Annotated in this window: 399 protein-coding genes, 2 tRNA genes, 1 pseudogene and 1 riboswitch (1 of these 403 cut by a window edge); of the genes and pseudogenes, 244 read left to right on the top strand and 158 right to left on the bottom strand. The window is 71.7% G+C overall.

Features of this window, described 5'->3' with window-relative positions:
- The 4 genes from WFJ01_RS02010 to rpsN form a co-directional block, all read left to right on the top strand.
- A protein-coding gene (locus WFJ01_RS02010; protein WP_336628053.1) for a DNA-3-methyladenine glycosylase crosses the window boundary here: on the top strand, positions 1-269 show its 3' end. 544 nt of this gene lie to the left of the window's left edge; the window shows 269 of its 813 coding nt (coding positions 545-813); its start codon lies off the left edge, out of view; it ends in the stop codon at positions 267-269.
- A gap of 141 nt (positions 270-410) precedes the next feature.
- Positions 411-647, top strand: coding sequence for a 50S ribosomal protein L28 (rpmB, locus tag WFJ01_RS02005; RefSeq protein WP_045271470.1), 237 nt, complete (start codon positions 411-413; stop codon positions 645-647).
- On the top strand, positions 647-817 hold the full coding sequence (rpmG, locus tag WFJ01_RS02000; protein WP_045250846.1) for a 50S ribosomal protein L33: 171 nt from the start codon (positions 647-649) through the stop codon (positions 815-817). Before rpmB ends, rpmG begins: the two co-directional genes overlap by 1 nt.
- A gap of 3 nt (positions 818-820) precedes the next feature.
- Complete coding sequence (gene rpsN / locus WFJ01_RS01995) at positions 821-1,126, top strand: 30S ribosomal protein S14 (protein WP_045250847.1); 306 nt, start codon at positions 821-823, stop codon at positions 1,124-1,126.
- 85 nt (positions 1,127-1,211) lie between these two features.
- Here rpsN and WFJ01_RS01990 read toward each other — a convergent pair whose 3' ends face one another.
- Positions 1,212-2,123: an alpha/beta hydrolase gene (locus WFJ01_RS01990; RefSeq protein WP_336628052.1), complete on the bottom strand. Its 912-nt coding sequence runs from the start codon at positions 2,121-2,123 to the stop codon at positions 1,212-1,214.
- 69 nt (positions 2,124-2,192) lie between these two features.
- Here WFJ01_RS01990 and WFJ01_RS01985 point away from each other — a divergent pair, with 69 nt between their 5' ends.
- The 3 genes from WFJ01_RS01985 (at position 2,193) to WFJ01_RS01975 (ending at position 5,724) form a co-directional block, all read left to right on the top strand.
- On the top strand, positions 2,193-2,774 hold the full coding sequence (locus WFJ01_RS01985; RefSeq protein ID WP_336628051.1) for a TetR/AcrR family transcriptional regulator: 582 nt from the start codon (positions 2,193-2,195) through the stop codon (positions 2,772-2,774).
- 354 nt (positions 2,775-3,128) lie between these two features.
- Positions 3,129-3,416, top strand: coding sequence for an HU family DNA-binding protein (locus WFJ01_RS01980; protein ID WP_045250850.1), 288 nt, complete (start codon positions 3,129-3,131; stop codon positions 3,414-3,416).
- Positions 3,417-3,687: 271 nt separating this feature from the next.
- Positions 3,688-5,724: a cytochrome c oxidase assembly protein gene (locus WFJ01_RS01975; protein ID WP_336628192.1), complete on the top strand. Its 2,037-nt coding sequence runs from the start codon at positions 3,688-3,690 to the stop codon at positions 5,722-5,724.
- 15 nt (positions 5,725-5,739) lie between these two features.
- On the opposite strand, the gene WFJ01_RS01970 is transcribed toward WFJ01_RS01975, so the two are convergent.
- The gene (locus WFJ01_RS01970) at positions 5,740-6,858 is read right to left on the bottom strand and encodes a hypothetical protein (RefSeq protein WP_292882730.1); all 1,119 of its coding nucleotides are present in this window, start codon (positions 6,856-6,858) and stop codon (positions 5,740-5,742) included.
- 130 nt (positions 6,859-6,988) lie between these two features.
- Between WFJ01_RS01970 and WFJ01_RS01965 the strand changes: the two genes are divergently transcribed.
- The 3 genes from WFJ01_RS01965 (at position 6,989) to WFJ01_RS01955 (ending at position 11,318) form a co-directional block, all read left to right on the top strand.
- Positions 6,989-8,374 (top strand): ATP-dependent DNA helicase, encoded by a 1,386-nt coding sequence (locus tag WFJ01_RS01965; protein WP_251443433.1) that lies wholly within the window; start codon positions 6,989-6,991, stop codon positions 8,372-8,374.
- Between the two features lie 310 nt (positions 8,375-8,684).
- Complete coding sequence (locus WFJ01_RS01960) at positions 8,685-9,278, top strand: hypothetical protein (RefSeq protein ID WP_336628050.1); 594 nt, start codon at positions 8,685-8,687, stop codon at positions 9,276-9,278.
- A gap of 288 nt (positions 9,279-9,566) precedes the next feature.
- The gene (locus tag WFJ01_RS01955; RefSeq protein ID WP_336628049.1) at positions 9,567-11,318 is read left to right on the top strand and encodes a sensor histidine kinase; all 1,752 of its coding nucleotides are present in this window, start codon (positions 9,567-9,569) and stop codon (positions 11,316-11,318) included.
- A gap of 27 nt (positions 11,319-11,345) precedes the next feature.
- On the opposite strand, the gene WFJ01_RS01950 is transcribed toward WFJ01_RS01955, so the two are convergent.
- Positions 11,346-11,999: a response regulator transcription factor gene (locus tag WFJ01_RS01950; protein WP_251443422.1), complete on the bottom strand. Its 654-nt coding sequence runs from the start codon at positions 11,997-11,999 to the stop codon at positions 11,346-11,348.
- A gap of 111 nt (positions 12,000-12,110) precedes the next feature.
- Entirely contained in the window at positions 12,111-13,172 is a 1,062-nt protein-coding gene (locus tag WFJ01_RS01945) for a hypothetical protein (protein WP_336628048.1), read from the bottom strand.
- Between the two features lie 227 nt (positions 13,173-13,399).
- Here WFJ01_RS01945 and WFJ01_RS01940 point away from each other — a divergent pair, with 227 nt between their 5' ends.
- The 5 genes from WFJ01_RS01940 (at position 13,400) to WFJ01_RS01920 (ending at position 18,439) form a co-directional block, all read left to right on the top strand.
- Complete coding sequence (locus tag WFJ01_RS01940) at positions 13,400-13,972, top strand: hypothetical protein (protein WP_251443416.1); 573 nt, start codon at positions 13,400-13,402, stop codon at positions 13,970-13,972.
- On the top strand, positions 13,969-15,246 hold the full coding sequence (locus tag WFJ01_RS01935) for a sensor histidine kinase (protein WP_336628047.1): 1,278 nt from the start codon (positions 13,969-13,971) through the stop codon (positions 15,244-15,246). Before WFJ01_RS01940 ends, WFJ01_RS01935 begins: the two co-directional genes overlap by 4 nt.
- Positions 15,243-15,947: a response regulator transcription factor gene (locus tag WFJ01_RS01930; protein WP_336628046.1), complete on the top strand. Its 705-nt coding sequence runs from the start codon at positions 15,243-15,245 to the stop codon at positions 15,945-15,947. Before WFJ01_RS01935 ends, WFJ01_RS01930 begins: the two co-directional genes overlap by 4 nt.
- A gap of 115 nt (positions 15,948-16,062) precedes the next feature.
- Positions 16,063-17,343, top strand: coding sequence for a serine hydrolase domain-containing protein (locus WFJ01_RS01925; RefSeq protein WP_336628045.1), 1,281 nt, complete (start codon positions 16,063-16,065; stop codon positions 17,341-17,343).
- A gap of 79 nt (positions 17,344-17,422) precedes the next feature.
- The gene (locus WFJ01_RS01920; protein WP_292882754.1) at positions 17,423-18,439 is read left to right on the top strand and encodes a magnesium and cobalt transport protein CorA; all 1,017 of its coding nucleotides are present in this window, start codon (positions 17,423-17,425) and stop codon (positions 18,437-18,439) included.
- Positions 18,440-18,560: 121 nt separating this feature from the next.
- On the opposite strand, the gene WFJ01_RS01915 is transcribed toward WFJ01_RS01920, so the two are convergent.
- Positions 18,561-19,601, bottom strand: coding sequence for a YeiH family protein (locus WFJ01_RS01915; protein ID WP_336628044.1), 1,041 nt, complete (start codon positions 19,599-19,601; stop codon positions 18,561-18,563).
- A gap of 81 nt (positions 19,602-19,682) precedes the next feature.
- Between WFJ01_RS01915 and WFJ01_RS01910 the strand changes: the two genes are divergently transcribed.
- Positions 19,683-20,639 carry a LysR family transcriptional regulator gene (locus tag WFJ01_RS01910; protein ID WP_336628043.1) on the top strand — a complete coding sequence of 319 codons (957 nt, stop codon included), beginning with the start codon at positions 19,683-19,685 and terminating at the stop codon, positions 20,637-20,639.
- A 22-nt stretch (positions 20,640-20,661) separates the two neighbouring features.
- Complete coding sequence (locus tag WFJ01_RS01905; protein ID WP_336628042.1) at positions 20,662-21,960, top strand: cation:proton antiporter domain-containing protein; 1,299 nt, start codon at positions 20,662-20,664, stop codon at positions 21,958-21,960.
- Positions 21,961-22,008: 48 nt separating this feature from the next.
- Here WFJ01_RS01905 and WFJ01_RS01900 read toward each other — a convergent pair whose 3' ends face one another.
- Complete coding sequence (locus WFJ01_RS01900; protein ID WP_336628041.1) at positions 22,009-23,325, bottom strand: alpha/beta hydrolase; 1,317 nt, start codon at positions 23,323-23,325, stop codon at positions 22,009-22,011.
- A 127-nt stretch (positions 23,326-23,452) separates the two neighbouring features.
- On the opposite strand from WFJ01_RS01900, the gene WFJ01_RS01895 reads away from it, so the two are divergent.
- Positions 23,453-25,276: an alkaline phosphatase family protein gene (locus WFJ01_RS01895; RefSeq protein WP_336628040.1), complete on the top strand. Its 1,824-nt coding sequence runs from the start codon at positions 23,453-23,455 to the stop codon at positions 25,274-25,276.
- A 46-nt stretch (positions 25,277-25,322) separates the two neighbouring features.
- Here the strand turns inward: WFJ01_RS01895 and WFJ01_RS01890 are convergent, their stop codons facing one another.
- Positions 25,323-25,760, bottom strand: a complete 438-nt coding sequence (locus WFJ01_RS01890) for a hypothetical protein (protein ID WP_292882771.1) — start codon at positions 25,758-25,760, stop codon at positions 25,323-25,325.
- A 341-nt stretch (positions 25,761-26,101) separates the two neighbouring features.
- Here WFJ01_RS01890 and WFJ01_RS01885 point away from each other — a divergent pair, with 341 nt between their 5' ends.
- Together WFJ01_RS01885 and pntB are read left to right on the top strand one after the other, a co-directional pair.
- Entirely contained in the window at positions 26,102-27,643 is a 1,542-nt protein-coding gene (locus tag WFJ01_RS01885; protein ID WP_336628039.1) for a Re/Si-specific NAD(P)(+) transhydrogenase subunit alpha, read from the top strand.
- On the top strand, positions 27,640-29,037 hold the full coding sequence (gene pntB, locus WFJ01_RS01880) for a Re/Si-specific NAD(P)(+) transhydrogenase subunit beta (protein WP_251443382.1): 1,398 nt from the start codon (positions 27,640-27,642) through the stop codon (positions 29,035-29,037). Before WFJ01_RS01885 ends, pntB begins: the two co-directional genes overlap by 4 nt.
- 5 nt (positions 29,038-29,042) lie before the next feature.
- Here pntB and WFJ01_RS01875 read toward each other — a convergent pair whose 3' ends face one another.
- Together WFJ01_RS01875 and WFJ01_RS01870 are read right to left on the bottom strand one after the other, a co-directional pair.
- Positions 29,043-30,686 (bottom strand): acyl-CoA dehydrogenase family protein, encoded by a 1,644-nt coding sequence (locus tag WFJ01_RS01875; protein WP_336628038.1) that lies wholly within the window; start codon positions 30,684-30,686, stop codon positions 29,043-29,045.
- A 96-nt stretch (positions 30,687-30,782) separates the two neighbouring features.
- On the bottom strand, positions 30,783-31,319 hold the full coding sequence (locus tag WFJ01_RS01870) for a GNAT family N-acetyltransferase (protein ID WP_336628037.1): 537 nt from the start codon (positions 31,317-31,319) through the stop codon (positions 30,783-30,785).
- Between the two features lie 207 nt (positions 31,320-31,526).
- Here WFJ01_RS01870 and WFJ01_RS01865 point away from each other — a divergent pair, with 207 nt between their 5' ends.
- Positions 31,527-31,679: a hypothetical protein gene (locus WFJ01_RS01865; protein ID WP_251443372.1), complete on the top strand. Its 153-nt coding sequence runs from the start codon at positions 31,527-31,529 to the stop codon at positions 31,677-31,679.
- Positions 31,680-31,738: 59 nt separating this feature from the next.
- On the opposite strand, the gene WFJ01_RS01860 is transcribed toward WFJ01_RS01865, so the two are convergent.
- The 3 genes from WFJ01_RS01860 to WFJ01_RS01850 form a co-directional block, all read right to left on the bottom strand.
- Entirely contained in the window at positions 31,739-32,653 is a 915-nt protein-coding gene (locus WFJ01_RS01860; protein WP_336628036.1) for a cyclase family protein, read from the bottom strand.
- Positions 32,654-32,764: 111 nt separating this feature from the next.
- Positions 32,765-33,082, bottom strand: a complete 318-nt coding sequence (locus tag WFJ01_RS01855) for a DUF2853 family protein (RefSeq protein ID WP_251443366.1) — start codon at positions 33,080-33,082, stop codon at positions 32,765-32,767.
- A gap of 168 nt (positions 33,083-33,250) precedes the next feature.
- A tRNA-Gly gene (locus WFJ01_RS01850) sits at positions 33,251-33,324 on the bottom strand.
- Between the two features lie 183 nt (positions 33,325-33,507).
- On the opposite strand from WFJ01_RS01850, the gene WFJ01_RS01845 reads away from it, so the two are divergent.
- The 8 genes from WFJ01_RS01845 (at position 33,508) to WFJ01_RS01810 (ending at position 44,089) form a co-directional block, all read left to right on the top strand.
- A complete protein-coding gene (locus WFJ01_RS01845; RefSeq protein WP_251443220.1) occupies positions 33,508-34,452 on the top strand; it encodes an ABC transporter ATP-binding protein in 945 nt (314 codons plus the stop codon).
- The gene (locus WFJ01_RS01840; protein WP_295034391.1) at positions 34,449-35,273 is read left to right on the top strand and encodes an ABC transporter permease; all 825 of its coding nucleotides are present in this window, start codon (positions 34,449-34,451) and stop codon (positions 35,271-35,273) included. Before WFJ01_RS01845 ends, WFJ01_RS01840 begins: the two co-directional genes overlap by 4 nt.
- Positions 35,274-35,685: 412 nt before the next feature.
- Positions 35,686-39,504 (top strand): efflux RND transporter permease subunit, encoded by a 3,819-nt coding sequence (locus WFJ01_RS01835; protein ID WP_336628035.1) that lies wholly within the window; start codon positions 35,686-35,688, stop codon positions 39,502-39,504.
- Positions 39,501-40,811, top strand: coding sequence for a sensor histidine kinase (locus tag WFJ01_RS01830; RefSeq protein WP_295034393.1), 1,311 nt, complete (start codon positions 39,501-39,503; stop codon positions 40,809-40,811). Before WFJ01_RS01835 ends, WFJ01_RS01830 begins: the two co-directional genes overlap by 4 nt.
- Positions 40,808-41,521, top strand: coding sequence for a response regulator (locus WFJ01_RS01825; protein ID WP_251443211.1), 714 nt, complete (start codon positions 40,808-40,810; stop codon positions 41,519-41,521). The genes WFJ01_RS01830 and WFJ01_RS01825 overlap by 4 nt, the downstream gene beginning before the upstream one ends.
- Positions 41,522-41,525: 4 nt before the next feature.
- Complete coding sequence (dcd, locus tag WFJ01_RS01820) at positions 41,526-42,131, top strand: dCTP deaminase (RefSeq protein ID WP_251443208.1); 606 nt, start codon at positions 41,526-41,528, stop codon at positions 42,129-42,131.
- A 1-nt stretch (position 42,132) separates the two neighbouring features.
- Positions 42,133-42,798 (top strand): hypothetical protein, encoded by a 666-nt coding sequence (locus WFJ01_RS01815; RefSeq protein WP_336628034.1) that lies wholly within the window; start codon positions 42,133-42,135, stop codon positions 42,796-42,798.
- A 91-nt stretch (positions 42,799-42,889) separates the two neighbouring features.
- A complete protein-coding gene (locus WFJ01_RS01810) occupies positions 42,890-44,089 on the top strand; it encodes an MFS transporter (protein WP_336628033.1) in 1,200 nt (399 codons plus the stop codon).
- Between the two features lie 179 nt (positions 44,090-44,268).
- Here WFJ01_RS01810 and WFJ01_RS01805 read toward each other — a convergent pair whose 3' ends face one another.
- On the bottom strand, positions 44,269-45,180 hold the full coding sequence (locus WFJ01_RS01805) for a helix-turn-helix transcriptional regulator (protein ID WP_336628032.1): 912 nt from the start codon (positions 45,178-45,180) through the stop codon (positions 44,269-44,271).
- A gap of 132 nt (positions 45,181-45,312) precedes the next feature.
- A complete protein-coding gene (locus WFJ01_RS01800; RefSeq protein WP_336628031.1) occupies positions 45,313-46,143 on the bottom strand; it encodes a MarR family winged helix-turn-helix transcriptional regulator in 831 nt (276 codons plus the stop codon).
- Positions 46,144-46,335: 192 nt separating this feature from the next.
- Here WFJ01_RS01800 and WFJ01_RS01795 point away from each other — a divergent pair, with 192 nt between their 5' ends.
- Positions 46,336-46,923, top strand: coding sequence for a MarR family winged helix-turn-helix transcriptional regulator (locus tag WFJ01_RS01795; RefSeq protein WP_336628030.1), 588 nt, complete (start codon positions 46,336-46,338; stop codon positions 46,921-46,923).
- A gap of 22 nt (positions 46,924-46,945) precedes the next feature.
- On the opposite strand, the gene WFJ01_RS01790 is transcribed toward WFJ01_RS01795, so the two are convergent.
- Positions 46,946-47,914: an alpha/beta fold hydrolase gene (locus WFJ01_RS01790; protein WP_336628029.1), complete on the bottom strand. Its 969-nt coding sequence runs from the start codon at positions 47,912-47,914 to the stop codon at positions 46,946-46,948.
- 78 nt (positions 47,915-47,992) lie between these two features.
- Here WFJ01_RS01790 and WFJ01_RS01785 point away from each other — a divergent pair, with 78 nt between their 5' ends.
- Positions 47,993-48,685, top strand: coding sequence for a TetR/AcrR family transcriptional regulator (locus tag WFJ01_RS01785; RefSeq protein ID WP_336628028.1), 693 nt, complete (start codon positions 47,993-47,995; stop codon positions 48,683-48,685).
- A gap of 121 nt (positions 48,686-48,806) precedes the next feature.
- On the opposite strand, the gene WFJ01_RS01780 is transcribed toward WFJ01_RS01785, so the two are convergent.
- A complete protein-coding gene (locus tag WFJ01_RS01780) occupies positions 48,807-50,222 on the bottom strand; it encodes an MFS transporter (protein WP_336628027.1) in 1,416 nt (471 codons plus the stop codon).
- A gap of 192 nt (positions 50,223-50,414) precedes the next feature.
- Between WFJ01_RS01780 and WFJ01_RS01775 the strand changes: the two genes are divergently transcribed.
- Together WFJ01_RS01775 and WFJ01_RS01770 are read left to right on the top strand one after the other, a co-directional pair.
- Entirely contained in the window at positions 50,415-50,957 is a 543-nt protein-coding gene (locus WFJ01_RS01775) for an MOSC domain-containing protein (RefSeq protein WP_336628026.1), read from the top strand.
- A 15-nt stretch (positions 50,958-50,972) separates the two neighbouring features.
- On the top strand, positions 50,973-51,518 hold the full coding sequence (locus tag WFJ01_RS01770) for a hypothetical protein (RefSeq protein WP_336628025.1): 546 nt from the start codon (positions 50,973-50,975) through the stop codon (positions 51,516-51,518).
- A gap of 272 nt (positions 51,519-51,790) precedes the next feature.
- Here WFJ01_RS01770 and WFJ01_RS01765 read toward each other — a convergent pair whose 3' ends face one another.
- The 13 genes from WFJ01_RS01765 to WFJ01_RS01705 form a co-directional block, all read right to left on the bottom strand.
- Positions 51,791-52,717, bottom strand: a complete 927-nt coding sequence (locus tag WFJ01_RS01765; RefSeq protein WP_336628024.1) for an NAD(P)/FAD-dependent oxidoreductase — start codon at positions 52,715-52,717, stop codon at positions 51,791-51,793.
- The gene (gene fdxA / locus WFJ01_RS01760; protein ID WP_251443157.1) at positions 52,710-53,039 is read right to left on the bottom strand and encodes a ferredoxin; all 330 of its coding nucleotides are present in this window, start codon (positions 53,037-53,039) and stop codon (positions 52,710-52,712) included. Before fdxA ends, WFJ01_RS01765 begins: the two co-directional genes overlap by 8 nt.
- Positions 53,036-54,445, bottom strand: a complete 1,410-nt coding sequence (locus tag WFJ01_RS01755) for an FAD-dependent oxidoreductase (protein WP_336628023.1) — start codon at positions 54,443-54,445, stop codon at positions 53,036-53,038. The genes fdxA and WFJ01_RS01755 overlap by 4 nt, the downstream gene beginning before the upstream one ends.
- Entirely contained in the window at positions 54,442-55,341 is a 900-nt protein-coding gene (cobA, locus tag WFJ01_RS01750) for a uroporphyrinogen-III C-methyltransferase (protein ID WP_336628022.1), read from the bottom strand. The genes WFJ01_RS01755 and cobA overlap by 4 nt, the downstream gene beginning before the upstream one ends.
- Entirely contained in the window at positions 55,341-56,396 is a 1,056-nt protein-coding gene (locus WFJ01_RS01745) for an ABC transporter permease (RefSeq protein WP_336628021.1), read from the bottom strand. The genes cobA and WFJ01_RS01745 overlap by 1 nt, the downstream gene beginning before the upstream one ends.
- Positions 56,386-57,186 carry an ABC transporter ATP-binding protein gene (locus tag WFJ01_RS01740; RefSeq protein WP_295032628.1) on the bottom strand — a complete coding sequence of 267 codons (801 nt, stop codon included), beginning with the start codon at positions 57,184-57,186 and terminating at the stop codon, positions 56,386-56,388. The genes WFJ01_RS01745 and WFJ01_RS01740 overlap by 11 nt, the downstream gene beginning before the upstream one ends.
- Complete coding sequence (locus tag WFJ01_RS01735) at positions 57,183-58,253, bottom strand: ABC transporter substrate-binding protein (protein WP_336628020.1); 1,071 nt, start codon at positions 58,251-58,253, stop codon at positions 57,183-57,185. Before WFJ01_RS01735 ends, WFJ01_RS01740 begins: the two co-directional genes overlap by 4 nt.
- 114 nt (positions 58,254-58,367) lie before the next feature.
- Entirely contained in the window at positions 58,368-59,780 is a 1,413-nt protein-coding gene (locus tag WFJ01_RS01730; RefSeq protein WP_336628019.1) for a sulfate adenylyltransferase subunit 1, read from the bottom strand.
- Positions 59,780-60,730 carry a sulfate adenylyltransferase subunit CysD gene (cysD, locus tag WFJ01_RS01725; protein ID WP_336628018.1) on the bottom strand — a complete coding sequence of 317 codons (951 nt, stop codon included), beginning with the start codon at positions 60,728-60,730 and terminating at the stop codon, positions 59,780-59,782. The genes WFJ01_RS01730 and cysD overlap by 1 nt, the downstream gene beginning before the upstream one ends.
- Positions 60,727-61,467, bottom strand: coding sequence for a phosphoadenylyl-sulfate reductase (locus WFJ01_RS01720; protein ID WP_292882960.1), 741 nt, complete (start codon positions 61,465-61,467; stop codon positions 60,727-60,729). Before WFJ01_RS01720 ends, cysD begins: the two co-directional genes overlap by 4 nt.
- The gene (locus tag WFJ01_RS01715) at positions 61,464-63,200 is read right to left on the bottom strand and encodes a nitrite/sulfite reductase (RefSeq protein ID WP_292882963.1); all 1,737 of its coding nucleotides are present in this window, start codon (positions 63,198-63,200) and stop codon (positions 61,464-61,466) included. The genes WFJ01_RS01720 and WFJ01_RS01715 overlap by 4 nt, the downstream gene beginning before the upstream one ends.
- 220 nt (positions 63,201-63,420) lie before the next feature.
- Positions 63,421-64,155 carry a sirohydrochlorin chelatase gene (locus WFJ01_RS01710; RefSeq protein WP_336628017.1) on the bottom strand — a complete coding sequence of 245 codons (735 nt, stop codon included), beginning with the start codon at positions 64,153-64,155 and terminating at the stop codon, positions 63,421-63,423.
- Between the two features lie 68 nt (positions 64,156-64,223).
- Positions 64,224-65,102: a serine protein kinase RIO gene (locus WFJ01_RS01705; protein ID WP_336628016.1), complete on the bottom strand. Its 879-nt coding sequence runs from the start codon at positions 65,100-65,102 to the stop codon at positions 64,224-64,226.
- Between the two features lie 263 nt (positions 65,103-65,365).
- Between WFJ01_RS01705 and WFJ01_RS01700 the strand changes: the two genes are divergently transcribed.
- Positions 65,366-65,830, top strand: coding sequence for a DUF3817 domain-containing protein (locus tag WFJ01_RS01700; RefSeq protein ID WP_336628015.1), 465 nt, complete (start codon positions 65,366-65,368; stop codon positions 65,828-65,830).
- 16 nt (positions 65,831-65,846) lie between these two features.
- Here the strand turns inward: WFJ01_RS01700 and WFJ01_RS01695 are convergent, their stop codons facing one another.
- Positions 65,847-66,524, bottom strand: coding sequence for a hypothetical protein (locus tag WFJ01_RS01695; RefSeq protein ID WP_295032639.1), 678 nt, complete (start codon positions 66,522-66,524; stop codon positions 65,847-65,849).
- A gap of 251 nt (positions 66,525-66,775) precedes the next feature.
- On the opposite strand from WFJ01_RS01695, the gene dnaK reads away from it, so the two are divergent.
- From dnaK to WFJ01_RS01655, 8 genes are all read left to right on the top strand, one after another.
- A complete protein-coding gene (gene dnaK / locus WFJ01_RS01690; protein WP_336628014.1) occupies positions 66,776-68,632 on the top strand; it encodes a molecular chaperone DnaK in 1,857 nt (618 codons plus the stop codon).
- Positions 68,632-69,255: a nucleotide exchange factor GrpE gene (locus WFJ01_RS01685; protein ID WP_336628013.1), complete on the top strand. Its 624-nt coding sequence runs from the start codon at positions 68,632-68,634 to the stop codon at positions 69,253-69,255. The genes dnaK and WFJ01_RS01685 overlap by 1 nt, the downstream gene beginning before the upstream one ends.
- An 11-nt stretch (positions 69,256-69,266) precedes the next feature.
- Entirely contained in the window at positions 69,267-70,256 is a 990-nt protein-coding gene (locus WFJ01_RS01680; RefSeq protein WP_251443124.1) for a DnaJ C-terminal domain-containing protein, read from the top strand.
- 129 nt (positions 70,257-70,385) lie between these two features.
- Positions 70,386-70,868: a heat shock protein transcriptional repressor HspR gene (locus tag WFJ01_RS01675; RefSeq protein ID WP_336628012.1), complete on the top strand. Its 483-nt coding sequence runs from the start codon at positions 70,386-70,388 to the stop codon at positions 70,866-70,868.
- Positions 70,869-71,209: 341 nt separating this feature from the next.
- A complete protein-coding gene (locus WFJ01_RS01670; RefSeq protein ID WP_251443119.1) occupies positions 71,210-72,580 on the top strand; it encodes an ABC transporter substrate-binding protein in 1,371 nt (456 codons plus the stop codon).
- Between the two features lie 83 nt (positions 72,581-72,663).
- Positions 72,664-73,590, top strand: a complete 927-nt coding sequence (locus tag WFJ01_RS01665; RefSeq protein WP_251443117.1) for a carbohydrate ABC transporter permease — start codon at positions 72,664-72,666, stop codon at positions 73,588-73,590.
- The gene (locus WFJ01_RS01660) at positions 73,590-74,501 is read left to right on the top strand and encodes a carbohydrate ABC transporter permease (protein WP_251443115.1); all 912 of its coding nucleotides are present in this window, start codon (positions 73,590-73,592) and stop codon (positions 74,499-74,501) included. The genes WFJ01_RS01665 and WFJ01_RS01660 overlap by 1 nt, the downstream gene beginning before the upstream one ends.
- Before the next feature lie 29 nt (positions 74,502-74,530).
- Positions 74,531-75,634: a DUF4185 domain-containing protein gene (locus WFJ01_RS01655; RefSeq protein ID WP_336628011.1), complete on the top strand. Its 1,104-nt coding sequence runs from the start codon at positions 74,531-74,533 to the stop codon at positions 75,632-75,634.
- A 21-nt stretch (positions 75,635-75,655) separates the two neighbouring features.
- On the opposite strand, the gene WFJ01_RS01650 is transcribed toward WFJ01_RS01655, so the two are convergent.
- Entirely contained in the window at positions 75,656-77,218 is a 1,563-nt protein-coding gene (locus WFJ01_RS01650) for a molybdopterin-dependent oxidoreductase (protein WP_336628010.1), read from the bottom strand.
- Between the two features lie 129 nt (positions 77,219-77,347).
- On the opposite strand from WFJ01_RS01650, the gene WFJ01_RS01645 reads away from it, so the two are divergent.
- The 4 genes from WFJ01_RS01645 to WFJ01_RS01630 all read left to right on the top strand — a co-directional run bounded on the left by WFJ01_RS01645 (position 77,348) and on the right by WFJ01_RS01630 (position 80,220).
- On the top strand, positions 77,348-78,025 hold the full coding sequence (locus WFJ01_RS01645; protein WP_251443109.1) for a fasciclin domain-containing protein: 678 nt from the start codon (positions 77,348-77,350) through the stop codon (positions 78,023-78,025).
- A gap of 150 nt (positions 78,026-78,175) precedes the next feature.
- Positions 78,176-78,775 carry an ECF RNA polymerase sigma factor SigK gene (gene sigK / locus WFJ01_RS01640; protein ID WP_442928027.1) on the top strand — a complete coding sequence of 200 codons (600 nt, stop codon included), beginning with the start codon at positions 78,176-78,178 and terminating at the stop codon, positions 78,773-78,775.
- Positions 78,772-79,626: an anti-sigma factor gene (locus WFJ01_RS01635; protein WP_336628009.1), complete on the top strand. Its 855-nt coding sequence runs from the start codon at positions 78,772-78,774 to the stop codon at positions 79,624-79,626. Before sigK ends, WFJ01_RS01635 begins: the two co-directional genes overlap by 4 nt.
- Before the next feature lie 162 nt (positions 79,627-79,788).
- Positions 79,789-80,220, top strand: a complete 432-nt coding sequence (locus WFJ01_RS01630; RefSeq protein ID WP_251443104.1) for a DoxX family protein — start codon at positions 79,789-79,791, stop codon at positions 80,218-80,220.
- 68 nt (positions 80,221-80,288) lie between these two features.
- Here the strand turns inward: WFJ01_RS01630 and WFJ01_RS01625 are convergent, their stop codons facing one another.
- Positions 80,289-81,416 carry a glycoside hydrolase family 172 protein gene (locus WFJ01_RS01625; RefSeq protein WP_292883003.1) on the bottom strand — a complete coding sequence of 376 codons (1,128 nt, stop codon included), beginning with the start codon at positions 81,414-81,416 and terminating at the stop codon, positions 80,289-80,291.
- 148 nt (positions 81,417-81,564) lie between these two features.
- On the opposite strand from WFJ01_RS01625, the gene WFJ01_RS01620 reads away from it, so the two are divergent.
- Positions 81,565-82,545, top strand: a complete 981-nt coding sequence (locus WFJ01_RS01620) for a LacI family DNA-binding transcriptional regulator (protein WP_251443098.1) — start codon at positions 81,565-81,567, stop codon at positions 82,543-82,545.
- A 7-nt stretch (positions 82,546-82,552) separates the two neighbouring features.
- On the opposite strand, the gene WFJ01_RS01615 is transcribed toward WFJ01_RS01620, so the two are convergent.
- Positions 82,553-82,936 (bottom strand): hypothetical protein, encoded by a 384-nt coding sequence (locus WFJ01_RS01615; protein ID WP_336628008.1) that lies wholly within the window; start codon positions 82,934-82,936, stop codon positions 82,553-82,555.
- Positions 82,937-83,119: 183 nt separating this feature from the next.
- Between WFJ01_RS01615 and WFJ01_RS01610 the strand changes: the two genes are divergently transcribed.
- The 3 genes from WFJ01_RS01610 to WFJ01_RS01600 are packed head-to-tail and all read left to right on the top strand — an operon-like array spanning position 83,120 to position 88,869.
- On the top strand, positions 83,120-84,628 hold the full coding sequence (locus WFJ01_RS01610; protein WP_336628007.1) for an FGGY-family carbohydrate kinase: 1,509 nt from the start codon (positions 83,120-83,122) through the stop codon (positions 84,626-84,628).
- The gene (locus WFJ01_RS01605; RefSeq protein WP_336628006.1) at positions 84,625-87,192 is read left to right on the top strand and encodes a GH116 family glycosyl-hydrolase; all 2,568 of its coding nucleotides are present in this window, start codon (positions 84,625-84,627) and stop codon (positions 87,190-87,192) included. The genes WFJ01_RS01610 and WFJ01_RS01605 overlap by 4 nt, the downstream gene beginning before the upstream one ends.
- A gap of 45 nt (positions 87,193-87,237) precedes the next feature.
- A complete protein-coding gene (locus tag WFJ01_RS01600; protein WP_292883015.1) occupies positions 87,238-88,869 on the top strand; it encodes a fucose isomerase in 1,632 nt (543 codons plus the stop codon).
- 30 nt (positions 88,870-88,899) lie between these two features.
- On the opposite strand, the gene WFJ01_RS01595 is transcribed toward WFJ01_RS01600, so the two are convergent.
- A complete protein-coding gene (locus WFJ01_RS01595) occupies positions 88,900-89,472 on the bottom strand; it encodes a TetR/AcrR family transcriptional regulator (RefSeq protein ID WP_336628005.1) in 573 nt (190 codons plus the stop codon).
- Positions 89,473-89,557: 85 nt separating this feature from the next.
- Between WFJ01_RS01595 and WFJ01_RS01590 the strand changes: the two genes are divergently transcribed.
- Positions 89,558-90,169 (top strand): dihydrofolate reductase family protein, encoded by a 612-nt coding sequence (locus WFJ01_RS01590; protein WP_336628004.1) that lies wholly within the window; start codon positions 89,558-89,560, stop codon positions 90,167-90,169.
- Here WFJ01_RS01590 and WFJ01_RS01585 read toward each other — a convergent pair.
- Positions 90,135-90,398 (bottom strand): hypothetical protein, encoded by a 264-nt coding sequence (locus tag WFJ01_RS01585; protein ID WP_336628003.1) that lies wholly within the window; start codon positions 90,396-90,398, stop codon positions 90,135-90,137. The two genes, WFJ01_RS01590 and WFJ01_RS01585, sit on opposite strands and share 35 nt — an antisense overlap.
- A 161-nt stretch (positions 90,399-90,559) precedes the next feature.
- On the opposite strand from WFJ01_RS01585, the gene WFJ01_RS01580 reads away from it, so the two are divergent.
- The gene (locus tag WFJ01_RS01580; protein WP_336628002.1) at positions 90,560-90,970 is read left to right on the top strand and encodes an MmcQ/YjbR family DNA-binding protein; all 411 of its coding nucleotides are present in this window, start codon (positions 90,560-90,562) and stop codon (positions 90,968-90,970) included.
- Between the two features lie 46 nt (positions 90,971-91,016).
- On the opposite strand, the gene WFJ01_RS01575 is transcribed toward WFJ01_RS01580, so the two are convergent.
- Positions 91,017-91,607, bottom strand: a complete 591-nt coding sequence (locus WFJ01_RS01575; protein WP_292883582.1) for a hypothetical protein — start codon at positions 91,605-91,607, stop codon at positions 91,017-91,019.
- Between the two features lie 141 nt (positions 91,608-91,748).
- Between WFJ01_RS01575 and WFJ01_RS01570 the strand changes: the two genes are divergently transcribed.
- The 3 genes from WFJ01_RS01570 to WFJ01_RS01560 all read left to right on the top strand — a co-directional run bounded on the left by WFJ01_RS01570 (position 91,749) and on the right by WFJ01_RS01560 (position 97,083).
- Positions 91,749-94,211: a polysaccharide lyase 8 family protein gene (locus WFJ01_RS01570; RefSeq protein WP_336628001.1), complete on the top strand. Its 2,463-nt coding sequence runs from the start codon at positions 91,749-91,751 to the stop codon at positions 94,209-94,211.
- Positions 94,212-94,621: 410 nt separating this feature from the next.
- The gene (locus WFJ01_RS01565; protein ID WP_442928026.1) at positions 94,622-95,857 is read left to right on the top strand and encodes a glycosyltransferase; all 1,236 of its coding nucleotides are present in this window, start codon (positions 94,622-94,624) and stop codon (positions 95,855-95,857) included.
- Positions 95,858-95,862: 5 nt separating this feature from the next.
- Positions 95,863-97,083, top strand: coding sequence for a glycosyltransferase family 4 protein (locus tag WFJ01_RS01560; RefSeq protein WP_292883031.1), 1,221 nt, complete (start codon positions 95,863-95,865; stop codon positions 97,081-97,083).
- 19 nt (positions 97,084-97,102) lie between these two features.
- Here WFJ01_RS01560 and WFJ01_RS01555 read toward each other — a convergent pair whose 3' ends face one another.
- Positions 97,103-97,609 (bottom strand): hypothetical protein, encoded by a 507-nt coding sequence (locus WFJ01_RS01555; protein WP_292883034.1) that lies wholly within the window; start codon positions 97,607-97,609, stop codon positions 97,103-97,105.
- 62 nt (positions 97,610-97,671) lie between these two features.
- Positions 97,672-98,379, bottom strand: a complete 708-nt coding sequence (locus WFJ01_RS01550) for an NRDE family protein (protein ID WP_292883037.1) — start codon at positions 98,377-98,379, stop codon at positions 97,672-97,674.
- Positions 98,380-98,756: 377 nt separating this feature from the next.
- On the opposite strand from WFJ01_RS01550, the gene coaBC reads away from it, so the two are divergent.
- The 6 genes from coaBC to pucL all read left to right on the top strand — a co-directional run bounded on the left by coaBC (position 98,757) and on the right by pucL (position 103,571).
- Positions 98,757-99,974: a bifunctional phosphopantothenoylcysteine decarboxylase/phosphopantothenate--cysteine ligase CoaBC gene (gene coaBC, locus WFJ01_RS01545; RefSeq protein ID WP_336628000.1), complete on the top strand. Its 1,218-nt coding sequence runs from the start codon at positions 98,757-98,759 to the stop codon at positions 99,972-99,974.
- A gap of 96 nt (positions 99,975-100,070) precedes the next feature.
- Positions 100,071-100,946 carry an HpcH/HpaI aldolase/citrate lyase family protein gene (locus WFJ01_RS01540; protein ID WP_336627999.1) on the top strand — a complete coding sequence of 292 codons (876 nt, stop codon included), beginning with the start codon at positions 100,071-100,073 and terminating at the stop codon, positions 100,944-100,946.
- 20 nt (positions 100,947-100,966) lie between these two features.
- Positions 100,967-101,434, top strand: a complete 468-nt coding sequence (bcp, locus tag WFJ01_RS01535; RefSeq protein ID WP_251443061.1) for a thioredoxin-dependent thiol peroxidase — start codon at positions 100,967-100,969, stop codon at positions 101,432-101,434.
- A 389-nt stretch (positions 101,435-101,823) separates the two neighbouring features.
- A complete protein-coding gene (gene uraD, locus WFJ01_RS01530) occupies positions 101,824-102,327 on the top strand; it encodes a 2-oxo-4-hydroxy-4-carboxy-5-ureidoimidazoline decarboxylase (RefSeq protein WP_251443058.1) in 504 nt (167 codons plus the stop codon).
- Positions 102,324-102,665, top strand: coding sequence for a hydroxyisourate hydrolase (uraH, locus tag WFJ01_RS01525; RefSeq protein WP_295035593.1), 342 nt, complete (start codon positions 102,324-102,326; stop codon positions 102,663-102,665). Before uraD ends, uraH begins: the two co-directional genes overlap by 4 nt.
- Before the next feature lie 12 nt (positions 102,666-102,677).
- On the top strand, positions 102,678-103,571 hold the full coding sequence (pucL, locus tag WFJ01_RS01520; protein WP_336627998.1) for a factor-independent urate hydroxylase: 894 nt from the start codon (positions 102,678-102,680) through the stop codon (positions 103,569-103,571).
- 254 nt (positions 103,572-103,825) lie between these two features.
- Here pucL and WFJ01_RS01515 read toward each other — a convergent pair whose 3' ends face one another.
- Positions 103,826-104,572, bottom strand: a complete 747-nt coding sequence (locus WFJ01_RS01515) for an SDR family oxidoreductase (RefSeq protein WP_336627997.1) — start codon at positions 104,570-104,572, stop codon at positions 103,826-103,828.
- An 88-nt stretch (positions 104,573-104,660) separates the two neighbouring features.
- Between WFJ01_RS01515 and aceE the strand changes: the two genes are divergently transcribed.
- Positions 104,661-107,366: a pyruvate dehydrogenase (acetyl-transferring), homodimeric type gene (gene aceE / locus WFJ01_RS01510; protein WP_336627996.1), complete on the top strand. Its 2,706-nt coding sequence runs from the start codon at positions 104,661-104,663 to the stop codon at positions 107,364-107,366.
- A gap of 152 nt (positions 107,367-107,518) precedes the next feature.
- Here the strand turns inward: aceE and WFJ01_RS01505 are convergent, their stop codons facing one another.
- Positions 107,519-108,310: an IclR family transcriptional regulator gene (locus tag WFJ01_RS01505; RefSeq protein WP_336627995.1), complete on the bottom strand. Its 792-nt coding sequence runs from the start codon at positions 108,308-108,310 to the stop codon at positions 107,519-107,521.
- 193 nt (positions 108,311-108,503) lie between these two features.
- On the opposite strand from WFJ01_RS01505, the gene WFJ01_RS01500 reads away from it, so the two are divergent.
- The 14 genes from WFJ01_RS01500 (at position 108,504) to WFJ01_RS01435 (ending at position 128,178) form a co-directional block, all read left to right on the top strand.
- A complete protein-coding gene (locus WFJ01_RS01500; protein ID WP_251443041.1) occupies positions 108,504-109,895 on the top strand; it encodes an NAD-dependent malic enzyme in 1,392 nt (463 codons plus the stop codon).
- A 5-nt stretch (positions 109,896-109,900) separates the two neighbouring features.
- The gene (locus tag WFJ01_RS01495) at positions 109,901-111,175 is read left to right on the top strand and encodes a DUF6986 family protein (RefSeq protein ID WP_336627994.1); all 1,275 of its coding nucleotides are present in this window, start codon (positions 109,901-109,903) and stop codon (positions 111,173-111,175) included.
- Entirely contained in the window at positions 111,172-111,993 is an 822-nt protein-coding gene (locus WFJ01_RS01490; protein WP_251443037.1) for a bifunctional allantoicase/(S)-ureidoglycine aminohydrolase, read from the top strand. The genes WFJ01_RS01495 and WFJ01_RS01490 overlap by 4 nt, the downstream gene beginning before the upstream one ends.
- Positions 111,994-112,315: 322 nt before the next feature.
- Positions 112,316-113,116: a hydroxypyruvate isomerase family protein gene (locus WFJ01_RS01485; RefSeq protein WP_336627993.1), complete on the top strand. Its 801-nt coding sequence runs from the start codon at positions 112,316-112,318 to the stop codon at positions 113,114-113,116.
- Between the two features lie 32 nt (positions 113,117-113,148).
- A complete protein-coding gene (locus WFJ01_RS01480; protein WP_251443033.1) occupies positions 113,149-114,024 on the top strand; it encodes a 2-hydroxy-3-oxopropionate reductase in 876 nt (291 codons plus the stop codon).
- Between the two features lie 129 nt (positions 114,025-114,153).
- The gene (gene gcl / locus WFJ01_RS01475; RefSeq protein WP_336627992.1) at positions 114,154-115,941 is read left to right on the top strand and encodes a glyoxylate carboligase; all 1,788 of its coding nucleotides are present in this window, start codon (positions 114,154-114,156) and stop codon (positions 115,939-115,941) included.
- A gap of 150 nt (positions 115,942-116,091) precedes the next feature.
- Positions 116,092-117,228 carry a glycerate kinase gene (locus WFJ01_RS01470; RefSeq protein ID WP_292883079.1) on the top strand — a complete coding sequence of 379 codons (1,137 nt, stop codon included), beginning with the start codon at positions 116,092-116,094 and terminating at the stop codon, positions 117,226-117,228.
- Between the two features lie 223 nt (positions 117,229-117,451).
- The gene (locus WFJ01_RS01465; RefSeq protein WP_251443026.1) at positions 117,452-118,465 is read left to right on the top strand and encodes a LacI family DNA-binding transcriptional regulator; all 1,014 of its coding nucleotides are present in this window, start codon (positions 117,452-117,454) and stop codon (positions 118,463-118,465) included.
- 173 nt (positions 118,466-118,638) lie between these two features.
- Complete coding sequence (locus WFJ01_RS01460; protein WP_336627991.1) at positions 118,639-120,168, top strand: NCS1 family nucleobase:cation symporter-1; 1,530 nt, start codon at positions 118,639-118,641, stop codon at positions 120,166-120,168.
- Between the two features lie 21 nt (positions 120,169-120,189).
- Positions 120,190-120,915: an aspartate/glutamate racemase family protein gene (locus tag WFJ01_RS01455; RefSeq protein ID WP_251443021.1), complete on the top strand. Its 726-nt coding sequence runs from the start codon at positions 120,190-120,192 to the stop codon at positions 120,913-120,915.
- A 78-nt stretch (positions 120,916-120,993) separates the two neighbouring features.
- A complete protein-coding gene (gene allB / locus WFJ01_RS01450) occupies positions 120,994-122,382 on the top strand; it encodes an allantoinase AllB (RefSeq protein WP_292883091.1) in 1,389 nt (462 codons plus the stop codon).
- A gap of 186 nt (positions 122,383-122,568) precedes the next feature.
- Entirely contained in the window at positions 122,569-124,791 is a 2,223-nt protein-coding gene (locus WFJ01_RS01445; protein WP_292883094.1) for an ATP-dependent Clp protease ATP-binding subunit, read from the top strand.
- 265 nt (positions 124,792-125,056) lie between these two features.
- A complete protein-coding gene (locus tag WFJ01_RS01440; RefSeq protein WP_442928025.1) occupies positions 125,057-126,571 on the top strand; it encodes a nucleobase:cation symporter-2 family protein in 1,515 nt (504 codons plus the stop codon).
- A gap of 239 nt (positions 126,572-126,810) precedes the next feature.
- Positions 126,811-128,178: an 8-oxoguanine deaminase gene (locus tag WFJ01_RS01435; RefSeq protein WP_336627990.1), complete on the top strand. Its 1,368-nt coding sequence runs from the start codon at positions 126,811-126,813 to the stop codon at positions 128,176-128,178.
- A 235-nt stretch (positions 128,179-128,413) separates the two neighbouring features.
- On the opposite strand, the gene WFJ01_RS01430 is transcribed toward WFJ01_RS01435, so the two are convergent.
- Together WFJ01_RS01430 and WFJ01_RS01425 are read right to left on the bottom strand one after the other, a co-directional pair.
- On the bottom strand, positions 128,414-129,496 hold the full coding sequence (locus WFJ01_RS01430) for an alpha/beta hydrolase family protein (protein WP_336627989.1): 1,083 nt from the start codon (positions 129,494-129,496) through the stop codon (positions 128,414-128,416).
- Positions 129,493-130,995 carry a hypothetical protein gene (locus tag WFJ01_RS01425; RefSeq protein ID WP_336627988.1) on the bottom strand — a complete coding sequence of 501 codons (1,503 nt, stop codon included), beginning with the start codon at positions 130,993-130,995 and terminating at the stop codon, positions 129,493-129,495. Before WFJ01_RS01425 ends, WFJ01_RS01430 begins: the two co-directional genes overlap by 4 nt.
- An 87-nt stretch (positions 130,996-131,082) precedes the next feature.
- Here WFJ01_RS01425 and WFJ01_RS01420 point away from each other — a divergent pair, with 87 nt between their 5' ends.
- Positions 131,083-132,081 (top strand): AsnC family transcriptional regulator, encoded by a 999-nt coding sequence (locus tag WFJ01_RS01420; RefSeq protein ID WP_292883109.1) that lies wholly within the window; start codon positions 131,083-131,085, stop codon positions 132,079-132,081.
- Between the two features lie 248 nt (positions 132,082-132,329).
- Here WFJ01_RS01420 and WFJ01_RS01415 read toward each other — a convergent pair whose 3' ends face one another.
- Positions 132,330-133,667: an MFS transporter gene (locus WFJ01_RS01415; protein WP_336627987.1), complete on the bottom strand. Its 1,338-nt coding sequence runs from the start codon at positions 133,665-133,667 to the stop codon at positions 132,330-132,332.
- 139 nt (positions 133,668-133,806) lie between these two features.
- Positions 133,807-135,177: a glucose-6-phosphate dehydrogenase gene (locus tag WFJ01_RS01410; RefSeq protein ID WP_336627986.1), complete on the bottom strand. Its 1,371-nt coding sequence runs from the start codon at positions 135,175-135,177 to the stop codon at positions 133,807-133,809.
- A gap of 131 nt (positions 135,178-135,308) precedes the next feature.
- On the opposite strand from WFJ01_RS01410, the gene WFJ01_RS01405 reads away from it, so the two are divergent.
- Positions 135,309-137,126 (top strand): glycoside hydrolase family 15 protein, encoded by a 1,818-nt coding sequence (locus WFJ01_RS01405; protein ID WP_295033347.1) that lies wholly within the window; start codon positions 135,309-135,311, stop codon positions 137,124-137,126.
- Positions 137,127-137,345: 219 nt separating this feature from the next.
- Here WFJ01_RS01405 and WFJ01_RS01400 read toward each other — a convergent pair whose 3' ends face one another.
- The 6 genes from WFJ01_RS01400 to WFJ01_RS01375 all read right to left on the bottom strand — a co-directional run bounded on the left by WFJ01_RS01400 (position 137,346) and on the right by WFJ01_RS01375 (position 143,991).
- Entirely contained in the window at positions 137,346-137,930 is a 585-nt protein-coding gene (locus tag WFJ01_RS01400) for a nitroreductase family protein (RefSeq protein WP_292883121.1), read from the bottom strand.
- A 268-nt stretch (positions 137,931-138,198) separates the two neighbouring features.
- Positions 138,199-139,308 (bottom strand): ABC transporter permease, encoded by a 1,110-nt coding sequence (locus WFJ01_RS01395; RefSeq protein WP_292883124.1) that lies wholly within the window; start codon positions 139,306-139,308, stop codon positions 138,199-138,201.
- Positions 139,305-140,189 carry an ABC transporter ATP-binding protein gene (locus tag WFJ01_RS01390; RefSeq protein WP_336628190.1) on the bottom strand — a complete coding sequence of 295 codons (885 nt, stop codon included), beginning with the start codon at positions 140,187-140,189 and terminating at the stop codon, positions 139,305-139,307. The genes WFJ01_RS01395 and WFJ01_RS01390 overlap by 4 nt, the downstream gene beginning before the upstream one ends.
- 242 nt (positions 140,190-140,431) lie before the next feature.
- Positions 140,432-141,667 carry a benzoate/H(+) symporter BenE family transporter gene (locus WFJ01_RS01385; RefSeq protein WP_336627985.1) on the bottom strand — a complete coding sequence of 412 codons (1,236 nt, stop codon included), beginning with the start codon at positions 141,665-141,667 and terminating at the stop codon, positions 140,432-140,434.
- 9 nt (positions 141,668-141,676) lie between these two features.
- The gene (locus WFJ01_RS01380; RefSeq protein WP_336627984.1) at positions 141,677-142,405 is read right to left on the bottom strand and encodes a response regulator transcription factor; all 729 of its coding nucleotides are present in this window, start codon (positions 142,403-142,405) and stop codon (positions 141,677-141,679) included.
- Positions 142,402-143,991 carry a sensor histidine kinase gene (locus tag WFJ01_RS01375; RefSeq protein ID WP_336627983.1) on the bottom strand — a complete coding sequence of 530 codons (1,590 nt, stop codon included), beginning with the start codon at positions 143,989-143,991 and terminating at the stop codon, positions 142,402-142,404. Before WFJ01_RS01375 ends, WFJ01_RS01380 begins: the two co-directional genes overlap by 4 nt.
- Before the next feature lie 184 nt (positions 143,992-144,175).
- Here WFJ01_RS01375 and WFJ01_RS01370 point away from each other — a divergent pair, with 184 nt between their 5' ends.
- From WFJ01_RS01370 to WFJ01_RS01355, 4 genes are all read left to right on the top strand, one after another.
- A complete protein-coding gene (locus tag WFJ01_RS01370; RefSeq protein WP_251442969.1) occupies positions 144,176-144,604 on the top strand; it encodes a VOC family protein in 429 nt (142 codons plus the stop codon).
- A 15-nt stretch (positions 144,605-144,619) separates the two neighbouring features.
- Positions 144,620-145,300 (top strand): winged helix-turn-helix transcriptional regulator, encoded by a 681-nt coding sequence (locus WFJ01_RS01365; protein WP_251442967.1) that lies wholly within the window; start codon positions 144,620-144,622, stop codon positions 145,298-145,300.
- 41 nt (positions 145,301-145,341) lie between these two features.
- Positions 145,342-145,959, top strand: a complete 618-nt coding sequence (locus WFJ01_RS01360; RefSeq protein ID WP_336627982.1) for a dihydrofolate reductase family protein — start codon at positions 145,342-145,344, stop codon at positions 145,957-145,959.
- A gap of 273 nt (positions 145,960-146,232) precedes the next feature.
- On the top strand, positions 146,233-147,405 hold the full coding sequence (locus WFJ01_RS01355; RefSeq protein ID WP_336627981.1) for a carboxypeptidase regulatory-like domain-containing protein: 1,173 nt from the start codon (positions 146,233-146,235) through the stop codon (positions 147,403-147,405).
- A gap of 81 nt (positions 147,406-147,486) precedes the next feature.
- On the opposite strand, the gene WFJ01_RS01350 is transcribed toward WFJ01_RS01355, so the two are convergent.
- Complete coding sequence (locus WFJ01_RS01350; protein ID WP_336627980.1) at positions 147,487-148,398, bottom strand: HAD family hydrolase; 912 nt, start codon at positions 148,396-148,398, stop codon at positions 147,487-147,489.
- Positions 148,395-149,240, bottom strand: coding sequence for an exodeoxyribonuclease III (locus WFJ01_RS01345; protein ID WP_292883145.1), 846 nt, complete (start codon positions 149,238-149,240; stop codon positions 148,395-148,397). Before WFJ01_RS01345 ends, WFJ01_RS01350 begins: the two co-directional genes overlap by 4 nt.
- Before the next feature lie 227 nt (positions 149,241-149,467).
- Here WFJ01_RS01345 and WFJ01_RS01340 point away from each other — a divergent pair, with 227 nt between their 5' ends.
- A complete protein-coding gene (locus tag WFJ01_RS01340; RefSeq protein ID WP_336627979.1) occupies positions 149,468-149,992 on the top strand; it encodes a DUF6611 family protein in 525 nt (174 codons plus the stop codon).
- 142 nt (positions 149,993-150,134) lie between these two features.
- Here the strand turns inward: WFJ01_RS01340 and WFJ01_RS01335 are convergent, their stop codons facing one another.
- The 3 genes from WFJ01_RS01335 to WFJ01_RS01325 all read right to left on the bottom strand — a co-directional run bounded on the left by WFJ01_RS01335 (position 150,135) and on the right by WFJ01_RS01325 (position 153,472).
- The gene (locus WFJ01_RS01335; RefSeq protein WP_251442950.1) at positions 150,135-152,315 is read right to left on the bottom strand and encodes a malate synthase G; all 2,181 of its coding nucleotides are present in this window, start codon (positions 152,313-152,315) and stop codon (positions 150,135-150,137) included.
- Entirely contained in the window at positions 152,312-152,743 is a 432-nt protein-coding gene (locus tag WFJ01_RS01330; protein ID WP_251442947.1) for a GlcG/HbpS family heme-binding protein, read from the bottom strand. Before WFJ01_RS01330 ends, WFJ01_RS01335 begins: the two co-directional genes overlap by 4 nt.
- Positions 152,744-152,872: 129 nt before the next feature.
- Positions 152,873-153,472: a YbhB/YbcL family Raf kinase inhibitor-like protein gene (locus WFJ01_RS01325; RefSeq protein ID WP_251442945.1), complete on the bottom strand. Its 600-nt coding sequence runs from the start codon at positions 153,470-153,472 to the stop codon at positions 152,873-152,875.
- 94 nt (positions 153,473-153,566) lie between these two features.
- Between WFJ01_RS01325 and pyrE the strand changes: the two genes are divergently transcribed.
- Both pyrE and WFJ01_RS01315 read left to right on the top strand, forming a co-directional pair.
- Positions 153,567-154,142: an orotate phosphoribosyltransferase gene (gene pyrE / locus WFJ01_RS01320; protein WP_251442942.1), complete on the top strand. Its 576-nt coding sequence runs from the start codon at positions 153,567-153,569 to the stop codon at positions 154,140-154,142.
- A gap of 118 nt (positions 154,143-154,260) precedes the next feature.
- On the top strand, positions 154,261-155,178 hold the full coding sequence (locus tag WFJ01_RS01315) for an ROK family protein (RefSeq protein WP_336627978.1): 918 nt from the start codon (positions 154,261-154,263) through the stop codon (positions 155,176-155,178).
- 285 nt (positions 155,179-155,463) lie between these two features.
- Here the strand turns inward: WFJ01_RS01315 and WFJ01_RS01310 are convergent, their stop codons facing one another.
- The 6 genes from WFJ01_RS01310 to WFJ01_RS01285 all read right to left on the bottom strand — a co-directional run bounded on the left by WFJ01_RS01310 (position 155,464) and on the right by WFJ01_RS01285 (position 159,899).
- Positions 155,464-155,628: a hypothetical protein gene (locus WFJ01_RS01310; protein WP_251442938.1), complete on the bottom strand. Its 165-nt coding sequence runs from the start codon at positions 155,626-155,628 to the stop codon at positions 155,464-155,466.
- Positions 155,625-156,197: a YdeI/OmpD-associated family protein gene (locus tag WFJ01_RS01305; protein WP_251442936.1), complete on the bottom strand. Its 573-nt coding sequence runs from the start codon at positions 156,195-156,197 to the stop codon at positions 155,625-155,627. Before WFJ01_RS01305 ends, WFJ01_RS01310 begins: the two co-directional genes overlap by 4 nt.
- Positions 156,198-156,199: 2 nt before the next feature.
- Positions 156,200-157,030, bottom strand: coding sequence for an HAD-IIA family hydrolase (locus WFJ01_RS01300; RefSeq protein WP_336627977.1), 831 nt, complete (start codon positions 157,028-157,030; stop codon positions 156,200-156,202).
- 170 nt (positions 157,031-157,200) lie between these two features.
- On the bottom strand, positions 157,201-157,833 hold the full coding sequence (locus tag WFJ01_RS01295) for a metal-dependent transcriptional regulator (RefSeq protein WP_292883166.1): 633 nt from the start codon (positions 157,831-157,833) through the stop codon (positions 157,201-157,203).
- A 100-nt stretch (positions 157,834-157,933) separates the two neighbouring features.
- A complete protein-coding gene (locus tag WFJ01_RS01290) occupies positions 157,934-158,284 on the bottom strand; it encodes a hypothetical protein (RefSeq protein WP_251442930.1) in 351 nt (116 codons plus the stop codon).
- Between the two features lie 322 nt (positions 158,285-158,606).
- On the bottom strand, positions 158,607-159,899 hold the full coding sequence (locus WFJ01_RS01285; protein WP_336628189.1) for an Nramp family divalent metal transporter: 1,293 nt from the start codon (positions 159,897-159,899) through the stop codon (positions 158,607-158,609).
- Positions 159,900-160,035: 136 nt separating this feature from the next.
- Between WFJ01_RS01285 and WFJ01_RS01280 the strand changes: the two genes are divergently transcribed.
- On the top strand, positions 160,036-160,671 hold the full coding sequence (locus tag WFJ01_RS01280) for a TrmH family RNA methyltransferase (protein ID WP_295034848.1): 636 nt from the start codon (positions 160,036-160,038) through the stop codon (positions 160,669-160,671).
- Between the two features lie 35 nt (positions 160,672-160,706).
- Here the strand turns inward: WFJ01_RS01280 and WFJ01_RS01275 are convergent, their stop codons facing one another.
- On the bottom strand, positions 160,707-160,997 hold the full coding sequence (locus WFJ01_RS01275; protein ID WP_292883173.1) for a hypothetical protein: 291 nt from the start codon (positions 160,995-160,997) through the stop codon (positions 160,707-160,709).
- Positions 160,998-161,123: 126 nt separating this feature from the next.
- Entirely contained in the window at positions 161,124-162,473 is a 1,350-nt protein-coding gene (locus WFJ01_RS01270; protein WP_336627976.1) for an MATE family efflux transporter, read from the bottom strand.
- Between the two features lie 129 nt (positions 162,474-162,602).
- On the opposite strand from WFJ01_RS01270, the gene WFJ01_RS01265 reads away from it, so the two are divergent.
- Positions 162,603-163,136 carry a J-domain-containing protein gene (locus WFJ01_RS01265; RefSeq protein ID WP_336627975.1) on the top strand — a complete coding sequence of 178 codons (534 nt, stop codon included), beginning with the start codon at positions 162,603-162,605 and terminating at the stop codon, positions 163,134-163,136.
- Here WFJ01_RS01265 and WFJ01_RS01260 read toward each other — a convergent pair.
- Complete coding sequence (locus WFJ01_RS01260) at positions 163,133-163,666, bottom strand: hypothetical protein (RefSeq protein ID WP_336627974.1); 534 nt, start codon at positions 163,664-163,666, stop codon at positions 163,133-163,135. The two genes, WFJ01_RS01265 and WFJ01_RS01260, sit on opposite strands and share 4 nt — an antisense overlap.
- Positions 163,663-164,124, bottom strand: a complete 462-nt coding sequence (locus WFJ01_RS01255; protein ID WP_336627973.1) for a DM13 domain-containing protein — start codon at positions 164,122-164,124, stop codon at positions 163,663-163,665. The genes WFJ01_RS01260 and WFJ01_RS01255 overlap by 4 nt, the downstream gene beginning before the upstream one ends.
- A 152-nt stretch (positions 164,125-164,276) precedes the next feature.
- On the opposite strand from WFJ01_RS01255, the gene WFJ01_RS01250 reads away from it, so the two are divergent.
- A complete protein-coding gene (locus tag WFJ01_RS01250) occupies positions 164,277-164,987 on the top strand; it encodes a response regulator transcription factor (RefSeq protein WP_336627972.1) in 711 nt (236 codons plus the stop codon).
- On the top strand, positions 164,984-166,144 hold the full coding sequence (locus WFJ01_RS01245) for a sensor histidine kinase (RefSeq protein ID WP_336627971.1): 1,161 nt from the start codon (positions 164,984-164,986) through the stop codon (positions 166,142-166,144). The genes WFJ01_RS01250 and WFJ01_RS01245 overlap by 4 nt, the downstream gene beginning before the upstream one ends.
- 230 nt (positions 166,145-166,374) lie before the next feature.
- Here WFJ01_RS01245 and WFJ01_RS01240 read toward each other — a convergent pair whose 3' ends face one another.
- Complete coding sequence (locus WFJ01_RS01240) at positions 166,375-167,469, bottom strand: HNH endonuclease signature motif containing protein (protein WP_336627970.1); 1,095 nt, start codon at positions 167,467-167,469, stop codon at positions 166,375-166,377.
- Positions 167,466-167,714, bottom strand: coding sequence for a hypothetical protein (locus tag WFJ01_RS01235; protein WP_292883202.1), 249 nt, complete (start codon positions 167,712-167,714; stop codon positions 167,466-167,468). Before WFJ01_RS01235 ends, WFJ01_RS01240 begins: the two co-directional genes overlap by 4 nt.
- Before the next feature lie 262 nt (positions 167,715-167,976).
- Here WFJ01_RS01235 and WFJ01_RS01230 point away from each other — a divergent pair, with 262 nt between their 5' ends.
- The 4 genes from WFJ01_RS01230 to WFJ01_RS01215 all read left to right on the top strand — a co-directional run bounded on the left by WFJ01_RS01230 (position 167,977) and on the right by WFJ01_RS01215 (position 172,847).
- The gene (locus WFJ01_RS01230) at positions 167,977-169,944 is read left to right on the top strand and encodes a M13 family metallopeptidase (protein WP_292883204.1); all 1,968 of its coding nucleotides are present in this window, start codon (positions 167,977-167,979) and stop codon (positions 169,942-169,944) included.
- Positions 169,945-170,126: 182 nt separating this feature from the next.
- On the top strand, positions 170,127-170,519 hold the full coding sequence (locus WFJ01_RS01225; protein WP_251442908.1) for a hypothetical protein: 393 nt from the start codon (positions 170,127-170,129) through the stop codon (positions 170,517-170,519).
- Positions 170,520-170,757: 238 nt separating this feature from the next.
- Positions 170,758-171,798, top strand: a complete 1,041-nt coding sequence (locus WFJ01_RS01220; protein ID WP_336627969.1) for a thioester domain-containing protein — start codon at positions 170,758-170,760, stop codon at positions 171,796-171,798.
- A gap of 173 nt (positions 171,799-171,971) precedes the next feature.
- The gene (locus tag WFJ01_RS01215; RefSeq protein WP_336627968.1) at positions 171,972-172,847 is read left to right on the top strand and encodes an NAD-dependent epimerase/dehydratase family protein; all 876 of its coding nucleotides are present in this window, start codon (positions 171,972-171,974) and stop codon (positions 172,845-172,847) included.
- An 84-nt stretch (positions 172,848-172,931) separates the two neighbouring features.
- On the opposite strand, the gene WFJ01_RS01210 is transcribed toward WFJ01_RS01215, so the two are convergent.
- Positions 172,932-174,401, bottom strand: coding sequence for a peptide MFS transporter (locus tag WFJ01_RS01210; RefSeq protein ID WP_442928024.1), 1,470 nt, complete (start codon positions 174,399-174,401; stop codon positions 172,932-172,934).
- A gap of 47 nt (positions 174,402-174,448) precedes the next feature.
- Positions 174,449-174,865: a VOC family protein gene (locus tag WFJ01_RS01205; protein ID WP_251442896.1), complete on the bottom strand. Its 417-nt coding sequence runs from the start codon at positions 174,863-174,865 to the stop codon at positions 174,449-174,451.
- Positions 174,866-174,971: 106 nt separating this feature from the next.
- Here WFJ01_RS01205 and WFJ01_RS01200 point away from each other — a divergent pair, with 106 nt between their 5' ends.
- The 4 genes from WFJ01_RS01200 (at position 174,972) to WFJ01_RS01185 (ending at position 177,961) form a co-directional block, all read left to right on the top strand.
- Positions 174,972-175,232, top strand: a complete 261-nt coding sequence (locus WFJ01_RS01200) for a ribbon-helix-helix protein, CopG family (RefSeq protein WP_251442893.1) — start codon at positions 174,972-174,974, stop codon at positions 175,230-175,232.
- The gene (locus WFJ01_RS01195; protein WP_336627966.1) at positions 175,229-175,645 is read left to right on the top strand and encodes a type II toxin-antitoxin system VapC family toxin; all 417 of its coding nucleotides are present in this window, start codon (positions 175,229-175,231) and stop codon (positions 175,643-175,645) included. Before WFJ01_RS01200 ends, WFJ01_RS01195 begins: the two co-directional genes overlap by 4 nt.
- 139 nt (positions 175,646-175,784) lie before the next feature.
- Entirely contained in the window at positions 175,785-177,170 is a 1,386-nt protein-coding gene (locus tag WFJ01_RS01190) for a glycine--tRNA ligase (RefSeq protein ID WP_251442887.1), read from the top strand.
- A 14-nt stretch (positions 177,171-177,184) separates the two neighbouring features.
- The gene (locus WFJ01_RS01185) at positions 177,185-177,961 is read left to right on the top strand and encodes a hypothetical protein (RefSeq protein ID WP_336627965.1); all 777 of its coding nucleotides are present in this window, start codon (positions 177,185-177,187) and stop codon (positions 177,959-177,961) included.
- Between the two features lie 355 nt (positions 177,962-178,316).
- Here WFJ01_RS01185 and WFJ01_RS01180 read toward each other — a convergent pair whose 3' ends face one another.
- A complete protein-coding gene (locus WFJ01_RS01180) occupies positions 178,317-179,213 on the bottom strand; it encodes an RNA polymerase sigma-70 factor (protein WP_336627964.1) in 897 nt (298 codons plus the stop codon).
- Positions 179,210-179,803: a carboxymuconolactone decarboxylase family protein gene (locus WFJ01_RS01175; protein ID WP_336627963.1), complete on the bottom strand. Its 594-nt coding sequence runs from the start codon at positions 179,801-179,803 to the stop codon at positions 179,210-179,212. The genes WFJ01_RS01180 and WFJ01_RS01175 overlap by 4 nt, the downstream gene beginning before the upstream one ends.
- Positions 179,804-179,911: 108 nt before the next feature.
- Here WFJ01_RS01175 and WFJ01_RS01170 point away from each other — a divergent pair, with 108 nt between their 5' ends.
- On the top strand, positions 179,912-180,727 hold the full coding sequence (locus WFJ01_RS01170; RefSeq protein WP_336627962.1) for a serine hydrolase domain-containing protein: 816 nt from the start codon (positions 179,912-179,914) through the stop codon (positions 180,725-180,727).
- Between the two features lie 13 nt (positions 180,728-180,740).
- On the opposite strand, the gene WFJ01_RS01165 is transcribed toward WFJ01_RS01170, so the two are convergent.
- Entirely contained in the window at positions 180,741-181,697 is a 957-nt protein-coding gene (locus WFJ01_RS01165; protein WP_336627961.1) for a helix-turn-helix transcriptional regulator, read from the bottom strand.
- A 66-nt stretch (positions 181,698-181,763) separates the two neighbouring features.
- Between WFJ01_RS01165 and WFJ01_RS01160 the strand changes: the two genes are divergently transcribed.
- The 3 genes from WFJ01_RS01160 to WFJ01_RS01150 all read left to right on the top strand — a co-directional run bounded on the left by WFJ01_RS01160 (position 181,764) and on the right by WFJ01_RS01150 (position 184,332).
- Positions 181,764-182,906, top strand: coding sequence for an epoxide hydrolase family protein (locus WFJ01_RS01160; protein WP_336627960.1), 1,143 nt, complete (start codon positions 181,764-181,766; stop codon positions 182,904-182,906).
- An 81-nt stretch (positions 182,907-182,987) separates the two neighbouring features.
- Positions 182,988-183,653, top strand: coding sequence for a hypothetical protein (locus WFJ01_RS01155; RefSeq protein WP_336627959.1), 666 nt, complete (start codon positions 182,988-182,990; stop codon positions 183,651-183,653).
- A 205-nt stretch (positions 183,654-183,858) separates the two neighbouring features.
- Positions 183,859-184,332, top strand: a complete 474-nt coding sequence (locus WFJ01_RS01150) for an S-ribosylhomocysteine lyase (protein ID WP_251442805.1) — start codon at positions 183,859-183,861, stop codon at positions 184,330-184,332.
- 183 nt (positions 184,333-184,515) lie between these two features.
- On the opposite strand, the gene WFJ01_RS01145 is transcribed toward WFJ01_RS01150, so the two are convergent.
- Positions 184,516-187,593, bottom strand: a complete 3,078-nt coding sequence (locus WFJ01_RS01145; protein WP_336627958.1) for an alpha-mannosidase — start codon at positions 187,591-187,593, stop codon at positions 184,516-184,518.
- 91 nt (positions 187,594-187,684) lie between these two features.
- On the opposite strand from WFJ01_RS01145, the gene WFJ01_RS01140 reads away from it, so the two are divergent.
- Positions 187,685-188,707 (top strand): LacI family DNA-binding transcriptional regulator, encoded by a 1,023-nt coding sequence (locus WFJ01_RS01140; protein WP_336627957.1) that lies wholly within the window; start codon positions 187,685-187,687, stop codon positions 188,705-188,707.
- Between the two features lie 67 nt (positions 188,708-188,774).
- Entirely contained in the window at positions 188,775-189,251 is a 477-nt protein-coding gene (locus tag WFJ01_RS01135; RefSeq protein ID WP_251442799.1) for an adenylyltransferase/cytidyltransferase family protein, read from the top strand.
- A gap of 242 nt (positions 189,252-189,493) precedes the next feature.
- Here the strand turns inward: WFJ01_RS01135 and WFJ01_RS01130 are convergent, their stop codons facing one another.
- From WFJ01_RS01130 to WFJ01_RS01120, 3 genes are read right to left on the bottom strand one after another with little or no spacing between them, the layout of a single operon-like run.
- The gene (locus WFJ01_RS01130; RefSeq protein WP_336627956.1) at positions 189,494-190,795 is read right to left on the bottom strand and encodes a sulfatase-like hydrolase/transferase; all 1,302 of its coding nucleotides are present in this window, start codon (positions 190,793-190,795) and stop codon (positions 189,494-189,496) included.
- The gene (locus tag WFJ01_RS01125) at positions 190,792-192,150 is read right to left on the bottom strand and encodes a glycoside hydrolase 5 family protein (protein WP_336627955.1); all 1,359 of its coding nucleotides are present in this window, start codon (positions 192,148-192,150) and stop codon (positions 190,792-190,794) included. The genes WFJ01_RS01130 and WFJ01_RS01125 overlap by 4 nt, the downstream gene beginning before the upstream one ends.
- Entirely contained in the window at positions 192,147-193,574 is a 1,428-nt protein-coding gene (locus WFJ01_RS01120) for a sulfatase family protein (protein ID WP_336627954.1), read from the bottom strand. The genes WFJ01_RS01125 and WFJ01_RS01120 overlap by 4 nt, the downstream gene beginning before the upstream one ends.
- 172 nt (positions 193,575-193,746) lie before the next feature.
- On the opposite strand from WFJ01_RS01120, the gene WFJ01_RS01115 reads away from it, so the two are divergent.
- Genes WFJ01_RS01115 through WFJ01_RS01095 form a run of 5 tightly spaced genes read left to right on the top strand, consistent with a single transcriptional unit; the run spans position 193,747 to position 199,754 of the window.
- A complete protein-coding gene (locus tag WFJ01_RS01115) occupies positions 193,747-195,042 on the top strand; it encodes an ABC transporter substrate-binding protein (protein ID WP_292883255.1) in 1,296 nt (431 codons plus the stop codon).
- 29 nt (positions 195,043-195,071) lie between these two features.
- The gene (locus WFJ01_RS01110) at positions 195,072-196,043 is read left to right on the top strand and encodes a carbohydrate ABC transporter permease (protein WP_251442772.1); all 972 of its coding nucleotides are present in this window, start codon (positions 195,072-195,074) and stop codon (positions 196,041-196,043) included.
- A complete protein-coding gene (locus WFJ01_RS01105; RefSeq protein WP_295034426.1) occupies positions 196,040-197,005 on the top strand; it encodes a carbohydrate ABC transporter permease in 966 nt (321 codons plus the stop codon). The genes WFJ01_RS01110 and WFJ01_RS01105 overlap by 4 nt, the downstream gene beginning before the upstream one ends.
- Complete coding sequence (locus tag WFJ01_RS01100; protein WP_336627953.1) at positions 197,002-198,504, top strand: family 20 glycosylhydrolase; 1,503 nt, start codon at positions 197,002-197,004, stop codon at positions 198,502-198,504. Before WFJ01_RS01105 ends, WFJ01_RS01100 begins: the two co-directional genes overlap by 4 nt.
- The gene (locus tag WFJ01_RS01095; protein ID WP_336627952.1) at positions 198,501-199,754 is read left to right on the top strand and encodes an EndoS/ChiA family endoglycosidase; all 1,254 of its coding nucleotides are present in this window, start codon (positions 198,501-198,503) and stop codon (positions 199,752-199,754) included. The genes WFJ01_RS01100 and WFJ01_RS01095 overlap by 4 nt, the downstream gene beginning before the upstream one ends.
- A gap of 287 nt (positions 199,755-200,041) precedes the next feature.
- Here WFJ01_RS01095 and WFJ01_RS01090 read toward each other — a convergent pair whose 3' ends face one another.
- The 3 genes from WFJ01_RS01090 to WFJ01_RS01080 all read right to left on the bottom strand — a co-directional run bounded on the left by WFJ01_RS01090 (position 200,042) and on the right by WFJ01_RS01080 (position 202,771).
- Entirely contained in the window at positions 200,042-200,614 is a 573-nt protein-coding gene (locus tag WFJ01_RS01090; protein WP_251442757.1) for an HhH-GPD-type base excision DNA repair protein, read from the bottom strand.
- Positions 200,615-200,929: 315 nt separating this feature from the next.
- Entirely contained in the window at positions 200,930-201,340 is a 411-nt protein-coding gene (arr, locus tag WFJ01_RS01085) for an NAD(+)--rifampin ADP-ribosyltransferase (RefSeq protein WP_292883271.1), read from the bottom strand.
- A gap of 96 nt (positions 201,341-201,436) precedes the next feature.
- Positions 201,437-202,771 carry a glutamyl-tRNA reductase gene (locus WFJ01_RS01080; protein WP_336627951.1) on the bottom strand — a complete coding sequence of 445 codons (1,335 nt, stop codon included), beginning with the start codon at positions 202,769-202,771 and terminating at the stop codon, positions 201,437-201,439.
- Positions 202,772-202,950: 179 nt separating this feature from the next.
- On the opposite strand from WFJ01_RS01080, the gene hemE reads away from it, so the two are divergent.
- From hemE to WFJ01_RS01025, 11 genes are all read left to right on the top strand, one after another.
- On the top strand, positions 202,951-204,006 hold the full coding sequence (hemE, locus tag WFJ01_RS01075; protein WP_336627950.1) for a uroporphyrinogen decarboxylase: 1,056 nt from the start codon (positions 202,951-202,953) through the stop codon (positions 204,004-204,006).
- A complete protein-coding gene (locus WFJ01_RS01070) occupies positions 204,003-205,511 on the top strand; it encodes a protoporphyrinogen/coproporphyrinogen oxidase (RefSeq protein WP_336627949.1) in 1,509 nt (502 codons plus the stop codon). The genes hemE and WFJ01_RS01070 overlap by 4 nt, the downstream gene beginning before the upstream one ends.
- A 108-nt stretch (positions 205,512-205,619) precedes the next feature.
- Complete coding sequence (locus WFJ01_RS01065; protein WP_251442742.1) at positions 205,620-206,042, top strand: hypothetical protein; 423 nt, start codon at positions 205,620-205,622, stop codon at positions 206,040-206,042.
- Between the two features lies 1 nt (position 206,043).
- On the top strand, positions 206,044-206,448 hold the full coding sequence (locus WFJ01_RS01060) for a phage holin family protein (RefSeq protein WP_251442738.1): 405 nt from the start codon (positions 206,044-206,046) through the stop codon (positions 206,446-206,448).
- Complete coding sequence (locus WFJ01_RS01055; RefSeq protein ID WP_292883286.1) at positions 206,438-206,701, top strand: hypothetical protein; 264 nt, start codon at positions 206,438-206,440, stop codon at positions 206,699-206,701. Before WFJ01_RS01060 ends, WFJ01_RS01055 begins: the two co-directional genes overlap by 11 nt.
- A 309-nt stretch (positions 206,702-207,010) precedes the next feature.
- Positions 207,011-207,715, top strand: a complete 705-nt coding sequence (gene hemQ / locus WFJ01_RS01050; RefSeq protein WP_442928023.1) for a hydrogen peroxide-dependent heme synthase — start codon at positions 207,011-207,013, stop codon at positions 207,713-207,715.
- Positions 207,712-208,740: a hydroxymethylbilane synthase gene (hemC, locus tag WFJ01_RS01045; protein WP_336627948.1), complete on the top strand. Its 1,029-nt coding sequence runs from the start codon at positions 207,712-207,714 to the stop codon at positions 208,738-208,740. Before hemQ ends, hemC begins: the two co-directional genes overlap by 4 nt.
- A gap of 11 nt (positions 208,741-208,751) precedes the next feature.
- Positions 208,752-209,546, top strand: coding sequence for a uroporphyrinogen-III synthase (locus tag WFJ01_RS01040; RefSeq protein WP_374208768.1), 795 nt, complete (start codon positions 208,752-208,754; stop codon positions 209,544-209,546).
- 29 nt (positions 209,547-209,575) lie between these two features.
- Positions 209,576-210,568 carry a porphobilinogen synthase gene (gene hemB, locus WFJ01_RS01035; RefSeq protein WP_336628187.1) on the top strand — a complete coding sequence of 331 codons (993 nt, stop codon included), beginning with the start codon at positions 209,576-209,578 and terminating at the stop codon, positions 210,566-210,568.
- Positions 210,569-210,725: 157 nt separating this feature from the next.
- Positions 210,726-212,048 carry a glutamate-1-semialdehyde 2,1-aminomutase gene (gene hemL, locus WFJ01_RS01030; protein WP_336627947.1) on the top strand — a complete coding sequence of 441 codons (1,323 nt, stop codon included), beginning with the start codon at positions 210,726-210,728 and terminating at the stop codon, positions 212,046-212,048.
- A 344-nt stretch (positions 212,049-212,392) separates the two neighbouring features.
- Positions 212,393-212,848, top strand: a complete 456-nt coding sequence (locus WFJ01_RS01025; protein WP_251442723.1) for a hypothetical protein — start codon at positions 212,393-212,395, stop codon at positions 212,846-212,848.
- Between the two features lie 247 nt (positions 212,849-213,095).
- Here the strand turns inward: WFJ01_RS01025 and WFJ01_RS01020 are convergent, their stop codons facing one another.
- Positions 213,096-215,696: an ATP-binding cassette domain-containing protein gene (locus tag WFJ01_RS01020; RefSeq protein ID WP_336627946.1), complete on the bottom strand. Its 2,601-nt coding sequence runs from the start codon at positions 215,694-215,696 to the stop codon at positions 213,096-213,098.
- Between the two features lie 110 nt (positions 215,697-215,806).
- Between WFJ01_RS01020 and WFJ01_RS01015 the strand changes: the two genes are divergently transcribed.
- From WFJ01_RS01015 to WFJ01_RS01000, 4 genes are all read left to right on the top strand, one after another.
- A complete protein-coding gene (locus WFJ01_RS01015) occupies positions 215,807-216,934 on the top strand; it encodes an enoyl-CoA hydratase/isomerase family protein (RefSeq protein ID WP_336627945.1) in 1,128 nt (375 codons plus the stop codon).
- 124 nt (positions 216,935-217,058) lie between these two features.
- Positions 217,059-217,307, top strand: a complete 249-nt coding sequence (locus tag WFJ01_RS01010) for a hypothetical protein (protein ID WP_251442717.1) — start codon at positions 217,059-217,061, stop codon at positions 217,305-217,307.
- 203 nt (positions 217,308-217,510) lie between these two features.
- Entirely contained in the window at positions 217,511-219,238 is a 1,728-nt protein-coding gene (locus tag WFJ01_RS01005) for an ABC transporter ATP-binding protein (protein WP_336627944.1), read from the top strand.
- Between the two features lie 89 nt (positions 219,239-219,327).
- Positions 219,328-221,517, top strand: coding sequence for an ABC transporter ATP-binding protein (locus WFJ01_RS01000; RefSeq protein WP_336628186.1), 2,190 nt, complete (start codon positions 219,328-219,330; stop codon positions 221,515-221,517).
- A gap of 156 nt (positions 221,518-221,673) precedes the next feature.
- On the opposite strand, the gene WFJ01_RS00995 is transcribed toward WFJ01_RS01000, so the two are convergent.
- Positions 221,674-223,464 carry a D-alanyl-D-alanine carboxypeptidase gene (locus tag WFJ01_RS00995; protein WP_336627943.1) on the bottom strand — a complete coding sequence of 597 codons (1,791 nt, stop codon included), beginning with the start codon at positions 223,462-223,464 and terminating at the stop codon, positions 221,674-221,676.
- Positions 223,465-223,572: 108 nt separating this feature from the next.
- A riboswitch (TPP riboswitch) is annotated at positions 223,573-223,682 on the top strand.
- Here WFJ01_RS00995 and WFJ01_RS00990 point away from each other — a divergent pair.
- The 3 genes from WFJ01_RS00990 to WFJ01_RS00980 all read left to right on the top strand — a co-directional run bounded on the left by WFJ01_RS00990 (position 223,678) and on the right by WFJ01_RS00980 (position 226,677).
- Positions 223,678-224,316 carry an ECF transporter S component gene (locus WFJ01_RS00990; RefSeq protein WP_251442711.1) on the top strand — a complete coding sequence of 213 codons (639 nt, stop codon included), beginning with the start codon at positions 223,678-223,680 and terminating at the stop codon, positions 224,314-224,316. (Overlaps the previous riboswitch by 5 nt.)
- Position 224,317: 1 nt before the next feature.
- On the top strand, positions 224,318-225,805 hold the full coding sequence (locus WFJ01_RS00985; protein WP_336627942.1) for an ABC transporter ATP-binding protein: 1,488 nt from the start codon (positions 224,318-224,320) through the stop codon (positions 225,803-225,805).
- An 86-nt stretch (positions 225,806-225,891) separates the two neighbouring features.
- A complete protein-coding gene (locus WFJ01_RS00980; RefSeq protein ID WP_336627941.1) occupies positions 225,892-226,677 on the top strand; it encodes an energy-coupling factor transporter transmembrane component T family protein in 786 nt (261 codons plus the stop codon).
- Between the two features lie 44 nt (positions 226,678-226,721).
- Here WFJ01_RS00980 and WFJ01_RS00975 read toward each other — a convergent pair whose 3' ends face one another.
- A complete protein-coding gene (locus WFJ01_RS00975; RefSeq protein WP_336627940.1) occupies positions 226,722-227,354 on the bottom strand; it encodes a TetR/AcrR family transcriptional regulator in 633 nt (210 codons plus the stop codon).
- Between the two features lie 197 nt (positions 227,355-227,551).
- On the opposite strand from WFJ01_RS00975, the gene WFJ01_RS00970 reads away from it, so the two are divergent.
- The 3 genes from WFJ01_RS00970 to WFJ01_RS00960 all read left to right on the top strand — a co-directional run bounded on the left by WFJ01_RS00970 (position 227,552) and on the right by WFJ01_RS00960 (position 233,011).
- Complete coding sequence (locus tag WFJ01_RS00970; protein WP_336627939.1) at positions 227,552-228,859, top strand: MFS transporter; 1,308 nt, start codon at positions 227,552-227,554, stop codon at positions 228,857-228,859.
- Between the two features lie 29 nt (positions 228,860-228,888).
- Positions 228,889-230,670, top strand: a complete 1,782-nt coding sequence (locus WFJ01_RS00965) for a glycoside hydrolase family 3 protein (RefSeq protein ID WP_336627938.1) — start codon at positions 228,889-228,891, stop codon at positions 230,668-230,670.
- A gap of 271 nt (positions 230,671-230,941) precedes the next feature.
- Positions 230,942-233,011: an MMPL family transporter gene (locus WFJ01_RS00960; RefSeq protein ID WP_336627937.1), complete on the top strand. Its 2,070-nt coding sequence runs from the start codon at positions 230,942-230,944 to the stop codon at positions 233,009-233,011.
- A gap of 165 nt (positions 233,012-233,176) precedes the next feature.
- Here WFJ01_RS00960 and WFJ01_RS00955 read toward each other — a convergent pair whose 3' ends face one another.
- Positions 233,177-233,965 (bottom strand): helix-turn-helix transcriptional regulator, encoded by a 789-nt coding sequence (locus tag WFJ01_RS00955; protein WP_336627936.1) that lies wholly within the window; start codon positions 233,963-233,965, stop codon positions 233,177-233,179.
- A 140-nt stretch (positions 233,966-234,105) separates the two neighbouring features.
- Between WFJ01_RS00955 and WFJ01_RS00950 the strand changes: the two genes are divergently transcribed.
- On the top strand, positions 234,106-234,900 hold the full coding sequence (locus WFJ01_RS00950) for a class I SAM-dependent methyltransferase (RefSeq protein WP_336627935.1): 795 nt from the start codon (positions 234,106-234,108) through the stop codon (positions 234,898-234,900).
- Positions 234,901-234,971: 71 nt separating this feature from the next.
- Here WFJ01_RS00950 and WFJ01_RS00945 read toward each other — a convergent pair whose 3' ends face one another.
- A complete protein-coding gene (locus tag WFJ01_RS00945) occupies positions 234,972-235,862 on the bottom strand; it encodes a helix-turn-helix domain-containing protein (protein ID WP_292883336.1) in 891 nt (296 codons plus the stop codon).
- 102 nt (positions 235,863-235,964) lie between these two features.
- Here WFJ01_RS00945 and WFJ01_RS00940 point away from each other — a divergent pair, with 102 nt between their 5' ends.
- From WFJ01_RS00940 to WFJ01_RS00925, 4 genes are read left to right on the top strand one after another with little or no spacing between them, the layout of a single operon-like run.
- Positions 235,965-237,239 carry a multidrug effflux MFS transporter gene (locus WFJ01_RS00940; protein WP_336627934.1) on the top strand — a complete coding sequence of 425 codons (1,275 nt, stop codon included), beginning with the start codon at positions 235,965-235,967 and terminating at the stop codon, positions 237,237-237,239.
- 12 nt (positions 237,240-237,251) lie between these two features.
- Positions 237,252-238,280 carry a zinc-dependent alcohol dehydrogenase family protein gene (locus tag WFJ01_RS00935; protein ID WP_336627933.1) on the top strand — a complete coding sequence of 343 codons (1,029 nt, stop codon included), beginning with the start codon at positions 237,252-237,254 and terminating at the stop codon, positions 238,278-238,280.
- Positions 238,281-238,317: 37 nt separating this feature from the next.
- Complete coding sequence (locus WFJ01_RS00930; protein WP_251442678.1) at positions 238,318-238,728, top strand: (R)-mandelonitrile lyase; 411 nt, start codon at positions 238,318-238,320, stop codon at positions 238,726-238,728.
- Positions 238,725-239,060 carry a carboxymuconolactone decarboxylase family protein gene (locus WFJ01_RS00925; protein ID WP_336627932.1) on the top strand — a complete coding sequence of 112 codons (336 nt, stop codon included), beginning with the start codon at positions 238,725-238,727 and terminating at the stop codon, positions 239,058-239,060. The genes WFJ01_RS00930 and WFJ01_RS00925 overlap by 4 nt, the downstream gene beginning before the upstream one ends.
- Positions 239,061-239,159: 99 nt before the next feature.
- Here the strand turns inward: WFJ01_RS00925 and WFJ01_RS00920 are convergent, their stop codons facing one another.
- From WFJ01_RS00920 to WFJ01_RS00910, 3 genes are all read right to left on the bottom strand, one after another.
- Positions 239,160-239,702, bottom strand: a complete 543-nt coding sequence (locus WFJ01_RS00920) for a phosphotransferase (RefSeq protein ID WP_442928029.1) — start codon at positions 239,700-239,702, stop codon at positions 239,160-239,162.
- 369 nt (positions 239,703-240,071) lie between these two features.
- Positions 240,072-240,236 (bottom strand): hypothetical protein, encoded by a 165-nt coding sequence (locus WFJ01_RS00915; protein WP_251442670.1) that lies wholly within the window; start codon positions 240,234-240,236, stop codon positions 240,072-240,074.
- 109 nt (positions 240,237-240,345) lie between these two features.
- Complete coding sequence (locus tag WFJ01_RS00910) at positions 240,346-240,600, bottom strand: hypothetical protein (RefSeq protein WP_336627931.1); 255 nt, start codon at positions 240,598-240,600, stop codon at positions 240,346-240,348.
- 193 nt (positions 240,601-240,793) lie between these two features.
- On the opposite strand from WFJ01_RS00910, the gene WFJ01_RS00905 reads away from it, so the two are divergent.
- Both WFJ01_RS00905 and WFJ01_RS00900 read left to right on the top strand, forming a co-directional pair.
- Positions 240,794-241,678 carry an SDR family oxidoreductase gene (locus WFJ01_RS00905; RefSeq protein ID WP_442928022.1) on the top strand — a complete coding sequence of 295 codons (885 nt, stop codon included), beginning with the start codon at positions 240,794-240,796 and terminating at the stop codon, positions 241,676-241,678.
- Between the two features lie 39 nt (positions 241,679-241,717).
- On the top strand, positions 241,718-242,248 hold the full coding sequence (locus WFJ01_RS00900; protein ID WP_292883360.1) for a hypothetical protein: 531 nt from the start codon (positions 241,718-241,720) through the stop codon (positions 242,246-242,248).
- Here the strand turns inward: WFJ01_RS00900 and WFJ01_RS00895 are convergent.
- On the bottom strand, positions 242,245-242,463 hold the full coding sequence (locus tag WFJ01_RS00895) for a hypothetical protein (protein ID WP_336627930.1): 219 nt from the start codon (positions 242,461-242,463) through the stop codon (positions 242,245-242,247). The genes WFJ01_RS00900 and WFJ01_RS00895 overlap by 4 nt on opposite strands.
- Before the next feature lie 10 nt (positions 242,464-242,473).
- On the bottom strand, positions 242,474-242,818 hold the full coding sequence (locus tag WFJ01_RS00890) for a DUF7882 family protein (RefSeq protein WP_295034528.1): 345 nt from the start codon (positions 242,816-242,818) through the stop codon (positions 242,474-242,476).
- A gap of 165 nt (positions 242,819-242,983) precedes the next feature.
- On the opposite strand from WFJ01_RS00890, the gene WFJ01_RS00885 reads away from it, so the two are divergent.
- The 5 genes from WFJ01_RS00885 to WFJ01_RS00865 all read left to right on the top strand — a co-directional run bounded on the left by WFJ01_RS00885 (position 242,984) and on the right by WFJ01_RS00865 (position 245,885).
- The gene (locus WFJ01_RS00885; RefSeq protein ID WP_336627929.1) at positions 242,984-243,319 is read left to right on the top strand and encodes a DUF7882 family protein; all 336 of its coding nucleotides are present in this window, start codon (positions 242,984-242,986) and stop codon (positions 243,317-243,319) included.
- 159 nt (positions 243,320-243,478) lie between these two features.
- On the top strand, positions 243,479-243,739 hold the full coding sequence (locus WFJ01_RS00880; protein ID WP_251442650.1) for a DUF7218 family protein: 261 nt from the start codon (positions 243,479-243,481) through the stop codon (positions 243,737-243,739).
- 84 nt (positions 243,740-243,823) lie between these two features.
- Entirely contained in the window at positions 243,824-244,015 is a 192-nt protein-coding gene (locus WFJ01_RS00875; protein ID WP_336627928.1) for a hypothetical protein, read from the top strand.
- A 144-nt stretch (positions 244,016-244,159) separates the two neighbouring features.
- A complete protein-coding gene (locus WFJ01_RS00870; protein ID WP_336627927.1) occupies positions 244,160-244,921 on the top strand; it encodes an SDR family NAD(P)-dependent oxidoreductase in 762 nt (253 codons plus the stop codon).
- A gap of 121 nt (positions 244,922-245,042) precedes the next feature.
- Positions 245,043-245,885: an SDR family oxidoreductase gene (locus tag WFJ01_RS00865; protein WP_251442644.1), complete on the top strand. Its 843-nt coding sequence runs from the start codon at positions 245,043-245,045 to the stop codon at positions 245,883-245,885.
- 347 nt (positions 245,886-246,232) lie between these two features.
- Here WFJ01_RS00865 and WFJ01_RS00860 read toward each other — a convergent pair whose 3' ends face one another.
- Positions 246,233-247,000, bottom strand: coding sequence for an ankyrin repeat domain-containing protein (locus WFJ01_RS00860; protein ID WP_336627926.1), 768 nt, complete (start codon positions 246,998-247,000; stop codon positions 246,233-246,235).
- Between the two features lie 87 nt (positions 247,001-247,087).
- Positions 247,088-247,663: a ribosomal protein L7/L12 gene (locus WFJ01_RS00855; RefSeq protein ID WP_336627925.1), complete on the bottom strand. Its 576-nt coding sequence runs from the start codon at positions 247,661-247,663 to the stop codon at positions 247,088-247,090.
- 75 nt (positions 247,664-247,738) lie between these two features.
- On the opposite strand from WFJ01_RS00855, the gene rlmN reads away from it, so the two are divergent.
- Positions 247,739-248,992: a 23S rRNA (adenine(2503)-C(2))-methyltransferase RlmN gene (rlmN, locus tag WFJ01_RS00850; RefSeq protein WP_251442636.1), complete on the top strand. Its 1,254-nt coding sequence runs from the start codon at positions 247,739-247,741 to the stop codon at positions 248,990-248,992.
- A gap of 42 nt (positions 248,993-249,034) precedes the next feature.
- Here the strand turns inward: rlmN and WFJ01_RS00845 are convergent, their stop codons facing one another.
- Positions 249,035-249,511: a SixA phosphatase family protein gene (locus WFJ01_RS00845; protein ID WP_336627924.1), complete on the bottom strand. Its 477-nt coding sequence runs from the start codon at positions 249,509-249,511 to the stop codon at positions 249,035-249,037.
- A 115-nt stretch (positions 249,512-249,626) separates the two neighbouring features.
- A complete protein-coding gene (locus WFJ01_RS00840) occupies positions 249,627-250,538 on the bottom strand; it encodes a LysR family transcriptional regulator (protein WP_251442630.1) in 912 nt (303 codons plus the stop codon).
- Positions 250,539-250,602: 64 nt separating this feature from the next.
- On the opposite strand from WFJ01_RS00840, the gene WFJ01_RS00835 reads away from it, so the two are divergent.
- The 5 genes from WFJ01_RS00835 to WFJ01_RS00815 all read left to right on the top strand — a co-directional run bounded on the left by WFJ01_RS00835 (position 250,603) and on the right by WFJ01_RS00815 (position 256,974).
- Positions 250,603-251,376, top strand: coding sequence for a 3-hydroxybutyrate dehydrogenase (locus WFJ01_RS00835; protein WP_336627923.1), 774 nt, complete (start codon positions 250,603-250,605; stop codon positions 251,374-251,376).
- Positions 251,373-252,284, top strand: coding sequence for an alpha/beta fold hydrolase (locus tag WFJ01_RS00830; protein ID WP_336627922.1), 912 nt, complete (start codon positions 251,373-251,375; stop codon positions 252,282-252,284). The genes WFJ01_RS00835 and WFJ01_RS00830 overlap by 4 nt, the downstream gene beginning before the upstream one ends.
- 146 nt (positions 252,285-252,430) lie before the next feature.
- Positions 252,431-253,501, top strand: coding sequence for an alpha/beta fold hydrolase (locus WFJ01_RS00825; RefSeq protein WP_336627921.1), 1,071 nt, complete (start codon positions 252,431-252,433; stop codon positions 253,499-253,501).
- Between the two features lie 317 nt (positions 253,502-253,818).
- Positions 253,819-255,789 (top strand): DUF4407 domain-containing protein, encoded by a 1,971-nt coding sequence (locus WFJ01_RS00820; protein ID WP_336627920.1) that lies wholly within the window; start codon positions 253,819-253,821, stop codon positions 255,787-255,789.
- 171 nt (positions 255,790-255,960) lie between these two features.
- Positions 255,961-256,974, top strand: a complete 1,014-nt coding sequence (locus WFJ01_RS00815; RefSeq protein WP_251442619.1) for an aldo/keto reductase family protein — start codon at positions 255,961-255,963, stop codon at positions 256,972-256,974.
- A gap of 485 nt (positions 256,975-257,459) precedes the next feature.
- Here WFJ01_RS00815 and WFJ01_RS00810 read toward each other — a convergent pair whose 3' ends face one another.
- The 3 genes from WFJ01_RS00810 to WFJ01_RS00800 form a co-directional block, all read right to left on the bottom strand.
- Entirely contained in the window at positions 257,460-257,969 is a 510-nt protein-coding gene (locus tag WFJ01_RS00810; protein WP_336627919.1) for a glycine cleavage system protein R, read from the bottom strand.
- Between the two features lie 178 nt (positions 257,970-258,147).
- Entirely contained in the window at positions 258,148-259,215 is a 1,068-nt protein-coding gene (locus WFJ01_RS00805) for a PLP-dependent cysteine synthase family protein (protein WP_292883406.1), read from the bottom strand.
- A gap of 150 nt (positions 259,216-259,365) precedes the next feature.
- Positions 259,366-259,902 (bottom strand): CGNR zinc finger domain-containing protein, encoded by a 537-nt coding sequence (locus WFJ01_RS00800; RefSeq protein ID WP_336627918.1) that lies wholly within the window; start codon positions 259,900-259,902, stop codon positions 259,366-259,368.
- A gap of 39 nt (positions 259,903-259,941) precedes the next feature.
- Here WFJ01_RS00800 and WFJ01_RS00795 point away from each other — a divergent pair, with 39 nt between their 5' ends.
- The 5 genes from WFJ01_RS00795 (at position 259,942) to WFJ01_RS00775 (ending at position 265,406) form a co-directional block, all read left to right on the top strand.
- Entirely contained in the window at positions 259,942-260,922 is a 981-nt protein-coding gene (locus tag WFJ01_RS00795; RefSeq protein ID WP_295034134.1) for an EamA family transporter, read from the top strand.
- Between the two features lie 96 nt (positions 260,923-261,018).
- A complete protein-coding gene (locus WFJ01_RS00790; RefSeq protein ID WP_295034137.1) occupies positions 261,019-261,696 on the top strand; it encodes a GntR family transcriptional regulator in 678 nt (225 codons plus the stop codon).
- Entirely contained in the window at positions 261,693-263,219 is a 1,527-nt protein-coding gene (locus WFJ01_RS00785) for an MmgE/PrpD family protein (RefSeq protein WP_336627917.1), read from the top strand. Before WFJ01_RS00790 ends, WFJ01_RS00785 begins: the two co-directional genes overlap by 4 nt.
- 115 nt (positions 263,220-263,334) lie before the next feature.
- Positions 263,335-264,246: a methylisocitrate lyase gene (gene prpB / locus WFJ01_RS00780; RefSeq protein ID WP_336627916.1), complete on the top strand. Its 912-nt coding sequence runs from the start codon at positions 263,335-263,337 to the stop codon at positions 264,244-264,246.
- 32 nt (positions 264,247-264,278) lie between these two features.
- Positions 264,279-265,406 carry a bifunctional 2-methylcitrate synthase/citrate synthase gene (locus WFJ01_RS00775; RefSeq protein WP_251442599.1) on the top strand — a complete coding sequence of 376 codons (1,128 nt, stop codon included), beginning with the start codon at positions 264,279-264,281 and terminating at the stop codon, positions 265,404-265,406.
- Positions 265,407-265,529: 123 nt separating this feature from the next.
- Here the strand turns inward: WFJ01_RS00775 and WFJ01_RS00770 are convergent, their stop codons facing one another.
- From WFJ01_RS00770 to WFJ01_RS00720, 11 genes are all read right to left on the bottom strand, one after another.
- Complete coding sequence (locus WFJ01_RS00770; RefSeq protein ID WP_251442596.1) at positions 265,530-266,126, bottom strand: antibiotic biosynthesis monooxygenase; 597 nt, start codon at positions 266,124-266,126, stop codon at positions 265,530-265,532.
- Between the two features lie 247 nt (positions 266,127-266,373).
- A complete protein-coding gene (locus WFJ01_RS00765) occupies positions 266,374-267,414 on the bottom strand; it encodes an N-acetylglucosamine kinase (protein ID WP_336627915.1) in 1,041 nt (346 codons plus the stop codon).
- Positions 267,411-268,685, bottom strand: a complete 1,275-nt coding sequence (locus tag WFJ01_RS00760; RefSeq protein ID WP_336627914.1) for a 6-phospho-beta-glucosidase — start codon at positions 268,683-268,685, stop codon at positions 267,411-267,413. Before WFJ01_RS00760 ends, WFJ01_RS00765 begins: the two co-directional genes overlap by 4 nt.
- 1 nt (position 268,686) lies before the next feature.
- Positions 268,687-269,568 carry a carbohydrate ABC transporter permease gene (locus tag WFJ01_RS00755; protein WP_336627913.1) on the bottom strand — a complete coding sequence of 294 codons (882 nt, stop codon included), beginning with the start codon at positions 269,566-269,568 and terminating at the stop codon, positions 268,687-268,689.
- Positions 269,565-270,569 (bottom strand): carbohydrate ABC transporter permease, encoded by a 1,005-nt coding sequence (locus WFJ01_RS00750; RefSeq protein ID WP_336627912.1) that lies wholly within the window; start codon positions 270,567-270,569, stop codon positions 269,565-269,567. Before WFJ01_RS00750 ends, WFJ01_RS00755 begins: the two co-directional genes overlap by 4 nt.
- Positions 270,569-271,903 carry an ABC transporter substrate-binding protein gene (locus WFJ01_RS00745; RefSeq protein WP_336627911.1) on the bottom strand — a complete coding sequence of 445 codons (1,335 nt, stop codon included), beginning with the start codon at positions 271,901-271,903 and terminating at the stop codon, positions 270,569-270,571. The genes WFJ01_RS00750 and WFJ01_RS00745 overlap by 1 nt, the downstream gene beginning before the upstream one ends.
- Before the next feature lie 58 nt (positions 271,904-271,961).
- A complete protein-coding gene (locus WFJ01_RS00740) occupies positions 271,962-273,119 on the bottom strand; it encodes an ROK family transcriptional regulator (RefSeq protein WP_292883484.1) in 1,158 nt (385 codons plus the stop codon).
- Between the two features lie 292 nt (positions 273,120-273,411).
- Complete coding sequence (locus WFJ01_RS00735; protein ID WP_336627910.1) at positions 273,412-274,377, bottom strand: acetylxylan esterase; 966 nt, start codon at positions 274,375-274,377, stop codon at positions 273,412-273,414.
- A 32-nt stretch (positions 274,378-274,409) separates the two neighbouring features.
- A complete protein-coding gene (gene xylB / locus WFJ01_RS00730) occupies positions 274,410-275,714 on the bottom strand; it encodes a xylulokinase (RefSeq protein ID WP_336627909.1) in 1,305 nt (434 codons plus the stop codon).
- A 1-nt stretch (position 275,715) separates the two neighbouring features.
- A complete protein-coding gene (gene xylA, locus WFJ01_RS00725) occupies positions 275,716-276,906 on the bottom strand; it encodes a xylose isomerase (RefSeq protein ID WP_336627908.1) in 1,191 nt (396 codons plus the stop codon).
- A 91-nt stretch (positions 276,907-276,997) separates the two neighbouring features.
- Positions 276,998-277,996, bottom strand: coding sequence for a LacI family DNA-binding transcriptional regulator (locus tag WFJ01_RS00720; RefSeq protein WP_336627907.1), 999 nt, complete (start codon positions 277,994-277,996; stop codon positions 276,998-277,000).
- Positions 277,997-278,143: 147 nt separating this feature from the next.
- Here WFJ01_RS00720 and WFJ01_RS00715 point away from each other — a divergent pair, with 147 nt between their 5' ends.
- The 6 genes from WFJ01_RS00715 to WFJ01_RS00690 are packed head-to-tail and all read left to right on the top strand — an operon-like array spanning position 278,144 to position 286,532.
- Positions 278,144-279,436, top strand: coding sequence for an extracellular solute-binding protein (locus WFJ01_RS00715; protein WP_295034320.1), 1,293 nt, complete (start codon positions 278,144-278,146; stop codon positions 279,434-279,436).
- Positions 279,437-279,463: 27 nt separating this feature from the next.
- Positions 279,464-280,453 carry a carbohydrate ABC transporter permease gene (locus WFJ01_RS00710; protein ID WP_442927960.1) on the top strand — a complete coding sequence of 330 codons (990 nt, stop codon included), beginning with the start codon at positions 279,464-279,466 and terminating at the stop codon, positions 280,451-280,453.
- Complete coding sequence (locus WFJ01_RS00705; RefSeq protein ID WP_295034318.1) at positions 280,450-281,340, top strand: carbohydrate ABC transporter permease; 891 nt, start codon at positions 280,450-280,452, stop codon at positions 281,338-281,340. Before WFJ01_RS00710 ends, WFJ01_RS00705 begins: the two co-directional genes overlap by 4 nt.
- A gap of 2 nt (positions 281,341-281,342) precedes the next feature.
- Complete coding sequence (locus WFJ01_RS00700) at positions 281,343-283,769, top strand: glycoside hydrolase family 3 N-terminal domain-containing protein (RefSeq protein ID WP_336627906.1); 2,427 nt, start codon at positions 281,343-281,345, stop codon at positions 283,767-283,769.
- Positions 283,766-285,334, top strand: a complete 1,569-nt coding sequence (locus WFJ01_RS00695; RefSeq protein ID WP_336627905.1) for a glycoside hydrolase family 43 protein — start codon at positions 283,766-283,768, stop codon at positions 285,332-285,334. The genes WFJ01_RS00700 and WFJ01_RS00695 overlap by 4 nt, the downstream gene beginning before the upstream one ends.
- 37 nt (positions 285,335-285,371) lie before the next feature.
- Positions 285,372-286,532 (top strand): ROK family transcriptional regulator, encoded by a 1,161-nt coding sequence (locus WFJ01_RS00690; protein ID WP_336627904.1) that lies wholly within the window; start codon positions 285,372-285,374, stop codon positions 286,530-286,532.
- A 178-nt stretch (positions 286,533-286,710) separates the two neighbouring features.
- Here the strand turns inward: WFJ01_RS00690 and arfA are convergent, their stop codons facing one another.
- The 5 genes from arfA to WFJ01_RS00665 form a co-directional block, all read right to left on the bottom strand.
- Positions 286,711-288,246, bottom strand: a complete 1,536-nt coding sequence (arfA, locus tag WFJ01_RS00685; RefSeq protein ID WP_336627903.1) for an arabinosylfuranosidase ArfA — start codon at positions 288,244-288,246, stop codon at positions 286,711-286,713.
- A 20-nt stretch (positions 288,247-288,266) separates the two neighbouring features.
- Positions 288,267-289,163 (bottom strand): carbohydrate ABC transporter permease, encoded by an 897-nt coding sequence (locus tag WFJ01_RS00680; protein WP_336627902.1) that lies wholly within the window; start codon positions 289,161-289,163, stop codon positions 288,267-288,269.
- The gene (locus tag WFJ01_RS00675) at positions 289,160-290,113 is read right to left on the bottom strand and encodes a carbohydrate ABC transporter permease (RefSeq protein WP_251442569.1); all 954 of its coding nucleotides are present in this window, start codon (positions 290,111-290,113) and stop codon (positions 289,160-289,162) included. The genes WFJ01_RS00680 and WFJ01_RS00675 overlap by 4 nt, the downstream gene beginning before the upstream one ends.
- Positions 290,110-291,444, bottom strand: a complete 1,335-nt coding sequence (locus WFJ01_RS00670) for an extracellular solute-binding protein (RefSeq protein WP_336627901.1) — start codon at positions 291,442-291,444, stop codon at positions 290,110-290,112. Before WFJ01_RS00670 ends, WFJ01_RS00675 begins: the two co-directional genes overlap by 4 nt.
- 152 nt (positions 291,445-291,596) lie before the next feature.
- A complete protein-coding gene (locus WFJ01_RS00665; protein WP_251442563.1) occupies positions 291,597-292,643 on the bottom strand; it encodes a LacI family DNA-binding transcriptional regulator in 1,047 nt (348 codons plus the stop codon).
- 79 nt (positions 292,644-292,722) lie between these two features.
- Between WFJ01_RS00665 and WFJ01_RS00660 the strand changes: the two genes are divergently transcribed.
- The 12 genes from WFJ01_RS00660 (at position 292,723) to WFJ01_RS00605 (ending at position 308,520) form a co-directional block, all read left to right on the top strand.
- Positions 292,723-293,976: an FAD-binding protein gene (locus WFJ01_RS00660; protein ID WP_336627900.1), complete on the top strand. Its 1,254-nt coding sequence runs from the start codon at positions 292,723-292,725 to the stop codon at positions 293,974-293,976.
- A 338-nt stretch (positions 293,977-294,314) separates the two neighbouring features.
- Complete coding sequence (locus WFJ01_RS00655; protein ID WP_336627899.1) at positions 294,315-295,409, top strand: LacI family DNA-binding transcriptional regulator; 1,095 nt, start codon at positions 294,315-294,317, stop codon at positions 295,407-295,409.
- A 200-nt stretch (positions 295,410-295,609) separates the two neighbouring features.
- Positions 295,610-296,560 (top strand): hypothetical protein, encoded by a 951-nt coding sequence (locus WFJ01_RS00650; RefSeq protein WP_336627898.1) that lies wholly within the window; start codon positions 295,610-295,612, stop codon positions 296,558-296,560.
- A 309-nt stretch (positions 296,561-296,869) separates the two neighbouring features.
- Positions 296,870-297,592 (top strand): L-ribulose-5-phosphate 4-epimerase, encoded by a 723-nt coding sequence (locus WFJ01_RS00645; RefSeq protein ID WP_292883533.1) that lies wholly within the window; start codon positions 296,870-296,872, stop codon positions 297,590-297,592.
- Between the two features lie 109 nt (positions 297,593-297,701).
- Positions 297,702-299,288 (top strand): xylulokinase, encoded by a 1,587-nt coding sequence (locus WFJ01_RS00640; protein ID WP_336627897.1) that lies wholly within the window; start codon positions 297,702-297,704, stop codon positions 299,286-299,288.
- 82 nt (positions 299,289-299,370) lie between these two features.
- The gene (gene araA / locus WFJ01_RS00635; RefSeq protein WP_336627896.1) at positions 299,371-300,894 is read left to right on the top strand and encodes an L-arabinose isomerase; all 1,524 of its coding nucleotides are present in this window, start codon (positions 299,371-299,373) and stop codon (positions 300,892-300,894) included.
- Positions 300,895-301,169: 275 nt separating this feature from the next.
- Positions 301,170-302,984 carry a hypothetical protein gene (locus WFJ01_RS00630; RefSeq protein ID WP_336627895.1) on the top strand — a complete coding sequence of 605 codons (1,815 nt, stop codon included), beginning with the start codon at positions 301,170-301,172 and terminating at the stop codon, positions 302,982-302,984.
- A gap of 321 nt (positions 302,985-303,305) precedes the next feature.
- Positions 303,306-304,820: a CoA-acylating methylmalonate-semialdehyde dehydrogenase gene (locus tag WFJ01_RS00625; protein ID WP_336627894.1), complete on the top strand. Its 1,515-nt coding sequence runs from the start codon at positions 303,306-303,308 to the stop codon at positions 304,818-304,820.
- A gap of 38 nt (positions 304,821-304,858) precedes the next feature.
- Positions 304,859-306,067 carry an acyl-CoA dehydrogenase family protein gene (locus WFJ01_RS00620; RefSeq protein ID WP_336627893.1) on the top strand — a complete coding sequence of 403 codons (1,209 nt, stop codon included), beginning with the start codon at positions 304,859-304,861 and terminating at the stop codon, positions 306,065-306,067.
- Complete coding sequence (gene mmsB, locus WFJ01_RS00615) at positions 306,064-306,948, top strand: 3-hydroxyisobutyrate dehydrogenase (protein WP_251442534.1); 885 nt, start codon at positions 306,064-306,066, stop codon at positions 306,946-306,948. Before WFJ01_RS00620 ends, mmsB begins: the two co-directional genes overlap by 4 nt.
- 253 nt (positions 306,949-307,201) lie before the next feature.
- The gene (locus WFJ01_RS00610) at positions 307,202-307,978 is read left to right on the top strand and encodes an enoyl-CoA hydratase-related protein (protein ID WP_336627892.1); all 777 of its coding nucleotides are present in this window, start codon (positions 307,202-307,204) and stop codon (positions 307,976-307,978) included.
- A gap of 5 nt (positions 307,979-307,983) precedes the next feature.
- Positions 307,984-308,520 (top strand): putative immunity protein, encoded by a 537-nt coding sequence (locus WFJ01_RS00605; protein WP_292887629.1) that lies wholly within the window; start codon positions 307,984-307,986, stop codon positions 308,518-308,520.
- Positions 308,521-308,554: 34 nt separating this feature from the next.
- Here WFJ01_RS00605 and WFJ01_RS00600 read toward each other — a convergent pair whose 3' ends face one another.
- The 3 genes from WFJ01_RS00600 to WFJ01_RS00590 are packed head-to-tail and all read right to left on the bottom strand — an operon-like array spanning position 308,555 to position 310,015.
- Complete coding sequence (locus tag WFJ01_RS00600; RefSeq protein ID WP_251442525.1) at positions 308,555-308,995, bottom strand: YdeI/OmpD-associated family protein; 441 nt, start codon at positions 308,993-308,995, stop codon at positions 308,555-308,557.
- A gap of 10 nt (positions 308,996-309,005) precedes the next feature.
- Positions 309,006-309,479 (bottom strand): SRPBCC family protein, encoded by a 474-nt coding sequence (locus tag WFJ01_RS00595; RefSeq protein WP_336627891.1) that lies wholly within the window; start codon positions 309,477-309,479, stop codon positions 309,006-309,008.
- Positions 309,479-310,015: a MarR family winged helix-turn-helix transcriptional regulator gene (locus WFJ01_RS00590; protein WP_295034552.1), complete on the bottom strand. Its 537-nt coding sequence runs from the start codon at positions 310,013-310,015 to the stop codon at positions 309,479-309,481. Before WFJ01_RS00590 ends, WFJ01_RS00595 begins: the two co-directional genes overlap by 1 nt.
- A 258-nt stretch (positions 310,016-310,273) precedes the next feature.
- Between WFJ01_RS00590 and WFJ01_RS00585 the strand changes: the two genes are divergently transcribed.
- From WFJ01_RS00585 to WFJ01_RS00570, 4 genes are all read left to right on the top strand, one after another.
- Positions 310,274-311,050, top strand: a complete 777-nt coding sequence (locus WFJ01_RS00585; RefSeq protein ID WP_336627890.1) for an electron transfer flavoprotein subunit beta/FixA family protein — start codon at positions 310,274-310,276, stop codon at positions 311,048-311,050.
- Between the two features lie 2 nt (positions 311,051-311,052).
- The gene (locus WFJ01_RS00580; protein ID WP_336627889.1) at positions 311,053-312,033 is read left to right on the top strand and encodes an electron transfer flavoprotein subunit alpha/FixB family protein; all 981 of its coding nucleotides are present in this window, start codon (positions 311,053-311,055) and stop codon (positions 312,031-312,033) included.
- Between the two features lie 515 nt (positions 312,034-312,548).
- The gene (locus tag WFJ01_RS00575) at positions 312,549-313,859 is read left to right on the top strand and encodes a cytochrome b/b6 domain-containing protein (protein ID WP_336627888.1); all 1,311 of its coding nucleotides are present in this window, start codon (positions 312,549-312,551) and stop codon (positions 313,857-313,859) included.
- Complete coding sequence (locus WFJ01_RS00570; protein WP_251442507.1) at positions 313,856-314,398, top strand: GNAT family N-acetyltransferase; 543 nt, start codon at positions 313,856-313,858, stop codon at positions 314,396-314,398. Before WFJ01_RS00575 ends, WFJ01_RS00570 begins: the two co-directional genes overlap by 4 nt.
- Before the next feature lie 183 nt (positions 314,399-314,581).
- Here WFJ01_RS00570 and WFJ01_RS00565 read toward each other — a convergent pair whose 3' ends face one another.
- Positions 314,582-315,088, bottom strand: a complete 507-nt coding sequence (locus WFJ01_RS00565; RefSeq protein ID WP_251442504.1) for a GNAT family N-acetyltransferase — start codon at positions 315,086-315,088, stop codon at positions 314,582-314,584.
- A 141-nt stretch (positions 315,089-315,229) separates the two neighbouring features.
- Here WFJ01_RS00565 and WFJ01_RS00560 point away from each other — a divergent pair, with 141 nt between their 5' ends.
- On the top strand, positions 315,230-315,793 hold the full coding sequence (locus WFJ01_RS00560) for an acyl-CoA thioesterase (protein ID WP_292887608.1): 564 nt from the start codon (positions 315,230-315,232) through the stop codon (positions 315,791-315,793).
- Positions 315,794-315,863: 70 nt separating this feature from the next.
- Positions 315,864-317,234 (top strand): hypothetical protein, encoded by a 1,371-nt coding sequence (locus WFJ01_RS00555; RefSeq protein WP_336627887.1) that lies wholly within the window; start codon positions 315,864-315,866, stop codon positions 317,232-317,234.
- 57 nt (positions 317,235-317,291) lie between these two features.
- Here WFJ01_RS00555 and WFJ01_RS00550 read toward each other — a convergent pair whose 3' ends face one another.
- The 3 genes from WFJ01_RS00550 to WFJ01_RS00540 are packed head-to-tail and all read right to left on the bottom strand — an operon-like array spanning position 317,292 to position 319,149.
- The gene (locus WFJ01_RS00550) at positions 317,292-317,843 is read right to left on the bottom strand and encodes a hypothetical protein (protein ID WP_336627886.1); all 552 of its coding nucleotides are present in this window, start codon (positions 317,841-317,843) and stop codon (positions 317,292-317,294) included.
- Positions 317,843-318,484: a hypothetical protein gene (locus WFJ01_RS00545; RefSeq protein WP_336627885.1), complete on the bottom strand. Its 642-nt coding sequence runs from the start codon at positions 318,482-318,484 to the stop codon at positions 317,843-317,845. The genes WFJ01_RS00550 and WFJ01_RS00545 overlap by 1 nt, the downstream gene beginning before the upstream one ends.
- Complete coding sequence (locus WFJ01_RS00540) at positions 318,484-319,149, bottom strand: hypothetical protein (protein ID WP_336627884.1); 666 nt, start codon at positions 319,147-319,149, stop codon at positions 318,484-318,486. The genes WFJ01_RS00545 and WFJ01_RS00540 overlap by 1 nt, the downstream gene beginning before the upstream one ends.
- 121 nt (positions 319,150-319,270) lie before the next feature.
- Between WFJ01_RS00540 and WFJ01_RS00535 the strand changes: the two genes are divergently transcribed.
- Entirely contained in the window at positions 319,271-323,059 is a 3,789-nt protein-coding gene (locus WFJ01_RS00535; protein ID WP_336627883.1) for a bifunctional proline dehydrogenase/L-glutamate gamma-semialdehyde dehydrogenase, read from the top strand.
- Positions 323,060-323,066: 7 nt separating this feature from the next.
- On the opposite strand, the gene WFJ01_RS00530 is transcribed toward WFJ01_RS00535, so the two are convergent.
- Positions 323,067-324,176 carry a hypothetical protein gene (locus WFJ01_RS00530; protein ID WP_336627882.1) on the bottom strand — a complete coding sequence of 370 codons (1,110 nt, stop codon included), beginning with the start codon at positions 324,174-324,176 and terminating at the stop codon, positions 323,067-323,069.
- Between the two features lie 75 nt (positions 324,177-324,251).
- Here WFJ01_RS00530 and WFJ01_RS00525 point away from each other — a divergent pair, with 75 nt between their 5' ends.
- The 3 genes from WFJ01_RS00525 (at position 324,252) to rocD (ending at position 327,140) form a co-directional block, all read left to right on the top strand.
- A complete protein-coding gene (locus WFJ01_RS00525) occupies positions 324,252-324,845 on the top strand; it encodes a TetR/AcrR family transcriptional regulator (protein WP_292887589.1) in 594 nt (197 codons plus the stop codon).
- 190 nt (positions 324,846-325,035) lie between these two features.
- Positions 325,036-325,914: a dimethylargininase gene (gene ddaH, locus WFJ01_RS00520; RefSeq protein WP_336627881.1), complete on the top strand. Its 879-nt coding sequence runs from the start codon at positions 325,036-325,038 to the stop codon at positions 325,912-325,914.
- Positions 325,911-327,140 carry an ornithine--oxo-acid transaminase gene (rocD, locus tag WFJ01_RS00515; RefSeq protein WP_251442470.1) on the top strand — a complete coding sequence of 410 codons (1,230 nt, stop codon included), beginning with the start codon at positions 325,911-325,913 and terminating at the stop codon, positions 327,138-327,140. The genes ddaH and rocD overlap by 4 nt, the downstream gene beginning before the upstream one ends.
- A gap of 447 nt (positions 327,141-327,587) precedes the next feature.
- Here the strand turns inward: rocD and WFJ01_RS00510 are convergent, their stop codons facing one another.
- The 7 genes and pseudogenes from WFJ01_RS00510 to WFJ01_RS00480 form a co-directional block, all read right to left on the bottom strand.
- Positions 327,588-328,082, bottom strand: a complete 495-nt coding sequence (locus WFJ01_RS00510) for a GbsR/MarR family transcriptional regulator (protein WP_336627880.1) — start codon at positions 328,080-328,082, stop codon at positions 327,588-327,590.
- A 7-nt stretch (positions 328,083-328,089) separates the two neighbouring features.
- Positions 328,090-329,700 carry an ABC transporter permease gene (locus tag WFJ01_RS00505; RefSeq protein WP_336627879.1) on the bottom strand — a complete coding sequence of 537 codons (1,611 nt, stop codon included), beginning with the start codon at positions 329,698-329,700 and terminating at the stop codon, positions 328,090-328,092.
- Positions 329,700-330,680 carry an ABC transporter ATP-binding protein gene (locus WFJ01_RS00500; RefSeq protein WP_292887576.1) on the bottom strand — a complete coding sequence of 327 codons (981 nt, stop codon included), beginning with the start codon at positions 330,678-330,680 and terminating at the stop codon, positions 329,700-329,702. Before WFJ01_RS00500 ends, WFJ01_RS00505 begins: the two co-directional genes overlap by 1 nt.
- 67 nt (positions 330,681-330,747) lie before the next feature.
- The gene (locus WFJ01_RS00495; RefSeq protein WP_336627878.1) at positions 330,748-332,430 is read right to left on the bottom strand and encodes a molybdopterin-dependent oxidoreductase; all 1,683 of its coding nucleotides are present in this window, start codon (positions 332,428-332,430) and stop codon (positions 330,748-330,750) included.
- A 69-nt stretch (positions 332,431-332,499) separates the two neighbouring features.
- Positions 332,500-333,762 carry a multidrug effflux MFS transporter gene (locus WFJ01_RS00490; RefSeq protein ID WP_336627877.1) on the bottom strand — a complete coding sequence of 421 codons (1,263 nt, stop codon included), beginning with the start codon at positions 333,760-333,762 and terminating at the stop codon, positions 332,500-332,502.
- A gap of 290 nt (positions 333,763-334,052) precedes the next feature.
- Positions 334,053-335,390: pseudogene (locus WFJ01_RS00485) on the bottom strand (MFS transporter); the annotation flags it as partial.
- A 5-nt stretch (positions 335,391-335,395) separates the two neighbouring features.
- Positions 335,396-335,842: a MarR family winged helix-turn-helix transcriptional regulator gene (locus tag WFJ01_RS00480; protein ID WP_251442452.1), complete on the bottom strand. Its 447-nt coding sequence runs from the start codon at positions 335,840-335,842 to the stop codon at positions 335,396-335,398.
- Positions 335,843-336,001: 159 nt separating this feature from the next.
- Between WFJ01_RS00480 and WFJ01_RS00475 the strand changes: the two genes are divergently transcribed.
- The 4 genes from WFJ01_RS00475 (at position 336,002) to WFJ01_RS00460 (ending at position 340,212) form a co-directional block, all read left to right on the top strand.
- Entirely contained in the window at positions 336,002-336,763 is a 762-nt protein-coding gene (locus tag WFJ01_RS00475) for a copper homeostasis protein CutC (protein ID WP_336627876.1), read from the top strand.
- A gap of 71 nt (positions 336,764-336,834) precedes the next feature.
- A complete protein-coding gene (locus WFJ01_RS00470; protein ID WP_292887562.1) occupies positions 336,835-337,704 on the top strand; it encodes an alpha/beta fold hydrolase in 870 nt (289 codons plus the stop codon).
- A gap of 193 nt (positions 337,705-337,897) precedes the next feature.
- On the top strand, positions 337,898-338,947 hold the full coding sequence (locus tag WFJ01_RS00465) for a lipoate--protein ligase family protein (RefSeq protein WP_251442441.1): 1,050 nt from the start codon (positions 337,898-337,900) through the stop codon (positions 338,945-338,947).
- 320 nt (positions 338,948-339,267) lie between these two features.
- Entirely contained in the window at positions 339,268-340,212 is a 945-nt protein-coding gene (locus tag WFJ01_RS00460; protein WP_336627875.1) for a DNA-methyltransferase, read from the top strand.
- Between the two features lie 365 nt (positions 340,213-340,577).
- Here WFJ01_RS00460 and WFJ01_RS00455 read toward each other — a convergent pair whose 3' ends face one another.
- Positions 340,578-341,447, bottom strand: a complete 870-nt coding sequence (locus tag WFJ01_RS00455; RefSeq protein ID WP_336627874.1) for a LysR family transcriptional regulator — start codon at positions 341,445-341,447, stop codon at positions 340,578-340,580.
- A 384-nt stretch (positions 341,448-341,831) separates the two neighbouring features.
- Between WFJ01_RS00455 and WFJ01_RS00450 the strand changes: the two genes are divergently transcribed.
- Positions 341,832-345,308, top strand: a complete 3,477-nt coding sequence (locus tag WFJ01_RS00450) for a bifunctional proline dehydrogenase/L-glutamate gamma-semialdehyde dehydrogenase (RefSeq protein ID WP_336627873.1) — start codon at positions 341,832-341,834, stop codon at positions 345,306-345,308.
- A 189-nt stretch (positions 345,309-345,497) separates the two neighbouring features.
- On the opposite strand, the gene WFJ01_RS00445 is transcribed toward WFJ01_RS00450, so the two are convergent.
- Both WFJ01_RS00445 and WFJ01_RS00440 read right to left on the bottom strand, forming a co-directional pair.
- The gene (locus tag WFJ01_RS00445) at positions 345,498-346,973 is read right to left on the bottom strand and encodes a carboxylesterase/lipase family protein (RefSeq protein ID WP_336627872.1); all 1,476 of its coding nucleotides are present in this window, start codon (positions 346,971-346,973) and stop codon (positions 345,498-345,500) included.
- A gap of 136 nt (positions 346,974-347,109) precedes the next feature.
- A complete protein-coding gene (locus tag WFJ01_RS00440) occupies positions 347,110-347,676 on the bottom strand; it encodes a TetR/AcrR family transcriptional regulator (protein ID WP_251447997.1) in 567 nt (188 codons plus the stop codon).
- A 164-nt stretch (positions 347,677-347,840) separates the two neighbouring features.
- Between WFJ01_RS00440 and WFJ01_RS00435 the strand changes: the two genes are divergently transcribed.
- Positions 347,841-349,148 carry an MFS transporter gene (locus WFJ01_RS00435; RefSeq protein WP_336627871.1) on the top strand — a complete coding sequence of 436 codons (1,308 nt, stop codon included), beginning with the start codon at positions 347,841-347,843 and terminating at the stop codon, positions 349,146-349,148.
- Positions 349,149-349,224: 76 nt separating this feature from the next.
- Entirely contained in the window at positions 349,225-350,766 is a 1,542-nt protein-coding gene (locus WFJ01_RS00430; RefSeq protein ID WP_336627870.1) for a carboxylesterase/lipase family protein, read from the top strand.
- A gap of 204 nt (positions 350,767-350,970) precedes the next feature.
- Here WFJ01_RS00430 and WFJ01_RS00425 read toward each other — a convergent pair whose 3' ends face one another.
- Positions 350,971-351,585: a TetR/AcrR family transcriptional regulator gene (locus WFJ01_RS00425; RefSeq protein ID WP_292887539.1), complete on the bottom strand. Its 615-nt coding sequence runs from the start codon at positions 351,583-351,585 to the stop codon at positions 350,971-350,973.
- Between the two features lie 125 nt (positions 351,586-351,710).
- Here WFJ01_RS00425 and WFJ01_RS00420 point away from each other — a divergent pair, with 125 nt between their 5' ends.
- Positions 351,711-353,975, top strand: coding sequence for a glycoside hydrolase family 3 C-terminal domain-containing protein (locus tag WFJ01_RS00420; protein ID WP_336627869.1), 2,265 nt, complete (start codon positions 351,711-351,713; stop codon positions 353,973-353,975).
- A gap of 259 nt (positions 353,976-354,234) precedes the next feature.
- Here WFJ01_RS00420 and galE read toward each other — a convergent pair whose 3' ends face one another.
- From galE to galT, 3 genes are all read right to left on the bottom strand, one after another.
- Positions 354,235-355,212 carry a UDP-glucose 4-epimerase GalE gene (gene galE, locus WFJ01_RS00415; RefSeq protein WP_336627868.1) on the bottom strand — a complete coding sequence of 326 codons (978 nt, stop codon included), beginning with the start codon at positions 355,210-355,212 and terminating at the stop codon, positions 354,235-354,237.
- Between the two features lie 149 nt (positions 355,213-355,361).
- Complete coding sequence (gene galK, locus WFJ01_RS00410; RefSeq protein ID WP_336627867.1) at positions 355,362-356,606, bottom strand: galactokinase; 1,245 nt, start codon at positions 356,604-356,606, stop codon at positions 355,362-355,364.
- Entirely contained in the window at positions 356,603-357,931 is a 1,329-nt protein-coding gene (gene galT / locus WFJ01_RS00405; protein ID WP_336627866.1) for a galactose-1-phosphate uridylyltransferase, read from the bottom strand. The genes galK and galT overlap by 4 nt, the downstream gene beginning before the upstream one ends.
- Positions 357,932-358,111: 180 nt before the next feature.
- On the opposite strand from galT, the gene WFJ01_RS00400 reads away from it, so the two are divergent.
- The 8 genes from WFJ01_RS00400 (at position 358,112) to WFJ01_RS00365 (ending at position 368,110) form a co-directional block, all read left to right on the top strand.
- The gene (locus WFJ01_RS00400; protein WP_336628184.1) at positions 358,112-359,068 is read left to right on the top strand and encodes a LacI family DNA-binding transcriptional regulator; all 957 of its coding nucleotides are present in this window, start codon (positions 358,112-358,114) and stop codon (positions 359,066-359,068) included.
- A 599-nt stretch (positions 359,069-359,667) separates the two neighbouring features.
- Complete coding sequence (locus WFJ01_RS00395) at positions 359,668-360,795, top strand: Gfo/Idh/MocA family protein (protein ID WP_336628183.1); 1,128 nt, start codon at positions 359,668-359,670, stop codon at positions 360,793-360,795.
- A gap of 11 nt (positions 360,796-360,806) precedes the next feature.
- A complete protein-coding gene (locus WFJ01_RS00390) occupies positions 360,807-362,066 on the top strand; it encodes a dihydrodipicolinate synthase family protein (RefSeq protein ID WP_336627865.1) in 1,260 nt (419 codons plus the stop codon).
- Positions 362,063-362,929 (top strand): sugar phosphate isomerase/epimerase family protein, encoded by an 867-nt coding sequence (locus WFJ01_RS00385; RefSeq protein WP_336627864.1) that lies wholly within the window; start codon positions 362,063-362,065, stop codon positions 362,927-362,929. The genes WFJ01_RS00390 and WFJ01_RS00385 overlap by 4 nt, the downstream gene beginning before the upstream one ends.
- Positions 362,930-363,043: 114 nt before the next feature.
- On the top strand, positions 363,044-363,796 hold the full coding sequence (locus WFJ01_RS00380) for a sugar phosphate isomerase/epimerase family protein (protein WP_251447966.1): 753 nt from the start codon (positions 363,044-363,046) through the stop codon (positions 363,794-363,796).
- A 238-nt stretch (positions 363,797-364,034) separates the two neighbouring features.
- Complete coding sequence (locus WFJ01_RS00375) at positions 364,035-365,567, top strand: polysaccharide lyase 6 family protein (RefSeq protein ID WP_336627863.1); 1,533 nt, start codon at positions 364,035-364,037, stop codon at positions 365,565-365,567.
- A 187-nt stretch (positions 365,568-365,754) separates the two neighbouring features.
- Positions 365,755-367,059: a mannitol dehydrogenase family protein gene (locus WFJ01_RS00370; RefSeq protein WP_336627862.1), complete on the top strand. Its 1,305-nt coding sequence runs from the start codon at positions 365,755-365,757 to the stop codon at positions 367,057-367,059.
- Between the two features lie 13 nt (positions 367,060-367,072).
- On the top strand, positions 367,073-368,110 hold the full coding sequence (locus tag WFJ01_RS00365) for a LacI family DNA-binding transcriptional regulator (RefSeq protein ID WP_251447958.1): 1,038 nt from the start codon (positions 367,073-367,075) through the stop codon (positions 368,108-368,110).
- A gap of 188 nt (positions 368,111-368,298) precedes the next feature.
- Here the strand turns inward: WFJ01_RS00365 and WFJ01_RS00360 are convergent, their stop codons facing one another.
- From WFJ01_RS00360 to WFJ01_RS00340, 5 genes are all read right to left on the bottom strand, one after another.
- Entirely contained in the window at positions 368,299-369,765 is a 1,467-nt protein-coding gene (locus WFJ01_RS00360) for a polysaccharide lyase 6 family protein (RefSeq protein ID WP_336627861.1), read from the bottom strand.
- A 114-nt stretch (positions 369,766-369,879) separates the two neighbouring features.
- Entirely contained in the window at positions 369,880-371,970 is a 2,091-nt protein-coding gene (locus WFJ01_RS00355) for an alpha-L-fucosidase (protein WP_336627860.1), read from the bottom strand.
- Positions 371,971-371,972: 2 nt separating this feature from the next.
- Positions 371,973-372,839, bottom strand: coding sequence for a carbohydrate ABC transporter permease (locus WFJ01_RS00350; RefSeq protein WP_251447954.1), 867 nt, complete (start codon positions 372,837-372,839; stop codon positions 371,973-371,975).
- A complete protein-coding gene (locus WFJ01_RS00345) occupies positions 372,836-373,798 on the bottom strand; it encodes a carbohydrate ABC transporter permease (protein ID WP_336627859.1) in 963 nt (320 codons plus the stop codon). The genes WFJ01_RS00350 and WFJ01_RS00345 overlap by 4 nt, the downstream gene beginning before the upstream one ends.
- A 2-nt stretch (positions 373,799-373,800) precedes the next feature.
- Positions 373,801-375,138, bottom strand: coding sequence for a sugar ABC transporter substrate-binding protein (locus WFJ01_RS00340; RefSeq protein WP_251447949.1), 1,338 nt, complete (start codon positions 375,136-375,138; stop codon positions 373,801-373,803).
- A 132-nt stretch (positions 375,139-375,270) separates the two neighbouring features.
- Here WFJ01_RS00340 and WFJ01_RS00335 point away from each other — a divergent pair, with 132 nt between their 5' ends.
- Both WFJ01_RS00335 and WFJ01_RS00330 read left to right on the top strand, forming a co-directional pair.
- The gene (locus tag WFJ01_RS00335) at positions 375,271-376,272 is read left to right on the top strand and encodes a hydroxyacid dehydrogenase (RefSeq protein WP_336627858.1); all 1,002 of its coding nucleotides are present in this window, start codon (positions 375,271-375,273) and stop codon (positions 376,270-376,272) included.
- Between the two features lie 370 nt (positions 376,273-376,642).
- The gene (locus tag WFJ01_RS00330) at positions 376,643-377,707 is read left to right on the top strand and encodes a LacI family DNA-binding transcriptional regulator (protein WP_292887497.1); all 1,065 of its coding nucleotides are present in this window, start codon (positions 376,643-376,645) and stop codon (positions 377,705-377,707) included.
- 150 nt (positions 377,708-377,857) lie between these two features.
- On the opposite strand, the gene pgm is transcribed toward WFJ01_RS00330, so the two are convergent.
- Entirely contained in the window at positions 377,858-379,501 is a 1,644-nt protein-coding gene (gene pgm, locus WFJ01_RS00325) for a phosphoglucomutase (alpha-D-glucose-1,6-bisphosphate-dependent) (RefSeq protein WP_336627857.1), read from the bottom strand.
- Between the two features lie 182 nt (positions 379,502-379,683).
- On the opposite strand from pgm, the gene pheA reads away from it, so the two are divergent.
- The gene (pheA, locus tag WFJ01_RS00320; RefSeq protein WP_295033460.1) at positions 379,684-380,637 is read left to right on the top strand and encodes a prephenate dehydratase; all 954 of its coding nucleotides are present in this window, start codon (positions 379,684-379,686) and stop codon (positions 380,635-380,637) included.
- Between the two features lie 263 nt (positions 380,638-380,900).
- On the opposite strand, the gene WFJ01_RS00315 is transcribed toward pheA, so the two are convergent.
- Complete coding sequence (locus WFJ01_RS00315) at positions 380,901-381,944, bottom strand: LLM class flavin-dependent oxidoreductase (RefSeq protein WP_336627856.1); 1,044 nt, start codon at positions 381,942-381,944, stop codon at positions 380,901-380,903.
- 321 nt (positions 381,945-382,265) lie between these two features.
- Here WFJ01_RS00315 and WFJ01_RS00310 point away from each other — a divergent pair, with 321 nt between their 5' ends.
- A complete protein-coding gene (locus WFJ01_RS00310) occupies positions 382,266-384,005 on the top strand; it encodes a cation:proton antiporter (protein WP_295034748.1) in 1,740 nt (579 codons plus the stop codon).
- A 224-nt stretch (positions 384,006-384,229) separates the two neighbouring features.
- Here WFJ01_RS00310 and WFJ01_RS00305 read toward each other — a convergent pair whose 3' ends face one another.
- The gene (locus WFJ01_RS00305) at positions 384,230-385,720 is read right to left on the bottom strand and encodes a dicarboxylate/amino acid:cation symporter (RefSeq protein WP_336627855.1); all 1,491 of its coding nucleotides are present in this window, start codon (positions 385,718-385,720) and stop codon (positions 384,230-384,232) included.
- A gap of 221 nt (positions 385,721-385,941) precedes the next feature.
- A complete protein-coding gene (locus WFJ01_RS00300) occupies positions 385,942-386,217 on the bottom strand; it encodes a helix-turn-helix domain-containing protein (protein WP_292887479.1) in 276 nt (91 codons plus the stop codon).
- 201 nt (positions 386,218-386,418) lie between these two features.
- On the opposite strand from WFJ01_RS00300, the gene WFJ01_RS00295 reads away from it, so the two are divergent.
- Positions 386,419-387,027: a hypothetical protein gene (locus WFJ01_RS00295; RefSeq protein ID WP_292887476.1), complete on the top strand. Its 609-nt coding sequence runs from the start codon at positions 386,419-386,421 to the stop codon at positions 387,025-387,027.
- A gap of 15 nt (positions 387,028-387,042) precedes the next feature.
- Here the strand turns inward: WFJ01_RS00295 and WFJ01_RS00290 are convergent, their stop codons facing one another.
- Positions 387,043-388,296 carry an LCP family protein gene (locus tag WFJ01_RS00290; protein ID WP_251447929.1) on the bottom strand — a complete coding sequence of 418 codons (1,254 nt, stop codon included), beginning with the start codon at positions 388,294-388,296 and terminating at the stop codon, positions 387,043-387,045.
- A gap of 126 nt (positions 388,297-388,422) precedes the next feature.
- On the opposite strand from WFJ01_RS00290, the gene WFJ01_RS00285 reads away from it, so the two are divergent.
- On the top strand, positions 388,423-388,797 hold the full coding sequence (locus WFJ01_RS00285) for a YbjQ family protein (protein WP_045249434.1): 375 nt from the start codon (positions 388,423-388,425) through the stop codon (positions 388,795-388,797).
- Between the two features lie 243 nt (positions 388,798-389,040).
- Positions 389,041-391,569, top strand: a complete 2,529-nt coding sequence (locus WFJ01_RS00280) for an ATP-dependent Clp protease ATP-binding subunit (RefSeq protein WP_336627854.1) — start codon at positions 389,041-389,043, stop codon at positions 391,567-391,569.
- A 276-nt stretch (positions 391,570-391,845) separates the two neighbouring features.
- On the opposite strand, the gene WFJ01_RS00275 is transcribed toward WFJ01_RS00280, so the two are convergent.
- Positions 391,846-392,103: a hypothetical protein gene (locus WFJ01_RS00275; protein ID WP_292887470.1), complete on the bottom strand. Its 258-nt coding sequence runs from the start codon at positions 392,101-392,103 to the stop codon at positions 391,846-391,848.
- 362 nt (positions 392,104-392,465) lie between these two features.
- Here WFJ01_RS00275 and WFJ01_RS00270 point away from each other — a divergent pair, with 362 nt between their 5' ends.
- From WFJ01_RS00270 to WFJ01_RS00235, 8 genes are all read left to right on the top strand, one after another.
- The gene (locus WFJ01_RS00270) at positions 392,466-393,914 is read left to right on the top strand and encodes an aldehyde dehydrogenase family protein (protein WP_336627853.1); all 1,449 of its coding nucleotides are present in this window, start codon (positions 392,466-392,468) and stop codon (positions 393,912-393,914) included.
- 189 nt (positions 393,915-394,103) lie between these two features.
- Positions 394,104-395,981: an FAD-dependent monooxygenase gene (locus tag WFJ01_RS00265; RefSeq protein ID WP_336627852.1), complete on the top strand. Its 1,878-nt coding sequence runs from the start codon at positions 394,104-394,106 to the stop codon at positions 395,979-395,981.
- Positions 395,982-396,163: 182 nt separating this feature from the next.
- Complete coding sequence (locus tag WFJ01_RS00260; protein ID WP_233311180.1) at positions 396,164-397,165, top strand: amidohydrolase family protein; 1,002 nt, start codon at positions 396,164-396,166, stop codon at positions 397,163-397,165.
- A gap of 34 nt (positions 397,166-397,199) precedes the next feature.
- Complete coding sequence (locus tag WFJ01_RS00255; protein WP_336627851.1) at positions 397,200-398,222, top strand: hypothetical protein; 1,023 nt, start codon at positions 397,200-397,202, stop codon at positions 398,220-398,222.
- Entirely contained in the window at positions 398,219-398,890 is a 672-nt protein-coding gene (locus tag WFJ01_RS00250) for an RraA family protein (RefSeq protein ID WP_251447910.1), read from the top strand. The genes WFJ01_RS00255 and WFJ01_RS00250 overlap by 4 nt, the downstream gene beginning before the upstream one ends.
- Positions 398,887-399,540: an RraA family protein gene (locus WFJ01_RS00245; protein WP_251447907.1), complete on the top strand. Its 654-nt coding sequence runs from the start codon at positions 398,887-398,889 to the stop codon at positions 399,538-399,540. The genes WFJ01_RS00250 and WFJ01_RS00245 overlap by 4 nt, the downstream gene beginning before the upstream one ends.
- Positions 399,537-400,199, top strand: a complete 663-nt coding sequence (locus tag WFJ01_RS00240) for a 4-carboxy-4-hydroxy-2-oxoadipate aldolase/oxaloacetate decarboxylase (RefSeq protein WP_336627850.1) — start codon at positions 399,537-399,539, stop codon at positions 400,197-400,199. The genes WFJ01_RS00245 and WFJ01_RS00240 overlap by 4 nt, the downstream gene beginning before the upstream one ends.
- Entirely contained in the window at positions 400,196-401,842 is a 1,647-nt protein-coding gene (locus WFJ01_RS00235; protein ID WP_336627849.1) for an FAD-dependent monooxygenase, read from the top strand. The genes WFJ01_RS00240 and WFJ01_RS00235 overlap by 4 nt, the downstream gene beginning before the upstream one ends.
- Positions 401,843-402,056: 214 nt before the next feature.
- Here WFJ01_RS00235 and WFJ01_RS00230 read toward each other — a convergent pair whose 3' ends face one another.
- Both WFJ01_RS00230 and WFJ01_RS00225 read right to left on the bottom strand, forming a co-directional pair.
- On the bottom strand, positions 402,057-403,439 hold the full coding sequence (locus WFJ01_RS00230) for an aldehyde dehydrogenase family protein (protein ID WP_292887447.1): 1,383 nt from the start codon (positions 403,437-403,439) through the stop codon (positions 402,057-402,059).
- Between the two features lie 96 nt (positions 403,440-403,535).
- Positions 403,536-404,696, bottom strand: a complete 1,161-nt coding sequence (locus tag WFJ01_RS00225; protein ID WP_336627848.1) for a PucR family transcriptional regulator — start codon at positions 404,694-404,696, stop codon at positions 403,536-403,538.
- 143 nt (positions 404,697-404,839) lie between these two features.
- Here WFJ01_RS00225 and WFJ01_RS00220 point away from each other — a divergent pair, with 143 nt between their 5' ends.
- Both WFJ01_RS00220 and WFJ01_RS00215 read left to right on the top strand, forming a co-directional pair.
- Positions 404,840-406,450, top strand: a complete 1,611-nt coding sequence (locus WFJ01_RS00220; RefSeq protein WP_336627847.1) for a thiamine pyrophosphate-binding protein — start codon at positions 404,840-404,842, stop codon at positions 406,448-406,450.
- A gap of 52 nt (positions 406,451-406,502) precedes the next feature.
- Positions 406,503-407,213 (top strand): DJ-1/PfpI family protein, encoded by a 711-nt coding sequence (locus tag WFJ01_RS00215; protein ID WP_336627846.1) that lies wholly within the window; start codon positions 406,503-406,505, stop codon positions 407,211-407,213.
- Between the two features lie 25 nt (positions 407,214-407,238).
- Here the strand turns inward: WFJ01_RS00215 and WFJ01_RS00210 are convergent, their stop codons facing one another.
- Positions 407,239-408,444 (bottom strand): M20 metallopeptidase family protein, encoded by a 1,206-nt coding sequence (locus WFJ01_RS00210; RefSeq protein WP_336627845.1) that lies wholly within the window; start codon positions 408,442-408,444, stop codon positions 407,239-407,241.
- 157 nt (positions 408,445-408,601) lie between these two features.
- Here WFJ01_RS00210 and WFJ01_RS00205 point away from each other — a divergent pair, with 157 nt between their 5' ends.
- The 11 genes from WFJ01_RS00205 (at position 408,602) to WFJ01_RS00155 (ending at position 418,815) form a co-directional block, all read left to right on the top strand.
- Positions 408,602-409,282 (top strand): FadR/GntR family transcriptional regulator, encoded by a 681-nt coding sequence (locus WFJ01_RS00205; protein ID WP_251447888.1) that lies wholly within the window; start codon positions 408,602-408,604, stop codon positions 409,280-409,282.
- A gap of 94 nt (positions 409,283-409,376) precedes the next feature.
- A complete protein-coding gene (locus WFJ01_RS00200; protein ID WP_336627844.1) occupies positions 409,377-410,426 on the top strand; it encodes a pyridoxal phosphate-dependent aminotransferase in 1,050 nt (349 codons plus the stop codon).
- Positions 410,427-410,664: 238 nt separating this feature from the next.
- Positions 410,665-412,440 carry an ABC transporter permease gene (locus WFJ01_RS00195; RefSeq protein ID WP_292887432.1) on the top strand — a complete coding sequence of 592 codons (1,776 nt, stop codon included), beginning with the start codon at positions 410,665-410,667 and terminating at the stop codon, positions 412,438-412,440.
- A gap of 20 nt (positions 412,441-412,460) precedes the next feature.
- Positions 412,461-413,579 carry an ABC transporter substrate-binding protein gene (locus WFJ01_RS00190; RefSeq protein ID WP_336627843.1) on the top strand — a complete coding sequence of 373 codons (1,119 nt, stop codon included), beginning with the start codon at positions 412,461-412,463 and terminating at the stop codon, positions 413,577-413,579.
- Positions 413,580-413,619: 40 nt separating this feature from the next.
- Positions 413,620-414,792: an ABC transporter ATP-binding protein gene (locus WFJ01_RS00185; RefSeq protein WP_336627842.1), complete on the top strand. Its 1,173-nt coding sequence runs from the start codon at positions 413,620-413,622 to the stop codon at positions 414,790-414,792.
- A gap of 26 nt (positions 414,793-414,818) precedes the next feature.
- A complete protein-coding gene (locus tag WFJ01_RS00180) occupies positions 414,819-416,084 on the top strand; it encodes an amidohydrolase family protein (protein WP_251447872.1) in 1,266 nt (421 codons plus the stop codon).
- 1 nt (position 416,085) lies between these two features.
- A complete protein-coding gene (locus WFJ01_RS00175; RefSeq protein ID WP_251447869.1) occupies positions 416,086-416,400 on the top strand; it encodes a hypothetical protein in 315 nt (104 codons plus the stop codon).
- Positions 416,397-416,786, top strand: coding sequence for a Rieske (2Fe-2S) protein (locus WFJ01_RS00170; RefSeq protein ID WP_251447866.1), 390 nt, complete (start codon positions 416,397-416,399; stop codon positions 416,784-416,786). Before WFJ01_RS00175 ends, WFJ01_RS00170 begins: the two co-directional genes overlap by 4 nt.
- A 104-nt stretch (positions 416,787-416,890) precedes the next feature.
- Positions 416,891-417,391 carry an amino-acid N-acetyltransferase gene (locus tag WFJ01_RS00165; protein ID WP_251447863.1) on the top strand — a complete coding sequence of 167 codons (501 nt, stop codon included), beginning with the start codon at positions 416,891-416,893 and terminating at the stop codon, positions 417,389-417,391.
- Between the two features lie 62 nt (positions 417,392-417,453).
- Positions 417,454-418,128 (top strand): hypothetical protein, encoded by a 675-nt coding sequence (locus WFJ01_RS00160; RefSeq protein WP_336627841.1) that lies wholly within the window; start codon positions 417,454-417,456, stop codon positions 418,126-418,128.
- 279 nt (positions 418,129-418,407) lie between these two features.
- The gene (locus WFJ01_RS00155) at positions 418,408-418,815 is read left to right on the top strand and encodes a dehydrogenase (protein WP_251447857.1); all 408 of its coding nucleotides are present in this window, start codon (positions 418,408-418,410) and stop codon (positions 418,813-418,815) included.
- Between the two features lie 22 nt (positions 418,816-418,837).
- Here the strand turns inward: WFJ01_RS00155 and radA are convergent, their stop codons facing one another.
- Complete coding sequence (radA, locus tag WFJ01_RS00150) at positions 418,838-420,205, bottom strand: DNA repair protein RadA (RefSeq protein ID WP_336627840.1); 1,368 nt, start codon at positions 420,203-420,205, stop codon at positions 418,838-418,840.
- A gap of 187 nt (positions 420,206-420,392) precedes the next feature.
- On the opposite strand from radA, the gene WFJ01_RS00145 reads away from it, so the two are divergent.
- The 7 genes from WFJ01_RS00145 to cydD all read left to right on the top strand — a co-directional run bounded on the left by WFJ01_RS00145 (position 420,393) and on the right by cydD (position 429,538).
- Positions 420,393-421,625 (top strand): molybdopterin molybdotransferase MoeA, encoded by a 1,233-nt coding sequence (locus WFJ01_RS00145; protein ID WP_336627839.1) that lies wholly within the window; start codon positions 420,393-420,395, stop codon positions 421,623-421,625.
- 5 nt (positions 421,626-421,630) lie between these two features.
- Positions 421,631-422,305: a molybdenum cofactor guanylyltransferase gene (mobA, locus tag WFJ01_RS00140; RefSeq protein WP_336627838.1), complete on the top strand. Its 675-nt coding sequence runs from the start codon at positions 421,631-421,633 to the stop codon at positions 422,303-422,305.
- Positions 422,302-422,571: a DUF6457 domain-containing protein gene (locus WFJ01_RS00135; protein ID WP_251447844.1), complete on the top strand. Its 270-nt coding sequence runs from the start codon at positions 422,302-422,304 to the stop codon at positions 422,569-422,571. The genes mobA and WFJ01_RS00135 overlap by 4 nt, the downstream gene beginning before the upstream one ends.
- Before the next feature lie 132 nt (positions 422,572-422,703).
- Positions 422,704-423,429 carry a helix-turn-helix transcriptional regulator gene (locus tag WFJ01_RS00130; protein WP_295033807.1) on the top strand — a complete coding sequence of 242 codons (726 nt, stop codon included), beginning with the start codon at positions 422,704-422,706 and terminating at the stop codon, positions 423,427-423,429.
- Positions 423,416-424,828 (top strand): cytochrome ubiquinol oxidase subunit I, encoded by a 1,413-nt coding sequence (locus WFJ01_RS00125; RefSeq protein WP_292887407.1) that lies wholly within the window; start codon positions 423,416-423,418, stop codon positions 424,826-424,828. Before WFJ01_RS00130 ends, WFJ01_RS00125 begins: the two co-directional genes overlap by 14 nt.
- A 14-nt stretch (positions 424,829-424,842) precedes the next feature.
- Positions 424,843-425,868, top strand: coding sequence for a cytochrome d ubiquinol oxidase subunit II (gene cydB / locus WFJ01_RS00120; protein WP_295033811.1), 1,026 nt, complete (start codon positions 424,843-424,845; stop codon positions 425,866-425,868).
- Positions 425,869-426,046: 178 nt separating this feature from the next.
- A complete protein-coding gene (gene cydD, locus WFJ01_RS00115) occupies positions 426,047-429,538 on the top strand; it encodes a thiol reductant ABC exporter subunit CydD (protein ID WP_336627837.1) in 3,492 nt (1,163 codons plus the stop codon).
- Positions 429,539-429,558: 20 nt separating this feature from the next.
- Here cydD and WFJ01_RS00110 read toward each other — a convergent pair whose 3' ends face one another.
- Positions 429,559-429,930: a DUF4406 domain-containing protein gene (locus tag WFJ01_RS00110; RefSeq protein ID WP_336627836.1), complete on the bottom strand. Its 372-nt coding sequence runs from the start codon at positions 429,928-429,930 to the stop codon at positions 429,559-429,561.
- Between the two features lie 47 nt (positions 429,931-429,977).
- Between WFJ01_RS00110 and WFJ01_RS00105 the strand changes: the two genes are divergently transcribed.
- The gene (locus WFJ01_RS00105) at positions 429,978-430,733 is read left to right on the top strand and encodes a DeoR/GlpR family DNA-binding transcription regulator (RefSeq protein ID WP_336627835.1); all 756 of its coding nucleotides are present in this window, start codon (positions 429,978-429,980) and stop codon (positions 430,731-430,733) included.
- A gap of 240 nt (positions 430,734-430,973) precedes the next feature.
- Here WFJ01_RS00105 and WFJ01_RS00100 read toward each other — a convergent pair whose 3' ends face one another.
- A complete protein-coding gene (locus WFJ01_RS00100; RefSeq protein WP_292887392.1) occupies positions 430,974-431,750 on the bottom strand; it encodes a hypothetical protein in 777 nt (258 codons plus the stop codon).
- 121 nt (positions 431,751-431,871) lie between these two features.
- On the opposite strand from WFJ01_RS00100, the gene WFJ01_RS00095 reads away from it, so the two are divergent.
- Complete coding sequence (locus WFJ01_RS00095; RefSeq protein WP_292887389.1) at positions 431,872-432,924, top strand: hypothetical protein; 1,053 nt, start codon at positions 431,872-431,874, stop codon at positions 432,922-432,924.
- A 13-nt stretch (positions 432,925-432,937) separates the two neighbouring features.
- Here the strand turns inward: WFJ01_RS00095 and WFJ01_RS00090 are convergent, their stop codons facing one another.
- Entirely contained in the window at positions 432,938-433,540 is a 603-nt protein-coding gene (locus tag WFJ01_RS00090; protein WP_336627834.1) for a hypothetical protein, read from the bottom strand.
- A 163-nt stretch (positions 433,541-433,703) separates the two neighbouring features.
- Here WFJ01_RS00090 and WFJ01_RS00085 point away from each other — a divergent pair.
- From WFJ01_RS00085 to WFJ01_RS00070, 4 genes are all read left to right on the top strand, one after another.
- A tRNA-Ser gene (locus WFJ01_RS00085) sits at positions 433,704-433,794 on the top strand.
- A gap of 399 nt (positions 433,795-434,193) precedes the next feature.
- Complete coding sequence (locus tag WFJ01_RS00080) at positions 434,194-434,694, top strand: hypothetical protein (RefSeq protein ID WP_251447806.1); 501 nt, start codon at positions 434,194-434,196, stop codon at positions 434,692-434,694.
- A 238-nt stretch (positions 434,695-434,932) separates the two neighbouring features.
- The gene (locus tag WFJ01_RS00075) at positions 434,933-438,346 is read left to right on the top strand and encodes an immune inhibitor A domain-containing protein (RefSeq protein ID WP_336627833.1); all 3,414 of its coding nucleotides are present in this window, start codon (positions 434,933-434,935) and stop codon (positions 438,344-438,346) included.
- 173 nt (positions 438,347-438,519) lie between these two features.
- On the top strand, positions 438,520-440,457 hold the full coding sequence (locus WFJ01_RS00070) for a potassium transporter Kup (protein ID WP_292887370.1): 1,938 nt from the start codon (positions 438,520-438,522) through the stop codon (positions 440,455-440,457).
- Between the two features lie 13 nt (positions 440,458-440,470).
- On the opposite strand, the gene WFJ01_RS00065 is transcribed toward WFJ01_RS00070, so the two are convergent.
- The gene (locus WFJ01_RS00065) at positions 440,471-440,872 is read right to left on the bottom strand and encodes a RidA family protein (protein WP_251447798.1); all 402 of its coding nucleotides are present in this window, start codon (positions 440,870-440,872) and stop codon (positions 440,471-440,473) included.
- Positions 440,873-440,957: 85 nt separating this feature from the next.
- Between WFJ01_RS00065 and WFJ01_RS00060 the strand changes: the two genes are divergently transcribed.
- The 3 genes from WFJ01_RS00060 (at position 440,958) to WFJ01_RS00050 (ending at position 444,759) form a co-directional block, all read left to right on the top strand.
- Positions 440,958-442,262 (top strand): amino acid deaminase, encoded by a 1,305-nt coding sequence (locus WFJ01_RS00060; RefSeq protein ID WP_336627832.1) that lies wholly within the window; start codon positions 440,958-440,960, stop codon positions 442,260-442,262.
- Between the two features lie 46 nt (positions 442,263-442,308).
- On the top strand, positions 442,309-442,944 hold the full coding sequence (locus WFJ01_RS00055; RefSeq protein WP_336627831.1) for a LysE family translocator: 636 nt from the start codon (positions 442,309-442,311) through the stop codon (positions 442,942-442,944).
- A gap of 336 nt (positions 442,945-443,280) precedes the next feature.
- On the top strand, positions 443,281-444,759 hold the full coding sequence (locus WFJ01_RS00050) for an APC family permease (RefSeq protein WP_336627830.1): 1,479 nt from the start codon (positions 443,281-443,283) through the stop codon (positions 444,757-444,759).
- Positions 444,760-444,835: 76 nt separating this feature from the next.
- Here the strand turns inward: WFJ01_RS00050 and WFJ01_RS00045 are convergent, their stop codons facing one another.
- Positions 444,836-445,933: an ATP-binding protein gene (locus WFJ01_RS00045; protein WP_336627829.1), complete on the bottom strand. Its 1,098-nt coding sequence runs from the start codon at positions 445,931-445,933 to the stop codon at positions 444,836-444,838.
- Positions 445,934-446,108: 175 nt separating this feature from the next.
- Here WFJ01_RS00045 and WFJ01_RS00040 point away from each other — a divergent pair, with 175 nt between their 5' ends.
- Together WFJ01_RS00040 and WFJ01_RS00035 are read left to right on the top strand one after the other, a co-directional pair.
- The gene (locus tag WFJ01_RS00040) at positions 446,109-446,330 is read left to right on the top strand and encodes a hypothetical protein (protein ID WP_292887334.1); all 222 of its coding nucleotides are present in this window, start codon (positions 446,109-446,111) and stop codon (positions 446,328-446,330) included.
- Between the two features lie 49 nt (positions 446,331-446,379).
- The gene (locus WFJ01_RS00035) at positions 446,380-447,450 is read left to right on the top strand and encodes a hypothetical protein (RefSeq protein WP_336627828.1); all 1,071 of its coding nucleotides are present in this window, start codon (positions 446,380-446,382) and stop codon (positions 447,448-447,450) included.
- Positions 447,451-447,581: 131 nt separating this feature from the next.
- Here the strand turns inward: WFJ01_RS00035 and WFJ01_RS00030 are convergent, their stop codons facing one another.
- The 3 genes from WFJ01_RS00030 to WFJ01_RS00020 form a co-directional block, all read right to left on the bottom strand.
- Complete coding sequence (locus WFJ01_RS00030; protein ID WP_295033304.1) at positions 447,582-448,154, bottom strand: copper resistance protein CopC; 573 nt, start codon at positions 448,152-448,154, stop codon at positions 447,582-447,584.
- Positions 448,151-448,873, bottom strand: a complete 723-nt coding sequence (locus tag WFJ01_RS00025) for a YcnI family copper-binding membrane protein (RefSeq protein WP_251447758.1) — start codon at positions 448,871-448,873, stop codon at positions 448,151-448,153. Before WFJ01_RS00025 ends, WFJ01_RS00030 begins: the two co-directional genes overlap by 4 nt.
- 86 nt (positions 448,874-448,959) lie before the next feature.
- Positions 448,960-449,559 (bottom strand): hypothetical protein, encoded by a 600-nt coding sequence (locus WFJ01_RS00020; protein WP_292887321.1) that lies wholly within the window; start codon positions 449,557-449,559, stop codon positions 448,960-448,962.
- Between the two features lie 68 nt (positions 449,560-449,627).
- On the opposite strand from WFJ01_RS00020, the gene tyrS reads away from it, so the two are divergent.
- Both tyrS and WFJ01_RS00010 read left to right on the top strand, forming a co-directional pair.
- Positions 449,628-450,929 carry a tyrosine--tRNA ligase gene (gene tyrS / locus WFJ01_RS00015; RefSeq protein WP_336627827.1) on the top strand — a complete coding sequence of 434 codons (1,302 nt, stop codon included), beginning with the start codon at positions 449,628-449,630 and terminating at the stop codon, positions 450,927-450,929.
- Between the two features lie 177 nt (positions 450,930-451,106).
- The gene (locus WFJ01_RS00010; protein WP_336627826.1) at positions 451,107-451,907 is read left to right on the top strand and encodes a DUF4184 family protein; all 801 of its coding nucleotides are present in this window, start codon (positions 451,107-451,109) and stop codon (positions 451,905-451,907) included.
- A gap of 317 nt (positions 451,908-452,224) precedes the next feature.
- On the opposite strand, the gene WFJ01_RS00005 is transcribed toward WFJ01_RS00010, so the two are convergent.
- The coding region (locus WFJ01_RS00005) for a hypothetical protein (RefSeq protein ID WP_251447747.1) at positions 452,225-452,419 on the bottom strand (195 nt) is incomplete at its 5' end.

The raw sequence follows: 452,419 nt of genomic DNA, 5'->3' as shown, positions 1-452,419 counted from the left end.
CGCAGCACGACGGCATCGATGCCGTCACGGGCGCCGAGCGGGCCGGCGCGCGCGCCGAGCTGTGGCTGGGCCGGCCACTCGCCGAGGTCGCGTCCGGGCCCCGGGTGGGGGTCGCGGGCGTCGCCGGTACCGACGCGTTCCCGTGGCGGTTCTGGATCCCGGGGGATCCAACGGTCTCGCCGTTCCGGTGGGGGAGGGGCGCGGCGGAGGCTCATCGCGCCGCCGAGGAGCTGCGGTCGACGACACGCCCGGGCTCGGATCCGTGCTAGAGTAGCTCTTTGTCTGCGCACACTCCTGTGCGCAGTTCGTATGCCTCCCTCCCCGCGGCCGGTCGATCGGCGAGGGGAGAGGCGTGCAGACAAGGGATCTTGGGTGGGGCCGTCCGGCCTCACGGTAGAGAAGGAGTCATCATGGCAGCAGTGTGCCAGGTGACCGGAGCAGTTCCCGGTTTCGGTCACAACATCTCGCACTCGCACCGTCGGACGAAGCGCCGCTTCGACCCGAACGTGCAGAAGAAGACCTATTTCGTTCCGTCGCTCGGTCGCAAGATCACGCTGAACGTGTCCGCCAAGGGCATCAAGGTGATCGACGCCCGGGGCATCGAGAAGGTTGTCGCGGACCTCCAGGCGAAGGGTGTGAAGCTCTAATGGCCAAGAAGGCACAGGACATCCGTCCGATCATCAAGCTGCGTTCGACCGCGGGCACGGGGTACACCTACGTGACCAAGAAGAACCGTCGCAACACCCCCGACCGCCTCGTGCTGAAGAAGTACGACCCGGTGGTTCGCAAGCACGTCGAATTCCGAGAGGAGCGTTGATCCATGGCTAAGAAGAGCAAGATCGCGCGCAACGAGCAGCGCAAGGTCGTCGTCGAGCGTTACGCCGAGCGTCGTGCCGAGCTGAAGAAGACCCTGGTCGACCCGAACGCGACCGACGAGGCCCGCGAGGCCGCCCGCGTCGGCCTGCAGAAGCTGCCGCGCAACGCGTCGCCCGCGCGCGTGCGTTCGCGCGACGCCATCGACGGCCGCCCCCGCGGTGTCCTCACGAAGTTCGGCATCTCGCGTGTCCGCTTCCGTGACATGGCGCACCGTGGCGAGCTGCCCGGCGTGACCAAGTCGAGCTGGTAAGTCTTACCGGCCCCTGAGTTCATGGGGGGACGCAAGGGGCGGGGATCTTCGGATCCCCGCCCCTTCTGCGTGCCCGGAGGCGTTGTCATTCCGCGGACGCCGCCGCGGACTGGGGGATCTGATGCGCGGTCGCCCACTCCAGGGTCTCGTCCGCGATCTGCTCCCAGCCGTCCTGGCTCACCAGCCGGTGGGTGCGGCCCGGGTACTCCCGGTAATCGACGACCGCGGGGCTGCCGCCGGAGCGGTACTTCTTCACGATGGCCCGGCCGATGGCCGGCGGCACGACGTGGTCGATCTCGCCGGTGATGACCAGCAGCGGGGCGCGGTCGATGCGGCTGTAGTCCACATGGGTGACACCGCCCTTCTCGTCGAGCACGGACGAGACGCCCTCGAAGAAGACGCGGTTGTACGAGTTGACCGCGTACTCCTGCCACAGCCGGTCGGATTCCGCGCGGGGCAGGTCGTTGCCGAACGTGAAGTGGAAGTGGCTCTTCGACAGGGGCTTCGCTCCGTTGCGCCCGAACGGGTTGGCGAGGATCGGGAAGCCCGTCCGCAGTGTCGACAGGGGCAGCGTGGTGATGCCGGCGGTCTGTCCCGGCGCGACGCCGACATAGGCGGCGCCGAGGCCGCGGTCGGCGAGCATCTGGGTGATGACGCCGCCGAACGAGTGCCCGATGATGATCGGCTTCCCGGGGAGGGTGCGGATGATGCCCTCGTAGTGGTCGACGATCTGCTTCAGTCCCACGCCCTTGAGGGCTTCGGGGTTCTCGCGGATGTCCTCCACGTCGCGGTCGTCGATGCCGGGCCAGCCGGGGACGATGACCTCGTGGCCGGCGTCACGGAAGCGCTGCGCCCAGGTGTCCCAGCTCTTGGGCGTCATCCACAGGCCGTGGATGAGGACGATCGGGGTCTTGGTCGAGGCGGTCATGTCGTGCTCCTTGGGTGAGGTGGTGCTCTGGTGTTCTGCCGGATCCGCGTCCGCGGTGCTGTCGTTCATAGTAGACCGAACGTTCTATCTACACCAGAGTATTCCCGTGTGGCACGATGAGAGGGGGAAGGGGCATCCATGACGACGACCACAGCGGCGGTCCGATCCGGATCGGCGCGGCAGAGGCTGCTCGACGCGGCGACCGACCTCTTCTACGGCGAGGGCATCCACTCCGTCGGCGTGGACCGGATCATCGAGGAGGCGGGTGTCACGCGCGCCACGATGTACAAGCAGTTCGCGGGCAAGGAGGGGCTGGTCCTCGCCTACCTCCAGGGGGAGGACGAGGGGCTGCGCGGCCTGTTCGCGCAGGCGACGCAGGCCTCGGATGACCCCGATGTGCTGCTCGACCTCGTCGTCGACGGCATCGCGCTCGACATCCGCGACCGTCACACGCGCGGCTGCCCGTTCATCAACGCCGCCGCGGAATATCCCGACCAGGGCCCGGTGCGCGACCTGATCGCCGCGCACCGCGAGTGGTTCCGGGAGACGCTGCGCCAGTTGGCGGAGGATGCCCGGCTCCGCGATCCCGACGCCGTCGCGGCCTCTCTCGTGCTGCTGCGCGACGCCGCGCTCGTCGGCGGGTACCTGGACGGGCAGGACCGGGTCGCCCCGGCCTTCTCCCGCACCGCCCGGGATCTCATCGCCGCGCACCGCGCCTGACCTCCGGCAGCGACGGACGGGCCTCTCGCCGTCCGCCCCGCATGCCGGTGGCAGCGCCGCCGCGAACACGACGCAGGAGATTCGGGCCATCCATCGGCGATCTGTGCCGAACCCTGCGGGATCTCCTGCGTTGTGTTCAGAGGAGGGGGCTGAGCTCGGTCGAGAGTGCCCACGCCTGTGACGGGAGTGACTGGTGAGGCGCGACACGCCGCCGCAAAACGTCAAAACCCGCGAAATGACGCGGAAATCCAGGGTTTGGTTGATACATTCAAGGCGGTCGTTCGACCAACGGGGGGCATCCGCCCATCCGGAACTCTGATACGAAGCGACGGGATCCCGTCGCTGGAGGATGAAATGGCTGACAAGTCCATCACCAAGACCGAGCTCGTCGCGAGCATCGCCAGCGCCACCGGCCAGAGCCAGGCTGCGGTCTCCGGCGTTCTCGACGCCCTGTTCGCCACGGTCTCGGACGCTGTTGCCAAGGGCAGCAAGGTCTCGATCCCGGGCTGGATCTCGTTCGAGCAGGTCGCGACCGCCGCTCGCACGGGCCGCAACCCGCAGACCGGCGCCGAGATCAAGATCCCGGCCGGCAAGCGCGTCAAGGTGACCGCCGGTTCCAAGCTCAAGGCTGCCGTCAAGTAATCCGGCTCCGCCTCGCAAGGCCGTCCCTTCGGGGGCGGCCTTCTGCGTGTCCGGACGGGTCGCGATCTCGGGGCGGCCCGATCGCGTCGGCGGAGTCACGGGGCGCGAACGGCGTGCGCCCGGGACGCCGGATCCGGACGGCCCGCACAGGAGACGCGCCTAGGCTGGAGGGGTGAATCGCCCCTCCACCGGGGTCCGCCCCCAGGCCGGGACGGGCGCCGACCGCACCGCCCTGCCCGCCGGATCCTCGACCCTGCGGATCGCGGGGCCTGTGATCCTCGTGGGCGCGGCGGTCCTCGCCGTTCTCGCCGGACTCGCCTTCGGCGGGGGTGCGGCGCCGAACCTCCTCCTCGACCCCGGTCCCGTGGTGCGCTGGGGGCTGCCGGTCGTCAAGGCTCTCAGCAACCTGGGCGCGGCGGCGATGCTCGGCTCGCTCGTGCTCGCCCTCTTCGCGCTGCGCAGCGGGGCGCGGTCCTTCGAGATCGCGCTCGACACCGCCTCGATCGGCGCCGCGGTCTATACCGTCGCCAGCGCCGTCGCCGGCCTCTTCACCTTCCTGCAGACCCTCGGCGTCAAGCTCAGCGCCGGCCCCGAGTTCGGCGCGCAGCTGGGGCGGTTCCTGCTCGAGCTGCCCCTGGGACAGGCGTGGCTGATGACCGTGCTCGCGGGCGCCGTGATCACGATCGCCGCGTTCGCGTTCCGAGGCTGGACCGCGACCCTGCTCACGGCGGTCCTCGCCGCCGCATCGTTCATCCCGCTCGCCACGCAGGGGCACGCCGGCGACCTCAGCGGTCACGACGCCGCCGTGAACTCGCTGCTGCTGCACACGGTCGGCGCGGCCGTCTGGATCGGCGGCCTCGTGCTGCTCATCGTGCTGCGCGGATCCCGCAGCGAGCTGAGTGACCCCGCGGTCGCCGCGCCCGCAGCCGACGCGCCCGCGGCCCAGACGCCGAAGCCGGGGAAGAAGGGCAAGGCGCCGCGGGGCGGCCTCACCTTCGCAGCGGTCGTGCGCCGCTACTCCTCGCTCGCCCTGGTCGCCTACATCGTGGTGGCGGTGTCCGGCGTCGCGCGATCGATCGTCGCGGTGGGCGACTGGGCGGGCATGCTCACGCCCTACGGCGGCCTCATCGTGGCGAAGGCGGTCGTGCTGATCCTGCTCGGCGCGCTCGGCGCCCGCTATCGCACGCGTCTCATCCCGAAGCTCGAGACGAAGGGATCCGGCCCGTTCTGGACCCTGGTCCTGCTCGAGCTCGCGTTGATGGGCATCGCCTCCGGACTCGCCGCCGCGCTGTCGCGCACCCCGCCGCCGGCCGGCCTCGAGGCCCCGGCCGTGCGCACGCCGGCCGAGATCCTCACCGGAGCAGCCCTGCCGCCCGAGCTCACCCCCGTGCGCTGGCTGACGATGTGGAACCTCGACCTCATCTGGGCCGTCGCCGCGGCACTCGGCGTCGCGCTGTACCTGCTGGGGGTGCGCCGGCTGCGCAAGCGCGGAGACGCCTGGCCCGTCCACCGCACGGTCTTCTGGATCCTCGGCATGGTGGCCCTCGTCTGGGTCACCGGCGGCGCGATCAACGCGTACCAGGAGTACCTGTTCAGCGTGCACATGCTCGGGCACATGATGCTGTCCATGGCGATCCCGCTGCTGCTCGTGTCCGGAGCCCCGGTCACGCTCGCGCTGCGCGCGATCGACAAGCGCGACGACGGCACGCGCGGCGGACGGGAATGGATCCTGTGGGCCGTGCACTCCCCGTTCTCGCGGGTGGTCACGAACCCGTTCGTGGCGGCGGCGATCTTCGTGCTCTCCCTGTGGGCGTTCTACTTCACCGATCTCGTGCGCTGGGCCATGACCGACCACATCGGGCATGAGTGGATGACCGCGCACTTCCTCATCTCGGGCTACCTCTTCGTGCTCAGCCTCATCGGGGTGGATCCGGTGCCGCGGCGGCTTCCCTATGCGGGGCGGCTCATCACGCTCATCGCCGTGATGGCCACGCACGCCTTCTTCGGCATGGCGATCATGATGCAGTCGGGGCTGATGGTCGCGGAATGGTTCGGGGCGATGGGACGCACCTGGGGTGCGACTCCGCTGCAGGACCAGTACGTCGGCGGCGGCGTCGCCTGGTCGGTGGGGGAGATCCCCACCCTGATCCTGGCGATCACGGTCGCCATCCAGTGGAGCCGCAGCGACGCCAAGGTGCAGAAGCGCCAGGACCGGGCGGCGGACCGCAGCGGCGACGCCGAACTGGCGGAGTACAACGCGCGGCTTGCCGCGCTGGCCGAGAAGGATCGCCGGTCCGCCACCCGGTGACGCGACCGAGGGGAGTCAGCCCTCGGATCCAGGAGGGTTGGCGGACTGCTCCGGCGAGGTGATGCTGATCGAGGCGGATCCGTCCGGCAGGAACCGGATCGTGCCGTCCACCTGGAACGGCACGTCCTCGTCGACGTGCGAGACGCTGCCGTCGTAGAGCGACTTCACGTCGAGCGTCACGTGCGCGGTGGCGGAGGTCGGGGGGATCCGCCAGCCGTCGGCGTCCGCCTCCAGCGCCACCACCGGATCGGCCACCATGCTCCAGACAGGGCCGGCGGTGACGCGGTTCGACACGGTGAGGCCGAACGGGCACCCCGTGGGCTGCAGCACGGTCTGGGTCGTGCACTGGTCGAGGAACTCGTTGACCCGCTGCTGCACGACCTTCACGAATCCGTCCGTGGGCTTCGCCTGCACGTCCAGCGGCACGTCGGCCAGCGGTTTGTCCGCCAGCACGCCCAGTCCGGGCGCCGTGGCGGTCGACGTCTTCACCGACACCGAGTACAGGCCGGGGGAGAAGACGAGCATCGGCACCGCGTCGCGCGCCGAGGAATCAGCGCCGTTCGCCGCGATCTGCCGGCGGTCGAGCTCGAAGCCGTTGACCGAGAACCGGTCGGACCCGCGCACGGTGAGCGAGATGACGGCGAGCGGGCTCTGGGCGAACCGCCACGACGGCGCGACGCCGATCCAGCCCTCCCGTGCGATCAGGAAGGTGCTGGTGCCGGCATGGCCGCCGGCCTTGTACTGCACGGTGACAGCGGTCGATTCGCCCTGCGGATGCTCGTCGGTGACGACGACGTCGGTGAGGGACCCCAGCGCGGCCTGGCGCAGGAGGGCGTCCGACGCGGAGCGGAACGTGCTGCTGTCGAGATCGCCGTGCCCGATCGCGACGCCGGGCAGGCGCAGCGCGTCGGCGGCGCGCCCCTCTGAGAGCAGCGTGAGGTAGCGGGTGACGAACGCCGAGGGGCTGTAGAACTCCCGGTAGACGGTGAGCCCGCCGGCTGCGAGCGCCGCCACGAGCACGACGCCGACCACGGCGAGCAGTGTGAGGTCGGACCAGAGGGGGGCACGACGACGCGCCGTCCGCGCCCGGCGCGACCGCACGCCTGGCGCCAGCACCCCCGCCGACTGCACCATGTGCGCAAGTCTACGAAAGCCCTCCTGCGCGAACCCCGGGAGGCTCGCCCCGCATCGGTCGGCTTCTCCGGGAATGCGAGGCTGCGGGCGCCCGGTCCGACCGGCCCGCAGCGGGTAGACTCCGAGGACCGTGAGCACGCCGAACCTCTCCGCCGAACAGGAAGAACTGTTCCGGCTGATCGAGGACACCCGGGAGCACGTCTTCATCACGGGCCGTGCCGGCACCGGCAAGTCGACGCTGCTGCAGCACTTCGCCTACAACACGCAGAAGCAGATCGCCGTGTGCGCCCCGACCGGCGTGGCCGCGCTGAACGTCGAGGGGCAGACGATCCATTCGCTGTTCCGGCTGCCGATCGGCCTCATCGCCGACAGCGAGATCGACCAGTCGGATGCGACCCGCAAGATCCTGAACGCGATCGACACGCTCGTGATCGACGAGGTGTCGATGGTCAACGCGGATCTGATGGACGCGATCGACCGTTCGCTGCGCCAGGCCCGCGGCCGCCGCGCCGAGGCGTTCGGCGGGGTGCAGGTGGTGATGTTCGGGGATCCGTACCAGCTGGCGCCCGTGCCCCCGCGCGGAGACGAGCTGCGCTACATCCAGGACCACTACCGCTCGTTCTGGTTCTTCGACGCGAAGGTATGGACCGGCGGCGAGGCCACCGACGGGCTGCTCGACATCGGCACGCACGGCGCGACGCTGCACGTGCGCGAGCTCGTGCACATCCACCGGCAGTCCGACGCCGGGTTCAAGGCGATGCTGAACGCCGTGCGCTACGGCCGGGTGACCGCGGAGATCGCCGGGGCACTCAACGACGCGGGCGCACGGACGCCCCCGGATCCGGCCCCGGGCGAGATCCCGATCATCACGCTCGCGACACGCAACGACATCGTGAACGGCATCAACGCCCGCCATCTCGCCGCCCTCCCCGGCAAGGTGCAGAAGGCGCGGGCCGACATCTCCGGCGACTTCGGCCGGGGCGAGGCGAACTACCCGGCCGATCAGGAGCTGCAGCTCAAGGAGGGCGCGCAGGTGATGTTCCTGCGCAACGACATCTCGGCGATGCCGGAGCCGCCGCGCTGGGTGAACGGCACGATCGGGACGGTCGTGCGCATCCTCGGCGACGCCGTGCGCGTGGAGATCGACGGCGAGGAGGTCGACGTCGAGCCGGCCGTCTGGGAGCGGTACCGCTACATCTACAACCCCGGCACGAAGACGCTCTCCCGGGAGGTGGTCGCCGAGTTCACCCAGTTCCCGCTGCGGCTCGCCTGGGCGGTCACGATCCACAAGTCGCAGGGCAAGACCTACGATCGGGCGGTCGTGGATCTCGGATCCGGTGCGTTCGCCCCGGGGCAGACCTACGTCGCGCTGTCGCGGCTGACCTCGCTGGAGGGCCTGTACCTGTCCCGTCCGCTGCGCCCCCGCGACATCCGCGTCGACGAGGACGTGCGCCGCTTCATGCGCGCCGCCTGGGAGGCCCGTCAGGGCGACTCCACGCCGCAGGTCGGGTCCTAGTCGCGCACCCGGTGTGACCTCGCGGGGACGATCCCGGTTCAGCGACGCACGTGAGCCGCGAGGATCTCGGCGATCTCGGGAGGTGCGGTGCCACGTAAGTGCTGGCGTCGGTGCGCAGAAGCAACGACTGTTAGACGATGACCAGTTCCTCGGATACGTGCAGGTCGAAGGTGATGCCACCGACGTGTCCATCGCGCAACCGCGCCGGGGTGCCGCCGTTCATCGGCGGCGCTCCGATCCCTGTTCGTTTTCGTGGGATCGATCCGGGATCTCGACCGGATAGTCAGTTTGCGCGGATAGGGTCGAATTCATGGCGGAGCCCAGGGTGGATGTCCCCAGCGTTGGAGTAGATGCGGTCGAACGTCCCTCCCGCGCCATCGCGATCGCCACTCTCTGTAGTGTGATCCTCTTGCTCGCTCTCTCGCTCTTTCACGCTGTCGTCACGAATGCGGCGGGTCTCGTCACGGCAGTCACTGGGAGATGGGACTGGGCGGAGTGGGACTACCTGGGGCTCGTCGCGCTGCTGGCGGCAGTACTTCTCGTGCACGCCGCTCAGGACGAGCGCGCAATGTTCCCGCGGACCATCGCCACCGCGGCGGTTGTGCTGGGATCGGCCGATTGCTTTCTGATGTATTGGAAGTGGGTCCTGCTCGCGCCCCCTCCGCTCAACGAGTCGGAGCCGAGCTGGCTCGCTGTCGCTGCGAACTTCAGGTTCGTCCTCACCCTGATGCCCTTCGCAATGGCATTCGTCGCGGGATTCGTCATGCGCCGTGTCGATCACACCTCTGCGCGGTTCCGGGTCGGCATGACGGCAATCGTCGTCGGGACCGCAATGCTCCTGATCGCACTGGCCATGTGGATGCCGAGGCTGGCGGCGTCGGCCGGGGACGGATCGATCGGGTGATACCGACCAACCGCTCTTAACCCGAGGCTGTTCTCACCGCAGGGAATCTGCTCCGCAGCTCGTGCTGATCCGCAGCCGCGCTGACGAGCCGGGTGACTACACCACCATCGACGGCCGCCGAGTCGAAGTACACGTCGCGGGGGCCTGCTCCGGGCTGCGTTCCGCGTTCCACGACACGTCGGGCTCGATCTCCTCGTCACCGATGGCACCCGCACCCGTGCCGAACAGGCCGTACCACTTCGACGGGTCGCCATTCCGCTGCTCGGCGGGTGCTGGGATCCTGTACCCATGACACGGCTCAGCGGTGCTCCGGGCGGGCGCGTCCCGGCGGCGGGAGGACCGGGCCTGCGTGACGCCCTGATCGGCATCGGGATCCTGATGGCCGCGCTCTGCCTCGTCGAGCTCGCCGTCCCCTCGTCGTCGCGGGGGTTCGGGGGGTCGCTTCTCGACGGCGCCCTGGTCGCCGTCTACACCGTGACCGGCCTGCTCGCCTGGTCGCGCCGCCCGCGCAACCGCGTCGGGCGGCTGATGCTGCTGACCGCGCTGGCGCTGTGGGCGTCGCGCACGCAGGACGACGACCTCCCGGCCCTGCACGTCCTCGGCACGCTGACGTCCAGCCTGCCGCTGGCGCTGCTGCTGCACCTGCTGCTCGCCTTCCCCTCCGGGCGGCTGCCGAGCCGCGCCGCGCGCGCGGTCGTGACGGTCGCGTATCTCGTCTCCGTGGCGCCGCAGATCGTCGTGGTGCTGCGGCCTGCGGTGACCGAGGTCGCCTGGACGCTGCAGGCGGCCGTGGGCATCGGCACGCTCCTCGTCACCGTCGTGCTGTGCGGCCGCGGGCTCGCGCGGATGCCCGCGCTGCCGCGGCGTCAGCTGCTGCCGTTCGTCGGCTACGGGTGCGCGGCGCTCGCCGTGATCGCGGCGACCGTCGTGGTCCTGCACCTCGACCCCCGCGTCGGAGCTCAGCAAGCGGCCGACGTGGTGCAATCGGTGATGCTCGGCGGCCTGCCGATCTCCTTCCTCGTGGGGCTGACGTTCGGGGCGTTCGGGCGGGCGGGCGAGGTCGCCGAGGCGGCGGCGGGCATCGCGGCGGCATCCGTGGAGCCGGCGCTGCTCGACACCCTCGCGGCACGGGCGCTCGGCGACCCCGGCGCCCGCGTGCTCTGGGCCTCAGGCGCGGATGAAGCGGGATCCTCCCGCTTCGTCGACAGCGGCGGACGCCCGGTCGTGGTGCTCCCCGAGCGCGGCTGGTGCCCGATCGGCCCGCCGGAGGCGCCCACCGGCGCGCTCCGGTACGACCCCGCGCTGATCGCGGATCGGAACCTGGTCGCGACCGTCGCGGCGCCGCTCGGCGTCGCGATGGACAAGCAGCGGCTGATCGTCGAGCTGCGCTCCGCGGTGCAGCGGCTCGAGGTTGCGGCGGAGGAGCTGCAGACCTCCCGGCGGCGGATCGTCATCGCGGCCGACGCCGAGCGCCGCCGCATCGCCCAGGACCTCCACGACGGCGCCCAGCAGCGGATCGTCCTCGTCGGCATCGACGTGCAGCGGCTGGCCCGGCAGGCGGACGACCCCTCCTACGTCCGGTCCGAGGCGGCGCGGATCGCCGAGCACTGCGGCTCCCTCCTCGACGAGCTGCGCGGTCTCGTCGACGGGCTCCTGCCGAGCCGGCTGCAGGACCACGGCCTGGAGGCCGCGATCGCGACCCTGGCGGACCGGATCCGGATCCCGGTGCGGATCGAGATCGACTCCCCGCTCGGCCGGCTGGACGCCGAGGTCGAGTCGACGGGCTACTTCGTGATCGCGGAGGCGCTCACGAACGCGGTGAAGCACGCCGGAGCACGGCAGATCGCGGTCGCCGTGGCCCTGCGCGACGGCCGGCTGCAGATCGCGGTGAGCGACGACGGCAGGGGCGCGGCCGGGGCGGTCCCGGGATTCGGGATGCGCAGCCTCCGGGATCGGGTGGAGCCGCTGGGCGGGACGGTGGCGCTGGAGTCCGCACCGGGCGGCGGGACGACGCTGCGGGCGCAGGTGCCGCTGCGATAGTGCGAGCGATGCGGAGATGCCGCCCGCTCACCGGTCCAGATAGCGCATGACGGCCAGGACGCGGCGGTGGTCGTCGGGATCCGGCGGCAGGTCGAGCGAGACGAAGATGAGCGCGATGCTGCGCGCGACGGCCTTCTCGGTCACGAAGAGCTCGCGCGCGATGCGGGCGTTGCTGTAGCCCTGCGCCATCAGCTGCAGCACCTCCAGGCGCCGCGGCGTGAGCCGGGCGATGCCGCCGTCGGTGTGATCGCGCACTTCCCGGCGCACCATCGAGGAGATGACGTCGGAGTCGATGCTCGAACCGCCGGCGGCGACCCGCTGCACGGACTCGAGGAAGTCGTCGAGGTCGAGGATGCGCCGCTTGAGCAGATAGCCGATCCCGGCGGCGCCGTCGGCCAGCAGCTCCATCGCACCGGTGGCGTCGACGTACTGGGAGAGCACGATGACCGCCGTCCCCGGAAGCTCCTGGCGGATCCGGCGGGCGGCGCGCAGGCCGTCGTCGGTGAAGTCCGGCGGCATCCGGATGTCGGTGAGGACGAGGTCGGGGCGGTGGGCCCGCGCCTTGCCGAGCAGATCGTCCGCGTCGCCCGCGGTCGCGACGATCTCGTGCCCCTCGTCCGTGAGGATCCGGGAGATGCCCTCCCGCAGCAGGACCTCGTCCTCGGCGATGACGACGCGCATGCCTGCTCCTGACTGACGGGTGGGGATCCGGGGCGGTGACCCGACAGTACCCGAGCGGAACCGCCGCCCACACCCCTCGGTGCGGACGGCGGTCCGGATCCCTCTCCTTCGTCAGCCGGCCGGGACGATCGGCTTGATGTCGACGATCTTGGGCAGGCTGGCCTTCTCCTGGTCGGTCAGAGGGCGCTCGGCGCTGTCGTACAGCACGTCGGCGTCCGCGCGAGGGATGTCGAAGTGCACGCCGGCCAGCTTCCAGGTGGTCTTGCCGAGCTTGACCGTGAAGTCGCCCGTCACCCGCTCGGTCAGCACCCGCGACCACATGTTGAAGTTCTTGTAGGCGCCCACCTCGTACGACTGGACCTTGGTCTCCTCCTTGGTGCTGGACCAGGAGCCGCCGTACTTGTGGGTGAGTCCCGCCTCCAGGATCCCGTTGATGGTCAGCTTCGCCGACCCGGTGGTCTCGACGGACGAGGTCGTGCCGGCCGCGACCTTGGTGGTGACGCTTCCCTCACGGGCCTTGTCGGTGTTGTTCGCGCCCCCGGCGACCAGCCGGACCTGAGGCGTGCCCTCCTCCTTCGTGACGGGCAGGAACGTGCACGACGCCAGGCCCGAGACGCAGGTCTGGTTGAGCAGCTCGGCCTGTCGCTGGGCATCCGAGGCCGGCACCGTGATCTCGGAGAAGTCCTTCTCCGAGATCGTCAGCTGTCCGCTCAGCCCCTGATTGTGGACGGTGAACGCGTCGCCGGCGTCCGTGCGGATGCTCGTGCCGCTCACGGCGTCCACGACGAGCGTGACCTGGAAGGCGGAGATCCGCTCGGAACCGTTGCCCAGGGCCTCGCGGTAGTTGAACGTGAGCGTCGTCTCGCCGCGCTTGAGGAGGTAGTAGACCTTCTCGTAGTGGTAGGACTGCCCCGGCGCGATCTTCGTGCCGGTCGGCGCGTAGCCGTCCCGGTCGCCCGCGCCGTCGATCCCCTGCAGCTCCAGGGTGTGCTTGGTCGTGTTGACGATGTCGAACCCGCGGGTGACGTCGGCCGTGGCGGCTGCGGCGCGCGGCGTCGCAGCCGACGCGGGCGCCCCCGTGGCCACGCCGATGGCGACCGATCCGAGCACCGTCGTGGCGATCAGGCCGGTGCCGAGCAGCCGGCGAGTGGTCTTCTTCGTGGTGGTGTCCATGGTGTTCCTTCTGTTCTCTCGCCCCTGAGGGGATGTCGTCGCCTCCCGTCCGGAAGCTCTTCTCATACGCTAGAAACCGGCGGTCTCGCGGCCGATGGGCGTGCCACCACAGCGATGTGGTGCAGGCACCACATCGTGGGGCAGGGTGTGGATCTCCACCCGTCCACCCGCGGATCTCCACCCCTGGGCGGTGCCCGCGGAAGGCGGATCCGGGGAGCATCGAAGACATGAACCTCTCGATCGTCTCGAACGTCCTGCTGATCCTCCTCGCCGTCGGCTTCGTCGCCGTGCGGCAGATGACGTGGCGCCCCGTGCTCGGAGCGCGCGACTGGATGCTGCCCGGGATCATCGCGGTGATCGGGGCGGTGCTGTCGCTGCAGACGCTGAGCGGGCAGGTGATCGGAGTCATGGACGTGGTCGCCCTCGTGGTCGAGCTCGTCGTGGCCTTCGCCCTCGGCACCGCCATGGGCGCGATGGCGCACATCCGCCGCATCGCCCGTCCCGCCGGCTACCAGCCCGCCGCAGGGCTCTCCGACCGGGCCGCCGCGCAGGCCGCCGCCGAGTTCGAGACCCGCACCGGACCGTGGGGGCTCGCGCTCTGGGTCGTGCTCATCGGCGTCCGGGTCGGCCTCATGTTCGCCTTCGAGCAGCTGGGCTCGCACATCGGCGTCGCGACCGGGCTCATCCTCATCGTGCTCGCCGCGAACCGCGCGGCCCGGGTGGTCGTGCTGCACCGCCGGGTCGACGCGCTGCGCCGCACGAGCGCGCCGAGCGGATCCGCGCGCATCATTGTTCCGTGACCCGAATCCCGCTGCGCATCCAGCCCATGACGGGCTGGAGCGCCGCCGTCAACACCGCGGGCCTGCTCGGCGTCGGCTGGGTGCTCTGGCGCGTCGCGCCGGAGACCGCACCCTGGGTGGTCTGGCTGTTCGGCGCCGGCCTCGTGGCGTGGGCCGTTCGCATGGCGCTCGCGGTGCGGATCGGCGCGACCGGCGGTGACCCGGCGGCGCAGTCCGGCCCGGGAGCCGCGCCGGACGGGCGGACCGCCGGGCGCAGCAGGGTGCCGGCCGGCGTCGCCCCCGCACTCCTGGTGGTGATGGGCCTCGCCGGCTCGCTCACCGCGGTGCCGACCCAGGGGCTCGGCACCGCTCTGCTCGTCGTGACGGTGATCCTGCTCACGAGCGACGCCGCGGTGGGCCCCGGCACGTGGATCACGGCGGCGGTCCTGGGCGCGCTGGGCGTGGCTGCGGGGGCGCTGCTCACCGCGGCGGGGTACGCGGGCACGGTGACCGCTTCGGCGCTCGGTCTGCTCACCATCCTCGCGGCCCTCGCGCTCGCGGTCGTCGTGGGCCTGGGGCGGCGCGCCCAGCGCGTGCTGCTCGCCGAACGGGAGCGCGCGAACGCCGAGGCGGTGCGGGCACAGGCCACGGCGCATCGCGTCTCGATCGCCCGGGATCTGCACGACGTGCTCGCGCACAGCCTGGGCGGCCTGGTCGTTCAGCTCGACGCGGCCGAGGCGCTGCTCGAGGCGGGCGACGCGGAGCGCGCGGCGGCACGGGTGGCGGCGGCGCGGCGCCTCGCCGTCTCCGGCCTGGACGAGGCGCGCGAGGCCGTCCGAACTCTGCGCGGACCGGAGCAGGACGACACCGAGGCGCCGGTGCCCGCGGTGGTTCCCGTCGAGCTCGCTCGTCGCCTCGACGCGCTGCTCGACCCGGAGGACACGGCCGGCGCCCGCCTCACCGAGACCGGCGCCTCGCGTCCGGTGCCCGCGGCGCTCGCCGACGCACTGGTGCGCGCCGTGCAGGAGGGGCTGAGCAATGCGCGCAAGCACGCGCCGGGGCGCGCCGTGCGGATAGCACTGGTCTGGCATCCTGACCGGGTGGAATGCACCATCGACAACGCGGTCACCGGCGGCAGGCAGGACGACAGGGCGCTCGCGGCGACCGGCGGCGGCTTTGGCCTGCCCGGCGTGCGGGAGCGGTTCGGGGAGGTGGGAGGCACCGTGCGCGCGGGCGTCGTGACCCTGGACGACGGGGGAGACGTCTTCCGGCTCCGCGTGGAGGCCCCCGCATGAGCGCCCGGATCCGGATCGTGCTCGCCGACGACCAGGCGATCATCCGCGACGGGCTGGAGACCGTGCTGGGCCTGGTCGACGACTTCGAGGTGGTCGGAACCGCCGCAGACGGCGCCGAGGCCGTCGCGCTCGTCGCGGCGACCCGCCCCGATGTCGCGCTCATGGACCTGCGCATGCCGGTGCTGGACGGCGCCGCCGCGACCCGGCTGGTGACGGCGGAGACCCCGGGGACCGCGGTGCTGGTGCTGACGACCTTCGCCGACGACGCCGACATCGTCGCGGCGCTCCAGGCGGGCGCCCGGGGCTACCTCACCAAGGACGCGGGCAGGGCCGAGCTCGCCGCCGCCATCCGCGCCGTCGCCGCGGGTCAGAGCACGTTCTCCGCTCCGGTGCGCGACGTGCTCCTGGGGCGCATCGGCGCTGCGGGCGCCGCGGGCGCCTCGGCGGCCGAGCTCTCCGGATCCGTCCCCGATCCGGTCTCGGAGGAGGCGCTGGCGGAGCGCTTCCCCGCTCTCACCGGCCGCGAGCGCGAGGTCTACGCGCTCGTGCTGCAGGGACGTTCGAACGCAGAGATCGCCGCCGCGCTCTTCGTCGGCGTCGCGACCGTGAAGACGCACATCAACGCGCTGTTCGCCAAGCTCGGCGTGCGCGATCGGGCGCAGGCGATCGCGCACGGACTCGGCACCACCGCGGAGAGGTGACCGGGCGGATCCCCGGGTGATCACGATCCGGATCCGAAGCGCGGGATCATCCGGAGGGATGACGTCTGCGCAGAGGAGCGCCGTCTACAATCGTGGGGGATGTCAGGGGGGGCGAATGGGTCGGAACATCAGGCGGCGGGTGGGTGCGCTGATCACAGGGGCCGTCGCGGCGGCGCTCGTGCTGAGCGGCTGCTCCGGCGATGTCGCGACCCCGGCGTTCACCCCGAAGACGCAGACCGAGGGGGATCTGCCCTCCGATATGAGGGACCAGCTCAAGGGCGCCGTCGAGCGCGCGATGGCGGCGAGCGGTTCGAGCGGGGCGATCCTGGGCGTGTGGGCGCCGTGGAGCGGCTCCTATGTCACGGGCCTCGGCACGGTCTCGGCCGAGGACAAGGATCCGGTCAGCGCCGACATGTCGTTCCGCATCGGCGACGTCACCCGCCTGATGACCTGCGACGTGCTGTACGCGCTCGCCGATCGCGGCACGGTCAAGCTCGACGCGAGCATCACCGAGTACGTGTCCGGTGTGCCCGACCTGCAGGACGTCACGCTGCTCGACCTCTGCAACGGCACCGGCGGCATCGGCTCGTCCGAGGCCACCGCCATGCCGATGTGGCTGAACAACCCCGACCGGCAGTGGGAGCCGAAGGAGCTGGCGTCCTACGGCCTCGCGCAGAACCGCACCCCGCCGCACACCGGCTACCGAGACTCCGACGCCGGGTTCCTGCTGCTCGGGCAGGCGCTGGAGCGCGCCACCGGTCAGACGGCCGCGCAGCTCATCCACGAGTACGTGGCCGCGCCCCTGGGCCTGAACGCGACGTCGCTGCCCGGCCCGCAGGCGGCCGCCCCGTCGCCCTCGCCGGCGCTCAAGGGGTCGTTCCTCCCGCAGGTCGACGGCGCGCTGCAGTGCGCCAAGCCCACCGACATCACGGTCAGCTCGTCGAGCAACGGGTACACGGATTCGGGCGTGGTGTCCACGGTCGCCGATCTCGGCCGGTACATGCAGGCGGAGGCGGCGCAGGCGCTGCGCGTGAAGAAGACGCCCCAGCGCTTCGGATCCCCGCTGCCCGTCGCCGACGGCGCGCCGAGCTGGTACAAGGCCACCGGGGGCGCGTACCTCGTCGGCTCCATGATCGGCCAGCACGGCGGCACGCCCGGGTACCTCACCGGGGCCTACTCCGACCCGACGACCGGCTTCACGGTCGTCGTGGTGCTCAACGACTCGACCGTCGGATCCGCCTTCATCGGCGACCTCGCCTTCGAACTCGCCGCGATCGCCTCCAAGGCGCCCGCGGGAAAGGGCGGCAAAGCCCCCGAGTTCGCACTGCCGTTCACCGCGGAGGACTACGCTAAGGCGGTCGACAGCCTGGCCGTCTGCCCGCTCCCGCAGGGCTGACCGGGTTCGTTCGACGCCTCCCCGTGCTCCGACGGTTCCCGCAGCCGGACGAAGCACTGCACGACCGCGAGGAGCGAGCATGGCCATCGTCGACAACGGCATCTATGTGGACGGCGTCCGCACCGACACCCCGCACACGCTGGACGAGACCTTCGAGCTCATGCATGCCCGCGGCGGCATGGGCTGGATCGGCCTGTACCGGCCCAGCGAGGAGGAGGTGCGCCAGGTCGCGGCGGAGTTCGGCCTGCACGAGCTCGCCGTCGAGGACGCCCTCACCGGTCATCAGCGCTCCAAGCTCGAGCGCTACGGGGAGACCCTGTTCATCGTGCTGCGGCCCGCGCGGTACCTCGACGCCACGGAGGAGGTCGAGTTCGGCGAGCTGCACGTGTTCGTCGGACCCAACTTCGTGGTGACCATCCGGCACGCGGAGACGCCGAGCCTCACCCGCGTGCGCGGACGCATGGAGCACGCTCCGGAGCTGCTCGCGGGCGGCCCCGAGGCGGTGCTGTACGCGATCCTCGACGAACTCGTCGACGAGTACACCCCGGTGCTCAACGGTCTGGAGAACGACATCGACGAGATCGAGGCGCAGCTGTTCCTCGACGACTCGGACGTCACGCAGCGCATCTACGAGCTGTCGAGCGAGGTCATCGACTTCCAGAAGGCGACCCAGCCGCTGCAGCCGATGCTGGAGGCGCTGCTGCGCGGATCCGCGAAGTACTCCGTCGATCTCGAGCTGCAGCGCTATCTGCGCGACGTGCTCGACCACATCCTGACCCTGTCGGAGCGGGTGTCGACGTTCCGGGCGAACCTCGACAACGCGCTCACGGTGGAGGCGACGATCGTCGCCCGGCGGCAGAACGAGGAGATGCGCCGGATGACCGAGGAAAGCATCCGTCAGGGCGAGGAGGTGAAGAAGATCTCCAGCTGGGCGGCCATCTTCTTCGCCCCCACCATCGTCGCCGGTATCTACGGCATGAACTTCGAGGTGATGCCCGAGCTGAAGTGGGCCGCCGGGTACCCCATGGCGATCGGCCTGATGGTCGGCGGGGCCTTCGTGCTGTACCTGGTGTTCAAGAAGCGCGGCTGGCTCTGACCGGATCCGGAACCTTGGCGGTCTGACCCTCGTTCAGGTCGCACTATCTGCTCTGAAACCCGCGCGGGAAGAGCAGAAATCGCGACCTAAACCAAGGGAGGACCAACCCCACCGGGGGAGGTCAGCGCCCGGCGCCGGTCAGGGAGATCACCGCGAGGGCGGTCGCGGTGACGAGGATCCAGAGGATCGCGCCGAGCACGAGCGGTCGCCAGCCGGCGCGGCGCAGCGCTGCCGCATCTGTGGACAACCCGATGCCGGCCATGGCGGTGGCGATGAGGAATCCGCTGGCGTGCACCATCGCCGCACGCGGGCCGGCCGGGATCGCTCCGAGGGATCCGAGCACCGCGACGACCAGGAACCCCACGAGGAACCACGGCACCAGGCCGATCACGCCGCGCAGCGTCATCCGCCGGCCGTCGGCGGCCCTGCGCGACTCGATCACGGACAGCCCCACCGAGATCGGGATGATCATCAGCGTGCGCACCAGCTTCACCACGACCGCGAAGCCCAGCGCCGCGGCGCCGAAGACGCTCGCCGTCGCGACCACGCTGCTCGTGTCGTTCACCGCGGTGCCGGCCAGCAGCCCGAAGGTGTGCGGATCCAGCCCGAGTGCGTGGCCGAGCAGGGGGAAGAGCACGACGGCGAGGATGTTGAACACGAAGATCGTCGACACCGCGTAGGACACCTCGGCACTGAGAGCGCCGATGACCGGGGCGACGGCGGCGATCGCCGAGGCGCCGCAGATCCCCGTGCCCACCCCGATCAGGGTGCGCAGCCGCGGCGCGACGTGCAGCGCCCGACCGATCAGCCACGCGGCGAGGAGGCACACGACGAGGGTGGACAGCATCACGGGCAGCGACTCCGCGCCGACCCGCAGGATCGCCTCGAGCGAGAGCTGAGCGCCCAGCAGCACCACGGCCACCTGCAGCAGGAACTTCCCGGAGTACTCGACCCCGGGCACGAACCGCGCTCCGGGGCGTCGGATCACGGCGACGACCACTCCGATCACGATCGCGGGGAGGGCAGAGCCGAGCACGGGCACCGCGGCGCCGATCAGGGTGGCGACGATGGCGATCGGCACGGTGAGCGCCAGCCCCGGCAGCACCTCGACCCCGCGCAGGGCGAGACGGGCCGGAAGGGTGCGGGCGGGGCGGAACATCATGGATCCAGGCTCGTCCGCCTGCGGCTTCCGCGGTATCCGGCTAGGCTCGATAGGGGTACAGGCAGAGACTGTGGGGTGACGATGGCGGACGGATCGATGCCGGACCTCGGCTCGCTCGAACTGCTGGTCGCCGTCGTGCGCACCGGATCCATCTCGGCCGCCGCGCGCGAGACCGGGGTGACCCAGCAGTCCGCCTCCACGCGCCTGCGCGCCGTGGAGCGCCAGCTCGGTCTGTCGCTGTTCCACCGCGCCCCGTCCGGGACCCGTCCGACCCTGGAGGGCGAGGTCGTCGCCTCCTGGGCCGACGACGTGCTCGCCGCGGCCGCGCGTTTCCGCACGGCGACCCGCACGCTGCGCGGCGAGAGCGCCGCCCGGCTCACGGTCGCCGCGAGTCAGACGGTGTCGGCGCGGCTGCTGCCGCTCTGGCTCGTGGCGCTGCGCCGGAACCAGGTCGCCGCGGGGCGGACGCCGACGGCCGTGCAGCTCCTCTCCGGCAACAGCACCGATGCGGAGGCGCTCGTACGCGACGGGCACGCCGACCTCGCGTTCATCGAGTCGAGCGAAGTGCCGTCCGACCTCGGCACCACCACGGTCGACAGCGACGAGCTCGTCCTCGTGGTCGCGCCGGAGCACCTGTGGAGCGGCCAGGGCCCCGTCGCCTTCGAGAAGGCCGCCGCGGAGCCGCTCGTGGCCCGCGAGCAGGGCAGCGGCACCCGGCGCGCGTGGGAGGACGAGGTGCGGCGGCGGCTCGGCCGCGACGCAGCGGAGCCGGCGGTGGTGCTGCCGACCTCCGCGGCCGTGCGCTCGGCCGTCGCCGACGGGCTGGGGGCCGCCGTCCTGAGCCGCAGGGAGGCGGCGGACGACATCCGCCTCGGCCGGCTGCGCGCCGTGCGCACGACCGGCGAGCCGGTGGTCCGGCCGATCACCGCCCTCTGGCGAGGCGGAGCGCGGGATCTGCCGATGGCAGGGCGGGAGCTGATCGACGTCGCCGTGCAGACGGCCCGGGAGCAGGCGCGCCCGGGCCGCGGTACTCTCTGATCGTCGCCACGGAAGGAACCGGATGCCCCCGCTCGTGCTCTTCGGTCTCACCGCCGTGCTGCTGTGGTCGATCGTGTCCCATCGCTTCGAGCGGTGGGGCGTGGCGGGACCGGCGATGCTGCTCGTGCTGGGGGCCGCCACCACGGTGTGGGACCTGCCGACCTACGCGGCCGCCCTGGACGCTCCGATCACCGAGAAGATCGTCGAGGTCATCCTGTCGATCCTCCTCTTCGCCGACGCGACCGAGGTGCGCGGCGGCATCTTCGGCGGTGAGGGCAGGGTGACCGCGCGCCTCGTGCTCATCGCGCTGCCGCTGTCGCTCATCCTCACCGCCATCGCCGGAGCCTTCCTCCTCCCCGAGGCGCTGGTGGCCGCCGTGGTCATCGCCTGCGTGATCATGCCGACCGATTTCGCCCCGGCGACGCGCCTGCTGCGCAGCAGGCTGCTGCCGGAGCGCATCAGGGCGATCCTGAACGTGGAGAGCGGCTACAACGACGGCCTGGTCTCCCCGATCTTCGGCATGGCGCTGCCCATCGCCGTCGTCATCGCCCCGCTCGTCGAGAAGATGGTCGCGACCGGATCCGACACGGTCACCGTGGACGACAAGGATCTCGATCACAGCGCCGAGAAGTTCGCGGAGGCGTTCGTCAACGCGGTGCCCGCGACGGTCACGGCGATCGTGATCGGCGTCGTGCTGGGCGGCGTCATCGGCCTGGCGCTCCGGGCGGCCCGCAGTCGGGGCATCGCGAACGAGGGCGGCGCGCGCTACGCCATGCTGCTGCTCCCGCTCATCGCCTACGCCATCGCGACGATCCCGGCGATCGAGGCCAACGGCTTCGTGGCGGCGTTCGTCGCGGGCCTCATCTACCGCGTCGCGCGCACGCGCGGCATGCAGGAGCGGGTGATCCCGCATTCCGAGCTGCTGCTGGTCGAAGAGGTCGGCACCCTCACGGCGAACTTCGTCTGGTTCATGCTCGGCGGGGCCGCCCTCGTCGCCTTCACGTCGTCGTTCGACTGGCGGATCCTGGTGCTCGCCCTCCTCGCGCTCACCCTGCTGCGGCTCGGGCCGGTGTACCTGTCGCTCCTGGGCAGCTCCGTCAGCCGCGGCGACCGCGTGCGCATCGGTCTGCTCGGTCCGCGTGGCACGGCCTCCATCGTCTTCGGCCTGCTCGCCTACAACGCCTTCGAGACCGACAGCGTCGAGGCCGACGCGGTGCTGCTGGTCATGGTCGTCACCGTCGTCGGCAGCATCCTGCTGCACGGCGTCGCGGCGCCGTTCGCGCTGCGGGCGCTCGAGAAGCGGCGCGTGGCCCAGGGCTGAGCGGGCGCACGGCCCCGAGGTCACCGGCCCTCGACGCCCGGCGACGGGTCAGGGGGCGGAGAGCCCGAGGTGCCGGTACAGCAGGACCATGGCGAACGGGATGCCGCCGTCGAGGGCGTCGGCCACGTGCCCGGCACCCGGCACCTCGTGGAACGTCGTGGTGAAGCCCGCCTCCTCCGCGAGCCGGGCGTTGCGCTTCGCACCGGGGAGGAAGCCCGGATCCGCTCCGCCGACGGTGAACACCGCGAGATGGCCGGCGAACCGTCCCCTGTTCTCCGCGATCCCCGCCTCGGGCCGGAGGGCGTCGAAGGCCGCCTCGTCCCCGCCGAAGAGCTTCTTGATCGCCCCGGCACGCCATTCCACGCCGGGGTACTCGTCCGGCGAGATGCTGACCACGTTGCCCCAGATGTCGGGATGGCGGGTGGCCCACGTGAAGGCGCAGGCGCCCCCGTTGGAGTAGCCCATGATCGTCCAGTCCCGGTGGTCGAGGCTGACGTTCAGGTTCTTCGTCGCGAAGGCGGGGATGTCGACGTTGAAATAGGCGGGGACATCGCCGTAGGCGGCCGTCTTCGCGCAGACCGGGTCCGGGCCCGTGTCCAGCTCGCCCCCGGGCCCGAGCTGATCCGCGACGATGACGATGGGCGCGAGGCCCTTGTTCTTCGCTGCGAGGTCGTCCAGGGCCTTCGCGATGAACGTGGCGTTCGGGGATCCCGGATGGCCCATCATCATGACGATCAGGGGGAGTCGCGGCGGGTGGGCCGTGCGCGCGGCGGGCGGAAGGTAGAGGAGCGCGTCGCGGGGGGTGAACCCGCCGGTCGACGCGATCGCATGGCTGCCGCTGAGCACCGCGGTCTCGCCGGTCTTGGGCATGTCGGCCGGCGGGCTCCACGTCTTGTACAGCGGTCCGCTCGACGACTCGGTCGGGACGGGCTCGGGCAGCACGTCGATCTTGTCGTCGGAGGCGATGCCGAGCACGGAGCCGACGGTGGTGTTGATGCCGAAGGCGGCGTTGACGCCGAGCGCCGTCGAGAGCAGGGCGAGGAGCACGAGCAGCGCCGCGACGATCTTGCGCCACACTCCGCGCTCCCACAGCGAGACGATGCCGAGGAGGATCGCGGCGAACCCTCCGGGGATCCAGAACCCGCAGGCGAACGGCAGGGCGGGGCCGAAGAGGTGGGTCGCGTTCACGAAGGTCACGAGCGCGACGCCCAGCCCGATCCCGACAGCCGCCGCGATCACGATCCGCCACAGCCAGGACGGCGTGGGACGCCGGACGAGCAGGAGGATCGCGGCGAGGATCGTCACCCCCCAGACGGTGAGCGGGAGGGGGCCGTCGATGACGTTCAGCTTGAAGAACCAGGTCATCGCGGCTCCAGTCCAGGGCGGCGTCATCACGGGGCGGGACAGGAGAAATATAGCCCTCGGGGTCCGCGGCCCCCGGAGCGGGGTCTGACGGGGGTCCGGCGCCCCCGGCGCTCAGTAGGATCGCCGCATGGCGAGAAAGAGTTCCCCGGCCTCGCGGGACGAGCCCCGGCCCGTCGGCACACCGACGGCGGACGACGGCGATGCCGCAGCGGACGCGGAGGCGCCGTCCGCCGCCCGCCGGTCGCGTCGCGATTTCCTCCGTCTCGGTGGCCTGACCGCCGCGGGGGCGGTCGTCGGCGGCGGCGCGGGAGCGGTGGCCGGGTACGCGCTCGGCCAGCGCAGCGGCTTCGACGAGGCGCTCTCCGACTACGGTCAGCTGGCCCCGCGGCACGCCCCCGGATTCGACCACATCGTGGTGCTGATGGGAGAGAACCGCTCCTTCGACAACCTGCTCGGCTACCTCTACACGAAGGAGACCCTGCCCGAGGGGGAGGAGTTCGACGGGCTCGACTTCGGCGAGTACTTCAACGAGCTCGACGGCGTGCGCTACGACGCGCACGTCTACGAGGGCCCGACCGACCAGATCATGACCTGGCCGGATCCGGATCCGGGCGAGATGTATCCGCACGTCAACACGCAGCTGTACAACGTGATCGATCCGGCCGAGAACGCCGACCTGTACGAGGGCGGCTTCCGCGCGCCGTACAACCACCCGGGTCCGGGCGAGGCGCCCACCATGAGCGGCTTCGTCACCGACTACCAGGTGAACCTCCTGCGGCTCAAGCACGGCAAGGAGCCCACGGAGGACGAGCGCAAGCGCATCATGGGCTCGTTCTCGCCCGAGATGCTGCCGACGGTCTCGACGCTCGCGCGCGAGTTCGCGGTCTTCGACCACTGGTTCTGCGCGGTGCCGTCGCAGACGTTCTGCAACCGCACCTTCTTCAACGCCTCGACCTCGCACGGGTTCGTCACGAACCACGAAGGGGGCGACTACGACAAGTGGCTGAACGCGCCGAAGTCGCCGACGATCTTCAACCGTCTTGAGGAGGCGGGGCTGAGCTGGAAGGTCTACTTCGACGAGGTGCAGATGGTCTCGTTCACCGGCGTGCTGCACGCTCCGGTGCTCGAGAAGTTCTGGCGGACCGAGCACTTCGGCACGATGGACGACTTCTACGCCGACGTCGAGCACGGCGAGCTGCCCGCGTACGCCTTCGTCGAGCCGCGCATGATCTACGACCACAACGACTTCCACCCGCCGTTCGGGGCGCGCAGGGAGAGCGACGTCGACGGATCCGAGATCATCAACAGCGCGTTCTCGGATGTGCGCGCCGGAGACGACCTCGTGCACGACATCTACGACGCGATCCGCCGCAGCGCGTCGCCGCAGGGCTCCAACGCGGTCAACACCCTGCTGCTGATCACCTTCGACGAGCACGGCGGCACCTACGACCATGTCGTCCCGCCCAAGGCCACGCCGCCGGACAACTCGGGCGCCGGCGAGATGGGGTTCGAGTTCGACCGCCTCGGCTGCCGCGTCCCCGCGATCGCCGTGTCCGCGTACACCCGCAAGGGAACGATCATCCACGACGAGATGCATCACGGATCCGTCATCGCCACGCTCACCCGGCTGCACGGGCTCACCCCGCTGACCCGCCGCGACGCGACCGCGAACGGACTGTTCGAGATCATCAACCTGGAGAAGCCCCGCCACCCGGCGGACTGGCCCGTGACGACCTCGCGGTATCTGCCCCCGAACCCGGAGTCGAGGCCACCGCATCCGGCGCACGCCCACGCGACGAAGCCGCTGACCCCGCCCGCGCAGGGCCTGCTCGGGCTGCTGCTCGCGCGCTACGGCCTGCCCGAGGACAAGCAGCCGCAGACGTTCCTGGATGCCTACAACCTGCTCCACAAGCACGGCAAGGGGCTGTTCGGCCCTCCCGACGAGGACTGAGCGGAGCGGGCGTCGTCGGTGCGCCCTGGGGGCGTCCCCGGTCGGGTCAGGACTGCTCGGCCTGCCGGGCGTACGTTCCGCGCACGAGGGGTGCCGGCTCCGCATCGGCGGGGACGGCGGTGTCGAGCTCGAGCAGCAGCCGGTCGCCCTGCACGCGCAGCCGGGTCACCGTGCGCCCGCGGTCGGAGCGACGGTCCAGCACCAGGGCGTCGTCCTCCCAGACCGCCGTCCCCGGGGCGGCGGGCGTGAAGCCGTAGGTGTCGAACCACCAGAACCCCTCCCCGGCGATCACCGCGTGCGCGACGAGCGGCGCACCCTCGGCGCCGTCGCGCGCCTCGACGTAGTCGATCAGGATCCCGTCGGGGCCGGGCTCGATGCTGAGGGCGCCTCGGGCGGATCCGGCATCCGTCCACGCCGTGGGGAAGAGCTCCTCCGTCCCCGTCCAGTCGCCGAGTAGTGCTCTGAGCCGCGGATCCGGTGCCATGACCTCGAGCCTACGGCGACGTCCTCGTCGTGCGGCGTTCCGAACTCGGTCGATTCGGGTCGGATCGCGGGGCTTGCGGCGATCGGCGGGCATCGTGATCGAGTTCGGACCGGGGTCGCGCTGCGCCCGCCGCCTGCGGGGTCCTCGCGCAGGCTGAGCGGAGGTCCGCATCGTTGCCAGGGTGCAAAGATCCGCGATTCTTTGTGCGTAAGATCGCGAAAAGTCCAGCGATCGCCGCCGGCCGGCTCAGTACTCTGAGCAGGTTGTCCGGGCGAGGCCGCCCGACCGCGCAGTGATGCGCACATCGCCCGTCGCAGAGGACGGGCGCAGAGGAGGTAGCAATGGCAGTCATCGGCATCGTGCGCGAGCCTGTGGGCGAGGCGCGCGTGGCCGCGACCCCCGCGACGGTCGCGACGCTGCGCAAGCTCGGCCACCAGGTGGTCGTGGAGCGCGGAGCGGGATCCGCCGCGTCGTACCCCGACGAGGCCTACGCGGCCGCGGAGGCGACGCTGGTCGAACGGGAGCGGGCGTGGGGCAGCGAGATCGTGCTCGCGATCACGGCGCCCGATCCGGAGCAGATCGCCCTGCTCTCGGACGGGGCGACGTTCATCGCGCTGCTCTCCCCGGCGCTGCGTCCCGACCTCGTGGAGTCCCTGGCCCAGCGCGGCATCACCGCCCTCGCCCTCGACGCCGTGCCGCGCATCTCGCGCGCGCAGTCGATGGACGTGCTGAGCTCGATGGCGAACATCGCCGGCTATCGCGCCGTGGTCGAGGCCGCGCACGAGTTCGGCCGGTTCTTCACCGGCCAGGTGACCGCTGCGGGCAAGGTGCCGCCGGCGAAGGTGCTCGTCGCGGGCGCCGGTGTCGCCGGCCTCGCGGCGATCGGCGCGGCGTCGAGCCTGGGCGCGATCGTGCGCGCGACGGATCCGCGTCCCGAGGTGGCCGATCAGGTCACCTCGATCGGCGGTGAGTATCTGCCCGTCGACGTGGCGGTGGAGAAGTCCGCGGACGGATACGCCAAGGCCACGAGCGAGGCGTACGACCGCCGCGCCGCGGAGATCTACACCGAGCAGGCCGCCGACGTCGACATCATCATCACGACGGCGCTCATCCCGGGCCGCGCGGCGCCCCGGCTGATCACCGCGTCGGACGTCGCCGCGATGAAGCCCGGCAGCGTGATCGTCGACATGGCGGCGGGCCAGGGCGGCAACGTCGAGGGATCCGTCGCGGGCGAGCGCATCGTCACCGAGAACGGCGTGATCATCCTCGGTTACACCGACCTCGCCTCGCGCCTGGCCGCCCAGGCCTCGCAGCTGTACGGAACGAACGTCGCCAACCTCGTCGCCCTGCTCACACCGGGCAAGGACGGCGTGCTCGCGATCGACTTCGACGACGTCGTGCAGCGCTCCGTCACGGTCGTGCGCGACGGCGCCGTCACCTGGCCGCCGCCCCCCGTGCAGGTCGCCGCCGCTCCGGCGAAGGCCCCCGTGGCCTCGACCCCGGTCGAAGCGCCCGCGAAGAAGAGCATGTCCGCAGGCCGCAAGGCGCTGCTCATCGTGCTCGGCATCGCCGCGCTCTTCGCGGTGAACGCCTTCGCCCCCGCGCCGCTGCCGCAGCACTTCACCGTGCTGACCCTGTCGGTGGTGATCGGCTTCTACGTGATCGGCAAGGTGCACCATGCGCTGCACACGCCGCTCATGTCGGTGACCAACGCCATCTCCGGCGTGATCGTGGTCGGCGCGATGCTGCAGATCACGGATCCGAATCCCGTCGTCCAGGTGCTCGCCGCCGTCGCGGTGCTGCTCGCATCCATCAACATCTTCGGAGGGTTCGCGGTCACCCGCCGCATGCTCGCCATGTTCACGAAGGGCGGCCAGAAGTGACCGTCGGGGCTCTCTCCACCGCCGCGTACATCGTCGCGGCACTGCTGTTCATCCTGAGCCTCGCGGGGCTCAGCAAGCACGAGACCGCGCGCTCCGGCGTGATCTTCGGCGTATCGGGGATGGCGATCGCGCTCGTGGCGACCGTCTCGCTCACCGTCGCGCACGCCTGGTCCGGCGGCGCCGTGATCGGACTGGTGTTCCTGCTGGTCGCCGTGGTCGTGGGGGCCGGGATCGGACTCTGGCGCGCCAGGGTGGTCGAGATGACGGGCATGCCCGAGCTCATCGCCCTGCTGCACAGCTTCGTCGGCCTCGCCGCGGTTCTGGTCGGGTGGAACGGTCACCTCGCACACGCGGAGATCGCGCCGGAACTGGTCGGGATCCACAACGCCGAGGTCTTCATCGGCATCTTCATCGGAGGCGTGACCTTCACCGGATCCATCGTCGCCTACCTCAAGCTCTCGGCGCGGATCTCCTCCAAGCCGCTCATGCTGCCGGGCAAGAACGTGCTGAACATCCTCGCCCTGGTCGCCTTCCTGGTGCTCACGGTGTGGTTCGTGATCGACCAGCAGCTGTGGCTGCTCATCGCGATCACCGTGCTCGCGTTCGCCCTCGGCTGGCACCTCGTCGCCTCGATCGGCGGCGGCGACATGCCGGTCGTCGTCTCGATGCTGAACAGCTACTCCGGCTGGGCGGCCGCGGCGGCGGGCTTCCTGCTCAACAACGACCTGCTCATCGTCACCGGCGCGCTGGTCGGATCCAGCGGTGCGTACCTCTCGTACATCATGTGCAAGGCGATGAACCGCTCGTTCCTGTCGGTCATCGCCGGCGGCTTCGGGATCGTGGCATCCGCGTCGGGCGATGAGGAGCAGGGCGAGCACCGCGAGATCACCGCGGAGGGCGCCGCCGACATGCTCACGTCCGCGAAGAGCGTGGTGATCACCCCGGGCTACGGCATGGCGGTCGCGAAGGCGCAGTACCCCGTCGCCGACCTCGTGTCCAAGCTGCGCGAGCGCGGTGTCGACGTGCGCTTCGGGATCCACCCCGTCGCGGGGCGTCTGCCGGGCCACATGAACGTGCTGCTCGCCGAGGCGAAGGTGCCCTACGACATCGTGCTGAGCATGGAGGAGATCAACGACGACCTCGCGTCGACCTCCGTGGTGCTCGTCATCGGCGCGAACGACACGGTCAACCCCGCCGCGTCCGAGGACCCGGGCAGCCCGATCGCCGGCATGCCGGTGCTGCGGGTGTGGGAGGCCGAGAACGTGATCGTGTTCAAGCGCTCGATGGCCGCGGGCTACGCGGGCGTGCAGAACCCGCTGTTCTTCCGCGAGAACGCGCAGATGCTGTTCGGCGACGCCAAGCAGCGCGTGGAGGACATCATCGCGGCGCTCTGAGCGGCTCAGCCCGGGATCCCGGCGGCGCGCGCCACGATCGCGCGTGCCGCCGCGGCCGGTGCGGCGCCGTAGAGGAACCCGCGCGACCCGCCCAGGCGGGACGAGGCGAACGCGTCGGCGACCCCGTTCGGGGCGTGCCGGACGAGCAGCGATCCCTGCAGCGCCACGGCGAGGGCCTCGGTGAGTCGGCGCGCGCCGGCCTGCGCCTCGGCGGACGCCGGGTCGCGCTGCGCCTCCCGGAGCAGCCGCTCGGTGTCCGCGACATGGGCGTCGAGGCGGGCGTCCGCGCCCTCGGCGAGACGCACCTCGGCGAACAGGGCGTCGGCGGTCTCGGGCTCCCGGGCGATCGCGCGCAGCACGTCGAGCGCGATGACGTTGCCGGATCCCTCCCACACCGCCATCACGGGCTGCTCGCGGTAGCGGCGGGCGAGCGGGAACGCCTCGGTGTACCCGTTGCCGCCGAGGCACTCCAGGGCCTCGTACGCGTGGCCGGGTCCGCGCTTGCAGATCCAGTACTTCAGCACGGCCGTGGCGAGCCGTCGGAAGGGCTCGTCCGCCGCAGGGGCGTCGGCCTCGTAGGCGGCCGCGACCCGCAGGGACGCGGTGATCGCGGCCTCGGTCTCGACCGCGAGGTCGGCGAGCACCTGCGTCATCGCCGGCTGATCGACCAGCAGTGCGCCGAACGCCACGCGATGCTGCGCATGCCAGACCGCCTCGGCCGTGGCCTGGCGCATGCCGGCAGCCGTGCCGAGCATGCAGTCCAGCCGGGTCTGGTTGACCATCTCGATGATCGTGCGGACCCCGCGGCCCTCCTCACCGACCAGCCGGCCGACCGTGCCGTCGAACTCGACCTCGCTCGACGCGTTCGCCCGGTTGCCGAGCTTGTCCTTGAGGCGCTGGATGAGGAACGGGTTGCGGGTGCCGTCGGGCAGCACGCGCGGCACGAGGAAGCAGCTCAGCCCGGCGGGGGCCTGGGCGAGCACGAGGAAGCCGTCCGACATCGGCGCGGAGCAGAACCACTTGTGCCCGGTGAGGATCCAGGATCCGTCGCCGGCCGGCACAGCGGATGTCCGGTTCGCGCGGACATCGGATCCGCCCTGCTTCTCGGTCATCGCCATGCCGAACAGGGCGGAGGTCTTGCCCGGCGCGAGAGCGGGCGAGTAGTCGCGGGAGAGCAGCCGCGGGATCCATTCCTCCTGCAGCCCGGCCGACCCGAACTGCTGCAGCGCGGGTACCACCGCATGCGTCATCGAGACCGGGCAGGCGTGCCCCGGCTCCACCTGGGCGAACAGCAGGAACTGCGCGGCCCGGGCGACCTGTGCGCCGGGGACCGGATCCGCCCAGGCGGCGGTGTGGGCTCCGGCGGCGACGGCGGCGCCGATGACGCGGTGGTAGGAGGGGTGGTACTCGATCTCGTCGATGCGGTGGCCCCAGCGGTCGAACGCGACGAGCTCCGGCTCGTGCACGTCGGCGAGCTCCGCGTCGTGCTGGAATCCGGCGGATCCGACCAGCGTCCCGGTCGCGATGAGCTCGGGCTCGGCCCACGCCGCGCCGTGCCGCCGTACGCCCTCGACGAGGGGCAGGTCGAGCGAGTACTCGTCCAGGTCCTCGCGCGCCGGAGCCTGGTTCGTCACGCTGTGCGTCGCCATGCGGATCCCCTTCGATCGCGGTCTGCTCCGACGCTACAACGGCGACGGTCCGCCGGGCTGCGAGCCCCTTCCGCGTTCCCGCACGATGGCGCGGCCTCAGGCCGCGGGGGCGCCGCTCCACTCGGAACGCAGGATCCCCATCCGCACGATGTCCTCGTACCGGCCGCGCACCCAGGCGTGCTCGCGCTGGTGTCCCTCGACGACGAAGCCCGCCTTCTCGTAGGAGCGGATCGCCGCGGCGTTCGACGCGATCACCTCGAGATGCACCCGGCGCAGGTTGCCCCGCACGAAGGCGAACTCGAGCATCTGCGCCATGGCCTCGGTGCCGATGCCCTTGCCGCGCGCCGACGGGATGAGGGCGATGCCGACTTCGGCGTGCCGCGCGAGCTCGTCCACCTCGAAGAGGCCGACGTTGCCGACCGCCTCGCCGTCGACGTCGATGACGAAGTTGAGGCTGTACGCCGGATCCGTGTCGCGTTCGACCATGCGGGCCTGCCAGGCCTCCCGTGTGCGGGCCGCGGGCCGGCCGGGGTTGCGCTCCTCCCAGGTGTCGAGGTCCGACGCGATCAGGTAGAGGGCGTCGAGGTCGGCATCGGTGCGGGCCCGGAGGGTGACGGCGGATCGTGAGGACATGGGGTCACGCTACCCCGGGCATCCGACTTCCCGGGGGCGAGGGCTTCCCGGGACGGGGCTTCCCTGGGGAGGGGGCGGGGATCGTGGGGCCTTGTGCGCCCGCGGATGCCGACCTACTCTGCCGGGAGAGGGCGGGATCCGGCTCCGGCCGAGCCGGATCGGCTGAGCGCGCACGTCTCGCACCCGTCCGTCGCGAAGGAGGACGAGATGGGTCACGACGACGAGGAGTTCGAGGACCAGGCCGAGGAGCAGGAGCGCCCCTCCGCCGGTCCGCCCGTGGACGAGGACGACGGCGGCCCGATCCCGCCGCCCACGATCGAGACGACGATCGGGTTCGAGGGGTCGATCGAGGGGCTCTGACGGCGGGGGCCCCTGTCGGGCCGGTCGTCGGCGGTCCCGCCCGCGGGGCGGGATCCGTCCTAGACGATCGCGTGCGCGCGCACCGGGAACGTGCCGAAGCCGGCGACGGCGGGCGGGGCGGCGGTGAACCGGGCGCCCCGCGCCGGGAGCGAGCCCAGGTTCGCGAGGTGCTCGACGACCGGGATCCCCGCCGCGAGCAGGATCGTGTGCGCCGGACGCTCGCCGCCGGACTCGGTGTCGTCGATGTTGAGGGAGTCGATGCCGACCAGCGCGACCCCGGCGTCGACGAGCGACTGCGCGGCCGCGCCGGTGAGGAACGGGGCGCCGTGGGCGTACTCCGGGGTGCCGAAGAGACGGTCCCAGCCGGTGTGCAGCAGCACCGCGGTGCCGCGGAGGTCGCGGTCGGCCAGAGTCTCCGGTGCGATCCCGCGGCGATCGGCCGACCAGGCGTCGGTGAGGTGGAAGACCTCGGCGGGCAGGTCGACGAGGCGCTCCAGCGGGAGGGACGACAGGTCGCCGCCGTCCGCATAGCGGTGGAACGGCGAGTCGATGTAGGTGCCGGTGTTGCCGATCATCGTGATGACGTCCATCGCGAACTCGGTGCCCGGTGCGTACTTCGCCCGGGAGTCCGCGCGGGTGAGGAACGGCGTGATCGTCGGCGCCGGCAGACCGGGGTAGGTGATGAGACCGGCGCGGATCGGGTGCGAGAGGTCGACGATGCGCCGGTCGGCGCCGGCCGGCGCCTCCACGCCGCGACTGCCGCGATGCGGCTCGACGACGATCTCGAGGTCGTGCAGTGTCACCGATTCCACGAGCGCGAGTCCCAGATGGCGCACCAGCAGCAGGCCGACGGCGTCGGCGTCGAGATCGGGGGAGGGCAGGTCGAGCCGGAATCCCTCGCCGTGCATCCCTCCGCCGTTGGCGAAGGCGATGTCGAAGCCGAAGTGCGCGCGATGCTCGGTGGGGGAGGCCATGAGGCCAGTATGGCGAGGAACGGCGCGCTCCGGCGTCCGATCCCGGACGACGAAGGAGGCCGCACCCGCTCGCGCGGATGCGGCCCCTTCGTCAGGCGGTGGAGCAGGCGCTCAGTGGAAGTCGCCCAGCTTGCCGAACTTCTCCGCGAGCAGGTAGTAGACCGTGATGCGGCTCTTCGTGCGGTCCGCCTTCATCGTCTCCTTGACCTCGTCGAGCGCGGCGTCGAGCACGGCGTCCGACTCGGTGAGGCCGAGCTTGCCCTTGAGGAAGTTGGTCTTGACGGTCGCGACCTCGTCGGCGTCCGAGAACGCGACGTAGGCCGAGTCCTGGCTGCTCATCACGAGCCGGTAGGTCTTGAGGAGACCCTCGATCGCCGCGTCATCGGCGTTGGGGCGGTAGATCTTGACGTCAGCGGCCCAGTCGGCCATAGGGAACTCCTTCGCTCCGGCTCGGCGGAATGCCTCGCTCGCCAGAGATCCTAGACTCCGGATCCGAACAGCAACAGACGCGGATCGGGAACCGGCGGTGCAGGGTGCGGATCCGCTCGGCTCTGCGGCGGGGAGCGCCGGTGGCGGGGATCCGCGGACGCGCGGGAGTGGAGGGGCTGACGGGAATCGAACCCGCGCTGTCTGCTTGGGAAGCAGAAGTTCTGCCATTGAACTACAGCCCCGTGCGTCGGTGACGCCTGGCCAGCATAACAAACGTCCGCGACTCCGCGATCCGCGGGGTGCGGCCCGCCGCGTCCCCGCAGCCCCGCTCGCCATTCGGGTTTCCCGGAGTCATCCACGGGGATACCCCGAGTCATCCTCCAGACGGATGCGGCGAGGCGGCGGGCTCGCCTAGCGTCGAAGGCATGATCACCGCAGAGGGCCTCACCAAGAGATACGGACCCAAGACCGCCGTCGACGACGTCTCGTTCACCGTGCGTCCGGGGACGGTCACGGGCTTCCTCGGCCCGAACGGCGCAGGCAAGTCGACCACGATGCGCATGATCGTGGGCCTCGACCGCCCCAGCGCGGGCCGGGTCAGCGTGAACGGTCAGGAGTACCGCGGGCTGCGCGCCCCGCTCACCGAGGTGGGCGTGCTGCTCGACGCGAAGGCCGTGCACACCGGCCGTTCCGCGCGCAACCACCTGCGCGCGATGGCGGCGACGCACGGGATCCCCGCGTCGCGCGTCGACGAGGTGATCGAGATCACCGGCATCGGATCCGTGGCGCGCAAGCGCGCGGGCGGATTCTCGCTCGGCATGGGTCAGCGGCTCGGCATCGCCGCGGCGCTGCTCGGCGACCCGCACACGCTCATCCTCGACGAGCCGGTCAACGGACTCGACCCCGAGGGCGTGCTGTGGGTGCGCAACTTCGTGCGCCACGCGGCCTCGGAGGGGCGCACGGTGCTGCTCTCCAGTCACCTCATGAGCGAGATGGCGCAGACCGCCGACCACATCATCGTCCTCGGTCGCGGCCGCGTGCTCGCCGATGCGCCCCTGTCGCAGCTGGTGCAGGAATGGACGACCGCCCAGGTGCGCGTGCGCAGCCCCCGCGTCGTCGAGCTCGGCGAGCTGCTCGTCGCCGCCGGCGCCGTGGTCACCGGCACCGCCCACGACATCATCGAGGTCAGCGGCCCGGAGGCGTGGTGGATCGGGGATCTCGCCGCCGAGCGCGGCATCCCGCTGCATGAGCTCACCCCCACCAGCGGCTCGCTGGAGGACGCCTACCTCGCCCTCACCGGCGACGCCGTCGAATACCGCACCCGCGCCGTGCCCGAGGCCGGCGCCCCGATCCCGGAGGTGGTCGCATGAGCGCCGTCGCCCCCACCGCATCCGTCCGCTCGGGCGGCTACCGGCTGACCCTGCCGCGCACGCTGCGCAGCGAAGGGATCAAGCTCGCCACGCTGCGGTCCACCTGGTGGTCCATCGCGATCACCGCGGTCCTGACGATCGGCATCGCCGCTCTGATCGCCTTCGCCATGTCGTCATCCGCAGGTCCGCAGGCCGGAGCGATCAACGGCATCACGGCCGTGGTCATGCCGATCCAGTTCACGGCGCTGCTGGCCGGGATCCTCGGCGCGATCGCGGTCACCGGCGAGTACTCCACGGGCATGATCCGCTCGACGCTCACCGCGGATCCGCGGCGCGGACGGGTGCTGGTCGCGAAGGCGGTCGTGCTCGCGGTGTTCCTCTTCCTCGCGTCGCTCGTGATGTTCGTCGTCGCCGCCGTGATCGTCTCGGCGATCCTCGGCGCCCACGGCGGGGGCCTCGAGTGGGGCACGCCGGACAAGGTGATCCTGCCGTTGCTCTCCGCCGCCCTGACCATGTCGGTGTGCGCGCTCATCGGCGTCTCGTTCGGCTTCCTGCTGCGTTCGGGAGCCGGGGCGATCGCCGCGACGGTCGGCCTGCTGTTCGTGCTGCCGATCATGTCGAACTTCTTCGCCTTCGGCGGGGAGTCCTGGAAGTGGGTGCTGGACGCGGCGAACTACCTGCCGCTTTCTGCGGCGCAGAGCGCGATCCTGCCCAGCGACACGGCCGCGCTCTCGGCGGGCGTCGCGTTCCTCACCCTCGGCGCCTGGGTCGCGGCGGGGCTGCTCGGATCCTGGGTGGTGCTGCGCTCCCGCGACGCCTGATCCGCGGGTTCCGCCGACGGCGCCCCTTCCGCACCGCGCGGAGGGGGCGCCGTCGTCCGTGGAGGGTGGTCCCGGCGCGCAATTCAGGCTGGGGTCGCGGGTCGAGGGCGGATCCGGCCCTTCCAGCACCGGGTGCTCGGGTCTGGCCTGAATTGTGCGGGCAGGGCGGGTATGCGGATGCCGGGGGCCGAGCGGGGCCGGCCGGGCAAGGGCGCGAAGCCGGGGCGGGACCGGTACCCGATGTGGGGCCGGAGCTGCGGATGTGGTACCTGAGGACGACCCCGGGACGGGGTGGATCCTCCCCGAAGCGGATGCGGCGGACCGCCCGTGACGGGTTTGCTGAAGGTACGGCTCGTCGCAGCCCGCGGCAGTCGCGGTGCCCTGCGCCCGCCCGTGATCGCCTGGAGGATCCGTGACCCTGCTGACCCGTCTCAGCCTCGCCAACCGTGCCGTCGTCGCGCTGTTCACCGTGCTCATCGTCGGCATCGGCCTCTGGGCGACCGGGAGCATGAAGCAGGAGCTGCTGCCGTCGATGTCGCAGCCCGCGGCGATGGTCATGGTGACCAAGCCCGGTGCGTCGGCCGAGACGCTCGATCACGATGTGGTCGCCCCGCTGTCCGGGGCCCTGGGCGCCGTGGCCGGGATCGACGAGGTGCGGGCGAGCACCTCGAGCGGCAGCGGGCAGGTGACGGTGACCTGGGCGTTCGGTCGCGACGACGCCAAGATCCTCGCGGACCTGAAGTCCGCGACGACCGCGGCCCTCGCGACGGCGGGCGACGGCGTGCATTCGGAGGTCTACGCCGGAAGCTCGGCCGACATCCCCGTGCAGAGCCTCGCGATCACCGGCGACGGCGACCTCGAGGCGTTCGCCGACCGGGTCGACAAGACGCTCGTGCCCGCGATCGAGCACGTGCCGGGGGTGCGCGCGGTACAGGTGTCGGGCCGCACCCCGCAGCGTGTGCTGGTCACGCTGGATCCTGCCCAGCTCTCCGCGCGTTCGATCGACGCGGCCGCGGTCTCCGGGCTGCTGCGCACCGCGGGCGTCGTGGTGCCCGCGGGCACCAGCACCGACGGGAAGCGGACCATGGCGATCGAGGTCGGTCAGGAGGGCACGTCGGTCGAGCAGATCGCGGCGATCCCGATCCCGACGCTGCAGGGTCCGGTGGCCCTGTCGGCCGTGGCGAAGGTCGAGCTCGCCCCGGTCCCGCAGAGCACGATCTCCCGCGCGGACGGACGGCCGGCGCTCAGCCTGACGATCACCAAGACCCCCGAGGCGAACGCCGTGCAGGTCTCGCACGCGGTCACCGCCGCCGTGGCGAAGGCCCTCCCGACGCTCGGGGGCGCCGCGAAGAGCTCGGTGCTGTTCGACCAGTCCACGATGATCGAGAAGTCCACGCACGACCTCGCGGTCGAGGGCGGTCTCGGCCTCGTCTTCGCGGTGCTCATCATCCTCGTGTTCCTGCTCTCGCCCAAGGCGACCGTGATCACGGCGGTGTCGATCCCGCTCTCCCTCCTCATCGCGGTGATCGGGCTGCGCGTGGGCGGGTTCTCCTTCAACGTGTTCACGCTCGCGGCGCTCACCGTCGCGGTCGGCCGCGTGGTGGACGACTCGATCGTCGTGATCGAGAACATCGCGCGCCGGCGCGGATCCACGGGGCTCACGCCCGCCGACGTGCTGGCGGCGGTGCGGCAGGTCGCCGGAGCGGTGACGGCGTCGACCCTCACCACCGTCGCGGTGTTCCTGCCGGTGGCCCTCGTCGGAGGCGTGGCGGGCGAGCTGTTCCGTCCGTTCGCGCTGACGGTGACGATCGCGCTGCTGGCCTCGCTGCTCGTCTCGCTGACGATCGTCCCGGTGCTGGCCTACTGGTTCATGCGCAAGCCCGCCCGGAGGGCGGAGGGAGCGGCCGCGGAAGGCGTCGCGGCGGAGGACGGCACTGCAGAGCGCGGCGCCCGAGACGGCGCCGCGGAGGATCTCCGCACGGCGGACGACGCGCGAGACGCCACCGAAGGGCCGGGCGGCGCCGGCAGGGCTGCCGTCGGCGCGGGGGCGATGGCCGCGGAGGGCGAGGCGGCCGGCGTGGGGGCGCTGACCGCGGAGGCGTCGATGCCCGCCGACGGCGCCGAGCGCGTGACCAGGATGCAGCGCGCCTATCTGCCGTCGCTGCGGTTCGCGCTGCGCCGCCCGGTGACCGTCGTGCTCGTCTCGGTGCTGGTGTTCGCCGGCACGCTCATCTCGGCCGGGTTCCTGAAGACCGACATGCTCGGCAGCTTCGTCGACGAGCGTGCGGTGACCGTCACCCAGAAGATGCCGCTGGACACCACGCTCACGGTCGCGGACGATGCGGCGACCGCGCTGGAGAAGAAGGTGGGCGGGCTCGACGGCGTCGCGTCCTACCGCACCACGGCGGGCGAGCAGGGCGCGCCGGTGACCGTCGACCTCGTGATCGCTCAGGATGCGGATCCGAAGGCGGTGCTGAAGCGGATCCGGTCCGCGGTCGCCGGCCTTCCCGGATCCGATCGCATCACGGTCTCGACCCAGGCGACGGAGGCCACGTCCTCCTCGATCGACGTGATCGTGAAGAGCCCGGACGAGAAGGCGCTCGCCGCGGCCGCCGATGCGCTCACGAAGTCGCTCGGCAAGGTCGACGGGATCGGCACCGTCTCGAGCGACCTCGCCGCCGACCTCCCGGTGCTCAAGGTCGCGGTCGACCCCGCACGGGCCGCCGCGCAGGGGTTCACGTCCGCCGACGTGGGCTCGGCGATCTCGGCCGCGGTGCAGGGTGAGCGGCTCGGCTCCGTCTCGATCGACGGGGCGAGCAGGGACCTGGTGCTGCGGGCGCAGTCGTCGGCGACCGACCCGGCGGCGATCGCCGCGCTGCCGCTGCCGATCTCCGCGCTGCAGGCGCAGAAGACCCAGAAGGATGCGACCGACGCGCTGCAGCGCGAGCAGGAGGCGATGTCCGCCGATGCGCGCCGCGAGGCGGAGGCCAAGGCCGACCAGCAGCTCTCCGAGCTGTACGACGCGCGCTCCTCGGGAGCGGGGCAGCTCGCCGATCTGCGGGAGCAGCTCGCCGCGCTCCTCGCCTCGCCGCCGCCCGCCGACTCGCAGCCCGCCACGCAGGGTCAGCTCAGCGCACTCGAGTACCAGAAGCTCGTGCAGCAGCTCACCCAGGCGGTCGCCGGGGCGGAATCGAGTCTCACCGGACTCGACGAGCAGATCTCCGCCGCGCGCTCGGCGATCGCCGACGGGGCCCGGCAGCAGGCCGAGACCGATCGGATGACGCAGGCGCAGCGCGATCTCGAGCATCTGCGGGCGACGCCGATCCGGGTGGGCGACATCGCCACCGTCGAGGTCGTCGCCGCGCCGGCGACGATCACCAGGATCGACGGTGCGCGGGCCGTGACGATCTCGGCGACGCCCGCCGAGGGCGCCGACCTGTCCACCGCCGCGTACGGCGTGCAGACGGCGGTCGCGAAGGCCGACCTGCCCGCGGGCGTCACGCTCGGCGAGGGCGGCGCGGCGACCGAGCAGGCGCAGTCGTTCGGCGAGCTGGGGGTGGCGATGCTCGCGGCGATCGCGCTCGTCTACATCGTGCTCGTCGCCACGTTCCGGTCGCTCGTGCAGCCGCTCCTGCTGCTCGTCTCGGTGCCGTTCGCCGCGACAGGCGCGATCGCGGGTCTGCTGCTGACGGGCACGCCCCTCGGGATCCCCGCGCTCATCGGCATGCTGATGCTGATCGGCATCGTGGTGACCAACGCCATCGTGCTCATCGACCTCATCAACGAGTACCGGCGCGACGGGGCCGATCTCGACGACGCGGTGGTGCACGGAGCCCGCTTGCGGCTGCGGCCCATCATCATGACGGCCTGCGCCACGATCTTCGCCCTCATCCCGATGGCGCTCGGCGTCACCGGCGGCGGGGCGTTCATCTCGAAGTCCCTGGCGATCGTCGTGATCGGCGGACTGGTGTCCTCCACGGTGCTGACGCTGCTGCTGGTTCCCGCGCTCGTCGTGCTGTACGAGCGACGCGGGGACCGGCGGCGCCGCAGGAAGGAGCGCCGCGAGGAGCGCCGGACGCGCCGCGAGGGCGGCGTCGAGGTGTTCGAGTCCGCCGTCGCCGAGGAGGCGCCGACGACCGCCGGGGCGCCGGACGCGGCCGAGGTGCCGACCGCGCGCGATGCGGATCGGGGCATCGGCGGGTCAGGGGACCGTGGGAGACTGGCGACGTGACCGACGGCTCCGCGCGCGCCCTGGACCGGGCCGCGTCGCGCTGGCAGCGCCATCCTCGTGCGGCGGACGCGCTGACGACGGCGAGCTGGATGGTGCTCACCGTGGTGCCGATGCTCAGCGCCGCCCCCGGAGGTTCGGCCGCGGCCACGGCGCCGCGGACGACCACGCCCTTCGGCCTCGGGCTGGGTCTGGTCGTCGTCGTGATCATCGCGACGCTCATGATGCTGTTCCGGCGGCGCAACCCGGTCCTGGTGTTCGCCGTCGCGGTGACGCTGCCGCTGGTGCTCCTGCCATTCTCGCTGGACGTGGGGCGGTTCGCGACCGCCTACGCGGTGTTCGCGATCGCCGTCTACGACACGGTCGCGCGGGCCTGGATCGCCGGTGCGGTCGCCTACGCCGTCAGTCTCGCCCTCGGTGTGCTGCACCTGCTCACCGGCTTCGGCCTCCTGCCGGTGAGCCGCTCGGAGAGCCGCCTGGAGACGGCTCTCACCTATGTCGCCTTCGACCTGCTGGTGCTGCTCGTGGCGCTGCTGTGGGGGCAGAACGCCGGCAACCGCCGCCGCTACGTCGCGGCGCTCGTCGAGCGGGCCAGGATCCTCGAGCACGAGCGCGATCAGGAGGCGCAGCTGGCGGCGCTCGCCGAGCGGTCGCGGATCGCGCGGGACGTGCACGACATCGTGTCGCACTCGCTCAGCGTCATCGTGCGGCTCGCCGACGGGGCCCGGGTCGTGCTCGACGCGGATCCGGATCGGGCCCGCGAGGCCGTCGGGCAGATCGGCGGGGTTGCCCGTTCGTCTCTCGACGAGATGCGGCGGGTGCTCGGGGTGCTCGAACGGCCGAGCGGACGCGAGCCCTCGCGCAGCGGCACGGGGCTGGAGGATCTGCCCCGCCTCGCCGAGGTCTACCGGGGGATCGGGCTGCCGGTGCGGCTGGACGTGGTCGTCGCACCGCGGTCCGTCGAGGGAGCCTCGGGCGGCGGTGAGGCCGAGGAGATCCCGGCGGGGCTGCAGATGACCGTGTTCCGGGTCGTTCAGGAGTCGCTCACGAACGCGCTGCGCCACGCGGACGCCCCGACCGAGGTGACCGTGGCGGTGAGCATCGACGCCGCGGCGGTCCGCGCCGAGATCCGCGACGACGGGCGGGCGGGCACCGAGCGCACGGGCGCTGCTGCGGAGACGGTGCGCGTCGGCCGCGGGCTGCTCGGGATGCGCGAGCGGGCCGCGCTCTACGGCGGCACGCTCGAGACCGGCCCGCGGGACGGCCGTGGCTGGACGGTGCGGCTCGACCTGCCCCGGAGCGCCTCATGACAACCGTGCGGGTGCTCATCGCCGACGACCAGACCCTCATCCGCGCGGGGCTCGCGATGGTGCTCGCGGCGCAGCCCGACATCGAGGTCGTCGGGGAGGCCCAGGACGGCATCGAGGCGGTCGCCCTGGCCGGGGTGCACCGGCCGGACGTGGTGCTGATGGACGTGCAGATGCCCCGCATGGACGGCCTCGACGCCACGCGGGAACTCGTCCGCGCGGGGAACGGGACCCGGGTGCTCGTGCTCACGACCTTCGATCTCGACGCCTATGCGTTCGGCGCCATCGACGCCGGCGCCAGCGGGTTCCTCCTCAAGGACTCGGACGCCGACGACATCGTCGCCGCGGTCCGGGCCGTCGCCGCGGGGGACGCGGTGCTCGCCCCGCGCGTCACCTCGGAGCTGCTGCGCCGTTTCACCGACCTCGCCCGCGCCGCGGAGGATCCCGCTCTCCGCGCCCGCTCCGAGAATCGACGCGTCGCCGCCGCCCGGCTGGAAGTCCTCACCGACCGGGAGCACGAGGTCTTCGACGCCCTGGTGCAGGGTCTGTCCAACGCGGAGATCGCGGAGGCGCTGTGGCTGAGCGAGTCGACGGTCAAGACGCACGTCGGCCGGGTGCTGCAGAAGCTCGGCATGCGCGATCGCGTGCAGGCGGTGGTCTATGCGTTCCGCAACGGCCTGACCGATCCGCCCGATGCGCAGCGGCTACGCTGAGACCGTGCTGCTGAGCGATAGGGACATCAGGGCGGGGTTGGACGCGGGGCGGATCGGACTGGATCCGCTCGAACCGTCGATGATCCAGCCGTCGAGCATCGACGTGCGGCTGGACCGCTACTTCCGCCTTTTCGACAACCACAAGTATCCGTTCATCGACCCGGCGGAGGACCAGCCCGAGCTGACCCGGCTGATCGAGGTGGACCCGGACGAGCCGTTCGTGCTGCATCCGGGCGAGTTCGCGCTCGGCGCGACCTTCGAGCAGGTGTCGCTCTCGGACGACATCGCCGCGCGCCTCGAGGGCAAGTCCTCGCTGGGGCGCCTCGGCCTCATCACGCACTCCACGGCCGGCTTCATCGACCCGGGCTTCACCGGTCACGTCACGCTCGAGCTCGCGAACGTCGCGACCCTGCCGATCAAGCTCTGGCCGGGCATGAAGATCGGGCAGCTGTGCTTCTTCCAGCTGTCGTCCCCCGCGGAGAACCCCTACGGATCCGGGCCGTACGGCAACCGCTACCAGGGGCAGCGCGGGCCCACGGCGTCGCGCTCCTTCCAGAACTTCCACCGCACCGACGTCGGCGTCACCGACGCGGGGTCCACGGGGGCCTGACGTGTCCGGCGAGGAGACGGATCCGCTCGCGTCGCACCCGGGCGCGTCGGCCGCGCCGGATCCGCTCGCACCGGACGCTCCGGATCCGCTCGCGTCGGACGTGCCGGATCCGCTTGCGTCGCACCCCGGTCCGTCGTCCGCGCCCGATCCCGACGCGCCCGCGGCCGAGAGCGCGGGCCTCGCCGGCCTCCTGGCCGACCCGGAGATCGCCCCCGCGGAGGAGAGCGCCGCGCTCGCCGACCTGCTTGCGACCCCGGAGGAGGCGGCTCCCGCCGAGGAGACCCCGGGTCTCGCCGCGATCCTCGCGGATCCGGATCCCGCTCTGTTCGGCGAGTCGGCTCCCGGACCGGAGGAGCCGGCTCCCGGGCCCACGGCGCCGCCCCCCGCGGTCGTAGCCGTCGGGCCCCCGGCGCCGCACTCCGCTCCCGCTCCTGCCGCCTCGGACGGGCTGTCTCCGTTCCCCGCGCTGCCGCCCGAGCGTCCCGGGCCGCCGCCTGCCCCGGAACGAGGCGGCGGCGGATACTTCGGCCTCGTCGCGCTCGTCTTCCTCTTCCTGGCCGTGCTGCTCATCGGCGCGATCGTGCTGATCGCCGTGCTCGTCGCGAACGGCGCCTGGCCGTTCCCGGTGGCCGCAGCCTCGTTCCCGGCCCTGGCTCCGCTCTTCTGACCGCGGCACAGGGACCGCGATCCGGACGATCGGTCGGATCGGCCGGACGCATGATCGGGCGCGGACGTCGCGCGCACGGAAGGCTGGAAGCATGACCACGACCGCACCCGTGCCTCTCGCCTCCGGCGTCGGCCCGCAGCCGATGCGCTACGGCGCGCTGCTCGTCATGATGGCGACGAGCTTCCTGCTCGTCACCGCCGAATTCCTCCCCGGAGGTCTGCTCACCGACATCGCCGCGGAGATCGGCGTGACCCCGGGGCAGGCCGGGCAGATGGTGACCGTGACCGCCCTCGCAGGGCTCATCGTCGCCCCGACCATCGGGCTCATGCTGCCGCGTCTGGACCGGCGCTCGCTGCTCGTGTGGATGGCGGTCGGCGCGACGGTGTCGAACATCATCGTGGCGGTCGCTCCGAGCCTGCTGCTGCTGCTGCTCGCCCGGGTGCTGCTCGGCGGCGCGCTCAGCGGGTTCTGGTCGATGTCGGTGACGGTCGCCGCGCGCATCGCCGGCCCCGAGCGCCTTGGCCGCGCGGTCATGTTCACCACGGCCGGCACGACGCTGGCGACCGTGGCGGGGATTCCGCTGGGTGTGCTGCTCAGCCAGGCGGTCGACTGGCGCGGCGTCTTCGGGATCGCCGCGGGCGCGACCGCGGTGCTCGCGGTCGCGCTGCGGATCCTGCTGCCGTCGGTTCCGGCCGAGGGCGCCGCGCGCCTGTCCGCCCTCGTGGAGACGGTTCGTCGTCCGGGGATCGGGCTCGGCATCGTCGGGCACGTGCTGGTGGTGCTCGGGCACTTCCTGGCCTACACGTACATCCGCCTGGCGCTGGAGCGCGTGCAGGACGGAGGCGCCGTGATCGGCGAGAGCACCGTCATCGTGCTGCTCGCCCTGTTCGGCGTCGGCGGCTTCGTCGGCAACATCGTGTTCGGGATGTTCGTCGATCGCGCGTACCGCGTGCTCGCCGTGATCGCGCCGCTCGCGATGGCGGCGACCGTGCTGCTGCTGATCCTGCTGTCGGGATCCCTGTTCGCGATCGGTGCGATCGTGCTGCTCTGGGGCTTCTTCTTCGCCTCCTGGCTGCTCATCGTGAACACCTGGATCGGACACCGGATGCCCAACCGTCTCGAGGCGGGCGGGAGCCTGGTCGTCATGGGTTTCCAGGCGGCGATCATGACGGCGGCGGCCGTCGGCGGGGCGCTGGTGGACGGGATCGGCATCGCCCAGGTGTACACGATCGGTGCCGTCGTGCTCGTCGTCGGCGCCGTGCTGTTCGGGCTCGCCGGCCGCGCCCGCTGACCCGGGCGGCGGTCCCTCAGTTCCGAAGGACGATGCCAATTCTGAAGGAGGACCCGGGCGGATCCATCCTCAGAAGTTGCCATCGTCCTTCAGAATCGACGGCGGGGAGCCCGCGGGATCCGGCATTGTCATGCGCGGCCCGATCGATGGGTCGGCGGCGCGACAGGGAGCCCGCGGCCTCAGGCCGTGCGGGCCTCGCGCCAGGCGGTGGGCGTCTGCCCGGTGCGCCGGCGGAACGCGCGGCTGAAGCCCTCATCCGAGCTGTAGCCCAGGTCGCGGGAGATCTCGCTGACCAGGCACCCCAGCACCAGCCGGTCCTGGGCGGCGCGGATCCGCACCTCGGTCACGTAGCTGGCCGGCGAGACGCCGAAGGCTGCGCGGAACCGCTCAGCGAAGACCGTGCGGGACATGGCGCCGACGCTGGCGAGCCCCTCGACGCTCCAGTCGTTGCCCGGGGCGGCGTGGATCGCCTCGATCACCTTCTCCAGGAACGGATCGCTGGTGCGCGCGGGCCAGCCGGCGGGGGCGCAGCCGTGCGCGGCCCAGGCCCGGATCACCGAGACGAGCACGGTGTTCGCCATCATGCGGCAGATCACCGCATCGCCGTCGCGGCTCGCCTCCTGGATCGCCGAGGGATCGACGGGCAGCGTCGTCATGTCGAGCCCGACCTGCGAGGCGAGAGCGGCCGCGGCGGGCTCGTGGTGGGCGAAATCGCGCACCATCGCCACATCGGGCAGTGCGTCCGCGATGTGCCTCGCGTGCGGGACGAGCGTGAGGGTCGACACCAGGATCCGCGTCCCCGGGTCGGTCTTGACCGACATCGGCACGCGGCCCGGGGTGAGCAGGGCGTCGCCCTGGGCGAGCGACAGCGGCTTGTCGCCGCAGCGGGTGTGCACCGCGCCGTCGATGACGTAGACGATCGACAGTGCGTCCCGGTCGAGCGCGATGGTCTCAGCCGGATCCGGTGCGATCCGCACCTGCCGGCGCAACTGCACGTCGATCGCGGAGAGAAGGGCCTCGACCGCGCCCCCGGACGGCGCAGCCGCACCCGGGACGGCCGCGGGCGACGGGCCGGGCGCGAGAAGGGTCATGCCAGGGGGCAACAGCGTGCGCGGCAAGCGTATTCCGCGTGCTGAGGAAGGCGGTCGGACTCGCCGGCGCTCGACGGGAGAACGGAGACGGCCCCCGCGCCAGTGAGGACGCGGGGGCCGCAGGGGATGCGATCAGCCGTTGTGGCGGCCGTCGTGCAGGTGGATGTGGAGGTGAGCGGGGGCGTGGCGGTGGTGTCCGCCGCGCGGCCCCCTGCCGCCGGCGTGCTCGCCGTGGCCGTGCTCGCGGCGCAGCCACTCGCGGCCGAAGCCGGGCTGCTCGGCGAACCGATCGAAACCGGGCTGGACCGCGAACCGGCCGAAACCGGCCCGCTCGTCGTGCGCCGTGCGCTCGCCGTGGCGGCGTTCGCCGTGGCCGTGACGCCCGTGGTGGCCGGCGTGCTCGCACGGAGCGGAGTGCTCGCCGTGCCCGTGACGCCCGTCGCGGTCGCGGTGCTCGCCGTGGGCGGAGCGCCCGTGCCGGTGGTGCCCATGCTCGCGCCGGTGGTCGCGGTCGCCGTCGCGACGCGTGCCGCGGCGACGGGGGAGGCGCATGCCCTCCTCGTAGCCGAGCCCGCGGGCGAGCTTCTCGAGGGAGGCCGCCATCGTGGCGAACTCCTCCGGGTCGAGGAGCGCGGCGACCTCGTCGCGGATCTCCTCGACGGCGGTGCTGAGCCGAGCACGGGCGGCGGAGCCGTCGGCCGTGAGCGCCCACCCGTCGGCGGTGCGCTCGATCCAGCCGAGATCGAGGAGCGGGCGCAGGGCGCGGTCCGGGAGCTCGCGGCCGACCGGGACCGTGCCGTCGACGACGTTGAGGACCCGCCACTCGCGGCGGGTGATCCCCTCGTCCTCGAAGGCGGTGGCGAACCGGGCCGCCAGCAGGCGGTCGCTGGCGGTGATCCAGAAGCCGAACGGGCGGCTCTGGTCGGAGGATGCGTTCTCGGGTGTGTTCTCTGAGGTGTTCATGGTGTTCCTGTGCTGGTCTGAGGATGACGTCGGCTCACGCCCTCGGGCGGCGGCAGGGCCCCGAGCCCCCCGGTGTTCCCGACGGGAACGACGTGAGCGGAGGGAGGATCCTGTCAATGCTTGTCATCTGGCATGTACATGCAGTGTGACATGCAATTGGGATCCATGTCAAGTCGCATGTAAAATCAGCTCGTGCCTCAAGACGCTGAGAACCCGGATCCCCTCGACGCGATCGTCGCCGCGCTCGGGCTGCTGCGCGGGCGCGGGCCCCGGCCGCCGCGCGCGCACGATCGCTTCGGGGATCCGCACGCCGCAGGCGCGCACGACGGGTTCCACGGGCACGGCGGTCCGTACGGCGCGCACGGGGATCACGAGGGGATGCACCGCGGGCCGCACGGGCGGCGGCGCGAGGGCGGATCCGAGGGTGTCGGAGTCTGGAGTGGAGTGCGAGGGGAGGCCCCCGCGCGCGTCCGCATGCTCGAGGCGCTGGCGTCGGGTCCGCTCAGCGTGAGCGCGCTGGGCGAGGCGATCGGCGTGGACCAGCCGAGGGCGTCCCGCCTGGTGCAGCAGGGCGTGGAGCGCGGCTGGCTGCGTCGGGAGGCCGATCCGGACGACGCCCGGCGCACCCGCATCGTGCTCACCGATGAGGGGCGGCGTCTCGGCAGGGGCGTACGGGGGGACCGGCGGGAGATGCTGCGTCGTGCGATGTCGGCGCTGACGGCGGAGGAGCAGGCGGAGTTCGCCCGCCTGCTCGCCAAAGTCGCGGCGAACTGGAGCTGAGCGCCCTCGCGCCGGCCGGGGCTCAGATCGCGGTCGCGGGGTGCGGTGCTCCGCTGTCGCGCCGGACGCCATCGCGGAGGTCCGGGATCGGCGGGACGGTGCGCTCTGTCCGCAGGCGCGGCGATGGCGACGGTGACGGATCGGCATCGGTGCGGGCGAGATCGAGCACGGCGTCCAGCACGGCGTCGGCCTGCAGGATCCGGTTGTGCCCGAGGCCGTCCGTGCGCAGCAGCGTGGACCGGTCGCCGTGGGCCGCATGCAGACGCAGCGCATCGACGTCGGGCATCCGGCGATCGGCGCGGTCGTGGGCCACGAGCAGCGCGGTCTCCGCGGGGAGCGGATTCCGCGCCGCGTCGTAGGCGGCGGCCACCCCGGCGGCGTCGAGCCCGAAGCGCGCCGTGAACCGGCGCTCGAACCGCTCCGCGACCGCGGGGCTCAGCCGCAGCGCCCGGGAGAACTCCGCCAGGAACGCCGCCGGCGACGCGGCGCCCGCGATCACGGCGACCCGGGGTGCGGGGGTGCTCGTACGCGCCGCGGTGAGGGCGGCGAGTCCGCCGAACGAGTGACCCACGATCGCGTGGAAAGGCCCGTCGGTGCGTTCGAGCAGCGACGCGACCTCCACCCAGTCGCGGAGGTCGGTGTCGCTGCCGCCCGACGCGCCGTGCGCCGGGGCGTCGAACGACGTCACTCGGAAGCCCTCGGCCACGAGCTCGCGCACGAGCGGGGCGAACTGGGAGGCGCGCCCCTGCCAGCCGTGCAGGAGCAGGACGGCGCGTTCGCCGCGACCCCAGCGGTAGGCGACGACCTCGGATCCGCGGAGCAGGATCCGCTCGCGGCGTGCCTCTCGATGCGTGGCCAGGTCGGCATCGCGCACGGCCATGCGGGGCGCGGTCGTGAAGAACAGGCGCAGCGCGAGCCGGGCCGACAGCGCGGGCAGGATCGGACCGGAGGCGCGGACGCCGGCGGCGAGGAGTCGGGCGGTGGCGGGCATCGGGTCTCCTTCGGCGAGCGAAAAGTATACGTACGTTCATACGTAGATTACGCGAACGATCGTACGTACACTAGGGGCATGTCGAAGCCCGCCGGTCAGGATCCGCGTGAGAGCGCGACGGCCTCGTCGCGCCCCGCCGCGGATGGGCGGCGCACGCGCGGCGACGCCTCCCGGCGCACGGTGCTGCACAGCGCCACCGACCTCGCCTCGGTCGACGGTCTCGACGGGCTCACGATCGGGCGGCTGGCCACGGCGTCCGGCCGCGGCAAGAGCAGCATCGCGACCCTGTTCCAGAGCAAGGAGGGGCTGCAGCTGGCCACCGTCGCGGCGGCGAGGGACGTCTTCACCGCCCTCATCGTCGAGCGGGCGCGCACCGCCCCGCGAGGCGTGCAGAGGCTCTCGGCGCTGCTGCGCAACGCGCTGGACTACTCTCGCGACCGGGTGTTCACGGGCGGCTGCTTCTTCGCCGCGACGGCCGCCGACGTCGACTCCAAGCCCGGTCCGGTGCGCGACGCGGTTCGCTCCGCGCTCGTGGACTGGTACGGCTACCTCGAAGCCCAGGCGCGCTTCGCGATCGCCGCGGGGGAGCTCGCCGAAGGCACGGATCCCGAGCTGCTCGCGTTCGAGCTCGCGGCGCTCAACGAGGAGGCGAACTCGAGGTCGCTGCTGCTGCAGGACGAGCGCCCTTATCTGCTGGCGGCTCGTGCGATGCGGGACCGGCTGCGCGCGGCGGGTGCCGAGCCGGCGCTCCTGGTGCCGCTGGACGGGTAGCCGGAGCCGGATCCGTCGCCGGATCCGCGGACGGGCCCGGGATCTGCTTCAGGTCGCACTATCTGCTCTTCAGAGCCGTCGTTCGGCGCAGAGAGTGCGACCCGAGCGTCGGGAAGCGGCTCTAGTGCGAGAGGCGGACGCTGCTCCGCGCCTCCTTGACCGGCAGCAGCAGAAGGAGCCCGGCGAGCAGCACGGCGACGATCCCGAGGATCCCGAACCTCGTGTTGCCGGTCAGGATGATCAGCAGCGTCCACGCGCCCTGGGCGATCCAGCTCGCGGCGCGGCCCGTCGTGGCGTAGAGGCCGAAGACCTCGCCCTCGCGGCCCGCCGGGGTGACCCGGGCCAGGAACGACCGCCCTGCGGACTGCGCGGGACCGACGAACGCGCACAGGATCAGACCGCCGACCCAGTAGGCGATCGGCCCGGTGTCGACCAGGGCGAACACCGCGATGCCCGCGACGCACATGCTGGCGAGCGAGATGAGGATCAGCCGCTTCGGACCCCAGCGGTCGTCGAGACGTCCGGCCAGGATCGTGGACACGCCGGCGATGAGGTTCGCCGCGACCCCGAAGGTCACGAGCTCGATGAACGTGAAATGGAAGACCGTGCTCGCGATCACGGCGCCGAAGGTGAAGACCGCTCCCAGGCCGTCGCGGAACACGGCGCTCGCGACCAGGAACCAGAACGTGGTGCGCGTGCTCGGGTTGCGGTAGAGCCCGATCACGTCCTTCACGAGCAGCGCGTAGGACGCGAAGAAGCCGACCTTCCGGTCCGCCCGGCCCAGCGACGGCTCCGGCACGTTCAGGAAGATCGGGATCGAGAATGCGATCGCCCACACCGCGCATCCCACCGCGATGATGCGGAACGGCAGCCCGCCGTCCGCGGAGAGTCCGAACCAGTCCGCCATGTAGAACACGATCACCAGCACGAGCGCGACGATGCCGCCGAGGTAGCCGAAGCCCCAGCCGAGGCCCGAGATCCGTCCGACCGTCTTCGAGTTCGCGATCGAGATGAGCATCGCGTTCGAGTTCACGGAGGCGATCTCGCTGAAGACCACGCCGGCGGAGATCAGCGCGACCCCCAGCCAGAACAGCGACGGACTCGGCGTGACGAACCAGAGCCCGAGCATGCACAGGATCAGGGCGCCGGTGCCGATCCCGAGCCACAGCTTCTGACGGCCCGCCGCATCGGCGCGCTGTCCGAGCACGGGGGCGAGCAGCAGGATCGCGAAGCCGGCGATGGTGCCGCCGAGCCCGAGGCCGCTCGTGAGCTCGGCGATCCCGGCGATCTTCGCCGGGTCCTTGTCGGGGAGCGAGGCGAGCCCGGCAGGCAGGAACGCGTCGGACGTCAGATACAGCGCCGTGAAGATGAAGGTCAGGATCACCGAGTGGAACGGCTGCGTCGCCCAGTCCCAGAGCGCCCAGGAGTAGACCTGCTTCTTGGGCGCCGGCTCGTCCCCGCGCAGCTCGAGACCCACCACAGCGACGGCTCCGCTGTTCGCGGCCGCCTGGGGTTCGGGATGATCGCCGTTGCTCATGCAGGAAGTCTCGTGGGTGGGGGTGAACGGAGGGTAGCGGCGCGCCGGAATCAGGAGCGCGGTCGGCGGCGGGGGCGGGCCCGCTCGCGACGGCGGCGCCCGGGCTTCGTCGGGGTGCGGCGGCGTGCGCGTGCGGGCGATGGCGCGGCGTGCACTTCCGGCCGGAGATGCACGGCGTGGCACGATGAACCCATGACGGGTCGAGTGGTCGCGGTTCATTCCAGCCCCGTGCACGGGTTCAGCAAAGCCACGCGCGGCGAGATCGCGCTGGTCGAGGGCGTGGGGGTCGTCGGCGATGCGCATGCCGGTCCGACGGTGCAGCACCGCTCCCGGGTCGCGGCGGATCCGTCGCAGCCGAACCTCCGCCAGGTGCACCTGATCCACGAAGAGCTCTTCGCCGACCTCCGCGCGGCGGGATACGAGGTGGCCCCCGGGAGCCTCGGCGAGAACATCACGACCGGCGACGTGGATCTCCTCGCCCTCCCGGTCGGGACCCGGCTGCGCATCGGATCCCAGACGGTCGTGACCGTGACCGGGCTGCGCAACCCCTGCCAGCAGATCAACGACTTCCGGTCCGGACTGCTGAAGCAGGTCGTGCGCACCGATGATGAGGGGCGGGTCGTCCGTCTCGCCGGCGTCATGGGCATCGTCTCGCGTGGCGGATCCGTGGCTCCCGGAGACCCGATCCAGGTGGAGCTCCCGCCCCCTCCCCATTTTCCGCTGACCCGGGTCTGACCGCTCGTGCCGCCCGTGGTCCTGGTCGAAGGGGAGAGCGACCGGCTCGCCCTGATCGCGGCGGCGCGTGTGCGCGGGGAGGAGCTCCGTGCGGACGTGGTCTCGCTCGGCGGCATCACGAACCTGCGTTCCTGGCTGGAGCGACGGGATCCGGCGGTGCCGGTGCTCGGGCTCTATGACGCGGCCGAGCTGCGCTACGTGGTCGGCGCTCTCGTCGCCGGCCACCTGCTGCCCGCGGGCGAGGCCGATCCGGCGGCGATCGCCCGATGCGGGTTCTTCGGATGCGAGCAGGATCTGGAGGACGAGGTGATCCGGGCCGCCGGCCCCGAGCTGGTGCTGCAGACCCTCGCCGCCCGCGGCGAGCTCGCGCTGTTCCGGGTGTTCCAGGGGCAGCCCGCGCAGCGCGTGCGCTCCGTCGACGCGCAGCTGCACCGGTTCGCGGGCACGGCGAGCGGGCGCAAGACGGTCTTCGCGGCCGATGTGATCGCGGCGCTGCCCGCCGCCCGGATCCCGCGGCCGCTGGCGGCGCTGCTGGAGGCCGTGCGGGCGGCGGAGGGCTAGGCGGCGTCCCCCGGCGGGGATCCCCCGGCCGCATCCGCTCTCCGCCTGAGCGTCCCCGCGGGCGCTTCGTTCGGAACTGTGCGGCAACTTCGGACGAAAAGCGGGAATCTCTCCGAGTCAAGCGCACATCTCCGTGCGAGACGCACGTCTCCGAGCCAGGCGCACATCTCCGAGCCAGGCGCACATCTCCGCGCTGAGCGCACTTCTCCGCGCGAGACGCACGACGGACTCGGCTCCGCACCGCACTGACGCGCCCGGGTTTCCCGGGTGCGTCAGTGCGCCGTCGCGACGCCGATCGAGTCGTGGATCATGACCGCGGCGACGCGGGCGCCGGCGCCCGCGGCGACGATGAGCTGCTGCGGTCCGGGCGAGGCCACGTCGCCCGCGGCGTACAGCCCGGGCACGCTGGTGCGGCCGGCGCGGTCGGCGGCGAGGTGGCCGTGGGCGTCGAGATCGGGCGCGAGCGAGGGCAGGAACGACAGGTCGGTCTCCCACTCGGGGCGCACGAAGCCGCCCTCGACCGCGTGCTGGGATCCGTCGGCGAGGCTGATGCCGGTGAGGGCGCCTCGCTCGCCGTGCAGCTCGGTGATCGGGCTGCGTTCGACGGCGATGCCGGCGGCCGCGAGCTCGGCCTCCTCCGTGGTGTCGACCGCATCGGAGCCGTTCGTGAAGACCGTGAGCCGGGTCGTCCAGCGCGCGATGAGCCGGGCGCGTGCGGCGAGGTCGGACGTCTCCCCGATGAGGGCGAGCGGGCGGCCCTGCAGCTCCCAGGCGTCGCAGGCCGCGCAGCTGAACAGGCTCACGCCGTAGAAGCCGCGCAGGTTCGGGACCTCGGGCAAGGTCTCGCGCAGGCCGGTGGCGAGCAGGACGCGGTGCGCGCGGACCGTGGCCTCCGGCGTCCGTCGGCCGACCTCGGCGACGAAGCCGGATCCGTCCGCGGCGAGCTCGAACACGCGTTCGCGGGTGCGGATCGTGACGTTCGGGTAGGCGGCGAGCTCCTCGCGGGCGATGCGCCGCAGCTCGTGCGGCGGGATCCCGTCGCGGGTGAGGAAGCCGTGCGAGACGAGGGTCGCGGCGTTGCGCGGCCGGTCCGCGTCGACGACCAGCACGCGCGCGAGCGAGCGGGCGAGGTTCAGCGCGGCGGAGAGCCCGGCGGGCCCTCCGCCGACGATGAGCACGTCGTAGACGTCGTCAGTCATGACCGTCCGCCTGGGGCGGGAGCGCGGCGACCAGCGGGTGGTCGAAGGCGTAGGCGCCGACCTTCGCCGCGCCGCCCGGGGATCCGATCTCGTCGAAGAACGCCACGTTCGCGGTGTAGTAGTCGCTCCACTCGTCGGGCAGGTCGTCCTCGTAGTAGATCGCCTCGACCGGGCAGACCGGTTCGCAGGCGCCGCAGTCGACGCACTCGTCGGGGTGGATGTAGAGGGAGCGCTCGCCCTCGTAGATGCAGTCGACCGGGCACTCGTCGATGCACGCGCGGTCCTTCACGTCCACGCAGGGCAGCGCGATCACGTAGGTCATCGGGCGAGCGCCCCGCTGCGCGAGATCTCGACCTGCTCCTCGCGCGGCACGACCTTGACCCGCTCGCGGGTGTGCTCGTGCGCGGCGCCGAGCGCGCGCTCGTGCGCGTCGAGCTCGAGCCAGCCGTCCCACGTGGTCACCTCGACCTCGCGCTCGGCGAGCAGATCCAGGATGTCCGCCGTCTCGGTCGGGTCGGCGAGACGACCGGCGTCGGCGTCCTCGAGCAGGTTCGCGATGGTCTCGGTGGCGTCGGACTTGGTGTGGCCGATCAGGCCGACCGGGCCCCGCTTGATCCAGCCGGTCGCGTACACTCCCGGCGTGCCGTCGACACGGCCGCCGTCGTTGGGAACCACGCCGCGCCGGTCGTCGAACGGCACGTCGACGATCGGCGAGCCGAAGTAGCCGACGGCCCGGTACACGGCGGTGATCGGGTACTCGACGAAGGCGCCGGTTCCCGAGACGGATCCGTCCTCGCCCGGCGCCGTGCGCTCGAAACGCACCTTCTCGACGCGGTCGGATCCGAGGATCTCCACCGGCGCGTGCCAGAAGTGCAGGTGCAGGCGGCGGGTCGCCCCCGTGCTCTCGCCGCGGTTCTCCGGACGGTCGCGCCAGGCGTTCAGCGTGCGCAGCATGATCTTCAGCTGGTTGGTCCCCGCCGCGGCCGGATCCACCTCTGCGAAGTCCGCGTCGTCGACGATGATGTCGACGCCCGCGACCTCGCCGAGCTCGCGCAGCTCGATCGGGGTGAACTTGATGTCGGCGGGGCCGCGGCGGCCGAACACGTGCACGTCGGTGACGGCGGAGGCCTCGAGGCCCGTGAGCACGTTGTCGGGCACCTCGGTGCTGCGCAGGTCCTGCGGCAGCTTGGCGAGGATGCGCGCGACGTCGAGGGCCACGTTGCCGTTGCCGATCACCGCGACCTGCTCGTCCACGAGCGGCCAGGTGCGGGGCACGTCGGGGTGGCCGTCGAACCAGGAGACGAAGTCGGCGGCGCCGTAGGAGCCGGGCAGGTCGACCCCGGGGATGCGCAGCGCGGCGTCGCGGATGGCGCCGGTCGCGAGCACCACGGCGTGGTAGCGGGCCTGCAGCTCGTCGATCGACACGTCGCGTCCCACCTCGATGTTGCCGAGGAAGCGGATGGTGCGACGTTCCGCGTCGACGCCCCGAGCGTCGAGCATCTCGTGCAGCGAGTTCACGATGCCCTTGATGCGCGGGTGGTCGGGGGCGACGCCGTAGCGGATGAGGCCGTAGGGCGCGGGGAGCGACTCGAACAGGTCGATCTCGACCGTGCTGCCGTCGGACCGGGCGGCGATCGCGTTCGACAGGATGTTGCCGGCGTAGATCCCGGCGGGACCGGCGCCGACGATGGCGACGCGGAGCGGGGAGGAGGGGTGGAGGTCGGTCACGGCTGCAGGGTCTTTCGGTCGGATCGGGCGGAGGTCGTCACGCGGGTCGGAGCGGTCGCGCGCGTCGGAGCGGCTGACCGCGACGGAGCGGCTGACCGCGAAACCGAACCTGCGTCGCGAGACCGCAGGAGAATCGCGCTGTCTCGGGATGCGGGTTCGGTCTCGCGGTCGATCGGGGCCGAGGCCAGCCGCACCACGTCGCCCACCACGACGACGGCGGGGTTGCGCACCTGGCGCACGGCGGCGAGCGCGGCGATCGTGCCGAGCGTGCCGATGGTGACGCGCTCGGCGGCGCCGTAGCCGTCCTCGACGATGGCCACGGGGCAGTCGGCGCCGCGCTCGCCGCGGGCGAGGATCCCGGCGGTGTGCGCGAGGGTGCCGATGCCCATGAGCAGCACGACGGTGTGATCGGATCCGCCGGGCAGCTGCTCGATCGGATCATGCGCGCTCGCGACGGTGAACGCCGTCGCGACGCCGCGGTGCGTCAGCGGGATGCCGGCCACGGCGGGCACGGAGACGGCGCTGGTCACGCCGGGGACGACGCTCACCGCAATGCCCTCGGCCTCGCAGTAGAGCGACTCCTCCCGGCCGCGGCCCAGTACGAACGGATCCCCGCCCTTGAGGCGCACGACCTCGCGGCCGGCGCGGGCGTGCCGCACGAGCAGCGCGTTGATCTCCTGCTGCGGCACCGGGTGGTGCCCCGGAGTCTTGCCGACATCGATCACCTCGGCGGTGAGGACCACGCCCTCGGCGGCGAGCTGGTCGAGCACGGCGCGCGCGCCGAGCCGATCGGCGACGATCACGTCGGCGCGTTCGAGGGCGCGGAGCCCCCGCAGCGTCAGCAGGCCGGCGTCACCGGGGCCCGCTCCGACCAGAGTCACGGTTCCGTAGGACATCAGGCACCTCCGAGCAGGAGTCCGCGGCGGCGCAGCACGGCCCGCTCGATCGGCGCGAACAGCGCCAGCTCGATGAGGATGCCGATCGCCAGGATCAGGATGATGGTCGCGAGCACGCCGGGAAGATCCGCGAGCTCGCGGGACTGGTCGAGCATGGTCCCGAGACCGAAGCCGATGGATCCGCCGGTCGTGATGATCTCGGCGGCCATGAGCGAGCGCCAGGAGAACGCCCACCCCTGCTTGAGCCCGGCGAGGTAGCCGGGGAGAGCCGCGGGCAGCACGATCGCCGTCGCCGCCTGCAGGCGGCCCGCGCCGAGCACGGTGCCCACCCGGCGCAGCTGCGGCAGCACCTGGTCGATGCCGGCCAGCAGCCCGTTCACGATCGAGGGGATCGCCCCCATCAGGATCACGAAGTACGCGGTCGCATCCGACAGACCGAACCAGATGATCGCCGCGGGCACCCAGGCCACGGACGGCAGCACCTGGAGCCCGGAGATCAGCGGTCCCGCGGCGCGGCGGAGCAGCTTCCACTCCGCCAGGAGCAGGCCGAGCGGGGTGCCGACCGCGATCGCGACCACGAAGCCGATGCCGCCGCGCTCGAGGCTCGTGAGCACCGACTCCTGCAGCCGGCCCGACTGCCAGGCGTCGCCGAGGGCGCCCAGCACCTGCGCAGGGCTCGGCGCCTTGTCGGGGCGCGGCTGGGCGATGACGATGTAGAGCTGCCAGGCGGCGAGCAGCAGCACCAGCAGACCGACCGGCGGCAGCACCGCGCGCAGACGCTCACGGGTGCGGGATGCGGATCCGATCTCCACGGTCTGCAGGCGGTCCAGGCCCTCGAGCTCTCCATGGGGTCGTTGAGCGAGCCCCGGCGCAGCCGGAGCGAGACGAGACGCGGTGCTCTGGCGAGGGTGCGACGTTCCGTCTCGGCCGCCTGCGAGGGGGCCGCGTTTCGTCTCGGTCTCGCTGCGCTCGTCCTCGCTCAACGACCCCGAGGGGAGGCTGCGGGCGTCGTCGCTCAACGACCCCGAGGCGGGGACGGCGTTCTCAAGAGGCATTGCGGCGGATCTCCTTCCGCAGCTCGACGGTGATCTCGGCGGCCAGCGCCGACACCTCGGGCGACTCGATGCGCCGGCCGCGGGTGCGCGCCACGCGCCATTCGCGGGAGATCCGGCCGGGACGGCTGCCGAGCAGCACCACGCGCTCGCCGAGTCGGGCGGCCTCGCGCACGTTGTGGGTGACGAACACGATCGTGCGGCCGGTCTCGCGCCAGACGTTCTCGAGGACCTCGTGCAGCAGGTCGCGCGTGATGGCGTCGAGCGCCGCGAAGGGCTCGTCCATGAGCAGCACCGGGCGGTCCTGGGCGAGGGCGCGGGCCAGCGCCACCCGCTGCCGCATGCCGCCGGAGAGCTCGTGCGGGCGCTTGTCCGCGGCGTCGGCGAGGTTCACGATCCTCAGCAGGCGCAGCGCCTCCGCCCGGCGTTCGGCGCGCGGCACGCCGCGCAGGCGCAGGGCGAGCTCGACGTTGCGGCGCGCGCTCAGCCAGGGCATGAGCGCCGCATCCTGGAACATCACCGCGGCGCCCTCCGGCGGAGCGGTGAGCGTGCCGGCGGAGACGGGCTCGAGGCCCGCGATGAGGTTCAGCAGCGTCGACTTGCCGCAGCCGCTCGCGCCGAGCAGGCAGACGAACTCTCCCGGCGCGATGTCGAGCGAGACGTCGTCCAGCACGACGGGGCCGGATCCGTACCGCTTCGTGACGTGCGCGAGACGCACGGCCGGATCCACCGGATCCGGAGCGGGCAGGACCGGGGTGACCCCGTCGAAGCTCGGCGCGAGCGGGGCGGTCATTTCCTCGCGCCCAGTCCGCCGTCGTCGACGGCCTTCTCGCCGCGCTCCTTCAGCGCCGCGTTGAGCGCCGTGAGGTCGAACAGGCCGTCGATCGAGCCCTTCGTCTGCGTGCCCGCGGTGACGCCGTTCTTCACGAGGGTCGCGAACGCCTGGGCGTTCGGATCCGCCGAGAACGACACGTTCGCGAGCGACGGCGTGAGCACGTCGTCGGCCAGGGGCTTGCCGGTGGCCTTCTGCAGCGCGGCGTTGACGACCGTGCCGACCTCGGTCGGGTTCTTCGCGATCCAGTCGAGCGCATCCAGGTGCCCGGCCACGAGTTCCTTCACGGCGTCGGGGTGCTTGTCCGCGAAGTCCTTGCTGACGAGGAGCACGGTGGTAGGGAACTTCCCGCCGGGCCAGAGGTCGCGCTCGTCCTGCAGCACGTGCGCCCCGGCCTCGACGACCAGGCGAGACGCCCAGGGCTCCGGCAGCCAGGCGCCGTCGAGCTGCCCGTTCTTGAAAAGGGCGAGGGTCTGCGCGTTGTCGGTCGGCGTGATGTTCACGTCGCCGCCGCCGGTGATGCTGGTCTTCAGCCCCTTCGAGGAGAGCCAGGTGCGCAGCGCGACGTCCTGGGTGTTGCCGAGCTGCGGCGTCGCCAGCGTCTTGCCCTTCAGATCCGCGGCGCTGGTGATGCCGTCGCGCACCACGAGCGACGCGCCGCCGCTGGTGGCCCCCGCGATGACGCGCACCGAGGCGCCCGCCGACTTGATGTACGAGTTGATGGCCGGGTTCGGGCCGATGTAGGTGGCGTCGATCGCGCCGGCCGAGAGCGCCTCGATGGCCGCGGGGCCCGCGTTGAAGACCTCGGTCTTGAGCGCGGTCTTCCCCAGCTCCTTCTGCAGGAAGCCCTTCTCGACGCCGACGAGCGCCGGGGCGTGCGTGACCGTGGCGAAGTAGCCGACCCGCACGGTGTCGAGCTTCTCGGTCTTGTCGGCCGCCGAGGCCTGACCGGAGGCGCAGCCGGCGAGCATCGCCATCGCGAGTCCGAGGGTGGTGAGGGCCGTTGCGATACGGGTCTTGCGATTCACTGTCGCCTCCTTAGGCGTTCTTCGGGGTGGGTGGTCTCTGTGGTCGTCGAGCGCGCGGAGGCGAGACGAACGCGGCGCTCTGCGGAAGACGGCGTTTCGTCTCGCTCCGCCGTCCTATGCCGCCGCGACGACCGTCGCGGCGGCGAGGGTCGCTCCGTCGACCGGATGGATGAGCAGCAGGGCGCCGCCCTCCCGATCGTCGGCGTACGGCTCCAGGGGCAGGGGCGACGCGAAGCGGATCCGCACCCGCCCGATCTCGTTCACGGCCAGCTCGGCGGCGTCCTCCAGGGCGAGGGTGTCGAGGTCGCGGCGGGAGAGCACCTCGGCCACGATCGCCTGCACGGTCGCGGTGCCGTGCTTGGCGAGCACCCGCGCCCCCGGCGCGATCGGGCGCACGTCGAGCTGGAAGATCTCGACCTCGGCCTCCTGGTGACCGCTCGGCACGGTGCCGGCGGTCGCGATGAGCGCACCGCGGGCCGCGTCCACCTCGTCGGCGAGGGTCACCGCGATGGACTGCGCGGTATGCGCGGCCTCGGCCACGCGACCGGCGACGCGGATGCCGGTGACCGTCGTCTCGTGCCCGCCGGGGAACACCTGCACACGGTCGCCCACCCGCACGGATCCGCTCGCCACGCGTCCGGCGAACCCGCGGTAGTCGCGCAGGTCGTCGGCCTCCGCGTCGTCGACGAGGGCGGAGATCCCGCCCTGCGGACGGATCACGGTCTGCACCGGGAGGCGGAAGGCGGCGTCCTCCTCGGCCTGGCGCGCCGGGAGGGTCTCCAGCAGCTCGCGCAGGGTGGGGCCGTCGTACCAGGGCGTGCGCGCGGACGGATCCACGATGTTGTCGCCCTCCAGCGCCGAGACCGGGATCACATGCGTGTCGATGAGACCCAGCTCCGCCGCGACCGCGAGCGCCTGCTCCTCGACGGCGCGGTAGCGCGCCTCGTCGAAGCCGGTGAGGTCGATCTTGTTGACGGCGACGATCACATGCGGCACGCGCAGCAGCGACACCACCGCGAGGTGCCGCCGCGTCTGCTCCACGACGCCCTTGCGCGCGTCGATGAGCACGACCACGGCGTCGGCGGTCGCGGATCCGGTGACCATGTTGCGGGTGTACTGCACGTGCCCGGGGCAGTCGGCGAGGATGAAGCTGCGCGCATCGGTCGCGAAGTACCGGTACGCGACGTCGATCGTGATGCCCTGCTCGCGCTCGGCGCGCAGGCCGTCGGTGAGCAGCGCGAAGTCGAACTCGCCGTGCGCGAAGCCGCGGTCGGCGGAGGTGCGCGCGACCTGCTCGAGCTGATCCGCGAGGATCGCCTTCGCGTCGTGCAGCAGCCGGCCCACGAGGGTGGACTTGCCGTCGTCGACGGATCCGGCCGTGGCGAACCGGAACAGGGTCGTGTCGCCGAGCAGCGCCGGGGCGCCCTCGGACCGCGAGAACGAACCGGCGTCGCGAGACCGCCGATCGGAAACGCTGTCTCGCGACGCGGATTCGGTCTCGCGGGTCAGGGAGGTGTCGGTGCTCATCAGAAGTATCCGTTCTTCTTGCGGTCCTCCATGGCGGCCTCGCTGATCCGGTCGTCGGCGCGGGTGGCGCCGCGCTCGGTGAGCGTGGAGCGGGCGACCTCGGAGACCACCTGGTCGACGGTGGCCGCGTCGGACTCGACGGCACCCGTGCAGCTCGCGTCGCCGACCGTGCGGTAGCGGACCGTGCGGCGCTCGACCTGCTCGCCCTCCCGGGGCTGCGCGTGCTCGTTGACCGCCCACCACATCCCGTCGCGGCGGAAGACCTCGCGCTCGTGCGCCAGGTACAGCGGGGGGAGCGGGATCCGCTCGCGGGCGATGTAGCGCCAGACGTCCAGCTCGGTCCAGTTCGAGATCGGGAACGCGCGCACGTGCTTGCCCGGGGTGTGCCGGCCGTTGTACAGGCTCCACAGTTCCGGGCGCTGGTTGCGCGGATCCCACTGCCCGAACTCGTCGCGCAGCGAGATGATGCGCTCCTTGGCGCGCGCCTTGTCCTCGTCGCGGCGGGCGCCACCGAACACGGCGTCGTGCTTGCCCGCGGCGATCGCGTCGAGCAGCGGCTGGGTCTGCAGCACGTTGCGGGTGCCGTCCGGACGCTCGGCGAGCCGGCCGTCGTCGATGTATTCCTGCACGCGCGCGACCTCGAGCTTCAGCCCGAGCCGCTCGACGGTCTCGTCGCGGAACCGGATGACCTCGTCGAAGTTGTGCCCGGTGTCGACGTGCAGAACCGGGAAGGGGATCCGGCCCGGCGCGAAGGCGCGGGCGGCGAGGTGCAGCACCAGCACGGAGTCCTTGCCGCCGGAGAACAGCAGCACGGGGCGCTCGAACTCGGCCACGACCTCGCGGATGATGTGGATCGCCTCGGCCTCGAGCAGGTCGAGCCCGGTGAGGGATCCGGCGTCGGGCCCGGCGAGGGTCTCGGCGGGAGCGGGCAGGGTGTCGATGATGCTCATACGTGGAGTCCGCATTCGGTCTTGGCGAGCCCGGCCCAGCGGCCCGAGCGGGGGTCTTCGCCCGCGGCGACGGGCTTGGTGCACGGCGCGCAGCCGATCGAGGGATAGCCGTTCGCGACCAGGGGATTCACGACGACCTCGTGCGCGGTCGCGTAGGCGATGAGGTCGTCGAACGACCAGCTCGCGACGGGGTTGACCTTGATCAGGCCGTTGCGCTCGTCGAACGTGATCAGCGGCGTGTTCGCCCGGGTGGGGGCCTCGTCGCGGCGCACGCCGGTGAACCACACCTCGTAACCGCCGAGGGCCTGGTGCAGCGGGGCGACCTTGCGCATCTCGCAGCACAGCGCCGGATCCCGGGAGAACAGGTCCTTGCCGTACTCCGCATCCTGCTCGCGCACGGTCTGCGCGGGCTTCACGTCCACGATGCGCACGTCGAGCGTGCGGGCGACCTCGTCACGGGTGAACGTCGTCTCCAGGAAGTGGTAACCGGTGTCGAGGAACAGCACGTCGACGCCCGGGATCGACTCCGCCACGAGGTGCGGCAGTGCGGCGTCGGCCATCGAGCAGGCGACGGCGGCGAGGCGGGGGGAGACGTTCGCGGCGACCCAGGCGACGACCTCCGCGGGGGAGGCCTCGTCGGCGGATCCGCTGCGCAGCTCGGCGGCGCCGCGCTCGGCGAGGGCGCGCAGCTCGTCGAGCGAGCGCCGGGCCGGCCGCACCTCCACGGCGGTGCTCATACCAGCGCCTCCTCGTCGGCGCGATGCGCCCAGGTGGCGAAGGTCTCGTCGGCGTCGGCGCGATCGGCGAGGTAGCGCCGGATCACGCGCTCCGCGTAGTCGGCGATGCCGTCGGCGGGCACCTTCAGGCCGCGGACCGTGCGGCCCAGGCCCGCCTCCTCGCGGTCGGCGTTCGCCAGCCCGCCGCCGAGGTGCACCTGGTAGCCGGGCACCTGCTCGCCGTCGATGGTGACGAGCTGGCCCTTGAGGCCGATGTCGGCGGTCTGGATCCGGGCGCAGGAGTTCGGGCAGCCGTTCACGTGCAGGGTGATCGGCCGGCCGATCTCGGGCTCGAGCGCGCCCAGGCGCTCCTCGAGCTGCTCGATCGCCTGGGCTGCGTTGACCTTCGTCTCCACGATCGCGAGCTTGCAGAACTCGATCCCGGTGCAGGCGATCGTCGCGCGGCGGAACAGGCTCGGCCGCGCCTCGAGCCCGATCGCGGACAGCCCGGCGATCAGGGACTCGACACGGTCCTCGGCGATGTCCAGCACGAGCACCTTCTGGTACGGCGTGGTGCGGATCCGCGAGGATCCGTGCTCCTCGGCGAGGTCGGCGAGAGCCGTGAGCGCCGTGCCGGAGACCCGGCCGACGGCGGGCGCCGCGCCGACGTAGAACAGGCCGTCCTTCTGACGGTGCACGCCGACGTGGTCGCCGCGTCCCACGGGCTTCGGGGCGGCGGGGCCGTCGGGCAGCGGGGAGTCGAGGTACTCGTTCTCGAGCACCTCGCGGAAGCGCTCGACGCCCCAGTCGGCCAGCAGGAACTTCAGCCGCGCCTTGTTGCGCAGCCGGCGGTAGCCGTAGTCGCGGAAGATCCGCGTGACCGCGTGCCATACTTCCGCGACGCGCTCGGGTGCGACGAACGCGCCGAGGCGCTCGCCGAGGCGCGGCACGGTCGACAGCGCGCCGCCGACCCACAGGTCGTAGCCGATGCCGAGCTCGGGGTGCTCGTACGCGACGAACGCGCAGTCGTTGATCTCGTGCACCACGTCCTGACTGGGGTGCCCGGTGATCGCGGTCTTGTACTTGCGGGGCAGGTTCGCGAGAGTCTCGTCGCCGATGAAACGGTCGACGATCTCGCGGATCTGCGGCGTCGGATCGATGATCTCGTCGGCGGCGATCCCGGCCACGGGGGATCCGAGGATCACCCGGGGGACGTCGCCGCAGGCCTCGGTGGTGCTGAGGTCGACGTCTTCCAGGCGGCGCCAGACCTCGGGGACGTCCTCGATGCGGATCCAGTGCAGCTGGATGTTCTGCCGGTCGGTGAAGTCGGCGGTGTCGCGCGCGAACTCCGTCGAGATGCCGCCGATCACGCGCAGCTGCTCGGTGGTCAGCTGGCCGCCGTCGATGCGGACCCGCAGCATGAAGTACTCGTCCTCGAGCTCCTCCGGGGTCAGCGTCGCGGTGCGGCCGCCGTCGATGCCGGGCTTGCGCTGCGTGTACAGGCCCCACCAGCGGAACCGCCCGTGCAGATCGGTCGGGTCGATCGACGCGAAGCCGCCCTGCGCGTACTCGCCCTCGATCCGCTCGCGCACGTTCAGGCCGTTGTCGGCGAGCTTGAACTCCTCGTTGCCGTTCAGGGGCTCCGTGCCGTCGACGGCCCACTGACCGTGCGGCTTGGTGGGCACGCGGGCGGTGCGGGTGCGAGCGCCGCGGACGGGCGCGGCGGGCACGGCGGTGGTCGGTTCGGGAGACATGCCGACACGCTACGTGCGCACCCGCCGGATCCGCCCGTCTGTGTCATCGCCTCCGACACGGAGCGTCATTGTTCGACATGGTCCAGTTTCCTCCGGGGTGGATGCGGTTCAATGGAGCGCCCGCCGTGCGGATCCGGCCCGTGCATCCGACGGCGATCCCAGTCGTGGCTCCCGGCCGTGGAGCGCGGGTGGACGGCGCCACGACCGCCATCACGCCGTCTCAGGCGCGCGCGGCGAGCTGCACGACGCCTTCGCGATAGCGGTCGACCACGAGGTCGACGAGCGGCTGCGGGGGCTCGCCGTCGTCCAGCAGGGGTTCGGTCAGCAGGCCGGATCCCGTGATGCGCCGCGCCACGTCGAAGAAGTAGCCGTGCGCGAGGAGGTACGTCGCGACGGGGGAGCCGGGGTGCGCGTCCAGCGCGTCGGCGAGGCGCGGCTCGCGCGCGGCGAGGTACGCGGGCACCACTGCGCCCCCGAGCCGCGCGGCCAGCAGGCGTGCCGACTCCTCCGCGTCGGGAAGGGAGCGCGGATCGCGGGATCCGGCGACCGCCAGCACGACCGGCGCCGCGGGGTCCTCGGCGGCGCCGGCTTCGGCGAGCCGCTGGGCGAGCACCTCCGCGAGGCGCGCATCGGGGCCGAGCGGATCCGTCACCACCGCGTCCGCGCGGGCGGCCACGGCGCGCCCCAGATCGACCCGTACGTGGAAGCCCTGGGACAGCAGCAGCGGCACCACCACGACCGGCCCGTCGACCGCGGCGAGGGCGGTCGGGGCGTCGGGCTGCTGCACGTCGACGAAGCCGGAGCGCACCTCGACCCGCGACGGATCCGACGCCGAGTGCGGCCCGCCCGCACCGTTCAGCCGCTCGGAGACGCGCTGCACGAGCAGGGCGATCGCGGCCGCGCCGGCCGCGTCGTCGGTGCCGTGCGAGACGGCGAGCAGAGCGGGGCGGGTCATGGTCGGAGTGTATGCGGATCCGCCCGCCGCGGTCCGCTCGGCGGTTCACACGTCGAAATCTGGCCGCCTCACCCGAACGACTCCGCGACCAGTTCGCCGAACAGGGCCTCGGCGTCGACGTCGAGGCGCTGCCGGGCGAACCAGTCGCACACGTTGACGCAGTCGCGATGCAGCAGGTCCAGGCCCTGCGGGTTCGCCACGGTGTCCACGATCTGCGGCAGGTCGATCACCACCACGCGGCCGTCCTGCACGAGCAGGTTGTACGGCGAGAGGTCGCCGTGCGCGAGCCCGGCACGTGCGAACACGCGCATGAGGTCGCCGACCTGCGCGAACAGCTCGGCGAGCAGGACGGGGTCGTGCCGCACCTGCGCGAGCCGGGGTGCGCCGACGCCGTCGGCGGATCCGATGAACTCCATGAGCACTTCGGTGCCGGTCACCTGCACCGGGTAGGGCACGGGCGCCCCGAGCTCGTGCATCCGGCGCAGTGCCTCGAACTCCGCGAACGACCACTGCGCCGCGGCGACCTGGCGGCCGTGCTCGCTCTTGCGCGCGAGCGCCCTGGCGTCCCGCGAGTTCCGGGTGCGCCGCCCCTCGGTGTAGACGGCGGAGCGGTGGAAGGCGCGGTGATCGGGGCTGCGGTAGCGCTTGGCGGCGAGCAGGGTGCGCTGAGCAGGATCGCCGGGCACCGCCCGTTCGAGCAGGAAGACATCGGCCTCCTTGCCGGTCTTGAGGATGCCGAGCTCGGTGTCGACGGCGCCCGCCGAGGTCACCACCCAGCCCGGGCGCGGCTCCGGGCCGCGCTCGGTGGGCGTCGCGGACGGCCAGGTGGTCCAGCGCTGCCCGTCGGCCAGGTCGACATCGGCGAAGGAGAGGCCGAGATCGTCGTCGTCGGCGGCGGAGAGGAAGAGAGAAGCAGAGACATCCGGGGATGCGGAGGAAGGGATCACGAGGGGCTCCGGGTCGGGGCCGCTCGCGGAAGCGTCGGGCGGGCGGCCTCAGAGAAGAAGGGGGGCGAAGGGCGCGACAACAGAGACGTTCATCGTCAGCTCCTTCCCTCGGATCCCGGGCGGATCCCGGCGCCCGCCGAGTCTACGGGCCGGGGTCGCCTCCTGTCGAGGGCGGCCGGAAACCGTCCGAAAGGTGGAGGCCCCGGGCAGGCGGCGCCTCGGGGGCCCTGCATACGCTGGAAGCACCTGACCCGAGGAGAGCCGTGTTCACCACTCCCGCCCGCCTGTTCCGCGTGCTCGCGATCGCCGAGGCCATCACCTGGACCCTGCTGATCGGCGCGCTCGTCGGCCGCGCCACGGGCCTGCCTCCGGTGCTCGTCACGATCGCCGGATCCATCCACGGCTTCGTGTTCCTCTCCTACGCCGCGACCGCGGTGCTGCTGGCGTTCCACCAGCGCTGGGGCGTCGGCGTCGCGGTCGTCGCGATCGCGAGCGCGATCGTCCCCTACGCCACGATCCCCGCCGAGATCTGGCTGCACCGCACGGGGCGTCTCGCCGGCGCCTGGCGTCTGGAGCAGACCGACGACCCGCGCGACGCGGCCTGGTACGACCGCACCATGCGCTGGTTCCTGCACCGGCCGTGGGTGCTCGCGCTGCTCATCGTCGCCGCGGTCGCCGCCCTCTTCGCCGTGCTGCTGCTGATCGGCCCTTCCGGAGGGTCGCATTGAGACGCGGAAGCGCCGCTCAGTACACCAGCACCCGGTTCTTCTCCACGATCTCGTCGGCGACCGTCGAGGCGCTTCCGTCCGTGCAGTCCAGGATGAAGTACAGCCCGGATCCGGCCTTCTCGAACACCCTCGCCTGGATGACCCAGGTCGCGGCGTCGTTGTGCCCCTGGACCGCGCGCGAGTCGATCTCGTAGCCGCCGTCGGAGGCGCTCTCGAGTGCGAGGTCGCGCGCGGCCGCGGTGACGTCCGCGACGGTCGCCTCGGTCAGCGCGGCCAGCATGAGGTCGCTCGCCTCGCGGTCGTCCTTCGCGCCGGTCGACGAGGAGGTGCCCTGCCAGAACTGAGCGACGCAGATGCCGTCGACCGTGGCGTACGACCAGCCGCCGTTGCCGTCATCGGGCTTGTCGACCGTCCAGCGGGAGTCGGCGATCAGTCCGTCCGACCACTCCACGTGGCTGCCCGCGGGCAGGGACGGGTCGTCGAAGCGCAGCGATCGGGTGCTGGAGGAGGTGGGGTCGTCGGCGGACGGCTCATCGGTCGACGCGGGGGCGGACGTGGCGTCGAGGTTCTTCGCACCGCCGGCGTACGGGGTGAACGGGAAGCCACAGGCGCTCAGCGGAAGGGCGGCGGCGAGCAGCAGGCCGACGGCGCCGAGACGGAGCGCGGCTGACGCAGTGCGCGAGTGAGTCGTCATGACGCCGATCTTAGGGATCAGCTGAATGCCGCGTCGATGGGCAGTCCGGTCCGGCGGTTCCCCCCACGGGGATCCCCGCGGGGACGGCGTTCCGAGCTCTTCGCAAAAGTTGAGTTGAGTCATATCAAGTTTGTTGACATCCCTTGACAGCCGGCGTATCGTTGAGTCATCGCGACTCAGGTTTCCGGGTTCCTTCTCGGGGGCTGCGGCCGCGCAGACTTTTCCGCACTTCCGACTGAAGGAGAAAACAAATGGCACGTGCTGTCGGTATCGACCTCGGTACGACGAACTCCGTCGTCAGCGTCCTCGAGGGCGGCGAGCCCAAGGTCATCGCCAACGCAGAAGGCTTCCGCACCACCCCGTCGGTGGTCGCCTTCACCAAGGACGGGGAGGTGCTCGTCGGCGAGACCGCGAAGCGCCAGGCCGTCACCAACGTCGACCGCACGATCGCATCGGTCAAGCGCCACATGGGCACCGACTGGTCCTTCGACGTCGACGGCAAGAAGTGGACGCCGCAGGAGATCTCCTCGCGCATCCTCATGAAGCTCAAGCGCGACGCCGAGGCCTACCTGGGCGACACGGTCACCGACGCGGTCATCACCGTCCCGGCGTACTTCAACGACGCCGAGCGTCAGGCCACGAAGGAGGCCGGCGAGATCAGCGGCCTCAACGTGCTGCGCATCATCAACGAGCCCACCGCGGCCGCCCTGGCCTACGGCCTCGACAAGGGCAAGGAGGACGAGCTCATCCTCGTCTTCGACCTGGGTGGCGGCACGTTCGACGTGTCCCTGCTCGAGGTGGGCAAGGACGACGACTTCTCCACGATCCAGGTGCGCGCCACCGCGGGTGACAACCGCCTCGGCGGCGACGACTGGGACCAGCGCCTCGTCGACTACCTGATCAAGCAGTTCAAGGACTCGACCGGCGTCGACGTCTCCGGCGACAAGATCGCGCTGCAGCGCCTCAAGGAGGCCGCGGAGCAGGCGAAGAAGGAGCTCAGCTCCTCGACGTCGACCAGCGTCAACCTGCCGTACCTGTCGCTCACCGAGAACGGCCCCGTGTCGCTTTCCGAGACGATCACCCGCGCCAAGTTCGAGGACCTCACCAAGGACCTCCTCGACCGCACCAAGAAGCCCTTCGAGGACGTCATCCGCGAGGCCGGCATCAAGGTCGGCGACATCGCGCACGTCGTGCTCGTCGGCGGTTCCACCCGTATGCCCGCCGTGGCCGAGCTCGTCAAGCGCGAGACCGGCAAGGAGGCCAACAAGGGCGTGAACCCGGACGAGGTCGTCGCCGTCGGCGCCGCCCTCCAGGCCGGCGTCCTGAAGGGCGAGCGCAAGGACGTCCTGCTCATCGACGTCACCCCGCTGAGCCTCGGCATCGAGACCAAGGGCGGCATGATGACCAAGCTCATCGAGCGCAACACGGCCATCCCGACCAAGCGGAGCGAGACCTTCACCACCGCCGACGACAACCAGCCGTCGGTCGCGATCCAGGTCTTCCAGGGCGAGCGCGAGTTCACCCGCGACAACAAGCCGCTGGGCACCTTCGAGCTGACCGGCATCGCGCCGGCTCCGCGCGGCATCCCGCAGATCGAGGTCACCTTCGACATCGACGCGAACGGCATCGTGCACGTGTCCGCCAAGGACAAGGGCACGGGCAAGGAGCAGTCGATGACCATCACGGGCGGATCCTCGCTCTCGAAGGACGACATCGACCGCATGGTGCGCGAGGCCGAGGAGCACGCCGCCGAGGACAAGAAGCGCCGCGAGGCGGCCGAGGTCCGCAACCAGGCCGAGACGCTGTCCTACTCGATCGAGAAGCTCATCTCGGAGAACGAGGACAAGCTCCCCGAGGACGTGAAGACCGAGGTCAAGGCCGACGTCGACGCGCTCAAGACCGCACTGGCGGGCGAGGACGACGAGGCCGTGAAGACCGCGTTCGAGAAGCTGAACCAGTCGCAGACGAAGCTCGGCGAGGCGATCTACGCGCAGTCCCAGGCCGACGCGGCCTCCGCCCCGCAGGGCGAGCCGGCGGCCGAGGGCGCCGCGTCCGATGAGGACGTCGTGGACGCCGAGGTCGTGGACGACGAGGACGAGAAGAAGTAATGACGGATCCCAAGGACTTCGAAGAGCCCGAAGAGGGCCGTGAGGTCGGCGGCCAGGGGTCGGGCGCGAACGCGTCCGGCCCCGCGGCCGGGGCCGGTGACGCGCAGGACGACGCCGACGAGCTCACGGTCGACGACATCCTGAACACGGCGCCGAGCGACGACGCGCTCGCCGAGGACGCCGCGGAGGACGCGGCGCTCGCCGACGCCGAGCACACCCTGCTCGTCGACCTCAAGCGCCTCCAGGCCGAGTACGCGAACTACCGCCGCCGCACCGAGGAGCAGCGCGGCGTCGAGATCCAGCGCGCGAAGGGCGAGGCCGCCAAGGGCCTGCTCCCCGTGCTCGACGATCTCGACCGCGCCGCCCAGCACGGCGATCTGCAGGAGGGCACGCCCTTCGCCGCGATCGCCGAGAAGGTCCGTTCGGTCGCCGAGCGTCTCGGCGTGGTCTCCTACGGCGAGAAGGGCGACGAGTTCGACCCGCAGCAGCACGAGGCGATCTTCCAGCAGCCCACCCCGGGCGTCGAGAAGACCGTCGTGCTGGAGGTCGTCGAGGTGGGCTACCGCCTGGGCGACGTCGAGCTGCGTCCTGCCAAGGTCGTCGTCGCCGTTCCCGCTGAGTAGGGGGGTGGTCGATGGCTAGCCAGGACTGGTTCGACAAGGACTTCTACAAGACCCTCGGCGTCTCGAAGGACATCTCCGAGGCGGACCTGAAGAAGACCTACCGCAAGCTCGCACGCAAGTACCACCCCGACTCCAACCCCGGCGACGCCGCGGCGGAGGCGAAGTTCAAGGAGATCAGCGAGGCGTACTCGGTGCTCTCCGACACCGAGCAGCGCGCCGAGTACGACCAGATCCGCGCGATGGGCGCCGGCGGGGCGCGGTTCACCGCGCCCGGCAGCGCCGGCAACGGCGGCTTCGACGACGTGTTCAGCGCGTTCAACCGGGGCCGCGGCAGCCAGACCGCCGACTTCGACGACATCTTCGCGATGTTCAACCAGGGCGGCGGAGGGTCGTTCGGATCCGGTCGGTTCGGACAGCCGTCCGGCGGCTTCCGCGGCTTCGGCGGGCCCCAGAAGGGCGCCGACGTCACGGCCCGCACGACGCTGTCGTTCGCGACCGCGGTGCAGGGCGAGACCGTCACGCTGCAGGGCGAGGACGGCCGTCCGCTCAAGGTGAAGATCCCCGCGGGCGTGAAGGACGGGCAGAAGATCCGTCTGCGCGGTCGCGGGCGGCCTTCGCCCGACGGCGGCGAGAACGGCGACATCGTGGTGCAGGTCTCCGTGAAGCCCCATCCGGTGTTCACCCGTGACGGGCTGAACCTGCGGGTGACCGTGCCGGTGACGTTCACGGAGGCGGCCCTCGGCGCCACCATCGAGGTGCCGACGCTCGGCGGGGATCCGGTCAAGCTCAAGGTCGCGGCGGGAACGCCGTCTGGCCGGGTGCTGCGGGTCAAGGGACGCGGCGTCACCACGTCCAAGGGCTCGGGGGACCTGCTCGCCGAGGTCCAGGTCGCCGTGCCGGCGCATCTGGACGAGGCCGCACGCGAGGCGCTCGAGCGCTTCCGCGCCGCTGAGCCCGCGGAGAACCCGCGCGCCGAGCTTCTGGCGAAGGCGCGGGCGTGATGAGCGCCTCCGCTCGGGCTCTCTCCGTGCCGGGAACGGGCGAACTGACCGAGATCAGGTGGATCCCTGTGGATTCTCCTGATCTCGGTCAGTCGACCTTGTGTCGGCAGGTCCGAAATGCGGTGCGCCATGGGCGATGAGCGCATGAGCGCCGACACCCCGATCTTCGCGATCGCGGTCGCCGCCGAACTGGCCGGCATGCACCCGCAGACCCTCCGCCAGTACGACCGGATCGGGCTGGTCGTGCCCGGCCGCACGCGGGGCGGATCCCGCCGCTACTCCCAGCGCGACATCGCCCAGCTGCGCGAGGTCGCCCAGCTGTCCAGCGAGGGCATGAGCCTGCCGGCGATCGCGAAGCTGCTCGACCTCGAGGATGAGGTGCGCACGCTCCGCCGCCGCGTGGTCGAGCTCGAGCATTCCCTGCGCGAAGAGCGCGCCTCCCGCCCCGGCGTGCGGGTCTTCGCCGCCGGTGCGACCGGATCCATCATGGCCGTGCCGTCGGGACGGCGGATCCGTCGGTCGACCGAGGTCGTGCTGTGGCGCCCCTGGGGGGGCCGCACCGAGGCGTCGGACGAGGAACTCGCCGACGACCCGGACGACAGCCGACGCTGAGGCGCGTCCGGTGCAGGGCCGCGCGCGGTCGCGCCGTCCCGATCCGGTGCCGTGCGACCGCTAGGGTCTCGATCCAGGGCATGAAATCGATTTCCTACCTCATGCGCCCTGAGGCGCTGCGGGCATCGAGACCTGTTTCCCCGCGTGCCGTAGGGCGCCACCACGACACCCGAGTAGGGGGCGCGCCCGGGATCATCCACGAGTGTCTTGTATCTGAAATCGATTTCGCCTACCCTGGGTGCAGCCCGGTCGATGCCGACTCAGCGCGACCGCGGACCCGGACCCCTGTGCCGGACCCAGCACCGAATCGACGAGGAAGTCGTGTTCCCGAGGAGGAACCCATGAAGACGGACACACAGCGCACGCGCCGGGTCGTGATGGCCGCGCTCGGCGGCATCACGGCGGTTGGACTGCTCGCGGGCTGCGGCTCGAGCACTCCGGGGCAGGCCGCCGGGGACGGAGGCGACTCCAGCGGCAAGACCACCATCGAGTTCTGGCACCGCACGTTCACCCCGCCCGAGAACGCCTGGTACAAGGACATCGTCAAGAAGTTCAACGCCTCCCAGGACAAGATCGTCGTCAAGGACACCGAGATCCCCGCCGACGCGTGGGACCAGAAGATGAAGGCGGCCCAGGCCGCGGGCAAGGCGCCCGACATCTACACCCACTCCGGCAGCATCCAGGACGCGGTCAACGCCGGTCAGCTGTACGACCTCGGCAAGGTCGTCGACACCTCCAAGCTGGACGAGATCATCGACTCGGCGAAGTCGGTGTCCGAGATCGGCGGCACCTACTACGCCTACCCCCTCCTGCAGGAGGCCCAGACCGTGCTGTTCTGGAACAAGGACATGCTCTCCAAGGCCGGTGTGGACACGGACAAGGGCCCCGCGACCTGGGACGACCTGCTCGCCGACTGCGCCAAGATCCAGCCGACGCTCGCCCAGGGGCAGTACTGCATCTCGCCCGCGTCCGACGCCATCACGTTCGCCTGGTCGACCGTCGGCCAGCAGTACAACTTCGCCGGGCACACGGCCCTCACCGACGACTGGAAGTCCCCGGACATCGACAACGCCGCCTACCGCGACCTGATGTCGAAGTACAAGGAGCTGTGGGACAAGGGGTACATGCCCAAGCAGGCGCTCGCTGCCTACGTCGAGGGCAAGGACTTCGGCCAGAAGAAAGTCGCCTTCAAGGTCTCCGGCTCCTGGATGATGTCGGAGATCGGATCCGACTACCCGGACCTGCTCACCAAGACGGGCATCGGCGCCTTCCCGAACGCCTCCAACGCCGACGGCCGCACCGCCACCACGCTCGGCAACTTCAAGTGGGTCATCGACGCGAAGAGCAAGCACGCCGACGCCGCCGGGAAGTTCCTGGAGTGGTCGCTCGCCGGTGATCCGCAGAACCTCGTGCCGTTCTTCGTGAACACGCAGTTCACCAAGGTCCCCGTGCGCAAATCGGTGCAGGAGGCCGTCGCCAAGGACGAGGCCGCCGCGAAGGCGCCGTGGTCGAGCGTGATCACGAACGACATCGCGCCCGACGCGATCCCCGAGCCGACCTACCCGTGGGACGTCTCGCTCGCGGTCGGCACCGCGATGGAGTCGGTCATGAAGGGCGCGGCTTCGCCGGACGACGCCATCAAGACCGCGGACGCCGCGATCCAGAAGGTGATCCAGTCGCAGGATCTGCCGAGCAAGGCTCCGAAGAAGTGAGCGCGGCGCGGTCGGGGACCGCTGTGCGGCCGTCCCCGACCGCGCAGCCCGGCCCCGCACCATCCCCCCGACGGAGAGCACCGATGACCACGCAAGCGATCGACGACCGGCGCGCAGCCAAGCGCAGAGCGGACCGGCACCGGTACCGCGACACGAAGCTCGCCTACCTGCTGCTCGCCCCCGTGGTGATCCTGCTCGGGATCTTCGTCGCCTGGCCGGCGGTGTACGCGGCGTTCCTCTCGTTCCAGGACTGGAGCTTCTACAAGGATCCGCAGTTCGTCGGCGGGAAGAACTACGTCGACGTGCTGACGGATCCGCTGTTCGTCGCGACGATCGGCCGCGGATTCCTGTTCGTCCTGATGACGGTGCCGCCGATGCTCGTGCTGGCGTTCCTGTTCGCGAGCCTCGTCGTGAGCGTCTCCCGGCGCTTCGCGACCGTGCTCAAGGTCAGCATCTACATCCCGACGATCATCTCGTCCGTGATCGCGTCGATCGTGTTCGTGCTGATCTACACCTACGACGGCGGCATCCTGAACGCCGTGCTCGCCGTGTTCCACATCGACCCCGTGGCGTGGATCGGGGATCCCGCGTGGGCGCTGCTCTCCGTGGCGGTGCCCGCGGTGTGGCTCGGCATGGGCATCACCTCGCTCATCATGGTCGCCGCCATGGTGGACATCCCGACGGAGTACTACGAGGCCGCGGCGATGGAGGGGGCCGGCTGGTGGCAGAAGACCTTCTACATCACGATGCCCCAGATGAAGAACGTGTTCCTCTACCTGCTGATCACCGGCTTCGTCGCCGCGATCCAGCAGTTCGAGCTGCCCCTCGTCATGACGCAGGGCGGACCGCTGGACTCGACCACGCTGCCGAACCTGTTCATCTTCAACCACTTCCGCAACGACGTGAACGTGGGCTACTCGATCGCCGCGGCCCTGCTGCTCTTCGTCGTGCTGGGATCCGTCTCGGCGCTCGTCTTCAAGTTCATCAACTCCGAAAGGCTCGTCGACTGATGAGTGCGACCTCCCCGACCACCGCCCTGGAGACCACCCGGATCGTCCTGGCCGGAAAGGACCACCGCCGGTTCACGGCGCCGCACGGCGTCACCGGCTGGGCGATCCTCGTCGGCAAGGCGTTCGTCGGCCTGCTGTTCCTGGTCGCGGCGCTGTTCCCTCTCGCCTGGATGGTGATCGCCGGCTTCAAGGCGAAGACCGAGGTGCTGAGCACGCCGTTCCAGTTCTTCCCCGAGGTGTGGCACTGGGACAACTACACCAAGATCCTCGGTGACGCGACGTTCCTGCGCACCCTGGGCTGGACGTTCCTCGGCGCCATCCTGTTCACGGTGCTGAGCCTCACGGTGAACTCGCTCGCCGCCTACGCGTTCGCGCGGTTGCAGTTCCGGTTCCAGCGCACGCTGTGGGTCGCCGTCATCACGACGATGTTCATCCCGGGCATGACGATCCTGCTCACGAGCTTCATCGTGGTGACGAAGCTCGCGATGCTGGACACGCTCGCCGTGCTGGTGATCCCGGGGGCCGCAAGCGCGGCGTCGGTCTTCTTCATCCGGCAGTTCTACCTGAACATCCCGGCCAGCCTCGAGGAGGCCGCGATGCTGGACGGCTGCGGCCGCTTCGGGATCTTCGTGCGCATCTTCCTGCCGCTGTCGAAGCCGCCGTTCGTGGTGATGGGGATCACGGCGTTCCTCGCCTACTGGAACTCCTACGTCTGGCCGATCATGACGATCACGTCGCCGGAGAAGTTCGTGCTGCAGCAGTACCTGGCGGAGTTCCGCACCGGACGCGGCTCGAGCGAGCTCGGGCTGCTGATGGCCGGATCCGTGCTGGCGGCGGCTCCGGTCGTGATCCTGTTCCTCATCTTCCAGCGCCAGATCATCGGCAACATCAAGATGGCCGGCCTCAAATAGGCGGCCGTGTTCTCGAAGGGGAGAATGCCATGTCCGAACGACCGACCCGTCCCGCCCACGCACTGACCCGCCGGGGTCTCCTGCAGGGAGCCCTCGCCGCGGGAGCCGCGCTCGGCGTCTCCGCACTGGGCGCCGGCCCCGCGGCCGCGGCCGGGCTCACCGTCACGAGGCTCAAGGTGCTCGCGGGCACCCAGGCCGGAGTGCAGTACGGAGTGGGGGCCACCGATCTCGGGATCCCCGCGCGCACGCCCGACGGCCGTCTGCTCTTCGTCTTCGGGGACACCTGGGCCGACGCCGTGGGCGGCACCGACTGGCGCTCGCCGGTCGCGCTGTACTCGTCGACGAGCGACCTCGCCACCGGCGTCGTGTTCAGCGGGGCGGCAGGCGCGGGCGCGAACACGCAGGTCACCGCCCCCCAGCTCTGGTACTACCCTCATGACGCCTATTACGAGACCGTGATCCCCTCGGATGTGATCACGATCGGAACCCGCATGTACCTGCACGCGATCGTGAACGGGCCCACTTTCGGGGCGGTGCGCTGGACCGAGCTGTGGCAGTCCGACGACTCCGGTGCGACCTGGCAGCACACCGGCCTCAAGTTCCCCGCGGACATGGCCGGCGGCCGCTTCCAGTGCATCACGTGGGGACAGGGCAACGACGGCTACGTGTACATCTACGGCACCGGCTTCCAGCGCGACAAGGGCATCGTGCTCTACCGGGTGCCGCATAACAGCATGACCGCGCTGTCGGCCTACCAGCCCTGGGGCTATGCGAACGGCGCCTGGGGGTGGGGCAACCCGGCGACCGAGGTGCTGCCGGGGAAGTTCGGCGAGATGTGCTTGCGGCCCCTCGGCGGGAAGTGGATCCTCACCTGGTTCAACGCCGGCGCCTACCGGATCGACGCGATGGTGCTGAACACCCCGACCGACAACCTCTACACGGCCGCGAAGACCACGCTGCTCACGGGGTGCGAGTGGGGCGCGGAGGACGCCAGTCACGTCGCGCAGCTCTACGGCGGGTACATCATCCCCGGCTCCACCCTGTCGGATCTGCACCTCGGCGTGAGCCAGTGGAACACCGGGAACAACAGCGTCTACCACGTGGAGCAGTTCCGGATCCAGGGGCTCGTCTGAGGCGCCGACCGGTCGCGCCGCTCAGCCCGCGGTGCCCACGCGGACGACGGTGGACTGCCAGCCGGTCGATCCGTTCGGCGCGATCGGGGTGCGCTCCTGCTCCTGCATCCGGCCGTTCCGATCGGTGGCGCGGACGACGAGGGTGTGGCTGCCGCTGGTCGCGTTCCAGTCCAGGAACCACTGCACCCAGGTGTCGGCGCTGACCGGGGCGGACAGCGTCGCGGTCTGCCAGGCCCCGCCGTCGATCTGCACCTCGACTCGCGCGATCCCCACCGTCTGCGCCCAGGCGACCCCGGCGATCCGGGCGGCTCCCGGAGGGATCTCCTTGTCGATGCGCGGCGTGTCGATCCGGCTCGACAGCTTGATCGGCGCCTGTGCGCTGTAGCCGCGAGGCGTCCAGTAGGCCTGGTCCTTCTCGAACGTCGTGACCGTCATCCGGGTGAGCCACTTCGTCGCCGAGACATAGCCGTAGAGCCCCGGCACGACCATCCGCACCGGGAAGCCGTGCTCCGGCGGCAGGGGCTCGCCGTTCATCGCGACGGCGAGGATGGCATCCCTGCCCGGATCCGTGAGCGCGTCCAGCGGCGTGCTCGCGGTGAAGCCGTCGACGCTGCGGGAGAGCACCATGTCGGCGCCCTGCTCGGGCTTGGCGCGGGCGAGCACCTCGCGGACGGGGACGCCCAGCCACCGTGCGGTGCCGACGAGGTCGCCGCCGACCTGGTTCGACACGCAGGTCAGCGTCACGGCGTACTCCCGCAGCCCCATCCGCAGCAGCTCGTCGAAGCTCAGCTCCACCTTCTCGCCGACCATGCCGTCGACCGTCAGCCGCCAGTCCGCCGGGGCCAGGGACGGCACCGTCAGGGCGGTGTCGACGCGGTAGAAGTCCGCGTTCGGGGTGAACAGCGGGGAGAGCCCCGGGATGTCGAGCTCGGCGCCGGCGGGCACGGTGATCCGGGACAGCGGCTCTGGCAGGCGGAGCGCCTTGCGCACGGAGGCGACGGAGGTCGTCGCCATCGTCCCGATCCGGGCTCCCGTGCCCACGACGATCGCGGTGACCCCGCCCACCGCGGTCAGGAGGAGGAAGCGCCGGCGGTCCGGCCCCGACGCCCCGTCGCCGGCGGTCCCGGGTGCGCGCCATCGGCGCAGCGCCGCGATCGACATCGTCAGGAAGACGCAGCCCGCGATCGTGCCGGCGAGCGAGGGCAGGGCGGACAACGGCGTCGCCCCTGTGCGCGTCAGGGCCGCCGCCAGCCCGGCGGCACCGGCGACGGCGAACACCGCGACGCCGGCGAGGCGGCGGCGGCGCTCGAGGAGGCCGGCCGCCGCGGCGGCCAGCAGCACTCCGACGCCGAGGGTCAGCAGGAGGAAGAGCTTGTCGTTCGCGCCGAAGAGGTCGATCGCGAGCTCCTTGGCCCACTGCGGCACGATGTCGATGACGAACGAGCCCGCCGCCAGCAGCGGGCTCGCGTCGCGGGCGGCGGCGAAGGCCGTGATCTCGGCGACGGCGACGAACACCGCGCCGCTGACGACGCCGGCGAGCGCCGCCCAGCCGCGCCCGCCGTGACTTCCTGTCTTGTCTTCCATGTCCTGGGTTCGGTGCGGGCGGCCGAACGGATGGTGCATCGATCCGGATCCAATCCGCTGGGTGCACGGCTCCGAACGCATCGTGTCGGCCGATGAACGGTCGCGATGCACCAGTCAAAGGAGAAGATCATGCGATCCACCGCTCGCCTGCACACCAAGGTCTCGCTCGTCACCGCCGGCCTGCTGGCCGCCACGGCGCTCGCCCTCACGGGATGTTCGTCGTCGTCCGGCTCGTCGTCCGGCTCGTCGTCGGCCCCGCCCGTCAGCTCGCCGGAGGCGTCCCCGTCGCAGACGATGGATCCGGCGGCCGATCTGGTCGGCCCCGGGTGCGCCGCGTACGCGCAGCAGGTCCCCTCCGGCGCGGGTTCGGTCGCCGGGATGGCTCAGGACCCGGTGGCGACGGCCGCCAGCAACAACCCGCTGCTGACCACGCTGGTCGCGGCGGTCTCCGGCAAGCTCAACCCGAAGGTGAACCTGGTCGACACGCTCAACGGAAGCGAGTTCACCGTGTTCGCACCCGTCGATGACGCGTTCAAGAAGATCGACCCCGCCACCATCGACACGCTGAAGACCGACGCCGGGGCCGACACGCTCAGCAAGATCCTGACCTACCACGTCGTCGCCGGTCAGATCTCGCCGAAGGACATCGTCGGGACCCACAAGACCGTCGAGGGCGGCGAGGTGACGGTGACCGGATCGGGCGACAGCCTCAAGGTCAACGACGCGAACGTGATCTGCGGCGGCGTCCACACCGCGAACGCGACCGTCTACCTCATCGACTCCGTCCTGATGCCGCCGGCCCAGTAAGGATCTGCGCCCTCGCGACACAGACCGGACCGCATGATCGACGGCACCGCCCGAACATGCGGTCCGGTCCGGCGCGGAGGGGCGGCAGACCCGGGGACGCGGCAGTGCTCATCAGCGACGCATTGCCGGGACGGGGTGGGGAGGTGAGGCATGCTGGAAGCCATGGTGATCGACGATCGGGAGCACGCCGAGCAGGACGGCGGCGACGACCCCGCCTCCGCGCTGCTGGTGCGGGTGGCGCAGGGCGATCAGTCGGCGTTCGCCGAACTCTACGACATGCTGTCGCCGCGCGTCTTCGGCCTCATCCTCCGCGTGCTGGTGAATCGCTCGCAGAGCGAGGAGGTGCTGCAGGAGGTCTTCCTGGAGATCTGGCAGACCGCTTCGCGCTTCGCCTCGGATCGAGGCCGGGGGCGGACCTGGATCCTGACGATCGCGCATCGTCGGGCGGTGGACCGCGTGCGGGCCTCGCAGGCCAGCGCCGACCGCGACGTGCGGGTCGGGGCGCGCGACCTCGACGTCGCCCATGACAGCGTCGCCGAGCAGGCCGAGCTGTCGATCGACGCGGACCGGGTGGTCGGCGCCCTCTCCGCCCTGCCGGATGCGCAACGCGAGGCGCTCGTGCTCGCGTACTACGGCGGATACTCGCAGAGCGAGATCGCCACGATCACGGGATCACCGCTGGGAACGGTGAAGACCCGCATGAGAGATGGACTCACGCGTCTTCGGACGCACTGGGGGGTGAACGCATGAACGAGCCGGAGTTCGCCGAGCTGGCCGCCGGCCACAGCCTGGGGGCGCTGTCGGCGGAGGACGAGCGCCGCTATCGGGCCGCGCTCGCCGCGCACCCCGAGTGGTCGGCGATCGCCGAGGACGATGCCGACACCGCCGCGCTCCTTGCCGACGGGACGACCTCCGTCGCACCTCCGCTGGCCCTTCGCGACGCCCTCCTCGCCCGCATCGCGGTGACGCCGCAGAGCGCTGATCCCGAGGACGCGCCCTCGGTGGCGGCAGAGGATGCGCTCGCGCCGGAACCCGCCTCAGAGCCGGCGCCGGCCGATGCCCCCGTCGCCGGCGCGGCACCCGGTCCCGTCGCTCCGGAGGACTCGCGCAGCGCATCCGCCGCGGGAGCCGCGGACGGGTCGCGTCGACCGCGACGGCTGATGTTCGCGCTCGCCGCCTGCCTCGTGCTGATCCTCGGTCTCGGCGTGGGCGCCGCGGTCGTCATCCCGCAGCTGCTGCGCCCCGCGGCCGTCGTCGCGCTCGACCGGATCGAGAACGCGCCCGATGCGGCGCAGAAGACCGTGTCGCTGCCCTCGGGCGGTCATGCGACGGCGCACTGGTCGGCGTCGATCGGCACGGCGGTGCTCGTGTCGGACGGCCTCGAGCCGCTCGGTGGAAAGCAGACCTACGAGCTGTGGTTCGTCCGCGGCGACGGCCCGGTGTCCGCCGGCGTCTTCGCCGCCGAGCCGGGAACGACGACGGCGCAGCTGAGCGGGAGCATGCACGCGGGCGACGCGATCGCCGTGACGGTGGAGCAGGCCGGCGGATCCCCCACGGGGAAGCCGACGAGCCAGCCCATCATCGTCATCCCCACATCCTGAGGCGTTCGAGTCTTCCGACGGCGCCCGCCCGGACGGCGCCGTCACCGGATATTGAGCCTGCGTTCAGAAACATGACAGGGACGGCTCCGTAGCGTGGAGGGCCGGGGCGGCTGCCCCGAGCCGCGCTCGCCGCGGTGTCCTGCCACGAAGGAGCTGTCCGGAATGACGAACACCACGAAGCCCGCCGCCTCTCTCGGACTCCTGGTCCTGCGCCTCGTCGTGGGCGGCGTCTTCGCCGCGCACGGCGCGCAGAAGGTCTTCGAGTACACCCTGCCCGGCACGGTCCAGGCCTTCGCGGGCATGGGCGCGCCGCTGCCCGAGATCGCCGGACCCGTGATCGCCTTCCTCGAGCTCGTCGGAGGGATCCTGCTCATCGCCGGCCTGTTCACCCGTCCGGTCGGCGTGCTCCTGGCGGCCGACATGATCGGCGCCATCGTGCTCGTGCACCTCGGCAACGGCATCTGGGTCGGTGACGGAGGCTGGGAGTTCGCGGCCGTGCTCGGCGCGGGGGCGCTCGCCCTCGCCTTCACCGGCGCCGGGCGCTACGGCCTCGACCGCGCCGTGCTGCGCGGCCCGGTGCGCGCGCTGGCCTGAGCTCCGGCCGACCCGGCGGAAGAAGAAGACCGCGCGCGCGACTCGCTCGCGTCTCGCCGGCGACGGCGTCAGCTGCGCGGTTCGCGCGGGGGAGTGGATCCCAGGTCCGGCACGGGTGCCGTTCCTAGGTGCACCTCCATGTCGTCGGCGCTGGGCGCCTTCGGGCGGCGGGCCGTCGGCCGATCCAGGTAGAACATCGCGGTGGAGGCGATGTCGTCGCGCAGGGGCAGGTAGCGCCAGCCGCTGCGCCACCCCAGCGCCTGGATGTCGACCTTCGGGATCCCGGTGGAGAAGTGGATCGGATCCGCGAGGTGCCAGCGGTACATGCCGAAGCGCTGCTGCGAGACGTAGAGCCCGTCGGGACGGATCACCTGGGGCATGCCGAGATAGGGCGTCGAGAACGTCGTGTACCCCTGACCCGGGATGTCGAAGTTCCACGCGCCGCCGAAGTAGTCCTCGGTTCCCGTGCCGCAGATCGTGGGGTGGTCGGTGTCGTCGTCGAGGTAGAACTTGATCTCGCCCTCGCCCCACCAGCCGTTGGAGTTCACGCCCCACGCGATGTAGGTGCCGACGTACTGCCCCCGGCCCTCGACGCCCTCGAGGATCGTGTGCGGCACGAGCTCCTCGAGCGGGTTCGAGCGGCGCCACTGCGCGTGGAAGTACCCGTCGGCGGAGTAGTCGCCGCCGATCTCGTAGGTCACCTGGTAGTAGACGCGCACGTCGACCGCCGAGGTGTTCTCGATCGTGAGGCGTGCGCCGTCGCGGAACGGCATCGGCCAGTAGGAGTTGAAGCCGCCGTGCGGGTTCGCGGCGATCACCTGCGAGTTCACCTGCGCGAACACGCCCCAGCCGTTGCAGAAGAAGTCGCCGTAGGGCACCTCGACGGCGGGTTCGTCGGCGCCGTCCCAGTAGGCGCGCAGGATGAGAGTGCGCCAGTTGTCGGTGTGCGTGGTGATCCAGATGTGGGTGATCCGGCCCGCCCCCTCGATCGCGGCGAGGTCGAACGTCGCGCCCGCGGCGATGTCGACGCTCGGGGAGATCTTCCATCCGGGCCCGAGGTCGCGCGCGCAGTCGGCCCCGGTGCCCTCGGTCGCCCTGGCTCCGCCGCCGACGGCGCCGTCGAAGTTCTCTGGGGAGATGGACCGGGTCTGCACGGTCCTCAGGGCGGACAGGGACGACAGGTCGGTAAGAGTCATGGCGGGGCACGTCCTCGGGTCGTGGTGGGGTGGATCCGCGCGTGGCGTCCGCGACGGCGCGTGCGGCCACCCTACCGATTCCCGCTCACTGTTGCAATCGATTTCATCACGGTAATGTGTCCTGACGGACAACAGAAGGCAGGACCGGATGGCGACCATCTACGACGTAGCGCGTCTCGCCGGCGTGTCTCCTGCGACGGTGTCCCGCGTGTTCAACGGCGCGGGCGTCTCGGATGAGAAGGTCGCGGCGGTGCGTCAGGCGGCCGCCCAGCTGAAGTTCTTCCCGAATCGCACGGCCCGGACGCTGCGGCGGCAGAGCTCCGAGGTGATCGCGCTCGTCATCCCCGACATCGAGAACCCGTACTTCACCGAGATGGCGCGCGGTGTCGAGGATGTCGCCTCCGAGGCCGGCTATTCGGTCGTGCTCTGCAACTCCGACGCCCAGGTGGAGAAGGAGCAGACCTATCTGCGCATCGCGATCGCCGAGCACATGTCCGGGGTGATCCTCGCCGCGGCGTCCGACCACACCTCTCTCGACGAGCTGCTGGAGACGGGGCGGCCGGTGGTCGCGGTCGATCGCAGCACGGGCTACGACATCGACGGGGTGGTCATGGCGAACCGGGACGCCGGCCGCAGCGCGACCGAGCAGCTGATCGAGGCCGGATACACGCGCATCGCGCACATCGCGGGCCCGGAGCACATCGAGACCGCGGTCGAGCGCGCCGACGGCTGGCGTGCCGCGCTGAAGGCGCACGGCCTCCCCGCGGATCCCGAGCTGCTGCGGTTCTCGTCGTTCCGGGTGGACGGCGGGCGCGAGACGATGGCGGAGCTGCTGGCGTTGCCCGAGCCGCCCGACGCCGTCGTGGCCGGCAACAACCTCATCGGCGTCGGCGCGATCCAGGTGCTCACCGAGCGCGGTCTCACCCCGCCCGCGATGGGCGTCGCGGTCGTCGGCTCGCTGCCGTTCACGACGCTGTCGCCGAGCGTGGTCACCGTCGTACGCCTGCCTGCGCGCCACATGGGCGTGACCGCCGCCCGGATGCTCCTCGACCGGATCGGCGGCGACGATCAGCCCGCCCGCACCGTCGTGCTGCGCAACGAGATCCAGGCGGCGACCGTCTCGCGCTGACCCCCGCTCAGGAGTGCCAGAGGCGGTCGGCCAGCGCCGCCACATCCTTGTCGAGCGCCGAGACCTTGACATCCACCGCGTCGAAGCGGGCGTTCATCTCGGCACGGAGTCCGGTGATCCTGCCGTCCATCGCCTCGAAGCGGGCGTCCATGGCTTCGAAGCGGGCGTTCATCTCGCCGCGGAGGCCCTCGAACTTGCCGTCGATGGTCTCGAATCTGCCGTCGAACCGGCCCTCGAGGGCCTCGAATCTGCCGTCGAACCGGCCCTCGAGGGCTTCGAGTCGTCCGTTGATCGCCTTCGTGAGAAGCGTCGTCATGAGCGTCATGCCGCCGAGCATGATCGCGGCGAAGAGTCCGATCAGGGTCCACACCTGCGGTTCGGTCATGTCCATGCCTCCAGTGTCTTCGGTCGTTCCGAGCCTGTCATCAGCCAAAGGTCTCGAAGTCGGTTTCACAGAATCAGGGGAGAAGGCGCGCTCATCGGGCGCTGTGGGGGACGGTCTCGGGGCAATTGCGCTTGAAATCGATTTCGCGTAGTGTGATCGCCGTCCGGCCAGGACGAGCGATCGAGGAGGATGCGCGTGCGGTGCACCATCGGTGTCGACATCGGCACCTCCAGCAGCAAGGGCGTCCTCGTGGATGCCGACGGCGCGATCCTCGCCCAGGCGACCCGGACGCACGAGGTGAGCCGCCCGCGCACCGGCTGGGTCGAGATGGACGGCGGGATCTGGTGGGACGAGTTCGTCTCCCTCGCCCGGGAGCTGCGGGCCGCCGTGCCGGACGCCGAGATCGCCGCGGTCGGGGTGAGCGGCATGGGGCCGTGCATCCTGCTGGTCGACGCCGCGGGTGAGCCGGTCCGCCCGGCCGTCCTCTACGGCGTCGACACGCGCGCCGGGGAGCAGATCGCACGGATGACGGCCGACCTGGGCGTCGCCGAGATCACTCGCGTGGGCGGATCCGTCCTCACCTCGCAGGCCGGAGGCCCGAAGATCCTCTGGATCCATGACGAGGATCCGGGGGCGTGGGAGCGGGCCCGGCGGCTCTTCATGCCGGCCTCGTGGCTCGCGCACCGGCTCACCGGCGCCTACGTGCTGGACCATCAGTCCGCCAGCCAGGTCTCGCCCCTGTACGACATCGAGCACGAGCGCTGGCACGACGAATGGTGGCAGCGCTATGCGGGGCCGCTCGAGCAGCCCGCGCTGCTCTGGGCGGGGGATGTCGCGGGCCTGGTGACCGCCGAGGCGGCACTCGTCACCGGGATCCCCGAGGGCACACCGGTCATCGCCGGCACGATCGACGCCTGGACCGAAGCGGTCAGCGTCGGTGCGCACGGCGTCGGCGACCTCATGCTCATGTACGGCACCACGATGTTCCTCGTCGCCACGGGGGAGGAGACGCTGCGGACGCCCTCCATGTGGACGACGGCGGGCGCGTTCGCAGGCACCCGCAACCTCGCCGGCGGCCTCTCGACCTCGGGCGCGCTCACCGCCTGGCTGAAGGACCTGACGGGATCCGACTACCCCGAACTGCTCGCCGAGGCCGAGGCGTCCGGCCCGGGCGCGCGCGGGCTCGTGATGCTGCCGTACTTCGCGGGCGAGCGGACGCCGATCCAGGATCCGGATGCGCGCGGCGTGATCGCGGGTCTCACCCTGGACCACGGCCGGGGCGACCTGTACCGGGCGGCGCTGGAGGCGACCGCGCTCGGCGTGCGGCACAACGTGCAGACGATGCGCGACGCGGGCGCGGACATCCGCCGGATCGTCGCGGTCGGCGGAGGCACCCAGGGGCGGCTCTGGCTGCAGATCGTGTCCGATGCGACCGGGCTCGCGCAGGAGGTGCCGCAGATCACGATCGGCGCGAGCTACGGCGCGGCCTTCCTCGCGGCGGGCGCCGTGACCGACCGCGCCCCGGCCATCGCGGACTGGAACCCGGTCGTGACGACGATCGCTCCCGATCCCGCCCTGGCCTCCGCGTACGACGCGCTCTTCGACCGCTACCTGCGGCTGTACGCGGGCACCGCGGAGGTCGTGCACGAACTCGCGGAGCAGCAGCGCGCCGATGACGATCGGGAGGTGCCGGCATGACGCGCCGGGCCCGTCCCGTCCCGCACACCGCGGAGCGCGCGGCGTTCCCCCTCGGCGGCATCGGCACGGGCAACGTCTCGCTCGGAGCGCGCGGCGAACTGCGCGACTGGGAGCTCGAGAACCACCCCGACAAGGATCGCCGCAATCCGCGCACGTTCTTCGCGATCCACGCGGCACCGGAGGGGGCCGAGCCCGTCACCCGCGTTCTCGAGGCGCGCATGACGGGGCGACGCGACCTCGACGCCGGCTTCTCGTTCGACGATCTCGCCGGCCTCCCTCGCCTCGAGGCGGCGACGATGCACGGGGAGTACCCCGTGGTCGACATCGACTTCGCCGACCGCACGCTGCCCGTCGACGTGACGCTGCACGCCTTCACGCCGCTCGTCCCGCTCGACGCGGACGCCTCGGGCATCCCCGCGGCCGTGCTGCGCTACCGGGTTTCGAATCCCGGCGACGCGCCCGTCGCGGTCACGGTCGCCGGCAGCGTCTCGCACACGGCGGGCCGCGGCGAACCGGGCCCCGACGCCCCCTGGGGCATGCGCGGCACGCAGAGCGTCCGCTGGCGCGATTACGGGGAGGTGCGCGGCCTCGACTTCGGCATCGACCTCCCCGGTGACGACCCCGGTTACGGCACCCTCGCCCTCACCACCGCCGACGCCTCCACCACGGTCAAGCCGCAATGGGTCACGAGCTACTGGCCCGACGGCGCCCGCATGTTCTGGAGCGACCTCACCGCCGACGGGCTGCTCGACGCCGAGCCGCGGCTCACGCTCGAAGACCGCCCGCGCGGGCTGTTCGCCGAGAAGGACGCGGATCCGGATGCCGCGCCGCTCACCGAGGAGCAGATGCTCGCGAAGCTGCCGCGACTGCGCACCGGATCCCTCGGCATCGTCCACACGCTCGTCCCCGGCGAGACGCGCGACTTCGAGTTCGTGCTGAGCTGGTCGTTCCCGAACCGGCGGCGCGGCTGGCACGGGCACATCGTCTTCGACGACGCCCCCGTGGATCCGTCCCTGCCGCCCGTCGTGCGCAACCACTACGCCGCGCTCTGGCCCGATGCCTGGTCCGCGGCGACGCACCTGCACCGGGAGCTCCCCGCGCTCGAGGCCGCGACGGACGCCTTCGTCGAGGCGCTCTACGGCGGCACGCTCGACCCCGTGCTCGCCGACGCGATCGGCGCGAACATCGCCGCGGTGCGGTCCACGACCTGCTTCGTGCTGGAGTCGCCGAACCCCGCCCTGGGCGAGGGGCCGGTGTTCGCGGCGTGGGAGGGGTCCTTCGACCACGGCGGGTCGTGCGAGGGGACCTGCACGCACGTCTGGTCGTACGCGCAGACCGTCGCCTGGCTGTTCCCGGCACTCGAGCGCAGCGCGCGCCGCCCGGAGTTCCTGCTCGAGACCGATGCGGACGGTGCGCAGAGGTTCCGCGGCAACCGCGTGTTCGGATCCGCTCCGTGGTTCATCGGGCCCGCCGTCGACGGGCAGCTCGGCACCTTCCTCCGGCTGCATCGCGAATGGCGGTTCTCGGGCGACGACGCGTTCCTGCGCGAGCTCTGGCCCGCGGCGGTGCGGACCCTCGAGCACGCGACCCGCGAGTGGGACCGCGACGGCGACGGGCTGCTGGACGGCGAGCTGCACAACACCTACGACATCGAGTTCCACGGGATCGACCCGCTCGCCAACGGGGTCTACCTCGCCGCCCTCCGCGCCGGAGCGCGCCTGGCCGCCCACCTGGGGGAGACGGAGCGGGCCAGGAGCTGGTCCGCGAGAGCCGATCACGTGGCCGCGGCGATGGACGACGTGCTCTACACCGGCGAGTATTACCGGCAGGTGATCGACGACGTCGACGCGCACCGCTACCAGTACGGCGACGGGGTGCTCTCGGACCAGCTGCTCGGACAGTTCCATGCGTATCTGAACGGACTCGGCCCGCTGCTGCCGCCCGCGCACCTCGACAGCGCGCTCGCCGCGATCGTCGCGCACAACCACCGGGCCGACCTCTCGGCGCACGAGAGCACTCAGCGGGTCTACGCGCTGAACGACGAGGGCGGCCTGCTGCTCGCCTCCTGGCCGCGCGGCGGGCGTCCCGCCATCCCGTTCGTCTACTCCGACGAGGTGTGGACGGGAGTCGAGCACCAGGTCGCGGCCACGCTGCTCTACGCGGGGCGCGTCGACGACGCGCTGCGCGTCGAGCGCGCGCTGCGTTCGCGCTACGACGGGACGCATCGCAACCCCTGGAACGAGATCGAGTGCGGCAACCACTACGCGCGCTCGCTCGCGTCCTGGGCGCTGCTGCTGGGGGCGAGCGGCGCGCAGTGGGACGCCCCGGCCCGCACGCTGTCGTTCGCGCCCGCGGCCGGCGCGTTCGCCGAGGGCGCCCCCGTGCGGTTCCTCTTCACCACGGGCAGCGGGTGGGGGTGCGCCGAGATCGACGAGGGCGCGCTGACCCTGCGGCTCGACGGCGGAGCGCTCGACCTCGCCGAGCTGCGGCTGCACGGCGCCCTGCTCGCGCACGACGTGCGACTTCTCCCGGGCGAACCCCGTACCTTCCCGCCGCCCGCCTGAGCGGCTACCACCGACGTGACCACCATCCAGCAACCGGAGAATCCCATGAGCTACGCCCTCCCCGCGCCGATCGAGCGCCCCGCATCCGCGCCGAAGACCGCCTACCTGATCACCTCCGGCGACCTCCGCGAGTCGGCCAACGTCGCGGGCTGGCCGGTGCAGGCCGCGACCGAGGCCGCGGTCACCGCCGCCTTCGAGGACCTGGGCTGGACGGTGATCCGCCCGTTCGGTGTGGATCCGGCCACCGGCCACGGCTACATCTCGAGCCAGCGCATGGGGATGGAGGTGTTCACGCGCATCCCCGAGGACGCGCCGCTGATCGTCGCCACCGCCAACTGGCAGTACTCCCACCACGTGCTGGCGGGGCTGCGCACGCACCGCGGTCCGATCCTCACCACCGCCAACTTCGCACCGGACTGGCCCGGCCTCGTCGGGCTGCTCGGGCTCAACGCGGGCCTCACGAAGATGGGCAAGCCGTACTCCACCATCTGGTCGGTGGACTTCACCGACCCCTGGTTCCGCGAGGGTCTTGCGGAGTGGACCGAGACCGGGCGCATCACGCACGACGCCTCGCACGTGCGCGCCCTGCCGGAGCTCCCGGACTCGCCCGAGAAGCAGCTCGGCGAGGCGCTCGCCGCGCAGCTGCGCGCCGACAAGGCCATCATCGGCGTCTTCGACGAGGGCTGCATGGGCATGTACAACGCGATCTTCGACGACGAGCTGCTCAACCGCACCGGCATCTACAAGGAGCGCCTCTCGCAGTCGGCGCTCTACGCCGAGATGCTGACCGTGACGGACGCCGAGGCGGACGCCGCCTACGACTGGCTCATCACGCACGGCATGACCTTCCGCTACGGCGAGGACGGGGCCACCGAGCTCACCCGCGAGCAGGTGCAATGGCAGCTCAAGATGTACGTCGCCGCCCTCCGCATCGCCGACGACTTCGGCCTCGATGCGGTCGGGATCCAGTACCAGCAGGGACTGAAGGACCTCGTGCCCGCCTCGGATCTCGCCGAGGGGATCCTGAACTCCACCGAGCGCCCGCCGGTGACCTCGCGCGACGGATCCCGGATCCTGCACGAGGGGCGGGCGTTCCCGCACTTCAACGAGGCGGACGAGGGCGTCGCGGTCGACGCGCTCGTGACCGACCGGGTGTGGCGGGCGATGGGCCTCGTCCCCGACAACACGCTGCACGACGTGCGCTGGGGCGAGCAGTTCGGCGACGACTTCGTCTGGGTCTACGAGATCTCCGGATCCGTCCCCGCCTCGCATCTCGGCGGGTGGCAGAACGCCGAGGGCTGGCGTCAGGGACACGTGTTCTTCCCCGCGGGAGGGGCCACGATCAACGGCGTCTCGAAGCCAGGGGAGGTCGTGCTCTCCCGCATCTTCATCGCCGACGGCGTGCTGCAGGCGGACGTGTTCCGCGGGACCGTCGTCGAGCTCCCGGCCGAGGAGACGCAGCGCCGCAAGGATGCCACGAACCCGGAGTGGCCGATCGCGCACGTCGTGCTGCACGGCCAGAGCCGCGACCAGTTCATGGCGCGCCACAAGGCCAACCACGCCCAGCTCGTCTACGCGCCCGATGCGGAGACCGCGGACAAGGCGCTCGTGGCGAAGGCCGCGATGCTGGACGGCATGGGGATCCGCGTGAACCTCGTGGGGGACGTGAACGTCTGACGCCTCTCCGCCCTGTCGCTCGGCGGCGGGTCAGGCCTGCGGCAGCAGCCCCGCGACCAGGGCGTCCACGACGTCGTCGGTCGGCGTCCCCGGGTCGATCGGGGAGGTAAGCCGGTCGAAGACGAGGCCTTCGACCGCGTAGTGGAACAGCGCGATCTCCGCACGCCCGCCCGGCAGCCCCGCCGCGGTGTTGAAGGCGACGTCGGCGTCGAGGGACGCCTGCTGCCACTGCGCGAGCGCCGCCGCGAGGGCGGGTCGGCGGGTGGCCTCGAGCCGCAGCTCGAACAGGGCGAGGGTGGCGGCGCGATCGGCGGTGAGCCGTCGCACGATGTCGCGCGTGTAGTCGGCGAACAGCGCTCGGCTCGGCTCCCGGGGCGCGCGCAGCGCGAGATCCTCGGCGGTGGGGCCGAGGCGGATCCAGATGCGCTCCAGGAGTGCCGAGACCAGCGCGTCCCGGGTGCGGAAGTAATTCGAGGCGGTGCCGGTCGGCACCTGGGCCTCGTCGTCGACGGCGCGGTGCGTGAGCCCACGCGAGCCCTCGCGGGCGAGCACGGCGATGCCGGCATCGGCCAGGGCGCTTCTGCGCGCTTCGTTCTTCGCCATGTCCTCAGAGTAGTGCAACCACAACATCTGTTGTAGTCTCCAATCACTGCACCTGTCGTGGATGGTGCCGAGGATCGGAGGACCTGTGCGAGAGCTCACGTACTACATCGCCGTCACGCTGGACGGCTTCATCGCCGGTCCCGACGGGCAGTTCGACGCCTTCCTCTACGAGGGCGACCACATGGCGGCGCTCGGCGCGCGTTTCCCCGATGCATTCCCCAGCGCCTATGCCGAGGCGATCGGCCTCACGCAGGACCGTGCCCTGTTCGACACCGTGCTCATGGGCTGGAACACGTACGCGGTCGGGCTCCCGACCCTGACGAGCCCCTACCGCCACCTGCGCCAGGTCGTCTTCACGCACCGCGAGGCGGAGCCGGTCGAGGGCGTGGAGTTCGTCGACGAGGATCCGGTCCCGGTCGTCCGCCGACTCAAGGCCGAGGCCGGCAGCGGCATCTGGCTCTGCGGCGGCGGGGCGCTCGCCGCGCAGCTCGCCGGGGAGATCGACCGCCTGGTGCTGAAGATGCCCCCCGTGCTCTTCGGCGACGGGATCCCGCTGTTCGGGCGGAGCGGCTACGCCCCGGAGGCGTTCACGCGCACCGCGTCGACGGCATTCGACTCGGGCGTGACGCTCTTGGAGTTCCGCCGATCGTCCTCCGTGCGGCTCAGGACCCCCACATCCGCTTCGCGAGACCGCTGACCTCGTCGTCGAGGCGGTCGACCGTGTGCTCGATCTTCTCGAGTCGGGAGTTCACCGAGTCGAAGCGGGCGTTCATCTCGCCGCGCAGCCCGGTCATCTCGCCGCGCAGCCCGTCGAAGCGCGCCTCGACCGTCTTCGTCAGCAGGGTCGTCATCAGGGTCATGCCGCCGAGCATGATCGCAGTGAAGACGCCGATGAGGGTCCACACCTGCGGTTCGGTCATGTCCATGCCTCCATTCTGCGCCGTTCGGGCCAGTGTGTCAGCGGTGCGGACGGGATCGTCGGCCGATTGTGCGAGCTGTGCAGAACGGGAGGACGCCGTCGGCTGTGCAGGGCGAGCAGAAGATCAGAAGGTTGAGCCATTCCCCAGCGACGGGGAGGATCGGATCCATGGCCACGATCGACGGCGTCCGCACCCTCGCCCTCGCGCTTCCCGGCGTCGAGGAGCGCGTCGGCGGCCACACGGGCGCCCCCGGCTGGCGCTGCAACGGCGGCCAGATCGCCTGGATGCGCGGGCCGTCGCAGACTGACCTGCGCCAGCTCGCCGAGCTGGGCCGCGCCTGGCCGGACGGGCCGGTGCTCGCGGTGCGCACCGAGTCGGTGGCTCTCGCCGCCGAGCTCGTCGCGGCGGACCCGCGGATCTTCTTCACCATCCCGCACTTCGCAGGCTATCCGGCGGTGCTGCTGCGGCTCGACGAGATCGCGCCCGATCAGCTCGGGGAGGTCATCGCCGACGCCTGGCTTCTGCGGGCGCCGAAGGCCGTCGCCCGGCAGTGGCTGGACGAACGCGGCCTCGCCTGAGCGTGCGGACAGGGCGGTGTGCGCGCGGCCGGCGGGCTCGGGCCGGTCAGGCCGGCGGCAGCCGCAGCACGGGTCCGGACTCGCCGACGGAGAGCTCGTCCTGGGAGCGCAGCGTGCGTGCGATCTCGTCCACCGCGCCGATCACGGTGCCGAAGCGCTCCCGGTCGGCGCACACCGCCTGCAGCGTGATGAGGTGCGTGCCCGTGTCCCACGTGTAGGTCGCGAACGGCGGTGCGCCGGGCTCGACCGGCAGCGGCACCACGAGCTTCTCGCCCACGCCCAGGTAGGGGTTGCGGAACGCCTCGGTGTCGTCGTACTCCATCGGCATCATGGCGCGGGCGGTGCGCACCTGCGGCGTGAGCTCCTGGGCGCTCGCCATCGCGACGATCAGCTCGGGCTCCGCCTTCCACGTCCATACGAGCACGCGCCCGTCGGCCTTGCGCATGAGGAACGGCGCCGCCTGGCTGAGCGCCCAGGCGCCGAAGCCGGACCCGGGGCGCGGCGTCGCGCCCGCCGCGCCGTTCAGCTGGCCCAGCAGCATGCCGATCGCGGCCTTGCGGTGCCGGCGACCGCGCAGGCCGAGGGATCCGGTCACGGGGATCCAGCGTTCGGGGTCGGCGTCGGCGAGCAGGCGCATGCTCAGAGCGTAGGGGGCGAAGGTGGGGGTCCGCCGTGCGTCCAGGGCGCGATGAAATATGTACACCGCCTCTACTATTTGGGTGGGAAAGCGCATACCATGGTCCGCGAATCCTTCCCCCGAACGACCCGGAGGCCGATGATGTCCCCCCTCGAAATGAACCGCCGCGCCCTGCTCGGACTGCTCGGAGCCGGTGCTCTCGTCGCCGTCGCCGGCGGATCGGCGAGCGCCCGCACCCTTCCCGGGAGCGTCCGGACCGCCGACGACGACCCGCTCGCAGTGCTCGTCCAGCGCCGCGCCGTCATGCTCGCCGGCGACGGCAGCGCGGCCTCCGTCCCCGAGCTCGCCGGCGTGCTGAGCGGGATGAGCGACGCGGCGACCGCGTCGTGGAACGCGATGGTGCGCCCGGCGGCGTCCCCCGGCATCTGGAGCGACCTGCCTCTCACGGGAGTGACGGGCACGGTCCTGTCCGGGAACATGGGCGTCACCTTCAACCGCATCTTCGACCTCGCGCTCGCCTACGCGACCGCGGGATGCGCGCAGTACGGCGACGCCGCGCTCGCGGCCGATCTCGTGGATGCGCTGACCTGGCTCAGCGCGAACATCTACAAGGCGGGCAAGTCTCCGGTCGGCAACTGGTGGTTCTGGGAGATCGGCGTGCCCCGCAAGGCGGCCGACATCTGCGTCCTGCTGCACGAGGAGGTCCCGGCCGACGTGCGCACCGCGCTCATGGCCGCCGCCCGATACTTCACGCCAGATCCGAACTGGCGCGGGCGGGCGACGAGCCTCGCCGAGACCGGTGCCAACCGCACCGACAAGGCGCTGTCCTGCGCGCTGCGCGGGATCCTCGACGGCCGTCCGGACGAGATCGCGCTGGCCCGCGACGCCCTCAGCGACACGGTGCGCGCCGGCAGGAACAGCGTGTTCGGCTACGTCACGAGCGGCGACGGCTTCTACGTCGACGGATCCTTCGTGCAGCACACCTACCTGCCCTACGTCGGCACCTACGGTGTGGTCACGCTCGGCGCCGTCGCCGAGATCCTCGGGCTCCTCGGCGGAAGCGACTGGGACGTGACGGATCCGAAGAAGTCGGTGATCCTCGATGCGGTCGAGGCCTCCTATGCGCCGTTCATCTGGAACGGCCGCATGATGGAGGCCGTCCGCGGGCGCGCGGTGTCGCGGCAGGCGGAGCCGGACTACGTCGACGGCGCCGCGGCGATCACCGCGATCCTGCTGCTGGCCCAGGGAGCAGGCGAGCCGTACCGCGGCCGCTACCTCTCGCTCGTGAAGGGCTGGCTGCAGCGCTGCACCGACGAGAAGCTCTACGGCCTGCCCACGCAGACGGTGGCGAAGTCGCTGCTCGTGACCTCGATCCTCGCCGACGGCTCGGTCACGCCGGCCGACGCCCCGGTCTCCACGAAGGCGTTCGGCGACCAGGACCGGCTCGTGCATCACCGGCCGGGCTTCAGCGCCGTCGTCAACGTCTCGTCGAAGCGGATCGGTCGCTACGAGTGGGGCAACAAGGAGAACAACCTCGGCTGGTATCAGGGCGACGGAATGACGTTCTTCTACAGCTCGGCGGATCCGGCCCAGTACAGCGCCGACTTCTGGCCCACGGTCGACCCGTACCGGCTGCCGGGCACGACGGTGACGGCGGCGCCGCGGGCGAACGGCGCGACCGACGGCACGGGCATCCCGCGCGCGTTCCAGGCGTTCGGCGGCGGTCTCGCGCTCGATGAGCGCTGGGGCATCCAGGGCATGGACCACCTGAACTTCGACAAGTCGCTCAGCGCGCGCAAGTCGTGGTTCTTCCTCGACGACAAGGTGGTGTGCCTCGGGTCGGCGATCACGTCGGTGTCGGGGTTCGACGTGTTCACCACGATCGACAACCGTTCGTTCGCGCCGGGAACCGTGCCGAACGTGCGCACCGACAACCGCAACCGGGCCCTCGCCGCGGCGGACGGGGCGATCACCGTCAAGCGCAACGTGCACATCATGGGTCACGGCGGCTACGTCTTCCTCAAGGGCGAGAACGTCTCCGGGACGATCGACGTGCAGGTCGTTCCGCGCTCGGGCGACTGGCAGACGATCAACTCCGGATCCGACACCGGCGGCACGACCGACGTGAAGAACCGCGACTACGTCACCCTCACCCACCACCACGGCACGAACCCGTCCGGCGGGGGCTATGCCTACATGGTGCTGCCGAACGTCGCGCACTCGGTCACGTTCGCGGAGTCGGGCGCCCCGAGCGTCGAGGTGCTGGCGAACAACGCGCAGGCGCAGGCGATCCGCGTGGCGGGTCAGGGCCTCGTCCTCGCGAACTTCTTCCAGGCGACGCCCGCCGGCTCGGCGCCGGCGTACGGCGTGACGGTCGGCGGGCCGTGCTCGCTCGCCGTGCGCACCGACGCGGGCCGCACGACGGTCGTGCTGTCCGACCCGAGCCGCACGCAGACGACCGCACGGGTCGTGCTCGCCGGCGTCGCGCAGTCGACGGTGGTCGAAGGGGACGACGGGGTGCGGGTGGTCGGCACGGCGCCGCTCACCCTCGAGTTCGACCTGGACGGACACGGGCACGCCAAGAGGATCGTCCTCGGCGCGTGATCGCGGCCGCGGCCGGCCGGCGATCCGCCGGGCGGCCGCGGTCCCACGCGGGTGACACGGGGCCGCGAGCTCCGGTCATCCGTCCGACGTCGACACAACTCAGGCTGGATCCTCGGATCCGCGCCGTTCCGGCCGGAAAACCGTCAGGGACACGGATCCAGCCTGAATTGGGAACCCACGGGCCGGGCGCCGAACCCTGCCGGGCCGGCGCGGGACCGCGGCAGGGCCGTGCCGGCCCGACCTCGGCGGGCCCGTGCCGGCCCAACCGCGGCGGGCCCGTGCCGGCCTCCGTCGGATCCCCAGGCCCCTCGGGTAGAGTGGCCAGCGCCCGATCCAGGCCATCTCCGCGGGGTTCGAACGGCCGATGAGGCGCTCGCCGGCGCCGCGGCCCAGCAAAAGGCAGCAATCACGTGACTTCCCCCGGCGACCATCGCCCGCAGGCCACCTCCGACACCGCCGCGTCCGCCCCGGCCGAGCCGCGCCCGCTGCGGATCCTCATCGGCGCCGACACCTTCTCGCCCGACGTGAACGGCGCGGCCCGGTTCACGGAGCGCCTCGCGGCCGGCCTCGTGCAGCGCGGCCACGACGTGCACGTCGTGGCTCCGAACCAGGCCTACCGCACGGCCAAGCCCCGCACCGAGGTGATCGAGGGCGAGGCGATGACCCTGCACCGGCTGCCGTCGGTGCGCTGGGCTCCGCACGACTGGCTGCGGTTCGTCTGGCCGTGGCGTTCGAAGCACTATGCGCGCCAGGTGCTCGACGCCGTGCAGCCCGACGTCGTGCACATCCAGTCGCACATCGTGATCGGGCGGGGTCTGTCGCGGATCGCGCACGAGCGCGGCATCCCGGTGATCGCCACCAACCACGTCATGGCCGAGAACATCCTCGACCACACGACGATGCCGAAGTTCATCGACGACATCGTGCTGCGCCTCGCCTGGGCCGACGCGAGCCGGACGTTCGCGCTCACCCGCGCGGTGACCACCCCGACCCGCCGCGCCGCCGACTTCCTCGAGCGCACGATCGACGTCGAGGGCGTCATCCCGGTCAGCTGCGGCATCGACCGCACGCAGTACACCCCGGTCATCGGCCCGCGCGAGAAGAACCGCATCGTGTTCGTGGGCCGGCTCACCGCCGAGAAGCAGGTCGAGGTCATCCTCAAGGCGATGACCAAGCTGGATCCGGCTCTCGACGTGACGTTCGACATCGTCGGCGGCGGCGACCAGCGCAAGCAGCTCGAGGCGCTCACGCAGCAGCTCGGCCTGCAGGACCGCGTCACCTTCCACGGCCGCACCACCGACGCCGAGCTGCGCGCGCTGCTGAGCCGCGCCTCGCTGTTCGTGATCGCCTCGATCGCCGAGCTGCAGTCCATCGCGACCATGGAGGCGATGGCCTCGGCGCTGCCGATCGTCGCGGCCGACGCCGTGGCCCTGCCGCACCTCGTGCAGGACGGCGTGAACGGCTACCTGTTCGAGCCGGGCAACGTGAACGAGCTCGCGGCGCGTCTCACCGACGTGCTCACCGCGGATCCGGCCGAGTACGAGCGGATGCAGCGGGCGTCGCTCGACGGCGTCGCCGTGCACGACATCAACCGCACGCTGGACACCTTCGAGGCGCTGTACCGCGACGAGCCGCTGCCGGAGTAGACCGGATGCACATCGTCTTCTTCGCCGACCAGCACGCCGAGTCGCTGGGTGGCGCGCAGGTCTCGATGCGACTGCAGCGCACCTATCTGGAGCGGGCTGGGCACACGGTCACGATCGTCGCACCGCGGATGCACTCGGCACGCGGCGGGGACGCGGCGGCGGATCCCGGCTACATCGACCTTCCTTCGATCCCGATCACGGCCGACCGCGAGTACTCGCTGACCTGGCCGGGGCGGCGCACCGACCGCTTCCTCGACCGCGCGATGACCCGGCGGCCCCCGGTCGATCTGGTGCACGTGCAGGCCGACTTCTGGGGCGCGTTCATCGGACATCGCTTCGCGCATCGGCACGGCATCCCCGCCGTGCACACGATGCACAACCGGGTGGATGTGGGCATCGCCGCCGTCACCCCGCTGCACCGGCCCGTGCTGGGTGCGCTGAACCTGTGGCGGCGCACGGCGCTGCGCGGGATCGGGCCGCAGCCGCGCGGTGCCGACGGGTGGGCGTATCTCGCCGGGGTCGCCGCGGAGTCGCGGGCCGTGACCGCCCCGTCGGGGCACTTCGCCCGCCGGCTCGAGCAGCACGGCGTCTTCGGATCCGTGGACGTGATCTGGAACGGCATCGACGACGAGGTGCGCGAGCAGGTGCTCGCGGCGGCTCCGACGGAGCGCGCCCCCGGGCGGCCGCGATTCATCTGGCTCGGCCGGATGAGTCCCGAGAAGCGCCTGCTGCCGTTCCTGGAGGCCGTCGTCGCGAGCGACGTGGACGCCGACATCGAGATCGTGGGCGGCGGGGCCCAGCTGCGCGCTGCCGAGCGCATCGCCGCGCGCGCCTCCCGGCCGCGCATCCACTTCGCCGGACGGATCGGCTACGCGGACGTGCTCGCCCGGATCGCCGCCGCCGATGCCGTCGTGCAAACGTCCATCGGCTTCGAGACCCAGGGCATGACCCCGTTCGAGGCGGCCACCCTCGGCACCCCGACGATCGTGAGCGACCCCGACATCGCCGGCGAGCTGGGCGGCGGGCTCTGGGCCGTGCCCGATGCCCGGGACGAGCCGGGGCGGGTGGCCGCGCTCGCCGAGACCCTGCGTCTCGCCGCGGCCGACATCGCAGGCGGCCGTGCCCCCGAGCCGGATCCGCAGGTCTCCGCCGACTTCCGGCAGTCGTCGCGGACCGCGGCGATGCTCGAGGTGTACGAGCGCGTGCTCGCCCGCGCCGGACGCTGAGGGCGGTTCCGCCCGGCCCTCAGAAGCGCATCAGCGTGGAGTACAGCGCGGGCAGCGTCAGGCTGAACAGCAGGCCGAGCAGGCCCACGATCGCGACGCCGATCGCGATGCCCGCCCTGACCCCGCCGCCGCGACGCGCGGCGATGATGCCGAACACGAGCGCGAGCGCGTCGAAGACCGCGATGGTGAGCCCGCCGAGCAGCGAGAAGATCCACGGGGGCAGGTTGAGGCGGTACGAGAGGAACGCTCCCAGCGTGTTCGCCCAGCCGGTGATCACGGCGAGGCCGGCGAACACGAGAGCGAGCATGACCATGCCGCCCGCCGTGCTCGGCTGCGGGCCGGCGATCGGCGCCGCGTATCCCGGTGCGGCGTGGACGGCTCCGTAGCCCGGGGCCTGGTACGCGGGCGCCCCGTACATCTGTCCCGCCGGGCTCTGACCCGTTCCCGCGGCGGGGCTGCCGATGGTGCCAGGACCGGGAGCGGTCGGGGGCTGCGGGGCGGGGACGTTCTGGTGCGGATCCGTCATGTCCCGAACGTACCGGTCCCGATGGCCGTGCGGTATGGGCAGTGCTGCCCATACCGGGGGGCTCAGCCCCAGTGCGCCGGTGCGGGCAGGGTGTGGTCGAGCACCTCGACGCCGTCCTTGTCGACGGCGGCGGTCGCGTAGAGGAGGGACTGCGTCGGGTAGCCGTGCGAGCGGTTGTCGCGGATGATCGCCCGGTCGTCGGAGGGGTCCAGCTCGGCGGTCGACGCCAGGAGCCGGATCCAGGAGTCGGGCCAGGCGGCGTCCCTCGTCGGATGCGCCTGGAACTCGGGCAGCCAGCGGGCGATCCGTGCGGTGCCGGGGTCGTCGAGGTCGTCGTGCGCGATCATGTGCACGCCGGCGGGCACCGGGGTCTCGCGCAGGACGGATCCGTCCCACGACAGCACGCGGGCGCCGGTGGGGGAGACCTCGAGCAGGTTGAAGCCGTGCATGCGCGCCGAGCCGACCTCGACCCCGTCCTCGAGACTCGCGAAGGCCCCCGCGACCGAGGCGAGGGCGAGCGTGCCGCGGGAGACCGCCTGGTCCGCGGGGAGGTCGAGCACGTCGGCGCGGTTGAGCAGCACAGCGAGCCGCCGTTCCGCCGGATCCGCGGCGAGCCAGGCGCCGCCCGCCCGACGGTCCCGGATCCCGACGACGCCGGGCTGGGCGGGCCACCACGCTCCGAGCGCGTCCCACTCCCGCTGCGGGTCCTCATCGCGCACGGCCAGCAGCCGCACCCCTGCCTCGTCGACCTCGATCACGACCGTGCACACGCGCCTCAGTCTATGGACGCGAGCAGCGGCGAGGTCGTTCCGCCGAACCTCGCGCCGTTATGCAGGGACCCTGCGTCGTTCTGCAGGGAGGCGCGGACGTTGTGCAGGGAGGCTTCGTCGTTGTGCAGGGAGCCCGAGCCGTTCTGCAGGGCCACATGGAGAGAAAGTGCCGGTTTCGGGGCTGAAACGAGTGGATCCGCGATGGCGGGGTCTGGCGCAACAGCGGCGGGTCCCTGCACAACGGCGGTAAGTCCCTGCAGAACGACCGGGGGTTCCTGCACAACGGCCGGGGTCGCCCGCGTCCCCGGGCAGCGCTCCGCAGACGGCCGCCCGGCCCCGGCGGGCCGCCGCGCCGGGCCGGATGGCAGAATCGGGGGATGGACATCGTGGTGGGGGTCTCCGGCGGCATCGCGGCCTACAAATCGGTGCAGCTCGTTCGACTCCTGGTGAAGGCAGGCCACGATGTGACCGTCATCCCCACGGAGGACGCCCTGCGCTTCGTGGGTGCGCCGACCTGGGAGGCGATCAGCCGCAATCCGGTCACCACGAGCGTGCACGACGACGTGGCGAAGGTGCGCCATGTCGCGCTGGGCCAGGGCGCCGACCTCGTCGTCGTCGCGCCCGCGACCGCGAACACCCTCGCGCGCATGGCGGCCGGGATCGCCGACAACCTGTTGGGCACGACCCTGCTCGCCACGACCGCGCCGGTGCTCGTCGCGCCCGCGATGCACGCCGAGATGTGGGCGCATCCCGCGACGCAGGCCAACATCCGCACCCTCGTCGGGCGCGGGGTGCATGTGATCGGGCCCGACGACGGCGAGCTCGCGGGCGGCGACAGCGGACCCGGCCGGATGAGCGAGCCCGAGGCGATCGCCGAGGCCGCGCTGCGCCTGCTCGCCCCGCAGGATCTGGACGGCCTGCGGGTCGCGGTCTCCGCCGGGGGCACCCGCGAGCCGATCGATCCGGTGCGCTACCTCGGCAACCGTTCCAGCGGGCGGCAGGGGGTCGCCCTCGCCGTCGAGGCCGCGATGCGCGGCGCCGAGGTCGACCTCGTCGCGGCGAACCTGGCCGGCGACGTGTTGGCCGCTGCGGCGCATCCGCGGATCCGGATCCGCCCGGTCGCGACCGCGGAGGAACTCGCGACGGTCATGAAGGATGCGGCCGCCGTCGCCGATGCCGTGGTCATGGCCGCCGCCGTCGCCGACTATCGCCCGGCGCAGGCCGCGACCCACAAGCTCACCAAGGAGGACGGGATCCTCGAGCGGATCGAGCTCGTCGAGAACGAGGACGTGCTCGCGGCGCTCGGGGCGGCCCGCCGAGAGGGCGGGGCGCCCGAGGGCCAGATCATCGTGGGGTTCGCCGCCGAGACCTCGACGGATCCCGACGCCCGGCGCGAGCGCGCGCGGCGCAAGCGCGAGCGCAAGGGCGCCGATCTGCTCGCGGTGAACCTCGCCGACGCCGAGCACGGCTTCGAGGCGGAGGACAACGCGATCGAGCTCATCGGGCGGGAGGGCGAGGTGGTCGCGGTGACGGCCGGCTCCAAGCGCCGTGTCGCCGCGGTCCTGTGGGACGCGGTGGTTGCGCTGCGGGGATGAGTCGCGCGGGCGTCGGCAGGCTGAGGCTGGCGTCGCAACACCACACGAGGTAATCTTTTCATATTGCAAAATTCGAGTTTCATAGAATGGAATGAAATGAACGCTCCGCTTCCCACGTCCGGTCCGCGCGAGATCGCGCCGGAGCTGGCGCGCTCGTGGCTCCTCGTCGCCGCGACGAAGCCGGAGACGTTCGACGAGGCCGCGCGTTCGCACGCCGACGCGGTGGTGCTCGACGTGGAGGACGCGGTCGACGCGAGCCACAAGGACTCCGCCCGTGACGACGTCGTGCGCTGGCTGCACGGATCCGCCGCCGACGGCAGGCCGAACCGCGCGTGGGTGCGCATCAACGATGCGACGAGCGAGCACTGGTCGCCCGACCTCGACGGGCTGCGCGACGCCCCGGGCCTGCAGGGCGTGATGCTGGCCAAGACCGAGTTCGGCGGTCAGGTCATGGACACGTTCAACCGCCTCGGCGCGCGGGTCCCCGTGGTCGCGCTCGTGGAGTCCGCGGTCGGCATCGAGAACGCGACCGAGATCGCCCGGGCGAAGGGCGCCTTCCGGCTCGCGTTCGGCAGCGGCGACTTCCGCCGCGACACCGGCATGTCGGCCGACCGCGAGGCCATGGCCTACCCCCGGGCGCGCCTGGTGATCTCCAGCCGCGCCGGCGGCCTGCCCGGACCCATCGACGGCCCGACGGTCGGATCCAGCCATCCCATCCTGCGTGAGCAGTCGGCCATCACGGTGTCGATGGGCATGACGGGCAAGCTCTGCCTGCAGGCCGACCAGACCCCCGTCGTGAACGAGGTCATCAGCCCCACCCGCACCGACGTCGAGTGGGCGTACGAGTTCCTCGAGGACTTCGACGCGCGCGGGCGCATCGTGCGCGACGGCAGCGACCTGCCGCGTCTCGGACGTGCCCGCAAGATCATGCAGCTCGCCGAGGCCTTCGGCGTGCTGCCCGTCACCCACTGATCCATCCGAACGGAGACATCATGACCACTCGCCTCGCCCCCGGCGACACCGCGCCCTCCTTCTCCCTCCAGGACGCCGACGGCGCCCGGGTCTCGCTCGAGGACTACCGCGGCCGCAACGTCGTCGTGTACTTCTACCCGAAGGCGGCCACTCCGGGCTGCACGACCGAGGCCTGCGACTTCCGCGACAACCTCTCCTCGCTCGACGCCGCCGGCTACTCGGTGCTCGGCGTCTCGCCCGACGAGGTCGCCGACATCCGCGCCTTCTCCGAGGCGGAGGGCCTGACCTTCCCGCTGCTCGCCGACACCGACGCCGCCGTGGCGCAGGCGTGGGGCGTGTGGGGGGAGAAGACCGTCGGCGACCGCACGTTCGACGGCGTCATCCGCTCGACCTTCGTGCTCGACGGCGACGGGGTCGTGCAGCGCGCCGAGTACGGCGTCGAGGCGACCGGTCACGTCGCGCGCCTGCGCGCCGAGCTCGGCGTCTGAACCGCGGCGCAGAACGCACCACCGGGATCCCCGGGGGTGCGTTCTGCGCGTCCGGGGTGCGACCGGGGCGTCCGGCGAGCGTCCGTCATGCGACGATCAGCACACCATGCGACGATCGGCACACGGATCCACGTCTACACGTGTGCTGATCGTCGCATGGTGTGCTGATCGTGACACCCCGCCCGGATCCGATCGTCCAAGTCGGGGCACCAGGCGGGGGAAGTTCCCCGAGGGGGTTGACATCCGCGGATCCGATCCGCACAATAGTTACACATGCTGAAATAACAGTTCCGGACTACGGAAACTATCTCTTCGATAGGATCGGATCCCGCACGCGGATCCCCCGTAAGCACGACACGCCGGATGCCAGCATGGCTTGAGGATCGAAGATGTTGCTCGAGGAGTTCAACTCCGCAGATCGCGCCGCCGCCGCGATCGCCGTGAAGCCCGCACTGGACATCGCCCGCTGGATCGATGAGATCCTCGACGGCCGTCCCTACGCCTCGGTCGACGCGCTCGCCGATGCCGCGCTCTCCGTCGCCGCCCCGCTCAGCGAGGCCGAGCTCGACGGCGCGCTGGCGCACCACCCGCGGATCGGCGCGAAGGTGGACGGCACGAGCGCCGAGGCCGCGCACTCGCGCCGCGAGCAGCCGAGCGTCGACGAGGTGACGGCCGCCGCACTCGTCGAGGGCAACCGCGCCTACGAGGAGCGGTTCGACCGCGTCTTCCTCGTGCGGGCCGCGGGCCGTTCGGCCCAGGAGATCCTCGCCCTGCTGCACGAGCGGCTCGGCAACACCGACGAGCAGGAGCTCGCCGTCGTCGACCGGCAGCTGCGCGAGATCGCCGCTCTGCGTCTGACGGCGGCCATCGAGACCGAAGGAGCGAGCGCATGAGCGTCTCCCACGTGACCACCCACATCCTGGACACCACACTCGGGCGCCCCGCGCCCGGCGTCGCCGTCGTGCTCGAAGCCCGCGACGGCGACGCGTGGACCGGGATCGGTTCGGGCTTCACCGATGCTGACGGGCGGGTGAAAGAGCTGGGTCCGGAGAGGCTGGAGAGCGGTGCGTACCGCCTCCGGTTCGACACCGCGGCCTACTTCGCCGGCATCATGACGGACACCTTCTTCCCGGAGGTGGTGCTGACCTTCCAGGTCGACGCCGAGCAGGCGCACTATCACGTGCCGCTCCTGCTCAGTCCGTTCGCCTATTCCACCTATCGAGGAAGCTAAGAGGAATCCGACATGACCAGCATCATCCTGGGTAAGAACCAGTACGGCAAGGCGGAGAACCGCGTCGTCCGCATCACGCGCGACACCGACCGCCACGAGATCGAGGACCTGAACGTCACGTCGCAGCTGCGCGGCGACTTCGCCTCGGCGCACTTCGACGGCAACAACGAGAACGTCGTCGCCACCGACACGCAGAAGAACACGGTCTTCGCCTTCGCCAAGGACGGCGTCGGCAGCCCGGAGGAGTTCCTCCTCCGCCTCGGCCGGCACTTCACCGGCGAGTTCGACTGGGTGACCGGCGGTCGCTGGGCGGCCGAGCAGTACACCTGGCTGCGCATCGAGGGCGACGCCGGCGAGCACGACCACGCCTTCGTCCGCGGCGGCACCGAGACCCGCACCGCGGTCGTGCAGATCGACGGCGACGACACCACCGTCATCGCGGGTCTGCAGGACCTCACGGTGCTCAAGTCGACCGCGAGCGGCTTCGTCGGCTACCCGCGGGACAAGTACACGACGCTCCCCGAGACCGAGGACCGCATCCTCGCCACCTCGGTCACCGCGAAGTGGCGCTACAACCGCATCGACCTCGACTTCAACGAGGTCTACGCCGACGTCCGCCGCCTCCTGCTGGCCGGCTTCTCGCGCAACTACTCGTACGCCCTGCAGCACACGCTGAAGGAGATGGCCGAGGCGGTGCTCGACGCGCACCCCGAGATCGACGAGATCCGCTTCTCGACCCCGAACAAGCACCACTTCGTCGTGGACCTGTCGCCGTTCGGCCTGGAGAACCCCAATGAGGTCTTCTACGCCGCCGATCGCCCCTATGGGCTCATCGAGGCGTCGTTCCTGCGCGACGGCGCCGACGCCGACCACTGGTCCTGGGGTGGCATCGCCGGCTTCTGCTGAGCGACTGACCACGACCGCCACACGAATGCGGGGCCCGGTTCGCCGGGCCCCGCATTCGTGTCTCCCGGAGTCTGCGAAGGTCCGGAACCTTGACAAGGACCCCCTTGTCGGAGGAAACTAGTTACGCAATCTGAAATTAATCTTCCACGATCTGAAATCAACTGGATCCGGAACCGAGCAAGAACCCCGTCGTCTCAGCAGAGAGCGGGAGGCGACGAGGAGGTCCGCCGATGATCGCGAACCCCCGCGATCCCTCAGCCGCGCCCGCCGAACGGCATCCCGCTCGCGGTGATCGTGAGCGCCCCGATGTTGGCCTCGAGCGGCAGATCCGCCATGAACAGCACGGTGCGGGCGGCCTCGTCGACGGAGAACGTGGGCTCGACCTTGCGGGAGCCGTCGGCCTGCAGCGCGCCGGATCCGACCCCGAGCTCGTCCATGATCTCGGTGCGGGTGTTGCCGATGTCGATCTGACCGCACGAGATGCGGAACGGCCGGCCGTCCAGATCGATGGAGCGGGTGAGTCCCGTGAGGGCGTGCTTGCTCACGGCGTACGCCACCGACAGCGGTCGCGGTGCCTGCGCCGAGATGGAGCCGTTGTTGATGATGCGTCCGCCCTGCGGCGACTGCGCCCGCATCGTCCGCATCGCCGCCCGCGCGCAGAGCAGCGCGCCGGTGAGGTTCACCGCGAGCGTCTGCTCCCAGTCGGCGAGCTCGATGTCCGCCGCAGAGACGGCGGGGCCGAAGGCGCCGGCGTTGTTGAACAGCACGTCCACGCGGCCCCACTCGCGCACCACCCGGTCGAACAGGGCGTCCACCTCGGCCTCGACCGTCACGTCTGTCGGGACCACCAGCGCGTCCGAATGCCCGGCCGCCGTCTCCGCCAGCGCAGCCTCGCGCCGCCCGGCGAGCGCGACGCGGTATCCGGCGGCCAGCATGGTGCGCGCCACGGCGCGCCCGATCCCGGATCCCGCCCCCGTCACCACAGCGATGCGTGCGTGCATCCTCACTCCTCACGACTCGACTCCGCTGCCGAACCGGCAGCCCCCTACATCTAACAGGTCACCCCGACTTCTCACAGAAAGGCCGAAGATGCACGAACAGAGCAGCTCCGCCGCCCTCGGATCCGAGACCCTGGATCACGACCCCGAAGAGACCGCCGAATGGCTCGAGTCGCTGGATGCGCTCGTCGCCCAGCGCGGAGCCGAGCGCGGCGAGCACATCGTGCGCACGCTGGCCGCCCGTGCCGGCGTCGTCGACGAGCCGAACGCGACCACGGACTACGTCAACACGATCTCCGCCGACGACGAGCCGGCCTACCCGGGCGACGAGGAGCTCGAGCGCCGCTACCGCGCCTGGATGCGCTGGAACGCCGCGATCCTCGTGCACCGCGCGCAGCGCCCCGGCATCGGCGTCGGCGGCCACATCTCCACCTACGCGGGGGCCGCGACCCTGTACGAGGTGGGCTTCAACCACTTCTTCCGCGGCAAGGACCACCCCGGCGGCGGCGACCAGATCTACTTCCAGGGCCACGCGTCGCCCGGCATGTACGCCCGCGCCTTCATGGAGGGCCGCCTCAGCGAGGAGGACCTCGACGGCTTCCGCCAGGAGAAGTCGCGCGAGGGGCACGCGCTGAGCTCCTACCCGCACCCGCGGCTCATGCCGGAGTTCTGGGAGTTCCCGACCGTGTCGATGGGCATCGGCCCGATGAACGCGATCTACCAGGCCCAGTCCAACCGCTACCTGCACAACCGCGGGCTCAAGGACACCAGCGACCAGCACGTCTGGGCGTTCCTCGGCGACGGCGAGATGGACGAGCCGGAGAGCCGCGGCCTGCTGCAGCTCGCCGCCAACGACAAGCTCGACAACCTCACCTTCGTCGTGAACTGCAACCTGCAGCGCCTGGACGGGCCGGTGCGCGGCAACGGCAAGATCATCCAGGAGCTCGAGGGCTTCTTCCGCGGCGCCGGCTGGAACGTCATCAAGGTCGTCTGGGGCCGGGAGTGGGATGCGCTCCTCGAAGCCGACACCGAGGGCGCCCTGCTGAACGTGATGAACACGACCGTGGACGGCGACTACCAGACCTACAAGGGCGAGTCCGGCGCGTTCATCCGGGAGAACTTCTTCGGACGCGACCCGCGCGCGCTCAAGCTCGCCGAGCACCTCAGCGACGACGAGATCTGGGGCCTCAAGCGCGGCGGCCACGACTACCGCAAGGTGTTCGCGGCGTACCAGCAGTCGATGGAGCACAACGGCAAGCCCACCGTGATCCTCGTCAAGACGGTCAAGGGCTACGGCCTCGGCCCGCGGTTCGAGGCGCGCAACGCCACGCACCAGATGAAGAAGATGACGCTGCAGGACCTCAAGGACTTCCGCGACCACCTGCGCGTGCCGATCAGCGACGAGCAGCTCGAGGCGAACCCCTACGAGCCGCCGTACTACCACCCCGGCGCCGACGCTCCGGAGATCCGGTACATGCAGGAGCGGCGCCAGGCGCTCGGCGGATACCTGCCCGAGCGGCGCCCGCACGCCTCCGGCGAGATCGCGCTGCCCGACCCTAAGGCGTACGAGGTCGCGGCGCGCGGATCCGGCAAGCAGCAGGCCGCGACGACGATGGCGTTCGTGCGGGTGCTCAAGGACCTCATGCGCGACCCCGAGTTCGGCAAGCGGATCGTCCCGATCATCCCCGACGAGGCGCGCACCTTCGGCATGGACGCGTTCTTCCCGACGGCGAAGATCTACAACCCGAACGGGCAGAACTACCTCGCGGTCGACCGCGACATCGTGCTCTCGTACAAGGAGTCCACGGCCGGGCAGATCGTGCACGTCGGCATCAACGAGGCCGGATCCATCGCCGCCTTCACCGCCGCGGGCACCGCCTATGCGACCCACGGCGTGCCGCTCGTGCCGGTGTACGTGTTCTACTCGATGTTCGGCTTCCAGCGCACCGGGGACTCCCTCTGGGCGGCCGCCGACCAGATGACGCGCGGCTTCCTGATCTCGGCGACCGCCGGGCGCACCACCCTGACCGGCGAGGGGCTGCAGCACGCCGACGGGCACTCGCCGCTGCTCGCGGCGACGAACGCCGCGGTGATCACCTACGACCCGGCGTTCGGCTACGAGATCGGCCACATCATGCGCGCGGGCATCGAGCGCATGTACGGCGCGGACTCGACCGATCGCAACTACATCTACAACCTCATGGTCTACAACGAGCCGATCGTGCAGCCGGCCGAGCCGGAGGGCGTCGACGTGGCGGGGATCCTGGGCGGCATCCACCGGATCGCCCCCGTCGATGCCCCGCGTGCGCACCTGCTCGCCTCGGGCATCGGCGTGACCTGGGCGCAGGAGGCGCAGCAGCTGCTCCGCGACGACTGGGGCGTGGAGTCCGACGTCTGGTCGGTCACCAGCTGGACCGAGCTGCGTCGCGACGCCGTCGCCGCCGAGGAGGACGAGTTCCTCGGACGCGGCGCCCGGGAGCCGTTCCTCCGGCAGCAGCTCGCCGACGCGCACGGCCCGATCGTCGCCGTCAGCGACTACGCGAAGGACCTGCCGGACCAGATCCGCCAGTTCGTCCCGAACGACTGGGCGACGCTGGGCGCCGACGGCTTCGGCTTCTCGGACACCCGCGCCGCCGCCCGCCGGTACTTCAAGATCGACGGCCCGTCGGTCGTGGTCCGCACGCTGCAGCTGCTCGCCAAGCGCGGCGAGATCGACGCCTCGATCCCGCAGCAGGCCGCCGAGAAGTACCGCCTGCTCGACGTGAACGCCGGCACCAGCGGCACCGACGCGGAGTGACGGGCCGGGGTCGTCGAGCGCGCTCGCTCGGCGACCCCGACGGTGGCCACGAACGAAGGACGGATGCAATTCCACAGGACGGGATCCGTGGATCCGTCCTTCGGAGTTGCATCCGCCCTTCGGAGTTGCGGGGGCGGTGCCCCCGGTGGGGCTCAGGCCTCCAGGTCGGCGGCGATCGCCGTGGCGGCTTCGCGCAGGAGCGGCACCGCGCGGTGCGCGAACTCCTCGGTCACGCGGGCGATCGGACCCGAGACCGAGACCGCGGTCGGGGTCGGGGCGCCGGGCACGGCCATCGCGTAGCAGCGCACGCCGATCTCCTGCTCCTGCTCGTCGATCGAGTAGCCGCGCTCGCGGATGAGGTCGAGCTCCTTCAGCAGCGCGTCCACGGTGCCGATGCTGTACTCGGTCGGGGTGCTCATGCCGGTGCGGCCGACGATGCCGCGCACGGTGTCGTCGTCGAGCTGGGCGAGGATCGCCTTGCCCACGCCGGTGTCGTGCACGTTGGCGCGCCGGCCGACCTCCGTGAACATGCGCATCGAGTGCTGCGAGGGCACCTGGGCGACGTAGACGACCATGTCGCCGTCGAGCACGGCCATGTTGGCGCTCTCGCCCAGGGCATCGACGAGGGTCTTCAGCTGCGGACGTGCGAGCGCGCCGAACTGTCGGGAGGCCCCTTCGCCGATGCGGATGAGTCGCGGGCCGAGGGCGTAGCGGCGGTTGGGCAGCTGTCGCGCGTATCCCAGCGAGACGAGGGTGCGCAGCAGCCGGTGGATGGTGGGCAGCGGCAGGTCCGTCGACGCCGAGAGCTCGCTGAGCGTCACGTCGCCACCGGCGTCGGTGACGAGCTCGAGGAGCTCGAACACGCGCTCGACCGACTGCACACCGGATCCCGCGCTCTTGCCCGCCTTCGGATCCGCCTTCTTCGCGTTCGAAATGTCCGTCATTCTCGCTCCCGTCGTCGTGATTATTCCATCATGCGAGAGTCGCGCGCCGGAAATCCGAGTGCGTTCGAAACGCACCTTGCGCAAAACTTCCACGATGGAGATAATAGTGTCCACAATACGAAAGTTGTAAAGAGTTTCATCACCGTAACCGGCGCCCGAGCCCTCTGCCCGGACGTCTCGATGAGGAGGAATCATGGCGAACCCGGGTCCCGGCAATTCGATCACGCTGCGCATCGACGCGCCGTCCAACTTCACTGTCACGAGCGAGCTCGCCGCCGCGGCCGCGGACGCGGGCGCCGTCGTCACCGCGCTCGACGTCGTCGAGTCGCACCCGACCACGATCGTCGTCGACCTCACGTGCAACACGACCGGCGAGGAGCACGCCGAGCAGGTGCGCGACGCGATCGACGCGCTCGACGACGTCACCGTCCGCCAGGTCAGCGACCGCACCTTCCTGATGCACCTCGGCGGCAAGCTCGAGGTCGTGCCCAGCGTGCCGCTGCGCAACCGTGACGACCTGTCCCGCGCCTACACGCCGGGTGTCGCCCGCGTCTGCATGGCGATCGCCGAGGACAAGAGCAAGGCCCGCAACCTCACCGTCAAGCGCAACACGATCGCCGTGGTCACCGACGGCACCGCCGTGCTCGGCCTCGGCGACATCGGCCCGGAGGCTGCGCTGCCGGTCATGGAGGGCAAGGCCGCCCTGTTCAAGCAGTTCGCCAACGTCGACGCGTGGCCGGTCTGCCTGGACACCAAGGACACCGAGGAGATCATCAAGATCGTGAAGGCGATCGCCCCGGTCTACGGCGGCGTGAACCTCGAGGACATCGCCGCCCCCCGCTGCTTCGAGATCGAGGCGCGCCTGCGCGACGAGCTCGACATCCCGGTCTTCCACGACGACCAGCACGGCACCGCGATCGTCACCCTGGCCGCCCTCCGCAACGCGCTCAAGGTCGTCGGCAAGACGATCGGCGAGGTGCGGATCGTGGTCTCCGGCGTCGGGGCCGCGGGCAACGCGATCGTGCAGCTGCTGCTCGCCGAGGGGGCCGTCGACATCGTCGCCTGCGGCCGCAACGGCGCGATCCACCGCGGCGAGGAGTACGCCGACGCGCACCGCAAGGAGCTCGCCGCGACCACCAACCCGCGCGACTTCCGCGGCACGCTCAAGGAGGCCGTGGTCGACGCCGACGTGTTCATCGGCGTGAGCGCCCCGAACATCCTGGACGAGGCCGACATCGCGGCCATGGCCGACGACGCGATCGTGTTCGCGATGGCGAACCCGACGCCCGAGGTCGACCCGATCGTCGCGTCCAAGCACGCCGCGGTGGTGGCCACGGGCCGCAGCGACTTCCCCAACCAGATCAACAACGTCCTCGCGTTCCCCGGCTTCTTCCGCGGCCTGCTCGACGCCGGCGTGTCGGACATCACGCCGCCTATGCTGGTCGCAGCCGCGGGCGCCATCGCCGAGCGCATCGGCGATGACGAGCTCAACGCGAGCTTCATCATCCCGAGCGTCTTCGACCCGCTCGTGGCCGGCGCCGTCGCCGAGGCGATCGTGCGCGTCGTCGAGTCGTCGAAGGAGTGACGGGTATGTCCGCAGGCACCCTCGGCGAGGGCGATCTCGCCGACGTCGACGCCCGCCTCTCCGGCACCGACACGCTGCTGGCGACCGAGTACCCCGGTGACGACGGATCCCGTCAGCCCGTGCACACGCTGTACGTGCCCGCCGACCGGTACCGGCCCGAGCTGCCGGCCGCCTTCGGGCAGGTCGCGGCGCAGACCGTCACCGACTTCGGCGGCGCGGTCGCCCTCGCGCAGGCCGTGGGACTCGGCGCGCTCGCCGACGAGCTGGCCCCGCTCGTGGACGCCAAGCTGCAGCGCGAGCCGATCGAGGACCTCCGTCTCGACTTCGAGGACGGCTACGGCGCCCGCCCCGACGACGAGGAGGACGCGGATGCGGTCCTCGCCGCCGAACGGGTGTCCGCCGCCGTCGCGGCCGGCGTCGCCCCGCCGTTCATCGGCATCCGGTTCAAGTGCTTCGAGGCGCCCACGCGCCGGCGCGGGATCCGCACGCTCGACCTGTTCCTGACGACGCTGGTCCGCACCGGCGGACTCCCGGACGGGCTCGTGCTGACGCTGCCGAAGGTCACCACGGTCGAGCAGGTCGAGGCCATGGTCGCGCTCTGCGAGCTGTTCGAGCAGCGTCTCGGGCTGCCGGCGGGACGGCTGCGCTTCGAGGTACAGATGGAGACGCCGCAGCTCATCGTCGCGGCCGACGGATCCGTTCCCGTCGCCACGCTCCTGCACCGCGCCGACGGCCGGGTCTCCGCCCTGCACTACGGCACCTACGACTACAGCGCCTCGCTGCAGATCGCGGCCGCCTACCAGTCGATGGAGCACCCGGCGGCCGACTTCGCCAAGCAGGTGATGCAGGTCGCCGTCGCCGAGACCGGCGTGCGGATCTCCGACGGATCCACCAACGTGATCCCCGTCGGCGATCCGGAGCACGTCATCGAGGCATGGAAGCTGCACGCGCGCCTGGTGCGGCGCTCGCTCGAGCGCGGCTACTACCAGGGCTGGGACCTGCACGCCGCGCAGCTGCCGACCCGGTACCTCGCGACCTACGCGTTCTACCGCGAGGGGTTCGCCGCGGCCGCCAAGCGCCTGGACAACTACCTGCACGGCAGCGACGCCACGATCATGGACGAGCCGGCGACGGCCCGGGCCCTCGCACGGTTCGTCGTGCGCGGCCTCGAGTGCGGCGCGCTCACGGCCGAGGAGGTCCGCGCGGCGACCGGCTCCGAGCCGGAGGCGCTCGTCCGCCTCGCCCATCCGAAGCTCACGACCAAGGAGGCCGTCTCTTGAGCACCCGCACCTACTACACCCCGGCCGGCGGCCTGCCCCCGCAGTCCGACCTGCTCACCGACCGCGCGGTCGTCAAGCTCGCCTACTCGTTCATCCCGAAGGGCGTGCTGCGCGACATCGTCACCTCGAGCCTGCCCGGCTTCACCGACACCCGCGCCTGGATCCTCGCCCGGCCCACGCCGAGCTCGGCGCAGACGTTCTCGCAGCTCATCGTCGAGATCGCGCCGGGCGGCGGCGCCGCCAAGCCCGAGCCCGAGGCCGGCGTGGAGAGCGTGCTGTTCGTCACGACCGGCGAGCTCACCCTCACTCTCGAGGGCGAGCGGCACGTGCTCGAGGCCGGCGGCTATGCGTTCATCACCCCGAACGCGCAGTGGTCGCTCGCGAACGAGGGTTCCGAGCTGACCAGCTTCCACTGGATCCGCAAGGCCTACGAGTACCTCGACGGGATCGATGCGCCCGCGTCGTTCGTCACGAGCGACAACGACATCGAGCCGGTCTCGATGCCCGACACCGACGACGTGTGGTCGACCACGCGCTTCTCGGACGCGAGCGACATGGCGCACGACATGCAGGTCAACATCGTGACCTTCAAGCCGGGCGGATCCATCCCGTTCGCCGAGACGCACATCATGGAGCACGGCCTGTTCGTGCTGCAGGGCAAGGCCGTCTACCGCCTCAACGACGACTGGGTGGAGTGCGAGGCCGGCGACTACATGCTGCTGCGCGCGTTCTGCCCGCAGGCCTGCTACGCCGGCGGTCCGGAGGACTTCCGCTACCTGCTCTACAAGGACATGAACCGCCAGATCCGCCTGACCTGACGACGGTCCCCGAGCCCGTCGAAGGCCCGCGCGAACGCCGCTCCCGCCAGGGGGCGGCGTTCGTCGCCTCAGTCGCGTTCGTCACGCCATGATCCGGGCCCCTGCGATCCGCAGGACGGTTACAACTCTGCAGGACGGCATTCGCGGATCCGTCCTGCAGAGTCGCATTCGTCCTGTGGGTTGCGTGGGTGGAGTCGCGGGGATCCCGGTCCCGCGACCCGTTGACAAGTCCGGGCCCTCGGCCTAAACTTTCATCAATCAAGATTTTCTTTCCATAATTCGGAATTAGATCTCGCATCATCACTGAATCAAGGACGATCCCATGACCTACACCGTCAACGCCTCCATCCTTCTGACCGAGCTGCCGATCCTCGAGCGCCCGGCCGCCGCGAAGGCCGCCGGCTTCGACGCCGTGGAGTACTGGTGGCCGTTCTCCGTCGCCGTTCCCGCGCCGGAGGAGGTCGACGCGTTCGTCGCCGCCATCCAGGACGCGGGCGTGCAGCTGACGGGACTGAACTTCTTCGCCGGCGACATGCCGGGCGGCGACCGCGGCCTGGTGTCGTGGGTCGGCCGCGAGGACGAGTTCGCCGCCAACATCGACGTCGTCGTCGAGATCGGCCGCCGTCTCGGCACCACCGCGTTCAACGCGCTCTACGGGAACCGCCTCGAGGGCGTCGACCCGCAGGCGCAGGACGACCTGGCCGTGAAGAACCTCGCCGCCGCGGGCCGCGCGGTCGCCGAGCTCGGCGGCATCGTGCTGCTCGAGCCGGTCTCCGGCATGGACACCTACCCGCTGAAGACCGCCGCCGACGCGCTGGCGATCATCGACCGGGTCAAGGCCGAGGAGGGCGTCGACAACGTCCGCCTGCTCGCCGACTTCTACCACCTCGCCGTCAACGGCGACGACGTGCCCGCGGTGATCGCCGAGCACGCCGCCGAGTTCGGTCATATCCAGATCGCCGACGCCCCCGGCCGCGGCGAGCCCGGCACCGGCGACCTCCCGCTCGAGCAGTGGATCGCCGACGCCCAGGCCGGCGGCTACGCCGGCGTCATCGGCCTCGAGTACAAGGCCACCCAGGCGGATCCCTTCGCCTGGATCACCACCTCGGCCGCTCAGGCCTGAACTCACCAGAACGTCCGCGAAGGAGCGAAGACATGACCCGCATCGCATTCATCGGCCTCGGCATCATGGGCCTGCCCATGGCGAAGAACCTCGTCGCCGCCGGCTACGACGTCGCCGGCTTCAACCGCAGCCAGGAGGCGATCGACAAGCTCGCCGCCGCGGGCGGCACCGCCGCCACCAGCATCGCCGACGCGGTCAAGGACGCCGACGTCGTCATCACCATGGTCCCGGACTCCCCGGATGTGGCCGGCGTCGTGCAGGGCCCGGACGGGGTGTTCGCGAACGCCAAGGCCGGCGCGCTGTGGATCGACAACTCGTCGATCCGCCCGGACGTCGCCAAGGAGCTCGCCGAGGAGGCCGTGGCCGCCGGCTTCGGCGCCGTCGACGCCCCCGTGTCGGGCGGCGAGCAGGGCGCGATCGACGCCGTCCTGTCGATCATGGTCGGCGGATCCCCCGAGGACTTCGCGAAGGCCGAGCCGGTGCTCAACGCGATCGGCAAGACCATCGTCCACGTCGGCCCCGCCGGCGCCGGGCAGACCGTGAAGGCGGCCAACCAGCTCATCGTCGCGGTCAACATCCAGGCGCTCGCCGAGGCGGTCGTCTTCCTCGAGGCGTTCGGCGTCGACACCGACGCGGCGCTCACCGTGCTCGGCGGCGGTCTCGCCGGATCCAAGGTCCTCGACCAGAAGGGCCAGAAGATGCTGAACCGCGACTTCGCGCCCGGCTTCCGCCTCGCCCTCCACAACAAGGATCTGGGCATCGTCACGTCGGCTGCGCGCTCGGTCGGGGTCACCGTCCCGCTCGGCGCCGCCGTCGCTCAGCTCGTGAACGCGCTCGTCGCCCGCGGCGACGGCGGGCTGGACCACTCCGGCCTGTTCAAGCTCACCAACGAGCTCTCCGGCAACTGACCCATTCTTCGGGGTCGTTGAGCGAGGACGCCGAAGGCGACCAAGACGATACGGCGTCTCCGGCAGAGCACCGCGTTTCGTCTCGCTTCGCTCGCTCAACGACCACAAACCAGACCTAAGGAACTTCTCATGACCCGCATGCGCGCAGTCGACGCGATCGTCCAGATCCTGATCAAGGAAGGCGCGGACGAGGCCTTCGGCCTCCCCGGTGCCGCCATCAACCCGCTCTACTCCGCGATGCGCGCCAACGGCGGCATCCGGCACACCCTGGCCCGCCACGTCGAGGGCGCGAGCCACATGGCCGACGGCTACAGCCGCACGGGCGACGGCCGCATCGGCGTGTGCCTCGGCACCTCGGGCCCCGCCGGCACCGACATGATCACCGGTCTCTACGCCGCGATCGCCGACTCCATCCCGATGCTCTGCATCACCGGCCAGGCTCCGGTGGCGAAGCTCGACAAGGAGGACTTCCAGGCCGTCGACATCGCGTCGATCGCGAAGCCCGTCACGAAGTTCGCCAAGACCGTCCTCGAGGGTGCGCAGGTGCCCGGCGTCTTCCAGTCCGCGTTCCAGATCATGCGCTCCGGCCGTCCCGGTCCGGTGCTCATCGACCTGCCGTTCGACGTGCAGATGACCGAGATCGAGTTCGACATCGACACCTACGAGCCGCTTCCGGTGGCGAAGCCGGCGGCGGCCCGCGCGCAGGCCGAGAAGGTGCTCGACATGCTCGTCGCCTCGAAGCACCCGGCGATCATCGCCGGTGGCGGCATCGTGAACTCCGGCGCCTCCGAGAAGCTCGTCGAGCTCGCCGAGACCCTGGGCGTGCCGGTCTTCCCGACCCTGATGGGCTGGGGCGTGCTGCCCGACGACCACGCGCTCGCCGCGGGCCTGGTCGGGATCCAGACCTCGCAGCGCTACGGCAACGCGAGCTTCCTCGAGTCCGACTTCGTGCTGGGCATCGGCAACCGCTGGGCGAACCGTCACACGGGCGGCCTCGACACCTACCGCAAGGGCCGCACCTTCGTGCACGTCGACATCGAGCCCACGCAGATCGGCCGCGTCTTCGCGCCCGACTACGGTGTGGTCTCGGACGCGGGCGCCTTCATCGACGCGCTGCTCGAGGCCGCGCGGGAGCGCGTCGCCGAGCTGCCCGACTACAACGGCTGGGCCCAGGAGTGCCGCGACCGCAAGGCGCGCCTGCAGCGCAAGACCAACTTCGACAACGTGCCGATGAAGCCGCACCGCGTGTACCAGGAGATGCTGTCGGCGTTCGACCGGGACACCACGTTCGTCACCACGATCGGGCTGTCCCAGATCGCCGGGGCGCAGCTGCTGCACGTCTACGGCCCGCGCAAGTGGATCAACGCCGGCCAGGCGGGCCCCCTGGGCTGGACCGGCCCCGCCGCCCTCGGCGTCGTGCGCGGCAAGCCGGGCGAGCAGGTCGTCGCGCTCTCGGGCGACTACGACTTCCAGTTCATGATCGAGGAGCTCGCGGTCGGTGCGCAGCACAAGCTGCCGTACATCCACGTCGTCGTGAACAACAGCTACCTGGGCCTCATCCGCCAGTCGCAGCGCGGCTTCGAGATGGACTACGAGGTGTCGCTCGCGTTCGACAACGTGAACACCCCGCAGGACTCGTCCTCGATCGCCACCGGCTACGGCGTGGACCACGTGAAGGTGGCCGAGGGCCTGGGCGCCAAGGCGCTGCGCGTCGAGCGCCCCGAGGACCTCGCCGCGGGCTTCGCGGAGGCGCAGCGTCTGCGCGACGAGTTCCAGGTGCCGGTGGTCGTCGAGGTGATCCTCGAGCGCGTCACGAACATCGCGATGGGCGCCGACCTCGACACCATGAACGAGTTCGAGGACCTCGCGACGTCGCCCGCCGACGCCCCCGAGGCCATCTACGCGCTGCTCGACTGAGCGCGACCCGACCGCGAGACTCCGTTCTCGGCACGAGACCCCACGCCTGACGTGCCGTCTCACCCCGAGGAGGGAGTCTCGCGGAGCGGGCCCCGTCATCTGCGACCCTGGCGTGGCGCAGGCACGCTCAAAGACTGGAAGGGTAGACGCATGCGCATCCTGATCGCCTCGGACAAGTTCAAGGGCTCGGCCACGGGCCCGCAGGTGGCCTCCGCACTCGCGGAGGGGATCCTCGCCGTCGCGCCGGACGTCGCCATCGACGCGGTGCCGGTCGCCGATGGCGGAGAGGGCACGGTCGACGCGGCCCTGGCCGCCGGGTTCGAGGAGGTCACGGCGACGGTGACCGGCCCCACAGGGCAGCCGGTGCAGGCGCGGTTCGGGGTGCGCGGCACGCAGGCGATCATCGAGATGGCGGCCGCGAGCGGGCTGGACCAGCTTCCGGGCGGCGTCAAGGACGCGCTCGGAGCCACCAGCCGCGGCACCGGCGAGCTGATCGCCGCGGCGCTCGATCACGGTGCGACGAGCATCGTGCTCGGCATCGGCGGCAGTGCCAACACGGACGGCGGAGCGGGGATGCTCCAGGCGCTCGGCGTCTCTCTGCGCGACGCCGAAGGGCAGGAGCTTCCGGGGGGAGGCGGCGCGCTGAGCCGCATCGCCGAGGCCGACGTCTCTGGCCTGGATCCGCGTCTCGCCGATGTGGAGATCGTGCTGGCGAGCGACGTCGACAACCCGCTGCTCGGCGAGCGGGGGGCGCCGGCGGTGTTCGGCCCGCAGAAGGGCGCGAGCCCGGACGACGTGGCCGCCCTCGACGCCGCGCTGGCCCGCTACTCCGCGCTGCTCGAGCGCCAGCCCGGCATCCGCGCCGCGACCGAGCTGCCGGGGGCAGGAGGCGCCGGCGGCGTCGGCTATGCCGCGCTCGCGGCCCTCGGCGCCCGGCGCGAACCCGGCGTCGAGGTCGTTCAGCGCCTCACGGGCCTCGCCGAGGCCCTGGTCGGCGCCGATCTCGTGATCACCGGCGAGGGCAGCCTCGACGACCAGAGTCTCGGCGGCAAGACGCCGCTCGGGGTCGCGGCGGCGTCGCGCGCGGCGGGGATCGGGGTCATCGCGGTGTGCGGTCGCTCGACGCTCAGCGCCGAGGCGGCCCGCGCCGCCGGGTTCGAGCGGGTCTACGCGCTCGCGGAACTGGAGCCGGATCCGGCCCGCAGCATGGCCGAGGCGGTCGCTCTGCTCACCGAGGTCGGGCGCCGCATCGGCGCCGAGCTCGGCGAGCTCGTGCCGCAGCGCTGAGCGTCCGCCGGCCCGGTGCTCTCGCCTGGGGGCGGTGAGCGAGGACGCGCGTCTCGCTCCGGCTGCGCCGGCGCTCGCTCAACGACCCCGGGAACGCTCCCGTCGTCGCCGCCGGTGCCCGCTCAACGACCCCGTGTGCTCCCGTCGTCGCCGGCGCGTAGGATCGGAGGCCGGTGAACGATCCCGAGGATGTGGTGAACGGTCTCGAAGACGAGGTGGACACATGACGGAGCGCCCGCGTCTGCGTGACGTCGCCGCCCTGGCCGGTGTCTCGCCGACGACGGCCTCGCACGCGTTCAGCGGGCACCGTCCGGTGTCGCCCGCGACCAAGGCCGCGGTGCTCAAGGCCGCGTTCGACCTCGGCTTCGTGATGGAGCGCGACGCCGGCCAGCGCACCGTCGGCTTGCTGCTGCGCCCGCCGGAGGCCATCCCCGGATTCGCATCCGGATCCGACGCGTTCACGTCCGTCGCCGGCGCCGTGCTCGTGGCCCTGCTGGGCGCGGGCTTCTCCGTCTCCTCGTTCCTCACACTCGACGACATCGGCGCCCAGGTCGGCCGCCTCGACGCCTTCGTGCTGCTGCATCCCCGCCGGGGGGACGAGGTGCTCCGTGCGCTCGTGCAGCGGGGCATCCCGACCGTGACGCTGGACCGGGATCCGGACGACGAGGAGTTCGCGTGGTGGATCAGCGCCGATCACGTCGCCAACGCGCGCACCCTGCTCGAGCACCTGCTGGAGCGCGGCGCACGCCGCCCGGCGCTGATCGTGGGCTCGACGCAGAACACGTACCTGGAGTCGATCGCCGGCGTCTACATCCAGGAGATGCGCTCGCGCGGGCTGCCGGTGCTGGTGAGGGAGCTGGAGCCGGTGCGGGGTCAGCAGGGGGGTGCCGCGGCGGCGGAGTCGCTGCTGCGCACGCCGACGCCGCCGGATGCCTTCCTCACCTCCTCGGACGTGTTCGCGGTGGGGGCGATCGAGGCGGTCCAGGCGCGCGGGCTCCGGGTGCCCGACGACGTGCTCGTCGCGAACATGATGGACAGCGTCATCGCCGAGCGCGCCGTGGTGCCGATCACGGCGATGAAGGCGAACCTGCAGGTCTGGGCGTCGCAGCTGACGCGGCTGCTGGAGCGCCGGCTGAACAGCGCCGCGCCGCTCACCTCGCATCTGCGGCTCGAGTTCGACCTGGTCGAGCGCGCGTCGACCGGACGGCGGCGACCGGGGTCCGAGCCGGCCTCGTGATCCCGGAGCGGCGGTCGTCGACCGCGGTGCGCACCGGAAGTCGTCCAAATTATGCAAACGATGTTGCAACCTCCGCGTCCGAGAGCGACTGTATCTCTATCCGAAATCAGTCTTCCGGATTGTGAAATCGAGTGTCGACGGCACTGTCGCCGTCGAGAGGGGTTCAAATCACAATGACGTCCAACGACCACATCCACGTTCCGAGTCGGGCCTCCGAGGGCCTCGACGAGGCGCCGTCCAGCGTCTTCGCGGTGCAGGCGGGCATCAGCCCGCGCCTGTACAACAGCGACCTGGCGCCGACCGACCGCGAGAGCCGGCACTGGAGCGCGTACAGCATCTTCACCCTCTGGGCCAACGATGTGCACAGCCTCGGCAACTACGCGTTCGCGATCGGCCTGTTCTCGCTCGGCCTGACCGGCGGCCAGATCCTCGGCGCGCTCGGGTTCGGCGCACTGTTCCTGTTCCTGCTGCTGAGCCTGTCCGGCTTCATGGGCGAGAAGACGGGTGTTCCGTTCCCGGTCATGAGCCGCATCGCGTTCGGCATCCACGGCGCTCAGATCCCGGCGCTGCTGCGCGGAATCGTCGCGATCGCCTGGTTCGGGATCCAGACCTACCTCGCCTCCCAGGTGCTGCAGGTCGTGCTGATCGCGATCTTCCCCGGTCTGCAGACGATGCAGTCCGGATCCTTCCTCGGCCTTTCGGCCCTCGGCTGGATCACGTTCATCGTGCTGTGGATCATCCAGGTCGTCATCGTGAGCTACGGCATGGAGATGATCCGCAAGTACGAGGCTTTCGCCGGCCCGATCATCCTCGCCACGTTCGTGATCCTGGCGGTCTGGGTGCTCGTGCAGTCCGGATTCCAGGTCAACTGGGCGCCGACCGAGACGGCCACCGGCTCCGACGTGTGGATCAAGATGCTCGGCGCCGCCTCCCTGTGGGTCTCGATCTACGGCACGTTCGTGCTGAACTTCTGCGACTTCACCCGCGGGGCGAAGTCCCGCAGGGCCATCGTCAAGGGCAACTTCTGGGGCATCCCGATCAACATGCTGTTCTTCGGCGTGATCGTGGTCGTGCTCACCGGCGGCAGCTTCAGCATCAACGGCCGGCTCATCACGTCGCCGTCCGAGGTCGTCGCCGCGATCCCGAACACGTTCCTGCTCGTGCTCGCCTCGCTCGCGCTCATCGCGCTGACCATCGCGGTCAACCTCATGGCCAACTTCGTGGCCCCCACGTACGCGCTGAACAACCTGTTCCCGCGGCACCTGAACTTCCGCCGCGCGGCGCTCATCTCCGCCGTCATCGGCCTCGTGATCACGCCGTGGAACATGTACAACTCGCCGGTCGTGATCGGCGTCTTCCTCGGCGGCCTCGGCGCGCTGCTCGGCCCGCTGTTCGGGATCATCATGGTCGACTACTGGCTGGTCAAGAAGCAGCGCATCAACGTGCCGCAGCTCTACTCAGACTCCCCGATCGGCGAGTACGCATACGCGAAGGGCTTCAATCCTCGTGCGGTCATCGCCCTGGTGATCTCGGGCGCGATCGCGCTGCTGTTCACCTTCCTGCCGGTCTTCCACCCGGTCAGCGACTTCTCCTGGTTCGTCGCGGCCGGATCCGCCGCGATCATCTACGCGATCATCGCCGACCGCAGGGGACCCTTCCACGACGTCGACGGCGCGGCGATCGCCGTCAAGGCCGGCCACTGAGATCCGACGAGGACACCGAACATGCGCATTCTGATCGCGAACGTCAACACCACCGAGGCGATGACCGACGCCATCGCCGAGGCGGCGCGGGCCGCCGCGTCGCCGGGCACGGAGATCATCGGCCTGACGCCCGACTTCGGCGCCGAGAGCTGCGAGGGCAACTTCGAGAGCTACCTCGCCGCGATCGCGGTCATGGACAAGGTCGTCCGCTACGAGGGCGAGTACGACGCGGTCATCCAGGCCGGATACGGCGAGCACGGACGGGAGGGGCTCCAGGAGCTGCTCACCGTGCCGGTGGTCGACATCACCGAGGCGGCGGCCTCGACCGCCATGTTCCTCGGCCGCTCGTACTCGGTGGTCACCACGCTCGACCGCACGGTGCCGCTCATCGAAGACCGGCTGATCCTCGGCGGCCTCCACGACCGCTGCGCGTCGGTGCGCTCGTCGGGGATGAGCGTGCTCGAGCTCGAGTCGGATCCGGAGCGCGCGGTCGAGGCGATCGCCGCCGAGGCGCAGAAGGCGGTCGAGATCGACCGCGCCGAGGTCATCGTGCTCGGCTGCGGCGGGATGGCCGAGCTCAAGGACCGCGTCGTCGAGCTCTGCGGCGTCCCGGTCGTGGACGGCGTCCAGGCCGCGGTCGCTGTCGCGGAGGGCCTGGTGAACCTGGGCCTTTCCACCTCCAAGGTGCGCACCTACGCGCAGCCCCGGCCGAAGCGGATCACCGGATTCCCGGCGACGGCCCGCTGACGCGGAGCACAATCGAACCAGCCTCACCCACCACGCCACAACGCCGGCGACGTCGCCGGCAGAAGGGAATCCGCGGACATGTCCCAGGAGACCGAAGAACACGCCTCGCTCGACCCGACGGGCGAGCACTATGATCTGGTGATCCGCGGCGAGCGGGTCCTCACCAGCTCGGGGATCCGACCCCGCGAGGTGGGGGTGCGGCACGGCGTGATCGTCGCGATGCAGCCCCTCGGCAACAACCTCGCGGGCGACGAGATCATCGAGCTCCAAGACGACGAGACCCTGATCCCGGGTCTGGTGGACACGCACGTGCACGTCAACGAGCCGGGTCGCACCGAGTGGGAGGGCTTCTCCTCGGCGACCAAGGCGGCAGCCGCGGGCGGTGTGACCACGATCCTGGACATGCCCCTGAACAGCATCCCGCCGACGATCGACGTCGAAGCGCTGGACATCAAGCGCGACGTCGCGCGCGACCAGGTGCACGTCGACGTGGGCTTCTGGGGCGGTGCCGTGCCGGGCAACATCGACAAGCTGCGGGGACTGCACGATGCCGGGGCCTTCGGCTTCAAGTGCTTCCTGCTGCACAGCGGGGTGGACGAGTTCCCGCCGCTGGATCCCGACGAGCTCGAGGAGGACATGCGCGAGCTCGTGACCTTCGACTCGGTCATGATCGTGCACGCCGAGGACTCCCGGGCCATCGACCGCGCACCCAAGCCCGACGGCGACGACTACTCCAAGTTCCTCGCCTCGCGTCCGCGCGGCGCGGAGAACCTCGCGATCGCGGAGGTCATCGAGCGCGCCCGCTGGACGGGAGCCCGCGCGCACATCCTGCACCTGTCCTCCTCGGACGCACTGCCGATGCTGCGCTCCGCCAAGCACGACGGCATCCGGCTCACGGTCGAGACCTGCCCGCACTACCTCACGCTCACCGCCGAGGAGGTCCCGCTGGGGGCGACCGCGTTCAAGTGCTGCCCGCCGATCCGCGAGGCCGGCAACCGCGAGCTGCTCTGGCAGGGGCTCGAGGACGGCACGATCGACTTCATCGTGTCGGACCACTCGCCCTCGACCCTCGACCTCAAGGATCTGGAGAACGGCGACTTCGCCGTGGCCTGGGGCGGCGTCGCGTCGCTGCAGCTCGGCCTGTCGCTGATCTGGACCGAGGCGCGTCAGCGGGGCCTGTCGCTCGAGACCGTCGTGGGATGGATGAGCGAGAAGCCGGCGCAGTTCGCGGGCCTGACGGGCAAGGGGCGCATCGCCCCCGGCTATGACGCGGACTTCTCGATCTTCGCCGCGGACGACGCCTATGTGGTGGACGTGACCAAGCTGCACCACAAGAACCCGCTCACCCCGTACAACGGCAAGGCGCTCGCCGGACGCGTGCGCAAGACCTACCTGCACGGCACCCCGATCGACTTCGAGAACCCGCGCGGGCGTCTGCTCCGTCGCGGCATGGTCGAGGAGGACTGACCCTCCACCACCCCGAGTCGTCCCCCTCAGCACCACTCCACGGTCGTGCTGAGGGGCACGACTCTGTGTTTCCGGGCCTTGCCCTGAAGCGGGCCGTCCGTTAAACTTGAGTCTTATCAACTCAACTTTGAGGAGTCGGCGGATCCGGCTCTTCCGCAACATCGCAAGGAGACTCCAGGAGGACGAATGGCCACCCCGCAGCAGGCACCGCAGGAAGAACAGCAGTCGGCACTCGAGCAGTTCGGGATCAACCTGACCGACCGCGCACGTCAGGGAAAGCTCGATCCGGTGATCGGGCGCGACTCCGAGATCCGTCGCGTGAGCCAGGTGCTCACCCGGCGCACGAAGAACAACCCGGTGCTCATCGGAGAGCCGGGCGTCGGCAAGACCGCGGTCGTCGAGGGGCTCGCCCAGCGCATCGTCGCCGGCGACGTGGCCGAATCGCTCAAGGACAAGGAGCTCGTCTCCCTGGACATCTCCGCCCTCGTGGCCGGGGCCATGTACCGCGGCCAGTTCGAGGAGCGCCTGAAGAGCGTACTCAAGGAGATCACCGAGTCCGACGGCCGGGTCATCACCTTCATCGACGAGCTGCACGTGCTCATGGGCGCGGGCGGGGGAGAGGGATCCGTCGCCGCCTCCAACATGCTCAAGCCCATGCTCGCCCGCGGCGAGCTGCGCCTCATCGGCGCGACCACGCTCAACGAGTACCGCGAGTTCATCGAGAAGGACGCGGCCCTCGAGCGCCGGTTCCAGCAGGTGTACGTGGGCGAGCCCTCCGTCGAGGACACGATCGCGATCCTGCGCGGGCTCAAGGGGCGCTACGAGGCGCACCACGGCGTCACGATCAGCGACTCCGCGCTCGTCGCGGCGGCCGCGCTGTCGAACCGCTACCTGCCCAGCCGCCAGCTGCCGGACAAGGCCATCGACCTCATCGACGAGGCCATGAGCCGGCTCAAGATGGAGATCGACTCCAGTCCGGTCGAGATCGACCAGCTGAAGAGGTCGGTCGACCGGATGCGGCTCGAGGAGCTCGCGCTGAAGAAGGAGAAGGACGCGGCCTCCAAGGAGCGTCTCGCGAAGCTGCGTGATCAGATGCGCGAGTCCGAGGCGGAGCTGGCGGGCCTCGAGGCCCGCTGGGAGCGCGAGCGGGGCGGCCTGAACCGGGTCGGCGACCTGAAGAAGCGTCTCGACGAGGCGTTCACCGAGCGCGACCGGGCGCTGCGCGACGCCGACTACGTGAAGGCGTCGAAGCTCGAGTACGAGACCATCAAGCAGCTGCAGGCGCAGCTCGCCGATGCCGAGCGGCAGGCGGACGCGCAGAGCGACGAGCCCCGCATGGTCAACGAGCAGGTCACCGACGAGGACATCGCGGCCGTGATCGCGGCCTGGACCGGGATCCCCGTAGGCCGGCTGCTGCAGGGCGAGAGCGAGAAGCTCCTGCACCTGGAGCGCGAGCTGGGCCGGCGCCTGATCGGGCAGAAGGAGGCCGTCACCGCGGTCTCCGACGCGGTGCGGCGTTCGCGCGCCGGGATCAGCGATCCGGGGCGCCCCACGGGCTCGTTCCTCTTCGTCGGTCCCACGGGCGTCGGCAAGACCGAGCTCGCCAAGGCTCTCGCGGAGTTCCTCTTCGACGACGAGCACGCCATGGTGCGCATCGACATGTCGGAGTACGGCGAGAAGCACTCGGTCTCGCGACTCGTCGGTGCCCCTCCGGGATACGTCGGCTACGAGCAGGGCGGCCAGCTCACCGAGGCCGTGCGGCGGCGCCCCTACAGCGTCGTGCTGCTGGACGAGGTCGAGAAGGCGCACCCCGAGGTGTTCGACGTGCTGCTGCAGGTCATGGACGACGGCCGGCTCACCGATGGCCAGGGGCGCACGGTCGACTTCTCGAACGTCATCCTGATCCTCACGAGCAACATCGGATCCCCGATCCTCATCGACCCCACGCTCTCGTCCGACGAGAAGCGCGAGGCCGTGATGGCGCTCGTGCGGCAGGCGTTCAAGCCCGAGTTCATCAACCGTCTCGACGACATCGTGATGTTCTCCGCGCTCACCGAGGACGACCTGGCGCAGATCGTGGAGCTCACGATCGACCAGCTGCAGCGCCGTCTCGCCGATCGCCGGCTCACGCTCGCGGTCACGCCGGACGCGCGTGCGTGGCTCGCCGAGCGCGGCTACGATCCGGTGTTCGGTGCGAGGCCGCTGCGCCGTCTCATCCAGAACGAGGTGCAGAACCGGCTGGCGTCGGCGCTGCTCTCCGGCCGGGTGCACGACGGCGACCTCGTGCGGGTCGACGTCGCCGCGGACGGATCCTCCCTCGTGCTCACCAGTGACGGGCCGACGGCCCCGCAGCCGGTGGACGACGAGCCCGAGGACGACACCATCGAGGCCGAGCTTCTCGACGACTGACGCCGCTCGCGCTTCGCCCGAAGGGGCCCGGATCTCCCTGATCCGGGCCCTTTTCTTGCGCAGGGTGCGACGCGACGAGGAATCTCAAATATCCGTATAGCGGAAAGGACAATCCGAGATTCGGAAAAAATACTTGACTCTCGAAGGGGGCCGCCGCTAGCCTGAGGGAGTCTCCAGAGCCGGAGACGCACCAGGACCCACAGCAGTCCGCCCCGTATCGCGAGGCGGACGGAGCGCCCGCACCGTATCGCCGCACAGGCGCTGCATGCCGGCCGGCGCTCGGCTCACCCGGTGCCTGCCCCACGACGAAGAGGTCGAATTGACTACCAAGCAGAAGAAGGAGTTCGTCCGCCCCGAGGACGAACGACTGCCGATCGGCGCGACCATCGGCTACGGCATCCAGCACGTGCTCACGATGTACGGCGGCATCATCGCCCCGCCGCTCATCATCGGGCAGATCGCGGGCCTCAAGCCCGCCGAGATCGGCGTCCTCATCGCCGCGTGCCTGTTCATGGGCGGACTCGCCACGATCCTGCAGACCGTCGGCATCCCGTTCTTCGGATCGCAGCTGCCGCTCGTGCAGGGCGTCTCGTTCGCCGGTGTCGCCACGATGGGCGCGATCGTCACGAGCGGCGGCGGGCTGCCGTCGGTCTTCGGATCCGTCATCGCCGCCTCAGTGATCGGCCTGCTCATCGCCCCGATCTTCGCGACGATCATCCGGTTCTTCCCCCCGGTCGTGACGGGAACGGTGATCACCACGATCGGTCTCAGCCTGCTGCCCGTCGCGGCCGGCTGGATCTACGGCCCCGGCGCGAACCCGGCGGACGGCGCGCTGCCGGAGAACCTGCTGCTGGCGGCGATCACCCTCGTGATCGTGCTCGTGCTCAGCAAGATCCCGGTGGGGGCGATCTCGCGGCTCGCGATCCTGCTCGCGATCGTGCTCGGCACGATCATCGCGGTCTTCCTCGGCAAGGCCGACTTCAGCAAGGTGGGGCAGGGTGAGATCTTCGCCCTCCCGCAGATCTTCGGGTTCGGCATGCCGACCTTCGAGATCGCGGCCATCATCTCGATGTTCATCGTGATCCTGGTGACGCTGACCGAGACCACCGCCGACATCCTCGCCGTGGCCGACATCGTCGGCACCAAGGTCGACTCCAAGCGCATCGCCGCGGGCCTGCGCGCCGACATGCTCTCCAGCGCGGTCTCGCCGATCTTCGGCACGTTCACGCAGTCGGCCTTCGCGCAGAACGTCGGCCTGGTCGCGATCACCGGAGTCAAGAGCCGCTTCGTGGTCACCGCCGGCGGTGGCGTGCTCGTCATCCTGGGTCTGCTGCCCGTGCTCGGCCGCGTCGTCGGCGCCATCCCTCAGCCCGTCCTCGGCGGCGCCGGCCTGGTGCTGTTCGGGTCGGTCGCGGCCTCGGGCATCCGGACGCTCGCGAAGGTCGAGTACAAGGACAACATGAACCTGGTGATCGTCGCGACGTCGCTCGCCGTGGGCATGCTGCCGATCGCGAAGCCGGACATCTACCACGCGATGCCCGCCTGGTTCGTGACGATCTTCCACTCCGGCATCAGCTCGGCCGCGGTCACCGCGATCCTGCTCAATCTGCTGTTCAACCACCTCGGCAGCGCCAAGCGCAAGAACGCCTTCGTCTCGGCGCCGACGCGCAGCATCCCGGTCGCGTACCTGGACGCCTTCGAAGACGGCGATTCGATCATCGACGGCAAGATCGTCGACCGCGAGGGCAACGAGGTCGCCATCACGCGCTCGGATCACTGACGCTCCCTGCGTGCGTGAGCGCCCCTCGTCCCGCCTCGGGGCGAGGGGCGCTTGCATTCGCATCACGGAAAGTCTCATCCGTCATCTGGAAAAACTGTTGACCTCTTCGTCGGGGTCGTGATAGATCTTGAGTGCCTCCGCCGACGGAGGCGCACCTGGATCAGCAGACAGGTCACACACTGAGCTGGCCCCTTCGGGGCCGGGCCCCGGCTCCGCACCACTCACAGGGAGTCTGCTCAATGTCCGAATCCGCTCGCACCGTCTGGCTGAAGAACCCGCTCGGCATCCACACCGGAGACGCCGCCGATGCGCGCGGCGGCCTCGTCGTCTCGGGGTCGCGCATCCTCGAAGCCGTGCCCGCCGGGGGATCGCCGACCGTGCCCGTCGACGAGACCGTAGACGCGTCGCGCCACGTGATCATCCCCGGCCTCATCAACACACACCACCACTTCTACCAGACGCTCACGCGGGCCTGGACGCCGGTCGTCAGCGCCGAGCTGTTCCCCTGGCTGAAGGGCCTCTACGGCGTCTGGGCCGGACTCACGCCGCGCGATCTCGAGCTCGCGACCACCGCCGCGCTCGCCGAGCTGCTGCTCAGCGGCTGCACCACCGCGGCCGACCACCACTACCTCTTCCCGGCCGGGCTCGAGGACGGCATCGACGTGCAGGTCGACGTCGTCAAGCGCCTCGGCATGCGCGCGACCCTGACCCGCGGATCCATGTCGCTCGGGGAGAAGGACGGCGGACTGCCGCCGCAGTCGACGGTGCAGGATCCCGACGTGATCCTCGCCGACAGCGAGCGCCTCATCGGCGCGTACCACGAGCGCGGCGAGGGCGCCTTCGTGCAGATCGGACTCGCCCCGTGCTCGCCGTTCTCGGTGACCACCGGCGTGATGCGCGACACGGCCGCGCTCGCCGAGCGGCTCGACGTGCGCATGCACACCCACCTCGCGGAGACGATCGACGAGGAGGACTTCTGCCGGGAGATGTTCGGCCGGCGCACGGTCGACTATCTCGACAGTGTCGGCTGGCTCGGCGATCGCACCTGGCTCGCGCACGGGATCCACTTCGACGACGCCGAGATCGCGCGCCTCGGCGCGGCGGGCACGGCGGTCTCGCACTGCGCGACCTCGAACATGCGCCTCGCCTCGGGCATCGCGCGGGCGGTCGAGCTCGAGGCCGCGGGCGTCCCCGTCGGGCTCGGCGTCGACGGATCCGCATCGAACGACGGCTCGAACATGATGATGGAGGTGCGCCAGGCCCTCTACCTGCAGCGCCTGCGCTACGGCGCCGCCGCGGTGACCCCCGAGCACGCCCTGAACTGGGCGACCCAGGGGTCGGCGCGCGCCCTCGGCCGCAGCGACATCGGCGTGCTGGCCCCGGGCAAGCAGGCCGACCTCGCGATGTTCACCCTCGACGAGCTGCGCTTCTCGGGCAGCCACGACCCGCTCGCGGCCCTGCTGCTGTGCGGCGCGGAGCGCGCCGACCGGGTGATGGTCGGAGGTTCCTGGCGCGTGCTCGACGGGCAGATCGTCGGCCTCGACGTGCCCCAGCTCATCGCCGACCACAGCGCGGCGGCGCGCCGCCTGCTCGCCCGCCACGGCTGAGCGGCGTCGAACCGGCCCAGGGGTCGTTGAGCGAGGACGGCGGAGCCGCCCGCTCCCTCAGGGGTCGTTGAGTGAGGACGGCGGAGCCGCCCGTTCCCTCAGGGGTCGTTGAGTGAGGACGGCGGAGCCGCCCGAGACGAAACGCGGTGCCCTCGCCGGGTGACCGCGTTTCGTCTTGCTCCTCGCTGCGTTCGGTGCTCGCTCAACGACCCCGGGGGCTTGCTCGCCGGACACGTCAGTCCTGGAAGCGCTCCGCGATCCATGCGGCGACGTGCGGCGGGGCGTGCTGCGGACGCATCGTGCCGGAGTGGTGCGACGGCCACCAGCGTGCCGTGAGGTCGACGCCGGCCCGCCGGTACGCGCGCAGCAGCCGGGCGCTCAAGGGCGCCGGGGCGACCTCGTCGAACCGTGCGGCGTCGATCCGCACGGGGGAGCGGAACCCCGAGAGCGCGGCGACCTCGTTCTCGCGGAACGAGGCGTACAGGCGCGCGAAAAGCGCGGATCCGTCGGCCCCGCCGATGCGGCCCGGTGGGATGCCACCCCACGAGTCGCGCGCGGCGAGCTCGGTGAGGCAGAGGCGGTCGAGGTCGCGCCGGGCCGCGCGTGCGGCGGGGCTGAGGCCCTGTCCCTCCAGGAGCGCCGCCAGGGCGGGATCCGCGGTGGCCGCCCCGCGCAGCATGAGCCCGATGAGCGCTGAGACGACGCCGGATCCGGGCATCGCGCCCGGCATGCCCAGCGACCAGCGGATGCTGAGGTCCATCCGGGTCACCGGGGTCACGGCCGCGACACCGCGCAGCCGGCTGCGGTCGTCCGGCTCCGGTGCGGTGCCGGCGAACAGTGCCGCGACCGCGCCCTCGGAGTGCCCCGCGGCGACCCAGTCGTCGCCGAGCCGGTCGTCCAGGGTGCGCCGAGCGCGCACCATCGCGCGCAGCGAACCGCCGAGGGGACGGCCGAGCAGGTACGGATGCACGCCGGGGCCGCCGATTCCGGGGTAGTCCGGTCGCAGCACGGCGATCCCGCGCCGCAGCAGCAGGTCGCACAGCGCGTCGCCCTGCGACATGCGCCGCCACTCCGGGTGGCCGGGGTGACCGAGGCTCGGGGCGGAGCGCGGCGACCCTCCGGTCGTCATGTGCCCGAACACGACGACCGGGTAGCCCCCGGCCGGAGCAGCGGTGTGCGGCAGGTGCAGGATCCCGGTCTCCGGTGCCTCCTCCCCGTCGAAGCGCACGATGCGGGTCGACCCGTGCCGGATGCCGGAGCCGGGATCGGGACCGCCGGCACCCGGTCCGGATCCGTCCTCGGCCCGTTCGCCGTTCACCAGCGCCCCCGGGGCAGCAGCCGGCGCAGGCCCGCGGGCATCGTGCCGAGAAGTGCGCCGCGGTGCCGATCGGCGTCCTCCACGACGTCGGCGAAGAACCGCGCCACCGGCTCGAGCTGGGCGACGTCGATGCGATCGATCGTGTCGGCGTCGTCGTACAGGTAGAGCGGACCCGAGATGAGGCTGACGGTGGGCACGCCGGAGACGAAGGTGAACGACGCGTCGGTCGGGATCCCGCTCGCGAAGAACTCGAGCAGACCGGCACCGAGGATGCTGGTGGCGTGCATCCGATGACGGCGGATCAGCCCCGCGATGCGCGCCGTGAACGCCGGATTGACGTTGAGGAAGATGCCGCGCGGCTCGGTCTCGCCGGTGTTCTCGAACCCGCCGTCGGATCCCTCCACGGCCCTCAGGCCGATGTGCTCGATCGTGGCGTTCAGCACGATCCGCCAGCGGGCATCCGGTGCGAGCACGTGCCGGCGGGCGAACTCGCGATGGGCCTGGTAGCCGGTGAAGTGCGTGTCGAAGGTCGTGAACAGCAGCGTCTTGCGAGGCGGTCGCCCCGCGCGGGACAGCGCGGCGAAGTGCTCGGCGAGGGCGATCACCTCGGCCGCCCCCGAGGCGTCCTCGACGGCGCCGTCGCCCGCCGAGTCGTGGTGCGACTGGATCATGATGGCGTCGCCGCGCGGAGTGCCGGTCCTCGACGCGCGGGAGCTGCCGGAGCGGTCGTGCGCGACGCCGTCCGGGCTGTCGGCACCCGGCAGCACCCCGATCACGGTGCGGGAGACGACCTCGGAGCGCTCGACGCCGAGGGTGAGGGTTGCACGTGGCGTGCGGCGGAGCGCGGCCCGCAGCCGCGCTCCGCCGGCGCGGGTCACCCAGGCGCCGGGCAGGCGGAACAGGGTCCGCCGGTAGTACTCGTTGTGGTAGCCGAGGGAGTCGGGGTAGTCGCGCAGCACGCCGATGACGCCGACGGCGCCTGCCGCCGCCGCGTCGCGCATCGTGCGGGCGAGCGAGGTGACGTAGGGGTTGCGGCTGCGCAGCACGTCGCGTCGCAGCACGCGTCGGCCGGGGTCGTGCAGGAAGAGCGTGAGCGGCAGCGTGTGCGCGAGCGTCATGTCGAAGGTGAGGTCGAAGAGCACGATCGCGCCGCGCACGTCGTGGCGGCGCACGCGGTCGGCGCCGATGTCGACGACGGGGGCGTCGATGAGGTGCCGCGCCTCGCCGGTCCAGTCATGAGCCGGCAGGGCGGAGTGCAGGATCGGCGAGCTCGGCACCTCGAGCTCCTCCGTGCCGTCGGCCCCGGTCGTCACACGGCACTCCGTCGCCCGCCACGCGAACGACGGCACCTCGAGGACCTCGGTCGCAAGGCCCGCGCGGGCGAATCGGCCCTCGACATACTCCGCCGCGGCGGCGCCCCCGGGGGTTCCCGTGGCGCGAGGGGCGAGCGCGACGAGATCCTCGATGGTGGCCAGGATCCGATCCGTCGTCAAGCTCATGAGGTGAGCGTAGGATTCCGACTCGATTCTGGATCCTGTTGACTCGAAACCTTCATTCCTACGCTCTTCATGCGTAGTCTTCGTCACATGGAGACGACGGATCCGCGCGGGCTGGACGAGATCGACCTCGCCCTCGTCCACGCCCTCCAGGTCGACGCGCGGGCGCCCTGGACGCGCATCGCCGCGGCGATCGGGGTGGACGCCGCCACCGTGGTGCGGCACTGGAGCGCACTGCGCGAGGAGGGGCTGGCCTGGCTGACCGCCTGGCCCACGGCGGAGCGCTGGGCCTCGACCACCGATCTCGCGCTCGTGCTGCTGCACCCGGGCATCACGGACGAAGCGCGCACGGCGGCCGTGCGGCGGCCGTGGGTGCTGGGCGTCGACGAGACCTCGGCCGGTCTGCTGCTGCTCGTCGCCGCGTCCGAGGGGCTCCCCCAGCTGGGCGAGCGCGTGCGCGCGCTCGAGACGGACGCGACCGTGCTGCGGATGGACGTCGCCGCGAGCGTCTCGGCGGAGGACTCCACCTGGCGGCTGCCCGTGCTCTCGGCCGCGCAGCAGCGCGTCGTGCGTCCGTCGCGCGAGGCCGGGGGCAGGCCCTCCGCCGAGGCGGTCCGCCTGCCGAAGCCGCAGACGGTCGCCGAGATCGCCGACGTGCTGGACGAGGATCCGCGCATGCCGTCGGCCGTGCTCGGCGCGCGCCTGGGCGTCTCGGAGGCGACGGCGCGGCGTGCGGTCGATCGCGCGACCTCGGCCGGGCTCCTGCGCTTCGGCTGCGACCTCGCAATGCCTGCGGCGGGCTACCGCCGGGGCGCCGTGCTGTGGGCGCGTTCCGCGGATCCCGAGGCGGCGTCGATCCGCGCGGCCCGGCTGCCCGAGGTGCATCGCGCCGGGGTCGCCGTGGGGCCGGCGCCGCTCTTCGCGTGCGTACGGGCGCGGTCGCTCACGGCGCTGCCCGCGATCGAGAGGGCGTGGGGCGGAGACGTCGAGATCGTCGACCGGTGGACGGTGCTGCGCCCGGTCAAGCGCAACGGGCACGAGCTCGACGCATCGGGGCGGTCGATCGCGCGCATCCCGCCCCGCTGGTGACGGATCTGCGTGCGCCCAGGACCCGGCCGCGCCGGTGCCCCTGACGCGGCAGTCTCAGCGGCTGCTCGGGGCGGTCGGATCCGCTCGCCCCGGCGGCGCACCTCGCTCGGAGATGTGCAGGATCTTCGGAGAGATGCGCCGGATCCGTCCGAAGATCCTGGACAACACCGAGGAAGGCGCGCAGAGACAGCCCTGCCTCGCCGGGAGAGGCACACCCCGGCCGCGCCGGTGCCCCTGACGCGGCAGGCTCAGCGGCTGCGCGCGGCGACCGGATCCGCGGCCGCACGCAGCCGGTCGTCGAGGCGGTACCGGGAGAGCGGGATCAGGCTGAGCAGGCACAGCGCGGCCGGGACGAGCGATACGCCGAGCACGATCGCCCACTGCGCGCTGTCGGGCTGCGGCCCCGCGTCCCCGGTCGATGCCCGGTAGTCGCCGAGCGTGAGCACGAGTCCGAGCAGCGCCGGACCCAGCGCATAGCCGAGGAGCTCGAACCCCGACCACACGCCGGAGATCATCCCGATGCGGTTGGCGCCGCTGCGGCGGGCGTCCTCGGCGGCGAGGTCGGGCAGCATCGCCAGGGGGAACAACTGCGCCCCGGCGTAGCCGATGCCGACGATGCCCGATGCGGCGAGCAGCGGGACGGCCTCCCCGGTGCGCGCCGCGAGCAGCGCGACCAGGCCGACCGCCATGGTGGCGGTCGCCACCGCGAATCCGCGTCTCTTGCCGAGGCGGGATCCGAGGCGGCTCCACATCGGGGTGAGCACGATCGCGGGAGCGACGAAGCACACGAAGCTGTAGGTCGCGATCGCGGGGTCGTGCACGACGTGCCGGGCGACGTACACGACCCCGCCGAGCACCATGCCGATCGCGACGGCCTGCAGCACGAACGCGATGATCAGCATCCGCGCGTCCGCGTCCCGCAGGACGATCGCGAGCTGCGAGAACAGCCTCCCTTCCGCTTCCTCTCCCCGCGTGAGCGGGACCGATCGGGTGCCGAGCCACACGCCCGCGGTGCCGACGAGGATGAGCACGGCCATGGCCACCGCCATGATCCGGTAGCCGGTCACGCCGCCGAACCCCTCCACGAGCGCCGGGGCCGCGGCCCCCGATGCGAGGATCGCCAGGGTGAACACGATCACGCGCCAGCTGATCATCCGGGTGCGCTCGGTGTAGTCGTCGGTGATCTCGGCCGACATCGCCAGATACGGCACCTGGAAGAAGGCGTACACGGTCGCCGAAGCGAGGAATGCCACGAGCACCCACAGGGCGGCCGCGACCGGCGGGGCCGTGGGGCCGAAGAACATGGCCGCGAACGCGAGCGCGAGCAGGATGCCCGCGCGCAGGATGAACGGTCGCCGTCGGTCGCTTGCGTTGCGCGAGCGGTCGCTGATGCGCCCGGCGATCGGGTTGAGGAAGAAGTCCCAGGCCTTCGGGGCGAACACGATCATGCCGGCGAGCGCCGCCTGCACGCCGAGCAGATCGGTGAGGAACGGCATCAGGATGAGGCCCGGGACGGTGCCGTAGGTGCCGGAGGCGATGCCGCCCAGGGCGTAGCCGACCCTGACGCGACGAGGGAGCGCGGTCATGGGCCGATCGTAGGGGTGCTCGTGCGGATCCGACGGCCCGATGCGGGGGATCCGTCATGCGGGCCGTCGGGATGCGTCGGATCCGCCGCGCTCCGCCCGATGCCGCAGGGACGGACCCGGGACGGCGGGGATCCCGGAATCAGCGCGTCGTCGCCCAGTCCTCCGGGCCCGTGGACCCGGCCGGATACTCCTGCATCGGCACCGCGCCCGAGCGCCAGGCGTCGAGGGCGGGCTGGATGATCCGCCAGCACTGCTCGGCCGCGTCGCCGCGGACGGAGAGGGCCACATCGCCGTCGAGGATCTCGCTGAGCACTTCGGTGTAGGCCAGCAGCGTGCCCTTGCCGAGCTCGGTGGAGAGCACGTCGCGGCGCAGCGCGAACGGATCGTCGCCGCCGTTCACGTTGAGCTCCAGCTCGATCCGGTCGGGGCCGAGGGAGAAGCGCAGCACGCCGCCGTCCGCGGGCGTCCCGGTGAGGCCGCCGGGGATGTGCCGCACCGGGCGGAACGTGACGACGATCTCGGCGCAGCGCTCCCCGAGCGCCTTGCCGCTGCGCAGGGTGAAGGGAACGCCGGCCCAGCGCGCCGTGTCGACCTCGCACGTGATCTCGGCGAGCGTCTCGGTGTCGCGGGAGGCGTCGACGCCCTGCTCGTCCGTGTAGGCGGGCACGGGGCGGTCGCCGCTCGTGCCGGCCGTGTAGCGGGCGCGGCGGGTCGAGCGGGCGGGGTCGTCGCCGACGATGCGGGTGGCGCGCAGGGCGGCGGCCATCGCGTCGCGCAGATCGATCTCGTCCAGATCCGCCGGCTGCTCCATGGCGAGGATCGCGAGCACCTGGAGGAGGTGGCTCTGGATCATGTCGACGAGGGCGCCCGCCTTGTCGTAGTAGCGCGCGCGGTTCTCCAGGGCGAGGGCCTCGTCGTAGCGGATCAGGACCTTCTCGACATGATCGGCCGACCACACCGGCTCCACGAGCCGGTTCGCGAACCGCACGCCCATGATGTTGAGGATCGTGGACCGGCCGAGGAAGTGGTCGACGCGGAAGACCTGGTTCTCCGGGACGATCCGGGTGACGAGGGCGTTCAGCGCCGCGGCGCTCCGCTCGTCGTTCCCGAACGGCTTCTCCAGCGCGAGCACCGTCCCGGCGGGGAGCGGGATGTCGAGGAGCTTCTCGCAGGCGGCGACCGCCACGGCGGGCGGCAGCGCGAAGTAGATCACGAGAGGGCCATCGGCGTCCCCGATGAGCGCCGCGAGCGCGTCGTGGTCCGTGACGTCCGCCTGCGCGTAGGTCGTGCCGGCGACCCGGGCGACCTGGTCGTCGGCGCCGACCGTGGCGAAGGCGGTGCGCACGGCCTCCTGCCAGCGCTCGTCGGACCAGTCGTCGGACCCCGCTCCGCGCAGCACGAGCCGGCGGTCGGGCTGGCGCTGCAGCAGCTGGGCGATCGCGGGCAGGAGGAGCCGGGACGTGAGGTCTCCGGATGCGCCGAGGATGAGCAGCGTCGTCGGGGCGGTCATGCGCCCACGATACGTTCCGTCTCGCGTGCTTGTCGCCCGGCGCGGCCGGATCCTGCTTCTCGGAAGATCGGGCTCGGACTCGCGGGGCGGGCTCGCGGAATCCGCAGAGCGCCGGGTGGCAGACTGCGCTCATGAGTGCACCGATCGAGGACTACGCGCTGCTCGGTGACGGACGTACGGCGGCGCTGGTCTCCCGAGCCGGGAGCATCGACTGGCTCTGTGCGCCGCGGCTCGACTCGGCGTCGCTGTTCGGATCCCTGCTCGGCGACGTCGAGCAGGGGCACTGGACGCTGCGGCCGGCGGATCCCGACGCCACCGCGACCCGGCGGTACGACGGCGACACGTTCTGCCTGGTGACCCGGTGGGAGAGCGCCGAGGGCGTCGCCGAGGTCACCGAGTGGATGCCGATTCCGCCCCGGGACGGCACCACGGGCGCCCCCGCGCCCCAGGGCGGCGACCGCACCGACGTGATCCGGCGGATCGCGGGTGTCAGCGGGCGGATGGCGTTCCGGCAGGAGCTGAGGTTCCGGTTCGACTACGCGCGGGCGCTGCCGTGGGTGCGGCAGACCGGCACCGATCTCGCCCCCGAGCTCACGGCGACGGCGGGGCCCGACGCCGTCGTGGTGCGCGGCGGTGCGCTGTACCCGCACGGGCACAGCCACGTCGGCACGGTCGAGGTCGGGGCGGGGGAGCACGCGGCGCTCACGTTGACCTGGTTCCCGTCCTATCGACCCGCGCCGCCTCCGCTCGACGTGGGTGCGTCCGGACGGGAGACCGCGGCGTGGTGGCGCGACTGGGCCGACGGGATCGCCCACGAGGGCGGTCACCAGGAGGACGTGCGGCGATCGCTGCTCATCCTCCGGGCGCTCACGAACCGCGAGACCGGAGGCATCGCCGCGGCGGCGACCACGTCGCTGCCCGAGGACTTCGGCGGGGAGCGCAACTGGGACTACCGCTACGTCTGGCTCCGCGACGCCGCCCTCACCCTCGAGGCCCTGCTCGGTCACGGCCTCGCCGACGAGGCGCGGGCGTGGCGCGACTGGCTGCTGCGGGCCGTGGCCGGGGATCCGGCCGACCTGCAGATCATGTACGGGCTCGCCGGGGAGCGCGACCTGCGCGAACGCGACATGCCGTCGTTTCCCGGATACGCGGGATCCGTCCCGGTGCGTGTCGGCAACGGCGCGGCGGAGCAGTTCCAGGCCGATGTGTTCGGCGAGGTGCTGATGACCCTCGGCGCCGCGCGGCGCGCCGGTCTCGCGGAGTCGGAGCGGTCGTGGTCGCTGCAGCGGGTGATGCTGCGGCAGGCCGAGAAGCAGCTGGATCGGCCCGACAACGGCATGTGGGAGATCCGCGGGGATCCGCAGTTCTTCACGCACTCGCGGGTGTCGCTGTGGGCGGCGTTCGACCGCGGCGTGAGCGCGGTCGAGAAGGACGGCCTGCACGGACCGGCCGACCGCTGGCGCGAGGTGCGCGATCGGCTGCGTGCCGAGATCGACGAGCACGGCGTGCGCGACGGGTGCTTCGTGCAGCACAGCGGCACCGACGAGGTGGATGCGGCGCTGCTGCTCATCCCGCGCACCGGGTACTGCGCGCCGGACGACCCGCGCATGCTCGCCGCCGTGGAGCGGATCGAGCAGACCCTGATGCGCGACGGACTCGTGATGCGGTACCGCACCGCGACGGGCGTGGACGGTCTCGCGGGATCCGAGCATCCGTTCCTCGCGTGCTCGTTCTGGCTCGTCGAGCAGTACGCGGTGACCGGGCGCACCGCCGAGGCCGAGGCGCTCATGGACCGGCTGTGCGGGCTGCGCAACGACGTCGGCCTGCTGAGCGAGGAGTACGACCCGATCGGGCGCCGCCAGGTGGGCAACACCCCGCAGGCGTTCTCGCACCTGTCGCTGATCCGCGCCGCGGACGCGCTCGCCGCGCGCCGCCACCGCAAGCGCTGACGCGACCGACGCCGGGTCAGGCCCGCATCTGGCCCGGGGCCCCCGATCAGCAGTGACCGAGCACCGGTCGATCGACCGAGATGAGGTGGATCCGCCGGGATCCGCCTGCTCCGGGACGATCTGCCTGTTCTCGGACGGCAGGGCGCGGGGAGGAAGGGGGCGCGCCGGACGACGAACGCCCCCTCCGGCGGGCGGAGGGGGCGTTTCGGATCCCGGGGATCAGTCGTTGACGATGACCGTCTCGGCGATGGGGCGGCGCACGCGCGGCGCGTTCTCGCGCTGCTGCATCTCCTCGCTCGCCGTGCGGATGTCGCCGAGCTCGCCGACGGCCATGACGGAGATCGGGGTGAACTCGGCGCCCAGCTCGAACGCGGCCGAGATGGCGTCGCGGTCGAAGCCGCCCATCTGGTGCGTGGACAGGCCGTTGGCGTGCGCCTGCACGGTGAAGTGCGCGGCGGCCTGGCCGGTGTCGTACAGCGCCCACGGCATGGGCTGGTCGTCACGGGTGGTCTCGGCGACGAACACGACGAGCAGGGCGGCGTCGCCGGCCCAGGCGCTGTTGAAGCCCATCAGGCTGCCGAGCACCTTGCCGTGCGCCGCGGAGCCGCGGCGGGCGACGATCGCGCGCCAGGGCTGGCTGTTCGCGGCCGTCGGGGCCCAGCGGGCGGCCTCCAGCGCGCTGGCCAGGGCCTCCTCGTCGATCGTGGAGGCGGGGTCGAAGATGCGGGTGCTCCAGCGCTCGGCGAGCACGTCGAGGATCGGGGCGTCGGTGACCGCGGTGCGGTCGAGGGCGGGAGTGCTCATGGTGATGAGGCCTTTCGGATCTGTTCTCGGGGCGCCGGACCTCATCGTCCGTACCCTGAGGCTAACGATCCATGCGTGTGAATATTCCCGGAACCGGATCCGCCGCGTTCCCGGATCCCCGGTGCCGCCCCGACAAGACCGCGAGACCGAACCCGCGTCCCGAGACCGACGTTCTGATCGTCGGTCTCGGGACGGAGGTTCGGTCTCGCGGCCGTTCGGGGAGCGCAGCGGGGCCCAGCCGTCCGGCCGACCCCCGCGAGCGAGCCCCTCAGCCCTTCAGGGCCTCGGACAGCTTCACGCGGCCGCCCATGCGCAGCAGGGAGTTCTCGTAGATCTTCGCGGCGACGAGGATCGCGACCACGCACGAGACGAGCAGGATCACCAGCGACACCAGCGGCTCCCACCACTGCGCCTCGCCGACGAACAGGCGCACCGGCATCGCGACCGGCGCCGAGAACGGGATGTACGACAGGATCGTCATCGCCACCGGGTTGTCGTTGAGGAAGATCACGAGGAAGTACGGCGCCATGACCAGCATCGTGATCGGCATCGTGGTGGATCCGATGTCCTCCTGGCGGGAGACCATCGCGCCGGCGGCGGCGAACAGCGAGGCCAGCAGCACGAAGCCGAAGAGGAAGAAGACGGCGAACCAGACGAGCGGCGAGCCGAGACCCTCCAGCACCGCGTTCTGCCCGGTGACGATGAGACCGACCACCGCGATCGCCGCGAGGGCGAGGATCTGCGCCATCGCGAGCACCGTGTTGCCGATGACCTTGCCGGCCAGCAGCACCCGCGCGGGGATCGCCGCGAGCAGCAGCTCCACCACCCGCGTCGACTTCTCCTCCACGACGCTCTGCGCCATGGTCGCGCCGAAGGTCGACGCCGCCATCAGGAACACCACCCCGAACCCGATCGCCACCAGGTACCGCAGCAGCGGGTTCGTCGTGTCGGGCGCGAGCAGGGTGACCTTGGGCGTCTTGGCGAACATGCTCTGGAGGCTGCTGGGGGCGCTCTTCAGCGCGACGATCTCGAAGCCGAACGACGTGTCGCCCGGCGCGGGGATGAGCGCGGCTTCGACCTTCCCCTCCCGGACCAGCTTCTCGGCGGCCGTGGTGTCCGCCACCTCGGTGAGCTTCAGGCCGGGCAGGCCGTGCACCGCCGGGGCGGTCTCGGAGGTCACCGCGACGGCCGTCTCCGTGGTGTTCTTGCTCATGAAACCGCCGATGAGCACGCCGGCGAGGGCGATGAGCAGCAGGATCCCGGTCGAGATCAGGAACGCCTTGCTGCGGAGCTTGGATCCGATCTCGCGCTCGGCGACGAGGAAGACGCCGTTGCCGACGGACAGCCCGCCGGTGCTCGGGGTGGTCGAGGTGCTCACTGGATGACCTCCTTGAAGATCTGGGCGAGGGACGGGCGCTGCGGGGTGAAGGCGTGCACGACCCCGTGCTGGAGCGCGGTGCGGAGCACGCGCTGGGCGTCGTCGGGGGATTCGGCGTCGAAGACGGCGGTGCCGCGTTCGAAATCGACGACCGTGATGCCCGGCTCGGACCGGATCCATCCCGCGTCCGCATCCGAGACGAGCTCGTAGCGGGGGGAGGAATGCTGAGCGCGCAGCTCCTCGCGGGACCCCGAGGCGCGGATGGTGCCGCCCGCGATGATGACGAGGTCGTCGCACAGGCGCTCCACCACGTCGAGCTGGTGCGAGGAGAACAGGATCGACGACCCCTGTGCCGCCCGCGTCTGCAGCACGCCGGCCACGACGTCGACGGCGAGCGGATCCAGGCCCGAGAACGGCTCGTCGAGGATGAGCACCTCGGGGTCGTGCACGAGCGCCGCCGCGATCTGCGCCCGCTGCTGGTTGCCCAGGGAGAGCGACTCGATCGTGTCGTGCAGGCGCTCGCCGAGGCCGAGTTCGACCAGCAGCGCCTCGCCGCGGGCGGTGGCGTCGGCCTTGCCGAAGCCGTGCAGGCGGGCCAGGTATGCGACCTGCTCGAGCACCTTCATCTTCGGATAGAGGCCGCGCTCCTCCGGCATGTAGCCGAAGTGGCGGCGGTCGGCGGCGGCGACGTCGTGCCCGCCCAGGCGGACGCTGCCGCCATCGGCCCCGAGCACGCCGAGCACGATCCGCATCGTGGTGGTCTTGCCGGCGCCGTTGCCGCCGACGAAGCCCGTGAGCCGGCCCGGCTCGACGCGGAACGAGACGTCGTCGAGCACCCGGCGGGTGCCGTAGCTCTTGGTGAGGCCCTCGAGTTCGAGCAGCCCCGTGGTCGTGGTGCGGGTGAGCACTGTGGTCATGACAGCAACGGTATTCAGCGGCGCCGGGCGGGGCATCCCCCCTGCGGCGGATTCCGCGGCGTCATCCGGGAGGCGGACCCGGGGGCGTCCGCCCCTCGTCGTCCGGCGTCACCAGGCCCCTGCGGATCCGCGTCCCACGCGCCCGCGCCCTGAGCCCGCGCGCCCGGCCCTGCGCCCCCGCGCCCTGCGGACCCGTGGGTGCCGCCTCAGCGGCGACCGAGGTGCAGGGCGCCGCGCACGAGCAGGCCGGCGAGGAGCGCCCAGAACGCGGCGCTGACGCCCCAGAACGCCATCCCGCTCGCGGCCACGAGGAAGGTGACCACCGCGGGGGTGCGCTCGCCGGGGTCGTCGATCGCCTGCTGCACGGCGGATCCGAAGGCGCCGAACAGGGCGAGGCCGGCCACGGCCGGGATCACGGCGGTCGGTGCGAGCGCCACGAGCGCGGCGAAGGCCGCCGAGCAGCCGCCCAGCACCAGGTAGGAGACGCCCGTGGAGACACCGGCGATCCAGCGGCGCTTCGGATCCGGTTCCGCGTCGGGCGCCGCCGCGAGGGCGGCGCTGATCGCGGCGAGGTTGATCGCATGCCCGCCGGCGGGAGCGCCGAGGGCGGTGCCGATGCCGGTCACCAGCATCGCCGGGCGCCAGGGCACCTCGTAGCCGAAGCTGCGCATCACGGCCACGCCCGGGACGTTCTGCGACGCCATCGTCACGATGAAGAGGGGCAGCGCGATGCCGACGAGCGCGCCGACCGTGAACGTCGGCGCCGTCAGCTCGACGCGGGGGAGCAGCGCGGCGGGATTCACGGCCGCCCGAGCGCCCGTCGGAGCACCGGTCGCGATCCCGATGACGATGACGACGGTCGCCGTGAGGAACGCCAGCGGCACGGCCCACCGCGGCGCGAGCCGGGCGAACACGAGCCAGGTCAGCACGACGGGGATCACGCCCCACGGGTTCGCGGCGAGTCCGGTGATCGGGGCGAGGCAGAGCGGCAGCAGCACGCCCGCGAGCATCGCCTGCGCGATCGACGGCGGGATCGCGGCGATGAGCGCCCCGAGCTGCGGCACGAGGGCGGTGAGCAGGACCAGCCCCGCGACGATGAGGAACGCTCCGACGGCCGCCGGCCAGCCCCCGTCGATCCCGGCGCCCGCCCCGCCCGCCGCCCCGGAAGCGGCGAGCAGCGCGGCACCCGGGGCCGACCAGGCCGCGGTGATCGGCATGCGGTACCGCCACGCCAGCACGATGCAGGCGGCGCCCATCGTGAGGCTGAGCGCGAGCAGGCCGCTCGCCGCCTGCGCGTGGTTCGCGCCGACCGCGGCGAGGCCGGTGAGCACGACGGCGAAGGAGCTGGTGAACCCGACGAGCGCGGTCACGACGCCGGCCATGATCGGACGGGAGAGCGGGCTGCGCGGGTGGGCGTGCGGGGCGCTCGCGGTGTCGGCCATGGGGCGAGGCTAGCGGGCGGGCGGCTGCGCCAGGCCCAGTCGGTGCGCGAGCACCACCGCCTGCACGCGGTCGCGGGCGCCGAGCTTCTGCAGGATCCGCGACACGTGCGTCTTCACCGTCGCCTCGCCGATGAACAGCTCCGCGGCGATCTCGGCGTTGCTCCACGCCTCGGCGACGAGGCGCAGCACGTCGCCCTCGCGCTCGGTGAGCGGCTCCGGAAGGTCGGCGCTGGGGAGGGCGGCCGATCCGGTCGCCGGATCCGAGGCGCCCCGGATCGAGGGCGCGGCGGACGTCGTGGGGACCGGGTGGCCGGCGAAGCGCTGCAGCACCCGCCGGGTGACCTCCGGCGCGAGCATGCCGTCGCCGGCGGCCAGCGCCCGCACCGCCGCGACGAGCTCCTCAGGGCCTGCGTTCTTGAGCAGGAATCCGCTCGCGCCGGCGTCCAGCGCGTCGAACAGGTAGTCGTCGCGATCGAAGGTCGTCACGATCGCGATGGAGGCGCGGATCCGCTCATCGGCGCGGATCCGCCGCGTCGCCTCGATGCCGTCCATGTCGGGCATCTGCACGTCCATGGTGATGACGTCGGGCTGCAGAGATCCGGCCAGCGTCACCGCCTCGGATCCGCTCGCCGCCTCCCCCACGACGGCGATGTCGGGCTGCAGATCGAGGATGGTGCGGAACCCCGCCCGGAGCATGGCGTGATCGTCGGCGAGGAGCACGCGGATCGGCGCTGTCACGCGGCTCCCTCCCGGATGCGCGGTTCCTGTGGTCCGTGCGGCTCGTCCGTTCTGTGCGGCTCGTGCGCTCTGTGCGGCTCGCTCGTTCCGTGGGGTCCCTGCGTTCCGTGGGGCTCGTGCGTTCCGTGCGGCTCGCTCGGGTGCGTGACGGCTGTCGCCGGTGCGTCGTCGGCGCGGGGGGCTGGTACGCCGGATGACCGCGAGACCGAACCTGCGTCGCGAGACCAAGGAAACGATCGTCGGTCTCGAGGCGCAGGTTCGGTCTCACGGTCGGACCGGCCAGCGCGGTCCTCACGGTCGGACCGGCCAGCGCGGTCCTCACGGTCGGGCGACTCGGCGACCCCGGCACGATCGGCAGCCCCGGCCAACGGCAGGGTGGCGCGCACGCGGAATCCGCCGGTCGAGCGGGGGACGAGCTCGATCGAGCCCCCCGACGCCGTCGCCCGCTCGCGCATGCCGAGCTGGCCCAGGCCCGGTCGCAGGCCGGTGACGATCCGGCCCGTATTGACCACCTCGAGCTCGACGGAACCCCGCTCGTAGCGGATCCGCACGTCCGCCTCGGCGTCGGGGCCGGCGTGACGCCGTGCGTTCGTGAGCGACTCCTGCGCGATCCGGTACAGGTTCACCGCCGTCACCCGCGGCACCGGCACGGGGTCGCCGATCACCTGCAGACGGGTGGGGAGCCCGGCCGCGGTCGACGCGACGGCGAGGCCGGCGATGTCGTCCACCTCGACCGTCGAGGCGACGTCCTCGCTGTCGCCGGGGTCGCGGAGCGTGTCCAGCAGCTGGTGGAAATCGCGGATCGCGTCCCGTGCCGCGGTCTCGATTCCGGCGACGATCGCGGTCGCGGCCTGGGGATCCTGCGGGATCATCATCCGCGCGGCCCCCGCCTGCACGCCCATCACCGAGACGTGGTGGGCGACGACGTCGTGCAGCTCGCGGGCGATGCGCACGCGGTCCAGGGCCACGGCCTGGGCGGCGCTGAGCGCGCGCTCGCGCTCGAGCTCCGCGGTGCGCTGCTCGAGCGCCGCACGCTGCCGGGCGGCGATCCAGCTGCGTTCGCCGAAGTAATAGGCGCCGCCGAAGTAGAGCACGTTCAGAAGCACCTGCAGCATGAGGAACGCGACGAGGGGCGAGAACATCCCGGCGACGACATCCGCCTTCGCGGCCTGATCGATCGTCTGCCGGTACATCTCGATCACGAGCCACACGGCCATCACGGCCATGATCCCGGCCCGCACGAGGAACGCGCCGCGGCGCGCGTTCATCCATGCCCCGACCGTGTACAGGGCGATGAACATGGCGATGTTGCCCGCATAGATCTCGGGCACGTGCAGCGAGGTCGCCACGATGAACGCGATCGAGACGACGACGGCGACGGGAGCGGGCCAGCGGCGGCGGACCGAGAGCGCCGCCGCGATCACGACGACGTACGGGATGGCGGTCCACAGCTCGCCCTGCTCGGCGCCGTACACCTTCGCGATCGACGACAGGCCCGCACTGAGGATCCCGCCCACGAGCAGGACCGCGGCGAGGAGCAGATCCTGCCGGAGCTCACGGGGTGTCGGCGTGCGGGTGAAGGGCATCCCTCCACCGTAGAGCGGGCGCCGCGCCGCGAACATCCCCCGTACGGCGGACCGGGCGAGGCATGCCGCGGGCACGGTTCCCTGAGCCGCTGGATCGGATCGAACTTGCTCTTGACAAGTAAGCTTGCAAAAAGCAAGCTAAATGTGTCGGATCCTCTCCGGATCCGCGGACAGAGGAGTCACCATGGCCAGCGTCTTCATCAGCCTGCCCGTCACCGATCTGGAGCGCACCAAGGCGTTCTACACGGCGCTCGGCTGCACCATCAATCCCGAGATGTCCGACGAGAACGGCGTCTGCGTCGTCTGGGACGACAACATCTTCTTCATGATGATCACGCGCGAGTTCTTCGCGACCTTCACCGAGAAGCCCATCGTGGATCCGCGGATCTCACTGCAGACGTCCGCCTCGTTCGCCCTCGACTCCCGCGAGGAGGTCGACGCCGCGCTCGCCAGGGGGCTCGCCGCGGGAGGCACCGAGCCCCAGCCCGCCCAGGACTACGGCTTCATGTACTCGCGCGATCTCGACGACCCGGACGGAAACTCGCTCGGCTTCCTGTACATGGTCCCGGGTGGCGCCGAGCAGGAGGCCGATGCGTCGGCCGCCACGGCGTGATGCGGGGGCGCTGACGTGGCCGCACGCAGCTACGGCCAGTACTGCGGCGTGACGACGGCGGTCGAGCTGATCGGGGAGCGCTGGGCGCTGCTCATCGTGCGCGACTTGCTCGTCGGCCCGCGTCGGTACACGGATCTGAAGCAGGGGCTGCCCCGCATCCCGACGAACATCCTGTCCACCCGGCTCAAGGAGCTGCAGGAGGGCGGCGTGGTGCGCCGCGCGCCGCTGCACGGGAGCGGTCTCGTGTACGAGCTCACGCCGTACGGGCGCGCGCTCGAGCCGATCGTGCTCGCGCTGGGGCGCTGGGGGTTCCAGACGATGGGCGATCCCGGCGAGGGAGACGTCGTGACCGCCGACTCGCTCACGATGGCGCTGCGCACCGCGTTCCGACCCGAGCGGTCGAGCGACCTCGACATCGCGCTGCACCTGGGCGACGTGGCCCTGCGGGTGATCGTCGACGCGGGCGTGCTGCAGGTGGCGCAGCTCGCTCCGGCCGCACCGCCGGTGGGGGGAGCCCTGCCGCCCGGCGAGCCGGAGGCGGTGGTCGTCGCAGGACCCGGCATCCGGCGCCTCATCGCCGGGGATGTCTCCCCGGAGCAGGCGGTCGCGCAGGATCTCGTCGCCGTCGTGCGCGGCGATCAGCGGATCCTGGACGCCTTCACGAAGACCTTTCACATCGACCCCCTCGCGGCGTAGCGTCGCCCGGGACAGGACCGCGATCAAGGAGAGAGCACATCATGACCGGACGCATCATCATCGACCTGTTCACCACCGTCGACGGCGTCGCCCAGGCGCCGGGCGGCCCCGAGGAGGACACCAGCGGAGGCTTCCGCTTCGGGGGCTGGCAGGCGACGCTGCCGAGCGAGGCCGTCATGCGCAGCGTGATCCAGGGCATGGAGACGCTCGACGCGCTGCTGCTCGGGCGCCGCACCTACGACATCTTCGCCGGCTACTGGCCGGAGCACACCGCCGGGCCCGAGGGTTTCATCGGGGAGCTGTTCAACCGGGTGCCCAAGTACGTGGCGTCGCGCGACGCCGGCATCCGGCTCGACTGGGAGGGCAGCAGCCGGATCGGCGCCGATCTTCCGGCCGAGCTCGCCGCTCTGCGGGAGAAGCACGAGGACGTGCACGTGATCGGAAGCGTCGACTTCGTGCAGACGCTCCTGGACGAGCAGCTCTACGACGAACTGCAGCTGTGGGTGTATCCCATCGTGCTCGGCCAGGGGAAGAAGGTGTTCCCCGACGGGGCATCCGCGCACAACCTGCGTCTCGTCCACGCCGAGTCGGGCGACGGCGGCACTCTGCTGCTGCGTTATGCGCCGCTTCCCGGGGAGCCCACGACCGGCACGATGTGAGTCCCCGCGCTCCGTTTCCCATTCGTGACCGGAATATCGCGATCACCTCTGTCCAGGGAACCGCGCAGAAACTACAGTCCTCATAACGCGTGGGGACGTTGACCCGAACACCCGCACTCTGGGGAGTGCGGGTGTTCCCATGTCCGGGGGCGATCGCAGGCCTGCCTCTTTCCTGGGAGAACCCTATGACGATAGATTGCATCGACGCCTGGTTCTTCAGGCTCCGACCGCGCCCGACGAAGGGGAGCGGTCGCTGACCCGAGGGGGACCAGGATGACTGCACGTGTGCCCGGACGCCGACGCGGGAAGGCCGCGCTGACCGCGCTGCTCGCCGCGGCGCTGATGTTCACCGGAGTGGGGGCGGCCAGTGCCGCTCCGCCGGCGGGGAGCGGCGCGATCAGCGGGACCGTCACGAGGACCGCGGACGGACTCCCTGCTGCGGGCGTGTACATCACCGTGACGGGCGACCACGGCCACTTCGCCGCCTCGACCGATGACGCCGGTGAGTATCGGATCCCGAATGCGGCGCCGGGGCAGTACACGGTCAACTTCAGCGACCCCCGCCTGGCTCTCGCCCCCCAGTGGTGGGACGGCGCTTCGAGCCCGCAGGCTGCGACGCCGATCACGGTCACCGATGGATCCGAGCTCACCGGCATCGACGCGCAGCTCGACCCGGCCGTGTCGATCCGCGGATCCGTGCTCCTCGACGGCTCGACGGATCTGCGCGGGCACTCGGCGAGCATCGCGGTGATCGCCGAGCAGGACGGCCAGTTCATCGGGATGACGTACGTCCACGCCGACGGGACCTACGGCCTCACGGTCGGCCCGGGCAGCTACACGGTGCGGGTCGAGGGCACAGAAGGCTTCGCCTGGGCCATCGCTCCGCAGTACTACTCGCACGCCGACTCTGCGACGGACGCGACTCCGGTCGTCGTCTCGGGGACCGGCGACACCACGGGCATCGACTTCGACCTGTCCTCGCTCACCGCCGACGTCGCGCTGTCGTCCGCGACGGCGCATCCCGGTGATGCGGTGCGCGTGACGGCATCCGGCTTCGCCACCGGCGAGCCGGTCCAGATCGAGCTGCACTCCGCTCCGGTCGTGCTCGCATCGGTGACTGCCGGGGTCGACGGCACCGTCGACACCACGGTCACGATCCCGGCGGACATCGCGGCGGGCGAGCACCGGATCGTGCTGGTGGGGGCGATGTCGACGCTGACGGGCGGCGCACCCCTCACGGTGACCGCTGTCGCTGCCCCCGGCGGATCGGACGGATCCGGATCGGGGAACGGCTCAGCCGGCACGGGCTCGACCTCGTCGGGCTCCGCCGGTACGCAGCTGGCTGCGACCGGCGCCGACGTCCCGCTCGGCATCGTGGGTCTGGGAATGCTCCTGCTCGTGGCCGGCGCGGTGCTGATGCGCGTCCGCCGCCGGCAGCAGGCCTGATCGGGCTGCGGTCGGGCGTGCCGGGGCCGAGCGGGATTCGCCCGCTCCGGCCCCGCCGTCGCGCGATGGCGCCCACTCGGGTCAGTCCGCGAGCACCCGCTCCAGCACGGCGGCCACTCCGTCCTCGGCGTTCGAGAGGGTGACGTCATCGGCGGCGGCCAGGGCTTCGGGTTCCGCGTTCGCCAGGGCGACGCCGCGACCGGACCATCGCAGCATCTCGACGTCGTTGAGGGCGTCCCCGAAGGAAAGCACCTCGGTGCGATCGATGCCGAGCCGCGTGCACAGTTGCGCGAGGCCGGTGGCCTTGGTGACTCCCTCGGCCATGACCTCCACGAACGGCGCTCCCGACAGGGTCGCCGCGAAGCCGGCCCGGTCCAGGGATCCCAGCACGGCGAAGATCTCCGGCGGGGAGATCGTCGCGTGGCGGATCACGAGTTTCAGGCTCGGTGCCGCCAGCACCTCCGCGAGCGGCACGGCGCCCATGGTGCGCGGATCCCGCTTGTGGTCGCTGAGCGTCGCGACCTCGGCGTAGCCCTCCTGCGCGACGAACACCTCGCCCGCCTCGCGCACGCTCGCGAAGAGCAGCCCATCGATCCGCGCGCCCAGCTCGCGGGCGATCCGCTGCTGCACCGGCACCGCGATCTCCGTGGCGAACAGCTGCTCGTGCGATCCGAGATGGATGCCATAGGCGCCGTTGCCGCACAGGGCCCAGCCGTCGAACCCGGCCTCCTCGGCGATCGCGCGCAGTCCGATCGGCTGCCGCGCCGTCACGGGCACGACGACGATGCCGGCGGTCCGCGCCGCGTCGAGCGCCGCCCGGGTGCGGGCGGTGACGTGTCCAGAAGGATCCAGCAGGGTGCCGTCGAGGTCGGTGGCGACGAGCCGGATCGGCCTCGGAGGGACGGCTCCCTTGCGGGCGCGCGCCGTTTCGTCTCGGTCGCCTTCGGCGTCCTCGCTCGACGACTCCGGGGGGCGGGGATCCGCGGAGTTCACGCGAAGATCATCGGCATGTCGTCGTCCTCGTCGGCGCCCGCCAGATCGAGGTCGACGACCACCGGCACGTGGTCGCTGGGCTGCTCGCCCTTGCGCTCCTCGCGGTGGATCGAGGCGCCCTTCACCGCGTCGGCGAAGGCCGTGGATCCGAGCACGAAGTCGATCCGGATCCCCTCGTTGCGCGGGAACTTGAGCCGCTGGTAGTCCCAGTAGGTGTATCCCTCGGGCAGGAGCGGCCGCACGACGTCGTGCACGCCCGCCGACTCCAGTGCGAAGAAGGCGGCGCGCTCCTCGGGGGAGACGTGCGTGGACTTGCCGACCACGATGTCCGGATCCCCGTTGTCGTGGTCGAACGGGATGATGTTGAAGTCGCCGACGAGGGCGAGCGGCAGACCGGGCTTCGCCTCGAGCTCTGCCGCGGTCGAGGTGCGCAGCGCGTCGAGCCAGTGCAGCTTGTAGGCGAGGTGCGGATCGTCGAGCGAGCGTCCGTTGGGGACGTACAGGCTCCACACCCGCACGCCGTTCACGATCGCGCCGAGCGCCCGGGCCTCGAGCGGCGCGTCGGGGCCCTCATGGCCCTTCGCGAAGCCGGGCATGCCGTCGAACGCCGTGCGGACGTCGGTCATCGGCTCACGGCTCGCGATCGCGACGCCGTTCCACTGGTTCAGGCCGTGCACCTCGACGTGGTAGCCGGCTTCCTCGAAGGGGGCGTAGGGGAACTGCTCCGGCTTGCACTTGATCTCCTGCATCGCGAGCACGTCGATGTCCTCGCGCACGGCGAACTCGACGGTGCGGGCGACGCGGGTGCGGATGGAGTTGACGTTCCAGGTGGCCAGGCGCATGGATCCAGCCTACGGGCGGGCGCGGACACCGCCGACCGTGCGGGGACCGTGCGGGGTGCTTCTGCATCTCGCGGCGCCGGTCCTGCGTACGGCGGGCTCGGCCGGTCGTGCACCGGGGCGGGACGGATCCCCGGGAACGCACGGCGATCGCAGGGATCCGGACCGGATCCGTTTGCATTCCGTAGGGATCGGGTCCGTTCCGCGCACCTGGCGCGCACCGTGGATCCATGGTCATCGAACAGCGAACCACGCCCTCGCAGCATGGCGCCTCCCCGCACGCGCTGCACCGCTCCCGCCCGCACTGGGGCTACCTGTCGCGCTCGGTCAGCCGCTACGGCGTGGTCTCGAGCACCCTCGTGATCTATTCCCCGGACGCCCCCGCACCGGAGCGGTGCCGGGCCGAGCTCTCCCGCGGATACGGCGTCTTCGCGTTCGGCGGCGGCCTGCTCGTCTGGATCGGCTGCGCGGCCGCGGGCATCGCGCCGCTGGCCGCGCTCGTGGCGATCGCGGCCGTCACCGTGCCGGTCGGCATCGTCCTGGCGCGCGGCACCCGCGCGGTGCGCTGTACGGCGGCGACCGTCACCGCGTGCTGCTCGGGGCTCCGCGTCGACGGCGAGGACCGGGATGCGCAGCGCCGGCTCGACGCCCTGGCCGACTCGATCCAGGGCGCCAGCGCCGCCTATCGCGCGGGGGCGCTCGACCGTGAGGGCTTCGAGCGCGTGTGGCGAGCGGTCTACACGCACGCCGCCTGACCGGCACGCGAAGGCGGGACCCCGGATGCGAATGACGAAACGCGGCCCCCGGGAAGGGGCCGCGTTTCGTCTCGCGCGGCCTCGCGGCCTTGCCCGCTCAACGACCTCATGAGGCAGGGGAGCGACGCGGGGATGCGGAAGGTCAGCCGCGCGCGGCCTGCTCGGCCTTCTTCTCGCGGCGCAGACCGTGCAGCAGCGGCTCGGTGTAGCCGCTCGGCTGGGCGGCGCCCTCGGTGATGAGGCGACGGGCCGCGGTGAACGCGATCCCCGGCTCGGCGCCGTCGGCGAAGGCGAGCGGCTCGTAGTTCGGGTCGCCCGCGTTCTGCGCATCCACGACCCCGGCGAGGCGGCGGAGGCTGTCGTCGACCTGCGCCTCGGTGATCACGCCGTGCTGCAGCCAGTTCGCGAGCAGCTGGCTCGAGATGCGCAGGGTGGCGCGGTCCTCCATGAGGCCCACGTCGTGGATGTCCGGCACCTTCGAGACGCCGATGCCCTGGTCGATCCAGCGCACCACGTAGCCGAGGATCGACTGCACGTTGTTGTCGACCTCGGTGGCGACGATCTCCGGGGTGAGGTCGCCCTCGGCGGCGAGCGGCGGAACCAGCAGCCGGTTCAGCGCCTCGTCGTCGACGGGCGGCAGTGCCGCGCGCGCGGCGAACGCGTCGACCTGGTGATAGTGCAGGGCATGCAGCGTCGCTGCGGTCGGCGACGGCACCCAGGCGGTCGATGCGCCGGAGAGCGGGTGCGCGATCTTCTTCTGCAGCATGTCGTGCATGAGATCGGGCTCGGCCCACATGCCCTTGCCGATCTGGGCGTGCCCGGTCAGTCCGGATGCGACGCCGATCGCCACGTTGCGGTCCTCGTACGCCTGCATGAACGGCTGCGCCTTGATGCCGGCCTTCGGGAGGAACGGGCCGGCGTGCAGCGAGGTGTGGATCTCGTCGCCGGTGCGGTCGAGGAAGCCGGTGTTGATGAAGACGACGCGATCGCTCGCGGCGGCGATCGCGGCGGCGAGGTTCGCCGAGGTGCGACGCTCCTCGTCCATGATGCCGACCTTCATGGTCCCGGCCGGAAGGCCCAGCAGCTCCTCGACGCGGCCGAACAGCTCGGCCGCGAACGCGACCTCCTCGGGGCCGTGCATCTTGGGCTTCACGATGTACATGGATCCGGTGCGCGAGTTGCTGCCCTTGTTGGCGCCCTCGAGTTCGGGGAGGGAGCCGAGCGCGGTCATGATCGCATCGACGATGCCCTCGAACACCTCGTCGCCGTTGCGGTCGAGCACGGCCGGGGTGCGCATGAGGTGGCCCACGTTGCGGACGAACAGCGTCGCACGGCCCGGCAGCGTGACCTCTCCGCCGTCTGCCGTGCGGTAGACCCGGTCGGCCGCGAGCGAGCGGGTGAACGTCTTGTCGCCCTTGGTCACGGTCTCGGTGAGGCTGCCGTCCATGAACCCGCGCCAGTTGCGGTAGCCGAGGGCCTTGTCGTCGCCGTCGACGGCGGCGACCGAGTCCTCGAGGTCGAGGATCGCGGTGAGCGCCGACTCCAGGATGATGTCCTGCACGCCCGCGGCGTCGGTGCGGCCGATGGCGCCTGCGCGGTCCACGAGGATCTCCGCGTGCAGTCCGTTCTGCACCAGCAGCACGGTGGCCGGCGCGTCGGCGTCGCCGGTGTAGCCGACGAAGCGGGTCGGATCCGCGAGGCGGCGGTCGCCCGTCGCGGTCGACACGACGAGGCCGTCCGCGTCGACGCGGTAGCCGGTGGCGTCGCGGTGCGATCCCTCGGTCAGCGGCGCGATCTCGTCCAGGAACTCGCGGCCGAACGCGACGACCTCGGCCGCGCGCTTCGGGTTGAACTCGCGGCCGGGCGCCAGCTCGCCCTCGCGGGAGATGGCGTCGGTGCCGTAGAGCGCGTCGTACAGGGATCCCCATCGGGCGTTCGCGGCGTTCAGTGCGAAGCGCGCGTTCAGCAGCGGCACGACCAGCTGCGGGCCGGCCATCGTGGCGATCTCGGGGTCGACGTCCGACGTGGTGACGGCGACCTGCTCCGGCACCGGCACGAGGTAGCCGATCTCGGTGAGGAAGGCGCGGTAGGCGGCCGGGTCCGGCTGGCCGGGGTTCTGCCGGTGGAACTCGTCGATCTGCTGCTGCAGCTCATCGCGCCGGGCGAGCAGCGCGGCGTTGCGCGGCACCAGGTCGTGCACGATCGCACTCGCGCCCGCCCAGAACGCCGTGGCGTCGCGGCCGGAATCGGCAAGGGACGCTTCAGCGAACTCGACGATCGGCGCGGCGACCGACAGGTCAGCGCGGGAGAGGTACGAGGTCATAGTTCCATTCCTTCTGTGCGGGCGCCGAGGCGCTTCAGGGTTTCGAGTGCGATCTCCGCGTCGAGCGCGGGCGGACCGCCGGCGATGCCGAGGCCGCCGACGTGGTCGTCGCCGAAGAAGATCGGCACGCCCCCGTCGATGGTGGTCATGGTGCCGCCCGTGCCGAGCGGAAGGGTCGCCGCGAGCGCGTCGGCGATCTGCCCGGTGCGGCGGCGGATCGACGCGCTGCTCTTCGCCTTGCGCTGCGAGGTCTCGGCGCTGTGCGGGGTGGAGCCGTCGGCCATGCCGTAGGCGATGAGTGTCATCGACGGATCCGCGACGGCGGCGACCGTGGGCAGGCCGCGTTCGGCGCCGATCTCGAGGGCGAGCGCCACGGCGCGGGCGGCCGTCTCGTACGTGATCGTGACGGTCTGTCGGTGCGTGGACATCGGCGTCTCCCTCGGCGTGATTTATCTCGATGTCGAGATTACCTCTCGGAAGGAGATTATCACAATGTGAAGCTTAAGTTCCACATCTTGAAAGAAGGTGCCGCGTCGGTCCCGGATCCTCCCCGCCGCTCACCGCTCGGAGGGATCCGCCGTGCCGACGAGGATGCCCCGCGCCAGCACGTGGAAGTGCCGGTTGAAGCCGAGATAGGCGGGCGTCTCGTCGCCGTCGAGGTCGATCTCCTCGATGTCGAGCGCGTCGACCGTGATGACGTAGCGGTGCACGCCCGTCCCGGCCGGCGGGGCGGCGCCGATGTAGCGCGGCAGGCGCGCCTCGTTCGGCAGCGTGATCGCCTGGGCGGGGAGGGATCCGGGTTCGCCGTCGCCCGCGCCCGCGGGCAGTGAGCGCACGTCGGCCGGGATGTTCGCGACGGCCCAGTGCCAGAAGCCGGATCCGGTCGGCGCGTCCGGGTCGTAGACCGAGAGCGCGAAGCTCTTCGTGCCCGCCGGTGGCTCGCCCCAGACCAGGCCGGGAGACCGGTCGTCCCCGCCGCGCGACTCCGACCACGCCCAGACGGGCAGCGGCCCGTCCGCGTCGAAGTCGGGGCTGGAGAGCTCCAGCGGGGGCACCGGCTTGAGCCGGGCGAGGGCGGCGTACGTGTCGACGTCGAGCATGCGGTCCTCCAGTCGCGGCGGCTCGCATCGCGTCGCTCGCGGTGTCGAGACGGCCACGGCCCATCCTCGCACCGTCGGGGCGGACGCGACCAGGGCGGATCCGCTGTGGTCGTACTCCTGTGGCCGGGGGCCGCCGTCCTAGACTTGAGCCGTGACGCTCAGCACCCCCGAACTCGAAGCAGACCGGCAGGCCCTCATCGGCCTCATCACCGACGAGGCCGTGTTCCACGGAGACTTCACGCTGGCCAGCGGCAAGAAGGCCACGTACTACGTCGACATGCGCCGGCTCACCCTGGACCACCGTGCTGCGCCCGCGATCGGCCGCATCGTGCTCGACCTGATGCAGGGGCTCGAGGGCATCGCGGCCGTGGGCGGCCTGACGCTCGGCGCCGACCCCATCGCCAACGCCGTGATGCACGAGTCGGTGCGCGCCGGATCCCCGGTCGACGCCTTCGTGGTGCGCAAGGAGCCCAAGGACCACGGCCGCGGCCGTCAGATCGAGGGCGCCGACGTCGCCGGCAAGCGCGTGGTCGTCGTCGAGGACACCTCGACCACCGGCGGCTCGCCGCTCAAGGCCGTGGAGGTGCTGCGCGCCGCGGGCGCCGAGCCGGTCGCCGTGATCTCGATCGTCGACCGCAAGACCGGCGCTCAGGCCGCCGTCGAAGCGGCCGGGCTGCAGTGGCTCGCCGCGATCGACCTCGACGACCTCGGGCTCGCGCCGCAGTGACCCGCGATCGTCGCGACATCCGCAGGATCCGGACTCGCGTGCACGACGGATCCGCGGATCCGATCCTGCAGGCATCGCCGCATCCTGCCTCCGTCCCCGCCGCGATGAGGAGCGCCGAATGACCGGATCCGAGGACCCCCGCATCGCCCTGGCCGTCGACGTCGGCGGCACCAAGCTCGAGGCCGCGCTCGTGCGCGCCGACGGGACCGTCGTCGACGGCACCCGCAGTCGCCGCCCGACCGGGCCGGAGGCGACACCCGACTCGCTGCGCGCCGCGATCGGCGAGGTCGTCCGCCACGCGCTCGCCGGCCGTGACGCCGACCACGAGCTGATCGGCGCGGGCATCGGCAGCGCCGGTCCCGTCGACCGCGAACAGGGCACCATCGTCCCCGTGAACATGCCCGGCGCGCACGGGTTCGACCTGCGCGGTGCCGTGCGGGACGCCGCCGCGGCCGCGGTCGGCGCACCGGTGCCGACCGTGCTCGCGCACGATGGCGGCTGCCTCGCGCTCGCCGAGTCGTGGCTCGGCGCCACGCAGGGCGCTGCGGCGTCGCTGTCGATCGTCGTGTCGACGGGCGTCGGCGGCGGCTTCGTGGTCGGCGGGCAATACCTCCCCGGCGCGTCGGGCAACGCCGGCCACCTGGGACAGGTGCACGCCGCCGAGGGGCTCACGGTCGAGCAGGTCGCCTCCGGGCCCGCGAGCGTGGCCTGGGCCCGCACGCAGGGCTGGTCGGGCGAACAGGGCGAGGACCTCGCGCGTGACGCGGCAGTCGGGGACCCGCTCGCACGGGCGGCGATCGAGAGGTCCGCCCGCACCGTCGGCGCGGCGCTCGCCGATGCCTCGACCCTGGTGGATCTGGAGGTGGTCGCGATCGGCGGCGGGTTCTCCCGCGTCTCCGCCGACTACATCGACCTCGTCCAGGCCGCGCTCGTGGCCACCGCCGCGCACGACTACTCCCGGCGCACCCGCGTGGTGCGTTCCGGACTCGGCGACGAGGGGCCGCTCATCGGCGCCGCGGCGCTCGTGCTGCGCTAGGCGCTCGTGCTGCGTCAGGCGCTCGTGCTGCGTCAGGCGCTCGTGCTGCGGTAGCGGGCGGCGCGGGATCGAGCTCCGTTCCCGGGGACGTTGAGCGCGGGATCGAGCTCCGTTCCCGGGGACGTTGAGCGAGGACGCGCAGCGACCGAGACGAAACGCGGTTCTCTGCAAGGGCGCCGCGTTTCGTCTCGCGCGGCCTGCGGCCGTGCTCGCTCAACGACCCCGGGCGCGGGGTGCGGCCGTGCTCGCTCAACGACCCCGGGCGCGGGGTGTGGTCGGCCGGGCTCAGCTCTTCCGCGGCGGGTCGTCCTCATCCCAGGGGCCTTCCCACCAGGCGCCGCGGTCGCGGGCCGAGCCGCCCCGACGGCTGCGAACGAACTGCACGATCCACGCGGCGAGGGTGCCGAGCGCGATCACCAGCGCGACCCAGAGGATCGGGTTCGTGCTCACGGCCGCTTCCCCTCTGCCGCGTCCGCCACGATCTTCGCGATGCGGGCGGCCCTCGTCTCGGGCCGCTTCGCCATCGCGATCTGCGTGAGGCCGAGCTTCTTCACCGACGGCGGGAACGCGTCCCACCCGGCGCGCGCGAGGGGTGCCGCGTCGAGGGCGGCGGCGAGGTCGTCCGGCTCGATGCCGGCTTCCGGGCCGTCGAGCACCGACCAGGCGCCGTTGGCCTTGGCGATCTCGATCGCGCGGATCCCGGCCGCCTCGAGCAGGCCCGCCTCCTCGAGCAGCGCGATCCGGGCCTTGTTCGTCGCGGCCCACCCGCTGGACGCACGGCGCGGCGCGAACCACAGCCCGCCGATGCGCTCGTCGAAGCTGCGCACGGGGCCGTCGATCCACCCGAAGCACAGCGCCTGCAGGATCGCCTCCTCATAGCCGACGTGCACGTCGTCGTTGCCGGGGCGGGGGCGCACCAGCCAGGCGCCGGTCGCCGTCCCGTGGTTCGCGGCGAGCCAGGAGCGCCAGGCGGCGGCGTCCGCGGCGACGACCCGCTCGCCCTCGTCGAGTGCGCCCATGCTCAGTCCCGGGAGGCCTTCGAGGCCTTCTGCGGGATCGTGCGGATCGTCTCGGTGATCCGGGGGAGCAGATCCGCCACCGACTGCACGACCTCGTCCGGACGGAACGGGTACTTCTCGATCTCCGCCGTGTCGCTGATCCCGGTCAGCACGAGCACCGTGTGCAGGCCCGCCTCGATGCCCGCCACCACGTCGGTGTCCATGCGGTCGCCGATCATGCCGGTGCGCTTGGAATGGGCGCCGATCTTGTTCAGCGCCGAGCGGAACATCATCGGGTTCGGCTTGCCGACCACATACGGATCCCGCCCGGTCGCCTTGGTGATGAGGGCGGCGATCGCCCCGGTGGCGGGCAGCGGCCCGTCGGCGCTCGGCCCCGTGGCATCGGGGTTGGTGACGATGAAGCGCGCACCGCCGTCGATCAGGCGGATCGCCTTGGTGATCGCCTCGAACGAGTAGTTGCGCGTCTCGCCGACCACGACGAAGTCGGGGTTCGTCTCGGTCATGATGAAGCCCGCGTCGTGGAGGGCCGTGAGGATCCCGGCCTCTCCGATCACGAACGCGGATCCGCCGGGGAGCTGCTGCTTCAGGAAGTCGGCCGTCGCGAGCGCGGAGGTCCAGATCCGCTCCTCCGGCACGTTCAGCCCGCTCGTGCGCAGCCGCGCGGACAGGTCTCGCGCGGTGAAGATCGAGTTGTTGGTCAGCACGAGGTAGGGGATTCCGCTGCTCTCCCAGTTGGCGAGCAGCTCGGACGCACCGGGGATGGCGTCGTTCTCGTGCACAAGCACACCGTCCATGTCGGTGAGCCAGCATTCGATGTCGTCGCGTTGTGCCATGCGCCCAGCCTAGAACCCGCGGGTTACGGGCGGATGACGGCGCCGCCCACCGCCGAACTCAGGTCGGATCTGCGGGGGAGGGCCGGAGCCGGCTCCGTTCGCCCCCTCGGACGGGATCCGGCCTGAGTTCGGCGGGCGGAGCTCTGGCGCCGTCGACCCCGAAGCCGGCGTCAGGCCGACAGCCAGACGGCGTCGGCGCCGTCCGTCGGGAGCTCGACCTCGGCGCCGTCGATCCTCAGTCCCTCGGCGGTCACCGTGACCTCGCCGCCGATCACCAGACCGGCCGACTCCAGGGAGCGCAGCAGCTCGGGATCCCGGTCGTCCACCCGCAGCACCCGGCCGGTGTGGCCGGCGGCGGCATCGGCGAGCAGGACGAACGGCTCGCGCTCGATGCGGCCGTCCGCACCGGGGATCGCGTCGCCGTGCGGGTCGAAACGCGGCCTGCCGAGTCGGGCGTCGATGCCCTCCAGCAGCCGGTCGCTGATGGTGTGCTCGAGCACCTCGGCCTCGTCGTGCACCTCGTCCCACGCGTAGCCGAACTCCCGCACGAGCCAGGTCTCGATGAGGCGGTGCCGTCGGATGATCGCGAGAGCCCGCTGCTCCCCGTCGTCGGTGAGGCGCACGGCTCCATAGGGCACGTGCGAGACGAGGCCCGACGCGGCGAGCTTCTTCACCATCTCGGTGACGCTGGACGGGGCGATGCCGAGCTTGGCGGCGAGCTGCGACGGCGTGATCGGCGCCGGCTGCCATTCGGTGTGCGCGAACACCGTCTTGAGGTAGTCGTCGGCCGCGGGGGATGCCACGGATCCAGCCTAACCTCTCCGCCTCGTCGTCCTCCTTCGAGTCGTCTCCCTGGGCACGGTCCATAGGTCGTCCTCAGGGGGACGACTCGGAGAGCGGGGGTCAGTGGCCGAGGGAGGACAGCACGGAGAACGCCGCCTGGCCTGCGAAGAACATCACGATGAAGCCCGCGGCCGCGCCCAGCAGCGAGAGGCGGCCGTCGAATCCCTCGACGCCGCGCATGCCGATCGCCCTGGCGCGGAACGCCAGGATCAGGGTGAGCGCGCCGAGCGCGAGCTGAACCCAGGGGCTGCCGACCGGCATCAGCTTCGGCACGGCGATCAGGAGCACCCCGAGAGCGGCGGTGACGAGCGACGCCCAGGTGCAGATCCGCACGGCGCGACGCGCGGCGGCCTGCGCTTCGGCCTTCTCTGCGGCGCGCTGCGCGGCGGACGGGCGGCGGGATCGGGCCATGCTCCGAGCCTACCCGCGGCGGCTGTGCTCCCCATGCGGGCCGGATCCTCCTTCCGGTGGATCCGGTGGCCGTGCGGGATCCGGTGGGCGTGCGGGATCCGGTGGGCGTGCGGGATCCGGGGTGCTGACCGCGAGACCGAACCTGCGCCCCGAGACCGCGCGATTCATCGTCGGTCTCGGGACGCAGGTTCGGTCTCGCGGGAATGGCGAACCGGGCGCGGCGCGGCGGCCGGGCGCGGCGGCCGAGCGCGGCGGCCGGGCGCGGCGGCCGGGCGAGCGGTCCCCGACGAGCCGGGCGCGGGCGGCGGGAGCGCGAAACGGGTCAGGATCCGGTCAGCAGCAGCCAGAGCAGCACCGCGTTGAGCGCGATGAGCAGGGTCACCGCCACGATGCCGGCGACGGTGGTCCACGGCCGGTTGGCGTAGGTCCCCAGGATCCGTCGCCGGGCGGTGAGCGCGACGAGCGGGATGAGGGCGAAGGGGATCCCGAACGACAGCGCCACCTGGCTGAGCACGAGAGCGAACGTGGGGTCGACGCCGAGCCCGAGGATGACGAGCGCCGGGATGAGGGTGATCAGGCGGCGCACGGGCATTGCGATGCGCACCCGCAGCAGGCCGTGCATGATCTCCGCGCCCGCATAGGCCCCCACCGCCGTCGAGGCGAGGCCCGAGGCGAGCAGCCCGACGGCGAAGAGGGTGCCGATGAGCGGGCCGAGCTGCGCGCTGATCGCGGCATGGGCGCCCTCGAGCGAGTCGGTGCCCTCGACTCCCGGCAGCGTGGCTGCCGCGAGCAGCAGCATCCCCAGGTTCACGGCGCCGGCGACGACCATCGCGAGGGTGACGTCCCACCGGGTCACGGCGAGAAGCCGTGCGACCGGGGTGCGCGGGGCGGACGGCGACGTCGCGACGGACGTGGTTCCGGCGGAGGGGGCGGCCGGCGCGCCGAAGCGATCGCGGGCGAGGGCGGAGTGCGCGTAGATCGCGTGCGGCATGATCGTCGCGCCGAGGATCGAGGCGGCCAGCAGCACGGATCCGGAATCGGTGAACCGCGGCGTCAGGCCGCCGAGGGCTGCGGCGGGATCCGGCGGGGCGACCAGGAGGCCGGCGAGGAACCCCACGGTGACCACGGCGAGGAGGCCGATCACGACGAACTCGAAGGGGCGTGCGCCGCGTCTGCCCTGCACCGCGAGCAGCGCCATCGACACGGCGCCGGTGATCAGTCCGCCGAGCAGCAGCGGGAGGCCGAACAGCAGCTGCAGCGCGACGGCGCCGCCGATGACCTCGGCGATGTCGGTCGCCATGGCGACGAGCTCGGCCTGCAGCCAGTACGCACGGCGGGCGAAGCGGTTGCGCAGACCGTCGCCGAGCAGCTCGGGAAGGCTGCGGCCGGTGACGACGCCGAGCTTCGCCGAGAGGTACTGCACGAGCCAGGCGATCACGTTCGCGACGACGACCACCCACACCAGCAGGTAGCCGTAGCCCGCGCCCGCCGTCATGTTGCTCGCGACGTTGCCCGGATCCACGTAGGCGACTCCGGCGACGAGTGCCGGTCCGAGCAGGGCCACGCCGCGTGCGGAAGCGGGCGCACCGGCGCGCCCGCTCGGCGGCGCGTCGATCACGGTCGTTTTAGGCACACCGAAAACCTATCCCATATTTAGGCGAACCGAAATATCTGATTCTCCGCGGCAACCCCGCGGCGACGGCACCCGCCGCCGCGGACGGGCGGGTGCCGTCGCCGGATACGCTGGCGGGATGCAGGATCCCGAGCCCGTCGCCGAACCCGAGCTCGATCCTCCGCACGGCGTCGGGCCGTGGGAGGGGGAGTGGCCCTCGGACGACCGCTTCGACCCCGAGCTGCTGGCGCACGGCGACCGGCGCAATGTCGTCGACGGATACCGGTACTGGCGCATGGAGGCGATCGTCGCCGACCTCGATAAGCGCCGGCACGGCTTCCACGTCGCGATCGAGAACTGGCAGCACGACATGAACATCGGGTCGATCGTGCGCAGCGCCAACGCGTTCCTCGCCGACACCGTGCACATCATCGGCCGCCGCCGCTGGAACCGCCGTGGCGCGATGGTGACCGATCGCTACCAGCACGTGGTCCATCACGAGACCGTGGCCGAGTTCGCCGAATGGGCGCGGGCGGAGCGGATCCCGATCATCGCCGTCGACAACCTCGACGGCGCGCTCCCCGTCGATCAGGCGGAGCTGCCGGAACGCTGCGTGCTGCTGTTCGGCGCGGAGGGCCCCGGGCTCTCGGACGAGGCGCTCTCCGCCGCCTCCGGGCACGTCGAGATCACCCAGTACGGGTCCACCCGCTCGATCAACGCCGGAGCTGCGGCGGCGATCATCATGCACGAGTGGTGCCGGAGGCACGCGGGCTGACCGGCACCGGCGGAGAGCTCGATGAAGAGGTGCGCTCAGTCGCGGTCGACGCCGAAGGTGTGCTTCATCAGGGCGCTCACGTCGCGGTCGACGGTGCGGACCTCGGTGCGCAGGCTCGCGAGCTCTCCCTTGAGATCCGTGCGCAGCTCGGCGAGCTCGCCGCGGAACTCTGCTCTGAGCCCCCCGATCTCGCCGGTCATCTCGGCGCGCAGTCCGCCGATCTCCGTGCGCAGGACGCGCGTGAACATCGAGGTCACGACGGCGATCATCCCGAACATGCCGGTCGCGAACACACCGATCAATGTCCACACCTGCGGTTCGTTCATGGTCAGCACCCCTCCAGTGTCTCCCGGATCCGATCAGCGTGCCAGGATCCGAGGCCCCTCCGTGGACGGATCCGGATCCTGTGCACACTCCGCCGTTCACCGCACCTGTGCGGATCGGGAGCGCGCTCAGACGGCGAGGGAGAGCCAGCGTCCGGTGCGCACGCGGAGGCCGAGCGTGACCAGGCGCGCGCACAGGTAGACGCCGAAGAAGGCGACGGCGAGCCAGACCAGCCCGGCGACACCGGAGACCCCGGTCGCGGCGATGATCGCGAGCGCGGGTAGGAAGGGGACGAGGTTCAGTCCGCCTGCGAGGGCGAGGTACCGCGCGTCGCCCGCTCCCATGAGCACTCCGTCGAGCACGAAGACGACGCCCGCGATCGGCTGGGCGATGGCGAGCACGATCAGCGCCGGCTGGATGAGTGCGGCGAGGTGCGGGTCGCCGGTGAAGGCGAGGCCGATGACGGCCGACAGGGCGGCGATGAGCGCGCCGACGATCACCCCGAACCAGGCGCCCCACGCGACGGTGCGGGCCAGCACGTGCCGTGCGCCGTTCGGATCCAAGGCTCCCAGGCTCTTGCCGATGAGGGCCTGCGCGGCGATCGCGAGAGCGTCGAGGGCGAACGCCGCGGCGGAGAACACCGTGAACACGACCTGCCAGCCGGCGAGCTCGCGCGTGCCGATGCCCGTCGCGACGGCCACGGTCGCGAGCAGCGCGACGCGCAGGCTCACGGTGCGCAGGAACAGCCACCCGCCGGAGCGCGCGGATCCGCGGATCCCGCTCAGCTCGGGGGAGATCGACGCGTCGTGACGGCGGGCGAGGCGGCCGATCACGAGCACGTAGACGCCGACCATGCCCCACTGGGCGACGACCGTGCCGAACGCGGATCCGGCGATGCCCCAGCCGAAGCCGTAGATGAACAGGGCGTTCAGCAGCGCGTTCGCCGCGAAGCCGATGCCGGCGATCCACAGCGGGGTCATCGTGTCCTGCATCCCGCGCAGCAGCCCGGTCGCGGCATAGACGACGAGCATGGCGGGCAGCCCCCACATCGAGGGCACGAGGTACGCGCTCGCCTGCGCGGCGACAGCGGGACTCGCGCCGAAGAGCGGGATCACGGCGGGGGTCAGCAGCGAGCCGATCACCGCGAGCACCGCGCCGAGACCCAGGGCGAGCCACATCCCGTCGATGCCGACCGACACCGCATCGCCGTGCTCGCCCGCCCCGAACCGTCGTGCCACCGCGGGGGTCGTCGAGTAGGCGAGGAAGATCATCAGGCCGACGATGGTCTGCAGGATCGCCGAGGCGATGCCGAGTCCGGCGAGCGGGGTCGTGCCCAGGTGTCCGACCAGCGCCGCGTCGACCATGAGGAACGCGGGCTCCGCGACGAGCGCGCCCAGCGCAGGAACCGCGAGCCGGACGATCTCGCGGTTCAGGCTCGGCGCCGCGCTCGGGGTCTCGCTCGGGATCGGGGAGGGCACCGTACGAGCCTAGGGGTGCGTGCGGACATCCCGGCCGTCCGGCGATCTCTCCTCCCGGCCCCCGGCCGCCGCCCGCCGGCCGACGTTAGGCTGAGAGCACCCGAGGTCCGACGAGAACCGGAGGAACCCATGGCCGACGACGAACAGAGACGCCGCTCGCACGCCGAGCGCCTGCTGAGCGCCACGCCTGCCGAGTCGACGGCCCCGCCGTCCACGTTGAACGCGGAGACGATGCCCGCGATCGTCGAGACCGCGATCCAGGTCGCGATCCGGCAGGGGCAGTTCGACGATCTGCCCGGCGCGGGCAAGCCCATCCCCGGACTCGGCGCCCACCACGATCCGGACTGGTGGATCCGGCGGAAGATCGAGCGCGAGAACCTCACCGGCCTCGGCCCGCCTGCGCTCATGCTCCGCGTGGAGGACCGCGAGCTCGATGCCCAGCTCGACGGGCTGCGCCGGGAGGTCGATGTCCGCGCCGTGCTGGAGGACTTCAACCGCAGGGTCATCGAGGCCCGGCGCCAGCTGCTGGGCGGCCCGCCCGTGGTGACGAGGCCGCGCGACGTCGACGCCGAGATCGCCGCGTGGCGGCAGCGCCGAGAGGTCGCGGTGGCCGCCGCGCCCGCCGCCGTCGCGGAGCCGAAGAAGCGCTGGTTCCGCCGCTAGACGACGGGCGGTGTCCTACCGAGCCCCCGCGCCTTGCGCCGGCGTTCCCACAGCCACACCACCCCGAGCCGCCCCGACCAGGGCAGGGCCAGCACGATGGCCGAGAGCAGCACCATCGCGGGGTACTGCGCGATGAGCTGATCCGACGACCAGTAGAGCATCAGCGTGGCGATGGATCCGAGCGCGGCGATCGTGGTCGTCACCCGGCCGAGCCCGAGCACGAGCAGGATCCCGAGCGCGATCTCGAGGGCCGGGATCGCGACCCCGAACAGTCCCGGCGCGGCCTGCATGAGTGCCCCGAGCGGGCGGAAGAAGAACGGGATCCGGGAGTTGCCGGCGGCGCCCTGGGCGACGAGGAGGATGTCGGCGGATCCGAATCCGGCCCGGTACTTCAGCACCCCCTCGCCGAGCCACAGCACCCCCGTCGCCACCCGGGCCAGGGCTCCGGCGAGAGCGACGACGAGCATCCCGCGGGCGGGGGCGGCGGGTCGCACGGAGGCCCGCGCGGCACGGGCCCCGGCGGCGGTCATGACAGCGCGGCGGCCCCGAACACCGCCTTGGCCTTGTCGCAGTGGATGACGACGTCCTTGTACATCGACGGGTCGACGCCGTTCAGCGGGAACGTCTGCGAGTCCTTGTCGAAGGCCACGGCGTCGATCTGCTTCCCGGCGGAGACCGCCGCCTCATCGGTGCCGTTCGTGAGGTAGACGTGCAGATCGGGGCCCTCGTCGGAGGAGAACCCGCTGAGGACCAGCTCGGATCCCGACACGGTGACCGTGCCCTTCACCGCCTTGCCGTTGAGCCCCATGAAGGTCCCGGTCATCGACGGGTGATCCATCGGCGACGACGACGCCATCGGAGACGAGCTCGACATGGTGTCGGCCGAGGGGGAGGATCCGGCCGGGGTCGAGCTGCAGCCGGCGAGGGTCAGTCCGAGGGCGAGGACGGCCACGCCGATCGAGGAGGGGACGAGTGCGGACCTGCGCATGATTGCTCCATTCCTGGGGAAGCGCCGACGACGAGGTCGCCGCCGGTCGTGAACGGATCCGACGCTAGGCACCGAGAACCGAGCGCAGGGGAGTTCTTTCGAGGACGTAAGGATCTCGGATCCGCATCCCGGGGCGGGGATAGCCTCGGTGCATGGAGACGCCGGGAACCTCTGTGCCCCGGGTGGCGCTCGTCGAGGACGATCCCACCGTGCGGGTGGCGGTCGAGCGCTACCTCGGCGCGAACGGCTACCTCGTCGACGCGTTCGGCGACGGGGTGTCGGCGCAGCGCGCGGTGCGCGCGGATCCGCCCGACGTGCTCATCGTCGACCGCATGCTGCCGGGGATCAGCGGGGACGAGCTGGCGCGCGACGTGAGGGCCCGCTCGGCGGTGCCGATCATCATGCTGACCGCGCTCGGCGAGGTCGAGCAGCGCATCGCCGGGCTGGAGAACGGCGCCGACGACTACCTCGTGAAGCCCTTCGCGCTGCGCGAGCTGCTGCTGCGGGTGGACGCGCTGCTGCGCCGCTCCCGTGCCGCGGCAGCCCCGACCCGGGAGATCGTGCGTGGCGCCTTCCGGCTGGATCCCGCCCGCAGACGCGTGCACGTGCGCGGAGACGAGGTGCTGCTCGCCGCGCGCGAGTACGAACTGCTCGCGTACCTCGTGCAGCACGACGGCGAGGTGCTCTCGAGGGACGACATCCTGCGCGAGGTCTGGGGCTGGTCCTTCGGCGAAGGGTCGACGGTCACGGTGCACGTGCGGCGGCTGCGCGAGAAGATCGAGCGCGATCCGCGTCGGCCTGCGCATCTGCTCACCGAGTGGGGTGCGGGGTACCGGTTCTCGGCCGACGGATCCGGAGCATGACGATGATGCCGCTCGGCGCGCTGGATGTGCTGCTCATCGTGCTGACCGCGCTGGGATGCGCCGCGGTCGTGACGCTCGTCGCCGTGCTGGTGCTGCGTCGCGCGCGGGGTGCGGGGCTCACATTCCGGCTGGTCGTGGTCGGAGCCGCCTCGGTGCTCGCCCTCGCGACCGGCGTGCTCGCGATCTCCGCAGAGATGTACCTCTCGGTGCACGACTTCACGGTGCTGGTGTGGGTGCTCGGCGCCGCCCTGCTGTGCGCGCTCGCGACGGCGTGGATCACCGCGAGAGCGGCGCGCAGCTCGGTGCAGGAGCTCACGGCCGCGGTGCGCCGGGTCGGCGACGGCGACGTCGTCGACGGCGGGGCGAGCGGCTGGCGCGAGTTCGACGACCTCTCTGCCGAGCTCGCCGAGGTCTCCGCGAAGCTCAGCGATGCGCGCGCCGAACTGGAGCGACTCGACTCCGACCGCCGCCGGTTCCTCGCGTGGATCTCGCACGACCTGCGCACGCCGCTCACCGCGATCCGCGCGCTCGCGGAGTCCGCCGAGGCGGGTCTCGCGGACCCGGCCGCTCTGCCCGGCCAGGTGCGAGCACAGGCCGACACCCTGGGGCGGATGGTGGACGACCTGTTCGAGCTCTCGCGCATCACGTCCGGCAGCCTCCGACTGCGCACGGAGCAGGTCGAACTGCTCGACGTGGTCTCCGACGCGGTCGCCGACGTCAGCGCCGCCGCCGGGCAGCACGGTGTGCGGATCGTGCAGCAGGGGATCGAGGGGCATGTGCTGTGGGCCGATCCGCATCAGCTCACGCGCGTGATCGTCAACCTGCTCACGAACGCGGTGCGTCATGCACCGGACGCATCCGAGATCCTCGTCTTCGCGGAGTCGCCGTCGCCGCACCGGCTCGTGCTCGCCGTGCTCGATCACGGCAGCGGCGTGGCCGTGGAGGATCTGGACCGCATGTTCGAGGTCGGCTGGCGCTCGGATCCGTCCCGCAGCGCCGGCGCCGCGCCCGACGCGGTCGCCTCGGGTGCGGGCCTGGGCCTCGCGATCGCCCGAGGGCTCGCGCGGGCGCACGGCGGGGACGTGGTCGCCGAGCACACGGACGCCGGCTTCTGCCTGAAGGTGACGCTGCCGATGGGGGACGCGGGCGAGGTCTGAGGGTCCGGCCTTCGAGGCGTGTCCCGCCCTTTCCCTGTCCGGCCTGTCTCCTACCCGGGTGGTGCGAGGGCATCGGCGGGCGTCCGATGCAGGGCGTCGGTGGGGCCGCCCCTGGTGCGTGGCCGGAACCAGGTGCCGGCGGGGTCCCACCAGTGCGGTCCGCGTAGCTCGGGGACGCCACGGCGCATTCGGATCTGCTAGCCGGAGGTCGCGAGCGTACGGTGGTGCTGTCAGCAGAGGGCGACGCCGTTGCTGGCATGGGTGGGGCCGCCGGCGGCGTGCTCCTGGACGTGGTGGATCTCGCACCAGGTGGCGGGGGTATGGCAGCCGGGGATGAGGCATTCCCGGTCGCGGAGCACGATCGCACGGCGCTGGAGGGCGGTGAAGACACGAGCGGTGGTGCCGATCGACACGATCTGGCCGTGCTCGTCGAACAGCACCCGTTGGATGCCCCCGGCGCACGCGGTGTGTCGGGCCACGCTGAGGGGGACGTCGATGGCAGAGCCCTCGAGGAACGCCCGCCGCGAGCCGGTCGCGTAGTCCTTCGCGGTCACGGAGACGACCAGGGTGGGTGCGGCGCCGCCGAGGGCGGGCACGCCGGGCCGGCCGGCCGCGATGTTCAGGATCGCCGCGAGATTGTCGTGATCGCGTTGAGCACGAGTGCGGGTGTCGGCAGGAGCGGCCGGGCCCCCGGGGAACGGCGATGCGTCGGGCGCCTCGGTGTCGTCGACGAACCGGACCCCGGCGCGCGCCCCGTCGCCGGTGGGGTCGAGGCGGCCGGTGAGGTCGGCGGCGCTCGGGGCGGCCGGGTTGTTGAACGCGTCGAACAGCCGCTCGAGCACGGCCGCGACCTCGGGCAGCAGCCCGCCGCGGACCGGCCGCACTCCGTCGCGGAGCCGGCCGATCGTGATCCCCCGGTTGCGCTCCGCCCTGCGATCCTCGGGTTCCGCCCCGTCCGGATCGAGCGCGAGCATCAGAGCCCGCGCGTGATGCGCGAGCTCGTCCGTCGACGGCGCCGGTCCCGGGCGACCATGCTCATCGGGCAGGTCTGCTCCGCGGGCCATGGCGGCGAGGATCTCGTCGACCGCGTCCCGCATCTGCCCGTCGATCCTGTTCCCGGACCGCTCGACCGGCCCGACCGCGGCGAGCAGCCCCGTCACCGAGAGGTCCCCGTCCCTAAGGGCCCGCCCCAGCGCCTCGAACCGGGCGGCCGCGTGCTGCCCGGACGAGAGCAGCAGGTCACGCCTCACCGCGTCCGCAGCGTGCAGGTACCGGCGGGCCGTGCCGACATCCACCCGCAGAGCCCGCCGGAGCAGCTCGGTCACGTTCGCGCAGCCGGCCGCGTGCTGATCCCCGAGGAAGCGGAACCCAGATCCCGCTCGGCTGCGCGAGCAGCGACCGTCGTGATCCCCGCGTCCATCAGTCGCTGCACGCGGCCGCAGGCCTGCAGGATCCGGATCGCCTCCGCATCATCGATCCCCTCGAACTGCCCCACGACCTCGTCGGACGCGCACATGCCCCGCAACAGGTGCTCGACCTGCTCCAGAACCTCACGCGTCGTGGATGTCATACCCCCATGAAACCGCGGACCACCGACATTCCCACCCCAGATCAGGAGCAAGAACTGTTGCTGTGGAGAACTCTCTTGGACCCCCTTCTGTGCAGGACGAAGAGCGTCGGCTCCCCGAGTCCAGGAGCCGTGCACCACGGATGCTCGGCCGGGCCCTGCGCCCGGAACGCCGCTCTCGGGATCCTCCTGAGCCGGCGCGCGTTCGCCCACGGCGTCGGGCGATCCGTCGAGCTTGTCGGAGTGCCCGCATAGGCTGATCCCCATGACCGACGTTCTCCCCTCCGGCCTCGCCATCGGCGATTTCGACCCCGCGATCCGCCCCCAGGACGACCTCTACCGGCACGTCAACCACACCTTCCTCGAGAACACCGAGATCCCCGCCGACAAGGCGCGCTGGGGCTCGTTCCACCTGCTCGCGGATCAGGCGGAGAAAGACGTCCGCGCCATCATCGAGGAGGCGCAGACCGCCGACGAGGGCACCGAGGCCCGCAAGATCGGCGACCTGTTCGCGAGCTTCATGGACACCGAGCGCATCGCCGCGCTCGGCACCGCGCCGCTGAAGGAGCCGCTGGCGGCCGTCGATGCCATCACGACGATCGGCGAGTTCCTCGCGACCGTCGGGTCCCTCGACCGCCAGGGCATCGCCGCGCTCATCGGGGTCTTCGTGGAGCCGGATCCGGGCAACCCCGAGCGCTACGTGCCGTTCGCCGTGCAGGCGGGCCTCTCCTTGCCCGACGAGAGCTACTACCGCCTCGACAGCTTCGAGGGCACCCGTGCCGCCTACCGGGCGCACCTGGAGCGGATCCTCGCTCTCGCCGGCGTCACCGATGCCACGGACCAGGCCGAGCGCGCATTCGGGCTCGAGCACGAGATCGCCGGCCACCACTGGGACAACGTCGAGAGCCGCGACGCCGTCAAGACCTACAACCTGAAGACGTGGGACGAGCTGCAGGAGCTCGCCGGGGTCGACCTGGCGCCCTGGCGGGACGCGGTCGCGGGCCCGGCCGGACCCGCGGCCTTCGACGAGGTCGTCGCCTACCAGCCGAGCTTCTTCTCGGGCCTCGGATCCCTGCTCGTCGCGGACCGCCTCGACGACTGGAAGGCCTGGCTGCGGGCCAAGGTCGTGCACGGCCTCGCCGCGTACCTCACGGACGACATCGTGCAGGAGAACTTCTCGTTCTACGGCACCGAGCTCACCGGCGTGCCGACGATCCGCGAGCGCTGGAAGCGCGGCGTCTCGCTCGTCGAGGGCTCGCTCGGCGACGCGGTCGGCAAGGTCTACGTCGAGCGGCACTACCCGCCGTCCGCCCAGGCGGCGATGGACGAGCTCATCGGCAACCTGCTCGAGGCGTACCGCCAGTCGATCACGACGCTCGAGTGGATGAGCCCGGCCACGCGCGAGAAGGCGCTGGCGAAGCTCGACACCTTCACCCCGAAGATCGGCCACCCGAAGACCTGGCGCGACTACTCCGCGGTGGTCATCGACGCGGGCGACCTCGTGGGCAACGCCGGTCGCGCGGGGCGGTTCGAGCACGACCGCCAGCTCGGCAAGGTGGGCAAGCCCATCGACCGCGACGAGTGGTTCATGCCCCCGCAGATGGTGAACGCGTACTACAACCCGCTCATGAACGAGATCGTGTTCCCGGCGGCGATCCTGCAGTACCCGTTCTTCGACGCCGGCCGCGACGCCGCCGCGAACTACGGCGGGATCGGATCCGTGATCGGCCACGAGATCGGCCACGGCTTCGACGACCAGGGCAGCCGCTACGACGGAGACGGCAAGCTGCAGGACTGGTGGACGGACGAGGATCGCGCCGCCTTCGAGGAGCGCACCGCATCGCTCATCGCGCAGTACGACGCCCTCGTGCCCGAGGGGCTGGGCGCCGAGCACCACGTGAACGGCGCGCTCACGATCGGTGAGAACATCGGCGACCTCGGCGGCCTCGGCATCGCGCTCAAGGCCTACGAGATCGCGCTCGGCGGTGCCGAGGCCCCGGTCATCGACGGCTACACGGGCGTGCAGCGCCTGCTGCTGAGCTGGGGCCAGGTCTGGCAGCAGAAGAGCCGGGAGGCCGAGACGATCCGCCTGCTCACGATCGACCCGCACTCGCCGAACGAGTTCCGCTGCAACCAGATCCTTCGCAACATCGACGCGTTCTACGACGCGTTCGGGGTGGCGGAAGGCGACCGGCTGTGGCTCGCCCCCGAGGAGCGCGTCACGATCTGGTGACGCTCGTCGTTCGCGATGCCCTCGTGGGGTCGTTGAGCGAGCACGCCGGAGGCGACCGAGACGAAACGCGGCGTCCTCGACGGAACCGCGTTTCGTCTCGGTCGACCGCCGCCCGTGGGTGCGGCCCCGGGGGGATCGGCACCGGCGATCGTCACGCGGGCCCGCCGCGTTAGGCTCGCCCCATGATCCCCGCAGACTGGACCCCGCACCGCCGTGAGGACGGCGAACTGCTCGGGTGGATCCGTCCCGAGGGCGCCGATTGGCTCGCCGTCGACGTGCTCGGGCGCGAGCTCACCGGAGAGATCGACTGGCTCGACGCCGAGGCGGCGCTGGAAGAGCACGGGATCCGCTGGCTGGCTGATCCGTGGATCCTCGAGGGGGAGGGCGAGGGCCCGCTCCGCGTGCAGATCGTGGAGGTCGTCCCGGAGGGCGACGGGCGGATCACCGTCAAGGTCGACGACTTCGGCGACATGCAGCGCCCGCCGACCCGGCGCTATGCCCTGGGCTGGCCGCTGCCGTCGCGGCTGCGTCCGCTCGGCCCCGGGGATCCGGACGGCCGCACGATCGCACGCTGACCGACGCTCCGACGGTGCGCTGACGCGCCGACCGCACGCCGACCGCTCGCGCCCACCGCCACGGTCGCCCGCGCAGGTCCCGGCCCGTACCGCGCCCCGGGCCGACGGGCACTCGTCGGATCGGGGTGCGAGGATCGCGTGCCGGCGCCCGCGTCACCTCGACGGCCCTGCGTACTCCTTTCCTTTCGGGGACGGTGGCGAATCCCGCCACCGCGAACGAGAACTGGGGAGTAGCAGCATGGAACAGAAGGACAGCGCGCACGTCGCGGGCGCAGGCCTGTCGCGCCGCACGATCGTCAAGGGCGCAGCATGGTCGCTGCCCGTCATCGCGGTCGCGGTCGCCGCACCCGCCTTCGCCGCGTCGAACGGCACCGAGATCAACCCGGGCAGCACGCCCGTCCCGACGGGCGTGTGCACACCCGTCGGGAACATCCGCTTCGCGCTGACGAAGAACGGGGCCCCGGTGGCGAACCAGGCGATCATCGTCACCCTGCCGCCCGCGGCGCCCGCGGGGCAGTCCTCGTTCCACTGGAGCGACGGCACCACCGCGCCGAAGACCCTCCTGTCGGATGCCAACGGCATCGTCGACCTCACGAGCCTCATCGTCACCAGCTCCACCCCCGGCACCTACGACGTCGTCGGTCAGATCGCTCCGAACGGCCCGACGGCGAGCATCCCCGTCATGGTCTCGGGGCTGTGGATGGGCGCCCTGACCCAGGGCTACGGCGGTACCGGGATCCACGCGGTCTTCACCAGCACTCCGGCGGATCCCGGCAACCCGGGCACTCCCGACTACTTCTCCTACTGCGTCGAGCACGACGTTCCGGCGAAGTCGGACATGGCGGCGACGGCCGGCGGCCTCGGCACCTACCTGGGCAGTAACTACCTCACGGGCAGTGCCGACATCTACAGCAAGGTGCTCTGGATCATCCAGAACAGCTACCCGGGGATCACCCTCAGCGCGTTCTCCGCGGCCGTGGCGGCATGGGCGCCCGGCGCGGGACACCCGTTCACCGCCCCGCTGAGCGCCGACGACGCGATCGAGGCCACCCAGTACGCGATCTGGCGGTACACCGACCTCACCTTCGACGCGGCGTGGAACTTCGAGACGCCGAACTCGGAGGCCGCTTACTGGTACCTCCTCGCCCAGATCAACGCGGGGCAGCGCGGTACGCAGAGCGGGACGACCGGACTGATCACCTCGGAGGCGAAGTCCGTGTGCAGCACGCCCACGGGTGGCGACCACGCGCAGTCGCAGATCCTGGTCGTCCCGGCCTGATCGCCCACAGGACCGTCCGTCTCGGCGCCGTCCGGAGCATCGCCCGGACGGCGCCGAGGGTGCGTCGCTCCGTGCACTCGAGACCCGGACGGCCGCACGATCTCCCGCTGGGGCCGGATCCGACCCGTCCGCGGCGGGAATAGGATCCGTCACGTCGGGCGTTCGCGAATCGTATGAAGGTTCTTCTCACCGGCGCGACCGGATACATCGGCTCCTCCGTCCTCTCCCGTCTCCTCGCCGAAGGACATGAGGTGACCGCGCTCGTGCGCGACGCCGCCAAGGCCCGCACCGTCGAAGAGGCCGGCGCCATCGGCCTCGTCGGCGACGTGACCGATGCCGCGCTCGTGGCGGAGGCCGCGTCCGCCGCCGACGGCGTCGTGCACACGGCCTCCACCCCCGAGGGCGACGCGGCGTTCATCGACGCCGTGCTCGGCGCGCTCGAGGGCAGCGGCAAGCCGTTCGTGCACACCGGCGGGATCTGGAGCTACGGCGCGGGGAGCGACATCACCGAGGAGAGCCCCCTGGACCGTCCGGCCCTGACGGCCTGGCGCGGGGCAGGCGAGGACCGCGTCCTCGGTGCGACCGGGGTGCGCGGCGTCGTCGTCGCACCGGCGCTGGTGTACGGCCGCGGCGGCGGGCTGGTCCGGCTCCTCACCGATGAGACCGACGGGGGAGTGCGTCTGATCGGAGACGGCAGCCAGCACTGGACGACCGTCGACGTGGATGACCTGGCGGCCGTGTACGTGCTCGCGCTGGAGAAGGGGCGCGCCGGAGCGACCTACATCGGCGCCTCGGGCCAGAACCCCACGGTCCGCGAGCTCGGAGAGGCCATCGCCGCCGGATACGACGTGGCCGAGGGCGTCCGGCCCGAGAGCGCCGCAGACACCCGTGCCCGGCTCGGCGAGGCGTTCGCCGACGCGCTGCTGCTCGACGAGCAGGCGTCCGGCGCCACGGCGCGCGCCGAGCTCGGCTGGGAGCCGGTCGCACGGCCTCTCGTCGAGCAGCTCGCCGCCGGCGAGTATCTCGGCGACAGCGTCGCCGCACGCTGAACCCCGTGAGTTCCCGTCGCAGAAGATGTCGCCGTCACCGGCCCGGAACGATGTCTTCTGCGACGGGAACGGATCCCGCTCGCGTCAGCGCACGCCCTTCATGAGCGCGAGCACCGGCTTCGCGCAGACCAGCAGGCCGACGCCGACGAGGATCGCGATGCCGCCGAGGATCGAGAAGTACGGCACCTCGTTCTTCGGGTCGTAGTAGGTGACCAGCCAGCCCGAGATCGCGGTGCCGAGCGAGACGGACAGGAAGAACAGGGCGACCATCTGCGTGTGGAAGGCCGCGGGTGCGAGCTTCGTCGCCGCCGACAGCCCGATCGGGGAGAGCAGCAGCTCCGCCACGGTGAACACGAACAGGATCCCGATGATCGCGAGCAGCGGGGTCGAGTTCGCCGGGCCGTTCGCGAACGGCAGGAACAGCAGGAACGCGGCGCCCATGACCGCCGCGCCCAGGGCGAACTTCACCGGCGTCGACGGCTGGCGGGAGCCGAGCTTGGTCCAGATCGCGGCGAACACCCCCGAGAGCACGATGATGAAGATCGGGTTGATCGACTGCACCCACGAGACCGGCATCGTGAAGCCGAACAGGTCGCGGTTCAGGCGGGCGTCGGAGTACACGGTCAGCACGGTGAACTGCTGCTGGTACAGGGACCAGAACGCCACGCTCGTGATGAACAGCGGCAGGAATCCCCACACCCGCGAGCGCTCGGTGGCATCGATGCGGCGACTCGTCAGGATCACGGCGAAGTACGCGATCGCCGCGACGGTCGCCGCGATGATCACCACGGTGGCGAGGTTGTCGGCGCGGATCACGCCCGTGAGCACCAGCACGACGAGCACGACGATCGCGGCGATCGCGAGGAGCACCGCCGTGACGTACTTGTTCCGCGGCAGCGGGTTCGCGACCCGGCGCGCCGGGGCGGGCAGCGCCCGCCGGCCGAACGAGTACTGCACGAGCCCGGCGGCCATGCCGACCGCCGCGATGCCGAAGCCGACGTGGAAGCCGAGCGTCGACTGCAGCAGACCGGTGACGATCGGGCCGAAGAACCCGCCGAGGTTGATGCCGAGGTAGAACAGGGAGAAGCCGGCGTCGCGGCGCGGATCCTCCGCCGAGTAGAGCGTGCCGACCACCGAGGTGGCGTTCGCCTTGAGCCCGCCGGATCCGACCGCGACGAGGATGAGGCCCACGGCCACGCCGGCGGCACCCGGCAGCAGCGCGAGGGCGATGTGGCCGGCCATGATCACGATCGCGCTGTAGAAGAGGGTGCGCTCGGACCCCAGGATCCGATCCGCGACCCAGGCGCCGAGGATCGTCGACAGGTACACCGACCCGCCGTAGGCGCCGACGATGCCGCCGGCGACGGCCTTGTCGAGCCCGAGTCCGCCGTCGGTGACCGAGTAGTACAGGTAGATCAGCAGGATCCCCTGCATGCCGTAGAAGCTGAAGCGCTCCCACATCTCCACGCCGAACAGGTGCGCGAGAGCCCAGGGCTGCCCGAAGAATCGGGTGTCGCGCTCGCGGTGCTCGTCGGTCTCCGGTGCGGTGCTCATCATTCCAGGGTAGGCCGCGCGGGCGCTGACCGCGGAAACGCCCGGGGTCAGCTCTCCGTGCCGAGCACGAACGCCCCGGTCTCGCCGGGGTTCATCGCGATCTCCCAGCGGAAGCCGTCCGGATCGGCGAAGTAGCCCGAATAGCCGCCCCAGTCCCGACGCTGCGCGGGCATGACCGAAGCGCCGAGCGCCGCAGCCTCCGCGAGCACCGCGTCGACCTCGGCCTCGGTGGCGAGGTTGTGCGCGAGCGTGAGCGGTGCGATGCCGGGCGCGGGCGGTGCGCCGATCTCGGCCGTGAACCCTTCGACGCTCCAGAGGGAGAGGATCATCCGCTCCGCGACCGGGAGCATGAGCACCTCGTCGGCTTCGAAGATCGGCTGCCAGCCCAGGCCGTCCACGTAGAAGGCCCTGCTGCGGGCCACGTCGGCGACGGCCAGGGTGATGAAGCTCACTCGCTGTTCCATGCCCGTCAGAGTGGCACCGGCCTCCGACGTTCGCGGTGGTGCGGGGCGACCGAGGAGTCCGCCACGAACCGGTACCGATCGAGATGGTGAGTGGTACCGTCCTCCCATGGCGATGAATCTGAGATTGCGCCCCGAGGCGGCGGCGGCTCTCAAGGCCGAGTCGGCGCGCACCGGCCTCAGTCAGCAGGAGATCCTGCGCGAAGCGGTGGATGAACGGCTGGGAATCGTGAAACCCAGGGCGACGCGCCTGCCCGACTGGGTGGATCCACCCCGCGAGCCGTTTCGCGATGTTCGACCCCGGATCACGTTGCCGGCGGGTGCGACGATCATCGGCCTCCTGGATGAGCTTCGGGAAGACCGATTGTGAGGGTGCTCTACTTCGACAGCAGTGCGCTTCTGAAGCGCGTTCTCGCCGAGGCGGAGTCCGAGCACCTGGCCGACGCCATGCTGCGGGAGGGGGACGCGGGCTCGACGCTCGTCACATCGAGGCTGGCCGAAGTCGAGGTCGCGCGTGCTCTGCAGGTCTACGAGGGAGACCTCCCGGCAGGGCTCCTGTCGGCGGATGCCTTGTCCGGAGTCGCGATCGCGCCGCTGCACGACGCGGTGCTCGCCTTCGCGCGGACGATCGGACCGCGACGCCTGCGCTCGCTCGACGCCCTCCATCTCGCGACCGCGGTCGCGCTCGGGGCGCATGAACTGTGGACCTACGATGAACGGCTCACGCGGGGGGCAGAGCAGGTCGGCATCCGCGTTTCCGCCCCCGGCCGCGTGCCGTCCTGACGGTGCGGTCGGGCGCGCAGGCGGGGGTCAGCGGCTCGCGCGTGCTTGCAGGCCCTCACGGGGATCCTGTGCGCCGATAGGATTGGAGCGCGCCTCATCGTGCGCAATTCCCCGCATCATCGCGACCATTGGAGCCACCGTGGCCGAACAGTCCCGTCTTGACAAGGTCATCGCCCTCGCCCGCCACCGCGGGTTCGTCTTCCAAGCGGGTGAGATCTACGGCGGTTCGCGCTCGGCCTGGGACTACGGACCCCTCGGCACTGAGCTCAAGGAGAACATCCGCCGCCAGTGGTGGCAGACGTTCGTGCGCGGACGCGGCGACATGGTCGGCCTGGATTCCTCGATCATCCTGCCGAAGCGCGTGTGGGAGGCCTCGGGTCACGTCGCCACCTTCACGGATCCGCTCGTCGAGTGCCTGCAGTGCCACAAGCGCTTCCGCGCCGACACCCTCATCGAGGACTTCGAGGCCCGCAAGGGGCGCACGGCCGAGAACGGCCTGGCCGACGTGCCGTGCCCGAACTGCGGCACCAAGGGCCAGTACACCGAGCCCAAGGCGTTCTCCGGACTGGTGAAGACCTACCTCGGCGTGGTCGACGACGAATCGGGCGTGTACTTCCTGCGCCCGGAGACCGCGCAGGGCATCTTCGTGAACTTCTCGAACGTGCTCACCGCGAGCCGCAAGAAGCCGCCGTTCGGCATCGGCCAGGTGGGCAAGGCGTTCCGCAACGAGATCACGCCCGGCAACTTCATCTTCCGCACCCGCGAGTTCGAGCAGATGGAGATCGAGTATTTCGTGCCGCCCGCCGAGGCGCAGGAGTGGTTCGAGCACTGGGTGAAGGAGTGCTGGGACTGGTTCATCGACCTCGGGATCAACCCCGAGAACATGCGCCAGTTCGACGTGCCAGAGGAGGACCGGGCGCACTACTCCGCCGGCACGATCGACGTCGAGTACCGCTTCGGCTTCGCGGGCAAGGAGTGGGGCGAGCTCATGGGCGTCGCCAACCGCACCGACTTCGACCTGTCCAACCACAGCGAGGCCTCCGGCTCGTCGCTGACCTACTTCGACCAGGCCTCGGGCGAGAAGTACACCCCGTACGTGATCGAGCCCTCGTTCGGCCTCACCCGATCGATGATGGCCTTCCTCGTCGACGCCTACGTCGAGGAGGAGGTGCCCAACGCCAAGGGCGGATCCGACGTGCGCACGGTGCTGAAGCTCGACCCGCGCCTGGCCCCGGTCAAGGTCGCCGTGCTGCCGCTGAGCCGCAACGAGCGCCTCTCGCCGCTCGCCCGGGAGGTCGCCGACACGCTGCGCGGCCACTGGGCGATCGACTTCGACGACGCCGGCGCGATCGGGCGCCGCTACCGTCGCCAGGACGAGATCGGCACCCCGTTCTGCGTCACGATCGACTTCGACTCCCTCGAGGACGACGCCGTGACGGTGCGCGACCGCGACACCATGGCGCAGGAGCGCGTGCCGCTCGCCGAGCTCGACGCCTACCTGTCGGAGCGCCTCAAGGGCGCCTGAGCATGTCGTCGCCGATGCCCTCGCCGGAGCTCCCGGCGGGGGCATCGGCGCACCCGGGGCGTGCCGCCGTCATCGTCATCGCGGCCGGGGTCGCGCTCGTGCTGGGGTGCGCGATCGCCGCATTCGCCCTGCGCGGCGTGGAAGACCAGCAATCCGCGCGGCTGATGGTCCTCGGCGGCGTCCCCGCCGCGCTCGTCGCCGCGGTCGTGACGGCCCTCGCCCTGACCGGGATGCCCCTGTCGCTCCGCACGGCGTGCGGGGGCGCCGGGGCGGTCATCGCGGCCGCGGGGATCCCGTGCGGGGCGGCTGTCGCCCTTCCCGACGGGCGCGGCGAGGGGCTGGGCTCCGGGCTGCTGATCGGGCTGCTCTTCGTGCCGCTGGCCCTGCTTCTCGGGATCCTCGTGGGGATGATCGTGCTGTGGCCGGTGGCGGTGCTGCTGCTGGCGCTGACGCGACGCGGCGATCGTGCGCCGCGCACGATCCTCACCATGGTCCTGCTGCTTCTCGTCGCCGTCTCCGGCGTGACGGCGACCCTCGCACTCGACACCCACGGCTGGGCGCCGAGCCGGGGTTCCGGCGCGGCGATGTTCGCCGTGGTGTTCGGCCTGCCGAGCGACGCGGTCACCGTGAGGTCGGAGCCGATGCTCTGGGTCACACGCGCGCTCGTCGCGCTCATGGCGGCGTGCGTCGTCGCGTTCTTCCGCGTCGAGCGTCGCGAGGAGCGCGAGGCCCGCGGGCGGACCCGCATGCGCCGTGCCGTCACGCGGAAGGGCCGCGACCCACGCAGGTGAGTCGCGGCCCTTCCGTGCCGGGACGGCGGGGAGTCAGAAGTCCTCGCCCTCGGCCTGCGAGGGGTGCTTCTCAAACCAGACGGGGCGGCCGATGTGCAGCAGCGCGTCGGTGTCGAAGAGATCGGGGTCGCGTTCCATGCGCTTGCTCCTTTGCGTACGAGTGGGGGCTTGGATCCAGCCTCGCCGACGCCGGCCGGCGCCACTGCGCGATGCGAGGTGAAAGAACCTCTGTTCCTTCGCACTGTGCAAGGATCCGCGGGTTCCGGGTGTGCAGCGTGATCCTCCCCCCGAGAACATCGTCAGCGGCTCAGCGGCTCAGCGGCTCAGCGGCTCAGCGGCTCAGCGGCTCAGCGGCTCAGCGGCTCAGCGGCGCCTCCGCGTCCAGGCCGGCGAGCTTGCCCGGGTTCGCGACCGAGAACACCCGGGTGATCCGGCCGTCCTCGACGGCGAAGCTCACCGCGGCCGCGAGGTCGTCGCCGACCCGGATCCCCGCGGCGAGCATGCCGTTCACGCGCAGCGGCACTACGCTGTACGCGACGTCGAGCTTCGCGATGCTGCCCCGCAGGAACGCGATCACCCGGTCGGCGCCGTGCAGCGGCCGGCGCGCGGCGTGCCGGACGAGTCCGCCGCTGTCGGTGACCGACACCACGTCGGGCGCCAGCACGTCCATGAGGTCCTGCACGTCGCCCGAGTTCATCACCGCGATGAAGCGCTCCACCACCAGGTCGTGCTCGGTGGCGTCGACGGGCACACGAGGGCGCCGGGCGGCGACGTGGTCGCGCGCGCGGTGCGCGATCTGACGCACCGCCGCCGGGGTCTTGCCGACGGCGTCCGCGATCTCGTCGAACGGCACGTCGAACACCTCGCGCAGCACGAACACCGCCCGCTCGGTCGGGCCGAGAGTCTCGAGCACCGTCAGCATCGCGACCGACACGCTCTCGGCGAGGACCACGTCGTCGGCCACGTCCGCGGCCGTCAGCAGCGGCTCCGGCAACCACGGGCCGACGTACTCCTCGCGCCGCCGGGAGACCGACCGGAGCAGGTTCAGCGCCTGCCGGGTGACGATCCGCACGAGGTACGCCCGCGGATCCTGGATCCGGTCGCGGTCCACCCCGTCCCAGCGCAGCCACGACTCCTGCAGCACGTCCTCGGCATCGGCCGCGGATCCGAGGATCTCGTACGCGACGGTGAAGAGCAGGCCGCGGTGGGTGACGAACGGGTCCTCGGGCTCGGCCGCCGGCGCGCTGCTCATGCCTGCGACGCTACGCCGGTCGCGGCAGACGCCAGAGGCGCCAGGCCGCAGGCGTCCGCGAACCCGTCGGAGTGGATACCGAGAGCGATGTTCGTCCGGGCGGTGGCGTTGAGGTACCCGACCTTGGCGGCGAGCTCGAGCAGCGCGGGGGCGCCGATCTCGGCCAGCAGGGCGTCGGAGAGTTCGTCGGTCACCGCCGGCGGGGTCTGGCTCATCGCCTCGGCGTACTCCATCACCAGGCGCTCCAGGCGGGTGAACCGGGTCGAGTCGCGCCAGATCGGCACCTCGCGGGCCTTGTCCTCGTCGAGTCCCCGGTCGTGCGCCATGAAGTAGTGCAGGTCGAGGCAGAAGCTGCAGCCGACGGTCGCGGCGGCGGCCATGGTCGCCAGCGTCGAAAGGCCGAGGTCGAGCTCGTGCCACTTCTCGGTCTTGCCCCCGAAGCTCATCATGTCCATCATCACGGGCCGGTGCTGCCACATCACCCCGAGCGAGTCGGGCACGAGGCCGAGCTTGCGGCGCGCCACGGCCTTCACCACGGCGCCGAACGGGCCGGTCACCTCGACGGCGGGGATCCTGGTCGTGCTGCTCATGATCTGCTCCTTCTGCGACGCGCGTCTCGCGTCTTCGGACATGGAGACACCGGCCGGGCCCGAAGTGTGACATCCGGTCCGCCGGATCCTTCGTGCCACGATGGATCCGTGGACACGACGACCTTCAGAGCGACCGACGGCTTCCCGCACACGGCCCTGGTCGGCGTCACCGGCCCCGAGCGGACGCTCGCGGTGCAGGGGGATCCGCAAGCCGTCCTTCCGCTCGCCTCGGTGACCAAGCCGCTCACGGCCTGGGGTGCCCTGGTCGCCGTCGATCGCGGCCTGGTGGATCTCGACGAGCCGGCCGGGCCCGCGGGGGCGACCGTGCGGAACCTGCTCGACCACACCAGCGGCCTGCCGATGGAGGGCGAGGGGCCGCTGAAGGCTCCGGGGGAGCGCCGCATCTACTCGAACGCCGGATTCGATGCGCTCGCCGCGCACATCGCCGACGCCGTGGGCATGGAGTTCGCGGACTGGATGCTGCGCGAGGTCACCCTGCCGCTCGGGATGGACCGGACCGACGTGACCGGTCGCCCCTCGGCCGGAGCCCTCGCCTCGATCGAGGATCTGCTGATCTTCGGTCGCGAGGTGCTGCGCCCCACGCTGATCCCCGCGGCGCTGCGCGATCTCGCGCTCACCGTCTCGCACCCCGGGTTGCGGGGGATCGTGCCCGGCTACGGCTCCTACCCGGACAACCAGTGGGGCCTCGGGTTCGAGCTCAAGGATTCCAAGTCGCCGCACTGGATGAGCGACACGCTGCCGCCGGAGACCGCCGGCCACTTCGGGGCGCTGGGCAGCTTCCTGCTCATCGACCGGTCCCGCGATGTCGCGGCGGCCTTCCTCTCCGGCGTGCCCTTCGGGGAGGAGCACAAGCGGATCTGGCCCGCGCTCACCGATGAGATCGTCGCGCGTTACGGACGCTGATCAGGATCCCGCGTCAGGATCCTGCGACGGCCCTGGCGTAGCGCTCCGACAGCAGCCGCAGCCGGGGGATCAGCTCGGGCGGGGACTCGACCGTGAAGTCCATCATCAGCATCCCGATGTACGCGGCGACCGTGTCGAGACTGTCGGCGCCGGTCACCAGGACGCAGTGGTCGGCGTCGATCGGCTCCACCACGCCCACGGTGGGATTGATCCGGTCGAGCACGGCCTGCGCCGGGGCGTCGATGCGCAGCCGGGCGTGCACGGCCCAGCCGCTCGCGGCGATCGTGCGCATCGCGAAAGCCGTGTAGTCGCCGCCCGGGAGCGGCTGCGGATCGAACCTGCGCCGGGTCGGCATGCGGAGCGACATCCAGTCCACCCGGTAGGTGTGCCACGAGCCGGAACCGGGATCGCGGGCGACGAGGTGCCAGCGCCGTTGCCAGCTGAGCAGACGGTAAGGCTCGACGAGCACGGGTGCGTCCCGGTAGTCGAAGCGCAGCCATTCCGTGTCGCGGATCGCCGCGGCAGCGGCGGCGAGCACGGCCGGATCCACTTCGGGATCGGGCGCGTCGGTGTCCACGTTCTCCTGGCCGCGGTCGATCGTCGAACCCAGTGCGTCGACGAGTGGGCGCAGACGCGAGGGCAGCACCTGCTCGATCTTGGCGAGCGCTCTGGCACCCGCCTCCTCGACCCCGGTAACCCCCGCCGCCATCTGCAGGCCGACGGTCACCGCGACCGCCTCCTCGTCGTCCAGCAGCAGCGGGGGCAGCCGCCCTCCGGCGCCGAGGCGGTATCCGCCCACGGATCCGCGGACGGCGTCGACCGGGTAGCCGAGTTCCCGGAGCCGTTCGATGTCGGCGCGCACGGTGCGCGGACTCACGCCGAGTCGGGTCGCGAGCTCGGCGCCGGTGCGGCCGGAGCCCGTCTGCAGCAGCGAGAGCAGGGCGAGGAGGCGTGCAGAGGGGCTTGTCATCGGATCCTCGAAGAAGCGCTTTCATTAGGAACGAATCCATCCTAATCGGCTCCTAGTGTCGAAGACATGAACAGCACCGCAGCCTTCGCCCCCCGCCCCTTCACCGTCTCCGTCTCCGATGCCGAGGTCGCCGACCTGCAGGACCGCCTGGCCCGGACCCGCCTGCCGCAGCCGGCGCCCGCCGACGACTGGACCACCGGCACCCCGAACGACTACCTCCGTGAGGCGCTCGCCGCCTGGCGCTCCTTCGACTGGCGCGCCGCCGAGGCGCGCATCAACGCGTTCCCGCACTTCGTCGCCGGGATCGACGGCCAGGACATCCACTTCATCCACGTCCGCTCCGCGCACGAGGGCGCCACGCCCCTGCTGCTGCTGCACACCTACCCCGGATCCTCGGTCGACTACCTCGACGTGATCGACCGCCTCGTCGACCCGGTCGCGCACGGAGGACGTGCCGAGGACGCCTTCGACGTCGTCATCCCGGACGCGCCCGGTTACGGCTTCTCGCAGCCCGTGGCCGAGAGCGGGTGGACGACCGCGCGGGTCGCCCGGGCCTACGACGCGCTCATGCGGGGTCTCGGCTACGAGAGCTACGGCGTGCACGGATCCGACAACGGCGCGATGGTCGCACGCGAGCTCGGCCTGCTCGACCCGGAGGGCTTCCTCGGCCTGCACGTGCTGCAGCTGTTCTCGTTCTCCTCGGGGGATCCGAGCGAGTTCGAGCGGCTCGAGCCGGCGGACTACGCGGGACTCGAGCACATGCAGTGGTTCCAGTCGGTCGGGGGCTACAACACGATGAACGCCTCCCGTCCGCAGACGGTCGCGGTCGGGCTCAGCGACTCGCCGATCGGCCTGCTGGCCTACAGCGAACTGTTCAACAGCTTCGGCAACGGCACCTCGCTCGTGCCGCTGGAGAAGATCCTGCTGGAGGTCAGCGTGAACTGGTTCGCGAACGCGGCGGCCGGGATGAGCCGCAGCTACTTCGACAACGCGCAGACGCAGGACGATCCGCAGGTCAACCACGCGCGCACGGGCGTCGCGGTCTTCAAGGACGACTTCCAGACCATCCGCGTCTTCGCCGAGCGCGACAACGACAACATCGTGCACTGGAGCCGCTTCGACGAGGGCGGGCACTTCGCGGCGCTCGAGCGCCCCGACCTGCTCGCCGGCGACATCCGCGCATTCTTCGCCGCAGCCATCGAGGACTGAGCCGGCGGGCTGAGCGGCTGGGCCGGTGGTCCGCGATGCCGGACCACCGGCCCAGCCGCGGTCGGAGGGTAGGGTCGGGGCATGGTCACCGTCGATCTCGGATCCGCCGGCCGGCAGCGTCGTCGCACGTGGGTCCTCGGCGGAGCGCTGCTGACCGCATCGGCGACCGCCATGCTCGCCGCGCTAGGGCGGCTCAGCGTGCTGATCCCCGTCGTCGACCCGCTCTTCGCGCTGGGCGCGCTCGTGCTGGCGGTCGGGATCGGCCGGGCGGGCAGCGTGACCGCGCGCCGACCGCTCGGCACCGGGGCCGTCATCGGGCTGGTCGTGGTCATGGTCGGTCAGCGTCTGATCTACTCGGCGTTCGCTTCGCCCTCGGTCCAGGAGGTTCCGTTGCAGAACTCCGCATCCCCTCTCGAGCTCGTGTTCCCGGTTGTCCAGTCCGCGATGCTGCTGCTCGCCATCACCGCCGTCGTACAGATCGGCCGGACCGCCGTCGTACCCCGGCCCTGGAACTGGGCGCCGCTCTGGGCGCTGATCGCCGTCGTCCTCGCACGGGCGCTGCCGACCGCGCCGTTCTGGTCGCCGCTGCTCAGCTCGGGCGAGAACGTGGCCCCGCTCTTCCAGGCGTTCGACGTGCTCATGCTGTTCAATCCACTCGCGGTCGCGTTCCTCGGCGTCGTCGCGATCGTGCTGGGCACGCGCGCCGAGCAGGGATCCGTCGCGGTGTACTCGTCGTCGACGCCATGACCTCCCTGCGTCGTGACTCCGTGACGCGCTGCCCCGGTGGCGCCCCGACGCCGTAGCGCCCCGACGCGCATCGCGCTGTGCCGGGGGTTCGCGGTGCGGATCCGTCATCGTGTTGCGGCCGGCGACCCCCGCCCGAACCCGGCGGGGTAGCCTCTGATTCGGGCCGGATCCGGTCCGTCCGTCCGCCACCCGAAGGAGATCCGTCATGGCCGAGGTCGAGAGCTTCACCCTGGACCACACCGCCGTCAAGGCCCCGTACGTGCGTCTGATCGGCGTCGAGCAGGGCCCGCGGGGCGACGAGATCTCCAACTTCGACGTGCGCTTCGTGCAGCCGAACGAGGGCGAGATCCCGACGGCGGCACTGCACACGATCGAGCACACCCTCGCCTCGCTGCTGCGGGATCGCGTCGACGGCGTCATCGACATCTCGCCGTTCGGCTGCCGCACCGGGTTCCACCTGATCACCTGGGGGCGCCCCGAGATCCCGGCGCTCGTCGAGGCGATCTCGGACAGCCTGCGCTTCATCGCAGAGAAGGCCGAGTGGAGCGATGTTCCCGGCGTGAGCGCGATCGAGTGCGGCAACTACCGCGACCACAGCCTGCACGGAGCGCGCGAATGGTCGGCGCGGATCCTCGAGCAGGGGATCAGCCGCGACGCGTTCACCCGCGTGCTGGTCTGAGCCGCTCCTTGGCTTGAGCCGCTCCGCGGCTTGAGCCGCTCCGCCGCCGGTTGGGGGTAGCGCCACCGCCGGTCGGGGTCAGCGTCACCGCACAATTCAGGCTGGACCCTCCGTCTCTCCCGTGAATCCGGCCTTCCCGGAGGAGTACGCGACGTCCAGCCTGAATTGTGCGGACGGGGCCCGTCAGGCCCGGGCGATGCGGAGCGTCCGCACCTCGAAGGGGCGCAGCGACAGCGCCTCGCCGGTGCGCGGCGACTCCAGCTCGTCCTCGATGAGCGACACCTCGCGGATCCCGGCGTGCGGGAAGCCGACCGACAGGGATCCGGTCGCGCGCCGGCCGAGCGCCTCGTAGACGCGCACGACGACGTCGCCGGAGCGGTCGTCGGCGAGCTTCACGCTCGACACGACGATGCCCTCGCCGGACACGGAGACCAGCGGCTCGACCTCGTTCGCGCCGCGCACGACGGTCGCCGGCGCGTTCAGCGCGATGCCCTCGGCCGTCGCGATCGCGGCGTCGGCGCCGATCACCAGGCCCACCTGGATCTCGTGCCGGCCGTGGTCGGTGTCGGGGTCGGGGAAGCGCGGGGCGCGCAGCAGCGACAGCCGCACCGTCGTGGTGACGTCGTCGCCGTCCACGTCGCGCGCGGTGTCGAAGCCGTAGATCGAGTCGTTCACGAGCGCGGCGCCGAAGCCGCCGTCCTCCTGCACGAGCACGAAGCGGTGCATCGAGGTCTCGAACTTCGCGGCCTCCCAGCTCGTGTTCACGTGCGTGACCCGGCGCTGGAAGCCGAACTGCGTCTCGGCGGCCGTCTCCCGGGCGAACACGTCCAGCGGGAACGCGAGCTTGAGCAGCTTCTCCGTCTCGTGCCAGTCGATCTCGTTGCGCAGCAGCACCGTGCGGGATCCGGGGCGCAGCGTGATCGTCTGCCGCAGGGACGACTCCGAGAACGGCCGCTCGACCACGATCGTCGCCGTGCCGTCCTCGACCGACGCCGAGATCGACGACACCGCGGTGAGATCGTCCACGCGGTTGCGGTAGTACTTGTCGATGTCCCAGGCGTCCCACATGTTCGGGAAGTCCTGGTGCAGCTGGAACAGGTTGGCCGGCTTCCCCGCGGGGATCGTCTCACGGCCCGAGGCCTTGTCCAGGGCGGAGACGATGAGGCCCTCGGGGGAGACCGTGACGACGACGAGGTCGTTCTCCAGGCGGAAGCCGTCCGCGGACTCGGCGAGCGAGACGGGGGCGCTCTCCTCCGGGGTCGTCGAGCGAGCACCGCCGAAGGCGGCGCGAGACGAGAGGCCGCGCTCCGTCGAGGCACCGCGTTCCGTCTCGCTGCGCTCGCTCGACGACCCCGTGGGGACCGACGTCGGCGTGAAGACGAGCTCCACGTCCCCCTCGCCCGCGAGCGCCGTGCGCGCGGCCGCGGACAGGGCGCGGGCCTCGTCGAGCACGCCGGACAGCACCGACACCGCCTCGCGGTGCACCCACGCGATCGACGTCCCCGGCAGGATGTCGTGGAACTCGTGCAGCAGCACGGTCTGCCAGAGCCGGTCCAGCTCGTCGTGCGGGTACGCGGAGCCGAGGCGCACCGCCGCGGTCGACGCCCACAGCTCGGCCTCGATGAGCGCCTGCTCGGCCCAGCGGTGCAGCGCCTTCGTGGCGTGCTGGCTGGTGAGCGTGCCGCGGTGCAGCTCCAGATAGAGCTCGCCGACCCACACGGCCGGGTCCGGGAGCTCCGCCTTGGCGGCGTCGAAGAAGTCGTCGGGATGGATCCACTCGACCTGGGCGGATCCCTCCAGCGAGGCGAGGCGGGCGGCCTTGCCGGTCATCTCGCGGGTCGTCCCGCCGCCGCCGTCGCCCCAGCCGACCGGGGCGATCGACCGGGTCGCGACGCGGTTCTCCTTGAACTGCCGCGAGGCCTTGGCGACCTCCATGCCGCTCAGCTGCGAGTTGTAGGTGTCCATCGGCGGGAAGTGCGTGAAGATCCGCGAGCCGTCGATGCCCTCCCAGTCGAAGCTGTGGTGCGGGAACACGTTGCGCTGGTTCCAGGAGATCTTCTGCGTGAAGAACCACTCGAAGCCGGCTCGGCGCAGGAGCTGCGGCAGGGCGGGGGAGTAGCCGAAGCTGTCCGGCAGCCAGACGCCCTTCGAGCGGATCCCGAACTCGCGCTCGAAGAAGCGCTGCCCGTGCGAGAACTGGCGCACCAGCGACTCGCCGGTCGGCATCACGGTGTCGGACTCGACCCACATGCCGCCGAGCGGCAGGAAGCGGCCCTCGGCGACGGCGGCCTTGATCCGCGTGTAGACCTCGGGGCGGTGCTCCTTCATCCAGGCGTACTGCTGGGCGCTGGACATGCCGTAGCGGAACTGCGGCTGCTCCTCGAGCAGGGTCGTCATCGACGAGGTGGTGCGGGCGACCTTGCGCACCGTCTCGCGCAGCGGCCACAGCCAGGCCGAGTCGATGTGCGCGTGCCCGATCGCGGCGATGCGGTGCGCGCTCGCATCGGCGGGGGCGGCGAGCACGTCGGCCAGCTGCGCCCTGGCGTCGCCCGCGGTCGCGACGATGCGTTGCAGGTCCAGCACGTCGAGGGCGTCGTCGAGCGCCTGCAGGATCCGCATGCGGCGCGGGCTGGTCTCGGGCAGCTCGGCCTGGAGCTCGAGCAGCACCTCGAGGTCGAGCGAGAGCTCGAACACCTCTGGCTCGAAGACCGCGAGGTCCATGTGCCGCACGCGGTAGAGCGGATCCGGAGAGGAGGTGAGGATGTCGCCCTCCTGCGTGGGCAGGAAGGGGTGGTAGTCGAGGAGCACCGGGTTCGAGGCGCCCTCGAGGAACAGCTCGACCGCCTCCTCGCCCTCGGCGCGCTCCGTGATCGGCAGCCACTGGTTGCGCGGGTTGAGGCTCTTCACCGGGACCGGCTCGCCCTCGGGGCCGGTGCGGTAGGCGAGCGCCTCGCACTGGAAGCCGGTCATGTTGATGTCGAAGCCGAGGTCGACGAGCGCCTCCACACGACGGCCCGCCCACTCGGCGGGCACGGAGCCGCGGAGGCGGAACCACGTGGTGCCCCAGGCCGGTCCCCACTGCTGTCCGGCGGCGAACGGCGCGTACTCCAGCGCCAGTCCTTCGGCGGCGGTGATCGGCTCCCCCGGAAGGGCGTGCGCGGCGATCTCCAGCGGCACGCGGGCGGAGTGGACGGCGGGGCGCACCCGCTCGGCGAGCACGCGGGTGACGCGGCCGACGGTGAGCGAGGTCTCTTCGTGCACGGGGGTGCTCCTTCGCGGTGCGAGAATGTGGGAACGCCGGGGGAAATCGTGTTCCCCGGGATCCACTAAAACGATCTAGTACGGTGAGTCTATGTCACAGGCGAAGCGCATCACCATCGCCGATATCGCCCGGCTCGCCGGCGTGTCCCCCGGGGCCGTCTCCTTCGCGCTGAACGGCCGACCGGGCGTCAGCGAGCAGACCCGGCAGCGCATCCTCGAGATCGCCGAGCAGCACCAGTGGCAGCCGAGCTCCGCGGCCCGCGCCCTGGTCGGATCCCGTGCCGGCGTCGTCGGCTTCGCCGTGAACCGCCCCGCGCGCACGCTGGGCACCGAGGCGTTCTTCACCGACCTCATCGCCGGCGTGCAGTCGGCGCTCGCGCTGCACGGCATCGCGCTCCAGCTCGTGGTGGTGTCCTCGATCGACGAGGAGATGGCGACCTACCGGCGCTGGCGCAGCGCCAATCAGGTCGACGGCGTGATCGTGATCGACCCGCGCGACGACGACCCCCGCTTGGAGCTGCTGCCCTCCCTCCCGCTGCCGGCCGTGGTGATCGGCAGCGGCGACACCTCGGGGGATCCCCCGGCGATCTGGCTCGACGACGAGGCCGCGGCGCACGCCCTGTTCGACTACCTCGCCGCGCTCGGGCACCGCGAGATCGCGTATGTGTCCGGGCCCGCCGAGTTCCAGCACACCCGCATCCGCTCGGATGTGCTGACAGCCCTCGCGCAGCGCGAGGTGGTGGGGGAGACCCTCGTCACCGACTTCTCGCCCGCCGCGGCGACGAGCGCGACGCGGACGCTGCTGAGCCGCGCCGCCCGGCCGAGCGCGATCGTGTACGACAACGACGTGATGGCGATCGCGGGACTCCGCGTCGCCCAGGAGATGGGGGTCGCCGTGCCGCAGGGCCTGTCGGTGGCGTCCTTCGACGACTCCGTCGTGACCGGGCTCGTGCACCCGTCGATCACCTGTCTCACCCGCGACACCTTCGCCCTCGGCGAGCAGGCCGCGGCGTTCCTGCTGGAGCGGATCGGATCCACGGAGCCGCTGCCGTCGCGGCGGGGGCCGACGCCGGCGCTCACCATCCGCGAGAGCACCGCCGCGCCGTCGCGCTGAGCGACTCTCACGGGGCGCGTCCCGGCGCGTTCGATAGAGTGCTCTGGGCCGACGAGAGGACTCGCAGATGACGCCGGAGACCGTGAAGAAGCACCAGGACTACAACCCGGGGCCGCGCGTGGGGATCACCTTCTCCACCTTCGACCTGCTGCACGCGGGGCACATCATGATGCTCGCCGAGGCGAAGAGGCAGTGCGACTACCTCATCTGCGGTCTGCAGATGGATCCCACCCTGGACCGGCCGGAGAAGAACGCTCCCACGCAGACCGTGGTCGAGCGCTACATCCAGCTGCGCGGCTGCGAGTACGTCGACGAGATCGTGCCCTACTCGACCGAGCAGGATCTGGAGGACATCCTCCGCTCGTTCAAGCTCGACGTGCGCATCGTCGGCGACGAGTACGAGGACCGCGACTTCACCGGGCGCACCTACTGCGAGGAGGCGGGGATCGAGCTGTACTTCAACAGCCGCGACCACCGCTTCTCCAGCTCCGGACTGCGCAAGATCGTGGCGGCCAAGGAGGCCGAGCGCGAGGCGCGCGCCTGACCCGACGCCGCGGCTGACCCGACGGCGCGCCTGACCCGAGGCCGCGCGCCGTTCTGCAGGGAGCACGCGCCGTTCTGCAGGTGCGATCGGCGGGCGAGCACGCCTCAGGCCCGTGATTCCGCGGGATCCGAGTGCCGCGGTGCCCGCTCGTCCTGCATATTGACGGGGCTCCCTGCACAACGGGCGACGTCGCGCGCGCACCGCGCGCACCGCGCGCACGGGGCGGGCGTTCGGGCGCCCGGCTAGAGCCAAGGAGCCGGATCCCAGTCGAACGTGCGCGCCCACGCCTCGAGCTCGGCGCGCAGCGCGGCTGCGATCTCGGGATGCGCGGCAGAGAGGTCCGCCGTCTCCGCCGGGTCGTCGTCGAGGTTCGCCAGCACCGTGCTGCCCAGCGTGAACGGGCCGCCCAGATGCTCGCGCGCCGATGTCGTGAGCTTCCACGGGCCGCGCCGGGCCGCGAGCTGCGGGCCGTACTCCCAGAAGAGCGTGCGCTCGTCGGGCAACGGGGCCAGCGCGCGCAGGGCGCCCAGCACGCTCGTTCCGTCCGCCTCCGCGGAGGCCGGAGCGCCCGCCGCCTCCAGCACGGTCGGCAGGATGTCCATCATCGCCGCGGGCTCGGCCCATTCGGCGCCCTGCGGCAGCGCGGCCGGCCAGGAGATGATCGCCGGCACCCTGATCCCGCCGTCGAAGAGGGATCCCTTGTTGCCGCGCAGGCCGCCGGTGGATCCGCCCTGGTAGTCGATCTCCTCGCCGTCGAGCCAGTTGCGGCTCTCGGTGGAGGGGCCGTTGTCCGAGGAGAAGAACACGATCGTGTCGTCGGCGATCCCTGCGGCCTCGAGCGCGTCCAGGATCCGGCCCACGCCGTCGTCCATCGCGGCGATCATGGCGGCCATGATGCGGCGATCGTCGGGCAGCTCCGGGAAGCGGTCGACGTACTCCTTCGGCGCGTGCATCGGATAGTGCGGGGCGTTGAACGGCACGTAGCAGAGGAAGGGCTCCGCGCCGCCGTCCGCGATGAACGAGGCCGCCTTCTCCGCGATGACCTCGGTGAGGTAGCGGCCGTTGTCGTAGACCTCGCGCTCGTCGTCCCACAGGTCGTGGACGGGGTTCTGGCCCTGACCCCAGTAGAAGATGTGCGAGTAGTAGTCCACGCAGCCGGCGAGGAATCCGAAGTGCTGCGCGAAGCCCCGATCGAGAGGGCGGTAACCGGATCCGGTGCCGAGGTGCCACTTGCCGAAGATGCCGGTGCGGTAGCCCTCGTCCTGAAGCCGGGAGGCGAGCGTCGGCTGGGCGGGGAGGCCGGCGGTGCCGCGCTTGCCGCCGAGGATCTCCTGCACTCCGGCGTGCACCGGGTGGCGCCCGGTGAGCAGCGCGGCGCGCGACGGCGAGCACACCGGCGAGTTCGAGTACCAGTTCGTCAGGCGCACGCCGCGGGCTGCCAGCCGGTCCAGGTGCGGGGTGCGCACGTCGTCGCCCCCGAAGCAGCCCACGTCGCCGTACCCGAGGTCGTCGGCGTAGATCACGACCACGTTCGGGCGGGTCATGCGGGAACCCCCGCGGCGGGTGCGGCGTGGTCCACGACGGTGTTGTTCGAGGAGTAGGTGCCGGATCCCGTGCTCAGGTCGGGGCGGATCAGGTCGGTGATTCCGCGGGCGGCGAGATCGGCCGGATCCGCCGCCGTGCGCGACGTGACGAAGGTCACGTCGAGCCCGGCCTCGCATGCCTCCACCCAGGCCTGGAAGATCGCGCCTCCGGGACTCATCGCCGCACGGCTGACGGGGATCTCGTCCTCGTCGACCTCGACCACGATCGCGGTCGTGCGGGCGGGCGCCGGCCGCTGCTCACGGAGGGACGGGATGATCTCGGCGAACCGGCGCCCGATCGGCTTGGCCTCGCCCGTCTGGTCGATCAGGCCGAGCGAGTACTCCAGCTCCGGGTAGTCCGCGAGCTCGCGGCCCACGTCGTGGGAGCACCACCAGGTCACGCCCCAGAGGTTCTCGGTGCGCACCGCGGCGCGCACCGTCGCCTCGAGGAAGTCCGGCGTCTGCTCGGGGGTCAGGCAGTTCGACGGGGCGCCGACCTCCTGCAGCCAGACCGGACGGTGCGGATCCGTCGCGAAGGCACGGGACAGCTCGATCATGTACTCGGCGTGCCGGTCGCTCGCGGCGCTGCGCCCGCCGTAGCGCTGGGCGGTGCCGTTGAAGATCCACGAGTGCACGGTGGTCATGGCGCCGATGCGGCTCGCGTGGGTCGGCACGAACCCGTGGCCGTCCATGTACCAGGCTGCGTCGTACTCGCTGTGCACGTGCGGCAGGCCGGGGGCGGAGCGCTCCGCCGCGTCGAGCAGGGCGGTGAGCCAGCCGGCGGCCTCGTCGGGCGTGACCGGCCACGGGTGCGGGTGCACCGCGGCCGAGAACTGGTTCACCTCGTTGCCGAGGGTGAAGCCGAGGAAGTTCGGTGCGTCGGCGAGCGCGGCGCCGAGGCGCTCGACGAGCGCGACCTGGCCGCTCAGCGCCTGCGGGTGCGTGAACATGTTCTTGTCGTGCCAGGTGAACAGCCAGGACGGGATGAAGTCGAAGCTCGACAGGTGCCCCTGGATCACGTCGACGCTCGCGTCCATGCCGAACTCCGCGGCGATGTCGACCACGGCGCGCACATCGGCGACGGCCTTGTCGCGGATGAGGGTGCGGTTGGGCTGCAGCACCGGCCAGAGCGGGAAGATCCGCACGTGGTCGAGGCCGAGTGCGGCGAGGCCGGCGAAGTCGCGGCGCACCGCGTCGAGATCGAGGTCGAGCCAGGAGTGCATCCAGTCCTTCGACGGCGTGTAGTTCGCGCCGAACCGCAGCGGGGCGGATCCACGCGCACCGGCGGAGTGTGCGGCGTCGGTGTCGGGGGTCATCGAGTACGTCCTTCCGGGACGGGCTGGCGCGGGTGCGGGGTGTCGCCGAGCTCCTGTTGGAGATCCCACAGCTTCAGGGTCAGCTCACGCCGGATGCCGGCGTACGCGGGATCGAGATGCACGCTGGTGAGCTCGTACGGATCCTTCTCGAGGTCGAAGAGCTCCCACTCCGGAGGATAGGACGTGTCACCCGTATTGGGCAGTCCCATTCCGTCGGCGTAGTAGTAGATCAGCTTGTAGCGGTCGGTGCGCACGCCGTAGTGGGCCCAGACGTGGTGCATGTGGTCGTCGTGCTCGTAGAACCGGTAGTAGTGGGCGTCGCGGACGGGGGCCGGATCCGTCGCGGTCACGAGGTCGACGAGGCTGTGTCCCTGCATGCCCTCGGGGACGGCGACCCCGGCGAAGCCGAGCAGGGTCTGCGCGATGTCGACGTTCGAGACGAGCGCCTCGGTGCTCGCGCCCGCGGGAACCCGCGCCGGATAGCTGAGCACGAGCGGCATCCGCAGCGACTCCTCGTACATGAACCGCTTGTCGAACCACCCGTGCTCGCCGAGGTAGAAGCCCTGGTCCGAGGCGTAGATCGTGACGGTGTCGTCGAACCGGCCCTTCTCGTGCAGGAAGGCGGTGAGGGCCTGCACGCTCTCGTCGACCGCGGCCACGCAGCGCAGGTAGTCCTGCATGTAGCGCTGGTACTTCCACACCGCGCGCTCGGCGTAGCCGAGCTCGACCGGCGGATCCTCCTTGAGATCGACGTCGGTGAGGTAGTCGGCGATGCGCATCGTGGCGTGGTGGGCGGGCGTGCCGCGGCCGTCGTAGTCGTCGTCGAACGTGGGCGGCAGCGGGATCGGATCCGTGAACAGGTCCGCGTGCCGGGGATGCGGCAGCCAGGGACGGTGGGGCGCCTTGTGCCACACGAGCACGCAGAAGGGCTCGTCGCCCTGCGCCTCCATCCACGCGAGGGCGTGCTCGGTGATGATGTCGGTGACGTAGCCCTCGTAGCGCACGGGGCCGTCGGGCGTGAAGAACTCCGGGTCGAAGTACTCGCCCTGATCCGGCAGCACCTCCCAGTGGTCGAAGCCCACCGGGTCGTGGTCGGGGCCGTGGCCGAGGTGCCACTTGCCGAACATCGCGGTGCGGTATCCCGCGGCGCGGAGGGCCGTGATGAAGGTCTCGTGGTCGTTCGTCAGGTGCGTGGCGAGCGTGGTGACGGAACTGGTGTGGCTGTAGGTGCCGGTGAGGAACGCGGCGCGGCTCGGCGTGCACAGCGCGTTCTCCACGAGGGCGCGGTCGAAGCGGATCCCGGCGGCCGCGATCGCATCGATGCCGGGGGTGGTGTTCACCACCGATCCGTAGCAGCCGATCGCATTCGCGGCGTGGTCGTCGGTCAGCACGAACACGATGTTCGGGCGACGGGGATTGCTCATCGCGTTCCTCCTTGAGTCGCTGAAGGGATTTGGTTCACCGTGCGCAGAGAACACGGTGATATTGGACGACACCCTGCCCTTATGGCATGCTAGGCACACTATATCGTTTTAGTGATGGGATGCCAGCGCCGGCCGGCGATGCACCCGGGACACTTCGAAGGAGAACACGTCCATGAAGATCCGATCGACTATCGCCGTCGGCATCGCCGCGGTCGCAGCGCTCGCCCTCACCTCCTGCACCGGTTCGGGGGCGGCCTCCGGAGGCGGATCCGCCGACGGCGAGATCACGGGCACGGTCACGTTCCAGACCTGGTCGCTGAAGAACGACAAGTTCTCGCCCTACTTCGAGAACATCGCGAAGAGCTTCGAGAAGGAGCACCCGGGCACGACCGTCAAGTGGATCGATCAGCCCGCCGACGGCTACGAGGACAAGATCCTGCAGCAGGCCGAGTCCAACGAGCTGCCCGACGTCGTGAACCTGCCGCCGGAGTTCGCGCAGGAGCTCGCCAAGGCCGGCCAGCTGGCCGATCTGAAGAAGGACTCCAAGATCATCGGCGACTACGTCGACGGCGGTGTCGCGGCCTACACGTACGACGGGCTCGAAGGCACCTACGCCTTCCCGTGGTACCTCGGCACCGAGCTGAACTACTGGAACATGGATCTGCTGGGCAAGGCCGGTCTCACGGCGCCGCCGAAGACCTTCGACGAGACGCTCGACGCCGCAGCCAAGCTCGGCAAGCTCGGCATCGCGACCCTGTCCGACGTGCCGAGCCCCAAGTCGATGCAGATCGACATCAGCGACCAGGGCAAGACCTTCGACTTCGTCAAGGACGGGAAGTTCGTCTTCGACACCCCCGAGGCCGAGGCCATCGTCGAGCGCTACGCCGAGCTCTACAAGGAGGGCGCGGTCAGCCCCGAGGCGCTGCAGAACGCGGGCACGGCGAACGCCAACGTCGACAACTTCAACAAGGGCAGCGTCGCGTGGACGACCGCCGGCCCGAACTACATCGACAAGAACCTCGCGGTCAACGCGCCCACTCTGCTGCCCTCGGTGAAGGTGACCGGCGGCTTCGGCGAGCCGCCGCTGTTCGTGCAGGGCATCAGCGTCTCCAAGAACGCGAAGAACAAGGCCGCGGCCATCGCGTTCGCCGAGTACGTCACGAACGACGCGAACCAGATCGAGTTCATGAAGCTCGCCGCCGGCTTCTTCCCCGGCACGAAGAAGGCCAACGAGGACCCGTCCGCGTTCGCCGGCACCGCGCAGAACCCCGAGCAGGCCGAGGCCACGAAGTTCGCCGCCGCGCAGATGGACAAGGCCCGCGTCCCCGGCGCGCCCGGATCCGGCTACGTCGACTCGATGGAGAACTACGCCAAGCAGCAGATCGCGCTCGCGATCAAGGGCGACATCTCGGCGAAGGACGCGCTGAAGAAGGCGCAGGACTACGCCAACCAGAACGTCTCGAAGTGACCCGATGAGTGAGAGGAGGGGGTGAGCAGATGAGAAGACAACGCTGGTACACGCCGTACCTGCTCGTGCTTCCGGGCGTGATCTGGGTGCTCGTGTTCGCGCTGTGGCCGTTCCTGAACACGGTGGTGCTCGCCTTCACGGACGCGCGCCCCCTCCGGCCCGTCGCGTTCGTGGGCCTGGACAACTTCACCCGTCTCGCGAGCGACGAGCGGTTCGGGTACGCCCTCACCACGTCGCTCGTGTACGTGGTGGTGTGCGTGCCGCTGCTCACCTTCCTCCCGCTGCTCCTCGCGCTGCTGGTGCATCGCAAGATCCCGGCGATCGGGTTCTTCCGCACCACGTTCTACTTCCCGGTGATCGCTTCGGCGGTGGTCGTCGCGATCGTGTGGGAGTTCCTGTTCTCCAGCACCGGCACGATCAACTCGGCGCTGAAGTTCTTCGGCCTCGCCGACCGGCCGATCGAGTTCCTCTCCGATCGCTGGCTGCTCATCTTCTGCGCGATCGGCCTGACCGTGTGGAAGGGCCTCGGCTACTACATGGTCGTCTACCTCGCCGCCCTCGGGAACGTCGGGCGCGAGCTGCACGAGGCGGCCGCGATGGACGGCGCCGGGGCCTGGCGGCGGTTCTGGTCGGTGACCGTGCCGGGCGTGCGCGGCCCGATGATGCTCGTCTCGGTGCTCATCTGCGTCGCGGCCATGCGCGTGTTCACCGAGCTGTACATCCTCTCCTCGGGATCCGGCGGACCCGGAGGCCGGTCGATGAGCATGGTGATGCTGATCCAGTCGATGGGCAAGGGGCTGAACGGCCAGATCGGCTACGCCTCGGCCATCTCGATCGTGCTGTTCCTGCTGACCCTCATCCCGCTGACCGTGGTCGGCATCGCCAACAACGGCGAGATGATCCGCGACGCCCTGGCGGGCCGGCGGACCCGCCGCGACCTGCGCGCGCAGCAGCGGGCCGAGCGCCGTGATGCGAAGAACCGCGCGGAGGTGGCGGCATGACTTCCTTCCAGACCCCCGGCAGCGCCGGCGTGATCGAGGAGCAGGCGACGCTCCGGCAGGCCGCAGCCGGCCGCGGCGCCCGCCCGCCGCGCCACCGCGAGAAGCCGTTCCGCACCCGCGGATCCGCCGACATCATGAAGCCCTCCCTCGGCGGACTGATCGGCAAGTACGTGCTGCTCGTCGTCGTGCTCGGCATCATGGTGTTCCCGTTCCTGTGGCAGCTCTCCACGTCGTTCAAGGGATCCGGTGAGGACATCTACGGCTTCCCGCCGAACCTCCTCCCGAGCGCTCCCACGCTCGACCACTACGCGGAGGTCTTCCGCACGATCCCGGTGCTCGACTACGCGCGCAACTCGCTGCTCGTCGGCGTCGGGACCGTCATCACCAACGTGATCTTCGCCACCCTCGGCGGCTACGCACTGGGATGCCTGAAGTTCCGCGGCAAGGGGATCGTCATGGCGATCTTCTTCTCCACGCTGCTCCTCCCCGGCGAGGTCACCCTGACCAGCCAGTACCTGACGGTGAAGTCGCTGGGTCTGGCGAACACCCTGTGGGGAGTGTTCCTGCCCGGCGCGATCGCCGCGATCAACGTGCTGCTCATGGCCGCCGCCTGCCGGATGATCCCCGCGGACACCCTGGACGCCGCGACGATCGACGGCGCCAACACCCTGCAGCGCCTGCGCCACATCGTGTGGCCGAACATCCGCGGCATGGTCTCGGTGGTCGCCCTGTTCGCGTTCATCGGCGCCTGGGACGAGTTCCTCTGGCCGCTCGTGGTGCTCTCGGATCCGGCGAACTACACGCTCACGGTCGGCATGAACTACCTGAACTCGAACTTCGGATCCAACCCCCGGGTGATCGCGGCGGGAACGATGATCGCGCTCGTGCCGATCATCATCCTCTTCGCCGTCCTCCAGAAGCAGTTCTTCAAGGGCGTCGAGGAGGGGAGCGTCAAGGGATGATCTCCCCGGCGGCACCCGCCGCGCGAACGCCGTGGGCGTCGCTCCCGCAGCCCACGGCGTTCGAGCCGGCGGGCGGGACGTGGGAGCCGGAGCGGGTGCGGGTCATCGCGGCGAGCAGGGGACTGCGCCGGGAGGCGGAGCGGCTCGAGTCCGAGCTGCGGGCGCGGGGGATCACGGCGGCCGCCGACGTGTCGGATCCGGTGATCCGGCTGCGGCTGAGTCCGCTCGCGCACCGGGATCCGGCCGACGAGTCGTTCACGATCGACGTGGCGGACGACGTCGTGGTGACGGCCGCCTCCGCCGCCGGAGTGTTCCGCGCCACCCGGCAGCTCCTGCACAACCTGCGCGCCCAGGCGGCGGTCCCGCGAGGGATCGTGCGCTCCGCGCCGGCGGTCGCCGAGCGCGGACTGCATCTCGACGCGGGGCGCAAGCACTACCCCGCGGCGTGGATCCTCGCGCAGCTGCACGCCGCCGCCGACGTGGGCGTGAACGTGTTCCAGTGGCACTTCTCCGAGAACGAGGGCTTCCGGCTGGAGTCGACGGCCTTCCCCGAGATCGTGTCGTCCGGGCACATCACCCGCGCCGAGGCGGCCGAGATCGTCGCGACCGCCCGCGACCTGCACATCGACCTCGTCCCGTCGCTCGACATGCCGGGGCATCTGCGGCACGCGCTCCGGGCCCACCCGGACCTGCGGCTGCCGGACGCGCCGGGCCTCGCCACCGACCACGCGCTCGACATCACCCGCGAGGATCCGGTCCGCTTCGCCCTCGCGCTGATCGACGACATGCTCCCCGTGTTCCCGCACAGCACGCGCTGGAATCTCGGCGGCGACGAGTTCGTCGACTTCGACCGCATCGCCGAGTTCCCGGCGCTCGCGACGGCGGCGGCGGAGCGCTACGGCGCCGCGGGCACCGGATTCGACCTGCTGACCGCGTTCGTCAACCGCGTCGCCGCGCACCTGCGCGAGCGCGGTCTCGAAGCGCGCGCCTGGAACGACGGCCTGCTGCGCAGCACCGCTGAGCGTCTGGACCAGGACGTCGTGCTCACCTGGTGGACGAACTGGAACGCCGGCATGCGGCCGGTCGCCGACGCGCTCGCCGCAGGGCATCGGCTCGTCAACGTCGACGACGCGGTGTTCTACTACGTGCTCGGTGAGAACGCCGGCTACCGCTACCCGACGGCGGAGCGGATCTGGGCGGCCGGCTGGCATCCCGGCCTCTTCCCGGCGCTGTGGGGACCCCAAGGGCAGGCGACCGTGGTGCAGGAGCTGGAGCGCCCGTACCCCGCAGCGCTGCTCGGGGTCTCGTTCGCGGTGTGGTCGGACCGGCCGGGGGCGCAGACCCCGGCCGAGGTCGCGGAGGGGATCCGCGGACCTCTGCGCGCGATGGCGGAACGGTCGTGGAACGCCGGATCCGCCCTGGAGCTTGCGGACTTCGCGGCGCTCGACGCCGCGATCGGGGAAGTCACCCCACTCGAAGAAGAGAGAAGGCACGTATGAATCGCACGACAGCTGCCATCGGTCTCGGCGCGCTCCTCGCCGGAGTCGCGGTCCTCGGCGCGCCACCCGCTCTCGCCGGGACGGGATCCGCATCGGTCGGGAACACGTCGCAGTGCTCGGCCGAGCCCCTCACCATGGCGTACTACCGCACCTGGCGCGACGTCACGGTGCCGCAGAGCGCGAACTCGAACCTGCCCGACCCCAACGTCACGCGCATGACGGACCTGCCTCCCGAGGTCGATGTGGCGATGGTCTTCGACGCCGGTGCGACGGCGGACACCGACTACTGGCGCGCCCTGCGCGACGAGTACGTCCCTGAGCTGCATGCGCGAGGCACCCGGGTCGCGTACACGCTGTGGATCGACAAGCTCGCGAAGGCGGACATCCCGCTGACGGACCAGGCCTATCGCGACTACGCGCAGAAGCTCGTCGACACGTATGTCACCCCGTACGGGCTGGACGGCATCGACATCGATGTGGAGTCGTACCCGACCGGGGACGACCTGACCAGGGCGATCGGCGTCTTCCACGCCCTCGGGGATCTCCTCGGACCGACCTCGGGCTCCGACAAGATCCTCATCTTCGACACCAACCAGGACGGCAGCACCCCGCTGTTCACGGCGGTCTCGTCGAAGGTGTCCTACGTTCTCCTGCAGGCCTACGGCCGGGGCGCGGCGGGCATGCAATCGACCTGGAACACCTTCGCCGACAAGATCGCCCCGTGCCAGTTCCTCCCCGGGTTCTCCTTCACCGAGGAGCAGGACCGCACGCACTGGGGCGACGCGGAGGGGATCTACGACCCCGCGACGGCACCGGGATCCACGGCGTACGAGTACGCGACGTGGCAGCCGGAGGGCGGCACGAAGGGCGGGTTCTTCGCCTACGCGGTGGACCGCGACGGCAAGGTCTGGGGGGATGACAGCATCACGCCGACGTCCTTCACCTGGATGAAGAACCTCTCGGCCGTGCAGGACGACGCCGCGGGTGTCGCACCGAAGGCCCCCACCGCTGCGCTCGCCGCGGACCGGATCACGATCCGCGGCGTCGGAGCCCCGGGCGCCACCGTGAGCGTGAAGGTCACCGGTCCCGGGAGGATCCCCGCCGCGGCCTCGACGACCGCTGCCGTCGACGGCAGCTGGACGCTCGTGCTCGACCGCAAGCTGACCGTGCCGCAGAGGGCGACGATCACGCAGAAGCTGCCGCACACGGGCCCGTCTGCCCCGGCCACGGTGCGCGTCGCCGTCCGCTGAGCCGCCGGCCACCGCAGAACGGCGCGGGATCCGGTCCGAGGGGAGGGAGGCCGGATCCCGCGCTCTGCCCGGGATCGCGCGGGACGGGTTTCCGCCGCGATAGAGGGGGCGGGCCGATCCGGCCCGCCGTGTTCAGGACCCGGCCCGCCGTATTCAGGCTGAGTCCTCGGGAAGCCGGTCGACCGGGCGGTTCGAGGGGCGAACCTGGATGTCGGGCCTGAATTGTGCGGGCGGCTCCGTCACCGGCGATCCGTGCCAGGCGCACCTGGCGGAGCTCGGCGGAGGCCTCAGGCGGTCGCCTTGGCCGCGGCCTTCATCGCGCGCTTGTGCTCCCGGACTTTCGCGAGCGAGTCCGGCGAGACGATGTCGGCGACCGAGCGGAAGGATCCGTCCTCGCCGTAGGGCGCAGAGGCCTCGCGCCAGCCGGCGCCGGTGAAGCCGTACTGCTTGCCGAGGAGGGCGAGGAAGATCTTGGCCTTCTGCTCGCCGAACCCGGGAAGGCCCTTCAGTCGCCGCAGCACCTCGGCGCCGTCCGGATCCCCTTGGGTCCACAGGTTCGCGGCGTCCCCGCCCCAGTCGTCGACGAGCTTCTGGCACAGCGTCTGCACGCGCGTCGCCATGGATCCGGGGAAGCGATGCACCGACGGGGACTGCTTGAACGCGGCGAGGAACTCGTCCGGGTCGTACGCGGCGATCGCGGCGGCGTCGGCCGCGCCCGTGCGCTGCTCGATCTTGAGCGGTCCGGCGAAGGCGGTCTCCATCGCGACCTGCTGGTCGAGCAGCATGCCCACGAGCAGGGCGAGCGGGTTGTCGCTGAGCAGGGTGTCGGCGGCGGTGTCTCCGGTGATGTGAAGGGCCATGGATCCAGTCTCGCACTCCGGCCTCGTCATCCACTTCGCAGCTGCCGGTGCGCCAACATCGGAGATGTGCACCGACCGCGGAGCCGATTCGAGAATCTCTCCGAGCGAAGCGCACATCTCCGCGCGGGGAGCACGCCGCGGGAGCCGGTCAGTGAGGGATCTCGCGACGATCCCCGACGCGGAGCGCGAGGATCACGGCGTCGCCATCTCGCGGAAGACCGCGAGTGTCCGCGCCCAGGCCGGTGCCGCTCGATCGCCTTGCGCCCGCACACCCGGTGTTCCCCCGGCGCCCGCACGCCGGCAGTGCGGCTCGGCCTAGTTGATGATCTCGCCGCGCTCGTCGTCGAGGATGGCGGCGAGGCGGTCGCGCCAGCCCTGCAGCGCCTCCGGCGCGAGCCGCGTCCAGTCGTCGACCACGGCGACCACGCGAAGCGGATCCGCGCTGCGATAGGACCGCGTCGGATTGCCGGGGAACTTCTTGTCGGTGACGTTCGGGTCGTCCTCGAAGGCGCCGGTCGGCTCGACGAGGTACACCCGCGGTTCGCCGTCGCCGGCGGCGAGCTCTGCGGCGAGGCCGGCTCCGTCGCGCAGCGCGGTGAAGTAGATGTGATTCATGACGACCTCGGGCCGGTAGTTCGACCGGAATCCCGCCGTGAGCAGGTCCCCGGGCTGCAGATCCGCCTTGGTGCCGTGGAAGAACGGGCCCTCGTCTGTCACGTCGCTCACCCGACCAGGCTAGCCGCGGACGTGACCGCGACCGCGGACGCGGACGCGGCCGCGGGCCGGCACGCCCCGCGGGCTCGCCCGGAGAGAGTGAACCGGTCAGGCCGTGGCGGCGTCGTCCTGGACGGCGGGCTCGGCGGAGAGCCCGTACAGCGTCTCGAGGGCGGCGATGAACTCGGATCCGCGGCCCTGGGCGGCGAGCTCGTGCGCGCGGCTCGTCGGGGTGTGCAGCAGCACACCGGCGAGGTGGCGCATGGCCTGTTCGACCTGGCCGCCGTCGTCTCCGCGCTTGCGGGCGCGCTCGATCTCGGCCTCGAGCAGGCCGAAGATGTGCCCGCGCAGGGCGACGACCGCCGGGGTCACGCTCTCGCGAGCTCCCACTTCGTGGAACGTCGCCGCGGCGGCACGCACGATCGAGCGCGCGGCGTCCGTCGCCTGCAGCTCCTCGAGCGGCGCGTGCAGGCGGATCGTCTCGAGGTCGAGCAGAGCGACGCCCTCGACCTCCGCGACATCGGGTGCGACGTTGCGGGGCATGCCGAGGTCGACGATCAGCTGCGACGGGGTCGCGCCGGCCGAGAAGCCGTGCCCCGGAATCGGGCAGTCCACCGCCGAGCCGTGCGGCGTCGGGAGGGCGGCGAGAGCCGGGCCGCGGCCTGCGCGCAGGATCGCGGCGTCGAGCACGGGGTGGTGCTCGGCGCTCGTGCAGGTGATGACGATCGAGGCGTGCGCGGCGGCGCGGGCGTACTCCGCCTTGGGCAGCGCCCGGATCCCGTGCTTCGCGGCGAACGCGGCCCCGCGGCCCGAGGGGGAGTGCACGCTGATGTCGTGCGCGCCGCGCTCGCGCAGCGTCGCGAGGGTCACCGCGGCGTAGGCGCCGGTGCCGACGAGCAGCACGCGGGCGGTGCTCCAGTCGGCGATGCGGCTGTCGGCGAGGTCGAGGGCGAGGCGCACCAGCGACCGGCCGGCGCGGCCGAGGGCGGTGTCGTTCTTGACCTTGCGCTGGGCTTCGCTGGCGCGCTGGAAGAGGCGCTCCAGCTCGGGGGAGGTGGTGCCGTGCTTGCGAGCCGAGGTGAGCGCACGGCGCACCTGGCCGGCGATCTCGCCCTCGCCGGAGACGACGGATTCGAGACCCGACGCGACCGAGAAGAGATGCTCGACGACCCGGGGGCCGGAGTGCACCGAGGACGACGCGGAGAGGATGTCGGCCTCGATGCCGCTGCGCTCCGAGACCGTGCTCAGGATGCGCGCGACGTCGTTCTCGTCGGCCGTGCCGTCGACGTCGACATAGGCCTCGAAGCGGTTGCAGGTCGCGAGCACGACGGCGCCCTTGGATCCTTCGGAGAGGGATCCGGCCAGGTCGTCCGGGGTGCGACTGAGTCGTTCGAGGAGGTCGAAGGGGGCCGTCTTGTGATTGGCCGTGACGCAGAGCAGCACCCTGGGAGTTTACGCTCCGCGGCCTTTGCGGATCCTGGACATCCGACGCGCGACGTCATCCGGATCCCGGATCCGCCCGGTCGCGGCTGCTGATCGGCCATCCCGGCGGGCATCGCGGTCCGGATCCGCGCGGACGACGTCCGCATCCCGCGCAGAGGTGCGTCGGGGACAATGGACCCATGCCCCTGAACGACGCCCCGCTGCTGCGCGCCCTTGCCGGTATCCGCCCCGAGACGACCCCGGTGTGGTTCATGCGCCAGGCGGGACGCTCGCTGCCCGAGTACCGCGACCTCCGTGTCGGGACCCGCATGCTGGACGCCTGCCTCACGCCCGACCTCGCCGCGGAGATCACGCTGCAGCCCGTGCGCCGCCACAGCGTCGACGCGGGCATCTTCTTCAGCGACATCGTGGTGCCGCTGCGTCTCGCCGGCGTCGAGGTCGAGATCGAGCCCGGTCGCGGTCCGGTGTTCGCCGAGCCCGTGCGCACGGCCTCCGACGTCGACCGGATCACCGCGATCGATCCGGCATCGCTCGACACGACGCAGATCGAGGAGGCGGTGCGTCTCGTGGTCGCCGAGCTCGGCGACCGCACCCCGCTGATCGGCTTCGCCGGCGCCCCGTTCACCCTCGCCGCCTACCTCGTCGAGGGGGGTCCCTCGAAGGAGCACCTGCGCGCCCGGGCGATGATGCACACGGATCCGGATTCCTGGAACCGTCTCGCGGGCTGGCTCGCCGAGGTCTCGCGCACCTTCCTCGCCGCTCAGCGGGCGGCGGGCGCGAGCGCCGTGCAGCTGTTCGACTCCTGGGCCGGTTCCCTGAGCCCCGCCGACTACCGCGCCTTCGTCGCGCCGCACTCGGCCGCCGCGGTCGACGGGATCGACGCCCCGGTCATCCACTTCGGGGTCGGCACCGGGCCCTTCCTCGGCGACATGCGGCTCGGCGGGCGCGCCGCCGCGGTCGGCGTCGACTGGCGCCTGCCGCTGGACGAGGCGGTCGCCGTGCTCGGCCCCGACGTCACGGTGCAGGGCAACATCGACCCCGCGCTGCTCACCGCTCCCTGGCCGGTGATCGAGGCGCACGTCCGCGAGGTGCTCCGGCGCGGGGCCGCGGCCCGGGCGCACATCCTGAACCTCGGCCACGGGGTGCCCCCCGAGACAGACCCGGCGGTGCTCACCCGCATCGTCGAGCTCGCCCATTCCGTGCGCACCGAGCCGGCCGCCGAGGCCGCGCGATGACGGATCCGCGGTCCGGCGACGGCGGCGCGCCGGAACCGGCGCACACGCCGGAGCTCGCCGAACGCGCGGCACGACGGAGGGTCGCCGTGATCGGCGGCGGCGTGGCGGGCCTCGTGGCGGCGGAGTCGGTCGCCGCGATCGGCGCGCACGCCACGGTGTTCGAGGCGCAGGAGCGCGCGGGCGGCGCGGTGCAGGCGGGCGAGGCGGACGGGCTGGTGTTCGACGCCGGGGCGGAGAGCTTCGCGGTGCGCGGCGGCCACGTGCGCGCCCTCATCGACGACCTCGGCCTCGGCGACCGCGTGTGCACCCCGGAACCCGGCGGCGCGTGGGTGGCCGGCATCCCCGGAGGTGCGGCGCCGCTGCCGCACGGCGGCCTGCTCGGCATCCCGGCCAATCCGTTCGCGGAGGACGTGCGGCGCGTGATCGGCTGGAACGGCACGTGGCGGGCCTGGCTCGACCGGCTGCTGCCGCCGCTCACGATCGGCCACGACCGCAGCCTAGGCCGCCTCGTGCGCAGGCGCATGGGCGCCCGTGTGCTGGACCGGCTCGTCGCGCCCGTGAGCACCGGTGTGTACTCCGCGCATCCGGATGACATCGACGTCGACGTCGCGGCCCCCGCGTTGAACGCGGCGCTGACCCGCGTCGGCTCCCTCTCCGGGGCCGTGGCCGAGATCACCGGCGGAGCGGGCCGGGCCCCCGGCGCAGCCGTGCAGGGACTCGACGGCGGCATGGCCGGCCTCGTCGACGCGCTCGTCGCGCGCATCGAGCTGCTCGGATCCGAGGTGCGCACCGCGACGCCGATCGAGCGTCTCGACCGCGACGGCGAGCGCTGGATCGTGCGCGTGGTCGAGTCCGGCGAACCGGGGGAGCAGGGCGAGGAGGTCGCCGACGGGATCCCCGAGTCCTTCGACGCCGTCATCCTCGCCGTCGACGAGGGCACGGCCCGCCGGCTGCTCGCCCCGCACGTGCCCGAGCTCGCGGAGGTCGCCGCCGCGTCGTCGCCCCGCATCGAGATCGTCACCCTGGTGCTCGACGCCCCGGTGCTCGACGCGGCGCCGCGCGGATCCGGCGTGCTCACGGTTCCCGGCTCGCACGTCGCGAAGGCCCTCACCCACAGCACCGCGAAGTGGGCGTGGCTGCGGGAGCGGGCGGGATCCCGGCATGTCGTGCGGGTGTCGTTCGGCGCCCAGGACGAGGGCCCCGCGACCGCTGCGCTCGACGACGAGGCCGCCGCCGCGCTCGCCCTGGCCGAGGCGTCGGCGCTCCTCGGAGTCGCCCTGCCGCCCGATCGGCTGCGCGGCAGCCACCGCGCCCGCTTCGTTCAGGCGCAGCCCTCCGCGGTCGCGGGAGCCGCAGAGCGCCGCACGGCCGCGGCGGCCGCGATCGGCGCCGTCCCTGGGCTGGCCGCGACCGGGGCGTGGCTGAGCGGCACCGGACTCGCGCAGGTCGTGCCGCACGCGCGGGCCGAGGCGGAGCGGATCCGCCACGTCCTGCTCTGGGGATGACCGGGCGGGCGGAGGCCGCTGGGGCCGCCGTGGCGACCGATAGATGCCGAAAACGGAATACAGGGTTACGCTGGTAGCCCGCAGAGACCGCAATCGTGAGGAGACCCCATGAAGGGGAAGATCGGACTCGTCGTCGGACTCGGCGTCGGCTATGTGCTGGGCACGCGTGCCGGGCGCGAACGGTACGAACAGATCAAGAAGCAGTGGCTGAAGGTCTGGCACCTCGACCCGGTGCAGGCACAGGTGCACAAGGTGCAGGACTTCGCGAAGGCCCAGGCGGCCGCGGTGCCGCAGGCGCTGTGGACCGGCGCCGTCAAGATCGTCAAGGCCGCCACCTCCGACGGAACCCCGGGCCAGCGCGTGGACTCCACGATCGCGAGCGGCAAGGCGGTCGCGGCCGAGGTCAAGCAGGCAGCGGAGGAGACCGTCGCGGCCGCGGAGCAGAGCGTCGCCGCCGAGGAGAGCCGCACGAAGTCCCGCACATCCGCGGCCGCGAAGAGCGCGCCGAAGAAGCCGACCGCGGGCGCCTGACATGGCCGGCAACTACCGGGATCGCGCCGACGACAGCCTGCTCACGCTCCTCGGCGACATCCCCGACCTGATCAGCAACCTGGTCAAGGCCGAGATCGACGCGGCCAAGACCTGGATCTCCCGCACCGCGAAGGACGCCGGCATCGGCAGCGTCTGGTTCCTGGTCGCGCTGTTCTTCCTGTTCTGGGCCGTGCCCGTGGTGCTCGTGTTCGCGATCGCCGGGCTCTCGTCCTGGTTCCCGGTCTGGCTCTCCGCGATCATCACGTTCGGGATCCTGCTCCTGGCCGTGCTCGTGTTCGCGCTGCTCGGTCTCCTGAAGTTCCGCACCGTGCTGCGCCGGGAGAACCCCGCGCAGGCCGTGGCGACCGACGTCCGCATCGTGAAGGAGGCCGGCGATGGCCGTTGACCCGGTGAACATCCCGCGCACGGCCGTGCCGGCAGGCCTGGTCGACCCGGTCGCCTCGGCCCGCGCCGAGCTGAAGGCCGCACTGCTCGCGATCGAGGACAAGACGAACGTGCCGCGTCAGCTGCAGAAGGCCGGCGGCAAGGCCCGCGTCTTCGCGCAGCGCAACCCGGTCGGCGCCTTCGCCGCGGTCGTCGGCGTCGCGGCGGTCGTCGGCGGCGTGGTCTGGGCCGTCGCCCGCAGCATCGCCCGCTGACGCCGGTCCTCGGCGCGTCCTGGGCGCGTCCTGGGCACGGTCTTCCGCCGTCACGATCAGCACACCGAGGCACGATCAGCACACCGATCCGGCGGATCCGTGTGCTGATCGTCGCACCGTGTGCTGATCGCGACACGGGCCGCACCGGAGGCTGGATCCCCGGGCCGCGACCGAAGCCGGATCCCCGGGCCGCGCCGGACCGTGCCGGCCCGACCGTGCCGAGCCCGGACCCTGCCCGGATCCCGGCCGGATCCGGGTGCGTGTCGTCACGAGTCCCCGGCGCATAGGCGGAGGGGGCAGACTGGTCCCATGGCTGAAGCTGCAGAAACGCCCATGCTCGCCGCCGACTCCGACCCCTCGCCCCAGGGTTTCACCCTCTGGGCCGTGTGGCGCCGCGACCCCGCCGCCCCGGTGCTCGAGACCGACTCCACCGAGCTGGAGGACATCGTCCGCCACATCGAGGACGGCGGCATCAGCGTCCGCGGCTTCTACGACGTCTCCGGACTCAAGGCCGATGCCGACCTCATGGTGTGGCTGCACGGGCCCACTCCCGAGGGGCTGCAGAAGGCGCTGCGCCGGCTGCGCCGCACCGAGCTGCTGCGCACCCTGCTGCCGGTCTGGAACGTGATGGGCGTGCACCGCGACGCGGAGTTCAACCGCGCGCACGTGCCCGGCTTCCTGCGCGGCGTCGAGGCGAAGGGCTGGCTCTGCCTGTACCCGTTCGTCCGCACGCCCGAGTGGTACCTCATCGAGGAGGACGAGCGCCGCCGCATGCTCGCCGAGCACGGCCGCCGCGGCGCCGCGTTCCGCGGAGTCCTCGCCAACACGGTCGCCGCCTTCGCGCTCGGCGACTACGAGTGGCTGCTCCCGCTCGAGGCCGACGAGCCGACCGAGCTCGTCGACCTGATGCGCGATCTCCGGTACACCGATGCGCGCCGCTACGTGAAGGAGGAGGTGCCCTTCTACACGGGGCGCCGCCTGCGCTTCGACGAGATCGCCGAGGTGCTGCAGTGACCCACGCGGCCCCCCTCCGGCTCGGCACCCGCCGCAGCGCCCTCGCGCAGGCGCAGTCCGGGCAGGTCGCGAAGGTGCTGGAGAAGGTCTCCGGCCGCCGCGTGGAGCTCGTCCCCATCACGAGCGAGGGCGACACCAACCGCGCCTCGCTCAGCGAGATCGGCGGTCAGGGGGTGTTCGCCACCGCCCTCCGCGATGCGCTGCGCCGCGGGGAGTGCGACCTGCTGGTGCATTCTCTGAAGGATCTGCCCACCACGGTGCCCGAGGGCCTGGTCATCGCGGCGACCCCGGCCCGCGCCGACTCGCGCGACGTGGCCGTCACCCGCGACGGGACCGCGCTGCACGAGCTGAAGAGCGGATCCGCGATCGGCACGGGCTCGCCCCGGCGCATCGCGCAGGTGCACGTCCGCAACCCCCGGCTGCGCACGGTGGATCTGCGCGGGAACGTCGACTCGCGGCTGCAGCGGGTCGCGACCGGCGAGCTCGATGCCGTGATCCTCGCAGCCGCGGGGCTCAGCAGGCTCGACGGCGACCCCCTCGGCGAGCTGAAGGCGGAGAGCCTCGGCCTCGCGGAGTGGCCCACCGCGCCCGGGCAGGGAGCACTCGCCGTGGAGACCACGACCGATGCCCCGGACGACCTGATGGCCGTGCTGGCGGCACTGGACGACGAGGCGACCCGGATCGCCGTGACCGCCGAGCGGGCCGTGCTGGCGGGGCTGGATTCCGGCTGCCAGGCCCCGATGGCCGCGCACGCGGTGCTCGAAGGCGGGGACCTCCGGGTGCGCGCCGTGGTCTACGCGCCGCAGGACGGCTGGCGGATCGGGATCGACGTGACCGAGGCGCTGCGTCCAGCGCACGTGGAGGCGGAGGCGGCGGCCGAGGAGTATATTCATGCCAACGGCAGTGGCAACGGTGCGGACTCTGCCGATGGAGCAGACCCGATCGCCGCAGCCCGCGAGATCGGGTTGTCTGTTGCCCATCGGCTGCTCGAACGTGGGGCGGCTGACCTTCTTCCGCGCCCCTGAACCCGATGATGATGACTGAATCGAAGCAAGAGGCCAAGCCGCTGACCGGTTGGCGCGTGCTCGTGCCGCGCGGCGGTCCCTGGGGCGACGGCGTCGCCGCGAGCCTGCGCGCCCAGGGCGCGGTGCCGGTGGTCGCCCCGCTGATCAACTTCGCACCCACGAACGACCAGGCGGCCCTCGACGACGCGCTCGTGAAGCTCGCGGCCGGGGAGTTCGACTGGCTCACGATCACCAGCGCCACCACGGTGGACGTGCTCTTCGCGCACCGCGCGGAGATCCCCTCCTCCACCAAGATCGCCGCCGTCGGCGAGACCACCGCCGCCGCCCTCATGGCCGTCGGCTACCACGTCGACCTCGTGCCGGAGGACGACAACTCGGCCGAGGGCATGGCCCGGCAGATCATCGATCTGGAGCCCGAGCCGAAACGGATCCTCACCCTGCGCAGCGAGATCGCGAAGCCGCTGCTGACGAAGTCGCTCAAGAAGGCGGGACACCGCGTCTCGAGCGTCGTGGCCTACCGCACGGTCGGCGTCCCGGTCACCGAGCGGATCATGCGCGACGTGCAGAACGGACGGATCAACGCGATCCTCGTGACGAGCGGCTCCGTCGCCGAGCAGGTGCGCGAGCAGTTCCCCGAGATCCCCGACACCACGCTCCTCGCCGCGATCGGCCCCCGCACCGCGAAGGATGCGAAGAGGGCGGGGCTGCCGATCACGGTGGTCGCCGACAAGCAGACCGTCGATGCGCTCATCGACGCGGTCTCGCACTTCACCCTCCCGCACGCGGCCGACGAGTTCGCACCGTGACCGGCGGATTCCGCTCCGGCGCCGCAGGGCTGGGCGCGTCGGCCGGCTTCCCCGACGTCCGCCCGCGCCGGCTGCGTCAGTCCGCCGCGGTACGCTCGCTCGCGCGCGAGACGGACCTCCTTCCGCGGCACCTCGTCCTCCCGGCCTTCGTGCGCGAGGGCATCACCGAGCCGACGCCGATCGGATCCATGCCCGGTGTCGTGCAGCACTCGCTCGACTCGCTGCGCCGCGCGGCGGTCGAGGCCGCCGAGGCCGGCGTCACCGGTGTGATGCTGTTCGGCGTGCCCGCCGTGCGCGACGCGATCGGATCCGGGGCGGACGACCCGGACGGGATCCTCAACGTCGCGACCGCCGCCGTGGCGGCCGAGGTCGGCGACGCGCTCGTCGTGCAGACCGACCTGTGCCTGGACGAGTTCACCGACCACGGCCACTGCGGCGTGCTGGCCGCGGACGGCTCCGTCGACAACGACGCGACCCTGGAGCGGTACGTGGCGATGGCGCTGGCCCAGGCCCGCGCCGGTTCGCAGCTGCTCGGGCTGAGCGGCATGATGGACGGCCAGGTCGCCGCGGTGCGCCACGCGCTGGACGCCGAGGGCTTCCCCGACGTGCTGCTGCTCGGCTACGCGGCCAAGTACGCGAGCGCGTTCTACGGACCGTTCCGCGAGGCCGTCGACTCGCAGCTGCAGGGCGACCGCCGTACGTATCAGCTCGACCCGGGCAACCGGCGCGAGGGCGTGCGCGAGGCGCTGCTGGACGAGGCCGAGGGCGCCGACGTCGTGATGGTCAAGCCCGCGATGGCGTTCCTCGACGTGCTGCGCGAGGTGCGCGACAGCGTGCGCGTGCCCGTCTGGGCGTACCAGGTGTCGGGGGAGTACGCGATGATCGAGGCCGCCGCGCAGAACGGCTGGCTCGACCGCGAGCGCACGATCCTGGAGTCGCTGCTGTCGATCCGCCGCGCAGGCGCCGACGCAGTGCTCACCTACTGGGCGACCGAGGCCGCCCGCTGGGTCGCCCGGGGCTGACGGCCGGCCGTGCCCGCGGCGCGCTGCCGGGGCCGCCGGGGGCTGACGGCCGGCCGTGCCCGCGGCGCAGGGGCGCCCGGCCGTGCCCGCGGCGCAGGGGCGCCCGGCCGTGCCCGCCGAGCAGGAACGGCACAGCCGCCTCCGGGAGAATGGATCCATGACCGACCGCAATGACGACCTGTTCGACGCCGCCCGTGCCGTGATCCCCGGCGGGGTGAACTCGCCCGTGCGCGCCTACGGCTCGGTCGGCGGCACGCCGCGGTTCCTCGCGAGCGCCTCCGGCGCGACGGTCACGGATGCGGCCGGCACGACGTACCTCGACCTCGTCGCATCCTGGGGGCCGGCACTGCTCGGGCACGCGCACCCCGAGGTGGTCGCCGCTGTGCAGGAGTCCGCGACCCGCGGCCTGTCGTTCGGCACCCCGACCGAGGGCGAGGTCGAGCTCGCCGCCCTCATCGCCGATCGGGTGCGGCACGGCGATGCCCGGCCCGTCGAGCGCGTGCGCCTGGTTTCCACGGGTACCGAGGCGACGATGACCGCGATCCGGCTCGCGCGCGGCGCGACCGACCGCGACCTGCTCGTCAAGTTCGCCGGTCACTACCACGGGCACTCGGACGGGCTGCTGGCCGCCGCCGGATCCGGTGTGGCGACTCTCGCCCTGCCCGGATCCGCGGGCGTCCCCGCCCCGATCGCGGCGCAGACGCTCGTCATCGACTACAACTCCCCGGAGGCGCTCGCCGCGGTGTTCGCCGAGCACGGCGACCGCATCGCGGCCGTCATCGTGGAGGCCTCCGCGGCGAACATGGGCGTCGTCGCCCCGCAGCCCGGGTTCAATCGGCTCATCGCCGAGACCGCGCACGCGCACGGCGCCCTGATGATCCTGGACGAGGTGCTCACCGGGTTCCGTGTGCATCCCGCCGGCTTCTGGGGTCTGCAGCAGGCCGCCGGCGAGGCGTACCTGCCCGACATCATCACGTTCGGCAAGGTCGTCGGCGGCGGGATGCCGCTCGCCGCGCTCGGCGGCCGTGCCGAGGTCATGGACCAGCTGGCGCCGACCGGCCCGGTCTACCAGGCGGGCACCCTGAGCGGGAACCCCCTCTCGGTGGCCGCGGGACTGGCGACGCTGCGCCTCGCGACGCCGGAGGTGTACGCGCGGATCGACGCCGCCGCGGCGCGCCTGTCGGACGCTCTCGACCGCGCCCTGACCGACGCGGGGGTGGTGCACGCGGTGCCGCGTGCGGGCAACCTGTTCGGCGTGGCCTTCGCCGGGACGGCTCCGCGCGACTATGCCGAGGCTCAGGCCCAGCAGGTGTTCCGGTACGCGCCGTTCTTCCACGCGATGCGGGAGCAGGGCGTGGCCCTGCCGCCGAGCGTGTTCGAGGCCTGGTTCCTCACGGCCGCCCACGGCGACGCCGAGCTCGCCGCGATCGAGGCCGCGCTTCCCGTCGCGGCCGAGGCCGCGGCCCGCGCGACGGCCTGAGCCCGCGCGGCTCGGCGGGGGACGTCGGCGAGGCGGCTCGGCGGGGACCCGCGCGACGGCCTGAGCCGGCGCGACTCGGCGGGGGGACGTCGGCGAGGCGTGCCTGCGCAATTCAGGCTGGAGCCGGCCGGATCGGGGGATGCGGAGGCCAGAGGCCGGTCGGGACAGATCCTGGCCTGAGTTGTGCGAGCGGGGCGGGCGACCGATCCGGCGGGGTACCCCCGCGCCGGGCCCGGGCCCGGGCACGGTCGGGATCCGGATTGTGGATCTCCGCCAGCCGGATCGTTGCCGTCCTGTGAGGTGCCTCGCAGGTCAATGCCGCGGAGCGCTGGCAGACTGGGACGATGGTGACGCTGCTGCTGGATCGGACCCGCCTCGAGGTGGAGCTGTCTCCGCTCGAGCGCGCCGTCTCGTTCCGCCGCGACAACCTGCACATCGCCCGCGAGACGATCGTGAAGGTGCAGCTGACCGACGACGCCTGGACGTGGCTCCGCGGCGTGGGCAGTCCCGGCACCCACGTGCCGCTCGTGCTCGCCGCCGGCACCTGGAAATCGGCGAACGGCGACGACTTCGTCCTCATCCGGCGGCACAAGCCGAGTGTCGTGATCGACCTCGAGGGTGCCGAGTTCCAGCGTCTCGTGCTCACCACCCGGCACGGGCTGGCGCTTGCCCAGGCGCTCCGCCTCGACGCCACGAGCGAACTCGCCGAGGTCACCGACATCGCGGCGACCGGCGCCATCCCCGTCGTGGAATCGGCTGGATCCTCGCGCAAGCGCAAGCCGGCGGTCCGCCCGGCCTGAGCCGAGAGCCCCGGCGGGGCCGTGCACGACTCAGGCCATCTTCCGGCCACGGCAGCGGGTCGGCGCGGAACGCGCGGCTCTGATCGGCACCGACGGGTGTCCAGCCTGAATTGTGCGCACGGCGCCGACCAGCACCGCCGGATCCCGGGATCGCTGACCCGGATCCTCCCGGAAACGGAGTCGTCCCCCTGGGAACGGTCCATGGACCGTGCTCAGGGGGACGACTCCGTTGACGGAGGGTGCGGGATCAGTTCCCGGCGTGCTCGCCGTCGTGGTCGTGCGAGTTCTGTCCCTCGCCGTGGTCGTGCGAGTTCTGTCCCTCGCTGTGGTCGTGCGAGTCCTGTCCCTCGCCCTGGTCGCGCGATTCCTCGGCCTCGCCCTGATCGTGCTCGGCGTGCTCCGGCGCAGGCTGCTCCTCGCCCGTCGGGCCGGGGGTGTACGAGGGCGCGTCGTCGTTGTAGAAGGCCCGCGCCGCGGCGGCGAGCGATGCACTGACGGCGGCGGCCCGCGGGTCGTCGTCGTGGTGGATCTCGCCCTGGGTCACATCCTCGAGATCGTCGTCATCGTCCGGCGCCTCGTCGAGGATGACCTGGATCTCCTGGGTGCGTCCCTCGGCGAGGGCGTCGAAGATCTCGATGCCCGCGATCTGCGCGGTCTCGGTGCTCGGCTCGGGGGTGATGAACTCGTCCTCGGGGGACGGCGTGGTGATGACCGTGGTCGCGGCGGTCGGGGCGTCGTCGATGTCGTGGTGCTCGGCGGTCCCGTCCTGCGCGTCGTCGTCGGAGTGCGCGTCCTGCTTGACGTCCTCGCCCTCCCCGCCCGGCTCGCGCTGCTCGGAGTCGGCTTCGTGCTGCTCGGATGCGCCGTCCTGGTCCTCGGTCCCATCGTGGGCGGTGTGCTCCGGATCCTGCACGGCCAGCGGGACGCCGGTGATCAGGTCGTCGAACGACACCGCGGCGGCCTCGGCGGGGATCGTGAGCGCGGCGGTCTCGAACGAGCCGAGCGCGGACCCCTGCTCGTCCTCGGCGCCGTCGGCGGCGTGCGTGAGCGGGGCGTCGGAATGGCCGTCGCCGAGCGGCGCGCCGTCCTCGGATCCGGCCTGCTCCGCGGATCCGGCCTGCTCCTCGGATCCCTCCTGCTCGTGCCCGTCCTCGTGCCGCGGCTCGTCATGCGCGTCGTCGGTGACGATCGGGGCCGTCAGCGCGATGCCCGCGGCGATCGCGGCGGGCTCGTCCGCGTCGGCGCCCTCGGCGGGCTCGTCCTTGTCGGCATCTTCGGCGGGCTCGTCCTCGGCGGGAGCCTCCGGCTGCGTCGCGTCGTCGGACTCGCCCGGCGCCTCGGAGTCCTGCTCTCCGGCGTCCTCGGATCCGGCCGCGTCGCCCTCGTGCGCCTCGACCTCGGAGCCCTCCTCGGCCAGGGCCTCGGCCTCGCCGTCGGAGGGACCGTCGGAGTGCTCCTCCGCGTCCTCCGCATCCTGCTCGGCCGCATTGCTCGACGACTCGGCCTCGGCAGCGGCGCCTTCCTCCGTGGCGCCGTCGGGCTCGGCGCCCTGGTCGGCCTCGGGTGCGGAGTCGCCTGCGTCGGCGGTGCCCTCGCCCTCGTCCTGAGCGTTCTGCGCGGCGGCGTACTCCGCGGCCTCGCGGCGGGTCGTGGGGATCGCCACCGTGTTCGCGGCGTCCTCGTCGGCCGTCGCAGCGGATGCGCCGAACAGGTCTGCGGCCCCGGCTCCGGCGGCGACGACGGGCACGGCGGCGGCCGCGCCGAACAGGCCGGCGACGGGCGGGGTCACGACGGATGCGTCCTCGGCCGGCGCGGCATCCTCGGCCGCGGCGTCCTCGGCCTCCGCGCTCTCGGCCGGCTCGGCGTCCTCCGCGACGGGAGTCCCGGGGACGTCAAGGGGAGCCGCGGCGTCGCCGGGCGGAGTCACCACCGGGATTGCGCCGGTGATCGGGCTGCGACGGCCGTGCACCAGGTCGAGGAAGACCTCCTCCAGGCTCGGCCCGCGCTGCTGCAGCGTGGTGAGCGCCAGCCCCGCCGACGCGGCGACCGCGCCGACCGCGGCGGCGTCGGTGTTGTGCACCGTGAGGCCGGAGCGCAGCACGTCGAAGCTCAGCCCGGCCTCGCGCAGCGCGCGGGTGAGGGCCGCCCTGTCGTCGGCGTCGACGACGACGGAGCCCGTGGTGGGATCCGACAGCTTGCCGATGCTGTCGGCGTAGACCAGCCGGCCCTTCGAGAGCACCAGCACGTTGTCGGCGATCTGCTCGATCTCGCTCAGCACGTGCGACGAGACGAGCACCGTGCGTCCCTCGTCGGCCAGGCGGCGCATCAGCAGGCGCATCCAGCGGATGCCCTCGGGGTCGAGGCCGTTCGCCGGCTCGTCGAGCACGAGCGCGCCGGGGTCGCCGAGCAGAGCGCCGGCGACGCTGAGACGCTGGCGCATGCCGAGCGAGTAGGCGCCGATGCGCGTCTCGGTCTCGTTCTGCAGGCCCACGAGCGAGAGCACCTCGTCGACGCGGGAGAGCGGGATCCCGTTCGCCTTGGCCGCGATCGACAGCTGGCGGGGTGCGGTGCGGCGGGGCCGGTAGACGGCCTCCTCGAGCACGGATCCGATCGTGCGCAGCGGATGGCGCAGTTCTGCGTGCGTGACGCCGCCGATCGTGGCCGTGCCGGAGGTCGGGCGGATCTGGCCGAGCAGCAGCCGCAGGGAGGTCGTCTTGCCGGCGCCGTTGGGGCCGAGGAACGCGGTCACCGCACCGGGCTCGATGCGGGCGGAGAGGTCGTCGACAGCGGTCAGAACGCCGAAGCGCTTCGTCGCGTGCGAGAACTCGAGCACTTGTCCGTCGGTCATCCGCGGCCTCTCATCGATACGGCAGTTCCCCTCTATCCTGCCGGATGGGGAGTGAAAACGCAGGTTGATCCGGGCCATTCCGCCTGATTGCGCGCGGTAACGTGGCCTCCGTGAGCACTGTCGAGCACGCCCCCTCCGCCGCCTCCGTCGAACCCGAGGTGCTCGTGCGCACCGAGGGCGCACTGGGCCGCATCACGCTGAACCGCCCGCGCGCGCTGAACGCGCTGAACGTCGGCATGATCCGCGCCGTGCACGCCGCGCTGGACGCGTGGCGCGACGACAGCGACGTCGAGATCGTCTTCATCGACGGAGCCGGGGAGCGCGGCCTGTGCGCCGGCGGCGACGTGCGGGAGCTGCACGCGCAGATCGTCGCGGGTCGCAGCGCCGAGACGGTCGAGTTCTTCCGCGAGGAGTACGCGATGAACGCGGCCATCGCGGAATACCCCAAGACCATCGTCGCGATCGCCGACGGCATCACGATGGGCGGCGGCATCGGCGTCGCCGGGCACGCCGCGATCCGCGTCGTCACCGAGCGCTCGCAGCTCGCGATGCCCGAGGTGCGTATCGGCTTCACGCCCGATGTGGGCGGCACCTGGCTGCTCGGCCGCGCCCCGGGGCGCCTCGGCGAGTTCCTGGCCCTGACCGCCGGGACGATGAGCGGATCCGATGCGCTGTACGCCGGTTTCGCCGACTTCTGGGTGCCGTCCGAGCGGATCGACGCCCTCCGCGATGCGCTCGCCCACCGCGCGGATCCGACGGGGCCGAGCGAGATCGTGATGCTGTTCGACGAGACTCCGGATCCGTCCCCGCTGTCCGCGCAGCGGGCGTGGATCGACGAGGCCTTCGCCGCCGACACCGTTCCGGAGATCGTGGCGCGCCTCCAGGCGCTCCCCGAGCCGGCCGAGGAGGCGCCGGGAACCAGCGCCACCGGCACGGTGCCCGGACCCGCGGCGACCGCCGACCTCCTCGAATCGCTCGCGCCGACCGCGCTCGTGGTGACGCTCGACGCCGTGCGCGAGGCCCGGGCGATGGACTCCGTGCGCGACGCGCTGGCGGGGGAGTACCGCCGGGTGCTGTGGTTCGTGCACCATCACCCGGACCTCGTGGAGGGCATCCGGGCCCAGCTCGTCGACAAGGACCGCAACCCGCACTGGGATCCGCAGACCCTCGCGGATCTCGCCGAGGATGCCGCCGTCCCCGCCCGCGACTACGTGCCGCCGGTTCCGCTCTGGAGCTGAGGACCGTCCTCCCCACTCGCTCCGGCGAGAGAGTTCTGCACCGATCGTGCGTTTCCGCAGTCGTGGTGGGCGCGCGTCGCTAGCGTTGCTGGCGACGCGACCGTGGAGGGCGCAGAATGGGGGCGTGCACGTGTCGGTGGAGCTCATCGGAGTGGTGCTCACGGGGTTCGGCGTCGTGATCACCCTCGGTCTCGGCATGCTGTCCGGATTCGGCTGGATGGCTCGCCGGATCGACCGGGTCGACGACAAGCTGTCCGCGCGGATCGACGGCCTGTCCGCGCGGATCGACGGAGTCGAGACTGAGCTGACCGAGGTCAAGATCGGGATCGCGCGTCTCGAGGGGCCGCGACCGCACCTCATCGTGGGGCGCTGAATCCCGCGCCGGGTTCCTCAACCGGATCCGGAAATGCGCGTCCGAGCAGGGGTTCGTTTCGCCCATAGCGAAGATCTGAGTCGATCCGTCGCAAGGGGGATGTGAATGTCCGTGCCGCGTGGCATGGTGTTTCGTGGCCGTTCGTCGGCCGATCTTCCCGGGAGTCCGCCCCGGGAAGTCCGCTCCCACAAGGAAGTCCGCCTGTGCTCGGAAAGATCCTCTTCCGCTATCTGAAGCGATACAAGTGGTTGCTGCTCGGCGTCCTGGTGTTCCAGTTCGGCAGCGCGTTCGCGTCGCTGTACCTGCCGCGCCTCAACGCCGACATCATCGACAAGGGCGTCGCCAACGCCGACACCGCCTACATCTGGTCGCACGGCGGGCTCATGCTCGCGGTCTCGCTGGGCCAGATCATCGCCTCGGTCATCGCGACCTACTTCGCCGCGCGCGCGGCGATGAGCCTCGGCCGCGACATCCGCGCCGACGTGTTCAGCCGCGTGAGCGGCTTCTCCGAGCGCGAGGTCTCGCAGTTCGGCGCCGGATCCCTGATCACCCGCAACACGAACGACGTGCAGCAGGTGCAGATGCTGGCGATGATGGGCTCGACGATGTTCATCACCGCCCCGCTGCTCGCGATCGGCGGCATCATCATGGCGCTGCAGACGAACCTCGGCCTGAGCTGGCTGATCGCCGTCTCGGTGCCGGCGCTGCTCATCGTCGCCGGCATCATCATCGGCCGCATGGTCCCTCTGTTCCGCAGCTACCAGGGCAAGCTCGACAACGTCAACCGCATCATGCGCGAGCAGCTCACCGGCGTCCGCGTCGTGCGCGCGTTCGTGCGCGAGCGCATCGAGGAGGAGCGCTTCCGCGGCGCCAACACCGACATCATGGTCGTCGGCCGCAACGTCGGATCGCTCTTCGTCCTGCTCTTCCCGCTGTTCATGCTGATCCTCAACGTCACCATCGTGGGCGTGATCTGGTTCGGCGGCATCGAGGTGAACAACGGCACGGTCGAGGTCGGCACGCTGTTCGCCTTCATGCAGTACATCGGGCAGATCATGATGGGCATCATCATGTCCAGCTTCATGGCCATGATGATCCCGCGCGCCGCGGTCTCCGCCGAGCGCGTCGGCGAGGTGTTGGACGCCGAGCAGAGCATGACGCGGCCCGAGAACGGCGTCACGACCTTCCCGGTTCCGGGGGCCGTGGCCTTCGACGACGTCTCCTTCACCTACCCCGGCGCCGAGTCGCCGGTGATGCACGGGATCAGCTTCGCGGCGGAGCCCGGCGAGACCGTCGCGATCGTCGGATCCACCGGCGCGGGCAAGACCACGCTGATCTCGCTCATCCCGCGTCTGTTCGACGTCACCGGGGGCGCCGCCTTCGTCGGCGGCACGGACGTGCGCGAAGCCGACGTGGACGCCCTGTGGAAGAGCATCGGGCTCGTGCCGCAGCGTCCGTTCCTGTTCAGCGGCACGGTCGCGTCCAACCTGCGCTACGGGCGCGAGGACGCGACCGATGAAGAGCTGTGGGCCGCGCTCGACATCGCCCAGGGGAGGGACTTCGTCTCGGAGATGCCGAACGGCCTGGACTCGACCATCGCCCAGGGCGGAACGAACGTCTCCGGAGGGCAGCGCCAGCGGCTCGCGATCGCCCGCGCGATCGTCCACCAGCCGGAGATCCTCGTCTTCGACGACTCGTTCTCGGCGCTCGACCTCACCACCGACGCCCGGCTGCGCCAGGCGCTGTGGCGGGAGCTGCCGCACGTGACCAAGATCGTGGTCGCGCAGCGCGTCTCGACCATCACCGACGCCGACCGCATCGTCGTCCTCGAAGGCGGCACGATGGTGGCCGTCGGCACGCACGAGCAGCTGCTCGAGACGAGCGACACCTATAGAGAGATCGTCGAGTCGCAGCTGGGGGTGGACGCATGAGCGACAACGTGGACAAGAAGGCCGCACGCGCCGAGCGCGCGGAGGCACGCCGGGCGAAGTACGCCGGCGGATCGTCGGCGACGGCCGAGATGACCGACGCCGAGAGGGAAGAGGCCGAGCAGGCCGAGAAGGCGCGCCAGCAGGGCGGGGGCATGTTCGACGGCCCCGCTCCGGGCAAGGCGAATCAGTTCGGTCCGAGCTTCAAGCGGATGATCGGGCTGCTCAAGCCCAGCGCCGTGTGGTTCGTGCTGGTCTCGATCTTCGGGGCGCTCGGCGTCGTCCTCTCCGTGGCCGCGCCGAAGGTTCTCGGCAACGCGACGAACATCATTTACGAGGGGTTCACCTCGCTGCAGCTCGCCAAGCCGCAGAACGGCTTCCCCGGGTTCCCGGACGGCACCACGCAGGCGCAGGTCGTCGAGCAGCTGCGTGCCGCCAAGCAGAACCAGTTCGCCGACATGGTGGCCGCGTTCGGCCCGTTCAAGGTCGGCGACGGGATCCAGTTCGATCAGTTGCGCTGGGTCATCACCGCGGTGCTCGCGATCTACGTCGGATCCGCGCTGCTGAGCTGGATCCAGGGCTATGTCATCAACGTCATCATGGTGCGCACGATGTGGCGCCTGCGTGAGGACGTCGAGGCGAAGATCAACCGCCTGCCGCTGTCGTACTTCGACAAGGTGCAGCGCGGAGAGCTGATCTCCCGGGTCACGAACGACATCGACAACATCACGCAGACCATGCAGCAGTCGCTGTCGGGCGCGATCACCTCGGTGCTCACCGTGGTCGGCGTGCTGATCATGATGTTCTCGATCTCGTGGCAGCTGGCTCTCGTCGCCCTCGTGGCGCTGCCGCTCATGGGCGTGATCTTCGGCGTCATCGGACCGCGTTCGCAGAAGGCGTTCGGGATCCAGTGGAAGAAGGTCGGCCGCCTGAACGCCCGTGTCGAGGAGGCCTTCTCGGGCCACGCCCTGGTCAAGGTCTTCGGTCGCGAGAAGGACGCGCTGGACAAGTTCCAGGTCGAGAACGAGGAGCTCTACCAGGCCGCGTTCAAGGCCCAGTTCCTGTCCGGGCTGATGATGCCGGCCATGACCTTCATCGGCAGCCTGACCTACGTCGGCCTCGCCGTGCTCGGCGGCCTCATGGTCGCGAGCGGTCAGCTCCGCCTCGGCGACGTGCAGGCCTTCATCCAGTACTCGCAGCAGTTCACCCAGCCGCTCAGCGAGCTGGGCGGCATGGCGGCGGTCGTGCAGTCCGGCACCGCCTCGGCCGAGCGCGTGTTCGAGCTGCTGGACGCGGAGGAGCAGGATCCCGACGCCGAGGACGCACCCACCGTCACCGACGGCAAGGGCGTCATCGAGTTCGAGCACGTCGCCTTCTCCTACACCGAGGACCGCCCGCTCATCACGGACCTGTCCTTCCGGGTCGAGCCGGGGCAGACAGTGGCGATCGTCGGCCCGACCGGCGCCGGCAAGACCACGCTGGTGAACCTCATCATGCGGTTCTACGAGCTCAGCGGCGGGCGCATCCTGCTCGACGGACAGGACATCGCCCAGATGGAGCGGTCGGACCTGCGCTCCCGCACCGGCATGGTGCTGCAGGATCCGTGGCTGTTCGCGGGCACGATCCGGGAGAACATCCGCTACGGCCGTTCGACCGCGACGGATGACGAGGTCATCGAGGCCGCCAAGGCGACCTACGTCGACCGCTTCGTGCACGCGCTCCCCGAGGGTTACGAGACGAAGCTCGACGAGGACGCCTCGAACGTCTCGGCCGGTGAGCGCCAGCTCATCACGATCGCCCGCGCCTTCGTGGCGCAGCCGTCGATCCTCATCCTGGACGAGGCCACGTCCGCCGTCGACACCCGCACCGAGCTGCTGCTGCAGCACGCGATGGCGGCACTGCGGCACGGGCGCACGTCGTTCGTGATCGCGCACCGGCTGTCCACCATCCGCGACGCCGACCTCATCCTCGTGATGGAGCACGGAGACATCGTGGAGAAGGGAACGCACGAGCAGCTCATCGCCGCCGAGGGCGCCTACTGGAGGCTGTACCAGTCGCAGTTCGAGCAGGCGGCGAGCGACACCGACGCCGACGAGGCGCTCGTCACCGGGACCGTCGCGGTTCCGGTCGAGGGCTCCGTCGCGTCGGAGGTCGAGGCCGGTGCGGCCTCGGTCGCCGGTGCCGGATCCGCTCCGGTCGCGGTCGCCGAGCGCGTCGCCGAGACGGTCGAGGCTCCCGACGGACCGCGCATCGAGTTCGGCGACGGCGGCGACAAGCCCTGATCCCGATCCCGTCACGAGCGCCGTCGTCCTGTCCACAGGGCGGCGGCGCTCCGTCGTTCAGGCCGCGGCGCTCCGTCGTTCCCGCCTCAGCGCTCCGCCGTTCCCGTCGTTCCCGCCGCGGTCGCCGATCGTCGGCGCCCGGGCGGATGCGGATCCCTACTTCGTCAGGCCGAACAGCTCGAGCGGGTGGGTGAGCCGCCACCACAGGCTCGGGCCCTTCAGCTCGGTGCGCAGCTCGAGCGGCACCGTGGTCGAGTCCAGGGGGCCCTTGAGCGCGAGCGTTCCGGCCTTCTCGCCGGCCTTCCACGTGTCGCCCAGCGAGAACTTCGTCGTCGCGGACGCGGCCGCGCCGTTCCAGAGCGCGACCCGGCCGTCCTCGGCGGCCACCACCTGCGAGCTCTCGCCCCAGGCGGTGTCGACGGTGCCGAGGACCGCGCCCTGGGACACCGTCTGCGGCTGGTTCTTCAGAGCCGCCTCGGCGTCGGCGTAGAGCGCACGGGACGCATCGACGCGGCCCTGGTCGGTGTCCTGCCCGAGCGCGGCCACGAAGATCCGCACCGTGGTGCCGTCGTCGGTGACGTCCTTCGCGGAGAGCAGGTTGTAGCGGGTGTCGGCGCCGTCGCCGATCGTGCCCGTCTTGATGCCGACGATGCCCGCATCGTCGATCAGCCCGTTGGTGTTCTTCACGACCCCGGCCCCGGGCAGCTCGACGCTCTTCTGCTTGACGATCTCGGCGATCACCGGGTTCTTCTCCGCGATCTCGCCGAGCGTGATGAGCGCGCGCGGGGTCGCGACGTTGCCGAAGTCGAACCCGGAGGGAGTCACCACATGGATCTCGCCGAGATCGTGCTGGCTCAGCCACTGGTTCGCGGCGGCCGCGTATCCCTCGTCGGACCCCCACACCTCTCGGGCGAGACGATCGGCGTAGTTGTTCGCGGATCCCAGCAGGATCCCCTCGAACAGCTGGTACTGCGTGAGGGATCCGTCCACGGGAACATCGAGCGCCGACTGATCCTGCCGCAGGTAGTCCCAGTAGTCGTCGCTGTCCGCCTGGGTGAACGCGAAGGACGGCCCCTGTTCGCCGGGCTTCAGCGGCAGCTTCTCGAGAGCGACGAGCACGGTGACGAGCTTGGTGATGCTCGCCATCGGCACCTGCTGCTCGGCGGACGTCAGAGTGCCGAAGCCCTGCACGCTCACCGCAGCGCTCCCGGAGGCAGGCCAGGCCGTCGCGGCCGCTGCGGCCGGGACCGGCTGGAACGCGACCGCGGTGGTGACCGGCTTCACCGCATTGAGAGGCCAGAGCGCGGTCGTGGCGCCGTAGGCCACGGCGACCGCGAGCACCCCGGCGAGGGGCAGCAGCACCGCCGGCCGGGCGAGACTGCGCCGGGGGGCGTCGTCGAGCAGTGCGCGGGCCGGCGTCGGGGCGTCGGCTCCGGTGGCTGCGCCGACGCGGGCGACGTCGACCCAGGAGAGCGCCGCCGTCGGGGCGCGGTCGGGGCCGCGGACGAGCGATGCGGAGGGCAGCGGCTGGGCCGTCCGGGGCGCGGCGGCAGCGGTTGCCGTCGCGACGGGCTCCGGCGCGATGGTGCGCGCAGGGGCGGCGAGAACGGGGGCGGCCCCGGCCGGTGCGCTCGCGATCGCCGGATCCTTCGTGGCGGCCGCCGGGGTGGACGGGGCGGGGTCCGGCGTGCCTCCGAACAGCGGTGCGGCAGCGGCGGAGCCGAGCGCGGGGAACAGCGGTTCCTCCTCGCGCGGAGGGAACAGCGACGCGGCCCCGGTCCGCTCCGGTGCGTCGGGGAACAGGACTGCGGTCTCCGGTGCGTTTCCTCCCGCGGGTGCCGGAGAGTCCTCTGCCTCGGTCGCGCGGGAGCCGTCGACAGCGGGTGCGTCGGCGTCGGCGATCTGCGGATCGACCTGGGCGGCCCCCGGACCGTCGTCATTGCTCACCCCCCTACCGTATCTGGCGGCCCCGTCGGAGGCCGGTATCGCAGGGCGTTCCCGCGTCTCGCCGTGTGACGAGACGGTCGCCGAAGGGTCCGCACGGGGCTAGGATGGGCGGATCACCACGGGAGTCCGGCGAGCCGGGCTGAGAGGGAGCGAATCGCGCTTCGACCGTCGAACCTGATCCGGATCATGCCGGCGCAGGGAGGAGCAACTGTCATGCACGCAACAGCAACCGCACACAACGGGAGCACCGGGGCGGTCGCACGCCGCCTGAACTGGCGGGTCGTCGACATCGTCGTCGCCGCCGTGCTGGGTGTCGCGATCGGCCTGGTCTTCTGGGTCTGGAACACGATCGGGTACGCCTGGTTCACCGCCGCCGACGGGCTCACGCCGGGCCTCGGCGGCATCGCCGTCGGCATCTGGCTGCTCGGCGGCGTCGTCGGCGGTCTCGTCATCCGCAAGCCCGGCGCGGCGCTCGTCGTCGAACTCGTCGCGGCGATCGTCTCGATGCTGATCGGCAACATCTGGGGCGTCTCCACGGTGCTCGAGGGCATCGCGCAGGGCCTCGGCGCCGAGCTGATCTTCGCGATCTTCCTCTACCGCCGCTTCTCCCTGCCGGTCGCGGCCCTCGCCGGCGTGGGCGCCGCTGCCGGTGCCTGGCTCTTCGAGCTGCTGTACGGGAGCTCGCCGAACATCCTGAAGTCGGTCGAGTTCAACGCGATCTACCTCGGCACCCTGGTCGTCTCGGGGGCGGTGCTCGCCGGTGTGCTCGGGTGGCTGCTGGTGCGCGCCCTCGCAGCGACCGGCGCCCTCAGCCGCTTCGCCGCCGGACGCGAGCTGCGTCGCGAGGTCTGAGATGACCGCGGGTGCCGCCCGCGTCGTCGCGGACGGGTGGGGCTGGCGATACGCCGGCCGCCGCCTGCCCGCGGTCAGCGACGTGTCGTTCGTGATCGAACCGGGGGAGCGGGTGCTGCTGCTCGGCGCCTCCGGTGCGGGCAAGTCCACGCTGATGACCGGCATCGCCGGACTGCTCGGCGACGCCGAGGAGGGGGAGCGCAGCGGATCCCTGCTCGTCGACGGCCTGGATCCCGAACGACAGCGCGGCCGCATCGGCCTGGTGCTGCAGGATCCCGATGCCGGTGTCGTGCTGAGCAGGGTCGGCGACGACGTGGCTTTCGGCTGCGAGAACCTCGCCGTCCCCGCCGACGAGATCCCGGAGCGGGTGCAGGAGGCGCTCGACGCGGTCGGGCTCGACGTCCCGCCGGATCGCCGGACCGCGGCCCTCTCCGGTGGACAGAAGCAGCGGCTCGCCCTGGCCGGCGCCCTGGCGATGCGCCCGGGGCTGCTGCTGCTCGACGAACCGACCGCGAACCTGGATCCGGACGGAGTGCGCGAGATCCGCGCGAGCGTCGAGCGGGTCGTCGAGGCGACGGGTGCGACCCTCGTGGTCATCGAGCACCGCACCGCGATCTGGGCCGATCTGATGACGCGCGTGATCGTGGTGGGCGCCGACGGCGGACTGCTCGCCGACGGTGCGCCCGCCGAGGTCTTCGACGCCTACGGCGACGCCCTCGCCGAGGCCGGCGTGTGGGTGCCGGGACACCCGGTGGCCCTGCCGGTGCTGCCGGCCGCCGACGCCGCTCCCGCCGGTGAGGGCGCGGTTCTCGCGGCCCGCGCCCTCGCGGTCTCCCGGGATCGCCGCACGGCCGTGCAGAGCGGGCTCGACCTCGCGGTGCCGGGCTCGGCGGCCACGGTGATCGTCGGACCGAACGGTGCCGGCAAGTCGACCCTCGCGCTCACGCTCGCCGGGCTCCTGGACCCGCTGAGCGGAACCGTGGAGGCTGCCGAGGGGCTGCGGGGCCGGCGCGGCCTCCGTCCGTCCGCCTGGTCGTCCCGCGAGCTGCTCACCCGCATCGGGATGGTGTTCCAGGATCCCGAGCATCAGTTCCTCACGCAGACCGTGCGCGACGAGCTCGCCGTCGGGCCCCGTGCCCTCGGATGGCCCGCGGCCCGGGTCGACGCCGTGGTCGACGCGCTGCTGGAGCGGCTCGGGCTCACGGCGCTCGCCGCGGCGAACCCGTTCACGCTCTCGGGCGGGCAGAAGCGCCGGCTGTCGGTCGCGACCGTGCTCGCCGCGGCGCCGGCCGTCGTGGTGCTGGATGAGCCCACCTTCGGGCAGGACCGCCGAGGCTGGATCGGGATCGTCGGCCTGCTGCAGGAGGAGATCGCCCGTGGCACCACGGTGATCGCCGTGACGCACGACGAGGAGGTGATCCGCCATCTGGGCGGACACCGGATCCCCCTCGCCCCCGCCGACGCGGCCCGGACCGAGGAGGCGGCATGACGCGCCTCGACCTCGGCCGGACACAACGCAGGAGAAACGCCGTCGGCGGGCCCGGATCCGGGGCGGAACATGCGGGATCTCCTGCGTTGTGTTCGGCAGAGGACCGGGCCGACGCCGGGGCCTGGATCGACGGCGTCAATCCCGTGACCAGGATCCTGCTCGCCCTGCTGCTGTCCATCCCGCTGTTCGCCTCGATCGACATCACGAGCGGGCTCGTCGCGATCGGGCTGCAGCTGCTGTGCCTGCCGCTCACGGGTCTGCGCCCCGGCACCGTGCTGCGCCGGCTCGCCCTGCTGCTCGTCGTCGCCCCGGTCGCGGGCGTGAGCATGCTGCTCTACGCGGCGCCGGGCGGGCAGGTCTTCTTCAGCTTCGGCTTCGCGCACATCAGCGAGGCGTCGATCCAGCTCGCTATCGCGGTGTCGATCCGCGTCGTCGCGCTGGGGCTGCCGACCATCCTGCTGTTCGCGCGGATGGATCCGACCGCGCTCGCCGACGCCCTCGCCCAGGTCGCGCACCTGCCGAGCCGGTTCGTGCTCGGGGTGCTCGCCGGCACCCGGATGCTGGGGCTCTTCCTGGACGACTGGCGCACCATGTCGCTGGCCCGCCGGGCGCGGGGCGTCGGCGACCGGGGGGTGCTGCGGCGGTTCGTCACGATGTCGTTCGTGCTGCTCGTGTTCGCGGTGCGCCGCGGGACCAAGCTCGCCCTCGCGATGGAGGCGCGCGGATTCGGATCCGACATCCCGCGCACCTGGGCCCGTCCGTCCCGGCTGAGCGGTCGCGACGCGATCGCGCTCGCGGGAGGCGCGGCCATCATGGCCCTGTCGATCGCCGCGGCCGTGCTCCTCGGCACGTTCCGGTTCGTCTGGTCCTGAGGCCCGGTCGGGGACGTTTCGTCTCGGTCGCTGCGCGTTCCCGCTCAACGACCCCGATGCGGGAGAGGGTCACCGTCGAGGGGCACCACGAGCAGCTCCTCGATGCGGCGGCGCACGGTCTCGGCCATGTCGACCGACGCCGGATCCAGCAGCCACTGCAGCTGCAGGCCGTCCATGAGCGCGGTGAGCTCGGCCGCGGCGCGGTCCTCGTCCACGTGCGGGGAGAGATAGCCGGCGTCGCGGGCATCGCGGAGGGCCTTCGCGGTGCCGGAGCGGATCCGCTGATAGCGCTGGACGAAGTAGTCGTGCGCGGGGTGTGCGGGGTCGGCCGCCTCCGCGGACAGCACCGCGTACAGCGCGATGATGCCGCCGACCTCGGTGTTGTGCCGGGCGAGGTCGACCATGCCGCGCAGGACGCCGATGCCGTCCTGCCCCTGCGAGCCGTTGCGACGGAAGCGCTCGCGGTCCTCGCGATCCCTCGTCTCCAGCACCGCCTCCATGAGCGATTCCTTGGTGGGGAAGTGGTGCGCGAGGCCGGCGCGGGAGATCTCGCAGACCTGCGCGATCTCGAGCATGGTGGCGCTGTTGAAGCCGACGCGCCCGAACAGCACGGTCGCGGCCGCGATGATCCGCTCCCGCCGGGCCCTGCCCGTGGTGTATCCGCGTTCCGTCGTCATCGGTGTCCCATCGTATGCGTCCGCGGTCGTCGGAGGGGGTCGTCTCGACGCCGGATCAGCGGTGCGCAGACCGCTTGGACAAAAACCTACACTTGTGCCGGTTTTTCATGCTAGCGTGCCATCAACCGGATCCGAGGCCGCGCCGAGCGCTCTCGTCCCGGCCGACCCGATCCCACCGCCTTCCCCAAGGACTGACAATGTCGTCGACTTCTTCTGACGCACCCGCACTGCGTCCGCCCCTCACCGAGACCACGTTCGTCGCCACCGCCTCCGGCGAGGACGACCCGCCCGCGCCGATCAAGGGCGTGCGGCGGCTGCTCGCCTGGATCATCCCCGCGAACTTCGCCATCTTCGTGATCTGGGGCGCTGTCCCCGGCATCCTGCTGCAGGCGCAGCTGATCGCGATGTTCCCCGACGAGAACACGCAGGTGGCCAACATCGCGATCGTGTCGACGATCGGCGCCCTCGGCGCGATGATCGCCCAGCCCGCCGCCGGGCAGCTCTCCGACCGCACGCGCTCGCGGTTCGGCCGCCGTGCGCCCTGGATCATCGCGGGCGCGATCGTGGGCGGCATCGCCCTGATCGCGCTCGGGTTCATGAACAACCTGGTCGGCATCATCCTCGCGTGGACGCTCATCCAGGTCGCCTACAATTTCGCCCAGGGCCCGCTCTCGGCGATCCTGCCCGACCGGGTCCCCGTCGCCCGTCGCGGCACGTTCGCGGCGCTCTCCGGCATCGGCCTCATGCTCGGCGCGCTCGGCGGCCAGATCATCGGATCCCAGCTCGCGCACTCGATCACGCTCGGCTACATCATCTTCGCCGTCTTCGCGGTCGTCGTGCTGCTCGGATTCGTCGTCGCGAACCCCGACCACCCCAGCCTCAACTTCCAGAACGAGCCGTTCAGCTTCGGCGAGTTCCTGCGCACCTTCTGGGTCAGCCCGATCAAGCACCCCGACTTCTTCTGGGCCTTCACGGGCCGCCTGCTGCTCTACACCGGCTACTTCGCCGTCACCGGGTTCCAGCTGCTGATCCTGAAGAACTACCTCGGGGTGAAGGATCCCTTCTCCGTGATCCCCCTGCTCGGCATCCTCAGCCTCGTCGGGATCCTCATCGCGACCGTGGTCTCGGGACCGCTCTCCGACAAGGTGGGCCGGCGCAAGCCGTTCGTCTTCGGATCCTCCCTGCTCATGGCGGTCGCGCTGGTGTTCCCGATGATCGCCCCGTCGTACACGTCGTGGATGATCATGACGGTGATCAGCGGCTTCGGGTTCGGCATGTTCCAGGCGGTCGACACCGCGCTGATGAGCCAGGTGCTGCCGTCCGCCAAGAACTTCGCCAAGGACCTGGGCGTCGTGAACATCGCCGCGACGCTGCCGCAGACGTTCGCCCCCGGCGTCGCCGGCGCGATCGTGCTGGCCTTCGGCTACGGCGCGCTCTTCCCGATCGCGATCGTGCTGAGCGTGCTCGGCGCGGTCAGCGTCTGGTTCATCAAGTCGGTCAAGTGACAGAGTCGAGCACTGAGGAGAACATCGATATGACGGACACCGTGAACGAGGCCCCGCTGCCGTACCGCGACGCCTCCCTGCCGATCGACGAGCGCGTCGAGGACCTGCTCGGCCGGATGGAGCTCGCCGACAAGGTCGGGATGCTGTTCCACACCATGGCGGCCTACGCCGACCTCGACGAGGGCAACCCGACCTTCGGCCTCCCCTCGATCTCCTCCATGGTGCGCAAGCGCCGGATGAGCCACTTCAACCTGCTCGGCGCGGCGCCGGGAGGCCGCGAGTTCGCCGCCTGGCACAACGCGCTGCAGCGGATGGCGCTGGACACGCCGCTGGGGATCCCGATCACGCTCTCCACGGATCCGCGGCACTCGTTCAGCGACAACCCGCTCACCTCGCTCATGGCGGGCCCGTTCTCGCAGTGGCCGGAGACGCTCGGCTTCGCGGCCCTGGCCTCCCCGGAGCGCCTCGAGCGCTTCGCCGACATCGCGCGGCAGGAGTACCTCGCGGTGGGTCTGCGCGTCGCACTGCACCCGCAGATCGACCTCGCGACCGAGCCGCGCTGGTCTCGGATCGCTGGCACGTTCGGCGAGGACGCGGATCTCCCCTCGCGCCTCGTGGTGGGCTACATCCGCGGCTTCCAGGGCCCCGAGCTCGGGCCCGACTCGGTCGCGACCATGGTCAAGCACTTCCCGGGCGGCGGCCCGCAGCTCGACGGCGAGGACCCGCACTTCGAGTGGGGCAAGGAGCAGGTCTACCCGGGCGGCCAGCAGGAGTACCACCTGCGCCCGTTCATCGCGGCGATCGGCGCCGGGGCGACCCAGATGATGCCGTACTACGGCCAGCCGGTCGGCACCGACTGGGAGGAGGTCGGCTTCGGCTTCAACAAGGGGGTGCTCACGGATCTGCTGCGCGACCGCCTCGGGTTCGACGGGATCGTCTGCACCGACTGGGGCCTGCTCACCGACGTCGTCGTGTTCGGCGCCGACATGCCGGCCCGGGCCTGGGGCGTCGAGGACCTCACCCGTCCGCAGCGTATCGTCAAGGCGCTCGACGCGGGCGTCGACCAGTTCGGCGGCGAGCTCTGCACCGATGAGCTGCGCGGACTCGTCGAGCGCGGCGAGGTCTCCGAGGCGCGCCTGGACGTGTCGGTGCGGCGGCTGCTGCGGGAGAAGTTCCGGCTGGGCCTCTTCGAGAACCCGTTCGTCGACGAGGAGGCGGCGGAGTCGCTCGTCGGCCGTGCCGACTTCGTCGCCGAGGGCCTGGACGCGCAGAGCGACTCGCTCACGCTGCTGACCAACGGCGCGGTCGACGGCGGATCCCCGATCCTGCCGCTCGCGCGCGGCGTGAAGGTCTATGCCGAGGGGGTGGCCGCCGACGCGCTCGCCGCCTACGCGACCGTCGTCGAGAGCCCGGAGGACGCCGATGTCGCGATCCTGCGCATCAAGGCGCCGTTCGAGGACCGCGACCGCGGCGGCTTCAGCGACCTGTTCCACTCCGGATCCCTGGAGTTCCCGGCCGAGGAGCACGCGCGCCTGACGGCGATCGCCGAGACCGTTCCCACGGTGATCGACATCTACCTCGACCGGCCCGCCGTGCTCGGCGGACTCGAGGACGCGGCCCGTGCGGTGCTGGCCGACTACGGCGCCTCGGATGCGGCCGTGCTGCGGGTGCTGTTCGGCGAGCGCGGACCGCAGGGCTCGCTGCCGTTCGACCTGCCCCGCTCCGACGCGGCCGTCGTCGCGAGCCGGTCGGACGTCGCGTTCGACACCGAGAACCCGACCTTCCGGTTCGGGCACGGCCTGCGGTACTGACGCCCTCATTCCCCGGGCGCCCCGAGATCTCGGGGCGCCCGGCACCACGAGCGCGGCGCTCGTGCGGACGATGTCTGCACGGGCGCCGCGTCCGGTGTTCGGCGGGAGCGACGCCCGCGCTGTGCGGTGACCGCGAGACCGAACCCTCGTCCCGAGACCGCCGTTCCTTTCATCGGTCTCGGGAGGCGGGTTCGGTCTCGTCCCTTCGATCGATCTTTCGTTCCACCTTGTGCACGATGGCGGACGGCGCGCACGCCGGTGGACTGGAGGCATGGCAGATTCCGTCGCGCGCTCGCGCCTCTCCGATGCCCTGACCTCGCGCCGCGGCGCGTGGATCTCGCTCGGGCTCGTCCTCGTCCTCATGGTGCTGCTGTTCGGCGCCTTCGGCTCGGCCAAGGCGCCGGGCGGCAACGCGCAGGCTCCGGCCGGTGCGGAGTCGACCCGCGTCTCCGAGCTGCTCAAGACCTTCCCGGACGCCGACCGGCAGTCGGTGCTCGTCGTGGCCTCGCGGGAGGACGGCGGGGCGCTGTCCGAGGCGGACCTGGCGGGGCTGAAGGAGCTGGTGCCGGTGCTGGGCGACCGCGCGGCGGCGGATCCGTCGGGTCCCGTGGTCAGCGAGGACCGGAAGGCTGCGGTGATCATCACCCCGATCACGGCAACGGACGTCAACGCCGAGAACGCGAAGGCGATCACCGCGCTGCGCTCCGACGTCGCCGCGCACGCCCCCCGCGGTCTCGTACTGCAGGTCACCGGCGGTCCGGCGTTCGGCGCCGACATCGCCTCGTCCTTCGAGGGCGCCGACTTCACCCTGCTGATCGTCACGATCCTCATCGTCGCGATCCTGCTCATCGTGACCTACCGCTCGCCGATCCTCTGGCTGATCCCGCTCGCGGTCGTCGCCCTGGCGGACGGACTCGCGGGCCGGATCACCGCGGCGGCCGGATCCGCCTGGGGTCTGCAGTTCGATGCCGGCATCATCAGCGTGCTGGTGTTCGGAGCCGGGACGAACTACGCGCTGCTCCTGATCTCGCGCTACCGCGAAGAGCTGCAGACGACCGAGGATCATCGCGCGGCGCTGAGCACGGCCTGGCGGCAGACCGCGCCCGCGATCATCGCATCCAACGTGACGGTGGTGCTGGCCCTCCTCACGCTCGTGCTGGCCGTCATCCCCGGCACGCACGGCCTCGGCGTCTCCTCGGCGATCGGGCTGCTGATCGCGCTCGGATCCGTGCTCTTCCTGCTCCCGCCGCTGCTCGCCGTGTGCGGGCGGGCCGTGTTCTGGCCCCTGGTGCCGCGTCCCGGCGACGAGCGCCGGCAGGGACGGATCTGGCGCGGGATCGCCGGGGGCGTCGGGCGGCGCCCGGTCGTGGCGCTGCTCGCGGGCGGCGCGCTGCTCGCCGTGATGGCGGCGGGCCTGTTCGGCACCTCCGTCGGGCTCGATCAGGGGGAGAAGTTCCGGGTGCCGTCGGGGTCGGCGGCGGGGCTCGAGGTGTTCTCGGCGCATTTCCCCGCGGGCGAGGCGCAGCCGATCCTCATCGTCGCCAACACCGCGCAGGCGCAGGACGTCGTCACCGCGGTGAAGGACGTCGAGGGGGTCGTGCGCGTGCAGCCGATCGGCACCACCGCCGACGGCGACCTCACGAAGATCATGGTGACGAGCGAGTACGCGCCGAGCACCGGGAGGAGCCTGAGCCAGATCACCGCCCTGCGCGACGCGGTGCACGCCGTCCCCGACGCTCAGGCGCTCGTCGGCGGAGCGGTCGCGACCGACCTCGACGCCCGTACCGGGAACCAGCAGGATCTGCTGCTCATCGCGCCCCTCGTGCTGCTGGTCAGCTTCCTCGTGCTGCTCGTGCTGCTGCGCTCGATCGTCGCCCCGGTCCTGCTGCTCGTCGTGAACCTCGCCAGCGCGCTCGCCGCGATCGGCGCCGGAGCCTGGCTGAGCCGGGTGCTGTTCGGCCAGCATGCGCTCGACCTGCAGGTGCCCCTGCTCGCCTTCCTCTTCCTCGTCGCCCTGGGCATCGACTACACGATCTTCCTCGTGCACCGCGCCCGGGCCGAGGCGGTCGACCGCGGCACGCGGCAGGGCATGGTCGAGGCGATCGCGCACACCGGCGGAGTGATCACGAGCGCGGGCATCGTGCTGGCGGCGGTGTTCGCCGCCCTCGGGGTGCTGCCGCTCGTGACCCTCGGCCAGCTCGGCCTCATCGTCGGCGTCGGCGTGATCGTGGACACGCTCGTGGTGCGCACCGTGATCGTGCCCGCGATCTTCGCCCTCGTCGGTGACCGGATCTGGTGGCCCGGCCGGCTGCGACGCCCCGCGCGACGCCCTCGTCGTTAACCGCGAGACCGAACTCTCGTCACGAGACCGCGGTTCTCCTCGTCGGTCTCGGGACGCAGGTTCGGTCTCGCGGATGCGCGGGTGCGCGGGTGCGCGGGTGCGCGGGTGCGCGGGGTGCGCGGGGTGCGCGGGTGCGGGGCGACGCCGGGCGAGGGAGAGGCGGCGTCAGGCGGCGGGGAGCCAGAGCGTCATCCGCACGCCGTCCTCGGGCAGGTGCAGCACCTCGTAGCGGCGCGCGGTGACGGTGCCGTCCGCGGAGCGGACGTGCGTGATGTCGCCGCGCCGGCGCTGCACGAGGTGGCCGTTCCACCAGGTGCGGAACAGCGGGCTCTGCGCGCTCAGCTCCTCGACGAGGGCCACGAGCTCCGGATCCTGCAGGTCGTCGACGTTCGCCGCGCGCAGGTGCGCGACGGCTCCGCGGGCCAGCTCCTCCCACTCCACGAACGTCTCGCGGGCCCGGGCGTCGAGCAGCAGGGAGCGGCAGGTGTTGCGCTGATCCGGCGGGAGATCGGCGAGCCCCTCGTGCAGCGCGAGCCCCTCGGGGTTGGCGGCGACGACCGTGCTGAGCCGATCCAGCACGTAGGCCGGATTGGGGCGCACCGTCTCGACCAGCGTCGTCATGCGGGCCACGAGCGCCGGGTCCACGACGGGCGCGCCCACGGGTTCGGAGCGGGCGGTGCCGGGGTGCGCGTCGCGCAGGCGGCGCAGGTGGTCGGCGGCGTCCGGATCGAGCCGCAGCGCACGGGCGAGCGCGTCGAGCACGGCGTCGCTGGGGTGGGTCTCGCGGCCCTGCTCGAGCCGTGTGTAGTAGTCGGCGCTGATGCCGGCCGCGGTCGCGACCTCCTCGCGGCGCAGACCGGTGGTGCGACGGCGGCCGCCGGTCCGCGGCGCCTCCGTCTGCAGGCGCGCATCGGTGCGCCGGGCGCGGAGGAAGTCTCCGAGTGCGTTCGACATCCGCGGCCTCCGGGAGTTCGGGAAGAGAGGATCCGCGTCGCGCGGGAGGGTGCGGCGCTCCTAGGAAGACTACGGTCTTCCCCGCGGCGCACCGAACCGGAACGCTGGGGATCGAGAACACCCGAAGCGGAGGAGACCCGATGCCCGCCTACACCCATGGACACCACGATTCGGTGCTGCGATCGCACCGCTGGCGCACCGCGCAGAACTCGGCCGCGCACCTGCTGCCGCACCTGCGTCCGACGGACCGCCTGCTCGACGTGGGCGCGGGGCCCGGCACGATCACCGCGGATCTCGCGGGACTCGTCGCCGAGGTCGTGGCCACGGAGATCGGCGAGGCGGAGCTGGGGCTCAGCCGCACCACCGCGGCGGAGCGCGGAGTGACGAACATCGAGTTTCGGGTCGCCGACGTGCATGCCCTGGACTTCCCGGACGACAGCTTCGACGTCACGCACGCGCACCAGGTGCTGCAGCACGTCGCGGATCCGGTGCAGGCGCTGCGCGAGCTGGCCAGGGTGACCAAGCCGGGCGGGATCGTCGCCGTGCGCGACAGCGACTACGGCGGCTTCCGCTGGTGGCCGGTCATCCCGGCACTGGACACGTGGCTCGATCTCTACCGCACCGCGGCCCACGCGAACGGAGGGGAGCCGGACGCCGGCCGGGTGCTGCTGTCATGGGCGCATGCGGCAGGGCTCACCGACGTCGTTGCCACCTCGAGCACCTGGTGCTACGCGAACACGGAGGACCGCGCGTGGTGGGGTGGCATGTGGGCGGATCGGATCCTCGACTCCGCGATCGCTCGCCAGCTCCTGGACGCGGGCGAGGCGACCCCCGAAGACCTGCAGCGCGTCAGCGACGGCTGGCGCGAGTGGGCCGCGAGCGACGACGGCTGGCTCTCCGTGCTTCACGGCGAGATCCTCTGCCGCGTCGGCTGAGCCCTTCCGGCGGCGCTCGCGGCGACGGGTCGGCCGGGTCGGTCCGCTGCTGCGGCGACGGGTCGGCCCGGTCAGTCCGCTGCTGCGGCGGCGGAGCGATCGGGCTCCTGCGTGGCCGCCCAGGACGCGAGCAGCGCGAGCCCCTCGGCCGACGGCGAACCGGGCTCGGCCGTGTACACGAGGAGCACGTTTCCGGGTTCCGCGGTGATCGCGAGCTCCTCGTAGGCGAGGGTCAGGTCGCCCACGACGGGGTGGCGGAAATGCTTGGTGCCGGCTCCGTGGCGGCGCACGTCGTGCTCGGCCCAGAGCCGGCGGAACACCTCGCTACGCGTCGACAGCTCGCCGACGAGCTCCTGCAGCGCGGTGTCGTGCGGATCCCGCCCCGCCTCCGCCCGCATCACTCCCACGCACATGTGCGCGAACAGATCCCACTCGGGATAGAAGTCTCGGGCGGCCGGATCCAGGAACTGGAAGCGGGCGAGGTTCGGCGTGCGCCCTCCGTCGCCGATCACGGGGGAGTAGAACGCCCGCCCCAGGGCGTTGGTGGCGAGCAGGTTCTGCCGCGGGTCGCGCACGAACGCCACCCCGTCGGTGATCGAGGACAGCGCCCACTGCAGGCTCGGGCGCAGCGGTGCCGGGCGTCCGCTTCCGCGGCGTCGGGCGCGGCCGCTGGTGGGGATGCCGTCGGCGGCACGGGCGAGGTCGAGCAGATGGGAGCGCTCGGCGTCGTCGAGCTGCAGAGCTTCGGCGAGCGCGTCGAGCACCGCCGACGAGGCCCCGGCGATCGCGCCGCGTTCGAGCTTCGCGTAGTACTCCACGCTGACCCCGGCGATCGCCGCCACCTCGCTGCGGCGCAGACCCTCGACGCGGCGGTTCGCTCCCGCGGGCAGCCCGGCGGCCTCGGGGGAGACGCGGGCGCGACGGGTCATGAGGAACTCGCGCACCTCGGCTCTGTTGTCCATGCACAGCAGAGTAGGCCGATCCCGACGCGGGAGGGATGCCCTGCCAGTACCCCCTTCAACAGGGACTCCCACGGGCGGGGGATCGGGCGGAGAGTGGTCCTCATGGACCGCACCGACCTCCGATCCGCCGCACGGCCCGCCTCCTCGAGGCTGCTGTCGGCACTGCTGCTCCTGCTCACCGTGTTCGGCCCGATCTCGATGGACCTCTATCTGCCGGCGCTCCCCGCCCTCACGCGTGAGCTCGGTGCGGCGACCTCGATCGCCCAGCTGACCGTGACCGCGTGCCTCGTCGGGCTCGCGCTCGGCCAGCTCGGTGCAGGGCCCCTGTCCGATCGCTTCGGACGACGGGGGATCCTGCTGATCGGGGTCGCGGCCTACATCGGCACCTCCCTGCTCTGCGCGGCCGCGCCCTCGGTCGGCCTGCTGATCGCGGCCCGTTTCGTTCAGGGCCTGGCCGGCGGCGTCGGGATCGTGATCGCGCAGGCCGCGGGCCGTGACGTGTACGCCGGCGGAGCGCTCATCCGCTTCTACGGCCGGCTCACCGTGGTGGGCGGATTCGCCGCGATCGTCGGGCCCCTCCTCGGCGGCGTGCTGAGCAGCGTCGTCGACTGGCGCGGGCTGTTCCTCTTCCTCGCCGTGATCGGATCCGCGATCCTCGTGATCACCCTGTTCGCGTTCGGCGAGACCCTGCCCGCGGCGCAGCGCACGACCGGCGGCTGGGCGCGTACCCTGCGGGACTTCCGCACGCTGCTGGCGGACCGGGTCTTCCTCGGCGCGGTGCTGAGCCAGGGCTTCCTGTACGCGGCGGTGTTCGCCTATCTCGCCGGCGCGACCTACGTGCTCCAGGACATCTACGGTCTGTCGCCGCAGGGCTACGCGCTCGCGTTCGGAGCCAACTCGGCCGGGTTCATGCTCTTCGGCTACATCGCCGGCCGTGCCGCCGAGCGGTGGAGCGTCCGCGGCACGCTCACCGCGGGGATCGCGATCACCGGCCTGGGGGCGCTCGGACTGCTCGTCGCGGGAATCCTCCCGATGCCGCTCTGGGTCGTGCTCGTCTCGCTCTTCGCCCTCGCGAGCGGCGCCGCGACCGCCTCTCCGCCGGCCACGACGCTCGCCCTCGTCGAGTACCCGCAGATCGCGGGCACGGCGTCGTCGCTGCTCGGGATGGTCCGCTACGGGTTCGGCGGCATCGCCGCTCCCCTCGTGGGAGTCGCGGGGGCCGCCAGCATCCTCCCGCTCGGACTGCTCACCGTGTCTGCGACGGTCCTCGCCGCCGTCTCGTTCGCGGTGCTCGCCCGTCCCCGCCGGGGCGGGGCCGCCGAAGCCGGATCCGGCGGCCCGTCCGCCGCCACCGCACCTGTCATCACCGCACACTGAGGAGAGACCACCATGCGTGGAGTCGTCATGCACGCCCCGGGCGATGTCCGGACCGAAGAGCTCGACATGCCCGTCATCGTCGCGCCGACCGACGCGATCATCCGTGTCACCGCCACCTGCATCTGCGGATCCGACCTGTGGCCCTACCGCGGCGCCGAGGCGATCCGCGCCGGAGGTCAGCGGATGGGCCACGAGTACATCGGGGTCGTGGAGAGCGTCGGCGGGGAGGTGACCCGGATCCGGCCCGGCGACCACGTCGTCGGATCCTTCGTCGCCAGCGACAACACCTGCGAGATCTGCGCGGCGGGCTACCCGTCCCGGTGCGTGCACCAGGTGATGATGGGCTCGATCGGCACCCAGGCGCAGTACGCGCGGATCCCGCTCGCCGACGGCACGCTCGTCGTGATGCCGGGGGAGCCGCCGGCCGACCTCGTGCCCTCGCTGCTGGCCGCGTCCGACGTGCTGGGGACCGGCTGGTTCGCCGCGGTCGCCGCCGAGGCCGGCCCCGGCAGGACCGTGGCCGTGGTCGGCGACGGCGCCGTGGGCCTCCTCGGTGCGCTCGCGGCGAAGCAGCTCGGGTCGGAGCGGGTCATCGTCATGTCCCGCCACGCCGACCGGCAGGCGCTCGCCCGACGCTTCGGCGCGACAGACATCGTCGAGGAGCGCGGCGACGAGGGCGTCGCGCGGATCAGAGAGCTCACCGGGGGTCTCGGGGCGCACTCGACGATCGAGGCCGTCGGAACCCAGGAATCGATGGAGCAGGCGATCCGCGCCACGCGCGCCGGCGGGCACGTCGGTTTCGTGGGGGTCTCGCACGACGTCGCGCTGGACGGCTCCGAGCTGTTCTTCTCCAGCGTGCACCTGCACGGCGGACCCGCACCGGTGCGCAGGTTCCTGCCCGAGCTCGTCGCGCTCATCTGGGATCGCCGGATCGATCCCGGTGCCGTCTTCGACCTGACGCTCTCGATCGAGGACGCGGCGGAGGGCTACCGTGCCATGGACGAGCGCCGTGCCACCAAGGTGCTGCTCACCACGGACTGATCGGACCGCCGGGTATCCCTGAGAAGAAGGAGCATCCATGAACATCGAACCCACCGCGCCCACGGCCAAGAACCCGCCGGAGCAGTTCCACGGCGACGTCTGGCTGGACCGCATCGCCGCGCCGCACGAGGCGGATCAGCGCATGACCGTCGCGCTCGTCCGCTTCGCGCCGGGTGCCCGCACCGCCTGGCACTCGCATGCGCGGGGACAGTATCTGCGGGTGACGAGCGGGGTCGCCCTGGTCGGAGGCCGGGACGGGACGGTCGTCCAGCTGCACCCGGGCCAGACGCTCTACACCCCGCCCGGCGAGGATCATTGGCACGGCGCCGCAGCCGACTGCTTCATGGAGCACCTCGCGATGCTCGAAGCAGGTGACGACCCCGCCACCACGACGGTGTGGAAGGAACACGTGACGGACGAGGAGTATCGCGGGGAGAGCCTCGCATGACGGGATGGACCGGCGGCCGGCGCTCGGTGGGCGACATCGCCCCCGCGCTCGCCCACTACACGGATGCGGTGCTCTTCGACGAGGTGTGGGAGCGCGATGCCCTCGCCAAGCGAGACCGGAGCCTCGTCACGGTTTCGGCACTCGTCACGCTCGGCGCGGTCGAACAGCTGGACTTCCACCTCGCGTTCGCGCGCGACAACGGGGTCACCGAGCCCGAGCTGGTGGAGGCGATCACCCACCTCGCGTTCTACACCGGCTGGCCCCGGGCGATGGCCGCGATCGCCCGGGCACGCGCGGTGTTCGGTGCTCCGGCGGAGGAAAATCCGGCGTGAGGCGCCGGCGCGGCGTCGCCTGAGCCGAGCCGGATCCGCCACCACCCGGGCGGACCGCGCCGACCCGACCCCACCCGGCGCGCGACCGAAGGGATCCCCTCAGGTCGCGTCCCAGAGGTCGCGGTAGTAGGCGAGGCGCTCGCGGTCGGGCTCCAGGCCGTAGGCCTCGATGAGCAGGTCTTCGTACCCGGGGCCGTAGTTCCACTCGGTGCTCATCGACGCGACGGCGATGTCCGCCCATCGATCCGCGGTGCCGAGCGCCGCGAGATCGACGTGCGCGATGCCCCGGCCGGCGTCATCGAGGAGCGTGTTGGGCACGCACGCGTCGCCGTGGCAGACCACGAGCCGGTCGATCGGCGGCGCGTCGTGCAGCCGCTCCGGCACGGCGATACCGCGGTCCGCGGCGTTCGCGAGGCGCGCCGGCACGCCCCAGTTCCACGGGCACCGCTCCGGAGGAAGGGCGTCGTGCAGGGCGCGCAGGGCCGACCCCACCGCCCGGACGGCGATCTCGGGGCGGGCGATCCAGTGCGGGTCGACGGCGCTGCGCCCGGGGAGGGCTGCGGTGACCAGCCATTCGTGCGTGCGGTCCTCGCCCTGAGCGAGCACCCGGGGCACCGTGGCCCACGTCGACGCCCAGCCCATCCGCTCCGCCTCCGCGGCCATCGATGCCTCGAGATGCCGCGGGCCCCACTTGACGAACCGGCCGTCGTCGGTGCGGAACGTGAGGCCGCCGATGCCTCGAGATGCCGCGGGCCCCACTTGACGAACCGGCCGTCGTCGGTGCGGAACGTGAGGCCGCCGATGCCGTTCTCCCACACGGGCGTCAGTGCGGCGCCGCGGGCCAGGACGAGTACGCGCTCGGGGATCGGGACGTCGCCGAGTGGGATGCTCATGGATCCATCCTGCCCCGCGACGAAGCGGGGAGAGCCGGTGTCACCGGCCCTCCCCGAGTCGGGTCCCTGCTCCGGATCCTCGTCGATCGGGGCGGGCAGGTGCCTCAGCGCATGCGGCTCAGGGCGTCCGGCGACCGGTGAGCGACCGCAGCAGCCAGGCGATCACGGCGAGGACGAGCAGCACCAGTCCGACCCAGAGGAGGAAGTTCAGGGACTGCACGAGGCCACCGGTGATGGCGAGGATGATCGCGACGATGATGATGATCACGAAGAGGATGTTCATGACGGACTCCTTCCGTGCCGCGGGTGCGGCGCGGAATCACCGTAGGGCGGGCACGGGCGGGAGGACAGGGGCTTGACGGCGGGGGCTTCCCGATGGCAGGGGGCGGTCCTCACCACGCTTCATCGGCTCCGGGCCGTGCAGACTGTGCGGTGCGATCGGCCTCCAGCACGTCGGCGACGGAGGCATAGCGGGTCCTCTCCGCCACGGGCCGCAGCCACACGACGTCGACCTGATCCGCGCAGACGCGGCTCACGCAGGCGACCGTGTGCCGGGCGTCGTTGCGCTCGAAGTCGTCGTCCAGGATCAGCCACTCGTCCTCCGTGAGCCGGCGCATCTCGAAGCGCGTCGGTGTCGTCATCGACATCTCACTCCCCTCGTCATGATCGAGGATGCGCGGTGGATCGGCCGGGGTCACGGCTCTTGACAGGCGGCTCGGCGGGGGCTAGCCGTCGCGCGCACAACGGCGGAGAGTCGGTGGCGCCGTCGCTCCGTAGGCACTGCGCCCGCGAACGTCAAGCCCCTCGTGACGGCGGCGAGCTCTGTCTAGCGTGCCCGGCATGAGCTACAGCATGACCGACCCACGCACGAAGTACCGCCCGCTGCACGATCCGCCGGATCCGCACAACGACCAGCCCGGGTTGCTGCAGGAGACGGAACCGCGCCCGGATCACGGCGAGGAGAGCTATCGCGGCTCCGGCCGGCTGCCCGACAGGCATGCGCTCGTCACGGGTGGGGATTCCGGAATCGGGCGGGCGGTCGCGATCGCGTTCGCCCGGGAGGGGGCGGACGTCGCCCTCAGCTACCTGCCGGAGGAGCAGGCGGACGCGGAGGAGACCGCGGAGTGGATCCGCCAGGCGGGCAAGAGCGCGGTGCTGCTCCCGGGCGACCTCACGGACGAGCATCAGTGCGCGGAGCTGATCGCGGATGCCGCGGAGAGCCTCGACGGTCTCGACATCCTCGTCCTGAACGCCGCCTACCAGCGCAGCAGGGGCGAGATCGACGAGATCCCGCCGGAGGAGTTCGACCGGGTCATGCGCACCAACCTCTATGCGCCGTTCTGGCTCGCGCAGGAGGCGCTTCCGCATCTGCGTCCGGGATCCTCGATCATCGCGACCACCTCCATCCAGGGCTACGACCCGTCGCCGGGACTGTTCGACTACGCGCTCACGAAGGCGGCGCTCGTCGCCTTCGTCCAGATGCTCGCCGAGCAGCAGGGCCCGCACGGCATCCGCGTCAACGGTGTCGCACCGGGCCCCATCTGGACGCCCCTGATCCCCGCGACGGGCTGGCCGGACAAGCTCCCGGCGTTCGGCGAGGACACCCCGCTCGGTCGCGCCGGACAGCCGGCGGAACTCGCGGGAGCCTATGTCTTCCTCGCCTCGGAGGATGCGTCCTACGTCTCCGGCGGCGTCATCCCGGTCACGGGCGGTCGCCATCTCTGAGCGATCGCATCACTACGGTACGCAGGAAGGAACCGAGTCATGAACGAGACGGAAGCACATCCCGAGCCCACGACGCACGCGGACTGGGGCGCCGGACGACCGCGGCTGCTCGTGGCCTCGGCGGAGAGCCGGCTGGTGTTCGACATCCCGGACGACGGGGTCACGATCGGCTCGGGCCGGGACGCGGGTTTGCGCCTGCCCGGCACGGAGCCGGTGCACGCGATCATCCGCCACGATTCCCGGGACGAGTACGAGCTCGACATGCGCGGGCCGGGGGAGACGAGCGCGAACATCGAGAAGTCGGCGGAGGAGGAGCGGCGGGACGTCGAGGTGCTGCGCACCGGCGCGCGCTTCACGCTCGGGCCGTGGCGGCTCGTCTTCGTGCGCGACGAGTACGCGGACCACGGCCGCCCTTTCGGCGGACGCGAAGGCGGGGAGTTCTCCGATCAGCGCGAGCAGCCGGAGCGCCCGGACTACCCGCAGCGATCCGAGGCAGCCAGAGACGCCGCCGCGCATGAGGCGGAGGCCGGACAGCGCGACGCGTCGGAGGAGCGCGATTCCGCGCGCTAGTCGACCATCTCCTGCTGGGTGTGGATGAAGGTGCGATCGCCGTCGCTCAGCCGTGCGGTCGGCTCGACCGTCCCGCCGACGATCCGCTCGATCTCCTCGCGGACGTCGTCGGGGACGAGGCCGTCCTCCTGCTCCTGGAGCTTCTGCTTGGAGCGCGCGGACAGGTGGGGCCACCACCGGTGCACCTCGGGCAGCACAGGGATCTCGGGTTCCATGATGTTCTCCTCACTCTCCCGGGTCTTCCGGGTCGTACGTCCCGCCGCTCGCCCTCAGGATGTGCTCGCGCTTGATCGCGATGCCCCCTGAGGTGTTGGCGGAGCTGGCGAGGTCCTTGATGAGCCCGGGATCCAGTTCGGGTGCCACGGGTTCGTCGAAGACGAAGCGCAGGGGGATCGCCGGATGCAGCCAGATCGTGGTCCTCCCCGTCGGCTCGCCGCTTCCGTGCTGGAAGGACAGGGTGAAGCTCTCGTTGCGACGCAGTTTCGTGGCGATCACGATCTTGAGATGGGCGAGCACCGCGTCTTCGATGTGGATCGGCGACTCCGCCCCGCCGTAGTAGATGATTCCCATCCGGTCCTCCTCGATCTCGCTCCGTCGCATCCGCTTTCGCGCTCCGTACGAGTACCACGGCCGCATCCTCTCCGTCGAGGGGCTGCCATCGTGCTCCGGCGCGGGCGATGATGGTCCTCGGGGACGGACGATACGCGGGCAAGAGCCGAGGAGGCTGTGAACGATATGGGCAGATTCACCTATGAGGGTCAGACGCATGCGGATCTGGACGACCGTGCGCTGGCCCACGTGCAGATGGTGGTCGCCAACAAGCTCCGCCGAGGCGAGCCCTTCTATTTCACCTGGAAGGATGACCCGAGCGTCGGGCACGGGCGTACGGCGGTCTGGATCCACCCCGGCAGCACCATGGTCTTCACCTATCACGGCGGCCGTCGTCCGCCTCTCAACCGGCTCTGGGTCGAAGCGCTCAGCCAGCTGGCGAACACGCCCGCGGGGCTTCGGCTCATCCCGGAGCCGACGCAGGTCGACGAGATGCAGATCGACGACGGCGGTCGCATCTAGCACGCGGGTGCGCGGCGCGGGCACGCGAGCGCGCGGCGCGCCGGGATGCGAATCGGGTCTTTGTCAACCCCGTGGTCGAGGGCGAGGCCGATTCGTAGCGTGACGCGCACGAGCGGCCGCATCACGAGGAGCGTCCGCACCGCGACGAAGGAGGACGACATGCCCGGTCAGCCGGAGCTGAAGGATCCCGAGCTCTACGAGAAGCTGCGCGACGAGGGGAACTCGAAGCAGAAGGCCGCGCGCATCTCGAACGCGGCGGCGAAGGAGGGGCGCAGCGCGGTCGGCCGGCGGGGCGGTGAATCCGGCTCCTATGACGACTGGACCGTGGACGAGCTGCGCCATCGCGCGAAGGAGCTCGGCCTGCACGGCTACTCCGGCAAGAGGAAGCAGGAGCTCATCCATCTGCTGCGCGACCACTGATGCGTCCGGGCGCCGGCCGCGCGCGGACCATCGCAGAGGCGGAGAGCAGTCGCTCCCGCCCCGTAACAACGAAGGAGTGAGACCATGACGAACAACCCCGCGATGCCGTTGATCCCGGAGGACCCGGAGCACCCGGCGGACCCGGAGAACCCGGACTCCCCGCTCGTGGAGGATCCCGACGGCGACGAGAAGCTCGACCCCGACCTCAACGAGGACCTCATCGAGAGCGCGGAGGCCGACCGGATCGCTGCGGAGCGCGATACGCAGGAGCGCTGAGACCGCCTGACCGGAGGCGGGCGGGGAAGGGCGCGGAGCCGTAGGCTCGCTATCGAGGGAGGTCGGCTCGGACCTCCCTCGATATGCGTGAGACGCAGACTCACGTAAGCTGAGACTCAGTTGCAGGTTCGAAGGAGAACGCCCATGCAGATCGCAGGATCCGGAGCTCTCGTCACAGGTGGCGCCTCGGGGCTCGGCCTCGCCACCGCCCGCCGCCTCGCGGCCGCCGGCGCGACCGTCACGATCATTGACCTCCCCTCGTCGCAGGGCGCCGCGATCGCGGCCGAGCTGGGCGGGGTCTTCGCGCCGGCCGACGTGACCAGCGCCGAGGAGGTCGCCGCCGCCGTCGCCGCGGCCCAGGCCGCGGCTCCGCTGCGCATCGTCGTGAACTGCGCGGGCATCGCGCCGCCCGCGAAGGTGCTCGACCGCGACGGCAACCCCGCCGACCTCGCCGCGTTCGAGCGCATCATCCGGATCAACCTCGTCGGCACGTTCAACGTGATCTCGCAGGCCTCGGCCGTCATCGCGAAGAACGAGCCCGCGGACGGCGGCGATCGCGGCGTCATCGTGAACACGGCGAGCGTCGCCGCGTTCGACGGACAGATCGGCCAGCCCGCCTACTCCGCCTCGAAGGGCGGCGTGCACGCGATGACGCTGCCGATCGCCCGCGAGCTCGCCCGCTACGGCATCCGGGTGTGCACGATCGCCCCCGGCATCATGGAGACCCCGATGCTCGCGGGCCTGCCGCAGGCCGCCCAGGACTCCCTCGGCGAGCAGGTGCCGTACCCGGCCCGCCTCGGCCGCCCGGACGAGTACGCCTCGCTGGTGCAGCAGATCGTCGAGAACGGATACCTGAACGGCGAGACGATCCGCCTCGACGGCGCGATCCGGATGGCGCCGCGCTGACCGGATCCCGTCTCCTCGCTCCCGTCGCAGAAGATGTCGCTTCGCCGCGCTCAGAACGACATCTCCTGCGACCGGAACAGCCCTGACAGCCCTCCAGAGACCTGAGAGACCTGAGGACCACATGACCGAGAACAAGCCCCTCGCCGGCAAGACCATCCTGATGTCCGGCGGCAGCCGCGGCATCGGCCTCGCGATCGCCCTGCGTGCGGCGGCCGACGGAGCCAACATCGCCCTGCTCGCGAAGACCGACACCCCGCATCCGAAGCTCGAGGGCACCGTGCACTCGGCGGCGGAACAGATCCGCGCGGCGGGCGGTCAGGCGCTGCCGATCGTGGGGGACGTGCGCGACGACGAGAGCGTGATCGACGCCGTCCTGAAGACGCAGGGCGAGTTCGGGGGCATCGACATCGTCATCAACAACGCGAGCGTGATCGACCTGTCGGGATCCCTCGACCTGGCGGCCAAGAAGTACGACCTCATGCAGGACGTCAACGTGCGCGGCACGTTCATGCTGTCCCGCGCGGCGGTCCCCGTGCTGAAGGACGCCCCGAACCCGCACATCCTGTCGCTGTCGCCGCCGCTGAACATCACGCCGCGGTGGCTCGGTGCGCACACGGGGTACACGCTCGCGAAGTACGGCATGACGATGGCGACCCTCGGTCTCGCGGCCGAGTTCGCGAAGGACGGAATCGCGGCCAACACGCTCTGGCCCCGCACGACCATCGCGACCGCCGCGGTGCAGTTCGCGCTCGGCGGCGACCGCATGATGAAGGTCAGCCGCACCCCCGAGGTGTACGCCGACGCCGCCTATGCGGTGCTGACGCAGCCGGCCCGTGAGTACACCGGTCAGACGCTCATCGTCGAGGACGTGCTCGAGGCGGCCGGGGTCACCGACTTCTCCGGCTACGCCGCCGTGCCCGGCACCCCCGACGACCAGCTGTTCCCGGACATCTTCCTGGACTGAGCCGCGGCCCGGGCCTTCCTGGAGCGAGCCGCGGCCCGGGTCTTCCCGGACCGAGCGGCGGCCCGGGTCGGGGTGTGTACGCGCACGGCCGCGCAACTCAGGCTGGATTGTCGGATCCAGCCCGACTACGACGGGATCGGGGCCATCCCTGCCCGCCTGGCCTGAGTTGCGTCGGAGCTCGTCGAGGAGCCCTTGCGGGGCACGCACTCCGGGCGGGGCCCCGCATTGCGACTGTTGCGCGGATCCGCTCCGCGCAACTCAGGCTGGACGTTCGTAGTTCCGGGTGGAACGGCCCTGCCGTGCGTGCGTCGGCGGATCCAGCCTGAGTTCTGCGCCCGGTGCCGGGCTCAGGCCTTGTCGATCGCGGCCACGATGTCGCGGTAGCCCCGCGCGACCGCGAGCTCGCGCGGCAGCACGCCGTCACCGTCGCGGATGGTGACGTCGGCCCCGCCGGCGATGAGGGTGCGCACGATGTCGACGTACGTCTGCGAGCCGTCGCCGAGCACGATCGCCTCGTGCAGCGCGGTCCAGTTCAGGTTGTTGACGTGATTGGGATCCACGCCCGCGGCGAGCAGGATCTTCACGGTGCCGAGGTGGCCGCGCTCGGATGCGGGGATCAGGGCCGTGCCGCCGAACCGGTTCGTGCTGCGGAGGTCGGCGCCGTGATCGAGGGTCGCGCGGAGGATCTCGTCGTGGCCGCGCGCCCCGGCGTAGAGGTAGGCCGAGTCGACAATGTCGTCCTTGGCGTTCACGTCGGCCCCGGCGTCGATGAGCGCGAGGGCGGCGTCGATCCGGTTGCCCTTGGTGGCGGCGATCAGGGCGGTCATCCCGCCTGCTCCGCGGGCTTCGAGGTCGGCGCCCTCGGCGATCGCGGTCCGGACCGCATCGGCGTCCCCGGCGGATGCGGCGTCGAACAGGCGGGAGTTCAGGGCGGTCATCTCAGCCTCGGTTCTCTGTGAGGGGGCGGGTGGGGTCTGCGGCGGGGTGGCGGTCACAGTCGGGAGGGCGACGGCCTCGATCGTGCTCGCGGTGCAGCCGGACATCAGCAGCGCGGCCACGCCGAGTCCCGCGACCACGCCGACGGCGCGTGCGCGTGAAGATACGGGGAAGGTCATAGGAATGGTATACCATCGCCGGATCCGAGTCCGCTGAGCGGGCGGGAATCCCGTCGAGGCTCGGGGGATCCGGCGCGGACCGGCCGTTCAGCGCCAGGACTCGACGGCGTCCTTCGAGTCCTTGAGGCCGAGCCCGGTCTCCTCGCGCAGCAGCTTGATCGCCGCGATCTTCTGATCGGCGGCGATGAGCCGGCCGATCTCCGCGCGCACCTCCGCGGAGAGCTGCGCGACGGCGTCGGCCGCGGTGAGCCCGCCGATGTAGGGCGGCGCTCCCGCCGGGCGTCGACCGGAGCGCTCGAGGGAGACGGGCGGCGCCTCCACCCCGCCGGATGCGGACGGCACCCACGCGTCGATCTGGTCCTTCGCCTCGCGCAGCGAGAGGCCGGAGTGCTCGCGCAGCACCTTGATGGCGGAGATCTTCTGCTCGCCGGCGACGAGCGCGTCGATCTCGGCGATCACGGCCGGGGTGAGCGGCCCGGGATCCGCGGACTGCGGTCGGCGACGCGACGGGGCGGCGGGGTCGGCGGGCGCGGACGTCGGCGTCGCGAGGACGGTCCCGAGCGGCTCCGGCGCCTTCGGCCGGATCGCCCGCAGCGTCATGGCGATCACGACGAACAGGATGACGATGACGGCGACGAGGAGGATCCAGATCCACAGGGGCATGCCGCCAGCGTACGGCGCGGATCCGCCGGGCCGCGCCCAGCGCCTTCGCACCTTGCAGGCCCTACCCTGGAAGACATGTCCGAGACTCCTGCGTCCGCCCGCTCCGGCGCGCCCACGAAGCGCGCCGCCCAGGTGCGCCCCGCCACCGAAGGCTGGACGCAGAAGAAGGACGCCGAGGGGCGTCCGCTCCTGCAGTTCGCCAGCCCCAAGCGGGGGAAGCCCCCGGTGCACCTCGCCGACCTCACGCCCACCGAGCGCGTCGAGAAGGTCAAGGAGCTGGGTCTGCCCGGCTTCCGCGCCAAGCAGCTCGCGACGCACTACTTCACGCACTACACGTCGGATCCGGCCCACATGACGGATCTGCCGGCGGGTCAGCGCGACGAGCTGGTGGCCGGGATGCTGCCGCCGCTGCTCACCGAGGTACGGCGTCTGGAGACCGACCGCGGCGACACGATCAAGTTCCTGTGGCGCCTGCACGACGGCGCGCTCGTGGAGTCGGTGCTCATGCGCTATCCGGGTCGGATCACGCTGTGCGTGTCGAGCCAGGCCGGCTGCGGCATGAACTGCCCGTTCTGCGCCACCGGCCAGGCGGGGCTCACGCGCAACATGTCGACGGCGGAGATCGTGGAGCAGATCGTGCGCGCGAACCGCCTCATCGCCGAAGGCGGGCTCGGCGGCAAGAAGGCCGACGACCACTCGATGGAGCGCGTCTCGAACATCGTGTTCATGGGGATGGGTGAGCCGCTCGCCAACTACAAGCGCGTGATGGATGCGGTGCGCGTCATGATCGCGCCCCAGCCCGAGGGGCTCGGCATGAGCGCCCGGGGCATCACCGTCTCCACCGTGGGCCTGGTCCCGGCGATCAACAAGCTCGCCGACGAGGACATCCCGGTCACGTTCGCGCTGTCGCTGCACGCCCCCGACGATCAGCTCCGCGATGAGCTCATCCCGGTGAACTCCCGGTGGAAGGTCGACGAGGCGCTCGACGCCGCCCGCGGCTACTTCGAGAAGACGGGCCGTCGCGTCTCGATCGAGTACGCGCTGATCAAGGACATGAACGACCACCCGTGGCGTGCGGACCTGCTCGCGGAGAAGCTCAACGCCCGCGGTCGCGGCTGGGTGCACGTGAACCCGATCCCGCTGAACCCGACTCCCGGATCCATCTGGACCGCGTCGGAGAAGGACGTGCAGGACGAGTTCGTCCGCCGTCTGAACGACGCCGGCATCCCGACGACCCTCCGCGACACCCGCGGCAAGGAGATCGACGGCGCCTGCGGACAGCTCGTCGCGACGACCGAGGACGAGGCCGCCGCCGCGGCGATGGCCTGATCCCGGTCGCGGTATCCGCTCCGACCTGTGGAGGTCGGGCGGTCAGTCGCGCGGGGTGCGCAGGCGACGCAGCCGGCCCGAGCCCTCGATCAGCTCGGACCAGGATCCGACGTCCACGGAGCATTCGGCGGCGGCGCAGGTCGGGAACTCGACGAAGGATCCGGTGAGCTCGGCCACCGCGTCCGCCATCCCCGGGTTGTGGCCGACGAGCATCGCGACCTCGACCTCGTCGGGAAGGGCCGCGGCGACCCGCAGGATCGTGCGGGCGGACGCCGCGTAGAGGTCGGGATCCTCCTCCGGCGCGATCCCGAACGCCGCCGCGTACTCGTCGGCGGTGCGCCGCGCTCGCACGGCGGTGCTCGACACGATCCGCTGCGCGGCGACGCCCTCGTCGATGAGACGCCGCGCCATCGCGGGGGCGTCTCTGAGACCCCGCGCATTCAGGGGCCGGTCGTGGTCGCGCAGTCCCGCCTCGTCCCAGTCGGACTTGGCATGACGGGCCAGGAGCAGGGTCTTCATGGATACAGCGTGCCACTGCGGTCCCTCCGTTCCCACTTTCGAGTCGTCCCCCTGAGCACGGTCTCTGGCTCGTGCTCAGGGGGACGACTCGGAAGTGGGGCGGGCGGGGCCGGGCTCAGCGCTCGCCGAGCAGACGGGGCCGCACCTCGGCGAGGCGCTGCTGGAGCGCGTCCAGGAACGCCGCGATCGCCGGCTGGTTCAACGCCTCCGGGCGGGCGATGAGCCAGTACGGCAGGCGCTCGTCGATGAGGTCCGGGAGCACCCGTACGAGGTCGTCGTGCGGGTCGGCGAGGAAGGCGGGAAGGAGCCCGTATCCGGCGCCGCCGCGCGTCGCGTCCACGTGCACGTAGACGTTGGTGCTCGCGACCGAGTCGATCATCCCGGGGACCGCGCGACGCGCGTCGTCGAGCGAGTCGACGTGCAGCATCGACTCGATGAAGTAGACGAGGGGCTGCCCGGCCAGATCCTCCGGATCCTGCGGCATCGGGTGGGTGCGCAGCCACTCGCGGCTGGCGTACAGGCCCAGCGCGTAGTCGGCCAGATGGATCGCCCGGGCGCGGCGCACCTGCGGGCGTCCGACGACGACCTCCAGATCCGCCCCGGTGCGCTGCTGCGAGGCCTGCCGGGTCGAGGTGATGACCTCGAGCGACACGTCGGGGTGGTCGCGCCGCAGCGCCGCCATCGCGGGAGCCGCGACGAAGCCGCTGAATCCGTCGGTCGCCGAGAGCCGGATGAGCCCGGCGATGCGGCCGCCGTCGCGATCCTCCAGCCGGCCGAGGGCGCGCTCCACGCCCTCCGCGGCGGCGAGGGCGCGCGATCCGAGCGGGGTGAGGTCCCAGCCCGCGCCCTCGCGGGAGAGCACGCGTCCGCCGAGCTGCGTCTCGAGGGCCGCGATGCGCCGGGCGACGGTGGTGTGGTTGAGTCCGAGCTGCTGGCCGGCGCTCGTGAACCGCCCGCTGCGGGCCACCGCGAGGAGCACGAGGAGGTCGTCCGCGCTCAGCGGCGGTGCGGGGAAATGCGCGTCCATCTGTGCAGTTTTGCATAGCGGGGATCCCTTCCGTCGTGCATGTCCGTGAAGTACCGTGCTGGGCATGGCAGAACAGCGACCCCGGGGGAACGGCACCGAGCTGGCGGGGCGCACCGCCCTGGTCACGGGCGGCGGGAGCGGCATCGGCGCCGCGTGCGCCCGGGCGTTCGCACGCCACGGCGCGCACGTCGTGGTGGTCGACCGCGATGCGGAGGCCGCGGAGGCATGCGCCGCGGAGATCGGCGGCGAGAGCCTCGTGCTGGACCTCGGCGACCTCGACGCCCTCGCCGAACGCCGTTTCGAGGCGGACATCCTCGTGAACAACGCGGGGATCCAGACGGTCGCGCCGATCGTCGAGTTCGATCCGCTCACGTTCCGGCGCATGCTCGACATCATGGTGACCGCGCCGTTCCTGCTCACCCGCGCCGTGCTCCCCTGCATGTACGACCGCGGCTGGGGGAGGATCGTCAACATCAGCTCCGTGCACGGGCTGCGCGCGAGCGAGTACAAGTCGGCGTACGTCACGGCCAAGCACGCGCTGGAGGGCCTGTCCAAGGTGACGGCGCTCGAGGGCGGGCCGCACGGCGTGACGAGCAACTGCCTGAACCCCGGCTACGTGAACACGCCGCTCGTGCAGAAGCAGATCGCGGATCAGGCGCGCGCGCACGGGATAGGCGAGTCGGAGGTGATCGAGAAGGTCATGCTCGTCGAGTCGGCGATCAAGCGCCTGCTCGAGCCCGAGGAGGTGGCCGATCTCGCGCTCTGGCTGTGCGGGCCCATGGCCGCGTCCGTCACCGGCTCGTCGTACACGATGGACGGCGGATGGACCGCGCGATGACCGCGGAAGCCGTCCGCGACGAGGATCCGGCGCTCGCCGTCACCTCCTTCGGCCCCGCGTCCGACGAGCCGGCGCTCGCCGTCACCTCCTTCGGCCCCGGGACCGACGCGGACGCCGTGCTCGCGATCCACGGCATCACGGCGAACGGCCGCTGCTGGGACACGGTCGCCGCGCTGCTGCCGGAGCGGCGCATCCTCGCCCCCGATCTGCGCGGCCGGGCGCGGAGCAACGCGCTGCCCGGGCCGTACGGGCTGCGCCGGCACGCGGCGGATCTCGCCGCCCTGCTGGAGGCGGACGGCGGCGGCGGGCGCACGGTGATCGGGCACTCGATGGGTGCCTTCGTCGCGGTCGCGCTCGCCGGGGCGCGGCCGGATCTCGTCGCGCGCCTCGTGCTCGTCGACGGCGGGTTCCCCCTCGCACTTCCGCCCGGAGCGACGGACGGCGACGACCTCGACGTGGCGGCGCTGCTCGGTCCTGCCGCGCGACGGCTGTCGATGGAGTTCGCCGACGAGGACGCGTACCTGGATTTCTGGCGCGCGCATCCGGCGTTCGCCCGGGACTGGAGCCCCGCGGTCGAGGACTACGCGCGGCACGACCTGGACGGCGCGGCCCCCCACCTGCGCTCGTCCACCGTCGCGGCGGCGATGCTGCAGGACGGCGGCGAGTTGTACGGCCCGGAGTGGTACGTCGAGGCGCTGCGCGGACTGCGGATGCCCGTCACCGTGCTGCGTGCGCCGCGCGGGCTGCTCGACGCGGAACCGCTCTACGCGCCCGGGGCGCTCGAAGGGTTCGCGGCACTCGTGCCGCAGCTGCGCGTCGTCGAGGTGCACGATGTGAACCACTACACGATCCTCTTCGCAGCGCGGGGCGCCGAGCAGGTCGCCGCCGCGGCGGACGCCGGCCCCTGAGCCGTCCCGCACCGGGTCCCTGCGCCGTGCCTCCACCGGCGCCCGGCCATCCCCTCTCATTTCCGCCTTCACCCGGTCCCCGATCCCCCGTCACCCGGTCCCTGAGCCTGTCGAAGGGGCCGCCCGCTCTCCCGAAGGAGCCCGCCATGACCACTCCCGCACTGCTCGACGGCATCACGGCCCAGCAGGTCGACACCCCGCGCTACAGGGCGAATGTGCTCGAGCGCCCCGCGGCCGATCCGGCTTCGCCCGCCGCCACGGTCGTGTTCGTGCACGGCAACGTATCGTCCGCGCTCTTCTATCAGCCGACGATGCTCGCCCTCCCGGCCGATGTCCGGGCGCTCGCGATCGACCTCCGCGGCTTCGGCGACAGCGAGACCAGGCCGGTCGACGCGACCCGGGGGCTGCGCGACTTCGCCGACGACGTGCGCGCGGTGCTCGACGCGCTCGGGCTCGACGCGGTGCACCTGGTCGGCTGGAGCATGGGCGGCGGCGTCGTGCTGCAGGTCGCGCTGGACGCGCCGGAGCGGATCCTCTCGCTCACGCTGGAGGCACCCGTCTCGCCCTACGGCTTCGGCGGGACGCACGGTGCGGACGGCATCCGCAACGACGCCGACGGCGCGGGCACGGGCGGTGGCGGGGCCAACCCCGACTTCGTGGCCCGGCTCGAGGCCGGCGACACGACGGACGAGGCGCAGACCTCACCGCGCACCGTCTACCGCACCGCGTACGTCGCGAAGCCGGAGACGCAGGCCGCGCACGAAGACCTCTGGGTCGCGTCGATGCTGACGACGAAGACCGGACTCGACAACTACCCGGGCGACGCCGTCGGATCCGAGAACTGGCCGGGCTTCGCCGCGGGCGGTCGCGGAGTGCTCAACACGATGGCGCCGCAGCACCTCGATCTCTCCGGCATCGTCGATCTCGCGGTGAAGCCCCGGATCCTCTGGATCCACGGGGACAAGGACGCGATCGTCTCGGACGCGTCGTTCTTCGACCTCAACCACCTCGGCGCGCTCGGCGTCATCCCGGGGTGGCCGGGAGAGGACGTCGCCCCGGCGCAGCCGATGGTGACCCAGACCCGCGCCGTGCTCGACCGCTATGCCGCCGCCGGCGGGGAGTACCGCGAGGTGGCCCTGCCCGAGGCCGGCCATGCCCCGCACCTCGACGAGGCCGCGGCGTTCGACCGGGAGCTCGCCGCGCACCTCGGGGTGTGACGCGCCCCTGCGGTCCTCGGTCGCGCCCCTGCCGCGGTTTCCGTGTGTGCGCGCCCCTGCTGCGGTTCCCGTGTGTGCGCCCTCGCCTCGGTTTCCGTGTGTGCGCGCCCTCGCCCGCGTCTCTCTCCTCCGTCCGGCCCTCCCTCCCCGCAGCGGCGCGAGTGCGGGGAGAGAAAGGCGCTGCGGAGAGGGAAACTCGGGAGGGAGGTGTCGGGCGCCCCGGATCCGCGCGCGCATAGCGGGCGCCTCGGACCCACAGGGGTCTCTTCCAGGGTTCGCCCGGGGGTCTTCCAGGCGGGTTTTCGTACATTTATGGGATGTCCTATTCCGCCCACCGCCCTGGCCGCATGGATTCCCAGGGCCGGATCGCCTTCGACGTCGACGGACAGCCCGACCCCGCGAACCCCGCCGACCCGACGGCGGAGGACCCCTTCATCTTCGTGCGCGACTACACGCCCACCGGATCCGACCCCGCCGAGGCGCCCGCCGATGACGAAGCCGTGACGACCCCGATCGAGCCGGTCGTCCCGCCGCGTCCTCCGGTGCCGGAGCCCGCCCCCGCGTCGGAGGGCGAGCCGGATCGGATCGAGGAGCTGTTCTCCGCGGCCGAGGCGCCCGCGGACGAGCCGTTGGTCCCCGAGCCGGCGCCCGCCCCCGCGGTCGCCGCTCCGGCACCGGCCCCGACGAAGCCCCCGAAGGCGCCGAAGCCCCCGCGCGAGCCGCGTCCGCAGGGCTGGTTCTGGCGTCGGCTGGCGATCCTCGGCGGCGCCGACGGGGCGATCCTCGACCGCGTGCCGAGCGAGCAGCCGCGCTTCGTGCAGATGTTCTTCGTGCTGGCGGGAACGGCGCTGGTCTCGGCGCTGTCGATGCTCTTCGCGCTCACGACCGGCGTGCAGGTGCTGGTGTGGCTCGCGGTGCCCCTCGCGGTCGTCTGGGCGCTGCTGATCTTCAACCTCGACCGCTTCCTCACCTCGACGATGCGCTCCACGCGCAACTTCTGGCGGCTGCTCGGGCTCGCGATCCCGCGGGTGCTCATGGCCGCGATCATCGGGTTCGTCGTGGCCGAGCCGATCGTGCTGCAGGCGTTCCACAACGACATCGCGCGCGAGGTCACCGCCACCAACCTGGTCCAGGCGCAGAGCGACCAGAAGGCGGTCGCGACCGGACCGGAGAAGAAGGCCCTCGACGCCGCCTCCACCCGCCTCGCCGACCTGCAGAACCAGGCGTCCACGGGCATCGTGAAGGGCACCTCGAGCGACTCCGCCTCGCAGAAGGCGGCCCAGGACACGGTCACCAAGATCACCGCGCAGATGACCGATCAGCAGAAGGTGATCGACCAGGCCCGTGCGCTGTACCAGTGCGAGCTGACCGGCCAGGGGGCGGGCACGGTTCCCGGCTGCACCGGGGTGCAGGGAGACGGCGCGAGCTCGACCGCCGCGAAGTCCCAGCTCGACCAGGCGCAGCAGACCTACGACGCGCTCGCCGCGCAGCTGCGCCAGGCGAACACCGACCTCGAGTCCGCCGACGCGTCGTCGAAGACGGCGACCTCGGCCACCGAGACGCAGAACCGGCAGCAGGCGAAGGACCAGATCCCCGCCGCGGAGCAGGCGTACAAGGCCGCGCTCGACGCCTACAACGCCCGGGCTGCCGACGTCGCCGGGACGAACGCCGGCGCGGTCGGCCTGCTCAGCCAGATCTCGGCCCTCGACCGTCTCTCCGCGAAGGAGCCCGTGCTGGGCTTCGCGCACTGGCTCATCGCGGCGCTGTTCTTCATGATCGAGCTGCTGCCGGTGATCGTGAAGGTGCTGACGAGCTGGGGGGATCCGTCGCTGTACGAGAAGGCGGAGGCCATCGCCAAGCAGGTCGAACTCGACCGCGTGACCTCCAAGGGCTACCGCGACCGTGCCGCGATCATCGCGGAGGAGGCCAAGCACCGCGCCTTCGCCGACGCGCACGAGGCCGAGGTCGCGGCCGCATCCGCGGAACCGGCGACTCCTGTCGAGGCGGCGCCGGCGGCCCCGCTGGAGGCGGAACCCGCCCCGGCGGCCGCGGCAGGCGCTGCGGATCACGCTCCGGACGCGCCCACGACGGCGCTGCCGGTCACGCCGCCCGCCGCAGTTCCCGCGCACCGTGCCGAGCCCCCGCATGTCGCCGCGGCGCCGCCCGCAGTGGCGGGCGCCCCGTCCTGGCCCGTGCCCGCCCACCCCGGTGTCGCTTCGGCCCACCCCGCGCCGTCGTCGGCGCACCCGACGGCTCCTGCCGGGCAGCCGGAGAGCGCCCGGGTCTGACGCCCCTCCCGCTCCCGTCGCGAAAAGTGCCGGAAAGACCACCGGAAAGCGGCAGTTTCTGCGACGGGAGCGGACGCGTCGCGAGGTGCGGACGGGGACACGGGCGCGGATCCGTCTCGGCGGATGACGCGGACGGGCCTCGATGTGTCCGGTCACGCCTACGCTGGATCCATGGTCAACTACCGATACCTGGGCAACAGCGGTCTGAAAGTCTCCGAGATCACCTACGGCAACTGGGTCACGCATGCGTCGCAGGTCGAGGACGACGCCGCGGTCAAGACCGTGCACGCCGCGCTCGACGCCGGGATCACGACGTTCGACACCGCCGACACCTACGCCAACACGGCGGCGGAGGTCGTGCTGGGCACGGCGCTGGCCGGTCAGCGCCGCGAGAGCCTCGAGATCTTCACCAAGGTCTACTTCCCGACCGGCCCCAAGGGTCCGAACGACACCGGCCTCAGCCGCAAGCACATCCTCGAGTCGATCAACGGATCCCTGAAGCGACTCGGCACCGACTACGTCGACCTGTACCAGGCGCACCGGTTCGACTACGAGACCCCGCTCGAGGAGACGTTCCAGGCCTTCGCCGACGTCGTCCGTCAGGGCAAGGCGCTCTACATCGGCGTCTCGGAGTGGACCGCCGAGCAGCTGCGCGAAGGCCACGCACTCGCGAAGCAGCTGGGCGTGCAGCTCATCTCGAACCAGCCGCAGTACTCGATGCTGCACCGCGTGATCGAGGGCAAGGTCGTTCCGGCGTCGGAGGAGCTGGGCATCTCGCAGATCGTCTGGTCGCCGATGGCGCAGGGCGTGCTGAGCGGCAAGTACCTGCCGGGGCAGCCGGTGCCCGAGGGCTCCCGCGCGACGGATCCGCACTCGGGTGCGCACTTCATCCAGCGGCTCCTGCAGGACGACATCCTCACCGCCGTGCAGCGGCTGAAGCCGATCGCCGCCGAGGCCGGCCTCACGATGCCGCAGCTCGCGATCGCGTGGGTGCTGCAGAACAAGAACGTGGCCGCGGCGCTCGTGGGCGCCTCCCGCCCGGAACAACTCGCCGACACCGTCAAGGCTTCGGGGGTCGTGCTGGACGCGGACACGCTCGCGGCGATCGACGAGGCGCTCGCAGGCGTCGTCAACGACGACCCGGCCGACACCTACGAGGTCTCCCCGAAGGCCCGCCTGGTCTGAGGGCGAAAGGCCCGCACCGCGTCGCCGGTGCGGGCCTTTCGTGTGCCCGGACCCGGGTCAGACGGTTCGTGGTGTCGTCCCGGCCGTGCCTCGGCGGCCGGGCCGTCTTGCGTCGCGGCGTCCGTCGCGCCGTCGGCCCGCGTTCCGGCCCGCATGCCGGCGCGCAATTCAGGCTGGATCGGCGGTGGGGGCTGGTGGGCGCGTCAATACGGCGCCTCGGACCGGATCCAGCCTGAATACGGCGGGCGCGAGGCGTGCAACGGCGCCGGAACGGGGGCTCAGGCGACCGTGCGGCCGGGCCGTTTTGCGTCGCTCCGGCGGCCCGCCGTCGGCCCGCCGTCGGCCCGCGTGCCGGCCCGCATGTCGGCGCGCAATTCAGGCTGGATCGGCGGTGGGGGTCGGTGTGCGCGTCAACACGGCGCCGCGGACCGGATCCAGCCTGAATACGGCGGGCGCGAGGCGCGCGAGGGCGCTGGAACGGGGGCTCAGGCGACCGTGATGTCGACCTGGAGATCGTGCGCGATCCGCTCCAGGGCACTGCGCAGGGCCTCCGGATCCGCATCGGCCGGTACGCGGGCCAGGATCGACGCCTCGAACAGGCGACCTCCGGTCATCGCCGCGTCGCGGGTCTCGGTGGTCATGCTGTCGATGCTCAGCGCGCTCGCGTTCAGGACCGCGGTGATCTCGCGGACGATGCCCGCGCGGTCGTTGCCGAGCACCTGGATCGAGAGCTCCTGCGGGGTCTCGGTGGCCTCGGATCCGGATCCGGGGTGCACGGCGATCGTGAGCAGCCCCTCGAGCCCGCTCAGCGACGCGCGCAGCTCTTCCACCCGCTCGATCGGCACCGACACCTGGATCACGCCGGCGAACGTGCCCGCCAGCTCGGCCAGTCGGCTGTTCTCCCAGTTGCCGCCGTGCTCGTCGACGATGTGCGCGACGGTCGCGACGAGGCCCGGGCGGTCGGATCCGACGACGGTGAGGATGAGGGTGGTCATGTCGCCAGCGTAGGCGAGCCCGCCCCTTGACCGCGAGACCGAACCCTCGTCGCGAGACCGACGATGAGAACCTCGGTCTCGGGACGCAAGTTCGGTCTCGCGGAAGAGGCGCCGGAAGGGGCGCCGGAAGGGGCGCGGAAGGGGGCGCCGGAAGGGGCGCGGAAGGGGTGCCGGGGCGTCAGCGCTCCGGCCACTCCCCGGAGGTGAGGAAGTGCTCCATCCGCGCTCGATGCGGGGCCAGATCCCAGCCCTGGCCGGCGACCCAGTCGTCGGAGTAGTACGTGTCGAGGTAGCGGGTGCCGCTGTCGCAGATGAGGGTCACCACGCTGCCGCTCTCGCCGTCGCGGAGCATCCGGGCGATGAGCTGGAACGCACCGACGAGGTTCGTGCCGGTCGACCCGCCGGCCCAGTGCAGGGTGCGCTGCTTGAGCAGCCGGACCGCGGCGATCGAGGCGGCGTCGGGCACGGGGATCATCTCGTCGATCACGCCGGGCACGAACGAGGGCTCGACCCGCGGTCGTCCGATGCCCTCGATGCGGCTCGGTGTTCCGGTCGTGAACGACGGATCCCCGGCGCGCCAGCCGCCGTAGAAGGCCGAGCCCTCCGGATCCACGACCGCGATGCGGGTGTCGTGACGGCGGTAGCGCACGTACCGCCCGAAGGTCGCGCTCGTGCCGCCGGTGCCGGCGCCGACGACGATCCAGCTCGGGATCGGGTGCCGCTCGCGGCTGAGCTGACTGAACACGCTCTCGGCGATGTTGTTGTTGCCGCGCCAGTCCGTCGCGCGTTCGGCGTAGGTGAACTGGTCGAGGTAGTGCCCGCCGCACTCCGAGGCGAGACGCTCGGCCTCGGCGTACATCGCCGCCCCCGAGTCGACGAAGTGGCACCGTCCGCCGTAGAACTCGATGAGATCGATCTTCTCCTGGCTCGTCGACCGCGGCACGACCGTGACGAACGGCAGTCCCAGCATCCGCGCGAAGTACGCCTCGGACACGGCGGTGGATCCGCTCGACGCCTCGACCAGGGTCGTGCCCTCGTGGATCCGCCCGTTGACCAGGCCGTAGAGGATGAGCGAGCGGGCGAGGCGGTGCTTCAGGGATCCGGTCGGGTGCACCGACTCGTCCTTGAGGTAGAGGTCGATGCCCCACTCCGCCGGCAGCGGGAAGACGTGCAGATGCGTGTCGGCGCTGCGGTTCCCGTCGGCCTCGAGCAGGGCGATGGCGGATCCGGTCCAGTCGGCGGTCATGTCAACGAGAGTAGCCCGCCCGCGCGCCCCCACTCCGGGTCGTCCCCCTGAGCACGACCTATAGCCCGGCCTCAGGGGGACGACTCGGAGGAGGAGGGGGAGGGGGAGGGGAGGGGAGGAGGACGGAGGGAGGAGGGAGGAGGGAGGGGATCAGGCTTCGGCGCGGCGGGCGCGGTAGGCCGCGACGGCGTTGCGGTTCGCGCAGGCCGTGGAGCAGTAGCGCTTCGAGCGGTTGCGGGAGAGGTCGAGCGCGAGAGCCTCGCAGGTGTCGTCGGCGCAGACCGAGATGCGGGATCCCTCCTCGGCGCGGATCACGTCGATGAGGGCCATCGCGGTCTCCACGATCACGCGTTCGGGCAGCGGGTGATCGTCGGCCACCGCGTGCAGGTGCCAGTCGACCGTGCCGTGCCGGGCGAGGCGCGGCGCGAGGGAGACGCCGGCGAGAGCCGCATTGACCTCGGCGGCCATGTCGTCGCGGTCGGCGAGCAGCATCCGGCGCAGCTGAGGGCGGATCCCGCGGAGTCCCGCCAGTTCGTCCTCGTCGCGATCGATGCGACCGGTGTACCGGAACTGGTCGAGGAAGGCCGCCTCGTCGGTCAGGGAGGAGAGCGTGTCCGGATCCTCGGCCGAGTTCACGAGCCACACCGCGGCCCGGAGGGTCTCCTCGGTGTCATCGGTGAAGATCATGTTGACAGCTTACATCGTCGACGGGTAGCGTCACATGTCATGAGCACAGTGGCGAATGACACTCGGGCCGCCGGAGTGCGCTCCGGGCTGGTCTTCGCGCTCGGCGCGGCCCTGTCCTTCGGGATGAGCGGCGCGTGGGCGCGCGGCCTCATGGACGCGGGGTGGAGCCCCGGCGCCGCCGTCACCGTCCGCATGTGGGTCGCGGCGCTCGTGCTGCTGGTGCCCACCCTGCTCGCCCTGCGCGGCCGCTGGGGCACGGTGCGCAAGAACGCCGGCATGATCGTCGTCTACGGTCTGCTCGCGGTCACGGCCGCGCAGCTCTGCTTCTTCCAGGCGGTGGCCGTGATGGACGTCGGCCTCGCCCTCCTCATCGAGTACACCGCGCCGATCGCCGTGGTGCTCTGGCTCTGGCTCCGCCGCGGCGAGCGGCCCGGCGCGAAGGGCATGATCGGCGCCGTCGTTGCGTTCATCGGACTCGTGCTCATGCTGGAGATCTTCACCGGATCCCGGATCGATCCGGTGGGGATCCTGTGGGCGCTCGGCGCGATGGTGGGCGCGGCGACCTACTTCCTGCTCTCCGGGCGCGGGGACACGGGCCTGCCCCCGATCGCGCTCGCGGGGCTCGGGCTGCTGATCGGAGCGATCGGGCTCAGCGTCGCGGGGGCGACCGGGATCCTGCCGATGACGTGGAACACCCAGGACGTCACCTACCGGTTCGGCACGCTGCCGTGGTTCGTGCCGGTGCTCGCGGTGGGCGTGATCGCGACGGCGCTCGCCTACGTGCTCGGCATCGTGTCGACGCGTCGGCTGGGTTCGCGCTTCGCCTCGTTCGTCGCGCTGAGCGAGGTGATCGCCGCGCTCCTGTTCGGCTGGCTGTTCCTCGGGCAGCTTCCCGATCTGCTGCAGGCGTTCGGCGGTGCGCTCGTGCTCGTGGGAGTGGTGCTGGTGAAGCTCGGCGAGCCGGTCGTCGACGAGGTGGATCCGGAGGCAGTGCCGGAACCGGTCGAGACCCTGCGCTGATCCACAATGTATACGGAATAAGCCAGAATTCGGGAAAAGTTCCGTTCTTCCGTTCTTTGTGTATACACTGACGGCATGACCATCGTCGCCGAAGGGATGCGTGCGGGGGAGTTCGCCTACCGTGCGCTGCTCGAGGAGATCCAATCGGGATCCCTCGCCGCCGGCACCGTGCTCGCCGAGGTGGAGCAGGCCGAACGCCTCGGCGTGAGCCGCACGCCGCTGCGCGAGGCGCTGCGGCGGCTGACCGCGGACGGGCTCGTCGAGCAGCTCTCGCCGCGCATCACCGTGGTCGCGGCGATCGACGCCGACGACATCCGCGACCTGTTCGTCCTGCGCCGGGCGCTCGAGGAGAGCACCGCGCGCGCCGCCGCCTCCGCTGCCGACCGCACCGAGTTCACCGCCCTGGCGGAGCGCTTCGCCCAGGCCGCGGAGGCGCTCGGCGACGACGAGGGGCGCGCGCGATACTACGCGCTCATCGGCCGTTTCGACGACGCGCTCGACGCCGCCGTCGGCAACGACTACCTCACCGCGGCGCTGCGCACCGTGCGCACGCACCTCGTGCGCGTGCGCCGGATGGCGCGGGACAAGCCCGCGCGCCTCGCCGCGAGCGCGGGCGAGCACCGCCTGATCGCCGAGGCGATCGGATCCGGGGACGGCGACCTCGCCGCGCACGCCACCCACGTCCACTTGCACAACGCGCTCGCGAGCATCCTCGACTCGCTCGCTGGCGCGGATCCCGAGACCTCCACGACCGGAAAGAAGGCCAGCGCATGACCGTCACCCATCACCTCCGCGTGCACCGCAGCGACGAGCAGCTCGCCCGCGAGGGGCAGCTCGCCTGGCGCATCGCCGAGATCGCCGCCGATCCGGTCGAGGTCGACGCCGACGTCGTCGACATGATCATCAACCGCGTCATCGACAACGCGTCCGTCGCGGCCGCCTCGCTCACCCGCGCCCCCGTCAGCGCCGCCCGCCAGCAGGCGCTCGACCACCCGGTCTCGGTGAACGGATCCGGATCCACGGTGTTCGGCTGCGCGCTCGAGCGCCGCACCAGCCCCGAATGGGCCGCCTGGGCGAACGGCGTGGCCGTGCGCGAGCTCGACTACCACGACACCTTCCTCGCCGCCGAGTACTCGCACCCCGGCGACAACATCCCGCCGATCCTCGCCGTGGCGCAGCACGTCGGCGCGGACGGCCGGGCTCTGGTCCGCGGCATCGCGACGGGCTACGAGATCCAGGTCGACCTGGTGAAGGCGATCAGCCTGCACGCGCACAAGATCGACCACATCGCCCACCTCGGGCCCTCGGCCGCCGCGGGCATCGGCACCCTGCTCGGCCTCCCCGTCGAGACGATCTACCAGGCCGTCGGGCAGGCGCTGCACACCACGACCGCCACCCGGCAGAGCCGCAAGGGCGAGATCTCCACCTGGAAGGCGCACGCCCCCGCCTTCGCCGGCAAGATGGCGGTCGAGGCCGTCGACCGGGCGATGCGCGGTGAGACCTCGCCGAGCCCGATCTACGAGGGCGAGGACGGCGTGATCGCCTGGATGCTGGACGGCCCCGACGCGTCGTACGACGTGCCGCTGCCCGTGGCCGGCGAGTCCAAGCGGGCGATCCTCGACACCTACACGAAGGAGCACTCCGCCGAGTACCAGGCGCAGGCCTGGATCGACCTGGCGCGCAAGCTCCACAACGAGCGGCCCGAGCTGGCGGATCCGGCCAACATCGAGTCGATCGTGATCCACACCAGCCACCACACGCACTACGTGATCGGATCCGGGGCCAACGACCCGCAGAAGTACGACCCGCACGCGTCGCGCGAGACGCTGGACCACTCGATCCCGTACATCTTCGCGGTGGCCCTGCAGGACGGCACCTGGCACCACGTCGACTCCTACGCACCCGAGCGCGCACAGCGCGAGGACACCGTCGCGCTGTGGCACAAGATCACCACGCTCGAGGACCCGGAGTGGACCCGCCGCTACCACTCGAACGACATCGCCGAGAAGGCGTTCGGCGGTCGCGTCGAGATCCGCCTGACGAACGGCGAGACGGTGACCGATGAGATCGCGGTCGCCGATGCGCATCCGCTGGGCGCGCGGCCGTTCGCCCGCGAGGACTACATCCGCAAGTTCCGGATCCTCGCGGAGCCGGTGCTCGAGCCCGCCGAGATCGAGCGGTTCCTGGAACTCGTCCAGCGCCTGCCCGAACTCACCGCCGAGGAGGTCGGCGCGCTCTCGATCGTCGCCGCACCCGGTGTGCTCGCCGCCGCTCCCGCCCCGAAGGGGTTGTTCTGATGCGGTGCCGTGAAACGACGCAGGAGATCCTGCGGCTTGCGGCTGGATCCGGGTCGGTCACGACGGTATTTCCTGCGTTGTGTTCCGGGACCCGGCGTGACTCGGAGGTGTACTGATGCTGTACGCCACCACCCCGGCCGCGGAGAAGCGGCGGATCCTGCGCGAGCGGCTCGCCGCCGGGGAGCTGCTGAGGTTCCCCGGGGCGTTCAATCCGCTGAGCGCGCGGCTCATCGAGCGGAAGGGCTTCGACGGGGTCTACATCTCCGGCGCCGTGCTCTCCGCCGATCTGGGCCTGCCCGACATCGGCCTCACGACCCTCACCGAGGTGGCCGGGCGCGGGCAGCAGATCGCCCGGATGACCGAGCTGCCCGCGATCATCGACGCCGACACCGGCTTCGGCGAGCCGATGAACGTGGCCCGCACGATCCAGACCCTCGAGGACGCGGGCCTCGCGGGCACGCACATCGAGGATCAGATCAACCCCAAGCGCTGCGGGCACCTGGACGGCAAGGCCGTGGTCGACGAGTCGACCGCGACCAAGCGGATCAGGGCCGCGGTCGACGCCCGGCGGGATCCGAACTTCCTCATCATGGCGCGCACCGACATCCGCGCCGTGGAGGGCATGGACGCCGCGGTCGACCGGGCCAAGGCTCTCGTCGACGCGGGGGCCGACGCGATCTTCCCGGAGGCGATGCGCACGCTCGCCGAGTTCGAGCGGATGGCCTCCGAGCTCGACGCGCCGATCCTGGCGAACATGACGGAGTTCGGCAAGAGCGAGCTGTTCACGACGCAGCAGCTGAAGGACGCCGGCGTGAGCATCGTGATCTGGCCGGTCTCGATGCTGCGGATCGCGATGGGCGCGACCGGGCGCGCGCTGGATACGCTGAACGAGGAGGGGCATCTGACCTCGAAGCTCGGCGAGATGCAGCACCGGGCGGACCTGTACGACCTCATCGACTACGAGTCCTACAACCACTTCGACACGAACGTCTTCAACTTCCGCATCGACAAGGAACCCGGTCTCTGAGCCGTCTCGGTGACCGCGCACGAAGGAGTGACATGAGCGACCCCGACATCAAGAAGGGCCTCGCGGGCGTCGTCGTCGACACGACGGCGATCTCGAAGGTCAACCCCGAGACCAACAGCCTGCTGTACCGCGGCTATCCCGTGCAGGAGCTCGCGGCGACCCAGTCGTTCGAGGCCGTGGCCTACCTGCTCTGGAACGGGGAACTGCCCACGCCCGAGCAGCTGGCCGCGTTCGAGGCGCAGGAGAGGGCGTTCCGTCCGCTGGATCCGCGCACCCTCGCCCTGCTCGACCTGATCCCGCTCGACGCGCACCCGATGGACGTGGTGCGCACGGCGGTCAGCCAGCTCGGCACGTTCGACCCGAGCCTGCACCGCCCCGGCGGCTGGACCGACCGCGAGCTCGACCTCGGCCGCTCCGTCTACCTGCTCGCGCAGATCCCGACGATCGTCGCCGCCGTGCAGCGCCGCCGCTGGGGGCTCGCGCCGATCGATCCGCGCGCCGATCTCGACTACTCGACGAACTTCCTCTGGATGACGTTCGGGGTGCTGCCCTCGGAGGCTGCCGTGGACGTGTTCCGGATCTCGATGGTGCTGTACGCCGAGCACTCCTTCAACGCCTCGACCTTCACGGCACGGGTGATCGCGTCGACCACGGCCGATCTGTACTCCGCGGTCGTCGGTGCGATCGGGGCGCTCAAGGGCCCGCTGCACGGCGGGGCGAACGAGGCCGTGATGCACATCTTCGAGGAGATCGGATCCGCCGACCGGGTCGTGCCGTGGCTCGACGACGCCCTGGCGAGCAAGCGCAAGATCATGGGCTTCGGCCACCGGGTCTACAAGAGCGGCGACTCCCGGGTGCCGACCATGAAGGCGGCGCTGGACCGGCTCATCGCCGACACCGGCCGCACGGATCTGGCCGAGCTGTACGACACGCTCGAGGCCGAGTTCGTCGCGCGCAAGGGCATCTATCCGAACCTCGACTACCCGTCGGGGCCGGCGTACCACCTGCTCGGGTTCGAGACGGAGATCTTCACGCCGCTGTTCATCGCGGCCCGCATCACGGGCTGGACCGCGCACATCATGGAGCAGGCCGCGTCCAATGCGCTGATCCGCCCGCTGTCCGCCTACAACGGCGTCGACGAGCGGCACATCGAGGGCTGACGGACCCGGTCCCGCTCGGCTCGACCCGCTCGGCTCGACCCGTTTCCACAGGGTGATCGTCATTCCGCAGGAGGATCCGGCCGGATCCGTCCTGCGGAATGACGATCATCCTCTCTTCCGGCGCTACCGGTTCAGCCAGCGCCGCAGGGAGCGGGTCACCCAGGGCAGCACCCAGTAGGTCATGATCGGCGTCAGCACGACCGTCGTGGCGAGCACGCGCAGCCAGATCGGCAGGGCGTTCCAGCCGGGTACCGGGCTCATCAGGTACGTGAAGACCAGGTTCACCGGGAAGAATCCGAGCCAGATCGACACGGCCTGCTTCCAGCGGGGCGGCGACGGGGCGACCATCACCGTGGTCGCCCCGGTCGAGGTCGGCACGGTGATCGTCTCGGTCGACGGCTCGTCGAACCAGCCCTCGATCCCGGTGCGCCGCCGGGTGCGCTCGCTGCGCACGAACCCCTCGCCCATCGACAGCCACCAGGCGCGCTCGCGCGAGGCCTCCCAGGCGTCGAGGGCTGCCTCGTCCGCGAAGCGGTAGAGCATGTGCCAGTGGTGCGAGTCGTCGCCGTCGCGCACCCAGCCGGATCCGAGGAAGCCGGGATGCGAGCTGGCGAGGTTCACCCCGGTCTGCACCCAGGCCGTGGCCTCGGCGATGCGGGCGGGGTCGACCTCGCGGCGGATGGAGACGGTGATGGGCGCGGATGACGGCGTACCGGACATGGTGGGTCCTTCGGGGGAGTGCGTGCTTGTGGCGTCCCCGAGTGTACGCATCCCGTGTTTCCCGGATGTTGCAGGATGCCGTGCGTCGCGCTCCGCCCGTTCAGGTCGCACTCCGCCCGTTCAGGTCGCACTCCGCCCGTTCAGGTCGCACTTTCGGCGGCCCCAGGGTGGTCGGCACCGCCAGAAGTGCGACCTGAACGATGAGCGGCGCAGGACCGGCGAGCGGCGCAGGACCGGCGAGCGGCGCTCAGGCGGGGACGGTGCGCTCGAGCGCTGCTCGGGCGCGGCGCAGCACGTCGTCCGCGGCGCCCTGCTGCTCCAGTAGCGCGAGCCCCGCGCCGACCACGGGCCGGGCGTCGACCACCGTCGGAACGGCCGAGGGCAGTGCGGCGGTGAGCCGCTGCACGACCCCGTCGAGAAGCAGGGGCTGGCGTGCCGCGAGCACCCCGCCGCCGAGCACGACCGGGATCGGATCCCGATCGAGCCCCAGTCGCCGGGCCGCGCTCGCCGCCATCGCCACGATCTCCTCCGCCTGCCGCTCCACGAGCGCGCGGGACACGGCGTCGCCGTGGTCGGCAGCCGTGAACACCACCGGCACGAGCTCGGCCAGCCGCTCCTCCGGAAGGCGGCCGAAGTGCACGTCCTCGATGAGCGCGGTGAGGTCGGAGCGCCCGAACGACTCGGGGAGCGCCGTGGTCAGCGCGGTCTCCGGTCCCCGGCCGTCGAGCGCCCGGGCGGCCAGGCGCAGCGCTTCCGCGCCGATGTCCGATCCGCCGCCCCAGTCGCCCGACACCGCGCCCCAGGCGAGGAAGCGGGCCGTCGTGCCGTCGGCGCGCACGCCGATCGCGTTGAGCCCAGTGCCGCAGACCACGGCGACCGCGTCGGGCGCGAGCGTGCCCGTCCGCAGCAGGGCGAACATGTCGTTCTCCACGTGGGCTTCCACGCCGTCCTCTCCGAGGAACCACGGCAGCGAACGGATCCGCGCGCGGAACGCCGCGAACTCGTCCTCGTGGTCGAGGCCGGAGAGGAACACGCCGACCCTCAGCAGCGGCCCCCCTCCGGCCTCGGCGTGCACCCGCCGGACGGCCGCGTCGACGACGGCGGCCGATTCCCCCTCCCGTCCGGGGTGCACATCGGACGCGCCCAGACGCACATGGGCGACGACCGCACCGGTCGCATCGAGGGCGACGGCGTCGGTCTTGGTGCCGCCGCCGTCGATGGCGATGACGATCCCTTCCGGATGCGTCGGCGGGAGTCCCTGCCCGGTCCGCACCGCCGTGCCGCTCACCGCGCCCACGCGAGGTGATCCCGGTTGTGGTCGATGAGCAGATCGGCGAGCTTCTCCGCGCGGTCCCACTGGCCGACGAGCGGGTGGGCGAGCAGCGCGCGTTCGACGAGCTGCCGCCCGCGCTCGGCGGATCCGGTGTGCCGTGCGGCGTCGAGGGCGAGCCGCTCGTAGCCCGCGACATGGCCGATCAGCCCCTGCACGTCGCCCGGCAGGGGAGCTGTGGGCACGGCGACGGGACCGGAGGCGCCGATCGTGGCGGACACCTCGACGACGTGGTCGTCGGGGAGGAACGGCAGAGTGCCGCCGTTGCGGAGGTTCGCGACCTGCACATCGCCGCGGTCGCTGAGCAGCGACGCGATGAGATCCACCGCCGCCTCGGAGTAGAACGCGCCGCCGCGTTCGGCGAGCACGGCGGGCTTGGCGTCGACGGACGGATCCGCGTAGAGGCGGAGCAGCTCCCGCTCGACCTCCATCACCTTCTCCGCGCGCGGCGGTTCGTGCCGCTGCTCATCGAGGACCCGGTCGTGGGCGTAGAAGTACCTGAGGTAGTACGAGGGGACCATCGCGAGGTTCTGCAGCAGCGGAGCCGGCAGCTCCACCTCGTCCGCGAGCTCGGGCAGGCGCTCCCGCAGCAGCTCCGGCAGCACATCGACGCCGTCGAGCAGCACGCCGCGCTCCCAGGTCAGGTGGTTCAGGCCGACGTGCTCGAGGCGGACGAGGGCGGGATCCGCGTCGAGCATCCGGGCGAAGCGGCGCTGGAATCCGATCGCCACATTGCACAGGCCGATCGCGCGATGGCCCTCCTCGAGCAGCGCGCGGGTCACGATTCCGACCGGGTTCGTGAAGTCGACGATCCAGGCGCCGGGCTTCGCATGCCGGCGCACGGCCTCGGCGACCTCGAGCACCACGGGAACCGTGCGCAGTGCCTTGGCGAGCCCGCCGGGACCCGTGGTCTCCTGACCGATGCAGCAGGCCTCGTGCGGCCAGGTCTCGTCGCCGAGCCGGGCGGCCTGCCCTCCGATCCGCAGCTGGATCAGCACCACGTCCGCGTCCGCGACGCCCGCGACGAGGTCGGCGGTGGCCCTGATCCGGCCCGGGTGCCCGGCGCGCGCGAACATCCGCTGCGAGACCCCGGCGACGAGCTCCCGGCGCCGGTCGTCGGGATCCACGAGCCAGAGCTCGTCGATCGGGAGCACGTCGCGCAGCCGTGAGAAGCCGTCCGTGAGCTCGGGGGTGTAGGTGGATCCGCCTCCGATGACGGTGAGTTTCATGTCAGCCCTTCACTCCGGTCAGGTTGATGCCCTCGACGAACACGCGCTGGGCGAAGAAGAACACGATCACCACGGGGATCGTCACGAGCATCGTCACAGCCATGGTCGTCCCCCAGTCGGTGCCGTGGGTGCCGTGGAAGGTGGACAGACCGTAGGCGACCGTCCACGCCGAGGGGTTCTCCGAGGCGTACAGGAGCGGGCCGAAGTAGTCGTTCCACGAGTTGAAGAACAGGAAGCTCGCGGCCGAGGCGATGCCGGGCTTGGTCATCGGCACCATGACCCGCCAGAGCACGCCCCACTCGCCGTTGCCGTCGATCCGCGCGGCGTCCGCGTAGGCGGACGGGATGGTCAGGAAGAACTGCCGCAGCAGGAAGATCGAGAACGCATCGCCGAGCAGGTTCGGCAGGATCAGCGGCCAGAGCGTCCCCGTGAGGCCGAGCTTGGCGAACATCACGTACACCGGCACGATCGTGACCTGCGGAGGCAGCAGCATCGCCACGATGATCGCCAGGAAGACGATGTTCGCCCCGCGGAAGCGGATCTTCGCGAGGACGTACGCCGCGGGCACCGATGAGACCAGCATGAACGCGGTGGCGAGCACCGCGTAGAACGCGGAGTTCAGGAACCACAGCCCCAGCGGCACCTGCGTGAACGCGCGGACGTAGTTGGAGAGGTCCCACGGCTGCGGCCAGATCGAGGCGGTCAGCGTCTGCTTGCCCGACATGAACGAGGTCAGCAGCACGAACAGGATCGGTGCGAGGAACAGCACCGCGAGCACGGAGAGCACGGTGTGGTCCGCGATCCAGATCAGGATGCGCCGGCCGCCGCGCACCGGGCGCGCGGGGCGCGCGGACCCCGTGGTGATGAGCGCGGTCGCGGTCATGAGAAGTCCTCCGGGGAGAAGGCCCGCGACTTGCGCAGCAGCAGGGCGACGAACACGCTGGCGACGAGGAACAGCACCACGGCCATGGCCGCGGCGTAGCCGAGCTGGAAGTTGGCGAACCCGCGCACGTACAGCCACTGCGTGTAGGTGAGCAGCGAGTCCTCCGGATACCCGATGTCGGCGGCGAGCCCGCCCGAGGCGGCGCCCGAGCGACCGGACGCGACGCCGGACGCCACGGCCGCCTCGGTGAAGTACTGCAGCGCCGCGATCATGCCGGTCACCAGGGCGAACAGCAGCACGGGGGCGATCGACGGGATCGTCACGTAGCGCACCTTCTGCACGCCGTTCGCCCCGTCGAGCGATGCCGCCTCGTACTGGTCGCGCGGCACGTTCAGGAGTGCCGCGAGCAGGATGATCATGACGTCGCCCATGACCCACACGCCCAGCAGCACGAGCGAGGGCTTCGCGAGTGCGGGGTCGTTGAACCAGAGCGGACCGGGGATGCCGAGGCTCTTCAGCACGAGGTTGACGGGGCCCGTCCCCGGGTTGAAGAGGAACACGAACGCGACGACCGACGCCACGGGCGGCACGAGCGCGGGCAGGTAGAAGATCGTGCGCCACACGCCGCCGGCGCTGCGGGCGCGCAGCAGGAGCCCCGCGACCGCGAGGGCGCAGACGATCCGCACCGGCACCAGGATCACGACGAACCACAGGGTGTTCAGGGCCGCGGTGGCGATCCGCGGATCCTTCGTGAACAGGTAGACGTAGTTGTTCAGGCCGTTCCACTGCGGCGCGGACACGAGGTCGTACCGGGTGAAGGAGAAGTACAGGTTCGCCACGAGCGGGTAGACGAAGAAGACGGCGAGGCCGAGGAGCGTCGGAGCCAGCATCAGGGCGATGCTCCATCGACGACGGCGGGCGGCGGATCCGCGCCGGCGGGCGGTGGCTCCCGGGGCGCGCGGAGGGGTCTCCGCGCGCCCCGGCGCGAGGGTCGCGGTCATCACGGGCCCTCGCTCAGGGCGAGCTGGTCGTCGATGTCCTTGTCGACCTTCTTGAGGCCGGCGTCGATGTCGCCCCCGCCGCCGGATTGGAACCTGGTCCAGTAGCCGGAGAGCGCGACCTGGTTCGCGCTGCCGATCACGGTCGCCGGGATCGAGGTCAGGTGCGGGCTCTTCGCGATGTCGAGGAACGTCCCGAACTGCTCCGGGAGGTCGAGCTTCGAGGACGCGAGCGCGTCCTTCGTGGTCGGGACGTTCTTCAGGCCGTTGGCGAGCTTCACGACCGCGTCGGTGTCGAGGGTGAGATAGCGCAGCAGCGCCCAGGCGGCTTCGGGGTTCTTGGAGCCCTTGGAGACGCCTGCGATCGTGCCGGAGGAGAACCCGCCGCCGTAGAGGTCCTCGTGGCCGTCCAGCACGGGGAAGGGCGCGACCCCGTACTTCACATCGGGCGCCTGATCGGCGAGGAAGGCGACGCGCCACTCGCCGTCGAGGTTCATCGCGAGCTGGCCGGTCTGGAACGCCTGACCCGCGGAGAACTCGTCTCCGAGACCGGCGGTGAACGCCTTGAGCTTGTCGTAGCCGATCTCGTCGATGAACTTCTTCTGCCAGGTCATCAGCTCCTTCCAGCCGGGCGAGGAGGCGATCGCGCTCTTGCCGTCCTTCATCCACTCGGCGCCTGCGGCGGCTCCGAAGACGGTCGGGGCGTTCTCGTAGGCGCCCATGAGCGGGTTGAAGCCGAGCGTCTTGATGGATCCGTCGGCGTTGTACGTCGTGAGCTTGACCGCCATCGCCTCGAGCTCGCCGAGCGTCTTCGGCGGTGCGCTGTAGCCCGCCGCCTGCAGCAGGTCGGTGTTGTAGTAGAGGCCCTGCACGTCGGCGAGCATCGGCAGCGCGCACTGCTTGCCGTCGAAGGAGGTATAACTGCGCGCCACATCGGACACCTGCGAGAGGTCGACGCCGTCCCGCTCGATGTAGGGCGTGAGGTCGCGCAGCGCTCCCGACGAGCAGAACGCGCCCACGTTGTCGACGGCGCCCGAGATCGCGACGTCGAGATCGTTGCCGGCCGCGATGGCCTTGATGATCTTGTCGTCCTCCTGACCGGTGCGCACGTCGACCTTCACATCCGGGTACTTCTTGTGGAAGTCGTCGATGACGGACTGGACGACTCCGGCCTCGCGGTCGCTGAAGAACTCCCAGAGGGTGACCGTGCCGGACAGATGGTCGGGCGCCGTGGCGGCGACGGTGGTGTCGGATCCGCCGGAGCAGCCGGCGAGGACGACGGCGGTGACGGAGAGCGCGGCGATGGCTCCGATGCGGAGCCGGGTGTGGCGTTTCATGTGAACCTCTCTGTTCAGGGGGATCTGGCGGCACGGCCGGGGTCGGCCGTGCCGCGAATCACTCGGGGAGCAGGCGTCCGCGCAGGCGTGACACGAGCACGTGCCGGGCGCCGAGGAGCACGGCATCGGCCGGGGCTCCCGTGGTGCGCACCGCGGGGTCCCAGCCCGACGAGGCGCGCAGCGCGGCGGACACGGCGTCCGCCAGCGCCGCCCCGCCGGCGACCCCGGTGGGGCCGCCGAGGATCACCAGCGACGGATCCAGCACGGCGATGACCGGCGTGAGGGCCAGCGCGATGCGCGCGGCGAGGTCGGGCACGATCCGATCCGGCGCGCTCGCGAGGGCGGCGAGAGCCCCGGCGTAGTCGAGCGGGCTGCCGACGGCGGAGGTCGCGGAGCGTGCGACGGCGGATCCGCCGACCAGCTCCTGCAGGTCCTCCGCGTCCGGGTCGATCGCCATCGCCGTGCGGGGCGCGGGCAGGTAGCCGATCTCGCCCGCACCACCGGTGGCGCCGTGCAGGATCGTGCCGTCCAGGTCGATCGAGAGGCCGAGGCCCTCGCCGAGCCAGAGCAGCGCGAATCCCGGGGCGTCGGCGCCCGCGCCCTCGGCGCGTTCGGCGATCGCGGCGAGATTCACGTCGTTCTCCAGCGCGACGGCGATGCCGAGGCCCGCCTCCAGCTCGCCGCGCGCGTTCTGCATGGGCCAGCCGTCGAGGGTGTCGGTGAAGTTGAGGCGATCCGCGGCGGGGTCGTTGGCGGCCTGCACGCCGATCACGATCTCGACGACGGCGCCGGCGTCGACGTCGGCCGCGCGGCAGGCGGCGTCGATCGCCCGGCGCACATCGCCCTCGGCCGAGCGCGGGTGCGCCGCGTCGATCGGGATGGTCGCGACGGGGCGCTCCGTGCCGCGGGCGTCGACGACGGTCGCGCGCAGCACGGTCTCGTCGACGTCGATCGCGACGCCCAGGCTCCGGTCCAGCCGCACGTCGTAGGTGACCGCGTTCGGGCCGCGGCCGGCGGAGAGCTCACCGGCGGGGTGGATGAACCCGGCCTCCTCCAGTCGCGTCACGATCTGCGCCGCGGTCGGCTTGGAGAGCCCGGTCAGCTCGCCGATGCGGTTGCGCGTGAGCGGGCCCTCGTCGAGGAGCAGCGAGAGTGCGGCCTGGTCGTTGCGGAGGGCGAGCCAGCCGGGGGTGCCGGGGGCGGGGGAGGACGTCATCGAAGCTCCTGAAATCTATTAGCTAAGTTTCTTTATAGATTCCAGATGCGGATCCGTCAAGACCTCGGACGGATCAGGATCCTCTACCCGGATCCGGATCCGGATTCCGTTCAGGTCGCAGAATCGGCTGTTCCCGGGGCCTGGGAACAGCCGATTCTGCGACCTGAATCGCCAGAGTGCGACCTGAGCGAATCGACTGCGCCCCGGCGGCGGGACGGGATGCCGATCAGCTCCGCGCGACGTCGAACTCCACGGCCGACCAGGACAGCGCGGGGAGAGTGAGGCGCACCGCTCAGAGGCGTTCGGCGAGCCAGGCGGTCTGCCGCAGCCAATGGGCGAAGCCTCCGCCCTCGTGGCCGTTGAACTCGTAGACCTCGATCGCCGCGTCCTCCGTCAGGAGGTGGTTGTACGCGGCGAAGACGCTGGAGGGCAACACGACGTCGTCCATGAGGGCCACCGAGAAGAGCGCGGGCCGGGCGATGCGGCGGGCGAAGTTCACGCCGTCGAAGTACGACAGGGTCCGGAACGCCTGGTCCCCGCGATCCCGGTGCACCGAGAGATAGCGGGCGATCTCACCGAAGGGGTCTCCGGGCGTGAGCGCGACGGAGCGGCGGAAGTCGCACAGGAACGGCACGTCGGGCATGACGGCGACCACGCCCGGATGCAGGGCCGCGGCCGCGAGGCTGATGCCGCCGCCCTGGCTGCCGCCGGTCACGGCGATCCGGGCGGGGTCGGCGAAGGGGATGTCCTGCACCGCATCGACGAGCAGCACGGCATCGGTGAAGACGCGGCGGTAGTAGTAGTCGTCGGGGTGCAGGATGCCGCGCGTCATGAAACCGGGGGCCGCTCCGTCCGATCCGTGCGGATCCGGGGTGGCGCCGCCCGTTCCCCAGCCGGCGCCCTGGCCGCGCGTGTCCATGAGCACGTGCACGTAGCCGGCGGCGGCCCAGTGCAGGCGCTCGCCGGGGAAGCCGCGGCCGCCGCCGTAGCCGAGGTACTCGATGACGACGGGCAGGCGTCCCGCGCGGCGGGGCCGGGTGACCCAGCCGCGGATCCGCTCGCCACCGAAGCCCGAGAACGTGAGGTCCTCGACGATGAGCGCATCGATCGGGGTCGCCGCGGGGGAGAGGGTGGCGGCGGTGGTGAGCGCGCGGGATCCGGCCAGGGTGTCGCGCCAGAATCCGTCGAAGTCGGCGGGTTCCGAGACCTCGGGACGGAGTCCGCGGAGCTCGGTCAGGGGAAGGTCGGTCAGGGGCATGGTCGTGTGCTCCTCTGCGGTCGAGACGGCGGTCAGCGCTGTGCGACGGAGGCGGCCTGCCTGGCCGCTCCGAGGGCGACGTACTCGCCGGGCGCGGGCACCTCGACCGGAACGCCGAGGATCTCCGGGGCGATCCGTCGCACCGCCTCGGACTGCGCCCCCCCGCCGATGAGCAGGGCGCGATCGAGCGGCACGCCGAGACCGCGGAGGGCGTCGAGCCCGGCGCCGAGCCCGTGCAGCATGCCCTCGACCGCGGCGCGGGCGAGGTTCGGCCGGGTCGTGGATGCGAGCGTCATGCCCGTCAGCGACGCGGTGGCGTCCGGCAGGTTCGGGGTGCGTTCGCCCTCGAAGTAGGGGAGCAGGGTCAGGCCTCCGGCCCCGGCTGCCGCCGAGAGCGCAAGCTCGCCGAGCTCGTCGTGCCCGACGCCGAGCAGGGCCGCGGTCACGTCGAGAACCCGGGCGGCGTTCAGGGTCGCCACGAGCGGGAGGAAGTTCCCGGTCGCATCGGCGAAGCCGGCGACCGTGCCGGACGGATCCGCGATCGGCGTGCGGCTCACGGCGCAGACGGTGCCCGAGGTTCCGATCGACACGACGACGTCGCCGGGCCCGGCGCCGAGCCCGAGGGCCGCCGCCGCGTTGTCGCCGGCACCGGGAGCGACCCGGCGCCCGGCCGGGTCCGTGACGTGGTCGGCAGGGCCGAGCAACCGCGGCAGGACCGCGTCATGGCCGAGGGCTGCGGTGAGCAGCTCCCGGTCGTAGGAGCCGTCGGCGGGGCTCCAGTACCCGGTGCCGCTGGCATCGGAGCGATCGGTGATCAGCTCGCCGAGCACGGGCCCGAGCGGCGAGGAGTCCTCCGGGCCGTAGCCGCGCAGGCGCCAGGTCAGCCAGTCGTGCGGCAGCGCGACGGCGGCGACGCGTGCGGCGTGCTCCGGTTCCGCGTCGCGCAGCCAGCGCAGTTTCGTGACGGTGAACGAGGCCACCGGGACGAGTCCCGTGCGCGCGGCCAGCTCGGTGGCGCCGAACTCGCCGATGAGGTCCTGCGCGGCCTGCGCGGAGCGGGTGTCGTTCCACAGCAGGGCGTCGCGGATGACGGATCCGGTCGCGTCGAGGGCGACCATGCCGTGCTGCTGGCCTCCGATGGACCATGCGGCGACGTCGTCGATCCCGCCCGCGGCGGTGATCGCGTCGTTCAGTGCGCGCCACCAGGCCTCGGGGTCGACGGCCGTGCCGTCCGGATGCGCCGCCCGGCCGGTGCGGACGACGGATCCGGACTCGGCGTCGACGACGACGACCTTGCAGGACTGGGTGGACGAATCCACCCCCATCACGAGGGGCATGTCACCGGGCGCCGAGGAGGTGTTCGGTCGCCAGCTGCTGCAGGCGCACGAAGCCGAAGCCCTTGCCGCCGAAGTACGCATCCGCGTCGAAGTCCTCGTACGCGGACCGGTCGGCGAGCAGGCCGTCGTAGGTCTCGCCGGTCGCGAGCGTGGGGGAGGACAGCTCATCGACACGGGCGGCGCTCAGTGCCTCCTGCACCTCCGGGTCGGCGCGGAAGGCGGCGGCGCGCTCCTTGAGCAGCAGGTACGTGCGCATGTTCGCGGCGGCCGAGTCCCACACGCCCGTCTCGTCCTCGGTGCGGCTGGGCTTGTAGTCGAAGTGGCGCGGGCCGTCGTAGGCGGGCACGCCGCCCGGGCCGCCGTTCTCGAGCAGGTCGACGAGGGCGAACGCGTTGTGCAGGTCTCCGTGACCGAACACCAGATCCTGGTCGTACTTGATCCCGCGCTGTCCGTTGAGGTCGATGTGGAAGAGCTTGCCGTGGTACAGCGCCTGGGCGATGCCGGCGGCGAAGTTGAGCCCCGCCATCTGCTCGTGACCGACCTCGGGGTTGAGGCCGACGAGCTCGGGGCGATCGAGCGAGTCGATGAACGCGAGGGCGTGGCCCAGCGTGGGGAGCAGGATGTCGCCGCGGGGCTCGTTCGGCTTCGGCTCGATCGCGAACCGGATGTCGTAGCCCTTGTCGGTCACGTAGTCGCCGAGCAGGTTCACGGCTTCCCGGTAGCGCTCCAGCGCGGCACGGATGTCCTTCGCAGAGTCGTATTCCGCACCCTCGCGGCCGCCCCACATGACGAACGTCTTCGCTCCCAGCTCGGCGCCCAGATCGAGCTGGCGCAGCACCTTGCGCAGGGCGAAGCGGCGCACGGCGCGGTCGTTCGAGGTGACGCCACCGTCCTTGAAGACCGGGGCGCTGAAGAGGTTGGTCGTCACCATCGGCACGACCAGCCCGGTGTCGGCCAGCGCTCCCTTCAGGCGGTCGATCTGCGTCTGGCGCTCGACCTCGGTGGATCCGAAGGCGAACAGGTCGTCGTCGTGGAACGTGAGCCCGTAAGCGCCGAGCTCGGCGAGCCTCTCGACGGCGTGGACGACGTCGAGGGCCGGCCGGGTCGGGCCGCCGAACGGGTCAGCGCCGTTGTAGCCGACGGTCCAGAGACCGAACGAGAACTTGTCCTCGCGGGTGGGGGTGAGTGCCATGGTGATCCGCCTTCAGCGCCTTCGGTGAAATGTTGTAGCAGCAAACATATCAGCGGCGCGAGGCGGGCGCAACGTCCCGCCGAAGCGGCGCTCAGCGCGGCGCAGCGGCGGTGGAGGTGCGCACCACGAGCTCCGCCGGCATCCGCACGTGCTCCTGCGGGCCGCCGTCGAGCATCGCGAGCAGCACGCGCACCGCCTCTGCGCCCATCTCGGTGAGAGGCTGCCGCACGGTCGTGAGCTGGGGGACGTGCGCCGCGGCCTCGGGGATGTCGTCGAAGCCCACGACCGAGAGGTCCTCCGGTACGCGCAGTCCGCGCCCGACCGCGACCCGGATCATCTCGATCCCGGACAGGTCGTTGGCGGCGAACACCGCCGTGGGGGGATCGGCGAGGTCGAGCACGGCGTTCGCCCCCGCCGTCGATGCGGCGGTCCGGTATCCGCCGTCGGCGACGAGGGTCGGGTCGAATCCGATCCCGGCGTCCTCGAGCGCACGACGGTAGCCCTCCTCGCGCTGGTGGGCCGACTCGAGGTCGGTGCGGCCGCGCAGATGGGCGATGCGGCGATGCCCCAGGGAGATCAGGTGCGCCGTCGCGGCGAAGGCGCCGTCGGTGTTGCGGACGCTCACCGACGCCAGTCCGTCCGAGCCCGCGTGCGGGTCGATGGCCACGATGGGCACGGTGCTCTGAGTCGGGGTGGTCGTGGGGGTGACCAGGATGGCGCCGTCGATGAGCGTTCCTCCCAGCCGAGAGAGCGATCGGCGCTCCCAGCCGGCGTGCTCCCCGGCGGACACGCTCCCCGCGTAGGCGAGGACGTCGAACCGGGTGCCCTGCAGGGCGGCGGAGACGCCCTGCAGCAGCTGCACGGCGAACGGCTCGAACTCCGCGACGAGCACGCCGATGACGTCCGTGCGACTCCGGCGCAGCGAGGTGGCCACCAGCGAGCTCTCGTAGCCGAGCTGCGCCACGACCTCCTGCACGTGCTCGAGGGTGGCCGGCGAGACGCCGTCGCGTCCGTTGATGGCCTTCGAGACGGTCGCGACGGAGACGCCGGCGGCCCGGGCGACGTCGTGGATCGTGATGCGGCGGCTCATGTCCCCAATCTAGCGAGCGAAAACGTTATCGATATCGTTTGACATGCGGAGTGATCCGGTGCCAGAGTAGGCCGACGGCACATTCGCTGTAGTCGACAACAAATTGTCGACGCGGTGCTGGAACTCGATGATGAGGAGAAACACAGCATGAAGATCCGCAAGGTGCTGACCGCCGCCGTGGCGCTCGCAGTCGGGGGAACGATCGCCCTCACCGGGTGCTCCGGAGGGTCCGGCAGCGGCGACGGCGGCGGCAAGCAGACGCTGACCGTGTGGCAGAACTCGACCACCGGTGACGGCAAGAAGTTCTGGACCGACGCTGCGGCGGCGTTCCAGAAGGCCAACCCGGACGTGACGGTGAAGGTCACGTCGATCCAGAACGAGGACATGGACGGCAAGCTGCAGACCGCCGTCAACTCGGGCGACATGCCGGACGTGTTCATGGCGCGCGGCGGCAGCAAGCTCGCCGACGTCGTGGCCGCGGGCAAGGTCAAGGATCTGTCGGACAAGATCGATCCCGACGTCAAGAAGGGGATCGGGGACGCCGCGCTCAGCGCCTTCACGGTGGACGGCAAGGTCTACGGCGTGCCCATGGCGATGCTGCCGGGCGGCCTCTTCTACAGCAAGGACCTGTTCGCCCAGGCGGGGATCACCGAGACCCCGAAGACCATGGACGACCTCGAGGCCGCCATCACCAAGCTCAAGGCGGCAGGCATCGCCCCGATCGCCCTGGGCGCGAAGGATGCCTGGCCGGCGGCGCACTGGTACTACTTCTTCGCCGTGCGCGCCTGCGGCGAGGACCTCATCACGAACCTCGCGACCAAGAAGGACTTCACCGACGGCTGCTGGCTGACCGCTGCGGACAACCTCGAGAAGTTCGCCCAGGTCGAGCCCTTCAACGAGGGCTTCCTCACCACCTCCGCCCAGCAGGGCGCGAACTCGTCCGCCGGGCTCGTCGCGAACCACAAGGCGGCGATGGAGCTCATGGGCGCCTGGGACCCGGGCGTGATCGCGAGCCTCACCCCGGACCAGAAGCCGCTGGCGGACCTCGACTGGTTCCCGTTCCCCGAGGTGTCCGGAGGCAAGGGCGAGCCCGGGGCGATGATGGGCGGCCTCGACGGCTACTCCTGCTCCGAGAAGTCCCCCTCCTCCTGCGAGAAGTTCCTCAACTTCGTCGCGTCCAAGGAATGGCAGGAGAAGTACGCCGTGGCGTTCCAGACCATCCCCGCGAACCAGGACGCCAAGGGCGCCGTCGACAACGCCGCGCTCAAGCCGGTCATCGAGGCTTACAGCAAGGCCCCCTATGTCGCGCTCTGGCTCGACACGGCCCTCGGACAGAACGTCGGCAACGCCCTGAACACCGGCGTGGTCGAGATGCTCGCCGGCCAGGGAGATGCGAAGACCCTCATCCAGAAGATCACCGACGCTGCGGCGAGAGGCTGAGCGAGAGCGATGACTGGCACCCAGGTGATGGCCGAGGCCGTGCCTGAGAGCAACCGCCGCGCCGGGACCGGGGCCGCCCCGGCCCCGGTGCGGCGAGCCCGCGCCGACTGGCGCAAGCGCGGCGAGATCGCGCTGCTCTCCGGCCCCGCCCTGATCATGTTCGTCGGATTCGTCATCCTGCCCGTGGCGATGGCCTCGTTCTACGGGTTCTTCAAGTGGAACGGGTTCGGCTTCCCGACGCAGTTCGTCGGCTTCGACAACTACATCCACATGTGGCAGGACGGCACGTTCCGCGACGCGGTGACCCACAACTTCGCGATCGTCGTGCTCTCGCTCGTGCTGCAGGGGCCGATCGCGATCCTGTTCGCCCTCCTGCTGAATCAGAAGTTCCGCGGACGGTCCGTGATCCGCGTGCTGATCTTCGTGCCGTACGTGATCTCCGAGGTCATCGTCGGCACGGGGTGGAACCTCATGATGCAGGACACCGGCGCGCTGAACTCGCTGCTCGGCAAGCTCGGGCTGGGATTCCTGCAGCACTCGTGGCTCGCGGACCCGAAGCTCGCCCTGTGGACGCTGATGATCATCATCACCTGGAAGTACATCGGGTTCGCGGTCATCCTGATGCTCGCGGGGATGCAGTCCATCCCCGAGGAGCTCTTCGAGGCGGCGGCGATCGACGGCGCCGGGTTCTGGAAGACCCAGTGGAACATCACGGTCCCGCTGCTCGGGCCGACGATCCGGATCTGGGCGTTCCTGTCGATCATCGGAGCCCTGCAGCTCTTCGACCTCGTCAACATCATCTGGGGGCAGTACATCTCCGCGACCGCGGGCACCTCCACGATGGCGACGTACATGTATCAGAACGGGCACCTCGCCGGCAGCTACGGCTACGGCAACGCGGTGGCCGTGATGCTCTTCCTGATCACGCTCGTCGTCGCCCTGGTCTATCAGCGGTTCGTGCTGCGGCGTGACACCGACGGCGCCCTGACCGGCGACAGCGGAAAGGCCCGCAGATGACCACCGACACCCTCCGCACCACGGCGATCGTGCAGCCGCGCGGCCGCAGGGGCATCCGCCGAGCGGAGAAGGCCCCCTGGGGGAGCCCCGGGCTCTACCTGATCGCGATCGTGCTCGTGACGATCTGCATCACGCCGGTGCTCTACATCATCATCGGCGGGTTCCGCACGAACTCGCAGATCACGAAGGATCCATCCGGGTTCCCGGCTCCGTGGCAGGTCGGCAACTACACCGACGTGCTCGCCGGGTCCGAGTTCTGGACCGCCCTGCTCAACTCGACCGTCGTGGCGATCGGGACGACGGCCGGTGCCGTGCTGCTCGGAGTGATGGCGGCCTATGTGCTCGCGCGCTACGAGTTCGCCGCCAAGCCGGTGATGTACTCGCTGTTCGCTGCCGGGCTGATGTTCCCTGTGACCGTCGCGATCACGCCGCTGTATCTGCTGATCCGCAACCTCGGCCTGGTGAACAGCCTCGCCGGGATCATCGTGCCGCAGATCGCGTTCGCACTCCCGACGACGATCATCATCCTCGTCCCGTTCCTCAAGGCGATCCCGAAGGAGCTGGAGGAGGCGGCGGCGATCGACGGCGCCTCGCGCCTCGGCTTCTTCTGGCGGATGGTGATCCCGCTGAGCCTGCCGGGCGTCGTCACGGTGGGCATCCTCGCCTTCGTCGGATCCTGGAACGGGTACATGCTGCCGCTGTTCATCCTCAACGACCCGAACCTGTTCACCCTGCCGCTCGGCGTGCAGAACTTCTCCTCCCAGTACTCGGTCGACACCGCCCGGGTGCTCGCGTACACCTCGCTGTCGATGCTGCCCGCGCTCATCTTCTTCAGCCTCTTCGAACGCCGCATCGTCGGCGGCCTGACCGGCGCGGTGAAGGGCTGAGCATGACTTCGGACACGTCCCTGGACTCCGTCGCCAGGACGGAGGAGATCCCGGCTTTCCCGATCGCCTCGGAGCGCGTCGAGGAGCTGCTCGCGCAGATGACGCTCGAGGAGAAGGCCGCGCAGCTCGTCGGATACTGGCTCGACCAGGGTGGCGAGGTGGTCGCGCCCCTGCAGAACGAGATGGCGTCCGCCGGCCGCCACGACGCCCTGGCGGAGGTCACCCGCGACGGCATCGGGCACTACACCCGCGTGTACGGTACCCGCCCCGTTGCGCCGGGGGAGCGCGCGGCCTGGCTGTGGGCCGAGCAGCGGCGGCTACGGCGGGAGACGCGGCTCGGCATCCCGGCGCTCGTGCACGAGGAGTGCCTCACCGGCCTCGCCGCGTGGAAGGCCGCGACCTTCCCGACGCCGCTCGCCTGGGGCGCCTCGTTCGATCCCGCGCTCGTCGCCGAGATGGGGGCGCTCATCGGGGAGTCGATGCGGACGCTCGGCATCCACCAGGGACTCGCGCCGGTGCTCGACGTCGTGCGCGACCCCCGCTGGGGCCGGGTCGACGAGTGCATCGGCGAGGATCCGTATCTCGTAGGCACCGTGGGCACCGCCTACGTGCAGGGCCTGCAGTCCGCCGGGGTGCACGCCACGCTCAAGCACTTCCTCGGCTACTCCGGCTCGAGGGCGGGCCGCAACCACGCGCCGGTCTCCGCAGGGCCGCGAGAGATCGCCGACGTGTTCCTGCCGCCGTTCGAGATGGCGATCCGCGACGGCGGGGTGCGCAGCGTCATGAACAGCTACGCGGAGATCGACGGCGTCCCTGTCGCGGCGGATCCGGAACTCCTCACGGGCGTGCTGCGGGAGCGGCTCGGCTTCGACGGCGTCGTGGTGGCGGACTACTTCGCGATCGCCTTTCTCGAGGTCATGCACGCGGTCGCGGCGGACCGCGGCGACGCGGCGGAGCTCGCACTGCGTGCGGGGATCGATGTGGAGCTGCCCTCCGGCGACGCCTATCGGGAGCCCCTGATCGACCGGGTGCGCAGCGGCGCACTGGACGAGGCGTATCTGGACCGCGCGGTGATCCGCGTCCTCGCCCAGAAGGAGCAGCTCGGGCTGCTCGACCCCGGTGCGTTCGACGAGGGGCCGCCGGCTTTCATCGACCTCGACACTCCCCGGCATCGGGACGTCGCGCGCCGGCTGGCCGCCGAGTCGCTCGTGCTGCTCTCCAACGACGGCGTGCTGCCGTGGACGCGGTCGGCCGGCCGCATCGCGCTCATCGGTCCGAACGCCGACCGTGCCGAGGCCCTGCAGGGCTGCTACTCGTTCGCCAACCATGTGCTCGCTCATCACCCCGACCATGAGCTCGGCATCGCGATCCCGACCGTGCGCGAGGCTCTGGCCGTCGCCGTGCCCGGCGCCGAGATCGTGCACGTCCGCGGCGCGGAGGTCGAGGGCGACGACCGATCGGGCTTCGCCGAGGCCGAGCGCGCCGCGGCCGGCGCCGACGTCGCGATCGTCGTGGTCGGCGACCAAGCCGGACTGTTCGGACGCGGCACCGTCGGCGAGGGCAACGACGTGGAGTCGCTGGACCTGCCCGGTGTGCAGCGGGAGCTCGTCGAGCGGGTGGCCGCGACCGGGACGCCCGTCATCGTGGTCGTGCTCTCCGGCCGGCCCTATGCGATCGGCTGGGCGCTCGACGGCGACGCCCCGCGTCCGTCGGCCGTGCTGCAGGCGTTCTTCCCCGGCGAGGAGGGGGCCACGGCGATCGCCGAGGTGCTCACCGGCGCCGTGTCGCCGTCGGGTCGGCTCCCGCTCAGCCTGCCGCGGTCGTCCGGGTCCCAGCCCTACGGCTACCTGCACCCGATCCTCGGGGGGCCGTCGGACGTGACCTCCTCGGATCCGACCCCGCTGCGGCCGTTCGGCTTCGGACTGTCGTACACGAGCTTCGCCTACACCGGATTCGAGGTGTCGGCCGCGGCGCCGACCGACGGCACGTTCACGGCCACGGTGACGGTGTCGAACACCGGCGACCGGCAGGCGGCCGAGGTCGTGCAGCTGTACGGCCGGGACGTGGCCGCGAGCGTCACCCGGCCGGTCGCGCAGCTGCTGGGCTATGCGCGCGTCGAGCTGGCTCCCGGCGAACGCCGCACGGTGCGCTTCGAGGTGCCGGCCGCCCGGTTCGCGTTCACCGATCGCCGGCTGACGCGGGTCGTCGAACCCGGTGCGGTGCGCGTGTGGGCAGCCGCGCATGCCGAAGCGGTCGCGCCGGCGCCGGAGATCTCCGGCGTCACGGGGGGCGCCATCGCGAACGAGCGCGCCCGGGACGACCGCGTGCTCCCCGGTGCGGCGACGACCGCGGGCACCGTCGCGCTCACCGGGGGCGTGCACGAGGTGACGGCGGAGGACGCGCGCATCGTCACGGTGACGATCGCATGATCGAGGCGGTCAATCCGATCCTGCCCGGATGCCATCCGGATCCGTCGATCTGCCGTGCGGGGGAGGGGTACTACCTGGTCTCGTCGACGTTCGAGTACCTCCCCGGCCTGCCCGTGCTGCGCTCGCACGACCTGGTGCGCTGGGAGACGGTCGGGCATGTCATCGACCGCCCGGGGATGCTGGACTTCGACGGGATCGGATCCTCCGGGGGGCTTTATGCACCGACCATCCGACACGGTCTGGGGCTCTTCTGGGTGGTCTGCACCCTGGTCGATCGGGAGGATCCGAGCCGCGGGGGCAATTTCCTCGTCACGGCCGAGGACCCGGCAGGACCCTGGAGCGACCCCCTGATGCTCGACGCCGACGGCATCGACCCCTCGATCGCCTTCGACGAGGAGGGGCGCGTCTGGCTGCACGGCACCCGCCTGGCCCGCGAGCCCGAGTGGCGCGATCAGACCGAGGTCTGGGTGCGCGAGTACTCGCCGGCCGAGCGCGCGCTCGTGGGCGAGGAGCACGTGATCTGGCGGGGCGCCGTCACCGGTGCGGTCTGGGCCGAGGGGCCGCACCTGTACCGCATCGATGGGGCCTGGGTGCTCGTCGCGGCGGAGGGCGGCACCGAGTTCCACCACGCCGTCAGCGTCGCGCGCGCGGACGAGGTCACCGGGCCGTACCTCGGCGACCGGGCGAACCCGGTCTTCACCCACCGGCACCTGGGGCGTGCGAGCACCGTGATCGGGGCCGGGCACGCCGATCTGGTGCCGGCGCCGGACGGATCCTGGCTCGCGGTGATGCTCGCCATGCGCGCGGCGGACGGCCGGCACTATCCGCTCGGACGCGAGACGTTCCTGTGCCCGGTGTCGTGGGAGGACGGCTGGCCCGTGTTCGCTGCCGGGGAGGGGCGGCTGCCGCGGGCCCTCCCGATCCCGTGGGCGGTCGATGCGGTGCCGAGCGGGTCCTGGCAGCCCGACGACCGGACCGCCGGCGACGTCACGCCTGCCGATCCGCGATGGACCGCGCTGCGCGCCCTGCCCGCCGAGGTCGCCGAGGCCGAAGGCGGGTCCTGGCGCCTGCCCGTCCGCGCCGCTTCGCTGCGGGAGCCGACCTCGCCCGCGTTCCTGGGCGTGCGGCAGCAGCATGCCGACGTCGACGTGCGGTGCGTGCTCGATGTGCGAGGTCTCGCCGAAGGGGAGAGCTCGGGGATCGTGCTGCGTCAGTCGGAGCGCGATCACGTGGCGCTCGCCGTCACCCGCACGCGCGACGGGTTGCGCCTCTCGTCGGAGCGCTGCCGGGACGGGGATCCCGAGCGGCACGACCTCGGGGCACTGCCGGAGGCGGACGAGGTCGCTCTCGGGCTGGAGGCGCGGGGCTACGACTACGTCTTCACGCACGGCGGTCTCGAGCGGGTCGCGGCCGACGGACGCGAGCTGGACGCCTCGTCGACGGGCGGATTCCTCGGTCTCTGGATCGGTGCGTACGCCACCAGCGCCGGCGCGGCGCCCCGGGGCGAGGTGCGCATCACCCGCTTCGCGTACGCGCCTGCGCTCACGGAGCAGGGCGATCGGTAGCCTGGAGTCCCACCGCGTGCAGGAAGCGAGACGCCGGATGAACGAACGCGCCACGACCGTCGAAGGGGTGCGGCGCACCAACCTCGCCGAGGTGCTGCGACTCGTGCATCACTCCGGGCCGCGCTCCCGTGCCGTGATCACCGCGGAGACCGGCCTGAACCGCTCGACGGTCTCCGACCTGGTCGGACGGCTCGTCGAGGCGGGCCTGGTCGAGGAGCACGAGCCCGACCCCACCCGGCGCGTCGGCCGCCCGTCGCCGGTGGTGGCGCCGAGCCTCGACGTCGTGGCCATCGGTGTCAACCCCGAGATCGACGCCGTCGAGATCGGCGCGGTCTCGCTGGGCGGCGCGGTGCGGGAGCGGATCCGGATCCCGGTCGAGCGTCCCGGCGTCGCGGACGTCGTCGGGATCGTCACCCGCGTGGTGCAGGACTGGCAGGACGGCGCGCTCCGCGGAGGCCGCATCGAGGGCGTCGGCCTCGCGGTGCCCGGTCTCGTGCGCGCGGCGGACGGACTGGTGCGGCTCGCACCGCACCTCGACTGGCGCGACGCCGACATCGCAGGACCCCTCGCCGCGTCGCTGGGCCTGCCCGTCGTGGTGGGCAACGACGCCTCGCTCGGCGCGCGCGCGGAGCGGCTCTTCGGCGCCGCCAGGGAACACGAGGACGTCGTCTACCTCAACGGCGGCGCCAGCGGCATCGGCGGCGGCCTCATCCTGCACGGGATGCTGATCGGCGGCGTGGGCGGCTATGCGGGCGAGTGGGGCCAGACCGCGGCGAGCGTGGCGGATCCGGCCGATCGGCGCGCCGAGGGCGGAGTGCTCGAGGACGAGGTGAACCGCGCCCGTCTCGTGCAGGTCGCCGGCCTGGCCGCCCCGGAGGACGCCGAGCTCCGCACCGCCCTGGCTGCGACGTCGGTCGACGCGGTCGCCGCCGAGGTCGCACGCCAGCGGCGCATCCTGACGGCCACGCTCGGCAATGCCGTCAATGTGCTCAACCCGGCGATGATCGTGCTGGGCGGCTTCCTCGGGATCCTGCGGGAGCTCGACCCTGCGGCCTTCGACGACGAGGTGCGCCGCCGCGCGCTCGCCGCGTCGGCCGAGCAGCTGGAGATCTCCGCGGCAGCCCTGGGCGCGGACCGCCTGCTGATCGGCGCCGCCGATGCCGCGTTCGAACGACTGCTGGCGGATCCGCTGGGCTGATGAGCAAGGCCGCCCCCGGCCGCCGATCGGATCCGGATCCCCTACCCGGATCCGGATCCCGTTCAGGTCGCAGAATCGGCTGTTCCCAGGCCGTGAGAACAGCCGATTCTGCGACCTGAATCGCCAGAGTGCGACCTGAGCGAATCGACTGCGCCCCGGCGGCGGGACGGGATGCCGATCAGCTCCGCGCGACGTCGAACTCCACGGCCGACCAGGACAGCGCGGGGAGGGTGAGGCGCACCGCGCCGTCGTCGAGCGCGACCCCGTCGAGCGGCCGCAGCCCGACCGCGTCCGGCGCGCCGACGAGGTTCGCGGTGAGCCGGTCCCCGTCCTCCGGGACGGTGAGCACCTCGGCCGAACGGACCGCGGTCGCGCGCAGGCCGTGCAGGTCGAGGTCGACGGTCGCCTCCCCGTCGAGCGAGCGGTTCGCGACGAAGAGCGCGAGCCGGCCCGATTCCTCGTCCCACGTGGCCACGGCGTCCACGTCGTCCACGTCCCCGTGACGGGTGGTGGGCGTCTTCGTCGATGAGACGGCGAGGCGCAGGATCCGGCCCTGCGCCATCCGCGCCATCCGGGCGAACGGCCAGAAGATGGTCTGCCGCCACGCGGGTCCGCCCTCCTCTGAGCGGATCGGCGCGATCACGTTCACGAGCTGCGCCTGGTTGGCGATCTTCACCCGGTCGCCGTGCCGCAGCAGGCTGTGCAGGAACGTGCCGACCACGACCGCGTCGGTGACGTTGTAGGCGTCCTCGATGAGCCGGGGGTGCTCGCGCCAGGCCTTCTCCACCTGGTGCGGCTGGTCCTCGCTGTCCAGGCCTGACTGGTACCAGACGTTCCACTCGTCGAACGAGATGTCCACCTGCCTGGTGTGCTTGCCGGCGGCCTTGACCGCGTCGATCGTGGCGACCACGCCGTCGATGAACGCATCCATGTCGACGGCGTCGCCGAGGAACGACGCGACGTCGCCGTCGTGCTCCTGGTAGTACGCGTGCATCGAGACGTAGTCCACCTCGTCGTACGCGTGTGTGAGCACGGTGTGTTCCCAGGTGCCGAAGGTCGGCATCTGCCGGCTCGAGGATCCGACCGCGACGAGCTCGATCGTCGGATCCACGAGCTTCATCGCCTTGGCGGTCTCCTGGGCGAGACGGCCGTACTCGTGCGCGGTCTTGTGGCCGATCTGCCAGGGGCCGTCCAGCTCGTTGCCCAGGCACCACAGCTTGATGTCGAACGGATCCTCGGCGCCGTTGCGCCGGCGCAGGTCCGACCAGTACGTGCCCCCCGGGTGGTTGGCGTACTCGACCAGTGCACGGGCCTCCTCGACGCCCCGGGTGCCGAGGTTGATGGCCTCCATGACCTCGACCTCGGCTTCGCGGGACCAGTCCATGAACTCGTGCAGGCCGAACGCGTTCGTCTCGATCGTGTGCCAGGCGCCGTCGATGCGCACGGGACGATCGGCGACGGGCCCGACGCCGTCCTCCCAGCGGTAGCCGGAGACGAAGTTGCCGCCGGGGTAGCGGACGACCGTCGGTCCGAGTTCGCGCACGAGCTCGAGCACGTCGGTGCGGAAGCCGCGGGCGTCCGCCGCCGGGTGGCCGGGCTCGTAAATGCCGGTGTAGACGCAGCGGCCCATGTGCTCGACGAACTGGCCGAACAGGCGGCGCGGGACGTCGGCGATCGAGAAGTCGCGGTCGATGGTGATGCGGGCGTGGGACATGGGGATCCGATCCGTTCGGGTCATTGACCGCCGAAGCCGCTGGTGGCGACTCCCTTGACGATCTGCTTCTGGAAGATGAGGAACACGATGATGAGGGGCAGGGCGGCGAGGACGGCCTGGGCCATGACCTGCGCGTACTGGACGCCGTAGGCGCTGATGACGGTCTGCAGGCCGACGGGCAGGGTCATCAGGCCGGTGTCGTTGATGACGAGGAACGGCCAGAGGAAGTTGTTCCACGCTCCGATGAACACGAAGATCGCGACGGAGGCGAGGATCGGCCGGGACAGGGGCAGCACGATCGACCAGAACACCCGGAACCTGCTCGCACCGTCGACGCGCGCCGCGTCCTCGAGCTCGACGGGGATCGCGTCGAAGAACCGCTTCAGGATGAAGACCATCGCCGGCGCCACCACCTGCGGCAGGATGAGGCCCCAGTGGGTGTCGACCAGGCCCATCGCGAGCATCTCGTAGAACAGCGGGATGATCAGCACCTGCGGCGGGACGACGATCGCGGCGATGATCACCACGAACAGCCACCTCCGGCCACGGAAGTCGAGGCGGGAGAACGCGTAGGCGGCGAGGGCCGAGATCGTGACGGTGATCACCGTCACGGCCGTCGCGGTCCAGAGGCTGTTCCACGCCCAGAGGTAGACGTTGCCCTGCGAGAGGATCGCGCTGAACGCCTGCACCGTCGGCCCGCTCGCGCCGATCCAGCCGGCGTCCCCGGAGGCGGCGTCGGTCTCGGTCTTGAACGCGGTGGCGACCGCCCAGAGGAACGGCAGCAGCCAGCCGATCGCGAGGATCAGCAGCACCGCGAAGGCGAGCACGGTGAGGACGGTGAGGCGACGGCCGATCGGCCGGCGGGTGCGGGTGCGCGCGGCGCCGGGGACGACGAGGGTGCGGGTCGCGGTGGTCATCGGGCGTCCTTCCGCCGACGGGTGATCAGCGCCTGGACGACGCCGAGGATGATGATGATCGCGAAGAACACGTAGGAGAGCGCGGCGGAGTAGCCGAACCGGTACCCGACGAAGCCGGTCTCGTAGATGTACTGCACGATCGAGCGGGTGGTGTCGCTGGAGAGGCCGCCGAGCATCTGGTACGCCTGGTCGAACAGCTTGAGCGACGCGAGGATCTGCAGCAGGCCGATGAGGGTGGTCGCCGGTCCCAGCTGCGGGAGCGTGATCGCGGTGAACTGCCGCCATCCGCCCGCGCCGTCCAGCGACGCCGCCTCGTACTGCTGCTGCGGGATGTTCTGGAGGGCTGCGAGGTAGAGCAGGAAGTTGAACCCGACGGTCCACCAGACCGTCGCGATCACGATCGCGATCATGTTGGTCTTCGGGTCCTGCAGCCAGGCGATCGGCTCGAGGCCGAAGGCCTTCAGGACGTTGTTCGCCGCCCCGATCTGCGGGTTGAAGATCCAGACCCAGATCTGCGAGATCACGGTGGAGGCGAGCAGATACGGCATGAAGAACGAGAGCCGCCAGAGCCACTGGCCGGGAAGCCCGCGATCGACGAGCACGGCCATGAGCAGGGCGACGACCACGAGCGGGACGGTGGACAGCAGCGTGAACCACACGGTGTTGCCGAGCGATCCCCACATCACCGGATCCGCGAGGGCCTCGACGTAGTTCGCGAGTCCGACGAAGCCGCCGCCGGACCCGGTGAGGGATTGGTCGGTGAAGCTCAGGTAGAGGCCGTGCAGGATCGGCCAGGCGAGGAAGAGCGCGAACGCGAGGAGGAACGGGGCGAGGAACGCCCAGCCGATCAGCTGCTCTCCGTGACGGGATCCGCCGGCGTGGCGCCGGGTCGCGCGGGTGGCCGCACGACCGGTGACGATGGTCGTGGTGGTGGGGGTCGTCGAGGTCATCTCCGGGCTCCCTCCGGATCGGCGGGATTGGGTTGGGCGAGGAAGCGCTTGACGGCGGCCTCGAAGCGGGCGACGGCCTCGGCGGGACTGCCTCCGCCCAGAAGCGCGGGCTGGGCGGCGGCGCCGAACTGGCCCTGGAAGTTGGATCCGGACCCGGTGAACCACGCGGGCGGGTCGTAGCGCACGTGCTTCGCCGCGTCGGCATAGTGGGCCTGCGGAAGCAGCTTCGCGTACTTCGCCGACTCCGTGACCGGGAGGAAGGCGGGGATGTGCCCGGCCTCCGCCCAGCCGAAGGAGCCCTTCAGCATGTCGGCCACGAAGCGGTACACGAGGTCGCGGCTTGCCGCATCCGGGTGCGACTGGTGCGGCAGGACGAAGGAGTGCGAGTCGGCGTAGGCCGTGCGCGTGCCGAACACCGGCGGGATCATCGCGACGTCGAAGGGGATCTTGGCCGCCTGCATCGTGCGCAGCTCCCACACCCCGCTGAGGAACATGCCGCTCTTCCCGGTCGCGAACTCCGCCACCGCGGTGCCGTAGTCGGCCTGCTTGGCCGCCCGCTTGCCGTCGAGCAGCTTCTGCATGAAGGCGAGAGACGCCACGGCCGCGTCCTTGTCGATCACCGCGGGACCGCCCTGCGGCATCTCCATCTCGATGCCGTGCTGCGTGTACAGCGTGTAGAACAGGCGCCACATCTGGGAGCCGTCGCCGAGATAGCCGTAGGACAGGCCGTGTCCGCCGGTGACCCCGGCGATCGCGTCGACCATCGCGAGGAAGTCCTCGGGGTTCGCCGCCTCCTTCAGGCGTCCGTCTCCGTCGAGCACGCCCGCCTTCTCGCAGACCTCCGTGTTGTACATGAGCACGAAGGGGTGTGCGTCGAGCGCGATGCTGAGGCGCCGCCCGTCGACGTCGCCCTTCTTCCAGATCGGATCCGGGAACGCGGACGCGTCCACGCCGAGATCCGCGAGGCGGCCGGTGTCCCAGTCGTCCAGGAGACCGCCCGGAGCCCAGCCGAGCACTCGGGTGGCGTGCATGATCGCGACGTCGGGGGCGCGGCCGCCGGCCGCGGCCATGGCGAGCTTCGTGTAGTACGGCGTGCCCCAGGCGAGCACGGTCGGACGGATCCGGTAGGCCGACTGCGCCGTGTTCACGCCGTCCAGCAGGCCGGACATCGTCACGCCGTCGCCGCCGGAGAGCAGGTGCCAGAACTGCAGGGTGCGGGTGTCGGACGCGGCGGCCGAGGTCGAAGCGCATCCGGCGAGCAGCGCGGCGCCGGCGGTGAGGCCCGCGGCGCCGAGGAACTGCCGCCGATTCAGATCGAGAGGTGGTGTCATCGTCACTCCTTCGTGGACGATCAGGGAACTCCGACATCATTACATCGATGAAATGGAGTGCGCAAGAGGTTTCTGAGACCGGTCACGGAACGGGTGGATGGCCCGGCGGGCGCGGGCGGGCCGGGAGAGGGATCGCGCCGTCCGGTGACGGGTCAGTGCTCGGGCGTCCAGCCGCGCGGGGCGGCGGCGGTGCTGTCGCGGACGATGAGCCGGTGCGGCACGGTGATCGTGCGCGGGGTCCCGGTCGGATCCGCGATCCGCTCGGCGAGCAGGTCGACGGCGGAGGAGGCGAAGGCGGCGCGGTCGATCCGCACGGTCGACAGTGCCGGCTCGGTGAAGCGGGAGAGCTCGACGTCGTCGAACCCCGTCACCAGGACGTCGTCGGGTACGCGGATCCCGCGGCTGTGCAGCACGTGCAGGGCGCCGGCGGCGAGGGAGTCGGTGAAGCCGAGCACGGCGTCGAACGGCGTGCCGCGGGAGAGCAGCTCGACGGTCGCCTCCGCGCCCCCGGAGATGGTCCAGTCGGCGTGGTTGACGGTGAGGCGGGGGTCCGCGGGAAGGCCCGCCTCGGCCAGCGCCTGGCGCACGCCCTGCAGCCGGAGCCGGCTGGTCGCCGTCGCGATCGCGTGCTGGTCGTCGCCGCCGACGACCGCGATCCGCCGGGCGCCGCGTTCGATCACGTGCCGCGTCATCGCGGCGGCGCCCGCCACGCTGTCGATCCCGACGTGGTCGGCGAGCTGCTGCTCGACCTCGCCGATCAGGACGACGGGCAGCTGCCGGTCCTGGTCGGTGAGCGCGCTGTCCTCGAGGCGGATGGGGTTCAGGATCAGGCCGTCGACGAGGTGCGCGCGGGCGCGGGAGAGCAGTTCGCGCTCGCGGCGCGGCTCGGATCCGGTCTGCTCGACCTGGACCGCGAAGCCCTTCAGCCGGGCGGCCTGGACGATGTGGTCGAGCAGCTCGGCGGAGAACGAGGTCGCGAGATAGGGGAGCGCGAGGGCGATCACTCCGGAGCGGCCGTTGCGCAGACTGCGCGCGCTCAGGTTGGGCACGAAGTCGAGCTTGCGCATCGCGTCCTCGACGCGGGCGCGCGTGTCCTCGCGCACGAAGACGGTGCCGGTGACCACGTTCGACACGGTCTTCGCGGAGACGCCGGCCAGCGACGCGACGTCGCGCATCGTCGCCCGCGTGCTCCCTGCCATGCGCTCAGCCTAAGCCCGCCCATCGGATCCGGGATCCGCACCGGCTTCTATCGATGTAACGACGCTCTATGATGTGGCGATGAGCATCGGGACGAACTGGGCCGGCAACCTCGCCTACCGTGCGGCGGCGATCGGGCGACCGCGCACCCGCGAGGAGCTGCACGACGTCCTCTCCTCGTCCGGGCCGCTGCGCCCGCTCGGCTCCCGCCACAGCTTCACCGCGATCGCCGACACCGCGGGCACGCTCATCGACCTCTCCGCGATGCCCCGCGAGATCGAGCAGGTCGCGCCCGATGCGGTGCGCGTTCCGGCAGGCGTGCGCTACGGCGACCTCGGCGCGGAGCTGCAGCGGCGGGGCCTGGCCCTCGCGAACCTCGCCTCGCTGCCGCACATCTCCGTCGCCGGCGCCGTGTCCACGGGGACGCACGGGTCGGGCGACGCGATCGGCTCCCTCGCCACCGCGGTGCGGGCGCTCACTCTCGCGGGTCCGGACGGCGAGCGCACCCTGCGCCGCGGGGACGCGGACTTCGACGGGGCGGTCGTGTCGCTCGGCGCGCTCGGGGTGATCGTCGAGCTCGAGCTCGACGTGGAGCCGGCGTACGACGTGGCGCAGACGGTGCACGAGGGGCCCGCGTGGGATGCGGTGCTCGCCGAGTTCGACCGGGTCACCGCACTCGGCACCAGCGTCAGCATCTTCAGTCGCTGGACCGGTCGCGATCGCGCCGACCAGCTCTGGATCAAGAACCGGGTCGGCGGCGTCGCCGCGGACGAGGCCCTGCTGGCCCGCCTCGGAACCACGCCGGCCGTCGAGCAGCGGCACCCCATCCTGGGGGTCTCGGCCGAGGCCTGCACCCCGCAGCTCGGCGAACCAGGGCCCTGGCACGAGCGGCTGCCGCATTTCCAGCTGGGCTTCACCCCTTCGGCGGGGGAGGAGCTGCAGAGCGAGTACCTCGTGCCGCGACGCGACGCGGTGCGCGCGATCGAGGCGGTGCGCGCGCTCGCCGACCGGATCGCGCCGCTGCTGCTCGTGAACGAGATCCGCACGGTCGCCGCCGACGACCTCTGGCTGAGCTCCTCGTACGGCGAGGGCGCGGTCGGGATCCACTTCACCTGGCGCCGGGACCAGCCCGCGGTCGAGGCGCTGCTGCCGGTGATCGAGGCCGCGCTGCCCGACACCGCGCGGCCGCACTGGGGCAAGCTGTCCGTGCTCGATCCGGCCGAGATCCGCCGCCGCACTCCGCGCTGGGGGGACTTCGCCGCGCTCGCGGACCGGATGGATCCGGCGGGCCGGTTCCGGAACGCGTACCTGGAGCGGCTCGGGCTGGGGCGCTGACCGACTCCCGGTGCGGTCCCGCGCCCGGCCCCGTGCGGCCCCGTGCCGCGCCTGGCCCCGTCTGGCCTCGTCTGGTCCCGTCGTGCCCGTCTGGCCCCGTCGTGATCGTTCAGGTCGCACTATCTGCTGTTCCACGGGCCCTGTTGGAGCCGAAATCGTGACCTGAGCTCATGGATCGCGACCTGAACGCCTGGATTGCGACCTGGATGGGTCGTGCGAGTGGCAGGAGTTCCGGCGCCGGTCTCGGACCGGCGGACGGAAAGGACGGTGGAGGGATCCGGGCGCCGCGCACCGGCGCCGTCGCCGGTGGACGACGCCGTCCCCGTACACTCGCAGGCGTGAGTCAGTCGAAGCCGCAGCGCGCCGTCGGAGTGCGGGACGTCGCCGCGCTCGCAGGCGTCTCCCGGCAGACCGTGTCCCGCGTGCTGAACGATCATCCCGACGTCGCGCCCGACACCCGTGCCCGTGTGGTGTCGGCGATGGAGGAGCTCGGCTACCGGATGAACAACGCGGCGCGGGCCCTCGGCACCCATCGCACGCGCACGATCGGCGTCCTCGCGTCGGACGCGCTGCAGTACGGGCCCTCCCGCAGCATGGCGGCGATCGAGGCATCGGCGCGCGAGGCCGGATACTGGATCACCGCGGCGTTCGCGGACTCCGGCGACGAGGCTTCCGTCGGCCAGGCGATCGAGCACCTGCGCGCGCAGGCCGTGGACGGGCTGATCGTGTTCGCGCCGCATGCGCGCACGCTCGATGTGCTCGACGCCCTGCGCATCGGGATCCCGACCGTGATCCTGCACGCCGCCGAGCGCGCGGACTTCTCGGTCGATCAGAGGGCGGGTGCGCGCCTCGCCGTGGCGACGCTCGCCGATGCCGGCCATCAGTGGATCGCACATCTCGCCGGGCCCGCGGACTGGCTCGAGGCCGAAGGGCGAGCGACCGGCTTCGCCCAGGAGCTCGCCGCGCGCGGCCTGCCCGCCGGCCCGGTCTTCTCGGGCGACTGGAGTCCGCGCTCGGGCCACGAGGCCGCGGCGGAGGTGATCGCCTCCGGCGCGACCGCGGTGTTCGCCGCGAACGACCAGATGGCGCTCGGGCTGATCGGCGGTCTGCGCGCGGCCGGGGTGGATGTCCCGGAGCAGATCAGCATCGTGGGCTTCGACGACGTGCCGGAGGCGGCGTACGCCTGGCCGCCGCTCACGACCGTGCGGCAGGACTTCGAGGAGCTCGCCCGGCGGGCCGTCGCGCGCGTCATCGCGCTGGGCGGATCCGGCGCGACCACGTCGGATCCGGTCGCGGTTGCGTCGTCGGGATCGTCGGGATCGTCGGATCCGGTCGCGGTTGCGTCGGTTGCGTCGGTTGCGTCGTCGGGATCGTCGGATCCGATCGCACCCGTGCTCGTCGTGCGCGACTCGGTGGTCCCGCCCGCGGGCTGACCCTGCGATTCGCAGCAGGCGCAGCCCGTTCAGGTCGCAGTTTCCGCTCTCTCCGGCATGCTCATGCCGCCGAAAGTGCGACCTGGGCGACAGGAATGCGACCTGAGGCGCCCGATGCGCGAGCGCCACCCGTCCTCTTGCGCGAGGGCCGCCTGTGGATAACCTCCGACGCCGGGTGGCGATGCTGGCACGGTGGGGGAGTGCCCCGCCCCCGACGTCTCCCCGATGCGCTCGGCTCCTCGTTCGCCGTCCGCGACGCACAGGCCCTCGGCGTGAGCGCGGGGCGCCTGCGCGGATCCGACCTGCTTCGCTCCTACTCGGGTCTGCGTACCCGCCGCTCCGGCTCCACGCCGGAACGGGACGAGGATCCTTTCGCCGCGCAGCGACGGATCCGCGTCGAGCATGCGCTCGCCTACGCGCCGAGACTGCGCCCCGGTCAGTACTTCAGCCATGAGACGGCCGCGGCGCTCTGGGGCGGACCGCTGCCGATCGCCCGTGAGGACGCCACCGTCGGCGTGCACGTGAGCACCCTCGGTGACGGTCCGCTCGTGCGGGCCGCGGGCGTCGTGCGCCATCGTGGGGACCCGCGGCTCGTCCGCGTGCGGACCGATCTCGGCCTCCCTGTCGCATCGCCCGCCTCGACGTGGACGCAGATGGGGGACCTGCCGTTCTTCGCGCTGGTGGCTCTCGGCGACCACTTCTGCCGGGCATGGCGACCAGGCGTGGGGCGCCCGCACGTCGGGAAGCCGCAGCTGGCGACCGTCGCCGAACTCCGTGCCAACATCGGTGCGGGGCGGCGGCTCGGCGGACCGATGCTGCGCGAGGCGATCGAATGGATTCGGGAGGACTCCTGGTCGCCGCGGGAGTCCGAGCTGCGCTGCCTGATCGTCGCGGCGGGCTTGCCCGAGCCCCAGCTCAACGTCGATCTGTTCGACGGTGCGGGCTTCCTGGGCTGCGTCGACCTGGTCTATCCTGCGCGGAAGGTGGCGATCGAGTACCTGGGCCGGGTGCACGCGAACAGCTGGGGAGCCGACGTGGAGCGGCTGGCACGACTTCGCGCGGCGGGGTGGACCGTGATCGAGGTCACCGCGGAGCTCCTCGCGGATCCGGCTGAGCTGCTCGGCCGCATCCGGCGCGCGCTCGGCCTCTGACTGCGCGCTCTGCGACGGATCCACGGCGTGGGTCCAAGGCCCCGGATCGCGCGCCGAGCGCGCGTGCGTTGGCGTCCTGCCGCTTCGGGTCGCACTTCCCTCGTTCGGGTCGCAGTTTCTGCGGCTTGTGGGATCCAGATGGAGCCGAAAGTGCGACCTGAACGGGGCGGGGGGAGTGCGTCCTCCCGAGCGTGCCGGGTGACGCCGCGTCGGCGTCGCGTCGGCGCCCCCTTGACGGGGCGTGGAGTGTGATGACACACTCTCCGTGACCGGTCACAGTTCCGACCGGAGCGTCACGAGAGGATCCGGATGACCCCCTTCGCTTCCGAGATCGCGCAGGCGATCGACGGCATCCGCGCGGACGTGGCGCGGCTGCACGCCGAGCTCGTGCGCTACGGCCTCGTGGTCTGGACCGGGGGGAACGTGTCGGGCCGGATCCGGCTCTCCGAGGACGGCAGCGGGGATCTGTTCGTGATCAAGCCCTCCGGCATCGGCTACGACGACCTCGCACCCGAGAACATGATCCTCTGCGATCTCGACGGCGCGGTCATCCCCGGGAGCGTCGGCAGCGACCGCGCCCCGTCCAGCGACACCGCCGCGCACGCCTACGTCTACCGGAACATGCCCGAGGTCGGCGGCGTCGTGCACACGCACTCCGACTACGCCGTGGCCTGGGCGGCGCGCGGCGAGGAGATCCCCTGCGTGATCACGGCGATGGCCGACGAGTTCGGCGGCCCGATCCCGGTCGGGCCGTTCGCGGTGATCGGCGACGACTCGATCGGCCGGGGGATCGTCCAGACCCTGCGCGGGCATCGCAGCCGTGCCGTGCTCATGCAGAACCACGGCCCGTTCACGATCGGCGCGGACGCCGCGGACGCCGTCAAGGCCGCCGTCATGGTCGAGGACGCGGCCCGCACGGTGCACCTCGCCCGCGAGGCGGGGCCGCTCATCCCGATCCCGCAGGAGGCGATCGACCGCCTCTACGACCGGTACCAGCACGTGTACGGCCAGAGCACGGACGCCCGCCGATGAGTGCTCACGTCGCCGGTTCCCGGTCCGCTCCCGTCGCAGAAAGTGCCGGAACCAGGGCGGGGAAACGGCAGAGATCGCGACGGGAGCACGAAGGAGCGAGGGATCCACGATGAACTCGGCGCGCGACGACATCCTCGCGGGGCGGACGAGCCTGGGCATCGAGCTCGGCTCCACGCGCATCAAGGCGTGCCTGATCGGATCCGATCCGTCTGCCGTGCTCGCGACCGGATCCTCCTCCTGGGAGAACCGGCTCGAGGGCGGGCTGTGGACCTACGGCCTGGATGAGGTCTGGGCCGGGATCCGGGAGGCCTATGCCGTCCTGGTCGCCGACGCACAGGAGCGCTACGGCGTGCGGCCGGCGACGTTCGGCGCGATCGGGATCTCCGCCATGATGCACGGCTACCTCGTCTTCGACGAGGACGGCGCCCTGCTCGTGCCGTTCCGCACCTGGCGCAACACGAACACGGGGGTCGCGGCGGCGGAGCTCACCGACCTGCTCGGCGTGAACATCCCGCTGCGCTGGTCGATCGCGCACCTGCACCAGGCCGTGGTCGTCGGCGAGGCGCACGTGCCGCGGGTCGCGAGCCTGACCACCCTCGGCGGCTACGTGCACGAACGGCTCACGGGCCGGCGGGTCATCGGCGTCGGAGACGCCTCGGGGATGTTCCCGATCGACTCGGCGACCGGCGACTACGACGCGGCCCTGCTCGCCGCGTACGAGGCGCTCGCCGCGGGCCGGCTTCCCGCGCCGCTGAGCGTCCTGCTCCCCGAGGTGCTCCTCGCGGGCGCCGAGGCAGGGACGCTCACCGCCGAGGGTGCGCTGCTGCTGGATCCGTCCGGATCCCTCGCGGCGGGCATCCCGCTCTGCCCGCCCGAGGGCGATGCCGGCACCGGCATGGTGGCGACCAACGCCGTCGCCCCGCGCTCGGGCAACGTCTCCGCAGGCACGAGCATCTTCGCGATGGTGGTGCTCGAGCGGCCGCTCTGCGGTCTGCATCGCGAGCTCGACCTCGTGGCGACGCCGGCGGGCGACGCCGTCGCCATGGTGCACTGCAACAACGGCGCGAGCGAGCTCGCGGCCTGGGCGGGGCTGTTCATCCGCTTCGCGGCCGCCGCAGGGAGCCCGGTCGGCGACGACACCGCCTTCGAGGCGCTGTTCCACGAGGCGCTCGCCGGCGAGGCCGACGCCGGCGGACTACTCGCCTACAACCACCTCGCGGGAGAGCCCGTCGCCGGTCTCGCCGAGGGGCGCCCGCTCATCGTGCGTACCCCGGACAGCGCCTTCACCCTGGCGAACTTCATGCGCGCGCAGCTCTACGGGGTGTTCGGCGCACTCGCCCTCGGCATGCAGGTTCTGGCCGCGGAGGGCGTGCAGCTCGACCGGATGTATGCCCACGGCGGCATGTTCCGCACCGCGGGCATCGCGCAGCGCTTCCTCGCCGGTGCCCTGGACGCTCCTGTCGCCGTGGGGGAGGCGGCGTCCGAGGGCGGGGCGTGGGGGATCGCGGTGCTCGCGTCCTACCTCGCGCACGCCGGCGAGGAGAGCCTCGGCGACTACCTCGACCGACAGGTGTTCGCCTCGGCGGCCGTCGCCGTCGTGGATCCGGATCCTGCCGATGTCGCCGGATTCTCGGCCTACCTCGACCGCTACCGGACGGGCCTCGCCATCGAGGCCGCCGCCGTCGCCGCACTCTGAACGCTCCGCATCACCGGGACCCGTGATTCGCAACACGCCGATCACGGGTCCGCCCGACCGCCCCTCCGAACGGAAGAACCCGATGACCCGCACTTCGCTCACCACCTCGCTCGACGACTACGAGGTCTGGTTCCTCACCGGCAGTCAGCACCTCTACGGTCCCGAGACGCTCGCGCAGGTCGCCGACCAGTCGCAGCGGATCGCGCGGATCCTCGACGAGTCGGCAGGGGTGCCGGTGCGGATCGTCGGGAAGCCGGTGCTCACCGACGCTGCCGCCATCCGGCGCACGGTGCTGGAGGCCAACGCCGACGACCGCGTCATCGGCCTGATCGCGTGGATGCACACCTTCAGCCCGGCCAAGATGTGGATCGCGGGGCTCGACGCCCTGCAGAAGCCGCTCGCGCATCTGCACACGCAGGCGAACGTCGAGCTGCCCTGGGCCGACATCGACTTCGACTTCATGAACCTGAACCAGGCCGCGCACGGCGACCGCGAGTTCGGCTACATCCAGACGCGGCTCGGCGTGCCGCGCAAGACGGTCGTCGGCCACGCGTCCGATCCGCGGGTGCAGCGGGAGCTGGGGACCTGGCAGCGCGCCGCCGCGGGCCTGGCGGCATCCCGGTCGATGAAGCTCGCCCGCTTCGGCGACAACATGCGCTTCGTCGCGGTCACCGAGGGCGACAAGACGGAGGCAGAGCTGCGCTTCGGGGTGCAGGTGAACACCTGGGGCGTGAACGAGCTCGCCGACGCCGTGGCCGCGGTCTCGGAGGCGGACGTCGACGCGCTGGTCGACGAGTACGAGGGGCTGTACGACGTCGTCCCCGAGCTGCGCAAGGGAGGCGAGCGGCACCTGTCCCTGCGCGACGGCGCGGCGATCGAGCTGGGACTGCGCTCGTTCCTGGAGGAGGGCGGCTTCGGCGCCTTCACCACCTCGTTCGAGGATCTCGGCGCACTGAAGCAGCTGCCGGGCCTCGCCGTGCAGCGCCTCATGGCCGAGGGGTACGGCTTCGGCGCCGAGGGCGATTGGAAGACCGCCCTGCTCGTGCGCATCGCCAACGTCATGGGTGAGGGGCTGCCCGGAGGCGCGAGCCTCATGGAGGACTACACCTACGACCTGACCCCCGGCGACGAGCTCATCCTCGGTGCGCACATGCTCGAGGTGTCGCCGTCGCTGACCACGCGGAAGCCGACGCTGGAGATCCACCCGCTCGGCATCGGCGGCAAGGACGACCCGGTGCGCCTGGTCTTCACCGCGGATCCCGGATCCGCCGTCGTCGTCGCCCTCAGCGACCTGCGCGACCGGTTCCGCCTCACCGCGAACGTCGTGGAGAACGTCGCGCCGCGCGCCGCCCTGCCGAAGCTGCCGGTCGGCCGCGCGGTGTGGAAGCCGCAGCCCGACTTCGCGACCTCCGCGGCCGCATGGCTGACGGCCGGCGCCGCGCACCACACGGTGATGTCGACCGCGGTCGGCGTCGACGTGTTCCGCGACTTCGCCGAGATGGCCGAGGTCGAGCTGCTGGTGATCGACGACAGCACGACCCTGGCTGAGTTCCAGAAGCAGGTGCGCTGGAACCAGGCGTACTACCGGCTCGCACAGGGGCTGTAGATCTGCCGCCTGCCCCGCCGCACGCATCTCCCGCCGTTCCGGTTGTCGCGCGTCTCCTTCGTTCGGGTCGCAATTCCTTCGTTCGGGTCGCAATCCTTTCGTTCGGGTCGCAATTCCTTCGTTCCGGTCGCAAAAGATGTCGCCCAGAGCGGGCGTCAACGACATCTTCTGCGACCGGAACGGATCCGGATCCGTGGCGCAGACGTCGGGCCTCGGCGGTGGCGCGGGCAGTTCTGCCCATCGAACTGGATCGGACCGCTCGCTAGTCTGAAACCATGGCAACGGACGGGGAATCGCCGCAGGGCGGGCACGAACTCGATTTCGGATCCGGGGAGCAGGGTCGGACGACCCCGCCGCCCGCGACTCCGCCGGCATCGACGGCGGGGAGCCAGGCTCCGGGCGACGTCCCCCCGCCCGCTTCGGGCGACGCGCCTGCTTCGGACGCTGCGCCCGCTTCGGACGACGCGCTCGCTTCGGGCGACGCCGCGCTCGCTTCGGGCGACGCCCCGACCGCTTCGGGCGACGCCGCCCCGGGGGCGCCTTCGCCCACCGCCCCGCCCGCGCACCCGGAGCCCGCGGCACAGCCTGCACAACCGGAGCCGGCGGCCGAGCCTGCGACGCCCTCCACGCCCTCGGGCGGGGAGGCCGCGTCCGAGCAGACGACCGAGGCGTACCCCACCGAGGCGTTCCCGCCTCCGGGGGCGTATCCCGCACCGGCCGTCCCGGGCGCGCAGGCACCGGGGCAGCCGACGCCGGGACAGCCGTATCCGCAGACCGCTCCGGGCAGCGCCGGTCCCGCCGGCGGCGCTCAGCCCTACCCGGGTCAGCCGGGCCAGCCGTACCCGGGGCAGCCGGGACAGCCGTACCCGGGGCAGCCGGGCCAGCCCTACGGGGCGCAGCCGGGCCAGCCGTACGCGGGTCAGCCGGGGCAGCCGGCACAGCCGGGCCAGCCGTACCCGGGTCAGCCGGGTCAGCCCTACGGGGCGCAGCCAGGTCCGTCCTACCCAGGGCAGCCGGGCCAGCCGGGGCAGCCGTATCCGGGGCAGCCCTACGGGGCGCAGCCCGGCCAGCCCTACCCGGGGCAGCCTTACGCCGCCCAGGCCGGAGGGCAGCCGCCGAAGAAGACCTCGAAGGGCCTGATCTGGGGACTGATCGGCGGCGGGGTCGCCGTGCTGATCGTCCTGATCCTGATCGTGGCGCTGCTCGTGGTCCCCGCGATCACGCGCTCCTCGGTCACGGCGGCCGACTCGGTCAAGGCGTATCTGACGGCCGTCTCGAAGGGCGATGCGAAGACGGCGCTCGGCTATCTCGAGGGCGTCCCCGACAAGAAGCTGCTCACCGACGAGGTGCTGAAGGCCTCCGACAAGCTCGGCGGCGTCAGCCACATCTCGGTGGCGAAGGGCAGCGAGAGCAAGTACTCGGGCTCGGTCCGGGCGACCTTCGAGGTCGGCGACCGCTCGGTGTCGACCACGTACGAGGTGTACAAGGTCAAGGACACCTGGAAGATCGCGAACGGCGTCACGCCCATCTCGCTCGACGCCCTGCGGGGCCTCGACGCGACCTTCAACGGGGTCTCCGCCGACGGCATCACGGACGCGTACGTCTTCCCGGGCTCCTATGAGATCGAGCTGAACTCGAAGTACTTCTCGATCGACGGCGACTCGACGTTCACGATCGCGTCCTCGGACGACGCCTCGGAGCTCTACGACGTGTCGACGAAGCTCAACGACGCCGGAGTCTCCGAGTTCCGTTCCCTCGTGCGCAGCGCCGTCGAGTCCTGCGTGGCGCTGAAGACGCTGTCCACGCCGTGCGGCATGGACATCACCGGGATCGACCTGTCCGGGGCGACCGCGGTGGAGGGCACGGTCACCCGCACGCTCACGGCGGACGGCAGCGCGGCGCTCGACACGCTCGAGCCGGAGAGCAACGGATCCTCGCCGACGGTCGTGTCGGCGTACGACTCGATCCCGGTCGACATGAGCCTGCAGGGCAGCGACGGCCAGACCTACACGGTCACGTTCGGCGGGTATCTGGACACTCCGACCGTGGACTTCGGCAAGGCGGACCCGCAGGTCACCTGGGAGCGCTGAGCGACCGACCCCGCGAACGAGAGGACCCCCGCCGACCCGATTCGGCGGGGGTCCTGCGGTTTCGCCCCTCGAGAGACCTCGGGGGCCGACCGCCGGGGGCCCGAGCGAGAAAGCCGGGCGGATCCCCTCGCGCGGGGAAGACGAGCACCCGATCCGGTCAGCGTCTGCGGCCCGCGCAGCTCCGTTTCTACGTGCCGAAGGTGGCCGGCAGGTGAACGCGCCGACAGATGTCGATGAATTACATGGGATCCATCGTAAGTAGTTGGGAGGCCATGTATTCTGGATCCTGCATCGACGACGATGCGGAACCAGGAGCACACGATGGTCCGCGACATCAGCCACTTCATCGGAGGATCCGAGATCCCCGGCAGCCCGGAGTCGAACGGGGGACGCTGGGGGGAGGTCTTCGATCCGTCGACCGGCGCGGTCCAGGCCCGCGTACCGCTCGCGAGCGCGCATGAGGTGCGCGCGGCGATCGCCGACGCGGAGGCCGCGCAGCCGGGATGGGCGGCGACCAACGCCCAGAAGCGCGCGCGGGTGCTCATGCGCTTCCTCGAGCTGCTGCGCGACGAGACCGACGAGCTGGCGGCGCTCCTGTCGAGCGAGCACGGCAAGACGCTCGACGACGCGAAGGGCGACATCCAGCGCGGCGTCGAGGTGATCGAGTTCTGCATCGGTGCCCCGCACCTGCTCAAGGGGGAGTACTCCACGGCCGTCGGCACGGGCATCGACGTGTATTCGCTGCGCCAGCCCCTCGGCGTGGTCGCCGGCGTCACCCCGTTCAACTTCCCCGCGATGATCCCGCTCTGGCAGATGGGCCCGGCGATCGCCGCGGGCAACGCGTTCATCCTCAAGCCCAGCGAGCGCGACCCCTCGGTCCCCGTGCGGATCGCCGAGCTGTTCTTGAAGGCGGGTCTGCCCGCCGGGATCCTCAACGTCGTCCACGGCGACAAGGAGGCCGTCGACGTGCTGCTCACCGACGAGCGCGTGCGCGCGATCGGCTTCGTCGGATCCACCCCGATCGCCGAGTACATCTACTCGACGGCCAACGCGCACGGCAAGCGCGCGCAGTGCTTCGGCGGGGCGAAGAACCATCTCGTCGTCATGCCGGACGCCGACCTCGACCAGGCGGCGGATGCGCTCATCGGCGCCGGCTACGGCTCGGCGGGGGAGCGCTGCATGGCGATCTCCGTCGCGGTGCCGGTGGGGGAGGCGACCGCCGACGCCCTCACCGCGAAGCTCGTGGAGCGGATCGCGAGCCTGAAGGTGGGGCCGTCGCTCGAGCCGGGGATGGACTACGGTCCGCTCGTCAACGCCGCCGCCGTCGACCGCGTGACCGGCTACATCCAGCAGGGGATCGACGCCGGCGCCGAGCTCGTCGTGGACGGGCGCGGGTTCGTCGTCCCCGGCCACGAGGAGGGCTTCTACCTCGGCCCCACCCTGTTCGACCGGGTGACCACCGACATGTCGATCTACCGCGAGGAGATCTTCGGACCCGTGCTCGTCGTCGCCCGTGCGGCGGACTACGAAGAGGCGCTGCGGATGGCCTCCGAGCACGAGTTCGGCAACGGCGTGGGGATCTTCACCCGCGACGGCGACGCGGCGCGCGACTTCGTCGCCCGCGTGAACGTCGGCATGGTCGGCGTGAACGTGCCGATCCCGGTGCCGATCGCGTACTTCACCTTCGGGGGATGGAAGCGCAGCGGGTTCGGCGACCTGAACCAGCACGGCGCCGACGCCTTCCGCTTCTACACGAAGACCAAGACGGTCACCTCGCGGTGGCCTGCCGCAGGCGTCCGCGAAGGCGCCAGCTTCGTCATCCCCACGATGCACTGACCCGGCCGCACCCCGCCGAAACGCCAGAAGGACACGACATGACCACCGTCGCCACCCCGATCACGATGACCAGCGAAGAGCGCGCCGCCATCCTCGGCGCCGTGCGCGAGTTCGCCGAGACCGAGCTCGCTCCGTTCGCCGCCGAGCGCGACGAGAAGCACCTGTTCCCGCGCGACACCCTGATGCGCGCCGGCGAGCTGGGACTCGGCGGGATCTACGTGCGTGAGGAGTCCGGAGGGACCGGGCTCGAGCGCGTCGACACCGTCGCGATCTTCGAGGAGCTCGCGAAGGGCGATCCGACCATCGCCGCCTACATCTCCATCCACAACATGGTCGCCTGGATGATCGACACCTACGGCACCGAGGCGCAGCTCGCGCGCTGGATGCCCGAGCTCACCACGATGGAGGGCCTGGGCAGCTACTGCCTCACCGAGCCCGGGGCCGGATCCGACGCCGCGGCGCTCGCGACGAGTGCGACCCGCGACGGCGACGACTACGTCCTGACCGGGGTGAAGCAGTTCATCTCGGGCGCCGGCGAGGCCGCGGTCTACATCGTGATGGCGCGGACGGGTGCGGCCGGCGCGCGCGGCATCTCGGCCTTCCTCGTGCCCGGCGAGGCCGCCGGGCTCAGCTTCGGCGCGCCGGAGAAGAAGATGGGCTGGCACGCCCAGCCCACCCGTCAGGTGATCCTGGACGGCGTGCGGGTGCCCGCGACGAGCATGCTCGGATCCGAGGGTCAGGGCTTCGCGATCGCGATGAGCGCCCTCAACGGCGGCCGGCTCAACATCGCCGCCTGCTCGATCGGCGGCGCGCAGTGGGCGCTGGATCGTGCCGTGCAGTACGTGCACGAGCGGGAGGCGTTCGGCGAGCCGCTGGCCGAGAAGCAGTCGATCCTGTTCGCGGTGGCAGACATGCGCACGGATCTGCAGGCCGCGCGGCTCATGGTGCGCGACGGCGCGCAGGCCGTCGACGAGAAGGCGCCCGATGCCACGATGCGCTGCGCGATGGCCAAGCGCTTCGCGACCGACGCCGGCTTCGACGTCGCCAACCGGGCCCTTCAGCTGCACGGCGGGTACGGGTACCTTCAGGACTACGGGATCGAGAAGGTCGTCCGCGATCTGCGGGTGCATCAGATCCTGGAAGGGACGAACGAGATCATGAGACTCATCGTCGGACGCGAGATGCTGCGCCCCTCCGGATCCCAGACCCAGCAGCGCGGCGGAGACCAGATGCGGAGCGCATCATGACCCGCGTCGCCTTCCTGGGTCTCGGGCACATGGGCCTTCCCATGGCCCTCAACCTGATCAAGGCCGGGCACGAGGTGCGCGGCTTCGACGTGGTGCCTGCCGCCGTCGATGCCGCCTCGGCGGCCGGCGTGCCGGTCGTGCAGTTCGGCGTGGACGCGGTCGCGGGCGCCGAGGTCGTCATCACGATGTTCCCAGCCGGCAAGCACGTGATCGCCGCCTATCAGGACGAGCTGCTGGGCGCCGCGGATCCCGGCACGCTGTTCATCGAGAGCTCCACGATCGCGGTCGACGAGGCGCGCACCGCGCACGCCCTCGCGGTCGAGGCAGGGCACCGCAACGTCGACGCCCCCGTCTCGGGCGGCGTGGTGGGCGCCGAGAACGGCACGCTCGCGTTCATGGTGGGCGGATCCGACGAGGACTACGCCGCGGCGCTGCCGTTGCTGGAGGTCATGGGCAAGCGGATCGTGCACTGCGGCGGGCCCGGCCTCGGTCAGGCCGCCAAGGTCTGCAACAACATGGTCCTTGGCATCTCGCAGATCGCCGTGGCGGAGGCGTTCGTGCTCGGCGAGCGGCTGGGGCTGGAGCACCAGGCGCTGTTCGACGTGGTGTCGCAGGCGTCGGGGCAGTGCTGGGCGATCACGACGAACTGCCCCGTGCCGGGACCGGTGCCGACGAGCCCCGCGAACCGCGACTACCAGCCGGGCTTCGCCGGCGCGCTCATGGCGAAGGATCTGGGTCTCGCGCTGCAGGCGATCGAGGGCACCGGGACCGAGGCGCGGATGGGACGACTGGCGCAGGAGATCTACGCCGCGTTCGCCGCCGGCTCGGGAGCCGGGCGCGACTTCTCCGGCATCATCACCGACATCCGCGACGCGTCCTGACCGTCCCCGCGGCGGGAGCCCGATCCCCCTCGATCCCTCGATCCCTTCGATCCCCTCGATCTTCCGCGAGACCGAACCTGCGTCCCGAGACCGTGGGTTGTTCCGTCGGTCTCGTGCGCGAGGTTCGGTCTCGCGGAGAAGAGAGGGCGGACGGGAACGGACGGGAGCGCGGGCCGGAGAGGGAGCGGACACCCCCCGTTCACCGGCATCGGGGATACTGGAAGTGCCACGAGGGCGCGGCGAAGGGAACGACATGGCCGAAAACGAGACGATCCTCACGGAGCAGCGCGGACGGGTCGGCTGGATCACCCTGAACCGACCGCACGCACTGAACGCCCTGAACTCCCAGGTCGCTGAGGAGGTCACCGCCGCAGCCACCGCCTTCGACGCGGACGCGGGCATCGGCGCGATCGTGGTCACCGGGTCGGAGAAGGCCTTCGCCGCCGGCGCGGACATCAAGGAGATGGAGTCGATGTCGGCCGCCGAGATGGTGGCGACCGATCACTTCGGCGTGTGGCGCGACTTCGCCGCCGTGCGCACCCCGGTCATCGCCGCCGTGTCCGGCTTCGCCCTGGGCGGCGGATGCGAGCTCGCGATGATGTGCGACATCATCCTCGCCGCGGACACGGCGAAGTTCGGCCAGCCCGAGGTGAACCTCGGCGTGATCCCCGGCATGGGCGGCACGCAGCGTCTCATCCGCGCCGTGGGGTACTACAAGGCCGCAGAACTGGTGCTCTCGGGCCGGATCATGGGCGCCGAGGAGGCCGAACGGGCGGGGCTCGTCTCGCGCGTCGTCCCCGCGGCCGACCTGCTCGCCGAGGCGGCGGCGCTGGCCGAGTCGATCGCCGCCAAGTCGCTGCCCTCGATCATCGCCGCCAAGGCCGCGCTCGACGCTGCCATGGAGACCCCCCTCGCTGTCGGTCTCGACATCGAGCGCGAGGCCTTCGCGTCCCTGTTCGACACTGTCGATCAGAAGGAGGGCATGGCCGCCTTCCGCGAGAAGCGCCCGCCTCAGTTCGTGAACCGGTGATCGACGTGCCCGACCTCCGTACTCTCGGAAGCCCCTCGGATCCGCGCCGGCCCGCGTCCGCCGGGCGCGACGCCGAGACATCCAACGTCGTGCCCCTGTTCGCCGACGGAGCGCTGCCGGACGTCTCGGACCTGCGCCTGAGCGAAGACGACCGGCGCGAGCTGGTCGGCTGGACCATCGCGTGCGCCGAGCGGCTGCTGCCGCTGTTCCAGGCCGAGCGTCCCGACGACGACCGCCCGCGGGAGGCGCTCGCCGCCGCGGAGGCGTTCCTCCGCGGCGAGCTCGACATCGACGCCGTGCGGGAGAAGGCGTTCGCCTGTCACGAGGCCGCACGCCAGGCGCAGGATCCGAGCGCCGTCGCCGCTGCGCGCGTGTGCGGACAGGCGGTGGCCGTCGCGCACCTCGCGGGGCACAGCCGCCAGGTGCCCCGGCACACGGCCCGGGCTTTCCCCGGCGACCGCTCGCGCCGCGACGAGGAGCTCGCCTGGCAGCGCATGAACATCCCGGCGCGGTTCGACGCCTACGTGTACGAGGGGGACTGACGGCGGATCCTCCCGCGGGAGGCGCCGGGGCGCGTCAGCCGCGCAGCTCGTCCAGGGCCTTCGCGATGCGCCGCTCGCGCGTCGCCTCCTGCTTCGCATCCGCGACCGAGACGGCGATCTCCTTGCGGCGTGTGAAACTCAGCGCCTCGTAGGCCGCCGTCAGGTCTGCGGCGGCGAGGGCGGACGTCAGCTCCGGGGGCACCTCGACCGTGCGCTCGGCGGTGTCGGGCGCGATCACGGCGTCGAACTCGTCGCCGAGATCGATGCCCATCGCCGCCCGATTGGCCTTGCTGAAACCGATGCAGTTCTTCCCGCCCATCCGGCCGAGGCGCAGCCGTGCGGAGTTGGCGCCGATCGTGACGACGACCGGGAACGCCTTGGCTGTGCTGATCTCGGCGACCTGCTCGTCGGTGAGGACGATGGCGCCGGCGGGGCCGAAGGGCTCGAGGACGGTGCGGATCCGCAGTTCGGTCATGCGGGCCAGCCTACGACGCGCTCGCCCGTGCGGCGAGGGCGTCGTTGCGCTGCTCGATGAGGCGGATGAGATGGCGGCGCATGATGAGGGCGTCGACCAGGCGCCCCAGCGGACCGAACGGCGAGCGGAACTCGATCTCGTCGCGCATGAGGGTGCGGGACGCTTCGGGCTCGTCCGGGGCCAGGAGCGGCACGAACGTGTGCCGGTGCCGGAACGCGGCGAACGGGCCATGGAGCTGCCGGTCCGAGAACCTCTGCGGGGCATCGACGTCGAACACCAGCGAGGTCATCCGGAATCGGATCCCGAAATGCCGGGCCGACCACGTCACCGTGTCGCCCTCGGCCATCTGCCCGGAGCGCACGCCGCCGACGATGCGCTCGGCATGCGTCGTCATCGAGTCGACGTGCACGCCGACGTCGAGGGAGAGCGCGAACACCCGCTCGACCGGTGCGGCGATCGTCCGTTCGAGGACGAACGAACCCATCAGAGCGGATCCGGCTGGGGGCGCGGATCGGCGAAGTCGCCGGCCGCCTTGCGCATGCGCGCGACGATCGCGACGAGGTCCGCGGTGTCCTCTGACGAGATCCCCGGCTCGGCGAAGACCTCGTCGTTGAGCGCCGTCGTGGCGCGCTCGACGAGCTCGCGCCCGGCCTCGGTGAGTTCGAGCAGCGCCGCGCGTCCGTCGTGCGGGTCGCGGTGGCGGGCGATGAGACCGTCGCGGACGAGCCGGTCGGCCGTCCCGGACACGCTGGTCGCGTGCACCTGGAGGCGCGCGACGACGCTGGACAGCGGGAGGGTTCCGGTGCGGCTGAACGCGAGCAGCCGCAGCACCTCGTACCGGGCGAACGACAGGCTGAACGGCCGCAGCGCCGCGTCGACCCGGGCGAGCAGGAGCTGCTGCGCGCGCATGACCGAGGTCACCAGGGACATGCCGTCGGCGGCGTCGGTCCAGCCGTGCGCGAGCCACTGCCGCTTCGCCTCGGCGAGAGGGTCGACGGGCAGCGGATGCGGGCGGGCCATGTCCCTACGTTACCGGGGCGGCCGGCGGATCCCCGGCTTCCGGCGGCCCAGGTCCGGGGTCGTTCGTGGCGCTCCGCCAAAGCGCGCGCCCCGGCGCGGCGTGAGGGTTGGAGGGTTGTGCCAGGACCTCCCGGCGGAGGGGCGGGACGGTCGGATCCGGCGGCTTCGCTGAGGTACGCTGGCACCACGTTATCGCCCGGTAACCGGGTGATTCCGCCCGCGGCCGAACGGCCGACCGAGGTCGCGTGAGGAGGCTCGATGAAGATCTTCGTCTTGGTGAAAGAGGTGCCGGACACCTACGGGGACCGCAAGCTCGATCTGGTGACGGGGCTCGCGGATCGCGGTGCCGGTGAGGTGGTGCTGGATGAGATCACCGAGCGTGCCCTCGAGGTCGCGCTGAGCTATGCCGATGCGAACCCTGGGACCGAGGTCGTGGCGTTGTCGATGGCTCCGGAGTCGGCGACCGCGTCGATCCGCCGGGCGTTGGCGATCGGTGCCGGGTCTGCGGTGCATGTCGTGGATGAGGCGCTGCGCGGGGCTGATCTGGGGTTGACCGCGGCGGTGCTCGCGGCGGCGGTCCGTCGTGGCGGGCCGGATCTGGTGATCACGGGGAACCTCTCGACCGACGGCTCGGGCGGGGTGATCCCGGCGATGCTGGCCGAGCATCTGGGGTTCGCGCAGGCGACCGCCCTCAGCGCCGTGTCGATCGGCGCGGATGCCGTGACCGGCACCCGTGCGACGGACTTCGGATCCCAGCAGGTGAGCGCGCCGCTGCCGGCGGTGATCTCGATCACCGAGGCGCTGCCTGATGCGCGTTTCCCGAACTTCAAGGGCATCATGGCGGCGAAGAAGAAGCCGCTCGAGGTGGTCTCGCTGGCCGATCTCGGTGTCAGCGCCGATCCCGCAGAGGCGCCGCAGACGATCCTGACCGCTGTGGCGGAGAAGCCTCCGCGTGCGGCGGGTGTGAAGATCACCGATGAAGGGGACGCGGCCGCACAGCTTGTCGAGTTCCTCGCGCAGAACAGGCTGGTGTGAGCATGGCGTACCCCGAGAAGGCGATCCTCGTCCTCGTCGATATGACTCCGGCCGGTGGCGCCGCGCCCTCGACCGCGGGTCTGCTCGGCGCCGCTGCCCAGCTCGGCGCCCCGGTGGCGCTCGTGGCCGCTCCTGCGGGGACCGCGCAGGCGGCGGTGGACGCGGCTGTCGCGGCGGGTGCGCGGGTCGTGCTCACCGCGGATGTCGACGGCGGGTCGGTGACGGTGCCGGTGGTCGACGCGTTGCAGGCCGCGTATCGTGCGGTCGGGCCGGACGCGGTGCTCGTCTCGAACTCGATCGCGGGTCGTGATGCTGCTGCGCGTCTCGCCGTGCGCGAGCGGCTGGCGTTGTCGGTCGATGCGATCGGGGTCTCCCGCGATGATGAGGGCGTGGTCGCGCATCATTCGGTGTACGGCGGGGCGTTCCTCACCGACTCGGCTCCGACGTTCGGCGTCCCGGTGATCACGGTGCGTCAGGGCGCGATCGATGAGCGGGCGGAGGCCGTCGCCGATGCCCGCGTCGAGGAGCTTGCGGTGGCCGCGTCGGGTGCAGCCGCGGCGGCCGGTGAGCCGATCGAGGCGGTCGAGGCCGCGTCGTCGCGGCCCGAGCTGCGCGGCGCGAAGGTGGTCGTTTCGGGCGGGCGCGGGCTCGGATCCCAGGAGAACTTCGCGCTCGTCGAGGAGCTCGCCGATGAGCTGGGTGCGGCGATCGGCGCTTCCCGTGCCGCGGTCGATGCGGGGTATATCCCGTACGCGCATCAGGTGGGTCAGACGGGTGTGTCGGTGTCGCCGCAGTTGTACATCGCGGTCGGGATCTCGGGCGCGATCCAGCACCGTGCGGGCATGCAGACGGCGAAGACGATCGTCGCGATCAACAAGGATCCGGAATCGCCGATCTTCGATGTGGCGGACTTCGGCATCGTGGGTGATCTGTTCACGGTCGTGCCGCAGGTGATCGAGGCACTGCGCGCACGGAAGAGCTGACCATGACGACCGTGCGCAGGGGACTGCCCCGTATCCGCGGCGGCGAGGCCTGGCCGCCCGCCGGAGTGGTCGCGGCGAGTGCGCTCGACGCGGACGCCGCTCCGGAGGTCGTCGCCCCCGGGGTCGTTGAGCGGGCGTCGGCGGAGCCGGCTGCCGCCCCCGGGGTCGTTGAGCGAGCGGAGCGAGACGAAACGCGGTCCGTTCCGGACGGCGTTTCGTCTCGGGCGCCTGCGGCGTCCTCGCTCAACGACCCTGTGGGGGCTTCGGTGTCCTCGGCGGCGGCTCCCGGGGGTGCGGCGGCGGTCGCGTCGAGTGACCCAGCGACCGGATCCGTCCTGCGCCGCGGTCTGCCGCGCGTGGCCGGCGGTGAGCCGTGGCCCCCCTCGGGAGCGCCTGTCCCCGGGCTCGTGTCGAGCACCCCCGGGGTCGTCGAGCGAGCTGCCACCCCCGGGGTCGTCGAGCGAGCTGCCACCCCCGGGGTCGTCGAGCGAGCGGAGCGAGACGAAACGCGGTCCGTGCCGGACGGCGTTTCGTCTCAGGCGCCTGAGGCGTCCTCGCTCAACGACCCCGTGGGGGCTGCGGCGTCGTCCGCGGCGGTCGCGTCGAGTGCCCCCGCGACCGGATCCGTCCTGCGCCGCGGACTGCCGCGCGTGGCCGGGGGAGAGCCCTGGCCACCGGCCGGGACGGTCGTCGTGGTCGCCGAGCGAGACGATGCACGGCAGGTGCCGGACGGCGTTTCGTCTCGGGCGCCTGTGGCGTCCTCGCTCAACGACCCCGTAGGGTCTGTGGCGTCGTCGCGCAACGATCCCGTGGGGGCGACCGGATCCGCCGTCGTTGTGCGCCCGGATGTCTCTGCGCCGTTGCCGTTCACGCGCACCGTCTGGAACGGCTCGGCCCCCCGTCACGTCGCGGCGGAACCCGCGACATCGAAGCTGCGTCCCACCTGGCCGCAGGCGATCGGCGGGCTGTTCGCCGCGGCGGGCCTCGCCGTCCTCGCGGGCGCCGCGATCGCGATCGTGCGGGCGTTCCTCAGCCTGCCGTTCATGCAGGACTTCCTCACGACCTATCCGGGCGAGTACCACCTGCCCGCGGGGGCGCCGGTCGGGATCCCCGGGTGGATCGGCTGGCAGCACTTCTTCAACGTGTTCCTGATGACGCTGATCATCCGCTCCGGCCTGCGCGTGCGCAGCGAGAAGCGGCCGACCGCGTTCTGGACGCCGCGGGGCAACCCGAAGGGCAAGATCAGCCTGACCCTGTGGTTCCACCAGGGGCTGGATCTGCTCTGGATCATCAACGGCGTGATCTTCGTGGTGCTGCTGTTCGTCACCGGCCAGTGGATGCGGATCGTGCCGACGAGCTGGGACGTGTTCCCGAACGCGCTCTCGGCGGCTCTGCAGTACGTCTCCTTCGACTGGCCGACCGAGAACGGCTGGGTGAACTACAACAGCCTGCAGCAACTCGCCTACTTCACGATCGTCTTCCTCGCCGCGCCCGTGGCCATCGCCACCGGGTTCCGGATGTCGGGGCTCTGGCCCAAGAAGGCGGCGGGCCTGTCGAAGGCCTATCCGATCGAGATCGCCCGCGCGCTGCACTTCCCGACGATGCTGTTCTTCACCGCGTTCATCGTGGTGCACGTGGCGCTCGTGCTGCTCACCGGCATGCTGCGCAACCTGAACCACATGTTCGCCGCGCAGGACGCCGTGACCTGGACCGGGTTCTGGGTGTTCGTGCTCTCCCTCGTCGTGATCGCCGCAGGATGGGCCGCCGCCCGGCCCCTCGTCCTCGCCCCCATCGCGAAGCTCTTCGGACAGGTATCCGGACGGTGACCACGGAGGAGCCGGCCAAGGGCGGCTTGGCGTCGGCGCCGACCGCGGCGCTGGAGACCGCGAGGCTGCGGTTGCGCGCCTACGCGCGCGCCGATGAGGAGGCGTTCGTCGCGCTCTTCCAGGACGCGGACGTCGCCCGCTACGTCGGCGACGGCCTGCAGGCCGAGCAGGAGGACCGCGCGCTGTTCGGGCGGATCTTCGAGACCGTGTATCCGGCCGAGCGCTTCGCCGTATGGGCGGTCGAGCGCGACGGGGCGGTCGTGGGGCACGCCGAGATCAAGCCCTCGCCGAGCGACGACGTGCCCGGCTGGGAGCTCGTCTACGTCCTCGCGCGGTCGCAGTGGGGGCAGGGGATCGGCACCGAGCTCGCCCGTGCCGTCACCGCCTACGGTTTCGGGCTCGGGCTGCCCGAGGTCTGGGCGACCGTCGATGCGGACAACGCCGGTTCGATCCGGATCCTGGACCGCCTCGGGTACACGCTGCGCGGCGAGCGCGACGAGGACACCGGAAAGGTGCTCATCTACGCCGCCGCGCGTTGAGCCCGCCCGGCCCGCGAGCGCTGCACGCGGGCGCCAGAGCGCCTGGCTTCCCGACGCCCCCTCGCAGCACCGAGGCCCCCTCCTGGCGCCGCACGCCCGAGGGGGCGCGGGTGCTCAGAGGGGGCCTCGACGGGGACTGGGCCGAAGCGCGCCGCACGGGCCGCACGGGCGCGCGCGGAGCGGTCAGCGTACGAAGCGGACTTCCTTGATGGTCTCGCCGAGGAAGGGCTCCTGCTGGCTGGCGCCGTCGAGCGCGAAGCCGTTGCGGACGTAGAAGCGGTGCGCGCGGGGGTTGTCCTCGGCGACCCAGAGGTAGCTCGACTCGCCCTTGTGGACGGCCGCGTCGAACAGCCGCTGTCCGATGCCGGTGCCGTGCCAGGCGTCCAGGAGGTAGATGAAGTAGAGCTCGCGCTCTGCCGGCGGGTTCTCGTCCCGGGCCGGGCCGGATCCGACGAAGCCCACGATCTCGCCGTCGACGAGCGCCGCGCTCATGCGGTACTCCTCGCCCTGCGAGGCCCAGTGCGTCCACAGCTCGGCGAGGCGCTTGGGCGACACGGCCTCGAGCGTCGCGGTGCTGATGAGGTGGTCGTAGGTCTCGTGCCAGCACTTCGCGTGCACACGGCCGAGCGCTTCGGCATCGACATCGCGAACAGGCCGGACGGTGACGGTGGGAAGGGCTTCGGCGCTCATGATCGTGACTCTACGCGCGCCGTGCGCCGACGCGAAATCGAGGGCCGAGGTCTGTTTCGACGCGGTTTCCGACTCCTGAGGGACTGTGAGGATCCGACAAACGATCACGGGGATCCGTGCCGGATTCACTACGCTCCTCGTGTGAACGTGATCTGGCGCACCCTGCTCGTCGTCCTCTCCGCTCGCCGGCGTGCCCGCCGGGGGCGGACCCTCGCGCCGACCGCCGTCGGGCGGATCCGCCTGACCACGCTGCCGACGGATCTCGACATCCTGCGGCACATGAACAACGGCCGGTATCTGTCCCTGTTCGACCTCGGACGGTGGGACCTCCTGATCCGCACCGGGCTGTTCGACGCGATGAAGGAGCGCGGCTGGTACGCCGTGGTCTCGAGCGAGACCGTCACGTTCCGCAAGTCCCTCGAGCTGTGGCAGCGCTTCGACATCGAGTCGCGCTTCATCGGGCACGACGACAAGGCGCTGTTCATGGAGCATCGCGCTGTCGTGGACGGCGAGGTGTACGCCCGGGTGATCGTGCGTGCGCGCATGCTGCGACGCACGGGAGGGACCGTCTCGCACGAGGAGTTCTTCGGGGCTCTCGGCCGCCCCGAGGACGTGCCGGGCGTCGAGGACTGGATCCACGACTGGGCCGCCGCCTCGGCCCTGCCCCCGACCAAGGCACCTGCGCCGAGCGTCTGGGCGGACTGAGGGCTGCAGTCCCGAGGCGCGACGTCGCAGGGACCGCGAGGGCGGCGCGGCCGCACGCTACCCTGGGCGCGTGGGGGCGATTCTGACGACGACCGGCCGGGTGCTGCGGATGCACTGGCCGGCGCTTCTCGCATGGTTCCTCGCCGGCACGCTCGCGCACTACTGGGTGACGGTGCTCGCCGGGTTCGTGGGAGCCTACAGCTCCGTCGGCGGGCTGCTCATCCTCCCGCTCGCCGTGCTCGCGCGGCTGATCAGCCTGGTGGGCATGCTGCTGGTGCTGCGTGACGGCCTGCTCTCACTGCAGAGCGTTGCGCCGCTTCCGGAGTCGGCGGCCGAACGGCGCCGCAGCTTCCTGACCGCGCTGCTGGCCAGCATCCTGCCGTTCTTCGCGGTGTACGCCGCGCAGGGCCTGTTGCGCGACGACGTGCAGGGGTACACGCTGCGCGCTCTCGCCAAGGTCAAAGAGGAGCGCCTGTCCCGGGTGCTCACGAACACGGTCTTCGATCCGGGCGACAACGTCACGGAACTGTCGTTCAACGTCTGGACCGTGTTCATCATCGTCGCCGCCTTCGCCGCCCGGTGGGCGTGGGGGCGGTGGTCGGGCCGGATGCCGAAGCCGTTCGCGCTGCTGGCCGTGTATTGCGAAGTCGTGTGGGTGTTCTTCTCCCTGCTGCTGCTCAAGGACCTCACCGATGCGGCATCGGCGTGGGTCGACACCCGGGCGGTGATGGTGTGGCTCGGGGATCTGCGGACGACGCTCGCGGGCTGGTTCGCGCCGCTGGTGTGGATCGGGGACGGGATCGGCTGGATCCTCTCGCAGGCCGGACCGATCCTGCTCGCCCCGCTGTCCTGGCTCACGGTCGCCGGGGTCGTCTACGGGCAGGCGATCGTGGCAGAGAAGCTGCAGCTCCAGCACCGGCTGATCGCGCAGATGCGCGAACGCGCCGCACGGGTGCCGAACCCGGTGATGCGTCGGCTCCGCGACCTCGGCACCGAGCTCGGCTCGCGCTTCCTCCCGATCTGGCGCGCGATCCTGCTCATGTGGCGGGCGGGGCCCGTGATCATCGGAGCGTACGCGCTCCTGTACACGGTCGTGATCGTGGCGCAGTCGTGGTTGCGCTTCGGCGTCAGCCGCTGGATCGGCCCGCAGGACATCGACACGTTCTGGACCGTGTACTGGCCGGTGATCTTCCTGCTCCCGCCGCTCATCATCGAGCCGATCCGCTTCGCACTCATCGCGGGGGCCTACGACACCACGTTCGGCATGCTGCGCCGCGCGCAGAGCGCCAGGACCGATGCGGACGCGCCGACGACCGCGGAGGAGGCGGACGCCGCGACGATCACCGCCGCGGCGGGCGCGCTGCCGGGCGGGCCGTCGCAGCCATCGGCGCTCCTGCCTCCCGGTGCTCCTCCGCTGCCGGTCGGAGGACCGCCGGCCTGAGCAGGGCTGGGCTCCCCGCGCCCGGTTCCCCGCGCCCAGGGATCGCGTCGCCCCGGCTCAGGGGTCGATGCTGAACCGCACGAACTTCGACTGGGCCTGGCCGGGATCGATGTCGACCCAGAACGGCCCCTCCACATCGTCCGGCACGACGTACGGAAGGACCAGCTGGTAGGGCTCGGCCGTCTCGCCGTCCAGGGTGGGCACGCAGTCCTCGGGCTCGTCCGAGCTCCAGAGGAGGCCGAGCTCGCCGCGCACCGACTGCCAGATCCGCCCGGTGCTCTGCTGGACGAGTTCCGGAGCCATGCAGGTCGGCCCCTTCTCGCCGTGCGGCGTGACCTTCACGGTCACGCCGATGAGCGTGGCGTTCTCGGGCATGTCCAGGCCGGAGGTGTCGGTGATCACCGTGGCCTTGACCGGGCCCCAGGTCGCATTCTTGAGTTCCACCGTCCCCGAAGACCCCGGCTCGACCGCCCAGAGCGGCATGCCGGAATCGGGGTAGGCGTACTTCCACTCCCACCACGCCGTGCCCAGCACGGTCGCGGGCAGCAGCACGGCCACCGCGCCGAGCGCGAGGGCGTTGCGTCGCCACCAGCCCCGTCCGTCCGTCATCAGCGCGCCCATCCGATCGGATCCAGGACGACCTCGTTCTGCACGGCGACGTCGTCGAGATCGACGGTGATCTCGATCACACCGTCGGCCGAGGTCTCGTACTCGCTGGCGAAGACCAGGGTTGCTGGGCCCTTCAACGCGCCCTCGGGCAGCTCGAACGCGATGCTGCCGTGACGGGGGACGCCGGTGACCAGGGGCATGCCCTTCGCGGTCTCCCCGCGCTCCGTGGCGGAGTAGGTGCGCTCGCCGAGGCGCAGATTCGACGTGGCCAGCAGGGCCGCGAACTGATCCTGCACGGCGGCGGCGTCGAGGTCGACCACGAGCCAGGTCCCCTCGGCGTGCCAGCGGGCGCCGTCCGACACCGATCGCGCGGCACGCACCTCCGTCACCGTCACGGCGAGGTTGCGGGTCACCGCCTGCTCGCCGACCTTCGCCGTGGTGATGAAGCTGTCGTAGGGGGCGTCCTCGGGCTGCTGCACCTGGGTGAGCCCCCAGGCGGCGCCGACGAAGACGACCGCGAGAGCCCAGGGCAGCGCCGTGCGCAGGCGCCCTCGGCGCGGTGCCGAGGACGGGCCCGTTCCGTCGTGCGCCGGGGCGGGAGCGGACGGCGGCGCCGGGACCGGCGGAGGCGGGATGGTCATCAGGTGCCCTCCTCGTCGGCCGGCAGCTCGTCGGCGCGCACCGTCACGTAGGCGCCGGGGCGGATGTCCTCCCAGTACACGCCGCGCGTCACGAAGCTGCCCATGTACCGGGTGGAGGTCGGCAGCACGACGCGGACCTCGTCGCCGGGGGAGACCGCGTCCGCATCCACCGTCCAGGCGATGCGCACCCGGGTCGGTACGTCCGGCTGGAGGAAGGCGGCGCCCGTGCCGTCGCTCGTGCGGTTGACGTCGAAGCGGACGGTCTCGATGCCGTCGAGGCCGACTCCGCCGAGCGTGTCCTTCTCGCGGACGCCCCGGGGTGCGGTGTACACGTTCGTCACGTCGAGCACGGCGATGACCGTGATCTGCCCCTCCTCGGGTGTGACGCCGGCACCGCGCACCTCACCGTCCGCGACGCCGAGGCTGACGACGGACATGTCGAGATCGGATCCGATGAAGTGCTCGCCCGCCGTGAGCTCGGCGGGCGCGGGCTGCGGGGCCGTGGCGAGCCCGCCGAAGGCCGCCGTCGAGGCGAGCAGGACTGCTCCGGCGCCGCTGATGAGCCAGCCGGTCGGCAGGCGGTCTGCCATCCTGCGCGCCCAGGCCGTGGCGCGGGCCTCCGACGCCGCACGCGCCGCGGCATCCGCTTCGTCCTCTTCCCCCACGGGTACAGCATATTCAGGCGCCCCGGCGGGCGTGCCGCCTCTTCGCCCGGCCGGGGGAGCGCCATGCTGGGAGGAGCACGCGCGCGCCCACCCGAAGGGTGCGGGAAGGGAAGGACCACCGATGCCGCAGTGGCTGAACGCCTCGGAGACCGAGCGCGCACGCCGGGCCGTCGCCCTCGCTCAGCGCTGGATCGACGAGGCCGCCGCCTCCCATTCGGATCCCGCCGCCGAGCGGCTCGCCGGAGTGCTGCGGGATCCGAACGGGCTGCCGTTCACCCTCGGCTTCGTCGACGACGTGATGCGGCCGGAGAGCCTCGGCGCGGCCGCCTCGGGACTGCACCGTGTGGCCCCGCTCGTTCCCGGCTTCCTGCCCTGGTATCTGCGTGCCGCGGTGCGCGCCGGCGGTCTGGTGGCGCCGGGGCTTCCTGCGCCCACCGTGCCGATCGCCCGCACGGTGCTGCGCGAGATGGTCGGGCACCTCATCGTCGACGCCCGGCCCGCCCGGCTGGGCCCGGCGATCGCCAAGCTGCGCGCGACGGGCGCCCGGCTGAACCTCAACCTGCTCGGCGAGGCCGTGCTCGGCGAGGACGAGGCGCAGCGCCGCCTCGACGGGATCCACGAGCTGATCCGCCGCGACGACGTCGACTACGTCTCGGTCAAGGTGTCCGCCGTCATGAGCCGCATCTCGATGTGGGCCTTCGACGAGGTCGTCGAGCAGGTCGCCGAGCGGCTGCTGCCGCTGTATCTCACCGCCGCGGGCGTCGCGGCGGACTCGACGGCCGGGTCTCACCCGACCTTCATCAACCTCGACATGGAGGAGTACCGCGACCTCGACCTCACGATCGCGGTGTTCACGAGGATCATGGAGGATCCGCGTCTCGCCCGTCTCGAGGCGGGCATCGTGCTGCAGGCCTACCTGCCCGATGCGCTGCCGGCGCTGCGCGAGCTGACCGCCTGGGCGAAGGACCGGGTCGACCACGGCGGGGCGCCGATCAAGGTGCGGCTCGTGAAGGGCGCCAACCTCGCCATGGAGCGGGTGGAGGCCTCGCTGCACGGCTGGACCCCGGCCCCGTACGACACGAAGATCGACACCGACGCGAACTATCTGCGCTGCCTCGACGCGGCGCTCACCCCCGAGTCCGTGCGCGCCGTGCGCGTCGGCGTCGCCGGGCACAACCTCTTCGACATCGCCTACGCCTGGCTGCTCGCCGGCGACCGAGGGGTGCGCCCCGAAGCCGGGGAGGCGGCATCCGGATCCGCGCCCGTCGAGTTCGAGATGCTGCTCGGCATGGCGCAGGGCCAGGTCGAGGCCGTCGGCCGGGAGGTGGGGCACGTGCTGCTGTACGTGCCCGTGGTGCGACCGCGCGAGTTCGACGTCGCGATCAGCTACCTGGTGCGCCGGCTCGAGGAGAACGCGTCGAAGGACAACTTCCTGTCCGCCGCGTTCCGGCTGCAGGAGAACCCCGACCTGCTGGACCGCGAGATCAACCGGTTCGCGCTCTCCCTGGAGCGCTCCGCCGACCCCGGTCTGCCGTCCGGCCCCCGCCGCCGGCAGAATCGGCTCGCGCCCGTGCACGAGTCCGCCGCGCTCACCACCGACCCCGACACCGAGGCGGCCGCCCTCACCCAGGCCGTTCTGGGGATCGCCCAGGCGGTCGACCCCGGCGACACCTTCGTGGAGACCGCGGTCTTCGCCGCGCGCGAGGACGACACCGCCGTCGCCGCGGGCGCCCCCGGGTTCCGCAACACCCCCGACAGCGACCCGGCGCTGCCGGCGAACCGCGCGTGGGCGCGCGGCATCCTGGAGCGCATCCCGGAGAGCACCGCGGGCGAGGGGCTCGTCCGCAGCGCGCTCGTGACCGATCCCGCCGAGATCGAGCGCATCCTCGCCCGGGTGCGCGGCGCGGCCGCCGTCTGGGGCTCCCGCCCCGCCGCCGAACGCGGGGAGGTGCTGCTGCGCGTCGCGGCGGTGCTCGAGTCCCGTCGCGGGGAGCTCATCGAGGTGGCCGCCGCGGAGACCGGCAAGGTGCTCGCCGAGGGCGACGTCGAGGTGAGCGAGGCCGTCGACTTCGCGAAGTACTACGCGGCGCGGGCCAGGGAGCTCGACGCGGTGCAGGGGGCCGCGTTCGTGCCGTCGCGGCTCACGGTCGTCGCGCCGCCGTGGAACTTCCCGCTCTCGATCCCCGCCGGGGGAGTGCTCGCCGCGCTCGCCGCGGGATCCGGCGTGGTGTTCAAGCCGGCCCCGCAGGCGCGGCGCTCGGCGGCCGTGATCGCGGCCGCGCTCTGGGACGCGGGGATCCCGCGCGATCTGCTCGCGTTCGTCGACATCTCCGAGGGCGAGCTGGGCCGGGACCTCATCGCGCACCCCGACGTCGACCGGGTGATCCTCACCGGATCCTTCGAGACCGCGGCGCTGTTCCGCAGCTGGCGGCACGACCTGCCCCTGCTCGCCGAGACGAGCGGCAAGAACGCCCTCGTGATCGCCCCCTCCGCCGACCTCGACCTCGCCGTCGCGGATCTCGTGAAGAGCGCCTTCGCGCACGCGGGGCAGAAGTGCTCGGCCGCCTCGCTGGCGATCCTGGTCGGGCCCGTGGGGCGCTCGAAGCGGTTCGCCCGGCAGCTCGTCGACGCCACGCGCTCGCTGCGGGTGGCGTGGCCGGACGACCCGCGGGCCGAGGTCGGTCCCGTGATCGAGCGTCCGCAGGGCAAGCTGCAGTGGGCCCTCACCGAGCTCGGCCCCGACGAGAAGTGGCTGCTGAAGCCGCGCGAGATCCCCGGATCCGAAGGCCGGCTGTGGACCCCCGGCATCCGTCTCGGCGTGCAGCCGGGATCGCGCTTCCACCGCGAGGAGTTCTTCGGGCCGGTGCTCGGCATCATGCACGCCCCGACGCTCGCGCGGGCGGTCGAGCTGCAGAACGGCGTCGACTACGGCCTCACCGCGGGACTGCACACGCAGGATCCCGCGGATCTCGCGCTCTGGCTGGACCGCGTGCAGGCCGGGAACCTGTACGTGAACCGCGGCATCACGGGCGCCATCGTGCAGCGCCAGCCGTTCGGCGGCTGGAAGCGCTCCTCGGTCGGCGGTGGTACCAAGGCCGGCGGCCCGAACCACCTCATCGGCCTCGGCGCGTGGCGCGACACGGGCGGCAGCGGATCCACGACCCTGCACCTGCGCGGGCTGGACTCGCGCATCACCGCGCTCATCGAGGCGGCCCAACCGTCGCTGGACTACACCGCGTTCGAGTGGCTGCGCCGTGCGGCGCTGTCGGACGCCCTGGCGTGGGACCGCGAGTTCGGACGCGTGCGAGACGTCTCGCGTCTCGGCGTGGAGCGCAACCTGTTCCGGTATCGCGCCGTGCCGGTCGCGGTGCGGGCCACGGGGGAGGCGCCCCTGCGCGCGCTGCTGCGCGTCGCGATCGCCGCGATCCGCGGCGGCGGCGCCTTCACGCTCTCCTCGCCCATCGGCCTCCCCGCCGCGGTGCGCCGCGTGCTCGGCGAGGCCGGTGTCACGGTGTTCGTGGAGAGCGATGCGGAGTGGATCGAGCGGTTCACGGGTCCCGCCGGATCCGCGTCGAGCCCGTCGCCGGATCCGCTCCCGTCGCAGAAATCGTCGGAGAGCCGGGCGGAAAGCAGCAAGAATCGCGACGGGAACGGAGCCGGGCTCCTGGACGAGGCCCTGGCGCCGCTGCGGCCGAACCGCGTGCGGATCGTGGGCGAGGCCGACGACGTCGCCTCCCTGCACGCCGCGCTCGCCGAGGCCGTGCAGGGGGATCCGGATCTCGCGATCCTCGCCGGAGAGGTGACCACCGCGGGCCGCATCGAGCTCCTGCCCTTCCTGCACGAGCAGGCGATCGCGATCACCGCGCACCGCTACGGCAACCCGGACGATTGGAGCGCCGAGGTCATCTGACGCGGGGTCAGGCGGCTGCCGGTGCCGCGGAAGGCGCGGCTGCGGGAGCGGTGCGCCGCACGCCGCTCAGCGCGATCAGCACGAGGCCGGCGCCGGCCCAGATCGCGAGCGTCATCCACTGCGTGCCGGTGGGCGCGTCGGGGAAGTAGGAGAGCGAGCGGATCAGGGTGCCCGCGGCGCCCGGCGCGAGGGCCTGGCCGAACGATCCCCACGGGGTCGCCAGGAACTCCACCGGCATGGTCGCCGCCGACAGCGGGTTCGCGATCAGCAGCGTGAAGCCGGCGCCGAGCCCCAGTCCGGGGGCGCCGATCAGGCTGTACAGCCCGATGATGGGCGCCGAGACCGCGGCGATGGAAAGCGCGACGGCTGCGGCGTTCGTCAGGAAGTCGCCCTGCAGCGCGCCGAACCAGGTCTGCAGGATCGCGGTCAGCACCAGGCCCGCACCCACCGCGTAGACGGCGAGCCCGGCCAGTCGTCGCCAGCTGCCCTTGATCGCGAAGGAGACGACGATCGCACCCAGCATGCCGCCGAGCGTCAGCGGGAACATGGCGGCGGTGATGCCGGTGCCGCGCGGATCCGTGTCCGCGAGCGGCACGACGTCGGTCACGGTGACGGTCACGGTCGGGATCGTGAGCTTCTGCAGTGCGGCGGCGCCCGCGGGGCCTGCGGCGGCCGCCTGCTGCACGTTCTTCTCGACGGTGCTGCGGATCTGCGCGTCGATCTGGGCCTGGAGTCCCGTGGCGAGCCCCTGCAGCAGCTGCGCGGCCGCGGTGCTCGCGGCGGAGGAGATGAGGACCTCGGGCGCATCGGTCGCGGCGGATCCGAGCACGATCGCGCCATAGGCGTGGCGGCGCTCGATCGCGTCGACCGCGGCGGCGCGGTCGTCGTACTCGGTGAGCTTCACCGCACCGTCGGCCTTCTCGTCGATCGCCTTCTCGACCTGCGCCACCTGGGCGTCGGAGCCGACGATGCCGACCGGGAGGTTCTTCGGTGCCGCGGTGACCGAGGGCCAGGCGAACCCGAGCAGCACGGCGCCGACGATCAGGCAGGCGCCGAGGGCGGTGAGGACGGCGCGGGGCCAGGGCGTGTGCAGAACGTTGCGTGGGGCGGTGTTCACGAGGACTCCAAACAGAATGAATGTTCGTTTTGTATAATTCACCTGAGAGAGTGAGAAGTCAAGCCGGGAGGTCCGATGCCGAAGATCAGTGCAGAGCGCAAGCAGGAGCGGCGCGCGGAGATCATCGCCGCGGCCATGCGCTGCTTCGGGCGGACCGGGTACCAGCGCACGTCGATGGCGGACATCATCGCGGAGTCGGGGCTGTCCGCCGGCGCGATCTACGGGTACTTCGCCGGCAAGCAGGAGTTGCTCGAGGCCGTCGCCGGGACCGTGCTCGGCGAGCGGATCGCGGAGATCGGCGTCGAGTCCGACGGGGGGATCGCGCCACGGTCGCCCCGCGAGCTTGCGCTGATGACGATCCGCGGACTGCGCCAGATCCCGACCCTGCCGCTCCTCGTGCAGACCTGGGGCGAGGCGGTGACGGATCCGGAGCTGCGCATCCTCGTGGGGCGGCTGTTCCCCGAGGTGCGCCAGGTCTTCGTGCGGTCGATGACGCGCTGGCGGCGCGCGCAGCCGGATCCCGCTCCGGCCGATCCGGAGGAATGGGCAGAGGGGATGGCGCTGCTGATCGTCGGCCTGGTGCAGGGCGCGGCGGTGCAGAGCGCGCTCCTGGAGGACTTCGACGCGGAGCGCTATCTGCGCGCGATCGGCGACACCCTGCCGGGATGATTCCCGTGCCCGGGACCGCCACGGCCGGAAGGGGCCGTGGGGCCTCCGCGGGCCCGGTGATCTGGCCACGTTCAGGGTCGGGTGCGAGAATAGACGGCGGCGTGCCCGTGTCGCATCTTCTCCGCACAACGGATCGAAGGACCGCCGGGCCTCAGGACAGCGTCCGCCACCGGAGATTCTGAGGAGCCTCATGTCGACGCCCGAGACCGCCACGGCCGCCACGCCTGCCCGCACCGCGCACCACCGCCGGTACCTGATGTGCAAGCCGGAGCACTTCACGGTGAACTACAGCATCAACCCGTGGATGGAGCCGGCGAACCCGACCGACACCGCGAAGGCCGTCGCGCAGTGGCAGAAGCTGTACGACCTCTATCTCGAGCTGGGTCACGAGGTCGAGCTCATCGAGCCGCTCGCCGGCTACCCCGACATGGTCTACACGGCCAACGGCGGTTTCGTGATCGGCGGCCGCGCCTACGTCCCCTCGTTCTACTACGAGCAGCGCCAGGGCGAGTCCCCCGCGTTCGCCGACTGGTTCCGGGCGAACGGCTTCGACACCGTGATGCCGGAGGAGATCAACGAGGGCGAGGGCGACTTCCTGCTCGCGGGCGACGTGATCCTCGCCGGCACCGGCTTCCGCTCCGCGGGGGACAGCCACCGCGAGGTCAGCGAGGTGTTCGGCCGCGAGGTCGTCACGCTGACGCTCATCGACCCGCGCTTCTACCACCTCGACACCGCCCTGACCGTGCTCGACCCCGTCATCGGCGAGGAGAACGGCGGACCGGCCGCGGCGAACATCGCCTACCTTCCGCACGCCTTCGACGACGCGAGCCGCGCGATCCTCGAGGAGCGCTTCCCCGACGCGATCCTCGTCTCGGACGAGGACGGCGCCGTGTTCGGCCTCAACTCGGCGAGCGACGGCTACAACGTCATCATCTCGCCGCGCGCGACCGGCTTCGAGAAGCAGCTGCGCGAGCGCGGCTACAACCCGCTCACCGTCGACCTCAGCGAACTGCTGCTCGGCGGCGGCGGCATCAAGTGCTGCACCCTCGAACTGCGCGGTGCGAAGTGACAGCCGCCGCCGTCCGAGAGGCCTCGGCCGCCGAGGCTCAGGCACCGGGAGCACCCGAGCCGCACGTCGCCCGCAACTACGCGCCGCTCGAGGTGACGATCGCCCGCGCCGAAGGCGCCTGGGTGACCGATGTCGAGGGCAAGCGCTACCTCGATCTGCTCGCCGCGTACTCGGCTGTGAACTTCGGGCACCGCCACCCCGCCCTCGTCGCCGCGCTCGAGGAGCAGCTGGGCCGGGTCGCGCTCACCAGCCGCGCCTTCCGCAACGACCGCCTGGAGCCGTTCGCCGAGGCGCTCGCCCGGCTGTGCGGCAAGGATCTGGTGCTGCCGATGAACACCGGCGCCGAGGCCGTGGAGACCGGCATCAAGGTCGCCCGCGCCTGGGGGTACCGGGTCAAGGGCGTGCGCCAGGGAGCGGCGCGCATCGTCGTCGCGAACGGCAACTTCCACGGCCGCACCACGACGATCGTCGGCTTCAGCGACGACGACTCGGCGCGCGACGGGTTCGGTCCGTTCACGCCCGGCTTCGACGCCGTGCCCTACGGCGACGCCGAGGCGATCGCTGCCGCGATCACCGAGGACACGGTCGCGGTGCTCATCGAGCCCATCCAGGGCGAGGGCGGCGTCATCATCCCGCCGGACGGGTACCTGCGCCGGATCCGCGAGATCTGCGACGAGCGCGACGTGCTGTTCATCGCCGACGAGATCCAGTCCGGGCTCGGACGGGTCGGGGAGACCTTCGCGTGCGATCGTGAGGGCGTGGTTCCCGACCTCTATCTGCTCGGCAAGGCGCTCGGCGGCGGGATCCTGCCCGTCTCGGCGGTCGTCGGGAACGAGGACGTCCTGGGCGTGATCCGTCCGGGCGAGCACGGATCCACCTTCGGCGGGAACCCGCTGGCGGCGGCCGTCGGGCTGCGCGCCGTCGAGATGCTCGAGTCGGGCGAGTTCCAGGAGCGCGCGAAGGCGCTCGGGGTGCACCTGCGCGAGGGGCTTGAAGCGCTCATCGGCCACGGTGTCACCGCGGTGCGCGTCGCGGGGCTGTGGGCCGGCGTCGACATCGATCCGTCCCGCGGCACCGGCCGCGAGATCGCGGAGAAGCTCCTCGACCGCGGCGTGCTGGTGAAGGACACGCACGGCCAGACGATCCGGATCGCGCCGCCGATCGTGGTGCGCGCGACCGAGCTGGACTGGGCGCTCGAGCAGCTGAGGTTCGTGCTGGAGCACTGACGCCGCAGCGCCCCGGTGGCGCACGCCCGAGTGGCGCATCCCCGGTGGCGCGCGCCCGAGTGGCGCCTGGCCGGTCTCGCCGAGGCCCCCACGGTGCGTCGAGACCCCCACACGCAGTCGCTGCGGCGTGGGGGTTTCGACGCCACGTGGGGGTCTCGGTGTAGGAGGCGGTGCGCCCTGCAGGCCGCACCCGGTTCCGACACCACACGGCGGGGGCGGCTCGCATCCGGTCTGGTGTCGACCCAGCACGCCGGGATCCGGGACACAACGCAGGAGAACCGCCGGCGCGGGAGAGGGTCCGGTGGCAATCCACGGGATTCTCCTGCGTTGTGTCCCGGACGGCGGGGGAACCCGCGGACCCGCGGATGGCGGGGGAACCCGCGGGCGGCACCTCTTGGGTAAGGGGAACCACGGGTGAGGGAACCACGGGTAGGGGAGGTCGCCGGGTCAGTCCGGCGCGCGCCGCGCCGCGCGCAGGGCTTCCCACTCGTCGATCAGCTGGGGCATGCGTCCCGCCATGAAACGGAAGAACTCGGCCATCTCCGCCGCCCGGTCCCGGGCGGCGTGGTCCTCGTCGTGCTCCGCGCCGATCGCCTCGATGTGCGCGGCGAGGCGTTCGTAGATGGGGCCGTTGTTCGTCATCAGCCCGTACCAGGTGTCCGGGATGATGACGTAGTGGTCGCGCCGGCGATCGGGACGGGAGACGCGGCGGATCACCTGGATCGTCTGCAGATAGCGCACCGCTCCCGACACCGCGGCCGCGCTGACGCCCAGCCGATCGGCCAGCTCCGCCGCCGTGTACCCGTCCGCGGGTGCGGCGATGAGCGCCATCATCACGCGCCCGGGCATGCGCGGGAAGCCGACGGCGGCGATCATCGCCGCCGCGGCCTCCGCGGCATCGACGCCGTGGTGCACGGCGGGTGCCGGATCCTTCGCCTTCATGACCCCATCATCCCGCGGTCTGGAGTTCGCGACGGCGCATCAGGGCGAGCGACGCGGCCGCGCCCGCGACCACGACGAGCACGAGCCACCACGTCCCGCGGAGGTCGGTCCCGCTGCCGTCGACGATCGGGGTGACCGCGAACGGCGAGAACCGCGTGGTCCACTCCGGCAGCCCGAACAGCGGACCGAAGAGGCCGAACACGGTGGCGAGCAGCACGAGAGCCCAGGCGATGCCGATCGTGCCGCGCGGGAGCAGCACGAACACCAGGGCCGTGAGCACGGTGAACACGCAGGCGGCGAGGCCCTGCCCGAGTCCGACCACCGTGACGACCCGGACGAGCGACCCCGCGTCCTTGTTGCCCGCGAGACCCGCGTAGGCCGCAAGCATCGCCGCCACGACGATGATCGCGATCGCGGACGTCGCGACGAGCAGATAGTCCAGGAGCCACCGGACGCGACCGACAGGCAGCGCCAGCACGGCCTCCGCTGTGCCGTGCGCCTCCTCCTGCCGTGCCCGCGCGACGATCTGCACCGCGGCGCAGGCAGCCAGGATCCCCATCATCGTGAAGAACACCGAGACCACGGTCTCCTCGAGGTTGCCCGCCTTGCCGATCTTGTCGAGGATCTGCTGCACCGCCGGGTTCTGCCCGGAGATCTGCCCGGCGAGCCCGGACAGCGTGGTCGCGAGCACCCCGGTGAGCGCGCCGCCGATCGCCCAGCCGATGATCGCGCCGTTGGTGAGCCGCCACACGAGCGCATGCGGCGTGGACAGTGCCGGTCGGGCGTGCACCCGACCCGGGCGGGCCGGGACGAAGCCCTCGCCGATGTCGCGCATCGACTGCAGGGCGACCGCGACCCCGGCGAGGACGAGCCCGACGACCAGTCCGAGCACGGCGGGCCAGGCGTTGTCCGCGTCATAGGGGCGGGCCTGCTCGGCCCACCCGAACGGCGAGGCCCAGACGAGGCCGGAGCTGGTGATGCGGGTGAGGTCGTCGCTCGGGGTCCCCGCGACGTTGCCGATGCCGTTGATCAGGAACGTGCCGACGAGGATCCAGACCGTCAGGGCGTTGGCGCCGCGCGAGGTGCGCATGAGCTGGGCGGCGATGAGGCCGATGCCGAGGAAGGCGATGCCGGTCGTCGCCGAGGTGGCGCCCATGAGCCGGGATCCGGCGGGGTCGAGCCCGGATCCGATCAGCGCCAGCGCGACCAGCACGCCGAGGACGACGTTCGCGGCGACACCGTGGACGATCGTCGCGACCGTGGGCAGCGCGCGTCCGACCGGCGTGGCGGCGACGAGCTCGGTGCGACCCGCCTCCTCGTCGCCCCGCGTGTGGCGGACGGCGAGGAACGTGCTCATGAGGGCCGCGAGCATCGTCAGCCACGGCAGGATCTCGAAGGAGAGGAACTGCCCCTCGGAGGCGCCGGAGGGGAGGCCGCGGAACATCATGATGACCGGATTCGCCATCACGGCGGAGAGCACCTCGACGCGATCCTTGAGCGTCCCGTAAGACTGGGTGACGCCCGCGAAACCCGCGTACGCCATGAGCACCGTGGCCAGGATCCACAGCAGCACCTGCAGCCAGTCGCGACGCAGGCGCTGGCGGAGGAGGGCGGACATCAGGACCCCTTCACGGCGGCCCGGCGCGAGGCACGGGTGCCGGAATGCGGCGAGGAGTCCTCCTCGGCGGCGCGGAGGGCGGCGAGGTCGTCGCCGTAGTGCCGCAGGAAGAGCTCCTCCAGCGAGGGCGGCTCGATGCGCAGGCCGGTGACGGCGCGCTGGGCGAGCACGGGGAGCACGGCCGGGACCGCATCGCTGTCGACGGTGAACCGAGCCCGGCCGTCGTCGATCGTGCCGTCGTGCGCTCCGGGGATCCCGGCGAGCGCGGACTCGTCCGCGGCCTCGAAGGACACCTCGGTGCGGGTGAGGTGGCGGAGCTCGGCGAGCGTGCCGGACTCGACGATCCTCCCGGCGCGGATGATGCTGACCCGGTCGCAGAGCAGCTCGACCTCGGAGAGGATGTGGCTGGACAGCAGCACGGTCGCCCCGCCCCGCCGGAGCCGCTGCACCTCGTCGCGGAAGACGACCTCCATGAGCGGATCCAGCCCGCTCGTCGGCTCGTCGAGGATGTACAGCTCGGCCGGCACGGCGAAGGCGGCGATGAGCGCGACCTTCTGCCGGTTGCCCTTCGAATAGGCGCGGCCCTTCTTGCGGGGGTCGAACTGGAACGCCGTCATCAGGCGCTCGCGTTCGGCGCGGTACCCGGGGTCCTTCGTCGAGGCGCCGCGGAGGCGCGCGAGGAAGTCGATCGCCTCCCCGCCGGAGAGGTTCGGCCAGACGCTGACGTCGCCGGGGACGTATGCGACGCGCCGGTGGATCCCGACGGATGCGGTCCAGGGATCCTCGCCGAAGACCGTCGCGGTGCCGCCCGTCTTGCGGGCCAGGCCCAGCAGGATCCTGATCGTGGTGGACTTCCCGGCTCCGTTCGGTCCGAGGAAGCCGTGCACCTGGCCCTCGTCGACGCCGAGGTCCAGCCCGTCGAGCGCATGCACGCGGCCGTAGTGCTTGGTGAGGCCGTCGGTGCGGATGATCGTGTTCATGGCGGCGATGCTACGCCGATTTCACAAATTCGTGAAGGAAGTGAAGCGCATGGATTCCGTGAGGATCTCAGGCGTTCACCGAGACGTCGATCGTGTGCCAGCCGGTCGCGCCGTCGGGAGCCGGGGGAGCGACATCCGCGGTCTGCACCGTGCCGTCCGCACCCGTCGCCCGGCAGCGGAGGGTGTGCTGTCCTGCGGTCGCGGCCCACGGGAGGCGCCACTGCACCCAGGTGTCGGCCGAGATGGCGGGCGCGAGCTCGGCGCGCTGCCACGGACCGTCGTCGATCTGCACCTCGACGGCGGAGACGCCGGCGTGCGGCTGCCAGGCGACGCCGGCGATCACGGTGTCCCCGGCCCGGAGCGCGCGGCCGGACTTCGGCACGTCGATGCGCGATTCGAGCTTGACGGGGCCGCGCGCCGACCAGCCGCGAGCGGTCCAGTACGCCGTGGCGCGGTCGAATCGGGTGACCTCGAGATCGGTGACCCACTTCGTCGCCGAGACGTAGCCGTACAGCCCGGGCACCACCATGCGCACCGGGAACCCGTGCTCGATCGGCAGCGGCCGGCCGTTCATGCCGATGGCGAGCAGCGCGTTCCGGTCGTCGGTCAGGGCCTCGATCGGGGTGCCCGCCGTGAAGCCGTCGACCGAGGTGGACAGCACCATGTCGGCGTCGGCGGCGGGCTGCGCCTTCGCGAGCAGCTCGCGGATCGGGTAGCCGAGCCACACGGCGTTGCCGATGAGGTCGCCGCCGACGTCGTTCGACACGCACGACAGGGTCGCCGCCGCTTCGACGAGCGGCAGCGCGAGCAGCTCGTCCCAGGTGAGCGTGACCTCGTGCGCGACGAGGCCGTGGATGCGCAGCCGCCACTGCGCCGGATCCACCTGCGGCACGACGAGGGCGGTGTCGATGCGGTAGAAGTCGGCGTTCGGCGTGATCAGCGGGCTGATCCCGTCGACCTTCAGGGCGGCGCCGGCGGGGATCGGCGCGGCGGCCACGGCCGGCGTCGGCAGGCGGAGCGCCGTGCGCACGGCGGTCACGGCGACGGATCCGGCCCGGCCCGCCGTCGCCGCGACCGTCGCGAGGACCCCGACCGCGGCGGCCCCGGCGGTCCAGGCGAGGAAGCGCCGGCGGGTGGGACCGTCCGCTGCCGGGGCGGTGGGCCGCGGGGCGGTGGGCGGCGGGGCTGCTGACGGCGGGGCGGAGGACCGCGGGGCTGCTGACGGCGGGGCGGTGGACCGCGAGACCGAACCTGCGTCCCGAGACAGCGGTTCTGTCGCGCGGTCTCGGGACGCGGTCTCGGTCTCGCGGTCGGGGAGCCGTCGCACGAGGGCGCGCACGACGAGTGCGGCGACGATGCCGGCCACCAGTGCGGGCAGCCAGGACAGCGGGGCGGCGTCGGCGCGCAGCGGGGCGAGCACCGCGACGGCGGCACCCAGCACCAGGAATCCGGCGACCCCGACCCCGCGGAAGCGTCGCTGCAGGAGCCCGAGGGCGCCGGCGGCGGCGAGCAGCACGAGGGCGATCCCGGTGAGCAGAGCCGCCTTGTCCCCGGTGCCGAACCACGCGATCGCCGTGTCCTTCGCCCACGCGGGCGCGCCGTCGATGAGGAACCCGCCGACGACGGCGAACGGACTCGACGACGGCGCGAGCAGCGTCGCGGCGAGCTCGCCGGCGCCGATGCCGAGCAGAGCCGCCGCGACGCCGGCCGCGGCAGCCGGCAGTCTGTCGCGCGACGCGGATCCGGTCATGTCCTCAGCGTAGGAACCCTCGCGGCGCACGGCTCGGGAAGATCACGGATTCGTAAGAAGTTCGCGGCATCAGCTTCGCGCACGCGTGATGCGTCCGGTCGCGGCGAGCAGCACGAGCGCGGACGCGAAAGCGATCAGCATCGTCGCGCCCATGAGCGCGGCCGACACCCCGGTCCCTGACAGCAGCGGCGGCAGGAGCGCACCCAGCAGGGCGGCGAGCGTGCCGAGCACGGCCGAGGCGGATCCGGCTCCGCGCGTGATGCGGGACAGGGCGAGCGCGGTCAGCGTGGGGTTGTTCACGCCGTGCAGGCCGACGAGCACGAAGAGCGGCGCGAGCAGCCAGGGCAGCGGGCTGTGCAGCAGGGCGCTCAGCAGGACGGCCGCGGCCGCCGTGGTGCCGATCGAGAGCGAGGTCAGCACGATGCGGCGGCCGTCGATGCGGTGCTCGCCGGCGGTCCCCGCGGCTGCGCCCCCGAGGGTGCGCGCGGGGCGCGGAGGGCGACGCGCGAGGCGGCGGCTGATCCACGCGCCGAGCACGATGCCCGCGGAGTTCATCGCGAAGATGAGCGCGAAGCCCTGCGCGTCGACGCCGTACTGGTTCTGCAGGACGAACGAGGACATCTGCAGATAGGCGAAGAATCCGGCCGAGGCCAGGCCCAGGGTGAGAGCGAACACCAGGAACGGCCCGTTGCCGAGGGCCGCGCCGATCCCGCGCAGATCGTTGCCGAGCCCGCCCGTGGTCCGCTCGGCGAGCGGGTGCGTCTCGGGCACGTACAGCGCCGCGGTGAGCAGCAGCAGGGCGCCGATCACGCCCAGGGCGACGAAGAGGCCGCGCCAGTCGGTGAACGTCAGCAGCGCGCCGCCGAGCAGCGGCGCGAGCACCGGCGCCGCCCCAGAGATCGCCGTGAGCGTGGCGAACCCGGCCGTCGCCGCGGGGCCCTTGAACACGTCGTGCACGACCGCGCGGGCGATCGCCATCCCGGCGGCGCCGCAGAGCCCCTGCAGCAGGCGGACCAGGATGAGCAGCTCGATCGACGGCGAGAACGCGCACGCGATCGAGGCGACCGCGAACCCGCCGACGGCCCAGAGCAGCGGCAGGCGGCGTCCGTAGCGGTCGCTGATCGGGCCCCACAGCAGCTGGCCGAGGGCGAGCCCGATCAGGCAGGCGCTCATCGTCACCTGCGCGAGCGCCTCGGTCGTGTGCAGGTCGCGGCCGAGCTGGGGGAGCGCCGGGATGTACAGGTCCATCGAGAGCGGCCCGAACGCCGAGAGCGCGCCGAGCGCGGGCAGCAGCGAACGGCGGGCGCGGGCCTCCTCGGCGGCGCCGCTCACGCGCCGTCGCCCGATCCGGTGCGCGGCGGCTCGGGCGCGCGGTCGGACCGCGGGTCTTCGGCGAGTGGCGCTTCGGCGCGCGGGGCTTCTGCGCGCGTGGGCTCGGTGCGCGGCGCTTCGGCCCGCGGCGCTTCGGTGCGCGGCGGCTCGGTCGCGCGGTTGAAGCGCGGGTCTTCGGCGCGCGGCGCTTCGGCCCGCGCGGACTCGGCCCGCGGGGCTTCTGCGCGCGCGGGCTCAGTGCGCGGGTTCTCCGCATACGGGGGCTCCGCACGCGGGGGCTCCGTGAGTGGGGCTTCGGTGCGCGGCGCCTCCGGCTCCGTGCGGATGGGCGTGCTCGCGCTGGTGATCGGCGGGGTCACCGCGCGCTGCATGGCCTCGACGACCCGCACGGGACGGGTCTCGTCCAGCGACAGCAGGAACCGCGCGTCCTCCCGGCGGTGCAGCCGGCCCGAATGCATCATCCACCCCGCGCCGATCGCGAAGGCCGCGAGGCCGGCGGCGCCGCCCACGGAGATCGCCGCGCGCGGTCCGAACGCGTCGGCGACCCAGCCGGCGATGGGGGCGCCGATCGGGGTCGCGCCCATCACGACCGCCATGTAGAGCGCGAGCACCCGGCCGCGCAGGGCGGGATCCGTGGTGGTCTGCACGTACCCGTTCGCGGTGGTGAGCATGGTGACCGTGGAGAAGCCGACGAAGACGAGGGTGATCGCGTAGGAGACGTACGTCGGCATCTGCGCCGACACGAGCGACGCGACGCCGAAACCGCCGGCCGCGAGCATGAGCACCCGCACCCTCGCCCGGTCGCGGCGCGCAGCCAGCAGCGCGCCGGTGAGGGATCCGATCGCGAGCACCGAACTCAGCACGCCGTAGCCGTCAGCCTGCTTGTGGAACTCCAGCGCCATGGTCGACGCGAAGATCGGGAAGTTCATGCCGAAGGCGCCGATGAGGAACACCATCACGAACACGACCATGAGATCCGGCCTGCTGCGCACATAGCGCAGGCCCACCATGAGCCCTCCGGCACGGGGGTTCTTCGGGCGGGGCATCAGCTCGCGGGTGCGGATGAGCATCAGGGCGACGATCATCGCCAGGAACGTCGCCGCGTTCGCGACGAACACCCAGCCGGATCCGAGGGCGACGATCGCGAGTCCGCCGACGGCCGGACCGATCAGCCGGGCCATGTTGAAGGATGCGGAGTTCAGCGCCACGGCGTTCGAGGCGTTCTCCATCGAGACCATGTCGGAGACGAAGGCCTGCCGAGCGGGGGCGTCGAACGCGTTCGCGACGCCGAAGCACGCCGCGAAGACGAGCATGAGCGGCAGCGTCATCACGTGCGTGAGCAGCAGGCCCGCCACGCACAGCGCGAGCACCATGAGCGTCGTCTGCGTGACGAGCAGGATGCGCCGCCGGTCGAAGCGGTCGGCCACGCGGCCGGTGAGGCCGACGAGCACGAGGGGTGGCCCGAACTGCAGGGCCATCGTGGCGCCCATGGCCGTGGCGTCGTTGTGCGTGAGCTCGGTCAGCACCACCCAGTCCTGGGCGGTGGACTGCATCCACCCGCCGATGTTGGAGACGATCGCCCCGAAGAACCAGATCCGGTAGTTGAACGCCCCGAACGAGCGGAACATCTGGCTCACAGCTCGGCCAGCTTCCGCATCAGGATGCTGGCTTCGTGCAGCACGCCCAGCTCGTCCTCGGTGAGATCGAGCTCCGTGATCTCGGCCATGATCAGCTGCGTGCGCCGCTCGAAGGTCTCGGCCACGACGCTCTCGCCTGCGGGAGTGATCTCGACGTGCACGCGCCGGCGATCCTGGTCGTCGGGGATCCGCACCGCGTACCCGTGTTCCTCGAGGCCGGTGACGAGCGCGCTCATGGTCGGCGCCGTGACGCGCTCGCGGTCGGCGAGGGCGGTCAGGGAGTGCCTGCCGTGGGCGCGGAGTGCGGCGAGCACGGCGAGCTGGGCGTCACTCATCGCGGCGTTGCGGCTGTCCACGGCGCGCACGGAGCGCAGGCGGCGGGCGAGCCGGAACGTGGCGAGACGCAGTTCGGTCGCGGTCTCGTGAAGTCTCTCGGCATCCATTGCTTAGATAGCCTAACTAAGTATTCCCCCTCGTGGGCTCGGACCGGGGGAGCGCTCGCCGGATCCGGGTCGAATGCGGGGATCCGATGTTCCGAAAGATGCCGAACAAATCGCGGCGCGTCCGTTCCGCTCGTGCGGTCCGCCCGTGACAATGGACGAATGCCCCTCGCGCTCGAAGTCGCCGTCCAGGATGCCGCCGGAGTGCGCGTCGCCCGCGAGATCGGCGCTCGCCGCGTCGAGCTGACGCAGGGGCTCGCACTCGGCGGTCTGACGCCCTCGCCGGCGACGCTCGAGCTCGCGGTCGAGGAGGCGGCGCACGGCGGTCCCGAGGTGCACGTGCTCGTGCGTCCGAGAGCCGGCGGGTTCCACTACGACGCGGACGAGATCGCGACCGCCGTGCGCGACGTGCGGTGGATGCTCGCCCACGGCGCGACCGGCGTCGTGATCGGCGCGCAGGCGGCCGATGGGGAGCTCGACGTCGACGCCCTGGCGCGGCTGCGGGATGCGGCCCGCGACGTGCGCGCCGAGGCGGCGGTCACCCTGCATCGGGCCATCGACGTGACCCCGGATCCGCTGGCGGGCCTCCGGCACGCGGTCTCCCTGGGCCTCAACCGGGTGCTGACCTCGGGCGGCGCCTCGGCCGCGCAGGATGGAGCGGACCTGCTGCGCGCCCTGGTCGCGACCGCCGGCGGCCGCATCGAGGTGATGGCCGGCAGCGGCATCACCGCGGCGAACGCGGCGGAGATCGCGGCGACCGGCGTCGATGCGCTGCACTTCTCCGCCAAGCGCACGGTCGCGGCCTCGGGATCCGTGCGGATGGGATCCGCGGCCGACGACGGAGGCGGCCACGAGGTGACCGACCTCGAGGAGGCCCGCGCCGTCTGCGCCGCGCTCGGCCTCGGAGCGCCTCAGCGGCTCTGACCGCGGGGCTCGGGCCGCGTCATCTGCGGACCCGATGCGGCGTGCGGCAGCCGGATCCGTAGACTCGGGGCATGGCTGAGTCCCGCACCGCCGAGTTCATCGACGCACACGGCATCGCGATCGTCTACGACGTCCACCCCGCCGCCTCCGGCGTCACCCCACGGGGAGTCGTGCAGCTGCTGCACGGCGTCGGCGAGCACGCGGGCCGCTACGGGGCGGTGATCGCCGAGCTCACGGCGGCCGGCTTCACGGTCTATGCCGATGACCATCGCGGCCATGGGCGCACGGGCATGAAGCAGCACGGCGACGCGGCGAAGCTGGGGCGGCTCGGCCCCGGCGGCATGCGCGCGGTCGTGGCCGACGAATGGCAGCTGACCGAGCTCATCCGTGCGGAGAACCCCGGGCTGCCGCTCGTGCTGCTCGGTCACTCCTGGGGATCCTTCCTCGCCCAGATGGTGCTCAACGCGCATCCCGACGCCTACGACGCGGTGATCCTCACCGGATCCGCCCACCGCACCCCGACCGACCTCAACTCGATGCCGCTGAACGCGCGGTGGAAGGGGCCGGACGCCCACGGGCTCGAGTGGCTCACGCGCGACCCGGCGGTGTGGGAGGCGTTCCGCGCCGATCCGCTGACGACCGAGGTGCCGCTGCTGAAGCTGTTCGGGCCGATCGAGGCCGCGCGGCTGTACGGACGGCCCGGCAAGGACTTCCCGAAAGACGTGCCCGTGCTGCTCATGGTCGGCCGCGACGACCCGGTCGGCGGGCCGCGCAGCGTGCACCGTCTCGCCGACGACTACCGCAACCGGTCGGGGCTCACCGATGTGACGACGCTCGTCTACCCCGATGCGCGCCACGAGATCTTCAACGAGCTGCAGCAGGCCGAGGTGCGCGCCGACCTGCTCGCCTGGCTCGACAAGCACGTGCCGCCGCGCGACTGAGGCAGATCCCCACCCGGGCTCTTCTGCAGGGACCTTCGGCGTTCTGCAGGGGCGTCGCCCGGAAATCCTCGCCGTTCCGTGGGTCGAGACTCGGTCTCGGCCGTCCGGCCCTGCACAACGCCTCGGCCTCCCTGCAGAACGGCCGGAGCTCCGGCACGCCGCCGCTCGCCGTGCCGCCGCGTAGGCTGGACCGGTGCACGGTGAGTACAAGGTTCCTGGCGGCAAGCTCGTCGTCGTCGACTTCGAGGTGACGGACGGCGCGATCGCCGGCTTCCGGCTGGCGGGCGACTTCTTCCTCGAGCCGGACGACGCGCTCGACGACATCAACGCCGCCGTCACCGGCCTGCCCGTGGAGACCGACGCCTCGGCCATCGCCGCCGCGGTGCGTGCGGCGCTCCCCGAGGGGGCGCAGCTGCTGGGCCTCACGCCCGAGGCCGTGGGCACCGCCGTCCGCCGCGCCCTGGTGACCGCGCCCGGCTGGCGCGACTTCGACTGGGAGATCCTGCACGAGAAGGCGGTCTCCCCGCGCATGAACCTCGCGCTCGACGAGGTGCTCACCACCCGCGTCGGCGAAGGCCGGCGCCGTCCGACACTGCGGATCTGGGAGTGGGACGAGTCCGCGGTCGTGATCGGATCCTTCCAGTCCTACCGCAACGAGGTGGATCCGGAAGGGGCTGCGAAGCACGGCTTCGACGTCGTGCGCCGGATCTCCGGCGGCGGCGCGATGATGATGGCCGCCGGCCAGATCATCACCTACTCGCTCTACGTGCCCGCGTCGCTCGTGCAGGGGATGACCTTCGCCGACTCCTACGCGTTCCTCGACGACTGGGTGCTGCAGGCCCTGCGCTCGCTCGGCATCGACGCCGTCTACCAGCCGCTCAACGACATCGCCGGCCCCAGCGGCAAGATCGGCGGCGCCGCGCAGAAGCGGCTGGCCAACGGCGGAGTGCTGCACCACGCCACGCTCTCGTACGACATCGACGGCCAGATGATGACCGAGGTGCTGCGCATCGGACGCGAGAAGCTCAGCGACAAGGGCACGGCGTCGGCGGCCAAGCGGGTTGATCCGCTGCGCAGTCAGACCGGTCTCAGTCGCGCCGAGATCATCGAGCGCTTCAAGGGCACGTTCCGTTCGCTCACGGGCGCCGAGGACGGCACGATCTCCGCCGACGAGTACGCGGCCGCGGAGGAGCTCGTGCGCACGAAGTTCGCCACCGAGGCGTGGCTGCACCGGGTCCCGTGAGCCCGGCCGCCGAGGGGGGTTCCCCGGGCCGGAAGACGAGGTCGGATCCGGTCGAGGCGGTCGAGGCGCCCGAGGCTGACGAGGCCGCGCCTGGGTCGCGCGGTGCCGCGCCGGGGCCCGTCGTGCCCGCGCCTGGTTCGCCGGGTGCTGCGCCGGGGCCGGGGGCCGCGCCGGGGTCCGTCGAGCCCGCGCCCGGGTCGCCGGGCGCCGCGCCTGGGCCGGGGGCCGAGGCCGCGCCGGGGTCGCCTGGGCCGGGGGCCGCGCGGAGGCCCGTCGAGCCCGCGCCTGCGGCCGCGCCCGGGTCGCCCGGGGCTGCGCCGGTGCCTGGGGTCGTCGAGATCGTGCACGGGGAGGCGCTCGACGTCGCCCGCACCCTTCCGGACTCCGCGTTCACGCTGATCTACCTGGATCCGCCGTTCAACACCGGCCGCACGCAGGAGCGGCACGCCGTCTCGAGCCGTCGTGCCGACCGTCCGGCTGGCACAACGCAGGAGATGCCGGATGCCGGCGATCCTGGATCCGCGGAATTACGCGGGACGAACACCGACGGCACACCGGAGCTCCTGCGTTCTGTACCGGGGCGTGAGGTGAACCACGGCTTCCACGGGCACCGCTACGAGCGCGTGCGCGAGCTGCTGCACGCCTACGACGACCGCTTCGACGACTACGGCGACTTCCTCATGCCGCGGCTCGAGGAGGCCTGGCGGCTGCTCGCCGACGACGGCACGCTGTACCTGCACCTCGACTACCGCGAGGCGCACTACGCCAAGGTCATGCTCGACGCCGTGTTCGGTCGGGACTGCTTCCTGAACGAGATCATCTGGGCCTACGACTACGGCGCCAAGCCGCGCACGCGCTGGCCCACCAAGCACGACACGATCCTCGTCTACGTGAAGACCCCGGGTGCGCACGTGTTCAACGTCGACGACATCGAGCGCGAGCCGTACATGGCGCCGAGCCTGGTCAGCGCCGCCAAACGCGAACGCGGCAAGCTCCCCACCGACGTGTGGTGGCACACGATCGTGCCGACCACGGGGCGGGAGAAGACCGGCTACCCCACGCAGAAGCCGGAGGGGATCCTGCGCCGCATCGTGCAGGCGTCCAGTCGGCCCGGCGATCGGGTGCTGGACCTGTTCGCGGGATCCGGCACCGCGGGCGCCGTCGCCGCGGCGCTCGGCCGCGACGCCCTGCTCGTCGACGTGAGCGCGGAGGCGGTGCACGTGATGCGCCAGCGGATCCCGCACGCGACGGTGCGCGAGGGCTGAGCGGCCCGCTCGCGGGGCTGCGCGCGCTGTCACGATCAGCACACCGTGCGACGATCGGCACACGGATGACGACCGGATCTGTGCCGATCGTCACAGGCTGTGCGGATCGTCGCACGGGTGCAGGGTTCGGGTCCCCGGCTCGGGCTGCGCGCGCGGCTGAGCGGCCCGCTCGCGGGGGAGTGGCACGGGCCCGCGGCGCGCTGAATCACGCGCGCCGCGCCGCGCCGCGCCCCGACCTGGCGTAGGAGTCGCGCCCCGACCCGGCGCCACGACCCGCCGCGCGCTGAATCGCGCGCGCCGCGCCCCGACCCGGCGCCCCGACCCGAACCGGCGCCCGTCCCGGCGGGTCAGCGACGGGGGCGGTGCTAGGCGAACGCGGCGGCCAGGGCAGCGTGGACGGCCGCGATCGCCTCGGACCCGCGTGTCGACTCGCGCACCGCGGTGAACACCTCGCGCACGGGGGATCCGGGGAGGTCGGTCAGCACCACCGGCGGCGGGACATCGCCCCAGATCAGGTCGGGCAGCATCCCGACCGCGTGCCCGGCTTCGATGAGCCGCACGTGCGCGGTCAGGTCGGCCGCCTCGAAGCGCACGTCGGGCTCGAATCCGGCCGCGCGGCACTGCTGCACCGCCCATTGCCGCGCGGCGGATCCGACCGGCTCCATGACCCAGGGCCGGTCTCGCAGCAGCGCGAGGGGGAGGGGGTCCTCGCCCGGAGGGAGCACGAGCCGGATCGGATCCTCGCCGATCAGCTCGTGCACGTTGCCGGCGTGACGCTCCCGGGTGTGGCCCGGGTACTGCTCCGCGATGACGAGGTCGAAGCGGCGCGCGGTCAGCTCGAACAGGCCCTCCTCGGGCGGCGCCTCGGTCATCTCGATGCGTAGATGCGGGTGCGTCGCGGCGACGGCGGTGAGCGCGGCGGGCACGATCGTCTCGGCGGCGGTCGGCATGGCGCTGATCCGGACGGCCTCCGCGGGCGCCTGGGCGAGCAGCTGCCGGGCCTGCTCGTCGAGCTCGAGCGCGCGGGCGGCGTGCGCGGCGAGGACCCGGCCCTCGGCGGTCAGCCGGATCCGCCGTCCGTCCGGTTCGAGCAGGGGGACGCCCGCCTCCCGCTCCAACAGGGCGAGCTGCTGCGAGACCGTGGACGGGCTGTACGCGAGTGAGTGCGCGACCTCGGCGATCGTGCCGCGCAGCGCGAACTCGTGCAGCAGCCGCAGCCTCCGCAGTTCGAACATGGCGGCCCCCTTCCGCGCGCGTCTCCGCGGCGCCGTTGCGCCCGATGATCGTCCGCGAAACCGAACCTGCGTCACGAGACCGACGGGGAGATCGGCGGTCTCGGAACGGAAGTTCGGTCTCGCGGGCAGTGCGGGCAAATCATTCGTTAGAACCGAATGATACCCGGCGTGAATGATCGCTTTTCCTGCAGGGAGATCGGATCCATGCTGGGAGCAGCCCCGCGCGCGTGCGCGATCGACCTGCGCGCGTGCGCGACACCCCGCCACAGCACCGAATCACCGCCACGGCGCCGAACCCCCGCCAGGGCACCGAACCCCCGCCACGGCACCGAACCACCGCCACAGCACCGAACCCCCGCCACAGCAACGAACCCCCGAGGAACCATGACCGCGAACGAAAGCCCCGTCGGCACCGCAGCCGGCATCGACGATCTCTCCGCCCTCGCCGACGACGCCGTCGCCCTCGTCAGGAAGTGGCTCGTGGAGAGCCGCGAGGTGCCCGTCGATGCGGCCGGTCAGCGTCTCGCCGGCGTGCTGCGCGACCCCAACGGCCTCGACTTCACGGTGGGCTTCGTCGACGGCGTCGTGCGCCCGGAGGACCTCAAGGTCGCCGCCGCCAAGCTCACCGAGCTCGTCCCGCTGACCCCCGGCTTCCTGCCCGCCCCGATGAAGGGCGCGATCGGTCTCGGCGGATTCGCCGCCGGCATGGTCCCCGGCATCGTCGTGCCCGCCGCCCGCACCGTGCTGCGCCAGATGGTGCGCCACCTCATCGTCGACGCCCGCGACGAGAAGCTCGGCAAGGCCATCGCGCACATCCGCGACACCCAGGGCGTGAAACTCAACATCAACCTGCTCGGCGAGGCGATCCTCGGCCGCGAAGAGGCCGCTCGCCGCCTGGAGGGCACCCGCCGTCTGCTCGAGCGCGACGACGTCGACTACGTCTCGATCAAGGTGTCCTCGACCGTCGCCCCGCACAGCCCGTGGGCGTTCGACGCCGCCGTGGCCGACGCCGCCGAGGCGCTCCTGCCGCTCTACCGGATCGCTCTGAAGGGCATGCCAGACGGATCCGCGAAGTTCATCAACCTCGACATGGAGGAGTTCAAGGATCTCGACCTCACGATCGCGGTCTTCACGGACATCCTCGACCGCCCCGAGTTCAAGACCCTCGAGGCGGGCATCGTGCTGCAGGCCTACCTGCCCGACGCCCTCGGCGCCATGATCCGCCTGCAGGAGTGGGCGGCGAAGCGCGTGGCCGACGGCGGGGCGCCGATCAAGGTGCGGGTCGTCAAGGGCGCCAACCTGCCCATGGAGACCGTCGACGCCGAGTCGCACGGCTGGCCGCTCGCCACCTGGTCGACCAAGCAGCAGTCCGACGCCTCGTACAAGGCCGTGCTGGAGTACGCGCTGCGCCCCGAGCACGTGGCCAACCTGCGGATCGGTGTCGCGGGCCACAACCTCTTCGACATCGCCCTGGCGTGGCTGCTGGCCTCGAAGCGCGGCGTGACCGAGGGCATCGAGTTCGAGATGCTGCTCGGCATGGCCTCGGCTCAGGCGCAGGTCGTCAAGCGCACGGTCGGATCCCTGCTGCTCTACACGCCGGTCGTGCACCCGGACGAGTTCGACGTGGCGATCGCGTACCTCATCCGCCGCCTGGAGGAGGGGGCGTCGCAGGAGAACTTCATGTCGGCGGTCTTCGACCTCGACGCGGACCCGAAGCTCTTCGAGCGTGAGAAGGAGCGCTTCCTCGCCTCCGTGCGCTCGGTGCCGACCGAGGTGCCCGGCACGAACCGCGTCCAGGACCGCACCGCGCCGGCCGCCCCCGGTCTCACCGACGGCTTCCTGAACGCCCCCGACACCGACCCGTCTCTCGCGGCGAACCGCGCCTGGGGCGACGCGATCCGCGCCCGCATGGCGGGCTCCGAGCTCGGCAACGCGACCGTGGCGGCGAACACCCTCGCGACCGCCGAGCAGGTCGACGCCGCGATCGCGACCGCGGTCGCCGCGGGCGAGGCCTGGCGTGCGCTCGGCGCCGAGGGACGCGCCGCGATCCTGCACAAGGCCGGCGACGTGCTCGAAGCGCGCCGCGCCGACCTGCTGGAGGTCATGGGATCCGAGGCCGGCAAGGTCATCGAGCAGGGCGACCCCGAAGTCTCCGAGGCGATCGACTTCGCGCACTACTACGCGGAGAGCGCCAAGAAGCTCGCCGACGTCGACGGCGCGACCATGCAGCCCGTGGGCCTGACGGTCGTCACCCCGCCGTGGAACTTCCCGGTCGCGATCCCGGCCGGATCCACCCTCTCCGCCCTGGCGACCGGATCCCCGGTCATCATCAAGCCCGCCCGTCAGGCCCGCCGCTCCGGCGCGGTCATGGTCGAGGCGCTGTGGGAGGCCGGCGTGCCGCGCGAGGTGCTGCAGTACGTGCAGCTCGACGGGCGCGACCTCGGCACGAAGCTCGTGAGCGACCCGGCCGTCGGCCGCGTCATCCTCACCGGCGGCTACGAGACGGCCGAGCTGTTCCGCGGCTTCCGTCAGGACCTGCCGCTGCTCGCCGAGACCAGCGGCAAGAACGCGATCATCGTGACGCCGTCGGCCGACCTCGACCTCGCCGCGAAGGACGTCGCGTACGCCGCGTTCGGTCACGCGGGGCAGAAGTGCTCCGCGGCATCGCTCGTCGTGCTCGTCGGATCCGCCGCGACCTCCGAGCGGTTCCGCCGCCAGCTCGTCGACGCGGTCCGCGCCTACGACGTGGGTTCGCCGGAGGACGGCTCGAACCGCATCGGCCCGCTCATCGGTCCGGCCGAGGGGAAGCTGCTCGGCGCGCTCACCACGCTGCACGCGGGCGAGAGCTGGCTGCTGAAGCCCGAGAAGCTCGACGACGCCGGGCAGCTCTGGCGCCCCGGCATCCGCGACGGCGTGAAGCGCGGATCCGAGTTCCACCGCGTCGAGTACTTCGGCCCGGTGCTCGGCATCATGACCGCCGGCTCCCTCGACGAGGCGATCGACATCGTCAACGACATCGACTATGGACTTACCTCGGGCCTGCACTCCCTGGACGAGGACGAGATCCAGACGTGGCTCGCCGCCATCCAGGCGGGGAACGTCTACGTCAACCGCGGCACCACCGGCGCGATCGTGCAGCGTCAGCCGTTCGGCGGCTGGAAGAAGGCCGCCGTCGGTGCCGGATCCAAGGCCGGGGGCCCGAACTACCTCGTCGGCCTCTCGGAGTGGACCGACGCCCCCGTCGCATCGACGCGCGAGCTCGACGCGCTCGCGACCGGAGCCGTGGGCGCGCTCGCCGCCGCAGGCGACGCGGACGCCGACATCGCGTGGCTGCGCGGCGCGCTGGCCACCGACATCGACGCCTGGGCCGACGAGTTCGGCGTGGTGCGCGACGCCACCGGCCTCGTGACCGAGCAGAACGCGCTGCGCTACCAGGCCGTGCCGGTCACGGTGCGCTTCGAGGGCTCGCGGATCGCCGAGCTGATCCGCGTGGTCGCCGCCGGTCGCCGTGCCCGCGCCCGCGTCACGGTCTCGACGCTCGCTCCGCTGCCCGGCGCCGTGGCCACCTGGCTCGGCACGCAGGACGTCACGGTAGCCACCGAGGACGCGAGCTCCTGGGCCGCGCACGCCCAGCGCCTCGCCGCGCGCGACGGCCGCGTGCGGCTCATCGGCACGGCCGCGGCCGAGACCGCGGCTGCCGTGAACGGCTCGCCGAGCCTCGCGCTGTACGCGAACCCGGTGGTCGCCGCCGGCCGCGTCGAGATCCTGACCTTCCTGCGCGAGCAGGCGGTCTCGGTCACGGCGCACCGCTTCGGCACGCCGCACCGCTACGAGATCCCGCTGCTGGACCCGATCGCCTGATCGGATCCGGCCCGCTCGGGCCTCGCTGAGACTCGGACCCGCCGTCCGCTCCCTGGACGGCGGGTTCGTCGTGTTCGTCGGCTCGCAATTCAGGCTGGAATGCCGATGGACGGCCCGCGGTGCCGGATGGAGACCGCGACGGCGGCTTTCAGCCTGAATTGTGCGCGAGACGAACCCGACGGGTCCTGCTCACGCCAGCGGCAGCGCGCCGTCGTAGGCGGTGGCCGACAGCGCGGGCTCGGCCGGACCGCCGCCGAAGACGCGGGAGAGCCCCGGATCCGTGCGCCACTGCGGCCAGCCCGGGTCGCCGTCCTCGACGAACCGCGTCGCGACGGCATGCATCTCGGTCGCGAGGTGCTGCGGCGGGGTGGGGCCGGCCAGGCGCTCCACGAACGGGTCGTCGAGCACGTCGAACCAGAACGGCACGTCGAGGCAGTGGCATGACCAGCCCTTCGCGGGGGAGACCCAGGCGAAGCGGTAGGCCCAGGTGGGGGCGTCGCCCCTGGCCTGGGCGGCCCGCACCACGAGCGAGCGGAACACCCGGTCCGTCACGAACCGGCCGAGCAGCGCGGGAGTGCCGCGGCGGCGCTGCTCCCGGTTCGCGGCGAGGTAGGCGCGGCGCACGCGGCGATCCCGGCTGAGCAGGGCCAGTGCGAAGGCCGCCGGCACGAACCGCAGCACCCCGGGGGCCCGGTCCAGGGTCATCGTGAACTCGTCGTCCGTCGCGCCGAGCAGCAGCGGCTTGCCGGCGCCGATCCCTGCCTGCAGCGCCTCGACAGCGGGGCGCGGGAGGATGTCGCCGTCGATCACGGGGCCCCAGGGCAGGCCCTCGGCGAGCGGGGCGAGCAGGGCCTTGAGCCGGGTCGCGCCGAGCAGGGCCGCCTTCGGCTGCGCGCGCTGCAGGGTGCGCTCGGGTACGGTGCGGAAGCCGTCGGCGTCGGGCGCGCAGCCGAGCAGCACGCCCAGCGCCCTGGTGCGCCGCGATGCCAGATCCGGGGCGATGTCGGCGAGCGCGGGGGAGAAGGCCATCGCCGCGTGGAACAGGTGCTGCGCGCGCTCCAGCCCGAGGAGGGTGAGCACGGCCCCGCCGCCGGCCGACTGCCCGGCGATCGTCACGCGCGACGGATCCCCGCCGAAGGCCGCGATGTTGCGCTGCACCCACTCCAGGCCTGCGATCCAGTCCAGCACCCCGCGGTTGGCGGGGGCGCCGTCCATCAGCCCGAAGCCGTCGAAGCCCAGTCGGTACGAGAGCGACACGGTCACCACGCCGTCGCGGTTGAAGGCGGCGCCGTCGTACCAGGGGCTCGCCGGGGAGCCGTCGACGTAGCCGCCGCCGTGGATCCACACCATGACCGGCAGCGCGCCGTCGAGCGCCGGGGTGAAGACGTTGACGTTGAGCGTCGCGGCGCCGGGGATGCTCGGCTCGGGGATGAGGGTCTCGCCCTTGTCGCCGCGCTGGGCGGTGGGCCCGAAGGTCGTCGCGTCGCGGACGCCGGACCAGGGCTCGGGCGGCTGAGGCGCGGCGAAGCGCCGCTCGCCGACGGGGGCCGCGGCGAACGGGATCCCGAGGAAGGCGGCCGAGGCGCCCGATGTGCCAGGACCGCCCCGCCAGAATCCGCGGACGGTCCCGGCGTCGGTCTGGGCGAGGGGCGCGTCGGCGGTCATCGGATCAGCGTATCCGGCGGTCTCCGGTGCCGAACTCCGTCGATCCGGCCGGCCGCGTCCACCGCGAGACTCCGCGCACCCGGATCGACGGAGTCCGGAACGGGGGGCGAGGACGACCGGACTCGACCTGCCCGGCTCAGGGCTTCAGCAGGGCGAAGAACTGCTCGACGTCGGCGGCCATGTCGATGGTCGGATCCAGCATCCAGGCGTTCTGCAGCCCGTCGGCGAGCGCGTGCCCGGCGCGGATGATCCACTCTGGATCCAGGTCGGCACGGATGCGCCCCTGTGCCTGCGCCTCGAGGAACGCGGAGCGGGCGGCCGCGTGCACGCGCTCGGTGCGCTCGAGGAAGAAGGCGCGCGCAGGGTGGTCGGGGTCGGCGACCTCGGCCTGCACCTGGGTGTAGAGCTGCACGAGACCCGGCACCTCGGGGTTGTGCCGCACGACGGCGAGGAAGGCCTCGACGAAGTCGCGATCGTCGTCGCCCTCGGTGTCGCGCAGATCGCGGGCGCGCAGGATCTCGACGAAGAGCTGCTCCTTGGTGCCGAAGTAGTGCAGCAGGCCCGCCGGGCTGAGGCCCACCGCGTCGGCGATCTCACGGACCGACGCGTTGCGGTAGCCGAGCCGGCCGACGATCTCGAGCGCGGCCTCCAGGATCTCCTCGCGCTTCACGACGCCTTTCGCGTACGCCCCCCGTTTCGCCATGGAGTCAGGATATCCGTCCGTCCCGAAACGCGAACGGCCATCGGCTTATGGGCCCAAACCCTTGCAGTGTTCAGGTTTCGATGTCACAATACGAGTCGGATCCCAATCCCAAACTTTGTTCGGGATTTGGATCCGCCCCGATCCGCTCGACGAGGAGCCATCCCATGACCATCACCCCTCCCGATCCCGCCGCGGAGATCGCCCCGACCGGTCTCATCCGGGCCGCCGCTCCCGCCGCGGGGGAGCCGGCCGCAAGCCCGCCGGCGACCAAGCGGCTGCTGCCCAGCCTGCTCATCGCCTCGATGACCCTGTTCGCCACCTATGGCGGACTCATCGCGATCCTGCTGCCCACGCAGATCCTGCTGCTCGATGAGAAGCACAAGGTCGCCAACCTCGCGATCGTCACCACGACCTCCTTCGTCTTCACCCTGTTCGCGCAGCCGATCGCCGGTGCCCTCAGCGACCGCACCCGTTCGCGGTTCGGACGACGCGTGCCGTGGATGGTGCTCGGCGCGCTGGTGGGCGGCGTCCTGCTGCTCGGCATGGGGTCGCTCGCCGACCTGATGTGGATCACCGTGTTCTGGGTGGTCATCCAGGTCGCGCTGAACTTCCTTCAGGCTCCGCTCACGACCATCACCGCCGACCGGTTCCCGCGGGCGAAGCGCGGCGGAGCGAGCGCCATGATCGGCCTCGGCACGCAGCTCGGCATGACGGTCGGAGTGATGCTCGCGGTCGGTCTCGGAGGGCAGCTGGGGCTCGGCTACTCGGTCTTCGGCGTCGCGGTGATCGTGGTCACCGTCCTCTTCGCGGTGTTCAACAAGGACTGGTCCTCGAAGCACGCGGAGGTCGAGCCGTTCCGCTGGGGCGCGTTCTTCCGGGGCTTCTGGATCAACCCCCGCAAGCACCCCGACTTCTTCTGGGCGTTCACCGGCCGCTTCCTGCTGATCCTCGGCTACTTCGTCGTCTCGGCGTATCAGCTGTACATCCTGACCGACTACATCAGGCTGCCGCTGCAGCAGGCCCAGGGCGCCGTGATGACCCTGACGCTCGTGGCGTTCGTCCCCACGCTGATCGCCATCGCGCTCTCCGGCTGGTGGAGCGACAAGGTGGGACGCCGCAAGGTGTTCATCTACGTCGCCACGGTCGTGATGGCCGTGGGGCTCGCCTTCCCGCTGATCATGCCGAGCATGACCGGCATGATCATCATGAGCATCGTCAACGGCGTCGGCTTCGGTCTCTACATGTCGGTGGATGCCGCGCTCATGACGGAGGTGCTGCCGAACGAGGGCACCTCGGCGGGCAAGGACCTCGGCATCCTCAACGTCGCGACCAACATCCCGCAGGCGCTGAGCGCGCCGATCGCCGCGGTCATCATCGGATCCCTCGGCGGCTATCCGGTGCTGTTCGTCTTCGCGATCGTGTTCGCCGTCCTCGGCGCCGTCGCCATCGCGCCGATCAAGTCCGTGAGATAGGAGCCCGCCCTCCCCGCGGCCGGATCGGATCCGGTCTCGCCGCGGGGAGCCCCCGTCCTGCATGAAAGGAACTCCCATGGAGAACACCCAGACCTCGCCCGCGACGGCGGACGCCGCACTTGCACAGCCCGAGGTGCGGATCGTGGAAGGCGTCGTCCGCGGACGCTGGCGCGACACCACCCCGCCCGGATCCGGCGCCCGCGGAAACCTGCGCTCGGCGGCGTTCCTCGGGATCCCCTTCGCGGAGGCGCCCGTCGGCGAGCTCCGCTTCGCGGCCCCGGTGCCCAAGGCGCCGTGGGAGGGCGTCTTCGACGCCGCGGCGTTCGGCGCGACGGCGCAGCGCGGCGACCCCGGGGTGACGCTCATCCCCGAGCCGAGCGTGGAGGGCGACTCCACGCTCACCGTGAACGTCTACACGCCGACGATCCCGGCCGGAGGCGACGCCGACGGCGCGGGCATGCCCGTGCTCGTCTACATCCATGGCGGCGGCTACTTCGCCGGATCCCCGGCCAGCCCCTGGTACGACGGGCGCAACTTCAACCGCGACGGCGTCGTGACCGTGACCCTCTCGTATCGCCTCGGCTTCGACGGCTTCGGCTGGATCGAGGACGCCCCGTCGAACCGCGGCGTGCGCGACTGGCTGCTGGCCCTCGAGTGGGTGCAGCGCAACATCGGCGCATTCGGCGGCGACCCCGCCCGGGTCACGATCGCCGGGCAGTCCGCCGGCGGCGGCGCGGTGATGACCCTGCTCGGCATGGAGAAGGCGCAGCATCTCTTCCACGGCGTCTACGCGATCTCCGGCGCGCTCGCGGACGTGTCGGCCGCGCGATCGGAGGAGTTCGGCCGCCGTCTGGCCGCCGAGCTCGGCGTCGCCCCGACCCGGGAGGGCCTCGGCGCGCTGAGCGAGGAGCGGATCCTCGAGGTGCAGAAGAAGCTCACCGCGTTCGACGGCGGCGACATGAGCGACGTCGTCGAGAACGGGCTGCCGCTCGGCCCGTCCGTCGACGGCGACCTCATCCTGCGCCCGACGCCCGAGTCGTTCCGCGCCGGAGTCGGATCCGACAAGCCCCTCGTGCTCGGCGCGACGGACGACGAGTTCACCATGGCGATGGCCGGCGCGGAGAAGAAGCTGCGCTGGGTGCCGACGGGCCTGCTGCTCGGCAAGCTCGGCGTGCCGAAGGAGGCGCGCAAGCGCTACCTCGCCGCGAACGCCGATGTGGTGGCGAAGGGCAAGGCGCGCCTCGCTGGACGCGTGCTGACCGACAGGATGTTCCGGGTCGCGATCCTGCGCATCGTCGCCGACCGCGGTGCCGCGCCCACCTGGGTCTACCGGTTCTCGTGGCCGTCCGGCACCTTCGGGTTCGCCGAGCACTGCCTCGACGTGCCGTTCTTCTTCGATTGCCTGGACGGTCCTGCGATGGTGCCGCTGGCCGGCCCGAATCCGCCGCAGGCGCTCGCCGACGAGCTGCACGGGGCCGCGGTCGCGTTCATCGCGAACAGGGATCCGGGGTGGACGCGCCACGACCGCGACGGGAACGCCCGCGTGTTCGACACGCCCTCCCGCGAGCAGCGCGACGCCTACGCCTCGGTACGGCCGCTGTTCACCGCCGGTCGTTGAGCGAGCACGGCCGAAGGCCGCGCGAGACGAAACGCGCTCACCGGCGAGATCGCCGCGCAGCCGCGCCGCCGGCCGGGTGCCCCCTTCGGGGTCGTTGAGCGAGCACGCGAAAGCGAGCGAGACGAAACGCGGTGCTCTCGCGAGGGCGCGACGTTTCGTCTCGCTCCTCGCTGGCGCTCGGCGCTCGCTCAACGACCCCGGGGGTCAACGGCCCCGGGGGGTCTCGGATCCGGTTGCCTGCATGAGGTCGAAGAGCGCGTCGATGAGGGTCGTCATGTCGAGCTCGGGCTCGACCAGCAGCTGCATCTGGGCCCCGTCGGACACCGCCTGCAGCAGCCGGGCCGCGAGCGCGGGGTCCAGCCCTGGGCGGATCCGCCCTGCGGCCTGGGCCTCGGCGATGGTCCCGGCCCAGCGGTCGCGCAGCGCCGTGCTCCGCTCCTCGAAGAAGGCGCGGGACGGGTGCTCGGGGTCCGCGGCATCGGCGGCGAGGCGGGTGAACAGCTCGACGAGCCCCGGCACGCGGGCGTTGTGCCGCACGATGTCGAGGTACCCCTCGCGGAGGTCGTCGAGGTCGGCGGCCTCCACCGCTTCCACATGGCCGGCCAGGTCGACCTCGTCGCGGGTGCGCAGGATCTCGACGAACAGCTCGTCCTTGCTGTCGAAGTAGTGCAGCAGGCCCGCCTGGCTCAGCCCGACGGCCTCGGCGAGCTCCTTCACCGAGGCGCCGTGGTAGCCCTCCCGGGCGATCACGGACAGGGCGGTGCGCAGGATCTCCTCCCGCTTCGCGATCCCTTTCGCGTACGAACCACGTCGTGCCATGGTCCCGAGACTATCGCCGGATCGGATCCGCGTCCGCTTAAAACCGAGTAACGCTTGCTTTTTATCGCACAACCTGATCGACTGGCCCTGCCCGTCACCCGAGAGTCGTCCACGAAGGAGTCGACATGACCACGCCCCGAGACCACCTTTCCGAGCTGAGCACCGAGGAGAAGGCGTCGCTGACCAGCGGCAAGGACTTCTGGACGCTCAAGGCGATCGATCGGATCGGCGTGCCGTCGATCATGGTCACCGACGGCCCGCACGGCCTGCGCAAGCAGGCGGCCGAGAGCGACCACCTGGGCCTCGGCAACAGCGTTCCCGCCACCTGCTTCCCGCCCGCATCCGGCCTCGGATCCTCGTTCGATCCCGCTCTCGCCGAGCGCGTCGGCGTCGCCCTGGGCGTCGAGTCGGCCATCGAGGACGTCGCCGTCATCCTCGGCCCCGGCATCAACATCAAGCGCTCGCCGCTCTGCGGGCGCAACTTCGAGTACGTGTCGGAGGACCCGATCGTCTCGGGCGTGATCGGCGCCGGCCTCGTGAAGGGCATCCAGTCGCAGGGAGTCGGCAGCTCGCTCAAGCACTTCGCCGCCAACAACCAGGAGTTCGAGCGGATGACCGCGTCGAGCGACGTCGATCCCCGCCCGCTCCGCGAGATCTACCTGCGCGGCTTCGAGCGCGTCGTCAAGGACGCGCAGCCGTGGACCGTGATGTGCTCGTACAACAAGATCAACGGCGTCTACGCGTCCCAGGATCCCTGGCTGCTCACCCAGGTGCTGCGGGACGAGTGGGGCTTCGACGGGCTCGTCGTCTCCGACTGGGGTGCGGTGAACGACCGCGTCGCGGCGCTCGTCGCCGGGCTCGACCTGGAGATGCCCGGTGGCGACGGCGCGCCCGATCGTGCGGTGGCGCTCGCCGCGGACTCCGACCCGGCCGTGGCCTCGGCGCTCGATGCGTCCGCCGGACGCGTGCTCGACCTCGTCGGCCTCGCCCAGGCCCGCCCCGCCGTCGCCGGTCCGCTCGACGTGGAGGCGCACCACGCGCTCGCCCGTGAGGTCGCCGGGCGCTCGATCGTGCTGCTGCGCAACGAGCCCGTCGACGGGGCGCCCCTGCTCCCGCTCGCGCCGTCGGCCACAGTGGCGCTCATCGGCGAGTTCGCCCGCACCCCGCGCTACCAGGGCGGCGGATCCTCCCACATCAACCCCACCCGGGTGGACTCCGCACTCGACGCGCTGACCGCGGAGCTGGGCGACCGCGTCGCCTTCGCGCCGGGCTTCGCCTTCGACCCGGCAGCGTCGGGGCAGGACGCCCTCCGCGACGAGGCGGTCGCGCTCGCCGCGTCCCGCGACGTGGCCGTGGTGTTCCTCGGTCTCACCGACGCCGAGGAGTCCGAGGGCTTCGACCGCGAGCACATCGACCTGGCCGCGCACCAGCTCGCGCTGCTCGACGCCGTCGTGGCCGCGAACCCGCGGACCGTCGTGGTGCTCTCGAACGGCGCGGTCGTCGCGCTGCCGTTCGCCGACCGCGTGCCGGCGATCCTGGAGGCGTGGCTCCTCGGCCAGGCCGGCGGATCCGCCACCGTCGACGTGCTGCTCGGCACGGTGAACCCCTCAGGCCGCCTCGCCGAGACGATCCCGCACCGCATCGAGGACACCCCGGCGTTCGGCAACTTCCCCGGCTCGAACGGGCATGTCCGCTACGGCGAGGGGATCCTCGTCGGCTACCGCTGGTACGACGCCCGCGACATCGCGGTGACCTTCCCGTTCGGCCACGGCCTGTCGTACTCCGCGTTCTCCTACGGCGCGGTCTCCGCGGTCGTCGCGGCGTCCGGCGACATCGAGGTGACCGTCCCCGTGACGAACACCGGATCCCGCGACGGCCGTGAGGTCGTGCAGGTCTACGTCGCCCCTGTGGCGTCGGCGGTCGAGCGCGCTCCCCGCGAGCTCAAGGCGTTCGCCTCGGTCGAGATCGCCGCGGGCGCCACGGCGGACGTCGTGCTGACCGTGCGCCGCGAGGACCTCGCGTACTGGGACATCCGCGTCGACCGCTTCGTCGTCGAGGGCGGCGCCTACCGCGTCGAGGTCGGGGCGTCGAGCCGAGACCTGCGCGGATCCGCCGTCGTCGAGGTCGCCGGCGACACGGTCGTCGTGCCGCTCACGCCCGAGTCCACGCTCGCCGCCGTCTTCGCGCACCCGGTCGCCGGGCCGATGATCGCGAGCACCTTCGCGGCGATCCAGGCGCAGCTCGGAGAGGGCGACGGCGTCCTGTCGGGCGAGGCCATGGAGAAGATGATGGGCTCGTTCCCGATCGGCCGGCTCCCCTCCTTCGGCTGGGGGCTGGACCGTGCGGGCGTCGACCGGCTGATCGCCGCGGCCAACGCACCCCAGGGCTGACTCCCGGCGTGTGAACCCCGTTCGGGGTCGTTGAGCCGAGACATTCGGGGTCGTTGAGCGAGGACGCCGCAGGCGACCGAGACGAAACGCGGCGCTCTCGTGAGCGGGCGGCATCTCGTCTTGCGCGGCCTCCGGCCGGGCTCGTTCGACGACCCCGGGATCGGCGAGTGCACCGGATCCTGTCGAGTGCACGGCATCCCGGCGCCGACCAGCCGTGCGCTCGGCAGCGAGCCGTGCGCTCGGCGGGAGGAGCCGAGGCTCAGCCCGCGGCGCGGCGGGCCTCCCAGCCGGAGCGCACCATCTCGTCGACCGTGTGCCGCATCCGCCAGTCCAGGTCTCGCGCGGCGCGCTGCCCGGTCGCGACGATCCGGTCGGGGTCGCCCGGGCGGCGCGGCCCGATCTCGGGCGTGAAGGCGATGCCGGTCACCCGCGCCATCGCATCCATGATCTGGCGCACCGAGAGGCCGTCGCCGGAGCCGAGGTTGTAGGCGGCCTCGATCGGCTCGCCCGCGATCATCCGCTGGGCGGCGGCGACGTGGGCCAGGGCGATGTCGCCGACGTGCACGTAGTCGCGCACGTTCGTGCCGTCCGCCGTGGCGTAGTCGTCGCCGTTGATGCGCGGGGTCCCGCCCGCGAGGAGCTTCTCGAAGACGATCGGGAAGAGGTTGTGCGGGCTCACGTCGTAGACCGACGGATCCGCGGATCCGACGACGTTGAAGTAGCGCAGCGAGGTGTGCGCGAGCGGCTTCTCGGATCCGGCCGTCGCGATCGCCTGGTCGCGCAGCAGCCACTCGCCGATGAGCTTCGACTCCCCGTACGGGCTCGCCGGGCGCTTCTCGGTCTCCTCGATGACGAGCGGCACGTCGGGCGTGCCGAACACCGCGGCGGACGAGGAGAACACGATCTTGTCGACCCCGGCCGCGGCCATGGCCTCGAGGACCACCCGGGTGCCCTCGACGTTCTGCGCATAGGTGTGCAGCGGCCGCTGCACCGAGACGCCGGCGTACTTGAAGCCGGCGACGTGGATCACGCCCTGCACCGCGTGCTCGCGCAGTGTTCGCTCGACCAGCTCGCGGTCGAGGATGCTGCCCTGCACCAAGGCGACGCCCTCGGGCACGAACGAGGCCATGCCGCTGGACAGGTCGTCCAGGACGACCGGCACGAGGCCGGCCTGCGCCAGCGCGCGCACGACGTGCGATCCGATGTAGCCGGCGCCGCCGGTGACAAGCCAGGACATGGGTCTCCTTCTGGGGCGTGGACGTGCGGCTCTCATTGTGCCGAGGGGCTTGCTGGGGGATCGCCGAGACGGAGCCCGTCGAGAGCGCCGTGCTCGTCTCGTGCCGCGGCGGAGCGCGATTCCGCGACGCCCCGAGAACCGGCGTCGGGTCAGGCGTCGCGGCGGGGGCCGGCGGCGGGGACGACCGTGAACAGGTGCGGCTCGGCGAAGCCGCGCGCCGAGAAGGCGGCGCGCACGGCATCGGACACCGCTGCGACGAGGGCGCGGTCGACGAGCGCGATCGCCGCGCCGCCGAAGCCGCCGCCGGTCATCCGCGCGCCGATCGCGCCGTGCGCGAGAGCCGTGTCGACCGCGGTGTCGAGCTCGGGGATGGAGACCTCGAAGTCGTCGCGCAGCGAGGCGTGCGAGGCGACGAGCAGGTCGCCGATCACGTCCTCCGGGAGCCCCCGGGAGCGCCCGTCGGCGGTGAGGGCCGCGACCATGTCGAGAACGCGCTGATCCTCGGTGACCACGTGGCGGACCCGCCGGAAGTCGACGGGATCCAGCAGCTCTGCGGCACGGGGCAGATCCGCAGGCGTCACGTCGCGCAGCGCGGCGACCCCCAGTGCCGCGGCCCCCCGCTCGCAGGACGCCCGGCGCTCCCCGTAGCCGCCGGTGGAGTGCGCGTGCTTCACGCCGGTGTCGATCACGAGCACCTCGAGCCCGGCCTCGGCGAACCCGAGGGGGATCGAGCGCGTCTCGAGCGAGCGGCAGTCGAGGAACACGGCCGCATCGGCCTGCCCGAGCATCGACGCCATCTGGTCCATGATCCCGGTCGGGGCGCCCACGGCCTCGTTCTCCGCGCGGCGTCCCGCCCGGGCGAGCGTCACGGCGTCGAGGTCGAGGCCCCACAGTGCGTTCAGCGCGGATCCGGCGGCCCCCTCGATCGCGGCAGAGGACGAGAGCCCCGCGCCCACCGGGACCTCCGAGGCGATCGCGAGGTCGATGCCGGGCAGCGTCCCGGCGACCCAGGCGGGGACGAGCGCGCGCAGCGCCCAGGCGACGCCCAGGGGATAGGCGGCCCACTCCGGCACCGCGTCGCGGCCGCGCGCCGCGCGGGAGCCTGCGGGGAACAGCGTCTCCAGATCGGCGAGGGCGACCTCGACGGGCTCCGGGGCGAAGGTCGACGCGACGCGGATCCGTCCGTCGGTGCGCAGCCGTGCGGCGGCGGCGGTGCGGTGCTGGATCGCGAAGGGCAGCACGAAGCCGTCGTTGTAGTCGGTGTGCTCGCCGATGAGGTTCGCGCGTCCGGGAGCCGACCAGACGCCCGCCGGCGCGGATCCGGTGAGGGTGCGGAACAGGTCCTCGGCGCCCGCGACGGCGGAGGACGGGGAGTCGGTGCGGGTGGCGGTCATCGGGTCTCCTCGGCGGTGACGGGCACGGAGGTGATCGCGTCGCGCAGGCGCGCGGCCGCCTCCTCGGGCAGGATCTCGGCGGTCCACGCGGACATGGCGGATTCGGATCCGGCCAGGAACTTCAGCTTGTCGGCGGCGCGACGGGGGCTCGTCAGCTCGAGCCGCATCCGGATCGTGTCGCGGCCCACGTGGACCGGGGCCTGGTGCCAGGCCGCGATGTAGGGCGTCGGGGTCTCGTACAGGGCATCGACACCGCGCAGCAGGCGCAGGTAGAGCGGGGCGAGCTCGTCGCGCTCCGCGTCGCTCAGCGCCGCGAAATCGGGCGCCTGCCGGTGCGGGAGCAGCTGCACCTCCAGCGGCCAGCGCGCGGCGAACGGCACGAACGCCGTCCAATGCTCGCCCTGCAGCACGACCCGCTCCGAGGCCTGCTCCGTCTCGAGGATCCGCGCGAACAGGTCGCCGCCGGTGCGGGCGATGCTCTCGCGCAGCCGCTGCGTGCGCGGGGTGACGTAGGGGTAGGCGTAGATCTGCCCGTGCGGATGCGGCAGGGTCACGCCGATGGCCTCGCCGCGGTTCTCGAATGGGAACACCTGCTCGATGCCGGGCAGGGCGGACAGCACGGCCGTGCGGTCGGCCCAGGCCTCGATCACCGTGCGGGCACGGGTGACCGACTGGGTGCCGAAGGATCCGGCGTGCTCGGGGCTGAAGCAGACGACCTCGCACCGGCCGACGCTGGTGCGGGTGCGCTCCAGCCCGACCTCCTCGAGGTCGGCGAGGCCGTGCGGCGGGTCGATCGCGGCGGGTGCGGTGCCGACGGCGGCGGCGAGGGCGGGCCCGAACGACGGGGAGCGGTTCTCGAACACGGCGACGTCGTAGCGCGACGGAACCTCGGACGGGTTCGTCGCCGACTGCGGGGCGAGCGGATCCGCGTCCGTGCTCGGCATCATCACGCGGTTCTGGCGGCGGGTGGCGAACGTGATCCAGTCGCCCGTGAGCACGTCCTGCCGCATCGCCGCGGTGTCCGGACGCGGGTCGAGGATGCGCGCGTCGACCCGGCGCTCCGCTCCGAGGGCGGTGCCAGGATCGTCGTAGTACACGAGGTCGCGGCCGTCGGCGAGCACCGTGGTGCGCCGGACCACGCCCGCCCCGAGCGGCGTGACCGAGAGCACGGCGTCCGGGCTTCCGGGGGCCGGGTTCGGTGCGCCGTTCGAGGGAACGGTCGCGGTGGGTTCCGCGGGGGTTCCGTTCGCGGTGGGTTCCGCGGGGGTGCCGTTCGCGGTGGGTTCCGCGGGGGTGCCGAACTCAGGATCCGATTCCATGTTCACGTAAACACGATAGGGCACGCGGCGTGATAGCGTCAACAATCCTGAGTTCGGTGCGCGGAAGCGCTCCGGGGGAGAGGCGGAACGATGCCGAAGCACGACGACGAGCTCGATGAGCCGCGCCTGATCGCCGACGGAACCCCCGGCCGCCGTCGAGGGCCGAAGCCCAGCGGCCGCGTGTCGATGGCGATGGTCGCCGCGCGCGCCGGCGTCTCCGGCCAGACGGTCTCGCGCGTCGTCAATGACAGCCCCCGGGTGGATCCGGCCACGCGGGAACGGGTCGAGGCCGCGATGGCCGAGCTCGGCTACCGTCCGCATCGCGCGGCTCGGGCACTGCGCACCGGCCGGTCGATGACGATCGGCGTCGTGGCGCAGACCCTCGCCACGGTCGGCAACTCGCGCATGCTGCAGGCGGTGGCCGAGGCGGCGGAGGTCCGCGGCTACGCTCTCGCCCTCGTCACCCTGGGCGCGGACGGCCGGATCGTCGACGCGTTCGACCGCCTGCACGATCAGGACGTCGACGGCGCGATCGTGCTGAACGAGGCATCCGCGCTGGCCCGCGACGCGGATCCCGCCGGCCTGGCGCTCGTCGTCGTCGACGCCCCTGCCGATCCGCGGTTCACGGTGATCGGCACCGACCATGCGGCGGGTGCGCGCGCGGCGACGGCGCACCTCCTCGATCGCGGCGCGACGACGGTGCACCACGTGGCCGGGCCCGCGGACTCCTTCGCGGCGGCGGAGCGCGAGCGCGGCTGGCGTGAGGCCCTCGAGGCCCGCGGTCGCACCGCGCCGGATCCCCTGCGCGGCGACTGGTCCGCGGCGGACGGGCACCGGATCGGCGAAGCGCTCGTCGCCGACCCCGCAGTCTCCGCCGTGTTCGCGGCCAACGACCAGATGGCGCTGGGCCTGCTGCGCGCGTTCGCCGACGCCGGCCGGCGCGTGCCCGAGGACATCGCCGTGGTCGGGTTCGACGACATCGCGGACGCTGCCGAGTTCCGGCCGCCGCTGACCACCGTGCGACAGGACTTCGCCGCTCTGGGGGAGCGGGCCGTCCGGATCCTCGTGGATCGGGTCGAGGGGCGTGACGTCGCGGATCCGCCGCTGTTGATGCCGTCGCTCATCGTCCGCGCGAGCGCCTAGAGCCGTCGCGCCGTCGCGCCGTCGCGCCAGCGGCGCCCCGGCGCGCGCGCCGCCCTGCCTTCGAGCGGGCGGCGCGTGTTTCGAGCGGGCGGCGCGGTTGCTCCCGTCGCAGAAAATGTCGTTCCGGCCCCCGAATTACGACATCTTCTGCGACCTGAGCGGATCTTTTGCGACCTGAGCGGATCTTTTGCGACCTGAGCGGACTGGCCGGAACGGAGCGGCCCCTGCGACGGGAGCTGAGTGGCCGGAGCGGACTTGCCGGAACGGAGTGCCCCCTGCGGCGGGAACGGAGTGCCCCCTGCGGCGGGAGCGGACTGGCCCCTGCGGCGGGAGCGGACTGGCCCCTTCGGCGGGAGCGGAGTGGCCGGAACGGACTGGCCCCTGCGACGGGAGGCGAGTGGCCGGAGCGGAGTGCCCCTGTGGCGGTAGTGGACCCGGGGCCGCGCGACCCCGTCGGTTGCGGAAAGCGCGTTCCCATGTCAGGATGAGGGAACTGGAAAGCGCTTACCCGTATCGGATCCGACGAACGACGACCGGCGGGCATCGGAACGGAAGGAAGCATCGTGGCGGAGAGCAGCACCCGCGAGATCGGCATCATCATGAACGGCGTCTCCGGGCGCATGGGCTATCGCCAGCACCTGGTGCGCTCGATCCTCGCGATCCGCGACCAGGGCGGCATCGAGCTGCCCGACGGCACCCGCGTCACGGTCAAGCCGATCCTCGTGGGCCGCAGCGCGCAGAAGCTCGCCGAGCTCGCCGCCCAGCACGGCATCGAGGACTGGACGACCGATCTCGACGCCGCGCTCGCGGATCCGCAGTGGGAGATCTACGCCGACTTCCTCGTGACCAAGGCCCGCGCGGCCGCGATCCGCAAGGCCATCGCCGCGGGCAAGGCGATCTACACCGAGAAGCCCACGGCCGAGTCGGTCGAGGAGGCCCTGGAGCTCGCGCGTCTGGCGCAGGCGGCGGGCGTGAAGACCGGCGTCGTGCACGACAAGCTCTACCTGCCGGGCCTGCAGAAGCTCAAGCGCCTCATCGACTCCGGCTTCTTCGGGCGGATCCTCTCGGTGCGCGGCGAGTTCGGCTACTGGGTGTTCGAGGGCGACTGGCAGCCGGCGCAGCGTCCGAGCTGGAACTACCGCAGCGAGGACGGCGGGGGCATCATCAGCGACATGTTCCCGCACTGGAACTACGTGCTGGAGAACCTGTTCGGCGAGGTCACGAGCGTCTATGCGCAGGCCGCCGTGCACATCTCCGACCGCTGGGACGAGAAGGGCGAGCACTACACCGCCACCGCCGAGGACGCGGCGTACGGCATCTTCGAGCTCGAGGGCGGCATCGTCGCCGAGATCAACTCCAGCTGGACCGTGCGCGTGAACCGTGACGAGCTCGTCGAGTTCCAGGTCGACGGCACGCACGGATCCGCGGTCGTGGGCCTGTTCGGGGCCAAGATCCAGCACCGCAACGCCACTCCGAAGCCGGTGTGGAACCCCGACCTCGCCGACGAGCACGACTACGACGCGGACTGGGCCGAGGTGCCCGTGAACGACGTCTTCCTCAACGGCTTCCGCCAGCAGTGGGAGGAGTACCTCGCCTCCTACGTGCTCGGCACCGACTACGCCTTCGACCTGCTCGCCGGGGCCCGCGGAGTGCAGCTCGCCGAGGCGGGCCTGCAGTCCTCCGCCGAGGGGCGCAAGATCGCGCTGCCCGCGCTGAGCCTGGACTGAGGGCGGATCCGATGACGACGATCCGCCTCCTCTCGGCCGGCGGGGCGACCTCCGAGGCCGAGCTCAACGCCTCCGGCGCCTACGCGCGTCCGACCGCACCGCTGCGCAGCCGCGTCGCCTACGCCGCCGCCCACGTGGTGCCGAAGACGCACGCCGACAACACCCCCGGGCAGCCGGCCGACATCGACTGGGATGCCACGCTCGCGTTCCGCCGCAACGTGTACTCCTGGGGGCTCGGCGTCGCCGACGCGATGGACACGGCGCAGCGCAACATGGGCCTGGACGCCGCGGCCACGCGTGAGCTGATCGCCCGCAGCGCCCAGGTGGCGCGCGAGGAAGGCGGATCCGTCGTCGTCGGCGTGAACACCGACCACGTCGACGAGGAGCGCATCCCGCTGCCGCAGGTGATCGACGCCTATGTCGAGCAGCTGCACTTCACCGCGGAGCAGGGCGCGGGGCCGGTGCTCATGGCCTCGCGTCATCTCGCCCGCGTCGCGGAGTCGCGCACCGACTACCTGCGCGTGTACGCGGCGGTGCTGCAGCGGGCGACCACCCCGGTCGTGCTCCACTGGCTCGGCACCGCGTTCGACCCGCAGCTGGAGGGATACTTCGGATCCCCTGACTGGCGCGAGGCGTCCGAGACGCTGCTGCGGATCATCGCCGAGAACCCGGGCAAGGTCGCGGGCGTGAAGATGAGCCTGCTGAACGCGGAGTCCGAGATCGCGGTGCGCGAGCGGCTCCCCGAGGGCGTGCGCATGTTCACCGGCGACGACTTCAACTACGTCGGCCTGATCGGCGGCGACACCACGGGGTCGTTGAGCGAGGACGGCGAAGCCGACCGAGACGAAACGCGGTCGTCTGAAGGGCGCCGCGCTTCGTCTCGCTTCGCTCGCTCAACGACCGGAGGGGGACACTCCGACGCGCTGCTCGGCGCGTTCGCGGCGATCACGCCGGTCGCGTCGGCGGCGATCCAGGCGCTCGACGCGGGGGATCCGTCCCGGTACCGGGAGATCCTCGGGCCGACCGAGGAGCTCAGCCGTCAGGTCTTCGCCGCGCCGACGTTCTACTACAAGACCGGCGTCGCCTTCCTCGCCTGGCTGAACGGGCATCAGCCCGCGTTCCAGATGGTGGGCGGCCTGCACTCCGCGCGCAGCCTGCCGCACCTCAGCCGCATCGTCGAGCTCGCGAACGCCTCGCTGGCCCTGGAGGATCCGGAGCTCGCCCGCGAGCGCTGGCACGGCATGCTCGCGCTGAACGGGGTGGACGCGTGACCGCCGTCGACCCGCGCCTGTCGATCAACCAGGCCACGATCAAGTACGCCGACCTCGCGACCGCGCTCCGGGTGACCGCCGAGGCGGGCGTGCAGGGCATCGGCCTCTGGCGCGAGCCCGTGCACGAGGTCGGTCTCGACGAGGCGGCGCGGATGCTCGCCGGATCCGGGCTGCGCTTCACGACGCACTGCCGGGGCGGGTTCTTCACCCTGCCGGAGGGGCCCGAGCGCGTCGCCGCGCTCGATGACAACCGCCGCGCGATCGAGGAGACCGCGACCCTGGCCGCCGCCGGAGCCGAGGGATCCACCGCGGTGCTCGTGCTCGTCGCGGGTGGCCTGCCCGAGGGATCGCGCGACCTCGTCGGAGCAAGGGAGCGCGTGCGCGACGCGATCGGCGTGCTGTCCGCCGACGCGGCCGCCGCGGGCGTGACGCTCGCGATCGAGCCGCTGCACCCGATGTTCGGATCCGACCGGTGCGTCGTGTCCACCCTCGGCCAGGCGCTCGACATCGCGGCGGACTTCGACCCGGCGGTCGTCGGCGCCGCGGTCGACACGTTCCACATCTGGTGGGATCCGCAGGTGCTCGACCAGATCGCGCGCGCCGGCCGCGAGGGCCGGATCGCGACGTATCAGGTGTGCGACTGGAAGACGCCGCTGCCCGCCGACGTGCTGCTCAGCCGCCACTACCCCGGAGACGGCGTCATCGACTTCGGATCCCTGACACGGGCCGTCATGGCGACCGGCTACGACCGCGACATCGAGGTCGAGATCTTCAACGCCGACATCTGGGCGCAGGATCCGGCGGCGGTGGTGCAGCGCACCGCCACGTCGTTCGGCGAGGCGGTCTCGCCGCACCTGCCCTGAGTTCTGATGCCCGCGAGACCGAACCTGCCCCGCGAGACCGCGCGATTCCGCCGCCGTCTCGCGACGGAGGTTCGGTCTCGCGGGTGATCGCGCACGACGTGAAAGGCTGACCACATGAGCATCCGACCGGGGCTGTGCTCCGTGACCTTCCGGCAACTGGATCCGGCGGCGATCGCCGCGCTCGCCGCCGATGCGGGGCTGCAGGCGATCGAGTGGGGCGGCGACGTGCACGTCCCTCCCGGCGACGTCGCGCGGGCGGCGGAGGTCGCCCGGCTCACGGCCGACGCCGGTCTCGCCGTCGCCTCGTACGGGTCGTACTTCCGGGCGGAGGCGGGTGAGGACGTCGCCCCGGTGCTCGACGCGGCGGAGGCGCTCGGCGCCGACCGGATCCGGGTCTGGGCGGGGCGGATCGGATCCGCGGACGCCACCGGCCGGGAGCGCGCGGCGACCATCGACGCCCTGGCGGTGGCGGCGGAGCAGGCCGGCGCGCGCGGCATCTCGCTCGCCCTGGAGTTCCACGGCCGCACGCTCGCCGACGACGCGGAGCAGACGCTGCGGGTGCTGGACGAGGTCGGCAGCCCGCACCTGTCGACGTACTGGCAGCCCACCGTCGCCGCGACCGACGACGTCGCGGTCGCGGAGTACCGGCGGATCGCCGACCGGGTCTCGGCCGTGCACGTGTTCTCGTGGTGGCCGTCGACCGAGCGTCTCGCCCTGGGAGCACGCGACGGGCTGTGGCGGGCGTTCGCCGAGGCCGCCGAGAGCGCACCGCTGCCGCCGCGCGATGCGCTGCTCGAGTTCGTGCCGGGAGACGATCCGTCGTCCCTCGCCGCCGAGGCGGCGACGCTCCGCGGCTACCTCGGCTGAGGATCCGGCGGGAGGGCGCGAGTATCCGTGTCTTCCGCCCTCCGGGGGATCTCGCGGGAAAGCGTGGCAAACGCTTGCCAAAAGTCTCCGAGATCGTCATGATCGGAGCGAAGGCAGTTTCCCCATGAGATCCGCCGCGCGCCGCACGAGGGCGCTCTGCGTCACGGGACTGGTGCGCGCCGCCGGCGTCGTCCGGGCAGCGCCGGCGGAGATCCATCGATGAAGATCGGAACCTCAGATGAAGACAACTCGATCACTGCTCGCGGCCACCGCCATCGCCGCACTCGCGCTCAGCGGTGCGGGCGTCGCGAACGCCGCCGAGCGTCCCGCCCCCTCGTCCCTCAGCGCGGCTCAGGCCGGTGCGGCCGGCGTCGGCCCCCTCGCGGCAGCGCCGGCCGGCGCAGCCGTGGCGGCCGAGGGCGCCGCGACGACCGCGTCGACGGTCACGGTGAGCACCCTGGCCCAGCTGCAGGCGGCGATCGCCTCCGCGCACGCCGGCGACACGATCATCCTGAAGAACGGCACGTACGCGGTGGGATCCGCGATCGCGATCTCCGGCGGAGGCGCCACGGGCACCCCCGTGACCATCGCTGCGGAGACGGTCGGGGGCGTGACGCTCACCGGCGCGTCCAGCTTCACCTTCTCCGGCGCGCACGACGTGGTGCTGCGAGGATTCCGCTTCACCCAGTCCACGACCCTCGAGGTGCCGGCCGACAGCCGTGCCATCACCTTCAGCCGTGACGAGTTCGTCTTCGCGCAGAGCGCCGAGCACAACCTCATGGTGCGCGCCGACGACTCCGTCGTCGAGTACAGCTGGTTCCACGGCAAGAGCACGATCGGCGTCTACCTGGGCATCGAGGGTGCGGGCACGACCGAGATGGCCACCGGCGTCCGGGTGCACCACAACTACTTCTCCGACCAGAGCTTCTCCGGTGCCAACGGCGGCGAGTGCATCCGGCTCGGGGTCAGCCCGCGCGCGCTGAGCACGGCCGGCGCGATCGTCGAGAACAACCTCTTCGAGAACGCCAACGGCGACCCCGAGACGATCTCGGTGAAGTCGAGCGGCAACACGATCCGCTACAACACGATCCGCAACAGCTTCGGCGGCATCGTGCTGCGGCACGGCAACGGCAACACGGTGGCCGGCAACCGGATCATCGGCGGCGCGAACGGCATCCGCATCTACGGCAACGACCACGTGATCGTGAACAACTACGTGGCGGGGCTGAGCAAGGAGGCGATCGTGATCGGATCCGGCACCGAGCGCGATCACTACGCGGGGGAGCCGGCGGACTCCCGTCGCGGCAACGACGCCCCCGACCGGATCCGGATCGCGCTCAACACGCTCGTCGACAACGGCGGCGGGATCATCGGCGAGACCAACCGCACGGTGCCGCCGCTCAACGTCACGATCGTCGACAACATCGTGCGCGGGCAGACGGGCTACCTCGGCAACGTCCCGCTCATGCAGGACTTCTACTGGCGGGGCAACCTCCTTTGGGGCGCCGCGGCGAACGGGAACATCCCGAAGGTCGGGTTCACGCGGGTGGATCCGCAGCTCGCGCAGGACGCGGCCGGCACCTGGAAGATCACGGCCTCGAGCCCGGCGGTGAACGCGGCGACGCAGACGAACCACGCGAACTGGGTCTCCGACGACCTCGACGGGCGTGCGCGCACGGGCGTGTACGACATCGGCGCCCAGGAGGTCACGACCAGCCCGGCGACGCGGGCTCCGCTCACCACCGCGAACGTCGGCCCCAGCGCCCCCTGAGCGGTGCCGGGTGCCGGAGCCCGCGCTCCGGCACCCGGTCGGCGCGACCCGCGCGTGCCGCGTCGGGGCCTCGGCCTGTTCGTGCTGCGTCGGGGCCGCGGCCCTCTCGTACCGACGTGCGGCGTATGGCAAGCGGTTGCCACTAGAATGACGGAAGACCCCGGAACCGGGTCGGGAGAGGACACGGATGGCGGAGCGGATCGTCGCGCACCTGGGGCTCGGAGCATTCCATCGCGCGCACCAGGCCTGGTACACGCAGCACGCCGCCGACGCCGGCGGCTGGAGCCTCGTCGGCTTCACCGGGCGGTCGCCCGAGCAGGCGCGCATCCTCGCCCGGCGCCGAGGGGCGTACACCCTTCTCGTGCGCGGTCCCGAGGTCGACGCGATCGAGCAGATCACCGCGATCCGGCGCGCGCACGACGGCGCCGACCGGGCGGCGTGGGAGGGTGCGCTCGCGGATCCGGCCGTCACCGTCCTCACCCTCACGATCACCGAGGCGGGGTATCGTCTCGACCCCCGCGCGCCGGGCGGGGACGCGGGGCGTCTCGACCTCGCCGACCCCGCGGTGCGACAGGACCTCCGCGCCCCGGGAACGCACGGCGCGGTGACCGCCCCGGTGCGGATCGCGCTCGGGCTCGATGCCCGCCGGCGGGCCGGCGCGGGACCGCTCGAGGTCATCAGCTGCGACAACCTGGTCGGCAACGGACGGCTCGCCGGTGCCGTGGTCCTCGACGCGGCGCGCGCCTGGGAGGAGGCGGATCCGGCCGCTGCCGGGCTCACGAGCTGGATCGAGGAGAACGTCCGCTTCCGCTCGTCGATGGTCGACCGCATCACCCCGCGCACGGTCGCCGACGACCTCGCCACGGCGGAACGGCTGAGCGGCGTGCGCGACGAGGCCGTCGTCGTCTGCGAGCCGTTCTCGGAGTGGCTCCTGGAACCCGGCGCCCTGCCCGCGCCCGACTGGGCCTCGGCGGGCGCGCGCATCGTCGACGACCTCGTCCCGTACGAGGAGCGCAAGCTCCGGCTGCTCAACGGGGCGCACTCCCTGCTCGCCCACCACGGCCTGCTGCACGGGCTGACGGACGTCGCGGAGGCGTTCGCGGATCCGCGTCTGCGCGACCTCGTCGAGGAGTACTGGGAGACCGCCGCGGCGAGCTGCCGCCTGCCGGACGCGGAGCTGGAGGCCGCGATCGAGGCGACGCGCACGCGTTTCGCGAATCCGCGCATCCGCCACCGGCTCGCCCAGATCGCGGAGGGCGCACGGCACAAGCTCCCGCAGCGGATCCTGCCCGTGCTGCGCTCGGCGATCGCCGCCGGGCACGCGGCCGATGCCACGGCCTCGGTCGTCGCCGCTTGGATCCTGGGGGAGGAGAGAGCCGGCCGCGGCGTCGACCCCGACGTGCTGCGCACCGGGGATGCGGCGCTGGATGAGCGCGTGCGCACGCTCGTCGATCGCGCACTCCGTAGGCTGGACGCGTCCGTGGTGGTCTGACGAGGGGAACCCGATGCCCGAGGAGCACTCCACCGCGCCCGCGGCCGCACCGGCGGCGGGGGCGGAGAAGGTCACGATCTACGACGTGGCGCGCCTCGCCGGCGTCAACCCGTCCACGGTCTCGCGCGCGCTGAACCAGCCCGGTCGGGTGAACGCCGCCACCGAGAAGCGGATCCGCGCCGCCGCCGAGTCCCTCGACTACCGGGTCAATCCGATGGCGCGGGCGCTGCCGACCGGTCGCACCTCGATCGTCGGCCTCGTGGTGTCGGACATCACCAACCCCGTGTTCTTCGACATCGTGCGAGGAGCGGAGACGGCCGCCTCGCGCCAGGGGTACACGCTCGTGCTGACCGAGTCGGAGGAGTCGGACCAGCGCGAGTACGAGCGCGCCGCGCAGCTGCTGCGCATGGTCGACGGGCTGCTGCTCGCGACACCCCGCATGTCGGACGAGCAGATCCGGTCGCTGGCGGCGCAGAAGCCGGTCGTCGTCGTGAACCGCCTCGTCGAGGGGGTGCGGTCGATCGTGCCCGACATCCAGGCCGGCATCGCCGAGGCCGTGCGCCATCTCAGCGGTCTCGGTCACCGGCGCATCGCCTACGTGCCGGGGCCGCCCCTGTCGTGGACGGCGGGACGGCGCGGAGAGCTGCTGGCCCAGCGCTGCGATTGGGCGCAGCTCGAGCTGGTGCGACTGGATCCGGTCGCCCCCACGGTCGCCGGAGGGCGGGCCGCCGCCGCGGCGGTGCGGGACGCCGGGGTGACCGCCGTGTTCGCCTACAACGACCTCGTCGCGATCGGGCTCATGCAGGAGCTCGTGGAGGCGCGGGTGGGGGTGCCGCGCGATCTCAGCGTGATCGGCTTCGACGACATCTTCGGCGCGGACTTCACCACTCCCGCGCTCACCACGATCAAGTCGCCGCTGCGCGAGGAGGGCGACCTGGCCATGTCCGCGCTGCTCGGCGGCATCGGCTCCGGCGACGCGCCCGCGTCCTCGGCCTTCGACCCCGCCACCGCGCTCGTCGTGCGCGGGTCGACGGGGCCTGCGCGGGACTGAGCAGCGTCGCCGGGCGCGCTCCGGCGAACCCGGGCGGCGGGTGCGCCTGACGGCGCCGGAACGGTCGTCGGCCGGGGGAGCCGCGACGGACACGGCGCGGCATCTGCCGACGGACACGGCGCGGGACGGAACGCGGCGCTCTCGCGATGCCGCGTCCCGTCCCGGTGGCCTACGACGGGACCGACGGATCAGGGGGCGAGCGGACCCGCGTCGGCGGTCGTCAGCGGGGCGCGGCACGCGTGCGCCGACGACACCTCGTGCGCGCCGACGTCGGCGACGCCGATGCGCCGGCGACCGTCGATGTCGTCCGTCACGATGGCGGAGTGATCCTGGGTCGCGGCGTTCACGGCGGGGCTGCCCGCGCCGATCCGGGGGACGCCCGCCGCATCGGTCACGAGCTGCGGATCGACCCGGGTGAACCCGGTCGCGGGCAGGTCGCCGTCGGCGGCCGCGCCCCACAGGATGTTGCCCGCCCAGGTGAAGCCCAGCGACTTCGGCACGAGAGCGAGCGAGCCGCGATCCGACACCACCAGGTTGTCGACGATGACGCAGCCGTGCGGCTCGAGCGGGCGCGCCGTCTCGCCGATGATGCCGCCGCCCACATCGACGAGGGAGTTCAGGACGATCCGGATCCGGTCGGCGGCGTCGTTCTTCGTGCGCGAGCTCGACGGCTCGCCCTCGTAGTGGTCGCGCACCGTGCCGCAGCCGATCACGACCCCGGAGCCGGCGATCCCGGCGAGCACGTTGTTCACGATCACGTGGTCGTTGCCGTAGATGCGGATGCCGTTCTGGCCATTCAGGATGTGGTTCGACTCGATCCGGGTGCGGTTGCCGTGCCGCAGCACGATGCCGCCGAGGGAGTCCCGGATGGTGTTGTAGCGCACCGTGTTGTCGCTGGACTTCACGGAGATCGCCTCGGGGTCGCCGTTGCACCGCTCGAAGAGGTTGTACTCGACGATCGCGTGCGCGCTGCTCAGCGCCCGCGGGCTCACGCCCAGGCGGATCGGCTCGCCGCCGTTGTCGCCCGGGAAGGTGTGGTCCGAGAAGTGGTTGTGGTGGATGCGCACGTTCTGCGCCATGTCGGTCGGCTGGCCGCCCTCGATACCGAGGTAGATGCCGAGCGTGGACTTGCCGTGGAAGTGGTTGTACTCGATCACGGTGTCGTCGGCACGCACCATCACGTTGTGCAGGCCCTCGATGTCGGCGAGGACGAACTCGTTGCGGCTGAGCGTGATGGCCTGGCAGGAGGCGGGGAGCTCGAAGGTCGTCGACTGCGTGAACACGAAGCCGCTGATCGTCACGTGGTGGGCGGCGTCGAACACGAAGCTCTGCGCGCCCGTGAACGTCACCCCGCCCACGGACTCGGCGGTGATCGTGAGGTGCTTGTTCCACCGCCCGCCCACGCCCGTGAGGCGGATCGGGGATCCCTCGGGCACGGCGTAGGTGCCGTCCGTGACGACGATCGTCGCGCCCTCCTTGGCGGTGTCGATCGCGGTCTGCAGCGCGGCGAGGTCGGACACGAACGTGTACGGCCCGCGGCCCGGCCGCGCGGGCAGCCCCGCGGCACGGGGGCCGACGGCCTGCGCGGCGACGGGGGATGCCGTGAGCGCCAGGGCGGCACCGGCGGCGGTCAGGATGAACGTGCGTCTCTTCATGATTCTCCTCGTTGAGACAGGGCCCGGCGCCGGGCTCGGCGCAGGGTCGACGGCGGTCCCGGCGATGGTGCCGGGATCGTGGGACGGACGGGCGAGGCGCGGCGGGGCGGGTCCTCAGCCGATCGCGTCGTCGGTCAGGAACAGCTCCACGACCGGCACGGCCGTGTCGGGGCGCTGCAGCGGGAGGTGGAGGGTGAGCGTGCCCGCGGGCAGCCCGCCCATGAGCGTGTTCTGCGCGACGCGATCCGGATCCACGTGCAGCGGCACGAGCTCGGAGGCGTCGGTCATCAGCTGGGCGTACCGCACCCGGCCGGCGAGCCCCGGCAGGTGCAGGTGCTTGAACGGCCAGGCGAAGAGGTGCGCGTAGAGCCGGTCACCGCGCAGCGTGTACCGCACATCCGTCGGCGGGGCGAACGGCGCGGGGCCCGCGCCGTGGATCGCGCGGGCGTGGTCGTCCATCCAGTCGCCGATGCCGCGGAAGATCCGCTCGGCGTCCGCGCCGAGCCGGCCGCGGCCGTCGGGGCCGATGTTCAGCAGCAGGTTGCCGTTCTTCGAGACGCCGTCGACGAGCAGGCGGACGAGCGACTCGGCGGTCTTGAACTCGTGGTTGTCGCGGTCGTAGCCCCAGCTGCCGTTGAGCGTCTGGCAGGCCTCCCACGGCACCGGCGCCCCGTCGCGGGCCATCGGCTCGAGGGGCTGGTACTGCTCCGGGGTGACGATGTCGCCCGGGATCCCGAGGCGGTCGTTGACGATGATGCCCGGCTGCAACTCGCGGACCAGGGCGAGGAGGTTGTCCGCATCCCAGTCCGCCGCGCCCTTCCCGCCCCAGTAGTCGGGGCGGTGCGTGTAGGAGAAGTCGAAGAACAGGTAGTCGATGCGTCCGTAGCGGGTGAGCAGCTCGCGCACCTGGCCGTGCAGGTAGGGCTGGTAGTCGCGCACGTCGCGGTCGGCGGTCGCCTTCTTGAAGTCCTCGTCGTCGCGCTGGGGATGCGTGCCGTCGACGGGGAAGGATCCGTGGTGCCAATCGATGAGGGAGTAATACAGGCCCACGCGGAGGCCCTCGGCGCGGCACGCCTCGACGAACTCGGCCACCGCATCCCGGCCGAAGGGCGTGTTCATCGTCGTGTAGTCGGTGAGGGCCGAGTCCCAGAGGCAGAAGCCGTCGTGGTGCTTCGCGGTGAGCACGACGTAGCCGGCTCCCGCCTCGCGCGCGGTGCGGGCCCAGGCGCGCGGATCGAACCGATCGGGGTCGAAGTGCTCCCGATAGCTCTCGTAGTCGGCGTCGCCCATCCGCTCCCGGCTCTTCACCCATTCGTGCCGGGCGGCGAGGGAGTAGAGGCCCCAGTGCACGAACATGCCCAGGCGGGCGTCGACGAACCAGGCGAGGTCTGCGGGGGCGGTCATGCGTTCTCCGGGGGAGGGGGCGACGGGAGGGTGCGGCGCGGCGGGCGCGGCTGCGGCGCCGCCTGGGGCGTGCTCCGCCTCGAGCGGAGCACGCTCGGGGGTCAGCAGAGCGTCGTCGAGGGCCGTCAGCTCGGCGGCGGTCAGCCCGTGCGCGGCGAGCAGGGCGCGCACGGATCCGTGGACGCGGTCGATCTCGGCGAGGACGTCGCGCATGACGGACGCGGGGGATTCCGTGGCGAGCACCGCGGCGTGCGGCGACCGGGGATAGGCGCGGCGCAGGCGCTCCGACGTGGCCCGGCGGTCGGAGGCGGGGATGAGCTCCGCGGTGAGCGCGTAATCGGCCACGACCTCCTCGCGGTCGGCCCCCACGGCGGCGAGGGCGAGCGCGATCACGAGACCCGTGCGGTCCTTGCCCGCGGTGCAGTGCACGAGCGCGGGCTCGCCCGCGGCGATCGCGCGGATCGCCGCGACGAGTTCGGGCATCGACTCCGCCAGCAGGTGCCGGTAGATCCCGGCGAGGTCGTAGCCCTCCAGGAAGAACGAGCGCGGAGACCCGTGGTACAGCGGGAGGCGGATGAGCTCCACCTCGCCCACGGCCGTCGGCGCCGCGGCGACCTCGTCGTCCGAGCGCAGATCGATGATCCGCCCGACCAGGGCGCGGATCGCGTCCGCGCCCCGGTCGTCGACCGACGAGAGCGCGCCGGAGCGGTAGAGCCTTCCCGTGCGCACCCGGGCGGATCCGGCGGGGATCCCGCCCACATCGCGCATCCCGACCACGCCGTCGATCTCGAGCACCGTCACGATCAGCCCTTCAGCGCGCCGGAGGTGAGGCCGCGCGCGAACGACCGCTGGAACAGCAGGAACACGATCACAGAGGGGGCGAGCGCGAGCAGCGAGGCCGCCATGATGACACCGGGCGTGACCTCGGGGTCGATGCGCAGGGTGCGCAGCGCGAGCGGCAGCGTGTAGGTCGCGTTGCTCGTGGAGACGAGCAGGGGCAGCAGGTACTGGTCCCAGATCATCGTGAACCCGAACACCCCGACCACGCCGAGGGCCGGCTTGCACAGCGGCACGATGATCTGCGCGAACACGCGGAGCTCCCCGGCGCCGTCGATGCGCGCGGCCTCCTCGAGCTCGATCGGCACGTCCTTCATGAACTCGGTCATCACGAGGATCGAGAACGCCCAGGCGCCCAGCGGCACGATCATGCCGGCGAGCGTGCCCATGAGGTTGATGTGCACGACCGGCAGATCCGAGAGCAGGATCGACAGGGGCAGGGCGAGGATCTCCTCGGGCAGCATCATGGTCGCGAGGATCGCGACCATGACCAGGGCCGAGAAGCGGAACCGCTTGCGGGCCAGGGCGTAACCGGCGAGCACCGAGACGACGACCTGCAGCAGCAGGCCGAAGCCGACGACGAAGAACGAGTTCGCGAGGTACTTCAGCACGCCGTAGTCGATCGCGATGCCGAAGTTCGAAAGCGTCGGCCGGCTGGGGATCACGCTGAGCTCGGTCGGGTCGGAGACCTCGCTGAACGCGCCCACGAGCAGGGCGATCAGCGGTCCCGCGAAGAGGACCGCGACCACGGCGTACAGCACGACCTTGACGGCGATCGCGAGGGGCGTGCGGCTCTCGGTGAGTCCGAGGGCGGTGTCGGTGCCGGCGCTCATGCGTCCTTCCTCCTGCGGGTGATGAGCTGCACGAAGACCGTCAGCACCAGCGTCGCGAGGAACAGCAGCACCGCGCCGGCCGAGCCGACGCCGAGCTTGCCCTGTTCCAGGCCGAGTTTGTAGAGCAGGGTCATGACGACCTCGGTGGCGCCGTTCGGGCCGCCGTTGGTCATCAGGAACACCTCGGTGAACACCCGGAAGCCGCGCACCGCGGCCAGGATGAAGAGGATCGTGAACACCGGGCGCAGGCCGGGCAGGGTCACGTGCAGGATCCGCTGCCAGCGGTTCGCGCCGTCGACCGTCGCCGCCTCGTACAGGCCGCGGTCGATGCCGGCGAGCCCGGCGAGGATGATCATCATGTCGTACGGGGCGCCGCGCCAGATCCCCATCACCATGATGGATCCCATCGCGGTGCTCGGATTGTTGATGTACTCGCTCGGGCCGAGGCCGACGAACCCGATGATCGAGTTCAGGAAGCCGTCGGCGGCGGGGTAGTACATGATCCGCCAGAGCTCCGCGATGACCGCCATCGGCACGACCACGGGAAGGAAGGCGGCCGAGCGCAGGAACGAGAGCTTCCCGGTCTGGCCCTCGAGCAGCAGGGCGAGCAGGAAGCCGACGCCGAGGCTGCCGGCGGTCTGGCCGAGGGCGAGGACGAGGGTGTTGATCGTCGCATCGCGGAAGTCCGTCGACGACAGGATCGTCTGGTAGTTCGCGAGCCCGACGAACTCGTTGCCCAGGTAGGGGCGGACGTTCTCCACCGACATCGAGACGGCCTGCACCATCGGGATGTAGCGGAACACGAGGAAGAGCAGCAGGGCGGGGGCGAGGAACACCCACGGGATCCACCACTTCCCCTGCGTGCGCCGCCGGCGGCGCCGAGCCGGCGACGGGACCAGCAGGGCCTCCGTCGCCGTGCTCGCCGCCGAAGCCGGACGTGCGGTGTCCACGATGTCCATGGTCACTTCTTGAGGATCCCCTGCGTGAGCAGTTCGGCGGTGAGCTTGCCGTCGAGGTCGGACAGCTCCGAGGTCAGATCGAGCGAGCAGTCGGCCAGGAGCGCGTTCACCGTGTCGGCGGTCATCTGGCGCACCGGCGTCCAGCTCGGGATGTTCGGCGCGTAGCGGCCGCTCTCCTGATAGGCGGTGGCGAACGTCTCCCAGCGGGCGTCGTCGCGCACGTCGGAGACCTTGACGGTCTCGTTCACGGGCAGCTGCACGCTGAAGGTGCCGTTCGTGCCCTCCATGCCGGCCTTCTGCGCGTCGGCGCCGATGTACCAGTTCGCGAAGGCGTCCTGACCCTTCTGGTTCTCGGATCCGGCCATGAGGTAGATCGCACCGCCCTCGGCGAGCACCGTGGCGTCCTTCGGCCCCTTCGGGGCCGGGACGACCTCGTACTTGTCCGCGCCGAGGGACTTGTCGAACCGGGGCATCATGTACGGCCCGGTCAGGTACATGCCCGCGACCCCGGTCTCGAAGGCCTCGTTCGTCGGCGGGGTGTCCATGCTGACGGCGCCGGGCTGCACGACCTTGGCCTCGCACTGCAGTCCGCGGAACCACTCCATGGCCTTGACCGAGGCGGGGTCGCTCATCGCGGGGACGTAGCCGTTGCCGGACTTCTTGATGAAGTCGCCGCCCGCGGCCCAGAGGAAGTTCGAGAAGTACCACGAGGCGTAGCCGCGCTTGGTCGAGGCCGGCACGGCGAGGCCGTAGGTGTCGGCCTGGCCGTCGCCATCGGGATCCTGGGTGGTGAACGCCTTCGCGACCGTCTCGAGCTCGTCCCAGGTCTTCGGCGCCTGCAGGCCGAGCTTCTGCAGCCAGTCGCTGCGGATGAGCAGGGCGTTCGCCTGCGCCGAGTAGGGGATGGCGTAGGTCTTGCCGTCGGTCGCCTTGCCGGCGGCGGCGGCCTGGGGCGTGAGATCCTTCGCGTTGGCGACGCTCTTCGTGTCGACCTCGCGCACGATGCCCTGCGTGTGCATCGTGCCCAGCTGGCTGATGTCGTTCATGACGATGTCGGGCAGATCCTTCTGCCCCGCCCGCTGGGCGAGCTTGGTCTCGAAGTCGTCGAAGATCGCCGTGAGCTCGGCCTTATAGCCGGTCTTCTTCTCGAAGGCCTCGACCATGGCCTTCTGCGCCGCCTCGCTCGGGCTGCCCGGGGTGGTGCGGATCCAGATCTCCAGCGTGGACTTCTCGTTCTGGGGCGCCTCGCCCTTGCCGCCCGAGGCGGTGCTCGAGCAGCCCGCGAGGGCGAGCGTGGCGACACCGATCAGGGCGGCGGTGCGCAGGATTCTGCTGTGCATGGGGTTCTCCGTCAGGTTTGGCAAACGCTTGCCACTTTGCAAGACGTCGATGGCGAATCTAATGTAGGTCCGCAGACGCTGTCAATCATTCATCGGATGTTTCGCCCGGAGGGGCGGGCGGAGGGAGGCGGTATGGGCGAGCGGATGCGCGCGCGGCTGGTCATGGAGGAGGGGCGTCGCGACGACGTCTATCCGGACGACGTGCTGGCCATGATCGACGCTACCGTGATGCTGCAGCGGCCGTTCCTCACCGCGGCCGAGCTCGCGGCCCGGCCGGAGGCGCTGCACGACACCGAGCTGCTGCTGACGGGCTGGGGTGCCCCCGTGGTCGACGGTGCGCTGCTCGACCGCGCGCCGCGTCTGCGCGGAGTGCTGCACGCGGCGGGCTCGGTGAAGCACATGATCGCGCCCGAGGCGTGGGCGCGCGGGATCACGGTGGTCTCCGCCGCCGCAGCGAACGCCGACCCGGTGGCCGAGATCGCCGCGGCGCAGATCGTGCTGGCCGCCCGGGGCGTTCCTGCGGCCCGGCGCCGGTATGCGCAGGAGCGCAGCCGGTCCGCTGCCGCCGCCGCTGCGGGCGCCCGCGGGCGCACTGTCGGCCTCGTGGCGCTGGGCGAGATCGGGCGCAGGGTCGCGGAGCGCCTGCGCGACAGCGGCCTGCGGCTGATCGCGGCGGATCCGTTCGCGGACGCCGAGTCCGCGGCCCGGGCGGGGATCGAGCTGGTCGGGCTGGAGGAGCTGTTCGCCCGGGCCGACGTGGTGAGCCTGCATGCCCCGCTGCTGCCGGCCACGACCGGGATGATCGACGCCGGGCTGCTGCGCCGGATGCCGCACGGCGCGACGCTCGTGAACACCGCCAGGGGCGGCCTCGTCGACGAGGGCGACCTGGTGGCGGTGTGGCACGAGCGCCCGGACCTCACGGCGCTGCTCGACGTGACGGTGGACGAGCCGCCGGTGGCCTCCTCGCCGCTGTGGACGCTCGAGAACGTCGAGCTCACGCCGCACGTGGCCGGATCCATGGGCGAGGACCGCGCGGCGATGGGGCGCCTCGTGGCGGCCGAGCTGCGCCGCTGGGCCGAGGGTGAGCCGTTGCGGCACCGGGTCGACCCGGCGTCGCTCGACCGGATCGCCTGAGCGGGTCGGGAGCCTCGCCCCCGGGTCGCTCGGCGGCATCGCCTGAGCGGGCTGGGGCTCCTGGTGCGGGTCGCTCGACCGGACCGCCTGAGCGGGTCCGGAGCCTCGGGCCCGGGCGTGGTTGGCAACCGATTGCATCGCTCTCCTGTCACCTCGGGACCCGCTCGGCGGACTGCCTTCTCGGTTCCGGTCGCAGAAAATGTCGTTCCGAGGGCGGGAAAGCGACAGATTCTGCGACCTGAGCGGAGACGGGGGCGACGGGAGGCGTAGCGGGACGGGCTGCGACGCGAACGGGGCGGGGGGACAGGCCGGATCCGGTCGTGCGTCATGGGCACTGCGCAGCCGGGCGACGGGAACTATGCTCGGGGGCATGACCCCGGAAAGCCCTTCCCTGCACGCCGGCTCCGGTGGGGCCCACGCGGCCACGCTCCAGGACGTGGCGCGCGAGGCCGGTGTCTCGCTGGCCACGGCCTCGCGGGTGCTGAACGGCTCGGCGCGCAAGGTCGCCGAGGACTTCCGGGAACGCGTGGAACGCGCCGCCGACTCCCTCGGGTACACCCCGAACGTGTCGGCCCAGGCGACCGCCCGCGGACGCTCCCCGGTCATCGCACTGTTGGTCGCCGACATCGCCGACCCCTATTTCGGCCAGATCGCGGCCGGCGTCGCGCGCGGCGCGGACGAGCGCGGCCTCGTCGTCACGATCTCGATCACCGAGCGCGATCCGGAGCGCGAGAACCGGATCCTGCGCGCCCTCCGCGGACAGCGGCCGCAGGGACTCATCCTCGCGGCCTCCCGCGCCGACCGCACCGGCGAGGCGGGGGCGGCGGATCCTGCAGACGCCGAGCTCGAGGCCTTCTCCCGCTACGGCGGCCGGGTGGTCGCGTTCGGCGAGCGCCCCGGCGACGGTTCGGGAACGCGGGCGATCACGATCGACAACGCGGGCGGGGCCGAGGAGCTCGGCCGGCGCATGGCGGCGCTCGGCTACCGGTCCGCGATCGGGATCGGCGCGGCCGAGGGCGTGCGCACGTCCGACGATCGCCTGAACGGGTTCGCCCGCGGGTTCGCGGCGGGCGGGGGCGAGATGTCGCGGATCCACCGGGGCGACTTCCGGCGGGAGTCGGGCACGGCCGCGATGGCAGCGGCACTCGCCGAAGGCGTGGAGCCCGGCACTCTCGTGTTCGGCATGAGCGACGTCGTCGCGCTCGGGGCGATGTCCGCGATCCGCGCGGCGGGCCGCGCAGTCGGCGCCGACATCGCGGTCTGCGGCTTCGACGACGTCTCGGCGAGCGGGGACGTGACGCCCGCGCTCACCACCGTGCGGGTGCCGCTCAACGAGGCCGGGTACCAGGCGTTCCGCGCCATCGTCGACGACGACTGGACCCAGGCCCCGCTGCCGGTCGAGGTGATCGTGCGCGGCAGCACCCCCGGGCTGTGACCGCTCGTGAGATGACCGCGCTTCGTCTTGCTCGGACTGCGATCGTGCTCGCTCGACGACCCCGAGGGCACCAGCGGGGCCGTTGAGCGAAGACGCCGAAGGCGACGGAGACGAGACGCGCTGCAGCGAGGCGACTCCCGCCCCGGTGAGTCAGCCGCCGAGCGCGGCGCTCACGACCGCCCGGGCCTCCTCCTGCACGCGGGCGAGGTGCTCGGGACCGAGCAGAGACTCGGCGTAGAGCTTGTACACGTCCTCCGTGCCGGAGGGGCGCGCGGCGAACCACGCGTGCTCGGTCTGCACCTTGAGGCCGCCGATCGCCGCGCCGTTGCCGGGCGCGTGCGAGAGCTTCGCCGTGATCGGCTCGCCCGCGAGCTCGGTCGCGGTGACCGAGTCCGGCGACAGCCTGCCGAGCGTCGCCTTCTGCTCGGGCGTCGCGGGCGCGTCCACGCGCTGGTAGGCGGAGGCGCCGAACGCCTCCTCGAGCTCGCGGTAGCGCTCCGACGGAGTCTTGCCGGTGACGGCGATGATCTCCGCGGCGAGGAGGCAGAGCAGGATCCCGTCCTTGTCGGTCGACCAGACGGATCCGTCCTTGCGCAGGAACGACGCACCGGCCGACTCCTCGCCGCCGAACGCCACCGATCCGTCGAGCAGCCCCGGCACGAACCACTTGAACCCGACCGGGACCTCGAGCAGACGCCGGCCCAGCGACTCGGCGACCCGGTCGATGATCATCGACGACACCAGCGTCTTGCCGATCGCGGCGTTGCGGTCCCAGCCCTCGCGGTGCGAGAAGAGGTAGTCGATCGCGACGGCGAGGTAGTGGTTCGGGTTCATCAGCCCGGCGTCGGGGGTGACGATGCCGTGGCGGTCGGCGTCGGCGTCGTTGCCGGTCAGCACGTCGTAGTCGCCCTTCTTCGCGACGAGCGACGCCATCGCGGAGGGGGAGGACGGATCCATCCGGATCTTCTCGTCCCAGTCCAGCGTCATGAACCGCCAGGTGGGGTCGACCTCCGGGTTGACCACGGTGAGGTCGAGGCCGTGCATCTCGGCGATGAGCGCCCAGTACTCGACCGATGCGCCGCCCAGCGGGTCCGCCCCGATCCGGACGCCGGCCCGCTTGATCGCGTCGACGTCGATGATCGACGGCAGGTCGCGCACGTAGCCGTCGCGGAAGTCGTAGGTGCCGAGGGATCCGGCGTCGATGTCGGCGAAGCGGGTGCGCTTGACGCCCGCCAGCCCCTGCTCGATGAGCTCGTTGGCGCGGTTCGCGATCCAGCCGGTCGCGTCGGTGTCGGCGGGACCGCCGTGCGGCGGGTTGTACTTGAAGCCGCCGTCGCGCGGCGGGTTGTGCGACGGGGTGACGACGATGCCGTCGGCGCGACTCGGCTCGTCGGCGGCGCGGTCGCGGTTGTAGGTGAGGATCGCGTGGCTGAGCGCGGGCGTCGGCACCCAGGCGTCGCGGGAGTCGACGAGCACGTCGACGCCGTTCGCGACGAGCACCTCGATCGCGCTGCGCTCCGCCGGACGGCTGAGCGCGTGCGTGTCGCGGCCCAGGAAGAGGGGACCGGTGATGCCTTGCGCGGCCCGGTAGTCGACGATCGCCTGGGTCGTGGCGAGGATGTGCTGCTCGTTGAAGCTCCCGCTCAGGGACGATCCGCGATGCCCGCTCGTGCCGAACACGACCCGTTCCGTCGGGACGGACGGATCCGGGATCCGGTCGTAGTAGGCGGCGATCAGCTCGTCGACGTCGATCAGGTCGCTTTCCTCCGCGGGGAGGCCGGCACGGCTCGTCATGGGGATAGTCTGCCCCGCCGGGCCCCCGAGCGCATCATCGTTTCAGGGCGGGGCGCACGGCGCCCGGATCCGGTCGGATCACCGGATCGGATCCGGCTCTGCGTCGTCCATCCGGGACAGGACGGGCGGCGTCCGCGTCATCGACCCGAACCGGGAGCGCACCCCGGACTAGGCTGAACGCCGTGACCGATGCCGCCTCCGCCCGCCGCACCTACAGCTACCTCGGGCCCGCGGGCACCTTCACCGAGGCGGCGCTGGACCAGGTGCCCGAGGCCCGCGGGCAGGAGTGGCGCGCCGTGCACAACGTCGGCGAGGCGCTCTCGGACGTGCTCGAGGGGCGCAGTGACGCGGCGATGATCGCGATCGAGAACTCGGTCGAGGGCGGGGTCACCACCACACTCGACGCCCTGGCCACCCTCCCCGGTCTGCGGATCGTCGGCGAGTACCTCGTCAAGGTCGACTTCGTTCTCGTGGCGGCCCCCGGGAAGCGACTGGAGGACGTGACGGTCGTCGCGGCGCATCCGGTCGCCTACGCGCAGTGCTACGGGTGGCTCGGCGAGCACCTCCCGCGTCATCAGCACGTGCCCGCGGCGAGCAACGTCGCCTCGGCGCTCGGGATCCTCGACGGATCCCTGCCGGCGGACGCCGCCATCGCCGCCCCCGGCATCGTGCAGCACCACGAGCTCGAGCTTCTGGCCGACGGCATCGGCGACAACGACAACGCCGTCACCCGGTTCGTGCTGGTCGCCCGCACCGTAGCTCCGGCGCCGCCGACCGGCGCCGACAAGACGTCGCTCATCGTCGAGCTCCCCGAGGACCACGCGGGTGCGCTGCTCGAGCTGCTCGAGCAGTTCTCCACCCGCGGCATCAACCTGTCGCTGCTGCAGTCGCGCCCGATCGGCGACGAGCTGGGGCGCTACCGATTCGTGCTCGACGCCGACGGGCACATCCAGGACGAGCGCATGGCCGACGCGCTGCTCGGCATCCGCCGGTTCAGCCCGCGCGTCGTCTACCTCGGCTCCTACCCCCGCGCCGACCGTCGCATCGTGCAGTACCCGGAGCGGTACGCCGACGACGTGTTCGTCGAGGCCAGGGACTGGCTGCGGGCGCTCGTGAGCGGCGAGCCCGAGGCATAGGCCGGGCGCTCGCGGGTTGCTCGGGCCGTCGGGCTGTCGGTCTGTCGGTCTGCCCGGGTTGCGGGGCCGTCGGTCTGCCCGGGGGCGCGGACGTTCTGCAGGGAGGGCCCGACGATATGCAGGGCCACGGACCGGATCCGACCGCGAAACCGACATAATCCGCCGCGTACGGCCGGGTGGCTCCTGCAGAACGGCAGGGGCGCCCTGCACAACGGCGCGGGTCGACGGTCGCCCGGCGCCGGGCGCCGTCGCCTGTGCGGGGCTCAGCCCGCGAGCAGCTCCAGTGTCTGCGTACGACCCGGCGTGCGGTCGGGATCCTCGGCGGCGAAGGAGCCGGCGACGGGGGAGACCATGATCTCGTCGACGCCGTGCTGCGCCGCGAAGGCCTCGAGGTCGGCGCGAACGGTCGCGCCGTCGCCGACGAACCAGTTCGCGAGCGCGGCGGCGTGGATCTGCTCCTCCTGCGGATCCGGCGCGGCGGCGAGCGCGGCCCTGGCCTGCTCCACGGTCTCCAGAGCGGTGAGCGGACGGTTCAGGCGCAGGCGCGCCATCATCCGCAGCTGGGGGATCGCGCGCTCCGCGGCCTCCTCGGCGGTGGGCGCCGCGACGACGTTCGCGGTGAGGAAGGTGCGCGGCTCGGGGTGCGCCTCGGTGGGGCGGAAGCCCTCGCGGTACAGGGCGAGGGCGCGGTCGAGGCCCTGGCCGGAGAAGTGGTTCGCGAACACGTACGGCAGGCCGAGCGACGCCGCAAGCTGCGCGGAGTAGTCGCTGGATCCGAGCAGCCACACCTCGGGAGCGCCGGTCGCGGTGGGCGTCGAGCGCACCGCGTACTCGCCGCCGGACGTGAACTGCACCGTCGCGCCGTCGGGCTGCAGCATGAGGGCGATGTCCTGCACGTGGTCGGGGAACCGCTCCACGTCGCCGGCGGTGCCGGAGGCGCGCAGGAGCTGGGTGATCACGGGGTCGCTGCCGGGGGCGCGGCCGATGCCCAGGTCGATCCGGCCCGGGGCGATCGCCTCGAGGGCGGCGAACTGCTCGGCGACGATGAGCGGCGCGTGGTTCGGCAGCATCACCCCGCCGGATCCGACCCGGATCCGCGACGTGCGGGCCGCGGCCGCCGCGATGAGCACTGGTGGCGCGGTCGAGGCGACCGCGGGCATGTTGTGGTGCTCGGCGAACCAGTACCGGCGATAGCCGAGGTCGTCGGCGCGAGCGGCGAGGGCGAGCGACGCCGCCACGGCCTGGGCGCTGGACTGCCCGGTGCGGACGGGGACGAGGTCGAGGACGGAGAGCGCGAGAGAAGACATCCCTGAGGGCAACGCGACGGAGGTCCGGTGCATTCCGGGCCTGCGACCGGAGGCGGGCGCCGAGGGACAGGGTCGCGGGTCGGTTCGGCCCTTCCGGGGTGGGGCGTCGGGAGGGGGCGCCCCGTGCCCGGCGCATAACTCAGGCTGCAGCCGACGGAGTAAGCCCGGACGGGCGGAAACGCCGGGTATCGAGTGGCGCCGGCCTGAATTGTGCGACCGCGCAGGTGATGACGGCCCCCGGAAGGGTCGTGAGCCGTGCCCGACCGCACTCGACAGCGCCGCGACAGAGGCGCGAAAGCGGCGCCCCGGTAGCCTGACCGCATGGACGCCGAGATCTTCTACGTGCTGGTCGGATCCGTCATCGTCGCGGCGGTCGCCCGCTGGCGGGGCTGGCCCGCGCCCCTGCTGGTCACGGTGGTGGCGCTCGCCGTGTCGTTCATCCCGGCCGTGCCGAACCTCCGCATCGACGGGCACGTGCTGCTGACCCTGGTGCTGCCGCCGCTGCTGTACTCGGCGTCGTTGGACGTGTCGTTCGTGAGCTTCCGCCGCAGCCTGCCTCAGATCCGTCGGCTCGGCATCGGCCTGGTCGTCGTGACGACGGCCGCGGTCGGGCTCGTCGCCTGGCTGATCATGCCCTCGCTCACCCTGCCCGGGGCCCTGCTGCTCGGCGCGATCGTCGCCCCGCCCGACGCCGTCTCCGCCGCCGCGATCGGCCGCCGGCTCGGGCTGCCGCGCCGGGTGATGACGGTGCTCAGCGGCGAGAGCCTCATCAACGACGCGACCTCGCTCACGCTGTACCGCGTGTTCGCCGCGATCGTGGCGGGCGCGACGGTGACCCTGGGCGGGGGCATCGGCCAGTTCGCCGTCGCGGTCGTCGTCGGGGTCGTGATCGGGGTGGTCGCCGGACTCGCCATGCATCAGCTGCGCATGCGGATCTCGGATCCGGTCGTGATCGGCACGTTCGGACTGCTCGCGCCGTTCGGCGTCTACGGGATCACCGAGCACCTTCAGGGATCCGGCGTGCTCGCGGTCGTCGCGATGGGGCTCGTCGTCGGCTACAACGCCCCCCGCACGAGCTACGCGACCCGGATGCAGGAGGCGCCGATCTGGCTGTCGGCGGACTTCCTGCTGGAGTCGTTCGTGTTCGGCTACATCGGGCTGCAGCTGCCGCCCGTCCTCGCCGAGCTCGGCGCGACGCAGGTCGGGGGCGTGCTGTGGCTTTCCGCCGGGGTCTTCGTCGTGGTGCTGCTGGTGCGGCCGCTGTTCGTGTACCCGGCCTCGGCCTGGGGCGAGTTCTGGTCGCGGCTGAAGTTGCGGCAGTTCGAGAGGGCCCTCGCGTCCGGCGAGTTCCAGAAGCGGTCCGATGCCGTGGCGGAGAAGCAGCGGCGTGCAGGCCGGGCGGGGCGCCGCCCGAGCGAGGAGGAGCTGCGCGAGCGCTTCCGGGAGTCGCAGCTGAGCTGGCGCGACAACGCGGTGATCTCCTGGGCCGGGATGCGCGGAGTGGTGACGCTCGCCACGGCGCTCGCCGCAGCCGACCTCGCCGGGCTCGAGACGGAGGCGGCGCATGCGATCGTCGTCGTCGCGTTCCTGGTGACCGTAGGCACGCTGCTGCTGCAGGGGCTGACGCTGCCGCTGCTGATCAAGGGCCTGGGCGTCGCCGACGTGTCGGACGAGGAGGAGGAGGACCGGCGCCAGCTGGCCCAGGTGCGGGCGCGCACCCGCGAGGCGGGCAAGGTCTTCCTCGACGAGAAGCGCACGGCCTGGGAGCGGACCCACGGGGCGGCATCGCTGGGCTGGTTCGACCGGTTCGCGCAGCGGTTCACCCGCGTCGAGCGCGACACCGCGCAGGGGCAGCGCGATGAGGACAGCATGCCGCGGCCGAGCCGGGACGAGCTCGTCGGCCTGTCGAAGGGGTGGTTGCAGGTGCGCCGGGACGTGCTCATCTCCGAGCGCGACGCGGGCACGCTGAACGAGGAGGTCATGCGCGAGCTGATCCACGCGATGGACGCGGAGGAGCTCGCGCTGGACACCCGGATGGCGACGGGTCCCGCGGAGCGCTGACCCGTGCGGGGCGCGTGAGAGCTGGCAGGGGATCCGCTCCCGTCGCGAAGAACGTCGTTCCGGGCGGGAGATGACGACATCTTCTGCGACGGGAAGGCCCAGGAGCGCCCGCCGGACCCGCTTCGGTTCGCCGGACGGGCGGAGGGATCTCGTCGCCCGCGCTGAAGCGACGAGGCCCTCGGATCCCGAGAAGGGATCCGAGGGCCTCGAGCGGTGAACCGGGATCAGCGGGTCGCGACGGCCTCCGCATCGGCGGATCCGGTCGACGTCGCAGCGTCGTCCGTCGCGCCGGCGGCGTCGTCCGCGGCGTGTGCGTCCTCGTCCTCGATGTCCTCGGCGAACGGCAGCCCGTTGCGCGGCGCGTTGTAGAGGTCGAGGTCGAGGATCCCCTCGCGCTTGGCGACGATCGTCGGCACGAGGGCCTGCCCTGCGACGTTGACCGCGGTGCGGCCCATGTCGAGGATCGGGTCGATCGCGAGCAGGAGGCCGACGCCCTCGAGCGGCAGGCCCAGGGTCGACAGGGTGAGGGTCAGCATCACGATCGCGCCGGTGGTGCCGGCGGTCGCGGCGGATCCGACCACCGAGACGATCACGATCAGGATGTACTGCATCAGGTTGAGCTGGATGCCGAAGAACTGGGCGACGAAGATCGCGGCGATGGCCGGGTAGATCGCGGCGCAGCCGTCCATCTTGGTGGTGGCGCCGAGCGGCACGGCGAACGAGGCGTAGCCGCGGGGCACGCCGAGGTTGCGCTCGGTGACGCGCTCGGTGAGGGGCAGGGTGCCGATCGAGGAGCGGCTCACGAAGCCGAGCTGCACCGCCGGCCACACGCCCGTGAAGTACTGCTTGATGGACAGGCCGTGCGTCTTCACCAGGATCGGGTAGACGACGAACAGCACGAGCGCGAGGCCCAGGTAGATCGCGCCGGCGAACCAGGCGAGCGAGGTGAGCTTGTCCCAGCCGTAGTTGATGACGGCGGATCCGATGAGGCCGAAGGTGCCGATCGGGGCGATGCGGATGATCCACCAGAGCACGCGCTGGATGACCTTGAGCAGCGACTCCGTGAACACGAGGAACGGCTCGGCCTTGCGGCCGGCCTTGAGCGCGGCGATGCCGACCACGGCGGCGACCACGATCACCTGGAGGATGTTGAAGTTCACCGAGGAGACGAACGTGCCCTCGGCCTCACCCGGGTTCGTGCTGACCGCGAGGCCGAGGAAGTTCTGCGGGATCAGGCCTAGCAGGAAGTTCCACCAGGTGCCCTGCGTGGGCACGGTGCCCTTCACGAGGTCGGTGCCGGCGTGCGCGCCCGGCTGGATGGTGATGCCGAGCACGATGCCGATGGAGACGGCGATGAAGGCGGTGATCGCGAACCAGAGGATGGTCTGCCCGGCCAGGCGGGCGGCGTTCTGCACCCGGCGCAGGTTGGAGATGCTCGCGACGATCGCCGTGAAGATGAGGGGCACCACGGCCGCGCGCAGCAGCGTCACGTAGGAGCCGCCGATCTTGTCGAGCGTGTCGGACAGCACCGTGTGGTTGTCGTGCGTGGCGCCGAGCTGACGGCCGAGCAGGCCCACCGCGACGCCGAGCACGAGCGCGGCGATGATCTGGAAGCCGAACGACGTCAGCAGCTTGCGGACGGGACCGCGGGTGTCGGGCGCCTTGGGGCGCCGGGCGGTCCCTTCGGACCGGGGGCTGGATGCGGTGGTGCTCATGGAGACTCCTGGGGAAGGCGTGCCGGGCGCGCCGGAAGGGCGTCGACGCTGGGGGCGTCGGGGCGGCGCGATGATGCGCCTGATGTGTCAACGCTATGCATCCGCTGGTATTCCGGGCGCGGGTGTGACGAAGGATGACGGGCGGGGCGAAGTCGCCCGCGACGGGCGCGTGGACCCGTGTCCGTGCCGCGGGCGGCATCCGTGACGCTCGTGCCGCGGGGTCAGCTCGCCCGGCGGCGCCGGTCCGTCGTCGAGGTCGGGAACATCTCGACCGTGACGTCCTCGAGGAAGTAGCCCGCCGGGGTCTTCAGCGTCTCGGCGATGCGCACCAGGGTCTGCACGTTCGGCAGCGCGCGTCCGGCTTCGTAGGCGCGCACGTTCGACGAGTCGATGTCGCTGAAGGCCGCGAGCTGGTCCTGCGTCATCGTCGAGGATTCCCGTGCCAGGCGGATCCGGGCCCCGATGTGGGCGGCAGCGGCGGACGGGATTCGGGGCACCCTTCCAGCGTCGGGACTGTCCGCGACTTGTGCCAGGGTTAATACACCCGGGCATAAGTACCCATTTCGGATCCAACCCGGATCCGGCCCGGATCCGAGTCGAGAATGGATTGCGGGCAAAGAGACATACTGAGATATCGCTAGGATGCTGGGTGCGCCGGAACCCGACGGCCGCAGCCGCCGTCGACGCGAAGGACTCCGATGACCGACAGCCCGGCACGCCCCTCTTCCCGTGCGCTCCCGTCTGCCCGTGCGCTCCCGCGTCGCTCCGTTCTGCGGGCGGCGGCCTGGGGCGCCCCCGTCATCGCCGCGGCCGTCGCGGCCCCGCTCAGCGCGGCGAGCGGCGGCGCCCTCGACGCCTCGGGCGTCGTCCTCACGTTCACGGGGCCCCAGTGGAGCTCGGAGTTCCGCCTGAGCGGCGCGCTGCGGCTGCCGGCTCCCGCCTCGGCGTCGACGACCGTGTCGGCGACGATCACCTGGCAGGGGACCGGATCCAACTCCGCGGCCCAGGGGCTCTACCTCTACAAGGGCAACATCGTCGGCGGCGATGCCGGGATCGTCGGATGGACGACGACGACCGGTGCCGCCGACGACCAGCTCCACAGCACCTTCGTCTTCGAGACCCTGATCGGCGCCGGGAGCACGCAGACGCCGGTCGTCTCGAGCTACGACGGATCCACCGCGAACGGCTTCATGTACGGCGCGGAGACCCCGCACGACGGGACCGCGTACTGGGACGGTGTCATCACCATCCGGTTCTCGGCCCCGGGATTCACCGACGCCGTGCTGACGGTGCCCTACGTCCAGTAGCCGTCGGTCGCGGACTCAGTTCACGCAGGGCACGTTGCCCGACTGCAGCGGCGACGACGAGTCGGTGTAGACCGGGTGCGGCGCGCCCGTCGATCCCGGAGTGCCGGAGGAGCCCGCGTCGGATCCGGACGACGATGACGACGACGGCGAGGGAGACGGCGCCGCCGTCGGCGTCGGCGGGTTCAGCAGGTCGTGCACCTGGGCGCGGATCGCATCGAGGTCGACGATGTTCACGTCCTGGCCGTCGACCGTGTCGAAGTGGTCGATCGGGAGCGTGACGAAGGAGATGTTGCCGCCGGCGAGGCTCTGCGCCTGCTGGGCGAACGACAGCAGATCCAGCTGATCGTCCATCGCCACGTCCTTCTTGGCGACGTCGATGAGCTTCTGCAGCTTGCCGAAGTCGGTGAAGGTCGACGCCTGCTTGAGCTTGACCGCCAGCGACACCATGAACGCCTGCTGGCGGCGGGTGCGATCCAGATCCGTCATGTCGAAGTCGCTCGAGGTGGTGTCGCGGCGCTGGCGCACGAAGGCCATCGACTGCGCGGCGTTGAGCTCCTGCACGCCGGCCGGGAAGTCGGCTCCCGAGAACGTGTCGGCGGTGGCGTGGTTCAGGCACACCGTGATCGGCTGCACGGCCTCGGCCACCTCGTAGAACGCCGCCATCGTCACCTCGACGAAGTGGTCGATCCGCACTCCGCCGAGGAACGCCGAGACCGTCTTGATCGTGCTCTGCCGTGCCGCCGTGCGCGACTGCTGGTAGGCGTCGGCCTCGGAGACCCCCTTGTCCGCGAGGTTCTGCAGCGAGGCGTTCATGGCGTCGCCGTAGGCCTCCTTGATCTTGCCCTTGTCCACGCCGCCGGGGGAGTCGGGGAAGTCCACGTAGTCGTCGCGGGGGATGGAGATCCCCACGGCCTTGCCGCCGTTCGCCGGGATGTGGATCAGCATGAGCACGTTCGTGTTGTACCCGCCGACCGAGGCGTCCTCCGCATGGATCTGGTCGTAGATCGCCTGGGGGAACGGATTGCCGTTCTCGTCCACGCGGCTGTCCAGTCCCATGATCAGGATGTTCGACTCGCCGGTGTTCTGCTTGGGGCCGGTCAGGCCGGCGATCGACGAGCGGCGGATCCCGTTGTTCGCATCGGCGTAGGTGATGACGACGAACGCCGCGGCCGCGATGAGCGCCAGGACGATCACCGCGATGATCCCCACGATCCAGCGTCGGCGTCGGTACATGCGGCGCCGGGCGGCGTGCTGGGGGCTTGTCATCATCGTCCGGATCCGTTCCTGTCGGGGGCGAAGCCCCTCGCAGGGCCTCGACGATCCTCCGTCGGCCACCTGTGCGGATTCCGGGAGAGGGGGATGCGCGGGGTCCGTGCGGCGTGTCACGATGAGCGCATGTTCATGGTGACGACGAACGACGTGCCCGGCTACCGCGTGACCCAGGTGCTCGGCGAGGTGATGGGCCTCACCGTGCGATCCACGAACTTCGGGCAGGGGTTCACGGCCGGCTTCCGCGCCCTCGGCGGCGGCGAGATCCCCGAGTTCACGAAGCTCATGTACGAGAGCCGCTACGAGGTGATGAACCGGATGTGGGCCGAGGCGGTGCAGCGCGGGGCCAACGCCGTGATCGCGATGCGCTTCGACTCCGGCTCGCTCGGCAGCTTCAGCGAGATGTGCGCCTACGGCACCGCGGTGCTGATCGAGCCGATCGCCGGTGCCGCGCCGGCCCCGGCGCAGCCCGCGGCTCCGCCGGCCCCGCCCGTGGCCTGACGAGGGCCAGTTCAGAGGAGCGTTGCAACTTTGAAGGATGGATCCGGCGGGATTCTCCTTCAGAGTTGCAACCGTCCTGCGTTCTTGGCACGAACCCGGGACTTCGCCGCGCTCGCTCAACGACCCCGCGTGGACGTCAGCCGACGGCGAACATCGGCATACGGCCCTCGCCCGGTCGTTACTCTCGATGTATCCGGCACGGAGTGTGCCATCGCCCTCTCCGGGCAACGAACAAGGAGTGACATGTTCGAGAGATTCACAGACCGAGCCCGTCGTGTCGTCGTCCTCGCCCAGGAAGAGGCGAAGATGCTCAACCACAACTACATCGGCACCGAGCACATCCTCCTCGGCCTCATCCACGAGGGCGAGGGAGCCGCGGCCAAGGCGCTGGAGTCGCTCGGCATCTCCCTCGAGTCCGTGCGCGAGCAGGTGCAGGACATCATCGGCCAGGGGCAGCAGCAGCCGACCGGCCACATCCCCTTCACGCCGCGCGCGAAGAAGGTGCTCGAGCTGAGCCTGCGCGAGGCGCTGCAGCTGGGCCACAATTACATCGGCACCGAGCACATCCTCCTGGGCCTCATCCGTGAGGGCGAGGGCGTCGCCGCGCAGGTGCTCGTCAAGCTCGGCGCCGACCTGAACAAGGTGCGTCAGCAGGTCATCCAGATGCTCTCCGGATCCCCGGGGCGCGAGCCCGCCGCCGTCTCCGGCGCCGCGCACGACAGCAGCCAGCAGCAGGCGCAGGGCGGGTCGCAGGTGCTCGACCAGTTCGGGCGCAACCTCACCCAGGCCGCGCGCGACAACAAGCTCGACCCGGTGATCGGGCGCGAGAAGGAGATCGAGCGGGTCATGCAGATCCTCTCCCGCCGCTCCAAGAACAACCCCGTGCTGATCGGCGAGCCCGGCGTCGGCAAGACCGCCGTCGTCGAGGGCCTCGCCCAGGCGATCGTGAAGGGCGACGTCCCGGAGACGCTGAAGGACAAGCAGCTCTACTCGCTCGACCTCGGATCCCTCATCGCCGGATCCCGTTACCGCGGCGACTTCGAGGAGCGCCTGAAGAAGGTGACCAAGGAGATCCGCACGCGCGGCGACATCATCGTCTTCATCGACGAGATCCACACCCTCGTGGGTGCGGGCGCCGCCGAGGGCGCGATCGACGCCGCGAGCATCCTCAAGCCGCTGCTCGCCCGCGGCGAGCTGCAGACGATCGGCGCGACGACGCTCGACGAGTACCGCAAGCACTTCGAGAAGGACGCGGCCCTCGAGCGCCGCTTCCAGCCGATCCAGGTGCAGGAGCCCAACCTCCCGCACACGATCAACATCCTGAAGGGCCTGCGCGACCGCTACGAGGCGCACCACAAGGTGCAGATCACCGACGGCGCCCTCGTGGCCGCGGCGAACCTCGCCGACCGCTACGTCGCCGACCGGTTCCTGCCGGACAAGGCCATCGACCTGATCGACGAGGCCGGCGCCCGCCTGCGTCTGTCGATCCTGTCGTCGCCGCCGGAGCTGCGCGAGTTCGACGAGAAGATCGCGAAGGTGCGCGAGGAGAAGGAGCTGGCCTCCGAGGAGCAGGACTTCGAGAAGGCCGCCTCCCTGCGCGACCAGGAGAAGGAGCTGCTCGCCGAGCGGCTGCGCCTGGAGAAGCAGTGGCGTGCCGGCGACGTCGCGACCAACGCGGTCGTCGACGAGGGCCTGATCGCCGAGGTGCTGGCCCAGGCCACGGGCATCCCGGTGTTCAAGCTCACCGAGGAGGAGTCCAGCCGCCTCGTCTTCATGGAGAAGGCGCTGCACCAGCGCGTCATCGGCCAGGAGGAGGCGATCGCCGCCCTGTCCAAGACGATCCGTCGCCAGCGTGCGGGCCTCAAGGACCCGAAGCGCCCCTCGGGCTCGTTCATCTTCGCCGGCCCCACGGGCGTCGGAAAGACCGAGCTCGCCAAGGCGCTCGCCGAGTTCCTCTTCGACGACGAGGGCGCGCTGATCTCCCTCGACATGTCGGAGTTCGGCGAGAAGCACACCGTCTCGCGGCTGTTCGGAGCCCCTCCCGGGTTCGTCGGCTTCGAGGAGGGCGGCCAGCTCACCGAGAAGGTGCGCCGCAAGCCGTTCTCCGTGGTGCTCTTCGACGAGATCGAGAAGGCCCACCCGGACATCTTCAACTCGCTGCTGCAGATCCTCGAAGAGGGCCGCCTCACCGACGGCCAGGGTCGCGTCATCGACTTCAAGAACACCGTGATCATCATGACGACGAACCTCGGTTCGTCGGCGATCGCCGGTGGTCCCGTCGGCTTCCAGATCGAGGGCAACTCGCAGACGACCTACGAGCGCATGAAGGGCAAGGTGGACGAGGAGCTCAAGCGCAACTTCAAGCCCGAGTTCCTGAACCGCCTCGACGACGTCATCGTGTTCCCGCAGCTGAACAAGGACGAGCTGCGTCAGATCGTCGGCCTGTTCACGAAGCGTCTGTCCGACCGTCTGCTGGACCGCGACATGACGGTCGAGCTGACGGACGCCGCGAAGGACCGCCTCATCGAGATCGGCTTCGACCCGACGCTCGGCGCCCGTCCGCTGCGTCGTGCGATGCAGCGCGAGGTCGAGGACCAGCTGTCCGAGAAGATCCTGCACGGCGAGCTCAACCCGGGCGACCACGTGCACGTGGACGCCGTGGACGGGAAGTTCGTCTTCACCACGGGTCCGCGCGGCGAGAAGGTCTCGGTCGGCGTCAACACCGCCGGCACGATCCCGACCACGCCGGATCTCGCGGCGGGCGCGGCCTGATCGGATCCGGATCCCACGAAAGAAGGGGGACGAGCACTTCGGTGCTCGTCCCCCTTCTCGTGTGCGGCCGCACTGTTGCGCGCGCCCGCCGTTCTCAATTCAGGCCGGATCGCGGCTCGTGCGGCTCTATCGGTGTTTTGTGCCCGTGCGGGGCCCGGCCAGCCTGAATTGCGCGCGCGGACGGCGCAACCCGATTACGCGCGCGGACGGCCGCAACCCGACGGCGCAACGCGGCGGGGGAGGGGAACCGGACGCTCCGTTCGGTTCCGGATCCGCTCAGCGGCTCCGTGCGGTGGAGGGCCGGCGGCGGCTCCGTGCGGAACGACGCGGGCGGTGCTTCGTCTCGGACGCGGGTGCGCCGAGGGACTCCAGCGCGCTGCGCGCGGCGGAGAGGGACGGGTAGCTGCCGAGACGGCGGCTGTGCCGATCGTGCAGGACATGGGTCGTGCCGTCGACGGCCACGAAGCCGGCGTACTCGCCGTCCGTGGTCGCGACGTAGACGTCGTGATCGGCCTGTTTCCAGGTGATGTTCATGGTGTTGCTTCTTCGTGCTGTCCGGCGGCGCGCGGCAGCCGGGAAAGTCGGACCCCGTCTGGACGCGCGAGAACGCATCGGTGCGATTCGCGGATGTCACTCCGGACGGGTGGATCCTGAGATCGCTCTCGGGATCGGGCGGCGCGGCACCGAAGAGACGTCGGCAGGCCAGGCGCGCAATCCATCACCATAGCAGATCCGCCGCCCGCCCCGCAGGTCGCCGACTCTCGCACCGCCGTGGCGCCGCACGACACGGTGTCGGAGAGGGGTGTCGCGCCTTGCTCCTCCGCGACGGGGAGGGCGGGGCCGCGCGTCGAATACCATCGCCGTGGCAGCATTCGACGAGGAGGACGGAGACGGCGATGGCACGGTGGGACATCGAGGGCATCGACGGGCTGATCTTCTCGGACGGATGGCGTCCGGGCGCCGGTGGCGCGCAGCCGATCGTGTCCCCCGGGGACGGCGGCGTCGTGGCGCACGCGGGTATCGCCGACGAGTCCGACGTCGAACGGGCGGGAGCGAGCGCCGCGGCGGCCCAGGCCGAGTGGGGGCGCACGTCGTACCGCACCCGCGCCGACGTGCTCCTGGGTGCGGCGGCCGCGCTGCGGGAGATCCGCGCGGAGGTCGAGCACGTCCTCATCCGGGAGAGCGGATCCCTGCCCGGCAAGGCCTCCCACGAGGTGGACAAGGCCGTCGACGAGCTCGTCGCGGCGGCGGGGCTCGTCACGATGTCGCAGGGCGACCTGCTGCCGGTCGAGGATCCCGCCACGATCGGGATGGCCCGCCGGATCCCCGTCGGGGTCGTCGGCGTCATCTCGCCCTGGAACGCCCCGCTCATGCTCGCGATCCGCTCGGTCGCCCCCGCGATCGCGCTCGGCAACGCCGTGCTCCTCAAGCCCGACGTGAAGACGGCGTTCTCCGGCGGCGCCGCGATCGCCGAGGTCTTCCGCCGCGCCGGGCTCCCCGACGGCGTGCTGCACGTGCTGCCCGGAGGCCCCGAGACCGGCGAGGCCGTGGTGCGCTCGCCGCACACCGCCGTGATCTCCTTCACCGGCTCGTCCGCCGCCGGTCGTCGCGTCGGCGAGGTCGCCGGCGGCCTGCTCAAGCGCGTGGTGCTCGAGCTCGGCGGCAACAACGCCTTCGTCGTGATGGCCGATGCGGATCTGGACCGGGCGGTCGCCGCCGGCGTCGCCGGATCCTTCCGGCATCAGGGGCAGATCTGCATGGCCACGGGGCGTCATCTCGTGCACGAGAGCATCGCCGACGAGTACGTCGAGCGTCTGCGCGCCGCTGCGGCGGCCCTGGTGCCGGGCGACCCGCTCGCTTCGGGCACGACGCTCGGGCCGCTCATCACCGCGGCGCAGACCGAGCGCGTGCACGGCATCGTCCAGGCGGCGGTCGCCGACGGGGCCCGCGTCGTGCACGGCGGCGCGCATGACGGCCTGTTCTACGCGCCGACCGTGCTGGACGGGGTGGACCGGGACAACGCCGCGTTCCGCTCGGAGATCTTCGGCCCCGTCGCCCCCGTCACCCGGTTCCGCACCGAGGAGGAGGCCCTGGCGCTGGCCAACGCGAGCGACTACGGCCTCACGGCGGCGATCCACACGCGCGACGTCGCCCGCGCGCTCGGCTTCGCCGCGCGGCTGCGTGCCGGCATGGTGGCGGTCAACGGGCAGACGATCTACGACGCCGCGCACATCCCGATGGGCGGGATCGGCGCCTCCGGCAACGGCGGCCGGCACGGCGGCCACTGGAACCTGGACGAGTTCACCTACTGGCAGTGGGTGACCGTCCCCACGATCTCGGGCTGAGAGCCGGCCCGCGGGCGGAAGAGGGCGTGCTGCTCCGAGGGGGACGGCACGTCCTCCTTCGTCGTGTTCCGGAGGCGTGACGGGATCCGACATCGTGTCGGAATCGGCCGCCGACTTTCGCGCTCTCGGCACGTATCGTCGCGTTCCGGCCCGTCCCTAGCCTGGGATTCCGCATTCGAGGAGGAATCCGTGACCGCATCCGTGAAGAGCCCCCGCGCCCCCCTGCCGCCGCTCGGCGAGGACGAATGGCCCGCGGCCGTCGAGGTCCTCGTCATGGGCGGCGGACCGGTCGGCATGAGCTGCGCGATCCTGCTCGCCCAGCGCGGGATCGACGTGCTGCTCGTCGAGCGGCGCGACTTCGTGTTCCGCTTCCCCCGCGCGCACCTGCTCAACCCGCGGACGATGGAGGCGTTCCACGACATGGGCGTCGCGGACGACATCTATGCGGCGACCCCCACGCACGACCGCTGGCGCAAGGCCGTCTGGTACACGACCGCGACCGGGCCGGGGCGCTTCGACGGGCTCAAGATCGGCGAGGTGCCGGCGTGGGGCGGCGGACCCGACGCCGAGCGCTACCGGGCCTCGAGCCCGCGGGCGTTCGCGAACATGCCCCAGCTGCGGCTCGATCCCCTCATCCACCGGCACGCGGTCGCTGCGGCGCCGGGCCGGATCCGCGCGAAGCAGGAGGTGATCGGGATCCGTCAGGACGCGGATTCCGCAACGGTAGAGATCCGCGACGTGGTCTCGGGCGAGGTCCGCGAGGTGCGGGCCCGCTACGTGATCGCGGCCGATGGCGGACGCGACAGCGCCGCCCTGCTCGGAGTCGAGCTGGAGGGGCCGAGGGACATGCGCGAGGTGGTCAACTACCACGTGAGCCTCGACCTCTCGGCCTGGCCGGAGCCGGACGCGCTGCTCGGCCACTTCCTGCACCCGGCGGGCGGGGCGCGGCGGCGCGGCACGATCCAGGCGCTCGGCCCCACGCACTACGACCGCGACTCCGAGGAATGGCTGGTGTCGGTCGCGGGCTGGATGGTCGAGGGCGACCCGGATGACGAGCAGGCGCTCTTCGACTCGATCCGGCGCATGCTCGGTCTTGCCGAGGACCACGGGATCACGATGCACTCGATGACGCGCTGGACCTACAACGGGCTGGTCGCGAAGCGGTTCCGCAGCGGCCGCGTGTTCCTCGCGGGCGACGCGGCGCACAAGCACCCGCCGACGGGCGGACTGGGCCTGAACAGCGGGATCCAGGACGCGCAGAACCTGTGCTGGAAGCTGGCCGCGGTGCTGGACGGTCAGGCCCCCGATGCGCTGCTGGACAGCTATCAGGCCGAGCGCCGGCCGATCGTGGCCTGGTACACCGCGCACTCCCTCGAGAACGCGAACCGGCATCCCCCGATCGCCGCGGCGCTCGGCTTCAGCGAGGACGAGGCGGAGGGCTTCCGCAACCTCGAGGTTTTCGTGAGCGACACCCCCGAGGGGGAGGCGATGCGGGCCCGCGTCGAGGCCGAGGTCGCGCACAACGCGCACGACTACAGCCAGCTCGGCGTCGAGGCGGGGTTCCACTACGCGGCGGGCGCACTGGTGCCGGACGGCACGCCCGTGCCGGGCGACCCGGCCGACCCCACAGACTTCCAGGCGACGTCGCGACCGGGGCATCATCTGCCCCACGTCTGGCTGGCGAGCCGCACCGCGGACGGCGACGCCGTGTCCTCGCACGATCTCATCGAGCGGGTGGGGCTGACCCTGCTCACCTCGGCGTCCGCCGCCGGCCGGTGGCAGGAGGCGGTCGACCTCCTCGGCGGAGCGCTGCCCGTCACCGTCGTCGCGATCGACGACGCCGACGACGCCTGGAACGGCGCGCGGGAGATCGGCGACGACGGGGCGCTGCTCGTGCGTCCCGACCGCAAGGTCGCGTGGCGGTCGCCGGGCATGCCGGAGGATCCGTCGATGGTGCTCGACGACGCGCTCGCGATCGTCCTGCGCGGGGGCGATGTCCCCGCCGAGGACCCGGCCGAGCCCTTCCTGAAGCGCATCCGCGCCGCCGCGAGCGTGCTCGTGCAGTGACCCTCCGGGCCGCGGCTCCCGAACCGCGGCGCCTCGGGCGGATCCGATTCGGACACCGTGTCGGATCCGCCTGGGGGAGTTTCCCGCAGCCCGCCGATCCGCCCGGATGCGGCCTCTCATAGCGTCGAGACAGCGACGAAGCCCCGGCCCTCCGGACCGCAGAAGACTCAGAAGGAGCCCCCGTGATCATCGATGTCCACGGCCACATGTCCGCCCCGGACGCGTACTACGCGTGGAAGGCATCGCTGCTCGCCGCGCGCGGCTCGCACGGCGGCAAGCCTCCGGTCATCAGCGACGACGCACTCATCGCCTCGTACAACGCGCCGCATCCGAGCTTCGGGAACATCTCGCACCTCGACCACATCGACGGCGCGGGGATCGACCTCCAGCTGCTCTCGCCGCGACCGTTCCACGCGATGCACTCCGAGCGTCCGACGAAGATCGTCGAGTGGTTCACGGCCGAGACCAACAACCTCATCCACCGCGCGACGGAGCTCTTCCCCGGCCGCTTCCGGGGCGTCGCGGGGATCCCGCAGAGCCCGTATCTGAGCGTCGAGCAGTGGCTGCCCGAGCTGCGCCGCGCGGTCACCGAGCTCGGCTTCGTCGGCGCGATGGTCAACTCCGACCCCTACGAGGGCACCGAGGTGCCGCCCGCGATGGGCGAGCGCTACTGGTACCCGCTCTACGAGGCGCTCTGCGAGCTCGACGTGCCGATGCTGCTGCACTCGGCGGGATGCAAGTTCCCCTCTCGCGAGCCGTACAGCCTGCACTTCATCCAGGAGGAGACGGTCTCGGTCTGGAGCATGATCCAGGCGAACGTCTTCGCCGACTTCCCCGACCTCAAGGTCGTCGTCGCGCACGGCGGCGGGGCGATCCCGTACCAGATGGGCCGATTCCTGCCCTCGGTCGTGCGCACCGGCGTCTCCTACCTCGACAAGCTGCGCAACTTCCACTTCGACTCCTGCCTCTACACGCAGGAGAGCCTCGAGCTGCTCCTCAAGGCGGTCGGCACCGACCGCGTGCTCTTCGGATCCGAGAAGCCCGGCACCGGATCGCAGATCGATCCCGCGACCGGCCGCTGGTTCGACGACATCCACCTGCTCATCGATGACATCGAGTGGCTCGACGACGACCGTCGCGCCGACGTGCTCGAGAACAACGCGCGCGCCCTCTTCCGTCTCTGACGGCCGCGCCCCGCACTCCGAGAAAGGATCCACCATGACCGAGATCGTCGCCGGATTCGGCACCTCGCACGGCCCGCAGCTCAAGGCCGCACCGCCCGAGGCCTGGGAGACGCGCGGCGTCGCCGACCGCCGCAGCAAGGGGCTGAAGTTCCGCGGCGGCACGTACTCCTTCGAGGAGCTCAAGGCGCTCCGCGAGGACTTCTCCGCCGAGATCACCCACGACGTGATGCAGCGCCGCTGGGACAGCTGCCAGGCGTCGATGGACGCGCTCTCGCGCTTCATCGCGGACCAGGACGTGGACGTGCTCGTCATCATCTCGAGCGACCACAAGGAGACCTACGGCGACGAATGGCTCGCGCCGTTCTCGGTGTTCTGGGGCGACGAGGTCGCGCACGTCCCATACACGCAGGCGCAGCTGGACGAGATGGCGCCCGGCCTCGCCGAGGCCGCGATGGGCGACGTGCCCGACCGCACGGTCATGCGCCCGACGCACCGCGCGCTCGGCAAGCACATCATCCAGTCGACCCAGGCGGACGACTTCGACACCGGCGCGACGGAGATCATCCCCGCCGGGCGCTACGAGAACCACACGATCCCGCACGGCTTCGGCTTCATCTACCAGCGCTTCCTCGGCCAGGAGTCGACGATCCCGATGGTGCCGATCTTCATCAACACGTTCTGGGAGCCGAACCCGCCGAGCGCCAAGCGCTGCTACGACTTCGGGCGCGCGGTCGGCCGGGCGATCCAGTCCTTCCCCGGCGACCTGCGCGTCGGCGTCGTCGCCTCCGGCGGCCTCAGCCACTTCGTCATCGACGAGAAGCTCGACTCCGAGTTCATCCAGGCCATGAAGGACCACGACGCCGAGTACCTCTCGTCGGTCCCCGCCGGCGAGATGATGTCGGGCGCCTCCGAGCTGCGCAACTGGATCGCGGTCGCCGGCATCGCCGACGAGGTCGGCCTCAGCGTCACGAACGTCGACTACGAGCCGTGCTACCGCACCGAGGCCGGCACCGGCAACGCGATGGGCTTCCTCACCTGGGAGCGGACCGCCCGATGACCGATCCCATCGTCGCGGCGCTGCGGGAGCTGGACAGCTGCGCGGTGTCGGACGCGCTGGACACGCTCGGCCTGCCGGGCGCCGTCACGGCCCTCGCGCCGCGCTGGCCGTCGGCCGGCGTGACCGCGGGCCGCGTGCGCACGGTCACGGCGGCGCCCAAGGCGGCGGCAGGCCCCGCGACGCACATCGCGACGCCGCTCGTCGCCGTCGCCGAGCCCGACGACGTCGTCGTGATCGACAACCACGGCCGCACCGACGTGTCGTGCTGGGGCGGCCTGCTCGCCGAGGCCGCCGTGCGCCGCGGCGTGGCCGGCGTGATCGTCGACGGCGCCTGCCGCGACGTGCAGGAGAGCGCCGCGCTCGGACTGCCGCTGTACGCCCGCGCGGCCGTGCCCGTGAGCGCGCGCGGCCGCATCGTGCAGCAGGCCGCGGACGAGCGGATCCAGGTCGCGGGCGTGTCCGTCGCCTCGTACGACTACGTGATCGCCGACGTCAACGGGGTCGTGTTCGTCGCCGCCGATCAGGCCGAGCGCGTGGTCGGCCTCGCCCGCCGCATCGCCGACCGGGAGGAGCGCATGGCGGAGGCCGTGCGCGCGGGCCGGGACGTGAGCGAGGTCATGCACGACTCCCAGTTCCCCACCGTCACCGCAGAGGAGCAGAAGCCATGACGGATCCCCTCATCGAGCGCTTCCGCGAGCTCGGCACCGCCACCGTCTCGGACGCCCTCGACAAGCTGCGCCGCCCCGGAAGCCTGCTCGGCCTCGCGCCGCTCGCCGACGGCCAGCGCATGGTCGGGCGCGCCTTCACCGTCCGCTACGTGAGCGCCCAGGTGCCGGCCGGCACGGTCGGGGACTTCATCGACCAGGTCGAGCCGGGCCAGGTGGTCGTGCTCGACAACGACGCCCGTGTGGACTGCACGGTGTGGGGGGACATCCTCACCGCCGTCGCGCACCATCGGGGCATCGCCGGCACCGTGATCGAGGGCGTGTGCCGCGACACGCACCGCGCGCTGTCGATCGGCTATCCGATCTACAGCCGCGGACGCTTCATGCGCACCGGCAAGGACCGGGTGGAGGTCGCCGAGGAGCAGGGGCCCGTCACGATCGGCGGCGTCACGGTGCGCCCGGGCGACATCCTGCTCGGCGACTCCGACGGGGTCGTCGCGATCCCGCAGGACTGCGAGGCCGAGGTGCTCGAGGTCGCGGAGACGATCCACGCCCGCGAGGAGTCGATCCTCGCCGCCGCGCTCGGCGGCGCGTCGATCGCCGAGGCCCGCGCGCGCTACGGCTACCACGACCTGCAGCGGGCCGAGGCGTGAGCGGCGCGGATCCGGTCGACGCCGCAGAGCTGCTGCGACTCGGCAGCGCGACCCTGTACGAGGCCTCCGGGCAGGACTGCTTCCTCGACGCGGCGTTCCGCCCGGCCTGGGACGGCGCGGAGATCGTCGGCCGCGCGGTGCCGGTGTCGGCGCAGGCGGGGGACAACCTCGCCCTGCACCACGGCCTGGAGGCGGCGGGCCCCGGCGACGTGCTCGTCGTCGACGGCGGGGCGGCGCCCTTCGGATACTGGGGCGAGGTCATGGCGGTCGCGGCGCAGGCGCGCGGCATCGCGGGCCTCGTGATCGACGGCGGCGTGCGCGACACCGCGCAGCTGCGCGAGCTCGGCTTCGCGGCGTTCAGCACCTCGATCTCCATCCGCGGCACGATCAAGCACTGGCCCGGCACGATCGGGATCCCGATCACGCTGCGCGGCCGGGTCGTGAACGCGGGCGACCTGGTGGTCGCGGATCGCGACGGCGTCGCGATCCTGCCCTCCGGCGACGTCGACCGCGTCCTCGACGCGGCCCGTGTGCGCGCCGCGAAGGAGGACGCGTACATGGCCCGCCTGCGCGCGGGGGAGCTCACCCTCGACCTCTACGACTTCCGCCGCCTCGGGGATCCGATCCGTCCGGCGGCCGACCCGAACGGAGCACGATGACCGGCACGCCGGACGCCGACGTCCTCATCATCGGAGCGGGCCCGGTCGGCCTGCTCGCCGCGCTGGACCTGTCCTCCCGCGGGGTCTCGGCGATCGTGGTCGAGACGCGCGACTTCCTCGAACCGCCGAACGTGAAGTGCAACCACGTCGCGTCCCGCACGATGGAGAGCCTGCGCCGGCTCGGGATCGCGGCCGAGGTGCGCGCGGCGGGCCTGCCCGCCGACCACCCGCAGGACGTGGCGTTCCGCACCTCCCTCACGGGGCGCGAGCTGTCCCGGATCCCGATCCCGGCGAGCGGCGAGCGGTACACCGCGACGGACGGACCGGACACCTCCTGGGCGACGCCCGAGCCGCCGCACCGCATCAACCAGACCTTCCTGGAGCCGATCCTCGCCCGGCACGCGGCGGAGGCGCCCGGCGTGACGCTGCTCAACCGCACCCGTTTCCACGCCTTCGCGCAGGACGCCGACGGCGTCACGGCGACGATCAGCGACCTCGACGGCGAGAACGAGCGCACCCTGCGCGCCCGCTACCTCATCGGTGCGGACGGCGGCCGCTCGGCGGTGCGCAAGCAGATCGGGGCGAAGCTCAGCGGCGATCCGGTCCTGCAGCACGTGCAGTCGACGTGCATCCGCGCCCCGCATCTCTACGGCCTCATGTCGGCTGACGAGCCCCGCGCCTGGGGCTACTACACGTTCAATCCGCGCCGCGTGGGGCACGTCTACTCGATCGACGGCACCGGGACGTTCCTCGTGCACACCTACCTCTCGCCCGAGGAGGCGGAGGATCCCGGATCCGTCGACCGCGATGCCGCGATCCGCGCGATCCTCGGCGTCGACGAGGACTTCTCCTACGAGGTCGTCTCGAAGGAGGACTGGGTCGCGCGACGCCTCCTCGCCGACCGCTTCCGCGACGGCCGGGTGTTCATCGCGGGCGACGCCTGCCATCTCTGGGTGCCGTTCGCCGGGTTCGGCATGAACGCGGGCATCGCCGACGTGCTGAACCTCACCTGGCTGCTGGGCGCGACGATCGCCGGCTGGGCGGACGAGCGGATCCTGGACGCGTACCAGTCCGAGCGGCGCCCGATCACCGAGCAGGTCTCGCACTTCGCGATGAGCCACCAGCAGAAGCTCGCCAAGCCCGGGCTGCCCGCGGCGCTCGAGGACGAGGGCCCCGCCGGCGACGAGGCGCGCCGCGTGTTCGGCGCCGCGGTGCACGACCTCAACGAGCCGCAGTTCGCCGCGGCGGGTCTCAACTACGGCTACAGCTACGACGCCTCGCCGATCATCCGCTACGACGGCGCAGAGGCGCCCGGGTACACGATGGGCTCCTACACGCCCTCCACGGTGCCCGGCTGCCGGGCACCGCACTTCCGGCTCGCCGACGGGACCTCGCTCTACGACCTGCTCTCGGCGGGCTACACCGCGGTGTGCGCGCCCGGTGCGCCGGCCGCGGTTCTCGCCGCGGCCGCCGAGCTGCGCGGGATCCCGTTCTCCGTCGTCGAGGTCGCGGAAGGACTGCCGGCCGAGTACGACCAGCCGATCACCCTCGTCCGGCAGGACCAGACCGTGGTCTGGCGGGGCGCGGCCCCGACCGCTCCGGAGGCCGCCGCGCTCTGGGAGCTGCTGCGCGGAGTCGCCTGAAGCGGACCGGCGCTCGCCGCGTCTCGTCTCGGTCGCCTGCGGCGTCCTCGCTCAACGACCCCGGGGAGGGGGGACTCGGGTCGGTGTGCGAGCCCCGGGGAGCGGGACTCGGGGTCGGTGAGCGAGCCCTCGGGAGGGAGACTCGGGGTCGTTGAGCGAGCCCCGGCGCAGCCGGAGCGAGACGAAACGCGGTCGCCCCGGCCGGCGCCGCCGCTCAGCGGCGGATGACCTTCGTCGCCGCCATCGCCTTGAGCCCCTCGACGCCGAACTCCAGGCCGTAGCCGGAGGCCTTCGTGCCGCCGAAGGGGATGGACGGATCCACGCCGCCGTGCTGGTTGATCCACACCGTGCCGGCGTCGAGGCGCTGGGCGACCTCGGCGGCCGCGTCGGCGTCCGGGCCCCACACCGAGGCGCCGAGGCCCTGCTCCGTGCCGTTCGCGCGGCGCACGGCGTCGTCGACGTCGGTGTAGCGCACGACGGGCAGCACCGGGCCGAACTGCTCCTCGTCGACGATCGCCGCGCCGTCCTCGACGTCGGCGACGATCGTGGCGCGGTAGAAGAGCGGCCCGAGGTCGGCGGCGGGCTCCCCGCCCGTGACGATCCTGCCCCCGCGCTCGCGGGCGTCGTCGACGAGGCGCGAGACGATGTCGAACTGGGCGGGGTTCTGCACCGGCCCGAGCCGGTTGCCCTTGTCGTGCCCGGAGCCCATCGGCGCGGCCTCGGCGCGCTCGGCGAGCGCGGCGACCACCTCGTCGTAGACGGAGTCGTGCACGTAGAGGCGCTTGAGGGCGGCGCACACCTGCCCGGTGTTCATGAAGGCGCCCCAGAACAGGCGGTCGGCGACCGCCTGCACGTCTGTGCCGGGCAGCACGATCCCGGCGTCGTTGCCGCCGAGCTCGAGCGTGAGCCGGGCGAGGTTGTGCGCCGAGCTCTCGACGATCCGCCGGCCGGTCGGAGTGGATCCGGTGAAGACGATCTTCGCGACGTCGGGGTGCGCGGCCAGCGCCGCCCCCACCTCGCGGTCGCCGGAGACGGCCGTCACGACGTCGGAGGGCAGGTGGCGGCGGAAGATCTCGGCGAGGGCGAGCACGCTCAGCGGGGTGTTCTCCGAGGGCTTCATGACCACCGTGTTGCCCATGCGCAGCGCCGGCGCGATATGCCAGACCGAGATCATGACGGGGAAGTTCCAGGGGCCGATCGACGCCACGACGCCGAGGGGGACGTAGTGCAGCTCGGTGCGGGAGGCCCCCTCCTCGCGCAGCACCTGCGGCTCCAGGACCGTGTCGGCGGCGGCGCGGAGCCAGTGCGCGGCGCCGTGCACCTCTCCGGCGCCGTCGATCTTGCCCTGCTCGGCGGTGACGATCTCGCCGAGCTCGTCGGCGTGCGCGTCGAGGTCGTCGGCGACGAGGTGCAGCAGGCGGGAGCGCTCGGCGTGGCCGAGCGCGGCCCAGCCGGGCTGGGCGGACCGTGCGGCGTCGATGGCTCGATCCAGGTCCGCGACGGTGCGGATGGGTGCCCGCCCGACCTCCGCGCGGGTGGCGGCGTCGAGGATCGGGCGGCCGTCGGGGTCGGAGACCGAGGTCAGCAGTGCGTTCATGGCAGCTCCCTTGCGTGCGGCGGGGTGGCGGCGATCGGAGGACGGCCGCAATAATCACTAATCAATATAGTCAATTGTCCGATCGCTGTCTGCGGATCAGCGCAGGCCGGCGAGCGTCGCGACGCGCAGGGCCGTGTGCAGCTCGCGGCGCACGCCACCGTCGGCGAGGTCGACGTCGGCGATCGCGCGGATCCGGTCGAGCCGGTAGTAGAGCGTGCTCCGGTGCACGTGGAGCTCCTGCGCCGTGCGCTGCGCATCGCAGCCGCAGTCCAGATACGCCTCGAGCGTGTGCGCGAGGTCGGGGCCGGACTGCGCGTCGAGCAGGCGCTGCACGGCCTCCGGGAGATCGGTCAGCGCGAGCTCGGCGAGCGGCAGCTGCAGCAGCACCCGGTCCAGGCCCAGCTCGGCCCAGTGCGCGACGCTGCCGCGCTCGCCGTCGACCACCGCCGCGCGCTGCGCGATCCGCGCCTCCCGGAGGGAGCGGACGGCCGAGGCGAGCGGGGCGTGCGCGCCGCCGATCCCGGCGCGCAGCGCGGAGAACGCCGGCTGCGCGAGGAGTGCGGTGAGGCGGTCGGCGTCGATCTCGTAGGGGACGGCGATCACCGCCTCCCCGTCGATCACGGCGCCGACCGCCTTGAGCGTCGGGAACACCGGGATGCTCGCGACGGCCCGGTCGAGCAGGAGGCGCAGGGTCGCCGCGCTCGCCGCCGCGCCCGGGGCGACGGCGAGCGAGATCGCGGTGTAGTGCGGGGCGGGGGAGAGCAGGCCGCTCGTGAGCAGCTCGTCCGCGGCCCGCGCGCGCTGCTCCGCGCCGCCGCCGAACAGCGCGGAGAGTAGCCGCAGCGCCCGGTCCTCGTCCTGCCTGCTGCCGAGCGCCATCGCGGCGAGCACGACGCCGATCTGCTCGCGCCCGGTGCGCAGCACCTCGTCGTCGGCCGCGGGCTCGTGCCCCTCCGGGATCGTCGACGAGACGTAGCCGACGAGGTGGCCGTCGTGCCGGACGGGTGCGACGAGCCGGGTCTGTCCGCCCTCGATCGCCGGGATCAGCACCGGGCCGTCGGCCTGGCCGACGCGGAACTCCCTGATCGACTCCCGCGCGCGGGAGGATCCGCGGTGGGCGAGGATGATCGCCAGCCGCGCATGGTCGACGTCGCCGTCGTGCACGCTGAACGCGATGACCGTGAACTCGGCGTCGAACACGATGATGGGTCGTCCGAGCCGGTCCGCATAGGCCTGCACCTGCGCTTCGAGCGTCATCGCCCGCCTCCCTTCCTGCTGCTCCCCGGGGTCCGCCGGGAGCGGTCGCGGGCCTCTGCGGAGTCGGCCGGCGGGCCGCCGCGTTGCAGAGATCCGGGAAATAGATCTATATTCATTATATTCATTTCTTGAGAGGCGATGCGATGGCAAAGATGACAGGCGGCGACGCGCTCACCCTGGCCCTGCTCAGCGAGGGCGTCGAGACGGTCTTCGGGATCCCCGGCGTGCAGCTGGACGGGCTCACCGACGGGATGTACCGCAAGCAGGACGAGATCGATCTGCTGGTCCCGCGGCACGAGCAGAGCACGACGTACATGGCGGACGGCTACCACCGGGCGTCCGGGAAGCCCGGTGTCGCGATGGTGGTTCCCGGCCCCGGCGTGCTCAACGCGGGAGCGGGCATGGCGACCGCCTACGCCTGCTCCTCGCAGGTGATGCTCCTGGCCGGCACGATCCCCTCGCGCCTCGTGGGCGGCGGCCTCGGCGCGCTGCACGAGATCCCGCGGCAGAGCGAGACCGTCCAGGGGCTGACGAAGTGGTCGGTGCGTCCCACCCGGGCCGAGGAGATCCCCGAGCTGGTGCACGAGGGCTTCCGCCAGATGCGCACGGGCCGCCCGCGCCCCGTCGCCCTGGAGCTGGGGCCGGACCTGCTGCACGCCGAGATCGACGTCGAGGTCGGCGACCCGTTCGCGGTGCCTGCCCCGGTGGCGCCCGCCGACGACGTGGCGGAGCTCCTGCGCCTGCTCGGGGAGAGCGAGCGTCCCGTCCTGCATGTCGGCGGCGGCGTGCGCGGGGAGCGCGCTTTCGCGCTCATCGCGGCCCTCGCCGAGAAGCTGGACGCCCCGGTCGTCATGAGCGAGAACGGCCGCGGGGCGATCGACGCGCGCGATCCGCATGCGCTCCCCGCGTTCGCCCTCTGGGAGCTGCGCGCGACCGCCGACCTCGTGATCTCGTTCGGCAGCCGCTTCCTCACCCCGTTCGGTCAGCAGCTGAACGTCGGCGACGCGAAGATCGCGCTCGTGAACGTCGAGGCCGCGGATCTCGGATCCCCGCGGCGGCCCGACCTCGCGATCCAGGCCGACGCGACCGCGGTGCTCGAGGCGCTCGTCGCGGAGGTCCCCGCGCGTGCGGGCTGGGGAGACGAGCTGCGCCGGCTCCGCGCCGAGTGCGACGAGCGGATCCGCGAGCGCGTCGCGCCGCAGATGGCCTTCGTCGACGCGATCCGCGCCGCGTTGCCCGAGGACGGCGTCTACGTCAACGAGCTCACCCAGATCGGCTACGTCTCCACCTACGGCTTCCCCGTGCAGGCGCCGCACTCGTACGTGTGGCCCGGCTACCAGGGCACGCTCGGCTACGCGATGCCCACGGCCCTCGGCGCCGCGGTGGGCGCGGGCGGCCGCCCCGTCGTCGCGGTCACCGGCGACGGCGGGATCGGCTGGTCGCTGCAGGAGTTCGCGACCGCCAAGCGCTACGGGATCCCGCTCGTCACCGTGCTGTTCGAGGACGGACGCTTCGGGAACGTCTGGCGCATCCAGCGCGACACCTACGGCGGGCGCTTCATCGGCTCCGACCTGGTCAACCCCGACTTCGCGCTGCTCGCGCAGGCGTTCGGGATCGACTTCGTGGACGTCGAGGACGCCGATGGCGTGCGCACCGCGATCGAGGCCGCGATCGCGGCCCGGCGTCCGGCGATCGTCCGGGTGCGGGTGGACGTGTTCCCCTCGCCCTGGTCGCTCATCCACGAGAAGCACTGATCCGCGCCCGGCGGCCCGCAGGGCCGCCGGGCCTTCGAGGCACGAGAGATCCATGGGGCGTCCCTTCCGCATCGTCTGCATCGTGTTCCCGCGGATGACCCAGCTCGACCTCACCGGTCCGGCCCAGGTGTTCGCGCGCTTCCCGGGCACTGAGGTGGAGTTCGCCTGGCATCGGGTGGAGCCGGTGCCGACCGACGCCGGCTTCTCGATCCTCCCCACCGCGGACTTCGGCGCCGCCGGGCGGGCGGACGTGCTGTTCGTGCCCGGCGGCCCCGGCGCGTTCGACCTCTTCGAGGACGACGCCGCGCTCGCCTTCGTCCGGGAACAGGCGTCGCGCGCGCACCTCGTGACGAGCGTGTGCACCGGGGCGTTCGTGCTGGGCGCGGCCGGGCTCCTCGCGGGGCGACGGGCGACGACGCACTGGGCTTCGCTCGAGCTGCTGGCGGGCTTCGGCGCGATCCCGACGCCGGAGCGTGTGGTGCGCGACGGGAACCTCATCACCGGGGCCGGCGTCTCCAGCGGCATCGACTTCGCCCTCACCCTGGCGGCCGAGCTGTACGGGGCCGGCATCGCGCGCAGCATCCAGCTCGGTATCGAGTACGACCCCGCGCCGCCGTTCGACGCCGGATCCCCGGCGTGTCCCGACGCCGACCAGGGCGAGGTCGCGCGCCTGCGCGAGCGGATGGCGCAGGCGCGGGGGCCGCTCGTGCGCGCCGCGGCGGCACGGCTCGGGCGCCCCGCCGGCGGGGCGCCGGCCGGCTGAACCGTGCTCCCGCGGGCCCGGGTCATCAGCGACCGGCCCCCACGTGGCCCAGCGCCAGTGCGGCGAGCGCCGCGGCCTGGTCCGCGAGGATCCCGTCGTCGAACACCGCGCGGGGGGAGTGGTTCATCTCCGACTCGCCGGGATCGATGCCCGCCGGCGTGGCGCCGAGGAAGAGGAACGCCCCCGGCACCTCGGCGAGTACGGCGGAGAAGTCCTCGGAGGCCATCGAGGGCTCCGTCGCGGAGATCGCACGATCTGCGCCGAGCAGCCCGCCGATCGTCGCGAGCGCCCGCTCGGCGCAGGTCTCGTCATTGACGGTGACCGGGTAGACGGTGCGGAACGAGACCTCGGCGCGGCAGCCGTGCGCGGCCGCGATCCCCTGCGCGAGAGCCGGGAGCTCCGCTTCCAGCACCCGCCGGCTGCGCTCGGAGAGGATGCGGATGGTGGCGCCGAGCGAGGCGGTGTCCGGGATCGCGTTGATGATCTCGCTCCCGGAGAGCTTGGTCACGGACAGGACGATCGGATCCGAGACGGGGAACCGCCGGGTCGCGAACGCGTGCAGGGCGAGGACGATCTGCGCGACCGCGGGCACCGGGTCGACGGCCTGCTGCGGACGGGACCCGTGCCCGCCGCGGCCCTCGACGACGACCTCGAGCGCACAGGCGCCCGCCATGATCGTCCCGCCGCGGGTCGAGAACACTCCGGGCGCTCCCGGGAGCACGTGCACGCCGTAGGCGGCCTCGACGCGCGGACCCGCCGCATCCAGGACCCCCTCGCGGATCATCCGCAGGGCTCCGCCGCCGGCCTCCTCGCCCGGCTCGAACATGAGCACGACCGACCCGTCCAACTGCTCCCGCCGCGCGGCCAGCAGCCGGGCGGCGCCGACGAGCCCCGCGGTGTGCAGGTCGTGGCCGCAGGCGTGCATGACCCCGTCGACCGTCGAGGCGTAGGGGAGCCCGGTGCGCTCCGCGACGCGGAGGGCGTCCATGTCGGCGCGCAGCAGCACGGCGGGGCCGGGGCGGGAGCCGCGCACCACGGCCGTGATCGAGGAGAAGTCCTCAGGGCCTGCGGTCACCGCCAGACCGATCCCGTCGAGGGCGTCGAGCACGGCGCGCTGCGTCCGAGGGAGGGTGAAACCCGCCTCCGGATGCGCGTGCAGCGTGCGACGCAGGGCGACGAGCTCGGGCAGGAGCGCACTCGCGTCCGTGCGGAGCGCGGCGGGGTCCGTCATGAGGGCTCCTTCGTCCCAGATCGACGATCCGTGGCCGCCGATGCCGATTGGATATGATGAATATATTCAATAGAGGGTGCGCCGAGGCGGGTCACCTCATACTCTGTACTCACGCGTGGCCGGCTCGGGGTCACCGCAGGGACCACCGGGGGAAGTCATGACGCAGATCACCAACGCCGCCGTCGCCGTGCAGGTGGCGAAGTCGCTCGAGGACGAGATCGTCTCGGGCGGCTGGAAGGCGGGGCACTTCATCGGGAGGCGGCAGGAGCTCGCCACCCGGTTCGGGGTGGCGCCCGCGACCCTCGGCGAGGCGATCCAGCTGCTGCGCTCGCGCGGCGTCGTGGATGCGAAGCCCGGCCCCGGCGGCGGCATCTTCGTCGCCTCGCGTTCGCCGTTCATGCAGCTCAGCGACCAGCTGCTGCAGCTGCGGGAGGGCAAGGCGACCGCGAGCGACTGCCTCCGCGTGCTGGACGCGCTGGACGGACTCGTGCTGCACGACGCGATCGAGCATGCGAGCGACGACGACGTCGCCGAGATCGCGACGCTGGCCGAGCGACTCGAGTCCGTGTGGGGCACCGAGGCGGGCCCGTCGGCGATCTGGGCGCTGCACGCGCGCATCGCCGAGATCACCCCGAACGAGCTGCTGCGCAGCCTCTACACGAATCTCGTCGACTACATCATCGCCGAGCAGCTCGAGGGGGCCACGGCGCCCAGCACGTCCGAGCGGCTGCGCACCCACCTGGACTTCGCGGAGGCCGTCGGCCGCCGCGACCACGCCCTGGCGCGCTCCGCGGCCGAGCGGCACCGCCATTCCTCGGTCGCGACGCTGCTCTCCTGAGGATCCGAGGACCCCGGCGGGTTGACAGGACGGCGCGTCTTCAATAATGTTCATATTCATTATTAAGAATTAGTTCCTGGCCCGAGGAGGACGCATGCCGCTCGAGTTCCGAGGCGTCGTCGACGAGATGCTGCAGACCCCGAACCGTCCCGCCGGGGCGACCCCGCCGCCGATCCGGCTCTCCCAGAACGAGATGCCCTGGACGCCGTCGGCCCCGATCGTGGCGGCCATGTCCGCGGCGGTCGAGACGTCGCACCGCTACCCCGACTACCACCGCGCCGCCGCGCGTGCCGCGATCGCCGGGGCGCTCGGCGTCGACGCCGCCCGGGTGGCCGTGGACAACGGCTCCGGGTCGCTCCTGCACGGTCTCGCCCGGCTCGTCTGCGAGCCGGGGGTGCACGGCGTCTATCCCGCCCCGTCGTTCGAGGCGTACAAGGCGGCCCTGTCGCTCGCCGGCGCCGACGCCTCCGCGGTCGGCCTGGCCGCCGACGGGGCGATGGACCTCGCGGCGATGGCCGCCGCGATCCGTCCCGAGACCCGCATCGTCTACCTCTGCAATCCGAACAACCCCACCGGCGGGCTCATCCCCGTCGACGGCCTGCGGGCGTTCCTGCGGGAGGTTCCGGAGACCGTGATCGTCGTGCTCGACGAGGCGTACCGGGAGTTCGTCACCGACGAGCCCGTCGAGGCGACCCTGCCGCTGCTGGACGAGTTCGAGAACCTCGTGATCCTGCGCACGCTCTCGAAGTCGCACGGTCTCGCGGGCATCAGGGCCGGGTACGCGGCGGCCTCGGAGCGGATCGCGGAGGCGCTGCGGCGCACCTCGGTCGGCTTCGCGCTGAACGGGATCGCCGAGGCCGCGCTCATCGCCGCCTTCAGCCCGGAGGGCGTCGAGATCGCCGCGGAGCGGGTCGCCACGATCGTCGCGGAGCGCGCGCGCATCGTGCGGGCGCTGGACGAGGCCGGCGTGGAGGTCCTCCCGAGCCAGTCCAACTTCCTCTTCCTCCCCGGCGACGCGGGCGACCTCATGGCCCGGTTCGCCGCACAGGGCGTGCTCGCCCGGCCGTTCCCGAACGCGGGCGGCGCCCGCGTCACGGTGGGCCTGCCCGCCGAGAACGACGCCGTCCTGGCCGCCCTGCTCTGAGTCTCAGAACGATCCCCGGCGCGTCGCGATCGCGCGCCGGGGATCGCCGACCGACACGATCGCACCCCCGGCGGACCGGGTTCCGACACCGTGTCGGATCGCCCGGGAAGGACTTCGGAGCCGGGCCCGATGAGGCTCGCGCAGCGGCTTCCTACGCTGACAACACGACAGACGGAGCGGTCTGGACCCGGGCGACCGGAGGTCTCGGATCCGCTCTCGCGAACGGAAGAAGAGGGCAGTGACGGCAAGCGACTTCGAACGCGACCGGCGAGCATCGATCCGGCGCTCGCTGACCGGCGGGTTCGGCTGGACCGTGTTCCTCGCCGCCCTGACGCTCGTGTTCGTCTACCCGGTCTCGATGATCGCGATCGGCGCCTTCCGCGACGGCCTCCCGTCGGACGACCTGCCCTTCACGATCGACGGGCTCGTCGCCGCGTTCCAGGATCCCGAGACCTGGAAGACGATGGGCAACTCGCTGCTGCTCGTGGTCGTGTGCGGCACGATCTCGGTCGCCGGCGGCGGCCTGTTCGCCTGGATCGCGGCGAACACCAACGTCCCGGGCCGCCGCCTGCTCACCCCGCTCATGGCGGTGAACCTGTTCGTGCCGCCGCTGTTCCACACCCTCGGCTGGATCATGCTCGGCAACCCGCAGAACGGGCTGCTGAACCAGTTCGGGCGCATGCTCGGCATGCACGGGCCGATCATGAACATCCAGAGCTGGGGCGGCCTGTTCCTGCTCATGTCGCTGGGCTACATGCCGTTCGCCTACCTGCTCATGCTCGGCGCGTTCAAGAACCGGGACCAGTCGCTCGACGAGGCCGCCGCGATCAGCGGAGCCGGTGCGGTGCGCACCTTCTTCACGATCACGATCCCCTCCGTCGGGCCCGCGATCACCGGTGCCGCGATCCTCATCGCCGTCCTCGTGTTCCAGTCCTTCGACAGCCCGCAGCTCATCGGGCGCCAGGCGAACATCTTCGTGTTCTCGACGCAGATCTTCCACTACGTGCGCGATCAGGCGCCCGCGGAGTACACGAAGGCCTTCGCGCTCTCGCTCGTGCTCATCGTGCTCGTCCTGCTGCTGTTCCTCGCCCAGCGCTGGATCCTGCGGGGGCGCAGCTTCACGACCCTCACCGGGAAGACCTCGCGGCGCGAGCCGCAGGAGCTCGGCCCGGTGCGCTGGGTGCTCTCCGCCCTCATCGTCGTCTTCCTGCTGCTGAACCTGATCCTGCCGCTGTTCGCGATGATCCTGGGCAGCCTGCAGCCGATCTTCGGCGTCATGAGCACGGGGCTCACCTTCGACAACTACGTGCAGATGCTCACGGATCCCGAGTTCAGCTCGAGCCTGGGCCTCACCGCCTGGCTCGCCGTGATCGGCGGCTTCGGCTCGATCGCGGTCGCGCTGCTCACCACGTACGTCACGGCGCGCCGGACCGGCTTCATCCGCTCCTACACCTCGTTCTCGGTGTGGATCCCCTGGGCGCTGCCGGGCATCGTCCTGGCGCTGGCCTACATGTTCGCGGTGCTCTATGTGCCGGCGTTCCGGGGCCTCTACGGCACGGCGTTCCTCATGACGCTCGTGCTCATCGTCGCCACGATCCCGGTCTCCAGCCGGATCGCGGAGGGCGCGCTCGCCCAGCTCTCGCCCGAGCTGGAGGAGGCCGGACGCACCTCCGGGGCCGGATCCTGGCGGGTGCTGCTCACGATCGTGCTCCGGCTCGTCGTGCCCAGCTTCCTGTCGGGCTGGTTCCTGTCCGCGCTCTTCATCGCCGGCAACCTGTCGGTGCCGATGCTGCTCGCCCCTCCCGGCCTGCAGCCGGTCTCGCTGACCGCGTTCCAACAGTTCCTCCAGGGGAACATGTCGCAGGGCGCCGCCCTGTTCATGATCATCCTCGTCGCGGCCATGGCCGTGCTCGCGCTCGCCGCGCTCTCCCTGAAGCTGGCCGCCCTGCTGCGCGCCCGCGCGGGGCGCGCCGGCCGGGCCCCCTCAGTCCCCCTCACCCGGATCACCCCCTGACACACCCGAGAGGAAGAATGATGACGTTCTCCCGCACTACCCTTCGCCTCACGACGGCGGCCCTGGCCGTCGGCGCGCTGGCCGCCCTGACCGCCTGCTCCTCCGGCGGCGCCGCCGCCGACCCGGGCAAGACGATCGAGGTCCCCGGCGCGAGCGCGGCGGGCAATAGCCACATGAACGACCTGTACAGCAAGGCCGTCAAGGCGGGAAAGACCGACCTCGTCCTGTACGGCCCCAGCGTCTCGTCGCAGAAGGCGCTGTTCAAGGTCTTCACCGACCGGTTCCCCGGGATCAAGATCGTGCAGCAGGATCAGCCCGACGCGCAGAGCATCACGAAGATCGAGACCGAGGCGCAGAGCGGCAACCGCATCGCCGACATCTACGACGGCGGCGAGTCGCCCCAGGTGGCGGCCAAGCCCGACCTCTGCACCACGGCCGACGTGAAGACGGCGCCCGACGGCTTCGAGATCCCGTCGAACTACGACGGACGCCTCACCTACTACGCGATGCGCTACTTCGTCTTCGTCTACAACACCGACATGGTGAAGAAGGACGAGGCCCCGCAGAACTGGAAGGACCTGCTCGACCCGAAGTGGAAGGGCAAGATCACGGTCGGCGACCCGACGGTGCCGGGCGGCATCCGCTACATCCTCACGTCGCTCATGGTGCCCGAGAGCGCCGACAAGTGGGGCAAGTCCTACGTCGAGGCGCTCGCGAAGCAGGACGTGCAGTTCGCCCAGTCCGAGCCGAACGTCCCCGCCGACGTCGCCAGCGGCCGGTTCCCGGTCGGGATCGCCGTCTACCAGGGCTTCTACGAGGACGTGAAGGCGAAGGGCGGCCCCATCGCCGCGGTCTTCCCGCTCGACGACGGCGGCAACTTCATGTCCCGCACCGGCATGTGCATCGTGAACAAGGCCCCGCACGCGGACGCCGCGCAGCTCTACATCAACTGGCTGTACTCGCCCGAGGGGCAGAAGGCGCTCGCCGAGAAGAACAACTCGTACGGCTGGACGCCGGACGCCCCCGGACCGCAGGGCGCACCGGCGCTCGGCAAGCTCGGACGCCTGCCGTTCTCCAACCCCGACCCGGACTTCAACCAGCCCTACTTCGACTTCATCAACACGCAGTTCAAGAAGTAGCGCTCGGCCCCGACCCCCACACGAGAGAGCACTGATCGGCATGACTGAGGTCCAGGTATCCGGACTGACCAAGCGCTACGGCGGCAAGACCGCTCTGCACGGATTGGATCTGACGATCGGATCCGGCGAGTTCGTCACCCTGCTCGGCCCCTCGGGCTGTGGCAAGACGACGACGCTGCGGTGCCTGGCCGGTCTCGAGCGCCCCACCGGCGGACGCATCAGCATGGGCGATCGCATCGTCGTCGACACGGACCGGCGCACCTTCGTGCCGGCCGACAAGCGGCAGGTGGGCATGGTGTTCCAGAGCTACGCGCTCTGGCCGCACATGAGCGTGGCGGAGAACGTCGCGTACCCGCTCAAGGTCGCGCGGGTGGGGGCGGCCGAGCGCCGCGCCCGCGTCGCCGACATGCTCTCCGCGGTGGGGCTCGCGGACTTCGAGAAGCGTCCGGTCACTGCCCTGTCGGGCGGTCAGCAGCAGCGGGTGGCTCTCGCCCGCGCTCTGGCCGCCCGGCCGGGCATCATCTTCTACGACGAGCCGCTCTCCAACCTCGACTCCAAGCTGCGCTACCAGATGGGCCAGCAGGTGCGCGCGCTGCACAACCAGTTCGAGACGACCTCGGTCTACGTCACGCACGACCAGGAGGAGGCGATCACGCTCTCCGACCGGATCATCGTGATGAGCGAGGGCGCCATCGTGCAGGACGGCACGCCGAGCGAGCTCTACGACCGGCCCAACTCGGCGTACGTCGCCGACTTCATGGGCTTCCAGAACATCCTGCCCGGCACGATCCGCGCGGTGCGCGACGGGATCGCCGACGTCGAGGTCGACGGGACGTCGCTCGTCATCGCCGGGGTCGTGACCGGCGAGGCCGCGCCGGGGGAGCGGGCGGATATCGCGTTCCGCGCCGCGCACGCCCGCCTCATGCCCGCCGCCGACCTCGCGCCCGGCGCCGGGCGGTTCACCGCCGCCGTCGAGCGCACCACCTATCTCGGCAGCGCCGTCAACCTCCTCGTGCGCGCCGACGGACTGCCCCTGCGCGTGCGCGTCGAGACGGGCGAGATGGCCGCCGACGCGGTGCCGCGCCCGGGCGACGGGTACGGCTTCGCCGTCAACCCCGCCCGCGCCGTCGTCATCCCGCACCGGGTCGCCGCGGCGCCCGCGGACGACGACTACCTGACCACCATGACCGATGCGATCGTCGCCGCCCACTGAGCGGACGAAGCCCGAGAGGAATGCCCATGAGTGACCTGCCCACCCCCCGCTCCGACGCGCCGCGGATCCGCGAGCTCGCCGAGATCGGCGGCCGCTCGGACACGAGAGACGTGCTCTCCCACGCGACCAAGCAGGCGCGGGACGACTACGACGACTACTTCATCGTCGACATCGACGCCCACGTCTCGGAGGACCACTTCTGGGGAGAGGTGCTCGACCTCATCGACAACGACGTGTGGCGGGATCTGGGCATGAGCCAGTACGCCGGCTTCGCGGGCAACAACGCGCTCCTGAACATCCAGCCCGGCATGTCGCACCAGAGCGTCGGCGGCCGCATCGGGCACCAGGGCCGCAAGGAGCCGGTCGAGGGCACCGAGGGGCACCCCTTCGTCACCGCCGCCCGGCGCGGCATGGACGCGATGGGCCTCGATTACCAGGTCGTGTTCCCCAGCGCGATGCTGCTGCTCGGCATGCACCCGCAGGACGAGGTCGAGGTCGTCCTCGGCCGGGCGTTCAACCGCTGGCTCACCGAGGTGATCCTGCCGCCGAACCCGCGCCTGAAGGGCATGCTCTACCTGCCCTACAACACCCCGGAGGTGTGCGAGGAGCTGGTCGAGAAGTACGCCGACAACGAGGGCATCATCGGCTACACGGTGTGCTCGACGCGCAACAACCCCGTGCACTCGGACGTCTACACGCGCCTGTACAAGCTCATCGAGGACAGCGGCAAGCCGCTCGCCTTCCACTCCGGCTACCACTGGGGGGATCCGTCGTTCGCGCAGTTGAACCGGTTCCTCTCGATGCACGCGCTCTCGTTCACGCACTACAACCAGATCCACGTCACGAACTGGATCATCAACGCCATGCCGGAGCGCTTCCCGAAGCTCAAGATGGTGTGGGTCGAGAGCGGCCTGGCCTGGATCCCCTTCCTCATGCAGCGCCTCGACCACGAGGTCCTCATGCGGCCGAGCGAGGCCCCCGGGCTCAAGCGGCTGCCGAGCGAGTACATGAAGGAGATGTGGTACACCACGCAGCCCATGGAGCGCACGAACATGGAGCTCCTCGAGGCGACCATGAAGTCGTTCAACGCCGAGACCCAGCTGCTCTACTCGTCCGACTGGCCGCACTGGGACTGGGACGCGCCGTCCACCATCACGCGCCTGCCCTTCCTCTCCGAGCAGGCCAAGCGCAACATCCTCGGGCTGAACGCCGCGCGCGTGTTCAACCTCCCCACCGACCGCAAGAAGCCCTCCGCGGAGCACGTGCTCCAGGAACGACCCGGGATCTCCTGACATGACCGAGAACACCATCACCACCGCCCCCGAGATCGCCGAGCTCTCGGCCGTCGTCACCCGCCTCGGCGAGCTCGTGCAGCACGTCGGCGAGGCGGAGCTGGGCGCCGAGGTCTCCGACGAGCAGATCGCCGACGTGCTCTACGCGGCCGCGCGGCTGTTCTCGGCCAAGACCGACCGCGTCGGCAAGATCGCGTGGCCGATCCGCGAGGATGCGCTCAACGCGACCGAGACCGTCGTGCTCGTCACGGCGCTCCTGGACGCCGCCGACGTGAACCTCTTCGACATGGCGATCTGGTACCGGAGGGCCGAATGAGCGCGCAGGTGGTCCGCCGCGACGTCGTGGTCGCCAGCCTCGCCGACCTGCAGGAGCGGGAGCGGATCGTCGTCGACGTCGAGGGCACCGAGCTGGGCCTCTACTTCTACGCCGGCGAGGTGCGGGCCTGGTACAACGTCTGCCCCCACCAGGGCGGCCCGGTCTGCCAGGGCAAGACCATGCCGCGCACCGTGCAGCTCGTGCGGGGCGAGGACGGCCTCAAGAGCGGGGGACCGGGGTTCCACCCCACCGACCGCAACATCGTGTGCCCGTGGCACGGGTTCGAGTTCGACATCCTCACCGGCAAGCACCCCGCGGATCACCGCGTCGGGCTGCGTCCGATCCCGGTCCGCGTCGACGCCGACGATGTGATCGTCACGGTCTGACGCGACCCGCGGACTCCTCCGGCCCCGCCGCCCCGCTCCCGAGAGCAGGGCGGCGGGGCCGCGTCGTCCGCGGCCGCACGAGGCTGCGGTCGTAGGCTGGAGGGATGAGCGACTATCTCGTCCGGCCCGCGCGGGCCGGTGACGTCCAGGGCATCTACGCGCTGTTGGAGCCGCTCGTGGAGCGACGGATCCTGCTCGGCAAGGACATCGCGGTGCTCTACGGCGCCGTGCAGGAGTTCGTGGTCGCGGAGGCCGACGGCGTGCTCATCGGCTGCGGCGCCCTGCACGTCATGTGGGAGGACCTCGGCGAGGTGCGCACCCTGCTCGTGCAGGAGGAGTGGAAGCACCACGGCGTCGGCCGGGCCATCGTCGACCAGCTCGAGGCGCACGCGAAGGTCCTCGGCCTCAGCCGCCTGTTCTGCCTGACCTTCGAGGTGCCCTTCTTCGAGCGCCGGGGCTTCTCGCCCATCGGGGAGCAGGTCGTGGATCCCGACGTCTACACCCAGCTCCTGCGCAGCGGCGACGAGGGCGTGGCCGAGTTCCTCGACCTCGCGCACGTGAAGCCGAACACGCTCGGCAACACCCGGATGCTCAAGCAGCTGTGACCCTGCCGTCGATCCGGGGCGGCGTCCAGGGTCCCGCAGGGCGCGCCGCATAACCTGGAGGCATGACCCCTCGCCAGTCCGCCGCCGTCTATCGCCGCCGTCGGATCGTCGTGCTCGGGGTCGTCATCGTCGTGCTCGCCCTGCTCATCGCGCTCGTCTGGGCGCTCGTGGCCCGGGCCGGATCCGGTCCGACCCCCGGCCCGACTCCGAGCGCGTCGACCTCGGCCTCCCGGACCGCCTCTCCGTCGGACGCGCCGGATCCCACCGCCGATCCGAGTCCGGCCGCCGATGCGACGCCGGCGCCCACCAGCACCGCCGACGCCGGTCCGGTGCCGTGCACCGCGTCCGAGGTGAAGGTGACGGCGGTGACCGACCACGACAGCTACGCGGCCGACCAGAACCCGCAGCTGTCGATCTCACTGACGAACAGCAGCGCCAAGGACTGCACGATGAACGTCGGCACGACGACCCAGGTGTTCACGATCACGAGCGGCAACGACACCTGGTGGCGCTCCACCGACTGCCAGCAGACCCCGAGCGATGCGATCCAGACCATCAAGGCCGGCGCGACGATCACGAGCTCGACGCCCGTCGTATGGGACCGGACGCGCTCGAGCGTCGACACCTGCGAGGCGACGGACCGCCAGCGCGCGCCGGGGGGCGGCGCCTCCTACCGCCTCACCGTGGCGATCGGCGGATTCCAGAGCGCCGGCCCCGTGCAGTTCCTCCTGAACTGACGCCGTCGCACCCGCGACGCGCGCGGGCGTGCCCGAATCTGCGCATCTGGTGGAAAACGGTCGCCCCCGCGCTTCCTTTGGGATACCATAGAGGAAGTCTTCGAGATCTTGACGGGTTCGCCATCCCCAGTGGCTTCGACAACTCAGCGTCCCCAGCGCATCGTCGTCCGTCTTCGAAGGCACGAGGGCCTCTCCGTCATCTGTCCCCAAGCGATTGACGAAGGGGCCCTCCTCTCTTCTCCCTCCGCGGGACTCGTCGTCCTCTCGTAAGGTGGAACGATGGCCGCGAAGAAGTCGAAGAAGAAGCCCGCCGCCTCGGACTTCCGTTCCGAGGCCCTCGCCCAGGCGCTCGAGAAGCAGGACATGGCGGCGGTCGCCCTCGCCCTGCGCAACGGCAACACCGTCGTGCCGCTCATCCGGCCCGGCGCCAGGGACAACCCGCTCGACGGCGGGGAGGTGTGGACCTACCGGGATCCCTCCACGGGCGACGTCGCGCTGCTGCTGTTCAGCGATGCGACCCACAAGCCGGCCAATCTCCCGCCCGGCGTGGGCATCTACTCGCCGGCGTGGCTGCGGTCGTTCCTCGCCGCGCATCGCGACGTGATCACCACCGTGTTCCTCGACATCGCCGGCCCGCATCCGATGCAGGCCCCGCCCGCAGAGCTGCTGCGCGCGCTGGAGGCCTGAACCCGGATCCGGACGCGGTGCGTCAGAACGCGGGCACCTCGTCGTCCAGGCGGCGCGGTGCGCGGTGCGCCCTGACGTCGCCGAGCGCGCCGCGCAGGGTCGCCGAGCGGTCGTCGACGACCTGCGCATAGCCGAGCCGGGCGGCCTCGGAGCGGCGCTGCGACGCCTGGGTGACCGCGCGGACCTCGCCGGCCAGGCTCAGCTCGCCCACGGCCGCGACCGTGCGCGGCACCGCGTCGTTCGTGAGGGATCCGGCCACCGCGATCGCGATCGCGAGGTCGGCGGCCGGCTCGGTGAACCGCACGCCGCCGACGGTCGACACGTAGACGTCCTTGTCGCTCGTCTTGATGCCCGCCCGCCGCTCGAGCACGGCGAGCACCATGGCGACCCGCGACGAGTCCAGCCCATTCACCACGCGGCGGGGGTTGGGGGCCTGCGTGGGGATGGTCAGCGCCTGCACCTCGACCGGCATCGCACGCCGCCCCTCCAGGGCGATCGCGACGCAGGTGCCCGGTTCGGGGCGTCCGCGGGAGAGGAACAGGCTCGACGGGTCCGGCACCTCGGCGATCCCGGATCCGGTCATCTCGAAGCAGCCGACCTCGTCGGTCGGCCCGAAGCGGTTCTTGAGCGCCCGGATGAAGCGCAGCGACGTCTGCCGGTCGCCCTCGAAGTGGCAGACGACGTCGACGAGGTGCTCCAGGATCCGGGGCCCGGCGACCTGGCCGTCCTTGGTGACGTGGCCGACGATGACGATGGGCAGATCCCGCTCCTTCGCCACCCGGATGAGCGCCGCGGCCACCTCCCGCACCTGTGCGGGCTGCCCGGCGGCGCCGTCGGACTGAGCCGACGCGACCGTCTGCACGGAGTCGACGATCACGAGTTCCGGGGAGACCTCGTCGATGTGCCCGAGGATCGTGCCGAGATCGGTCTCGGCGGCCAGGTAGAGCTCGTCGTGCAGCGCTCCGGTGCGCTCGGCGCGCAGCCGCACCTGCGCGGTCGACTCCTCGCCGCTCGCGTACAGCACGCGCCGGCCGGCACGGGCGCCCGCGGCCGCGACCTCGAGCAGCAGCGTCGACTTGCCGACGCCCGGCTCTCCGCTCAGCAGGATCGCCGCGCCCGGGACGATGCCGCCGCCCAGCACCCGGTCGAACTCGGCGACCCCGCTCGACCGCCGCGGCGACTCCTGCGAGGTGAGCGACGTGATCGGGCGCGCCTGCCGTCCGGCCGCGGGCGCCGTCGCCTCGACGCGGCGCACGATCCCGGTCTGCGCCGCCTGCTCGGCGACCGTGCCCCACTGCTGGCATTCGCCGCACCGGCCCACCCACTTGGCGGTCGTCCACCCGCACTCGGTGCAGACGTACGCGGGGGCGGAGGGTTTCCGGGATGCCATGGATTCAGGCTAGCCGGGGGCGCCGACGTGTGAGCGCGGTGGGCCGGTGTACGGGTGCGCGGTGGGCCGGCGCCCGGGGCCGGTACCGCGCGGGACGGTGTCCGGGGCCCGCGGGCTGCGGCACGCCCGGCGGACGGCCCGGTAGCCTCGAACCACACGACGGACTCGGTCACGACGAGGAGCGCGCATGAGCGACGGCACCACCTTCCGCACGGTCGAGGAGCAGCAGGAGCGGGTGCTCGCGGCGGTGCGCCCCCGCCCGGCGGAGACGCTGCCGCTGGATCGGGCCGACGGGCGCACGCTCGCGGTCGACGCGATCGCCGTGAACCCCGTGCCGGCGTTCGACAACTCCGCGATGGACGGCTTCGCGGTGCGCTTCGCCGACGTCGCGGGCGCCGGGGAGGACGCCCCCGTGACCCTGCGGGTGACCGCGGATCTGCCGGCGGGGAGCCCCGAGGATCCGCCTCTCGCGCCGGGCTGCGCCGTGCGGATCATGACGGGGTCCGCGCTGCCCACCGAGGCCGACACGATCGTGCCCTTCGAGGACACGGAGGGCGGGCTCGCCGATTCTCTGAACACGGCCGTGGTGCTTCGGGCGCCGGCCGCGGCCGGAGCCCACGTGCGCCGGGCCGGGAGCGACGCGGTGGCCGGGGCGGTCGTGCTGCCCGCCGGCACGCTGCTCGGCCCGCGGCAGCTGTCCGCACTCGCGTCGGTCGGGATCGCCGAGGTTCCGGTCGCGCCCCGCCCGCGGGTCGCCGTCGTGTCGACCGGATCCGAGCTGGTCGCACCGGGGTCGCCGCTGCGGCGCGGGCAGATCCCCGAGTCGAACGGACTCCTGCTCGCCGGGCTCGCGGCGGAGACCGGAGCCGAGGTCGTGCTGCGCGAGGTCGTCGGCGACGACGGGGACGGGCCCGCGGAGGCCGCGGCCCGTGCCGCGACGCTCGGGGCCGACGTGGTGATCTTCTCCGGCGGGGTGAGCGCCGGGGCGTACGAGGCCGTGCGGCTGAGCATGGGCGAGGCGATGGAGTTCGTCGCCGTCGCCATGCAGCCCGGCAAGCCGCAGGCGTTCGGAGTCACCGCCGAGGGCATGCTGCTGTTCGGGCTGCCGGGGAACCCGGTCAGCGCCGCGGTGTCGTTCGAGACGTTCGTGCGCCCGGCGCTGCTGCGGATGCAGGGGCGAGCGGAGATCCTCCGCCCCGTGCGGCGCATCCCCGCGGGTGCCGCCTGGCGCGCGCCGCGCGGGCGCCGTCAGTACCTGCCCGCAGTGATCGTGGACGACACGGTCGTTCCCGCGACGCGGGGCGGATCCGGCTCGCATCTCACGGTCGGCCTCGCCGGTGCGCGGGCCTACGCCGTGGTGCCCGCCGAGGTGGCGGAGGTGGAGGTCGGCGACCTCGTCGACGTGATGGAGCTGGACTGACCGCCATGGCGGCCGCGGACTCCGACTCCCCGACGGCCCCGATGCCGGTCGGCGCCGTCGTGCTCGTCGGCGGTCGCGCCCGGCGGATGGGCGGCGCGGCCAAGCATCTGCTCGCGGTCGGCGGCACGACGCCGTGGGATCGGACGCTCGGCGCGCTCGCGGCGAACGGGATCTCCCCGGTCGTCGCGGTCGGTCCGGCTCCGGCCGACGGAGGCGGGCCCGCTCCCGCCGCCGTGACCTGGGTGCGCGAGGATCCGCCGTTCGGCGGCCCGGTCGCCGCGCTCGCGGCGGCGCTGTCGGATCCCGTGCTCGACGACACGGGGGAGTTCCTGCTCCTGGCCGGAGACCTCGCGCACCCCGAGGCGGTCATCGCCCGGCTGCGGGAGGCGGATCCCGCCGCAGCCCGGACCGCCCCGGGTGGCGATGCCGAGGCCCTCGTCTTCGACGCAGCGGGGCGGCCGCAGTGGCTCGCCGGCCGGTACCGCACGGCGGCCGTGCGCGCTGCCCTCGCCGCGCTCGGCGAGACGGACGGAGCCTCCTGCCGCGCTCTCCTCGGCGGTCTTCCGATCCGGTGGATCCCGGACGAGGATGGGATCACTGCCGACATCGACACCCCGGACGACCTCGAGCGCGCTCGCGCCGAAGCCGCCGGGGCCGAACGACCAGAGGAGTCCCGATGACCGCGAACGATCGCACGCTGCCCCCGGAGGCCCTCGACGCCTGGGCGGCGGAACTGCGCGAGCGGTTCAACCTCGCCGAGGAGGACCTGCCGATCGCGCTGATCCTCGACCTCGCCCGCGACGTCGCGAACGGCGTCGCCCGGCCCGCGGCCCCGTTCAGCGCCTTCGTGGCCGGCCTCGTCGCGGGGCGCGCCGGCGGGAGCCCCGGCGACGTGCGCGCCGTGGTCGCCGCGATCTCCGCGCTCGCACTCGACCATCGGTCCTGACCCGGGGTGGCGTGGAGCGCGACCGGAGGGATCCGCGATCCGCATGGTCGTGATCCGAACCTCCTATCGCATCGGGCATTATTCACGGCCCGGGTCGCGGTCCGCGTGGGCGCGCGGTGCGAGTATGGAGCCATGGCCAGCGCCGGGCCCGTCTGCGGGCCGATCTCCAGCTATTCGCGCGTGCGGATCCTGCATCTCGTGCAGGCTCGTCCGCACCGCACGATCGGCGAGCTGTGCGAGGCCACCGCGCTGCACCCGAACACCGTGCGCGAGCACCTGCAGCGGCTGATCGAGGGCGGCTACGTCGTGCCGGCGACGGAGCACCGCACGACCCGAGGGCGTCCGCGCGTGCTCTACAGCGCCGCGACGGGGGCGCCCGAGGCGTCGAGTCCGGTCGCCAAGCAGAAGGCCGACGACGCCGCCCGACGGGGAGACCTGCTGCGCCGGGTGCTGCAGACCGATCCCTCCGGACTGGGCCGGCGCGCGACCTACCAGCTCGACGCGCTCGTCGAGCACCTCGAGGAGAGCGGCTTCGAGCCCGTCGTCGACGAGGATCGGCTCACCGTCGAGCTCACCCCCTGTCCGCACGCCGCCGCCCGGCCCGAGCACCGCCCGGTGCTCTGCCAGGTGCACCTCGGTCTCATGCAGGGCGTGCTGGCCCAGGCCGGCGGCCCGCTCGTCGCCCGCTGCGTGCGCTCGGCCGCCCGGCCGGAGGAGTGCACCGTCGAGCTCGGCCACGGGGATCGTCCCTTCGCCGACGAGAGCATCGGATCTCCGGTCGGATCGGGATCCGCGCAGGAAAGAGGATCCGTCCCCGGATCCGTGAACGCAGGAGGCATCGCGCATGGATTGGCTTGATCCGCTCGTCCTGTCCCGATGGCAGTTCGGGCTGACGACCGTCTACCACTACCTGTTCGTGCCGCTCACGATCGGCATGGCCACGGTCACCGCGATCTTCCAGACGGTGTGGGTGCGCACCGGCAAGATCGAGTACCTGCACCTGACGCGGTTCTTCTCGAAGATCTTCCTCATCAACTTCGCCATGGGCGTCGTGACCGGCATCGTGCAAGAGTTCCAGTTCGGCATGAACTGGTCGGACTACTCGCGCTTCGTCGGCGACGTGTTCGGCGCGCCGCTCGCGTTCGAGGGACTGCTCGCATTCTTCCTCGAGGCGACGTTCATCGGACTGTGGATCTTCGGCTGGGACAAGCTGCCGAAGAAGGTGCACCTCGCCACCATCTGGGGCGTCGCCATCGGCACGATCCTGTCGGCGTACTTCATCATCGCCGCGAACGCGTTCATGCAGAACCCGGTCGGCTACACGTACAACGCGGCGACGAACCGCGCCGAGCTCACCGACTTCTGGGCACTGCTGACCAACAAGGTCGCGCTGGCCGCGTTCCCGCACACGATCTTCGGCGCCTTCATGCTCGCGACCGGCGTCGTGATCTCGGTCTCGGCCTGGCATCTGTCCCGCGGCCAGCATGTGGCGACCATGCGGAAGTCCCTGAAGTTCGGCCTGTGGGGGATCCTCGTCGCGACGGCCGGCGTGGTGCTCACGGGCGATCAGCTGGGCCTCGCGATGGTGAGCACCCAGCCGATGAAGATGGCCGCCGCCGAGGCGATGTTCAACTCGAGCTGCGGCGCGGACGCCTCGTTCTCGCTGTTCTCGATCGGGACGCCCGACGGCACCGGGGAGATCTGGTCGCTGCGGGTGCCGTACCTCCTCGCCTTCCTGTCGACGCACGATCTGAACGGCTGCGTGGAGGGCATCAACGACCTCAACGCGCAGTACGCGCACCAGTTCGCCTCGACCGGTCTCACCGACTTCACCCCGGTGCTGTGGATCACCTACTGGGCGTTCCGCTGGATGATCGGCCTCGGCATGCTGCACGCCTTCATCGCCCTGGTCGGGCTGTGGATCACGCGCAAGAACGCCAAGCGCCAGCCCGCGCCGTGGATGTGGAAGATCGCGATCTGGTCGTTCCCGCTCTCCCTGGGCGCCAACATCGTCGGCTGGGTCTTCACGGAGATGGGGCGGCAGCCCTGGATCGTGTTCAGCCTGATGACGACCCAGAACGGCGTCTCGCCGGGAGTGAGCGGCGTCGAGGTGCTCATCTCGCTCATCTCCTTCACCGCGATCTACGCCGCACTCGCCGTCGTCGAGATCGGGCTCATCGTCCGCGCCGCGAAGAAGGGGCCCGACATCACCGAGAAGCACGACGAGGACGCCCCTGTCCCGTCGGTCGTGTACTGAGGAAGGAGACGGACATGGATCTCGCAACGCTCTGGTTCTGGATCGTCGCCCTGTTCTTCGTGGGCTACTTCGTGCTCGACGGCTTCGACTTCGGGGTGGGCATGTCGCTGCCCTTCCTCGGCAAGGACGACGTCTCGCGCCGCCAGGTGATCAACACCATCGGCCCGGTGTGGGATCTCAACGAGACCTGGGTGATCGTCGCGGGGGCCTGCCTCTTCGCCTCGTTCCCGGAGTGGTACGCCTCGCTGTTCAGCGGCTTCTACCTGCCGCTGCTGCTGATCCTGCTCGCGCTCATCCTGCGCGGGGTGTCGTTCGAGTACCGGCACCAGCGCGAGGATCCGCGCTGGAAGCGCCGCTTCGACACCATGATCGTGATCGGATCCGCCGTGCCCGCACTGCTCTGGGGCGTCGCGTTCGGCAACATCGTGCAGGGCGTCGCGCTGGATGAGCGGCACGTCTTCCGCGGATCCGTGTTCGATCTGCTGAACCCGTACGGTCTGCTCGTCGGCGTCACCACCCTGCTGCTGTTCTTCCTGCACGGGCTGTACTTCGTCGCGCTGAAGACCGACGGCGCGGTGCACGAGCGCGCCCGCCGGGTGGCGCGTCGTGCTGCGCTGCCGACGATCCTCGTCGCGGCCGCGACGGTGGTGTGGACGATCGTGATCGCCGCCGGCCGGCCGTCGCTGCTCTGGGCCGTGATCGCGCTCGGCGCCGTGGCCGCGGTGTTCCTCATCGTGTCGGTGGTGTTCTCGCTGCGCGGGCGCGACGGCTGGGCGTTCGCCGCCGGCGTCGTCACGATCCTCGCGGCGGTGCTCATGCTGTTCTCGGCGCTGTTCCCGAACGTGCTGCCCTCCACGATCGATCCCGCGAACTCGCTCACGATCCAGAACGCGTCGAGCACGCCGTACACCCTGCAGATCATGAGCTGGACGGCGCTGGTGGCGATGCCGCTCGTGCTGGCGTACCAGGCGTGGACGTACTGGGTGTTCCGCAAGCGCGTGCGCCGCTCGACGATCGAGGCCGCCCCCGCGCACGCATGATGGGGACGGTTCGCTCCGAGGCCGGTCGACCAGGCGCGTCGCGCGGCTTCCCTTCCGGGGTCGTTGAGCGAGGATGCGCGCAGCGCGACCGAGACGAAACGCGGCGATCCGCGAGGAACCGCGTCTCGTCTCGCTCCTCGCTGCGCTCGGCGCTCGCTCGACGCCCCCGAGGCGCCCGATGAAGCCGATCGATCCGCGGCTGCTGCGGTGGGCGCCCGCCGCAAGGGCCTACCTCGTGGTGTCGGCGGTGATCGCGATCGTGCAGACCGCGGTCACGATCGCGTTCGCCGGGTTGCTCGCCGCGGGGATCGCCGCCGTCGCCGCCGGGCGCTCCCCGCTCGCCGTGGTGCCCTGGCTCGCCCTCGTGGTGGCCGTGCGCGCGGCGCTGCTGTGGACCTCGGAGGCGTGGGGGGCGAAGGCCGCGGCGCAGACCGGCCGCGAGCTGCGGGCGGCCCTGCTCGACGCGATCGCGCGACGCGGACCGGCGTGGCTGAGCGCCCGCAACACGTCCGCACTCGCGGTCACCGCGGGGCACGGCCTCGACGCCCTGGATCCGTACTTCGCCCGGTACGTCCCGCAGCTCGTGCTCACCGCGATCGCGACCCCGGTGATCGTCGTCGTGATGTGGATGCAGGACTGGCCGAGCGGCGTCGCGGCCCTCGTGACGCTTCCGCTGATCCCGCTGTTCCTCATCCTCATCGGCATCGCGACCCGCGGCGTGCAGCGCAGGCAGCTGCAGGTGCTGCAGACGCTCGCGGCGCGCTTCGCCGACACGGTGCAGGGCCTCGCGACGCTGCGCCTCTTCGGCCGGGAGCGCCGCGCCGCCGCCCGGATGCGCGAGACCGCCGACCAATACCGCCGGGAGACCATGCGGGTGCTGCGGTACTCGTTCCTCTCCGGCTTCGCGCTCGAGCTGCTGTCGTCGCTCGCCGTCGCGATCATCGCGGTCTCGGTGGGGCTGCGCCTGCTGGGCGGCGAGCTGAGTCTCGGCGTCGGGCTGTTCGTGCTGCTGCTGGCGCCTGAGGCGTTCCTGCCCCTGCGCCAGGTGGGCGTGCAGTTCCACGCCGCCGCCGAGGGCGTGGCCGCCACCGAGGACGTCTTCGAGATCCTGGAGGACGCCCCGGCCGGCACCGCCGCCGAGCGAGGCGCCGTGCCAGGCGCGACGCCCCCGGCATCGCCTTCGGAGGATGCGGAATCGCCTCGCGGAACCCGCGTCGTCTTCCGCGACGTCGGCGTGCGGTACGGCGAGCGGGTGCTCCCGGCGGTGACGTTCACGGCCGCGGCCGGCACGGTCACGCTGCTCCAAGGCCGCAGCGGATCCGGCAAGTCCAGCCTGTTCGCCGCGCTCCGGGGGGCGGCGCCGTACGACGGGGTCATCCGCGTCGAGGGTGCGCCGGATCCGGATCCGGTGACCTGGCTCGCCTGGGCCGGCCAGCGCCCGGGCCTGATCCGCGGCACGATCGCCGCGAACGTCGCCCTCGGCGACCCCGCTCCGGACGCGGATCGGGTGCGTGCGGCCCTGGCGGATGCGGCGGCCGCCGACCTGGACCGGGCGCAGCAGCTCGGCGTGCAGGGCGCGGGCCTGTCCGGAGGGCAGGCGCAGCGCGTCGCCGTGGCGCGCGCGTTCTACCGCCTCGGATCCGGTGCGCGCGTGCTCGCCCTGGACGAGCCGTCCAGCGCGCTCGACGCGACGACCGAGGCGCGGCTCTGGCGGGCGGTGCGGCGCGCGGCCGATGCCGGCGCGACGGTGCTGCTGGTGTCGCACCGGCCGTCGGCCCGCGCGATCGCCGACCAGGTGGTGCGGATCGGCGATGCGGACCCGCTGTCGGGGTCGTTGAGCGAGGACGCCCGTGCAGGGGGTGCGCTGTCGGGGTCGTTGAGAGAGGACGGCCGCGCAGCGGACGACCGAGACGAAACGCCGCGCCCGGTCGAGGGCGCCGAATCCTCCGCGTCCCCCGGGTCCGCCGGCTCCCCCGCACTCGACGGGCCCGGGGAGCCGGTCCCCGACCTCCCGGCCTCCGTCGGCGGGATCCTCCGCCTCGCGATGCCCCGGATGCGACGGTTCCTGCCCGCGATCCTCGCCGGGATCGTCTCGGCCGCGGCCGCCGTCGGCCTGCTGCTCGTGAGCGGCTGGCTCGTCGTGAGCGCCTCGATCGTCGACAACCTCGTGCCGCTGTCGCTCGCGATCGTCGGGGTGCGCTTCTTCGCCGTGACGCGCGCGGTGACCCGGTATCTGGAGCGCCTCGCCGGTCACGACGCCGCCCTGGGCCGCCTCGCCGACCTGCGCGCCGCGGTGGTGCGCCGCCTCACGCCGCTGGCGCCGGCGGGCCTCGGATCCACCGATCGCGGTTCGGTGCTCGCCGCCCTCGTCGACGACGTGGAGAACCTGCAGAACCTGCCCCTGCGCGTCGTGCAGCCCCTGCTCACCGGCGGCGTCGTGGCGGTGCTGTCGATCGGCGTGCTGGCCCTGATCGCGCCGGCGGCCGCGCTCGCGCTCGCCATCTGCCTCCTCGTCGCCATCGCGGGCGCGATCCTGCTCGGCGGCATCGCCGGAGCGCGCGCCGAGCGCGCGCTCAGCCGCGACCGCGCCGAGCTGGCCGGCGCCCTCGTCGACGAGTTCACCGCGTTCGACGTGCTGCGGGCCTACGGTGCGGAGCCGGTCGCGCGCGAGCGGATCCGCGGCGCCGACGACGCGCTCCGGCGCACGACGACCCGTGTCGCGGTCGCGCAGGCGCTCTCCTCGGCGGTGGTGTCGCTCGCGGCGGGGGCGGCGTCCCTCTGGGCGCTCGCCGTGGCAGCCCCGGGGCAGGGGGGCGGCGCGGCCGATGCGCCCTGGTTCGCGGTGGCCGTGCTGCTGCCGATGGCCGTGTTCGACGTGTTCTCCGCGGTGCCGCAGGCGGCCTCGGCCTGGCGCGGGGTGCGGGCCGGTGCGGAGCGGATCCATTCCGTCCTGCCCGCCGTCGTGCCGGCCGAGGTGCGCGGCGACGAGGGCGAGGGACGCATCGGCGACGGGGCGCTGCGCCTCCGCGGGGTGACCGCGAGGTGGCCCGGTGCGGCGGGTCCCGCGCTGCGCGGGATCGATCTGGATGCGGCGCCGGGCGAGCGGATCCTCGTCACGGGGTCCAGCGGGGCGGGGAAGTCCACGCTCGCCGCGGTGCTCGTCGGCTTCCTGCGCTTCGACGGGTCGTACCGCATCGGCGAGGGCGACGCGGCCGCGGTGCCGGGGCCGGAGCTGCGCCGCCGCATCGGGCTGTGCGAGCAGGATCCGATGCTCTTCGACGAGGACATCCGGCAGAACCTGCTGTTCGCGAAGGAGACGGCCTCGGACGAGGAGCTGCGCGCCGTGCTCGATCGGGTCGGGCTGGGTGCCTGGGTCGAGGAGCGCGGCGGCCTCGGTGCGCGGGTGGGGGAGCGGGGCGCCCTGGTTTCGGGAGGTCAGGCGCAGCGCATCGCGCTCGCCCGGGTGCTCCTGCGCGGCTTCGGCGTGCTCGTACTGGACGAGCCGACCGCGGGGGTGGATCCGGATGCCTCGGATGCGCTGCTCCGCGATCTGCTCGAGGCGGCCGACGGGCGCACCGTCATCCTGGTGTCGCACGTCGCGCCGCCCGCCGGCGCGATCGACCGGACCGTCCGGCTCGACACCGGGCGGATCCAGGCTGTCGAGGCCTGAGCGGGCGGCGCCCCGAGACGTCAGGCCGCGACGCCCGGCACCTCGTCGAGGCGGCGGTACACCGGGATCCCGCGCTGCTCGGCGATCGCGACGTCCTGATCCGCCCCGCGGGATTCGCCGGGCAGGCGCAGCACTCCATCGCAGTGCTGGAGGAGACGCTCGGCGGTCGGGTACATCACATCGGCGGCGATCGGGTCGTCGGGCCCGGTCGCGCCGGCGCTGGCGAGCACGGGCAGCGCGACCCATTCGCCGATCATCGGGATGTGGCCGGCCTGGAAGATCGGCCAGGCGGCCTCCTCGAGCCGGGTCAGGTTCTGCGCCATCAGCGCGGGGTCGCCGTCGGTGCCCGAGGCGTAGGGGCCGGCGATGAGGATCATGAGCGGTTTCGTCATGTCGGGTACAATACAGCAGAAACGTGCACAAACATGAAGGAGTCGGAATGCTGGCTGCGGCACGCAAGGAGCTTCTGCTGGATCGGCTGCACCGGGACGGCCGTCTCGTCGCGAAGGACATCGCCGCCGAACTGGGGCTGTCGGAGGACAGCATCCGCCGCGACCTGCGCGAGCTCGATGCAGCGGGTCTCGCGGTGCGCGTGTACGGCGGGGCGCTCCCCGCGTCGCCCGCCGTGGTCGACTACGGCCGCCGCGCGGCAGTGGCGCCGGACAGCAAGGCACGCGTGGCGGCCGCGGCGGCGGCCCTCATCGAGCCGGGGGCGACGGTGATCCTCGACGGCGGCACGACGACCCTCGCGATGGTCGCCGCGATCCCGACCGCGCTGCCGTGCACGATCATCACGCACAGCCCCACGATCGCCGCCGCGCTGCTGGGTCACGCCGCCGATGTGTTCGTCATCGGCGGCCGGCTGTTCAAGCACTCCGCCGTCGCTTCTGGAGCGGCCGCCGTCGAGGCCGCGCAGCGGATCAGCGCCGACCTCTTCTTCCTCGGGGTCACCGGTGTGCATCCGACCGCGGGGCTGACCACCGGCGACCCCGAGGAAGCGGCGATGAAGCGCACTCTGGCGTCCCGGGCGGCGGAGACCTACGTGCTCGCGAGCGAGGAGAAGGTCGGCGCGGCGTCGCGCTACGCGGTGCTCGGGCTCGACGAGGTGACCGCGATCGTCACCGACGCGGATCCCGCGGATCCGACCCTCCAGGAGCTCGAGGCGGCGGGGATCCGGCTGATCGCCGCGGGCTGACGCCCGCGGCGACGCCGCCGTTGCGGCTCCGCGGGCGCCGTCCTGCGGGTGCCGTCTCGCGTGCGGGTGCGGTTCCGCGGCTGCCGTTCCGCCCCGGCGGCCGTCGAAGGCGTGCAGCCCCCGGGCACAACTCAGGCTGGATCCTCTGCCCGATGGGAACATCGGCGGGAACACGGCACGGTGGTCGCCGCGCCACGGGTTCCAGCCTGAATTGTGCGCGCCGGCCATCGCCGACCGGCGTCAGGGCCAGAGCGGCTCGGTGGGCTCCAGCACCTCGCCGAGCGCCTCGAAGGCGCGGCGGCGCTCCTCGATACGGCGATGCAGCTCTTGCTGGGCGTCGGCGATGAGCGCAGGATCCAGCGGCACGGACTCGACGTCCGCGCGCGCGTGCTCCGCGGCGAGGTGCGCGTCGAGCTCGGGACCCGAGGTCCACGAGGTGATGAGCGCGTAGCGCGGGGTCGCGCCGCGATGCCAGACGGCATGCCAGAAGCGCTGGGTGTCGACGACCACCCTCGATCCCGCCGGCAGCGGCAGGCGCACCTCGGTCGCCGGATCGAACCGGTCCTCGCGCAGGATCAGCAGCGAGTCGGGGTCGTCGGTGAGGTTGTAGAAGCCGCGCACGACCCAGCCGGTGCCGTCGGGGTTGAGGCGGTTGTTGTCGTCCTGGTGCAGGTTGTAGATCGCGTCGGCGTAGGTGTTCGGCTGCAGCTCGACCACCCGGCAGCGGCCGATGTTCGCTCCGGCTTCGCGGGCGCGGCGCACCAGCGTCGGGGCGAGCGCCGTCTGGGATTCGACCCAGACGCCGTCCTTGTCGGTGCGGGGCGGGGTGTGATTCCAGAACCCGTTGCAGTCGGGCTCGCCGGAGTAGCTGGTGAGCGGGGCGAACCGGGTGACGCCGGAGGAGCGCCAGGGCACGTAGGCGAGGTCGAGCCATTCCTCGGGATCCGAGGCCTGGTCGTGCCGGTCGAGGACGACGAAGCCCGTCTTCGCGAGCGCGGGCGAGTGGATGTGCGACATGGCGGCGTCCTCCGATCCGGATCCCGAGTTCTTCTTAGGGCATCCTAACTCTCCGGCGCCGCCGCTGCGCGGAGCGAAACCGTGCAAAACCCGATGCCCGGACGCGCCTACGCTTTCAAGCATGACCACCCCTCGAGGAGCGCTGCTGGTCGGCAGCGTGAACTACGACGACGCCGAGACCACGATGCGTACCGCCGCCGGACTGCTCGGCCCGCGACTGCGACGGATCCCCGACGGCGAGGTCGGGATCCGGTTCCACTGGATCATGTTCCAGCCGGACGTGCTCGGCGGGGCCGAGGGGATCGAACGCGTCGGCGCGGAGCGGATCCCGTTCGGTGCGGGCCTCGACGCCCGCCCGCTGCGGATCGGCGAGGGCGTGGACGCATCCTCGATCGTGCTTCCGCCGCTGGGGTATGCGAGCGCGGCGATCGAGTCCTACGCCACGTTCCGGCGGCTGCGCTCCGAGGGGGCGATCGCCGAGGGCGTGCGCTTCCAGGTGTCGCTGCCCACGCCGCTCGCGGTGATCTCGTCGTTCTTCTCCGGCGATGACCGTGCCGCGATCGAGCCGGTCTACACCGCGGCGATCCGGCGCGAACTCGACGGCATCCTCACCGCGATCCCGCACGACGACCTGGCGATCCAGTGGGACGTCGCCAGCGAGATGGGCATCATCGAGCGCGCCGCCGGCTACGGCAGGATCATGGAGGCCTGGTGGCCGGGCGACCCGTTTGACGGTCTCGTCGAGCGCCTGGCCGAGCTCATCGACGCGGTGCCCGCGGGCGTCGAGGTCGGCGTGCACCTCTGCTACGGCGACGCCGCGGAGAAGCACTTCGCCGAGCCCGCGGATGCGGCGAACCTCGTCCGCTTCGCGAACGCCGTCATCACGGCCGCCCATCGTCCGCTCACCTGGCTGCACCTCCCGGTGCCGATCGAGCGCGACGACGACGCGTACTTCTCGCCGCTGGACGCACTCGCGCTGGGCGAGGGCACGGAGCTCTACCTGGGCCTCGTGCACCGGGAGGACGGAGCGGAAGGCGCCCGTCGCCGCATCGACGCCGCCGCCCCGCACGCCGCGGAGTTCGGCGTCGCGACCGAGTGCGGCATCGGACGCGCCCCCGCCGGATCCACGGAGGGAATCCTCAACACCCACGCCGAGGTCGCCGAAGCCTGGTGACCCTCGGCCGGGGTCAGCGGGTCAGGATCCGCTGCAGCTCGTCGCGCAGCGACGTCGCGCGCTCGGGGACGCGGGGGAGGGCCCGCGTCGCCAGCGCCTCCGCGAGCGCGGAGTCCTCGAGCAGCAGCGCGACCCGGGCCCAGGTCAGCAGGTGCGCCGGATGCAGGTCCTTCTCCAGCGCGCCGCGGGCGGTCGCGTGGAAGCCGTCGGGATACGCGGTGAGCGGGCCGAAGAACCGCTCCGACTGGCGCTGCCACTCGGAGGCCAGGAACGCGACCGACTCCGCCGCCTCCTCCGGGGTGGCCCCGTAGGCGAACTCGGCGTCGGAGGCATTGCGGAAGCCGGAGATGACGGATCCGCGCCAGGCGCACTCGTACTCGCGCAGGGCCTCGTGGGCGGGGGACTCGCCGCCCGCCACGTCGCCGAGGGCGGGCAGGTGCGCGCCCAGGTTCACCTGGAACACCGCGGCACGGGGGCGGTGCTGCACCTCCACGACATGGATGACCGGGCCGGCGAGAATCCGCCGCCCGACATCGCTCTTCCACAGGAAGCCGGCCCCGGTGAGCAGGGGGACGAACTGCCTGCGCAGCTCGGCGTTGACGGTCTTGCGGTCCATGCGGATCCCTTCGGCGGACGGTCCCGTTCACTCTAGAAGCGCGGGACGCCGACCCGGAACCTCGACGCGGCGGACGGCCGCCCATCGGCCTGGAGCGGGGGCGCCGGAGTGTCGGGCGCCGCTCGATTCGCGCTGGATCCCGCCGTCGCGTAAGCTTGTCCGCGGTGACGTGTCCGAGCGGCCGAAGGTGCAACTCTCGAAAAGTTGTGTAGGGTAACCCCCTACCGTGGGTTCAAATCCCACCGTCACCGCCAGATCGAAGGCCCCGACTTCCACGGAAGTCGGGGCCTTCGTCATGTCCATGGTCAACCCGCCGCGGTGTCCGGAATCCGGCGCACATGTCGAGATGTTCGACGCTGACCGGCGTGATATCTGACCGTCAGCGTCCCGGGAAGCAGGAGCCCCGGTGAGGAGGCGTCTCAGCGACCTCGCCTGAGGCGCAGGCGACCGTCAGGGCGCTCCGGCGTCCGGAGGACGGACGCAGAACCGGTGAACGGGCCGTTGCCGTGACATCTCAGTGGCATCACGATCCCGCCGGATCCGCCGCAACCGTCCGAACCTATGCATCTGCTCGGAATAGGGTAGGAGGCAACCATGGCTGTCGCACCCTCTCGGATCGGCAGCCACCGCTATGCAGAGACCGGAGAGCTCACATGAACAAGGCAACCCTGACCCGGATCGGCGGCGCCGCCGCTGCCATCGCCCTCGCCGCCACGATGACCGCCTGCTCGGGCGGGCAGAGCGTCGCCGACGCGTGCAAGATCGCGAACACGGAGATGACCAAGGCCACCTCGAGCATCTCGAGCGACCTCAACGGCGCCATGCAGAAGGCCACCACGGGTGAGAAGGTCGACTTCGCGGGCATCTTCGCCCCCGTCGAGAAGGGTCTCGACGAGGCAGGCAAGAAGATCACCAACGAGACCGTGAAGAAGCCGCTCGACGCCTTCACCGCCGAGTTCAAGGGCTTCGTCAAGGTCTTCGACGGCTTCGAGATCCCCGACATGAAGAACATCGACGCGACCGACCCGGCCGCCATGGACAAGATCACCGAGGCGCAGACCAAGCTCCAGGAGATGTCGACCAAGGCTCAGGACGCCAGCGCCAAGCTCTCCGAGCAGGGCAAGAAGCTGCAGGACGTCTGCAACAAGGGCTGATCGCCGCCGCTGAGCGGTCATCCGACCGCAGCGAGAAGCGCCACCAGGATCCGTTCCTGGTGGCGCTTCTTCGTGTCTCGGCGCGTCGCTCCCCGGGGAGGAACTTTTTCACTTCTTCAGGCGATTCTGTTCCCTTGCATAGGACTTTCACGGTAAGCCTGATTCTTGTGCGCCTGATCGGTGCATGACATCCGCGCCGTCGCGGGAACCTCCGCGGCGACGCCTGGAGGGAGAAGCAATGTCAGAGAAGAGCGTCCGCGCACGACGACGTGTCGCGGCGACGACATCGGCGTTCGTGCTCGCCGCAGCCGGGGTGGCGACCTTCGGCGCCGTGCCCGCGACCGCCGCGGCGCCGAGCGTCTCGGCGCCCGACGTCCAGCCGACCGCCGCGGCGACCACGGGAGTCGCCAGCGATCACTACATCAACTACGTGGCGCCGCGTGCAGACGCGATCCTCGACGGGGCGGACGACCAGCCGGTCGCCGACCTGAACGGCAACGCCAGTGCGCGCAAGGGCGTCAGCGACGCCGCCTTCGAACGGGCGAAGGAGAACGACGAGAAGCACGCCCAGGGCAACCCCGTGGCGGCCGAGCAACTGGCCAAGACCGAGGCGGAGGCGGTGCAGAGCGGCGAGAGCCCCAAGAACCTCAAGCACGCCGACAGCACGCAGCAGGCGAAGCTGCTCACGATCCTCGTCGAGTTCGACGGCACCGAGGACTTCTCCGACCTGCAGGTTCCGACCGCGTTCGGCGAGACGACGTGCCAGCCCGGTGACGTGCAGGGTCCGACGCTGCACAACAACATCGCGAACCCGGCCGACGCCGCCCACAAGGACAACAACAGCATGTGGGTGCCCGACTTCTCCAGCGACTTCTACAACAAGATGCTGTTCTCCGACGAGGGCATCACGGAGCGCGTCCGCACCGACCTGACCGGCCTGGACGGCAAGCCCGGCTTCGACATCTCGGGCCACACGATGAAGAAGATGTACGAGGAGATGTCCCGCGGTGCGTACTCGCTCACCGGCGAGGCGACCGCTTGGGTGAAGGTGCCGCACTCCGAGGCGTACTACGGCGCCACGGTCTGCCACAAGGATCCCGACACGGGAGAGTACGTCGCGGGCCCGATGCAGGACATGCAGGGTCACCCGGACAACCCCCTCGGCCCCGGCCAGCTCCCCATCGATGCGGTGGCGGCGCTCGCGCAGTCCGACCCCTCGTTCCCGTGGGCGGACTACGACATCGAGGACCAGGGCGACCGCGACGGCGACGGCAACGTGCACGAGCCGGACGGCATCATCGACCACGTCGTGCTCGTGCACGCCGGTGAGGACAAGTCGGGCGGCGGCGGCAAGGAGGGCACCTACGCGATCTGGGCGCACTCGTCCGACGTCGCGGGCGGCGCCACGATCCCGGGCACCGACTTCAAGATCCAGAACTACATCGTGCAGCCGGAGAACTCCGGCGTCGGCGTGTTCGCCCACGAGTACGGTCACGACCTCGGCCTGCCCGACCTGTACGACACCTCCAACGCGGGGGACTCCGACGTCGACTTCTGGGATCTGATGAGCTCCGGATCGCACTCCGGACCGATCTTCCAGTCGATGCCGACGCACATGGGCATCTGGGACAAGTGGGTGCTCGGCTGGGTGGACCCGCTCGAGATCAACCCCGGTGACGGCACGAAGACGATCAAGGTGGGACAGGCGTCCCGGCCTGCGAACGGCACCGAGGACGGCATCAAGATCAACCTGCCGGACAAGGTGAAGACGCTCGCCACGCCGCACAGCGGCGCCGAGATGTGGTACTCGAACGCCGACCAGGACTGGGCCGACGCGACCCTGAGCCGCACGATCGACAACGTGCCGGCCGGTGCGACCTTCTCGATGTGGAACAACTACGTGATCGAGGAGGACTGGGACTTCGGCTTCGTCGAGGTCTCGACCGACGGCGGCACCACGTGGACCGAGCAGAAGGTCTACGACGACAGCGACAAGCTCGTGTCGACCGACGACGGCTACAGCGACCCGAACGGCCGGATGAAGGACTTCGGCAACAAGAAGTACGGTCTGACCGGATCCTCCGGCGGCTGGCGCCACGACCACATCGACCTGTCCTCCTACGCGGGCCAGAACATCCAGGTGCGCCTGCGCCAGGCCACAGACGCGGCCTTCGAGGAGCGCGGCTGGTTCTCCGACGACTTCGCCCTCAGTGCGGGCGGATCCGACGTGTGGACCGATGATGTGGAGTCGGGCGACAACGGCTGGACGGCGACCGCCGGCACCTTCACGGACACCACCGGGGCCGGCTGGACCCGCGACACCGGCATTCAGACCAAGAAGCAGTTCTACATGGTCGAGTGGCGCAACTTCGACGGCTTCGACGAGGGCCTGAAGTACGGCTACACCACGGTCTACAGCGACGAGGGCTGGAAGGTCGAGAAGGTTCCGTACAACGCGCCGGGTGCGCTGGTCTGGTACCGCGACGCGGCCTACGGCTCGTCGAACCAGATCACGTCGTATCTGACCAACCTGCCCAGCTACGGGGCCAAGGGCGGGCTCCTGCTCGTCGACAGCCACTTCGACCCGCTGCGTCGCACCGGGGCGGAAGCCGCGCTGGATCCGTCGCTGATGAAGAACATCTCCAGCCGTGCGCAGTCGTCGAATGCCGCCTTCGGTCTCACGCCGACCCTGCCGTTCAAGGACTGCATGGTGGACAAGGACTTCACCGAGGCATGCACCGACATCGCCGCCCAGCCGCCGGTGAGCAGCTTCACCGACGACCAGGGCTGGGTCGCCGGCCTGGAGTACCGTGACGGCCAGCTGTACAACCGTCTGCGCGACGCCTCGGTCGTCGTGCCCTCGGTCGACGACGCGGCGTACACCACGCGCGTGGTCAACGCCGACGGCACTCCGGCGACGGATCTGTACGGCACCGACCTGGAGTTCACCACCCTCGGCACCGGCAACCCCGCCGACTCCGGCGTCGGCTACGGCACCGTGGTCACCGTGAAGAAGGCGCTGCAGAAGAACACGGCGGCTCTGCTCACGGTGCGCGCGCCGCTCTCCGACGCCCCGTCGAAGCCGGCCGCTCCGGCGATCACCTCGCCCGCGGACGGCGCGAAGCTCGACACGGCGCCGACCGCGGTCAGCGGCACGGGTGTGCCGGGAGCCGTCGTCGAGGTGACGGTCGACGGCGCAGCCGCCGCCGAGGCCAAGGCCGCGGCTCCCGCCGCGGCGAAGGACAAGGCGGCGGATGCCGCGGTCACGGCTGAGGAGCCGGTGATCGTGGGCGACGACGGCACGTGGACGGTGCCGCTCGCCGGCACATTCGCGCTCGGATCGCACACGATCTCCGCGGCGCAGAGCGTGGGCGACCTTTCCAGCGACCCGGCGACGAGCACCTTCGTCATCGCCGAGGTCACGACGCCGGGCACTCCGACGCCGACGCCGACTCCGCCGGTCACCGGAGGCGACGGCGGCGGCAAGGGGCACGGGTCCGGCGCGCTCGCGACGACCGGTCTGAACGGCGACGCACTGCTGACGACGGGTATCGTCGGCGGTCTGCTCGTGCTGCTCGCCGGTGCGCTGATGGTCATGGCGCGCCGTCGCCGTCGTCTCGACGGAGGCAGCGCGGCCGAGTCGCAGAACTAGTCGCACCCGCGACGGCACCCGGAGCGCCGGTCCTCGTCCTCGAGGGCCGGCGCTCCGTCGTCGCCCGGATGCCGCAGGCCCGTGAGGATCCCGTGAGGAGACGCCCGCGACACCGCGTGAGGATTCCGTGAGGAGCACCCGAACGCGGCGCGCGCGGGCTCTAGGCTTCGTCTGTGAACAACGGCGCATCCCTGTCGAAGAGTCCCGCGGCCGCCGCGGGCCACCCGCTCCGGCTCGCGCTCATCGTCGGGGCGCTCGGGGTCGTGTTCGGCGACATCGGCACCAGCCCGATCTATGCGCTGCAGACCGTGTTCAACCCCGAGGATCCGCATCCGATCCCCCTCACGACGGAGAACCTGTACGGGGTCGTCTCGCTCATCGTCTGGTCGGTCATCCTGATCGTCACGATCACCTACGTCCTCCTCGCGATGCGCATGGACAACGACGGCGAGGGCGGCATCATGGCGCTGCTCACGCTGCTGCGCCGCTGGGCGCCGAAGGGCCGCACGCGCACGGTGGCGATCCTGTCCGGTCTCGCCGTGCTGGGTGCGGCGCTGTTCCTCGGAGACAGCATGATCACCCCGGCGATCTCGGTGCTCTCCGCGGTCGAGGGCCTCAAGACCATCAATCCGGGCCTCGAGGAGTGGGTGGTGCCCATCACGGCCACCATCCTGCTGATCCTCTTCCTCATCCAGAAGCTCGGCAGCTCGGTGGTCGGGCGGCTCTTCGGACCGATCATGGTGGTCTGGTTCGTCGTCGTTGGCGTGCTCGGCCTCGGCGGGATCCTGCACGATCCGCAGATCCTCCTCGCCCTGCTGCCCACCTATGCGATCGGCTTCATGGTCAGCCACTTCCACATCGCGTTCTTCGCGCTCGCCGCGGTCGTGCTCTCCGTCACCGGCGCCGAGGCTCTCTACGCCGACATGGGCCACTTCGGCCGCAAGCCGATCTCGATCGCCTGGCTGTTCCTCGTGTTCCCGGCGCTCGCCCTCACCTACCTCGGCCAGGGGGCGCTGCTGCTCGAGGACAAGGCGAACATGTCGGCGCCGTTCTTCCTGCTCGCGCCGGAGTGGGGCCGGATCGCCCTCGTGATCCTGGCCACGGCGGCGACGGTGATCGCCTCGCAGTCGGTGATCTCCGGCGCCTTCTCCGTAGCCGCCCAGGCCTCGGGGCTGGGCTACCTGCCGCGGCTGCGCGTGACGCACACCTCGTCCGAGACGCAGGGGCAGGTCTACGTGCCGTGGATCAACTGGCTGCTCATGGTCTCGGTGATCACCCTCGTGTTCGTGTTCCGCAGCTCCGCCTCGCTCGCGTTCGCCTACGGCATGGCGGTGATCGGCACCATCACCATCACCACGCTGCTGTTCTTCTATCTGGCCCGACGCCGGTGGAAGACGCCGGCCTGGATCCTCGCGATCGGCGCGGTGCTGCTGCTCTCCGTCGACCTGCTGTTCCTCGCAGCCAACGCCACCAAGTTCGTGCACGGCGCCTGGCTCCCGCTCGCGATCGGCCTGGCAGCGTTCATCGTCATGACGACCTGGCAGCGCGGGCGGGCGCTCATCACCGCGCGCCGCACCGAGGCGGAGGGCTCGCTGACCGACTTCGTGCGCAACCTCCGCACCCATCCGAAGCTCATCGACCGGGTTCCCGGCACCGCGATCTTCCTCAACCCGGGCGGAACGACCACCCCTCTCGCGCTGCGGGCCAACGTCGAGCACAATCATGTGCGGCACGCGCGCGTGATCATCCTCTCCGTCGACATCCAGAACGTCCCGCGGGTCCCGCAGTCCCAGCGCTGCACGGTCGACGACCTCGGGGATCCGACCGACGGGATCCTCTACATCTCCGCGCGGTTCGGCTACGCGGAGAACCCGGACATCCCCCGGGCGCTGCGGTCGATCCCGCCGCACAAGACCCAGGGCTGGCTCGATCTCGACAACGCCACGTACTTCCTCTCGAAGATCGAGCTGCGCGAAGGACGGCGCGGCGGCATGGCGCTGTGGCGCAAGAGGCTCTTCCTCGCGGCGTCGCACATCACCACCGACGCGAGCGACCACTTCGGGCTGCCGCGCGATCGCGTGATCGTGATGGGATCGCAGATCGAGCTGTAGCCGGTCCGGCGGGTCAGACCACCGCGAGCGCGTCGATCTCGACGAGCATCTCCTCGCGGGGCAGGCCCGTGAACACCGTGGTGCGCGACGGCAGCACACCGCTCGGGGTGTGCTTCGTGACGAACGCGCCGTAGGCCTCGTTCATGATCGCGAAGTCCTCCCGCTTCGTGAGATAGACGCGCAGCATGATCACGTCGTCGAAGGTCGCACCCGACGCCTCGACGATCGCGCGCACGTTCTCGAGCGTGCGGAGGGTCTGGCTCGCGACGTCGCCGGGGAAGAGGTACTCGCCCGTGGCCGGATCCACCGGGCCCTGCCCGGACACCTGCACGATCGGACCCTTGCGCACTCCCTGTGAGAACACGTGCGCCGGCGCGGGGGCGTCGGCGGTCAGGATGCGGGTCTTCTCGGTCACAGTCGTTCCTCTCGGTCGGCGGCCGGACACGGCGATCGACATGCTACGCGACGCGTCGTCGTGCGCGGCGCGTCATCATGGAGGGGTGGAGACGTCATCGAGTGCCGCCCGCCCGCTGTCCGTGCGGGACAAGTCGTTCCCGCCGTCGGCGCACGGCCTCACGCCGGAGCAGTTCCTGGCGACGGCCCCTCGGCGCTCCGACTTCGCGACGCCGCTGCTCACGCTCGACGCGGGGGCGATGGTGCACAACGTCGCGCGCATGGCCGACTGGGCGCAGCGGGCAGGCGTGCTGCTCGCGCCGCACGGGAAGACCACGATGGCCCCGGCGCTGTGGCGGCAGCTGCTTGATCCTCGTCCGCGCGGCGCCGGAGCCTGGGGTCTCACGCTCGCCACCGCATGGCAGGCGCAGGTGGGCCGTGCGCACGGCGTGCGCCGGATCCTCATCGCGAACGAGGTGGTGGATCCGGTCGGCCTGCGCTGGATCGCCGACGAGCTGGCGGCGCATCCCGAGGTCGAGATCCTCTGCTGGGCCGACGGTGTGGACGTCGTGCGGACGATGGAGGCGGGGCTCGGCGCCGACGTGACGAGGCCTCTGGCGGTGATGGTCGAGCTCGGCGGAGCCGGCGGGCGCACCGGCGCGCGTGACCGCGTGGCCGCGCTCGCGGTCGCGGAAGCGATCGCGGCGTCGCCCGTCCTGCGGCTCGCCGGCGTCGGCGGCTACGAGGGCGCCCTCGCGCACGACGCCGGCGACGCGGCGATCGCGCGGGTCGACGCGTACCTCGACGACCTCGCCGCCGTGCACCGCGCGATCGGCGACGCCCGGCTCTACCCGGAGGGCGCCCGCGCGGTCGTGACCGCCGGCGGAAGCGCCTACTTCGACCGTGTGGGGGCCGTGCTGCCGGCACTCTGCTCCGATGCGGACGTGGTGGTGCGCTCGGGCGCCTTCCAGATCCACGACGACGGCTTCTACGCCGGCATCAGCCCGATGGGCCGCACGATCGGCGACGTGCCGTTCCGCTCGGCGATGCACGTGTGGGCGCGGGTGCTGTCGCGGCCCGAACCCGGACTGGCGCTGCTGGACTGCGGTCGCCGTGACGCCTCTTTCGACGAGGGGCTGCCCGTGGCGCAGCGCCTCGCGGGCCGCGCGAGCGACGACAGCGTGCTCGCAGGAAGCCGCGTCACGGCGCTCAACGACCAGCACCTGTTCCTGCGCCTCGGTGACGACGTCATCGCTTCCGGAGCGGCCGGACGGCTGGGGGTGGGCGACGTCGTGCGGCTCGGCCTGTCCCACCCCTGCACGGTGCTCGACAAGTGGCGCACGATCCCCGTCGTCGCTGACGCGGATGCGCCCGACCCCGTCGTCGTCGACGCCGTGGAGACCGTGTTCTGATGGGAACGGCGTCCGTGACGTTCCGTGCGCGCGCTACGTTGGTCGCATGACGCTCGGTCAGGCACTGCTCTCGTTCGCGCTCGTCGTGGGCCTGCTCACGATCATCCCGGGCCTGGACACGGCCCTCGTGATCCGGGGCACGGTGGCCCGCGGGCGATCCTACGGGTTCGCCGCCCTGCTCGGGATCCAGGTCGGCACCCTGATCTGGGGTGCCGCTGCGGCCACGGGAGCGGCGGCTTTGCTGGCGGCGAGCGAAGTCGGATACCGGGTGCTGTCGTACGCCGGCGCGGCATATCTCGTCTACCTCGGCGCGACGATGATCGCGAAGACGTTCCGCCGGGGCGCGGACCCGTCGGCGGAGGCCGTGACTCCTTCGCGGGGACGCGCCCGGAGCGGCTTCCTGCTCGGGCTCGTCACGAACATCACGAACCCCAAGGTCGGGGTGTTCTACATGGCGACCATCCCGCAGTTCGTTCCGGCGGGTCAGTCCCCGCTCCTGGTGGGTCTGCTGCTCGCCCTCGTGCACTGCGTCCTCGGCACCGTCTGGCTGGGCGCGATCATCCTGGGAGCGAACCGGCTCGCACCGCGCCTGCGCTCCACCCGGGTGATCCGCTGGATGGACCGGATCACCGGAGGGGTGCTGATGCTGTTCGGCGCCCGCCTCGCCCTCGACGTGCGCTGACGGCATCGGCCGCGTAGGCCTCTCCGCGCACGGCCGGGATCGCGCCGCAAGCCGCGCGGCCACGGCGTCGATGACCGCTCCGGCATCCGCCATCTCCGTGATCCGTCTCGGTCGGACGGGGTCTGCGCATATCGAACCGATTTGGGCGGATGGGCAACGGATCCCTATGTGTTTGCCGAAAGAATCCACGGGAATCCGCGGGATTCCGCGCTTCGCGACCCCGCTTCGGAATCCGCGCCGGAATTGATCGGATCCCGCTCTAGGCGCGGGGGGATCCGCGGTGCTAGCGTCCCTCTGTCATCCCCCACACCCGACGATGAGACAGGGGAAATCAGAGTGACCCGGAATCCACTCGAGACGGACACGTCCCTGCAACGTGCGATCGACTATCAGGAGCACGCCCTGCAGGCGGGCGGTGTCTCCAAGGCGGGCTCGACGCTCATGGCCGTCGCCGGCAGCGCCCCCGCCTACTCCATCGCGGCCAGCACCGCGCTGCTCATCGGCGCCGCCGGCGTCGGAGCCCCGGCCGCACTGCTCTGGTGCGGTATCCCGATGCTCGGCATCGCCTTCGCGTTCGGCTACCTCGCGCGGGTCGACACCCACGCGGGAGCCTCGTTCTCCTGGGTGGCGCGCGGCCTGCACCCGATCCTCGGCTTCCTCGCCGGCTGGGCGGTCGTGATCTCGGCGACCATCTTCATGGTGGCGGGAGCCCTGCCTGCAGGCCAGATGACGGTCGCCCTCTTCGCCGGCGACAAGGTCGCCAACGAGAACACGCTGCTCGTGACCTTCGTCGGAGCCCTCTGGTTCCTGGTCATGGCGGCCGCGGTGATCTTCGGTGTGCACACCACCGAGCGCGCGCAGTGGATCATGTCGATCATCGAGGTCGGGATCCTCGTGGTGTTCGCGGCCATCGCGATCCCGCGTGCGATCACGACCTACCACCACGGCGAGACGTTCTCGTGGGACTGGTTCGGCTTCGGTCACCTGACCGGCGCCGGCGTCTTCGTCGCCGCAGCGTTGATCGCGGCGTTCTACTACTGGGGCTGGGACGTCACCGCCAACCTCGGGGAGGAGACGAAGAACGCGCACAAGACCACGGGCCTCGCGGGGATCCTGGGCATCGTCATCGTGTTCATCCTCTTCGAGATCTACACGACGACGACCCTGGTGATGCTGCCGGGCAAGACCATCGAAGCGAACAGCGGCAACGTGCTGAGCGTGCTGGGCGAGGCGATCATGCCCGGGATCGGCGGCAAGATCCTCATCGTCGCCGTGGCGCTGTCCACGATCGCGACGCTGGAGACTACCCTCGTGCAGGTGAGCCGCACGCTGTTCGCCATGGGGCGCGACCGCACGATCCCGTTCGCGTTCGGACGCATCAACCGCAAGTGGAAGACGCCGGTCTTCGCCACCCTCGTCGTCGTGGGGGTCTCGCTGCTGCTGTTCGTTCTCGCGAACCTCTTCGGCGACAGCGTCGGTCAGATCCTGAGCTGGGCGATCTCGTCCATCGGGATCCAGATCGCGTTCTACTATTCGCTCGCCGGACTCGCCTTGGTGATCGGGTTCCGCAAGGTGATCTTCCGCTCGTTGAAGAACTTCCTACTGATCGGTCTTTGGCCGTTCGTGGGAGCGGTGTTCATGATGTACATCTTCGTCGCATCGATCGTCAGCCCCGACACCGAGTGGCAGGTGAAGGTGCTGGGTCTCGGCCTGCTCGTGCTCGGCGTGATCCCGCTCGCGCTGTTCTATCGCAAGGCGCGGGACGCGTACTTCTCGCGGCGACCCCTCGAGGTCCCGGAGGACTTCTCGGCATAGTCGATCCGCCGCAGGCGCGGGGTGGGGCGTTCACCGACGCCCCGCCCCGCGCTCGTCCGAGACCGCGATGACCCCGTCAGCGCCGGGACTGCGCCCGCAGGTACTCCCGGAGGCCCGGGATCGCGAACGCGACGCGGCCGTAGCCGGCGGACTCGACGAGACCGGCGTCGATGAGGCGCGCGCGGTACTTGCCGACCAGGCTCGGGGTGGCCGCCATGCGCCGCCCGATGTCGCCGACGTCGGTGATGTCCTCGTCGACGGTCATCGCGAGGAGGAAGTCCATGTCCCGTGCGGAGACGACCGCGAGCGCGGCGCCGATGACCGTCTGCTCGTTGCGACGGCGCGCCGCGGCGACGGCCTCCGTCACGGCGCTCTCGTCGATCGGCTCCTCCCTCGACTCCGCCTCCCGCCAGAGGCTGTAGCCCACGAGCTGGATGAGGAAGGGGTAGCCGCCGGTGCCCTCGGCGGCGAGTCGCGCCAGCTCGGACGAGATCGGGTGACCGCCCTGGGCGAAGAGCTCGGAATAGGACTGCGCGGTCTCCTCGATCGACGCGGAGTGCAGGTCGATCCGGTCCGCTCGGCGCAGGAACGTGGCGACGCCCTCGTTGAGGAGGTCGGAGACGGCGGCCGGGAGGCCGGCGACGATCAGGGCGATCGGGAGACCCTCGCGGATGAAGTGCTGGATGTTCGCGGCGAGGGCCGCGAGCTCGGTGCGCTCCGCGGCGTGGATCTCGTCGACGGTGATGAGCAGGCCCGTGCGCTGCTGCGCGAGCAGAGTCAGCAGCCGCTGCCCGAGCTCCCGCCAGCCGATCTGCTGCTGCGGGGTCAGCTGGGTGGTCACTCCGAAGCCGGCGGCGGTGATGCCCACGATCCGCCGGCTGACCGGTCCGTCGCCGAGCTCGGTCTCGGCGGCGCGCATCGCTTCGCCGATGCGCGCGGTGAAGCCGGGCGTCGCCGTCTCCGAGAGCACCACCCACCCCTGGGAGCGCGCGAGATCCTCCGCGGCGCCGAGCATGACGGTCTTGCCGACGCCCCGGACCCCCGTGAAGATGGTGAGCAGACCCGGCGCGCCGGATCCGATGCGCAACCCGTACTCGAACTCCTGGAGGAGTCCTTCGCGGCTGACGACGATCGGCGGGGTGGCCCCCGCGGTCGGGCGGAAGGGGTTCTGCATCGCGGCACCTCGGTAGATCTCGGGTAATCCGGTTAATTTGGTTAATCTTCCCCCGCGCCCCTGCGATCCGCAAGCCATCGACGGTTGCCGTGCAGGCCCGGCGCGGGGATCCTTGTCCTGAGGAGGGGCATGCGGATCCCTCCTCCACCGCATCGTCGCCCGCACAGGAGGATCCATGTCCGAAGACTCACGGTTCTCGCTGAACAGCACCCTGGGGGAGGTCCTCGACGATCCCCGGGCGCGTGCTCTGCTGGACGAGATCGTTCCCGGCGTCTCGACGCACTCGCTGGTGTTCCTCGCCCGCGGGATCACCCTGTCCGACGGCGCGGCTCGACTCGGCTCGATCGAGCCCGAGCGCCTCGCCGAGCTCGACGCGCGGCTGCGCGAGCTGGACTGAGCCGTCCCCTCCGCCGGGGATCCGACGCGCTCTCCCTAGACTGACGGGGATGACTCGCCCGCACGTCTCGCGATCCACGCACCACACGGTGCACTCCGTGGCGTCGGCCGAGCCGGAGCCGGAGCCGCGTGAGCCGGTCTCCTTCTGGCATCGGATCCTGCGGATGCCGTTGTTCTGGGCGCTGATCTGCGGCGCCCTCGCGGTGCCGTGGTACCTCGCGGGCGATCTGGAGTTCATCCCGTTCCTGCTCACGCTCGTCGGCGGCTGGCTCTGCGGCTTCTCCTTCGTGAACGCGACGCTGCGGATGCCCGCCCGGCGCGGGCTCGTCGTGAGCATCGCGGGCGCCGTGGCCGCGGCGCTGCTGCTGTGGCTGCTCATCCAGGCCGTGCCCGCGATGCTGGCGCCCAAGCCCAATCCCGCAAGGGCCCTCCTCGCCGTGCTGCAGATGGCGGCGGTGCCGGCCGCGGGCTGGGTGTGGTTGGGGCTGATCGGCCGGATCACGGCGTCGATCGGCGCCAGGGACGCCGCCAAGGCGCCCCCCGCGCCGCAGTGGGAGGCCGCTGCGAGCGGCTCGATCACGCGCTTCCGCGCGGTGCCGCTGTCCCGGCGGGAGATCGTGCTCTGGTGGGTGCTCACCGTGACGGTCGCGCTGGCCCTCGTCGCGCTGGTGCTGGTCGTGACCGGCGGCAGGATCCTGGAGGTCGGACCCAAGACGTTCCTGATGCTGTACGTCCTGCTCCCCGGGCTGCCCGCCTATCTGCTCATCTCGTGGCTCCTGCGCCGCCGTGCGGTGGGCTGCGCCGTCGGCTTCGAGGCGGAGCTCTTGCGGATCGAGATCGACGGGGTGGTCGAGCGGATCCGCTATCGCGAACTCGACCGGCTCGTCTGGTGCGCCGAGGGCGACCTCGCCCGGATCGAGGCGCGGGGATCCGGCGTCGATCGGACGCTCGTCGCGGGCATCGCCCGCCGGCCCGGCGGGAACGCCGCGCTCCCGGTGCTGTCGCGCCGGGCCCTGCGCCTGCTCGAGGAGGCGGGTCTCGCCGCGCAGACGCGTCGTGGGAGCCGGGCGCTGACCTTCGTGCGTCCGGCGGGAGACCCGGTTTCCGCGCCTGGCCGCTGAGCGAGCCCGCAGGGCGAGCGCCCCGGGGGCGTTGAGCGAGCACGCCCGAAGGCCGAGCGAGACGAAACGCGGTGCCCTCTCGGTGCACCGCGCCTCGCCTCGCTCGTCGATCGGACGGCGTCCGCCTCCGGCTAGCTCCGGCGGCCCCGGGCGAGCGCCCAGGCGCCCACCCCGACCCCGATGAGCACGACCGCGCCGATGCCCAGTCCGATCCACAGTCCGGCGTCGGCGGAGGCCTCCGCGGCGGGGGACTCGGAGGGCTCGGACGCGGCGGGGCCGCAGACCGGCTTCGCCGACCCCGCCGCAGCCGGAGTGGCCGAGCCGCCGGGGGCGTAGTCGAAGGTGTAGCTGCCCGAGATCGGATGCCCGTCCGACGACACCACGCGCCACAGCACCTCGTAGGTGCCGGCGGCGCCCAGCGCCACCGGCGAGGACACCACGGGCCCGTTCAGGTCCGGGCACGCGGTCTCGTAGTACTTCTTGTCCGGGCCGATCAGCTGGATCACCGTCGCGCCGTCGGTGCCGAGCGGGTCGGCGCTGAACGTGAGCGACACCGCCGACAGGCTGGTCACGGTCGATCCCTGCGCGGGGTCGGTGCCGTCGAGCGTGTCGTGCGCGCTCGCCGCGGTGGCGGTCCCGGTGGCCAGGACCGCCCCGATCCCGATGGCGGCCGCGAGGGCCGCGAGCCGGTGCCGGGTGCTCACGCGTCCGCCTTCTTCCGGCGGCCGAGGGCGAAGCCGCCGAGCAGCACGCCGCCCGCGGCGACGACGAGCGCGCCGATGCTGAGTCCGAGCGCGAGCCCGTTCTGGCCGTTGCCGGGCGCGGGCGCGTCCGCCGCGGGCGCCGCCGTGGCGGTGGTGCCGCCGTGGTGGTCGGCCGGAGGGGCGTCGTTCACCCAGAGCACCGGAGCCGGCTCGAGCGTGTCGTCCTTCTTGACCTGCTCGGGTGTCGCGGACCACTCCACGACGGTGCCGTCGGAGTAGGTCTGCGTCGCCGGGATCACGATGTGCCCGGTGTCGGGCACCGGGCCGAGCGACAGGGTGAAGGTCTGGAACTGCCCGGGGGCGACGCCGCCGGCGTCGGCCGTGAACGTGACCTCGGTCGTGGCCTCGCTGATGGTGTTGCCCTCGACCTTCACCGGCTTCGGCAGGGAGGTCTTCGTGGCGGCCCCGGTCCAGCCGGCGGTCGGCTGGTAGCTCACGCTGGTGAACGGGGTGTCGGCGGGCAGATGGATGTCGAGCTTGACCGTGCTGGCCGTGCTCGACTCGTTCGGCACCCGGAACGTGACGTAGGTCCAGGATCCGGCTTCGGCCTGGTTCGGCGTCGCGCTCACGTGCGCCGAGGCGGCGAGAGGGGCGACGAGGGCGAGGACGGCTCCGGCCGCGAGGCCGGCGAGCACGCGGGAGACAGGGATGGTGCGCATGGATGGGTTCTTTCTGAGGTCGTGAGGATGCACCGGGGCGCGCTCGGAACGGGCGCCCGTCGAGACGGTGCGAAGGAGAAGGGGAGTCACGCGGTGCGTGGCGGGCCCCTCCAGGACACGGCGGTCAGAGAGAAGAGGGAGCGCAGCACCGGAACCGGCGCGCGCGGTGCGGACGGGACCGGGTGCACCGGCGCCGGCAGGGCGGTGAGCAGGCGGGCGACGAAGGACCAGCCGGACAGGGCGAGCAGCGCGCGCAGCGCCTGCTCGCCGCGGCCCAGCGCCAGGACGGTCAGGATCGCCGCGATCGCGTGCGCGATCCACATCGCGGGCTGCAGGTGCAGGGCGTGCCCGGCGTCGACCGTGGTCGTGCCGAGCGCCCCCGCGAGCTCCGTCCCGTGCAGGTGCCCCGCGAGGGCGGGGGTGCCGGTTCCGGATCCGACCCCGATCAGCAGCAGCCCGTGGAAGGCGAACTGGCTCAGCCCGACCGCGAGCGAGAGCCGGATCCAGCTCAGCCGGCGGCCGGCGAGGGCGATGCACACGGGGGCTGCGAACAGCAGCGCGAGCACGATCCCGATCAGCGGCGCGGGCGAGCCGTCGGCCGTGGAGTGCGAGACGGAGGCCACGAACGTCGCGACCAGGGCGGCGATGAGGCCCCGGACCGTGCGACCTGCGCGCGTTCCCCACACCCTTCCACCCTAGCGGGACGCTCTCGCGCCCGGAACAGCACCGAGAGGAGCGCTGGTAGCCTGATCCGGTGTCGAATGAATCCCTGACGACCGCGGCACCGGCCATCGATCCCACGTTCGAGAACGTGTGGGATGAGCTGGTCTGGCGCGGCCTCGTCCACGTGTCCACGGATCCCGAGGCGCTGCGCGCCCTTCTCGCCGGGCCCGCGATCACGTATTACTGCGGCTTCGACCCGACGGCGCCGAGCCTGCACCTCGGCAACCTCGTGCAGCTGCTCACCATGCGCCGCCTGCAGCTGGCCGGCCACAAGCCCCTCGGGCTCGTCGGCGGATCCACCGGGCTCGTCGGCGATCCGCGTCCGACGGCGGAGCGCACGCTCAACACCCGCGAGACCGTCGAGGAGTGGGTCGGGCGCCTGCGCGCGCAGGTCGAGCGCTTCCTCAGCTTCGAGGGGGACAGTGCCGCGCGCATCGTCAACAACCTGGACTGGACCGCACCGCTGAGCGCGATCGACTTCCTGCGCGAGATCGGCAAGCACTTCCGCGTCGGCACGATGCTGAAGAAGGACGCGGTCAGCGCCCGGCTGAACTCCGACGCCGGCATCAGCTACACCGAGTTCAGCTACCAGATCCTGCAGGCGCTCGACTACCTCGAGCTGCACCGTCAGTACGAGTGCGTGCTGCAGACCGGCGGCAGCGACCAGTGGGGCAACCTGACGAGCGGAACGGATCTGATCCACCGCGTCGAGGGCGTCTCGGTGCACGCGATCGGCACGCCGCTGATCACCAACAGCGACGGCACCAAGTTCGGCAAGAGCGAGGGCAACGCGATCTGGCTCGACGCCGAGATGTGCAGCCCGTACCGGATGTACCAGTTCTGGCTCTCGACGGCCGACGCCGACGTGGTCGACCGGCTGAAGGTCTTCACCTTCCTCTCCCGTGCAGAGATCGAGGAGTACGCGGCACTCGTCGAGGCGGAACCGTTCCGCCGTGCGGCACAGAAGCGTCTCGCCCTCGAGGTCGTCGCCACGGTGCACGGAGTCGAGGCGGCCGCCGCCGTGATCGCGGCGTCCGAGGCGCTGTTCGGTCAGGGCGACCTGGCCGCGCTCGACGCGTCGACGCTGCGCTCGGCTCTGGAGGAGCTGCCGAACGCCGCCGTCCCCGCCGGCACCACGGTCGTGGACGCACTGGTCTCGACCGGGCTCGTCTCGAGCGCGTCCGAGGCGCGCCGGGCCATCGCCCAGGGCGGTGTCTCGGTCGACGGCGAGCGGGTGGAGTCCGATGACGTCACCGTGCCGTTCGGCCTGCCGGGCGGCGTCTCGGTGCTGCGCCGCGGCAAGAAGACCCTGGCGGGCCTGCTCCCCGCCTGATCCCGCCGTCGAGGCACGCGGATCCGATCCGCCGACGCCCCCTCTGACGATCCGCGCCCCCTCGGGGGTGCGCACGTCGGAGGGGGCGTCGATCTTTCGGAGGGGCGTCGACGCGGACACGGACCGGTGCGTCTCCCTGCCCGGCGCCTTGTGAGGTGGCCCGGGTAGCGTCGGGGCATGCCGTTCACTCCGAGTCATGCGATCGTGGCGCTGCCGTTCGTCCGCACCCCGCTCGTGCCGGCGGCCGTCGCCATCGGGGCGATGGCCCCCGATCTGCCGCTGTTCACCCGCGGACTGATCGTCGACTACTCGGTGACGCATGATCTGCGCTGGCTGCCGGTGACCGTGATCCTGGCGCTCGTGCTGCTGCTCGTCTGGCGGGTGGTGCTCCGGCCGGCCTGCCGGCTGCTCGCACCGCGCGTCATCGGATCCCGCCTCCCCCCGGAGTGGGACCGAGGGCCGAGAGCGGTGGTAGTCGAGACCTTCGGCTCGGCGTCCCGCGTGGTGCTGCTCCTGGTCGCGCTGGCGATCGGCGTGGTGACGCACATCCTCTGGGATGCGTTCACGCACGAGGGCCGGGGCGGCGTCGCGCTGATCCCCGCGCTCGACGAGCAGTGGGGGCCGCTCCTCGGCTACAAGTGGCTGCAGTACGGCTCGGGGATCGGGGGCGTGCTCGTGCTGGCGATCGCCGGTGCGCTCTGGCTGCGCGGCCGGCCGCGTGGGACGGTGCGCCCGGCACCGCTCGCCATCCGGATGAGCTGGTGGCTCTCACTACCGGTGATGCTGATCACGGCGGTGCTCCTCGGCTTCGCCGTCTACGGTCCGCTCACCGAGGAGTTCACCGTGCAGCACCTCGCGTACCGCACGCTTCCCCTGGCCTGCGGGGTGTGGGGAGTCCTGACCCTCGTGCTGATCCTGGTGATCCGGAGCGTGCCGGCCCGAGGGGCGAGCGGGGACGAACAAGGGGACGGGCGGTGAACGGATGCGGAACGGCGCGCGACACGCCCGAGAAGCAGCCCCGATTTGCCGGACCCCCGGGATCCACGTAAGTTATTACCTGTTCGCCCCAAGCGGTAGAGCGAAGGGCCGGAAGGCCTGACTCCCCAAGCGGCGAACATCACCCACCTTCTTCTCCGGAAGTCGGTTCCTCTTCGCAGGTTCTCCCTGAGACGAGGTCAAGCGCGTGCGCTTGAGAGGGTGACCGTCCGCCAGGATCGTCGATTTGACAAGCTGGCCGGGAGGGCTAAGCTAGAGAAGTTGCCTCGGAAACGAGGAAACGGATCCGGTCCCAAACATCACGGCGTGTCGATTTGACAGCCGGAGCGAGACGGATAAGATAGAGAAGTTGCCCTGAAGGGAAGGCCGAGAGGCCGGAACGCAGGAGCATCCGATCCTTGAGAACTCAACAGCGTGCACTTGTCAAATGCCAATTTATTCCTCGTCCAGTCTTCGGGCTGGTTGAGAAATTCCTTTGGATCAAAGACCAACTC

The organism is Microbacterium sp. MMO-35 (assembly GCF_037147555.1).
In the GTDB taxonomy this organism is placed as follows: domain Bacteria; phylum Actinomycetota; class Actinomycetes; order Actinomycetales; family Microbacteriaceae; genus Microbacterium.
Note: the sequence above shows the minus strand (reverse complement) of the source record. Positions and strands in the feature narration are given on the sequence as shown.

What these genes read in the sequence shown, in the direction of transcription:
- rpmB (WP_045271470.1), top strand. Translation starts at nt 411, where the DNA reads ATGGCAGCAGTGTGCCAGGTGACCGGAGCAGTTCCCGGTTTCGGTCAC.
- rpmG (WP_045250846.1), top strand. Translation starts at nt 647, where the DNA reads ATGGCCAAGAAGGCACAGGACATCCGTCCGATCATCAAGCTGCGTTCG.
- rpsN (WP_045250847.1), top strand. Translation starts at nt 821, where the DNA reads ATGGCTAAGAAGAGCAAGATCGCGCGCAACGAGCAGCGCAAGGTCGTC.
- WFJ01_RS01990 (WP_336628052.1), bottom strand. Translation starts at nt 2,123, where the DNA reads ATGAACGACAGCACCGCGGACGCGGATCCGGCAGAACACCAGAGCACC.
- WFJ01_RS01985 (WP_336628051.1), top strand. Translation starts at nt 2,193, where the DNA reads ATGACGACGACCACAGCGGCGGTCCGATCCGGATCGGCGCGGCAGAGG.
- WFJ01_RS01980 (WP_045250850.1), top strand. Translation starts at nt 3,129, where the DNA reads ATGGCTGACAAGTCCATCACCAAGACCGAGCTCGTCGCGAGCATCGCC.
- WFJ01_RS01970 (WP_292882730.1), bottom strand. Translation starts at nt 6,858, where the DNA reads ATGGTGCAGTCGGCGGGGGTGCTGGCGCCAGGCGTGCGGTCGCGCCGG.
- WFJ01_RS01960 (WP_336628050.1), top strand. Translation starts at nt 8,685, where the DNA reads ATGGCGGAGCCCAGGGTGGATGTCCCCAGCGTTGGAGTAGATGCGGTC.
- WFJ01_RS01955 (WP_336628049.1), top strand. Translation starts at nt 9,567, where the DNA reads ATGACACGGCTCAGCGGTGCTCCGGGCGGGCGCGTCCCGGCGGCGGGA.
- WFJ01_RS01950 (WP_251443422.1), bottom strand. Translation starts at nt 11,999, where the DNA reads ATGCGCGTCGTCATCGCCGAGGACGAGGTCCTGCTGCGGGAGGGCATC.
- WFJ01_RS01945 (WP_336628048.1), bottom strand. Translation starts at nt 13,172, where the DNA reads ATGGACACCACCACGAAGAAGACCACTCGCCGGCTGCTCGGCACCGGC.
- WFJ01_RS01940 (WP_251443416.1), top strand. Translation starts at nt 13,400, where the DNA reads ATGAACCTCTCGATCGTCTCGAACGTCCTGCTGATCCTCCTCGCCGTC.
- WFJ01_RS01930 (WP_336628046.1), top strand. Translation starts at nt 15,243, where the DNA reads ATGAGCGCCCGGATCCGGATCGTGCTCGCCGACGACCAGGCGATCATC.
- WFJ01_RS01925 (WP_336628045.1), top strand. Translation starts at nt 16,063, where the DNA reads ATGGGTCGGAACATCAGGCGGCGGGTGGGTGCGCTGATCACAGGGGCC.
- WFJ01_RS01920 (WP_292882754.1), top strand. Translation starts at nt 17,423, where the DNA reads ATGGCCATCGTCGACAACGGCATCTATGTGGACGGCGTCCGCACCGAC.
- WFJ01_RS01915 (WP_336628044.1), bottom strand. Translation starts at nt 19,601, where the DNA reads ATGATGTTCCGCCCCGCCCGCACCCTTCCGGCCCGTCTCGCCCTGCGC.
- WFJ01_RS01910 (WP_336628043.1), top strand. Translation starts at nt 19,683, where the DNA reads ATGGCGGACGGATCGATGCCGGACCTCGGCTCGCTCGAACTGCTGGTC.
- WFJ01_RS01905 (WP_336628042.1), top strand. Translation starts at nt 20,662, where the DNA reads ATGCCCCCGCTCGTGCTCTTCGGTCTCACCGCCGTGCTGCTGTGGTCG.
- WFJ01_RS01900 (WP_336628041.1), bottom strand. Translation starts at nt 23,325, where the DNA reads ATGACCTGGTTCTTCAAGCTGAACGTCATCGACGGCCCCCTCCCGCTC.
- WFJ01_RS01895 (WP_336628040.1), top strand. Translation starts at nt 23,453, where the DNA reads ATGGCGAGAAAGAGTTCCCCGGCCTCGCGGGACGAGCCCCGGCCCGTC.
- WFJ01_RS01890 (WP_292882771.1), bottom strand. Translation starts at nt 25,760, where the DNA reads ATGGCACCGGATCCGCGGCTCAGAGCACTACTCGGCGACTGGACGGGG.
- WFJ01_RS01885 (WP_336628039.1), top strand. Translation starts at nt 26,102, where the DNA reads ATGGCAGTCATCGGCATCGTGCGCGAGCCTGTGGGCGAGGCGCGCGTG.
- WFJ01_RS01875 (WP_336628038.1), bottom strand. Translation starts at nt 30,686, where the DNA reads ATGGCGACGCACAGCGTGACGAACCAGGCTCCGGCGCGCGAGGACCTG.
- WFJ01_RS01870 (WP_336628037.1), bottom strand. Translation starts at nt 31,319, where the DNA reads ATGTCCTCACGATCCGCCGTCACCCTCCGGGCCCGCACCGATGCCGAC.
- WFJ01_RS01865 (WP_251443372.1), top strand. Translation starts at nt 31,527, where the DNA reads ATGGGTCACGACGACGAGGAGTTCGAGGACCAGGCCGAGGAGCAGGAG.
- WFJ01_RS01860 (WP_336628036.1), bottom strand. Translation starts at nt 32,653, where the DNA reads ATGGCCTCCCCCACCGAGCATCGCGCGCACTTCGGCTTCGACATCGCC.
- WFJ01_RS01855 (WP_251443366.1), bottom strand. Translation starts at nt 33,082, where the DNA reads ATGGCCGACTGGGCCGCTGACGTCAAGATCTACCGCCCCAACGCCGAT.
- WFJ01_RS01845 (WP_251443220.1), top strand. Translation starts at nt 33,508, where the DNA reads ATGATCACCGCAGAGGGCCTCACCAAGAGATACGGACCCAAGACCGCC.
- WFJ01_RS01840 (WP_295034391.1), top strand. Translation starts at nt 34,449, where the DNA reads ATGAGCGCCGTCGCCCCCACCGCATCCGTCCGCTCGGGCGGCTACCGG.
- WFJ01_RS01825 (WP_251443211.1), top strand. Translation starts at nt 40,808, where the DNA reads ATGACAACCGTGCGGGTGCTCATCGCCGACGACCAGACCCTCATCCGC.
- WFJ01_RS01810 (WP_336628033.1), top strand. Translation starts at nt 42,890, where the DNA reads ATGACCACGACCGCACCCGTGCCTCTCGCCTCCGGCGTCGGCCCGCAG.
- WFJ01_RS01805 (WP_336628032.1), bottom strand. Translation starts at nt 45,180, where the DNA reads ATGACCCTTCTCGCGCCCGGCCCGTCGCCCGCGGCCGTCCCGGGTGCG.
- WFJ01_RS01800 (WP_336628031.1), bottom strand. Translation starts at nt 46,143, where the DNA reads ATGAACACCTCAGAGAACACACCCGAGAACGCATCCTCCGACCAGAGC.
- WFJ01_RS01790 (WP_336628029.1), bottom strand. Translation starts at nt 47,914, where the DNA reads ATGCCCGCCACCGCCCGACTCCTCGCCGCCGGCGTCCGCGCCTCCGGT.
- WFJ01_RS01785 (WP_336628028.1), top strand. Translation starts at nt 47,993, where the DNA reads ATGTCGAAGCCCGCCGGTCAGGATCCGCGTGAGAGCGCGACGGCCTCG.
- WFJ01_RS01780 (WP_336628027.1), bottom strand. Translation starts at nt 50,222, where the DNA reads ATGAGCAACGGCGATCATCCCGAACCCCAGGCGGCCGCGAACAGCGGA.
- WFJ01_RS01775 (WP_336628026.1), top strand. Translation starts at nt 50,415, where the DNA reads ATGACGGGTCGAGTGGTCGCGGTTCATTCCAGCCCCGTGCACGGGTTC.
- WFJ01_RS01765 (WP_336628024.1), bottom strand. Translation starts at nt 52,717, where the DNA reads ATGACTGACGACGTCTACGACGTGCTCATCGTCGGCGGAGGGCCCGCC.
- fdxA (WP_251443157.1), bottom strand. Translation starts at nt 53,039, where the DNA reads ATGACCTACGTGATCGCGCTGCCCTGCGTGGACGTGAAGGACCGCGCG.
- cobA (WP_336628022.1), bottom strand. Translation starts at nt 55,341, where the DNA reads ATGTCCTACGGAACCGTGACTCTGGTCGGAGCGGGCCCCGGTGACGCC.
- WFJ01_RS01745 (WP_336628021.1), bottom strand. Translation starts at nt 56,396, where the DNA reads ATGCCTCTTGAGAACGCCGTCCCCGCCTCGGGGTCGTTGAGCGACGAC.
- WFJ01_RS01740 (WP_295032628.1), bottom strand. Translation starts at nt 57,186, where the DNA reads ATGACCGCCCCGCTCGCGCCGAGCTTCGACGGGGTCACCCCGGTCCTG.
- WFJ01_RS01730 (WP_336628019.1), bottom strand. Translation starts at nt 59,780, where the DNA reads ATGAGCACCGACACCTCCCTGACCCGCGAGACCGAATCCGCGTCGCGA.
- cysD (WP_336628018.1), bottom strand. Translation starts at nt 60,730, where the DNA reads ATGAGCATCATCGACACCCTGCCCGCTCCCGCCGAGACCCTCGCCGGG.
- WFJ01_RS01720 (WP_292882960.1), bottom strand. Translation starts at nt 61,467, where the DNA reads ATGAGCACCGCCGTGGAGGTGCGGCCGGCCCGGCGCTCGCTCGACGAG.
- WFJ01_RS01715 (WP_292882963.1), bottom strand. Translation starts at nt 63,200, where the DNA reads ATGTCTCCCGAACCGACCACCGCCGTGCCCGCCGCGCCCGTCCGCGGC.
- WFJ01_RS01710 (WP_336628017.1), bottom strand. Translation starts at nt 64,155, where the DNA reads ATGACCCGCCCCGCTCTGCTCGCCGTCTCGCACGGCACCGACGACGCG.
- WFJ01_RS01695 (WP_295032639.1), bottom strand. Translation starts at nt 66,524, where the DNA reads ATGACGACTCACTCGCGCACTGCGTCAGCCGCGCTCCGTCTCGGCGCC.
- dnaK (WP_336628014.1), top strand. Translation starts at nt 66,776, where the DNA reads ATGGCACGTGCTGTCGGTATCGACCTCGGTACGACGAACTCCGTCGTC.
- WFJ01_RS01685 (WP_336628013.1), top strand. Translation starts at nt 68,632, where the DNA reads ATGACGGATCCCAAGGACTTCGAAGAGCCCGAAGAGGGCCGTGAGGTC.
- WFJ01_RS01680 (WP_251443124.1), top strand. Translation starts at nt 69,267, where the DNA reads ATGGCTAGCCAGGACTGGTTCGACAAGGACTTCTACAAGACCCTCGGC.
- WFJ01_RS01675 (WP_336628012.1), top strand. Translation starts at nt 70,386, where the DNA reads ATGGGCGATGAGCGCATGAGCGCCGACACCCCGATCTTCGCGATCGCG.
- WFJ01_RS01670 (WP_251443119.1), top strand. Translation starts at nt 71,210, where the DNA reads ATGAAGACGGACACACAGCGCACGCGCCGGGTCGTGATGGCCGCGCTC.
- WFJ01_RS01665 (WP_251443117.1), top strand. Translation starts at nt 72,664, where the DNA reads ATGACCACGCAAGCGATCGACGACCGGCGCGCAGCCAAGCGCAGAGCG.
- WFJ01_RS01660 (WP_251443115.1), top strand. Translation starts at nt 73,590, where the DNA reads ATGAGTGCGACCTCCCCGACCACCGCCCTGGAGACCACCCGGATCGTC.
- WFJ01_RS01655 (WP_336628011.1), top strand. Translation starts at nt 74,531, where the DNA reads ATGTCCGAACGACCGACCCGTCCCGCCCACGCACTGACCCGCCGGGGT.
- WFJ01_RS01650 (WP_336628010.1), bottom strand. Translation starts at nt 77,218, where the DNA reads ATGGAAGACAAGACAGGAAGTCACGGCGGGCGCGGCTGGGCGGCGCTC.
- WFJ01_RS01645 (WP_251443109.1), top strand. Translation starts at nt 77,348, where the DNA reads ATGCGATCCACCGCTCGCCTGCACACCAAGGTCTCGCTCGTCACCGCC.
- sigK (WP_442928027.1), top strand. Translation starts at nt 78,176, where the DNA reads ATGCTGGAAGCCATGGTGATCGACGATCGGGAGCACGCCGAGCAGGAC.
- WFJ01_RS01635 (WP_336628009.1), top strand. Translation starts at nt 78,772, where the DNA reads ATGAACGAGCCGGAGTTCGCCGAGCTGGCCGCCGGCCACAGCCTGGGG.
- WFJ01_RS01630 (WP_251443104.1), top strand. Translation starts at nt 79,789, where the DNA reads ATGACGAACACCACGAAGCCCGCCGCCTCTCTCGGACTCCTGGTCCTG.
- WFJ01_RS01625 (WP_292883003.1), bottom strand. Translation starts at nt 81,416, where the DNA reads ATGACTCTTACCGACCTGTCGTCCCTGTCCGCCCTGAGGACCGTGCAG.
- WFJ01_RS01620 (WP_251443098.1), top strand. Translation starts at nt 81,565, where the DNA reads ATGGCGACCATCTACGACGTAGCGCGTCTCGCCGGCGTGTCTCCTGCG.
- WFJ01_RS01615 (WP_336628008.1), bottom strand. Translation starts at nt 82,936, where the DNA reads ATGGACATGACCGAACCGCAGGTGTGGACCCTGATCGGACTCTTCGCC.
- WFJ01_RS01610 (WP_336628007.1), top strand. Translation starts at nt 83,120, where the DNA reads ATGCGCGTGCGGTGCACCATCGGTGTCGACATCGGCACCTCCAGCAGC.
- WFJ01_RS01605 (WP_336628006.1), top strand. Translation starts at nt 84,625, where the DNA reads ATGACGCGCCGGGCCCGTCCCGTCCCGCACACCGCGGAGCGCGCGGCG.
- WFJ01_RS01600 (WP_292883015.1), top strand. Translation starts at nt 87,238, where the DNA reads ATGAGCTACGCCCTCCCCGCGCCGATCGAGCGCCCCGCATCCGCGCCG.
- WFJ01_RS01595 (WP_336628005.1), bottom strand. Translation starts at nt 89,472, where the DNA reads ATGGCGAAGAACGAAGCGCGCAGAAGCGCCCTGGCCGATGCCGGCATC.
- WFJ01_RS01585 (WP_336628003.1), bottom strand. Translation starts at nt 90,398, where the DNA reads ATGGACATGACCGAACCGCAGGTGTGGACCCTCATCGGCGTCTTCACT.
- WFJ01_RS01580 (WP_336628002.1), top strand. Translation starts at nt 90,560, where the DNA reads ATGGCCACGATCGACGGCGTCCGCACCCTCGCCCTCGCGCTTCCCGGC.
- WFJ01_RS01575 (WP_292883582.1), bottom strand. Translation starts at nt 91,607, where the DNA reads ATGCGCCTGCTCGCCGACGCCGACCCCGAACGCTGGATCCCCGTGACC.
- WFJ01_RS01570 (WP_336628001.1), top strand. Translation starts at nt 91,749, where the DNA reads ATGTCCCCCCTCGAAATGAACCGCCGCGCCCTGCTCGGACTGCTCGGA.
- WFJ01_RS01560 (WP_292883031.1), top strand. Translation starts at nt 95,863, where the DNA reads ATGCACATCGTCTTCTTCGCCGACCAGCACGCCGAGTCGCTGGGTGGC.
- WFJ01_RS01555 (WP_292883034.1), bottom strand. Translation starts at nt 97,609, where the DNA reads ATGACGGATCCGCACCAGAACGTCCCCGCCCCGCAGCCCCCGACCGCT.
- coaBC (WP_336628000.1), top strand. Translation starts at nt 98,757, where the DNA reads ATGGACATCGTGGTGGGGGTCTCCGGCGGCATCGCGGCCTACAAATCG.
- WFJ01_RS01540 (WP_336627999.1), top strand. Translation starts at nt 100,071, where the DNA reads ATGAACGCTCCGCTTCCCACGTCCGGTCCGCGCGAGATCGCGCCGGAG.
- bcp (WP_251443061.1), top strand. Translation starts at nt 100,967, where the DNA reads ATGACCACTCGCCTCGCCCCCGGCGACACCGCGCCCTCCTTCTCCCTC.
- uraD (WP_251443058.1), top strand. Translation starts at nt 101,824, where the DNA reads ATGTTGCTCGAGGAGTTCAACTCCGCAGATCGCGCCGCCGCCGCGATC.
- uraH (WP_295035593.1), top strand. Translation starts at nt 102,324, where the DNA reads ATGAGCGTCTCCCACGTGACCACCCACATCCTGGACACCACACTCGGG.
- pucL (WP_336627998.1), top strand. Translation starts at nt 102,678, where the DNA reads ATGACCAGCATCATCCTGGGTAAGAACCAGTACGGCAAGGCGGAGAAC.
- WFJ01_RS01515 (WP_336627997.1), bottom strand. Translation starts at nt 104,572, where the DNA reads ATGCACGCACGCATCGCTGTGGTGACGGGGGCGGGATCCGGGATCGGG.
- aceE (WP_336627996.1), top strand. Translation starts at nt 104,661, where the DNA reads ATGCACGAACAGAGCAGCTCCGCCGCCCTCGGATCCGAGACCCTGGAT.
- WFJ01_RS01505 (WP_336627995.1), bottom strand. Translation starts at nt 108,310, where the DNA reads ATGACGGACATTTCGAACGCGAAGAAGGCGGATCCGAAGGCGGGCAAG.
- WFJ01_RS01500 (WP_251443041.1), top strand. Translation starts at nt 108,504, where the DNA reads ATGGCGAACCCGGGTCCCGGCAATTCGATCACGCTGCGCATCGACGCG.
- WFJ01_RS01495 (WP_336627994.1), top strand. Translation starts at nt 109,901, where the DNA reads ATGTCCGCAGGCACCCTCGGCGAGGGCGATCTCGCCGACGTCGACGCC.
- WFJ01_RS01485 (WP_336627993.1), top strand. Translation starts at nt 112,316, where the DNA reads ATGACCTACACCGTCAACGCCTCCATCCTTCTGACCGAGCTGCCGATC.
- WFJ01_RS01480 (WP_251443033.1), top strand. Translation starts at nt 113,149, where the DNA reads ATGACCCGCATCGCATTCATCGGCCTCGGCATCATGGGCCTGCCCATG.
- gcl (WP_336627992.1), top strand. Translation starts at nt 114,154, where the DNA reads ATGACCCGCATGCGCGCAGTCGACGCGATCGTCCAGATCCTGATCAAG.
- WFJ01_RS01470 (WP_292883079.1), top strand. Translation starts at nt 116,092, where the DNA reads ATGCGCATCCTGATCGCCTCGGACAAGTTCAAGGGCTCGGCCACGGGC.
- WFJ01_RS01465 (WP_251443026.1), top strand. Translation starts at nt 117,452, where the DNA reads ATGACGGAGCGCCCGCGTCTGCGTGACGTCGCCGCCCTGGCCGGTGTC.
- WFJ01_RS01460 (WP_336627991.1), top strand. Translation starts at nt 118,639, where the DNA reads ATGACGTCCAACGACCACATCCACGTTCCGAGTCGGGCCTCCGAGGGC.
- WFJ01_RS01455 (WP_251443021.1), top strand. Translation starts at nt 120,190, where the DNA reads ATGCGCATTCTGATCGCGAACGTCAACACCACCGAGGCGATGACCGAC.
- allB (WP_292883091.1), top strand. Translation starts at nt 120,994, where the DNA reads ATGTCCCAGGAGACCGAAGAACACGCCTCGCTCGACCCGACGGGCGAG.
- WFJ01_RS01445 (WP_292883094.1), top strand. Translation starts at nt 122,569, where the DNA reads ATGGCCACCCCGCAGCAGGCACCGCAGGAAGAACAGCAGTCGGCACTC.
- WFJ01_RS01440 (WP_442928025.1), top strand. Translation starts at nt 125,057, where the DNA reads ATGCCGGCCGGCGCTCGGCTCACCCGGTGCCTGCCCCACGACGAAGAG.
- WFJ01_RS01435 (WP_336627990.1), top strand. Translation starts at nt 126,811, where the DNA reads ATGTCCGAATCCGCTCGCACCGTCTGGCTGAAGAACCCGCTCGGCATC.
- WFJ01_RS01425 (WP_336627988.1), bottom strand. Translation starts at nt 130,995, where the DNA reads ATGAGCTTGACGACGGATCGGATCCTGGCCACCATCGAGGATCTCGTC.
- WFJ01_RS01420 (WP_292883109.1), top strand. Translation starts at nt 131,083, where the DNA reads ATGGAGACGACGGATCCGCGCGGGCTGGACGAGATCGACCTCGCCCTC.
- WFJ01_RS01415 (WP_336627987.1), bottom strand. Translation starts at nt 133,667, where the DNA reads ATGACCGCGCTCCCTCGTCGCGTCAGGGTCGGCTACGCCCTGGGCGGC.
- WFJ01_RS01410 (WP_336627986.1), bottom strand. Translation starts at nt 135,177, where the DNA reads ATGACCGCCCCGACGACGCTGCTCATCCTCGGCGCATCCGGAGACCTC.
- WFJ01_RS01405 (WP_295033347.1), top strand. Translation starts at nt 135,309, where the DNA reads ATGAGTGCACCGATCGAGGACTACGCGCTGCTCGGTGACGGACGTACG.
- WFJ01_RS01400 (WP_292883121.1), bottom strand. Translation starts at nt 137,930, where the DNA reads ATGAGCACTCCCGCCCTCGACCGCACCGCGGTCACCGACGCCCCGATC.
- WFJ01_RS01385 (WP_336627985.1), bottom strand. Translation starts at nt 141,667, where the DNA reads ATGGCCGACACCGCGAGCGCCCCGCACGCCCACCCGCGCAGCCCGCTC.
- WFJ01_RS01375 (WP_336627983.1), bottom strand. Translation starts at nt 143,991, where the DNA reads ATGCCCTTCACCCGCACGCCGACACCCCGTGAGCTCCGGCAGGATCTG.
- WFJ01_RS01370 (WP_251442969.1), top strand. Translation starts at nt 144,176, where the DNA reads ATGGCCAGCGTCTTCATCAGCCTGCCCGTCACCGATCTGGAGCGCACC.
- WFJ01_RS01360 (WP_336627982.1), top strand. Translation starts at nt 145,342, where the DNA reads ATGACCGGACGCATCATCATCGACCTGTTCACCACCGTCGACGGCGTC.
- WFJ01_RS01355 (WP_336627981.1), top strand. Translation starts at nt 146,233, where the DNA reads ATGACTGCACGTGTGCCCGGACGCCGACGCGGGAAGGCCGCGCTGACC.
- WFJ01_RS01345 (WP_292883145.1), bottom strand. Translation starts at nt 149,240, where the DNA reads ATGCGCCTGGCCACCTGGAACGTCAACTCCATCCGCACCCGCGTCGCC.
- WFJ01_RS01340 (WP_336627979.1), top strand. Translation starts at nt 149,468, where the DNA reads ATGGTCATCGAACAGCGAACCACGCCCTCGCAGCATGGCGCCTCCCCG.
- WFJ01_RS01335 (WP_251442950.1), bottom strand. Translation starts at nt 152,315, where the DNA reads ATGACCTCGTACCTCTCCCGCGCTGACCTGTCGGTCGCCGCGCCGATC.
- WFJ01_RS01330 (WP_251442947.1), bottom strand. Translation starts at nt 152,743, where the DNA reads ATGTCCACGCACCGACAGACCGTCACGATCACGTACGAGACGGCCGCC.
- WFJ01_RS01315 (WP_336627978.1), top strand. Translation starts at nt 154,261, where the DNA reads ATGACCGGATCCGAGGACCCCCGCATCGCCCTGGCCGTCGACGTCGGC.
- WFJ01_RS01305 (WP_251442936.1), bottom strand. Translation starts at nt 156,197, where the DNA reads ATGGGCGCACTCGACGAGGGCGAGCGGGTCGTCGCCGCGGACGCCGCC.
- WFJ01_RS01300 (WP_336627977.1), bottom strand. Translation starts at nt 157,030, where the DNA reads ATGGCACAACGCGACGACATCGAATGCTGGCTCACCGACATGGACGGT.
- WFJ01_RS01290 (WP_251442930.1), bottom strand. Translation starts at nt 158,284, where the DNA reads ATGGCCCGATCCCGCCGCCCGTCCGCCGCGCAGCGCGCCGCAGAGAAG.
- WFJ01_RS01280 (WP_295034848.1), top strand. Translation starts at nt 160,036, where the DNA reads ATGCAGGATCCCGAGCCCGTCGCCGAACCCGAGCTCGATCCTCCGCAC.
- WFJ01_RS01275 (WP_292883173.1), bottom strand. Translation starts at nt 160,997, where the DNA reads ATGAACGAACCGCAGGTGTGGACATTGATCGGTGTGTTCGCGACCGGC.
- WFJ01_RS01265 (WP_336627975.1), top strand. Translation starts at nt 162,603, where the DNA reads ATGGCCGACGACGAACAGAGACGCCGCTCGCACGCCGAGCGCCTGCTG.
- WFJ01_RS01260 (WP_336627974.1), bottom strand. Translation starts at nt 163,666, where the DNA reads ATGACCGCCGCCGGGGCCCGTGCCGCGCGGGCCTCCGTGCGACCCGCC.
- WFJ01_RS01255 (WP_336627973.1), bottom strand. Translation starts at nt 164,124, where the DNA reads ATGCGCAGGTCCGCACTCGTCCCCTCCTCGATCGGCGTGGCCGTCCTC.
- WFJ01_RS01250 (WP_336627972.1), top strand. Translation starts at nt 164,277, where the DNA reads ATGGAGACGCCGGGAACCTCTGTGCCCCGGGTGGCGCTCGTCGAGGAC.
- WFJ01_RS01245 (WP_336627971.1), top strand. Translation starts at nt 164,984, where the DNA reads ATGACGATGATGCCGCTCGGCGCGCTGGATGTGCTGCTCATCGTGCTG.
- WFJ01_RS01235 (WP_292883202.1), bottom strand. Translation starts at nt 167,714, where the DNA reads ATGACATCCACGACGCGTGAGGTTCTGGAGCAGGTCGAGCACCTGTTG.
- WFJ01_RS01230 (WP_292883204.1), top strand. Translation starts at nt 167,977, where the DNA reads ATGACCGACGTTCTCCCCTCCGGCCTCGCCATCGGCGATTTCGACCCC.
- WFJ01_RS01225 (WP_251442908.1), top strand. Translation starts at nt 170,127, where the DNA reads ATGATCCCCGCAGACTGGACCCCGCACCGCCGTGAGGACGGCGAACTG.
- WFJ01_RS01220 (WP_336627969.1), top strand. Translation starts at nt 170,758, where the DNA reads ATGGAACAGAAGGACAGCGCGCACGTCGCGGGCGCAGGCCTGTCGCGC.
- WFJ01_RS01215 (WP_336627968.1), top strand. Translation starts at nt 171,972, where the DNA reads ATGAAGGTTCTTCTCACCGGCGCGACCGGATACATCGGCTCCTCCGTC.
- WFJ01_RS01210 (WP_442928024.1), bottom strand. Translation starts at nt 174,401, where the DNA reads ATGAGCACCGCACCGGAGACCGACGAGCACCGCGAGCGCGACACCCGA.
- WFJ01_RS01205 (WP_251442896.1), bottom strand. Translation starts at nt 174,865, where the DNA reads ATGGAACAGCGAGTGAGCTTCATCACCCTGGCCGTCGCCGACGTGGCC.
- WFJ01_RS01200 (WP_251442893.1), top strand. Translation starts at nt 174,972, where the DNA reads ATGGCGATGAATCTGAGATTGCGCCCCGAGGCGGCGGCGGCTCTCAAG.
- WFJ01_RS01185 (WP_336627965.1), top strand. Translation starts at nt 177,185, where the DNA reads ATGCCCTCGCCGGAGCTCCCGGCGGGGGCATCGGCGCACCCGGGGCGT.
- WFJ01_RS01180 (WP_336627964.1), bottom strand. Translation starts at nt 179,213, where the DNA reads ATGAGCAGCGCGCCGGCGGCCGAGCCCGAGGACCCGTTCGTCACCCAC.
- WFJ01_RS01175 (WP_336627963.1), bottom strand. Translation starts at nt 179,803, where the DNA reads ATGAGCAGCACGACCAGGATCCCCGCCGTCGAGGTGACCGGCCCGTTC.
- WFJ01_RS01165 (WP_336627961.1), bottom strand. Translation starts at nt 181,697, where the DNA reads ATGACAAGCCCCTCTGCACGCCTCCTCGCCCTGCTCTCGCTGCTGCAG.
- WFJ01_RS01160 (WP_336627960.1), top strand. Translation starts at nt 181,764, where the DNA reads ATGAACAGCACCGCAGCCTTCGCCCCCCGCCCCTTCACCGTCTCCGTC.
- WFJ01_RS01155 (WP_336627959.1), top strand. Translation starts at nt 182,988, where the DNA reads ATGGTCACCGTCGATCTCGGATCCGCCGGCCGGCAGCGTCGTCGCACG.
- WFJ01_RS01150 (WP_251442805.1), top strand. Translation starts at nt 183,859, where the DNA reads ATGGCCGAGGTCGAGAGCTTCACCCTGGACCACACCGCCGTCAAGGCC.
- WFJ01_RS01140 (WP_336627957.1), top strand. Translation starts at nt 187,685, where the DNA reads ATGTCACAGGCGAAGCGCATCACCATCGCCGATATCGCCCGGCTCGCC.
- WFJ01_RS01135 (WP_251442799.1), top strand. Translation starts at nt 188,775, where the DNA reads ATGACGCCGGAGACCGTGAAGAAGCACCAGGACTACAACCCGGGGCCG.
- WFJ01_RS01130 (WP_336627956.1), bottom strand. Translation starts at nt 190,795, where the DNA reads ATGACCCGCCCGAACGTGGTCGTGATCTACGCCGACGACCTCGGGTAC.
- WFJ01_RS01125 (WP_336627955.1), bottom strand. Translation starts at nt 192,150, where the DNA reads ATGACCCCCGACACCGACGCCGCACACTCCGCCGGTGCGCGTGGATCC.
- WFJ01_RS01120 (WP_336627954.1), bottom strand. Translation starts at nt 193,574, where the DNA reads ATGAGCAATCCCCGTCGCCCGAACATCGTGTTCGTGCTGACCGACGAC.
- WFJ01_RS01115 (WP_292883255.1), top strand. Translation starts at nt 193,747, where the DNA reads ATGAAGATCCGATCGACTATCGCCGTCGGCATCGCCGCGGTCGCAGCG.
- WFJ01_RS01110 (WP_251442772.1), top strand. Translation starts at nt 195,072, where the DNA reads ATGAGAAGACAACGCTGGTACACGCCGTACCTGCTCGTGCTTCCGGGC.
- WFJ01_RS01105 (WP_295034426.1), top strand. Translation starts at nt 196,040, where the DNA reads ATGACTTCCTTCCAGACCCCCGGCAGCGCCGGCGTGATCGAGGAGCAG.
- WFJ01_RS01100 (WP_336627953.1), top strand. Translation starts at nt 197,002, where the DNA reads ATGATCTCCCCGGCGGCACCCGCCGCGCGAACGCCGTGGGCGTCGCTC.
- WFJ01_RS01095 (WP_336627952.1), top strand. Translation starts at nt 198,501, where the DNA reads ATGAATCGCACGACAGCTGCCATCGGTCTCGGCGCGCTCCTCGCCGGA.
- WFJ01_RS01090 (WP_251442757.1), bottom strand. Translation starts at nt 200,614, where the DNA reads ATGGCCCTTCACATCACCGGAGACACCGCCGCCGACACCCTGCTCAGC.
- hemE (WP_336627950.1), top strand. Translation starts at nt 202,951, where the DNA reads ATGCCCCTGAACGACGCCCCGCTGCTGCGCGCCCTTGCCGGTATCCGC.
- WFJ01_RS01070 (WP_336627949.1), top strand. Translation starts at nt 204,003, where the DNA reads ATGACGGATCCGCGGTCCGGCGACGGCGGCGCGCCGGAACCGGCGCAC.
- WFJ01_RS01065 (WP_251442742.1), top strand. Translation starts at nt 205,620, where the DNA reads ATGAAGGGGAAGATCGGACTCGTCGTCGGACTCGGCGTCGGCTATGTG.
- WFJ01_RS01060 (WP_251442738.1), top strand. Translation starts at nt 206,044, where the DNA reads ATGGCCGGCAACTACCGGGATCGCGCCGACGACAGCCTGCTCACGCTC.
- WFJ01_RS01055 (WP_292883286.1), top strand. Translation starts at nt 206,438, where the DNA reads ATGGCCGTTGACCCGGTGAACATCCCGCGCACGGCCGTGCCGGCAGGC.
- hemQ (WP_442928023.1), top strand. Translation starts at nt 207,011, where the DNA reads ATGGCTGAAGCTGCAGAAACGCCCATGCTCGCCGCCGACTCCGACCCC.
- WFJ01_RS01040 (WP_374208768.1), top strand. Translation starts at nt 208,752, where the DNA reads ATGACTGAATCGAAGCAAGAGGCCAAGCCGCTGACCGGTTGGCGCGTG.
- hemL (WP_336627947.1), top strand. Translation starts at nt 210,726, where the DNA reads ATGACCGACCGCAATGACGACCTGTTCGACGCCGCCCGTGCCGTGATC.
- WFJ01_RS01025 (WP_251442723.1), top strand. Translation starts at nt 212,393, where the DNA reads ATGGTGACGCTGCTGCTGGATCGGACCCGCCTCGAGGTGGAGCTGTCT.
- WFJ01_RS01020 (WP_336627946.1), bottom strand. Translation starts at nt 215,696, where the DNA reads ATGACCGACGGACAAGTGCTCGAGTTCTCGCACGCGACGAAGCGCTTC.
- WFJ01_RS01000 (WP_336628186.1), top strand. Translation starts at nt 219,328, where the DNA reads ATGACCGACGCCGAGAGGGAAGAGGCCGAGCAGGCCGAGAAGGCGCGC.
- WFJ01_RS00990 (WP_251442711.1), top strand. Translation starts at nt 223,678, where the DNA reads ATGCACGCAACAGCAACCGCACACAACGGGAGCACCGGGGCGGTCGCA.
- WFJ01_RS00985 (WP_336627942.1), top strand. Translation starts at nt 224,318, where the DNA reads ATGACCGCGGGTGCCGCCCGCGTCGTCGCGGACGGGTGGGGCTGGCGA.
- WFJ01_RS00975 (WP_336627940.1), bottom strand. Translation starts at nt 227,354, where the DNA reads ATGACGACGGAACGCGGATACACCACGGGCAGGGCCCGGCGGGAGCGG.
- WFJ01_RS00970 (WP_336627939.1), top strand. Translation starts at nt 227,552, where the DNA reads ATGTCGTCGACTTCTTCTGACGCACCCGCACTGCGTCCGCCCCTCACC.
- WFJ01_RS00965 (WP_336627938.1), top strand. Translation starts at nt 228,889, where the DNA reads ATGACGGACACCGTGAACGAGGCCCCGCTGCCGTACCGCGACGCCTCC.
- WFJ01_RS00960 (WP_336627937.1), top strand. Translation starts at nt 230,942, where the DNA reads ATGGCAGATTCCGTCGCGCGCTCGCGCCTCTCCGATGCCCTGACCTCG.
- WFJ01_RS00955 (WP_336627936.1), bottom strand. Translation starts at nt 233,965, where the DNA reads ATGTCGAACGCACTCGGAGACTTCCTCCGCGCCCGGCGCACCGATGCG.
- WFJ01_RS00950 (WP_336627935.1), top strand. Translation starts at nt 234,106, where the DNA reads ATGCCCGCCTACACCCATGGACACCACGATTCGGTGCTGCGATCGCAC.
- WFJ01_RS00945 (WP_292883336.1), bottom strand. Translation starts at nt 235,862, where the DNA reads ATGGACAACAGAGCCGAGGTGCGCGAGTTCCTCATGACCCGTCGCGCC.
- WFJ01_RS00940 (WP_336627934.1), top strand. Translation starts at nt 235,965, where the DNA reads ATGGACCGCACCGACCTCCGATCCGCCGCACGGCCCGCCTCCTCGAGG.
- WFJ01_RS00935 (WP_336627933.1), top strand. Translation starts at nt 237,252, where the DNA reads ATGCGTGGAGTCGTCATGCACGCCCCGGGCGATGTCCGGACCGAAGAG.
- WFJ01_RS00930 (WP_251442678.1), top strand. Translation starts at nt 238,318, where the DNA reads ATGAACATCGAACCCACCGCGCCCACGGCCAAGAACCCGCCGGAGCAG.
- WFJ01_RS00925 (WP_336627932.1), top strand. Translation starts at nt 238,725, where the DNA reads ATGACGGGATGGACCGGCGGCCGGCGCTCGGTGGGCGACATCGCCCCC.
- WFJ01_RS00920 (WP_442928029.1), bottom strand. Translation starts at nt 239,702, where the DNA reads ATGGGCTGGGCGTCGACGTGGGCCACGGTGCCCCGGGTGCTCGCTCAG.
- WFJ01_RS00915 (WP_251442670.1), bottom strand. Translation starts at nt 240,236, where the DNA reads ATGAACATCCTCTTCGTGATCATCATCATCGTCGCGATCATCCTCGCC.
- WFJ01_RS00910 (WP_336627931.1), bottom strand. Translation starts at nt 240,600, where the DNA reads ATGTCGATGACGACACCGACGCGCTTCGAGATGCGCCGGCTCACGGAG.
- WFJ01_RS00905 (WP_442928022.1), top strand. Translation starts at nt 240,794, where the DNA reads ATGAGCTACAGCATGACCGACCCACGCACGAAGTACCGCCCGCTGCAC.
- WFJ01_RS00900 (WP_292883360.1), top strand. Translation starts at nt 241,718, where the DNA reads ATGAACGAGACGGAAGCACATCCCGAGCCCACGACGCACGCGGACTGG.
- WFJ01_RS00895 (WP_336627930.1), bottom strand. Translation starts at nt 242,463, where the DNA reads ATGGAACCCGAGATCCCTGTGCTGCCCGAGGTGCACCGGTGGTGGCCC.
- WFJ01_RS00890 (WP_295034528.1), bottom strand. Translation starts at nt 242,818, where the DNA reads ATGGGAATCATCTACTACGGCGGGGCGGAGTCGCCGATCCACATCGAA.
- WFJ01_RS00885 (WP_336627929.1), top strand. Translation starts at nt 242,984, where the DNA reads ATGGGCAGATTCACCTATGAGGGTCAGACGCATGCGGATCTGGACGAC.
- WFJ01_RS00880 (WP_251442650.1), top strand. Translation starts at nt 243,479, where the DNA reads ATGCCCGGTCAGCCGGAGCTGAAGGATCCCGAGCTCTACGAGAAGCTG.
- WFJ01_RS00875 (WP_336627928.1), top strand. Translation starts at nt 243,824, where the DNA reads ATGACGAACAACCCCGCGATGCCGTTGATCCCGGAGGACCCGGAGCAC.
- WFJ01_RS00870 (WP_336627927.1), top strand. Translation starts at nt 244,160, where the DNA reads ATGCAGATCGCAGGATCCGGAGCTCTCGTCACAGGTGGCGCCTCGGGG.
- WFJ01_RS00865 (WP_251442644.1), top strand. Translation starts at nt 245,043, where the DNA reads ATGACCGAGAACAAGCCCCTCGCCGGCAAGACCATCCTGATGTCCGGC.
- WFJ01_RS00860 (WP_336627926.1), bottom strand. Translation starts at nt 247,000, where the DNA reads ATGACCTTCCCCGTATCTTCACGCGCACGCGCCGTCGGCGTGGTCGCG.
- WFJ01_RS00855 (WP_336627925.1), bottom strand. Translation starts at nt 247,663, where the DNA reads ATGCCCCTGTGGATCTGGATCCTCCTCGTCGCCGTCATCGTCATCCTG.
- rlmN (WP_251442636.1), top strand. Translation starts at nt 247,739, where the DNA reads ATGTCCGAGACTCCTGCGTCCGCCCGCTCCGGCGCGCCCACGAAGCGC.
- WFJ01_RS00845 (WP_336627924.1), bottom strand. Translation starts at nt 249,511, where the DNA reads ATGAAGACCCTGCTCCTGGCCCGTCATGCCAAGTCCGACTGGGACGAG.
- WFJ01_RS00840 (WP_251442630.1), bottom strand. Translation starts at nt 250,538, where the DNA reads ATGGACGCGCATTTCCCCGCACCGCCGCTGAGCGCGGACGACCTCCTC.
- WFJ01_RS00835 (WP_336627923.1), top strand. Translation starts at nt 250,603, where the DNA reads ATGGCAGAACAGCGACCCCGGGGGAACGGCACCGAGCTGGCGGGGCGC.
- WFJ01_RS00830 (WP_336627922.1), top strand. Translation starts at nt 251,373, where the DNA reads ATGACCGCGGAAGCCGTCCGCGACGAGGATCCGGCGCTCGCCGTCACC.
- WFJ01_RS00825 (WP_336627921.1), top strand. Translation starts at nt 252,431, where the DNA reads ATGACCACTCCCGCACTGCTCGACGGCATCACGGCCCAGCAGGTCGAC.
- WFJ01_RS00820 (WP_336627920.1), top strand. Translation starts at nt 253,819, where the DNA reads ATGTCCTATTCCGCCCACCGCCCTGGCCGCATGGATTCCCAGGGCCGG.
- WFJ01_RS00815 (WP_251442619.1), top strand. Translation starts at nt 255,961, where the DNA reads ATGGTCAACTACCGATACCTGGGCAACAGCGGTCTGAAAGTCTCCGAG.
- WFJ01_RS00810 (WP_336627919.1), bottom strand. Translation starts at nt 257,969, where the DNA reads ATGACCACCCTCATCCTCACCGTCGTCGGATCCGACCGCCCGGGCCTC.
- WFJ01_RS00805 (WP_292883406.1), bottom strand. Translation starts at nt 259,215, where the DNA reads ATGACCGCCGACTGGACCGGATCCGCCATCGCCCTGCTCGAGGCCGAC.
- WFJ01_RS00800 (WP_336627918.1), bottom strand. Translation starts at nt 259,902, where the DNA reads ATGATCTTCACCGATGACACCGAGGAGACCCTCCGGGCCGCGGTGTGG.
- WFJ01_RS00795 (WP_295034134.1), top strand. Translation starts at nt 259,942, where the DNA reads ATGAGCACAGTGGCGAATGACACTCGGGCCGCCGGAGTGCGCTCCGGG.
- WFJ01_RS00790 (WP_295034137.1), top strand. Translation starts at nt 261,019, where the DNA reads ATGCGTGCGGGGGAGTTCGCCTACCGTGCGCTGCTCGAGGAGATCCAA.
- WFJ01_RS00785 (WP_336627917.1), top strand. Translation starts at nt 261,693, where the DNA reads ATGACCGTCACCCATCACCTCCGCGTGCACCGCAGCGACGAGCAGCTC.
- prpB (WP_336627916.1), top strand. Translation starts at nt 263,335, where the DNA reads ATGCTGTACGCCACCACCCCGGCCGCGGAGAAGCGGCGGATCCTGCGC.
- WFJ01_RS00775 (WP_251442599.1), top strand. Translation starts at nt 264,279, where the DNA reads ATGAGCGACCCCGACATCAAGAAGGGCCTCGCGGGCGTCGTCGTCGAC.
- WFJ01_RS00770 (WP_251442596.1), bottom strand. Translation starts at nt 266,126, where the DNA reads ATGTCCGGTACGCCGTCATCCGCGCCCATCACCGTCTCCATCCGCCGC.
- WFJ01_RS00760 (WP_336627914.1), bottom strand. Translation starts at nt 268,685, where the DNA reads ATGAAACTCACCGTCATCGGAGGCGGATCCACCTACACCCCCGAGCTC.
- WFJ01_RS00755 (WP_336627913.1), bottom strand. Translation starts at nt 269,568, where the DNA reads ATGACCGCGACCGCGCTCATCACCACGGGGTCCGCGCGCCCCGCGCGC.
- WFJ01_RS00750 (WP_336627912.1), bottom strand. Translation starts at nt 270,569, where the DNA reads ATGACCGCGACCCTCGCGCCGGGGCGCGCGGAGACCCCTCCGCGCGCC.
- WFJ01_RS00745 (WP_336627911.1), bottom strand. Translation starts at nt 271,903, where the DNA reads ATGAAACGCCACACCCGGCTCCGCATCGGAGCCATCGCCGCGCTCTCC.
- WFJ01_RS00740 (WP_292883484.1), bottom strand. Translation starts at nt 273,119, where the DNA reads ATGACGTCCTCCCCCGCCCCCGGCACCCCCGGCTGGCTCGCCCTCCGC.
- WFJ01_RS00735 (WP_336627910.1), bottom strand. Translation starts at nt 274,377, where the DNA reads ATGCCCCTGACCGACCTTCCCCTGACCGAGCTCCGCGGACTCCGTCCC.
- xylB (WP_336627909.1), bottom strand. Translation starts at nt 275,714, where the DNA reads ATGCCCCTCGTGATGGGGGTGGATTCGTCCACCCAGTCCTGCAAGGTC.
- xylA (WP_336627908.1), bottom strand. Translation starts at nt 276,906, where the DNA reads ATGGCACTCACCCCCACCCGCGAGGACAAGTTCTCGTTCGGTCTCTGG.
- WFJ01_RS00720 (WP_336627907.1), bottom strand. Translation starts at nt 277,996, where the DNA reads ATGAGCCGCCGCATCACGATCCACGACGTCGCCCGGGCCGCCGGCGTC.
- WFJ01_RS00715 (WP_295034320.1), top strand. Translation starts at nt 278,144, where the DNA reads ATGAAGATCCGCAAGGTGCTGACCGCCGCCGTGGCGCTCGCAGTCGGG.
- WFJ01_RS00710 (WP_442927960.1), top strand. Translation starts at nt 279,464, where the DNA reads ATGGCCGAGGCCGTGCCTGAGAGCAACCGCCGCGCCGGGACCGGGGCC.
- WFJ01_RS00705 (WP_295034318.1), top strand. Translation starts at nt 280,450, where the DNA reads ATGACCACCGACACCCTCCGCACCACGGCGATCGTGCAGCCGCGCGGC.
- WFJ01_RS00700 (WP_336627906.1), top strand. Translation starts at nt 281,343, where the DNA reads ATGACTTCGGACACGTCCCTGGACTCCGTCGCCAGGACGGAGGAGATC.
- WFJ01_RS00695 (WP_336627905.1), top strand. Translation starts at nt 283,766, where the DNA reads ATGATCGAGGCGGTCAATCCGATCCTGCCCGGATGCCATCCGGATCCG.
- WFJ01_RS00690 (WP_336627904.1), top strand. Translation starts at nt 285,372, where the DNA reads ATGAACGAACGCGCCACGACCGTCGAAGGGGTGCGGCGCACCAACCTC.
- arfA (WP_336627903.1), bottom strand. Translation starts at nt 288,246, where the DNA reads ATGTCCCACGCCCGCATCACCATCGACCGCGACTTCTCGATCGCCGAC.
- WFJ01_RS00680 (WP_336627902.1), bottom strand. Translation starts at nt 289,163, where the DNA reads ATGACCACCGCGACCCGCACCCTCGTCGTCCCCGGCGCCGCGCGCACC.
- WFJ01_RS00675 (WP_251442569.1), bottom strand. Translation starts at nt 290,113, where the DNA reads ATGACCTCGACGACCCCCACCACCACGACCATCGTCACCGGTCGTGCG.
- WFJ01_RS00670 (WP_336627901.1), bottom strand. Translation starts at nt 291,444, where the DNA reads ATGACACCACCTCTCGATCTGAATCGGCGGCAGTTCCTCGGCGCCGCG.
- WFJ01_RS00665 (WP_251442563.1), bottom strand. Translation starts at nt 292,643, where the DNA reads ATGGCAGGGAGCACGCGGGCGACGATGCGCGACGTCGCGTCGCTGGCC.
- WFJ01_RS00660 (WP_336627900.1), top strand. Translation starts at nt 292,723, where the DNA reads ATGAGCATCGGGACGAACTGGGCCGGCAACCTCGCCTACCGTGCGGCG.
- WFJ01_RS00645 (WP_292883533.1), top strand. Translation starts at nt 296,870, where the DNA reads ATGACCCCCTTCGCTTCCGAGATCGCGCAGGCGATCGACGGCATCCGC.
- WFJ01_RS00640 (WP_336627897.1), top strand. Translation starts at nt 297,702, where the DNA reads ATGAACTCGGCGCGCGACGACATCCTCGCGGGGCGGACGAGCCTGGGC.
- araA (WP_336627896.1), top strand. Translation starts at nt 299,371, where the DNA reads ATGACCCGCACTTCGCTCACCACCTCGCTCGACGACTACGAGGTCTGG.
- WFJ01_RS00630 (WP_336627895.1), top strand. Translation starts at nt 301,170, where the DNA reads ATGGCAACGGACGGGGAATCGCCGCAGGGCGGGCACGAACTCGATTTC.
- WFJ01_RS00625 (WP_336627894.1), top strand. Translation starts at nt 303,306, where the DNA reads ATGGTCCGCGACATCAGCCACTTCATCGGAGGATCCGAGATCCCCGGC.
- WFJ01_RS00620 (WP_336627893.1), top strand. Translation starts at nt 304,859, where the DNA reads ATGACCACCGTCGCCACCCCGATCACGATGACCAGCGAAGAGCGCGCC.
- mmsB (WP_251442534.1), top strand. Translation starts at nt 306,064, where the DNA reads ATGACCCGCGTCGCCTTCCTGGGTCTCGGGCACATGGGCCTTCCCATG.
- WFJ01_RS00610 (WP_336627892.1), top strand. Translation starts at nt 307,202, where the DNA reads ATGGCCGAAAACGAGACGATCCTCACGGAGCAGCGCGGACGGGTCGGC.
- WFJ01_RS00600 (WP_251442525.1), bottom strand. Translation starts at nt 308,995, where the DNA reads ATGACCGAACTGCGGATCCGCACCGTCCTCGAGCCCTTCGGCCCCGCC.
- WFJ01_RS00595 (WP_336627891.1), bottom strand. Translation starts at nt 309,479, where the DNA reads ATGGGTTCGTTCGTCCTCGAACGGACGATCGCCGCACCGGTCGAGCGG.
- WFJ01_RS00590 (WP_295034552.1), bottom strand. Translation starts at nt 310,015, where the DNA reads ATGGCCCGCCCGCATCCGCTGCCCGTCGACCCTCTCGCCGAGGCGAAG.
- WFJ01_RS00585 (WP_336627890.1), top strand. Translation starts at nt 310,274, where the DNA reads ATGAAGATCTTCGTCTTGGTGAAAGAGGTGCCGGACACCTACGGGGAC.
- WFJ01_RS00580 (WP_336627889.1), top strand. Translation starts at nt 311,053, where the DNA reads ATGGCGTACCCCGAGAAGGCGATCCTCGTCCTCGTCGATATGACTCCG.
- WFJ01_RS00565 (WP_251442504.1), bottom strand. Translation starts at nt 315,088, where the DNA reads ATGAGCGCCGAAGCCCTTCCCACCGTCACCGTCCGGCCTGTTCGCGAT.
- WFJ01_RS00550 (WP_336627886.1), bottom strand. Translation starts at nt 317,843, where the DNA reads ATGACGGACGGACGGGGCTGGTGGCGACGCAACGCCCTCGCGCTCGGC.
- WFJ01_RS00545 (WP_336627885.1), bottom strand. Translation starts at nt 318,484, where the DNA reads ATGACCATCCCGCCTCCGCCGGTCCCGGCGCCGCCGTCCGCTCCCGCC.
- WFJ01_RS00535 (WP_336627883.1), top strand. Translation starts at nt 319,271, where the DNA reads ATGCCGCAGTGGCTGAACGCCTCGGAGACCGAGCGCGCACGCCGGGCC.
- WFJ01_RS00525 (WP_292887589.1), top strand. Translation starts at nt 324,252, where the DNA reads ATGCCGAAGATCAGTGCAGAGCGCAAGCAGGAGCGGCGCGCGGAGATC.
- ddaH (WP_336627881.1), top strand. Translation starts at nt 325,036, where the DNA reads ATGTCGACGCCCGAGACCGCCACGGCCGCCACGCCTGCCCGCACCGCG.
- WFJ01_RS00510 (WP_336627880.1), bottom strand. Translation starts at nt 328,082, where the DNA reads ATGAAGGCGAAGGATCCGGCACCCGCCGTGCACCACGGCGTCGATGCC.
- WFJ01_RS00505 (WP_336627879.1), bottom strand. Translation starts at nt 329,700, where the DNA reads ATGTCCGCCCTCCTCCGCCAGCGCCTGCGTCGCGACTGGCTGCAGGTG.
- WFJ01_RS00500 (WP_292887576.1), bottom strand. Translation starts at nt 330,680, where the DNA reads ATGAACACGATCATCCGCACCGACGGCCTCACCAAGCACTACGGCCGC.
- WFJ01_RS00495 (WP_336627878.1), bottom strand. Translation starts at nt 332,430, where the DNA reads ATGACCGGATCCGCGTCGCGCGACAGACTGCCGGCTGCCGCGGCCGGC.
- WFJ01_RS00480 (WP_251442452.1), bottom strand. Translation starts at nt 335,842, where the DNA reads ATGGATGCCGAGAGACTTCACGAGACCGCGACCGAACTGCGTCTCGCC.
- WFJ01_RS00475 (WP_336627876.1), top strand. Translation starts at nt 336,002, where the DNA reads ATGCCCCTCGCGCTCGAAGTCGCCGTCCAGGATGCCGCCGGAGTGCGC.
- WFJ01_RS00470 (WP_292887562.1), top strand. Translation starts at nt 336,835, where the DNA reads ATGGCTGAGTCCCGCACCGCCGAGTTCATCGACGCACACGGCATCGCG.
- WFJ01_RS00455 (WP_336627874.1), bottom strand. Translation starts at nt 341,447, where the DNA reads ATGTTCGAACTGCGGAGGCTGCGGCTGCTGCACGAGTTCGCGCTGCGC.
- WFJ01_RS00450 (WP_336627873.1), top strand. Translation starts at nt 341,832, where the DNA reads ATGACCGCGAACGAAAGCCCCGTCGGCACCGCAGCCGGCATCGACGAT.
- WFJ01_RS00445 (WP_336627872.1), bottom strand. Translation starts at nt 346,973, where the DNA reads ATGACCGCCGACGCGCCCCTCGCCCAGACCGACGCCGGGACCGTCCGC.
- WFJ01_RS00440 (WP_251447997.1), bottom strand. Translation starts at nt 347,676, where the DNA reads ATGGCGAAACGGGGGGCGTACGCGAAAGGCGTCGTGAAGCGCGAGGAG.
- WFJ01_RS00435 (WP_336627871.1), top strand. Translation starts at nt 347,841, where the DNA reads ATGACCATCACCCCTCCCGATCCCGCCGCGGAGATCGCCCCGACCGGT.
- WFJ01_RS00430 (WP_336627870.1), top strand. Translation starts at nt 349,225, where the DNA reads ATGGAGAACACCCAGACCTCGCCCGCGACGGCGGACGCCGCACTTGCA.
- WFJ01_RS00425 (WP_292887539.1), bottom strand. Translation starts at nt 351,585, where the DNA reads ATGGCACGACGTGGTTCGTACGCGAAAGGGATCGCGAAGCGGGAGGAG.
- WFJ01_RS00420 (WP_336627869.1), top strand. Translation starts at nt 351,711, where the DNA reads ATGACCACGCCCCGAGACCACCTTTCCGAGCTGAGCACCGAGGAGAAG.
- galE (WP_336627868.1), bottom strand. Translation starts at nt 355,212, where the DNA reads ATGTCCTGGCTTGTCACCGGCGGCGCCGGCTACATCGGATCGCACGTC.
- galK (WP_336627867.1), bottom strand. Translation starts at nt 356,606, where the DNA reads ATGACCGCCACCCGCACCGACTCCCCGTCCTCCGCCGTCGCGGGCGCC.
- WFJ01_RS00400 (WP_336628184.1), top strand. Translation starts at nt 358,112, where the DNA reads ATGGCGATGGTCGCCGCGCGCGCCGGCGTCTCCGGCCAGACGGTCTCG.
- WFJ01_RS00395 (WP_336628183.1), top strand. Translation starts at nt 359,668, where the DNA reads ATGAACGGCGTCTCCGGGCGCATGGGCTATCGCCAGCACCTGGTGCGC.
- WFJ01_RS00390 (WP_336627865.1), top strand. Translation starts at nt 360,807, where the DNA reads ATGACGACGATCCGCCTCCTCTCGGCCGGCGGGGCGACCTCCGAGGCC.
- WFJ01_RS00380 (WP_251447966.1), top strand. Translation starts at nt 363,044, where the DNA reads ATGAGCATCCGACCGGGGCTGTGCTCCGTGACCTTCCGGCAACTGGAT.
- WFJ01_RS00375 (WP_336627863.1), top strand. Translation starts at nt 364,035, where the DNA reads ATGAAGACAACTCGATCACTGCTCGCGGCCACCGCCATCGCCGCACTC.
- WFJ01_RS00370 (WP_336627862.1), top strand. Translation starts at nt 365,755, where the DNA reads ATGGCGGAGCGGATCGTCGCGCACCTGGGGCTCGGAGCATTCCATCGC.
- WFJ01_RS00365 (WP_251447958.1), top strand. Translation starts at nt 367,073, where the DNA reads ATGCCCGAGGAGCACTCCACCGCGCCCGCGGCCGCACCGGCGGCGGGG.
- WFJ01_RS00360 (WP_336627861.1), bottom strand. Translation starts at nt 369,765, where the DNA reads ATGAAGAGACGCACGTTCATCCTGACCGCCGCCGGTGCCGCCCTGGCG.
- WFJ01_RS00350 (WP_251447954.1), bottom strand. Translation starts at nt 372,839, where the DNA reads ATGAGCGCCGGCACCGACACCGCCCTCGGACTCACCGAGAGCCGCACG.
- WFJ01_RS00345 (WP_336627859.1), bottom strand. Translation starts at nt 373,798, where the DNA reads ATGGACATCGTGGACACCGCACGTCCGGCTTCGGCGGCGAGCACGGCG.
- WFJ01_RS00340 (WP_251447949.1), bottom strand. Translation starts at nt 375,138, where the DNA reads ATGCACAGCAGAATCCTGCGCACCGCCGCCCTGATCGGTGTCGCCACG.
- WFJ01_RS00335 (WP_336627858.1), top strand. Translation starts at nt 375,271, where the DNA reads ATGGGCGAGCGGATGCGCGCGCGGCTGGTCATGGAGGAGGGGCGTCGC.
- WFJ01_RS00330 (WP_292887497.1), top strand. Translation starts at nt 376,643, where the DNA reads ATGACCCCGGAAAGCCCTTCCCTGCACGCCGGCTCCGGTGGGGCCCAC.
- pgm (WP_336627857.1), bottom strand. Translation starts at nt 379,501, where the DNA reads ATGACGAGCCGTGCCGGCCTCCCCGCGGAGGAAAGCGACCTGATCGAC.
- WFJ01_RS00315 (WP_336627856.1), bottom strand. Translation starts at nt 381,944, where the DNA reads ATGTCTTCTCTCGCGCTCTCCGTCCTCGACCTCGTCCCCGTCCGCACC.
- WFJ01_RS00310 (WP_295034748.1), top strand. Translation starts at nt 382,266, where the DNA reads ATGGACGCCGAGATCTTCTACGTGCTGGTCGGATCCGTCATCGTCGCG.
- WFJ01_RS00305 (WP_336627855.1), bottom strand. Translation starts at nt 385,720, where the DNA reads ATGAGCACCACCGCATCCAGCCCCCGGTCCGAAGGGACCGCCCGGCGC.
- WFJ01_RS00295 (WP_292887476.1), top strand. Translation starts at nt 386,419, where the DNA reads ATGACCGACAGCCCGGCACGCCCCTCTTCCCGTGCGCTCCCGTCTGCC.
- WFJ01_RS00290 (WP_251447929.1), bottom strand. Translation starts at nt 388,296, where the DNA reads ATGATGACAAGCCCCCAGCACGCCGCCCGGCGCCGCATGTACCGACGC.
- WFJ01_RS00285 (WP_045249434.1), top strand. Translation starts at nt 388,423, where the DNA reads ATGTTCATGGTGACGACGAACGACGTGCCCGGCTACCGCGTGACCCAG.
- WFJ01_RS00280 (WP_336627854.1), top strand. Translation starts at nt 389,041, where the DNA reads ATGTTCGAGAGATTCACAGACCGAGCCCGTCGTGTCGTCGTCCTCGCC.
- WFJ01_RS00275 (WP_292887470.1), bottom strand. Translation starts at nt 392,103, where the DNA reads ATGAACATCACCTGGAAACAGGCCGATCACGACGTCTACGTCGCGACC.
- WFJ01_RS00270 (WP_336627853.1), top strand. Translation starts at nt 392,466, where the DNA reads ATGGCACGGTGGGACATCGAGGGCATCGACGGGCTGATCTTCTCGGAC.
- WFJ01_RS00255 (WP_336627851.1), top strand. Translation starts at nt 397,200, where the DNA reads ATGACCGAGATCGTCGCCGGATTCGGCACCTCGCACGGCCCGCAGCTC.
- WFJ01_RS00250 (WP_251447910.1), top strand. Translation starts at nt 398,219, where the DNA reads ATGACCGATCCCATCGTCGCGGCGCTGCGGGAGCTGGACAGCTGCGCG.
- WFJ01_RS00245 (WP_251447907.1), top strand. Translation starts at nt 398,887, where the DNA reads ATGACGGATCCCCTCATCGAGCGCTTCCGCGAGCTCGGCACCGCCACC.
- WFJ01_RS00235 (WP_336627849.1), top strand. Translation starts at nt 400,196, where the DNA reads ATGACCGGCACGCCGGACGCCGACGTCCTCATCATCGGAGCGGGCCCG.
- WFJ01_RS00230 (WP_292887447.1), bottom strand. Translation starts at nt 403,439, where the DNA reads ATGAACGCACTGCTGACCTCGGTCTCCGACCCCGACGGCCGCCCGATC.
- WFJ01_RS00225 (WP_336627848.1), bottom strand. Translation starts at nt 404,696, where the DNA reads ATGACGCTCGAAGCGCAGGTGCAGGCCTATGCGGACCGGCTCGGACGA.
- WFJ01_RS00220 (WP_336627847.1), top strand. Translation starts at nt 404,840, where the DNA reads ATGGCAAAGATGACAGGCGGCGACGCGCTCACCCTGGCCCTGCTCAGC.
- WFJ01_RS00215 (WP_336627846.1), top strand. Translation starts at nt 406,503, where the DNA reads ATGGGGCGTCCCTTCCGCATCGTCTGCATCGTGTTCCCGCGGATGACC.
- WFJ01_RS00210 (WP_336627845.1), bottom strand. Translation starts at nt 408,444, where the DNA reads ATGACGGACCCCGCCGCGCTCCGCACGGACGCGAGTGCGCTCCTGCCC.
- WFJ01_RS00205 (WP_251447888.1), top strand. Translation starts at nt 408,602, where the DNA reads ATGACGCAGATCACCAACGCCGCCGTCGCCGTGCAGGTGGCGAAGTCG.
- WFJ01_RS00200 (WP_336627844.1), top strand. Translation starts at nt 409,377, where the DNA reads ATGCCGCTCGAGTTCCGAGGCGTCGTCGACGAGATGCTGCAGACCCCG.
- WFJ01_RS00190 (WP_336627843.1), top strand. Translation starts at nt 412,461, where the DNA reads ATGACGTTCTCCCGCACTACCCTTCGCCTCACGACGGCGGCCCTGGCC.
- WFJ01_RS00185 (WP_336627842.1), top strand. Translation starts at nt 413,620, where the DNA reads ATGACTGAGGTCCAGGTATCCGGACTGACCAAGCGCTACGGCGGCAAG.
- WFJ01_RS00180 (WP_251447872.1), top strand. Translation starts at nt 414,819, where the DNA reads ATGAGTGACCTGCCCACCCCCCGCTCCGACGCGCCGCGGATCCGCGAG.
- WFJ01_RS00175 (WP_251447869.1), top strand. Translation starts at nt 416,086, where the DNA reads ATGACCGAGAACACCATCACCACCGCCCCCGAGATCGCCGAGCTCTCG.
- WFJ01_RS00170 (WP_251447866.1), top strand. Translation starts at nt 416,397, where the DNA reads ATGAGCGCGCAGGTGGTCCGCCGCGACGTCGTGGTCGCCAGCCTCGCC.
- WFJ01_RS00165 (WP_251447863.1), top strand. Translation starts at nt 416,891, where the DNA reads ATGAGCGACTATCTCGTCCGGCCCGCGCGGGCCGGTGACGTCCAGGGC.
- WFJ01_RS00160 (WP_336627841.1), top strand. Translation starts at nt 417,454, where the DNA reads ATGACCCCTCGCCAGTCCGCCGCCGTCTATCGCCGCCGTCGGATCGTC.
- WFJ01_RS00155 (WP_251447857.1), top strand. Translation starts at nt 418,408, where the DNA reads ATGGCCGCGAAGAAGTCGAAGAAGAAGCCCGCCGCCTCGGACTTCCGT.
- radA (WP_336627840.1), bottom strand. Translation starts at nt 420,205, where the DNA reads ATGGCATCCCGGAAACCCTCCGCCCCCGCGTACGTCTGCACCGAGTGC.
- WFJ01_RS00145 (WP_336627839.1), top strand. Translation starts at nt 420,393, where the DNA reads ATGAGCGACGGCACCACCTTCCGCACGGTCGAGGAGCAGCAGGAGCGG.
- mobA (WP_336627838.1), top strand. Translation starts at nt 421,631, where the DNA reads ATGGCGGCCGCGGACTCCGACTCCCCGACGGCCCCGATGCCGGTCGGC.
- WFJ01_RS00135 (WP_251447844.1), top strand. Translation starts at nt 422,302, where the DNA reads ATGACCGCGAACGATCGCACGCTGCCCCCGGAGGCCCTCGACGCCTGG.
- WFJ01_RS00130 (WP_295033807.1), top strand. Translation starts at nt 422,704, where the DNA reads ATGGCCAGCGCCGGGCCCGTCTGCGGGCCGATCTCCAGCTATTCGCGC.
- WFJ01_RS00125 (WP_292887407.1), top strand. Translation starts at nt 423,416, where the DNA reads ATGGATTGGCTTGATCCGCTCGTCCTGTCCCGATGGCAGTTCGGGCTG.
- cydB (WP_295033811.1), top strand. Translation starts at nt 424,843, where the DNA reads ATGGATCTCGCAACGCTCTGGTTCTGGATCGTCGCCCTGTTCTTCGTG.
- cydD (WP_336627837.1), top strand. Translation starts at nt 426,047, where the DNA reads ATGAAGCCGATCGATCCGCGGCTGCTGCGGTGGGCGCCCGCCGCAAGG.
- WFJ01_RS00110 (WP_336627836.1), bottom strand. Translation starts at nt 429,930, where the DNA reads ATGACGAAACCGCTCATGATCCTCATCGCCGGCCCCTACGCCTCGGGC.
- WFJ01_RS00105 (WP_336627835.1), top strand. Translation starts at nt 429,978, where the DNA reads ATGCTGGCTGCGGCACGCAAGGAGCTTCTGCTGGATCGGCTGCACCGG.
- WFJ01_RS00100 (WP_292887392.1), bottom strand. Translation starts at nt 431,750, where the DNA reads ATGTCGCACATCCACTCGCCCGCGCTCGCGAAGACGGGCTTCGTCGTC.
- WFJ01_RS00095 (WP_292887389.1), top strand. Translation starts at nt 431,872, where the DNA reads ATGACCACCCCTCGAGGAGCGCTGCTGGTCGGCAGCGTGAACTACGAC.
- WFJ01_RS00090 (WP_336627834.1), bottom strand. Translation starts at nt 433,540, where the DNA reads ATGGACCGCAAGACCGTCAACGCCGAGCTGCGCAGGCAGTTCGTCCCC.
- WFJ01_RS00080 (WP_251447806.1), top strand. Translation starts at nt 434,194, where the DNA reads ATGAACAAGGCAACCCTGACCCGGATCGGCGGCGCCGCCGCTGCCATC.
- WFJ01_RS00075 (WP_336627833.1), top strand. Translation starts at nt 434,933, where the DNA reads ATGTCAGAGAAGAGCGTCCGCGCACGACGACGTGTCGCGGCGACGACA.
- WFJ01_RS00055 (WP_336627831.1), top strand. Translation starts at nt 442,309, where the DNA reads ATGACGCTCGGTCAGGCACTGCTCTCGTTCGCGCTCGTCGTGGGCCTG.
- WFJ01_RS00045 (WP_336627829.1), bottom strand. Translation starts at nt 445,933, where the DNA reads ATGCAGAACCCCTTCCGCCCGACCGCGGGGGCCACCCCGCCGATCGTC.
- WFJ01_RS00040 (WP_292887334.1), top strand. Translation starts at nt 446,109, where the DNA reads ATGTCCGAAGACTCACGGTTCTCGCTGAACAGCACCCTGGGGGAGGTC.
- WFJ01_RS00035 (WP_336627828.1), top strand. Translation starts at nt 446,380, where the DNA reads ATGACTCGCCCGCACGTCTCGCGATCCACGCACCACACGGTGCACTCC.
- WFJ01_RS00025 (WP_251447758.1), bottom strand. Translation starts at nt 448,873, where the DNA reads ATGCGCACCATCCCTGTCTCCCGCGTGCTCGCCGGCCTCGCGGCCGGA.
- WFJ01_RS00010 (WP_336627826.1), top strand. Translation starts at nt 451,107, where the DNA reads ATGCCGTTCACTCCGAGTCATGCGATCGTGGCGCTGCCGTTCGTCCGC.